This is a genomic window from Streptomyces sp. TOM-9, assembly GCF_056858595.1.
In genome coordinates this window covers 2357550-2712500 of sequence record NZ_JBXEQB010000001.1, presented here as the reverse complement: position 1 = coordinate 2712500, position 354951 = coordinate 2357550, and the positions used below count along the sequence as shown (strand labels likewise).

The following is a 354951-nucleotide window of genomic DNA, read 5'->3' as shown; positions in this document are numbered from 1 at the left end:
TCTCTTCGGAGTGATGGGGAGTGGTGGAGCCGCTGAACCTATCCAGTAGTAGGTGAGCGATGGGGTGACGCAGGAAGGTAGTCCAGCCCGGGCGGTGGTTGTCCCGGGGTAAGGGTGTAGGCCGAGTGGTAGGCAAATCCGCCACTCATGAGGCTGAGACCTGATGCCGAGCCGATTGTGGTGAAGTGGATGATCCTATGCTGTCGAGAAAAGCCTCTAGCGAGTTTCATGGCGGCCCGTACCCTAAACCGACTCAGGTGGTCAGGTAGAGAATACCGAGGCGTTCGGGTGAACTGTGGTTAAGGAACTCGGCAAAATGCCCCCGTAACTTCGGGAGAAGGGGGGCCATTGCTGGTGAGGGGACTTGCTCCCTGAGCTGGTGGTGGCCGCAGAGACCAGCGAGAAGCGACTGTTTACTAAAAACACAGGTCCGTGCGAAGCCGTAAGGCGATGTATACGGACTGACGCCTGCCCGGTGCTGGAACGTTAAGGGGACCGGTTAGCTCCATTTCGGTGGGGCGAAGCTGAGAACTTAAGCGCCAGTAAACGGCGGTGGTAACTATAACCATCCTAAGGTAGCGAAATTCCTTGTCGGGTAAGTTCCGACCTGCACGAATGGCGTAACGACTTCTCGACTGTCTCAACCACAGGCCCGGTGAAATTGCACTACGAGTAAAGATGCTCGTTTCGCGCAGCAGGACGGAAAGACCCCGGGACCTTTACTACAGCTTGATATTGGTGTTCGGTTCGGCTTGTGTAGGATAGGTGGGAGACTGTGAAGCAGTGGCGCCAGCCATTGTGGAGTCGTCGTTGAAATACCACTCTGGTCGTGCTGGATGTCTAACCTCGGTCCGTGATCCGGATCAGGGACAGTGTCTGGTGGGTAGTTTAACTGGGGCGGTTGCCTCCTAAAGAGTAACGGAGGCGCCCAAAGGTTCCCTCAGCCTGGTTGGCAATCAGGTGTTGAGTGTAAGTGCACAAGGGAGCTTGACTGTGAGACTGACGGGTCGAGCAGGTACGAAAGTAGGGACTAGTGATCCGGCGGTGGCTTGTGGAAGCGCCGTCGCTCAACGGATAAAAGGTACCCCGGGGATAACAGGCTGATCTTCCCCAAGAGTCCATATCGACGGGATGGTTTGGCACCTCGATGTCGGCTCGTCGCATCCTGGGGCTGGAGTCGGTCCCAAGGGTTGGGCTGTTCGCCCATTAAAGCGGTACGCGAGCTGGGTTTAGAACGTCGTGAGACAGTTCGGTCCCTATCCGCTGTGCGCGTAGGAGTCTTGAGAAGGGCTGTCCCTAGTACGAGAGGACCGGGACGGACGAACCTCTGGTGTGCCAGTTGTCCTGCCAAGGGCATGGCTGGTTGGCTACGTTCGGGAGGGATAACCGCTGAAAGCATCTAAGCGGGAAGCCTGCTTCGAGATGAGGACTCCCACCCCCTTGAGGGGTTAAGGCTCCCAGTAGACGACTGGGTTGATAGGCCGGATGTGGAAGCCCAGTAATGGGTGGAGCTGACCGGTACTAATAAGCCGAGGGCTTGTCCTCAGATGCTCGCGTCCACTGTTTGGTTCCCGGGTTGCGAACGGTCGCACCGGTTGAACCAGTCACTTAACTGAAAAGTGTGCTTGTTCGCCTAACACCCGATGGTGTTTCGGTGGTCATAGCGTTAGGGAAACGCCCGGTTACATTTCGAACCCGGAAGCTAAGCCTTTCAGCGCCGATGGTACTGCAGGGGGGACCCTGTGGGAGAGTAGGACGCCGCCGAACAATCTTTGTGGACCCTCGGTCCTGGCCAAAGCGCTGGGACCGGGGGTCCTTTTGTTTTTTAGCGTGGTGCACAGTTCGCGAACTGGTACGAGAGACTGGCACTACGGCAGCACAAACGACAGGAGTCACGTCGATGTCCAACTCGCCCGAGGAACGGCCTGATCGGCCTGAGCGGCGCGCTCCGCGCCAGGGCGGCGACCGGGGTGGATACCGCAGCGGCGGCCCCCGGCGCGAAGGCGACCGGGCCGGCGGCGGTTACCGCCGCGACGACCGGCCGCGTGGGCGGTCCGAGGACCGGGGTCGTGATGACCGGCGTGACGACCGCGGTGGGCCCCGTCGCGACGACCGGCCGCGCGATGACCGACGCGATGACCGTGGTGGGCCCCGTCGCGACGATCGCCCGCGGTACGACCGTCCCCGTGAGGATCGTCCCCGTGACGACCGGCCGCGCTATGACCGTCCGCGTGAGGACAGGCCCCGTGTGGACCGGCCGCGTGACGACCGCGGTGGGTTCCGTCGCGATGACCGCGGTGGGTTCCGCCGTGATGACCGTCCGCGCGAGGACAGGCCTCGTGTGGACCGGCCGCGTGACGACCGTGGTGGGTTCCGTCGTGACGACCGGCCGCGCTACGACCGTCCGCGTGAGGATCGTCCCCGTGACGACCGGCGCGATGACCGCGGTGGGTTCCGCCGTGATGACCGTCCCCGTGAGGACAGGCCTCGTGTGGACCGGCCGCGTGACGACCGGCGCGATGACCGTGGTGGGTTCCGTCGTGACGACCGGCCGCGCTACGACCGTCCCCGTGAGGACCGGCCTCGTGTGGACCGGCCGCGTGACGACCGGCGTGACGACCGTGGTGGGTTCCGTCGTGACGACCGGCCGCGCTATGACCGTCCGCGTGAGGATCGTCCCCGTGACGACCGGCGCGATGACCGTGGTGGGTTCCGTCGTGACGACCGGCCGCGCTATGACCGTCCCCGTGAGGACCGGCCGCGTGACGACCGGCGTGACGACCGGCCCCGTGGGCCGCGCCGGGACGACGACCGTGGCGGCTACCGTCGCGACGACCGTCGGGACGAGCGTCCCCGCGGCCCGCGTCGTGATGACGAGCGGGGCCAGGGCGGCGGTCGGCGGCCGTACGTGCAGGGGCGCGGGCGGTTCGAGAACACCCGGGGCCGTGACGAGCGCCGAGAGGAGCGGGAGCCGGTGAAGCGGCTGCCCATCCCGGACGACGTGACGGGTCAGGAGATCGACCCCAGCGTGCGTCAGGAGCTCATGAGCCTGCCGAAGACGCTCGCCGAGGACGTGGCGCGCAACCTCGTCATGGTGGCCCGGCTGCTGGACGAGGACCCGGACCTGGCCTACGGCTACTCCAGGGTCGCGCTGCGACTCGCGTCCCGTGTCGCCGCCGTCCGTGAGGCGGCCGGCTTCGCCTCGTACGCCACGGAGCGGTACGCCGAGGCGCTGGCCGAGTTCCGGGCCTGCCGGCGGATGACGGGCACGGTCGACCTGTGGCCGGTCATGGCGGACTGCGAGCGGGGCATGGGCCGCCCGGAGCGCGCGCTGGAGATGGCGGGCGCGCCGGAGGTGCACAAGCTGGACCGCGCGGGTCAGGTGGAGATGCGCCTGGTGGCCGCCGGTGCGCGGCGCGACATGGGCCAGAACGAGGCCGCCGTCGTCACCCTGCAGAGCCCGGAACTGGCGTCCAACGCCGTGCACCCGTGGACGGCGCGACTGCGCTACGCGTACGCCGACGCGCTGCTCGCGGCGGGCCGTGAGGACGAGGCCCGGGAGTGGTTCGCCAAGGCGCTGGAGGCCGACCAGAGCGGCAGCACGGACGCCTCCGACCGGCTGGCGCAGCTGGACGGCGTGGCCTTCGTGGACGCGCTGGACGAGGGCGCCGGGGCCGGCGCGCCCGTCACGGCGGACCGGGACGACGACCGCGACGACACCGACGACACCGACGCCGCCGCCGAGGACTCCGCGGACGCCGAGGCCTCCGACGACGAGGACCACGAGGACCACGAGGAGCACGAGGCCGGTGACGCCGGGGAGCCGGACGTCGACCTGACCGACGAGGCCGACCCGACGGCGTTCCTCGACGACCCGTTCAAGGAGCCCGCCAAGGGCACCGAGGACTGATCGCCGGAGCAACCGGAGCAAGGCGAAGGGCGGCATCCGCGTCACGCGGATGCCGCCCTTCGTGTTGTGCGGCTTCAGGCGGGCGTGCCGTCGAGTTCCAGGCTGCGCAGCACCAGGCCGGTCGCCGGCTTCGGGCCGAAGGAGGTCGACTTGCGGGGCATCGTCACGCCCTGCTTGGCGAGGTCGTGCACGACGCTCTCGCGCACCGGGTGGATGAGCACGGCCGTGCCGCCGTAATGCTCGGCGCGCTCGACCGCGGCCTGGGTGTCGTGGATGTAGTGGATGTGCTCGGGGGCGTCCGGCACTTCCCAGATCCGGTCCAGGAGCAGGCTGTGCAGCACCGTGGCGTCCAGCTGCCGCCATTCCTCGGGCCGGTCCCCGGGGATGGCCCGGTCGAGGGCCTCGGTGTCCGGCCGGTCCAGGAGGCGGAAGCGGCCGTCGCCGGTGAGCAGGAAGGCGTTGCCCTCGGCCGCCGCGGCCTCCAGGGCGGCCAGGGCCTCCGGGAGGGGGCCGGGCAGCTCCTGTACGCGGAAGGCGTGGCGGGCCGCCTCGACGGCCCGCGCGACGGGCAGTTGCGGCAGGACGCGGTGGATGGCGCGGACCCGCAGCGGGTAGCGGGCGGTGTCCACCAGCAGCACCAGGCCGTAGTCCCAGGGACTGGGGGCCTCGTGCTCGGCCTGCAGCAGCAGGTACGTGGCCCAGCGGTGGTGGCCGTCGGCGATGACGGCCTGGTGCCGGGACAGGTCGGCGTCGACCGCGGCGATCGCCCCCGGGTCGGTAATCGCCCACAGCCGGTGGTGGATGCCGTCCTCGGTCGTCGTGGCCAGCAAGGGCGGCTCCGCGACGGTGCGTTCGACGACCTCGGCCGCCTCCCCGTCATCGCCCCGGTACGCCAGCAGCAGCGGTTCGAGGTTGGCGGCCGTGGCACGCATGAGCGCCGCGCGGTCGGCGACCGGGCCGGGCATCACGTCCTCGTGCGGCAGGACGATCCGTTCCTCGGGCGGGGTCAGGCGCAGGGCACCGATGAGGCCGCGCTGCACCTGATCGCCCTCGCGCTGCTCGTACACGTACAGGGCGGGCTTGGGGTCGAGGGCCAGGACGCCCTCCTCCTGCCATTGGAACAGCGCCCATGCGGCCTTGCGGTGCCGGCCGTCCGGGGGCTCGGCGGTGGGCAGGATGAGCCGCACGACATTGTGCGGGTCGGCTGTCTCCAGGTGCCGCTGTTCCTCGGGCCGGACGACGACGTCGTACGGTGGCGAGGTGACCGCGGCCAGGCTGCCGACCCGCTCGGGGACGTAGCGGAGCGCGCGGAACGGCGCCAGCCGCAAGCCCCGTACAGCGGGTCCGGAATTGCTCATCCGGGCATGCTACGCGGGTCATGTCCGCGAAGTGTGCCGAGTGATCGACGACATACGAGGAGCGACCGCCCGATGACCCACAGGACCGGCCCGGCCGGCAGTGAAAGCCCCCTTGACCAGGCGTACGACACCGCCCTGCTCGACCTGGACGGAGTGGTCTATGCGGGTGGTGACGCGATCGTGCACGCCGTGGAGTCGCTCGGCTCGGCGCGGGCCCACGGCATGCGGCTGGCGTACGTCACCAACAACGCGGCCCGCACGCCGCGGACCGTCGCGGAGCACCTGACGCGGCTCGGCGTGCCGGCCGAGGCCGAAGAGGTCATCACCTCCGCCCAGGCGGTGGCCCGGCTGATCGCGGATCAGGTCCCGGAGGGCGCACGGGTGCTGGCGATCGGCGGCGAGGGGCTGGTGGAGGCGCTGCGTGAACGCGGGCTCCAGCCGGTCGCCTCGGCCGACGACGACCCCGCCGCGGTCGTGCAGGGCTACTCGCCCAAGGTCGGCTGGGAGCAGCTCGCGGAGGCGGCGTACGCGGTCAACCGCGGTGCGCCGTGGTTCGCGTCCAACACCGACCTGACCATCCCGACCGCCCGTGGCACGGCACCGGGGAACGGCGCGCTCGTCGAGGTCGTCCGGATCGCGACCGGTGGCGAACCGCAGGTCGCGGGCAAGCCGCTGCCGCCCATGCACCGGGAGACGGTCATCAGGACCGGCGCGCGACGGCCGCTGGTGGTCGGCGACCGGCTCGACACGGACATCGAGGGCGCCGACGCGGGCGGCGTCGACTCGCTGCTGGTGCTCACCGGGGTCACCACTCCCGCACTGCTGCTCGCCGCTCCGCCGCAGCACCGGCCCACCTACGTGGACGCCGACCTGCGCGGCCTGCTCACCCCGCAGCCCGAGGTCACGGACGCCGGTGCGGGCGCGTACCGCTGCGGGGGCTGGACCGCCTCGGCGGGCGACGGGGCGCTGCTGCTGGACGGCGACGGCGAGCCCATGGACGGGCTGCGGGCGCTGTGCGCGGCGGCCTGGACACGGGCCGGGGACGGCTCCTGCGACCTGGACGCGGAGAAGGCGCTGGACCGGCTGGGGCTCTAGAGGAGCTTGCGCAGCCGCAGCAGGTCGCGGAAGCCCGCCTCCAGCTTGACCCTGCCGCTGCCCCACGCCTTGGCGAAGTGCAGCTTGCCGTCGACGAGCGCGACGAGGTCGTCACCGGCCATGGTCAGCCTTATCTCGGCGCGCTCGGCCGGCGGGCCCTGCACGGTGACCACGTCCTGGATGCGGCCGTCCACCAGACGTCCCACGAAGGTGACGTCGAGATCGGTGATGCGGCAGCTCAGCGAGCGGTCGAGAGCGGCCGCGCTGCGCAGGTCGCCCTCGGTCCCGGCGAGGTTCTCGGACAGCCGCTCGAGCGCGCTGCGGCACTCCTCGATGGTCGCCATGGGCTGTGCTTCTCCCGTTCGGACGTGGCTCGTGCTGGTGTTGATCGACGGTACCGCAGGGGACCGTCGGGGAGACGCGGCGCCATAGGCGGTAGCGTCGTGACCGACGAAGTCTGGGGAACTGGCGAAGGCGAGGAGTGAGGGCGTATGCGGGACGCGTTGCGGACCTGTCTGCAGATCGCGGGCGGCCTGACCGAGGCCACCCGGCGACGGGCGGTCGGGGCGGCCAAGGAACTGCTCGACCAGACCGGGATAGACGTCGACGCGGTCCAGCGGAGCATCGGCGAGCGGATCCCGCCCGAGGTGCAGACGCTCGCGGACGAGCTGATGGCGTCCGGACGGGCCAACCGCGACCTGCTCGTGGGTCTCATCCGCGAGGAGATCGACAAGGCGATGAGCCGGGTCGGACGGCTCGCGGACGAGGTCACCAAGGTCGGCGTCGTCCTGGAGGCCTTGGAACGCCGCATCCGGAACCTGGAGGACGACGACCGGGAGCCGGCCGGGGCCGACATGACGGACGAGGAGCCGGACCCCGGTCTGTACGTGCCGCCGCGGCCGCCGGCGGAGCATGCGCCGGTCGCCAGGCCCGAGCCCGCGCCCGCGCCCGCGAAGAAGCCCACGGGGACGGGCGCTCCCGCCGCCACCCCGGTGGCGCGCAAGAACGCCGCGCCGGCGCAGCCTCCCGCCACGCCTGCGGCTCCTGTGGTTCCGGAGCCCGACATGGCCGCGGGCACGGCTGCCGTGCCGGTCGCGCGGAAGAACGCGGCCCCGGCGAAGGCGCCCGCGGCGAAGAAGGCGGCCCCCGCCAAGAAGACCGCCCCGGCCAAGAAGACCGCGGCGGTACCAGGCGCGGCTGCGGCTGCGCCCGCGAAGAAGGCGACGGCGGCCAAGAAGGCCACCCCCGCCAAGAAGACCGCCGCGGTGTCCGGCACCGCTGCCACCGCCCCCGCCAAGAAGGCGACGGCGGCCAAGAAGGCCACCCCCGCCAAGAAGGCGGCCCCGGCGAAGACCACGGCCGCGGCGAAGAAGGCCACCCCCGCGAAGAAGGCCACCCCCGCGAAGAGGGCGGCGGGCCGCACGCAGGAGGTGAAGGGACGTGACTGAGACCGGGCTCGAGGGCGTGGCACCCGCGCCCGCACCGGAGGCTGCGGTCCCGGCGGAGGCGGTCGCCGACGCGGGGCCGCGTCCGCTGGGGGTCGTGCTGGACGCCACGGGGAATACCGAGGTGGACGCCGTCCTTGTCCGCCTGCGGGATGCCGACCTGCTTCCCACCGAGGACCACGTCGAGGTGTACGAGGATGTACACCGTGGGCTGCGCGACACGCTCACAGGACTCGACGCCGACAACAGGAGCTGAACCTCACGTGGCACGACGCCGACTCGACGCCGAGCTGGTGCGCCGGAACCTGGCCCGCTCGCGGGAGCACGCCGGGCAGCTGATCACCGCCGGCCGGGTGACCGTGGGCGGGACGACCGCGACGAAGGCCGCCACGCAGGTGGAGACCAGCGCCGCGGTCGTCGTCGCCGATGACGCCTCGGACCCGGACTACGTCTCCCGCGGCGGCCACAAGCTGGCCGGGGCGCTGGCGGCGTTCGTGCCCCACGGGCTGCTCGTGGAGGGGCGCCGCGCGCTGGACGCCGGGGCGTCCACGGGCGGCTTCACCGACGTGCTGCTCCGCAACGGCGCGGCGCACGTCGTCGCCGTCGACGTCGGCTACGGGCAGCTCGCGTGGTCGCTGCAGAGTGATGAACGCGTCACCGTGAAGGACCGTACCAACGTCCGCGAGTTGACGCTCGAGCAGATCGACAACCAGCCGGTGGACCTTGTCGTCGGCGACCTGTCCTTCATCCCGCTCGGGCTCGTCCTGCCCGCCCTCGTACGCTGCGCCGCGCCCGACGCGGACCTGGTCCTGATGGTCAAGCCGCAGTTCGAGGTGGGCAAGGAGCGACTGGGCAGCGGCGGTGTCGTCCGCAGCCCTCAGCTGCGCGCCGATGCCGTACGACAGGTCGCCGGACAGGCGGCCGCACTGGGACTGGGGGTGCTGGGCGTGACCGCGAGCCCGTTGCCGGGACCGTCGGGGAATGTGGAGTACTTTCTGTGGCTGCGCGCCGGGGCGCCCGAACTGGACCCGGCGGATGTCGACCGTGCTGTGGCGGAGGGGCCCCGTTGAGCGAGACGCACGAGACGCACGAGGTGCACGGGACGTCCGGCCGCACCGTCTTCCTCCTCGCCCACACCGGGCGGCCGGCGGCCATCCGCAGTGCCGAGCGGGTGGTCCAGGGGCTGAAGCGCTGCAACATCGGCGTACGGGTGCTGGCCGAGGAGGCCGAGGACCTGACGCTGCCCGGGGACGGCGGGGTGCAGCGGGTGCAGGAGATCGGCCCGGAGACGGTCGCGGACTGCGAGCTGATCATCGTCCTGGGCGGTGACGGCACGCTGCTGCGCGGCGCGGAGTTCGCGCGTGCCTCCGGGGTGCCGATGCTCGGCGTCAACCTGGGCCGGGTCGGCTTCCTCGCGGAGGCCGAGCGCGACGACCTGGACAAGGTCGTCGACCGCGTGGTCACCCGCGACTACGAGGTCGAGGAGCGCATGACGATCGACGTCCTGGTGCGCAACGACGGCCAGGTCGTCCACACCGACTGGGCGCTGAACGAGGCGTCGGTGGAGAAGCAGGCGCGCGAGCGGCTGCTGGAGGTCGTCACGGAGGTGGACGGCCGTCCGGTCTCCCGCTTCGGCGGCGACGGGGTGGTGATGGCGACCCCGACCGGGTCGACCGCGTACGCCTTCTCGGCCGGCGGGCCGGTGGTCTGGCCCGAGGTGGAGGCGCTGCTGATGGTGCCGATCAGCGCGCACGCGCTTTTCGCGAAGCCGCTGGTGACCTCCCCGAAGTCGGTGCTGGCGGTGGAGGTGCAGCCGAAGACTCCGCACGGCGTGCTGTGGTGCGACGGGCGGCGCTCGGTGGACCTTCCGGCCGGGGCCCGGGTGGAGGTCCGGCGGGGCGCGGTGCCGGTGCGGCTGGCGCGGCTCCACCACGCCTCCTTCACGGACCGGCTGGTCGCGAAGTTCGCGCTGCCGGTGGCCGGCTGGCGGGGCGCGCCGCACTGAGATTGCCCTCAGGGGTGAGGCCCGTCGCGCGGCGGCCCGCAAACCTCGTATGGTCGTATCCGTGTTGGAGGAAATGCGGATCCGGTCGCTGGGAGTCATCGAGGACGCCGTGGTCGAGCTGTCGCCCGGCTTCACCGCGGTGACCGGCGAGACCGGCGCGGGCAAGACCATGGTCGTCACCAGTCTCGGGCTGCTGCTGGGCGGCCGTGCCGATCCCGGTCTGGTCCGGATCGGTACAAAATCGGCGTCGGTCGAGGGGCGGATCACGCTGGCGGCGGGCGCGCCCGCAGCCGTGCGGGCCGAGGAGGCGGGCGCCGAGCTGGACGACGGTGCGCTGCTCATCAGCCGTACCGTCTCGGCGGAGGGCCGCTCCAGGGCCTTCGTGGGCGGGCGCTCGGTCCCCGTGGGGCTGCTGGGCGAGCTCGCGGACGAGCTGGTCGCCGTGCACGGCCAGACCGACCAGCAGGGCCTGCTGCGGCCGGCCCGCCAGCGCGAGGCGCTTGACCGGTACGCGGGCGACGCCGTCGCCGTGCCGCTGGCCAAGTACGCGGGCGCCTACCGGCGGCTGCGCGAGGTCGCGGGCGAGCTGGACGAGCTGACCACCCGGGCCCGGGAGCGGGCCCAGGAGGCGGACCTCCTGCGCTTCGGCCTGGACGAGGTCGCCGCCGCGGAGCCGCTGCCCGGCGAGGACGCCGACCTGGCCGCCGAGGCCGAGCGGCTGGGCCACGCCGAGGCGCTCGCGTCGGCCGCGACCCAGGCGCACGCCGCGCTCGCGGGCAACCCTGAGGACCCCGAGGGCGTCGACGCGGGCATGCTCGTCGCCGGCGCCCAGCGCGCACTGGACGCCGTCCGCTCCCACGACCCGGCGCTGGCCGCGCTCTCGGACCGGATCGGCGAGATCGGCATCCTCCTCGGCGACGTCGCCGGCGAGCTCGCCGGGTACGCCGACGACCTGGACGCCGATCCCCGGCGCCTTGCGGTCGTGGAGGAGCGGCGGGCCGTCCTCGCCCACCTCACCCGCAAGTACGGGGAGTCCATCGACGCCGTCCTGGCGTGGGCCGAGCAGGGCGCGGCCCGGCTGGGCGAGCTGGAGGGCGACGACGAGCGGATCGGGGAGCTCACCGGGGAGCGCGACGCGCTGCACGCCGAGCTCGGCGACCTCGCCCAGGCCCTCACCGACGCCCGGGAGGAGGCGGCGGACCGTTTCGCCGCGGCCGTCACGGCGGAGCTCGCGCAGCTCGCCATGCCGCACGCCAGGGTCGGCGTCGCCCTCCGGCAGACGGAGGACGAGGAGGGCATCGAGGTCGGCGGCCGCCGGGTCGCCTTCGGCGCGACCGGCGCCGACGAGGTCGAGCTGCAGCTCGCACCCCACCCCGGCGCCCCGGCCCGGCCGATCGCCAAGGGTGCTTCCGGTGGTGAGCTGTCCCGGGTGATGCTCGCCGTCGAGGTCGTCTTCGCCGGTTCGGACCCGGTGCCGACGTACCTGTTCGACGAGGTCGACGCGGGCGTCGGCGGCAAGGCGGCGGTCGAGGTCGGCCGGCGCCTGGCGCGTCTGGCGCGGACCGCGCAGGTCGTGGTCGTCACGCACCTGCCCCAGGTGGCCGCGTTCGCTGACCGGCAGTTGCTGGTCGAGAAGACGAACGACGGGTCCGTGACGCGGAGCGGGGTGCGCGTGCTGGAGGGTGAGGAGCGGGTACGCGAGCTGTCGCGGATGCTCGCCGGCCTGGAGGACTCGGAGCTCGGGCGGGCGCACGCGGAGGAGTTGCTGGCCGCGGCCCGCGAAGCGCGCTGACGCGCGCCGGGCCCGGGGTGCGCGGCGTTCCGTCCTGCCGATGTGTTCGTGTGCCCAGCGGCCTGCCGGTTGCGGTCGTGGGCCCCGGGCCGAGTGCCGCGCTGGGGCGGTTTGCTGCCGGGAGGGCGTCCGGCCTTCGCCGCCGGGCGGATGGCCGACCACCGTCCGCGGTGTGAGGGGGTGCTGCCCGTCCCGCCTGCCGGGCGGCGTGCGGCGGGTCCCGGGAGGGGTTCGCGTCCACCGCGCTCGGAGCGTGTTCCGGGTGTCACCGTCGCCGTGGTCCCGGCGGCTGCGGGGGAGGCGGGCGTCGATGCCGCCGGAGGCACCGCCGTGCGCTGGCGGATGCCACGCCCGGCGGCGGGCCCATCTGCGGGCCCGCACCGCCTGAGACGGGGCTTCTCGGGGGTCGGGGGGCCGGGACCGGGGGGCACGCTCCCGGCGGCGGGTTCGGCCCGTGCCGGCGCGCGCCGAGCACGCGCCGTGTGCCCTCCGTCTCCATCCGCCCGCCGAACACCTCGGTGCCGGCCGCCGCGGCAGCCGGAACACCCGCGATCAGGTCGCAGATGTTCTGCGCGGCCCACACGCCGTCGACATCGGTGAAGTACCCCCGCTTGCGGGTGCGGGGTCGGCGTGATGGGGGAGCGTGGGGCACTCGTAAGGGTGGTCCCGCGTACGTGTGGCCGGGTGGGGGTGGGGCATCGCTCCCTGGATGGCCTATCGGCCTGGCATCCTTGAGGGAGCAGACCCCGCCGCCCTCCGCACGATGCCGAGTCAGGAGCCCTACCCCGCGTGAGCAGTTCACCGAGCCCCTTGCACGGGCAGCTGCACGCCGTCCACGTGCTGGGCGAGACGGCGCGGGCCCATGTCGCCTCCGTGGCGGGCGGGTTGGTGGCGCGCGGCGTGCAGGTGACGGTCTGCGGCCCGGCCGAGGCCGAGGAGCGGTACGGGTTCGGGGCGGCGGGAGCGCGATTCGCGCCGGTCGAGATCACGCGGCGCGCACAACCGAGGGCCGACGCGGCCGTGGTGACGGCGTTGCGGGCGGCCTGTGCCGGGGCGGACGTGGTGCATGCGCACGGGCTGCGGGCCGGGCTGCTCGCCACGATGGCGCTGAGCGGGCGCCGTACGCCGCTGGTGGTGACCTGGCACGGCGCGGTGCTGGCGGAGGGTGCGCGGGGGCGGGTGCTGCGGTTGCTGGAGCGCCGGGTGGCGCGGGCGGCGGCGGTCGTGCTGGGCGCCTCGTCGGACCTGGTGGACCGGGCCCGTACGGCCGGGGCACGGGACGCCCGGCTCGGGCCGATCGGGGTGCCGGCGCCGCCGCGGGTCGCGCCGTCCCCGGAGGCGGTGGCGGAGGCGGAGCGGCGCCGGCACAAGACCCGGGACGAATTCGCCGTGGGGGAGCGTCCGTTGCTGCTCGCGGTGGGCCGTCTGGAGCCGCGCAAGGGGTATCACCTGCTGCTGGACGCGGCCCACGGCTGGGCGGGGCTCGACCCGGCGCCGTTGCTGGTCGTCGCGGGTGAGGGCTCGCTGCGTACGGAGCTCCAGGAGCGGATCGACACCGAGGAGCTGCCGGTGCGGCTGCTCGGCCGCCGTGACGACGTGCCCGAACTCCTCGCCGCCGCCGACGTGGTGGTGCTGCCGTCGCGCTGGGAGGCGCGGTCGCTCCTCGCGCAGGAGGCGCTGCACGCGGGGGTGCCGCTGGTGGCGACCTCCGTCGGCGGTACGCCCGAACTCGTCGGCGAGGCAGCGGTGTTGGTGCCCTACGGCAATCCGAAGACGTTCGCGGACACCGTCACGCGTCTGCTGGGGGACCCGGCGCGGCGTGCGGGGCTCGCCGCGGCCGGTCCCGTACAGGCCGGCACTTGGCCGACCGAGGATGACACGGTCGCCCAAGTGCTCAGCATCTACGACGAGTTGACATCGTCCTGAGGGTTGCTTCGCGGGTGGTGGCGGTGCGGTCAGCCGCCGTACGCGCCGCTCGCGGTGAGCCGCAGCGCCGTGTCGATCAGCGGCACGTGGCTGAAGGCCTGCGGGAAGTTGCCGACCTGCCGCTGCAGCCGCGGGTCCCACTCCTCGGCCAGCAGGCCGAGGTCGTTGCGGAGCGCGAGCAGCTTCTCGAAGAGCCTGCGGGCCTCGTCGACCCGGCCGATCATGGCGAGGTCGTCGGCGAGCCAGAAGGAGCACGCGAGGAAGGCGCCCTCGTCGCCGGGGAGGCCGTCCAGGTTCTCGCCGCCGGGCGGGGCGTCGGTCGGGTAGCGCAGCACGAAACCGTCCTCGGTGGACAGTTCCCGCTGGATCGCCTCGATGGTGCCGATGACGCGCTTGTCGTCCGGCGGCAGGAAGCCGACCTGCGGGATGAGCAGCAGCGAGGCGTCCAGCTCGCGCGAGCCGTAGGACTGCGTGAAGGTGTTGCGTTCCTTGTCGTAGCCCTTCTCGCACACGTCGCGGTGGATCTCGTCGCGCAGGTCGCGCCAGCGCTCCAGCGGGCCGTCGACCTCGCCGGACTCGATGAGCTTGACGGTGCGGTCGACGGCGACCCAGGCCATGACCTTGGAGTGGACGAAGTGCCGGCGCGGGCCGCGGACCTCCCAGATGCCCTCGTCCGGCTCGTCCCAGTGGTCCTCCAGGTACTGGATGAGCCGGATCTGCAGGAGCGAGGCGTAGTCGTTGCGGGCCAGGCCGGTCATGTGCGCCAGGTGCAGGGCCTCGGTGACCTCGCCGTAGACGTCGAGCTGGAGTTGGTGGGCGGCGCCGTTGCCGACCCGGACCGGGATCGAGCCCTCGTAGCCGGGCAGCCAGTCCAGCTCGGTCTCGCCGAGCTCGCGCTCACCGGCGATGCCGTACATGATCTGCAGGTTCTCGGGGTCGCCGGCGACCGCGCGCAGCAGCCACTCGCGCCAGGCGCGGGCCTCGTCGCGGTAGCCGGTGCGCAGCAGGGAGGACAGCGTGATCGCCGCGTCGCGCAGCCAGGTGAAGCGGTAGTCCCAGTTGCGGACGCCGCCGATGTCCTCGGGCAGGGAGGTGGTGGGGGCGGCGACGATGCCGCCGGTCGGCCCGTACGTCAGCGCCTTGAGGGTGATCAGCGAGCGGACCACGGCGTCCCGGTAGGGGCCGTGGTAGGTGCACTGGGCGACCCACTCGCGCCAGAAGTCCTCGGTGGCCTCCAGCGCGGCCTCGGGCTCGGCGAGCGGGGGCGGCTCCTTGTGCGAGGGCTGCCAGCTGATGGTGAAGGCGATGCGGTCGCCGGGCGAGACCGTGAAGTCCGCGTAGGTGGTGAGGTCCTTGCCGTACGTCTCGACGTCGGTGTCGTGCCAGACGGAGTCCGGGCCGGCGACGGCGACGGTGCGCTCGCCCACCTTGTGCACCCACGGCACGACCCAGCCGTAGCTGAAGCGCATGCGCAGCGCGGACCGCATCGGCACCCGGCCGCTGACGCCCTCGACGATCCGGATCAGCTGGGGGGCGCCGTCACGCGGCGGCATGAAGTCGATCACACGGACCGTGCCGCGGGGGGTGTCCCACTCGGACTCCAGCACCAGGGAGTCGCCCCGGTAGCGGCGCCGGGTGGCGGCCGGGGACGGGGTGCCGTTCGCGTGGGCGGGGCCGAGCCGCCAGTAGCCGTGCTCCTCGGTGCCGAGCAGGCCCGCGAAGATCGCGGGGGAGTCGAAGCGGGGCAGGCACAGCCAGTCGACCGTGCCGTCCCGGCACACCAGGGCGGCGGTCTGCATATCGCCGATGAGTGCGTAATCCTCGATACGCCCGGCCACGTAGGTCTCCCAGTCGAACGACGGCGGCGCCCCTTGGGACTGGGGCGGTGATTGCGGTCTGTGGATCTGTCGACGAGCTCTTTCCCGGGAGCGGGCGGGGTAGTGCCGTGCCGGTTCACTCGCATCGAATCGATGTGTCCGAGCAGGATACGACGACAACGCGGGCTGTGCGGAAGCGACGACCGCCCCCGCTGGGCCGGTCGGGTGCATTTTGTCGTACCAAACTCCCGGTGACCGCGTTTTTCGTCAGAGAGCCGCCCGCACCGTCTGGTGCGCGTCACTGATACCCTGGTAGCCCGTGGGCCGGTGGCCTGAACCACTGAACCGCCGCGACGACACCCCTCTTCATCACCATGGTGCCGTCCCGACCACCACCTCGCGACCACGGGAGCCCCCTGTTGGCACTGCCGCCCAAATCCACGACGACCAAGCACCTCTTCGTCACGGGGGGTGTCGCCTCCTCGCTCGGCAAGGGCCTGACCGCCTCCAGCCTCGGCGCACTGCTCAAGGCCCGGGGTCTGCGCGTCACCATGCAGAAGCTCGACCCGTACCTCAACGTGGACCCGGGCACGATGAACCCGTTCCAGCACGGTGAGGTGTTCGTCACGGACGACGGCGCCGAGACCGACCTGGACATCGGCCACTACGAGCGCTTCCTGGACGTGAACCTCGCCGGCTCGGCCAACGTCACCACCGGCCAGGTCTACTCCTCGGTGATCGCCAAGGAGCGGCGCGGCGAGTACCTGGGCGACACCGTGCAGGTCATCCCGCACATCACCAACGAGATCAAGTCCCGCATCCGGCGCATGGCGACCGAGGACGTGGACGTGGTGATCACGGAGGTGGGCGGCACCGTCGGCGACATCGAGTCGCTGCCCTTCCTGGAGTCCGTGCGGCAGGTCCGGCACGAGGTCGGCCGGGACAACGTCTTCGTGATGCACATCTCACTGCTCCCGTACATCGGCCCCTCCGGCGAGCTGAAGACCAAGCCGACCCAGCACTCCGTGGCCGCGCTGCGCAGCATCGGCATCCAGCCCGACGCGATCGTGCTGCGCGCCGACCGCGACGTGCCGACCTCCATCAAGCGCAAGATCTCGCTGATGTGCGACGTCGACGAGGAGGCCGTGGTCGCGGCGATCGACGCCCCGTCGATCTACGACATCCCCAAGGTGCTGCACACCGAGGGCCTGGACGCGTACGTGGTCCGCAAGCTGAACCTGCCGTTCCGCGACGTCGACTGGACGCAGTGGGACGACCTGCTGGGGCGGGTCCACCAGCCCGAGCACGAGGTGAAGGTCGCCCTCGTCGGCAAGTACATCGACCTGCCGGACGCGTACCTGTCGGTGACCGAGGCGCTGCGCGCCGGCGGCTTCGCCAACAACGCCAAGGTCAACATCAAGTGGGTGACCTCGGACGACTGCAAGACCGCGGCCGGCGCGGCCCGTCAGCTCGGCGACGTGGACGCGATCTGCGTGCCCGGCGGCTTCGGCGACCGCGGTGTGGAGGGCAAGGTCTCCGCGATCACCTTCGCCCGCGAGAACCGCATCCCGCTGCTGGGTCTGTGCCTGGGCCTGCAGTGCGTGGTCATCGAGGCGGCCCGCAGCCTGGCCGGCATCCCGGACGCCAACTCCACCGAGTTCGACGCCGCGACCGGCCACCCGGTGATCTCCACCATGGCCGAGCAGCTCGACATCGTCGCCGGCCAGGGCGACCTCGGCGGCACCATGCGGCTGGGCCTGTACCCGGCGAAGCTCGCGGAGGGTTCCATCGTCCGCGAGGTCTACGGCGGCGAGCCCTACGTCGAGGAGCGGCACCGCCACCGCTACGAGGTGAACAACGCCTACCGCGGCGAGCTGGAGAAGAAGGCCGGCCTGGTGTTCTCCGGCACCTCCCCGGACAACACGCTGGTCGAGTACGTCGAGTACCCCCGCGACGTGCACCCGTACCTGGTGGCCACCCAGGCGCACCCCGAACTCAAGTCCCGCCCGACCCGTCCGCACCCCCTGTTCGCGGGTCTGGTCGCGGCCGCCGTCGAGCGCCTCAAGGGTTGATCGGTACGGTTGCGGGGGCGGGCCGGCGTACGGCCCGCCCCGGCACCGCGTACGGAGGGCACCATGCTGAAGGACACTCCCGAGGAGTGGCGGGTCACCGCCACCGCCACCCCCTTCACCGGGAAGAAGACCAGCGTCCGCACCGATGACGTCGTCATGCCCGACGGCGGCGTCGCCCGGCGCGACTACCAGGTCCACCCCGGCTCGGTGGCCGTGCTCGCCCTCGACGACCGGGACCGGGTGCTGGTCCTCAAGCAGTACCGCCACCCCGTGCGGATGAAGCTGTGGGAGATCCCCGCCGGACTGCTCGACGTGCCCGGCGAGAACCCGCTGCACGCCGCCCAGCGCGAGCTGTACGAGGAGGCCCACGTCAAGGCCGAGGACTGGCGGGTGCTCACGGACGTGTACACCACGCCCGGCGGCTGCGACGAGGCCGTGCGGATCTTCCTGGCGCGGGGCCTGTCCGAGGTGGAGGGCGAACGCTTCGAGGTGTCGGAGGAAGAGGCCGACATGGAGTTCGCCCGGGTCCCGGTGGACGAGCTGGTCCGCGGCGTCCTCGCGGGGGAACTGCACAACAACTGCCTCGTGGTGGGCGTGCTCGCGCTGCAGGCCGCCCGGGCCGGGGACGGCCTGGAGGCCCTGCGTCCCGCCGAGGCCGAGTGGCCCGCGCGACCGTTCTCCGTGTGACCCGTTCGGTCTGACCATCCGATCGTCCGAGAGGGTGATCATTGACCGGATCAGCCGCGTCGCGCAGGGGGGTTGGACCCATACCGTGAACTAGGCTCTTGCCGTTCGTAGGAGAACGGGAGTGGGCCCGTGGCGGATCACGTGCTGGACGCCGACGCATCGGCGGCGGCCTCTGACGACGGCCCGTGGGGGCCGGCGTCGCAGACCCCGGCACACGGCACGCTGCCCCCCGGCCTGCCGGGGTTCGTCGGCCGCCGCCGCGAGCTCGAGGAACTGCGCGCCGACATCGACCGGCCGGGCCTGGCGGCCCTGCGCGGCCAGACGCCCGACGGCAGCCGCGTGCTCCTCGTGGCCGGCCGGCCGGGCTCGGGACGGACGGCGCTGGCCGTGCGGCTCGCCCACGAGGTCGCCGACCGCTACCCCGGCGGCCAGTTCTACGTACGGCTCAGCGAGAACGACGGCCGTCCGGTGCCGCCCGAGCAGTCCGCCCGCTCGCTGCTGCGCGCGATGGACGTCGAGGTCGAACCGGCCGCGGAGCGCGAGGAACTGCAGGCCGCACTGCGCACCGCCCTGAACGGGCGCAAGGCCGTCCTCGTCCTGGACGACGTCGTGGACTCCCGCCAGTTGCTGGACCTGATGCCCAAGGGCTCGGGGAACCTGCTGGTCGCCACGGCCGAGGGGCCGCTGCCCGGTGTCCACGACGTACGCCCGTGCACCCTGGGCGGGCTCGACCCGGTGGCGTGCGTCGACCTGCTGGCCGAGGCCGTGGGCCGGGTGCGGATCACCAACGACCCCCGGGCCGCGGAGGGTCTCGCCCAGGAGTGCGGCGGCCATCCCGCGGCGCTGCGCCTGGTCGCCGCGTGGCTCGCCGCCCAGCCCCGCACCTCCGTCGCCGAGGCCACCCGCAGGCTGCACGCCGAGGCCGCCGAGCCGGCCGCCGCGGGACCGGCCGCCCCCGCGGCCTCCGAGGGCGGCACGGCCACCCGGGGCGACGGCACGCTGCGCGCCGACGTCGGGTACCGCACGGGCAGCAACCCGCTGCCGGAGGCGCTGCGCGGCCTGGCCGCGGACGGGCAGGCGCGGGTGCTGCGCCGGGCGGGCACGTCCGGCGACCCGACCTCGCGGAAGACCGGCGGCGCGCGGGACGCCGACGGTTCCGGGGAGGCGGAGGAGAAGGGGAACGCCACCCCGCCGCCCACCCCGCGTGCCACTCCCGCGCCGGAGCTGCTGCGCGCCTTCCGCTTCGTCTACGGAGCGCTGTCGCCAGCCGTGGCCCGCATGCTGCGTCTGCTCGCGCTCGCCCCCTCGGGCCTGACCGACGCGCAGACCGCCTCCGCCCTGGGCGGCTGCTCGGTCGAGGCGGCGCAGGCCACGCTCGCGGACCTGGCCGGCTGCGGGCTGCTGCACCCCGAGCCGGGGGCCGGCGACCTGCCGGCGCAGTACCGTGTGCCGGGCTGGCTGACCCCGCCGCTGCGGGCACTGCTGGCGAGCACGGAGAAGCCGTCCGAGGTGCAGCTCGCCCGCGCCCGGATGCTGGAGCGCACGGTACGGCTGCTGCACGCGTGCCGGATGTGCCTGGAGGGCGAGACGGAACCGGACGGGCTGCCCAAGTCGCTGCGCTTCGCCGGCCGTCCGGTCGCGGCCGGGTGGCTGCGGCTGCGGCTGCCGGTCCTGCTGGCCTCCGCACGGCTGGCGGTCGCGGACGGCGAACTGGACACCCTGGCCCGCCGTCTCATGGCCGCGCTCGTCCGGGCACTCGCCGCGGACCCCGACGGCGGCGCGACCGCGCCGGAGCGCTACCGGCTCCACCACCTGGTGCTGGACGTGGCCGAGCGGCGCGGACTGCACCGCGAGAAGGCGGCGGCCCTGCTGAACATCGGCGACCTGGACGTGGAGGCGGCCCGCCCGCTCGACGCCCTCGACCGCTACCGGGCCGCGCTGGTGGCCTCCCGGGAGGCCTACGACGGTGACGCCGAGGGCCGCGCGCTGGAGGCCATCGCCGGGACCTACCTGGAGCTGGACGACCCGCAGCGCGCCTCCGACTGGTACGGCAGGGCGCTGGCCCTGCGGCAGGCCCGGGGCGAGGTGGTCCACCAGGCGCGGCTGCACTCCAGGCTCGGCGCCCTGTTCACCTACGCCGCCCACTACGGCAACGCGCTGCGCGAGTGGCGTGCCGCGGCGGCCGCCCACCGGCGGTTGAAGGACCTGCCCGCGCAGGCCCGTGCCCTCAGCGAGGTGGCCCGGGTCCAGGAGTACGCGGGCCACCCCGAGGACGCCCTGCGGACCTGCCGTGACGCCCTGTACTGGGCCCGGCAGGCGGGGGAGCGACGGCTGGAGGGCGCCGTGCTGCTGCGCATGGCCGACACCCTGGAACGGCTTGGGGACCCGGCGGGCGCCCGGCTCCAGCGCGCCGCGGCGCGCCGGCTGCTGCCCGCCGAGGAGATTCCGCAGCCCGAGGAGGACTGAGCGCCTCTGTTTCCGGGCCCAAGGGCCCACCGGGGGCCCTCAGATCGCGCCGTTCGCGAGCTGTACCTACGAAACTGCCAATGCCTTCGCTGAAAGTAGTCACTTTGTAAGGCTGGACAGTGACTCTTCCTTCACTACACTTGGTCACACCGCAGAACATCGCGGTCAGGTCCGGCGTACTCCGTTATGGGGTGACATGTCAGGAGACCTGCACAAACCCTCCACTCCCGTGAACAGGACCGTGATCGACGTGAAGGTCGGCATCCCCCGCGAGGTCAAGAACAACGAGTTCCGCGTGGCCATCACCCCCGCCGGCGTGCACGAGCTCGTCCGAGGCGGCCACGAGGTCTTCGTCGAGCAGGACGCCGGCGTCGGCTCGTCCATCCCGAACGAGGAGTACGTCTCCGCCGGTGCGACGATCCTCCCGACCGCCGACGAGGTGTGGGCCGCCGCCGACCTGGTGCTGAAGGTCAAGGAGCCGATCGCGGAGGAGTACCACCGTCTCCGCAAGGACCAGACCCTCTTCACCTACCTGCACCTGGCGGCGTCCCGCGAGTGCACCGACGCGCTGCTGGAGTCCGGCACCACCGCGATCGCTTACGAGACCGTCGAGTTCGCCAACCGGCAGCTGCCGCTGCTCGCCCCGATGTCCGAGGTGGCCGGCCGGCTCGCCCCGCAGGTCGGCGCGTACCACCTGATGCGCTCGGCCGGCGGGCGCGGGGTGCTCCCCGGCGGCGTCCCGGGTGTGGCCCCGGCCAAGGCGGTCGTGATCGGCGGCGGCGTCTCCGGCTGGAACGCCGCGCAGATCGCCGTCGGCATGGGCTTCCACGTCACCCTGCTCGACCGGGACATCAACAAGCTGCGCGAGGCCGACAAGATCTTCGGCACCAAGGTGCAGACCATCGTCTCCAACGCCTTCGAGCTGGAGAAGGCCGTCCTCGACGCCGACCTCGTCATCGGCGCGGTCCTGATCCCGGGCGCCAAGGCCCCCAAGCTCGTCACCAACGAGCTGGTCTCCCGGATGAAGCCGGGCTCGGTGCTCGTCGACATCGCGATCGACCAGGGCGGCTGCTTCGAGGACTCCCGTCCCACCACGCACGCCGAACCGACCTTCGCGGTGCACGACTCGGTCTTCTACTGCGTCGCCAACATGCCGGGCGCGGTGCCGAACACCTCCACCTACGCGCTGACCAACGCGACGCTGCCGTACATCGTCGAGCTGGCCAACCGCGGCTGGCGCGAGGCGCTGCGCCGGGACGCCGCGCTCGCCAAGGGCCTCAACACCCACGAGGGCCAGGTCGTCTACGGCCCGGTCGCCGAGGCCCACGGCCTGGACGCGGTCGACCTGGCCACCGTCCTCGGCTGACGCCGGCTGGTCGACTGATCGATTTTTCTCGCGTTGGCGTCAACTTGTCGCCAATCCGGTACGCACGGCCGGGTCTTGAGTCACAAGGCCCGGCCGTTCGCGTGGAACCATACTGTTTTGCCGATTCGTCCCCCCGTGAAACATCCCCGGCGTCGTCGTTACACCCTTGACAGCGAGACGTTCGGTTGCCGACACATCGTGCCGTGTCCGGTGGATTGTGTTGCTGTGAACCACCGACACGCCATAGAGTCGCCAACCGTCGGCATGCTGCAACGCTGACCTATTGAGAAGTTTCCTGGTCACCAAGGAGGTAAGACGACTTGTGAATGAGTCGACATTTGCTCCCGGGGGTGGTCAGCCAGGAATGACCGTGCAGACCGACGGCTCCGCACGGCTCGAACCGGTGGCCTCCGTGGCCGTCCGGACGTTCGAGGCGCGCAGGACCGGGACAGACAACGAGACGCGTTACGCGAACCCCATGGCGCACTACGAAGAAGAGCTGCAGGACGGTCAGTTCTACGACCCCGACGCGGAGTACGAACCCGACCCCGAGTACGCGGCCACGCTCGCACCCGACGCGGCGCGCCAGCGCCGTGAGCGCGTGGGCCCCACCGGCCGCCCGTTGCCGTACTTCCCGATCCCCGGCCCACTGACGGACCACGGCCCGGCGAAGATCATCGCCATGTGCAACCAGAAGGGCGGCGTCGGCAAGACGACGTCCACCATCAACCTCGGTGCCGCGCTGGCCGAATACGGCCGCCGCGTCCTCCTGGTCGACTTCGACCCGCAGGGCGCGCTCTCCGTCGGCCTCGGGGTCAACCCGATGGAACTGGACGTCACGGTCTACAACTTGCTGATGGAGCGCGGGCTCTCGGCCGACGAGGTGCTGCTGAAGACCGCGGTGCCCGGCATGGACCTGCTGCCCAGCAACATCGACCTGTCGGCCGCGGAAGTCCAGTTGGTCAGCGAGGTGGCCCGCGAGTCCTCGCTGCAGCGCGCGTTGAAGCCGCTGCTGCCCGACTACGACTACGTCATCATCGACTGTCAGCCCTCGCTCGGCCTGCTGACCGTCAACGCCCTGACCGCGGCCCACCAGGTGATCGTCCCGCTGGAGTGCGAGTTCTTCGCGCTGCGCGGTGTCGCGCTGCTCACCGAGACCATCGAGAAGGTCAGGGAACGGCTCAACCCCGAGCTGGAGCTGGACGGCATCCTCGCCACGATGTACGACTCGCGCACCGTGCACAGCCGCGAGGTCCTGGCGCGGGTCGTCGAGGCCTTCGACGACCACGTCTACCACACCGTCATCGGACGGACCGTCCGCTTCCCGGAGACCACGGTCGCCGGTGAGCCGATCACCACCTACGCCTCCAACTCGGTAGGTGCCGCCGCCTATCGCCAGCTCGCCAGGGAGGTGCTCGCCCGGTGTCACGCCGAGTGAGTCTCCCGGGGGCCGACGAACTGTTCCGCACCACCGGGGGGCGGGGGCTCCAGTCCGCGACGCCGCGGCAGCACGCCAACGGCGAGACTCCCGGCGCAGCGGGCACCGGCGGCGGCCCCGGCACGGACTCCGGCGCGCCCGGCGAACGCCCGCTGCGGCCCGTGCCCGCCTCCGCCGAGGAGCCGGCGCCCGAGGAGGCGCCGGTCAGCGAGTCCGCGGCGCCCTCCGAAGCCGCCGAGCACGGCGGACGGGACACCGGCACCGACCCCGGCGCCGCGCCCGCCCCCGCGGCCCGCTCCGTCCCCGAGCAGGCGGGTCCGTCCGGTCCGCCCGTCCGGCGCGGCCTGCAGGCCCCCGGAACGGGTTCCACGGGCCCCCAGGCGGCCCCGCAGCCGCCGCAGCCCCCGCAGCCGCGCCGCAAGTCCGGTCGGGCCCCCAGGCGGCCCAGCGGGCGCGAGCGCCACGACGAGAAGATCACCGTCTACGTCTCCGCCGAGGAGCTCATGGACCTCGAGCACGCCCGCCTCGTCCTGCGCGGGGAGCACGGGCTCGCCGTGGACCGCGGGCGCATCGTCCGCGAAGCGGTCGCGGTGGTCCTGGCCGACCTCGAGTCCCGCGGCGACGCGAGCATCCTCGTACGCCGCCTGCGCGGCCGCTGACGCGCTCCGCGCGATACGGTGCCGTCCTCCGTACGGCCCCGTCAGCACCATCTGGACCCCCATGCCCCCCGACGACACCGCCAGCCCGCAGCGCTCCCGCCGCCTCCTCGGCCGCGGCCCCGGCGCGAACCCCGTGCCGCCCCCGGCCGTGGCCGACGAGGGCGCGGGCGACGCGAGCGCGGGCGAGGCGGGCAGTGAGTTCGGCCACACCGCGCCCGCGGCGCCGCCGTCACCCGACGCCGTCGAAGCCGCGGCGGAGGCCGTCCCGCAGCCCGGGGGGCACCTGCCCGTCGCGGACCCGCCGCCCGCACCGGAGGCGGGGGACGACGGACCCCCGGCCGCGCCGGAGGGGCAGGCGCAGCCTGCCGGCGAGCCGGGCGACGAGCGGAGCGCCGAGGAGGGCTCCGCCGCGAACGGCGGCCGGTTCACCGTCCGGCTGGCGAACTTCGAGGGCCCCTTCGACCTGCTGCTGCAGCTCATCTCCAAGCACAAGCTCGACGTCACCGAGGTCGCCCTGTCCAAGGTGACGGACGAGTTCATGGCGCACATCCGCGCCATGGGACCGGACTGGGACCTGGACCAGACCACGGAGTTCCTGGTGGTCGCGGCGACGCTGCTGGACCTGAAGGCCGCGCGCCTGCTGCCCGCCGCCGAGGTGGAGGACGAGGAGGACCTCGCCCTGCTGGAGGCCCGGGACCTGCTCTTCGCCCGGCTGCTCCAGTACCGCGCCTACAAGCAGATCGCCGCGATCTTCGCCGAGCGGCTGGAGGCCGAGGCGCTGCACCACCCCCGCACCGTGGGACTGGAGCCGCAGCACGCCGAGCTGCTGCCCGAGGTGGTGCTGAGCATCGGTCCGGAACGCTTCGCGCAGCTCGCCGTCAAGGCGATGCAGCCGAAGCCGAAGCCGCAGGTGTACGTGGACCACATCCACGCGCCGCTGGTGAGCGTCCGTGAGCAGGCGGAGCACGTCATCGCGATGCTGCGCGAGCGCGGCGAGGCGAGCTTCACGGAGCTCACCGTCGACGCCCCCGACACCCTCACGGTCGTCGCGCGCTTCCTGGCCCTCCTGGAGCTGTACCGGGAGAAGGCGGTCGCGCTCGACCAGGAGGAGGCCCTGGGTACGCTCCTGGTCCGCTGGACGGGCGGCGAGGCGGCACCGGCCCAGCCGCTCGTCACCGACGAATTCGACCAGGTGCCGGCCGCCGCGAAGGACGGGAAGGATGGCTGACGTGACGGAGGTGACCGGGGTGACCGAGGCGGTCGAGGGGACCGGTGAGGCGGCGGAGGGCGAGCCCGCGGGGCTGCTGTCCGTGGCGGAGCTGGAGCTGAGGCCCGCCCTGGAGGCGGTCCTGATGGTCGTCGACGAGCCCGTCACCGAGGAGACCCTGTCGAAGGTGCTGGAGCGCCCGCGCCGGGAGATCGCCATCGCGCTCCACGACCTCGCGGAGGAGTACGCCGCGCAGGGCCGCGGCTTCGACCTGCGCCTGATCGCGGGCGGCTGGCGCTTCTACACCCGGCCCGCGTACGCCGCGGCCGTCGAGAAGTTCGTCCTGGACGGCCAGCAGGCCCGGCTGACCCAGGCCGCGCTGGAGACGCTGGCGGTCGTCGCGTACCGGCAGCCGGTGAGCCGGTCCCGGGTCTCCGCGGTGCGCGGGGTCAACTGCGACGGCGTGATGCGCACCCTTCTGCAGCGGGGTCTGGTGGAGGAGTGTGGGACGGAAGCCGAGACAGGTGCGATCCTGTACAGGACGACGAACTACTTCCTGGAGCGGATGGGCCTGCGCGGCCTGGACGAGCTGCCCGAGCTCGCCCCGTTCCTCCCGGAGGCGGCCGCCGTCGAGGCGGACTCCCTGGAGGGCGTCCCCTCATTCGACCCGGACTCGACGACGGATACTTGATGCGAAGCAGTAGCGGCAGCGGCAGGAACAGCGGCGGCAACCGGAATCCCCGGGGTGCCGATGGGGGCACGTCCCGGTCCAGGACCGGGGGGCAGCGCGACGACCAGCAGAAGCGCGCGGGCCGGCCCCGTCCGGAGGAGCGGCGCTACGACGTCGGCGGCAGCTCCGGCGGCCCCGGTGGAGCGGGCGGAGCCGCCAAGCGCGGCAGCGGCGGCAGGCCGGGCGCCACCGGCGGCAAGCCGGGCGCCACCGGCGGCAAGCCGGGCGGTGCCTCGGGCAAGCCCCGCAAGTCCACGCCCGCGCGCCCGCGCGAACTCGACGCCCAGATCGAGGAGCGCAACCGCGAGCGGCACAGCAAGCCCAAGCTGAACCTCCCGAAGACCTTCCCCGGCGCCGAGCAGGAGGGCGAGCGCCTGCAGAAGGTGCTGGCCCGGGCGGGCATGGGCTCGCGCCGCGCGTGCGAGGAGCTGATCGAGCAGCGCCGTGTCGAGGTGAACGGCAAGATCGTCACCGAGCAGGGCCTGCGCGTGGACCCGGACAAGGACGAGGTGCGCGTCGACGGGCTGACCGTCGCCACGCAGTCGTACCTGTTCTTCGCCCTGAACAAGCCGGCCGGCGTCGTCTCCACGATGGAGGACCCCGAGGGCCGCCAGTGCCTCGGCGACTACGTCACCAACCGCGAGACCCGGCTGTTCCACGTCGGGCGGCTGGACACCGAGACCGAGGGCATCATCCTGCTCACCAACCACGGCGAGCTGGCCCACCGTCTGACCCACCCCCGCTACGGCGTGCAGAAGACGTACCTCGCCGCGATCAACGGCGTGCTGCCGCGCGACATCGGCAAGCAGCTCAAGAGCGGCATCGAGCTGGAGGACGGCTGGGCCCGCGCCGACAGCTTCCGCGTGGTGCAGCAGACCGGCAAGAACTACCTCGTCGAGGTGACCCTGCACGAGGGCCGCAAGCACATCGTCCGCCGCATGCTGGCCGAGGCGGGCTTCCCGGTCGACAAGCTGGTCCGCACCAGCTTCGGCCCGATCGCGCTCGGCGACCAGAAGTCCGGGTGGCTGCGGCGGCTCACCAACACCGAGGTGGGCATGCTCATGCGCGAGGTCGACCTCTGAGCCGTCCGGTCCCGCCGTCACGGGCCGGTCCGCGCCCCCTGCCGGACCGGTTTCCTGACCGGCTTCCCATCGGATAAGGACTTTCCCGGAGGACGCCGTTCCGGGAAGGATGGCGCAATGACCATCCACGCCGAACGTCTGCGAGGGGCCGGGCTGCCCGAACTCTCCCCGGCCCTCGCCCAGCAGGGACACCCGTTGCTGTTCGCCACCGTCTCCGGTGCGCACCTGTACGGCTTCCCGTCCCGCGACTCCGACGTGGACCTGCGCGGCATCCACCTCCTCCCGCTGTCCGACCTGATCGGGCTGCGGGAGGGCGAGGAGACCCAGACCCGCATGTGGGAGCAGGACGGCCTCGAACTCGACCTGGTCACCCACGACCTGCTGAAGTTCGCCCGGCTCATGCTGCGGCGCAACGGCTACGTCCTGGAGCAGCTGCTGTCCCCGCTCGTGGTGCACACCAGCGGCGTCCACGCCCAACTGGTCGACCTGGCACCCGGGGTCATCACCAGCCACCACGCCCACCACTACCGGGGCTTCGCCCGTACCCAGTGGGAGCTGTACGAGAAGACCGGCGAGCTCAAGCCGCTGCTCTACACCTTCCGGGTGCTGCTGACGGGAATCCACCTGATGCGCACCGGCACCGTCGAGGCGCACCTGCCGACGCTGCTGGACCACGTCACCGCCCCCGGGTACGTCCGCGAACTCATCCACGAGAAGGCCGTCGCCGAGCACGGCCTGGCCATGGACCTCGACCCGCGCCGCGTCCGCGCCGACGTCGAGGCCCTGCACGCCGGTCTGGACGACGCGCAGCGGGACACCCGGCTGCCCGGCGAGCCGGCGGCCTACGACGCCCTCCACGACCTGGTCGTCCGCACCCGGGTGGCCGCGGTATGAGACGGGCCGCCTCGGGGGCGATGGCGGGGCTGGCGATCGGTGACGCGCTCGGTTTCCCCACGGAGTTCAACGACGTCCCGTCGATCCTCGCCAAGTGCGGTCCGTGGCGGGAGATGGAGCTGCCCCGCCCGGCCTTCGTCACCGACGACACGCAGATGACGCTCGCCCTCGCCCGCGGGCTGCGCACGGCGATGGACCGCGGTCCCCTCACGCCGTCCCGGCTCGCCCGCCCGGTGCGCGAGGAGTACGTCGACTGGTACCACTCGCCCGACAACAACCGCGCCCCCGGCCGCACCTGCCTGGTCGCCTGCCAGAAGCTGGACCACCCGGACCGGCCCTGGCAGGAGGCCAGCCAGACCGGCTCCAAGGGCTGCGGCGCGAACATGCGGGTCGCTCCGGTCGGCCTCGTCCCCGGCCTGCGCCCCGAGGAACGGGCGGGGGCGGCCCAGTTGCAGTCCGCGCTCACCCACGGCCACCCCACGGCGCTCGCGGCCTCCGACCTCACCGCGCACGCCGTCCACCTGCTCGCGCAGGGCGCCGCCCCCGCGGAACTGACCGCCCTGCTGCGCGGCTACGCGATGGAGCAGCGCGACACGTACCACGAGTGGTGGCTCGGCGACCTGTGGCTGCGTGCCCACGACCACGGCCCGGTGGCCTTCGTCCGGCGCGGCTGGGACGAGTGCCTCGGGGTGCTCGACCGCCTCGACGAGGCCCTCGCGGCGCCCGACCGGGAGGCCGACCCGTGCCTGGCCGGCGGCGCAGGCTGGATCGCCGAGGAGGCGTTCGCGACCGGCCTGCTGTGCTTCCTGCTCTTCCCGGACGAACCCGTCACCGCGGTGCGCCGGGCGGCGTGCTCCTCGGGGGACTCCGACTCCATCGCCTGCCTGACGGGCGCCTTCGCCGGCGCGCACCACGGCCTGGCGGCCTGGCCGGACGCCTGGGTGGAGCGGCTCGAGCACCGCGACGAACTACTGGCCCTCGGCGCCCTCTGGGACGGCGACGGCGGCTGACGCCCGCCGGACCCGGACGAGGAAGTCCTCGACGCGGGCCCGGTCCGGCTCGTCCGGGAGCGGACTGCGCGGCGCGGCGGCCTCGGCCTCCCCGTACAGCCGGAGCATCCAGGACTCCGTCTCGGACCAGCCGACCTCGCCGCGCTTGACCGCCAGCAGCCGCTCCCGGTGGTCGCCGACCCCTATGCGCAGTTCGCCGGTGCGGAGCAGGTCGCGGGAGCTGATCAGCAGGCGCAGCAGGTGCATGGCGTGCTTCCAGCGGGGCGCGCCGTGCGTGCGGACGTCCGCCTCCAGCTTCCGCAACTGGCCGGTGGCGTAGCGGCCGAAGGACTCGTGGACGTGCCGGGACAGGAAGGCGCCGCGCAGGGCGAGCAGTTCCTTCCCGGTGTCGTCCACGTGCTCGACGAGCGGGGAGTGGAGGCACTCCAGGATGTTGGGGTTGGCGCGCAGCGCGAGCTCGCAGAACCGCTCCAGCTCCCAGGAGAACTGCTCGGGCTCCGGGCCGTCCACGTGGCGGGGCGGCTTGTCGAAGCGCCAGAAGAGCGGCGTCGGCGCCACGTACACCCCGCGGCGGTCGGTGTCGCTGCCGTCCGTGGCCAGGCCGAAGGCGCGTGAGCCCATCACACAGGCGTAGACGGTGTGCCGGCGTACGAGGTCGTGGTCGCGCATGGACGGGGATCGTACGGGCTACACGAGGAAGATCTCGCCGTCTTTTTCGGTGATCTCCTCGGGGGGAAGCGGCTTCTTGGCCGGTCCCGCGGCCACCGAGGCGTCGGCGATGCGGAACTTGCTGCCGTGGCAGGGGCAGTTGATGGTGCCGTCGGCGACGGTGTTCACGATGCAGCCCTGGTGGGTGCAGACGGCGGAGAAGGCCTTGAACTCGCCGGCCTGGGGCTGGGTCACCACGACCTTCTTGTCCGTGATCACCGTGCCGCCGCCGACGGGCACGTCGGCCGCCTTCACCAGCACCTCGCCCTCCCCGGACGGGGAAGCGGAGGCCGGTGCCGAGCTCGGCGCGGAGACGGGCTCCGAGGCCGGTGGTGGCGCGGAGGTCGCCGCCGCGGGCGGCGCGCTCTCTTCGCCGTACTTGCTGCAACCCGCCAGCGCTGCCGTGGACAGCAGCACCATGCGTCGCTTCATGTCGTCACCCCGACCGTTCTGAAGAACCACAACGCGGACGTCAGCCACAGCACCGTCAGCGCCGTGAAGACCAGCCCGCCGACAACCGGCAGCAGCCAGCCCGGCAGTCGCTCGGCCCGCAGCAGCAGCATCTTTGCGGTGAATGCCCCGAAAAAGAAGCACCCGAGCAGCGAGTGCCACATCACGCGGCTGCTGTACGTCTGATAGCCCAACGCGTACAGGCAGTGCACGGCCACCGGGATGGCCAGCAGGAACGCGATCCGGCCCGACCAACGGTGCAGCCCGCCGGTCCAGGAGGGGGCGCGGACGCCCGGCACCTTGCCGTACATCACCAGCGCCGAGACCGCCTGCACCAGGGCGAAGGCGAAGGCGGCCGTGGCGAGCCAGGACTTGACCGCGCCCGTGCTGGAGAAACCGGCCAGGTTGAAGGCGGTGCCGGCCGGGTCGTGCACCTTGCCGTACGCGCCGAGGGCGACCGCGACCGCCGCGGCGGCGACCGCGGGGACGAGGAACACGGCGACCCGCCGCCGGGGGCGCGGTGACGGGGCCGGGAAGGACGTGGTGGCGGCGTTCGGGTCCACGTTCATGGGGCGCTCCTGCTCCTGCCTGCGGGCGGACGGTCAGGGGATCGGCCGTGCGGTGAGCTGCGTGCCGTCGACGGTCACGGCGCCGGTGGCGGGGTCGATGGCGGGCGCCGCCGACGGTTCGCCGTCGCGCGAGACGATCCCCACCTGCTTGCCGTTCGGCAGCACGATCCAGCCGCCGACGACCCGCGCGCCGCGCACCGAGGCGGTCGCCCGGTACAGACCGGACGGCTTCACCGCGCGCTGCGCGGTGAAGGGCTGCTCCACGCCGGTCAGCCGCACCTCGCCGGTGACGCGGCCGCCCTCCAGCGTGCCCTCCAGCGAGGCGCCGCGGTCGCCGGTCAGGCGCATGCCGCCGTCGTCCCGGACGTCGCCGCGCAGCCAGGCCTCCTTGGTGCGCCCGTCGCAGACGTACGCGACGGCCTTGCCGTCGCGCAGCGCGATCGCGACGCTCGCCGCGTCGTCGCCGGTGCGGCCCGCGTAGTCCGCGTCCGGACGGGGGACCGCGGTGCTGCGGGACGGGGAGGCCGCGGGGGCCGACGACGGCGGGGCGGCGGACGGCGTCCGGCTCGCGGCCGGCGGGCCGCCGCCCTTCGGCCCCGCCTGCGGCGGTTCCGTCGTCGCGTTGAGCGACAGCATGATCAGCGCGAGTGCCAGCCCCGCGAGGAGCGTGTAGAGCGGTCCGGAACGCTTCATGTCCGCCTCCCCCGAGGCCGCGCGGTCAGGGCACCATCGAAGCGGACGGCCCGCCCCGCGTCCAGGGGCGTGTCAGGACGAAGCGGCGCTCACGACCACACCGCCAGCGCCACCGCGCGGCCGTCCGTGTCCCGCTGCACCTCCAGCATCCCGACCACCGCGCTGCGGTTGATGCGCCCGTACACGTGCGGGAAGCGCGTCTCCTGCGGGACCCCCGGCGGCGGCACCGGATCGGCGTCCTCCCACAGCACACGGGCCTCCAGGGCCTCCTCGTCGATCAGCAGCACCATCAGCGGGCCCGGGGTGCCCCGGTAGAAGGCGTCGGCGACGGCGAGCGCAACCGCCTCGTCGGGCGCGCAGTGCACGAACCCGTCCTCGGCGAGCGACGAGGGCGCGTACGGACGGTCCGGGTCGCGCAGCCAGTCGTCCAGCGGAACAAGGTGGAAGATCATGCTTCATGGTGTACCGCAGCACCCCTGGCGTCTCGCAGGGCGGGCGTGTCCGCCGCGCCCCGTCCGCCCCGACTACGCTGACCAGGTACGTGCGCGCAGCAACACAGGGAGCGATGACGTGGCGGTACGAGCGGTCCGCGGAGCCGTCCAGCTGGAGCGGGACGAGGCGGAGCACATGCACGAGCAGGTCGCCGAGCTGCTCACCGCCCTCCTGGAGCGCAACGGCATCGCGGTGGACGACCTGATCAGCGTCTGGTTCACCGCCACCCCGGACCTCCACAGCGACTTCCCGGCGGTCGCCGCGCGCAAGCTCGGCATCACCGACGTACCGCTGATCTGCGCGCAGGAACTCGACATCGCCGGCGCCATGCCCCGGGTCGTGCGCATCCTCGCCCACGTCGAGTCCGGCCTGTCCAAGGGCGAGATCTCCCACGTCTACCTCGGCGCCGCGGCCGCCCTCCGCAAGGACATCGCCCAGTGAGAACCGCCCTCGTCATCGGCACCGGCCTCATCGGCACCTCCGCCGCCCTCGCGCTCGCCGCGCGCGGCGTCGAGGTCCACCTGGAGGACCACGACCCCGCCGTGGTGCGCACCGCCGCCGCGCTCGGCGCGGGCACCGACGAACCCCCGTCCGGCCGGGTCGACCTCGCGATCGTCGCCGTGCCGCCGGCCCACGTCGCCGCGACCGTCGCCGACGCCCAGCGCCGCGGGCTCGCCCGCGGCTACCTCGACGTCGCCAGCGTCAAGGCCGGACCGCGCCGCGACCTGGAGGCGCTCGGCTGCGACCTGACCTCGTACATCGGCACGCACCCCATGTCCGGCCGCGAGCGCTCCGGCCCCCTGGCCGCGACCGCCGACCTCTTCGAGGGCCGCCCCTGGGTGCTCACCCCGACCCCGGTCACCGAGACCGAGGTGCTCAACCTCGCCCTGGAGCTGGTCGCGCTCTGCCGCGCCGTCCCGGTCGTGATGGACGCCGACGCCCACGACCGCGCCGTCGCCCTCGTCTCGCACACCCCCCAGCTGGTCTCCAGCATGGTCGCGGCGCGCCTGCAGCACGCCGAGGACAGCGCGGTGCGCCTGTGCGGCCAGGGCATCCGCGACGTCACCCGGGTCGCGGGCTCGCAGCCCGGCATGTGGATCGACATCCTCTCCGCCAACCCCGGCCCGGTCGCCGACGTCCTCGCCGATCTCGCCGCCGACCTGACGGAGACCGTCGAGTCCCTGCGGGCCCTGCAGTCCGCGGACGACGCCAAGCGCCGCGACGGCGCCGCCGGCATCGAGGACCTCCTCCGCCGCGGCAACGCCGGCCGGTCCAAGGTCCCCGGCAAGCACGGCTCCGCCCCCAAGTCCTACGACGTCGTCGCCGCCTTCATCGGCGACCAGCCCGGGGAGCTCGCGCGGCTCTTCGCGGACACGGGGGCCGCGGGGGTCAACATCGAGGACGTGCGGATCGAGCACTCGACCGGGCAGCAGGCGGGTCTGGTCCAGCTGATGGTGGAGCCGGCCGCGGCGGCGCGTTTGTCGGCGGCGTTGCGGGAGCGTGGCTGGTCGCTGCGCGCGTGATGGGGCCGGCGGACGGAGTCCGGCGCAGCCGTGCGAAGCCCGGGAGGCCCGCTCGGGGCCGAGTGGTGCGAGGTCGGCGTCGGGGATCGGGCCCGGCCCGGGGAGCTCGCGCGGCTCTTCGCGGACACGGGGGCCGCGGGGGGCCTGGGAATTCGTGGTACGGAGCCGAATGGGTGGGCCGGTAACCTTGTGGGGATGGCATTGCGCCAGCCGTGTACCTGCTCCATGCACAAGGAAGGTCCCCCGACTGTGTCGAATCCGGTGATCGTCGCGATCGACGGCCCCTCGGGCACTGGCAAGTCCAGCACTTCGAAGGCGGTCGCGGCCAAGCTCGGCCTGAGCTACCTGGACACCGGAGCGCAGTACCGGGCGATGACCTGGTGGATGCTGAGCAACGGCGTCGACGTGAACGACGCAGCCGCCGTGGCGACCGCCGCCGAGAAGCCGGTGATCGTCTCCGGGTCCGACCCGGCGGCGCCCACGATCACGGTGGACGGCGTGGACGCCTCCGGCCCGATCCGCACCCAGGAGGTCACCGCGGCGGTCAGCGCCGTCAGCGCGGTGCCGGAGGTGCGCAGCCGCCTGGTCGGGCTGCAGCGCGACGCAGCCACCGCCGCGCCCGCCGGCATCGTCGTCGAGGGCCGGGACATCGGCACCACCGTGCTGCCGGACGCCACCGTCAAGATCTTCCTCACCGCCTCCCCGGAGGCCCGCGCCGCCCGCCGCGGCGGCGAGCTGAAGGCCACCGGCAGCGCCCAGGTCGACCTCGTGGCGACCCGGGAGGCCCTCGTACGGCGCGACGCGGCGGACTCCGGCCGCAAGACCTCCCCGCTGGCCAAGGCGGACGACGCCATGGAGGTCGACACCAGCGAGCTCACCCTCGACCAGGTCATCGAGTGCGTCGTCACCCTCATCGAGGAGAAGCGGGCGGCTTCGTGAGCGACTCCTCCGCGGTTCCGGGACCGAGGGGCGCGGCCGTCGGCCGCCGCCTCGGCATCGGGATCATCAACAGCCTCTGGCGCCCCCGGGTGCTCGGCGCCTGGCGGTTGCCCGCCACGGGGCCGGTGATCCTGGCCGTGAACCACTCGCACTACGTGGACGGGCCGGTCCTCATGGGCACCTGCCCGCGCCCGGTGCACTTCCTGATCAAGAAGGAGGCGTTCATCGGGCCGCTGGACCCGTTCCTGCGTGGGATCGGCCAGCTCCCGGTGGACCGCCACAGTACCGACCGCACCGCGGTGACCAGCGCGCTCGGCGTGCTGGAGCGCGGCGGGGTCCTGGGGATCTTCCCCGAGGGCACCCGGGGCGAGGGCGACTTCGCCGACCTGCGGGCGGGCCTGGCGTACTTCGCGGTGCGCTCCGGCGCGCCCATAGTGCCGGTCGCGGTCCTCGGCACGTCCCGGCCGGGACGGCTGATCCGCGGCCTGCCGCCGGTGCGCGGCCGGGTCGACATCGTCTTCGGCGACCCCTTCGACGCCGGTGACGGCAGCGGACGCCGCACGCGTACGGCACTGGACGCCGCCACCGTGCGCATCCAGAAGCACCTGAGCGGACACCTCGAGTACGCCCGGCGCACCACGGGCCGCGCCTCCTAGCGTCGGCCTGATCCACACTGGGGCGTGCAAGCCCCCGCACATTTGACGATCGACGGAGAAGCTTTCATGGACATCGAGAACGAGTACGGCGAAGTCGGCGCGCTCGACGACGCCGAGTACGCCGAGTTCATGGAGCTCGCCGCCGAGGAGGGTTTCGACCTCGACGAGGTCGCGGGCGACCTCGCGGCGGCGGGCCACGGCCCGCTGCCGGTCGTCGCGGTCGTCGGCCGCCCGAACGTCGGCAAGTCGACGCTGGTGAACCGGATCATCGGCCGCCGTGAGGCGGTCGTCGAGGACCGTCCCGGCGTCACCCGCGACCGCGTCACGTACGAGGCCGACTGGAACGGCCGCCGCTTCAAGGTCGTCGACACCGGCGGCTGGGAGCAGGACGTCCTCGGCATCGACGCGTCCGTGGCCGCGCAGGCCGAGTTCGCGATCGAGGCCGCCGACGCGGTGGTCTTCGTGGTGGACGCCACGGTCGGCGCGACCGACACCGACGAGGCCGTCGTCAAGCTGCTCCGCAAGGCCGGCAAGCCGGTCGTGCTGTGCGCCAACAAGGTCGACGGCCCCTCGGGCGAGGCGGACGCCGCCATGCTGTGGAACCTCGGCCTCGGCGAGCCCTTCCCGGTCTCGTCGCTGCACGGCCGCGGTACGGGCGACCTGCTGGACGCGATGCTGGAGGCGCTCCCCGAGGCGCCGATGCAGTCCTTCGCCAACACCATCGGCGGCCCGCGCCGCGTCGCGCTGATCGGCCGCCCGAACGTCGGCAAGTCCTCGCTGCTGAACAAGGTGGCGGGCGAGGAGCGCGTCGTCGTCAACGAGCAGGCCGGCACGACCCGCGACCCGGTCGACGAGCTCATCGAGCTCGGCGGCAAGATCTGGAAGTTCGTGGACACCGCGGGCATCCGCCGCCGCGTCCACCTCCAGGAGGGCGCGGACTACTACGCCTCGCTGCGCACCGCGGCCGCCCTGGAGAAGGCGGAGGTCGCCGTCGTCCTGATCGACGCCGGCGAGACCCTCGCCGAGCAGGACACCCGCATCATCTCGCTGGCCGTCGAGGCGGGCCGCGCCATCGTCATCGCCTACAACAAGTGGGACGTGCTGGACGAGGAGCGGCGCTACTACCTCGAGCGCGAGATCGAGAAGGACCTCGTGCAGGTCCAGTGGGCGCCCCGGGTGAACGTCTCCGCCCGTACCGGCCGCCACATGGAGAAGCTGGTCCCGGCCATCGAGTCCGCCCTGGCGGGCTGGGAGACCCGGGTCCCCACCGGCCGTCTCAACGCCTTCCTGGGCGAGCTCGTCGCCGCCCACCCCCACCCGATCCGCGGTGGCAAGCAGCCCCGCATCCTCTTCGGCACCCAGGCCGGCACCAAGCCCCCGCGCTTCGTGCTCTTCGCCTCCGGCTTCCTGGAGGCGGGCTACCGCCGCTTCATCGAGCGGCGGTTGCGTGAGGAGTTCGGGTTCGTGGGGACGCCGATCCAGGTGTCGGTGCGGGTGCGGGAGAAGCGCGGCCGCAAGAAGTAGTCCCTGTGGGGGTGGGCGTGGTGCCGCCCGCCGGGTCGCTTCCCCAGGGGGGCGATCGGGCGGGCGGTTCTTTGTGGGGGTCCGGGGGGTCGCTCCCCGGGGTGTTGCAGTATCGAGCGGCGGTTGCGTGAGGAGTTCGGGTTCGTGGGGACGCCGATCCAGGTGTCGGTGCGGGTGCGGGAGAAGCGCGGCCGTAAGAAGTAGCTCCTGCGGGGGCCGGACATGGTGCCGCCCGCCGGGTCGCTTCCCGAGGGGGGGGTGATCGGGCGGGCGGTTCTTTGTGGGGGTCCGGGGGGTCGCTCCCCGGGGTGTTGCAGTATCGAGCGGCGGTTGCGTGAGGAGTTCGGGTTCGTGGGGACGCCGATCCAGGTGTCGGTGCGGGTGCGGGAGAAGCGCGGCCGCAAGAAGCAGCTCCTGCGGGGGCCGGACATGGTGCCGCCCGCCGGGTCGCTTCCCCAGGGGGGCGATCGGGCGGGCGGTTCTTTGTGGGGGTCCGGGGGGTCGCTCCCCGGGGTGTTGCAGTATCGAGCGGCGGTTGCGTGAGGAGTTCGGGTTCGTGGGGACGCCGATCCAGGTGTCGGTGCGGGTGCGGGAGAAGCGCGGCCGTAAGAAGTAGTCCCTGTGGGGGTGGGCGTGGTGCCGCCCGCCGGGTCGCTTCCCGAGGGGGGGGTGATCGGGCGGGCGGTTCTTTGTGGGGGTCCGGGGGGTCGCTCCCCGGGGTGTTGCAGTATCGAGCGGCGGTTGCGTGAGGAGTTCGGGTTCGTGGGGACGCCGATCCAGGTGTCGGTGGGGGTGCGGGAGAAGCGCGGTCGCAAGAAGTAGTCCCTGTGGGGGTGGGCGTGGTGCCGCCCGCCGGGTCGCTTCCCGAGGGGGGGGGTGATCGGGCGGGCGGTTCTTTGTGGGGGTCCGGGGGGTCGCTCCCCGGGGTGTTGCAGTATCGAGCGGCGGTTGCGTGAGGAGTTCGGGTTCGTGGGGACGCCGATCCAGGTGTCGGTGCGGGTGCGGGAGAAGCGCGGTCGCAAGAAGTAGCTCCTGCGGGGGTGGGCGTGGTGCCGCCCGCCGGGTCGCTTCCCGAGGGGGGGGTGATCGGGCGGGCGGTTCTTTGTGGGGGTCCGGGGGGTCGCTCCCCGGGGTGTTGCAGTATCGAGCGGCGGTTGCGTGAGGAGTTCGGGTTCGTGGGGACGCCGATCCAGGTGTCGGTGCGGGTGCGGGAGAAGCGCGGCCGCAAGAAGCAGCTCCTGCGGGGGCCGGACATGGTGCCGCCCGCCGGGTCGCTTCCCCAGGGGGGCGATCGGGCGGGCGGTTCGCCGTGCGGGGTGGGTCAGAGGCCGCCGTGCATGCGGTTCTCCGCGAGGCCCGGGGGGAGGGCCGGGAGGTCGCCGCGGTGGCGGCCGGAGCGGTAGGCGGAGTTGACCCCACCGCGGTCGGCGAAGCCGTTGAACTGCAGGTCCTCCTCGCCGGTGCGGTCGCCGGGGAGGGTGCGGAAGAGCCTGCGGTACTCGGAGTAGAGCGCGTCGTAGATCGGCGTGCCCTCGCTCACGGACGCCTCCTGCGCGGTGCGCATGGGGGGGATGGGGCTGCGGAACTGGGCTCGTGAGGAAGCGTCAAAGGTGTGCACGTCGTGGCAACGAGCGGCTCATCTGCGGGGATGCGGGTCGTACGGATGAATCACGCATATGCACTGCCATAGGCCAAAGGCGCGTACGGGCAGCCGTACGCGCCTTTGGCCGGAGCCGGGGGGATCAGGTGCCGGAGAGCGGCATTGTCGCCGCGACGAGGAGTCCGCGCCCGCAGGCGCGTTCCAGGGCGTCGCGCAGCAGGTCCTCGCGGGGCTGCTGGCCGATGGTGCCGTGCGGGGCGGCGTACACGTACACCTCGTTCGACCGGTTGACCGCCTGGCGCCAGCCCTCGCTCACCGCGAGCGGCTGGTGCGCCTGCCACCACGCGCCGGCGGAGCCGGGCTGCAGGATGGCGTGCAGCTGCCCCATGGCCAGCAGCACGGACCAGCCGGGCAGCGGGGAGGGCGGTGTGGACAGGTCGTTCACGGGGAGGAAGCCCTGCTCGATGAGGATCGGCAGGAAGTCGTCGCCGGGGCCGCTTTCGCCGGGCCGGGCGATCGGGCCGGTGGGCTCGATGACCAGGGCCGGGCACACCTCCTCCTTGATGAGGACGAGGCCGCAGGTGATGCCGAGCACCGCCTGGCGCGGAGCGGCGGCCGCCGCTCCGCCGGCCGGCTCCTCACCGGCGATGCTCTGCACCGCTCCCTGCAGTTGCTCCTCCGAGACGGGCACGACCTGGGAGGGGATGCAGGTCGCGTGGGCGAAGGCGAGCACGGCGGTCTCCTCGCCGACGAAGAGCACCGTGCTGGTGCGCTCCGTGGCGGTGTCCCCCGGGGTACGGCAGGAGGTGCAGTCGTACGTGCCGGGCGCGCTGTCGCCCGCCAGCAGGCGTGCCGCCTCCTCATCGCCGATCTCGGCTCGTACCTCGTCGCTGACGTCGAGCATGGGCGGCACTGAAGCCTCCTTGAAATGTACGGCTACGGGCTCCTTTGCCGGGCCTCGCCCGGCACATAGTGACAACGGCCGATCTGTGGCGGGAGTCACGGCCTTCTTGGCGCGTGCTCGTGCGTCCGCGTGCGGAGGGTGAGCGGCGGTACGGAGCCGGTCACTCCAAGTCCCACCTTTCACCCCGGGAAGCCTCCGTGCCTATGAGTCGGGTCACATGGCGCATATGCGCTGTGCGGATATGCCGCAAAAAACACCATCAATCCGGTGTCCTAAATAGGTCTTTACTCCCGGTAACCCTCAAGTGGCCTGCGGCGTAAGGGGTTTGTTTGGCGACGGAACGCGACCCTGCCTAGATTTGCCCGCCGTGTGCAGAGAGCACCACCCGGGAGGGCTCGCACGGAGGGTGACCGTGGATCCGAAATCCACCGGTCGGCGAGCGAAGGGGACGGGGGCCGCGCCGGATGCGTGGGGACCCCGTCCGTCGGGTGCCGTACCGGAGGTACGGCGCCATGGGGGAACCCCGGGTCCGTGGAGAGGGATTCCATGGCCGTATCAGCCAAGTACCGTCAGTCCGCAGTCGTAGCCGGCGTCACCGTGCTGACCCCGCTGGCCCTCATGGCCGTCGCGGGGCCCGCGAAGGCCGCCGACGGCGGGGTCTGGGACCGCATCGCGAGCTGCGAGAGCGGCGGGAACTGGCACATCAACACCGGCAACGGGTACTACGGAGGACTCCAGTTCTCGGCCGGGACCTGGCGCGCCTACGGCGGCACCGCGTACGCGGCGACCGCCGACCGGGCGAGCCGTGAGCAGCAGATCGCCGTCGCCGCCAAGGTGCAGCGGGCGCAGGGCTGGGGCGCCTGGCCCACCTGCTCCGCCCGCGCCGGTGCCTACGGGAGCGCACCCGCCCGCGGCACTGCCCCGGCCGCGCCCAAGGCGAAGCGGCACACCGCCCCGGCGCCCGCGCAGCAGTCGCGCGGCAGCGGCGGTCACGCCGACCGCGGCCAGGGCCGGGCGAAGGGGCACGGCAACTACAGCGTCCGCGGCGGCGACACCCTGAGCGGCATCGCGGCCGCTCACGGGACGACCTGGAAGAAGCTGTACGCCGTCAACCGGACCGTGATCGGCGCCGACCCCAACCTGATCTACCCGGGACAGCGGCTGTCGGTCTGACCTCCCGCGCACTCCCGGCCCACCCGGCGGCCGTGCTCCGACCGGGTGGGCCGGGGGGCGCGCACGGCGCGGCGGGCGACGGCGCCCGCCGCACCGTGCCTAGCCTGGCCCGCATGTCCCGTCCCCGCCGTCTCGCGGTGACCGCTTTCGCTCTGCTCGCCTCGTGGGCGGCCCTGGCTCCCGGAGCGCGGGCCGACGGGCACGCCCCCGTCTGGCTGGAACTGGCGACCTGCGAGAGCAGCAACCGCTGGAAGACCAACACCGGCAACGGCTTCTACGGTGGGCTGCAGATCTTCCAGCCCACCTGGGTCGAGCACGGCGGTCTCGACCTGGCCGCCAGGCCCGACCGTGCGACCCCCGACCAGCAGATGACCGTCGCCGAGGAGATCCTCCGCGACCAGGGCTGGGAGGCCTGGCCGACCTGCGCGCAGCGCCTGCGGCTGGCCGGCCGGGCGCACGCGGTCCAGTCCGGCGAGACCCTGGAGGGCGTCGCCCGGCGCTTCAACGTCAGCGGCGGCGCGGCCGAGCTGTACCGGCTCAACCAGGACGTCATCGGCTCCGACCCGACCCGCCAGCTCACGCCCGGGACGCTGCTGCGCCTGCCGCGCTGAGCCCTGTGGACCCCGGCCGGGAACGGCGGGTCCTGGCGGGTCCTGGTCATGATGTGCCTGAATTCGTGTCATCTTATGGTCATCTCAACCGATTAGTGGAAATACGTCGTGTGTGGCCATACCCTGAACGGTCCGTCCGCCCTAGGCCGCGATGTGTGCGGCCCGCCGCTCCCGCCGCGCTCTCAGGTGCTTGCCGAACCGTCCGTCACCTGTCGGGCCCGTCCGTCCGTAGCCCGGTGGAGTGACGCGGTGAGCGGCCGCCGGGGCGGCTGGGTGACGGAGGGGGGCGACATGGAGCGCAATTGCTCCGACGTGCCGCAGCTGGGCCATCGTGCCTGACGGGCGCGATCCGGAAGGATACCGACCGGTCACGGGGACATCACAGTACGTACATGGCGAGGGGCAGGGAAGGTGGACGAACGCAACCTAAGGGCCGGGGCGATCGTCTTGCGTGCACGAAGTGCGGGCGGGAGTCCGCGGGGAGCGGGAGAACGCGGGGACGCATGCGCATTTCCATACTGATTCACAACGCCTACGGGGTCGGTGGCACCATCCGCACGACCTACAACCTGGCCGGCGCCCTGGCCGAGCGCCACGAGGTCGAGATCGTCTCCGTGTACCGCCACCGCGACGAACCCTCCTTCTCCCTCGCCCCGCAGGTCCGGCTGAGGCACCTGGTGGACCTGCGCAGGAGCAGCGACACCTGCGACCTCGACGACCCGCTGTACCACCGGCCGGCGAAGGTCTTCCCCTCCGGTGAGAACCGCTACGAGCAGTACAGCGCCCTCACCGACCAGCGGATCGCCGCCCACCTCGCGGCCCTCGACGCCGACGTCGTCATCGGCACCCGCCCCGGGCTGAACGTCCACATCGCCCTGCAGGCGCCGCGTCACGTCGTCCGGATCGCACAGGAGCACCTGACGCTCGACACCCACTCGCTGGCGCTGGTGCTCAGGCTGCGCCGGCTCTACCCCCGGCTGGACGCGGTCACCACCACGACCGAGGCCGACGCCGTCTCCTACCGCCGCAGACTGTGGCTGCCCGGCGTACGGGTGCTCGCCCTGCCGAACAGCGTCCCCGACCCGGGTGTCGTGCCCAGCGCCCTGGACGCCAAGTACGTGGTCGCGGCGGGCCGGCTGGCCCCGGTGAAGCGTTACGGCGACCTCATCAGGGCCTTCGCCAAGGTCTCGGTCGAACACCCGGACTGGGGCCTGCGGTTATACGGCACCGGTGGGCAGAAGGAGAAGCTGGAACAGCTCATCGAGCGCCTGGAACTCGGCGACCGGGTGACGATGATGGGGATAGTGACGCCGATCGAGCCGGAGATGGCCAAGGGCTCGCTGCTCGCGGTCTCCTCCAGCATGGAGTCGTTCGGCATGACGATCGTCGAGGCGATGCGCGTGGGGCTGCCGGTGGTCAGCACCGACTGCCCGCTCGGTCCCGGGGAGATCATCAGCGACGGGGTCGACGGCCTGCTGGTGCCGCCGCGTGACGTCGACGCCCTCGCCGCGGCGATGCTCCGGCTGATCAACGACGACGAGCTGCGCCGCCGGATGGGCCGGGCGGCCCTGGACAAGGGCGCCAGCTACGACCCCGCAGAGATCGCCAGGAGCTGCGAACGCCTGCTGGAGGAGCTGCTGGCCCGCCGGACGGGCCGCTCGGGGCGGCTGCGCGCGGCCGGGCGCCACGTCGGCGGACTGGGGATGGGCGTGCTGTACGCGGGCAAGGACCTCGCCCGCGCGGCGAAGCGCCGGGCCCGCAGGCTGCGCAAGAGGCTGCGGGCCGCGGTGCGCAGGCGGCTCGGTGGGCGGACGGGGAGGGGCTGAACCCCGGGCGGGTGACGGCGCTGCCGGTGCCGCGACCGCGCTCCGTCAGTCCTGGCCGCCGGCACCGGGCTCGACGGCGTCGCGGCGGCCGGTGGAGCGTGCCCGGTCGAGGGCGGCGACCTCCGGGTGGTGCAGGTCGAAGGCGGGGGACTCGGAGCGGATCTGCGGCAGCGTCGAGAAGTTGTGCCGTGGTGGCGGGCAGGAGGTCGCCCATTCCAGCGAACGGCCGAAGCCCCAGGGGTCGTCGACCTCCACGCGCCGGCCGTACTTGGCGGTCCGCCACACGTTGTAGAGGAACGGCAGGGTGGACAGGCCCAGCAGGAACGCCCCGATCGTCGAGATCGTGTTGAGCACGGTGAAGCCGTCCGCCGCCAGGTAGTCGGCGTACCGCCGGGGCATGCCCTCCACGCCCAGCCAGTGCTGGACGAGGAAGGTGGTGTGGAAGCCGACGAACAGCGTCCAGAACTGGATCCTCCCCAGCCGCTCGTCGAGCATCTTCCCGGTGAACTTCGGCCACCAGAAGAAGAAGCCGGCGAACATCGCGAAGACCACCGTCCCGAAGACCACGTAGTGGAAGTGGGCCACCACGAAGTACGAGTCGCTGACCTGGAAGTCCAGCGGGGGCGAGGCGAGGATGACCCCGGTGAGGCCGCCGAACAGGAAGCTCACCAGGAAGCCGACGGCCCACAGCATCGGTGTCTCGAAGGACAGCGAGCCGTGCAACATGGTGCCGATCCAGTTGAAGAACTTCACCCCGGTCGGCACCGCGATCAGGAACGACAGCAGTGAGAAGAACGGCAGCAGCACGGCGCCGGTGACGAACATGTGGTGCGCCCACACCACCATCGACAGCCCGGTGATGGCCGTCGTCGCACCCACCAGCGTCGCGTAGCCGAACACCGGCTTGCGCGAGAACACCGGGATGACCTCGGTGATGATGCCGAAGAACGGCAGCGCGATGATGTAGACCTCCGGGTGGCCGAAGAACCAGAACAGGTGCTGCCACAGCAGCGCCCCGCCGTTGCCCGGCTCGAAGACCAGCGAACCGAAGCGCCTGTCCGCCTCCAGCACCAGCAGCGTCGCCGCCAGCACGGGGAAGGCCATCAGCACCAGCACCGAGGTGAAGAGCACGTTCCAGGTGAAGATCGGCATCCGGAACATGGTCATGCCCGGTGCGCGCATCCCCACGATCGTCGCGACGAAGTTGACCGCGCCGAGGATGGTGCCGAAGCCCGACAGTGCCAGCCCCATGATCCACATGTCGGCGCCGATCCCGGGCGAGCGGGTGAGGCTGTTCAGCGGCGCGTAGGCGAACCAGCCGAAGGAGGCGCTCCCGGAGGGCGTCAGCAAGCTCCCCAGCACGATCAGCCCGCCGAAGAGGAACAGCCAGTACGACAGCATGTTCAGCCGGGGGAAGGCGACGTCGGGCGAGCCGATCTGCAGCGGCATGATCTCGTTGGCGAAGCCCGCGAAGGTCGGGGTGGCGAAGAGCAGCAGCATGACCGTGCCGTGGATCGTGAACAGCTGGTTGTAGCCGTCGTTCGACATCAGCTGCAGGCCGGGGCGGGCGAGCTCGGCGCGCATCAGCAGCGCCATGAGTCCCGCGGCGAGGAAGAAGCCGAACGACGTGATCAGGTAGAGGTGCCCGATCTTCTTGTGGTCGGTGGTGGTCAGCCAGTCCACCAGCAGGCGTCCCGGCCGCCGGGGCTCCGCCGCCCGGTCGGCCGCGGTCTGCGCTGCGTACGTCCCCATCGGCGCGTTCCCTCGCGGTAGGAGATCCTGCCGGCACTCGGTCTTGCGTACTCGCATCTTCCGTACAGTCTCGGGCAGACGACCCGTCATGTGACGGACCGGGACGGGACGGCCGTGCCGCGCGCCGTCGTTGCGCCATTGAGTGGAGGGTCGAACGAAAGTACGATAAAGGGGCCATGCCGTAGCGCAGCGAGGGGGCACCCCGTGACGCATCCGGACCACGACCGCGCGCTGGAGTGCGCGCTCGCCGCCGCGCGGCGCGGCTTCCCCGTCATCCCGCTGTCGCGGACCAAGCTCCCCGCGGTCCGTTCGCCGCACCGGGGGGAGACCGGGCGCGGGATGTGCCGCGGCCAGTGCGGACGGCTCGGCCACGGCGTGCACGACGCCGCCACCGAGCCCGCCCGGATAACCGAGCTGTTCGCGGCGGCCCCCTGGGCCAGCGGGTACGGGATCGCGTGCGGACGCTCACCGCACTACCTGATCGGCCTCGACCTGGACCGCAAGGACGGCGTCGACGGCGTGACCGACCTGGTGGACCTGGCCGCCCGGTGGGGCTTCGCCGTGCCGTGGACGCGCACGGTCATCACCCCGAGCGGCGGCCGGCACCTGTGGCTGCGCGGCCCGGCCGAGGCGATCGTGCCCAACTCCGTGCGCCGGCTCGGCAACGGGATCGACGTGCGCGGCAGCGGCGGCTACCTCGTGGGACCCGGCTCGGTGACCACCGCCGGGCTCTACCGCTGGGACCCGCCGACGGCCTCGATGCCGCCGGCCGTCGTGCCCAAGCGGCTGCTGCGGCTGCTGCTGACGACCCCCCAGCGCCGTGCCGCGCGCACCGCGACGGGCGCGACGGCGGCCGCCGGGTCGGGCGGGGGCACGGCCGAGCCGCTGATCCGCTTCGTGCTGGGCTCGTCGGTGGGGGAGCGCAACGAGCGGCTGTTCTGGGCCGCCTGCCGGGCGTTCGAGAACGGCCACGGCGACCGGGTCGCCGCGGAGATGGTCGGGGCGGCCGTCAGCACCGGCCTGTCGGAGCGCGAGGCGGAGTCGACGGTGGGTTCCGCCCGCCGGCATGTCCTGCGGGGGTCTGGCGGGCGGCGCTCGGCGGGAGCACTCTGACCCCATGACCTCTATCGCACCGAGGGCCGGCCGGGTCGCCGTCACCGAGGAGGCCGCGGGGCTGCTGCGGCGTCTCGCCGACCAGCACGGCCCGTTGATGTTCCACCAGTCCGGCGGCTGCTGCGACGGCAGCTCGCCCATGTGCTATCCGCGGGGGGAGTTCCTCACCGGGGACTCCGACGTGCACCTCGGCGACCTCGACGTCCTGGGCATCGACCCGGTGGCGGTGTGGATGTCGCGCGACCAGTTCGCCTACTGGAGCCACACGCATCTGACGATCGACGTGGTGCCGGGGCGCGGCAGCGGCTTCTCGCTGGAGGCGCCGACGGGCAACCGGTTCCTCATTCGGTCCCGGTTGCTGACGGATGAAGAGCTGTCGACGCTGGGGATGTGATGTGAGGGAAGTGTGTGGACCGTTTCCCGGAATTCCGTGGCGGCCGGTCCGGCGGCTTTTCGGCGGCCGGGTCCGCGAATTCGGCGGGTGATTGGAAAAGTCGCCCCCAAAGAGTGAACGGTGCACGCCAAACGCTGCCCTGGATTCTGTGACAGAAGTGTGACGATCAAGTCGGCCGCCGCCTTCCGTCACGGCTCGTGTGCGCCTACGGTTGCTCTCATGGCAACCGATCCGAGTGCCGCACGGCAACCGCAGGACGAACCGGACACCTACGTCGGCCTTGGCGCCGACGAGGCCGAGCGCCGGGCCACCGAGCGTGGCTGGAGCATGGTGCGTGCCCTGCCGCCGGGCGCCGTCATCACCATGGAGTACCGGGTGGGCCGGCTCAACTTCACCGTCGAGGGCGGCCGGGTGACCCGCTGCTGGAGCGGCTGAAGGCCCCTCTCCCCGCATCCCCGCATCCCCGCACGACGAAGGCCCCGGCCGCCCCCGAAGAGGGGCGGCCGGGGCCTTCGTCGTACGGGCGCGGGCGGGGCGGGAGGTGTGCGTACCTGCCCCGCGGGCCGTCAGCCGGTGGCGCCGCGGCCGCGGGCCACGCCGGCCTGGCCGATCGGTGCCGGGCGGCCGGGCCGGTCCGCGGGCGGGCGGCGGCTGCCGGCCGGGGTGACCGGGGTGCGTTCGTGGCGGGTGGTGTGCGGACGTGCCGGGTGGTGCGGTACGCCGGACGCGGGCGTCGTCGCGCGGCCGCTGAGAACGACGGGCTCGAGTACGCCGTCCGGGTTGTCGGAGAGCTGCGCGGAGGCCGGCGCCGCGTTCGTGGCGGAAGCCGTGGCGGGCGCCGTGCGGGTGCCGCGGCGGCGCGCCCAGGCGGCCGTGATCCGCTGCTCGGCCGAGGCCATCAACGGCTCGAACCAGGGCAGTGCCAGCAGGATCAGCAGGCCGGCCGCCCAGCCGAGCAGGACGTCGCTGACCCAGTGGGTGCCGAGGTAGATGGTGGTCATGCCGACGCCCAGCGCCAGCAGCGCCGCGATCACGGAGGTGACCCGGCGGACCCATGGGGTGGTGGCCAGATAGGCCAGGACCCCCCAGGTCACCACGGCGTTCGCGGTGTGACCGGAGGGAAATATATCGCCGCCGGCGAAGAGCTCGGCCGATCCGGCGCTGGTCGCGTAGTGCGGGCCGAGCCTGCCGAGGCCGTACTTCACCGAACCCACGGTGACGTTCAGCAGGAGCAGCGACGTCCCCAGCACCAGCAGCGGGTGCAGGGTGCGGTGGCGCCAGGCGCGCCAGCCCAGCCAGGAGGCGACGATCACGGCCGTCGGGCCGCGCTGGCCCAGGACCACGAAGTAGTCCAGGAACGCGTGGATCTGCGGCCACTGCTTGTAGGGCCGCCACATCATGACCTGCCAGTCCAGGGTCACGAGCTTGGACGTGGTCAGGACGGCTACGACGATGGCCACATAGGCCACGAGCGTCGATCCGAACAGCAGCACGCGTGTCCGGCTCATGCCCGGTGGCGCCTGGGCTGTCTCGGGCTCCTCCATGAGGCGAAGCTTGTCATCGGTACGCACTCAATCGACGTTACAGCGTGTGATGGCGGAGTTCGGCCGGAAGGCCGGGTTCGTAATGACGATGTGATGTGGACTGCGTCTCACTCCACCCATTGGCCGTAGTGCGGACGTGCACATTGAGCCGAATGCGGGAACTCCTTGATTTTATGTTTCGAAGTGCATGCGGAGGATCTTGGGAAATCACGCGTTCGATTTCCGCATGCCCTGTTTATCTTTGATTACCCGTCACTTCTCCTGGAGTTCGCCTGCCATTCCGGCAGGGCGGACGGGTTCCCCGCGCGCCGTTCGTCGCGGCACCGGATCGCAGCCGTGACCTGGGAGATTCCCGATCGGCGGGCGCGTGAACGCACGCGGCGGGCGTACGCGTTGAACCGCGCGACCCGCGCTCGGGGTGCATACGACCGGAACGGGCGGGTACACGCCACCGAGTCGGCGGGCGGGGCCGATCCGTTCCCGGCGGGAGGCCCGGTGCCGCCGTACCGGAAATGTCCGGCAGGTCTCCGGCGGATGGCCGTCGCGTGACGACGGCCACGTCGGAACGTGACCCGCGCCACCCACCATCGGCGCGGACTCGCGTAGTCTGACGACTTCACTCGCCCTCGTCGCTGGGTTCCCCCGGGACCGTCCCCTCGTCCTGCCCAGGGACACCGCGAGCGCACCGCTGGGAGGTACGTACATGACAGGGACGTCCTCGGCCGGCATTCCCGGGCCGGCCGCCGTCCCACGGCACACTCGGCCGGTCAACCGCTGGACCGTGCTGATCGTCCTCTGCGTCAGCCTGCTGCTCGTCGCCCTCGACGCGACCGTGCTGCACGTCGCCGTTCCCGCGGTGAGCGAGGACCTGCGCCCCGGCGCGATAGAGCTGCTGTGGATCGTCGACGCCTATCCGCTCGTCGCCGCGTCCCTGCTCATCCTCTTCGGCACCCTCGGCGACCGCGTCGGAAGACGCCGGATCCTGCTGCTCGGCTGCACGATCTTCGCGGCCGCCTCGGCGGCGGCCGCCTTCGCGCCCGACCCGCGCGTCCTCATCGCGGCCCGCGCCCTGCTCGGCGTCGGCGGCGCGATGATCATGCCGGCCACGCTGTCGATCCTCCGGCAGGTCTTCCCCGACCGCCGTGAGCGGGCCGTCGCCATCGGCGTGTGGAGCGCCGTCGCGGCCGTCGGCGCCGCCGTCGGGCCGGTCCTCGGCGGCTTCCTCGTCGAGAACTTCTGGTGGGGCTCGGTCTTCCTGGTCAACATCCCCCTGATGGCCGTCATCCTTCCGGTGGCCCGCTGGCTGCTGCCGGAGTCCCGAGGCGAGCTGGACGGCCCCTGGGACGTGCTGGGCGCGGTCATGGCCGCGCTGGGCATCCTCGGCGCCATCCTCGGCGTCAAGAGGGTCGGCGGCGGCGCGGCCCCGTACGAGCCCTCCGCGCTCGTCCCGCTGCTCGTGGGCCTGACCCTGCTGGCGCTGTTCGTGCGCCGGCAGCGCAGGCGCGAGCACCCGCTCATCGACATACGCATGTTCGTCAGGCCCGCCTTCGGCACCTCCGTCGGCTGCATCGTGCTGGCGCTGCTCGCCCTCGTCGGCCTGGAGCTGATCGCCGTCCAGTACCTGCAGCTGGTCCTCGGCCTGAGCCCCCTGCAGACGGGGCTGCGGCTGCTGCCGCTCACCCTCGCGGCCATGGGCGCCGGCCTCCTGGGCTCCCGGATGCTCGGCCGCTTCGGGCCGCGCGTCATGGTGAGCTCCGGTTTCGTCCTCACCGCCTGCGCGGTGCTCGTGCTGACCCTCATGGGCCAGCACGACCGGCCGGGCGTGCTGACCACGGGCTTCGTCCTGCTCGGCTTCGGGCTGGAGACCACGCTCTTCGGCGCGTACGAGTCCATGCTCAGCGACGCCCCCGCCGAGCAGGCGGGCGGCGCCGCCGCGATCGGCGAGACCTCCTACCAACTGGGCGCCGGCATCGGCATCGCGCTGCTGGGCAGCGTCATGAACGCCGCCTACGCCCCCGGCGTCGCCCGGGTCCCCGGGGTGCCGGCGGACGCCCGCCTCTCGGCCGGGAAGTCGCTCGGCGAGGCCTACGAGGTCTCCGACCACCTCGGCGGTACCGCCGGAGCCTCCCTGCGGCACGCCGCACGGCACGCCTTCGTCCACGGGATGCACATCACCCTGGTGGTCAGCGCCGGTCTGCTGCTGCTCGGCGCGGTCGCCGCGCTGCGGCTGCCCCGCCGCATGGAGTGCGGCACGGAGGCGTCCCAGCGGTCCGCCGCCCCCGGGATCCCGGCACCGCGCGAGCACGCCCTGGCCGGGGCCGACGTGTCGCGCTGAGCACACCGTCGGGGGCTTTACCCGCCCCCGCCACGGAAGTAGCTTCGTCCGCGAAGCGCAGTGATCACCGGAGAGGACGACGATGTCCACTGGAAAGCCGCAGTTCGACCCGTACGACCCGCTCGGCGTCGACGACCTGCTCGACGACGAGGACCGCGCCGTGCGGGACACCGTGCGCGGCTGGGCCGCCGACCGCGTGCTGCCGTACGTGGCGGACTGGTACGAGCGCGGCGAGCTGCCCGGGATCCGCGAGCTGGCCCGCGAGCTCGGCTCGATCGGCGCGCTGGGCATGTCGCTGACCGGCTACGGCTGCGCGGGCGCCACCGCCGTCCAGTACGGCCTCGCCTGCCTGGAGCTGGAGGCCGCCGACTCCGGCATCCGCTCGCTCGTCTCCGTGCAGGGCTCGCTGGCGATGTACGCCATCCACCGGTACGGCTCCGAGGAGCACAAGCAGCGCTGGCTGCCCCGGATGGCCGCCGGCGAGGTCATCGGCTGCTTCGGGCTCACCGAGCCCGACCACGGCTCCGACCCGGCGGGCATGCGCACCCACGCCAAGCGCGACGGTTCCGACTGGGTCCTGAACGGCCGCAAGATGTGGATCACCAACGGCTCGGTCGCCGGCGTCGCCGTGGTGTGGGCCCGCACCGACGAGGGCATCCGCGGATTCGTCGTGCCCACCGGCACCCCCGGGTTCTCCGCCCCCGAGATCAAGCACAAGTGGTCGCTGCGCGCCTCCGTCACCAGCGAGCTGGTCATGGACGACGTACGCCTGCCCGCCGACGCCGTGCTCCCCGAGGTCACCGGCCTGCGCGGCCCGCTCAGCTGCCTGAACCACGCGCGCTACGGGATCGTCTGGGGTGCCATGGGCGCCGCGCGCAGCAGTTTCGAGGCCGCCCTGGAGTACTCCCGCACCCGTGAGCAGTTCGGCCGGCCCATCGGCGGCTTCCAGCTGACCCAGGCCAAGCTCGCCGACATGGCGCTCGAACTGCACAAGGGCATCCTCCTCGCCCACCACCTCGGACGGCGCATGGACGCGGGCACGCTCCGTCCCGAGCAGGTCAGCTTCGGCAAGCTCAACAACGTGCGCGAGGCGATCGAGATCTGCCGCACGGCCCGGACGATCCTGGGCGCGAACGGCATCTCCCTGGAGTACCCCGTCATGCGGCACGCCACCAACCTGGAGTCCGTGCTCACCTACGAGGGCACCGTCGAGATGCACCAGCTCGTGCTCGGCAAGGCGCTCACCGGCCTCGACGCCTTCCGGTAGGCGGGCGGGCAGGCCGTGGCATCGGCGCCGGGTCCCGGCGCCGACGCCACGGGTCAGTTCTGGTTGAAGAAGCCGTCGCCGCCGCGCTTGCTGTCGGCGTTGACGACCAGGTAGTCGGGCGGTGTCAGCAGGAACACCCGGTTGGCCACGCGGTCGATGGAACCGCGCAGGCCGAAGGTGAGGCCGGCCGCGAAGTCGACGACGCGCTTGGCGTCGGCGGGGTCCATCGCCGTCAGGTTGACGATCACCGGGACGCCTTCCCGGAACAGCTCGCCGATGCCGCGGGCGTCCCGGAAGCCGTCCGGGGTGACCGTCGCGATCCGGCGGCCCTGTTCCTCCGCCGAATCGGAGGCCACGCGCACGCGGGGGTCGGTGACCCAGGAGTCGGGGGAGGACGTCTCGGCGCCGTCGCCGTAATCGGCGTAGTCCTCGTCGTAGTACTCCTCGGCGCTGTTGTCGTCGACGAGTCCCAGCCAGGCGCTCGCCCGTCGTACCGATCCCATGGACGCCTCCTCTCGCACGCGGTCAGTTTGCCGTCCGCACCCCTATGGTCGTCCATGATGCGGATGATGCGCCAAGCGGATACCCACCGTGGGGTGGATTCGTGACAGACCTGGTGCATAAATCGCACTAGTGGCCCCCAGGTACCCCGTGGAATATGGCTCCTGACGGATCATCGGAAAGGGTCCCGCTCGGTAGGGTGATGGCTCACCGCCGGACAGCCGAACGGGCGGCGTACAGAACGACCAGCCGATGACGTGTTCCATTGCTGCGAATGACGTACGGGGGATTGTGATGTTCGGAATCGTCAGACCATGCCGGCACCGGCTGCCGGAGAAGCTGGCCATAGCGTGGACGGCCCATCTGTGCGGCCTCTGCCTCGCCCTGAGGGACGACCACGGGCAACTGGCCAGGGTCGCCACGAATTACGACGGGCTCATCGTCTCGGTGCTGGTGGAGGCCCAGGCCGGGTGGACGGAGGACGGACGCCGTACCGCCGGGCCGTGCCCGCTGCGCGCGATGCGGACCGCGCCGGTGGCCAAGGGGGAGGGTGCGCGGCTGGCCGCGGCGGTCTCGCTGGTGCTGGCCTCGGCGAAGATGCGCGACCACATGGCGGACGGCGACGGTCTGCTGGCGCGCCGTCCGGTCGCCGCGGCGGCGCGCACGGTCGCCCGGCGCTGGGACCGGGCGGGGGCGGTGACCGGTTCGGGGCTCGGCTTCGACACCGCGGTGCTGGTGGACGCCGTGGGCCGGCAGGCCGGCGTCGAGGCGGCCGCCGGGCCCGGTACCTCCCTGCTGACCGTCACCGAGCCCACCGAGACCGCCACCGCCGCCGCGTTCGGCCACACGGCGGTGCTGGCCGGACGCCCCGGCAACCGCGCCCCGCTGGAGGAGGCGGGCCGGCTCTTCGGCCGCCTCGCCCACCTGCTGGACGCGGTGGAGGACCTGGACGCCGACGCGGCGGCGGGCGCGTGGAACCCGCTGACCGCCACCGGGACGAGCGTGGACGAGGCGCGACGGCTGTGCGACGACGCGGTGCACGGGGTCCGGCTGGCGCTGCGTGACGTGGAGTTCGCCGACGGCGCGCTCGCCCACGTCCTGCTCGCCCACGAACTGCGCCGTTCCGTGGACCGCGCGTTCGGGGCCTCGTGCGCCCACCACCCGGGCCCCGGCGGCCCCGGCGGGCCGGTGCAGTCGCCCTGGCTGACCCCCGGCCCCCCGCACCAGCCGGGCCCCCGCCGCGGGCTGCTCGCGGGCTGCGCGGTGTTCGCGGGGCTCTGCTGCACGTGCCAGATCTGCTGCCGGGACCACTACGACGACCCCTGGAGCGGCAAGCGGCGCGAAGGCTGGTGCTCCAACTGCGATTGCTCCGGCTGCGACTGCGGCTGCGGTGACGGCTGCTGCTGCGACTGCGACTGCTGCGGCTGCGACTGCTGACGGGCCGTGCGGCCCGTTCCCCGCGACGGTGGCGCCGGAGGCGCGGGCGGTCGCGTCTCCGGCACGGGCCGCTGTCGCTCCCCCGTGGGGGCGCGACAGCGGCGCCGGGGCCATGGCGAGGTGGCGTGAGGGTCGGGCGGCGTCCTGCGGCGCTGCCAGCCGGGGAGGGCGTGACCCAGCGAGAGCGGCGGGCGCGCGTCGGGGGCCGTGCGGCGCTGGGGTGGCGCGTGCGGCGGAGTTGCGCCCGGCGCCCCGCCGAACGGGCGCGGCGCAGCCGCCCGTTCGCGCCAAACCGGGGGCGGGGCTCGGGGGTGGCCTGCGGGTGGCGGGGGCGGTGGGCCCACCAGGTGATACACCGTCACAGCGGTTGACCCGGGGAGCCGCCGGGGCGTTTCGGGTGCGTGACGCGGCCGAAACCCGCCCTTGTGCGCTTGTGCATGACTCTGAATACTCCCGTGTGCGCAGCACTTGTCAGGGGCACGCCACCCCCACAGTACGGCGGCGCCCTCGCTGCGCCTCACCGGCCCGCGCTACGCGGGTCAACTTCCGTTCCCCCACAGGAGGAAAACGCGTGAGGATCAAGCGCACCACCCACACCCCCGTCCCGAGACGTGCACGGCTGATCGCCGTGGCGTCCGGTCTGCTGGCGGCCACCGCGCTCACCCTGCCCGCCGCCCAGGCCGCTCCCGCGCCCAAGGCCTCCCCCGAGGCCGCGGCCGCGCTCACCACGTCCCTCGGCACCGCCTCCACCGCCGGTTCGTACTACGACGCCAAGGCCAAGACCATGGTCGTCAACGTCACGAACGACAAGGCGGCCCAGGCCGTCAGCGCGGCCGGCGCGGTCCCGAAGTTCGTGGCGCACAGCACCGCCCAGCTGGAGAAGGCCGGGAAGGCCACCCTCGCCGCGGACATCGCGGGCACCTCGTGGGTCGTCGACCCGAAGTCCAACCGCCTGGAGGTCACCGCCGACAGCACGGTCACCGGCGCCGAACTCGCCACGCTGCAGAAGGCCACCGCCCCCTACGGCGACGCGGTCACCTTCCGGCGCACGGCCGGCACCTTCAAGCGGCTGATCGCCGGCGGCGACGCCATCTACGGCGGCGGTTACCGCTGCTCGCTCGGCTTCAACGTGCGCAGCGGCAGCACCAACTACTTCCTGACCGCCGGGCACTGCGGTGAGGTCGCGTCCACCTGGTACTCCAACTCCAGCCAGTCCACCGTGCTGGGCTCGAACGTCAGCTACAGCTTCCCGACCAACGACTACGCGCTGGTCCGGTACAGCAACACCTCCGTGACCAAGAGCGGCACGGCCGGCAACACCGACATCACCAGCGCCGGCAACGCCTTCGTGGGCCAGGCCGTGCTGCGTGACGGCTCCACCACCGGCATCCACAGCGGTTCGGTCACCGGCCTCAACGCCACCGTCAACTACGGCGGCGGCGACGTGGTCTACCAGATGATCCGCACCAACGTGTGCGCCGAGGGCGGCGACTCCGGCGGCGCGCTGTACACCTCCGGCGGCATCGCGCTGGGTCTGACCTCCGGTGGCAGCGGCAACTGCAGCACCGGCGGGACGACCTTCTTCCAGCCGGTGACGGAGGCGCTCAGCGTCTACGGCGTCAGCGTCTTCTGACCCTCCGGGAGGTCCACGCCCTCCCTTCCGTCACGGACGTGCCCGGCGGCCCCACGGCCGCCGGGCACGTCCCGTACGGCCCTCTTGTCCGCCGGGGCCGATCGTCGCAATACTCCGCGAGGCACCGCATAACCGCGTAGGGGGAACATATGAGGAACAAGCGCACCACTGCGCGCGGCGGCCCCGCCCGAGGCGCAGCGCTGCGCGGAGCGGCGCTCCTCGGCCTGGCGGCCGGATCGGCGGACGTCGAGGGCAGTGCCTGGGCGGTCGACCCGACGAGCGGCGCGCTGGTCATCGCCACCGACGACACCGTCCCGCGCAGCGGGCTCACCGCGTTGAGACGGGCCGCCGGACGGTACGGCGGCACGGTCCGCTTCGAGCGCGTCGGGGGCTCCTTCGCACGGATGGTCGCTGGTGGCGACGCCGTCCACGGCGGCGGCTTCCGCTGCTCGGTCGGCTTCAACGTCCGCGCCGCGGGCACCTGCTACTTCCTGACCGCCGGTCACTGCGGGCGCGCCGCCACGACCTGGTACGGCGATCCCGCCCGGACCAGGACGCTGGGCACCACCACCGGCTTCAGCTTCCCGTACGACGACTACGCCCTGGTCCGCTACACCGGCTCCGTCGCGCGGCCGGGCAAGGTCGGACGGCAGGACATCGAGAAGGCCGCGCGGGCCCGCGTCGGGGAGGCGGTGAAGCGGGACGGCTCCACCACGGGCGTCCGCAGCGGCACGGTCACCGGGCTCGGCTACACCGTCAACTACGGCGACGGCGACATCGTCCGCGGCCTGATCCGTACCGACATCTGCGCCGAACCCGGCGACTCCGGCGGCCCGTTGTACGACGGGACCAAGGCCCTCGGGCTGCTGTCCGGAGGCAGCGGCGACTGCACCGAGGGGGGCGCCACCTTCTTCCAGCCGCTGCCCGCGGTCCTCACCGCGTACGGGGTCGGCGTGTACTGAGCCATCCCCGGCCGCCCCGGTCACCCCGCGAAGCGCACCTCCCGGGCGGCGGCCTCCGGCACCGCGAACGCCAGCAGCCGGGCGCCCTCGGCCGCGACCGCCTCCCGCGCCCCGGCGTCCAGCGGCGCGTACGGCTGGACGTGGAGCACGGCCGCGTCGCGGGAGGCCTGGATCCGCCACAGCCCGTGGACGAAGCCGTCGTGGAGGAAGAAGCCGCGGTTGCTGCCGCTGCCGGGCAGCGGCAGCCCGGCGTAGGGGTTGCGCAGCATGATCCGCGTCCGGTCGGCGTGCGACAGGGCGATGTTGTCGTACTGCGGCAGGAACCGGGGCGGTGCCTTCGTCCCGGGGTCGGGGAAGGGCGCGTCCGGCACGTCGTACAACGCGGTGCCCCTCTCGTCGCGGTAGACCCGCAGCCCCGGGCGGAGCCGTTCCAGGACCGCGCGGAGCCCGGTCAGCCCCGACCATACGGCGACGTCCCCGGCCGACGCGGGGCCGAAGGCGGCGAGGTAGCGCAGGACGGCCGCGTCCGGCGCGGAGCCGGCCGCGAGGTCGAAGTCCCGGCCGAGCCACCGGTCGGCGGGGGTCTGCAGGGCCGCGCCCGAGGTGCGCCACAGGCCGCGCGGCGGCGGCTGCACGGTCGGCACCCGGGCCGTGACGGCCAGGCTGAGCGGCAGCCGCTCGCGGTCCGGCCAGCGTTCCCGCAGGGCGTCCCCGAGCCTGCTCGGGGACAGCGGGCCGTCCTCGAGGAGCGCCCGGCCGGCCCCGGCCACCTCCGCCAGGTCCAGCCCCGCCAGCTGGCGCCGGAACTGCCCGAGCAGGCGCCGTTCGAGCACGTCCTGCACCACCGGGCGCAGCGCCATGCAGTCCCGCGCCGTCACCAGGTGCACCGTCCACCGCAGCAGTGACATCCGCACAGCCCGCCGGTCCGCGAGCATCCCGGACAGCTCCTCCGGCGCGAAGTCCTCGATCCGGGACCACAGGGCGACGTACGGGTCCTGCGGCTCCTGCGCCTGCAGTCCCACCAGGGCCTCGACCATCTCCTCCGCACCGGTGCGCACCCGCCCCAGCAGCGACTGCCGGGCCAGGAGCGAACGGTTGAGCGTCCGGCGGTCCAGGACGGTGCCTTCGGGGATGGTCTCCATGGGCGGCACGGTAGGGCGGAATGCGGTCAGGAACCGTCCGCGACGGCTGCCAGACTGGTGCCGTGCTGGAAACCTCCGCCCGACTGCTGCGCCTGTTGTCCCTGCTCCAGTCCCGGCGCGACTGGACCGGACCCGAACTCGCCGGACGCCTCGAGGTCACCGCCCGGACGGTGCGCCGTGACGTGGAGCGCCTGCGGGCCCTGGGCTACCCCGTGCACGCCACCCCCGGCACCGCCGGGGGCTACCGGCTCGGCGCGGGCGCCGCGCTGCCCCCGCTGCTGCTCGACGACGAGGAGGCGATCGCGGTCGCGCTCTGCCTGCGCACCGGCGCCGGAGGCAGCGTCGAGGGCATCGAGGAGACCTCGCTGCGCGCCCTGGCCAAACTGGAACAGGTGCTGCCCTCCCGGCTGCGCCGCCGGGCGCAGGCCATGGAGGCCGTCGCGGTCGCCCGGCCCGCGACCGTGCCGGGCGCCGTCGCCCAGGACGTGCTGACCGCGATCGGCGCCGCGTGCCGCGACCACGAACGGCTGCGCTTCGACTACCGGGCGCACGGCGGCACCGCCAGCCGCCGCACGGTGGAGCCGCACGGCCTGGTCCACCACGGCCGCCGCTGGTACCTGCTCGCCTGGGACACCGACCGGCAGGACTGGCGCACCTTCCGCGTGGACCGGATGGACCCCAAGTCCCCGGCCGGCCCCCGCTTCACGCCCCGGCGGCCTCCGGCGGACGCCGCGTCGTACGTCGCCCGCGGCGTCACCTCCCGGGCCTACCGCCACCAGGCCGTCGTGGTCGTGCACGCCCCCGCCGAGGCCGTGGCCGAGTACGCCGGTTACGCGACCGTGGAGTCCACCGGGCCGGACAGCTGCGTGCTGCGCACCGGTTCCGAGTCCCTCGACGCGCTCGCCGTCTACATCGGCATGATCGGCGTCGACTTCGAGGTGCGGGAGCCCCCTGAGCTGGCCGAACGGCTGCGGGTCGTCGCGGACCGCCTCGCCCGGGCGGCGGGTGCGCCGCGGTAGGCCGGCACCGGGTCCGTAACCGGGCATCCCGGCCCGTATCCGGCGGGTTACCCGCGAGGTACCGTGGAAGTACTGCGATTCCGGACCCCAGGGGGCCGTGATGGTCGTCGAGTTGATTGCCGCCGTGCTCTCGGCAGGAGCGTTGTACTTCGTCGCCGGGGCCCGTGTGGTGCAGCAGTTCGAGCGGGGCGTGGTGTTCCGGCTCGGCCGGGTCAGGGGCGGGGTGCGGAACCCGGGATTCACCATGATCGTCCCGATCGTCGACCGGATGCGGAAGGTGAACCTGCAGATCGTGACGATGCCGGTGCCCGCCCAGGAGGGCATCACCCGCGACAACGTCACGGTCAAGGTGGACGCGGTGGTCTACTTCAAGGTCGTCCACGCGGCCGACGCGATCATCAACGTCGAGGACTACCGCTTCGCCGTCTCGCAGATGGCGCAGACCTCGCTGCGCTCGATCATCGGCAAGAGCGACCTGGACGACCTGCTCTCCAACCGCGAGAAGCTCAACCAGGGGCTGGAGCTGATGATCGACAGCCCGGCCATCGGCTGGGGCGTGCAGATCGACCGCGTCGAGATCAAGGACGTCTCGCTGCCGGAGACGATGAAGCGCTCGATGGCCCGCCAGGCCGAGTCCGAGCGGGAGCGCCGGGCGCGGATCATCAACGCGGACGCCGAGTTCCAGGCCTCCAAGAAGCTCGCCGACGCCGCGGCGGTCATGAGCGACACCCCCGCCGCGCTCCAGCTCCGCCTGCTGCAGACGGTCGTCGCCGTCGCCGCGGAGAAGAACTCCACCCTGGTCCTGCCCTTCCCGGTGGAGCTGCTGCGCTTCCTCGAGCGCGCCCAGCCGGCGCCCTACCCGGCCGTCGGACAGCAGCCGGCCCCCGGACCCCCGGTGGCGGCCGCTCCTCCGCCCGGACCCCCGGTGGCGGCCGCGCCTCCCCCCGGGCCCGCACCGCGGGCCGCCGCGGCCGACGCGCCGGCGGCCGACGCGCCGGCTGCCGGTGCGCCGCTGGTGGAGCCCGCCGAGGAGCTCCCCGCCGACCTGCGCGAGGCCCTCTGCGCGGACCCGCTGCTGGACACCGTCCGGCCGCAGCGGCCCTCCGACGTCAGCTGAGCCCGCCCTCCGCCTGCGGCACGTCCGGCCGCCACACGTACGGAACGGTCACCGCCACCGGCAGCAGCCCCAGCCGGGCCAGGATCGGGGCGCTGTCCGGGGAGGCGTCGACCTGCACGAAGCGGTGACCCGCCGCGACCGCCAGCCGGGCCCGGTGCGCCACCGTCGCCCGGTAGGCGCCCCGCCCCCGCCACTGCGGCAGGGTGGAGCCGCCCCACAGCGACACGAAGTCGGTGCCCTCGTGGAAACGGGCCCAGCCGGCGCAGACCACCGTGCCGTCGGCGGTCTCGGCGACGACCACCGCGCAGGGGTCGCCGGGCCCCGACACCTCGCTCTCCAGCATCCCCGGCAGCCAGTCGTGGGGCACGCCCCAGACCGTCTCCTCCATCTCCCGGATGCGCTCGAAGTCCGCCCGTGAGCTGACCTCCCGCAGCGCGAGGCCCTCCGGCAGCACCGGGGCGGCCGTCAGCGCCTGCGCCTCGCCGACCAGCACCGTCTCCGGTTCCTCCGGCACGAAGCCGGCCGCGACCAGCCGGTCCGGCAGTCCCACGGGCAGGTCGTGCGCGTGGTACTTCCACTCCACCGGCATGCCCAGCGCGGCGTAGTGGTCCCGCTGCCGGGCGATCAGGGCGTCCAGCCCGGGCCCGTCCAGCCCGCCGAGGTCGCGGTAGTCGAGGAACCCCGCCTCCCCGTGCCGGTAGGTCTTGCGCAGCAGCGGGCCGTCGCGTTCCACCGACTCGTACCGCGAGAGGTCGGCGGGCACACGGGCGCGCAACTGCCGGTCGTAGGCGGCGCGGTACTCCAGCGCCACGAGGGAGGGGTCGAAAGTGCTCATCGGGCGGATTCCACCACAACCACGACCCCTGGCGCGAGCGGATGGGCCGTGGTGAACGCGACGGGGCGGGGCTGCGTATGTCAGACGGAACGACGCTTCCCCCTTGCGCCCGACGATCCGGCCTGTATCCCCCCACAGGAGGTCACGAGTTGAAGCACAAACAGATAGCCAAGCGGAAGATCGTGTTCGTTGCGGCCGGTGCCGCCGCCATCGCGGCAGCGGCCGTACTGCTGCCCAACGCCAACGCGTCGCAGTCCGCCGCGCAGGGCCCGCAGGCCCCCTCGCCGAAGCGGCTCACCGCCGCGGCCGCCGCGGAACTCGCCGCGCGGCTCGGCTCGCAGTTCGGTCCGTCCATCGCGGGGGCGTACTACGACGCGGCGAGCAGGCGGCTCGTGGTGAACGTGGTCGCCGGGGACGGCGACGACGTGGCCGCGCAGGCCGCGCAGGCCGGCGCCGCGACCCGGACGGTCGACAACAGTGCCGCCGAACTGAGCGCCGCCGCCCAGACCTTGAAGCAGCGCGCCACGATCCCCGGCACCGCCTGGGCCGTCGACCCCCGGACCAACCGGATCCTGGTCACCGCGGACCGCACCGTCACCGGCGGCAAGTGGGACACCCTGGAGTCCACCGTGCGGTCCCTGGGCGGCGGCATGGCCCGGATCCATAAGTCCGCGGGCGAGTTCAAGCCCCTGGTGGCCGGCGGGGACGCCATCTTCGCCGACGGGGCGCGCTGTTCGCTGGGCTTCAACGTCGTCAAGGACGGCGCCCCCGCCTTCCTCACCGCTGGCCACTGCGGGGTCGCGTTCGCGAACTGGTCGGACAGCCAGGGCGGGACGCCCGTCGCGACCGTACGGCAGGCGACCTTCCCGGGTGACGGCGACTTCGCCCTCGTGACGTACGACGACCCGGGCACCCAGGCGCCCAGCCAGGTGAACCTCGGCGACGGCCGTGCCCTGGCGATCAACGGGGCCGCGGAGGCGGCCGTGGGCCAGGAGGTGTTCCGGATGGGCAGCACCACCGGGCTGCACGGGGGCACGGTCCTCGGGCTCGACGCGACGGTCAACTACCCGGAGGGCACCGTCACCGGGCTGATACAGACCGACGTCTGCGCCGAGCCGGGCGACAGCGGGGGCGCGCTGTTCAGCCGCGACGGGAGCGCGATCGGCCTCACCTCCGGCGGCAGCGGGGACTGCCAGGCGGGCGGGGAGACCTTCTTCCAGCCGGTGACCACGGCGCTGGCCGCGGTCGGGGCGGAACTCGGCTGACGTCCACGTGGTGCGGGCGGGCCGCCGGATCCAGCGGATCCGGCGGCCGGGGGGTCAGCTGAACCGGCGGTGCAGCGGGAAGGCCGTCACCGTCGCGCCGACGTGCACGGCCCGATGTGCCGGGCGGGGCGCCCGGGCCTCCTCGTGCAGGCCGACTAGCAGGGCCGCCAGCCGGTGCCGGAAGTCGTCCCAGACCTCGGCGTCCTCGTCCTGCGGGTCCCGCAGGGGCCGTGCGCCGCACGGCGGTTCCACCAGACCGGCGGCCGCGAGGCGGCGCAGGTGGCTCATCATGCGCACCCGGCCGGGGTGCGTCACGGGTCTGGAGGTGGTGTCGGTCGCCGTCATGGCGGTCAGTAAATCGTGCCGTCCCCTTGGCTTCGCAACCCCTGAGTAGCCACCGGGGTGACGCGCGCGTGACACGGGTTGACGCACGGGACGTGGGAGCACCCATGTGACACCGGGACGTGACGAATCTCGCACCGATGCGGTGTTTGGGCCGTCCGGGAGGACGCGTACCCTCACACCCCTCCCGAGCCGCAGCCGCCCGCCCCCGAGCTCGCGCACGAGGTGGGCGTGCCACCGCCGCCGCTGTGCCAGTGGTTGACGCCGTAGAGGCTCTCGGCCTCGTCGTGGTGGGCGAGCAGCCCGGCCTCTCTGGCGAAGTGCGGGACGGCCGGCCGCAGCGCCGGTCCGCCGTGCAGGGCGACCGCCAGGAGGACCGATTCGGGTGAGGCCCTGCGGGTGCGCGGGCGCGGGAAACGCTCCTGGGCCCGCCGCAGGACCCGGCGGCCGGCCCGGGTGCGCCGCGGCACCCTCCACAGGGCGAGGGCGGCGGCCACCGTGAGGGCGGGGACGGCCGCCCGGAACGGGGAGCTCCAGGCCGTCAGGGCGCCGGACACCAGCTCCGCGGCCGCGGTCGGTACGGCCGCGCACAGCAGCACACGGGCCGTACGCCGGCGCCGGTCGTCCCGGATCAGCCCCGCGTCGGCCAGTCGCCCGCGCAGTACGTCCAGTTCGCGCCGTACCGGCCGCGACGTGGCGAGGGTGTTCACCCCCGCCGGCCGGTACAGGGCCTGGTAGACGGCCAGTTGCAGCGGCTGCGAGAGCCCGTGCAGCGGCCCGGAGATGCGCGCGGTGCGGTGCGCGCCGGCGTCCACCGTGCCGCGCAGATGCAGCGCGACCAACGCGACGACCACCGCGCCGCGGCGCCCGTCGCGCAGGTAGGCCGCCTCGTGGGGGTCCGTCAGCTCGTACGCCGCGACGCGCGGTGCGCGCAGCAGCACCCCTGCCGTGACGAGCAGCACCACCTCGGCCACCGGATATGTCCATGCGAGCCATGACATGTCGCACCACCCCCTGTGGTCGGTGTGCCCGCGGGCGCGGCGATGACGCGCAGTTTGAGGAAGGCCGGAGCTTTTCGGCGTAGCGTGGCCGCCGTGACGGACCTGGTGGCACGGACTTGTGACCGCATCGACCGGCTCGACGCCCGGATCAAGGCGTTCGTACGGGAGCCGGACCGGCGGGGCCGGCTGGCGGCGGAGGCGGCCGAGGCGCCGCCGGGCGTGCTGTCCGGGGTGATGGTGGGCGTCAAGGACATCGTCCGGATCGACGGGATGGACACCAGGGCCGGGTCCGCGGTGCCGCCGGAGGTGCTGGCCGGGCCGCAGGCACCGCTGGTGGACCGGCTGCGGGCGGCAGGGGCGCTGGTCGCGGGGAAGACGGTGACGGCCGAGTTCGCGGTGACCGCGCCGGGGCCGACCCGCAATCCGCACAACGCCGCTCACACGCCCGGTGGTTCGAGCAGCGGATCGGCGGCCGCGGTGGCGGCGGGCATGGTGCCGCTGGCGGTCGGGACGCAGACCGTCGGCTCGGTGGTCCGGCCCGCGGCCTACTGCGGGGTGGTGGGCTTCAAGCCGACCTTCGGGCGCGTCCCGGTGGACGGGGTGATCGCCAACGCCCCGAGCTTCGACACGGTCGGGGTGCTCGCCGCGGACGTCGCGACGGCGACGCGCGGCGCGTCCGTCCTGTGCGACGACTGGCGGGAGCCGGCGGCCGGCGATGGCCGGCCGGTGCTCGGCATACCCGTCGGCCCGTACCTGGACCGCGCGGGGACGGAGGCGCGGGAGGCCTTCGCGGCGCGGGCCAAGCGGCTGGAGGCGGCGGGCTGGACCGTGCGCGAGGTGCCGCTGATGCCGGGCCCGGGTGAGTTCGAGGCGGTCGTACGGCAGTTGTACGTCATGAACCGCTACGAGGTGGCCCGTACGCACGCCGACTGGTTCCCCCGGCACGGCCGGCTGTACCGCGAGCAGACGGTCGCCGCCATCCGCGAGGGCCAGGCCGTCGGCCGCGACGACTACGAGCGGGCCGTGGGCGAGCGCCGGGTCTTCCGCGAGCGGCTGCTGGCGGCCATGGGGGAGGTCGACGTCTGGCTGGCGCCGTCCGCCACCGGCCCCGCCCCGTTCGGCCTGGGCAGCACCGGCGACTCGGTGATGTGCCTGCCGTGGAGCAACGCGGGCTTCCCCGCGGTGAGTCTGCCCGCCGGGTACGCCGCGAACGGCCTGCCGCTCGGTCTGCAGGTCGTCGGGCGCCCCGGCGAGGACGAGGAACTGCTGCGGTGGGCCGCGGAGTTCGCCCCGGTCGTCATGCCTCGGTGAAGACCAGGTCCTCGACCGGGACGGTCATCCGTACGGTGTGGTCGCCGGTCACCTCGACGACGTGGTGCAGGCTTCGCACCTGCGCGCGCGGGGTGTCCGAGGACAGGATCCGGTAGGTGTCGGCCGCCCCGGCCAGGTAGGCGCGGAAGGCGGCGAGGGAGGGCTCGCCGAGCGCGAGGTAGTCGAAGAGCCGCCGGAAGAGCTTGGGGACGAGCACCACGTCGTCGGTGAGCGAGGAGAGCCCGGTGACCTTCGCGCCGCTGGTGCTCACGTCGCCGGGCCACAGCCCCCTGCCCGCCTCGCGGGCCTGCCGGGCGACGTCGGTCAGCTCCCGGCGCAGGTCCTCGTAGAGGTTGCTGTAGAAGGTCGGGTAGGCCAGGCCCTCGGCGACCAGGTGGTGGTTGACGGTGGCGCGCAGCAGCGGCACGCCGACCGTGACCTCCTGGCCGCTCTTCGTGCCCTCCGGCGGCGCGCCCCGGCCGGCCAGGGCGACGCAGCGGCCGTGCACGTCGACCCCGCCGGTGAGGATCCAGCCGGGGACGCTCTCGGGGCTGGCGGCGACGACCCGCTCGCCGCCTGGCTCGCGCTCCACGGCGGTGAAGCCGAGCCACCGCAGCAGCTCGTCCCGGGCCGCGTGGGCGAAGGGCAGCGGCTGGTGGGCCGGGGCGGAGGTGGGCCCGTAGTGGGTCTCCAGCGCGTCGACGGCGTCCAGGCGCAGCTTGCCCCGGCAGGAGTTGGTGAGGTCGAGCCCGAGCCCGCCCCTGACGCGGTTCCAGTCGGGGTGACGGGTGGGGGTGAAGCCCACGGTGTCCCCGTCCGGTTCGGTGTTCTTTATCTGGAAAGAGCCCTTGACCAGCAGCATCGGCATGGCGACTCCCCATCGGGGTGTGAGCGTCGGTGACGTCGTGTGCATGAAATCATGCGGAGGGTGGCGGAGGACAGGGATCCGGCGTGTCTTCGTACACATGTTCGACAAGTGGTCTATGGTGGGTGGCGGAGGGTCCGGAAGGGGGGAGACGTGAGCGGTCGGAGGTGCGTATGCCGGGATTCACGCACCTGCACACCGTCTCCGGCTTCTCGCTGCGGTACGGGGCCTCGCACCCCGAGCGGCTCGCCGAGCGCGCCGCCGAACGGGGGATGGACGCGCTGGCGCTGACCGACCGGGACACGGTGGCCGGCGTGGTGCGCTTCGCCAAGGCGTGCGCGCGGGCCGGGGTGCGGCCGCTGTTCGGCGCCTCCCTGGCGGTGCCGGCGGCGTACGCGGGGGAGGGCGCCGCCCCCCAGGCCGGTCCGCCGGCCGCCCGCCGGCGCACCCCGGTGCGCGGCGGGGCCTTCGTGCCGGAGGCGACCGACCGGGCGGTCTTCCTCGCCCGGGACCGCCGCGGCTGGGGCGCGCTGTGCCGGCTGGTCAGCGCCGCCCACACCGACGGCGGCATCGGCTGGGAGGACCTGGGGCGGGAAGGGCTGTACGTGTTGCTCGGCGCGGACTCCGAGGTCGGCCGCGCCCTGGCGGCCGGACGCCCCGACCGGGCCGCCAGGCTGCTGCGCCCCTGGCGCGAGGTGTACGGGGACGCGCTGCGCCTGGAGGCCGTGCACCACGGCCGCACCGGCACCGGGTCCGGCTCGCTGCGGCTCGCCGCCCGCACCGTCGGCTTCGCCGTCGAGCAGGGCGTCGTCCCGGTGCTGACCAACGCCGTCCGCTACGCCGACCCCGGTCAGGGGGAGGTGGCCGACGTCCTGGACTCGGCGCGCCGGCTGGTGCCGATCGACGTGCGCGACGCGGGGAGCCTGGACAGCGGGGAGCGCTGGCTGAAGGACGCCGGGGACATGGCACGCACCGCCGAGCGGGTCATGGAGGCGGCCGGGTTCGCCCGCGGCGACGCCCACCGGCTGCTGCGGGCCACCGAGGAGACCGCCGCGGGCTGCGCCGTCGACCCGGAGGAGGACCTGGGGCTCGGGCAGGTGCACTTCCCCGAGCCGCAGCTCGTCGGCGCGGGCGCCCGCACCGCCGACCGCGTGCTGCGCTCGCGCTGCGCGGCCGGGATGGTCCGCGAGGGCCACGACCGGGAGCCGAGGTACTGGGCGCGGCTCGACCACGAGCTGCGGATCATCGAGGGGCTCGGCTTCGCCTCGTACTTCCTCACCGTCGGCCAGGTGGTCGCCGACGTGCGGGAGATGGGCATCCGGGTCGCCGCGCGCGGCTCGGGCGCCGGATCGCTCGTCAACCACCTGCTGGGCATCGCGGCCGCCGACCCCGTCGAGCACGACCTGCTCATGGAACGCTTCCTGTCCGGCAGGCGCGCCTCGCTGCCCGACATCGACATCGACGTGGAGTCGGCCCGCCGGCTGGAGGTCTACCGGCGCATCCTGGACCGCTTCGGCGGCGAGCGGGTCGCCACCGTCGCCATGCCCGAGACCTACCGCGTCCGGCACGCCGTGCGCGACGTGGGCACCGCCCTCGGGATGGACCCGGAGCGGACCGACCGGCTGGCCAAGGCCTTCCCGCACATCCGGGCCCGCGACGCGCGGGCCGCGCTCGCCGAGCTGCCCGAGCTGCGGCAGGTGGCGGGGGAGGACCACGGCCGGCTGTGGGAGCTGGTCGAGGCGCTGGACGCGCTGCCGCGCGGGGTCGCCATGCACCCCTGCGGGGTGCTGCTGTCGGACGCAGGGCTGCTGGAGCGCACACCGGTCGTGCCGACCAGCGGCGAGGGCTTCCCCATGGCGCAGTTCGACAAGGACGACGTCGAGGACCTCGGGCTGCTCAAGCTCGACGTGCTCGGGGTGCGCATGCAGTCCGCGATGGCGCACGCCCTGGACGAGGTGGAACGCACCGGCGGCGGCCGGATCGACCTGGACCGCATCCCGCAGGGCGACCCCGCGACGTACGAACTGGTGCGGTCCGCCGAGACGCTGGGCTGCTTCCAGATCGAGTCCCCGGGCCAGCGCGACCTGGTGGGACGGCTGCAGCCGGCCACCTTCCACGACCTGGTCGTGGACATCTCCCTGTTCCGCCCCGGGCCGGTCGCCGCCGACATGGTGCGGCCCTTCATCGACGCCCGGCACGGCCGCAAGCCCGTCCACTACCCGCACCCCGACCTGGAGCCCGTGCTGCGCGAGACCCACGGGGTGGTCGTCTTCCACGAGCAGCTCATCGACATCATGAGCGTCATGACCGGCTGCGACCGGGGGTTCGCCGACGAGGCGCGGCGCGCGCTGTCGGACGAGGCCCGGCAGGGACGGCTGCGGGCCTGGTTCGCGGACGCGGCCCGGGGGCGCGGCTACTCCCGCGAGGTCATCCGGCGCACCTGGGAGATCGTCTCGGCCTTCGGCGCGTACGGCTTCTGCAAGGCGCACGCCGTCGCCTTCGCCGTGCCGACCTACCAGTCCGCCTGGCTCAAGGCGCACCATCCGGCGGCCTTCTACGCCGGGGTGCTCACCCACGACCCCGGGATGTACCCCAAGCGGCTGCTGCTCGCGGACGCGCGGCGGCGCGGGGTGCCGGTGCTGCCGCTGGACGTCAACCGGTCGGGCGCGGCCTATCGAATCGAACTGGTGTCCGGTGAGGGGGGTGGCGAGGTGGGTGAGGAGGTGTGGGGGCTGCGGCTCGCGCTCTCCGAGGTGCACGGCATCAGCGAGGCCGAGGTCGCCCGGATCACCGCCGGACAGCCCTACTCCTCCCTCCAGGACCTGTGGGAGCGCGCCCGCCCCGGCCGCGCCGCCGCCGAACGCCTGGTCCAGGTCGGCGCGCTGGACCCCTTCGGGGGCAACCGCCGCGACATGCTGCTCCAGGTCGCCGAGGTGCACCGGCAGGGCCGGGCCTCCGCGTACGACGGCCAGCTCACCCTGACCGGAGGGGAGGGCGAGCCGGCGTTCGCGCCGGCCGGCCTGCCCGACATGGACGACGGCGAGCGGCTCGGCGCCGAACTCGGCGTCCTCGGCATGGACGCCTCCCGCCACCTGATGGACGACCACCTCGCCTTCCTTGAGGAGCTGGGCGCGATCCCGGCGAACCGGCTGCGCGAGGTGCGGCACGGCGAGACCGTGCTGGTCGCCGGGGCCAAGGCGGCCACGCAGACCCCGCCCATCCGCTCCGGGCGCCGGGTCATCTTCACCACCCTCGACGACGGCACCGGCCTGGTCGACCTCGCCTTCTTCGACGACAGCCACGAGGCCTGCGCCCACACCGTCTTCCACTCCTGGCTGCTGCTGGTCCGCGGGGTGGTCCAGCGCCGCGGACCGCAGAGCCTGTCCGTCGTCGGCGCCGCCGCCTGGAACCTGGCCGAACTGGTCGAACTGCGCAGGGAGGGCGGTCTGGAGGCGGTCGCGGCACGCCTGGCCGAGACCCCGGGCGAGCCCCCCGGCCTGCCCGCGCCCCCGCCCGGGGGCCGCCGGGTCCGGATGTCCACCGGGTACGAGATGCACCCCTGGGCTGATCTGCGGCCCGCGGGCGAGGGCGTCCCCACCGGCCGCAAGCTGTGGCACTCCAGTCCGGGGAGCGCGGGGCGATGAACAGCCGACCGGAGACCTCGCACGTGCTGTACGTGCACTTCCACGCCGCCGAGGCGCTGTACGAGCAACTCCTCGGGCTGCTCGGCGGCTTCACCCCCGTCGTCCAGGCGCTCCCGCCCGACGCCGCGCTCGCCGACGTCCGCGGGGCGCTGCGCTACTTCGGGCGCGACGCCGCGGAACTGGCCACGCTGCTGCGGGTGCGGCTGCTCGCGCTCCACGGTGTGGACTGCACGATCGGCGTCGGCCCGAACCCGCTGCTCGCCCGGATGGCGGCGCAGGGCGGACCGGAGGGCGCGGTGCGCGCCGCCCCCACCGACCCCGCGGCCGTGGCGGCCTTCCTCGCCGACCGCCCGGTGGCGGCGCTGCACGGCGTCGGCCCGGCGACGGCACGGCAGTTGGGCACGTACGGCCTGGACACCGTCGGGCGCGTCGCGGCCGCGCCCCTGAGCACCCTGCAGCGGATCCTGGGCGCCGCGGCGGGCCGCAGGACGCACGAGCGGGCCCGCGGCATCGACCCGGCCCCGGTCGTCCCGAACGCCCCCGCCCGGTCGGCCGGCGCCGAGCGCCGCTTCGGCCACGACGAGCTGGACCCGGTGCGGCACCGTCGTGCCCTGCTGTCGCTCACCGAGGAACTGGGCTCCTCGCTGCGCGCGTCGAGCCGGGTCGCGCGCTCGCTGACCCTCACCGTCCGCTACGCCGACCGCTCCACGACCACCCGCACCCGCGGGCTGCCCGAGCCGACCGGCCACGGCACCGCCCTCGCCGAGGCCGCGTACCGGCTCTACGAGGGGCTGGGGCTGCAGCGTGCCCGGGTGCGCGGCCTCGCGTTGCGCGCGGAGGGGCTGACGGACGCCGGTCTCGCGACGCTGCAGCTCAGCCTGGACCCGGGGGACGAGAAGGCGCGCCGGATCGAGGCGGTCGCGGACCGGGCGCGGGCCCGCTTCGGCCCGCGGGCGCTGATGCCCGCGGCACTGTCGGGGGCGGCCTGACGGTCCATTATCACATCGACGTGAAGCCGGCGTGATGAATTCTTTACCCACCGGTAGCTAGCGACGTTTGTTACTCCTCCGTAAATTGACGGAAGCTCAGCACTCTGGTGATCCGGATCACAGGCTGCACGGGAGCCAGTCATTCCCCCACCTGCGAGGAGATCGCTCGATGCTGCCCATCAGACCGCGATCAGCGCTCCGGCTCCTCTCCGCGCTGACTCTCACCGCCGCCCTCTTCGCCACCCCCGTCCTGGTGGACAGCACGACCACCGCACTGGCGAAGACCCCCGCGTCCGACACCCACGCCACCACGACCGTCGCCGCCGCGACCACCACCGCCGGCGCCACCGCGAGCAGCGGCTGGAACAACTGGTCCTGCAAGCCGTCCGCCGCCCACCCGCGGCCCGTCGTCCTCGTCCACGGCACCCTCGGCAACTCCATCGACAACTGGCTCGGCCTCGCGCCCTACCTGGTCAAGCGGGGCTACTGCGTCTACTCCCTGGACTACGGCCAGCTGCCCGGCGTGCCCCTCTTCTACGGGCTCGGCTCCATCACCGCGTCCTCCCAGCAGCTCGCCGACTACGTCGACCGGGTCCTCGCGGCCACCGGCGCGGGCAAGGTCGACATCGTCGGGCACTCCCAGGGCGGCATGATGCCGCGCTACTACATGAAGTTCCTGGGCGGTGCCCCCAAGGTGAACGCGCTCGTCGGCATCGCGCCCAGCAACCACGGGACCGACCTGGGCGGGCTGCTCAGGCTGCTGCCGTACTTCCCCGGGGCGGCCGAGGCCATCGAGCACCTCAGCCCGCAGGGGCTGACGGACCAGATGGCCGGATCGGCCTTCCTCGCCAAGCTGAACGCCGGCGGCGACACCCTCCCCGGCGTCCGCTACACGGTGATCGCGACCAAGTACGACGAGGTCGTCACGCCGTACACCTCGCAGTTCCTGTCCGGCCCCGACGTCCGCAACGTGGTGCTGCAGGACCTGTGCCCGCTCGACCTGTCCGAGCACGTCTTCGTCGGGCTGACCGACCGCATCGTGTTCCACGAGGCGGCCAACGCCCTTGACCCGGCGCACGCCACGGCGACCGACTGCGGGGACGTCTTCAGCTGACGTCCCCCGTCAGCCGACCCGCGTCCGGCGCCTGCGGGCGACGAGCAGCAGCACCGACGCACCGAGCGAGACAGCGGCGGCCCCCGCCGCCATCAGCGAGGTCGTGCCGGTGCTGCTGCTTCCGGTCTCCGCGAGGTCCGTGCCGGAAGGCGACGTGTCCGCCCTCGCGGACGGCTCCGCGAGCGGGCTCGCCGAGCCGTCCGCGGCGGTGTGCGCGTGGTGGTGGCGCACCGTCGACCGGTCCGCCCCGGCGGCGATCCGCGCGTCGTCCGGCACGGAGGCGGTGGGCGCGGGGGCGGTCGTGGCCGCGGCGGAGGTCCCGGTCCCGGTCCCGGTCCCGGCCGGGGCCGAGGTCGCGGGTGCGGCGGGCGCCCCGGGGGCCTTCCCGGTGTCCGCGCCGAAGACCACGTCGGAGCAGGAGTAGAAGGCCTCCGGGCTGTCCGAGCGCTGCCAGATCGCGTAGACCAGCTGACGTCCCGACCTGGCCGGCACCTCCACCGGCAGGACGTAACTGCCGTCCCGTACCTGGGGGTCGGTGACCTTGGCGAACGGCTGCGCCTCAAGGTCCGACCACGCCAGCGGGCGCGACGGGTCGTACCCCGCCTTCGTCATGTACAGCTCGAACGAGCCCTTGTGGCGGGCCGTCACCCGGTACGCCAGGTCCTGCCGTCCCGGCGTCATCCTCGTCGCCGGCCAGTCGGCCCGCGCCAGGTCCAGTGCCTTGAACTCCTCGTTGCCCGCGCTGCACAGCTCGCCGTCCGGTATCACCTGCCGGTGGCGTCCGGCCGCGTCGCCGATGCGCACCCCGTTCCAGTCGTAGAAGGCCTGCGTGCCGCCCGCCGCGACCGCCGCCCTGCACGCGGCCGACGCCGGGTTCTCGGGGTTCTCCGCGTAGCAGGTCAGCACCCGGCTGACCGGGCCGCCCATGGTGCCGTGCGCGCTCGCCGGTCCCGCGGCCAGGCCGGTCAGCGCGAGCGGTCCGATCCCGAGGACGGCGGCCAGGGCGGCCCTGCGGCGTGCGGTCATGGTGGGGTTCTCCTTCGGCGGTGGCCCGGTGCGCGGTGCCGACGGGCGCCGGCGAACCAGCACGCTAGCCGCGCCGCACGGGCGGAACCCCTGTTCGGAGGACCTGCGGGCGATCTTTATGGCGCAGTTAAGGCATCGCTAAGCGGGGGCTGAGGATGCCGGCCGCCGGTGCGGCCCGGGTCCCCCCCCCCCCCCCCCCCCCCCCCGGCACGACGGCGGCGCCGGACAGGAGTCCTGTCCGGCGCCGCCCGCCCGTTCCCGGGTGTGGTCCGCCGGCCCTCAGCCGAGCCAGAGCGTCAGGAGGTAGCCCGGGCTGTCCCAGGTGCACGTGTACTGGTAGGCCTGGCCGGAGTCGACGAACTTCTGGCCGGCCGTCTTGCAGGCCGCGCTCGTCGAGTACACCTTGTACGGCACGCTCGCGTTCGCCGGGGCGGCGAGCGCCAGCATCCCGGTGAGCGTCGCGGCCACGGCCACGGCGACCGAGGCGCCCCTGCGCTTGTTCATGTCCCCTCCAGGAAGAGCTCGTTGCACGACTGGATCACCGGCATCCTCACATCGTCGTAATGGACACGTCAATGATGCGGATCATGGGCGGTGCCGTCGCGCCGTCCCCTCAGGAGGAGTGCCGGCTGCGGGGGGTGCGCCGCGGGGGGTGGGTGAGGGTGATCTGCCGTACGAGCTGGTGGAAGCAGGACAGCGCCGCGATGGCGGGGAGGCTGGCGACGGTCCAGTCGGTGATCGTCCGGGGGGCGGAGGCGACGCAGAACAGGATCGCGAAGGCCGAGAAGAGCAGCACGACCGCCCAGGAGTGCGGGGCCCGGCGCTGGTGCAGCGCGGCCCGCAGGATCGACAACGAGGCCACCATCCAGGGGCCGTAGACCAGCAGCGGCCACCAGCCCGCCAGCCCCGAAGCCCCGTTGGTGGCGGCGATGTGGCGCAACGGGTCGTGGGCGACCATCCCGCCGAGCACGCTCACCATGGCCACGATGGTGGCCGCGACCGCCGCGACGACGAAGCTGAGCGTCTGGGTCCTGGCCGCCTTCTGCCGCAGGGCCGCCCGGCGGATCCTGCGGTGCCGGTGCCGGGTGAGCGGCAGCTCGTGGGTCGCGGACTCCGGGGAGGGCGCGGCGAAGACGTCGTCGTCCTCCTCGTAGTCGTCCACCTCCTCCGTCAGAGGGGGTTCGAGGAGCTGGGCCAATTCCTCCTCGGACGTCCACGCCCCGTTCAGGACGTCGTAGTCAGGGGCGGAGAAGAATCCGTTCCCCGAAGTGTCGTCCGGGGCCTGGCGGGGACTGTAAATGGTGTGGCCGCTGAGGTGGTCCTCGTACGGCATGTCGTTCTCGAAGCGGAAACGGTCCTGCAAAGGCGGCATGAAGGAATTCCTGTCGGGGCCGGGCGTGGGCGGGGGATACGGTGAATGCACGCCCTAATACCGCGCATCCAGATCGATGCCGGAGCAGCGGCGGATGAAATCCCCCTCGATGCCGACCATTTCGTTGGCGAACTGTTCCAGTTCCGAAGAGCAGTACACGAGTGGAATGCGCTCCTCGCCACGCTCGATGTAGGCGTCCGGACTCCGGCCGAAGAATCCCGCCGTCCCCGGGACGAAGACCCAATCCCCGAGGGGGACGCCCTCCCTCGGGCGGTACGGACGGCTGCGGCGGATGGGCGCCGGAACCGTCCGGGGGACCTCGTTCCCGGCCGGCGCACCCGGTGCGTTCTGGGAATCGACTGTGACCACATCCCCACAACGACCCCCGCCCCGTGATGGAGTTGCGCCGTACGAGTGACCTCCGCCCCGTGTTCCGTGAGGTGTTGGCCCTGGCCACAGGCCCCGGCGGGCACCCTAGGGTGACGCCATGACCGAACCGACGCGCCGCCGCGCGGCCGCCCTGGAGCTCATCGACGCCGTCGTCGACCCCGGCACCTGGCACGGCTGGGACGAGCCCGTGACTGCCCTGCCCGGCTACCTCGACGAGGCCGGGTACCGCGCCGACCTCGCCCGGGCACGGGAGCGCACCGGGCTCGACGAGTCGGTCGTCACCGGCGAGGGCAGGATCCGCGGCCGCCGGGTCGCCGTCGTCGCGGGCGAGTTCCGCTTCCTGGGCGGCTCGATCGGCGTCGCCGCGGGCGAACGCCTCGTACGGGCCGTCGAACGGGCCACCCGCGAGCGGCTGCCCCTGCTGGCCTCGCCCGCCTCGGGCGGGACGCGGATGCAGGAGGGCACCATCGCGTTCCTGCAGATGGTCAAGGTCGCGGCGGCCATCACCGACCACAAGGCCGCGGGCCTGCCCTACCTGGTCCACCTGCGGCACCCGACCACGGGCGGGGTCTTCGCGTCCTGGGGCTCCCTCGGGCACGTCACCGCCGCCGAACCCGGCGCGCTCATCGGCTTCCTCGGCCCGCGGGTCCACGAGGCCCTGTACGGCGAGGAGTTCCCGCCCGGCGTCCAGGTCGCGGAGAACCTGCTGGCCAACGGCATCGTGGACGCCGTGCTGCCCTCCGCGGAACTCGCGGACGTCGCGGCACGCGTCCTCGGGGTGCTGTGCGGTGACACGGCGGGCGCCCCGGACACCGGCGGGGCCGGGCCCGAGCCGGCGCCGGGCGTCCCCGCCCCTCCGGCCGCGGAGTCCATCCGGCGCTCACGGCGGCCCGAACGGCCGGGGCTGCGCGCCCTGCTGGCGGTGGCCGCCCGGGACGTGACCCCGCTCAGCGGCACCGGCGCGGGGGAACGGGACCCCGGACTCCTGCTCGCGCTGGCCCGGATCGGCGGCACGCCCTGCGTCGTCCTCGGCCACGACCGCCGGGAGACCGGCGACGGGCGGCCGCCCGCGCTCGGCCCCGCCGGCCTGCGGGTCGCCCGACGCGGCATGGGCATCGCGGCGGAACTGGACCTGCCGCTGCTGTCCGTGGTCGACACCGCGGGTGCCGCGCTGTCCCGGGAGGCCGAGGAGGGCGGCCTGGCGGGCGAGATCGCGCGCTCCCTCGCCGACCTGATGACCGTGCCCGCACCCACGCTGTGCCTGCTGCTCGGACAGGGCGCCGGCGGGGGCGCGCTCGCGCTGCTGCCCGCGGACCGGGTCGTGGCCGCGCGGCACGCGTGGCTCTCGCCGCTGCCGCCCGAGGGGGCCTCGGCGATCCTGTACCGGACGACGGAACGGGCGTACGAGGTGGCCGGGCGCCAGGGGGTGCGGTCGGCGGACCTGGCCGCGCACGGGATCGTCGACCGGGTGGTGGAGGAGACGCCCGACGCGGCGGACGAGCCCGAGGCGTTCCTGGCCCGCCTCGGCGCGGTCCTGGGAACCGAACTCGCGGCCCTGCGCGCCCACCCCCGCGCCGTGCGCCTCGCCGCCCGCCGCACCCGCTACCGGAACCTGGGCCTGAGCTGACGCCCCTTCCGGCGGGAGGCGTTCCGCGGCGGCGGGGATCCGGGCCGGGAAAGCCGGTGGCGCCGCGTGGCCCCGGCCCCTTGCGGCCGGGGCGGGGCGGTGTCCTTGGCCGCGGCACCGGATGCGGGGCCGCAGACACCGGGTCCCGCGCGGGAGGCGTCCGCGTCCGCGGGCGGTTGGGGGCGGTCGTGGTCAGGCCTCGGCGGGATCCGTCTGCCGCCCCTTCCCCGGGGGATCGCCACGTGGGCGTCGTCCGGCCGGGCCCGGCGGCCCCGCGGGGAGGCACGGGGGCATTGTCAGTGGGGGGTGGAAGGATCACGGGGTGGGCGAACTCAGCAGTGACACGTACTGGGACACCGTGGCCGACCGCTTCGACGAGGAGCCCGACCACGGCTTGCGGGAGCCCGCCGTGCGGGAGGCGTGGGCGGCGCGGCTGCGGGCATGGCTGCCCGGCACCCCGGCGGACGTGCTCGACCTCGGGTGCGGCACGGGCAGCCTCGCGCGGCTCGCCGCCGAGCAGGGGCACCGGGTGACCGGCGTCGACCGCTCCCCGCGCATGGCCGCGCTGGCCCGGGCGAAGCTGGCCGGCACCGGGGCCCGCGTCCTGCTCGGGGACGCGGCCGAACCGCCCGTCGCACAGGGCCGGTTCGACGTGGTGCTCGTCCGGCACCTGCTGTGGGCGCTGCCCGACCCCGTGGCCGCGTTGCGCCGCTGGGCCCGGCTGCTGCGCCGCGGTGGACGCCTCGTGCTGGTCGAGGGGCGCTGGGGAGAGGCCGAGCCGGTGGGCATCCGCGCCACCGAACTGGCCGCGATGGTACGGCCGCTCGCCGAGCACACCGAGGTGGAGCAGCTCGCCCACGACACCGCGCTGTGGGGCGGCCCGGTCCACGACGAGCGCTACGCCGCGGTCGTGCGGATCAAGCAGCCCCGCAGGCACACGGAGATCGTCGACGTCCACCTCGTCCTCCGCCGCGGTGACGAGGTCCTGCTCGGCCGGCGCGTCAACACCGGTTACGCCGACGGCCTGCTGCACGCCCCCTCCGGCCACGTCGAGGACGGCGAGGACGTCCTGACCGCCCTGGTCCGCGAGGCCCAGGAGGAGGTGGGCGTCGTGCTGCGCCCCGAGGACGTCTCCGTCGCCCTGGTCATGCAGCACCGCGCGCCCGGCGGGGGCGAGCGCATCGGCTGGTTCTTCGAGGCCGACGGCGGCGTCCACGAGCCGGTCAACCGCGAGCCGGAGAAGTGCTCGGAGCTCGGCTGGTTCCCCCTGGACGCGCTGCCGGACGACATGGTGGCGTACTGCAGGGCGGGCCTGGAGGCGTACCGCGCGGGCGAGCGCTTCGTGCTCCACCTGCACGAGCCGGGGGACGCGATCGCCCACGACCCGGCGGGGCCCGGCCGCGCCGTCGTCCTCGCGGACGGTGCGTGCAGCACAATGGCCGCGACAAACAGCGCTGCCCCGTCCCGCCGGGAGGACGACACACCGTGAGCCTCAAGATCACCGTCAGGCCGGACGCGGCCGCCGCGCCCTACGAGCAACTGCGCGAGCAGATCGCGGACCAGGCCCGTTCCGGGGCCCTCCCGGTCGGCTACCGGCTGCCGACCGTCCGCGGTCTCGCGGACGAACTCGGCCTGGCGGCCAACACCGTGGCCAAGGCCTACCGCGCTCTGGAGTCGGACGGTGTGATCGAGACCCGCGGCCGCAACGGCACCTTCGTCGCGGCCGCGGGCGACGCCGCCACCCGTGAGGCGGCCGCCGCCGCATCGGCCTACGCCCAGCGTGTGCGGCGCCTCGGCCTGGACCGCGCCGCCGCCGAGGCCGCCGTGCGGGACGCGCTGCGCGCCGCGTACGAGGCGTAGCGCGCGCCGCTCACAGGAGTCCGGCGAGTTTGTACAGCGCCAGTGAACCGGCGACCGCGACGTTGAGGCTGGCGCCCATGCCGACCATGGGGATCTCGACGGCGAGGTCGAGCAGGTCGAGCGCCTCCGGCGGGATGCCCTGCTGCTCGTGGCCCAGCACGACGACCGTGGTGCGCCGCGCGGCCGGCAGGTCCGCCAGCCGTACCGCCTCGTCGGCGAGTTCGACCCCGACGACGTGCGCTCCGCGGTCGCGCTGCCGCTGCAGCCAGCCCAGGGGATCGCCGGTCCAGTGCACGCAGGCGGGCCGCCGCAGGGTGTTGCCGCGGGCGAGCGCCTCCGGCACCCAGGGGAAGCGCGGGACGACCAGGCACGCGCCGACGGCGTCGCAGGTGCGCAGCAGCGTCCCCAGGTTGGCGCCGTGCAGCGGCCACAGCGGCGCCGCGTACAGGTGGTCCCAGCAGTGGTGCGACCGCGGGCGGCGACTGCGGCGCAGTTCCGCCGGGGTGCGGGTCCGTATCCTCCCCGTCGCGATCCTCCCCTTCGCACCGCCGGGGGGACCCCCGGCCATCAGAGGTAGAGGCCTCCGGAGGCGGAGGCCGGGGTCGTCTGGTGGGGGAGCGCGGTGCCGCCGGAGGAGGAGGCGCCGCGGCGCAGGGCGTAGAGCTCCGCGAGCGTGGCGCCGTCCCGGCCGATGCCCTCGGACGTGCCGAGCCAGCCGGTCGCCTCGGTGCGGGTCAGCGGGCCCACCTCGATCCGGGCCAGGCAGCGCCCGGGGCGGACCACCGCCGGGTGCAGCCGCTCCAGGTCCTCGTTGGTCGTGATGCCGACCAGGACGTTGCGGCCCTGGCCGAGCAGGCCGTCGGTGAGGTTGAGCAGACGGGACAGCGCCTGGCCGGTCTGGTGCTTGGCCTGGCCGCGGATGAGCTCGTCGCAGTCCTCCAGCAACAGCAGCCGCCAGCGGCCCGGCCCTTCGGTGTCGTCCTCGCCGATGGCGATCTCCATCAGGTAGCCGACGTCGTTGAAGAGCACCTCGGGGTCGAGGACGCAGTCCACCTGGCACCAGTCGCGCCAGGCGCGGGCCAGCGTGCGCAGCGCGGAGGTCTTGCCGGTGCCCGGCGGGCCGTGCAGCAGCAGCAGCCGGCCGCTGACGTCGGCGGCGGTGAGCTTCATCAGCCCGTCCATGGCCTCCGCCACCGGCGCGGTGTAGTTGCCCCGCACGTCGTCCCAGGGGGCGGCGCTGATCTGCCGCGTGATGCGGTGCGGCCCGCGGCGCGGGGCGACGTACCAGAAGCCCATGGTCACGTCGTCGGGCTGCGGTTCCGGCTGGTCCTCGGCGTCCTCGACGGCCTCGGCCAGGACGCGTTGCGCCAGTTCCTCGGTGACCGCGGTCACCGTCACGTCGGCACGGCGGTGCCAGCGCGACACGAGGATCGTCCAGCCGTCGCCCTCGGCGAGGGTCGCGCCGCGGTCCTTGTCCCGCGCGGAGCGCAGCACCGACCCGCCGCCAGGGACGAGCGTCAGCCCCGACTTGACCCGGTCCAGGGACGTGCCGCACGAGTAGGGCTGTTCTCCGGTGACGAAGCGGCTCAGGAACAGGGCGTCGATGGCGTCGGACGGCGAGTCGTCGTCGTTCATGCCGAGACGGATGGACAGGGCGCGATGCGGGGGCGTTGCGTCGGGCATGTCGCTCATGATCCGGCACCGGGTCCGCGTCCGCACCGGGTTTTCGCGCAGTGGCGCAATCACCGGGAATCCCTGAACGCCCGGTGAAACCGGCCCGATCCGGGCGCAGCGGGCGGTTCACGGGGTACCGGTCGCGTGGCCGGGGGTGGCGCTTCCGGGCGGTGCCGCCGTCGGCGCCCCTAAAGGGCGTGCCAACTACGGGAGTAGAGCCCGTCGGCCGAGACGGCGTCACTTCCGGTGCACGCAGCGGCGATCACGGGCAGCTCGCGGGAATGTCCATGTCAAGAAATCTTGGCATGGACACTTCCCGAACGTGTTACTGCGCGGTACGAAAGATGCGGCAGAGATCCTGCTAAGGGAGGTTCCATGAGACTGTCCCGTTTCGTGTCAGCCGCATCCACACTTCTCCTTACCGCCGCACTCGCCCTGGTTGGTGCCGGTTCCGCCCGAGCCGCCGGCCCCGTCTACGTGGCCCTGGGCGACTCGTACTCCGCCGGAGTCGGGTCCGGCAGCTACGACGGATCGAGCGGCAGCTGCTACCGCAGCAGCAAGGCGTTCCCCCGGCTGTGGGCGAACGCGCATAGCCCGTCCGGGTTCTCTTTCACCGCGTGTTCCGGAGCGACCACGACCGACGTGCTCAACAACCAGCTCGGTCCGCTCAACGCCTCGACGACCCTGGTCAGCATCAGCATCGGCGGCAACGACGCCGGCTTCGCCGACGTGATGACCACCTGCGTCCTCAGCTCCGACAGCACCTGCCTCAGCCGTATCAACCAGGCCAGGGACTTCGCCAACAACCAACTGCCCGCACGGCTCGACTCCGTCTACAACGCCATCAGCTCCAGGTCCCCTTCGGCCCGGGTCGTCGTCCTCGGCTACCCGCGCTTCTACAAGCTGGGCACCACCTGCATCGGCCTCAGCGAGACCAAGCGCAGGGCCATAAACGACGCGGCCGACCTCCTCGACACCGTCACCGCCAAGCGCGCCGCCGACCACGGCTTCGCCTTCGCCGACGTCCGCGGCACCTTCACCGGGCACGAGCTCTGCTCGGGCTCGGCCTGGCTGCACAGCCTCACCCTCCCCGTCTACGAGTCCTACCACCCCACCGCCTCCGGCCAGTCCGGCGGCTACCTGCCGGTGTTCACCTCCGCCGCGTGACCCGCGGCACGGCAGCGCGGAGCGCCCGCACGACGTGAGACGAGGGGTGCCGGGCCACCGCCCGGCACCCCTCGCCCGTGCCGGCGCTGCCTCAGGGGGCCGTCGCCGTCCCGTCGGAACCGCTCGGCGACGGGCTCGGCGCCCGGCACGTGACCGTGAACGGGACGTGCGCGGACTCCGTTTCCACAGGACTGCGCACCTCGACCGCCACCCAGCCCTCGATCGTGCCGTCCGGCTCGTAGGACGGTTCGGTGTACTCGACCGTCCGGCTCTTCGGGCCGCCCGAGGGGAAGTCGAGGGTCTGCCAGCCATGGTCGGAACCGGCGCCGCTCGTCCTCCAGCGGTAGGTGACCGTCACCGGGGTGCGGTCGACCGTGACGACCGCCGAGAAGGACGGCGCCTGCTCCGCGGGCGGCGGACAGCCCCCGGTGTAGGTGTCGCGCACGGCCGACACCGTGACGTGGACGTTCACATGGGCCGGGGTGCTGGGCGGCGCCGAGGTGTGCGGGGACGCGGAGTCACCGCCGCCGGTCGTCGCCTCGTAGCCGCTGGCCTCCGTGTCGTCGTCGTCCTGCGAGCCGGTGGCGGACGGGGTCCCGTCGCCGCCCGGGGTGTTCCCGGCGGTCGTGCCGTGGCCGGAACCGCCGGGTGAGCCGTCGTCGAGCAGGGCGTAGGCCACGCCCCCGATGCCCAGGGCGAGGGCGAGCACGCCCGCGGCCATCGCCACCGCCGCGCGACGGGGCCGGGCCGGGGGGCCGCCTGACGGGGGGCCGAATCCGGTGCCGACGGGCGTCGTCGGCCCGAGCGGTGTCGAGGAGACGGGAGTCGAGGAGACCGGCGTGGACCGGACCGGTGTGCCGTCCGGCCCCGGCGGCATCGGCACGGCGGCCTGGGTGGTGGCGTAGGCCGTTCCGGCGCCCGGCGGGGTGCGCCCGGCGGCGAGGGCGTCCAGCCGCCGCTGCACCTCGTCGCCCGGGATCCGGGCCGCCGGGTCCTTGTGCAGCAGCCCGGTGATCACCGGGGCCAGCGGCCCCGCCCTGCGCGGCTCGGGCAGTTCCTCGTCCACCACCGCGCGCATCGTGCTCAGCGCGGTGTCGCGGCGGAACGGCGAACCGCCCTCCACCGCCACGTACAGCAGCACCCCGAGCGACCACAGGTCCGACTCCGGTCCGGGCCGGCGGCCGAGCGCCCGCTCGGGGGCCAGGAACTCCGGTGAGCCCACCAGTTCGCCGGTGCGGGTGATCGCCGAGGAGCCCTCGATCATGGCGATGCCGAAGTCGGTGAGCACGACCCGCCCGTCGTTGCCGATGAGCACGTTGCCCGGCTTCACGTCGCGGTGCAGCACCCCGGCCGCATGGCCGGCGCGCAGCGCCGCCAGCACCCTGCCGCCGATCCCCGCGGCGCGCCGGGGGTCCATGGGGCCCTCCGCGTCGAGGACGTCGGCGAGCGTCACGCCCCGGACGAGCTCCATGACGATCCACGGGCTGCCCTCGGCCATGGCCACGTCTTACACCTTGATGACGTTGGGGTGCTCGACCCGCGCGGCCGCGATGCCCTCCTGCTGCAGCCGCGCGTACAGGCGCTCGACCTCCCCGTCCTCCAGGCCCGGCGGGGCCTTGACCTCCTTGACGGCCACCTCGCGGCCCAGCAGTTCGTCCCGGGCCAGCCACACCACCCCCATGCCGCCCCGGCCCAGCTCGCTGATCAGCCGGTAGCGCCCCGCCACGAGCCGTGTCATCGGCGTGTCCCCCCTTCGTGCCGCCCGCAGCCCAGCATGACCGAACTTCCTCCTGAACGGACCCTTTCGACGGAAAGCTCCCTCAAGCCGGCAGTGCCAGCGCCGCCCTGAGCAGCAGACCGCAGCCCAGCACCAGCACCACGGACGCCGTGGCCAGCGGCGCGAGCCGCCGTGCCGCCGTGAACAGCCGGCCGCGGGCCCGCAGCGCCGACGCCTTCCCGGCCAGCCGCCCGAGGCGCACGACGGCGAAGCCGGCGGCCGTGAGCGTGATCGCCAGGCCCGCGCCGTACGCGAGCACCAGCAGGAAGCCGAACCAGGCCTGGCCCAGTGCCGCGGCGCCCACCAGGACGACCACCGCGGAAGGGCTGGGGACGAGACCGCCGGCGAAGCCGAGCAGGATCGTGCCCCGCAGCGTGGCCCGCGGCTCGTGCGGGTGTGTGTGCGGGTGGGGGTGGGCGTGCGGGTGAGTGTCCGTGTGGATGAGCACGTGGCGCTCGGCGACGGGGCGTTCGGCGGTGAGGACGGCCGCGGGCGCGGTCTGTGCCGCCGTCCCGGGTGAGGGCGCGGGGCGGTGCGGGTGGGCGTGGTGTTCGCCGTGGTGGTGATGGCCGTGCCCGTGGTGGCCGTCCCCATGGTCGTGGCCGTGGTCATGCCCGTGCGGCTGACCCCGCAGCCGCCACGCGCGGCGGAGCAGCGCCGCACCGGCGCAGGCGACCAGCACCCCGCTGGCGACGCCCAGCCAGCCGATGACCGAGGGCGCCGCGGCCGAACCGGTCGTCACCAGCAGGCCCAGCGCGAACACCCCCATGGTGTGGGTGACCGTCACCGACGCGCCCAGCGCGACCATGTCCCGGCGCGACCGGCGGCCGCCCGCCGCGGCCATCAGCGTCTTGCCGTGCCCGGGCGCGAGCGCGTGCATCGCGCCCAGGGCCAGCGCCGTGAGCAGGGCCAGGGCGGCGAACCCCGGGGTGAGCGCGTGCCGTGACACCAGGTCGGTGAGGGCCCGGGTCCAGCGGTCCGCGCCGCGCGGCAGCACACCGGCGGCAGGGGCGTCCTCCTGTGCCGCCAGCGCGGGGCCGCCCGGGGTCACCCGGAAACCGGCCGCGCGTTCGTCGTCGGGCGAGGAGAGCAGGTCCTTCGGGTACGTGGTGAGCCGCCGCGACACCGACGTCCCCGGCACGTCGGCGTCGTGGAGCGTCATCCGGTCGCCGCGCGCGGTGATCTCCCGCCAGCCCGGCCCGGCGGCGATGTCCGCCGGACGGTACGTCAGGGACGTGGACCTGCCGTCCGGCAGGCGTGCCGTCATCCGGCACTCGACGCGCAGTGTCGTCAGCCCCGCCTGCCCCGGCCGTACGGTCGCCGCGGCCCGGCGCACCGTGACCGGTTCGCGGCGACCGCCGACGGACGCCCGTGCGCCCTGTGCGGCCGCGGCGCACCGCGTCCCCGCCCAGTCCGCCAACTCGGCACGGCCCAGCGCCCGGTCGCCGTCCCGGTCGATCGCGGGGACGGCCTGGGCCGCGGGGATCTCGGCGAGGTCCTCGACGTGGTCGATCCGCAGCACACCGGGGGCGGCGACCAGGCCGTCGTAGCGGTTGACGGTGAAGTTGCCCAGCGGATGGGCCTGCGCCTGTCCCGCGGGCAGCAGCGCGAGGGCCGCTCCCGCCGCTGCCGCGGCCGCCGCGGCGGCCGTCCTGCGCCGGATCATGACGGGTCTCCTTCGATGCGTGCCAGCGCGCGGCGGGCGGCGGGGGCGGCGATGGGCGAGAAGCCGGGGTTGAGGCGGAGCGCCGCGGCCAGCGACGTCCTGGCGGCCGCGCGCTTGCCGAGGGCCGCCTCGATGACGCCGCGGTGGTAGAGGAAGGCCGCGTTGCGGTAGCCCGGCGCCAAGGAGCGTTCGGCGTACGTCAGGGCCTCGCGGTCGCGGCCGTTGACGTGCAGGGCCCAGGCGAGCGCGTCGGCGGTGTGGACGGTCTGCCGGCGCGACCATTCGGCCCGGGCCGCGCGCAGCGCCTCCGCGGCGTCCCCGTGGTCGGCGGCGACCAGCGCCGCGTCGAGGTCGGTGGCGACGCCGTTCGCCCTGGCGAGGGCGATCCAGGTGCCGACCACCGCGTACTGCTGCTCCGCCCGTTCGTCCTGGCCGGTGGCCTCGTACAGTTCGCCCAGTTCCGCGAGTTGCGCGGGCAGTGGGTAGCGGTCGACGACCCGGCCCAGGTCGCGCAGGGCCTTCTCCCGGTCGCCGCGCGCCGCGTACGTACGGCCGCGGCCCTCGACCGCCGGCAGGTAGCCGGGGTCGGCGCGCAGCGCGGTGGCGAAGTGCCGCAGTGCGGCCGGGTACCGGCCCTGGCTCCAGGCGAGCTGGCCCAGCGCCGTGGCGACGTAGGCGGTGTCGCCCGGGGTCGCGGCGGAGTCCAGGGCCCGGGTCAGGATGCGGCGGGCACCGGCGGGGTCACCGCGCAGTTCGTGGACGTAGGCGAGGCGGGTGAAGACCGGGATGCCGGGACGCACCGCGTCCGCGTGCTCGGCGGCGCGCAGCGCCTCGTCGTAGCGGCCGAGTTCGACCAGGGCGTCGACCCGTACGGCGAGGGCGCGCTCCCCGTACGGGTTGACCTTCAGCGCCCGGTCCGCCTCGGTGAGGGCGGTGCGGAAGTCGTGGCGGGCGGCGGCGAGCGCGGCCCGCCCGGCGAGTGCGGCGTCGTTGTCGCGGGGGGAGATCCGCAGCGAACGGGTGAAGGCGGCCTGTGCCTGCGGGTAGCGGGTCGGGTCGCCGCTGGTCCTGGCCTGCTCGACGTAGGCGGCGCCGAGCGCGGCCCACCCCGGCGCGTCGTCGGGCTGGGCCCGCAGATGCGTCTGCAGGGCCGCGATGCCGCCCGCGAGGTCGCCCTCGGCGAGGCGGTCCAGCGGGGCGTCGGCGGCGGGTGCCGCGGTCCGTGCGGCGTCCCGCGGGGCGGGGGACCCGCCGAGGACCAGCGCGCCCGCGGTGAGCGCCAGCGCGAGGCCGAGCGCCAGCGCCGCGTACAGGACGGCGGCGCGCAGTCGGCCCGGGGCCGGTACGTCCATGGCTGCTGCCTTTCGGGATGATGGGGTGGAGCCCGGCCGGGGCGCTCGCGGTGCGTCCCGGCCGGGTGCCGTGCGGTGTGCCTGCGCCCGGCCGTGGGGCCCGGCGCAGCGGTGCCTCAGGCCCGGCCGTGCGCCCGGCGGCCGGCGGGGCTGCGGCGCATCCGCCACCACAGCAGCGCGGCGCCGATCAGCAGCACGCCCGCGCCGCCGGAGGCCGCGGAGGCGATCAGCACGGTGTTGTCGTCACCGCCGCCCGTGAGCAGGCCGCCCCCGTTGAGCTGGGTGACCCCGTTGGTCTGCGCCGAATTGGTGGCCGGCTTGGCCAGCGGGCCGTCCGAGCCGGAGGCCGGCAGGGCCACGTACGGGAAGCTGGCGCCGAAGGCCTGGTCGTTGGCGTTGACGGCGTCGCCGAGGTCGTTCTTCGACCCGACCAGTTCGCCCTCCACCACCTGCAGCGCGATGTCCACGACGTCGTCACCGAGCCGGCGGCCGTTGGGGAAGCCGGCGTTGTCGCCGTCCAGGACGCCGAGCCGCTTGGGCTTGGCGGTGGGCGGGACGGCCGTGTTGAGCCGCAGCATCTCCGACGGGCGGACGTGCGGCGGCTGGTTGAGCTTGGGCACACCCGTCAGGAACACCTGGACGAGGTCGTTGCGCGGGGTGGCCGGCGCCTTGATCTTGTAGATGCCCTCGATGAGCCCGGGCAGTTCGGGGTGCGTCACGTTCTTGAGGAACTGGGCGTCGTTCCAGGGCGAGGACGCGTTGAACCGGTCCTTGTCCTTGAGCGGGTTGACCACCTCGTTGACCAGCGGCATGCCGAGGCGCGAGACCTGTGCCCAGTCGCCGTTCGCGGTGCGCCGCTGCGTGGTGGACCAGATGCCGACGACCGGCTGCTTGGCCGACTGGCGGATCGCGGCCGTCGGGACCTGCAGGGCGATGGTGTTGACGTTGTAGCCCTTGAGGGTGTCGTCGCCGACCTCGGAGAGGTTGCCCCCGTAGAGCAGGTCGAAGACCCGCAGGTCGAGGAAGAACGGGTCGTCGGACTGGCCGGCGAAGGCCGTGGTGCCGCGGCCCAGGTCCTTGACGGCCTGCTGGCGCAGCACGTTGTAGTCCGGCATCGAGGCCTTGCCGACGTTCGACGGCGCGACGGGCACGTCGTTCGCGACCTTGTAGCGGCCGGTGACCTGCTGGTCGTGCAGCCGGAACAGGTCGATGTCGTAGGTCTGGAAGAAGTTCAGGTCCGGGTCGTCGAGGCTGGTGACCGGCCCGGTGTTGTAGAGGAACGTCTTCTTGTTGCGGAGGTGGTCCCGGAACGTCCACCGGTAGAGGTAGTCGCCCTGGGCGTCCCCGTCGCTGTCGATGTGGATGTCGTACTGGGCGTCATTGGCGAACTTGTAGAAATTCGGGCCGCCGGCCGGGTCCTCGAACGGTATCCAGTTCGCCACCAGCGTGGTGGTGTCCGGGCGGTCGGGGCTGACGAACGCGTAGACGTCCGTGGTGTCGTACTGCGGCTGCCCCGAGATCAGCGGTGCCTCCCGGTGGCTGGACGCCTGTGCCGTCCCCGGCTCCAGTCCGGTGACGCCCACCGCGGCGAGTCCCCCCGCTGCCAGTGCGCCGGCGGCCAGCAGGGCGATCGTGCGCGATCGCCCGAACCGGGCCGTGAGCCTGTTCCTGCTGTGTGCGGTCATCGCGTCGGTCCTTCGCGAGTGTGGCCCCTCCCCCTTGGAAGAGGTCCTGCGTGGGTTGTTCGGGGCCGGTCGGACGGCGGATTGGCGGACCGGGGCGAATTTGTGTCACAGGGTTGTAACGTGATATGGGCCCGGCCGGACGGTGCGGCACCGCGGAGGGAAGCGGGGCGACCCATGAGAGGTTCCGTGCACGAACTGGCCCCGGCGTACGCGCTGGACACCCTCGCGCCGCGGGAACTGCGCCGATTCGAGCGGCATCTGATGCGCTGCGACGCGTGCGCCGAGCGGGTGCGGGATCTGGCCGGGGACACCGTGCGGCTCGGCAACCGGGGTTCCGCCGTGCCGCCGCCCCCGATGGTGCCGCTGCTGGTGGACGGGGTGCCGGTGGACGGCGTGCCGGAGGATCCGGAAGCGCCGCAAGCCCGGGAACCCCTGGAAGCCCTGGGGCCGGGCCGGTGGTGGGAGGCGTGGCGCCGGCCGTCCCCGGCGCGCCTGGCCGCGACGGGCGCCGGGGCGGCCCTCCTGGCTTGCGCGGTGCTGGGCGCCCTGCTGCTGCGGACCGCCACCCAACTGGACCGGGAACGGGGGAACACGCGTGCGGTGAACGAGGTTCTGACGGCCGCCGATGCCCGCCCCGCCTACGCGAGCGACGACCATGGACGGGGGGTGACCGCCGTGGTGTCACGGGACCTGCGCCGCGCCGTGGTGACGGTGCACGGGCTGCCGCGCCTGGAGGGACGGAACGTCTACCAGCTGTGGCTGGTGAGCGAGCGTCCGACGTCCTTCCGCTCCCTCGGCGTGCTGGGCGCCGATCCGGCGGCGGACGGCACGCCCGCGCCGATCGTGACCGACGGGCTGAACGAGCGGTCGTACGCGTTCACCGTGACGGTTGAGCCGACTGGCGGATCCGTGGTGCCGACCTCGGATCCCATGGTGCAACTTCCCCTGCTCGCGCTGGGGATCGGTTCGTGACCGTCAACCCCCTTGACGCACAGGTGAATCCGGGAACGCGGATGCATAGGTGACGCCGCAGGACGATAGGGTTACCCTGCCCGGTGCCGGGTGCCCTCGAACGGGTGGGGAGTGTCATGGATCAGATAGCAATGCGGAGCAGGCCGCGAGTGCCTGCCGTCACGTGCGGGAGCAGCGCGTCCAGCGCGCGTCTCGACCGCCATCTCTCGGTGCTGGCCGGCCCCGCCGTGCCGCAGCGGGAGGCGGAGGAGGCCACGCTGTTGATGCGCGAGCTGACCTCGCGCGACCACGTGCGCGCGAACGCCAACCGCGGGGCGCGTGTGTCGCTGTTCGCGCCGCTGCGGCGGCTGCGCCGTTCGCTCTTCGGCAGCCGCGGCTGACCGGAGGCGTCCTCGGCGTTCCTTCCAGCGGACAGGCTCGGGCGCAGTACACCGTCCCGGCACCGCGCTGCGTCATGCGGCGCGTCGGTGTGCTCCGTCCGAGCCTGTTGTCGTGTCGACTTGTGGTCACAGCAGGGCGAACTGCCCGTCCGGTCCCTCTTCGTGGTGATCCAGCACGGAGGCCGGGCGGCGAGCGGAATCCGGCACCGGCAGGACGCGGGCCGCACGCAGCTCGGCGGCACTGATCCGCGGGCCGTCCGCGACCCGGGCGGCGAGCGCGCGGCGGGACGGCCGCAGCTCCGCCAGCAGGGCCAGCACACTGACCAGCTCCAGCAGTTCGGTCGTCCTGGCTCGCGGCCAGGCGGCGGGCCGGACCGCGTCGAGTCCCTCCACCACTCCGGCGGGGAGCCGCCGCTCGAACCAGGTCTCCAGCACCCGCGTCCCCCCGGCGTGGAACTCCCAGGCCGCCTGCGGCACCGGCGCCACCCGTCCGCTCCCCAGCACCAGCGCCTGCTCCTCCGGGTCGTACGACGGGGCCTCCCGCGGCACGTCGGGCAGCGCCGCCCGGACGTAGGGGCGCCGGCCGCCGGGCAGCCGGGGATGTCCCGTGGGGCGGTCCTCCGCCGGATCGGCGAAGCGGGCGCCCCGGGTGTGCAGCCACAGCAGACGGCGGCCCAGCGCGACGCCCTCCGCCCACAGCGCCGGATCGGCGGTGAGCGGGACCCCGACGGGCGAGCCCGTGGCGAGCGCGGCGACCCAGGCGAGCACGTCCTGCGCGCCGACCGGGGTGTCCAGCCGACGGGCGAGTTGGTCCAGCAGACCCGGCGCGAGGTTCGGGTCCCGTCCGCCGGGGCGGCGGAACAGCGGCCGGATCCGGCCGGGCCGGCCGGCGGGGGAGTGGCCGTCGGGGAGCAGCGCGGAGAAGGCCAGTGGCGGCCCCGGGACCTGCGGCAGGCGCGCCAGTTCCACCGCGTACAGCTGCCGGTCCTCGTCGGCGACCCGCCACAACTCGGGGCGGGCGGCGTCGATCAGGCGCTGGTCGGGGATGAGCCACTGCTGGTCGTACGGGCCGTGGAGCACCCGCACCGGCTCCGCGCAGGGGCCCTCCTCGCGCTCCAGCCGGGTGGTGGGCGCCGGGTGGCCCGGAAGCTGGGCGACGGCGGTGTGCGGGGTGCGCGCCCGGGTCGGATGGAACAGCCGCTCGCGCTCGGCGCCCCCGGCCTTCACCAGCCGGTCCCAGCGCGAGGTGAGGGTCGCCGCATCGGGGGCCATGACCCAGCTCCGCCCCAGGCGCAGGGGCGGGACGGACCACGGCATCAGGTCCGCCAGCGTCGGCGCTTCCTCGCTCACATCGCTCACCGTGGGCATGCTACTGAGGGCCCTCAGGGTGCCTCCACGGTCACGGTGAAGGAGAAGCGGTCGCCCCGGTAGCGGATGCGCACCACGTCGACCGTGCGGCCCGTGTCGTCGTAGGTCACCCCCGTGTAGTGCAGGATCGGGCTGAGCAGGGGCACCTGCAGCAGCCGGGCGGTGTCCGGGTCGGCCAGCCGGGCCTCGACGGTGTCGGTGATGCGGCTGATCCGTACCCCGAGGGCGTCCCGGAGCACCTTCGTCATCGGCCAGCGCGCCAGGTCCGCGAGGTCGATGCGGGCGGCCAGCTCCGGCAGGACGAAGTTCTCCGCCCAGTTGGTCGGCTCACCCGACTCGTCGCAGCGCAGCCGGCGGTAGGCGACGGTCTCCGGCAGCCCGGGGAAGTACTCGGCGAACTCCTGCGGCACGGGCGCCGGGCCGTGGCCGAGCACGCTGGTGCGGTCCCCGGACTGCTGGGCGACGATCGCGTCGACCGAGCCCAGCAGCCGCACCGGAGCCCCGCGCCGCGCGGCCGGTTCGATGAACGTGCCGCGCCGCCGGTGGCGGCTGATCAGCCCCTCCTCCTCCAGCTCCTTCAGCGCCTGCCGCATCGTGAGCACGCTGACGCCGTAGTGCCCCGCCAGCGCGTCCTCGGTCGGCAGCCGCAGCGGGGCGTCCGGACGACGGCCGAGTATCGAGGCGCGCAGGGACTGCGAGACCTGGTACCACAAGGGGAGTTTGCGGTTCAGGACCAGCGAGTCGGGGGCGAAGGTGCTGCTCGGGCTCGTCGTCATGGCCTGAAGTGTCGCTCAAGCCCCCGCCACACGCCGTCGTAGTCCCGCTGCAGGTGCTCCGCACCCAGCGCTTCCGGGGTCGCCACCACCGGCCAGCGCGTCTCGAACATGAAGGCCAGCCCGTCGTCCACCTTCTGCGGGACCAGCTCGGCGGCGCTCGCCTTGTCGAAGGTGGCCCGGTCCGGGCCGTGCGCCGACATCATGTTGTGCAGCGACGCCCCGCCGGGGACGAAGCCCTCCGCCTTGGCGTCGTACGCGCCCTCGACGAGCCCCATGAACTCGCTCATCACGTTCCGGTGGAAGTACGGCGGGCGGAAGGTGTCCTCGCCGACCAGCCAGCGCGGCGCGAAGACCACGAAGTCGGCGTTGGCCAGGCCCGGGGTGTCGGAGGGCGAGGTCAGCACGGTGTAGATCGACGGATCGGGGTGGTCGTAGCTGACCGAACCGAGCACGTTGAAGCGCCGCAGGTCGTAGACGTAGGGCACCAGGTTGCCGTGCCAGCCGACGACGTCGAGGGGGGAGTGGCCGTACTCGGCGGCCCACAGGTTGCCGCCGAACTTGTTCACCACCTCCACCGGCTCCTCGCGGTCCTCGTACGCCGCCACCGGCGCCATGAAGTCCCGCGCGTTGGCCAGGCCGTTGGCGCCGATCGGGCCGAGGTCGGGCAGCCGGAAGGACTGGCCGTAGTTCTCGCAGACGTAGCCGCGCGCCTCCCCGTCCGGCAGCTCGACGCGGAAGCGCACCCCGCGCGGCACCAGCGCCACGTGGCCCGGCCCGGCGGCCAGGACGCCCAGTTCGGTACGGATCAGCAGCCGGCCGCGCTCCGGCACGATCAGCAGCTCGCCGTCGGAGGAGGAGAACACCCGGTCGGCCATCGAGCGGTTGGCCGCGTACCAGTGGATGCCGATGCCCTCGCGGCGCAGCACGTCACCGTTGCCGCCGACGGTGACCAGGCCGTCCACGAAGTCGGCCGGCTCCTGCGGCAGCGGCAGCGGGCTCCAGCGCAGCCGGTTGGGATCGGGCTCGGCCTGCGTGAAGGGCGCGCTGCGCAGCCGCCCGTTGGCGATGCGGCGGAACGGCGGATGGGCCGCCGAGGGGCGGATGCGGTACAGCCACGAGCGGCGGTTGTGATGCCGCGGCTCGGTGAAGGCCGTGCCGCTCAGCTGCTCCGCGTAGAGGCCGAGCGGTGCGCGCTGCGGTGAGTTGCGGCCGACCGGAACCGCTCCGGGGACCGCCTCGCTCATGTGCTCGTTGCCGAAGCCGGGGAGGTAGGCGAGGTCCTTGCCGGCCTGGATCTCTGTGCTGGCGATCTCTGTGCTGGTCACGATTCCTATGGTTGTCCATAGGAATCAACCCCGCAAGGGATCGGCCGGTCCCTGTGGAAAACCGGCATGATGGACCTCGTGCACAGCAGCGGCAACGGTCTCCGGCGCGTACCCGTCCAGCAGCGCAGCGCCGAACGCTTCGCCCGGATCCTCGACGCGGCCGCGGCGATCCTCGACGAGGGCGGCTACGAGGAGCTGAGCACGCGGGACGTGGCCGCCCGCGCGGGCGTGCCGATCGGCTCGGTCTACCGCTTCTTCTCCAACAAGCGCGCCATGGCCGACGCCCTCGCCCGCCGCAACCTCGACAAGTACCTCGCCGGGGTCACCGACCGCCTCGACGCCCTCGACGCCCTCGGCCCGGCCCCTGGCGACGTGGCCCCCGGCGGCCCCGGGGACTGGCGCCGCCTGATCGACGTCGTCGTCGACCAGTACGTCGCCATGCGGCGCACCGTGCCCGGCTTCGCCCTCGTCAGCTTCGCCGGCCCGGCTCCCGGCCCCGCCGTGAACGACCTGGCCAACCATCTGGTCGCCGACCGGCTGCGTGCGCTGCTCATCGCGCCGCTCGGCGCCGCCGGCGTGGCCGTGACCGACGACCGGCGACTGCGGACGGCCTTCGTGGTGGGTGTGGAGGCCGCCGACGCCCTGCTCAAGATGGCCTTCCGCGCCGAGCCGCAGGGCGACGCCGCGCTCATCGCCGAGACGAAGGTGCTGCTCCGCGCGTACCTCGCCGGCGTTCTGGAGCCGTAGCCCGCGAGCGTCGTGTCCGCGAGTGCTATCCCGACATGCATACCGGTCGGTATGGTGACCGCACACGAGGAAGCGTCCTTGCCCCGGGAGGCCCGATGGCCAGCAGTCGTACCGCCCTGCGTATCTGTCCGCTGTGCGAGGCCACGTGCGGACTGACCCTGACCATCGACGCGGACCGGGTCACCGGCGCCCGCGGCGACCGCGACGACGTCTTCAGCGCGGGCTTCATCTGCCCCAAGGGCGCCTCCTTCGGCGAGGTCGACGGCGACCCCGACCGGCTGACCCGCCCGCTCGTGCGCCGCGACGGCGTGCTCACCGAGGCCACCTGGGCCGAGGCGTACGCGGCCGTCGACGAGGGCTTCGCCCGTGTCCGCGAGACCCACGGCACCGCGGCGACCGGCGTCTACCTGGGCAACCCCAACGTGCACACCATCGCCGGCGGCCTCTACCCGCCGACGGTCATCCGTGCCCTCGGCACCCGCGCGCTGTTCTCCGCCAGCACCCTGGACCAGATGCCCAAGCAGGCCGCGTGCGGCCACCTCTACGGGGACGCGCTCGCCGTCCCCGTGCCCGACCTGGACCGCACCGACCACCTGGTCGTCATCGGCGGCAACCCCCTGGTGTCCAACGGCAGCCTCGCCACCGCCGCCGACTTCCCCGGCAAGCTCAAGGCACTGCGCCGCCGCGGCGGCAGACTCACCGTCATCGACCCCAAGCGCACCCGCACCGCCGAACGCGCCGACCTCCACATCGCCCCGCGCCCCGGCACCGACGCCGCGCTGCTCTTCGCCGTCGTCCACGTGCTGTTCGAGGAGCAACTCACCGGCCTCGGCCACCTCGAAGGCCACGTCACCGGCGTCGACGAGGTCCGCGCACTGGCCCGCGAGTTCACCCCCGAGACGGTCGCCCCGTACTGCGACGTCCCCGCCGAGCTCATCCGCACCCTCGCCCGCGACCTGGCCGCCGCCCCCAGCGCCGCCGTCTACGGACGCCTGGGCAGCACCGCCGTACGCTTCGGCACCCTCGCCAGCTGGCTGATCGACGTCCTCAACATCCTGACCGGCAACCTCGACCGCCCCGGCGGCGCCATGTTCCCGCTGCCGGCCACCGCACGCGCCCCGCGCCCGGCCGGCCCCGGCCGCGGCTTCACCACCGGCCGCTGGCACAGCCGGGTCTCCGGCCACCCGGAGGTCGCCTCCGAACTGCCCGCCGCCGCACTCGCCGAGGAGATCGACACCCCCGGCGACGGGCAACTTCGCGCCCTGGTCACCATCGCGGGCAACCCCGTGCTGTCCGCCCCCGACGGGGCCCGCCTCGACCGGGCCCTGGCGGGGCTGGACTTCATGGTCAGCGTCGACCCGTACCTCAACGAGACCACCCGCCACGCGCACGTCGTCCTGCCGCCGCCCCCGCCCTCGCGCAGCGCCCACTACGACTTCGCGTTCGGCAACTTCTCCGTGCGCAACAACGCCCGCTACAGCCCGCCCGCGATCCCCCTGGAGGACGGCAGGCCCGGGGAGCCGGAGATCCTCGCCCGGCTCTCCCTCCTCCTCGGCGGCTTCGGCCCGGAGGCCGACCCCGCGCTCGTCGACGAGCAGGCCGTCACCCACCGCCTGGCCAAGGAGACCGCCGACCCGCACTCCGCGGTCCACGGCCGCGACCCCGTCGAACTGGCCGCCGCGCTGACCGGAGGCACCGGCTACGAGCGACGTCTCGACATGATGCTGCGGCTCGGCCCGTACGGCGACGGCTTCGGCGCCGACCCCGGCGGCCTCACCCTGCGCAGCCTCCTCGACCGGCCGCACGGCATCGACCTCGGCCCGCTGCGCCCCCGCGTCCCCGAGGTGCTGCGCACCGCCTCCGGCACGATCGAACTGGCGCCCGCGCCGCTCACCGCCGACGTGCCCCGGCTGCTGGCGGCGGTCACCGGCCGGTCCGGGGACGGGCTGGTCCTCATCGGCCGCCGGCACCTGCGCTCCAACAACAGCTGGATGCACAACGTGCCCGCGCTCACCGGCGGGAGCAACCGCTGCACCCTCCAGGTGCACCCCGAGGACGCCACCCGCCTCGGCCTCACGGACGCGGCGCCCGCCCGCATCAAGGGCGACGGCGGCGAGATCGAGGCCCCGGTCGAGGTCACGGACGCGGTGCGGCCCGGAGTGGTGAGCCTGCCGCACGGCTGGGGCCACGACCGCGCGGGCACCCGGCTGACGGTCGCGTCCCGCGAACCGGGGGCCAACCTCAACCAGTTGCTCGACGGCACCCTGCTCGACCCGCTGTCGGGCACGGCCGTCCTCAACGGATTCCCCGTGCAGGTCGCCCCGGCGTGACCCACCGCACGGGGTGCCGCCCTGGAAACGGAAAACTATCGGCGCTAGTTTGGGCGGGCCACGGCAGGTCCGCCCGGGAGGACAAGGGATGAAGCCGCACGACGGGATGTACATCGACGGCGAATGGCGGCCCGCCGCCGGCACGGAGACGATCGACGTCGTCAACCCCGCCGACGAGCAGGTGTTCGCCACCGTGCCCGCGGGCACCGCCGCCGACGTCGACGCGGCGGTCGGCGCCGCCCGGGCCGCGTTCCCCGGCTGGGCCGCCACGCCGCCCGCCGAACGGGCCGCCCGGATCGCCGCGCTGCGCGACATCCTCGCCGCGCGCCGCGACGAGATCGCCGAGACCGTCACCGCCGAACTCGGCGCGCCGCTGCCGTTCAGCCAGGCGGTCCACGCGGGGCTCCCGGTCGCGGTCGCCGGCTCGTACGCCGAACTCGCCGCCACCCACGCCTTCGAGGAGCGGATCGGCAACTCCACCGTCCTCCACGAGCCCGTCGGAGTGGTCGGCGCGATCACCCCCTGGAACTACCCGCTCCACCAGATCGTCGCCAAGGTCGCCCCCGCGCTCGCCGTCGGCTGCACGGTCGTCCTCAAGCCCGCCGAGGACACCCCGCTGGTCGCCCAGCTCTTCGCCGAGGCCGTCCACGAAGCGGGCGTGCCCGCGGGCGTGTTCAACCTCGTCACCGGTCTCGGCCCGGTCGCCGGACAGGCCCTGGCCGCCCACGAAGGCGTCGACCTGGTCTCCTTCACCGGATCCACCGCCGTCGGGCGGCAGATCGCCGCGACCGCGGGCGCCGCCGTCAAGCGGGTCGCCCTGGAACTCGGCGGCAAGTCCGCCAACGTCATCCTCCCGGGCGCGGACCTCGCCAAGGCCGTCAACGTCGGCGTCGCCAACGTCATGTCCAACAGCGGTCAGACGTGCAGCGCCTGGACCCGCATGCTCGTCCACCGGGACCGGTACGAGGAGGCGGTGGCCCTCGCCGTGACGGCCGCCGCCAAGTACGTGCCCGGCGAGCGCATCGGCCCCGTCGTCAACGCCAAGCAGCACGAGCGCGTCCGCGGCTACATCGCCAAGGGCGTCGAGGAGGGCGCCCGCCTCGTCGCCGGCGGCACCGACGTCCCCCGGGAGCGCGGCTACTGGGTCAGCCCCACCGTCTTCGCCGACGTCACCCCGGAGATGACGATCGCCCAGGAGGAGATCTTCGGCCCCGTCCTGTCGATCCTGGCGTACGAGGACGAGGAGGACGCGCTGCGCATCGCCAACGGCACCGTCTACGGCCTCGCCGGGGCGGTCTGGGCGGCCGACGAGGCGGCGGCCGTCGCCTTCGCCCGGCGCATGGACACCGGCCAGGTCGACATCAACGGCGGCCGCTTCAACCCGCTGGCCCCGTTCGGCGGGTACAAGCAGTCCGGCGTCGGGCGCGAGCTCGGCCCGCACGGCCTCACCGAATACCTCCAGACCAAGTCCCTCCAGTTCTGAGCGCAGGAGAAAACACCGTGGTCCGCGCCGCCGTACTGCCCGCCGTCAACGCGCCCCTGACCCTCGCCGAGATCGACCTGCCCGAACCCGGGCCGGGCCAGGTACGGGTCAGGCTCGCCGCGGCCGGGGTGTGCCACTCCGACCTGTCCCTGTCCAACGGGACGCTGCGGCAGCCCGTGCCCGCCGTCCTCGGACACGAGGGCGCCGGCACGGTCGTCTCCGTGGGCGAGGGCGTCACGGGTGTGGCCCCGGGCGACCGCGTCATCCTCAACTGGGCGCCCTCCTGCGGCGCCTGCCACTACTGCGGGCTCGGCGAGCCCTGGCTGTGCGCCGCCGCGGGCGCGGCGGCGGGCGTGCCCCACGCCAAGCTCGTGGGCGGCGGCGACGAGCTCTACCCGGGGCTCGGGACGGCCGCGTTCGCCGAGGAGACCGTGGTCCCGGCGGCCGCGGTGCTGCCCCTCCCGGACGGGGTGCCGCTCACCGAGGCCGCGCTCCTCGGGTGCGCCGTGCTCACCGGGTACGGGGCGGTCCACCACAGCGCCGGGGTGCGCCCCGGGGAGTCCGTCGCCGTCTTCGGTGTCGGGGGCGTCGGCCTCGCCGTCCTCCAGTCGGCCCGCATCGCGGGGGCGGGCGCCGTCGTGGCCGTCGACGTCTCCCCGGAGAAGGAGCCCCTGGCGCGGGCCGCGGGCGCCACGGAGTTCCTCCTTGCGGGGGAGGACGTCGCGAAGCGCATCCGCGCGCTGACCGGCGGGCACGGGGCGGACGTCGCCATCGAGTGCGTGGGGCGCGGCGAGACGATCCGCTCCGCGTGGTCCTCGACGCGGCGCGGCGGGCGCACGACGGTGGTGGGCATCGGCGGGAAGGGGGACCTGGTCTCCTTCTCCGCGCTGGAGCTCTTCCACTTCGGGCGCACGCTGTCGGGGTGCGTGTACGGGAACAGCGACCCGGCGCGGGACCTGCCCGTCCTGGCGGAGCACGTGCGGGCGGGGCGGCTCGACCTGTCGGCGATGGTCACGGAGCGGATCGGGCTGGAGGGGATTCCGGGGGCGTTCTCGGCGATGCTGGCGGGGAGGGGCGGGCGGGCGCTGGTCGTCTTCTGACCGGTTCGTCGCCGTCTGCGGGTTCGTTGCGCCTGCGGCGGGCATCCCCCGCCCTCCCGCCGATTGCCCGGCGCGGTCAGTGCGGGCCTGCGCTGCGTTGGGTTGGGGTCGGGGCCGCGCCGGCGCACTCCCCCAGCCTTCGGCCGGGGGGACCCCCACAGCGCTCGCGGTTTGGCCCTGCGTCGTTCGGCGCCCGGGTTCGCCGCTCGTCTCCCCCAGCCTTCGGCCGGGGGGACCCCCATGGGCGCACCCCGCCACACCCCCTCCCGTGTGTTGGGGCGCATGACGGCCGGTGGGGGGTGAGTGGGGCACTTGCGGCGACCCCGGACCGCCTTTTCACCCTCCACCGGCCGTTGGTCGCGGAACCGACGGAGGGGGCGGGGGAGGTGGGGGTCCCCCCGGCCGAAGGCTGGGGGAGGGTGGGCGTTCTGGACGCTGACGTGTATGTGTTGTGCGGCACAGACGGCACAACAAGTGCCGCCCGTCATGCACATAAATATGCGGTCCAGAATGCCCAGCCCCGGAGGCCCCGACCCCGGCCCACCACACACGCGCGCAGGCCCGCACCAACCGCGCCGGATGGGGGTCCCCCCGGCCGAAGGCTGGGGGAGGGCGGCGGGCGGGAAACCCCCAACCGCAACGACAACGGCGCCGCACCTGCACATGGACGCCCCGACCGTGTCAAGCCACGAAATGAAGGGGCGTGACCGGGAGCGGGCACGCACCGCCTACTGGAGGGAGTCCAGATACGCGGGCCGCACAGGCGGCCTCCGCCCGAGGGGAACTCCCATGCCGCACAAGATCCTGACCCGCCGCTTCTTCGCGCTCGCCGCCGCCTCCGCCTTCGTGACGGGTGGCGCGCTGCTGCCCACGACCGCGTTCGCCGATGACTCCGGGTCGTACTCGACGCTCCTCCACACCGACGACATGAGCCAGGACGGTTCCGGCGGCTGGGACGCGGATCACTGGGACCCGGGCCGCGGTGACCACGACGGGGACGGCTACGGCGGCGGCATGGACACCGACGACGACTGGCGCACGCACCCCGTCTGCTTCGCCGCCCCCTGCGAGCTGTGAGGCCTACTGGGCCTCGGGGGCCGGTGCCCGGCCGAGCGCAGCGAACTGCACCGCGAGGCCGTCGACGAGGGCGCGCAGGCCCGTCTCGAAGGCGCCCTCGTCCACCTGCTGCTGCCGTTCCGCGAGCAGGTGGGCCTGCCCGAGGTGCGGGTAGTCCGCCGGGTCGTACGCCGAGGGGTCGTCGACGAACCCCCGCGCGAAGGACCCCAGCGCAGACCCCGCCACGAAGTACCGCATGAGCGCGCCCACGCGGGTGGCGTGGGCCGGGGGCCAGCCGGCGGCGGTCATGCCGCCGAAGACCGCGTCGGCCATGCGCAGGCCTGCCGGACGGCGGCCCGGGCCCTGCGCGAGGAACGGGACGATCTGGGGGTGGGCCGCGAGCGCGGCGCGGTAGGAGCGGGCCCAGGCGACCAGGGCGTCGCGCCAGTCACGGCCGTCGTCGAACATGGAGAGGTCGACCTCGCCGACGACCGCGTCGGCGACCGCGTCCAGGATCCCGTCCTTGGTCGTGAAGTGGTTGTAGAGGCTCGGCCCGCTGACGCCGAGCTCCGCCGCGAGACGGCGCGTGGAGACGGCCTGCAGTCCCTCCCCGTCCACGAGCGCGAGTGCCGTGGCGACGATGCGTTCGCGGCTGAGCAGGGGCTTGCGGGGGCGGGCCATGCGGCACATAGTAGAGGCTGCCGGCAGGAAACTAGCAGTGATAATTTAAAGCCGAACCGAGGTGCGCCGTGAATCTTGAGCTGTCCGAGGAGCAGGCCGCGGTCCGCGCGCTGGCCGCCGAGTTCGCCGAGCGCGAGATCGTGCCGCACGCGGCCGCGTGGGACCGGGCGGAGGGCGTGGACCGGGGCATCGTCAAGAAGCTGGGTGCCGTGGGCTTCCTCGGGCTGACCATCCCGGAGGAGTACGGCGGCTCGGGTGGCGACCACCTGGCGTACTGCCTGGTCACCGAGGAGCTGGGGCGCGGGGACTCGTCCGTGCGGGGGATCGTCTCCGTCTCGCTCGGGCTGGTGGCGAAGTCCGTCGCCCACTGGGGCACGGAGGAGCAGAAGCGGGCCTGGCTGCCCCGGCTGGCCTCCGGCGAGGCGGTGGGCTGCTTCGGGCTGACCGAGCCCGGCACCGGCTCGGACGCCGGCAGCCTGACCACGCGGGCCCGGCGCGAGGGCGGCGACTACGTGATCAACGGCGCCAAGATGTTCATCACGAACGGCACCTGGGCGGACGTGGTCCTGCTCTTCGCCCGCACCAACGACCTCCCCGGCCACAAGGGCGTCAGCGCCTTCCTCGTGCCCACCGGCACCCCCGGCCTCTCCCGGCACGAGGTACACGGGAAGCTGGGGCTGCGCGGCCAGGCCACGGCGGAGCTGGTGCTGGAGGACGTGCGCGTGCCGGCCTCGGCGATGCTCGGGCCGGAGGGGAAGGGCTTCTCGGTGGCGATGTCCGCCCTGGCCAAGGGCCGCATGTCGGTCGCCGCCGGGTGCGTGGGCATCGCGCAGGCGGCGCTGGACGCGGCCGTGGGCTACGCCAAGGACCGCGTGCAGTTCGGCAAGCCGATCGCCGCGCACCAGCTGGTGCAGGAGCTCCTCGCGGACATCGCCCTGGACGTGGACGCGGCCCGGCTGCTGACCTGGCGGGTCGCCGACCTCATCGACCGGGGCCGGCCCTTCGCGGCGGAGTCGTCCAAGGCGAAGCTCTTCGCGAGCGAGGCCGCGGTGCGCTGCGCCAACAACGCGCTGCAGGTCTTCGGCGGCTACGGCTACATCGACGAGTACCCCGTGGGCAAGCTGCTGCGGGACGCCCGCGTGATGACCCTCTACGAGGGCACGAGCCAGATCCAGAAACTGCTGATCGGCCGGGAGCTGACGGGGATCGCGGCCTTCTGACGGGGCGGGCCGGCGCCGACCGACCGCTCGGTATCTAAGCGCTTGCTCAGCGTCCATGTAGGGTGTCCGCCATGGACGTGGAGGCGGAGCAGTCGGAGCGGACCGAGGCGTGGACCGGCATCACCCCTGATGCCGCCAGGCGGCTGGTGATCGCCGCGGTCGAGGCGTTCGCGGAGCGCGGCTACCACGCGACGACCACGCGCGACATCGCGGGCCGGGCCGGCATGAGCCCCGCGGCGCTCTACATCCACTACAAGACCAAGGAAGAGCTCCTCTACCAGATCAGCGTGGTCGGGCACCGGCTCTCCCTCGGGCTGCTCCAGGACGCCGCGAACGGCGGGGGCGGCCCCGCCGAACGGCTGGCCACGGCCGTGCGCTCCTTCGTCCGCTGGCACGCGGAGCACCACACCACGGGCCGAGTCGTGCAGTACGAGCTCGGCGCCCTCGGCCCCGAGCACTACACCGAGGTGGTGGAGCTGCGCCGGGAGAGCGAGGCCGCGGTCCGCTCGGTCATCCACGACGGCGTGCAGGCCGGGGACTTCGACGTGCCGGACGTCTCCGGGACGACCGTCGCGCTGCTGTCGCTCTGCATCGACGTGGCCCGCTGGTTCAACCCCGGCGGGCGCCGGACGCCGGACGAGATCGGCGCGCTGTACGCCGATCTCGCCCTGCGCATGGTCGGGTACGCGCCCCGTCAGAGGTAGAAGCGGACGACCGTCTCGGCCACGCACACCGGCTTGTCGCCGCCCTCCCGCTCCACGGTGATCGCCACGACGAGCTGGGCACCGCCGGGCACCTCGCTCACCTCGGCGATCCGGCCGCCGGCCCGCAGCCGTGAGCCGACCGGCACGGGGGAGGGGAAACGGACCTTGTTCACGCCGTAGTTGACGCCCATCTTCACGCCCTCGACCCGCAGCAGCTCCGGGGTGAGGGACGGGATCAGCGACAGCGTCAGGTAGCCGTGCGCGATGGTGGTGCCGAAGGGGCCCTCGGCAGCCTTCTGCGGATCCACGTGGATCCACTGGTGGTCCCCGGTGGCGTCCGCGAACAGGTCGATCCGCTTCTGGTCGACCTCCAGCCAGCCGGTCGTCCCGAGGTCCTCCCCGATGGCGTCCTTCAGTTCGCCGACCGAGGTGAAGATCCTGGGCTGTCCCATGTCATGCCTCCCGTACTGTCCAAGCGCTTGCTCAGCATGGTCTCCGCGGAGGATCCGTGTCAACGCCCCGCACCCGGCGCGTATCAAGGGCCGTTCATCCGGTTTGTGACTATCTTTCATCTGCGTATGCCCCTGTTCGCGCCGGTGGAGGAGACGGAAGTGGCCGAGGCCCCCACGGAGACCAGCCCGTCCGACTGGCACCCGGTGGAGGTCCGAAGCGGCGGCCGCACCCCCTCCCCGGCGGCCGTCCGCACCGTCCTGCTGCGCCCCGCGACCTGGCCCCAGAGCTGGCTCGCCCTCGCCGTCTACTGGCTGGCCAGCCGGGTGGTCATGCTGGCCCTGCTGCGCAGCGGGCAGGGCGACATCGCCCGCGAGGTGCACTTCCTCTACCGCCACTGGAGCGAGGGCTTCACGCACTGGACCTTCCCCGTGGGCGACGTGACCTGGCAGTACCCGCCCGGGGCCGCGCTGGTGATGCTCGCCCCGGCGCTGCTGCCCGGGCTCAGCTACCTGCAGGGCTTCGTCCTGCTGTCGCTCGCCGCCGACGCCGTCGTCCTGCTCCTCCTGCTGCGGGCCGGGACCGGCCGGCCCGGACGCAGCACGGCCGGTGCCTGGCTGTGGGCGCTCGCCCTGCCGCTGCTGATGCAGCTGCCCTACGCCCGGTACGACCTGATGGTCACCGTCGTCGCCGTCGGCGCGCTGCTCGCGCTGCCCGCGCGGCCGCGGCTCGGCGGCGCGCTCGCCGGGCTCGCCGCCCTGATCAAGCTCTGGCCCGTGCTGACCGTGCTCGGCACCCCGCGCGGCCGGACCACCCGGCAGACCTGGACCGCGCTCGCCCTGTCCGCCGGCGGGCTGCTGCTGGTGCTGTGCACCGCGTTCCGCGGCGCCCTCGGCTTCCTGTCAGCGCAGCACCACCGCGGGGTCGAGATCGAGTCCCTCGGCGGCACCTTCCTGCACGTCGCCGAGATGTTCGGCTGGCCGGGGCGCGTGGTCGCGCACTACGGGTCGCTGGAGTTCACCGGCCCGTACGTCGCCGAGATCACCACCGCCTCCCTGCTGCTCACCGGGATCGCCCTGGTGTGGCTGCTGATGTGGCGCGTGAGGGCGGCCCGTTGGACCCCGGCCACGCCGTACGACGCGGCGCTGACCGCCGTGCTCCTGTTCACCGTCACCAGCCGGGTCATCAGCCCCCAGTACCTGGTCTGGCTGATCGGCCTCGGCGCGGTCTGCCTCACCATGCGGCAGACCACCCAACGGCCGGTCGCCGCGCTGGTGCTGCTCGCCACCGCCGTCACCACGGTCGACTACCCGCTGTTCTTCACGGACGTCACCGCCGTCACCTGGCAGGGCGCCGCCATCGTCGCCGTCCGCAACGCGCTGCTGGTCGCCGCCGCGCTCGTCTCCTGCGTCCGGCTGTGGCGGACCAGCGTCCCGCACCGCAAGTAGAGTCGGGACGTGGCGAGGATCCCGGGCGAGCACCGCGAACTGACCGTCGGCCAGCTGAGCGGGCGCAGCGGGGCCGCCGTCTCCGCGCTGCACTACTACGAGGCCCAGGGCCTGATCCGCAGCCGCCGCACAGCCGGCAACCAGCGCCGCTACGCCCGCGACACCCTGCGCCGCGTCGCCTTCATCCGGGCCTCCCAGCGGGTCGGCATGCCGCTCGCCGCGATCCGCGAGGCGCTGGACGGCCTGCCCGAGGGCCGCACCCCGGACCGGGCCGACTGGGCCCGGCTCTCCGCGGGCTGGCGGGCCGAACTCGACGCCCGCATCGACCGGCTCACCGCGCTCCGGGACAGCCTCGACGACTGCATCGGCTGCGGCTGCCTCTCCCTGGACCGCTGCGCCCTGTCCAACCCCGGCGACACGCTCGGCGACCAGGGACCGGGCGCGCGGCGGCTGCTCGGTACGGAGCCGCCGCCGCGCCCCGCCCCCGCTACCAGATCGCGGGCCTGCGGCCGGCCCACGGACGGGCCGCCTCCAGCTGCGCCGACAGCGAGATGAGCGTCGCCTCGTCCCCGTAACGGCCGCCGAACATCACACCGATCGGCAGCCCCTCCTCCGTCCAGTGCAACGGCACGTTCACGGCCGGCTGGCCGGTGGCGTTGAAGATCGGGGTGAACGGCGTGTAGACGGCCAGCCCCGCGAACTCCGCCGCCGGGTCGTCGTCGTCCCGCAGGCCCGCGCTCCCGACGAACGCCGGGGGCTGCGCCAGCGTCGGGGTCAGCACCAGGTCGTACGAGGACAGCAGCGCGTCCGCGATCAGCTGCCCCAGCGCCCGGAACGCGTACAGCGACGCCGCGAAGTCCGGGCCGCTCACCTTGCCGCCCTCGGCACGCAGGTGCCGCGTGAGCGGCATCAGCAGCTCCTCCTGTTCCGGCGCCACCGGGTAGACGGTGGCCATCACGCCCCACACCCGGGTGAAGGCGTGCAGGATCGCGTCGTCGACGGGCAGTTCGATCTCGTCCACCTGGTGTCCGAGCCCGCGCAGCAGTTCCGCGGTCCCCTCGTACGCGGCGCGGCAGTCCGGGTGCAGTTCGACCCCGGGCACGGGCGGCCGCGGCAGCCCCACCACGCGCAGCGCTCCCGGCTCACGGGTGACGTACGAGGAGAAGGACTCACCGGGCGGCAACGACGGCGCGCTGTACGGGTCGCCCGGCATCGGGCCCGCCAGGACGTCGAGCAGGGCCGCCGCGTCCGCGACCGTACGGGCTATCGGGCCGCTGCCGCTCAGACCGCTCACGTCGTGCTGCACCGGGCCCGCGCTGACCCTTCCGCGGCTGGGCTTGATGCCGAACAGTCCGCAGACGGAGGAGGGGATGCGGATCGAGCCGCCGCCGTCGCTGCCCTGCGCGACCGGCGCGAGCCCCGCGGCGACCGCGGCCGCCGCCCCGCCGCTGGAGCCGCCGGCGGACCGCTCCAGGTCCCACGGGGTGCGGGCGGGCGGGGCGAGCTTGTTCTCGGTGTAGCAGGGCAGCCCGAACTCCGGGGTGTTGGTCTTGCCCAGCAGGACCGTCCCGGCCGCGCGCAGTTTGGCGGCGACGTGGTCGTCGACGTCCGGCACGTGGTCGGCGTACGCCTGCGAGCCGAGGGTGCAGCGCACGCCGGCCACGAAGTTGAGGTCCTTGACCGGGACCGGGACGCCGTGCAGCGGCGACAGCTGCCCTTGGCGGTCCTCGCGGCGGGCCGCGAGCGCCTCCGACTCGGCGTCGGCGGCCTGCTTGCGGGCGATCTCCGGGGTCACGGTGATGAACGCCCCGAGGGTGTCGTTGTGCCGGTCGACGCGGTCCAGATAGTGCTCGGCGAGCTCTGTCGGGGAGACCTCCCCGGCCTTGATCGCGTTCCCCTGCTCCAGCGCCGTCAGATCGTGCAGCTCCGCCATGTGCCGGTCCCGTCCCGTCGCGCGAGGGTGTGCGTTGCCTGGGGTGGCATCGTCGCACCACGGCGGCGGGGTGTCAGTAGCGCGGTGTGTTCGTGGGGCCCGGGTGCCTCGTGTGCGGCGCCGCGGTTGTTGCTGTTGCGGTTTCTCCCCCGCCCGCCCGTTTGCCCGGCGCGATTAGTGACCGCCTCGCTGCGTTCGTTGTGGGGCGGTGCCGCGCCGGGGTACGCCCCCAGCCTTCGGCCGGGGGGCACCCCGCCACACCCCCTCCTGCCGGTTGGGGCGGCTAACGGCCGGTGGGGGTGAGAAGGCCGTCCGGGGTTGCCGCGAGTGCCTCACTGACCCCCCACCGGCCGTCATGGTGTGGCGGGGTGCGCCCATGGGGGTCCCCCCGGCCGAAGGCTGGGGGAGACGAGCGGCGAACGCGGTGCCGAACGACGCAGGGGTAAACCGCGAGCGCTGTGGGGGTCCCCCCGGCCGAAGGCTGGGGGAGTGCGCCGGCGCGGCCCCGACCCCAACCCAACGCAGCGCAGGCCCGCACTGACCACGCCGGGCAATCGGGTGGGCGGCGGGGAAACCGCCCGCCGCAGGCGCAAACAACCCGCACACAAGAACAGGCAGGCCGCGAGGGGCACCCCGGGTTGCAAGCACGGGCAGCGCGCGCAGGCTCACCCCGTGGGGGCGAGCGCACCGCGCGCCTCCGCGAGCGCGGCCTCGCAGAGGACCGGGAGCGGGACCACGATCCCGCACCGCCCGCACACGGGCCCCGCCCCGGGGTAGTGGTTGAGCCCGTTCCGCCACCGCAGGTGCGACTCGCCGCAGACCGGGCACCCCGTACCGGGCCCCGCGTCGATCGCCGCGATGATGCGCCGCAGTACGTCGGCCAGCCGGTCGTCGGGGTGGACGCGGGGGTCCTCGCACCAGGCGACCCCGTTGCCGCCCCAGGTGCGCCGGTGCCAGTCGTCGAGCGCGCCGGGCTGCCGGATGCCGTAGAACTTCTCCTCCTTGCGGCGGGCCGCGAACTCCCCCTCGTAGGTGAGCCAGACCGCCCGCGCCTCCTCCAGTTCCGCGAGGGCCGTGACGAGCCGGACCGGGTCCGGCTCGCGGTCGTCGGGCGCGATCCCCGCGCCGGCGCACAGGTGGTCCCAGGTCGCGCGGTGCCCGTACGGCGCGAAGCGCTCGAGGCACCTGCGCAGGTAGGTGCGGCGCTGGGTGGGGGAGCGCCGGGGATCGCGCACCTGTCTGGCGAGGCTCCGGAATCCGGCCATGGTGTGTGCCACCTCCGTCGTCGGTGTCGCATCGCTGTCGAATGGACGTAACGGACGGCGTTCCGGATCCATCCCCGGGGCGGCGAGTTCCAGCCGGGATGGCGTAGCTGAAACGTGACGCATGTTCATCTTACTGGGGGGTCATATTTCGAAGTAACCTGCGTCACACCGCGCTTCGTGAGGAGTGGTCATGCGAGCCAGATTTGGCAGGTTCAGGACAAGACTCAGAACGACCGCCGCGGCGGCGGTCCTCGCCCTGGGCGCGAGCCTCGTCGCGCCGCTGCCCATGGCGGCGCACGCCGCCCCCGTCACCGACTACTGTCAGGGGCGGTGCTCGGACATTCTGCCGCCGGGTGAGAACGGCAACGCCACCCTCGCCCAGATCCTGCTCAACCAGATCTTCGGCACCCAGCCGGAGCACGCGGAGGACCAGCTCGGGCCGTACGCGAACCTGGCCGGCGGGTACCAGAACCTCACCGACGCCACGATCAACAACTTCTTCAACGACGCCTCCTTCGGCGTCCCGTCCGGGCAGGTCGCCTCGACGACCTCGCCCCGCAGCGACGTGACGATCACCCGGGACAAGAAGACCGGGGTGCCGCACATCTCCGGCACGACCCGGTACGGGACGGAGTTCGGGGCCGGGTACGCCGCGGCGCAGGACCGGCTCTGGCTGATGGACCTGTTCCGGCACGTGGGACGCGGCCAGCTGACCTCCTTCGCCGGCGGCGCCCCCGCGAACCAGGGGCTGGAGCAGGAGTTCTGGCGCGCCGCGCCGTACACCGAGGAGGACCTGCAGGCCCAGATCGACTGGATCGCCACGCAGAACGGGGAGCGCGGCCGCCAGGCGCTGGCCGACGTCAACGCCTACGTCGACGGGATCAACGCCTACATCGCGGCCTCCGACAGCGGCCGCTACTTCCCCGGTGAGTACGTGCTGACCGGCCACAAGGACGCCATCACCAACGCCGGCACCATCGAGAGGTTCAAGTCCACCGACCTGATCGCCCTGGCGTCCGTGATCGGCGCGCTGTTCGGCACCGGAGGCGGTGGCGAGGTGACCAACGCCCTGTCCCTGCTGGCCGCCCAGCAGAGGTACGGGGTCACCGAGGGCACCAGGGTCTGGGAGTCCTTCCGCGAGCGCAACGACCCCGAGGCGGCCCTGACCGTGCACGACGGTCGGAGCTTCCCGTACGCCGTCCGGCCGGAGAACCCGCAGGGGAGGGCGCTGCCCGACACCGGGAGCGTCACGGTGGAGCCGCTGGTCTACGACCGCACCGGCAGCGCGGGCACCGCGAAGGCGTCCGCGGCCTCGAAGACCGCCACCACCGCGGCCCTGTCCGCGAACACCCGGGGCATGTCCAACGCGCTGCTGGTCAGCGGCGCGCACACCGCGAGCGGCCACCCGATCGCCGTCTTCGGCCCGCAGACCGGCTACTTCGCGCCACAGCTGCTGATGCTCCAGGAGATCCAGGGCCCCGGCATCAGCGCCCGCGGCGCCTCCTTCGCGGGTCTGAGCATGTACGTGGAGCTGGGCCGTGGCCAGGACTACGCGTGGAGCGCGACCACCTCGGCCCAGGACATCACCGACACCTACACGGTGGAGCTCTGCCAGGACGACGTCCACTACCTCTACCGCGGCACCTGCACGGCCATGGAGAAGCTGGAACGCAGCAACTCCTGGAAGCCCACGACCGCCGACGGCACCGCGGCCGGTTCCTACCGGATGCAGATCTACCGCACCGAGTACGGCCCGGTGACGCACCGCGCCACGGTCGGCGGCAAGAAGGTCGCCTACGTGTCGCTGCGCAGCTCCTACATGCACGAGGCCGACTCGGTCGTCGGCTTCCAGATGCTCAACGACCCGGCCGCCGTCACCGACGCGGCCTCCTTCCAGCAGGCCGTCCAGCACATCAACTACACCTTCAACTGGTTCTACGCCGACTCCCGGCAGGCCGCCTACTTCAACAGCGGCGCCAACCCGGTGCGGGCCGCGGACGTCGACCCGACCTTCCCGGTCCGGGCCGAACCCGCCTACGAGTGGCGCGGCTTCGACCCCGCCCACAACACCGCCGACTACACGTCCGCCTCGGAGCACCCGCAGTCCGTCGGCCAGGACTACTACGTCTCCTGGAACAACCGGCAGGCCAAGGACTACGACGCGGCCGGGTTCGGCAACGGCTCGGTGCACCGCGGCAACCTCCTGGACGACCGGGTGAAGAAGCTGGTCGCGGCGGGCGGAGTCACGCGGGCCCAGCTGACCAGGGCGATGGCCGACGCGGCCCTGACCGACCTGCGCGGCGAGGACGTGCTGCCCGACCTGCTCAAGGTGCTGCGCAGCGGCACGGTCTCCGACCCCGCGGTGTCCGCGGCCGTCACCAAGCTCTCCGACTGGGTGGCCGCCGGTGCCAAGCGCCGGGAGACCTCGCCGGGTTCGCACGCCTACGCCAACGCCGACGCGGTGCGGATCATGGACGCGTGGTGGCCGCTGCTGGTCCAGGCCGAGTTCGAACCGGGCCTGGGGAGCGAGCTGTACGCGGCGCTGACCGCCAACCTCACCGTCGACGAGGCGCCCTCGGCCGGGCACGGCCCGACCGGGTCGCACGCCGGCAGCTCCTTCCAGTACGGCTGGTGGTCCTATGTCGACAAGGACATACGGACGGTGCTCGGCGAACCCGTGCAGGGCGGCCTGGCGCGCACGTACTGCGGCGGCGGCGACCTCGCGGCCTGCCGGGACGTGCTGACCGGCACCCTCAAGCAGGCCGCCGCCAGGACCGCCGCCCAGGTGTACCCGGGTGACGAGAACTGCTCGGCCGGCGACCAGTGGTGCGCCGACACGGTCATCCACCGCACCCTCGGCGGCATCAAGCACGGCAAGATCAGCTGGCAGAACCGCCCGACCTACCAGCAGGTCGTGGAGTTCCCCGCCCACCGCTGATCCGTCGTGCACGGCCCGCGCGGGCCGGTGCCCGGCCCACGGCCTCAGGCCAGGAGCCGGCCCGCGCGCAACACGATCCGCGCCAGCTCGGGGTGGCAGATGTCGCTGTGCGCCCCGGAGGGCGGCCCCCCTCGGCGCACCACGGCCGAGGCGTCCACGCTCACGCACCCGGCCCGGGGGAACGCCCCGCGCAGCGCCTCGGCCAGCGGCACGTCCATGGTGTCGTCGACCGCCTTGATGCCGTCGTGGCCCGTGGCGCCCCAGCGGTCGCCGAGGTCGGGCCCGAACCCCCGGTCGTCACCCGCCAGCCGGGAGGCGATCGGGTACATCGTGCCGAGCGCCGTGTCGTGGCGGGAGTAGCAGGACACCACCGGGCCCGCCACCTTGAGCCGGGCGGTGCTCAACGCGCCGCCGTGGGCCCCGTCGTGGGGGAGCCGGGACGCGAACGCGTAGTGCGAGAAGGCGCCCTGGAGCAGGGTCACCGACTTCACGGCGCGTACCCCGTCGGGCAGTCCGCGCAGCGCGTAGGAGACCAGCCGGCCGCCGAAGCTGTGGCCGACCAGGTGGACGGAGAGCGAGGGGTGGGCCCGCGCGAGCCGGCCCAGGAGGGGGCCGAGGCCCCGCTCGCCCACCGTCCCGGCCCGCCGCTTCATCGCGTAGTACGTCGCCTGGCGCAGCATCTCCTTGGCGCCGTTCCACAGCCGCGTCCAGCCGCCGCCCGCCAGCGGCAGCCCGGTGCCGCCCTCCAGGGCCGCGGCGTACTCCTCGCAGGCGGCCACGGGGTCGCCGCACAGGACGGCCGGTTCGGCCCCCGGCGCCGCGTCGGAGGTGTCGTCCGCGCACAGCCCCGCCACGGCCTGCGGCGGCACCCCGGTCAGCCGCCGCACCAGGGCGGCGAACTCCGCGAACGGCTCCTCGCCGTCGGGGCGTTCCTCCAGCAGTTCGGCGATCCGGCGGATCTCGTCCTCGTGGCCGGGGAAGACCGCCACGAGCGCGTCACGGGTGGCCGCGTCGAGCGCCGGCTCGGGCCGCCGCGGTTCCGGGCCGGGCAGGAGGGCGTCGAAGTCGGGGATCGGCTCGTCGGTGAAGCGCATGGAGGGCCACAGCACGCCCACGTAGCCGATGACCGTGCCGGGCCGGGCGCGGCCGGCGAGCAGTCCGGGGACGGGGGCGAGGAAACGGTCGTACAGGCTGGTCGCTCCGGAGCGGTCGCTGTTCCAGCCGTGCGAGAAGACCAGCAGGTCGGTGACGCCCTTCGCGCCGACGCCCGCGGTGAGCCGGTCGCGCTGCGCCCGGTCGGGATCGCCGTCCGCGTCGAAGGTCAGCTCCCAGTACGGCTCGACACTCATTTCCGGCATGACCGTCCCCCTGGCTCGCCCGGACCGATGCGGTCGCATCATCCCAATCCGGCGAGGATGCGGCCATACACCGCGCGAGGGGAATTCCGGCACCGGCGCGGCGTGCCCTTCCCAAGTTCTGACCGACCGCTTAGTATGCCGAACGGAGCCGTTCCGAGTCGAAGGAGACGCGATGGAAGCGCTGCGCGATGCCCGGGTGGTGGTCACCGGTGCCGGAGGCGGGATCGGGGCGGCGCTGGCCCGGAGGTTCGCGGCGCAGGGCGCGCGCGTCGTCGTCAACGACCTGAACGAGGGCGCCGCCAAGACCGTCGCGGACGAGATCGGCGGCATCTGCGTCCCCGGCGACGCCTCGGCGGTCGTCGAGCCGGCCCGCGCGGCGCTCGGCGGGGGCATCGACGTGTTCTGCGCCAACGCCGGCATCGGCGCCATGGCCGGGGCCGAGGCCGACGACGCCGTCTGGGAACGGGTCTGGGACGTCAACGTCATGGCGCACGTGCGCGCCGCCCGCGCGCTGCTCCCGGAATGGCTGGAGCGCGGCGAGGGCCGCTTCATCGCCACCGTCTCCGCCGCCGGGCTGCTGACGATGGTCGGCGACGCCCCCTACTCGGTGACCAAGCACGGTGCCCTCGCCTTCGCCGAGTGGCTCGCCGTCACCTACCGTCACCGGGGCGTGCGCGTCCACGCCGTCTGCCCGCAGGGCGTGCGCACCGACATGCTGCGCGCGGCGGGGCACACCGGCGACCTCGTGCTCGCCCCCACCGCCATCGAGCCGGAGGACGTCGCCGAGGCCGTGCTCCAGGGCATCGCCGACGAGCGCTTCCTGATCCTGCCGCACCCCGAGGCGGGCGCCTACTACACCGCCCGCGCCGGGGACACCGACCGCTGGATCGACGGCATGAACCGGGTGCAGCGGAAGCTGGAGGAGGGGCGCGACGCGTGAGCCCGTACGACGGCAAGCCCTGGCTGCGGCACTTCGCCGAGGAACTGCACACCCTCCCCGACCCGCCGGTCACCCTGCTGCACGCGTTCCGCGAGGTCGTCGCCCGCGTCCCCGGCCGCACCGCGCTCGCGTACTTCGACGGCCGGCTGACCTACCGCGCGCTCGACGAACTGTCCGACGGGCTCGCCCGGCACCTGGCCGCCCGCGGCTTCGCGCGCGGCGACCGGCTGGCGATCGTCCTGCAGAACGTGCCGCAGTTCGCCGTCGCCCTGCTCGGCGCCTGGAAGGCCGGCGGTACGGTCGTGCCCGTCAACCCCATGTACAAGGAGCGCGAACTCGCCCACGTACTGGAGGACGCCGGGGTGACCGCCCTGGTCTGCTCCGACCGTGCCTGGGACACGCACGTCCGCCGGACCGCGGCCGGTTCGCCGGTGCGGATCCCGCTGACGACCAGTGAACTCGACCTGCAGACCCGGAACGACGCGCGCGTCCTGCCGGAGCGGCGCACACCGGCGGACGACGCGGAGGACCTGCTCGCCGCCGCGCACGCGGGCACCGCGGGACCGGCGCTGCCCGACCCCGGCCTGACCGCCGGCGACATCGCGCTGATCAGCTACACCTCGGGCACCAGCGGCTTCCCCAAGGGCGCGATGAACACCCACGGCAACATCAGCTACAACGCCGACCGGCAGCGCGCGCACAGCGTCCTGCCCGACGGCGCCACGCTCTTCGCGCTCGCCCCGCTGTTCCACATCACCGGCACGGTCTGCCAGCTGGCCGCCGGCCTCATCGCGGGCTCCACCGTGGCGCTGGCCCACCGCTTCGAGCCGGGCGTCGTCCTCGACGCGCTGCGCGAGCACCGCCCGGCGTACATGGTCGGCCCCTCCACCGCCTATATGGCGCTCATGGCCCGGCCCGACGCCACCGCCGAGGACTTCTCCTCCTTCCACCTGCTCTACTCCGGCGGCGCCCCTGTGCCGCCCGCGCTGGTCGCCGCCTTCCGCGACCGCTTCGGCCACTACCTGCGCAACGGGTACGGCCTCACCGAGTGCACCGCGCCCTGCGCCAGCGTCCCGGCCGGTCTGGAGGCCCCGGTCGACCCGGTCTCCGGGACGCTCTCGGTCGGCGTCCCCGGCCCCGGCACGCTGGTGCGCATCGTCGACGACAAGGGCGCCGACGTGCCCTTCGGCGAGCACGGCGAGATCGCCGTCCGCGGGCCCATGGTCGTGCCGGGCTACTGGAACCGGCCCGAGGCCTCGCAGGAGGCCCTGCCCGGCGGCGAGCTGCGCACCGGCGACATCGGCTTCATGGACGAGGAGGGCTGGCTCTACGTCGTCGACCGGAAGAAGGACATGATCAACGCGTCCGGCTTCAAGGTGTGGCCGCGCGAGGTCGAGGACGTCCTGTACACGCACCCCGCCGTGCGCGAGGCGGCCGTGGTCGGGGTCCCCGACGCCTACCGGGGCGAGTCGGTGAAGGCCTTCGTCAGCCTCCGCCCGGGGGCCGCGGCGGACCCGGCCGAGCTGATCGGGCACTGCAGGGAGCACCTCGCGGCGTACAAGTACCCCCGCGAGATCGAGGTCCTGCCCGAGCTGCCCAAGACGTCGAGCGGCAAGATCCTCCGCAGGGAGCTGCGCGCACGGCGGGATTGAGTCACATACCGGTCGGTATGCTGTCCGGGCGCACCGGTACGGAGAGAGGGCAGGCCATGGCACGGAGCACCACCCCACCCAAGGCGACCACGACCGCGGTCCCCCAGCGGCTGCTCGCCGAGGCCACCCGCCTCTTCGCCGAGCGCGGATACGACCGGACGTCGGTGCAGGAGATCGTCGAGGCGGCCGGCGTCACCAAGGGCGCGCTCTACCACTACTTCGGCAGCAAGGACGACCTCCTGCACGAGATCTACGGGCGCGTGCTGCGGTTGCAGATGCAGCGCCTGGAGGCGATCGCCGGCAAGGAGACGGCGCCGGTGGCGGAACGCCTGGTCGAGGCCGCCGCCGACGTCGTCGTCACCAGCATCGGCAACCTCGACGACACCAAGATCTTCTTCCGGTCGATGCACCAGCTCAGCCCGGAGAAGCAGAAGGCGGTGCGGGCCGACCGCCGCCGCTACCACGAGAAGTTCCGCGCACTGGTCGAGGAGGGGCAGCGCGAGGGCGTGTTCCGGCAGGAGGTCCGGCCGGATCTCGTCGTCGACTTCTTCTTCGGCGCCGTGCACCACCTCGGCACCTGGTACCGGGAGGACGGGCCGCTCTCCGCCGACCAGGTCGCCGCCGACTTCGCAGACATGCTGCTGCACTCCGTGCGGCAGCCCTGAACCGAACCGGGAGCAGACCGCATGAAGGCATGGCGAGTGCACGAGAACGGGGAGCCGCGCGCGGCGATGCGCCTGGACGAGGTCCCCGACCCGCAGCCGGGCCCCGGTGAACTGCTCCTGAAGGTCCGCGCGGCCAACGTCAACTTCCCCGACGCGCTGCTCTGCCGCGGGCACTACCAGGTGCGGCCGCCGCTGCCGTTCACCCCGGGCGTCGAGTTCTGCGGTGAGGTCGTCGCGGCCGGCGAGGGGGTCACCGGGCACGTCGCCGGCGACCGGGTCATCGCCCCGGCGGCGCTGCCCGGCGGTGCCTTCGCCGAACTCGCCGTCGTCCCCGCCGCGAGCGTGCTGCCCGCGCCCCCCGCGCTGGACGACGCCGAGGCCGCCGCCCTCCACATCGGCTACCAGAGCGGCTGGTTCGGGCTGCACCGGCGGGCGGCGCTCCGGGCCGGCGAGACCCTGCTCGTGCACGCCGCGGCGGGCGGTGTCGGCAGCGCCGCCGTCCAGCTCGGCAAGGCGGCGGGCGCCACGGTGATCGGCGTGGTCGGCGGGCCCGAGAAGGCCAAGGCCGCCCGCGCCCTGGGCGCCGACGTCGTCGTGGACCGGACCTGCGAGGACTTCGTGGCCGTCGTCAAGGAGGCCACCGGCGGACGCGGCGCCGACGTCGTGTACGACCCGGTGGGCGGCGAGGCCTACACCCGGTCCACCAAGTGCATCGCCTTCGAGGGCCGCATCCTGGTCGTGGGCTTCACCAGCGGCACGATCCCCAGCCCCGGCCTCAACCACGCGCTGGTCAAGAACTACTCCATCGTCGGCCTGCACTGGGGCCTGTACAACGCCCACGACCCCGCCGCCGTGCGCGGCTGCCACGAGGAGCTCACCCGTCTCGCCACCGAGGGCGCGATCAAGCCCCTCGTCAGCGAGCGCGTCGCCCTGCAGGGTGCCGCCGACGCCGTCCAGCGGGTCGCCGACGGCACGACGACCGGCCGCGTGGTGGTCCTGCCCGGCTGATCGTGCACCGCACGGAGCCGGAGTGCGCCGGGCAAGCCCCGCGGTGGAGGGCCGGCAACTCCACCGCGGTGGCACCGGCGTCCGGATCCGGGTCCGCAGGCACCTCGCCCGCGGACCCGGCCCCCGCGGAGCGGGTCCTCGCCCCCCCAAGTCACATGACGCGGGTCGGCGCGCGGACGGACCGAGGTGGGGGATCGGCCCCGAGGGCGTGCCGCCCGCGCGTACGGCGGCGGACACGAGCCCGGTTGCGCGGAATCCGCACCGCGCGGGCAACCGATGCCGGGCACCGCGACGGACCACCTTGGCGACGCCCGCTGACCGGAGGCCCCCCGCCCGCGCACCGGCCGCGCATGGGGGCGGCTCACCCGGGGGGAGGAGCCCGGGGGAGCCGCCGTCCTTCGTGCCGGGTCAGGCGTTCTCGGCATACCGCCTCAGTTCACGGCGGGCCAGGGAGCGCTTGTGGACCTCGTCGGGGCCGTCGGCCAGCCGCAGGGTGCGGGCCGCCGCGTACAGCTCGGCCAGCGGGAAGTCCTGGCTGACGCCGCCCGCGCCGTGCAGCTGGATGGCGCGGTCGAGGATCAGCCCGACCTTCTCCGGGGTGGCGATCTTGATGGCCTGGATCTCGGTGTGGGCGCCCCGGTTGCCGACGGTGTCCATCAGCCAGGCGGTCTTGAGCACCAGCAGCCGCAGCTGCTCGATCTCCACCCGGGCCTCGGCGATCCACTCCTGGACGACCCCCTGCGCCGCCAGCGGCCTGCCGAAGGCGACACGCCCCGTGGCACGCCGGCACATCAGCTCCACCGCCCGCTCGGCCATGCCGATCAGCCGCATGCAGTGGTGGATGCGGCCCGGGCCCAGCCGCGCCTGGGCGATGGCGAAGCCGCCGCCCTCCTCGCCGATCAGGTTCTCCGCGGGGACGCGCACGTCGTGGAAGGCGACCTCCGCGTGGCCGCCGTGGTCGCCGTCGTCGTAGCCGAACACCCGCATGCCGCGGCGCACTTCGAGGCCGGGGGTGTCGCGCGGCACCAGGACCATGCTCTGCTGGCGGTGCCGGTCCGCGGCCGGGTCGGTCTTGCCCATGACGATGAAGATCCGGCACCGAGGGTTCATCGCGCCGGAGATGTACCACTTGCGGCCGTTGATGACGTACTCGTCGCCGACCCGCTCGATCCGCGTCTCGATGTTGGTGGCGTCGGAGGAGGCGACGTCGGGCTCGGTCATCGCGAAGGCCGAGCGGATCTCGCCCGCGAGCAGCGGCTCCAGCCAGCTCTTGCGCTGCTCCTCGCTGCCGAACTCGCTCAGCACCTCCATGTTGCCGGTGTCCGGCGCGGCGCAGTTGAGGGCCGGCGGGGCGAGGTGCGGGCTGCGGCCGGTGATCTCGGCCAGCGGCGCGTACTGGAGGTTGGTGAGCCCGGCGCCGCGCTCGCCGGGGAGGAAGAGGTTCCACAGCCCGCGCTCGCGCGCCGTGGCCTTCAGCTCCTCCACGACCGGCGGCGCCGACCACACGGCCTCGCCCTCGGCCTCCTCGCGCTGCCGGTGGAAGACCGGTTCCGCCGGGTACACGTGCTCGTCCATGAACGCGAGCAGCCGCTCGCGCAGTTCCTCGGTCCTGGCGTCGTACGCGAAATCCATGGCTCAGCCTTCCTGAAGCTTGCGCAGGCCGTTGTCGATGAAGGCCGGGACCAGGGCGCCGATCCGGTCGAAGCCGGCGCCGAGGGTCTGGCCGAGGGTGTAGCGGTAGTGGATGCCCTCGAGGATCACCGCGAGCTTGAAGTAGGCGAAGGCGGTGTACCAGGCGACCGAGGACACGTCCCGGCCGGAGCCGGCCGCGTAGCGCTCGACCAGCTCGGCGGGGGAGGGGTGGCCGGGCGCGCCACCGGTGACGGAGACCGGGGTGCCCGGGGTGGGGCGCAGCTCGCTGTACATGAGCAGCAGCCCGAGGTCGGTGAGCGGGTCGCCGAGGGTGGACATCTCCCAGTCGAGGATGGCCCGGACGGTGTCGTCGGCGCCGATCAGGACGTTGTCGAGCCGGTAGTCGCCGTGCACGACCGCCGCCGGCGCGGAGGCGGGCAGGCGCGTGCCGAGCAGCGCCGCGAGTTCGTCGATGCCCGCCAGCTCGCGGCTGCGTGAGGCGTCGAGCTGCTTGCCCCAGCGGCGCAGCTGCCGCTCCAGGAAGCCCTCGGGCCTGCCGAAGTCGTCCAGTCCCACCGCGCGCGGCTCCACGGCGTGCAGCGCCACCAGGGTGTCCACCAGCCGCAGCACGATGTCCCGGGTGCGCTCCGGCCCGAGCGCCGCGAGCTGTCCCTCGGTGCGGTAGGGCGTGCCCTCGACGAAGTCCATGACGTAGAAGGGCGCGCCGATGACCTCGGGGTCCTCGCAGAGGAGCACCGTCCCCGGGACGGGGACGGGGGTGTCGCGCAGGGCGCTGATGACCCGGTGCTCGCGGGTCATGTCGTGCGCCGTCGCCAGGACGTGGCCGAGCGGGGGGCGCCGGACGACCCAGCGGGAGACGCCGTCGGTCACCGCGTAGGTCAGGTTCGACCGGCCGCCCTCGATGAGCTCGCCGTCGAGCGCGCCCGCCACCAGCCCGGGCCGCTCGGCGTCGAGGTGCCGCCGCAGCCGCTCCAGGTCGAGTCCCGGTGGGTTCTCCGTCCCGCTCATCGTTGCTCCTCGCCACTGCCAAAGCTGTCCCAGCTATCATGCCGACCAGTCGGTATGTCGTCCAGTCCGCCGCCCCGTCCGCCTCGAAAACCAGGTGCCCACGGTTCCCGGCGCTGCGAGACTGACGCCATGATCCCGCCCGCCGCCCTCGACTCGCTGTACGGACTGGCCCATGGCGACGCCTTCGGCGACCGCTGGTTCTTCGTCCCGCGCGAGGAGCGGGAGGGCGGCATCGTGCGGCGGATCACCCCCGAGGACGTTCCCTGGTACTGGACCGACGACACCGCCCAGGCCCTGGCGCTGTTCGGGCACCTCGAGGCGCACGGCGGAACCGTCGGGCAGGACGCCCTCGCGGCCGGTCTCGCCGCGGCGTACGCCGCCGACCCGTACCGCAAGTACGGCCCCTCCATGCACGACGTCCTGCGCCGCATCGGCGCCGGGGAGCCCTGGGCGGACGTCGTGGGCGGGCAGTTCGGCGGGCAGGGCTCGTACGGCAACGGAGCCGCGATGCGGGTCGCCCCGCTGGGCGCGTGGCTCGCCGCCGACCTGGAGGGTGCCGCCCGCGCCGCCGCCGCGCAGGCGGCCGTGTCCCACCACCACCCCGAGGCCGCCGCCGGAGCCGTCGCCGTGGCGCTCGCCGCCGCGCTCGCGGCCCGCAGCCGCGGCGGCCCGGCCCCGCAGGACCTGCTGACGGCGGTGGCCGAGCGGCTCCCCGAGAGCGACGTGCGCTCCGGTCTGCGCACCGCGGGCCGCTTCCCGGAGGGCACCTCGGTGCGGCACGCGGCCGAGGTCCTGGGCTCCGGTTACGGGGTCTCGGCGCCGGACACCGTCCCCTTCGCGCTGTGGTGCGCAGCACGGTACCTGGACGACCTGGAGGGCGGCCTGTGGCACACCGTCGCCGGGCTCGGCGACATGGACACCACCTGTGCCATCGCCGGCGGGGTCATCGCCGCCCGCACGGGTGTCGCCTCGCTGCCGCCCGCCTGGCGTGCGGCGTTGGAGCCGCTGCCGGACTGGGTCCCGGCGTCGTCCGGCGGACCGGCGTAGCGCCGCCGACCTGCGCGTTCTTGACGGGCATCCGGACGCCGCCTAGGGTCGCGTTCTGGTGGACGTATGAGATTCACATATGTGAACGTGATGAACGCGAGGGGTGGCGTGCAGTGGCACAGCACAGGGATCTGACGATCACCGGGGTACGTCTCACCCCCGTCCTCATCTCCGACCCGCCGCTGCTCAACACCCAAGGCGTGCACCAGCCCTACACCCCGCGCCTGATCGTCGAGGTGACCACCGCGGGCGGCGTGAGCGGCGTCGGGGAGACCTACGGCGACACCCGCTACCTCGAACCCGCCCGGCAACTGGCGGATGCCCTGCCGGGCTGCCGCGTCGACGACCTCAACAACCTGCCGTCGCTCGCGGCGCTGGTGTGCGCGCCCCCCGAGGGGATCTCCGACGCGGTGGACGCCGGCGGGCTGCGCGGTGTCCAGACCGCCGACAAACTGCTGCTCTCGGTGGTCTCCGCCTTCGAGGTGGCCTGCCTGGACGCCCTCGGCAAGGTGCTGGGGCTGCCGGTGCACGCCCTGCTCGGCGGGAAGGTCCGCGACACCGTCGACTACAGCGCCTACCTCTTCTACCGCTGGGCCGGACACCCCGGCGGCCAGGGCGAGAAGGACGACTGGGACGCCGCGCTGGACCCGGCCGGGGTGGTGGCGCAGGCCCGCAGGCTGGTGCGCGAGCACGGCTTCACCTCGTTCAAGCTGAAGGGCGGGGTGTTCGCGCCGGAGGAGGAGATCGCCGCCGTACGGGCCCTGGCGGAGGCGTTCCCCGAGCAGCCGCTGCGGCTGGACCCCAACGGCGCCTGGTCGGTGGAGACCTCGCTGCACGTGGCGCGGGAGCTCGGCGACGTCCTGGAGTACCTGGAGGACCCGGCCACGGGCACCGCCCTGATGGCCGAGGTGTCCGCAGGCACCGACGTGCCGCTCGCCACCAACATGTGCGTGACGACCTTCCCCGAGATCGCCGAGGCCTTCGCCAAGGACGCGGTCCAGATCGTGCTCTCCGACCACCACTACTGGGGCGGGCTGCGCAACACCCGCGAACTGGCCGCCATCTGCCGCACCTTCGGGGTCGGCCTGTCGATGCACTCCAACACCCACCTGGGCATCAGCCTGGCCGCCATGACCCACGTCGCCGCCACCGTGCCCGGGCTGCACCACGCCTGCGACTCGCACTACCCCTGGCAGACCGAGGACGTCATCACCCGCCGCCACGAGTTCCGCGGCGGCCGGCTGCCCGTCTCCGACGCCCCCGGCCTCGGGGTGGAAGTGGACCGTACGGCCCTGGACGCCCTGCACCGGCGCTGGCTGGACGACGACGGCACCTTCCACGAGCGCGACGACGCCGCCGCCATGCGCAAGGCCGAGCCCGGCTGGGTCGCCCGCCGCTGGTGACCGGGGCGGGCCTCAGGCCAGGCACTCCGGGATCCGGCCGCCGTTCAGCACGGCCATGTCGGTGATCACGGGCATCAGGTCCAGCGGCGAGCCGAGCGGCAGGCCGTCCAGCTCCGCGTACGCGCGGTGCAGGTTGGCGACCAGCCGCTCCGGCTCGCGCAGCGTCGCGAACTCGCCGAGGTCGGCCGCCCGCGCGACCTCCATCGGCGTCCGTCCCGCCTTGTGGCCCTCGGCCGCCAGCTCGCCCACGAAGCGCAGGTAGCCCTCGACGGTGGCGTAGACCGAGGGGTCGCAGATGCCGCCGTGCCCCGGCACCACGACCTCGGCGTCGAGCGAGCGCAGCACCTCCAGGGCACGCAGCGAGCCCTCCAGCGAGCCCATGGGGACGAACGGCGCGCCGCCGTTGAAGACCAGGTCGCCGGTGAAGACGACCTTGCGCCCCGGGAGCCACACGATCGTGTCGCCGAGGGTGTGGGCCACCCCGGGGTGCAGGAGCTGGACCTCCTCCTCGCCGACGTGGAGGGTCAGCCGGTCCTCGTAGGTGACCGTCGCCGGGAGCACCGGCACCTCGCCGTACTCCACGTCCGGCCAGATCGCGTGGAGCTGGTGCCCGGCCGCGACCTGCTCGGTGACGCACGCGGAGTGCCCGACGATCCGGGCCCCCTCCGCGAACACGGCGTTGCCGTAGGTGTGGTCACCGTGGTGGTGGGTGTTGACCACGTGCGCGGGCATCGGCGCGCCGGAGGCGAGGAGGGCCTCGCGCAGCAGCAGGGCCCGGCGCTCGGTGGCGGCGGTGTCGACCAGCAGCGTCGTGTGCCCGTCGGTCACCCAGCCCGCGTTGTTGAGGCACCAGCCCCCGTCCGGCTGGACGTAGGCGTGGACCCCGGGAGCGACCTCCACGGTGAACGGGTGCTCGGTGTGCAGCTGTGACATTTTGACGCCCTTCCCTGGTCAGACGCATGGAACGTATCAGGGAAGGGCGTCCGGACGGCGACGCGGGGGCGTCGCCTACAAGACGAGCGAGAGCAGCAGGACGAAGACGATGCCGACGACGGAGATCACGGTCTCCATGGCGGACCAGGACTTCAGGGTCTGCGGGACGTTCATCCCGAAGTACTCCTTCACCAGCCAGAAGCCCGCGTCGTTGACGTGCGAGAAGAACAGCGAGCCGGCGCCGACGGCGAGCACCAGCAGCGCGGCGTGCGTCGAGGTCATGCCTTCGGCCAGCGGCGCGACCAGACCCGCGGCGGAAATGGTGGCCACGGTGGCGGAGCCGGTGGCGACCCGGATCAGGACGGCGATCAGCCAGGCCAGCAGCAGCGGCGAGATGTTCCAGCCGTCCGACCAGTTCAGGATCATGTTGCCGATGCCGGCGTCGATGAGGGTCTGCTTGAAGCCGCCGCCCGCACCGACGATCAGCAGGATGCCGGCGATCGGGCCGAGCGACTTCTCCACCGTCGTGGAGATCCGCTCCTTGGTGAAGCCGGCCGCCCGGCCCAGGGTGAACATGCCCAGGACCACGGCGGACAGCAGGGCGATCAGCGGCGAGCCGATGACGTCGAAGACCCGGAAGACCAGGCTGCCCTGGTTGTCGACGAGGACGTCCACCAGCGCCTTGCCGAGCATCAGCACCACCGGCAGCAGCATCGTGGCGACGGTGGCGGCGAAGCCCGGACGCTTGTCCAGGTCGTCCGAGGCCCGGGTGGGGGTGAGGTGCTCGGGCGGGGTGACCTTCACCCAGCGGTCGGCGAACCGCCCGAAGAGCGGCCCGGCTATCGCGACGGTGGGCAGCGCGACGAGCACGCCGAGCGCGAGGGTGGTGCCGAGGTCGGCGTGGATGGAGTCGATCGCGGCGAGCGGGCCGGGGTGCGGCGGCACCAGTCCGTGCATCACGGACAGACCCGCCAGTGCCGGGACGCCGATCCGGATCAGGGAGTGGTTGCCGCGCCGGGCCACCAGCAGCACGACCGGGATCAGCAGCACGATGCCGACCTCGAAGAAGAGCGGCAGCCCGATCAGGCCGGCGATCAGCGCCATCGCCCACGGCAGCCGCCGTTCGCCGGTCCTGGCGAGGATCGTGTCGACGATCTGGTCGGCGCCGCCGGAGTCGGCGAGCAGCTTGCCGAGGATCGCGCCGAGCGCGATGAGGACGCCCACGCCGGCGACGGTCGTGCCGAGGCCGGTGGTGAAGCTGGTGATGGTCTTGGCGAGGGGGGCGCCCGCGACGGCACCGAGGACACCGGTGCCGATGGTGAGGGCGAGGAAGGCGTGCATCTTCCAGCGGGTGATCAGCAGGACGATCACCGCGATGCCGGCGAGCGCGGCGAGGGCGAGCTGGGTGTCGCCCGCGCTGGTGATCGGCTCCGTCGCCGCCGGCGCCGCGGCCAGCAACTCGGCGCTGAGTGCAGACACGTTCTACTCCGTGGGGGGAGAGGGGGTGGGGGAAGGGAAGAACGGGTGGTCGGGAGGGGGTTCAGCGGGGGAGGGCCGCCAGGGCGCGCTCGGTGATCTGCTGGGGGCCGCCGTCGACGGGGACGACGGCACCGGCCTCACCGGGCTCCAGCGGTTCGAGCGTCGCGAACTGGGAGTGCAGCAGGCCCGCGGGCATGAAGTGCTCCATCCGCGCCGCCAGGCGCGCCGAGATCAGCTCCTCGGACCCGTCGAGGTGGAGGAAGAACAGCCCGGGGGTGTCCCGACGCAGCCGGTCGCGGTAGCGGCGCCGCAGCGCCGAGCAGCTGACCACGCCGCCGCGGTCGCCGCGCTCGACGATCCACGCCGCGATGGCGTCCAGCCAGGGCGCCCGGTCCTCGTCGTCCAGCGGGTGCCCGGCCGACATCTTGGCGATGTTGGCGGGCGGGTGGAAGTCGTCCGCCTCGGCGTAGGGGACGTCCAGCCGCTCGGCGAGCAGCCCCCCGACGGTGGACTTGCCGGAACCGGACACGCCCATCACCACCACCAGGGGGCGGTGCGGGCCTTCCGGGCCTGCCTCGGTCATCACAGGTACCTCCTCGTCCGCATGACCGCCCCAGGAAACGCCATAGGTACTACTTATTCAAGTGTCTGAGATGAAATCGTCATATGAAGGAATCCCCGCATAGGCTGTCGCCCATGGATCGGCACGGAGAGCACGGCGGCCTGCACGCCCGTGTGCTGGCGGAACTCGGCCCCGCCATCGCCTCGGGCGCGTACCCGCCCGGCACCGTGCTGCGCATCGACGAGCTGGAGCGGCAGTACGGCGTCTCCCGCACCGTCGTCCGCGAGGCCGTACGCGTCCTGGAGGCCATGCACCTCGTCGAGTCGCGGCGCCGGGTCGGCATCACGGTGCGCCGCACCGAGGAGTGGAACGTCTTCGACCCGGCCGTCATCCGCTGGCGCCTCGCCGGTGCGGACCGGCCCCGGCAGTTGCGCTCGCTGACCATGCTGCGCACCGCCGTGGAGCCGGTCGCCGCCGCTCTGGCGGCGGCCGCCGCGAGCCCAGAGCAGTGCCGCGAACTGACCGTTCTCGCCGCAGAGATGGCCGCGGCCGGACGGGCCGCCGACCTCGGCGAGTACCTGGTGCACGACGTGGCCTTCCACCGCGTGATGCTCACCGCGTCCGGCAACGAGATGTTCGCCCGCCTCGGCGACGTCGTCGCGGAGGTGCTCACCGGGCGTACCGAGCACCACGTCATGTTCAGCGCCCCCGACCCCGAGGCGGTCACCCTCCACGTCCGCGTGGCCGAGGCCGTCCGCGCCCGCGACGCGCGGTCCGCGGAGCGCCTGATGCGCGAGATCTGTGTCGGCGCGCTGCGCGAACTGGACGTCCTGGCCCCCTGACCGCGCGGGGTCAGCCGGTGGGGCCGGCGTGGCGGAGGATCGCGTCCACGGTCTCCTCCGGGGTCTGGCGGGAGGTGTCCAGCCACAGGCCGATCCGCGGGGTGCCCGCGCGCAGGGCGCGGTCGAGGTCGGCGGGGGTCCATGCGCCGTAGGCCCGTTTGGCCCGGCCGGCCTCGCGGGCGGCGATCGCCTCCGGGGAGGGGACGAGGACCACGACGTGCAGCGGCCGGGTGCGCAACAGGGCTATCGTGCGCGGCAGTTCGTCGCCGAGGATGACGTCCTGCAGGACGGGGGTGAACCCGGACGCCGCGTACGCGTCCGCGCTCGCCGCCGCCAGGGAGTGCCGCAGCCGCAGTTGCCGCAGCGCCTCCTCGGTCAGGCCCGCGACGTCCCCCGAGCCGTCGCCGGGCAGCGCCTCGGCCCGCCCGCCGACGATCATCCGCCGGAACGCGTCGCCCCGGACGTGCGCCGAGCGGGGCAGCCGCTCGGCCAGCGCCTGCGCCACGGTCGACTTCCCCGCTGCGGGGATCCCGGTGATCAGGAACATCGCTCGCACCTCACCGCTCTGCTCTTTCCGTCACCCCGCCGGGCGCCGCGCGGCGCCCAGGGCGACTCTATGTTCGAGACACGTCAAGCGGAACGTTTCGGCGGACCGAAAACCAGGTGACCGGCGGAGATGGGGGGTGGTGCACTGGGGATCATGACCACCGCGCCGGGCGCCCCGCCGCCCCAGCCGTACCGCTGGGCCCTGACGCGCGCCCGCGGCGGTGCGCCGCCGGACCGGCTCGGCACCCTGACCGAGGGCGCCGAGCGCCCCCGCCTGTGGTACCTCCCCGAACTGGCCGCGTGCACGGGGAAGGTGCTCGCCCGCACGGGCGGCGCCGACCTGTGCTTCGTCGGCCGCTCCCTGGACAGCATGTACGACCTGCTGACCGGCGCCTTCGAAGGCTCGTCCCGGGAAGGGCGCTTGCTGCGCCTGCCACTGTCGTTGCGCTCGCGCCCGGTTCCGGCGCCCGCCCACACGGCCCGCCTGCGCGAGCACCTCGCCTGCGCCGGGCTCGCGCCGCACGCCCTGGCCCGCCGCACCCGCCCGGTGGCACTGGTCGACCTGGTCTCCGAGGGCGGCACCTACGACACGCTCTTCGCCGCACTCGCCGACTGGGTGCGCGAGAGCCGCGAGCCGTGGCCGGTGATCCGCCGCAAGCTGCGCTTCGTCGGGGTGACGGCCCGCCGGCGGACCAGCCCCCACACCTGGCGCTGGCAGCAGCACACGGCGGGCGGCTGGGCCCGGGTCCTGCCGCCCGGGCACGTCGTCGGGGTGTCCCTGGACCCCTGGGTGTGGTCGTACCTCGGGAACGACCAGGCCAAGCTGCAGCCCTCCTTCCCGCCGCCGCGCTGGTTCGACGCGTACGCCGCGGAACCCTGGCACGGACCGGACCTCCCGGTGGCGCTGGCCGAATCGCTGGCCCTGGTCCAGGCGGGGCGCGGGCGCCCGGTGCGCGAGGAACTGGTGCGGGTGATCGCGGGGGAACCCGGTTATGCGGACCGCGAGGTCCGCGCCCTCGTCGCCCCACTGCGCGGCCTGAAGCCGCCCCGCTCCCGTTCTCGTGCCGGTTCCCGCGCCCGGCCCGCCCGGCGCCGCGCCCAGGCCGCGCCTAACGGTCCTTGCCGCGTGCCTCCATGACCGGGCGGAGCCGCTCCAGCAGTGCGTAGAGGGCCGCCTGCTCCGTCGCGTCCAGGGTGTCCAGCGCCCCGTGGGTGGCCTGCATCTCGTCGCGGACGCGGCGGATGGTCTCGCGCCCGAGATCGGTGGCCACGACGTTCTTGACCCGGCGGTCGCTGGCGCTCACCTCGCGGCGGACGAAGCCGTGCGCCTCGAGACGGTCGACGATGCCGGTCACGTTGGACGCGTCGCACACCAGCCGCTCGGCCAGGCCGCGCATGGGCACCGGGCCGCCCAGCTGGGCGAGCACCTTGGCCTGCATGGAGGTCAGCCCGTGCCGGGCGGCCGCGGCGGCGAAGTCCTGCCACTGGGCGGTGCCGATGGCGGCGAGCAGCTCCAGCAGCTCGATTTTGGTGGGCTGCGCGGTCGTCGCGGCGGTCGGGGCGCTCATGTCTGCGAGTGTACTCAAAAGCTTGAAATGGTAAATCATTAGCTTGACGTCTTCAAGCGTCGGCCCACGGGTGGCCCGCCCCCACCGGGACGGGCGCGCCCTCAGCGGGGCGTGAGGACGACCAGCAGCGCGCCCGCGACGGCCAGGACCAGGACGCCCAGCACGGCCCGGGCCGCCGTCCCCGGCGTCATCGCGGCGGGCCGCGCGGAGTCCAGGGCTGCGATCCGCCGCTGGGCGGTGACGGTGAACGCCAGCCACGCCAGCGCGCACAGCGAGAGCCCCAGCAGCCCGGCCGGCGGCACCCCGTGCAGCACCGCCTCGCGTCCGGCCAGCAGCGCCGCCACCGCGAAGGCCAGCGTGGTGCGCCGCCAGGCCAGCCGGGTCCGCTCGGGCTGCAGGCCCGGGTCCCGCGGAGTGTCCCCGCCGGGGGCGGTCATCAGCCCGCCCACCCCAGCGTCACCGTGAGCAGCATCGCCACGGCCACCAGGGCCACCAGCACCGCCAGCAGGGCGGGGAAGCGCGAGACGGGCAGGTCCTCCCCGCGCCGCATCGCCCGCTCGCAGCGCACCCAGTGGTTCACCGCGCGGACCGCGCACATCCCGCCGCCGACCACCAGCACCACCGCGAGCGTCACCCGGACCGGCCGGCGCAGGTCCCGCAGGAACTGGTCGACCGCGAAGCCGCCGCCCACCAGCGCGAGCGCGGTGCGCAGCCAGGCGAGGAAGGTCCGCTCGTTGGCGAGCGAGAAGCGGTAGTCCGGCGTCGTCCCCTCGGTCCGTACCCGTGCCGGGGCGAACCAGAGGGCGACTGCCCCGGCCGCGGCCCGCACATGCTTGATCACGGCCCCACAGTACCGAGCGCCATCGCGGTGGGCGCGCCCTGGGACGGGCCCCAGACCGCCGTAGTGTATCAACTGATCCAGAAATGGTAGGCTCGCGCCATGGCGCGCACCAGGGAGTTCGACATCGACCAGGCCGTCGACCGTGCCATGGACCTGTTCTGGCGCCGCGGCTACGCTGCGACGTCGCTCCAGGACCTGCTGGCCGAGCTCTCCATCGGCAGCGGCAGCCTCTACGCCGCCTTCGGCTCCAAGGACAAGCTCTACGCCCGTGCCCTGGAGCGCTACTGCTCCCGGTACGCCGGCGGGCTCGTCGAACTGCTCGAGAACGCGGACGAGATCCGCCCCGCCGTCCGCACCGCGCTGGAGCAGATGGTCGAGGCCGATCTGGAGGACCCCGAACGGGGCTGTCTGCTGGTCAACGCCGCCACCGAGCGCGGCGACGACCCCGGCACCGTCGACCGCGTCACCGTCACCATGCGCCTGCTGGAGTCCGCCCTCGCGGCGGCGCTGGAGAAGGCGAAGGCCAGGGGGGAGCTGTCCGCCGACAAGGACCCGGTGGAACTGGCCCGCTTCCTCACCACCTTCGTCCAGGGCCTGCGCGTCGTGGGACGGGCCCGCCTCGGCCGGGCCTTCGTCGAGGACGCCGTCGGGACCGCCCTGCGCTCCCTGGACTGAACGCGCCGGACCCGCCCGGAACCGGGGCGGCACCCGGCGGTGTCCCCCTCACCATGGGACCGATCGTCACCGGCGTCCGCAGGCTCGTGCTCTTCGGCTGGACGGAGGCACGCTGCTGCGCCTTCGCCGTCGCGCTCATGGCGGGCGTGGCCGGCTCGCGGCTGCTGCCGCCGCTGCCCGTCGCCCGCTACGACCTGCTGCTCTGCTACGGGGTGGCGCTCAGCGCGCTGTTCTGGGCCTGCGGCTGGGAGCGCGGCCGTGACGTCGCCGTCATCGCGGTGTGCCACGCCGTCGGGCTGCTCTTCGAACTCGTCAAGGTGCACCTGGGCTCCTGGAGCTACCCCGAACCCGCGCTCACCAAGTTCGGCGGCGTCCCGCTGTACGGGGGCTTCCTCTACGCCGCCGTCGGCAGCTACGTGTGCGCGGCCTGGCGGCTGTTCGAGCTGGGCCTGACCGGCTACCGCCGCCGCGCCATGACGATCCTGGCCGCGGCGGTGTACCTCAACTTCTTCACCCACCACTGGCTGCCCGACGCGCGGTGGCTGCTGGCCGTCCTGCTGCTCTGGACGACGGCGGGCACCTGGGTGCACTTCACGGTCGACGGGGTGCGCCTGCGGATGCCGCTCGCGCTCTCCTTCGTCCTCATCGGCTTCTTCCTCTGGGTCGCGGAGAACGCCGCCACCTACGTGGGCGCCTGGCGCTACCCCGACCAGGAGCACGGCTGGGTGCCGGTCTCCCTCGCCAAGTTCGGCGCCTGGGCGCTGCTGATCAGCGTCACCTTCGTCGTCGCCAGTCGCGCAGCCGGTGCCAGGCCTCCAGACCGTCGGGCACCCATTCCCGCTCCGGCAGGAGGCGTTCCAGTTCCTCCTCCGTCACGAAGTCGTGCCAGGCGACCTCCTCGGCCTGCGGCACGACCGGCGGATCGCAGCGCACCTCGTACACCCGGGACCACCAGGTGTGACCCGCCGCCGCCCCCGTCCCCTCGTACAGGAAGCTGAACAGCGGCGTCGGACGCGGCAGACCGCACACCCCCAGCTCCTCCTCCGCCTCGCGAAGCGCCGCGTCGTCGTACTCCTCGCCCGCGCCCACCACACCGCCGACGAACATGTCGTGGAGGGAGGGGAAGACCAGCTTCTGCGCGGTGCGGCGGTGCACGAACACACGTCCCTCGCCGTCCCTGGCCAGGACGAAGACGCAGCGGTGCCGCAGGCCGCGCGCGGTGGCCTCGCCGCGCGTCGCCCGGCCGACCACCCGGTCCTGCTCGTCCACGATGTCCAGCAGCTCGTCCGCCGAGCGCGGAGCGTCCTCCATGGTGCCTCCCGTCCGTCGCGGTGCCCGTGGGCCGGGTACGCGCCCCCATGATCGGCCCCGGGGCGGGTTCCGGCCAAGCTCCCCTGCCCGGGCCCCGGCGCCTTCGTACGCGCGCAGAATCGGGGTCATGACGACCGCTCACACGAAGGTGCCGGGCCCGGCGGGGGTGCCGCTGCTCGGGTCGATGTTCGACCTGCTGCGCGAGCCCCTCGACACCTACGAGCGCGCACGGCGCGACCACGGCGACCTCGTCCGCTTCAGCGCCGGCCCACCGGGGCTGCGCGCCGAGGTGCACGCGGTGTTCTCACCCGAGGGCGCCCAGCAGGTGCTGGCGACCGAAGCGGCCGGCTTCCGCAAGGACAGCCCGTTCTACGAGGAGGTCCGGCAGTCCTTCGGCAACGGGCTCCTCACCAGCCAGGACACCGACTACCAGCGGCAGCGCAGGCTCCTGCAGCCGCTGTTCACCCCGCGCCGCGTCGACGGCTACGCGAGCGCCGTCACCGCCGAGGCCGCCGCCCTCGTCGCCGACTGGCACGACGCGCCCGACGGCACCGTCGACGTCCTGGAGGAGATGCACGGCCTCACCCTCCGCACGATCGCCCGCGTCCTGTTCGGCGGCGCGATCGAGCCGGCCGTCGACACCGTCCGCCGCCGCATGCCGGTCGTCAACGACTACGTCCGGCGGCGCGGCTTCGCCCCGGTGCGGACGCCCCGCCACTGGCCGACCCCCGGCAACCGGAGGGCGGCGGCCGCCACCGCCGAGCTGTACACGGTCTGCGACGCGATCATCGAGCGCCGCCGCACGGAGGGAGGCGACGGCCGGGACCTGCTCTCCCTGCTCGCCTCGGCCCGGGACGAGGACGGACGTCCCCTCGACCCCGCCGAGATCCGCGACCAAGTGCTGATCTTCCTCCTCGCCGGCCACGAGACGACCGCCACCTCGCTCGCCTTCGCCCTGCACCTGCTCGCCCGTCACCCCGAGGATCAGGCCCGGGCCCGGGAGGAGATCGACCGCGTCCTCGGTGGACGCGTCCCGGCGGCCGCGGACCTCGACGCCCTGCCCTACCTCACGGCGGTCCTCAAGGAGGCGATGCGCCTGTACCCGGCCGCGCCCGTCATCGGCCGCCGCTCGGTCGCCGCCACCCGCGTCGGCGGTCACCTCGTGCCGGCCGGCGCGGACGTCATCGTCGTCCCCTGGGTGATCCACCGCCACCCCGGCCACTGGCCGGAGCCCGGGCGCTTCGACCCCGGCCGCTTCACCCCGCAGGCGGAGGCCGCCCGCCACCGCTACGCCTGGCTCCCCTTCGGCGGCGGCCCCCGCGCCTGCATCGGCAGGCACTTCTCCCTGCTGGAGGCCGTGCTCGCCCTCGCCGTGCTGCTGCGCGGCCACGAACTCACCGCCGTCGACCAGGACGTCCCCCTCGGCGCCGGCATCACCCTCCAGGCCCGCGGACCGGCCCGCTGCCGCCTCACGCCCCGCGCGGGCGTGTGACCGGCGGGCCGGACCGCGCCCGGACCCCGGGGCCGGTCCGCCGGAACCCTTCATCCGCGCACGCCGGGGCCGGTAGCGTGCCGCTCGCGGGCGCCGCCGCTCCGTTCGCGCCGCGACGAGGCGTGTGCGAGCGTGGCCGGAGGCGTATCCGCACACGCCGCGGGTAGGGAAACGGGCCCCGAACGGTCCTACGGGAGGCGAGTGATGAAGCGACCCAGGATCCTGGTCGTCGGCGGCGGCTTCGCGGGCATGGAGTGCGTGCACCGGCTGGAGCGGCGGCTGACCCAGGACGAGGCCGAGATCACCCTGGTCACGCCCTGGAGCCACCAGCTCTACCTGCCCCTGCTCCCGCACGTCGCCGCCGGTGTGCTCACCCCCCAGGCGGTCGCCGTCCCGCTGCGCCGCATGGTGCACCGCAGCGAGGTCATACCCGGGCGGGCGATCGGGGTGGACCCGGCCGCCAAGGCCGTCGTGATCAAGAAGATCACCGACGAGGAGCTCGTCAGGGAGTACGACTACCTCGTGCTGGCCCCAGGAAGCGTGACCCGCACCTTCGACATCCCCGGCCTCACCGAGTACGGCCGCGGCATGAAGACCCTGGCCGAGGCGGCGTACATCCGCGATCACGTCATCGCCCAGCTGGACCTGGCGTCCGCCACCACGGACCAGGCCGAGCGCGAGTCGCGGCTGCAGTTCGTCGTCGTCGGCGGCGGCTACGCGGGCACCGAGACGGCCGCGGTCCTGCAGCGGCTGACCACGGCGGCGGCCAAGCGCTACCCGCGCCTCGATCCGGCCCTCATCAAGTGGCACCTGATCGACATCGCGCCCCGCCTGATGCCCGAACTCGGCGAGAAGCTCGGCCTGAAGGCGCTGCAGATCGTCAGCGAGCGCGGGGTCGAGGTCTCGCTCGGCGTGTCCGTCGCCGAGGTCACCCCCGACACCGTGACCTTCACCGACGGGCGCAAGCTGCCCTGCCGCACCCTCATCTGGACCGCCGGCGTCGTCTCCAGCCCCCTGGTGACCACGCTGGGCACCGAGACCGTCAAGGGCCGGCTCGTCACCGACCCCGAGATGTGCATCCCCGGCGCCGACGGGGTCTTCGCCCTCGGTGACTCGGCCGCCGTCCCCGACCTGGACGTGGGCGGTGGCGCGGTCTGCCCGCCCACCGCCCAGCACGCCATGCGGCAGGGCAAGGCCGTCGCCGAGAACGTCGTCGCGGCACTGCGCGGCCGCCCCCTTCAGCCCTACCGGCACAAGGACCTCGGGCTCGTCGTCGACCTCGGCGGGGTCGAGGCGGTCTCCAAGCCGCTCGGCATCCCGCTCAGCGGCCTCCCCGCCCAGGTCGTCGCCCGCGGCTACCACCTCGGTGCGCTGCGCACCTTCCCCGCGCGCTTCCGTGCCGCCGCGGGCTGGTTCCTCAACGCCGTCGCCGGGGACGACTTCGTCCGCACCGGCTTCCAGGCCCGCAGGCCGGCCGCGCTGAAGGACTTCGAGGTCACCGACATCTACCTCTCGCCGGAGGAGATCCGCCGCCACGTCGAGTCGCTGCGCGCGACGGCCGCCTGACCGCCCCACACGTGCACCGCCCACATCTGAACGCCCACATCTGAACACCGACACCGCTGACGGCGAGGGACATGACCCAGCGACGTGAGACCCTGCGCATCGCCAACTGCTCCGGCTTCTACGGCGACCGCCTGTCGGCCGCCCGCGAGATGGTCGAGGGCGGCCCGATCGACGTACTGACCGGCGACTACCTCGCCGAGCTGACGATGCTGCTGCTCTGGAAGGCCCGGCAGCGCGACCCCGAGGCCGGCTACGCCCTGTCCTTCCTCGCCCAGATGGGCGACGTCCTCGCCACCTGCCTGGACCGCGGCATCAAGATCGTCGTCAACGCGGGCGGGCTCAACCCCGCAGGTCTCGCCGCAAAGCTCCGCGAACTGGCCGCCCTGGCGGGGCTGAACCCCTCCGTCGCCCACCTGGAGGGCGACGACCTGCTCGACCGGCTGCCCGGACTCCAGCGCGAGGGCCACCCGTTCGCCCACCTGGCCACCGGACTCCCGCTCGCCGACGCGGACGTGCGTCCGCTCACCGCCAACGCCTACCTCGGTGCCTGGGGCATCACCGAGGCGCTGCGCGCCGGGGCCGACGTCGTCATCTGCGGCCGCGTCACCGACGCCTCCCTGGTGGTCGGTCCCGCCGCCTGGGCCTTCGACTGGGCCACCGACGATTGGGACCGGCTCGCCGGCGCGGTCACCGCCGGGCACATCATCGAGTGCGGGGCCCAGGCCACCGGCGGCAACTACTCCTTCTTCACCGAGGTCGAACGGCCCGTGCGCCCCGGTTTCCCCATCGCCGAACTGCGGCCCGACGGCTCCAGCGTCATCACCAAGCACGCGGGCACCGGGGGAGCGGTCACCGTCGACACGGTCACCGCCCAGCTGCTGTACGAGATCGACCGCCCCGCCTACCTCAACCCCGACGTCGTCACCCGCTTCGACACCGTGACCCTGGAACCGGAGGGTCCCGACCGGGTCCTGGTCTCCGGCGCCCGCGGTGAACCCGCCCCCGACACCCTCAAGGTGTGCCTCAACCACCACGGCGGCTACCGCAACACGGCCACCTTCGTGCTCACCGGCCCCGACATCGAGGACAAGGTCCGGTTCGCCGAGGCGTCCCTGCTCGACGCGACCGGCGGCCCGTCCGGCTTCGAGACGTACGACGTCCGCACCGAGCCCACCGCCACCGGCGCCCGGCTCACCCTCACCGTCAAGGACCCCGACAAGGACAAGGTCGGCCGCTCCCTGTTCGGCGCCGTCGTCGGCACGGGCCTGTCCACCGCGCCCGGGCTGCACATGGAGCACTTCTCGCCCAGGCCCACCGAGTACGGCGTCCACTGGCCGGCCCTCGTCCCCGCCGCCCTCGTCCACCCCGAGGTCGTGCTGCAGGACGGCACCCGCGTCCCCGTGCCGCGCCCGCCCGTCACGTCGGTACGCGTCCCCGCGCAGCCGCCGGCCCCGCCCGCCGGGCCGGCCGAGGGCCCCACCGTGCGCGCCCCGCTGGGCCTGCTCGTCGGCGCCCGCTCAGGCGACAAGGGCGGCGACGCCAACGTCGGCCTGTGGGCCCGCGACGACGCCGCCTACGGCTGGCTGCGCGACTGGCTGGACGTCGAACGGCTGCGCGCCCTGCTCCCGGAGACCGCCAAACTCGCCGTCAGCCGCTACGAGCTGCCCAACCTGCGCGCCCTGAACTTCGTCGTCCACGGCCTGCTCGGCGACGGCGTCGCAGCCTCCACCCGCCCCGACCCGCAGGCCAAGGGGCTCGGCGAGTACCTGCGCGGGCTGGAGGCCGACATCCCCGCGGTCCTCGTACCCGGGCAGCGCCGCGAGGCATGATCGCGCCATGAGCAACCTCGACCTCCATCCCGCGCCCGCCACGTGCGGCGGGCGTGCGGACGTGTCCGCGAAACCCGTCCACGACCTGCTCACCGGACGCCTCGTGCCGCTCGGCGAGAGCAGCGTCGTACGCCGTCTGCTGCCCAACCTCGGCCGCCGCATGGTCGGCGCCTGGTGCTTCGTCGACCACTACGGTCCCGACGACATCGCCGACCAGCCCGGCATGCAGGTGCCCCCGCACCCGCACATCGGGCTGCAGACCGTCAGCTGGCTCCACGAGGGCGAGGTGCTGCACCGCGACACCCTCGGCAGCCTGCAGACCGTGCGGCCGAGGGAACTGGGCCTGATGACCTCGGGCCGCGGCATCGCGCACTCGGAGGAGTCCCCGCGCGAGCACGCCCGCCTCCTGCACGGCGCCCAGTTGTGGGTCGCCCTCCCGGACACGGCCCGGCACCGCGAGCCCGCCTTCGAGCACCACGCCGACCTGCCCGTGCTGCACGGCGGCCGGGGGCTCACCGCCACCGTGATCCTCGGCGAGGTGGACGGCGCGGCCTCGCCCGGCACCGTGCACACGCCCCTCGTCGGCGCCGACCTCGCCCTCGCCGCGGGCACCGACGTGACGCTGCCGCTGGAGCGGGACTTCGAGTACGCGGTGCTGTCGATGTCCGGCCGGGCCGACGTCGACGGCGTGCCCGTCGAGGCCGGTTCGATGCTCTACCTGGGCTGCGGCCGCACCGGACTGCCGCTGCGCGCGGACGTCGACGCGGGCCTGATGCTGCTCGGCGGCGAGCCGTTCGAGGAGAAGCTCGTCATGTGGTGGAACTTCGTCGCCCGCGACGGCGAGGAGATCGCCCACGCCCGCGAGGAGTGGAACACCGGCGGCGCCTTCGGCACCGTGCACGGCTACGACGGCGACCTCCTCCTGGCCCCGGAGCTCCCCGCGACCCCCCTCAAGCCCCGCGGCCGCGAACGCTGAAGCGCCGCGCGGCGAGCCGGTTCCGTGGCCGAGCTCCTGGGCGGCGTCCGGTTCGTGGAGGCTCTGACCGGCCGCGCCGCTCCCGTGCCGCCCTCGCGGCCCGCGCGGCGGTGGCCGCCGCGACCGCCTTGGAGGACCCGGCGACGCGTCAGCGCCGTGCCGACCGCGTGCCCTGCGTCCCCTGGCGTCTCCCTGGCCGGTTGCATGAGCCGCGTCGAGGCGTGCGGTCGCGTGAACTCGCCCGCCGGGGCAGGCCTCTTGGCCGGCGTTCGGATTCCCGAGGTCCGCGCGCGGGGGGCGGCGGACGCCCGCTGGGCGTTGACCGGCCCTCTCGCCCACCGCATCGGCGTCCTGGGGCGTCCGGCACGCCGATGCCCCGCTCGCTGCGGCGGGCGCACTCCGGTTACTGCCCGGCCGCGAGGGGCCCGCGGTCCTCTGCGGCGCCGCCGCGGCCCGCGCGGAGGTGCTGCGCCGCGCGGTCGCCCTGGGCGGTTCCAAGGGTCCCCCCGAGGCGTGCGCGAACTCGGCCATCGGGCCGGCCTCCTGGGCGCGCCCGGTTCGCGGGGGTGTCGCCCGGCTGACAGGGACCCGCGCCGACCTTGCGGACTGCGCGGCTGTGGCGGCCTCGACCCTCTTGGAGGGCCGGCGCTCCCGCGCGGGTTGCGGGCGTGTCGTGTTGCTCTGCCGCGGAGACCTGAGGCCCCTGGTGTCTCCCTTGCGATCGGTGCGGCCGTGGTGCTGCGCCGCACGGCCCGCCCGGCGGGCTCCGTGGGTCCCGCCGAGGCGTGCGTGCCACGCGAACCTCGCCGGCCGCGCGGCCTCCCGGGACGGCTCCCCACCGCGGCGCGGGGCAGGGGTGCTTCCCGGCATTCCCCGGCCACGAGGCCCGAGACGCCGGGCGGCGGTTCGCCGCGTGGCGGGTCCGGCCGACTCGGAGGACCCTGTGGACGCGTACACGCCGCGCGAACTCGCCCACCGCCCGGCCTTCCCAGGTGCCGTCCGGGGGTTTTCGGCCATGAGGTGCCCGAGGACTCGGTTCCCGCGTCGGCTCCCACGCCGACATCGCGAATCGCCCGGCAGTGGTCCACGGGGTGTCCCGCCCGGCCGGGTCCGAGGCTCCCCGACGCGGAGGCGCCGTCCGGGTCGTCACGGCCGCGAGGCGTCGGGGGGTCCCGCGCCGCCGGCAAGCGCCCGCGCCGTCAGACGCGGAAGACCGCCCCGACGAACTCCGTCAGCAGCCGTTCCTTGAGCGGTACGGGCAGTACGTCGAGCAGCGCGAGTACCGGGGCCATCCGGCGTGGCAGCCCGGTGCCGCCGCCCATGCCGGCGAAGGCCAGTACCGCCTCCACCTCCTCCGGCCCCAGGGTGACCGGGTCGAGTTCCGCCGCGAACTGCGCGACCGCCGGGTCCACCGTCACCGGGTCCAGGGCACGGGCCGCCTTCGACGCCGCGTCCAGGTCGGTGAGGAGCACGTCCACCAGACCGGCCGCCGCGGGGGTCAGGGTCAGGTGCAGATTGGGCGGCAGCCCGTCGAAGGACAGCTGCGGCTGCAGGTACCAGCCGCGTTCGCGCATCTCGTCGGCGAGGTGGAGCAGCAGGCTCAGGTCCGGCGTGCCGTCGGCGCCGAGCAGCGTGAACGCGACGAGCCCGGCCTGGGGATCGCCCAGCACCCGCACGCCCTCGACGGCGCGCAGCCCCGGCAGCAGCCGGTCGGCGGCCGCGGCGGTGCGCTCGGCCAGCGCGCGGTAGCCGTCCTCGCCGATGTGCCGCTGCACGGCCCACGCCTGGGCCAGCAGCCCGGCCGACTTGGTGCCCTGCACGGTGGGGTTGACCACGGGGTAGCCCGGCCAGCCCGCGTGCGCGAAGTACTGGTGGCGGCGCAGTTCGGCGTCCCGGTAGAGCACCACGGAGGCGCCCTTGTCGGCGTAGCCGTACTTGTGCAGGTCCACCGAGAGCGAGGTCACCCCGGGCACCGACAGGTCGAAGGGCGGCACGTCCCGCCCGGCGCGCCGAAGGTAGGGCAGCAGCCAGCCGCCGATGCACGCGTCGACGTGGCAGAGCACACCGCGGTCGGCCGCCGCGGCGGCGATCTCCGCGACCGGGTCGACCACCCCGTGGGCGTAGGAGGGCGCCGAGGCCACCACCAGCGCCGTGCGGTCGGTGATCGCGGCCGCCACCGCCGCCGCGTCGGCCCGTAGCGTGGCCCGGTCCACCGGCACCACCACGGTCTCCAGGCCCAGGTAGGCGGCGGCCTTGTGGAAGGCGGCGTGCGCGGTGGAGGGCAGGACCAGCTGCGGCGCGGTCACCGCGCGCACCGTGCGGGCGTGGTCCCGGGCGGTCTTCACGGCCAGCAGGATCGACTCGGTGCCGCCGCTGGTGAAGGTGCCCTGGGCGCCGGGCGTGCCCAGCAGCGCCACGGCGGCCGCGATCAGGTCGTTCTCCAGCCGGGCGACGCTGGGGAAGACCGTCATGTCCAGCCCGTTGACGGTGGCGAACGCCGCGTACGCCGAGGCGGCCAGCTCGTCCACGCCGGACAGCCCGGAGTCGTAGACGTACGCGAAGGTGCGGCCGCCGCGGGTGGGGGCGTCGTCCGCGCGCAGCTCACGCAACTGCGCCAGCACCTCGGCGGCGGGGCTGCCCTGGGGGAGGGCGGGGGAGGGAACGGGCTCAGTGGGCATGGTCGTCGGTGTCCTCGGGCGGGTCGGTGCGGGCGGGGGTGTGCGGGGCCGGGCCGGAGTCCACGGGGTCCTCCCGGTAGCGGTGGAGCAGCCACAGGCTCGCGGCGGCGAGCACCGCGGGCAGCACGCTCATGCCGGCGGTGATGCCGGTCAGGGCCGAGTCCGGCTGGTCGACGTGGTGCGCGGCGTCCGAGGAACGGAACCCGCTCACCGCCAGCACCAGCGCGAAGGCCCCGGCGCCCAGCGCGAACGCCAGCGTCTCGGCGGCCGTCCACAGCCCGGTGAAGGTGGCCGCCCTGCGCCGCCCGGTGCGGGCCGCGTCGGCGGCCAGGGTGTCGGCGAGCATCGTCAGCGGCAGCAACTGCAGCCCCGCGTAGGCGATCCCGACGGCGGCGACCGCCGGGTAGCCGAGCGCCGGCCCCGCGTACGGGGTCAGGCCCAGCAGGGCGGCACCGGCCACGAAGAGCAGCGAGGCGCACCACTGCGCGTACGTCACGCCGCGCGCCCGGGCCAGCCGGTTCCACAGCGGCATCACCAGCACCAGCGGGCCGATCATGCAGACGAACAGCGGCGTGACGGCCCCCGCCGAGCCGAGGGTGTACGTGGCGAAGTACTGGACCCCGGCCAGCATGATCCCCACGGCGAGCGCCTGCAGCGTCCACATGCCCACCAGGAACAGGAACGGCCGGTTGTCGCGGGCCGCCGCCAACTGCGCCCGCATCGAAGCCTCCGACTCGCTGCGGGCGACCGACGGCGCGTGCCGGGTGAAGCGCCAGGCGCCGAGCATCCCCACCAGCAGAAGGACCGCCACGACCGCCCCCATCAGCCGGTAGCTCGCGGGCGTGTCGCCGTATCCGTGGGCGACCGCCGGCGCCAGCGCGCCCGACAGCAGGATCGCCACCCCGAGGAACGCCACGCGCCAGCCCAGCACCCGGGCGCGCTCGCCGGGGTCCTCCGTCATCTCCGCGGGCATGGTCACGTACGGCACCTGGAAGACGGCGTAGGCGGTGGCGGCCAGCAGGAAGAGCACCGCCACGTAGCCCGCGGCGGCGGCACCGCGCAGCGGCGGCGCCGCGAAGACCAGCGCGAACAGCGGCGGCAGCGTGAGCGCCCCGGCCAGCAGGAACGGCCGCCGGGAGCCGTCCTGCAGCCGGCTGCGGTCGGCGGCCGCGCCCACCAGGGGGTTGACCAGCACGTCCCACGCCTTGGGGAGGAAGACGGCCGCGCCCGCCACGGCCGCCGGGACGGCCAGCACATTGGTGAGGTAGTAGAGCAGGATCAGGCCCGGCACCGTGCCGAAGGTGCCGGTGCCCAGCGATCCCAGGCCGTAGCCGATCCGCACCTGCCGGGGCAGCGGCGGGGCGGACGCTCGGCCGGCGTCCTCGGCGGGTGCGGAGGGCAGCGTCTCCGACATGGCTCCCCTGCGGGTCCGGGTCGACTCGGGGCGGCGTACACGACGGCGTGGCGTACGCGACGGCGCGGCGTGCCGTGGCCGGACGCCGCGCCGTCAGGCGTAGGAGATCACGCCGACCCGGGACTCGGACAGACCCCTGAACAGGTCAGTTCACGAAGAGGGCCGGTCCCGCCACCACCCGGCCCGCGACCTCGCCGAAGCCGATCCGGGTGCCGTCCGGCCCCGGGGCGGTCGCCGAGATGACGAGCTCGTCGCCGTCCTCCAGGAACGTCCGCTTCGTGCCGTCCGTCAGCACCAGCGGCTCCTCGCCGTTCCACGTCAGCTCGATCAGCGCGCCCCGCTGCTCGCGCCGCGGGCCGCTGATGGTCCCCGAGGCGAAGAGGTCGCCCGCCCGCAACGAGGCTCCGTTCACGGTCATGTGGGTGAGCATCTGGGCGTACGTCCAGTACATGGTGGAGAACGGCGGACGGGAGACGACCTCGCCCCGCAGCCGGACCTCCACGGCGATGTCGAGCCCGCGCGGCGGCGTCCCCGCGCCCCGGTCGTCCAGGTACGGCAGCGTCCCCACGTCGTGCGGCGGCGGGGCGACGCGCGCCGCCGACAGCGCGTCGAGGGGGACGACCCACGGGGAGACGGAGGTCGCGAACGACTTCCCGAGGAACGGGCCGAGCGGCACGGTCTCCCAGGCCTGGATGTCGCGGGCGGACCAGTCGTTGAGCAGGCAGACCCCGAAGACGTGCTCCTCGGCCGCCGCCAGCGGCACCGGCTCGCCCTGCGCGGTCGGGCCGCCGACGACGAAGCCGAGCTCGGCCTCGAAGTCCAGCCGTTCGCACGGCCCGAAGGACGGGGCGGACAGGGCGGCGCCCCTGCGCTGCCCGTTCGGCCGGACCACCGGCGTCCCCGACACGACGATCGTGCCGCTGCGGCCGTGGTAACCGATCGGCAGGTGCTTCCAGTTGGGGGGCAGCGGCTCCCCGTCCGGGCGGAAGATCCGGCCGACGTTCGTGGCGTGGTGCTCCGAGGCGTAGAAGTCGACGTAGTCCGCGACGTCGAACGCGAGGTGGAGCGTGACGGAGTCGCGCGGCAGCAGGTGCGGCTCGACGGCCGCCCGGTGGGCCTCGTCGGTCAGCCAGGCGGTGACCAGCGACCGCACCGCCGTCCAGGCCGGACGCCCGGCCGCCAGCAACGGGTTGAGCGTCGGCGCCGTCAGCAGCCCGGCCTCCGGCCCGGCCGTTCCCGCTCCGGCGGCACGCGCGGCGGCGCCCGCGTCGAGCACGTGGTCTCCGATGGCGACGCCGATCCGGCGTTCCTGCGGACGGTCCGCGGTGGTGAACACCCCGTACGGCAGATTGTGGACGCCGAAGGGGGAGTCGTCCGGCACGGCGACCCAGGTGGGGGCGGCCATGGCACCTCCAGATACGTCGGGGCCGCGCTTCCTCGCGCGGTCGGCTCACCCTAACGTCCAGCGTGGCCTTCGCCGCTGTGCGGCCCCGCGTCGGTAGTCTCGCCGGACATCACCCGTTCCGCCCCATTCGCGAACGAGGAGGACGAGCATCAGCCCTCCCGGGAACCAGCCCCAGGAAGCCGACCAGCTGCGCGAACTGCTGCGCCGGCCGGAGTACCGCAGGACGCTCGTGTTCTCCGCGGTGATCGGCATCCCGGTGTCCTTCCTCGCCTTCTGGTTCCTCGTCGCCCTCCACGAACTCGAGCGGCTGCTGTGGGAGGTGCTGCCCGGGCACCTCGGCCTTCAGACGCCCCCGTGGTGGTGGCCGCTGCCGCTGCTCACCGTGGCCGGTGTGATCGTGGGCCTGGTCGTCACCCGCATGCCGGGCCGCGGCGGCCACGTCCCGGCCGGCGGCCTGCACACCGGCGGGATGGCCACCTCCGCCCTGCCCGGCGTGGTCCTCGCCGCCCTGGCGGCCCTGCCGCTGGGCGCGGTGCTCGGGCCCGAGGCCCCGCTCATCGCCTTCGGCGGCGCACTGGCGCTGCTCTTCCGCGACCTGGTCCGCGCGCCGGCGACCCCGCAGACCAACGCGCTGCTCGGCGCGGCCGGTTCCGCGGCGGCGATCGCCACCATCTTCGGCAACCCGGTGGTGGCCGCGGTGCTCCTGATGGAGGTGGCCGGGGTCGGCGGGCCCCAGCTGTTCGCCGTGATGCTGCCGGCCCTGCTCGCCAGCGGCGTGGGCGACATCGTGTTCACCGGCTTCGGCCGCTGGACGGGACTGAAGACCACCCACCTCGACATCGGCCTGCCCCGCCCGCCCACGCTCGACGCGGGCGACGTGGCGTGGGGCGTGCTGCTCGCCCTGGCGGTCGGAGTGGCCGTGCACCTGAGCCTCACCGGCGGCAAGGCCGCCGCGGTGTTCGTCTCCCGTCGGCCGCTGCCGCACACCGTGCTCTGCGCACTCGCCGCCGGCGTGTGCGCCGCCGTGTACGCGCTGGCAACGGGCCGCACACCGGAGGAGGTCGCCTCCTCCGGGCAGGAGGCGCTGGCGCAGATGGCCGCCGACCCGCACGCCTGGCCGGCCGGCGCCCTGGTCGCGGTGCTGCTGTGCAAGGGCGTCGGCTACGCGCTGTGCCTGGGCAGCCTGCGCGGCGGCCCGATCTTCCCCTCGCTCTTCCTCGGCGGCGCCGCCGGGCTGCTGGCCGCCCCGCTGCCGGGCTTCGGGGTCGTCCCGGCGATGGCGGCGGGCATGGCGGCCGCGGGTGCCGCCGCGATGCGCCTGCCGGTGAGCAGCGTGGTGCTCGTGGTGCTCCTGCTGGGCAACACCGCATCGGTGCCTGTCGTGGTGCTGGCGGTGTTCGTCGCCTTCGTGGCCGCCGAACTGCTGCCGCAGGGCCCGGACATCCCGCCCCTGCCGCCGCTCGGCGGCGGGCGGCCGCCCGCGTCCGGCACAGCGCCACGGCCCGCGTCGTCGCGCCCCTGAGGAGCGCCGGGTACGCGAACCCCCGGCGGGCGTCGCCATGGTGCCGGCTCAGGTGGCCTCCGCCTGGACGCGTCCGGTGCGGACGGCGTCCACCAGTGCCCGGTGGTCCCGTTCGTTCTGGTCCGCGTACGCCTCGGCGAAGTCGGCGACGGCCCGGTCGAAGACGTCGGAACCCCCCAGGTACGCGGCGATCGCGATCCGGTCCCCGGACCGCGCGTGCGCCCGGGCCAGCGTGGCGCCGCACACCTCCCCGAACAGTGTCATCGTCCTGGGCACCAGGTCCTCGGCCACCACGATGCCCTTCCAGTCGCGCAACTGCCGTACGTAGAAGTCGCGCTGCCGTCCGTCGATGCCGTGGAGGCGTTCCCAGCCGAGGAAGATGTCGCTGGTCGCCTGCATCAGGCGCTGCCCGGCGACCACCCGCTCGCCCTGCGTACGGTGCGGGCCGGCCCCCGCGTACGGGGCCAGGACCGACTCCTCGGCCTCCTTCGCCTGCAGGAACAGCGGATCCTCGTCGTCCTTGCCCAGCAGGAGCAGGATCCAGCAGCGGGTCCCCACACTGCCCACCCCGACGACCTTGCGCGCGCAGTCGGCGAGCCGGTACTGCTCCAGCAGGAAGCGGCGGTCGGGCTGCAGGGAGTGGCCGTACCGTTCGACCAGCCGGGAGATCTCCTTCTCCAGGGCGGCGCGGGCGTCGCCGTCGAGCAGGTCGCGCAGCGGCATCAGCAGCGGGGGATCGGGGGCGATCAGGCGCCTGCCGTCGATCACCCGGGTCAGCTTGTCGAAGACCTGCAGCGTGTCGCGCGCCCGGGCCCGGGCCCGGGCACGCTCCCAGCGCACCACGTCCTCGCCGCCCATCATCGGGGCGAACTGCTGCTGCAACCGGTCCGCCTCGAAACGGGTGTACCAGACCTGCAGGTTGCCCATCCCGGCGAAGCCGCGCATCCGCCGCCGGTAGGCTCCCACCGCCGCCCGCACCACCCCCGTGCGCTCGGCTGCCGAGAAGCCGTTGGCACGGCCCGCGATGACCAGACTGGCGGCCAGGCGCTTGACGTCCCACTCCCAGGGACCCGGCAGGGTCTCGTCGAAGTCGTTGATGTCGAACATCAGCCGCCGCTCCGGCGAGGCCAGCAGCCGGAAGTTGAGCAGGTGCGCGTCGCCGCACAACTGTGCCCGCAGGCCCGAGCGGGGCGTGTGCGCGAGGTCCCCGGCCATGACCGCGGCCGCCCCGCGGTAGAAGCGGAACGGCGACTCGGCCATGCGGCCGTAGCGGATCGGCACGAGCTCCGGCACACGTCGCGCCGACTGCCTCTCCACGACGTCCACCGGATCGGCCCGGTCCGCCGCGGGCGCGTACTGCGCGTGGGCGGAGCGCGGGGTCCTCTTGCGGGCCGCCTTGCCGCGCGCGGCCCGCTCCCCGGGCGGACTCCACCGGGCGTCCACGGTCATCGCGGTCACCGTCCTCCGGGCCGCACGGACCTCGCCGGGAATGCGTGGGTGCGCCGGCCCCCTCAAACGTAAGCCCGGCCCATGGGCCCGGCGAGCCGGACCCGGGGCCGCGCAGTTGTGCCCGTGGGCGGCTCCGGTGACCATGACCCCATGGACGCGGCCGGCCACCTTCCGGGGCCCCCGACCCCCGGCGGGGGCGGCGATGGTCCTTGACCTCGTCCTGATCGGGCTGGCCGTCACCCTGTTCCCGTTCCCGCTGATGGCGTTCGTGCTGGTGCTGAGCACCCGCGGCGGGGCGTGGAAGGGACTGGCCTTCATCATCGCCTGGCTGGCCTGCCTGGTCGCGGTCGTCGCGGCGGTGCTGCTGCTGACCCAGGGCAAGCCCCCGGAGCCGAAGTCCTCGCCCTCGACGGCCGCCCTCGCCGGCAAACTCGCCGTCGGCGTCGGGCTGGTGGGCTACGCCGAGCACCGCAGGCGCCGCGCGGCGCGCCCCCACCGGCCGTCCCGGATGACGAGCCGCCTGGAGCGGGTCTCCGCCTGGTCGTCCGCGGGCCTCGCGGTGCTGCTCCAGCCGTGGGGACTGGTGGCGGCGGGCGCCGCGACCGTCGTCGAGGCCGACCTGTCCCACCTCGAGTCCTACCTGGCGCTCATGGCGTACTGCCTGATCGCCAGTTCCACCCTGCTGACGATGGAGGTCTACACCCTCGTCGCCCCGGACTCCGCCCGCGTCCGGCTGCGCGTCCTGCGCACCTGGCTCGACGGCCACCAGGACCAGGCGATCATCGGGCTGTGCCTGGTCATCGGGCTGGTCCTGGTCGCCAAGAGCCTCTACCAGCTCACCGCCTGACCCCGTCCCCGCTGCGCCGCGCCGAGTTGCCGCCCCCGCCGGTCGCGGGCGTAATGCAGGGGTGGACATGATCCATGTCCGTGCGGTGAGCCCGCCGGACCTCACGGACCGGGCGCTGACCGCGCTCGGTGCCGATCCCTGCGTGCTCAACCTCGTCCTGCTGCGCGGCGGCGCCCGCCACCCGGACGGCGACGCCATCGAGTGCGACGTGCTGACCGGCGCCGCCAACACCGTCCTGCGCGGGCTGCGCGAACTCGGGATCGACCGCCGCGGATCGCTCGTCCTCGAACCCGTCGACGTCGTCCTCTCCGACACCGCCGAGCGGGCCGGAGCCTCCTCCCCCGGCGCAGGGCTGCGCACCCCGGTGTGGGACCAGGTCGAGGCCCGCATCCGCGCCGAGGGCCGCTACCCGCCCAGCTTCCACCTGCTGCTGGTCATCGCCGGGATCATCGGCGCGGTCGGCATCATCAGCAACTCGCAGATCCTCATCGTGGCCGCCATGGTCGTCGGACCCGAGTACGGGGCCATCACCAGCGTCGCCCTCGGCATCGACCGCCACGACCGCGCCCGGGTCCGCGAGGGACTCCGGGCCCTGCTCGTGGGCTTCGCGCTGGCCATCGCCGCCACGCTGCTCTTCGCCCTGCTCGTACGGGCCTTCGACCTGCAGCCGGAGGCCTTCCGGCTGGGGGTGCGGCCGGTCGCCCACCTGATCAACACCCCCAACTTCTTCTCCCTCGTGGTGGCCGTGCTCGCCGGGATCGTCGGCATCGTCTCCCTCACCGAGGCCCGCACCAGCGCCCTGCTCGGCGTCTTCATCTCGGTGACGACCATCCCGGCCGGCGCCGACCTGGGCGTCTCGCTCGCCTTCGCCTCCTGGGACGAGGCGCGGGGCTCCCTGTTCCAGCTGCTGCTCAACGTCGTCGTGCTGATCCTCGTCGGCACCGGGACCCTCAGGTGCCAGCGCGCCGTCTGGCGCCGCGTCAGCGCCGGGGCGGCGGCCCGGGCCGAGGTGCGATGACCCCCTCCCGGTGGTCCAATGGCACGGGGGATGGCGCGGGGGAAGGGAGCAGTGCCGTGAGCGACGCGATCGACGAGATGGGCCCCATCGACTACGTGGTGATCGAATTCCCCGGCAACCGCATGACCGGGGAGGCCTTCCCGCTCCTGCTCGACCTCGTGGACCGCGGGCTCGTCCGCATCCTCGACCTGACCTTCGTCCGCAAGGACGCGGACGGGAGCGTCGCCGGCCTGGAGATCGCCGACCTCACCGCCGCGGGACTCGGCGAGCTCGAGGTCTTCCAGGGCGCCTCCTCCGGCCTGCTCGGCGCGGACGACCTCGCGGACGCCGCCGCCGTCCTCGAACCGGGCAGCTCCGCCGCCGTCCTGGTCTACGAGAACCTGTGGGCCGCGCCCCTCGCCGTCGCGATCCGCCGGGGCGGGGGCAGGCTCGTGGCCGGCGGCCGGATCCCGGTCCAGGCCGTGCTCGCCTCCCTGGACGCCGCGGAGTCCGGCCCCTGATGACCCCTGGTCAGGCGTTCCCGCCGACCACGGTGAAACTCATCCACGGCTCCGCGTCGGGGATGCCCGGGTTGCTGGTCTTCGTCGCCAGGTAGGTGCTCTCCGTGCCTTCGAGGTTCTTGCAGCCGGGACCGGTGTGCAGGACCACGTCGTTGAGCGTGTTGTTCACGATCGACCTGGCACCCGTGGGCGGCAGCTGGTGGCAGCCGTCCACGGACGGGTTGTCCAGCTGCACCACCTTGTTGTCCGGGGTGGTGTACACCACCGTGCCCACCGCTTGGGAGGTGAGGCCGGAGCAGCCCGCGGCGCCGAGCAGAAGGAACAGGGCGCCGGCGCGGATGCCGTGCCGCCGGAGATCTGCCATGGTGAGCGTCCTCGTCTGTGCGGAGAGCGGTGCCAAGGCCACGCTGCCCCGAAGGCGCCCACGCTGTCATGCCGGGCACGCCCAGTCGGCCGAATCACCCTCCCCCTGGTGGTGACGGCGGACCGGGTGCCGGCGTGCGGCCCGCCCGGCGCGATGGTCGAATGGAGGTCCAGGAGCCACCGGAAGGGACGGCACCATGCCCGGTCTACTGCGTGGAGCGGTACGTACGGCCGTCGTCGCGGGCACGGCCACCGCGGTGTCGCAGCGAGTGGCGCGACGGCAGCAGGGCCGGTGGGCGGAGCAGGGCTACGGACAGCCGGCGGTCCAGGAGCCCGCGGCCCCCGCCCCGCCGCCCGCGGCCGCCCCGCCTCCGCCCGCGCCGGGGGGCGACATGGCGGGGAAGCTGGAGCAGCTCAAGCAGCTCGGCGCACTGAAGGAGCAGGGAATCCTCACCGAGGAGGAGTTCCAGACGCAGAAACGCGCCGTCCTCGGCAGCTGACGGCGCGCGCCGCCGGAAGCGCCGCAGACGCCTGTGGGCGGCACCACCGGGAGACCGGTGGTGCCGCCCACAGGCGTCTACGTGGTGTCCGAGGGGGGACTTGAACCCCCACGCCCGATAAAGGGCACTAGCACCTCAAGCTAGCGCGTCTGCCATTCCGCCACCCGGACAAGGTGTTCGCCGCCCGGCACTCGGCCCGGCGACGTGGAAAACAATAGCAAACATCCGGAGGTCCCCGATCACGCGCTTCCCGTGACGGGAGCGTGACGGCCGCCCCGGGGCCCTCGCGGGCCGCGGAGTGCGCGGGGGAGGATGGCCGTGACCGACGAACGAAGGAGACAGCGTGAGTGAGTCGAACTCGGCCGCCCGTACGACCACCGGCGAGGACGAGGTCGTCGACCTCTGCCGGGACCTCATCCGGATCGACACCAGCAACTACGGCGACCACTCCGGGCCGGGTGAGCGGGCCGCCGCCGAGTACGTGGCGGAGAAGCTCGCGGAGGTCGGCCTGGAGCCGCAGATCTTCGAGTCGCACAAGGGGCGGGCCTCCACCGTCGCCCGCATCGCCGGCGCGGACCCCTCCCGCCCGGCCCTGCTGATCCACGGCCACACCGACGTCGTGCCCGCGAACGCGGACGACTGGACCCACCATCCCTTCTCCGGCGAGATCGCCGACGGGTGCGTGTGGGGACGCGGCGCCGTCGACATGAAGGACATGGACGCGATGACCCTGGCCGTCGTGCGCGACATGCTGCGCAGCGGCCGCCGTCCGCCCCGCGACATCGTGCTGGCCTTCCTCGCGGACGAGGAGGCGGGCGGCGTCTACGGGGCGCGGCACCTGGTCGACCGCCACCCCGGGCTCTTCGAGGGCGTGACCGAGGCCATCGGCGAGGTGGGCGGCTTCTCCTTCACCGTCAACGAGGACGTGCGCCTGTACCTGATCGAGACCGCCCAGAAGGGCATGCACTGGATGCGGCTGACCGTGGACGGCACCGCCGGCCACGGGTCCATGACCAACACCGACAACGCCATCACCGAGCTCTGCGAGGCGGTCGGCCGGCTCGGCCGGCACGAGTTCCCGGTGCGGGTGACCAAGTCCGTGCGCGGTTTCCTGGACGAGCTGGGCGACGCCCTCGGTACCGAGCTCGACCCGGAGGACATGGAGACCACGCTCGCCAAGCTCGGCGGCATCGCCAAGATCATCGGGGCCACGCTGCGCAACACCGCGGCCCCCACGATGCTGGGCGCCGGCTACAAGGTGAACGTCATCCCCGGTCAGGCCACCGCGCACGTCGACGGCCGCTTCCTGCCCGGGCACGAGGAGGAGTTCCTGGCCGACGTCGACCGGATCCTCGGCCCCCGGGTGAAGCGCGAGGACGTGCACTCCGACAAGGCGCTGGAGACCAGCTTCGACGGCGCCCTGGTCGACGCCATGCAGGCGGCGCTGAAGGCCGAGGACCCGATCGCGCGCGCGGTGCCGTACTGCCTGTCCGGCGGGACCGACGCCAAGTCCTTCGACGACCTGGGGATCCGCTGCTTCGGATTCGCCCCGCTGCAGCTGCCGCCGGAGCTCGATTTCGCCGGAATGTTCCACGGCGTGGACGAGCGGGTACCGGTCGACGGACTGAAGTTCGGCGTCCGTGTTCTCGACCGGTTCCTTGCGAACTGCTGAAACGACGCTCGCATTATCGACATTTCTTGCCGCTTAGCCGAAAAGAGTGAATGAATCCCGGCGGCAGTAGCGCGCCTTCTTCCGAGTCGTTGGTTCGTGTGCGGTCCGAGGTCGGGGCCGTTTTGCCAACAAGGAGGAAAAATGATCAAGAAGGTCGTCGCTGCTGCCGCTGTCACCGGAGGGCTCGTGGCTGCGGGTGCCGGCGTGGCCGTCGCTGACTCCGGCGCTCAGGCCGCCGCTGTCGGTTCCCCGGGGGTCCTCTCCGGCAATGTGATCCAGGTGCCCGTCAACATCCCGGTCAACCTGTGCGGCAACACGATCAACATCGTGGGGCTGCTGAACCCGGCCCTGGGCAACGCCTGCTTCAACAACTGACGTCGCGGCGGGCCGCATCGTTGCAGGCCTGATCCCGGCGGCCCCGGATGCGCCATCTCCGCGTTCCGGGGCCGCCGCACCGGCTAGGGGTGGGACACCGGTTATCCGGCCCCGGGGGGTCATTCATTCCCCCGGCGGGCGATTGTCCGCCGGTTTCCGTATCGGAAAAGCAAGAGGCAGGGACATTCAAATGCGACAAGTCGCGAAAAAGGGGCTGCTCACCGCAGTCGCGACAGGCGGCGTGCTCGCCGTCACCGGCGGTATGGCCTACGCGGACTCCCACGCGTCCGGGGTCGCCGCCGGCTCTCCGGGCGTTCTGTCCGGCAACACCATCCAGGCGCCGGTGAACATTCCGATCAACGCCTGTGGCAACACCGTCAACGTCGTCGGGCTCCTCAACTCGGCGGCGGGCAACACCTGCGTCAACGGCTCCATCGACCAGGGCAAGGGCCACGGCTACGGCCAGGGCAAGGGCTACGGGAAGAAGGAGAGCGGGGGCTACGGCAAGAAGGACAGCGGCAGCTACCGCGACAAGGACGGCGGCAAGGGCCACGGCGGCGGCAAGGGCTACGGCCAGGGCGGCAGCAAGGGCTACGGCGGCGGCAAGGGCTACGGCAAGGGCCACAGCGGTGACGACGGCTACGGCTACGGTCACGGTGGCGGCGCCTCGGCGCGTGCCGCAGCGGTCGGCTCCCCGGGCGTCCTGTCCGGCAACGTGATCCAGGCGCCGATCAACATCCCGGTCAACGTCTGCGGCAACACGATCGACGCCATCGGGATCCTGAACCCGGCGGCGGGCAACGCCTGCGTCAACAACGGTGGCTACCACCACGGCGGCAAGGGCAAGGGTCACCACCACAAGCCCGGGCACCACGGCAACCGCCACAAGCCGGGCAAGGAGAACAACGGTGGTGGCAACGGCGGTGGTGGCAACGGCGGCGGTGGCAACGGCGGCGGCAACCAGCCGCAGTCCATGGGCCACGGCGGCGGTCCGTCCCTGGCCCGCACCGGTGCCGGCGACATCGCCACGGGCCTGCTGACCAGCGCCGGTCTCCTGCTGGGCGGCGCGGTGCTCTTCCGCCGCGCCCGCGCGGTCAGGAACTGAGCCTTCCGGTCTCACCCCTTCGAGCGGGGCCCCGCGGTTCGCGGGGCCCCGTTCGGCGTGCCGGCGACCTCACCAGGTGGCGCGTATCTGCCGGATGATCCGGCGGCGCAGCCGCACCCTGCGACTGCCGTCCGGGTAGAGGCGGAGCCGGTCGAGCTCCCAGTGACCGTACTCGGCGTGGTCGGTCAGCAGGCGATGAGCCTCCTTGCGGGAGACTCCCCGTGGCACGTACACATCTCTGAATTCGTATTCAGGCATCGCATCTATTGTGCGGGGAGCGCCTCGGTACGGATAGCGTCTTCTGCATGTCTGATGCCGCGCAGCCCACCGTTGCCGAGGTACGAGCCGCCGTCGAGGCGGTGAAAGCCGCGCTGGACCGCCACCTGGACGCGATCGAGAACCGCACCGGGGAGGACGATCCCGCGGTCTACCAGGCCTTCGAGGGCCTCGCCTCGGCCGCCGAGGCCTACGACGAGCTGCTCTACGACACCTACGACGAGGTCACCCCCTTCGAGGTGCCGCTCGGGGACACCCTCCCCGACTACTCCGGCCCCGGTGAACCGGGCGCGATCAGCGTCCTGATCCGCCGGGACTACACCGTGGCCGACCCGCAGCGGCTGCGCAGGCAGGCGGAAGGGGTATCCGAAACCGCCGCGGCCGAGGGCGGGGACATCGGCACGGCGGTGGGTGCCCTCTTCGGGGAGTACGAGCCCGACGAGATCGCCGAGCGCCACAAGGAGTTCGGCCTGGAGGAGGGCGACTCCACGCTCTGGGTCACCGCGGCGGAGCCCGCCGAGCCGGGCGAGTGGCTCGCCGCGCCCTTCGACCAGGCGGACCCGCGGCATCTGCTCTTCCGCCTCGACGTCAGCGCGGTCTACGACGACGCCGACGCGGACGAGCTCGACCGGCTGGCCTGACCGGGCGCGGGCGCGGCTCCCGCGGGCCCGGGGGAGCCGCCCGGGCCCGTGCGGCGGATCACTCCGCCGCGGCGGCCGCCGCCTGCTCGCGCAGGATGTCCCGCAGGCGTGTCGTCCGGTCCCGGGCGGGAACCTCCGCCACCGCGTGCGGGAGTGCCTGGTCGACGCCCTGCACCACGGACAGATGGCGCTCCCCGCGGCTGAAGGCGGTGTAGATCCAGGCCCGGGTCAGGGCCGGGGTGGCGTCCCCCGGCAGGACGACGACGGCGGCCGGCCAGCGGCGGCCCGCCGCCTGGTGCGCCGTGACCGCCCAGCCGTGCCGCACCTGGGCGGTCACCGCGTCGGGCGCGACCACCACGGGCGTCCCCCCGCAGTCGAGCCGCAGTCCCTCCGTGCCGGCGGAGACGACGGTGCCCGGCACGGTCGTCCCGGGGACCGGGGCGTGCACGATCCGGTCACCCGGGTCGAAGCCGCCGAAGCGGCCGGGACCGGGGTTGAGGCGCTCCTTGAGCGCGGCGTTGAGCGCCCGGGTGCCGGCGGCACCGCCGTGGCCCGGGGTGATCACCTGGGTCTGCTCCGGGGGCACGCCGATGGCCCGGGGCACGGAGTCCGCGACGAGCTGGACCGTGCGGTGCACGGCCTCGCCGGCGTCCCGCACCGGGACGATCACGACCTCCTTCCCGGGGGCGTCGACGGTGGCCAGCTCGCCGAAGCCGATCCCGGAGACCAGCTCGCCGATGGGGCCGGGGTCGGGCGTGCGCGAGGCGACCTGCGGGCACACCTTCGCCGCCAGCAGGTCGGAGAAGACCCGGCCGGGGCCCGCGGACCACAGCACCGCCGGGTCCCCGGAGAGCACCAGGCGCGCCCCGTCGGGCACGGATTCCACCAGGGTCGCGGCCGTCTCCACGTCGAGCTGGGGCGCGTCCAGCACCGCCAGCAGGTCCAGCGCCAGCGCGCCGTCCTCGTCCCGGCCGGGGCCCTCGTGGCCCGCCAGCAGCCCGGCGAGGGTGGCGGTCGCCTCCGCGTCCACGGACCCGGCCAGCCGCCGCCTGCCGTCCTCGGTGGCCGCGACGGCCCATGCCCGCAGCCCCAGCGACCGGGCGGCCGCGACCAGCGCCGCCGGTTCCGCCCGGGCCGCCTCCGCGCCGGTGTGGGCGACCAGCCCGCTCCCGGCGACCGCCCGGACCAGCGCCGCGGCGGACGGGGACGGGGCCGCCGCGGCCGCGCCCTCCCAGTCCTGCGACTCGTCCGCGTCGAAGGTGTTGAGGAGCCTGCTCAGGCCGTCCGCGAGGCTCTCCTCGGCGAGCGCGTAGCGGTCCAGGCCGAGGAGCAGCCGCACCGGCGCCTCCTCGTCCTCCTCGTCGGCCGCCGGACGGGCACCGGCGCTCTCGTCCGGGACGTGGAAGACCAGCACCAGGCCGTCCGCGACGGCGGCCTTCAGGGTCTCCTCGGCGTCGGTGACCCCGTTCTGCCCGAGCGCCGCACCGAGCGTGGCCCACTCGAGCGCGGTGTGGCCCCGCTCGGCGGCCCGTTCCAGCAGCCAGACGACCAGCGCGCGCACCCGCCGCCCGTCGTCGGGGCCGCCCTCGCCGCCGAGCAGCGCCTTGGCGAAGCCGTCGGCCTGGTCCACCCGGACCCCGGCGAGCGCCAGCACCTGCCACGGGTCCTCGCGCAATGTCTCCCCGGCCCGCTCGCCCAGCGTCGCCACGGCGGCCTCGGCGAGGCTCTCCGGTGCCCCGCCCGCCGCGAGCACCGTCCGCGCGGCCGCCACGGCGTCCCCGCTGAGCTGCGCGGGCAGCACGGGCCGCGCCACCGGGGCCGGCGCCGGGGCGGGGGAGGGCGCGGCCGCGGGCGGCGACGCCGCGGGACGTGCGGGCCCGCCGCTCTTCACCGGCGCCGCGGGGCGCTCGCCGCGTTCGATCGCCCGCACCGCCGCGGCCAGGTCCGTGAGTTCGGCGGGGAGCTGCGCACCGACGCCCTCGGTCGAGGGCCGGGGCCGCCGGGGAGCCGCGGTCTCCTCGCCGGCGGCGCCCTCGGGCTCGGCGCGGTCCTCGCGGTCGTGGTCGTCGCGGTCCTCGGTCACGATGGCCTCCGTTGTACGGCGGACTACGGTCGGGGCCCGATCACAGCGTGCTCCAGTCGTGGTCCGGATAGCGGTGCACCGGCGCAGAGACGTCGTCCAGCGCCTGGCAGATCTCATCCGGAAGACTAAGGGTCTCCACTGACAACGCCGCAGCGAGCTGCTGGGCGTTGCGCGCCCCGACGATCGGCGCGGTGACGCCGGGACGGTCCCGCACCCAGGCGAGCGCCACCTGCAGCGGGCTGGCGGCCAGCCCGTCGGCCGCTATGGCCAGCGCGTCCACGATGAGCCGGGCCGTCTCGTCCAGGTACGGGGCGACGAAGGGCGCCATGTCCTCGGAGCCGCCGCGGGAGTCCTGCGGGGTCCCGTGCCGGTACTTGCCGGTCAGCACCCCGCGTCCGAGCGGCGAGGACGGCAGCAGCCCCACCCCCAGGTCCAGCGCGGCGGGCAGCACCTCGCGCTCGATGCCGCGCTGCAGCAGCGAGTACTCCATCTGCGTGCTGGCCAGCGGTGTGCGCGTCGGCACGGCCTGCTGCCAGGTGGCCGCCTTGGCCAGCTGCCAGCCGCAGAAGTTGGACACGCCGACGTAGCGGGCACGGCCGGAGCTCACGGCCAGGTCGAGGGCCTGCAGCGTCTCGTCCAGCGGGGTGGTCGTGTCGTACGCGTGCACCTGCCACAGGTCGACGTGGTCCGTGCCGAGCCGCTGCAGGGAGGCGTCCAGGGCGGCGAGCAGGTGGCCGCGCGAGGCGTCGAAGCGGCGGTAGGGGTCGGGCACGCTGCCGGCCTTGGTGGCGATCACCAGGTCCGAGCGCGGCACCAGGTCCTCGACCAGCCGGCCGAGGAGGTACTCGGCGCCGCCGTCCCCGTAGACGTCGGCGGTGTCCACGAGCGTGCCCCCGGCCTCCCAGAAGGCCTTGAGCTGGTCGGCGGCGTCGAGTTCGCCGGTGTCGCGCCCCCAGGTCAGCGTGCCGAGCCCGAGCCGGGACACGCGCAGTCCCGTACGGCCGAGGTGCCTTTGCTCCATGAGGGGTGAGATTACTGTGCGTCCGGGACCTTTGGGCAGGAGTGACGTACCCGACAGGCGCCGGCGCGCGCCCGGAGCGATAAGGTCCGGGGGACAACGACGTTACTCATCGGTAAGGGGATCGCCATGCGGCTCGGGATCAACCTCGGCTACTGGGGCGCCGGGATGGACGCCGACAACCTCGCCGTGGCGCAGGAGGCCGACCGCCTCGGCTACTCCGTGTGCTGGGCGGCCGAGGCCTACGGTTCCGACGCGCCCACCGTGCTGTCCTGGGTCGCCGCGCAGACCGAGCGCATCGACGTCGGCTCGGCCATCTTCCAGATCCCGGCCCGTACGCCCGCGATGACCGCGATGACCGCCGCCACCCTCGACTCCCTGTCCGGCGGCCGCTTCCGGCTGGGCCTGGGCGTCTCCGGCCCGCAGGTCTCCGAGGGCTGGTACGGCGTGAAGTTCGACAAGCCGCTGGCGCGCACGCGCGAGTACGTCGAGATCGTCCGCAAGGCGATGTCGCGGGAGCGGCTGAGCCACGAGGGCGAGCACTGGACGCTGCCGCTGCCCGGCGGCCCCGGCAAGGCGCTGAAGCTGACCGTGCACCCGGTGCGCGAGCGCATCCCGCTGTACATCGCAGCGATCGGCCCGAAGAACCTGGAGCAGACCGGTGAGATCGCCGACGGCGCGCTGCTGATCTTCCCCTCCGCCGCCCACCTGGAGGACACCGCGCTCCGCCACATCCGGGCCGGCCGCGAGAAGGCGGGGAAGAGCATGGACGGCTTCGACGTCTGCCCGACCGTGCCGCTCGCCGTCGGCGAGGACGTGGACGCGCTCGCCGACCTCTTCCGCCCCTACACCGCCCTGTACGTGGGCGGGATGGGCAGCCGCAAGCAGAACTTCTACAACCAGCTCGCGCAGCGCATGGGGTACGAGAAGGAGGCCGCCGAGATCCAGGACAAGTACCTGTCCGGCGACAAGGAGGGCGCCGCCGCCGCGATCCCGCGCGAACTCATCGACTCCACCACCCTGCTGGGCTCTGTGGAGCGGATCGCCGACCGGATGCAGGCCTACGCGGCCGCCGGCGTCACCACGCTGACCCTGGCCCCGGCCGGGTTCACCCTGGACGAGCGGGTCGCGGCGCTGCGCGCGGGCGTGGAGGCGCTGGAGCGCGCCGGGCTCGCCGGCTAGGGGAGCGCGGCGGTCCCTCGGCGCCGGTCCCGGCTCAGCCCGGGACCAGGCGCCCCATCATCCGCCCGAAGGCGATCAGGCGCGCTATCTGGCCGGGCCCGCCGTCGTCGAGGGACTTGCTGAACCGGAAGGCCTCCGGCCGGAAGCGGGCCGAGGTGACGCCGCCGTCGGCGTCACCGTGCACCGCGCTCAGTTCCTGCGGCGTGGCGGTGGCCAGCACCACGAAGACGCCGCGGTCGATCCGCCGGCCCTGCTCGTCGCGGCCGACCAGGGTGCGCATGCCGACGTGGCCGATCGAGTCCAGGGGCAGCACCTGCACGGAGGAGTCCAGCACCCGTCCACCCGGCGCCTCCTCGTCGGCGACCTCCTCGCTGTGCCACAGGATGAGCCGCCGGCCGTCGCAGACCGCGGCCTCCTGCCACACCGAGGTGCCGGCCTCCGTCAGGTCGACGACGCGTTCGAGGGTGAAACCGCGGACCCGCCGCCGGCCCAGGACGCCGTCGATCGCCTCGAGGGCCACGTCCGCGTGGAGGAAGTAGGCGCGGGCCGCGTCGTCCAGGCGCGCGTAAGGGGCCCAGTCCGAGCCCGCCGGGCCTTTGGGGCGTGCCGTCGTCCGGCTGCGCGTCGCCTTGCTGAACATGACTTGGTCGTGACCCCTCCGAGGGGCTATGAAATCACGGGCACTTCGGCCGGCGGCGGGGCCCCTCGGTTTCCGCGGCCGTGGTGGGGGCTCGGGGGTCTTCCCCGCCACGGCCGTCACCAAACACAACGCTCGGAAGGGCCAGGGGTTACGTGCCCCGTGCGGGACGGCTCTCATCCGTTCGGCCGAGTTGACGCCCGGGCCTGTTGCCTCATGCTTTGCGGGCGACTTGACTTTTCTTTTGCGTATGCCCGATTCGCGCAGGAGGTACGGCATGCTCTCCGCCCGGAGTCTGTTCCAGGAGATCCTCGACAACGACGACTCCTTCCGGCTGTTCTGCTCGATCGCCGCCAGCGGTGAGTCGCAGGGCGGCTGGGAGAACGGCAGGATCGCCGCACTGGTCCCCGAGTCCCAGCGTGAACTGGCCCCCAAGATCGCCCGGCACGGCGCCGACGAGGACAAGCACGGCCGGATCTTCCACGCCCTGATGCGCAAGCGCGGTCTCGAACCCGTCCCGGTCCCCCCGGACACCGACTACACCATGCTCCTCGAACGCGGCGGCATCGGCCTCGCCCACGACAGGCTGCGCCGCGACGAGCCCCTGACCGTGCGGGACATCGTCACCTACCTCGCCCACAGCCGGGTCACCGAGCAGCGCGCCTCCGAGCAGATGGCCCTGCTCACCAGGTACTTCGCGGAACACCCCGACATCGGCAGGGCGGTCCGCATGATCTCCGCCGACGAGGACAACCACCTGGCCTACTGCCACGAGGAACTGCTGCGCTTCGCCCACGCCGGCCACGTCGCGACCATCCAGCGGGTGCTGCGCGAATGCGCCCACGCCGAGATCCGCATCTACCGCGACGTCAGCCTCGCCGTCATGGACCACATGGGCCGGATCCTCGGCTGGTCCGGGGCGAAGGCCGCGGTGCTGCGGGCCGGGATCCACGGGGCGTACGCGTACGAACGCCTGGGCGGCTGGCGGCGGATGGTCAGGCTCGCCATGCCCCAGCGCCTCGACGCCCTCGGCGGCCCCGAACCCGCGGCCGAGCCGGCGGTCTGAGCCGCCTCCCGGCCCCTCGCCCGCACCCGCGTGGGGCCGGGAGACCGCTCAGAGCCAGCCGTGCCGTTTGAACGTCCGGTACAGCAGGACCTCGGACACGGCGATGACCGCCAGGACCGCGGGATACCCCCACACCTGGTGGAGTTCGGGCATGTACCGGAAGTTCATGCCGTAGATGCCCGCGATCATGGTGGGTACCGCCGCCATGGCGGCCCACGCCGAGATCTTGCGCATGTCGTCGTTCTGCCGCACCCCGACCTGGGTCAGATGGGAGCTCAGCACGTCGCTGAGCAGCCGGTCGAGGCTGTCCACCAGCTCGTTGGCCCGGGTCAGGTGGTCGGCCACGTCGCGGAAGAAGGGCTGGGTGCTGGGCGCCACGTGCGGCACCGTGCCCGCCGAGAGCCGGATCATCGGCTGCATCAGGGGCGCGGTCGCCCGCCGGAACTCCAGCAGCTGGCGCTTGAACCCGTAGATCCGGCTCGCCGTGCTCTCGGCGCCCTGGCGCGCGACGGACCTGCGGACCTCCGGGGCGAAGACCTCCGTCTCCAGGTCCTCCAGGTCGGCCTGGAGGTCGGCCGCGACCACTATGTAGTCGTCGACCACGGTGTCGCTGATGGCGTACATCACCGCGGTCGGTCCGTGCTTGAGGACCTCGTGCTCCGCCTCCAGGCGGTGCCGGATCTCACCCGGGGCGATCGCCTCGCCGTGGCGCACGGTGACGACGAAGCCCTCCCCGACGAAGATCATCAGCTCGCCCGCGGAGACCGTGTCCCGCTCGTCGTCGTACGAGACCGGCTTGAGCACCAGGAAGAGCGAGCCCTCGTACACCTCCAGCTTGGGCCGCTGGTGGGCGCAGAGCGCGTCCTCCACGGCCAGCGGGTGCAGCCCGAACTCGCGGCTGACGAGGTCGAACTCCTTCTCCGTCGGCTCGTACAGGCCGATCCACACGAACGCCCCGTCCGTCGCCCGCGCCGCGTCCAGCGCGTCGGAGAGGTCGTCGGGGGCCGAGGTGCGCTCCCCGTCGCGGTAAATGGCGCAGTCGACGATCACACCTGTCTTCTTCCGCGTTACGTCGGCGCCACACCGGACAACCCGGGGTCGTATGGTGGCGGTCATGCCCACCGTGATCCTGGTCCGGCACGGCCGGTCCACCGCCAACGCGGAGAAAGTGCTGGCCGGACGGCTCCCCGGAGTCGCCCTCGACGAGACCGGACGTGACCAGGCCGCCGCGCTGGCCGCCCGGTTGGCCGGACTGCCGCCGGCCGCCGTGGTCACCAGCCCGCTGCAGCGGTGCCGGGAGACCCTGCAGCCGCTCCTGGACGCGCTGCCCGACGTCCCGCTCCACGTCGAGGAGCGCATCTCGGAGTGCGCCTACGGCGACTGGAGCGGCCGCAAGATCGCCGAGCTGGCCGACGAGCCGCTGTGGGGCGTGGTGCAGCGCTACCCCTCGGCCGCCGTCTTCCCCGGAGAGGGGGGCGAGTCGGTGCGCGCCATGCAGGCCCGCGCGGTCGACGCGGTGCGCGAGTGGAACGCCCGCATCGAGGAGACCCACGGCCCCGACGCCCTCTACGTGATGTGCTCCCACGGCGACATCATCAAGTCCGTCGTCGCCGACGCCCTCGGCATGCACCTGGACCTCTTCCAGCGCATCGCCGTCGACCCCTGCTCGGTCACCGCGATCCGCTACACCCCGGAGCGGCCCTTCCTGCTCCGGCTCGGCGACACCGGCAGCCTGGAAAGCCTGCGCCCGAGGGAGCGGCCCACCACGGCCCCGGGCGACGCGGAGGTCGGAGGCGGTGCGGGCGCACCGTGATCAGCTTCCGCAGTAGGGTGGACCGGACCCCGAAGACACCGAGAAAACGGAGCAGGACGTGCCTCGTCAGGTGTTCCTCTACGACAAGCCCGAACGCTTCGTCGCCGGCACCGTAGGCCAACCGGGCCAACGCATCTTCTTCCTGCAGGCGAGCGCCGCCGGCCGGACGACCAGCGTTGCGCTGGAGAAGACCCAGGTCGAGGCACTTGCCGAGCGCATCGACGAGCTGCTGGACGAGGTCGTGCGCCGCACCGGCGGTTCCGCCCCCGTACCCGCCGTGGCCCCCACGGAGCTGCTCGACAACAGGCCGCTCGAGGTCCCCGTCGAGGAGGAGTTCCGGGTCGGCACCATGGCCCTGGCCTGGGACGGCGCCGAGGAACGAATGATCCTGGAGGCCCAGGCGCTGGTCGAGATCGAGGCCGAGGACGAGGACGACCTCGAAGCCGCCGAGGAGATGCTCCTGCAGGACGATGAGAACGGCCCGCCGCTGCTGCGGGTGCGCCTGACCGGCGCCCAGGCCCGTTCCTTCGCCAAGCGCGCTCTCGACGTCGTCGCGGCCGGCCGCCCGCCCTGCCCGCTGTGCAGCCTGCCCCTGGACCCGGAAGGACACGTATGCCCGCGTCAGAACGGGTACCGGCGGTCGGCGACGGCCTGAGCGGGGACATAGCCGCCGAGCTGCTCGCGCACGGTGAACTGACCGTGCGCGGGCGGCTGCGCGACGCCTCCAACGCGGTGCTCTACTGCGCGGTCGAGCACGAGGGCGTGCGCGCCCACTGCGTGTACAAGCCGGTGGCGGGCGAGCGGCCGCTGTGGGACTTCCCCGACGGGACGCTCGCCCAGCGCGAGGTCGCCGCCTACCTGGTCTCCGAGGCCACCGGCTGGGGCCTGGTGCCGCCGACCGTGCTGCGGGACGGCCCGTACGGCGAGGGCATGGTGCAGCTGTGGATCGAGACCCCCGAGGAGGCCGGCGAAGGGCTCCTCGCCCTCGTCGAGGGGGACGAACCGGGCGACGGCTGGAAGGCCGTCGGCTTCGCCGAGGTGGGCGAGGGCCGCACCGCGCTGCTGGTGCACGCCGACGACACCCGGCTGCGTCGGCTGGCCGTCCTGGACGCCGTGATCAACAACGCCGACCGCAAGGGCGGCCACCTGCTGCCGGCCGCCGACGGGCAGCTGTACGCCATCGACCACGGCGTGACCTTCAACACGGAGAACAAGCTGCGCACCCTCCTGTGGGGCTGGGCCGGCGAGCCGCTCACCGACGAGACCGCCGAGGTCCTCGGCAAGCTCTCCGCGGAGCTCGCCGACGGGGGCCTCGGGGCCCGGCTGGCCGAGCTCATCACGCCTGCCGAGCTCGACGCCCTGCGGGCCCGCGTCGCCGCGCTGCTGGGCTCGGGACGTCATCCCGAGCCCTCGGGGGAGTGGCCCGCGATCCCCTGGCCGCCCATCTGAACGTCGGGGCCGGCCGTCCCGGGAGGACCCACCGTTCGTTTGTGGATCACGCGGGCGGTTAATCTCATGACATGCATGCCTGGCCCGCTTCCGACGTCCCTGCCCTCCCGGGCACCGGGCGCGACCTCCGCCTCCACGACACCGCGACCGGTGGCCCGGTAACCCTGAGCCCCGGTCCGGTCGCCCGCATCTACGTGTGCGGGATCACCCCCTACGACGCCACCCACATGGGTCACGCGGCCACCTACAACGCGTTCGACCTCGTGCAGCGCGTGTGGCTGGACACGAAGCGCCAGGTCCACTACGTCCAGAACGTCACCGACGTCGACGACCCGCTGCTGGAGCGGGCCGACAAGACCGGCGAGGACTGGACGGCCCTCGCCGAGCGCGAGACCACCCTGTTCCGCGAGGACATGACCGCGCTGCGGATGCTGCCGCCCGCCCACTACATCGGCGCCGTCGAGGCCATCCCGGGGATCGTCCCGCTGGTCGAGCGGCTGCGCGAGGCCGGCGCGGCCTACGAGCTGGACGGCGACATCTACTTCCAGGTCGACTCCGACCCGCACTTCGGCAGCGTCTCCCGCCTCGACGCGGCCGCCATGCGCGTGCTGTCGGCCGAACGCGGCGGCGACCCGGACCGCCCGGGCAAGAAGAACCCCGTCGACCCCGTGCTGTGGCTCGCCGCCCGCGAGGGGGAGCCCAGCTGGGACGGCGGCAGCCTGGGCCGGGGCCGCCCCGGCTGGCACATCGAGTGCGTCGCCATCGCGCTGGACCACCTCGGCATGGGCTTCGACGTGCAGGGCGGCGGCTCCGACCTCGCCTTCCCGCACCACGAGATGGGCGCCTCGCACGCCCAGGTGCTCACCGGCGAGTTCCCCATGGCGAAGGCCTACGTGCACGCCGGCATGGTCGCGCTGCACGGCGAGAAGATGTCCAAGTCCAAGGGCAATCTCGTCTTCGTCTCCCAGCTGCGCCGCGACGGGGTGGACGCGGCGGCCATACGGCTCAGCCTGCTGGCCCACCACTACCGCGAGGACTGGGAGTGGACGGACGCCGTGCTCGCCGACGCGGTGGAGCGGCTGGCCCGCTGGCGCGCCGCCGTCTCGCGGCCCGACGGCCCGCCCGCCGAGGCGCTGCTGGCGGAGATCCGCGAGGCGCTCGCCGACGACCTGGACGCCCCCGCCGCGCTCGCCGCCGTGGACCGCTGGGCCGCCCGGCAGGAAGCCGAGGGCGGCACGGACACCGGTGCCCCCGGCCTGGTCTCCCGCGCGGTGGACGCCCTGCTCGGCGTCGCGCTCTGACGCCGCGGGAGCTGCCCGGCCCACCGCCTCCCCGGCTCCCCTGACGAACGCGGACGGCCCGGCCGGGTCACTCACTCCCCGTCGGCGCCGTCCTCCTTCTCTTCCCGGTCGTCCTTGGGCTTCTGCGACATGTCCCGCAGGTAGGGGCCCGCGTCGGACTCGCCCGACTGCGGGTCGCGGCGCCGCAGGTAGCGCTCGAACTCGCGGGCGATGGCCTCGCCCGAGGCCTCCGGCAGCTCCGCCGTGTCGCGGGCCTCCTCCAGCGTCTGGACGTACTCGGCGACCTCGCTGTCCTCGGCCGCGAGCTGGTCCACGCCGACCTGCCAGGCACGCGCGTCCTCCGGCAGCTCGCCGAGCGGGATGCGCAGGTCCAGCAGGTCCTCCAGGCGGTTGAGCAGCGCCAGCGTCGCCTTCGGGTTCGGCGGCTGCGACACGTAGTGCGGTACGGCGGCCCACAGGCTCACCGCCGGGATGCCGGCGTGGGTGCAGGCCTCCTGGAGGATGCCGACGATGCCGGTGGGGCCCTCGTAGCGGGACTCCTCCAGGCTGAGCGCGGTCGCCAGGTCCGGGTCGGAGGTGACGGCCGTGACCGGCACCGGACGGGTGTGCGGGGTGTCACCCAGGAGGGCGCCCATCACCACCACCATCTCGATGCCGAGCTCATGGGCGAAGCCCAGGATCTCGTTGCAGAACGAGCGCCAGCGCATGCTGGGCTCGATGCCTCGTACCAGGACGAGGTCGCGTGGCTTGGGGGTCTCGATGCGGATGACGGACAGCCGCGTGGTGGGCCAGGTGATCCGTCGCGTGCCGCCGTCCATCCAGACCGTGGGGCGGTTGACCTGGAAGTCGTAGTAGTCCTCGGCGTCCAGCGCGGCGAACACCTCGCCCTTGAACTCCCGGTCCAGATGCCCGACCGCGGCGGAGGCGGCGTCCCCGGCGTCGTTCCAGCCCTCGAACGCGGCCACCATGACCGGGTCGATCAGCTCGGGAACCCCCTCGAGCTCGATCACCCAGCGCCTCCTTCCGGCCGGAAGGGGGATGGTGCCACCCCCGCCGGCTGCCGTTCCTTCGCGTGCTGCACCAGCCTACGGCTTCACGAGACAGGTGCCGCCGCCTTCGTAGGGGGATGATCCCCAGAGTCATCCGACGTACGCGTCCGGTCAGCCACCGCTCCACGCCGAGCGGTACGCGGCCCAGTCCGCCGGCGTGGCGGCGAAGTCGACGTACAGGGCGAGACCGAAGCGCTCACGGGTGGGCGCCTCGCGGGCGAGGCCGAGCCGGGCGCCGCGCACGGCGGCCGTGACCGTCTCGGCCCAGGCGTGCCGGCCCAGGTTGTTCGTGTGGTACCCGGGCAGGCCCACGAGCAGGTCGGTGCCCGGCGGCGTCACCTCCAGGGCGAGGGCGGTCTGCTGGGCCACGTAGCCTCCGTAGAGGCCCTCCAGGGGGAGGGCGGTGTCGTAGGTCATCATCGCAACCTGGTCCACGCGCCGGGCCACCTGCCCGAAGTACCGCTGCGACCACCACTTGGGGTGGTGGAACAGCGCGCCGCTCACCGAGTGCATGGAGGGCAGCGGGTCGATCTGGTGCGTCGCCACCGACAGCGGCACGCCGCGGGCGGCGGTGAGCCGGTGCACCGAGTCCAGCAGCGAGAGGAAGCCCTCGTCGTCGGAGTACATCGGCTCCAGGTCCAGGTGGACCCCGTCGAACCCGGCCGTCAGGACCTGGGCTGCGCTGTCCCGTACCCGGGCGCGGGTCGCGGCGTCGTCCAGGTGCAGGCCCTCGGAACCGTCGTGCGACAGGACCTGGCCGAGCCACGCCTGGACGCGCACCCCGGGCAGTGCGGTGTGGATCCGGCGGATCATGTCCCGCGCTCCCGGGTAGAGGGCCGCGTCGAGGCGGCCGTCGAACTCCAGGGGCCCGGTGTGCACGTACAGGTCCCGGGTGCCGCTGCCGCGCAACTCCCGGGCCAGCGTCTCGAGGTCGGCGTCGTCGCGGCTGCCGTCGACCCAGGCGTGCCCGAGCCACACCGCGTTCCGGTCGCGGTTGGCGCCGGCGCCGGAGGGGTCGCCGGCGTACTCCAGGCGCAGGGCGACCCCGGCGGCGAGCACCGGGAGCAGGACGGCGAGCACGACCAGCAGCGCGCCGCGGCGCAGCGTACGGGCCGAGGGGCGGCGCAGGCGCAGCCGGAGGCGTGGATTCATCCGATCCCTCTTTTCGATCACTCTGACGAATGACCGGACGCACCCGGGCTCGGGGCGGTTCGCCCGCCGGCGGGATCCCGCGGGGACCCGCCGGGCCTCAGAGCGTGGACCGCAGCCACTGCTCCACGCTCGCGACGTGCACCGTCGCCCAGGACCGAGCCGCCTCCGCGTCCCGGTCCCGCAGGGCCGCCAGGATCGCGCGGTGCTCGTGCAGGGTGCGGCTCACCGCGTCCTCCTGCGTCAGCCCGCGCCAGATCCGGGCCCGCGTGGTCGGCCCGGACAGCCCGTCCAGCAGCGAGCACAGCACCGAGTTGCCCGAGGCCTGGACGATGCCGCGGTGGAACTCCAGGTCGCACGCGACCAGTTCCTCCACCGACGGCGCCGTCCCCAGCGCCTCCAACTGCTCGGTCAGCACGTCCAGCTGGGACTCGGCGATGCGCGCCGCCGCCATCGCGGTGGCCGCGGGCTCCAGGATGCGGCGCACCGCGAGGAACTCCAGGACGGTGTCGTCGCGGTGGAAGTCCACCACGAAACTCAGCGCCTCCAGCAGCAACTGCGGGTCCAGGCTGGTGACGTAGGTGCCGTCGCCCTGCCGTACGTCCAGGATCCTGATCAGGGACAGCGCGCGGACCGCCTCGCGCAGGGAATTGCGCGACAGCCCGAGCTCCGCGGCCAGTTCGCTCTCCTTGGGGAGCCGGTCGCCGGGCCGCAGCGCGCCGGAGACGATCATCCCCTTGATCTTCTCGATCGCCTCGTCGGTGACCGCCATGAGCCCCTCGCCTCCCCGGACATCCGATGTATCGGGCCATTATGCCCGCACGGCCCGAGAGCCGGGGCCTTCTGCGGAGGTCTGATCCGCTGCTCCCGCGACGCCCGTCCCGCGGAACGCCGAAAAGCCGTGCCCGCTGCTGCGGACACGGCCTTTGGCCTGCGAAATCACCGTCGGGACGACAGGATTTGAACCTGCGACCCCTTGACCCCCAGTCAAGTGCGCTACCAAGCTGCGCCACGTCCCGGTGACGTTCCCCGGGGCGTCGCCCCGGAAGATCACGTACAGAGGAGGATACCCGAACCTCGCTGATCAGCCGAATCGCTCGATGCGGATCCGGTCCAGCGGCTGTCCGGCGGCCGCCAGCAGACGCGAGGCGTGCTCGGCGAAACCGTTGCCGCCGCAGACGTACGCCTCCCAGCCGCCCGGTGGCGGCTCCGCGAGGTGCGGGGCCAGGTGGGCGGCGGTGAGGCGGCCCTCGGCCCGGGTGAGCAGCACGGTCGTCTCCGGGCCGTACTCGGCGGCGTAGATCAGGTCCTCGCGGGTGCGGGCCGAGACGATCAGCCGCAGCGGCACGTCCAGGCCGCGCAGCCGGCGGTGGCGCACCATCGACATCAGCGGGACCACTCCCGATCCGGCGCCCAGCAGCAGCGCCGGATGGTCCCCCGTCCAGGCGAAGAAGCCGCTGTGCGGGCCGCGGACCTCGACCGTGTCGCCCGGCCGGGCGACGGTGTGCAGGTGCCCGGACACCTCGCCGCCGGCCACGTGGTCGAGGGTCAGCTCGATGTGGCCGGAACCGTCGGGGGCGGAGGCGACCGAGTAGTTGCGCTGCGCCGTGTAGCCGTCGGGGGCCGTGAGGCGCAGCGTCAGGTACTGGCCGGGCAGGTGGCCCGCCCAGCCGGGCACCGCGAGCCGGAAGGTGGACGTGCGCGGGGTCTCGCGGCGGATCCGTGTGATCACCGCGCGCCGCCAGACCGAGGAGGCGGCCTCGGGGACCGCGATGCGGCCGGGCACGGCGAACCGGGCCGGCGGGACGAACGCGGGGGCGGGAGCTGGGTTGGCGAGGTCAGTCATGGGCGTAGCGCTGCTCCTGCCAGGGGTCGCCCCGGTGGTGGTAGCCGTTCTGCTCCCAGAAGCCCGACTCGTCGTGGTCGAGCAGGCGCAGGCCCGCGATCCACTTGGTGCTCTTCCAGAAGTACAGGTGCGGGACGATCAGCCGGGCCGGGCCGCCGTGCTCGGGGGCGAGCGGCGCCCCGTCGTACTCCCAGACGATCCAGGCGCGGCCGCCGGTGACGTCCGCGAGCGGCAGGTTGGCGGCGTAGCCGGTGTGGGACCAGGCGACGACGTGGGTGGCGGCGGGGGAGGGGCGCGCGGCCTCCAGGAAGGCGTCGACCGACACCCCGCCGAAGCGCACGCCGAACTTGGACCAGCCGGTCACGCAGTGGATGTCGCCCCGGTACGCGGAGCCGGGCAGCGCGTGGGCCGCGTCCCAGTCCCAGGTGTGCGGGCGGTCCACCAGCCCGTCCACCCGGAACGTCCAGGCCCCGGCCGCGATCGTGGGCGTGACCTCTGCGGACAGGACCGGCCACGTGTCGCGGGCGTCGTACTGGCCGGGCGGCAGCCGCGGGTCGCGGTCGGCGGCGCGGCTGCGCCCGGTGAAGCCGCGGGTGGGTTCGACGGCCGAGGTCATGCGGGGTGCTCCAGCTCGAGCTCCTCCAGCTCGCGCAGCGCGGCCGGTTCGTCGAGGGTGAGCAGCACACGGTCGCGCATGAGGACCCGGCCGTCGACGACGGTGTCCCGTACGTCCGCGGCCGCGGCCGCGTACGCCAGCATCGACCAGGGGTCGTGGCGCGGCGTGAGGTGCGGCCCGCCGAGGTCGAGGACGGCCAGGTCGGCGCGCTTGCCCGGCTCCAGGGAGCCGAGGTGGTCGGCGAGGCCCAGCGCGCGGGCGGCCTCGATCGTCGCCATCCGCACCGCCTGTTCCGCGCCGACGGCGGTCGGGTCGCCTGCGGCCTTGTGCACCAGGGCGGCGGTCCGCACCGCGCCCAGGACGTCGAGGGTGTTGGAGCTCACCACACCGTCGGTGCCGAGGCCGACGGTGACCCCGGCGGCCAGCAGCTCCGGGACGCGGGCGATGCCGCAGCCCAGCTTCAGGTTGGAGACCGGGCAGTGCGCGACGGACGTGCCGGTCCTGGCCAGGGCGGCGATCTCGTCGTCGGTCAGGTCCACGGCGTGCGCCAGCAGCACGTCGGGCCCGAGGACACCGAGGGAGTCCAGCAGCTCGACCGGCCGCTTGCCGTGCGCCCCGGCCACCATCGCGACCTCGGCCGCGTTCTCCGCCGCGTGGACGTGCAGCAGCGCGCCGTGCTCGCGGGCGAGCGTGGTGATCGCGACGAGCTGCTCGGGGTCGAGGGTGTAGGCGCTGTGCGCGAAGACCACCGGGCGGGTGCCCGGCGCCCGGCCGGTCCGCGCGGCCAGGTCGGCCGCGGCCCAGGCCATGCGGTCGCCGTACGGCCGGCCGTCCGGCGGCCCGGGCACGTCCATGAAGGTCGGGCCGGCCAGCAGCCGCCAGCCCGCGGCCCGCGCGGCCTCCTCGGCGGCCTCGTGGAACCAGTACATGTCCAGGCCTGTGGTGACCCCGGCCCGTACGCTCTCCGCCACGGCCACCCGCACCCCCGCGGCCACCGCCCGCGGCGACAGCAGCTCGGCCTCGCGGGGGATCACCCGGGCCAGGAACTCCTGCAGGTCGACGTCGTCGGCGCAGCCCCGCAGCAGGGTCATCGCCAGGTGGGTGTGCGTGTTGACCAGCCCGGGGAGCACCAGGCACCCCGAGGCGTCGATGTCCTCGGCGGCCCGGTACGCCGCGCGCACCTGCGCCGTCGGACCCACGGCGAGGATCTCGCCGTCCCGGACGGCGACCGCGCCGCCGGGCACGACGGTGCCCGCCGCGTCGACGGTCAGCACATCGCCGCCGTGCACCAGCAGATCGGCGTCCTGAGCGCTCACTTCTCGTCGCTTCCGTACTCGGTGGCCAGCAGATGCAAGGCGTCCAACGTTACCCGGCTGCCGCGGGCGACCCCCTCGGCGACCACCGCCCGGTGCGGGTCGTAGCCGCCGGTGGCCTCCACGTCGACCAGGTCGTCGGCGTTGGCGCCGTCGACGACGAGCGCGCCGCCGGCCACCAGGCCGCGCGTCGAGGCCAGCACAAGCAGGGCCGACAGCTCCATCTCGATCGCGGCGATCCCGGCCGCCGCGTACGCCGCGCCGGGCAGCGGCAGGAAACCCGGCTGGAAGGCCGCACGCGTCCACACCACGCCCCGGTGGTGCGGCGCCCCCTCCGCACGTGCCGCCCGCTGCAGCGCCAGCACCGCCTCCGGCGCCGCGAACGCCGGGTACTCCGGCGGCAGCAACTGCTGGGTGACCCCGTCGTCCCGCACCGCGGCCTCGGCGATCACCAGGTCGCCGTCCCCTATCCCGGCGCGGATGGCGCCCGCCGTGCCGAGGCGCAGGATCGTCACGACGCCGGCGTCCGCCAGCTCCTGGAACAGGCACATCGCCCCCGGCCCGCCGACCCCGTGCGAGGACACCACGACGGGGGTGCCCTTCCATGCACCGGTGAAGGTGCGGTACTCGCGGTGGTGCGACACCTCACGCGGGTCCGTGAGCAGGGAGGCCACCTCCGCCGCCCGCGCCGGGTCGCCCACGACGACCGCGTGGGCGGGCAGCCCGGAGCGCGGGATGCGGGAGATGGGCAGCTGATCCGTGGTCATCGGGCCTCCGGGCCGGGCGGGACGATGCTGTGCGGATCACCTTAGGACCCCGGCTCAGGCCGTCCGACGCCGGAGCAGCGCGAAGCAGGCCCAGCAGGCGAGGGCGGCCAGGGCCAGCACGATGCCGGTCTCGACGAGCTGCAGGGGCCAGTAGTGCGAGGCGGGGTGGACGAGCGCCTGCGCATCCCCGAACCCGACGCCGTCGACGGGCTTGTCCACGCGTTCCGCCGTCCAGTCCGTGGCACCGAGGTGTGACAGGCCGGTCCGGACCTTCGGCCACAGCGCGGAGCGGTACAGCCCCGCCGTGACGAGCACGAGGGAGGTGCCGAAGAAGGCCAGGCCCAGTCCGCTGAGCGTGCGCCGCATCAGCATCCCTGCCAGCGCGCCCAGAACCAGGGCGAGCAGCACGTGTGCGACCAGGACCGGGCCGGTGGAGAGGAAGATGTCGTTCTCGTACCAGCCGGGGCGGTCCTGCGGGTGGCCCGTGCTCCACACCCACCGGAAGAGCAGCGTCAGGCCGGTCGTGCCGCCGGTCAGCAGCAGGGCCGGTACGGCGAGCTTGGCGGCGAGCCAGCGCGTGGGGGTGACCGACTGGACCCAGGCGAGCGCGGCGGTCCCCCGCTCCAGTTCCCGGCCGACGAGGGCGCCACCGGCGAACACCGCGACCGCGAGCGGAAGGAGCGCCATCAGGCGGCCCTGCAGGTGGAGGGGGACGTAGGCGTCGAACGGCTCCGGGTCGACGCAGCGCGGGGCGCAGGCGGGGTCGTACCGCGGGTCCCCCGCGCTCAGCCACAGGGCGCGAAGCAGCCAGCCGGATCCGGCCGCCACGAAGGCGGTCCACAGCCACAGGGCCACGCGGTGCAGGCGCACCACCGACCGGGTCAGGCCGGGCAGGACGGGCGGGCGCGGCGACGGGGCGACGGCGGTCATACGACGGCCTCCTGGCGGGACACGGGTGCGGGCGTGGCGTCGGCGGTGAGCAGGGCGGGCGCCCCGGGGTTGCGCAGATGGGCGAGGACCAGTTCCTCGAGGGTGGGTTCCTCCACCAGCCAGTCGCCGCCGTCCTCCAGCGCTCCGCGGGGGCGGACCAGCGCGGTGCGTCCGCGCCCGTTGGCGTGTTCCTCGACGACGGTGTGCGGGCCGAGGTCCCCGCCGGTGCCGGTGACGCGGCGGTGTGCGGCCAGCAGGTCGTCGGTGTCGCCGGCCAGGCGGACCCGGCCCTCGCCGAGGAGCAGCAGGTGGTCGCAGACGCCGTCGAGTTCGGCGACGACGTGCGAGGAGATCACGATGGTCGTACCGCGCTCGGCCGCCGTGGCCATGAGGGCGCCGGTCAGCTCGTGGCGGGCGAGCGGGTCGAGGTCGGCCATCGGCTCGTCCAGGAGCAGCAGTTCGGCCCGCTTGCCCAGGGCCAGGGCGAGCGCGACGCGGGTGCGCTGGCCTCCCGACAGGGCACGGACGCGGTCGCGGGGCGTCAGGCCGCCGCCGTACGCGACGCGTTCGGCGGCCTCCCGGTCCCAGTGGCCCGGGTTGAGCTCGGCGCCGAGCCGCAGCGTCGCCGCCACGGTGAGCTGCGGGTGGAGCGGCTTGTCCTGGGCGACGTAGGCGAGCCGCGTGCGGGCCGCGCCGGGGGTCGTACCCCACACGCGCAGCTCCCCCTCGGTGGGCCGCAGCAGTCCCGCGGCCAGCGCGAGCAGTGTCGACTTGCCCGCGCCGTTGGGCCCGACGAGCGCGCAGATCCGGCCGGCCGGCAGCCGGAAGGAACAGTCCCGCAGCACGGGGTCCCGTCCCCACGCGTACCGCAGACCGAGCCCGGCCGCCTCGACGGCGGCCGCTTCCTGATTCATCTCTCCCCCTCGGAGAACTCCTGGTCGAGCACGGAGTGGAACAGCGCCGCGGCGTCCTCGCGGTCGAGCCCGGCGGTACGCGCGCGGCGCATCCAGTCGGTCAGTTCGCCCGCGAGCGGCGAGTCGGCCGGGCCGGCGCCCAGCGACTTCTGGACGAAGGTGCCCAGGCCCCGGCGCGCCTCCACCAGGCCCTCGCGCTCCAGTTCGCGGTAGGCCTTGAGCACGGTGTTGGGGTTGACGGCGGTCGCCTCGACGACCTCGCGGGCCGTCGGCAGCCGGTCGCCGGGCTCCAGCAGGCCCAGCCGCAGGGCCTGTTTGGTCTGCTGGACGATCTGGAGGTACGTGGCGACACCGCTGCGGCGGTCGATGCGGAACTCGACCATGCGCGAAACACCCTTTCACTAAGCAAGTGGTGAAAGGGTGGGGTCTGGACTGACGTCCTGTCAAGCCGCGGGCGGCGGCGGCCGGCCGGGACGCTTCGGCGTGCGCCGAAACGTCCGGGGGCCATGCTGGGGACATGGTGCGAAACGACCACGCGGGAAGTGCCCTCGCCGCCCTCGCGGCACTGCTCGCCGACGAGACGCGGGCCGCGATGTGCCTGGCGCTGCTCGACGGCCGGGCCTGGACCGCGGGGGAGCTGGCCCGCCACGCCGGAGTGGCGCCCTCGACCGCCAGCGAGCACCTCGGCCGGCTCGTCGCGGGCGGGCTGCTCACCGAGGAGCGCCAGGGCCGCCACCGCTACGTACGCCTCGCCGACGCCCGTACCGCGCAGCTCGTCGAGGACCTCGCCGCGCACGCCGGGCCGCCGCCCGCCGCGCCCCGCACCCTCGGGCAGGCGGGCGCCGGGAGCGCCATGGCCCGCGCCCGGACCTGCTACGACCACCTCGCGGGACGCCTGGGCATCCTCGTCACGGACGCCATGACCGACCGCGGACTGCTCCGGCAGAGCACCGGCTTCGCCCTCACCGACGAGGGCGTGGAGTGGTTCACCGGGCTCGGCGTCGACCTGGCCGCCGCACGCACCGGCCGCCGTCCGCTCGCCAGGCCCTGCCTGGACTGGACGGAGCGCCGCCCGCACCTGGCGGGTGTCGCCGGGGCCGCACTGTGCGGGCACGCCCTCGCGTCCGGCTGGTGCGTGCGCATCGGCAGCGGCCGCGCCGTCAAGCTCACCGCGCGGGGCCGCACGGCCCTCCACACCCACCTGGGCATCGCGCCCGACGCCCTGGAGGCACCCACCCCATGAACCGCTTCGAGGCCTTCCGCGCCCTCCACCGGGCCGGGCGCCCGCTCTTCCTGCCCAATGCCTGGGACCGCGCCTCCGCGGCCGCCCTCGCCGCCCGCGGCTTCCCCGCGATCGGCACCACCAGCCTGGGCGTCGCCGCCGCGGCGGGACTGCCGGACGCGGCCGGCGCCACCCGCGAGACGACCCTGTGGCTCGCCCGCGACCTCGTCCGGCTGCCCGTCCTGGTCAGCGTCGACATCGAAGGGGGCTTCGGCTCCACGCCCGAGGACGTCGCCGAACTCGCCGCCGGCCTCGAACGGCTGGGCGTCGCGGGCGTCAACATCGAGGACGGCCGCCCCGGCGGAGCGGGCCTGACCGACCCCGCCGCGCAGTGCGAGCTCATCGCCGCGGTCAAACGCACCGCCCCGGGGCTCTTCGTCAACGCCCGCACCGACACCTACTGGCTGGGCACCGCGGGGGAGGACCCGCAGGACGCGACCCGCCGCCGTGCCACCGCCTACCTCGCCGCCGGCGCCGACGGGATCTTCGTGCCCGGCCTGGCGGACGAGAGCGTCATCACCGCGCTCGCGGCCGACCTCGGTGCCCCGCTCAACGTCCTGCTCCCGCCGGGCGGCCCCGGACTGCCGCGCCTTGCCGCACTCGGGGTGAGCCGGGTCAGCACCGGCTCGCTGCTCTTCCGCGCCGCGCTCCACGCCGCCGTGGAGACCGCCGGGCACGCCGAGCGCGGCACACCGCTCCCGGCGGGACTGCCCTCGTATGCCGACGCCCAGGACCTCGCGGCCGCCTACGCGCCGGTGGAGACGCGGCGGCCCGGGCGTCCGGGGTGAGCGGGGAGGTCCTGCCGCTCACCCCGGGGCGCCCGGGCCCACGGGTCGGGGGTGTCAGTCGCGCCGGCCGGCCAGCAGCGACTCGACCCGCTCCCGGACGTCCGCGGTGTCCAGGCCGCGCACCGTCACGGTGGTGCGGCGACGCAGCACGTCGTCCGCCGTCTGCGCCCACTCGTGGTCGCGGGCGTACACGACCTGGGCCCAGATCTCCGGGCCGTCGGGGTGGATCCGCTCCCCGAGCGCCGGGTCCTCGTTGACCAGCCGGGCGATGTCGAAGGACAGCGCGCCGTAGTGGGTGGCGAGGTGGCGTGCCGTCAGCGGGTCCAGGCGCCGCCCCGGCTCCCGGTCGACCAGCAGCCGGTGGGCGACCGCGTTGGGGTTGGCGACACCCGGCAGCGGGACCCGCCTGGGCAGGTGGTCCAGCGGCTCCATGTCCTCGTTCAGCGGACCGCCGGGCAGCTTGGCGAGCTTGGCCATCACGGTGCGGCCGATGTGCCGGTACGTCGTCCACTTGCCGCCCGCCACCGACAGCATGCCGCCGCTGCCCTCGGTGACGACGGTCTCGCGCTTGGCCTTCTCCACGCCGCCGGGGCCGCCGGGCAGCACCCGCAGGCCCGCGAAGGCGTAGGTGATCAGGTCGCGGGACAGGTGCTCGTCGCGCACCGAGTGGCCGGCCTCGTCCAGGATCTGCGTGATGTCGGCCTCGGTGGCCCGCACGTCGGCCGGGTCGCCGGTGTACTCCTCGTCGGTGGTGCCCAGCAGCAGCTGGTCCTCCCACGGCAGGGCGAACGTGATGCGGTACTTGTCGATGGGGGTGGCCATGGCGGCCCGCCACGGGGCCTTGCGCTTCAGGACGATGTGGGCGCCCTTGGACAGCCGGATGCTGGGGGCGGCGCCCTTGTCTTCCATCCGCCGCAGGTGGTCGACCCACGGGCCGGTCGCGTTGAGCACCAGCCGCGCGTCGACGCCGAACTCGCTGCCGTCCAGGCGGTCCTTCAGGTCGGCGCCGGTGACCCGGCCGTGGGTGAAGCGCAGACCGGTGACCTCGGCGTGGTTGAGGACGACGGCGCCCGCCTCGACGGCGGCGCGCACCGTCATGACCGCCATCCGCGAGTCGTTCATCTGGTGGTCGTAGTAGACCGCGACGGCCTTGAGGTTCTCCGTGCGCAGGGCGGGGTTGGCGGCCGCCGCCCTGGCCGGGGAGATGATCCGGCCGACCCCGTCGCCGAAGGCGGACAGCGCCGAGTAGGCGAAGACCCCCGCCCCGAGCTTGGCGGCGCCGACCGGGCCGCCCCGGTAGACCGGCAGGTGGAAGGTGAGCGGGTTGACCAGGTGCGGAGCCACGTCCCTGGCCAGGACCCGCCGTTCCATGTGGTTCTCCGCCACCAGCTTGACCGCGCCGGTCTGCAGGTAGCGCAGACCGCCGTGGACGAGCTTGGAGGAGGCGGAGCTGGTGGCGCCGGCGAAGTCGCCGGCGTCCACCATCGCGACCCGCAGCCCCGACTGCGCGGCGTGCCAGGCCACGGAGGTGCCCAGGATGCCGCCGCCGATGACCAGCAGGTCGTAGGTGGCGCGGCTCAGCAGTTCCCGGGTCTCGGCGCGGCCCGGGTTACGGCCGGCGGTCGGACGCGTCCCGAGGGCCGGGACGCGCTGCAGGGTGGTCATGATCGGTTCACTTCTCCTCTTCGATCCAGCCCATGGTCCGCTCGACGGCCTTGAGCCAGTCCTTGTACTCGCGGTCGCGGACGTCGGCGTCCATGCGGGGGGTCCATTCGGCGGCCCGGCGCCAGTTGGCGCGCAGTTCGTCGGTGTCCGACCAGAAGCCCACGGCCAGACCGGCGGCGTAGGCCGCGCCCAGGCAGGTGGTCTCTGCGACCAGCGGACGCACGACGGGCGCGTCCAGGAAGTCGGCGAGGGTCTGCATCAGCAGGTTGTTGGCGGTCATGCCGCCGTCGACCTTGAGCGCGGTGAGCTCCACGCCCGAGTCCTTGGTCATGGCGTCGACGATCTCCCTGGTCTGCCAGGCGGTCGCCTCCAGCACGGCGCGGGCGATGTGGGCCTTGGTGACGTACCGGGTGAGGCCGGCGATCACACCGCGGGCGTCGGAGCGCCAGTACGGGGCGAACAGACCGGAGAAGGCGGGCACGAAGTAGGCGCCGCCGTTGTCCTCGACCGACAGGGCCAGGGTCTCGATCTCGGCCGCGGTCTTGATCAGGCCCATCTGGTCGCGCATCCACTGCACCAGCGAGCCGGTGACCGCGATCGAGCCCTCCAGGGCGTACACCGGCTTCTGGTCGCCGATGCGGTAGCCGACGGTGGTGATCAGGCCGTTGTAGCTGTTGATCGGCTTCTCGCCGGTGTTCATCAGCAGGAAGGTGCCGGTGCCGTAGGTGGACTTGGCCTCGCCCTCGGAGTAGCAGGTCTGGCCGAACAGGGCCGCCTGCTGGTCGCCGAGCGCGGACGCGACCGGCACGCCGGCCAGGGCGCCGGAGGCGGCCGTGCCGTACACCTCGGCGGAGGAGCGGATCTCCGGCAGCACCGCGGCGGGCACGCCGATCGACTCCAGGATCTTGTGGTCCCAGTCGAGGGTGTGCAGGTTCATCAGCAGCGTGCGGGAGGCGTTGGTCACGTCGGTGACGTGGTGTCCGCCGTTGACCCCGCCGGTGAGGTTCCAGATCACCCAGCTGTCCATGGTGCCGAAGAGGATCTCGCCGGCCTCGGCGCGCTCGCGCAGGCCCTCGACGTTGTCGAGCAGCCAGCGGATCTTCGGGCCGGCGAAGTACGAGGCCAGCGGCAGGCCGGTCTCGCGGCGGAAGCGGTCCTGGCCGACGTTGCGGCCGAGCTCCTTGCACAGGGCGTCGGTACGGGTGTCCTGCCAGACCAGGGCGTTGTGCACCGGCTCGCCGGTGTTCTTGTCCCACAGGACGGTGGTCTCGCGCTGGTTGGTGATGCCGATCGCCTTGACGTCGGCGGAGGTGATGCCGGCCTTGCTGACGGCCTCCTCGACGACCTCCTGGACGTTCCTCCAGATCTCGGCGGCGTCGTGCTCGACCCACCCCGGCTTGGGGAAGATCTGCTCGTGCTCCTTCTGCCCGACCGAGACGATCCGGCCGTCCTTGTCGAAGATGATGCAGCGCGATGACGTGGTGCCCTGGTCGATGGCCGCGATGAACGGGCCTGTGGTGTGGGCGTCGGTCACGGTGTGCTCCTCAGGTCCTTGGGATGTCGGGGGCTGCTTCTCAGAATGCGATCTTGTAGAGGCCGGCCGCGAGGACCGAACCCACGATCGGGCCGACGACGGGTATCCAGGCGTAGCGCCAGTCGGAGCCACCCTTGTTGGGCAGCGGCAGCAGTGCGTGCACGATGCGCGGACCGAGGTCGCGTGCGGGGTTGATGGCGTACCCGGTCGGCCCGCCGAGCGAGAGGCCGATGCCGACGACGACCAGTGCGACCATCAGGGTGCCGGTACCGGAGACCGCGAGGCCCTTGGTGAGGCCGAGGGTCAGGATGAACAGCACCAGGACGAAGGTGCCGATGATCTCCGTGGCGAGGTTCTGCGCGACGTTGCGGATCTCGGGGCCGGTGGAGAATATGCCCAGCACCGGGCCGGGGCCCGTGGTCTGCTTCTCGGCCGCCGCGGTGGCCTGCGCCCCCGGACCGCCGGTGATCTCGGCGTCCGTCAGGTGGGCCTGGAACTGGCCGTAATAGGTGATCCACACCAGGGTCGCGCCGATCATCGCGCCGAGCATCTGGCCGGCCAGGTAGACCGGGACCTTGCTCCACTCGCCACTGTCGACCGCGAGGCCGATCGTGACGGCCGGGTTCAGATGGGCGCCGGAGAGGGAACCGGAGATGTAGGCGCCGGCCAGGACCGCGAAACCCCAACCGAAGGTGATGGCCACCCAGCCGGCGTTGCGGGCCTTGGAGCTCTTGAGGGTGACGGCCGCGCAGACGCCGCCGCCGAGGAGGATCAGAACAGCGGTACCGATGGTCTCGCCGATGAAGATGTGCTCGCTGGACATGCGACTCCTTTGTCCTTCGTCCAGGGGAAGGCGAACTCCGGTCCCGTTCCGGAGTTCGTGGGCCTGTCACCAGGCCCTCGGCGGTCCCACGGTTACGTCCACCTTACCGACTCCGTCGGCTGGTGTTCGACAATGTCGACCGTCGAACGAGAGTGTTCTCCTGCGCAACCACGCGCGTCAAGGGTTCGTCAGGTTGCGGAAAGGTCTCCGAGTCGGGTCCCGGCCGGCGTCAGAAGCGGCCGGCGCCCAGGTCACGGGAGACCGCCCTGGCGCAGTCCCGCACCGCCGCGACCAGCTGCGGCCGGATCTCGCCGTCCGCGCAGACCCGTTCGACCGCCCCGGTGACGGCCACCGCGCCCACGGGCATGCGGTGCCGGTCGTGGATGGGGGCGGCGATGGACGCCACCCCGTCCCAGGTCTCCTCCAGGTCCGAGCCCCAGCCCCGTGCGCGGGTGAGGTCCAGCACACCCTCGAAGTCCGCGTCCCCGGTGATCGTGCGCGCGGTCAGCTGCTCCCGCTTCAGCTCGACCGCCTCGCCGTGCGCCACCGGGTCGTAGGCCGAGAGCACCTTGCCCAGCGCGCTGCTGTGGAGCGGGTGCATCGCCCCGACCTCCAGCACCTGACGGCTGTCGTCCGGGCGGAAGACGTGGTGGACGATGAGCACCCCCTGCTGGTGCAGCACGCCCAGGTAGACCGCCTCGCCGCTGGAGCGGGCCAGGTCGTCGGTCCACACCAGGGCGCGGGCCCGCAGCTCGTGCACGTCCAGGTAGCTGTTGCCCAGCCGCAGCAGCTCGGCCCCCAGCTGATAACGGCCCGAGACCGGGTCCTGCTCGACGAAGCCCTCCTGCTGCAGCGTGCGCAGGATGCCGTGCGCCGTGCCCTTCGCCAGGCCCAGGGAGGAGGCCACGTCCGACAGGCCGAGCCTGCGCTCGCCGCCGGCCAGCAGGCGCAGGATCGCGGCCGCCCTGGCGAGCGACTGGATGGGACCTGGCATGAACAACCCCTCCGTAAGGAACGACCAAACGCCGAGATGGCAGGTTCGACAATGCTGAACGCTGTCAGACGATGCCGACCGTCATCATCCCAGAGAAGAGTGTGGCACCGCCGTCCGCCCCTCGGAATGCCCCGCGGCGGAATCCGGGGTCTTGGCTAGGCTGGCCTGGTGTGTACCAGCAGCACCGGCGCACACCAAGCCGACAGCCGTCGCACTCCAGGGAGCACACCCATGGCCCAGCCGTCCCTTCCGTCCAACAGCGGTGCCCGAGGCGCAGCACTGCGAGAGGCCCTGGCGACCCGGGTGGTCGTCGCAGACGGGGCGATGGGCACGATGCTCCAGGCGCAGAATCCCACCCTCGACGACTTCCAGGGGCACGAGGGCTGCAACGAGGTCCTCAACGTCTCCCGCCCCGACATCGTCGCCTCCGTCCACCGCGAGTACTTCGCCGTCGGCGTGGACTGCGTGGAGACCAACACCTTCGGCGCCAACTTCTCCGCCCTCGGCGAGTACGACATCGCCGACCGGATCTTCGAGCTGTCCGAGGCCGGCGCCCGGATCGCCCGTGAGGTCGCCGACGAGTTCACCGCCGCGGACGGCCGGCAGCGCTGGGTCATCGGCTCCATCGGGCCCGGCACCAAGCTGCCCACGCTCGGGCACATCGACTACGCCGTCCTCAAGGACGGCTTCCGGCACAACGCCGCCGGCCTCGTTTCCGGCGGCGCCGACGCCCTGCTCGTCGAGACCTGCCAGGACCTGCTGCAGATCAAGGCCGCCGTGCTCGGCACCAAGCAGGCGCTCTCCGAGGCCGGACTCGACCTGCCGCTCTTCGTCCAGGTCGCCGTCGAGACCACCGGCACGATGCTGCTGGGCTCCGAGATCGGCGCCGCGCTGACTGCGCTGGAGCCGCTCGGCATCGACACCATCGGCCTGAACTGCTCCACCGGCCCCGCCGAGATGAGCGAGCACCTGCGCTACCTCGCCCGCCACGCCCGCATCGGGCTGTCCTGCATGCCGAACGCGGGACTGCCCATCCTCGGCAAGGACGGCGCCCACTTCCCGCTCGACCCCGAGGGCCTGGCCGACGCCCAGGAGGCCTTCGTCCGCGAGTACGGGCTCTCCCTGGTCGGCGGCTGCTGCGGCACCACCCCCGAGCACCTGCGCCAGGTCGTCGAACGCGTCCGCGGCCACGAGATCACCCCGCGCGCGCCGCGCCCCGAGCCGGGCGCCTCCTCGCTCTACCAGACCGTCCCCTTCCGCCAGGACACCTCGTACCTGGCCATCGGCGAGCGCACCAACGCCAACGGCTCCAAGAAGTTCCGCGAGGCCATGCTGGACGGCCGCTGGGACGACTGCGTGGAGATGGCCCGCGAGCAGATCCGCGAGGGCGCCCACCTGCTCGACCTGTGCGTCGACTACGTCGGCCGCGACGGCGTCGCCGACATGAACGAGATCGCCGGACGCCTGGCCACCGCCTCCACCCTGCCGATCGTGCTGGACTCCACCGAGCCCGAGGTGCTCCGCGCGGGCCTGGAGAAGCTCGGCGGCCGCGCCGTGATCAACTCCGTCAACTACGAGGACGGCGACGGCCCCGACTCCCGCTTCGCCCGCACCACCCGCCTCGCCGCGGAACACGGCGCCGCCCTGATCGCCCTCACCATCGACGAGGAGGGCCAGGCCCGTACCCCCGAGAGCAAGGTTGCCGTCGCCGAGCGGCTCATCGCGGACCTGACCGGCAACTGGGGCATCGACGAGGGCGACATCATCGTCGACTGCCTGACCTTCACCATCGCCACCGGCCAGGAGGAGTCCCGCAAGGACGGCATCGCCACCATCGAGGCGATCCGCGAACTCAAGCGCCGCCACCCCCAGGTGCAGACCACGCTCGGGCTGTCCAACATCTCCTTCGGCCTCAACCCGGCCGCCCGCATGGTGCTCAACTCGGTCTTCCTCCACGAGTGCGTCGAGGCCGGCCTGGACTCGGCGATCGTGCACGCCTCCAAGATCTCGCCGATCGCCCGCATCCCCGAGGAGCAGCGCGAGGTCGCCCTGGACCTGGTGTACGACCGGCGCCGCGAGGGCTACGACCCGCTGCAGCGCTTCCTGGAGCTCTTCGAGGGCGTCGACACCAAGTCCGTCAAGGCCGGCCGGGCCGAGGAACTGGCCGCGCTGCCGCTGGAGGAGCGCCTGCAGCGGCGCATCATCGACGGCGAGAAGAACGGCCTGGAGGCCGACCTGGACGAGGCCCTGACCTCGCGTCCCGCCCTCGAGATCGTCAACGACACCCTCCTGGAGGGCATGAAGGTCGTCGGCGAGCTCTTCGGCTCCGGCCAGATGCAGCTGCCGTTCGTCCTGCAGTCGGCCGAGGTGATGAAGACCGCCGTCGCCCACCTCGAACCGCACATGGAGAAGTCCGACGCCTCCGGCAAGGGCACCATCGTGCTGGCCACCGTCCGCGGCGACGTCCACGACATCGGCAAGAACCTGGTGGACATCATCCTGTCCAACAACGGCTACAACGTCGTCAACCTCGGCATCAAGCAGCCCGTCTCGGCGATCCTCGACGCCGCGCACGAGCACTCCGCCGACGTCATCGGCATGTCCGGCCTGCTGGTGAAGTCCACGGTGATCATGAAGGAGAACCTGGAGGAGCTGAACCAGCGCGGCCTCGCCGCCACCTACCCGGTCATCCTCGGCGGCGCCGCCCTCACCCGGGCCTACGTCGAGCAGGACCTCCACGAGCTCTACCAGGGCGAGGTCCGCTACGCCCGCGACGCCTTCGAGGGACTGCGCCTGATGGACGCCCTCATCGCCGTCAAGCGCGGCGTGCCCGGCGCCACCCTCCCCGAGCTGAAGCAGCGCCGGGTGGCCGCCCGCGCGGGCGTCGTGCCCGAGCCCGAGGAGAACCGGGGCCAGATCCGCTCCGACGTCGCCGTCGACAACCCGGTGCCCACCCCGCCGTTCTGGGGCTCCCGCGTCGTCAAGGGCATCCCGCTCAAGGACTACGCGTCCTGGCTGGACGAGGGCGCCCTGTTCAAGGGCCAGTGGGGGCTCAAGCAGTCCCGCACCGGCGGCCCCAGCTACGAGGAGCTGGTGGAGACCGAGGGCCGTCCGCGGCTGCGCGGGCTGCTGGACCGCCTGCAGAGCGAGGGACTGCTCGAGGCCGCCGTCGTCCAGGGCTACTTCCCTTGCGTGTCCAAGGGCGACGACCTGATCATCCTCCACGAGGACGGCACCGAGCGGACCCGGTTCACCTTCCCGCGCCAGCGCCGCGGCCGCCGGCTGTGCCTGGCCGACTTCTTCCGTCCCGAGGAGTCCGGCGAGACCGACGTGGTCGGCCTGCAGGTCGTCACCGTCGGCAACCGGATCTCCGAGGCGGCCAACGAGCTGTTCGCCGCCGACGCCTACCGCGACTACCTCGAGCTGCACGGCCTGTCCGTCCAGCTCGCCGAGGCCCTGGCCGAGTACTGGCACGCCCGGGTCCGCGCCGAGCTCGGCTTCGCCGCGGAGGACCCGGCCGCGATGGAGGACATGTTCGCCCTGAAGTACCGGGGCGCCCGCTTCTCACTGGGCTACGGCGCCTGCCCCGACCTGGAGGACCGGGCCAAGATCGCGGAGCTGCTGGAGCCCGAGCGGATCGGGGTCCGGCTGTCGGAGGAGTTCCAGCTCCATCCGGAGCAGTCCACCGACGCGATCGTCATCCATCACCCGGAGGCCAAGTACTTCAACGCGCGGTAGTCGGACGTACGTCGTACACTGGACGGTCCGATACGGCACCTGGCCGGTCGCACGCCCCCACCACCCGGGCGCGAGGCGACCGGCCTTTGTGCCCCCTGAACGCAGAGGAGTGGGGCGCATGACGAGCGGTATTCCCGCCACCGAGATCCGGCCGGCCCGGGAGGCAGGCCTGCAGGCCGTGCTCCTGGACATGGACGGCACGTTGGTCGACACCGAGGGTTTCTGGTGGAACGCGGAGGTCGAGGTCTTCGCGGAGCTCGGCCACGTGCTCGACGACACCCACCGTGAGGTCGTCGTCGGCGGTCCCATGACCCGCAGCCTCGGACACCTCATCTCGGTCACCGGGACGGACGCCACGCTCGCCGAGCTGTCCGCGCTGATCAACCTGCGTTTCGTCGAGCTCATCGGCCGCGGAGTGCCGCTGATGCCGGGTGCCCAGCGCCTGCTCACCGAACTGGCCGCGCACGGGGTGCCCGCCGCCCTGGTCTCCGCCTCCCACCGGCGCATCATCGACGCCGTCATGCTCTCCCTCGGCTCCCACCACTTCGCCTTCTCCCTCGCCGGGGACGAGATCGAGCGGACCAAGCCGCACCCCGACCCGTACCTGACGGCCGCGGCACGGCTGGGCGCGGACCCGGCGCGGTGCGTGGTCGTCGAGGACACCCCCACCGGGGTCGAGGCCGCCGAGGCCGCCGGCTGCCAGGTCGTGGCCGTCCCGTCGATCGCCGCCATCGCACCTGCCCCCGGGCGGACCGTGGTGACCTCCCTGGAACGGGTCGACGTGCCTTTTCTGCGCTCTCTGATTACGTCCGTTCACTGAGCGTCGCCGTGAATTGAGTGGAAACTCTGGGCGTTTGCCCGGCTATTTTCCGTGACGATTCGGAGCGCCGAATTGTTTACCGGCCAGTACGCCGAGACGTGATACTTTTCACGTCGACGGCTGTCGACAGCGCGCGCCGGACGTGCTTCGGTCCGTCAAAACGCGGTGCGGTCGGGGTGGTTGTGTCCGGATTGCGGAGCGGCGGGTTGTTCGTTCCGCTGTCCGGATATCGGTACGGCGCTCCTTGTTATCCGCCCGTGACGCGGGCTCAACTTCTCCGTGTTCGGGGGCGGTCCACCGGAATGCCGGTCCCCAGCAATTACGGGTATCGTCGCCCCGCTCAACACTGCACGGCCGAGGGCCGGAAGAGGGAGAACAACGAGGATGAATCGCAAGCTACTGGTGCTGCCGGCCCTGCTGGGCCTCGCCGCGCCCGTACTCGCCGGGTGCGGTGACTCGACCGGCGGTGGCGGTGGCGGTGACGCGGTCGTCATCGGCACGACGGACCACATCGAAGTGTCCGACGAGCTGCCCTCTCCCGTGGACCCGGCCACCTCGTACGACGGTGGCACGTACAGCTTCTTCAACAACACCTTCCAGATGCTGCTCGGTTACTCGCGCAGCTCCACCACCCCCGAGCCGGACGCCGCCAAGTCCTGCGGCTTCACCGACACCAAGTCGGAGGTGTACCGCTGCACGCTGCGGGACGGCCTGAAGTTCGCCAACGGCCACGACCTCACCTCGGAGGACGTCAAGTTCTCCGTCGACCGTGTGCTGAAGATCAAGAGCGACTTCGGCCCCTCCAGCCTCCTCGCGAACATCGACAGCGTCGAGGCCCAGGACCCGAAGACCGTCGTCTTCCACCTCAAGGCCTCCGACGCGACGTTCCCGTACCGGCTGGCGACCCCGGCCGCGGCCATCGTCGACAGCGAGGTCTACAGCGCCACCCAGCCGCTCAACGGCCTGAAGATGGAGGGCTCCGGCCCCTACAAGCTCGACTCGTGGGAGGACGGCAAGGCCGTCCTCAGCGCGAACCCGAACTACAAGGGCCTGGTCAGCAACCGCAGCAACGACAAGATCGAGGTCCGCTTCTTCGCCTCCGCGAAGGAGATGATGAAGGCGCTCACCGACGGCGAAGTCGACGTGGTGAACCGCACCCTCACGCCGGACCAGATCAACGCGGTCGAGCAGGGCACGGTCGAGAACGTCAAGCTGACCGAGACCCCGGGTGGTTCGGTCCGCTACATGTTCTTCAACGTCGACGACCCGTCCGTGAAGCCCGAGGCCGTCCGTGAGGCCATCGCGCGCGTCATCGACCGTGACACCCTCACCCGCGACGTGACGGGCCGCACCGCCTCCCCGCTGTTCGGCGCCGTCCCGACCGGCATCACCGGCCACACCAACTCGTACTTCAACGTGTACGGCGAGCCCAACCGGAACAAGGCCGCCGAGGTGCTGTCCTCCGCGGGCATCAGCACCCCGGTCAAGATCACCTACTCCTACCCGACGGACCGCCCGGCCACCCCGAACAAGGAGGAGGCCGAGAACGTGAAGAAGCAGCTCGACGCCACCGGCCTGTTCGACGTGACCCTCAAGGGCAGCCCCTGGAAGACCTTCCTGCCGGGCGCCGTCAAGGGCAAGTGGGCCGCGTACTCGCTCAGCTGGCTCCCCGACTTCCCGGACGCCGACACCTACATCGCGCCGTTCTTCGCGGAAGGTTTCCTCGACCTCAACTACGGGGCCGGGAACATCAAGAACTCGCTCCTGCCGGCCACCCGCCAGTCCGCGGACCGCAGCAAGACGGACAAGGACTTCTCGCAGATCCAGAACATCCTGGCGCAGGACCTCCCGATGATCCCGCTGTACCAGGACAAGCAGTACGTCGCCAGCCGCGACGGCATCACCGGAACCGAATGGTTCCTCAATTCCTCCTCGACCGCCCAGTTCTGGGAGATTGGTCGCGGTGTGACAGGATGAGCCACCCGCTGGGCGGACCCGGGAATTCCCCCCGGTCCGCCCGGCCGGGGCCGGCCCCGTACGACGAAGCTGTGAGGGAAGTCTCGTGAGGAATCGAGTCCAGCGACTGGCGCTCCCGCTCTCCGCGACCTTGACGGCGGTCGTGGTCGCCGGCTGCGGTACGGGAGGGTCGGACGGCGAGGCCTCCGGAGAGCCCCTCACGATGGGGATCACGGACAAGGTGACCGCGGTCGATCCCGCCGCCGGCTATGACGTCGGTTCCTGGATCGTGTTCAACAACGTCTTCCAGTCGCTGCTCAGCTTCCCCAGGGGCGCCACCAAGCCCGAGCCCGAGGCCGCGGAGAGCTGCAAGTTCACCGACGCGGAAAGCAAGACCTTCGACTGCACGCTGCGGCAGGGTCTGAAGTTCAGCAACGGCGAGGCGCTGACGTCGCAGGACGTGAAGTACTCCTTCGAGCGCACCATCAAGATCAATGACGAGAACGGTCCGGCGGTGCTGCTGGACGCGATCAAGACGATCGACACGCCCTCGCCGGAGCGGGTGGTGTTCCACCTGAAGTACTCCGACGCGACGTTCCCGATGAAGATCGCCTCGGGTGCGGGGTCGATCGTGGACCACACGCAGTACCCGGCGGACAAGCTCCGCACGGACGACAAGGCGACCGGTTCCGGCCCGTACAAGCTGGACTCCTACGAGGCCGGCAAGCAGGCGGTGTTCTCGGTCAACGGGGACTACCGGGGCACGGCGCAGATCCGTAACTCCGGCATGACGATGAAGTTCTTCGGTGACGAGCCGGCGCTGAAGAAGGCGGTGGAGGACGGGTCGGTGGACCTGGCCTACCGTGGTCTTGACTCGGCCGATATCGCCTCGCTGCAGGCCAGTTCGATAGCCGGCGACACCGGGATCCAGGTCGTGGAGGGCACCGGCGCCGAGGTCCAGCACCTGGTGTTCAACCTCAAGGACCCGGTGGTGGGCGACAAGGCCGTGCGGCGCGCGGTGGCCTATCTGATCGACCGCAAGGCGTTCATCCGGGACGTCTACCAGCGCACCGCGACCCCGCTGTACTCGATCGTGCCGGCCGGTATCACCGGTCACAACACCGCGTTCTTCGACCGCTACGGCGAGGGCGGCGACCGGGCCGGGGCGCAGGCCGTGCTGGCGCAGGCGGGGATCACGAGCAAGGTGTCGTTCACGCTGTGGGCGACGCCGGTGCGGTTCGGGCCGGGCACGGTGGCGGAGCTGAAGGCGATCGCCAAGCAGCTCAACGACAGCGGGCTGTTCGACGTGGACGTCAAGAGCGCCGACGCCGACCGGTACGCCAAGGACATCGAGGCCGGCAAGTACGCCGTGTACGTGCGCGGCTGGGTGCCGGACTACCCGGACCCGGACAACTTCACCGCCCCGTTCTTCGGTGACGGCAACGTGCTGTCCAACAACTACGTCAACAAGAAGATCACCGGCGAGCTGATCCCGCGCACCGCCGCCGAGGACGGCCGCGCCGCGACCAGCGCCGACTTCGAGGAACTCCAGGACATCGTCGCCGACGACGTGCCGATCATCCCGCTGTGGCAGGGCAAGCAGTACGTGGTGTCCAAGGACAACATCAACGGCCTGGAGTGGACCCTCGACCCGTCCACCATCTTCCGCTTCTGGGAGATCCAGAAGGGCGCCTCGACCTCCTAGCCGCCGCCCGGCCCGGGCTGCCCGGCATGGACCACCCGGCCCGGACCACGACGCGACGAACGCCCCGGGGACGCTACTGCGCCCCGGGGCGCACCAGTCCGCTCTCGTACGCGTACACCGCCGCCTGCACCCGGTCGCGCAGCGCCAGCTTCGTCAGCACATGCCCCACGTGGGTCTTCACCGTTGTCTCGCTCACGAACAGCTCCGCGGCGATCTCCGCGTTCGACAGGCCCCGCGCCACCAGCTTCAGCACCTCGACCTCCCGTTCGGTGAGGGTGTGCAGCGCCTGCGGCACCGGCTCCTCACCCGACGGCAGCCGCCCCGCGTACTTGTCCAGCAGACGCCGCGTGATGCTCGGCGCGAGCATCGCCTCACCCGCCGCGACCACCCGGATCGCCTGCACCAGCTCGTGCGCCGGAGCGTCCTTCAGCAGGAAGCCGCTCGCCCCCGCACGCAGCGCCTCCACCACGTACTCGTCCAGATCGAACGTGGTCAGCACCAGCACCTTCGCCGGACCGTCCCGGCCCGGCCCGGTGATCTGCCGGGTCGCCTCCACCCCGTCCATCCGCGGCATGCGGATGTCCATCAGCACCACGTCGGGCTGCAGCACCCGCACCTGCTCCAGGGCCTGCTGGCCGTCCCCCGCCTCGCCGACCACCGCCAGGTCGCCCTCGGCCTCCAGGATCATCCGGAAGCCCGTACGCAGCAGCGGCTGGTCGTCCACCAACAGGACGCGAATAGCCACAAGATCTCCTTCGCCCTCAGGACTCCCCATTCTTCCCCACCACGGGCAGCGGATACGGTGGGGGAGTCCCCCCGAAAGAGGGGCACACCGCCCGGTGGTCGCACCAGTCGCACAACCGGCTCGGCCGCGGCCGCCAGTCACCCGACTCCGTGGCCCGCGTGATCGCCTCCCACAGGGCCTCCAGCTTCCGGCCCACCGCCCGCAGCTCACCCTCCGACGGGTCGTACGTCAGCACCTCGCCGCTGCCCAGGTAGACCAACTGCAGCCGGCGCGGCACCACGCCCCGCAGCCGCCACAGCACCAACGCGTAGAACTTCATCTGGAACAGCGCCTCGTCCGCGTACTCGGGGCGCGGCGCCCGGCCGGTCTTGTAGTCCACCACCCGCAGGTCGCCCGAGGCCGCCGCGACGTCCAGCCGGTCCACGTAACCGCGCAGCGTCAGCCCCGACTCCAGCTCCGTCTCCACGTACAGCTCGCGCTCGGCCGGCTCCAGCCGCGTCGGGTCCTCCAGCGAGAACCACCGCTCGACCAGCCGCGCCGCCTCCTCCAGCCACTCCGCCAGCGCCTGGCCGTCCGCCGCGGCGAACAGTTCCGACAGCTCCGGACGCTCCTCCAGCAACCGCTGCCACTGCCCCGGCACCATAGCCCGGGCCCGGTCCGCCGTCCGCTCCGTCGCCGGCACGTCGAAGAGGCGCTCCAGCACCGCGTGCACCACCGTGCCCCGCGTCGCGGCCTGGCTCGGCTTCTCCGGCAGCTTGTCGATCACCCGCAGCCGGTACAGCAGCGGACACCGCATGAAGTCGGCGGCGCGCGACGGCGACAAGGAGGACGGCGGCCTCGGAGGAACGGCTTCGGTGCTGGTGCCCATGGCAGGACCCTACGGGGTGGCGCCGACAGCCGGTGTCGGGTCCCCGCAACCGGGCAATACCATCGACGTCGGAGCGTCAGCGACACGAGGGGAACCAGTGAGCGAGAGCCAGCAGCCGCCGCCGGGCGGCGAGAGGACTCCCGGACCCGACGACGGGCCCGCCAAACGTCCCCCGGGACCCGGCGGCGGCATCCTCATGGGCCGCTTCTTCGGCGTGCCCGTCTACGTCGCACCCAGCTGGTTCCTCGTCGCGGCCCTCATCACCTGGGTGTTCGGCGGACAGCTCGACCGCGTCCTGCCCGAGCTCGGCGGCGCCCGCTACCTCGTCTCGCTCTTCTTCGCGGTCGCCTTCTACGCCTCCGTGCTCGTCCACGAACTCGCCCACACCGTCGCCGCCCTCCGCTTCGACCTGCCCGTGCGCCGCATCCAGCTGCAGTTCTTCGGCGGCGTCTCCGAGATCGAGAAGGAGTCCGAGACCCCCGGGCGCGAATTCGTCCTCGCCTTCGTCGGCCCGCTGCTCTCCCTCGTCCTCGCCGGGGTCTTCTACCTCGGCATGTACGGCGTCGACCCCGACACCGTCCCGGGCGTCCTCCTCGCCGGACTCATGATCAGCAACCTGCTCGTGGCCGTCTTCAACCTGCTGCCCGGCCTGCCCCTGGACGGCGGCCGGATGCTCCGCGCCGTCATCTGGAAGATCAGCGGCAAAGCCATGACCGGCACCGTCGCCGCCGCCTGGACCGGCCGCGCCCTGGCCATCGCCGTCCTCGTCGGCCTGCCCCTGCTCTCGTACGCCGGCGGCATGAGCGACGGCGGCGACGGCGCCACCGGCTTCGACTCCCTCACCGACGCCCTGCTCGCGGCCATCCTCGCCGCCATCATCTGGACCGGCGCGGGCAACAGCCTGCGCATGGCGCGGCTCCGCGAGCACCTGCCCGAACTCCAGGCCCGCTCGCTCACCCGGCGCGCCCTGCCGGTCTCCTCCGACACCCCGCTGTCCGAGGCCCTGCGCCGGGCCAACGAGGCCGGCGCCCGCGCCCTCGTCGTCGTCGACGGCCAGGGCACCCCCACCGCGGTCGTCCGCGAGGCCGCCATCGTCGGCGTCCCCGAACACCGACGCCCCTGGGTCGCCGTCTCCGGCCTCGCCCAGGACCTCAAACCCGGCATGAAGGTCTCCGCGGAACTCGCCGGCGAGGACCTCCTGGACACCCTGCGTGCCACCCCGGCCACGGAGTACCTCGTCATCGAGAACTCCGGCGAGGTCTACGGCGTCCTGTCCACCGCCGACGTCGAAAAAGCCTTCCTCGCCGCCATGGCCCGGCCTTCTTCTTAGGGCTCGTTCGCCTCCGGGGCGCTCAAAACGGTGTCGACAGTCGACCGTGCTCGGTCACTCGTTCCTCGCGACCTCCGCGCGCTCTCCCTTTCGACACCGTCCGCGCCCCTTTGGCTCACTCGCCGAGACAGTCCATCGATGTGCTGCTCCGGAGCAACCCGCAGGGGCGGCTGCCTCGGCCCATCGCGCCCGGTCGGTGCCCACTCGTGCCCTGGCGAGTGAGCCGAAGGGGCGCGCGCCTGTCGAAAGGGTGGGGGCACCGCCCGGCGGTAGCCGGGGGAGCGCGGAGGCTCCGAGGAACGAGGAGCCGAGTACGGTCGACCGTCGACAGGCGCAGAGGGCGCCCCGGAGGCGAACCGAGCCCCAAAAAAACACCGGTAGGCTTGTCCGCATGTCCGAACCGACCGGTGCCGCCCGCCGACGCGGGCCCTTCAAGGTCGGGGACCAGGTCCAGCTCACCGATCCCAAGGGACGCCACTACACGTTCACGCTCGAGGCCGGGAAGAACTTCCACACCCACAAGGGTTCCTTCCCCCACGACGAGCTGATCGGTGCCCCCGAGGGCAGTGTGGTCCGAACCACGGGAAACGTCGCCTACCTCGCGCTGCGCCCCCTGCTCCCCGACTACGTCCTGTCCATGCCCCGCGGCGCCGCCGTGGTCTACCCCAAGGACGCGGGGCAGATCCTGTCGATGGCCGACATCTTCCCCGGCGCACGCGTCGTGGAGGCAGGCGTCGGCTCCGGCTCGCTCAGCATGTTCCTGCTGCGCGCTGTCGGCGACCAGGGGATGCTGCACTCCTACGAGCGCCGCGCCGACTTCGCCGAGATCGCCACCCAGAACGTCGAACGGTACTTCGGCGGCCCGCACCCCGCGTGGCAGCTCACCGTGGGCGACCTCCAGGACAACCTCAGCGACGCCGACGTCGACCGGGTCATCCTCGACATGCTCGCCCCCTGGGAGTGCCTGGAGGCCGTCTCCAAGGCGCTGGTCCCCGGCGGCATCCTCTGCGCCTACGTGGCCACCACCACCCAGCTCGCCCGCACCGTCGAGGCGATCCGCGAGCACGGCACGTTCAACGAGCCGTCCGCCTGGGAGACCATGGTCCGCACCTGGCACATCGAGGGCCTGGCCGTGCGCCCCGACCACCGCATGATCGGGCACACCGGCTTCCTGCTCACCGCCCGCCGTCTCGCCGACGGCGTCGAGCCCCCCATGCGGCGCAGGCGCCCCGCGCCCGGCGCGTACGGCGAGGACTACACCGGCCCGGGCGGCGGCAAGCCGGCCACCGGCGGAGCGTAACCACCCGACCCCGAAGCGCCGTCGCCGGCAAGACCGGCGGCGGCGCTTCGTCACACCCCCGTGGACATCTCCCGAAACACGGGCCCCGGTCGTACCAACTGACTGTGACCTGTGGCACCATGCTGGCCACCCCGCTCGACCAACTCCACAGGAGACAGGCGCGTGCAGCCATCCGCAGGGCCGGCCCTTCCGCACACCCGAGCCCGTTCGGTGCACTGGATCACCACCGCCGCGGTGATCGCCGCCGTCATAGGCAGCGCCGCGCTCGTGCAGCCCGCAGGCGCCTCCACGGGCAGGCCCGCCGCGGACGCCAGGAGCGGCAAGCCCGCGACCGCCGCCGTGGCGCCCCCGGACCCCCGTGCCGCGCACTTCCCCCTGGAATGCGCCGGGGCGCCCGTGGACGTCGTGGACCAGGCGTCGGGAGACCTCGACGGGGACGGCCGCCCCGAGACCGTCGCCGTCGTCCGTTGCCACTCCGAGACCGGCACCCCGCCCAGTGGCCTGTACGTGCTGTCGGCGGACCCCGCCGCCGGCGCCGCCCCGCGCATCGTCGAGACCCTCGTCGATCCCGAGGAGCAGCGCAGCTTCAAGGACCTGAAGATCGACGGCCGCACCGTGCGGGCCACCGTGCTCGGCTACTCCACCGACGACGTGCCCCGTTGCTGCCCCGACCAGATGCGCGACTACAGCTGGGAATGGAGGTCCGGGACCTACTACGAGATCCCCGGGCCGCTCGCCAACAGCGTGTGACAGATCACTCCGCGTCGGGTCCGTACAGTTCTACACTGTCCGAAACCCGACGCACATGAATACAGTCGCCAGGGCAGTCCCTGGCCGAATCCACCACATCGGTCAACAACGGCAGGGGAACCGGGACCGTCGCCCCGGGTGCCTGACGGAGTTCGTCGTCGTCGCCCTTGACGTAGGCGAGCCCGTCGATGTCCAGCTCGAAGACCTCGGGCGCGTACTGCACACAGATGCCGTCCCCGGTGCACAGGTCCTGATCGATCCAGACCTCAAGCGCCTCGACGACTTCCTCGCTCACCGCTACCTCGCCTGCCGTTCATCGTTCGGGAAGGGACAGCCCTTGACGGGCGTTGACCGGACCGACGATACAACCGGCCGCTTTCGGATGGTGATGGCTGGGTATCTCCCTGGCGGGAGGACGTGCGCAAGGGTGAAGATCGGACACACCCAGGACGTCTTTGTGATCTAGGGGTTTCAACCCCTACTGGCCCAGGTAGGGTCTGGAAGCGTCCAGCTCCCCTTGGAGGAGGTGAGGACCGTGGCGGCCCACGACGACGACATCAACCGTGGCGGCCGACCCGCTCGTGGATCGGAAGACCCCATGAGCCAGGTCGCCTTTCTTGAGCAGGAGATCGCCGTCCTGCGACGTAAGCTCGCCGACTCTCCGCGGCACACGAGGATTCTCGAGGAGCGGATCGTCGAGCTGCAGACCAACCTGGCAGGCGTGTCCGCTCAGAACGAGCGGCTGGCCAACACCCTCCGAGAGGCCCGCGACCAGATCGTGGCCCTCAAGGAAGAGGTGGACCGGCTCGCACAGCCCCCTGCCGGATTCGGTGTGTTCCTGCAGGCGAACGACGACGAGACGGCCGACATCTTCACCGGCGGCCGCAAGCTGCGGGTGAACGTCAGCCCGTCCGTCGAACTGGACGACCTCCGGCGCGGCCAGGAAGTCATGCTCAACGAGGCGCTCAACGTGGTCGAGGCCATGGAGTTCGAGCGCATCGGAGACATCGTCACCCTCAAGGAGATCCTCGAGGACGGCGAGCGGGCCCTGGTCATCGGGCACACGGACGAGGAGCGGGTGGTGCGGCTCGCCGAGCCGCTGCTGGACGGCACCCTCCGCGCCGGCGACGCGCTGCTGCTCGAACCGCGCTCCGGGTACGTCTACGAGCGGGTCCCCAAGAGCGAGGTCGAAGAGCTCGTCCTCGAAGAGGTCCCCGACATCGACTACCGCCAGATCGGCGGCCTCAGCAACCAGATCGAGCAGATCCGCGACGCCGTCGAACTGCCCTACCTGCACGCCGAGCTGTTCAAGGAGTACGAGCTCCGCCCGCCCAAGGGCGTGCTCCTCTACGGCCCGCCCGGCTGCGGCAAGACGCTCATCGCCAAGGCCGTCGCCAACTCCCTTGCCAAGAAGGTCGCCGAAGTCACAGGGCAGCCCCAGGGCAAGAGCTACTTCCTGAACATCAAGGGCCCCGAGCTGCTCAACAAGTACGTCGGCGAGACCGAGCGGCAGATCCGGCTGGTCTTCCAGCGCGCACGCGAGAAGGCCAGCGAGGGCACCCCCGTCATCGTCTTCTTCGACGAGATGGAATCCCTCTTCCGGACCCGCGGCTCCGGCGTCAGCTCGGACGTGGAGAACACCATCGTCCCCCAGCTGCTCGCCGAGATCGACGGCGTCGAGGGCCTGGAGAACGTCATCGTCATCGGCGCCTCCAACCGCGAGGACATGATCGACCCCGCGATCCTGCGGCCCGGCCGCCTGGACGTGAAGATCAAGATCGAGCGGCCGGACGCCGAGGCGGCCAAGGACATCTTCTCCAAGTACCTGGTGACGACCCTCCCGCTGCACGGCGAGGACCTCTCCGAGCACGGCGGCTCGCCCGGGGCCACCGTCGAGGCCATGATCCAGTCCGTGGTCGAGCGGATGTACTCCGAGTCCGAGGAGAACCGCTTCCTGGAGGTCACCTACGCCAACGGTGACAAGGAAGTCCTCTACTTCAAGGACTTCAACTCCGGCGCCATGATCCAGAACATCGTGGACCGGGCCAAGAAGATGGCGATCAAGGCCTTCCTCGACCACAACCAGCGGGGCCTGCGCGTCTCCCACCTGCTCGCCGCCTGCGTGGACGAGTTCAAGGAGAACGAGGACCTGCCCAACACCACCAACCCGGACGACTGGGCCCGCATCTCCGGAAAGAAGGGCGAGCGGATCGTCTTCATCCGCACCCTCGTCACCGGCAAGCAGGGCGCCGACACCGGTCGCTCCATCGACACCGTCGCCAACACGGGCCAGTACCTGTAACACGCGACCACCCTCCGGCTGCGGGTGCCCACGCAGGGGCACCCGCAGCCGGAGCATTTCACCCCGGCACCACCCAGGAAAGCGCGTAATGATCTCCCCACCACCGCCATCGCGTTCTAGGCTCAGCGGTACCGCACGAGGGCCAATTGCGAAGCGGTACTTGAGCGACCGGCCCAGCACGGGCCGCAGCCGGGCAAGGAGGGCCGCATGACCGTACGGCGAGTAATGGGCATCGAGACGGAGTACGGGATCTCCGTTCCGGGCCACCCGAACGCCAATGCCATGCTCACCTCGTCCCAGGTCGTCAACGCCTACGCGGCGGCGATGCACCGGGCGCGCCGCGCCCGCTGGGACTTCGAGGAGGAGAACCCACTGCGGGACGCCCGCGGCTTCGACCTCGCCCGAGAAGCCGCGGACACCAGCCAGCTCACCGACGAGGACATCGGCCTGGCCAATGTCATCCTCACCAACGGAGCCCGGCTCTACGTCGACCACGCCCACCCCGAGTACAGCGCCCCGGAGGTCACCAACCCCCGCGACGCCGTCCTGTGGGACAAGGCCGGCGAGCGCATCATGGCCGAAGCCGCCGAGCGCGCCGCCCAGCTCCCGGGCGCCCAGCCCATCCACCTGTACAAGAACAACACCGACAACAAGGGCGCGTCCTACGGCACCCACGAGAACTACCTGATGAAGCGGGAGACCCCCTTCTCGGACATCGTGCGCCACCTCACGCCCTTCTTCGTCTGCCGCCAGGTCGTCACCGGAGCCGGCCGCGTCGGAATCGGCCAGGACGGCCACGAGCACGGCTTCCAGATCAGCCAGCGCGCCGACTACTTCGAGGTCGAGGTGGGCCTGGAGACCACCCTCAAACGGCCCATCATCAACACCCGCGACGAGCCGCACGCCGACGCCGAGAAGTACCGCCGACTGCACGTGATCATCGGCGACGCGAACCTGTCGGAGATCTCCACCTACCTCAAACTCGGCACCACCGCCCTGGTGCTGTCGATGATCGAGGACGGCTTCATCAACGTCGACCTCGCCGTCGACCAGCCCGTCCGCACCCTCCACCAGGTCAGCCACGACCCCACGCTGCGCCGCCTGATCACCCTGCGCAGCGGCCGGACGCTGACCGCCGTCCAGCTCCAGATGGAGTACTGCGAACTCGCCCGCAAGTACGTGGAGGACCGCTTCGGCACCGACGCCGACGACCAGACCAAGGACGTCCTCGGCCGGTGGGAGGACGTGCTCAACCGGCTCGAGGGCGACCCCATGAGCCTCGCCGGCGAACTGGACTGGATCGCCAAGCGTGAGCTCCTCGAGGGCTACCGGCGCCGCGACTCCCTGGGCTGGGACGCCGCGCGGCTCCACCTCGTCGACCTCCAGTACGCCGACGTCCGCCCCGAGAAGGGCCTCTACAACCGTCTGGAGGCCCGCGGCCGCATCCAGCGGCTGGTGACCGAGGACGAGGTCGTCCGGGCCATGAGCAAGCCCCCGGAGGACACCCGCGCCTACTTCCGCGGCCGCTGCCTGGAGCAGTACGCGGACGACGTCGCGGCGGCCTCCTGGGACTCCGTGATCTTCGACCTCCCCGGCCGGGACTCGCTGCAGCGCGTCCCCACCCTGGAGCCGCTGCGGGGCACCCGCAACCACGTCAAGGAGCTGCTGGACCGCTGTCGCACCGCGGAGGAGCTGGTGCGGATCCTGTCGGGCGGCTGAGCAGGGCTGAAATCCGTCCGAACCGGGAATCATCGGGGTGGCCCCCGGACGTTGGGCAATACCGGGGGCCGAAGTCAGACCCTCCTTGTAGGGTCTGATCTTGTAGGACATGGACACCGAGCGGGGTGAGGGACACATGGCTACCAAGGACACCGGCGGCGGGCAGCAGAAGGCCACGCGTTCGACCGAGGAGGTCGAGGAGACCGCGCAGGACGCGCAGGCCGCCTCCGACCTCAAGGAGCGGCAGGAGAAGCTGTCGGACGACGTGGACTCCGTGCTGGACGAGATCGATGACGTCCTCGAGGAGAACGCGGAGGATTTCGTACGTTCGTTCGTGCAGAAGGGCGGAGAGTAGATCAACTTGGACGCGCCGGAAAAGCAGTGCCGCGACTGCGGCCAGGTCAAAGCGGCATCGGAATTCTGGCGGTCCAAGTCTTCGCCCGACGGACTGGCGTACTACTGCAGACCGTGCGCGAGCCGGCGCAACGCGGAGTCGGCGCGGCGGCGCGCAGAACGGGAGGGGCGTACGATGCGCCCCTCCCGTGGTCCGCGTGAATGCCTGCCCGAGGGTTACCGGCGTTGCCCGGACTGTGAGCAGGTTCTGCCGCTCATGGCATTCCCCCGCAACCGGAGCGCGAAGTCCGGCTTCGCCAGCTACTGCAAACCCTGTCAGAACACGAGATCCCGGGAGTCCAGGGACCGGCTGCATGGTGGGAGCCGTCACTACCACCTGAAGCGCCGGTACGGCCTCGGGGCCGAAGAAGTCGAAGCAAAGATCAAGGAGCAGTTCGGCATCTGTCCGATCTGCCTAACTCCCGGCCCTCAGCATGTGGATCACGATCACCTCACGGGTAAGGTGCGATCAGTGCTCTGCTTCAACTGCAACGGCGGTCTGGGGCAGTTTAAGGACAACCCAGAACTGCTGCGCCGCGCAGCGGACTACGTGGAAGGAAACGTGTGGAAGCCAACACTCGTAGCACCGGGCGTCTACCAGCTGCCTTCCTGACGCCTGGCTCGTCCTCGTTCGTGGACTTCCTGGGGGCGCACGCGCCGGGGGTGCTCCCGGGCAACCGCACCCTGCCCGCCGTGAAGGGGGCCGTGGAGCTGCCGCACGGCACGACGATCGTGGCGGCGGCCTTCCCCGGCGGCGTGGTGCTCGCCGGTGACCGGCGGGCCACGATGGGCAACGTCATCGCCCAGCGGGACATCGAGAAGGTGTTCCCGGCCGACGAGTACTCGGCGGTCGGCATCGCGGGCACGGCGGGCCTGGCGGTGGAGATGGTCAAGCTGTTCCAGCTGGAGCTGGAGCACTACGAGAAGATCGAGGGCGCCACGCTCTCCCTGGAGGGCAAGGCGAACCGCCTGTCGACCATGATCCGGGGGAACCTGGGGATGGCGCTGCAGGGGCTGGCGGTGGTGCCGCTGTTCGCCGGCTACGACACGGACCGTGAGAAGGGGCGGATCTTCTCGTACGACGTGACGGGTGGCCGTTCGGAGGAGCACGGTTTCGCGGCGACGGGTTCGGGTTCGGTGTTCGCGCGGGGCTCGATGAAGAAGCTGTACAAGCCGGATCTCACGGAGTCGCAGACGGCGACGCTGGTGATCCAGGCGCTGTACGACGCGGCGGACGACGATTCGGCGACCGGTGGCCCGGATCTGGGGCGGCGGATCTTCCCGATCGTCACGGTCATCACCGACGAGGGCTTCCGCAAGCTGACCGAGGCCGAGACGTCGGAGATCGTCCGGACCGTCCACGAGCGGCGGCTGGAGCTGCCGGACGGCCCGCGGGCCGGGCTGCTCTGACCTGGTCGTCCGAGATGCACTCGCTACTGACAGAAAGGGACGGATAGCCGGTGTCGACGCCGTTCTATGTCTCACCCCAGCAGGCCATGGCCGACCGTGCCGAGTTCGCCCGCAAGGGCATCGCGCGCGGGCGCAGCGTCGTCGTGCTGCAGTACACCGACGGCATCGTCTTCATCGCCGAGAACCCGTCCCGTGCCCTGCACAAGGTCAGTGAGATCTACGACCGGATCGCCTTCGCGGCGGTGGGGAAGTACAACGAGTTCGAGAACCTGCGGATCGGTGGTGTGCGCTACGCCGACCTGCGGGGTTACACCTACGACCGGGACGACGTGACCGCGCGCGGCCTGGCGAACGTGTACGCGCAGACGCTGGGCACGATCTTCTCGAGCGTGGGGGAGAAGCCCTACGAGGTGGAGCTGATCGTCGCGGAGGTGGGCGCGGACCCCTCCGAAGACCAGATCTACCGGTTGCCGCACGACGGTTCGATCGTCGACGAGCACGGTGCGGTGGCGGTCGGTGGCAACTCGGACCAGATCGGCAGTTACCTGGACCAGCGGCACCGTGACGGCATGACGCTGGCGGAGGCGCTGAAGCTGGCGGTGGAGTCGCTGAGCCGGGACAACAACGGCAGTGACCGGCAGCTCACGGCGGAGCAGCTGGAGGTCGCGGTGCTGGACCGTACGCGGCCGCAGCAGCGCAAGTTCAAGCGGATCCTGGGCCGGCAGTTGTCGCGGTTGCTGGAGGGGGAGGGGGCGGCGCCGTCGGTGGAGAAGGCGGAGAAGCCGGAGAAGCCCGCTCCGCCTGCGGCTCCGGTGGAGGGGGACGACGACCTTCCGGAGTTGGACGAGGACGTGTGACGGGTTCCGGCCCTTCGCCGACGCCCCGGCCCGCCTGTGCGGTGGCCGGGGCGTCGGTCGTTTCAGGGGTGGCGTGGTGGGGCGGTGGAGCCGCGGACGACGAGCCGGACCGGGAGTTCGGTGCCGGTGGCGGGGCGGTCGGCGAGGGTGTCGAGGAGTGCGGTCATGCCTCCGGCGCCGACGGCGTCGGCGGGGAGGGTGACGGTGGTGAGTTCGGGTTCGACGGCGGTGGCGAGGGCGGAGTCGTCGTAGCCGGTGACGGAGACGTCGTGGGGGACGCGTAGTCCGTGGCGGCGCAGTGCCTTGCAGGCGCCGACGGCGAGGACGTCGTCGTCGCAGATGAGGGCGGTGGGGGGTGGGCCGGGCCGGGTGAGGAGGCGTTCGGTGGCCTGGCGGGCGTCCTCGTAGGTGAGCGGGGAGCGTTCGGTGGGCGGGGTGGTGCCGAGGGTGTCGGCGAGGGCCTGGGCGCGTTCGTGGAAGGTCCAGGTGTCGATGTCGGCGGCGAGGTGGGCGATGCCCCGGGGGTGGTGGCCGAGGCCGAGGACGTGCCGGGTGATCTGCCGCATGCCGTCGGCGATGGCGAGGTTGACGGTGGCGGCGGGGCCGGGTGCGGCGGGGTCGGCGTCGAGCATGACGAGGGGGAGGCCGCCGTCGCCGATGGCGGCGAGGGCGTCGGCGGCCATGGAGGAGGCGATGATGCCGTCGAGGGCGGCGCGGGCGGAGCCGAAGGGGTCGCGGGCGGGGCCGACGCCTTCGGGGGAGGGGTAGAGGACGACGCCGAAGCCGTGGTCGTCGGCGACGCGGGCGGCGCCGGTGTAGACGCGGGCGAAGTACTCGTTGGTGAGGGTGGGCACGACCAGGAGCGCGGTGCGGGTGCGGCCGAGGCGGAGGTTGCGGGCGGCGAGGTTGGGCCGGTAGCCGAGGTCGCGGGCGGCGGTGCGGACGGTGTCGGCGGTGCGTTCGGAGACCCGGCCGCGCCATTTGTCGCCGAGGACGAGGGAGACGGTGGCCTGGGAGACGCCGGCGGCGCGTGCGACGTCGCGTGAGGTCGGGCGCGCTGTGTCGGTCACCGTGGGGGCCTCTTTCGGCTGGGTGGGCGGGTGGCGGCGGGGTGTGCGGCTGGACCGGTGGACTGGGCTCATGGTACGTATGACCCACGACGTTATACGTACAACTAACGAAGGGGAGGGCATGGGGACCGGTTACGCGGACCTGCTGCGCGCCCGGCACGCGGCGCGGCTGCTGACCGGCACCCTGGTCGGCCGGCTGCCGAACGCGACGGCGGCCCTGGGCATCGTGCTGCTGACCCGCGCGCAGGGCGGCGACTTCGCCCTGGCGGGGGCGCTGTCGGCCGTCTACGGCCTCGCCAACGCCGTGGGGCAACCTTTGCTGGGGCGGGCGGTGGACCGCCTGGGGCAGCCGAGGGTGATGTTCCCGGCGGCGGTGGTCTCCGCCGTGGGCATGGCCGTCTTCGCGCTCTCCGGGCCCCGGCCGCTGCCCCTGGCGTACGCCGCGATGCTGGTCGCGGGCTTCTTCACCCCGCCCCTGGAGGGCGGGCTGCGGGCGCTGTGGCCGGGTGTGCTCAAGCGCCAGGACCGGATCCACGCGGCCTACGCGCTGGACGCGGCCGCGCAGGAGGTCATGTTCGCGGTCGGGCCGCTGATGGTGACGCTGCTGGTGGCGGCGTTCTCGGAGACGGCGGCGCTGCTGTGGATCGCGGCGGTCGGTGTGGCGGGGGCGCTGAGCGTGGTCACCGCGCCGCCGTCGCGGGCGTGGCGGACGCAGCCGCGCACCCCGGACTGGCTGGGGCCGCTGCGCGCGCCGGGCCTGCGCGCGCTGGTCGGCTCGTTCTTCTTCGTGGGGCTGGCGCTGGGCTCGATCGCGGTGGCCGCGGTCGCGTACGCCGACGAGCACGGCGGCGGGATGGTCTCCAGCTACGTGCTGTCGGGGATCGGCGCCGGGGCGCTGGCCGGCGGGGTGTTCTACGGGGCGCGGCAGTGGGCGGGGGTCCCCGAGCGGCGGCTGCGGCTGCTGATGGCGGGTCTGGCCGTGTGCTACCTGCCGCTGGCGCTGGTGCCGGGTGTCCCGGCGATGTCGGGCCTGGCGGTGCTGGCGGGGCTGTTCCTGGCGCCCTCGCTGGCCTGCGCGTTCGTGGTGGTCGACCGGCACGCCCCGGTGGGCACGGTGACCGAGGCGTTCTCATGGATCGTCACCACGTTCGGGGTGGGCGCGGCGGTCGGCACGGCGGTCGCGGGACCGGCCGCGCAGTACGGCGGGACCGCGGCGGCCTTCGGCGTGGCGGGTGCCGGCGGGGTGGTGGCGCTGGTGGTGCTGCTGGCCAGTGGGCGCTACCTCACGGTTCCAAACCCGGCAAGCGGGACAGAAAAAGATCGAATCGCCGCGGTCGAACCCGGTTTGAGGTCCACGCATCAGGCGTAAGGTCTCATCATGGACCGCCGCATTTTCGGGCTGGAGAACGAGTACGGCGTCACGTGCACGTTCCGGGGACAGCGGCGTCTGTCCCCGGACGAGGTGGCGCGGTACCTCTTCCGCCGTGTCGTGTCATGGGGTCGCAGCAGCAACGTCTTCCTCCGCAACGGCGCCCGCCTCTACCTCGACGTGGGTTCGCACCCGGAGTACGCCACTCCCGAGTGCGACAACGTGACGGAACTGGTCACCCACGACAAGGCGGGGGAGCGCATCCTCGAGGGCCTCCTGGTGGACGCAGAACGGCGCCTGCACGAGGAGGGCATCGCGGGCGACGTCTACCTCTTCAAGAACAACACCGACTCCGCGGGGAACTCCTACGGGTGCCACGAGAACTACCTCGTCGCCCGGCACGGGGAGTTCTCCCGCCTCGCGGACATCCTCATCCCCTTCCTGGTCACCCGGCAGCTGCTGTGCGGCGCGGGCAAGGTGCTGCAGACCCCGCGCGGCGCGGTCTACTGCGTCAGTCAGCGCGCGGAGCACATCTGGGAGGGCGTCAGTTCCGCCACGACCCGCTCCCGGCCCATCATCAACACCCGGGACGAGCCGCACGCGGACGCCGAGCGCTACCGGCGGCTGCACGTCATCGTGGGTGACTCCAACATGTCCGAGACGACCATGCTGCTGAAGGTCGGCGCGACCGACCTGGTGCTGCGCATGATCGAGGCGGGCACCGTGATGCGGGACCTGACGCTGGAGAACCCGATCCGGGCGATCCGCGAGGTGTCGCACGACATAACGGGCCAGCGCAAGGTCCGTCTCGCCTCGGGCCGGGAGGCCTCGGCCCTGGAGATCCAGGAGGAGTACTACTCCAAGGCGGTGGACTTCTGCGACCGGCGCGGCATCCGCAGCGGTGTCATCGAGCAGGTCCTCGAACTGTGGGGCCGGACCCTGGAGTCGATCGGCAGCGGTGACCTGGACAAGATCGGTACCGAGATCGACTGGGTGATGAAGTACCGCCTGATCGAACGGTACCGGGCGCGGGACAACATCACGATGTCGCACCCGCGCATCGCGCAGATAGATCTCGCGTACCACGACATCCACCGCCGCCGCGGGTTGTACTACCTGCTGGAGAAGCGGGGTCAGGCCAAGCGGATCTGCAACGACCTGAAGATCTTCGAGGCCAAGTCCGTGCCCCCGCAGACGACGCGGGCGCGGCTGCGCGGCGACTTCATCCGCCGTGCCCAGGAGCAGCGGCGCGACTTCACCGTCGACTGGGTGCACCTGAAGCTCAACGACCAGGCGCAGCGCACGGTGCTGTGCAAGGACCCGTTCCGGTCGGTGGACGACCGGGTGGAGAAGCTCATCGCCGGTATGTAGCGGCGGTGGCACAGGCGACGCGGGGCCCCGTACGTGTTCGTACGGGGCCCCGCCCACGCCGTAGAGTGGCGCGCACGCCAGACAACGCAAGATCGACCTGATGGGGATCCCCGTGCGCCGACGCTCTCTTCTCCTCGCCGTCCCTGCCGGCCTGCTCACCCTTGCCGGCTGCGGTGACGACAAGTCCGGCAAGTCCGCGACCAGCGCCAGCCCGTCGGGTTCCGCGTCCGCGTCCGCGCCGGTGAAGATCGTGGACGGCCCGCTGCCGGACATCACCGCCGGTACGAAGTTCGGCGAGAAGCCGACGGTCGCCAAGGGCCCGGGCCAGCCGAGCAAGGACCTGGCCGTCAAGACGGTGATCCAGGGCAACGGCACCACCGTCGCCTCGGGTGACTACCTCCAGGCGAACTACCTCGGCCAGATCTGGGACACGGCCAAGGTCTTCGACAACTCCTGGGACCGGGGCGCGCCGGCCATCTTCCCGATCGGCGTCGGGCGGGTCATCCAGGGCTGGGACAAGGCCCTGGTGGGCAAGAAGGTCGGCGACCGGGTCGAGCTGGCGATCCCCCCGAACCTGGGCTACGGCGAGCAGGGGCAGCCGGACGCCGGGATCAAGGGCACCGACACGCTGGTCTTCGTCGTCGACGTGGTGGACACCTTCAACGGCAAGAGCTCCGCGAAGGGCAAGGCCGTCCCGCAGAACGACGCCAAGCTGCCCAAGGTCGGCACCAACACCGACGGCCAGGCCCCCTCCGTCGAGGTCCCCAAGACGGCCGCGCCGGCCAAGCTGGTCGCCAACTACGTGCTGGAGGGCGACGGCGCGGCGGTCAAGCCCACCGACACCCTGCTGCTGCAGTACAAGGGCGTGGTGTGGGACGGCGGCAAGGAGTTCGACTCCAGCTACAAGAACGGCCAGTTGGCCCAGTTCCCGCTGCAGCAGCTGATCAAGGGCTGGCAGGAGGGCCTGGTGGGCAAGAAGGTCGGCAGCCGCGTCATGCTCGTGGTGCCGCCGGACCTCGGCTACGGCGACAAGGCGCAGCCGGGCATCCCGGCCAAGTCCACGCTGGTGTTCAGCCTCGACATCCTCGCGGTGATGTAAGACTAAGCAGGTTGTCCGCACCTCTTTAGGAGCACGTACGTGAGCATCGAGAAGCCCGAGATCGACTTCCCCGGCGGTGAGCCGCCGGCCGAACTGGTGATCAGGGACATCTGGGAGGGCGAGGGCGCCGAGGCGAAGGCGGGTCAGAACGTCACCGTCCACTACGTCGGCGTGGCCTTCAGCACCGGCGAGGAGTTCGACGCCAGCTGGAACCGCAACTCCCCCTTCAGCTTCCCGCTGGGCGGCGGCCGGGTCATCAAGGGCTGGGACCAGGGCGTGCAGGGCATGAAGGTCGGCGGCCGTCGTGAGCTGACCATCCCCGCGCACCTGGCTTACGGCAACCAGAGCCCGAGCCCGCTCATCAAGCCGGGTGAGACGCTGATCTTCGTGGTGGACCTGCTGTCCGTCTGAGCGGCGTCCGGCCCGACCACGGCCCGTGGCCCCCGCCGACCGGCACCGCCGGCCCGGCGGGGGCTTCGTCGTACGGGGGCCGGCCGGGGCGGTCACCGGAACCGGCCTTCGCTTCAGCCACGCGGCCCGGTCGCGATAGGGTCTCGACGGAGAGCTGAACACGGAAGAAGGTTGCTTCGAGTGGCGATTGCCAAGGCCGAGCGGCTGATGAACCTGGCGCTGTGCCTGATGAACACGCGGCGCCCGGTCAGCAAGCGGGAGCTGCGCGCGTCCATCGAGGCGTACCACGAGATCGGCTCCGACGAGGCGTTCAACCGCATGTTCGAGCGCGACAAGGACGACCTGCGCGAGCTCGGCATGGTCATCGAGACGGTGGAGAGCCTCGACGGTGAGATCGGCTACCTCGCCCGCCGTGACCGCAACCGCCTTCCCGAGATCGCCCTGGACGCCGAGGAGGCCGCCGCGCTGAGCCTGGCCGCGAAGGTCTGGCAGCAGGCGCGCTTCGCCGAGGCCGCCAGCGGAGCCCTGCAGAAGCTGCGGGCCGCGGGCGTGCCCTTCCACGACGAGGGCGACGACGGCGTGCGGGAGGCGGCCGGGCACAGCGCCCTGGAGCCCCGCATCCCTACCCCCGAGCCGGCGTTCGAGCCGCTGATGGTCGCCACCCGTGAGCGCCGCCCCGTCTCCTTCGACTACCGCAAGGCCAACGCCGTGCGCCCCGAGCCCCGCCAGGTCGAGCCCTGGGCGCTGGAGTGCTGGCGCGGCCACTGGTACCTGGCCGGCTGGGACCGCGACCGGTCCGCCGTGCGCGTCTTCCGGCTCTCCCGGATCACCGGCCGGGTCCGCACCCGCGGCGGCGCCTTCACCACCGAGGTGCCCGACCACGTCGACGTGCGCGCCGCCGTCGCCAGCTGGGCCGGGGAGGGCGCGACCGCGACCGCCAGGATCCGGCTGCGCCGCGACTCCGGGTACCCGCTGCGGGCCCGCGCGGTGGAGATACTGCCGGTCGACGCCGACTGGGACGAGCTGGAGATCCCGTACGGGCACGGACTGGACGCCTGGCTGGTGGAGTTCGGCCCGGACGTGGTCGTACTGGGGCCCGACGAGCTGCGGGCCGACGTCGTGGACCGGCTGCGCGCCGTCGCCAAGGGCTGAGCGGGGGAGTACGGAGAGATGGCCAACGCGATCGACCAGACGCGCCGGATGCTGTCCCTGGTGACGTATCTGCGCGAGCGCCCCGGCGCCCGCGTGAGCGACGTGGCCCGGGCGTTCGGGGTCACCGAGGCCGAGCTGATCGGCGACCTGAACGTGCTGCCGCTGTGCGGCACGAGCTTCAGGGGCGGCGACCTGCTCGACATCGACACCGACGGCGAGCGGATCTGGTGGCACAACGTGGACGACGTCGCGCAGCCGTTGCGGCTGGCCGCCGACGAGGCCGCCGCGCTGCTGGTCGCCGCCCGTGCCGTCGCCAACCTGCCCGGGCTGCGGGAGAGCGACCGGCAGGCCCTGCTGCGCGCCACCGCCAAGATCGAGGGCGCGGCCGGCGAGGCCGCCGGCGCGTCCTCCCGGCTGTCGGTCACCTTCGAGTCCGAGGGCAGCGTCTTCGCCGACGTCGACCGCGCCATCGCCGAACGGCGCCGGCTGTGGATCCGCTACTACTCGCCGTCCCGGGACGAGCTCACCGAGCGCGAGGTCGACCCGATCCGGCTGTTCGCGGTCGGCCACACCTACTTCGAGGGCTGGTGCTACCTGTCGGAGGACCGGCGCACCTTCCGCCTGGACCGGGTCGCCGAGATCCGGCTGCTGGACACGCCCAGCGACCCGCCGCGCGTCGAGCCGCGCGACCTGTCCCAGGGGCTGGTGCAGCCGGCCGGCGACGACCCGGAGGTCGTGATCGAGGTCGGCCCCGGCGGCCGCTGGGTCGCCGAGTACTACCCGCACGACCTCGCCGAGGAACTCCCCGACGGCGGCCTGCGGGTCACCCTGCGCACCCCCGACCCGGGCTCGCTGCGCCGTCTCGCGCTGCGGCTCGGCCGCGACGGGCGGATCGTCTCCCCGGCCGGACTCGCCGGCAGCGCCCGCGACGCGGCCGCCCAGGCCCTCGCGGCCTACGGCGAGTGAGGTGAGCGCCGGCATGGACGACCTCGACACCCTGGACACCCTCGGTACCGTCGGCGACCCCGGTACGACCCCGCCCGGGGTGATCTTCAGGGCTTCCTGCCCGGAGTGCCGGACCAGCTTCGAGCTGTCGGCCGACGCCCTGCGGCTGGCCATCGGCGGCAGCCACCGGACCACCTTCTACTCCTTCACCTGCCCAGACTGCGGCTCCTCCGTCCGCAAGCCGGCGGGCGACCGCATCGTGGAGCTCCTCACCGACGGCGGCGTCCGCACGATGCGGCTGCACATCGGCTGAGCCGCTACGCTCGGCTCCCATGTGGTGGCTCTACCTGTACGTCGGCCTCGCGACCGCCGGCCTGCTCGTGCTCGGTGTCCTGGCGTTGCGTGTGTACGCCGAGGTGCGCGGCCTCGCCCGTCAGGTGGGGCGCAGCAGCGACCGCCTGCGACAGGCCTCCGAGGACCTGCGGCGGGCCGCGGAGCCGCTGGCGCGCGGCGCCGGCGAACTGACGCGCTGACGACGCCGTCCCGCCGGCGGTACCCACGGACGCCGGGTCGGTGCCGTCGGCGGCACCCTCGTCCTCCCCCCTCCGGGCAGGTACGCTGCTGAAGCGGCCCCGGGAGAGCGCGGCGGGGGCGGCAACGGCAAGGACGCCGGGGGATTGCCAGGCGTTTACCCCCGCAGGTTACGATCGCTGGCAGAGCGGACACCGTGTCCACGGACCCGGAGCCCGCTGCCATAGAACCCATGCCGCCTCGGTGAGAAGGTAAAGCTTATGTTCGGCAGGCTCGGCGCCCCTGAGATCATCCTCATCCTTGTCGTCGTTCTGCTGCTGTTCGGGGCCAAGCGCCTCCCGGACATGGCCCGCGGCCTTGGGAAGTCGATGCGCATCCTGAAGAGCGAGGCGAAGGCGATGAAGTCGGACGACGCGGCGGCCCCGCAGGCGCCGGCCGACGCGCCCGCCGACGCCCAGGCCGCACCGAAGACCATCCAGGCCGCGCCCGGTGACGTCGCCAGCGCCCGCCCGGTCTCCGAGACCCAGCAGCCCCGCCAGACGCAGAGCTGACACGACGACACAGGTACGGGCCGCCGGCGGGGACGCCGGCCTCCGCGTGAGATGAGGACCTGGGTTGCTCAAGTCTGCCCGCAGTAAGCCGACGAAGGACCCCGAGGGGCGCATGCCCCTCGTGGAGCACCTGCGTGAGCTGCGCAACCGGCTCGCCAAGAGTGTGCTCGCGATCGTCGTCGTGGCGATCGTGGCCGCCTTCTACAGCCAGCAACTCCTGGAGTTCCTGGCCTCTCCGGTACCCAAGTGCGGCCCCGGGGTCGTCAGCAGCGGCGGCAACTGCGCCATCGTCACGTTCGACTCGCTGACGGCGCCGTTCGCGCTCACGATGCAGGTCTGCTTCATGGCCGGCGTCATCGGCGCCAGCCCGGTCTGGCTGTACCAGCTGTGGGCCTTCATCGCCCCCGGCCTGCACCGGAACGAGCGCAAGTACACGTACATGTTCGTGGGCGCGGCACTTCCGCTCTTCCTGGGCGGCGCCTTCCTCGCGTACAAGATCATGCCGGTCAGCATCAAGGTGCTGATCAGCTTCACGCCCGAGGGCTCGTCCAACCTCCTGAAGCTCGACGGGGTGCTGGACTTCACCATCCGCATGGTGCTGGTCTTCGGCCTCGCCTTCGAACTGCCGCTGCTCCTGGTCATGCTCAACATGGTCGGCATGGTCAGCGGCCGCCGCATGGCGGGCTGGTGGCGGGCCGTGGTCATGGGCGTCTTCGTCTTCGGCGCCGTCGCGACGCCGACCACCGACCCGGTCAGCATGATCGCCCTGTCCGGTCCGATCGTCGTCCTCTACTTCGGCGCGGTCGCCTTCAGCCTGGTCAACGACCGGCGTCGGCGCTGGCGCAACCCCGACGCGGAACTCTCCGACGACGAGGCCTCCGAGCTTGACCTCACCCCGGAGTCGATCGACACCGGCGAGCGCGTCACGGCCTCCGTGCCCGAGCAGGCCGGGCCCGTCGAGGACGGACGCCGCTCCGGCGACTTCGACGACGCGACCTGACGCCGCGTGACCCCCGACGGGGCCCCGCCCGGACCAGCCGGGCGGGGCCCCGTCGTCATGGGGCGCAGGCTGCCGTCAGCAGCGGTCGCCCTTCGACGCGGCGAAGGTTCTCCCCTGTCCGGTCTGCGATGACCCTTCGATCCTCCGGGCCGGAACACGACCCTCCGTAGGCCCCGAGGATGATCACGACCCCTCCGGAAGAAGGGGTGCCGGTGATCTCGACGGGTGGACTACCGCACGGTAGGGTCCGCGCGTGACCAGCGAGATCACCCTCATCGCCAACCCCGCCGCGGGCCGTGGACGGGGCGCCCGCGCCGCCGGACCGGCCGCGGACGCACTGCGCCGCGCGGGCTTCGGCGTGCGCACCGTCGTCGGCACCGACGCGCCCGACGCCCTGGCGCGGGCCCGCGAGGCCGTCGCGGACGGCACGGACGCGCTGGTCGCGGTCGGCGGCGACGGCATGGTGTCGCTGGCCCTGCAGGCCGTGGCCGGGACCGGCACGCCGCTCGGCGTCGTCGCCGTCGGCACGGGCAACGACTTCGCCCGGGCGACCGGACTGCCAGTACGCGAGCCCGCCGCGGCCGGGGAGGCCATCGCGCGGGCGCTGAAGGAGGGCACCGTCCGCGAGATCGACCTGGGCCGCGCCGGCGAACGGTGGTTCGGCACGGTCTTCGCCTCCGGCTTCGACTCCCGGGTCAACGACCGCGGCAACCGGCTGCGCTGGCCCAGCGGGCGGCTCCGCTACGACGTGGCGATGCTGGCGGAACTGGCCGCGCTGCGCCCCATCCCGTACCGGATCACCCTCGACGACGGCGCCGAGACGGAGATCGAGGCGACCCTCGTGGCCGTCGGCAACGGCACCTCGTACGGCGGCGGCATGCGGATCTGCGCCGGAGCCGAACTCGACGACGGGCGCTTCGACGTGTGCGTGGTCGGGCCGTGCAGCCGCAGCACGCTGCTGCGCGTCTTCCCGAGGGTCTACCGCGGCACCCACCTCGGCCACCCCGTGGTGACGGTGCACCGCGCGGCCGCGATCACCCTCGCCGCCGACGGCATCACCGGCTACGCCGACGGTGAGCCGCTGGGCCCCCTGCCCCTGACCGCGCGCACCGTACCGCGGGCGCTGCGACTGCTGGCGCCGCAGTAGCGCGGTGCCGAGCCGCGGGGGCGAGGTCGTCGGGCTGCGCCCGGCGGGCACGTCCAGCTGCAGCCGGCCGCCCGGCGCTGTGTGCACCGCTCCGGCGGGCCGGGAAGCCCCCGGGCGTCCGCCACCTCCCCGGCGGCCGGAGCGGCGGACGTCCGGGGTAGCCGTGGGCGAGGGGGTCGTGGGGGCTCAGGCGGCGGGGGTGGAGCGGAGGGTGTCGACGGCGAGGGTGAGGTCGACGAGTTCGCGGGGGTGGGTGAGGCGGCGGCCGGTGAGCAGTTCCAGGCGGCGCAGGCGGTTGAGGACCGTGTTGCGGTGGCAGTCCATGCGCTCGGCGGCGGCGCGGGGGGAGCCGTCGCACTCCATCCACGTGGCGAAGGTGCCCAGCAGGGACTCGCGTTCCTCGTCGGCGAGCTCCCGCAGCGGGCCGAGGACACGCTCGGCCAGCTCGCCGGCGAGCCGGCGGTCCGAGGCGGCCACGACCGTCGGCATCCGCTCCTCCCACAGCGCCACCTCGCCGTCGGAAGCGCACGTGGGCAACGCCAGTTCGGCGAGCGTCAGGGCCCGGTGCAGTTGGGCCAGGCCGTGGACGACCGGGCTGACCCCCGCCCGCAGCCCGGGGACGGCGCCCAGGAGCGCGGTGAGCGCCCCGGGGGACCGGTCGCCGAGCAGGACGACCAGGACCTCGCCCGTGCCGCGGGGCGCCCGCAGTACCCGGCTGCCGGCGCCCACCGGAAAGGCGTCGTCGCCGGGCGTGCCGGAGGCCGAGGCCCGCACGCTGGTCACCGCGACCACGAAACGGCCGTCGCCCGGTACGCCCAGGGCCTGGGCCGCGGCGCCCACGCCGAGGCTCTCGGTGCGTCCTTCGAGCAGGGCGCCCAGCACACGGGCGGCCCGCCTGCTGCCGCCGGCCCCGCCGTCGCCCAGCGTCTCGCGGTAGGCGTCGGCCAGGATCGCGGTCGTGCGCCGGCGGAACCCCCACATCCGCGGGGCGATGTGCACCATCAGCTGGATGTCGCCGGGATGGTGCGCGGCGACGGTGTCGACGAGGTCCTGCCACACGACCGCGCCGCCCACCCCGAAGACGTGCGCCAGCAGCTCCAGCGGCATGCCCCGCTCGGCCTGGCGGCGGCCGGCCTCCCGCATGTGCCGGGCCGCGTCCGCGTCGCGCTCCGGGTCGACGAGCCGGTCCAGGTGCATGGTGATCATCGCCGCGAAGCCGTCGAGGGAGCAGTCGGGGTCGTCGGCGTGGTCCACGAAGCCGGGGACCTCGGTGTGCAGGCGGGCCATGACCCGCTCCGACAGCTCGCCGGTCCGCTCCTTCATCCGCAGCGCCGCCGTCCGCAGCAGCTCCCGGGCCGCCTCGTCCTGCGGCTGCGGATGCGCCGTCACCGGGGCGCTCCGGGGCCGTGCGCCGCGGAGATCCGCTCGGCGTCCAGGGCGAGCGCCAGGTGCACCACGTCGCGCGGTCGCGCCACGGAGCGTCCGGTGAGCTCCTCCAGCCGCCGCAGCCGCCTGCGCACGGTGTTGGCGTGGCAGAACAGGGCGGTCGCGGCCTTCTCGACGGAACCGTCGGTGTCCAGCCACGCCCCCAGGGTCTCCAGGAGCACGGTGGCCTCCGTGGCCTCCACGTCCCGCAGCCCGCCCAGGACGCCGGCGGCCACCTCGCTCGCGACGTCCGGGCGGCGGGCGAGCAGCCCGGCCGGGTAGCGGCGGTCCAGGACGGCCACCTCGCCGTCCCGGGTGCAGGTGCGCAGCGCGAGTTCGGCGAGTTCCCTGGCGTGTCCGACCGCGCCCAGCCGGTCCACCTCCGGGCTCAGGCCCGCCCGCGTCCCGGTGGGCACCTCCAGCGCGGCCGCGAAGTCGCCGAGCGTCAGGTCGCCCAGGTCGGCCAGGAGCACCTCGCCGCCGACCGGGAACGCCCGGTGCACCCGCACCCCGGCGGGCACCCCGGCCCGCCGCCGTACGGGCGGAGGGGTCGTCGTCGTGCCGCGCACGACGGCGACCGCGAAGCGGCCGTGCTCGGGCAGGCCGAGGGCGTCCGCGGCCTCGGCGAGGCCCGGGGCGTCCACCCGGCCGGCGAGGAGCCCCTCCAGCGCCCTGCGGCCGCGCCGCCGGTGGAACGTCACCTCGCCGCGGGCCCGCAGATAGGCGTCGGCCATCAGCCGGCTGTCCCGCTCGAACAGGTCCCAGACCTCCGCGGCGGCGCGGGCGATCAGCTGCGTCCCCTCGGGCCCCCGGCCCTCCCCGGCCCGGACCAGCGCCAGCCACAGCGCGTCACCGGCCGTACGGCAGGCGCCCATCATCGGCTCCAGAGGGAACCCCTGCCACGCCCGGCGTTCCCCCACCCACGACAGGTACGCGGCGGACACCGCGGAGCGCCCCGGGTCGGCGAGCGAGTCGAGGACGGCGGCGACCGAACCCTCGGTCTCCTCCAGCAGTCCGGACGGTGCCAGCGCGGGCTCCCGGTAGGCGGGGTGCCGGTCCCGGATCCGCTCGACGATGTCCGCCGCCACCGGCCCGACCTGCGCGCGCACCTGCAGCGCGGCGGCTCTCAGCATCTCGCGGTGCTCCCGCCCGGAGGCGCCCGCGATGCCCGCGGTGCACATCGGACGCGTCGTGGCGGGGGTGGCCATCCGATCTTCCTCTCGGCTCTGCGGGCGCGGAGCCCGGGTGGGCGGGCACCCGCACGGCATTCCTACCGGCTGGTAGTCCGGCCCCGGAAGACGGGTGACGCAAACGTGACCGACATCCGGACAGAACCCACACATCACCGAACACGCGGTCGTACGGGACGGCTCGGGCGGTGCCGCTGCACAGCCGGGCCCCGCCGCCGTTGGGAACCGCGACCAGAAACGGCCCCGCCCCTCGCCGAACCGCCCGCCATCTCTTCCCATGGAGCTCCCGCATCACCGGCCCCGGACGTGGCCCCCGGCCGCGCCCGCGGCGGCCCCCCGCGGCCCACCCCTCCAGGAGCAAGCACACCGTGACCCGGAAACAGCGCCTCAGGTCCACCGTCGTCCTCACCGCCGCCCTCACCTGCGTCCTCACGGCCTGCGGCGGGGACGAGGGCACCGCCGCGGACGACGGTCCGGTCGACGCGAACGGCGTGAAGACGGGGCCCGGCATCACCGACTCCACCATCACCCTGGGCGTCCTCACCGACCTGTCCGGCCCGTACGGCCCGCTGGGCCGCTCGGTGCTGCAGGCGGAGAAGCTCTACGTCGACCAGGTCAACGCCGAGGGCGGCGTGTGCGGCCGCAAGCTCAAGCTGCTCGTCCGCGACCACGGCTACGACGTCGACACGGCCATCGTCCACTACGGCGAGATGGAGCCGAAGATCGCCGCGATGCCGGGCCTCCTCGGTTCGACGATCATCAACGCCCTGCTCGACAGCATCGAGGTCGACGACGTCATGACGACGTCCCTCGGCTACTCCTCGGCCCTGCTCGGCCAGCCCACCCTGACGACCATCAACGCCACCTACGACGTCGACATGATCAACGGCTTCGACTACCTCGCGGACACCCAGGGCCTCGGGCCGGGCGACCGGGTCGGCTACATCTACCTCGAGGGCGACTACGGGAGCAACGCGCGGCGCGGGGCGAGGTTCGTCGCCGACAAGCGCGGCATGACCCTCGTCGAGAAGAAGGTCGGGCCGACCCGCAAGGACCTGTCCGAGGAGGTGCGCGAGCTCGGCGAGGCCGGGGTGAAGGCCGTCCTGATCAGCACCAGCCCCGCGCAGACCGCCGCGGCGGTCGGTGCCGCCGCCGCGGGCGGACTCGACGTGCCGTTCCTCGGCAGCGCCGTCGGCTACGACCCGCAGCTGCTGAAGACCCCGGCGGCGCCGGCGCTGCTGAAGATGCTGCAGCTCGTCGCCCCCACCCCGGCGATGACCAGCGACACCCCCGAGGTCAGGAAGCTCGTCGCGGACTACAAGCGCCGCTACCCGGGCGACCCGCTGGACCAGGGGCTGGAGACCGGGCACAACACGATGGCCGTCGCCGTCCAGGACCTGAAGTCGGCCTGCGAGGCGGAGGACCTGAGCAGGGAGGGCATCATCGCGGCGCACCGCCGGCAGAAGGGTTTCGACCCCGGGCTGGGCCCGGCCCTGGACTTCTCCGACCCGTGGCGGCCCAGCGCCACCCAGAGCTACATCGTCAAGCCGGACCGGGGCGTGCCAGGCGGTCTGGCCGGGGTGAAGGACGCCTTCAAGGTCCCGCTGGTGGAGCAGTACCTCGCCACCATCTGAGCTTCCCGGGCGCGGGGCGCGGGGGTGGGGCGGGCGCGACACGCCCGGCCTCCGCGCCCCGGGTTTTGCTTCGGCAAAAAGATCATGTCGGCTGTCAGTGCGGCCCGGTAGTCTCGTTTTCAAGATGAACGAAGAGATGTCTCCCGCCGAGCGGTACGCCGCTTCCCGGCTCCGCGCCGCCGAGCAGGCCACCGCACTCGCGGGCTTCCGCGAGCTGTACGAGTTCGGCCTGGACCCCTTCCAGATCGAGGCCTGTCAGGCCCTCGAGGCCGGCAAGGGCGTGCTGGTGGCGGCACCCACCGGCTCAGGCAAGACCATCGTGGGCGAGTTCGCGGTCCACCTGGCCCTCCGCGAGGGCCGCAAGTGCTTCTACACCACCCCCATCAAGGCGCTGTCGAACCAGAAGTTCACCGACCTCGTCAAGCGCTACGGCGCCGAGCGGGTCGGCCTGCTGACCGGCGACAACAGCGTCAACGGGGACGCGCCGATCGTGGTCATGACCACCGAGGTGCTCCGCAACATGCTGTACGCGGGCTCCCAGGCCCTCGACGGCCTCGGCTACGTGGTCATGGACGAGGTGCACTACCTCTCCGACCGCTTCCGCGGCGCGGTCTGGGAGGAGGTCATCATCCACCTCCCGCAGTCCGTGACCCTGGTGTCGCTCTCCGCGACCGTCTCCAACGCCGAGGAGTTCGGCGACTGGCTGGACACCGTCCGCGGCGACACGCAGGTCATCGTCTCCGAGCACCGCCCGGTGCCGCTGTGGCAGCACGTCCTGGCGGGCCGCCGGATGTACGACCTGTTCGAGGAGGAGCAGGGCGCCGGCACGGGCGGGCAGCGCGCCGCCGTCAACCCCGACCTGGTGCGGCTGGCCCGCACGGAGAACCAGCGCGCCTTCAACGGCCGCGACCGGCGCGGCGGCAGGATGCGCGAGGCCGACCGCGAGCGCGAGCGGCGCCAGCAGCGCAGGATCTGGACGCCCAGCCGGGTCGAGGTCATCGAACGGCTGGACGCGGAGGGGCTGCTGCCCGCGATCACGTTCATCTTCAGCCGCGCCGGCTGCGAGTCGGCGGTGCAGCAGTGCCTCCACGCGGGCCTGCGGCTCAACAACGAGGAGAACCGGGCGAAGGTCCGGGCCATCGTCGAGGAGCGCACCAAGTCCATCCCCGACGAGGACCTGAACGTCCTCGGCTACTTCGAGTGGCTGGAGGGCCTGGAGCGGGGCATCGCCGCGCACCACGCCGGCATGCTGCCGACCTTCAAGGAGGTCGTCGAGGAGCTCTTCGTGAAGGGCCTGGTCAAGGCCGTCTTCGCCACCGAGACGCTGGCGCTGGGCATCAACATGCCCGCCCGCTCCGTGGTCCTGGAGAAGCTCGTCAAGTGGAACGGCGAGACCCACGCCGACGTCACCCCCGGCGAGTACACGCAGCTCACCGGCCGTGCCGGACGCCGTGGCATCGACGTCGAGGGCCACGCGGTCGTGCTGTGGCAGCGCGCCTTCGACCCCGTCCACCTGGCGGGTCTGGCCGGCACGCGCACCTATCCGCTGCGCTCCTCCTTCAAGCCCTCGTACAACATGGCCGTCAACCTCGTCGGCCAGTTCGGGCGGCACCGCTCCCGTGAGCTGCTGGAGACCTCGTTCGCGCAGTTCCAGGCCGACCGCTCGGTGGTCGGCATCTCCCGCCAGGTGCAGCGCAACGAGGAGGGCCTGGAGGGCTACCGGTCCTCCATGACCTGCCACCTCGGTGACTTCAACGAGTACATGTCGCTGCGCCGGCAGTTGAAGGACCGCGAGGCCGAGCTGTCCCGGCAGGGCGCGAACCAGCGCCGGGTGGCCGTGGCGGACGCGCTGGAGAAGCTCCGCCCGGGCGACATCATCCACGTCCCGGCCGGCAAGTTCGCCGGGCTGGCCCTGGTCCTCGACCCGGGCGTGCCCGCCGGCCGCAGCCCAGGCCACCACAACCGGCACGACCCGTTCCAGCACGACGGCCCCCGCCCGCTGGTGCTCACCGCCGAGCGGCAGGTCAAGCGGCTCGCGCAGATCGACTTCCCGGTGCCGGTCGAGGCGCTGGACCGGATGCGCATCCCCAAGTCCTTCAACCCGCGCAGCCCCCAGTCCCGGCGCGACCTGGCCTCCGCCATGCGCTCCAAGGCCGGTACGGCCGGCATCGCGCCGCAGCGGCAGCGCCGCCAGCGCTCGGCCGCCGCGGACGACAACGAGATCGCCCGGCTGCGGACCGAGATCCGTGCGCACCCCTGCCACGGCTGCGACGAGCGCGAGGACCACGCCCGCTGGGCCGAGCGCTACCAGCGGCTCCAGCGCGACACCAAGCAGCTCGAGCGCCGCATCGAAGGCCGCACCAACACCATCGCCCGCACCTTCGACCGGATCTGCGCCCTGCTCACCGACCTCGGCTACCTCGAGGCCGACAAGGTCACCGCCGACGGCCGCCGGCTGGCCCGGCTCTACGGTGAGCTCGACCTCCTGGCCAGCGAGTGCCTCCGTGACGGGGTCTGGGACGGCCTCGGCCCCGCAGACCTCGCCGCCTGCGCCTCCGCGCTGGTCTACGAGTCCCGCTCCGCGGACGACGCCCTGCCGCCGCGCCTGCCCTCCGGCAGCGCCAAGCAGGCACTCGGCGAGATGGTCCGCATCTGGGGCCGCCTCGACGCCCTGGAGGAGGACCACCGCATCAACCAGGCCGAGGGCGTCGGGCAGCGCGAACCCGACCTCGGCTTCGCCTGGGCCGCCCACCGCTGGGCCTCCGGGCACGGCCTGGACGCGGTGCTGCGCGACGCCGACATGCCGGCGGGCGACTTCGTGCGCTGGACGAAGCAGCTCATCGACGTCCTCGGCCAGATCGCCGACGCCGCCCCCGAGGGCAGCCCGGTGCGGCGCAACGCCCGCAAGGCCGTCGACGGACTCCTGCGCGGTGTCGTGGCGTACTCCTCGGTGGGCTGAGCGGCCGCGGGGCTGAGCTACAGCGAGTTCCGGCGGGCGGCCGCGAGGTACGCCCGCCAGCCGCCGTGCTCGGTGATGTCCCGCGCGCCCGCCAGCGCGGCCGGCTCGCACAGGAAGCCCGGGACGGTGGTGCCGTCCGCGAGACGGACCGGGCCGAGGGCCATCGGGTGGGGGAGCGCGGCGAGGAGCCGGCCGAGGCCCTCTGCGGGGAGTTCCCACACCTCGCACTCCACGGTCGCGCCCTGGCCCGGTGGCACGCGCACCAGGCCGGGCTTGGGCGGCGTGGTCGCCAGGGCGTACAGCCGGTACTCGGCGGCGGTCGTGGTCGCACCGAGCAACCGGGCGCCCAGGGCCCGCAGTTCGCCGTTGAGCGGCTGGCCCGACAGGTGGGCGCCGACGACCGAGAAGGGGACGGTGGGGCGCAGCAGGCCCGCGATGGCGCTCTGGCGCTCCTCGGTGCGGGCGCGGCCCAGCAGCATCACCCCGAACGGCAGGCCGCCGACCTCGCCGGCGGGGACCGCGACCCCGCACATGTCCAGGAGGTTGGCGGAGTTGGTGAACCGGCCCAGGCGGGCGTTGGCCCCGACCGGGTCGGCCGCGACCTCCGCGAGCGTGGGGTGCCCGGGGGCCGTCGGCAGCAGCAGCGCGTCGGCGTCGCCGAGTGCGGCCATGGCGCGGTCCGTGAGGGCGGCCAGCCGCTCACGGTCGGCGAGGAGGCGGTGCGCGGGGATGTCGCGGGCGGCGGTGATGATGCGCGCGACGGTCGGGTCCAGGTCCGGGCTGCCGGTGTGTTTGTCGATGAAGCCACCCACGGCGGTGTAGCGCTCCGCCACGAAGGCGCCCTCGTAGAGCAGCGCCGCCGCGGCGGAGAACGGCGTCAGGTCCACCGGGCGCACCTCCACGCCCGCGGCGGCCAAGCGTCCGGCCGTCCACGAAAAGGCCTCCGCCCACCCCGGGTCGAGCTCCCCGAGCTGTTCCAGGGGCGGCACCGCCACGCGCCACGGCCCCGGACGGCGGGCGGGCGGCGGCGCCTGCGGCACGTCGGCGACGACACCCAGCGCCCGCTGTGCCTCCGGGAGCGTGCGGGCGAACACCGTGACGCAGTCCAGGCTCGCGCAGGCGGGCACCACGCCCTCGGTCGGCACCAGCCCCCGGGTCGGCTTGATCCCCACGATCCCGTTGAACGCGGCGGGCACCCGCCCCGAACCCGCCGTGTCCGTGCCGAGGGCGACGTCCACGATCCCGAGCGCCACGGCGACCGCCGAGCCCGCACTCGAACCGCCGCTGACCCGCGCCGGGTTGTACGCGTTGCGCACCGCCCCGTACGGGCTCCTGGTGCCGACCAGGCCCGTCGCGAACTGGTCCAGGTTGGTCGTCCCCAGCACCACCGCGCCGGCGGCGCGCAGCCGGGCCACGGCGGGCGCGTCGGCGTCCGGCAGGTACGCGTACGCCGGGCAGCCGGCGGTCGTGGGCAGCCCCGCGACGTCGATGTTCCCCTTGACGGCGACCACCGTCCCGGCCAGCGGCAGCGGGTCAGCGGCGTCCAGGGCGGCGGCCTCCGCCTCCACGTCGGCCTGCGGCCGCAGCGTGATCCACACCTCGGGGCGGTCCACCTCGCCGATGCGCGCGTACGCGGCCCGGACCCGGTCGAGGGCGGGGGTGCCGGAGGAGGTTGGAGTGGGCATGTCGGGTTCTCCTTTACGGGTGTCTTCCCGCCCGGCCACCCCCTACCCGGGACGGCGCCGCGATCACGGCGCCGGCGCCGATCAGGGCGTGGGTGTGGCGCCCGGGGTGAGATGGGTGCGGCGGGTGTGGCCGGTCGGATGGTCGCGGGGTGGTGTCCGGCCGGCCCGGGCGGGTGTCCCGGTCGCGGGGGACCGGCGGCGACCGGTCGGAAAGGCCGGACGCCCAGGCGTCGAGCACCGGAGGCAGGCGCAGCAGGGGCGGGCTACCCGGGGCGCAGCGTGAGCAGCACCGTGCCGGCGTCGACCTGGTCCCCCGGGGTGACCAGGACCGCGTCCACAACGCCGTCCACGGGGGCCTCGACCGGGGACTCCATCTTCATCGCCTCCAGCGCCAGCAGCCGCTGCCCGGCCCGTACCCGGTCACCCGGACGGACCGCGACCTGCCACACCGACGCCGGGAACTCCGCCTCGACCGCGCTGCCGCCCTCGGGCACCGTGACGTCCGCCGTGCCCGCGCCCGCCGCAGGGGACGCGGCGGCCTCCGCACGGGCGAACTCCCCGGCGGCCTCCCACGCGTCCCGCTCGGCGGCGAACGCGGCCGCCTGCCGGGCCCGGAAGGCGCCGATGGACGCGGCGTTGGCGTCGAGGAAGGCCTGGTGCCCGGCGAGGGCGAACTCGCCCTCCTCGACCCGCAGTTCCAGGCGCCCTGCGGCCATGTCGGCCCGCATCTCCAGCAGTTCGCCGGCCTCGACCGGGAACCACTTGATGCGGTCGAAGAACCGCAGCAGCCACGGCCGCCGCCCGGCCGTCGCGCCCCGCCCCCAGACCTGGACGGTGCGGCCCACGAACTGGTAGCCGCCGGGCCCCTCCATGCCGTACACGCACAGGTAGGCGCCGCCGATGCCGACGGAGTTCTCGGCGGTCCAGGTCCGCGCCGGGTTGTACTTCGTGGTCACCAGCCGGTGCCGTGGGTCGAGCGGGGTCGCGACGGGCGCGCCGAGGTAGACGTCGCCGAGCCCCAGCACCAGGTACTCCGCGTCGAAGACGGTGCGGCGGACGTCCTCCACCGACTCCAGCCCGTTGACACGGCGGATGAACTCGATGTTCCAGGGGCACCAGGGCGCGTCGTCCCGCACCCCCGCCATGTAGCGGGCGGTCGCCTCGCGCGTGGCGGGGTCGTCCCAGGACAGCGGCAGGTGGACGGTGCGGCTGGGCACCACCAGCCGCCCGGCGGGCGGCAGGTGCCCCTCCGCCTCGCGCACGCAGTCCAGCAGCTTGGCCGTGGACAGCACGTCCGGGTCGACGTGCACCTGGAGCGAGCGGATGCCCGGCGTGAGGTCGACGACCCCCGGCAGTCCGGCCGCGGCCAGGTGCTCCGCGAGGGCGTGGACGCGCATCCGCAGGGCGAGGTCGAGCTGCATCGGCCCGTACTCGACGAGCAGGTTGTCGTCGCCGCTGCGCCGGTACGTCACCGACGGGCGGCCCTCGCCCTCCGGAAGGCGCCCGAGGACGCCGCCGTCGCCGAGCACGGGCCGCGAGGCGCGCGGCACGACGGCGGGGGAGCGCCGCAGGGCGGCCGCCGTGTCCTCGGTGACCGGCACGAACCGCACGGTGTCGCCGGGACGGAGCTGCCCCAGCTTCCAGCGCTGCCCGGTGACGACGGTCGCCGGGCACACGAAGCCGCCCAGCGAGGGCCCGTCCGGGCCGAGAAGCACGGGCATGTCGCCGGTGTAGTCGACGGCGCCGACCGCGTACGGGGTGTCGTGGATGTTGGAGGGGTGCAGCCCCGCCTCACCGCCGTCGGCGCGGGCCCAGCGCGGTTTGGGCCCGACCAGGCGGACGCCGGTCCGCGCGGAGTTGAAGTGCACCTTCCACTGCGCCGCGTAGAAGTCGCGGACGTCGTCCTCGGTGAAGAACTCGGGCGCGGCGTGCGGTCCTTCGACGGCGGCGACGTGCCACGCGGTGGTGAAGGCCGGTCGCCGGTCCACGGGCACCGGGGCGCCGCCGCAGGGCCCGCCCCCGTGGAGCACGTCCCCGGAGCGCAGCGCCCGGCCGCCGTGGCCGCCGAACCGCCCCAGGGTGAAGGTGGCCGCGCTGCCCAGGTATGCGGGGACGTCGAGCCCGCCGTCGCCGAACAGCACGTACGTCCGCAGCCCCGGGCCCTGCGGAGCCGGTACGTCCAGCTCGCCGCCGGCCGGTACGGTGACCGGCTCCCACTGCGGCACCGGCCTGCCGTCCACGGTCACGGCGACGGGCGCGCCGGTGACGCAGACGGTCGTCGGGTGCGTGAAGCGCAGCCGCGGGCCGAGCAGGGTGCACTCCAGGCCGGGCGCGCCCTCGTCATTGCCCAGCGCCTCGTTGCCGAGCCGGAAGGACAGGTCGTCCATCGGCCCGCAGGGCGGCACGCCGACGTGCCAGAGCCCGGTGCGGCCGGGCCAGTCCTGGACGGTGGTCAGCGTGCCCGGCCGCAGCACCTCGACGCGTGGCGTCGGGTCGGCGACGCCCTCCAGGGTCGCCGTGGTGTGCGCGGCCGCGCGCAGCGCCGGCTCGGCGACGGCGGCGCGCAGCAGGCCGAGGTTGGTTTCGATGCCGCCCACCCGGGTCGCGGTGAGCGCGTGGGCGAGCCGGTCGAGGGCGTCCTCGCGGTCGGTGCCGTGGGCGATGACCTTGGCCAGCATCGGGTCGTACGCGGTGGTCACCTCGGTCCCGGTCTCGACCCAGGCGTCCACGCGGACGCCCTCGGGGAACGCGACCTCGGTCAGCACGCCCGCGCCGGGCCGGTGCCCGCGGCTGGGGTCCTCGGCGTAGACGCGGGCCTCCACGGCGTGGCCGCGCCGCGGGCCCGGCTCCGTGACCACACCGGTGTCGCCCTGCGCGAGGCGCAGCATCCACGCGACGAGGTCGACGCCGTACACCTCCTCCGTCACCGGGTGCTCCACCTGCAGGCGCGTGTTGACCTCCAGGAAGTACGCCTCGTCGCGGGCGGCGTCGTACACGTACTCCACCGTCCCCGCCGAGCGGTAGCCGACGGAGGCGCACAGGTCGCGGGCGCTGCCGGCGAGGCGGCGGCGCACGGCGTCCGGCAGACCGGGGGCGGGGGCCTCCTCCAGGACCTTCTGGTTGCGGCGCTGCAGTGAGCAGTCGCGGTCGCCGAAGTCGACGACCCGTCCCCGCCCGTCGCCGAAGACCTGCACCTCGACGTGGCGGGCCCGCTCCACCAGGCGTTCCAGGAACACGCCCGCGGAGGAGAAGGAGGCCGCGGCCACGCGCCGCACGCCCTCCCAGGCCTCGGCCAGCTCGGCGGCGGAGCGGCAGGCCCGCATGCCGATGCCGCCGCCTCCGCCGGTGGCCTTGAGCATCACCGGGTAGCCGAGGGCCCGCGCCGCCTCCAGGGCGGCGTCGAGGTCCGCCAGCAGCCCGGTGCCCGGCAGCAGGGGCACCCCGGCGGCCTCGGCGGCGGCGCGCGCGGTGTGCTTGGTGCCGAAGAGCGCCAACTGCTCCGGCGTCGGCCCGACGAAGACCAGGCCGGCGGCCTCGCAGCGGCGCGCGAAGTCGGCGTCCTCGGAGAGGAACCCGTAGCCGGGGTGGACCGCCCCCGCCCCGGTGGCGCGGGCGGCGGCCAGGACGGCGTCGGCGTCCAGGTAGCTGGCCTTGGCCGGGGCCGGGCCGAGCCGTACGGCGTGGTCGGCGAGGCGCACGTGCGGGGCGGAGCGGTCGGGGTCGGAGAAGACGGCGACCGTGCGCAGGCCCATGCGCCGGGCGGTGCGGATGACGCGGACGGCGATCTCGCCGCGGTTGGCGACGAGGAGGGTGTCGAAGGCGGCGTGGCTCACGGTGTGGGTCATGCGCGGCCGCCCGAGACCGTCATCTCGACCGGGGTCGGGTCGAAGCCGTTGCAGGGGTTGTTGACCTGAGGGCAGTTGGAGACCAGGACCAGGACGTCGGTCTCGGCCCGCAGCACGATCCGGAGCCCGGGGGCGGAGATGCCGTCGACGATGCCGAGGGTGCCGTCGGGCTCGACGGGCACGTTCATGTACCAGTTGACGTTGCCCACCAGGTCGCGCTTGCCGAGGCCGTATCTGGCGCCCTCGGCGAGGAAGTTCTCCACGCAGGCGTGCTGCGACCAGGTGTGGTGGCCGTAGCGCAGGGTGTTGGACTCCTTGGAGCAGGCGCCGCCGATGGTGTCGTGGCGGCCGCAGGTGTCCTCCACGACGGTCATCAGCGGGGTGTGCTCGTTGGAGAGCAGCACGCTGCCGGTGGTCAGGAAGATCCCGCCCTGGGCCTGGAGGGTGTCCGGCGCGCTGTAGCGGACGGCCGTGTCGTGGGCGTCGTACACCAGGAAGTCCACGGCCTGGTTGCCGCCGAGGTCGGTGACGGTCAGGTGCTCCCCGGCGCGGACCACCGCGGACCAGGGCGCGCGGGCGGGGACGACGGTGGTCTGACCGGTCACTGCAGCCCCCTGGCGGCGAGGTGGTCGGCGGTGTTGAGGAAGGCGCGGCGGCCCTCGGGAGTGGCGTCCCACAACGGGTCCCCGGGCGCGGTCGGCGCGGCGCGCCAGGCCAGCACCTCCAGGGGCGTGCAGACGTACTCCGGCCGCGGGTCCAGCGGGTGCGGCACGTTCGCGATCAGGACGGTCAGCGGCTGCTCGGCGCGCAGGGTGACGGACGCGCCGGGGCCCGCGGAGCCGGTGAACTCCAGCTTCCCGTCGGCGACGACGCGGACGCCCTGGAAGAAGGAGACCGACGGCGGCAGGTCGCGCGGCTCCAGGCCGTTCTTCAGCGCGGCCAGCTTCAGCAGCTCGCGGCCCGCGGGGGAGGGGCCGTGCGCCGAACCGTCCCCGTACAGCGTGGTGTTGCGGACGTCGGTCGAGGTGCCGCAGAGCGCGTCGTGCCGGCCGCCGGTGTCGGCCACGACCGAGGCGAGCACCCGGCCCTGGTCGGACAGGAGCAGGTGGCCCGCGCCGAGGTAGGCGTTCCACAGCACCTTCACCGTGTCGGCGGTGTTGAGCCGCTCCCAGGGGCGGTCGGCGACGTACAGCAGCAGGTGGGCGCAGGCGTCGCCCGTCAGGTCGGTGAGCCGCAGTCCGGTGCCGCGGGCCAGCACCTTGTGCGTGTAGGTGCCCCCCGCGACGGTCTCCGCCCAGACCAGGTCCCGCGGCTCGACACCGGGCGGCGGCCGCTTTGGCCAGTGCGCGGCGGGCAGCACGGGCATGGCGTCCACCCGTGTCCCCTCCTGCGCGCGGGCGTGGTCCCGGGCTCCGTGAGGCGTCCCTGTCGACACGGCGTTCCACCTCCAATTTCTGTCGTCCGACAGAAATTAAGCGGTGGTGGATTCGGCGCCGTTGCCCGTGCGTTTCCTGACGGTTACCGGGTGCTCACGCCCGCGCGGCGCGTGATCCCGGTGGTGCCGGGGCGTCGCCCGGGCGCCGGGCGGCACCGGTCACTTCGGGGTTCGCCGCGGGGCCGGGCGGCGGACGGGCGCTCGGCGGCACCCGTGCCGTGTGCCGCCCCGCGTGCGGGGGCCGGGGCCGCCGGGTGTCCGGGTGGCTGTGCGAGGATCGAGGCGTGAGCACCACGGGACGGCGTGTCGGGCGGCCGCGCGCGCAGGCGCGGCCGGACAGCGGCCTGACCGCCCGCGAGGAACTGCTGGCCGCCGCGGCCGAACTGTTCAGCACACAGGGCTACGCGGCCACCACGACCCGCGCCGTCGCCGAGCGCGCCGGGATGCGGCAGGCCTCGATGTACCACTACTTCGGCGGCAAGGAGGACCTCCTCGCCGCGCTCCTGGAGGGCACCGTCCGCCCGTCCCTGGACCTCGCGCACTCGCTCGTCGCCCGCACGGACGCCCCTGCCGAGGCCCGGCTGTGGGCGCTGTGCCGGGCGGATGTCGCCCTGTTGTGCGGGGGGCCGCACAACCTCGGCGCGCTCTACCTGCTCCCCGAGGTCCGTGCCGAGCGCTTCGCCGGTTTCCGCGCCGTGCGGGACGAGTTGAAGGCCGCCTACGCCGCCCTGCTGGCCGCCACGGTGCCGGGCGCCGCGCTCGGCACCGCCGACCTCGCGGTCCGTGCCGACCTCGTCTTCGGCCTCATCGAGGGCGTCATCCTCATCCGGCGCGACAACCCGATCCCCGACGGGCCGGCCTTCGCCTCCGCGACCGCCGACGCGGCGCTGCGCGTCGCCGGCTGCCCGGACGGCGGCCTGGCCGCCCTGCACCGCGAGGGCGAGGCCCTGCTGGCGGTGTGACGCGGCCCCGGGAGGTCAGTCCCCGGTCAGCCGGGCCGCCAGGGCGATCAGGTCGGCGACGCGCAGGACGCGGCCGGGCCAGCCCGGTACCGGCACGTGCAGGTGGGCCGTCCAGCGCTCGGGTACGGCAGCGAGGCCGTACACCGCGCCGGCGAGGGTCCCCGTGACGGCGGCGACGGTGTCGGTGTCGCCGCCCAGGTCGACCGCGGCACGCAGCGCGGCCTCGAAGCCGCCGGTGGCCCGCACGGCCCAGACCGCCGAACCGAGGCACGGCCAGACGGCGCCGTTGAACTCCGTGGCCAGGCCGGGGTGCCAGCCGGGCGCGAGGACGGCGGCCCACCGCTCGTGGAAGGGCTCGGGGACCTGCGCCAGCGCGTCGGCCACGACGGCGGGGGCGACCGGGTCGCCGCCGTCGAGGGCCACGCGTACCAGGTCGTGGAGGATCGCGCTGCCCTCCCATGCGGCGCGGTCGCCGTGGGTGAGGGCGGCGATCCTGCGTGCGGCGTCCAGGGAGGCCGCGCGTCCGTGTCCGGCGAAGTGGACGGCGGCGGGGGCGGCCCGCATCAGGGCGCCGTTGCCCGCCGCCCGGTGATGCGTCTGGAAGTGCACCGCCGCGGCCAGGTCCCAGGGGTCGCCGGAGGTCAGGACGGCCTCGGTCTGCAGGCCGATGTCCTTGGGGTCGGCGGCCGCCCACCGCACGAACCGCGCGAAGACGTCGGGGAGGTCGAGCGTGCCCGACTCCAGCAGGGAGTCGGCCACGAGCACCGCCATCTGCGTGTCGTCGGTGGCCTCACCGGGGTCCCAGCCGCCGCCTCCGCACATCTCGGCACCGGCGCCCGGTGCGGGGAAGCGGGCACTGAACGCGCCCGCCGGGCCGAACTCGAAGGGCGCGCCGAGCGCGTCGCCGACGGCCGATCCGACGATCGCGCCCGCAGCGCGTTCCTTACGGTGCGTCATTTGTCACCGGCCGCGCGACTGCCATGCACGGTGGTCCACGCCGACGGACGGCGTGCCGCGCCCGGTCGCCTTACGCCACGCGTGGCGGGCTCCGAGCCCGAGGCCGACGGGCAGGAGCACCGTGATGGGCAGTGAGGGCATGACGACCGGGGCGTGATTGCCCTCGGCGACAGCGACGGCGACACCGACGACGACGCCGAGCGCGGCGAGGGCCAGGACCACGGCGGTCCAGTGCGCGGATTTCACGGCTGTACCGTACGCGTCCGCCACGGCAGGCGAGGCATCGGGTCGGCCGCGGACGTGCTTGGGGCCGCGAGCGCCCGGCGCCCGGGCGAGGCAGGCGCCTTGTCGGTTTGTCGATGAATAGTGAGTCGCCTCACACCCCACGCCCGACGGATGGTGACCATGGGCCGGTGAGCCCCACGCTTCCGTCATCCGGCAGTCGAATCGGGGGCGTTGATGGCGGAATTGCGGTGCACGAACGAGTCGTGCGGGTCGACGCGGGTGCAGAGCCTGCAGTTGTTCGAGGCGACGGTCGAGCCGGGTTCGCCGTTGAAGGCTGATCTCGGACGGCCGCCGAAGGCCGAGGGTGCCTTCGCGTGGCCGCTGGGACTGCTCCTGTCGGGGGTGGCGCTGCTCGTGTCGGGCGCGATCCTCGCCGGGCTGCTGGTGGCCGTCGTCGGCGTCGTGTGGGGTCTGCGGGAACGGGGCAGGGTGGCGGCCGCGAAGCGCGCGAACGCGGAGTGGCAGCGGAAGATGATCTGCCTCGTGTGCAAGAAGCCGTTCGTTCCCGTGGCATAGCCCGGGCACGTGTTCACGTCCCCGGCAGTTGCTCCTGCTCGACGTCGAAGCGCCCGGTCCGCGGCGCCGTGCCGAGTCCGTGTTTGCGCCGGCAGCCGCGGCCCCGGCCCCACAGCCGGGCGTCGTGCGCGGTGAGGGGCCGGTGGCAGTCGGCGCAGAGGACGGTCGGGCGCTCCTGCGCCGGCTGCCCTTCGGGCGACAGGCCGGGCAGGGGTGACGGCTCGGGTGCGGGTACGGCCATGCGGCCAGTGTGGCAGCGCCGGCCCCCGGCCGCTGTCGGTGGCCGGTGCGACACTGGTGCCGTACGCCCCTCCCCGAGGTCGAGACGGGGAGGGGCGTCGTGCCCTCGAACTGCCGTGCCTACCGGGTCGGTTCCGGGAGGGCCTCGGTGAGGCGGGCGTTCTCCGCCGAGCGTGCCGGACGCGCCCTCAGCAGCCGCCACGCGATCCCCGCACCCACGCTGCCCAGCAGGAACAGCACGGTGAACCACTGGAAGTACCAGTGGCCGCCGGCCGGGTCGTAGACCGCGGCCCGCGGCCAGGCGAGGTTGACCGTCATGACCAGCCCGTAGAGCAGGGCCAGCGCGTTGACGGGCAGGCCCCAGCGGCCTAGGGAGAACAGCGGGCGGCCCCGCTCGTCCGTCCCGCCGGCGCCGAAGCGCTCGCCGCGCAGCCGGCGCAGCAGCATCGGGCCGGTGACCATGGCGTAGGCCAGGTACAGCATGGCGATGCAGGTGGTGCCGATGGCCAGGAAGGCGTCCGGGGACAGGAGGTTGAGCAGGCAGAGCGCGGCCGCCGCGACACCGACGACGAGCGCGGGCGCGACGGGCATGCCGGTGCGGGGCGAGACCCGGGACAGGCGGGCGGAGAACGGGAGGACGCCGTCGCGGGCCATGGAGAAGAGCATGCGGGTGCCGGCGGTCTGGATGGCGAGCGTGGCCACGGCGATGGCGACGGCGACGTCGGCCAGCAGGGCCTTCCCGACGCCCGCGCCGAGGCTGCTGGTCAGGACGTAGCTCAGGCCCTCCGTCGCGAGCCGCCCGTCGGTGAGGCTCGGGGCGGCGAGCAGTCCGCCGAGCAGGAGCAGTCCGCCGAGGGCGCCGGCCGCGGCGAGGGCGGTGAGGATGGTGCGCGGGGCGGTGCGGCGCGGCGAGCGCGTCTCCTCGCTCATCTCGCCGGCGCTGTCGAAACCGATGAGGACGTACGCGGCGGTGAAGGAGCCGACGAGGAGCGCGCCGACGGCGCCGCCCTGGCCGCCGGTGTGGAGGGTGACGCCGGGGCCGCGCTCGGCGTGCGTGAACAGCAGGACGACGATGAGGCCCGCGCCGATGATCTCCGCGGTGACGCCGACGCGGTTGACGGCCGACATGACCCGGTTGTCGAGCGTGTTGACCACGGTCGTGAGGGCCAGCAGCACCACGCCGAGCAGCGCCGCGTTGGCCGCCCCGGTCGCGGTGGTGGGCGCCGGATCGCCGCCGAGGACCTGGAAGCCCGGCCAGATCGCGGGCAGGACGACCTGCAGGGCGAGCGCGGCGGCCGCCACGACCACCACCTGGCCGATCACCATGATCCATCCGGCGAACCAGCCCCACGTCGGTGTGCTGAGCCGGGTCGACCACTGGTAGATCGCCCCGGACAGCGGGTAGCGGGCGGCGAGTTCGGCGAAGCAGGCGGCGACCAGCAGCTGCCCGGCGAGCACCGCGGGCCAGGTCCAGAAGAAGGCGGCACCGCCGGAGGAGAAGCCGAAGGCGAAGAACTGGAAGACCGTCGTCAGGACGGAGATGAAGGAGAAGCCCGCGGCGAAGGAGGCGTAGCGCCCCATGCTGCGGTGCAGTTCCTGGCGGTAGCCGAAGCCGGCGAGGGTGCCGTCGTCGGAGGCCGGCGGGGGCGGCGGGGGAGCGGAGGGCGCGGACGGTGCGGTGGTGGTCATGGCGGACCCCTGTCGCTGGATTCCTGTCGGGTGACAGAAATTAGGGGCGGTCCATTTCGCCCGCGTGTCACGTTCATGTCCGCGACGCTCCAAGGTGCTCACCGCCGTCGGGCCGGCGCGACCCTTCCTGCGATTCGCGATGTATCGCGCTTGTCAGGATGGGTGACTCGCGATATGTTCGGTCGCGGATATACGGGAGCGAGTGTGCGGAGGTATACGGGCATGGCCAAGCGCCGCAAGCTCGGCAACCCGCTGGCCCTCGCCGTCATGGCGACGCTCGGCGAACGCCCCATGCATCCGTACGAGATCGCCCAGGTGCTGCGGCAGCGGGGCAAGGAGCAGAGCATCAAGATCAATTACGGCTCGCTCTACACCGTCGTGCAGAACCTCGAGAAGCACGGCTTCGTGGAAGTCACCGGCGTGCAGCGGCAGGGCAACCGCCCCGAGCGCACGCTCTACGGGCTGACCGAGGCCGGCCGGGAGGAGCTGCACGACTGGCTCGCCGACCTGGTCGCCGTCCCGGTGCGTGAGTACCCGGCCTTCGAGGCGGCGCTGTCGCTGCTGCTCGTGCTGCCCGCCGACGAGGTGGTCGACCTGCTCACCGAGCGGGTCGCGAAGCTGGAGGTGCAGGCGGCCGGCGTCCACGGCGTGCTCGCCAGGCTCCGGCACGACCTGCCGCGGATGTTCCTGATCGAGACCGAGTACCAGGTCCACATGCTCGAGGCCGAGGCGCAGTGGATCCGCGGCTTCCTCGGCGAACTCGGGAAGGGGACCATCTCCGGCGCCGCCGAGTGGCGGCGCTGGCATGAGACCGGTGAGATGCCCGAAGCCTGGACGGAGTCCGAGGAGGGGGCCGAGGAATCGGCCACCGCGCGGCACTTCAGGGAGGAGCTGCGGAGGCGGAGCGGCCCCGACGCGACACCGACATGAGGAACGCCCCCGGCGCTCGCTGCGGGAACAGCGCGCGCCGGGGGCGGTGACCCCGGACCGGACGGCTGCGGGAACAGTCGCCAGGCGATCGAGGTGCGGCACACCCAGGATAGCCCGGCAGTCCCCCCGCCGATCGGTCCGGCCGTTCGTGGAAGGCCCGTTCACCAGGGCCACCGTGCGGCCCGTCACGGGCCCGCGAACCGACCGATCACCGGGCCGTGCAGGCACGGCCCCCTTGGCAGGCGGAGGAATCTGTCATGAGCACACGCGCGCCCGCGATCGTGGCGCACGACCTCGTCAAGACCTATCCCGGGGACGTGCGCGCCCTCGACGGGATGGGCGTCACCGTGGAGCCCGGTACCGTCTTCGGGCTGCTCGGCCCCAACGGCGCCGGGAAGTCCACCACGGTGAAGATCCTGACCACCCTGGCCCGTCCCGACTCCGGCACCGCCCTCGTCGCGGGTCACGACGCCCTGCGCCACCCCGACCGGGTGCGCCGGGCCATCGGTGTCGTCGCCCAGAGGTCGGGCGCCGACCCGGTCGCCACGGGCGCGGAGAACCTGCGGCTGCAGGGCCGGCTGTACGGGCTGCGCGGCGCCGCGCTCGACCGCCGCGTCGAGGAGCTCCTCACCCGCTTCGACCTGGCCGACGCCGCGGCGCGGCCGGTGAAGACCTACTCCGGCGGCATGCAGCGGCGCCTGGACGTCGCGCTCGGTCTGGTCCACCGTCCCGAGGTGCTCTTCCTCGACGAGCCGACCACCGGCCTCGACCCCGAGGCGCGCACCGCGATGTGGGAGGAGATCGCGCGCCTGGCGGGCGACGACGGCCTCACCATCCTGCTCACCACGCACTACCTGGAGGAGGCCGACCGGCTCGCCGGGCGCATCGCGATCGTCGACCGCGGCCGGGTCGTCGCCGAGGGCACCCCCGACGGGCTCAAGGGCGAACTGCGCGGCGACGCCGTGCACGTGGAACTACGCGAGCCGGCCGGCCCGGTCGACGCCCACCTCCTGGAGACGGCACTCGGCGAGTTCGCGGGCGTGCGCGAGGCACGGCTGGACGGCCGCCGGCTCAGCGCCCGCGCCGACGACGGCGCCGCGGCCGTGCCGCACGTGCTCGCCGTCCTGGAGCGCGAAGGCGCCGCCGTCGCCTCCGTCACCGTCGCCCGGCCCTCACTGGACGACGTGTACCTCCGCTACGCCGGGCGCCGGTTCGCCGACGCCGACACCGCCACCCCCGCGGCCGGGTCCGCGACCGTCCCCGCGCCCGCCGGAGGTGCCCGATGAGCGTCGCGCTCACCCAGACCTGGTACATGACGCAGCGTCATCTCATGGCGTTCTGGCGCCAGCCCGCGTACCTGCTCATCACCTTGGTGCAGCCGGTGATCTGGCTCTTCCTGTTCGGCGCGCTCTTCCGCCGCGTGGTGGAGCTGCCCGGCTTCGGCGGCGGATCGTACCTGGACTACCTCGTCCCGGGCGTGGTCGTGATGAGCGCGCTGTCCTCCAGCATGTGGGCCGGCATGGGCACGCTGGAGGAGATCGAGCGCGGCACCCTCAACCGCTTCCTCACCACCCCGGTCAGCCGCGCCGCGCTCATCAACGGCAACGTCGTCTCCCAGGGGCTCAGCACCGCCCTGCAGTCCGTCGCCATCGTCGCCCTCGGCAAGCTCGGCGGCGCCGACTACCCCGGCGGCGCCGTCGGGCTGCTGGTGCTCGTCGTGGCGTCGGTGCTGCTGGGCACGCTGGTCGGGGCGTTCTCCAACGCCATGGGCATGCTGGTGCGGCAGCGCGAGAGCATCATCGGCATCAACACCTTCCTGCTGCTGCCGCTGACCTTCCTGTCCTCCGCCTTCATGGCGCCCGCGCTGATGCCGTCCTGGATGCGGCACGTCGCCGACGTCAACCCGATGAACTGGGCGCTCGTCGCGAGCCGTTCCGCGATGGCCGACAGCCCCGACTGGGGTGCGGTGCTCACCCGCGGCGGCGCGCTGCTGGTGGTGGCGGTCGCCGCGGTCGGGCTGTCGACCCGCACCTTCCGCTCGTACCAGAAGTCGGTCTGAGACCCGGCCGGTACGACGACCGGGCGTGACCCCACGGCGGGGTCACGCCTGGTGCGTACGCGACGTCAGGAAGCGAGCGCCCGCGGCGGCTCCTGCTCCTCCTCGATGCGGCGGTTCCACTCGGGCTTGGAGGCCTGCCAGCCGTCCTCGTCGTGGCCGGTGCGCCAGTACCCCGAGATCGACAGCCGTTCACGCGGCACGCCCAGCTCGACGCGCAGCAGACGGCGCAGCTGCTTGACGAAGCCCGCCTCGCCGTGGACGAAGGCCTGCACGTCACCCGGCGGGAACTCCAGCCCGGACACGACGTGGAGCAGGGCCTCGCCCACCGGCCGGGAGCCGCGGTGCACCCAGGTGACCTCGGCGTTGCCGGGCGTGGGGAGCTTCTGCTCCTCCTCCGGGCCGGACACCTCGACGAACACCCGGGCGGGAGCGCCCTCGGGCAGCCGCTCCAGCGAGGCGGCGATCGCCGGCAGCGCGCTCTCGTCGCCCACGAGCAGATGCCAGTCGGCCGCGGAGCCGGGCGCGTAGGCGCCGCCGGGGCCGAGGAAGAGCACCTCCTCGCCGGGCTGGACGCGCGCGGCCCACGGGCCGGCCAGGCCCTCGTCGCCGTGGTACACGAAGTCGACCGTCAGCTCGCGCGCCTCCGCGTTCCACCGGCGCACGGTGTACGTCCGGATGCGCGGCCACTGGTCGCGGGGGAACTCGGCGCGGATCCGCTGGATGTCGAACGGCTCGGGGTAGCGCACGCCCTCGACCGGGAACAGCAGCTTGATGTAGTGGTCGCTGTACTCGCCCACGGGGAATCCCGCCAGGCCCTCACCGCCGAGGACCACGCGGATCATGTGCGGGGTCAGCCGTTCCACGTGCTGCACCCGCGCGCGGTTGAGCTGCGGCTTCCTGCGCACCGGACGGTCTGCCATGAGCACACTCCTCGCACTAAGTTAGGCAAGCCTAACCCATCTGGCCCGCCCTGTGCAGCCCGGTCTCGGAAAGATCACGAGATCTTCGAACACCGGTTCCGATCCGCCGTTCTCCGATTTTGATGGGACGGACGCGATCAGACGCTACCCGGGAGGCCGGCGCACATGGCTTCCGACACCGCCACCGCGATCACCGCAGGACCGCGCGGGGTGCCGCTGCTGGGGAACCTCCCGCAGTTCGCCAAGGACCCGCTCGCCTTCTTCACCGCGCTCCGCGAGTGCGGGTCCGGGCAGGTCACCTGGGCCATGGGCCGCACCCCCGCGCGCTTCCTCAATGATCCCGCGCTCATCGGGGAACTGCTCTCGGCCCGCGAGTCCACCTTCTCGCTGCCCGACCTCGGCTGGTCCTTCCGCTACCTGATGGGCGAGGGGGTCGTGGTGGCCAAGGGCGCCGACTGGCGCCGCAAGCGCTCCCTCGTCCAGCCCTCGGTACGGCCCAAGCAGGTGCGCGCGTACGCGGCGACCATGGCCGACTGCGCACGGGAGGTCGCCGACCGCTGGAACGGGGGCGAACGGATCGACGTGCGCCGCGAGATGACCGGGCTGACCCAGCGCATCGCCGTACGGACCGTGTTCGGCACCGACGCCGCCGTCCGCGAGGAGGTCATCGGCCGCTGCATGGACGCCGCCCAGCAGCAGATGGGCGCCGAGTTCCGCGGACTGGGCGCGATGCTGCCCGACTGGTTCCGCACCCCGGGGCGGATCCGCTTCAAGGCCGCCGTCGACACCCTCGACGCCGAGGTCGCCCGGATCGTCGCCGTCCGCCGTGAGGCCGGCGGCGAACGCGACGACCTGCTCAGCCGGTTGCTGGCCGCCGTCGACGAACACGGCGTCCCGCTCACCGACAGGGAGATCAGGGACGAGACCGTCACCCTCTACAACGCGGGGCACGAGACCACCGCCACCACCCTGACCTGGGCCTGGCACCTGCTGTCCCGCAACCCTCAGGCGCGTGAGGCGCTCACCGAGGAACTGGACCGGGTGCTCGGCGGCCGCACCCCGGGCTTCGACGACTACGCTGAACTGCGCTGGACCGAGGCCGTCGTGAAGGAGACCCTGCGCGTGCGGCCCACGGTCTGGCTCAACCTCGCGGTCGCGGGGGAGGGCGCCACCCTCGGCGGTGAGCCCGTCCCGGCCGGCACCCAGGTCTGGATCAGCCCCTGGGCCACCCACCGCGACCCGCGCTGGTGGCCGGAGCCCGAGGAGTTCCGCCCCGAGCGCTGGCTGGACGGGGCGCCCGACCCGGTCACCGACCACACCTGGTTCCCCTTCGGCGGGGGCACCCGGGCCTGCCTCGGCGCGCGCTTCGCGATGGTCGAGGCGGTGATCGTGCTGGCCACCCTCGGCAGCCGCTTCCACCTGGACACCGGCGACGAGGAGATCCGCCCCACCGTCGGCCTCACCCTCCAGCCCGACCGGGACGTCCTCGCCGTCACCCGGCCCGTTCCGGCCCCAGCACGCTGAGCAGCCGCTGCAGCGAGCCGCCCAGCCCCCAGCGCTCGGCCAGCGCGGCCAGCTCCTGAGGCCGGCGCGGCTCCCGCGGCAGCTGCGGGGTGAACTCCGGCAGCGGCACGTCGGAGGCCACCCGCACCACCTTGGGTGCGACGGCCACGTAGTCCCCGGCCTCCTGCAGCCGCTTGCGCTGCGCCGGGGTGACCTTCGAGGCGGGGTCGTGGGCGGCGGCCATGATCCCGGCCAGGTCGCCGTACGCCTCCAGCAGCTTCGCCGCCGTCTTCTCGCCGATGCCCGGCACGCCCGGCAGGCCGTCGCTCGGGTCGCCGCGCAGCAGCGCCAGGTCCGCGTAACCGGGGCCGTCCACGCCGTACTTGCCGCGCAGCCAGGCCTCGTCCACCACGTCCAGCGAGCCGACGCCCTTGAGCGGGTACAGCACCCGCACCCCGCGGGCGTCGTCCACCAGCTGGAACAGGTCGCGGTCACCCGTCACGATGTCCACCGGGCCGGGCGCCCGGCCCGTCAGGGTGCCGATCACGTCGTCCGCCTCGTAGCCGGCGACACCCACCCGGGCGATGCCCAGCGCGTCCAGCACCGCCTCGATCACCGGGACCTGCGGCGACAGGGTGTCCGGGACCTCCTCGACGTCCGAGCCGCCGGGGACCTCCTCGGCGACGCGGTGCGCCTTGTACGAGGGGATCAGGTCCACCCGCCACTGCGGCCGCCAGTCCGCGTCCATGCAGGCCACCAGGTCGTCGGGGGAGTGGTCGGCGACCAGGCGGGCGATGAAGTCCAGCAGGCCGCGCACGGCGTTGACCGGCGTGCCGTCCGGCGCGCGCACCGAGTCGGGCACGCCGAAGTACGCGCGGAAGTAGAGGCTGGCGGTGTCCAGGAGCATCAGGCGTCGAGTCACACGCCGATGATGCCGCACGCCGCCGACACCGTGACCTCCGTCACGGAACGGTTTGCCCCGCCCGGGTCGGGGCAGCCGCCGTCCCGGAGCGGGACAGGAGCGCTCCGCGACCTGCGTGCGGGGGCAGCCGGTCGTCCTCCCTACGACACGTGAGGTGTATGTGTACAGGCTGCAGGCAGAGCATCTGTACAAGGTGTTCGGTGCCGACCCCGAGGACGGCGTGCGCCGTCTGGAGGCCGGAGCCGGACGCGACGAACTGCGCGGGAGCGGTACGACCGCCGCGGTGATCGACGCGAGCTTCGACGTCCGCGAGGGCGAGATCTTCGTCGTCATGGGCCTGTCCGGGTCGGGCAAGTCCACGCTGCTGCGCACGCTCAACGGGCTGAATCCCCCCACCGCGGGGCGGGTGCTCTTCGACGGCCGGGACCTCACCGCACTCAGCGCCCGCGAACTGCGCCGCGTGCGCTCGCACGGCATCAGCATGGTCTTCCAGCACTTCGCGCTCTTCCCGCACCGCAGCGTGCTCCAGAACGCCGCGTACGGCCTGGAGGTGCAGGGCGTCGGCCGCAAGGAACGCGAGGAGCGCGCCGCGCGGGCCCTGGAACTCACCGGCCTGTCCGGCTGGGGCGACTCCTGGCCCGACGAGCTCTCCGGCGGCATGCAGCAGCGCGTGGGCCTGGCCCGCGCCCTGGCCACCGACGCCGACGTGCTCCTCATGGACGAGTCCTTCAGCGCCCTGGACCCGCTGATCCGCCGTGACATGCAGGACCAGCTGATCGAGCTGCAGCGCAGCCTGAAGAAGACCATCGTCTTCATCACCCACGACCTCAACGAGGCCATGCGCCTCGGCGACCGCGTCGCCGTCATGCGCGACGGGCGCATCGTCCAGATCGGTTCCCCCGAGGACATCCTGCTGCGCCCCGCCGACGAGTACGTCAGCTCCTTCGTGCACGACGTCGACCGTTCCCGCGTGCTGACCGCCGGCACCGTCATGGAGCCCCCGCACCGCCCCGACGCGGGCGACTGCCGCTGCGAGACGGTCACCCCGCGCACCGCGCTCGCCGACGTCCTGCCGGTCAGCGCGCGGGTCCCGCACCCCGTGGCCGTCCGCGACGAGGCCGGCGACGTGGTCGGTGTGATCGCCAAGGACCGGCTGCTGGCCGCACTCGGCGACCACGACGGACCGGTGACGCCGTGCACCGACGACACGGCGCAGGCGGCCGCCGCCCCGCCCGCGAAGGACGCCGCGCCCAGGGTGCCGGGCCGGCCGCGGAAGGAGGCGGCGCGTGCCTAGGCTGCCCCTCGGCGACTGGACCGACAGCGCCGTCACCTACCTGCGCGACCACTTCGGTCCGCTCTTCGACCTCATCAGCGCCGTCGTCTCCGGCATGTACGACGGCCTGGACGCCGTCCTGCAGGCCCCCGCGCCGCTGCTGCTCGCCGGCATCCTCGCGGTCCTCGCGCTGTGGCTGCGCGGTCTGACCGCGGGCGTGCTCTCCTTCGCGGGCCTGGCCGTCGTCGTCTCCGTGCAGCAGTGGGACGAGGCCATGGACACCCTGTCCCTGGTGCTGGTCGCCACCGTGATCACCATCGTGCTCGCCGTGCCGCTCGGCATCTGGTCGGCGCGCAACCGCACCGTCTCCGCCGCACTGCGCCCGGTACTGGACTTCATGCAGACGATGCCCGCCTTCGTCTACCTGATCCCCGGCATCTTCTTCTTCGGCGTCGGCCAGGTGCCCGGCATCATCGCCACCATCGTCTTCTCCCTGCCGCCGGGCGTGCGCATGACCGAGCTCGGCATCCGGCAGGTCGACGGCGAGCTCGTCGAGGCCGCGGAGGCCTTCGGCACCGCCCCGCGCAGCACCCTGCTGCGGGTGCAGCTGCCGCTCGCGCTCCCCACGATCATGGCGGGCGTCAACCAGGTGATCATGCTGGCGCTGTCCATGGTCGTCATCTCCGGCATGGTCGGCGGCGGCGGTCTGGGCGCCTCGGTCTTCACCGCCATCAGCCAGGTCGACATCGGCCTCGGCTTCGAGGCGGGCCTGTCCGTGGTCATCCTCGCCATGTACCTGGACCGCGTCACCGGCGCCCTCGGCACCCGGGTCTCCCCGCTGGGCCGGCGGGCGATGGCCGCGGCCGCCTCCCCGCGCGGTCTGCAGCTGTGGAAGTACCGCCCGCAGACCTCCGTCGCCGTCGTCGGCATCGTCGCCCTCGCCCTGGTCGCCGGCGGGGTGAACGTCTTCGGCGCCGCCGACGAGGGGACCGCCGTCCCCGAGGCCGACGACGTCGGCAAGGGCCGTCAGGTCGACATCGGCTACATCCCCTGGGACGAGGGCGTCGCCTCCACCTACCTGTGGAAGGAGCTGCTGGAACGCCGCGGGTACGAGCCGAAGGTCACCCAGTACGACGTCGGCGCCCTGTACACCGGCATGTCCGCGGGGCGGGTCGACTTCGAGACCGACTCCTGGCTGCCCGTGACGCACCGGTCGTACTGGGAGAAGTACAAGAACGAGCTGGACGACTACGGCTCCTGGTACGGCCCCACCTCGCTCGAACTGACGGTGCCGTCCTACGTCAAGGGCATCGACTCGCTGGCCGACCTCAAGGGCAAGGGCAAGCAGTTCGGCGGCCGGATCATCGGCATCGAGCCGGGCGCCGGGATGATGAAGATGCTCAACGACACCGTCCTGGACCGGTACGGCCTGGAGGGCGAGTACGAGGTCACCACCGGCTCGACCGCCAGCATGCTCGCCCAGCTCGACCGCTCCATCAAGGCGAAGGAGCCCGTCGTGGTCACCCTGTGGTCCCCGCACTGGGCCTACGACGAGCACAGTCTGAAGAAGCTGAAGGACCCGCTCGGCGCCTGGGGCAAGGGCGACGGCATCCACACCCTCGCCCGAGGCGGCTTCGCCGGCGAGGAGCCGAAGGTCGCGAAGTGGCTCCAGGACTTCAAGCTGAGCGAGAAGGAGCTGACCGGGCTGGAGGGCGCCGTCCACAAGGCCGGCCAGGGCCACGAGCAGGACGGCGTCCGCGACTGGCTCGACGCCCACCCCGGTCTCACGGAGCGGCTCGCCCCGGTCGGCTGACCGGACCCCGACCCCGGACGGCGCGGCACCCGGCACTTCCCCTCCCTCGTGCCGGAGCCGCGCCGTCCGGCCCTCCCCGTCCCGCGGGGATGGATACGGTGGGGGACATGACCCGTCGCGACTCCGGCCCCGCACGGCGTGTGGTCTCCCTCGTCCCCTCGCTCACCGAGGCGGTGGCGACCACGGCGCCCGCCCTGCTCGTGGGCGCGACCGACTGGTGCAACCAGCCGGCCGACCTGCGCGTCACGCGGGTACGGGGCACGAAGAATCCCGACATCGCGGAGATCGTGCGGCTCGCTCCCGACCTGGTGATCGCCAACGAGGAGGAGAACCGCGAGCCCGACCTCGCGGCGCTGCGCGCGGCGGGGCTGACGGTGCTGGTCACGGAGGTGCGCAGCCTTCCGCAGGCCTTCCGGGAACTGCACCGCGTCGTCGTCGAGGCCTGCGGCCTGCCACGCCCGGCCTGGCTCGACGCCGCGGAGAAGACCTGGGCGTCGCTGCAGCCCCCGGCCCACCCCCGCAAGGCCGTCGTGCCCGTCTGGCGCCGGCCGTGGATGGTGCTCGGCCGGGACACCTTCGCCGGCGACCTGCTGGCCCGGCTGGGCGTCGAGAACGTTTACGGGACCCACCAGGAGCGGTATCCGCGGGTGCCGGTCGACGAGCTCACCGGCAGCGGGGCGGACCTCGTCGTGCTCCCGGACGAGCCGTACCGGTTCACCGCGGAGGACGGGCCCGAGGCGTTCCCGGACATACCCGCGGCCCTGGTCAGCGGCCGTCACCTCACCTGGTACGGCCCGTCCCTGGCCGAGGCGCCGGCCGTGCTCGCCGCCGCCCTCGCCGGCCCCGCCCCCGCCCGGCGCGGCGGCTGACCCGGGTCGCCCGCGCCGTGGAAGCCCCCCGGCGCACGCGGGCCCGTGGCCGTCGCGTGCGCCGGGGAGGGACCTGGGGTCAGCCGCGCGCCACGGCCGTGAAGACCGTGCGCCCGGACCCGACCCGGTAGACGGCCCGGCCGTCCTGGACACCCAGGTACGTGGCGTGGCTCCCGGCGGCGGTGTAACGGCCGCCCGCCACCACGGGCAGCGCGACCGTCGCCGTCACGTTGACCGGCACCTCGACCGTCGTGTCCACCCCGTGCCGGTTCCGGCGCCAGTCGACGCCGACGGTGCCGCGCTCGGTCCACTGGCTGCCCGAGGCGTGGCTCACGCCCGAATCCGCCGGGGCGATCCGCACCGACGCGCCGCCCGGGCTGGTCACCGTGAGGCCGAGCACGCCCTCCAGCACCCCGACGACACCCGCGCCGCCCCAGCCGTGCGACATGCTCTCGCTGCTGCTCTGCGAGACCTGGCCGGGCGCGCAGTCACTGATCGAGCACCCCGGAGTCCACTGCTCCCACAGGAAGGTGCCGCCCTCGGCCAGGACCTGCGCGGGCCCGTCGGCGGAGGGATCGGTGAGGATCCGCACCAGCGTGTCCGGCCGGTCGACGACCCGCAGCGCCTCCAGCAGGGTCCGCAGCGTCATCGGCCCCTGCCGCATCCCCTGCCGGGACAGCTCCGCGCCCAGCGCGGCGTACTCCGAGGGTTCCGCGACGCCGTAGGCGACCGGGAAGCTCTGCGCGTGCTCGCCCTGATGCGCGATCAGGGCGCCGTCCGAGGACAGACCGTCCGACCACAGGCCGGTGCCGCCGTCGCGCAGCCGCTCCCGCATCGCCGCCGTCAGCTCGTCCGCGCGGCCGGCGTAGACGTCCCGGGTGGCGTGGTCGCCGAGCGCGTCGGCGGCCTCGGCCACCGACCGCATCGCACCCACCCCGAGGGCGTTGACGACCGTGCGGTTCACGTTGCCGTCGGTGACGTAGCCGTACCGCATCGGGGCGGGCCAGTCGATGATGCCGTGCAGGTAGGCGCCGCTGCCGCCGGGCAGGTCGGCGACCAGACCGCGGTCGTCCACCGCCGAGGAGACGTAGTCGGCGACATTGCGCATCACGGGCAGGGCCCGGGCGAGCAGTTCACGGTCGCCCGTGGTGCGGTAGTAGCGCATCACCCACTCGGGGAACATCTCGGTGTAGTCGGGGATGTCCCGCTTGGCGTCCCCGTTGGGGTAGACGGAGTTCAGGGCGCCATTGGGCCAGTAGCGGGCCTGGGAGTTCATGAAGGACTCGATGGCCTGACGGGTCAGGCTGCGCTCGCCCGACGCGGCCATCGTCGCGAACGACTCGTCCACGGTGTCGCCGAGGAACTGGCCCTTCTCACGGGTCGGGGTGTCCAGGAAGACGTTCTGCGCGGACTGCAGCGCCGAACGCTGCATCAGCGAGAAGACCTGGTCCAAGGTGCCGTCGCTGCTGCGGAACGTCGCGGGGTGGGCGGCGTCGGTGTTCTGGACGACGGCGGCGACGTCCCGCGTGGTCAGCTTCTCGCCCGGGTCGCTGATCTGCAGGTAGCGCCAGCCCCAGTAGGTGAAGGCCCGGGCGGTCTGCGGACCGTCCTTCTCGGTGTAGAAGAACCGCATGTTGCTGCCCTGGGTGTCCAGACCCGACGTACCCGCGCGGGAGTTCTCCACCCAGCTCGCCGCGGCGTGGTCCTTGCCCAGGGGACGGTCCAGGGTCACCGTCGTGCCGTCCACCGCGCTCACGGTGCGCGTCTCGGGGTGCCCGGCGCCGTACCCCGTGGCGGGCGCGTCCACCACGATCTCGTCGCCGGCGTGGACGTTCGCCGCGTTCGCCAGCGTCACGGAGGCGTCCCCGGCCCGCACGGCGGCGGTCAGCGTGGAGTTGCTGCGCCGGTAGCTGGTGGTGAACGTCAGCTGCCGGCCGGCGGTGCCGGAACGCAGCCGTACCGAGGGCACCGCGGCGTACACCTTGCCGAAGTCGGCGAGGACGGTGCCGTCGGGCAGGTGCAGCAGCGAGACCGGGTGGACGGTCTCCTGCGTCAGGTGGGCCTGCAGCGCCGACAGGTGGGTGAAGGCGCAGGGGGACGAACCGCCCTCGTAGGGAGCGCAGTTGTCCGGGTTCGGCCGCGGGTGGGCGCCGATGACGGTGGCCGCGGCCCAGCCGGAGTCGTCGTAGTTGGGGGTGTTCCAGCCGGCCGGCTCGACCGTGGCGTCGTAGTACTCCACGCGGTCACCGGCGTCGCCGTTGCGGTAGGTCAGGGTCTCGACCCGCTGCGGCTCGTAGCGGTGGACCTTCCAGGTGCCGTCGGAGACCGCCACGTCGCGGGTGCCGTCCGCGTGCTCGACCACCACCTTGACCAGCAGCCCGGAGGGGCCCTCGGGGGCGTTCGGGCCGTTGGCCCGGCCCTGGCACTTGCAGGACCAGTAGTGCGTCAGCACGCCCACGGCCAGGTCCCGGCCCGCCTTGACGCCCTTGACGGCGGCGACGTCGTAGAAGCCCTCGCCGGCGTACTCGTAGGACGAACTGCGCTGCACGGTCTTGCCGTCGACGTCGACCTGCCAGTCGCCGGCGGCCGCGACGTACACCCGGGTGCCGACCACGGGGCTGCCCGCGGACACCCGGACGACCTTGCGGGCCGCCGTCCACTCGTTGCTCGCGTCGTTCCCGGTGGCGGGACGGCGGATCCACTGGGCGCCCGACCAGTCCTGGTCCGTGAGGCCCGTGCCGAAGGACGCACCGGTCGAGTAGGGCGAGGCCTCCCCCGCGCGGTCCCACGTCCGCACCTTCCACTGGTACGCCGTCCCCGGCGCCAGCGCGGGCCCGCCGTACGGCACCCAGGACTGTTCGGAACCGCGGACCTTGCCGCTGTCCCAGACGGTGCGGCCGCCGGGGACGCGCACGACGACCTGGTAGGCGGTCTGGACCTCGTCGGAGTCGCTGTCGCGGGGCAGCCAGCCGAAGCGCGGCGCGGCGTCGATGGCGAGCGGGTCGGTGCGGTCGTCGACCGTCAGGCCGCCGGGGGCGCCCGGGGCGTGGTTGCGGGGCGCGTGCGCGTGGTCGGCGTAGGCCTGGGGCGTGGCGGCGGCGAGCGTCAGGCCGAGGGAGAGTGCGAGGAGGGTGAGGCGGCGGCGGGGGATGGGCGGACGTCGTTTCATGGACACCTCTCGGCGGGGTTAGAACGTTTCAATCCGCAGGCGTATGTTATTGATACGTTTCAATCCTGTGACCGGGGTGAGCCTAGGCAGGGCGCCGTTGCGCTGTCAACGCCCCTTCGTGTGCGGCGCCGTTGTGGTTGCGGGCGGCTGCGCCGGGCTGCCCGGTTGTTTGTGTGCGGGGTGTTCGCGCCTGTGGCGGGGTGCCCCCGCCCGCCCTCCCTCCCCCAGCCTTCGGCCGGGGGGATCCCCATGGGGGCACCCCGCCACACCCCCTCCTGTCGTAGGGGCGGCTGACCGGCCGGTGGGGGTTCAGAGAGCGGTCCGGGGTTGCCGCAGGTGCCTACTTACCCCCCACCGGCCGTCATGCGCCCCAACCGGCGTGAGGGGGTGTGGCGGGGTGCGCCCGGAAGCGACGAGCGGCGGACCCGGCGTCGAACGATGTGGGCGTATACCGCGAGCGCTGAGGACGTGCGCCGGCGCGGCCCCGACCCAGGCACACGGTGGGCAGGCCCGCACTGACCGCGCCGGGCAATCGGGAGGGCGGCGGGGAAACCGCCCGCCGCAGGCGCAACGCACCCGCACACAACCACCGGGCAGCCCGGCGCAGCCGCCCGCAGGCGCACACAACCCGCACACAACAACCGGCCCCAAGGGGCACCCCCCGCACAACATCTACGCTGCACGCATGAGCGACCCCCACTTCCGCCCCGTCACCCGCGACGACATCCCCGCCGTCGTGGCGATGTTCGCCGACGACGGCCTCGGCCGCGGCCGCGAGACCCCGGACGACCTGGAGCCCTACTACGCGGCGTTCGAACGCGTCGTCGCCGACCCCGGCCAGCACGTGGTCGTCGTCGAGCGGGACGGCACCCTCGTCGGGGTGCTGCAGCTCTCGGTGATACCGGGGCTGTCACGGCGCGGCACGACGCGCTCCGTCATCGAGGCGGTCCGCGTGCACCGCGACGCCCGCGGCGGCGGCCTGGGGACGCTGATGATCGAGTGGGCGGTCGAGGAGTCCCGCCGCCTGGGGTGCACGCTGGTGCAGCTGACCTCGGACCGGGCCCGCGCCGACGCGCACCGCTTCTACGAGCGCCTCGGCTTCACCGCCTCGCACGTCGGCTTCAAGCTGCAGCTCTGACCGCCTCAAGCTGCAGCCCTGACCGCCGCGGCGACCAGCGCCCGCATCACCCGTTCGTCCTCGTCCATCTCGGGGTGCCACTGCACCCCCAGCACGAAGCGGTCGCCCGGCAGCTCCACGGCCTCCGGTGTGCCGTCCTCGGCGTGGGCGCCGACCACCAGCCCGCGGCCCAGGGTGTCCACCGCCTGGTGGTGGTACGTGGGCACCGTCATGGCCTCCGGCACCGCCTCCGCGTAGCGCGTGCCGGGGACGGGCTTGACGGTGTGGCCGCCGAACGCGCCAACCCGGGGGCCGCGGTGACCGTCGATGTGCTGCACGAGCGTGCCGCCGAGGGCGACGTTGAGCAGTTGCATGCCCCGGCAGATGCCCAGCAGGGGCACCCCGGCGGCGAGGGCGGCGTCGAGGAGGGCGAGCTCCCAGGCGTCCCGCTCCCGCGCGGGCGGGTCGGTGCGCGGGTCGGGCTCGGCGCCGTACCGGGCGGGCTCGACGTCCGGGCCGCCCGCGATCACCAGCCCGTCCAGCCGGGCCACGGCGTCCGCGGCGTGGGCGGGGTCGTCCGGCGGGAGCAGCGCGGCGAGGCCGCCGGAACGCCGTACGAGCAGCGGGTACCCGGCGGGGAGCAGGGCGGCGGGCAGGTCCCAGCCGCCCCAGCGGGCCGAGTCGACCCAGTAGGTGCTGACACCGATCAGCGGACGGGCCACGGGAGCCTCCCTGCGACGCGCGGATTTCTTCTTGCACCGTACCCAACTGGGCCCCGGGCCCGTACTTTTGGATCACCTGTCGGCCGGTAGGAGAGGTGATCACCCGTGGTGCACCGAACAGCCCCGCTCAGCACCGACGACCTGCGACGACGTGTCGACTCCGGAGAGATCGACACGGTGGTCGTCGCCTTCACCGACATGCAGGGCCGGCTGCAGGGCAAGCGCTTCGCCGCACGGCACTTCCTCGACGACGTCCTGGAGCACGGCACCGAGGGGTGCAACTACCTGCTCGCCGTCGACGCCGACATGAACACCGTGGACGGCTACGCCCTGTCCTCCTGGGAACGGGGCTACGGCGACTTCGCCATGCACCCCGACCTCGGCACCCTGCGGATCACCCCCTGGGACGCCGCCACCGCGCTCGTCGTCGCCGACCTGCGGCTGCTGGACCACGGCTCCACGCCGGTGGCCCCCTCGCCCCGGCAGATCCTGCGCCGCCAGACCGAGCGGCTCGCCGAGCGCGGCTGGTCGGCGTACGCGGGCACGGAGCTGGAGTTCATCGTCTTCAAGGACACCTACGAGCAGGCCTGGACGAACGGCTACCGCGACCTGACCCCCGCCAACCAGTACAACGTCGACTACTCCCTGCTCGGCACCGGCCGCGTGGAGCCGCTGCTGCGCCGCATCCGCAACGAGATGGGCGCCGCCGGGATGCGCGTGGAGTCCGCCAAGGGCGAGTGCAACCTCGGCCAGCACGAGATCGCCTTCCGCTACGACGAGGCCCTGGTCACCTGCGACCAGCACAGCGTCTACAAGACCGGCGCCAAGTCGATCGCCGCGCAGGAGGGGTACTCCCTCACCTTCATGGCGAAGTACAACGAACGCGAGGGCAACTCCTGCCACATCCACCTCTCGCTGCGCGACGAGGACGGGCGGCCGGTCTTCGCGGGCGACGAGCCGGGCGGCATGTCGGAGACGATGCGGCACTTCCTGGCCGGGCAGCTCGCCGCGCTGCGCGACTTCTCCCTGCTGTACGCGCCCAACATCAACTCCTACAAGCGGTTCCGGCCCGGCTCCTTCGCCCCCACCGCCGTCGCCTGGGGCCCCGACAACCGCACCTGCGCCCTGCGCGTGGTCGGGCACTCCCCGTCCGCGCTGCGCCTGGAGAACCGTGTGCCGGGCGGTGACGTCAACCCCTACCTCGCCGTCGCCGGGATGATCGCCGCAGGCCTGCACGGCGTGGAACAGAAGCTCACCCTCCCCGAGCCCGTCACGGGCAACGCCTACGCCAGCGACGGGGTGGCGCACGTGCCGGCCACGCTGCGCGAGGCCGCCGAGCTGTGGGAGGCCAGCCCGATCGCCCGGGCGGCCTTCGGCGACGAGGTCGTCGAGCACTACCTGAACATGGCCCGCGTCGAGCAGGACGCGTACGACACCGCCGTGACCGACTGGGAGCGCTACCGCTCCTTCGAACGCATGTGAGGCAGCGAGTGCCCGAAGCACCCGAACCGCTCGAAGCGCTGGACGTGCTCAACCCGGCCACCGAGGAGGTGATCGCCACCGTCCCCGCGGCCCGCCGGGAGGACGTCGACGCCGCCGTCACCCGCGCGGCCCGCGCCCAGACCGCCTGGGCGGCCCTGGCCCCGGCCGACCGCGCGCGGCTGCTGCGGCGTTTCGCGGCCGTGGTCGACGCGCACGTGGAGGAACTGGCCGCCCTGGAGGTGCGGGAGGCGGGCCACACGGTGGGCAACGCCCGCTGGGAGGCCGGCAACGTCCGCGACCTGCTCGACTACGCGGCGGGCGGCGTCGAGCGGCTCAGCGGCCGGCAGATCCCGGTGCCCGGTGGCATCGACGTCACCTTCCTGGAACCGCTCGGCGTCGTCGGTGTCATCGCGCCCTGGAACTTCCCCATGCCCATCGCCGCCTGGGGGACCGCACCCGCGCTCGCGGCGGGCAACGCGGTGATCCTCAAGCCCGCCGAGACCACCCCGCTGACCGCGCTGCGCCTGGCGGACCTGGCACTGGAGGCGGGACTGCCCGAGCACCTCTTCCAGGTGCTGCCCGGCCGGGGCCCGGTCGCGGGGGCGGCCCTGGTCGAGCACCCGGGCGTCGCGAAGATCGTCTTCACCGGGTCGACCCGCGTCGGCAAGCAGATCATGGCCACGTGCGCCGGCACGCTCAAGCGGCTCACCCTGGAGCTCGGCGGCAAGTCGCCGAACATCGTCTTCGCCGACGCGGACCTCGAGAAGGCCGCGGCGACCGCCCCGATGGCCTTCCTCGACAACGCCGGGCAGGACTGCTGCGCCCGCACCCGGATCCTGGTCCAGCGCCAGGTGTACGACCGCTTCATGGAACTGCTGGAGCCCGCCGTCCTGGCCGTCGGAGTCGGCGACCCGGCTGATCCGGCCACCGGCATGGGCCCGCTCATCTCCGCCGCGCAGCGCGACCGGGTCCGCGTCCACGTCGCCCCCGACGCGCCCGTCGCGATCCGCGGCACGGCCCCGGAGGGCAAGGGCTTCTGGTACCCGCCGACCGTGCTGACCCCCGCCGACCCGGCCGAGCGCGTCGCGGTGGAGGAGGTCTTCGGCCCGGTGGCCGTCGTGCTGCCCTTCGAGGACGAGGCCGACGCGCTTCGCCTGGCCAACGCCACCCCGTACGGCCTGTCGGGCTCGATCTGGACCCGGGACGTCGGCCGCGCCCTGCGACTGGCCCGGGGCACCGCCGCCGGCAACCTGTCGGTGAACTCCCACAGCTCGGTGCGCTACTGGACACCGTTCGGCGGGTTCAAGCAGTCGGGGCTCGGGCGTGAGCTCGGCCCGGACGCGCTGGCCGCCTTCACCGAGACCAAGAACGTCTTCATCAGCACGGAGGAGTGATCCCGGCAATGACGGAAGCAGAAGCAGTGGTGTGCCGCCGCCTGGTGGGCCGGACGGCGGTGGTCACCGGCGCCGGCAGCGGCATCGGGCTCGCCTCGGCGCGCCGGCTGGCCTCCGAGGGCGCGCACGTGGTGTGCGCCGACATCGACGAGGCCGCGGGCAAGGCGGCCGCCGAGGAGGTCGGCGGGCTGTTCGTCGAGGTCGACGTCACCGACGCCGGGCAGGTGGAGGCGCTGTTCAAGGCGGCGTACGACACCTACGGCTCGGTCGACGTCGCCTTCAACAACGCCGGAATCTCGCCCCCCGACGACGACTCGATCCTCACCACCGGCATCGACGCCTGGCGCCGCGTCCAGGAGGTCAACCTCACGTCGGTGTACCTGTGCTGCAAGGCGGCGCTGCCGTACATGCAGCGCCAGGGCAAGGGCTCGATCATCAACACCGCGAGCTTCGTGGCCGTCATGGGTGCGGCGACCTCGCAGATCTCGTACACCGCCTCCAAGGGCGGCGTGCTGGCGATGTCCCGCGAGCTGGGCGTGCAGTTCGCACGGGAGGGCATCCGGGTCAACGCGCTGTGCCCGGGACCGGTCAACACCCCGCTGCTGCGGGAGCTGTTCGCCAAGGACCCGGAGCGCGCCGCGCGCCGCCTGGTGCACATCCCGGTGGGCCGCTTCGCGGAGGCGGAGGAGATCGCCGCCGCCGTGGCCTTCCTCGCCAGCGACGACGCGTCCTTCATCACCGGAGCGGAGTTCCTGGTGGACGGGGGCATCGCGGGGGCGTACGTGACCCCTCTGTGACCGGGTGACTGACGGGAATCTTAAGGGCCGGGCCTTAAGGTGACGCCGTGACCATGACGACCCCGCCCGGCTGGTACCCAGAGCCCGGGCAGACAGGCAACGGGCCCGCTCTGGAGCGCTGGTGGGACGGGACCGCGTGGACCGAGTACACCCGCACGGCCCCGCCCCCCGTCCCGGCGTTCGGCGCCGGGGCGCCGGGCCATCCGCAGTACCCCGGCTACCCCGGCGCGTTCCCCGCCGCCCCCCGCAAGCGGCGCGGCGGTCTGATAGCGATCGCCGTCGTCGCCGCGGTCGTGGTGGCCGGCGCGGTGATCGGAGGCGTCGTCGCCCTCGGCAGGAGCGGCGGCGACAGCGCGGACTCCGCCCGGCCCGCCCCCTCGTTCACGGCCCCCGGGCAGGGCCCGGAGGGCGACGACGGCGGCCCGGGCGGTGGGGGTCCGGACGGCGGCGGCCCGCAGGACGTGCCCAAGAGCGAGCCCGGCTTCGCCCTGGACGCCGTCGACGGCGTCAGCCTGCCCGTGCCCGACGGCTGGACCGGCTCCACCAGCCGGTACGGGCTCGCGGAGCTCAGCGTGGGCGAGTACGCCTGCCCCGGCGACGCCTCGAGCACCTGCCTGCGCGGCGGTGTCTTCTCCATGCCCGCCTCGTCGGTGAAGCTGAAGTCCACCACCGCCGAGGCCGCGGCCAAGGAGGACATCGCCGGCAACGCCGAGGGGGCCTACGGCGGCAAGGTCTACGGCGACATCACCTCGCACACGCAGTTGCTGTCGAAGAAGGTCACGGTCGCCGGCGAGCAGGGCTACCTGGTGCGCTGGAAGGTCGTCACCGAGAGGGGCGACGACGGCTACGTCCAGTCGCTGGTGTTCCCCTCGCCGTCGGACCCCGACCGGCTCGTCCTGGTCCGCTACGGCTTCGACGTCAACCCCAAGGCGCCCGGCCTCGCCGTGATGGACGAGATCACCAAGGGCATCAAGGCCTCGGGCTCCGGCGGCGGCACCGGCGTGTGACCGCCCCCCCGCGCGCGGGCGCCCCGGTCCGGTCCGTCCGGCCGGGGCGTCCGGGTGTCACAGGAACGTCTTGCCCTCGCCGCGGTACGTCGGCACCGCCCGTACCACCCGGTCGCCCTCGACCAGCTGCAGCGTGTCGAAGCGCTCGCACAGCTCGCCCGCCTTGGCGTGCCGGAACCACACCTTGTCGCCGATCAGCAGGTCGTCGGCGGGCGTCCCGATCAGCGGCGTCTGCACCTCGCCCGGCCCCTCCTGGGGGTCGTAGCGCAGCCCCTGCGGCAGGTGGGGCACCGGCAGCCGGTCCCGGCCCGCCGCGCCCGATGCCGGGTAGCCGCCGCCGAGGACGGTGACGACGCCCACCCCCGGGCGGCGCACCACGGGCTGCGCGAACAGCGCCGCCGGACGGCCCCGGAAGGAGGTGTAGTTGTCGAACAGCCGCGGCACGTACAGGCCCGACCCGGCGGCGATCTCCGTCACCGCGTCCTCGGCGGCCGTGCTCTGCACGCTGCCCGTCCCGCCGCCGTTGACGAACTCCAGCCCGGGCGCCACCTCCCGCACCGCCCGGACGACCTCCGCGCGCCGCGCCGCCAGCTCCCGGCGTGCCGTCGCCTGCATCAGCCGCACCGCGCGCGAACGCAGCGGCCGGCCGCCGACCGAGTCGCCGACGCCGGCCACATGGCCCTCGTACGCCATGATCCCCACCAGCCTGAACCCGGGCCGCCGGGACACCTCGCGGGCCAGCGCGGCCATCTGCTCGGGCTGGTGGAGCGGGGAGCGCAGCGCCCCGATGCGGAGCCGGCCCCCCAGCATCTTCAGCGAGGTGTCCAGCTCCAGGCAGACCCGGACGATCTCGGAGCCGCCCGCGCGCGAGGAGTCGATGAGGTCGAGCTGCGCCGCGTCGTCGACCATGACGGTCACCGCGGCCGCCAGCTTCGGGTCCGCGGCCAGCTCCGCGTAGCCGGAACGATCCGCCGACGGGTACGCCAGCAGGACGTCGTCGAAGCCCGACCGCGCCAGCCACAGCGACTCGGCGAGGGTGAAGGACATGATCCCCTCGAAGCCGTCCCGCTCCAGCACCCGTTCCAGGAGCGCGCGGCAGCGGACCGACTTGGACGCCACCCGGATCGGCTTGCCGCCCGCCCTGCGGACCAGGTCGTCCGCGTTGGCGTCGAACGCCTCCAGGTCCACGATCGCCACCGGCGCGTCGAGGTGGGCGGTGGCCCGGTCGTACCGGGCGCGAGCTGCTCCGCGATCAGACATGCGCGAAGCTTGCCAGAATGCCCCTACCGAGCGGTAGGGGCAAGTGATCCGTACTGACGCGTCGTGACGTCGCCGCGCCCAGTAGAGTGACGCCGCAGTCCATCGTGTGAACGGGCCGACCGCCGTGCGGCCGTGAGGGGGCACCGGGTGAGCGCCGGTTTCGACAGCGGGGGAGCGACCCCCCGGCCGAGCTGGTCCCCTCCGCGCCCCATACCGCCGCCCCCGGGCACCGCCCCGCACACCTCCGCCCCGGCCCACTGGGCCGCCTCCGCCGCCCCCGGCCGGGCGTCCGCGCCGTGGGCCGCCGCGGGCCCCGCCGCGACCGGCGAGCCGGAGAGCGGGCTGCCCCAGGAGCTGTACGGCACGACCCCCGCGCCGACGCCCCCGTACCTGTGGCCCGCAGGCGAGCGGGGCCCCGTCGGCGTCGCCTACCCGGCCGGCCCCGTGCCGCCCCCGCCGCCCCCGGCCGTGCCCGGTGCGCCGCCCGTGCCCGGGCAACCCCCGGCCGCGGCCTGGTCGTCGCCCGTCCCGCCCTCCGCACCTCCGCCGCACCCTCCCCGGCCGCCGCACGCGCCCTCCTCGCACGCCGACCGGGCCCGGCCGCGTACCGCCGCCGCCGCGCTGTGCCTGGTGCTGGGCCTCGGCCTCCTCGGCGGCGCCGGCGCCGGGATGTGGATCAACCACGATCCGGCCGCGCCCACGCCCACGGCGGCGGAGGCGAGCAAGCGCGACTTCGCCCTCGCCCGCGGCCTGTGGCACAGCACGCCCGTCGACACGCTCTTCCCGCCCACCCTGCACGGCAAGGGCCTCGGCCCGGGCGGCGCCGAACGCACCTGGACGCGGATCGGCGTGGCGCCCGCCGGGAACTGCCAGGAGGCCTTCGACCCGCAGCTGGCCAAGGTGCTGCGCCCCGCGGGCTGCGTGAAGCTGCTGCGCGCCACGTACACCGACGCCACGTCGAGCGCCGTGACCACGGTCGGACTGCTCGTCACCAGGGCGGACGCCCCCGCGATGCGCGCTTTGCGCGACCGCTGGTCCGCCGAACGCCTGGGCTCCCGCGGGGATCTGATGCCCCGTCCGGTCGCCTTCCCGGGCACCGTCTCGGCCGGCTTCGGCGACCGCCAGCGCGCCAGCTGGACGGTCACGGTCGCCGCCGACCTCCCCGTCGTCGTGTACGCGGTGAGCGGTTTCGCCGACGACCGAGAGGTCGCGACCCCGCAGCCCGCCGCCTCGGCCGTCACCGCGGGCGCCACGGCCGCGCCCGCCCAGGCCGGACTCGGCCACGAGGCCGATGCCCTGGCCGACGCCGTCGAGAGCCGGGCCCGCCGTGCCGCGGGCTCGCTGACCGCCACCCCGACGGGAGGTTCCGGATGAGGCGACTGGCCACCGGGATGGCCGCCGCGGCCCTCGCCCTGCTGCCCGTCGTCCCGGCCCACGCCGACGCCGTACGCGACGCGGACTGGGCGCTGGACGCGCTGCACGCACAGGAGGCCTGGCAGCGCACGAAGGGCGAGGGCGTCACCGTCGCCGTCCTCGACACGGGCGTGGACGGCACCCACCCGGACCTGACCGGGCAGGTCCTCAAGGGCAAGGACATGGTCGGCTTCGGGGCCCGCCGCGGCGACAGCGCCTGGGCCCGGCACGGCACCGGCATGGCCGGGATCATCGCCGGTCACGGCCACGGCCCCGGCGGTTCGGACGGTGTGCTGGGCATCGCCCCGGAGGCCAGGATCCTGCCGGTGCGGGTGATCCTGGAGGACAAGGACCCGCAGCGGAAGAAGGCCCGCACCACGCGCGGCAGCGCCCTCGCCGACGGCATCCGGTGGGCCGCCGACCACGGCGCCGACGTCATCAACCTCTCCCTCGGCGACGACAGCCGCACCGCCCACCCCGAGGCGCAGGAGGACGACGCGATCCAGTACGCCCTCCGCAAGGGCGTGGTCGTCGTCGCCTCCTCGGGGAACGGCGGCGAGCAGGGCAACCGGGCCTCCTACCCCGCGGCGTACCCGGGCGTCATCGCGGTGGCCGCCGTCGACCGCTACGGCTCCCGTGCCGCCTTCTCCACCCGCCGCTGGTACGCGACGGTCGCCGCGCCCGGTGTCGACGTCGTGATCGCCGACCCCAACCGCCGTTACTACGAGGGCTGGGGCACCAGCACCGCCTCCGCCTACGTGTCGGGCACCGCCGCACTCGTCCGCTCCGCCTACCCCCGGCTCAGCCCCGCCCAGGTGAAGCGGCTGCTGGAGGAGTCGGCGCGGAACACCCCGGCGGAGGGCCGCGACGACGCCGTCGGGTACGGACTGGTCGACCCCGCGGCGGCGCTGAAGGCGGCGGCGAAGCTCAAGCCCGAGGGCGCCGTGCCGAGCGCCGCCCCCTACGCGCGCAAGTACTTCGGCGCCGGCCCCGACGCGGCGAAGGCGGCCGCGGCCGCCGACGGGGACGCCCTGGGCGACGGCGTCGCCGTGGCCTTCGCGATCGCCGGCACCGGACTGGTCGCGGCGGCCGCCCTGTTGTGGCTGCGGCCCCGGCTCACGTCGTCCCGGAACGGCCGGCGGCGCGGCTGAACGCGTCCACCGCCGCGCGCGCGGCCCGTTCCACCAGCGTGATGCCCGCGGCCTGGGTCGTGCTGCCGCGGGAGACCACGGCGACCAGGTAGGTCCGGCCGCCCGCCCGGACCCGCCCGATGCTGTTGATGTCCCACAGCCCGGTCGTACTCCGTTGCAGCCAGCCGTTCTTGACCTCGAACGAGCCGTCCGCCGCGGTCGGCACGCCCCAGGCCTGCGCGGCCGGGACGCGGCCCATCAGCCGCCGCACGTACGCGCGGGACGTCGCGTCGAGGGCGCCGTCGGTGCCGAACACCCGCTGCAGCAGGGTGAGCTGGTCGGCCGCCGTGGTCTGGGTCAGCCCCCACAGCAGCCCGCTGCCCGCCGTGGTCGAGGTGAGCCCGAGCCGGCGGTTGGCGGCGTCCAGCCCGGGGCCCCGGCCTATCGCCCGCCACAGCGCGGTGGCCGCGGCGTTGTCGCTGTTCTCGATCATCACCTCGGCCCGGGCCTCCTCCTGCTCCGTCAGGTCCCTTCCCGCGTCCTGCGCCTGGAGCAGCAACGCCGCCAGGATGTCGACCTTGACGATGCTCGCCGTGTCGTACAGCCCGTCCCCGTGCACCGCCCGGGCGCCCGAAGCGGTGTCCAGGACCGCCACGGAGCAGTGCGCCCGCGGGTCCCCCGACACGTCCCGCAGCGCCGTCTCCAGTACCTCGCTCCACACCACCTCGGGCTCCACTCTCGCCTTCACGATCGCCACGTTCGCCGCCGCCCCGCCGGTCCCTGCCGCGGTGAGCGCCGCCGTGCGCGGCGGCGACGCCGACCCGTACGTCACCGTGCCGAGCACGGCGCACGCCAGGAGGGCGGTCGCGGTCACACCGCGCACGATGCCGTGCGGGGCGCGGGGGACACGGGCAGTTGCGCCCGCACGGCCGGGACGCCGTGCGGCGGGTTCGTCGGAAGCCATGCCCACGGAAGCTAGGGACGGAAACTGCGCGATCCGTGAGAGGCGGATGAAGGGGGCGTAAGAAATCTCCGCCCGGCACCCCGGATACCCTCGGGAGGTGGCTCTCAAGAACATCCCCGACCCCGGTTTCGGCGACGACGACGGCACCGCCGACCCCCGGCTCGCGGCGGCGCTCGCCGCCTACGACGCCGACCCGTCCGCCGAACCCGAGGTGCTCGCCGCCCTCCCGGGCGCGCGCTTCCTGGTGCCGGTGGTGGCGCTGCTCGGGGAGGTCGAGGAGGGCCCCGGGGGGCTGCGCCGCGAGAAGACCAGCGACATGGCGGTGCCCACCATCCAGGCGGCCGACGGGCGCAGGGCGCTGCCGGCCTTCACCTCCACCGAGGCCCTCGCGCGCTGGCGGCCTGACGCGCGGCCGGTGGCCGTACCGCTGGGCCAGGCGCTGCAGGCGCTGGCGCACGAGAAGGCCGACACGCTGCTGATCGACATGGCCGGGCCCGTGCCGTACGTGCTGACCGGTGCCGCGCTGCGCGCGGTCGCCTCGGGCCGCGCGGGCGCGGACCCGCTGGCCGACCCGGCGGTCCGTGCGGCCCTGCGGGCCGCGGTGGGCGCCGCGCCGGAGGTGGTCCGCGCGCACCTGGTCCCCTCCGCCGGTTCCGACGGCACGCTGGGACTGGTCCTGGACCCGGGCGCCGACGTGCGTCAGGTCGCCCAACGCGTCTCGACGACGCTCGCGGCGGACGAGGTGCTCCGCGGCGCGCTCGTGCGCGGCATCGAACTGGCACTGCTCCCCGCCGACACCAGGCTGCCCGGCGAACCGCTCTTCACGCGCTGACGGCGCCGCCCCACCGGGGGCGACGCCGTCGTGAGCGCGGGGTGCGGGGCGCGGGTGCGGGGACTAGCCGTGGACGGGGCCGGTGAACTTCTCGCCCGGGCCCTCGCCCGGCGCGTCGGGGACGACGGACTCCTCGCGGAAGGCGAGCTGCAGCGACTTCAGGCCGTCCCGCAGCGGAGCGGCGTGGTAGGAACCGATCTCGGTCGCGCCGGCGGTGACCAGGCCGGCCAGCGCGGTGATCAGCTTGCGTGCCTCGTCGAGGTCCTTGTGCCGCTCGCCGTCCTCCGCGAGGCCGAGGTTCACCGCCGCCGCGCTCATCAGGTGCACCGCGACCGTGGTGATCACCTCGACCGCCGGGACGTCCGCGATGTCGCGGGTCAGCGTGTCGAAGTCGGGGCGGTCCGCAGAGGGGGACTCGTGCTGGGGGCTGGCGTCACTCATGCCTCACACGATAGGGCCACGTCGGCCGATTACGGTCTGCGGTCGGACGCTGGTATGCTTGACGATCGACCGGCTGGACACCCCGTGGACGTCATGGAAACGGAGCGTTCCAGCCCACAAGTGGAGGCTCCGATCTCCCACCTTGCCGACTCTTCAAGGGCGGCGGGTCACCGGTCAGGTGCCGTGTCCCCGAACGAGGACAGGGCGCCCGATGCGCCCCGCGGGGAATTCCGCGGCGGTGCTCCCGGTTGTTGGAGCATCCGCCTGTGACCCGTATGGGGCGTTTTTTGACGTCTCCTCACGGGCCGGACCAAGTTTCAGACGTTACGCGGCTGTCAATCCAGTCAGACGCGTGGTGCTACCGAGGAGGCCCCATCAGCGCCGAGCCCCGCATCAACGACCGGATTCGCGTCCCCGAGGTGCGACTCGTCGGTCCCAGTGGCGAGCAGGTCGGCATCGTGCCGCTTGCCAAGGCACTGGAGCTTGCGCAGGAGTACGACCTCGACCTGGTCGAGGTGGCGGCGACCGCGCGCCCGCCGGTCTGCAAGCTCATGGACTACGGCAAGTTCAAGTACGAGTCGGCCATGAAGGCCCGTGAAGCGCGCAAGAACCAGGCGCACACGGTCATCAAGGAGATGAAGCTCCGGCCGAAGATCGATCCGCACGACTATGACACCAAGAAGGGTCATGTCGTCCGGTTCCTCAAGCAGGGCGACAAGGTCAAGATCACGATCATGTTCCGCGGTCGTGAGCAGTCGCGCCCGGAACTGGGCTTCCGACTGCTGCAGCGGCTCGCCGACGACGTCCAGGACCTGGGCTTCGTGGAGTCCTCGCCGAAGCAGGACGGCCGCAACATGATCATGGTCCTCGGTCCGCACAAGAAGAAGACCGAGGCGATGGCCGAAGCCCGCGAGGCGCAGGCCGCCCGCAAGGCCGGTCGCCTGCCGAGGGACCCCGATGATCAGGAGCAGGAGTCGGAGGAGGAGCAGGAGCACGTGCAGGACGCTCCCGCCGACGCCAGCTGACGCCGTCTGACGGCGTTCGCCAGGACCCGGAGTTCCGCTCCGGGTAACGCAATGAAGGACTGACGCTCTCCGTCCGCTCCAGGGCGGACGGGAGGGCCAGCGACGAGGAGACTACGGCGCATGCCGAAGAACAAGACCCACAGCGGTGCGAGCAAGCGATTCAAGATCACCGGCTCCGGCAAGGTGATCCGCGAGCGCGCCGGCAAGCGCCACCTGCTTGAGCACAAGCCGTCGACGAAGACCCGTGCCCTCACCGGCACTGTCGTCCTGGCCAAGCCCGACGCCAAGAAGATCAAGAAGCTTCTCGGCAAGTGACGGCACGCCCCCTTCGACCAGGGGGCGCGATGTTGGACCGGGACCCATTCGTTTTCGGGCCGTGTGAGCACCCCCACGGTCCCTTAGAAGGAGTTATCTAGTGGCACGCGTCAAGCGGGCAGTCAACGCCCAGAAGAAGCGCCGGGCGATCCTCGAGCAGGCCAGCGGTTACCGCGGCCAGCGTTCCCGCCTGTACCGCAAGGCGAAGGAGCAGGTCACCCACTCCCTCGTCTACAACTACAACGACCGCAAGAAGCGCAAGGGCGACTTCCGTCAGCTGTGGATCCAGCGCATCAACGCCGCTGCCCGCGCCAACGGCATCACCTACAACCGCTTCATCCAGGGTCTGAAGGCCGCCAACGTCGAGGTCGACCGCAAGATCCTCGCCGAGCTGGCCGTGAACGACGCCAACGCGTTCGCCGCGCTGGTCGAGGTGGCCCAGAAGGCCCTGCCGAGTGACGTCAACGCCCCCAAGGCGGCCTGACCCACGCTCTTCCGGACCCGCAGGCCGTGTGCCTGCGGGTCCGTGCTGCGTCCCGGAGCGCCGCGCCGCGCGTCCGGCCGGACCCGACCGAAGTGAGTGCACCCCCATGCCCGGCCCCGAGCTGACCTCCCTGCGATCCCCCCGCGTCGTCGCCGCGCGGCGGCTGGCCAAGCGCAGCTTCCGCGGCAAGGAGCGGCGCTTCCTCGCCGAGGGTCCGCAGGCCGTGCGCGAGGCCATGGCGCACCTGGTCGAGGTCTACGTCACGCCCGAGGCCGCCGCCCGGCACGAGGGGATCGTCGCCGCGGCCCACGCCGCCCGGGTGCCCGTGTTCACCGCGACCGACGAGGTCGTCGCGGAGATGTCGGACACCGTCACCCCGCAGGGGATCATCGGCCTGTGCCGCTTCCTGGACACCCCGTTCGAGGAGATCCTGCGCGCCCGGCCCAAGCTCGTCGCCGTCCTGGCCCACGTGCGCGACCCCGGCAACGCCGGCACCGTGCTGCGCTGCGCGGACGCCGCCGGGGCGGAGGCGGTCGTCCTCACCGACGCCTCCGTCGACCTGTACAACCCCAAGGCCGTACGGGCCTCCGTCGGCAGCCTCTTCCACCTGCCGGTCGCCGTCGGCGTCCCCATGGAGACGGTGGTCGACGGCCTGCGCGGGGCGGGCGTCCGGCTGCTCGCCGCCGACGGCGCGGGGGAGCGCGACCTGGACGCCGAACTGGACGAGGCCACGATGGGCGGCCCCACGGCCTGGATCTTCGGCAACGAGGCCTGGGGTCTGCCGGAGGAGACCCGCGCACTCGCGGACGAAGTGGTGCGCGTCCCCATCCACGGCCGCGCCGAGAGCCTCAACCTCGCCACGGCCGCCGCCGTGTGCCTCTACGCCTCCGCCCGCGCGCAGCGTGCTCCCGGAGGGTGCCGCACCGTAACAATGAGCTAGTAATGTGACGCCCTCGGGGACCGCCTTGGAGAGGGGGTTACGGGGATGGACGTCAGGACGACCGGCGGCACGCCGCCGAGCGCGCCGGAGGGCTGGCCGACTGTCCTGACCGAACTCGGCATCACGCCCGACGAACTCCCGGACGGCCTCGTCGTCGCCGACGAGCACGGACTCGTCCTCTGCTTCAACGCCGCCGCCGCCCGGATCACCGCGCTCGACCCCGCCGAGGTCCTCGGCCGCCCCATCGAGCAGGCGCTGCCCCTGGAGGACCTGGACGGACGCCGCTGGTGGCAGCTCACCGACCCGTACGCGGGCCTGGCCACCCGCACCGGGCAGCCCGAGCGCAACCTGCTGCTCCCCGGCGGACGCGAGGTGCTGGTCTCCGCCAGGTACGTCCGCGACCACCCCACCGGTCCGGTGCGCCGCCTGGTCGTCGCGCTGCGCGGCACCGAGGCGCGGCGGCGCACCGAGCGCAGCCACGCCGAACTGATCGCCACCGTCGCGCACGAGCTGCGCTCCCCGCTCACCTCCGTCAAGGGCTTCACCGCCACCCTGCTGGCGAAGTGGGAACGCTTCACCGAGGACCAGAAGAAGCTCATGCTGGAGACCGTCCACGCCGACGCCAACCGCGTCACCCGGCTGATCGCCGAGCTGCTCGACATCTCCCGCATCGACTCCGGCCGACTGGAGGTGCGCCGCCAGCCGGTCGACATCGCCGCCGCGGTGCGGCGCCACGTGGACGCCCTCGTCGCCGCCGGACAGCCCGCGGACCGCTTCGCCGTACGGGTGACCAAGTCGCTGCCGTCGCTGTGGGCCGACCCCGACAAGGTCGACCAGATCCTGGGGAACCTGCTGGAAAACGCCGTGCGCCACGGCGAGGGAACTGTCACCATTGACGTAGCACCTTCGTCGTCACCGCGCGAGCGCGGATGGTCCGGAACGGCAGTGACCGTGAGCGACGAGGGCCCCGGCATCCCGGAGGAGTCCATGAACCGCGTCTTCACCCGCTTCTGGCGGGGCAGCAAGCGCGGCGGCACGGGCCTGGGCCTCTACATCGTCAAGGGCATCGTCGAGGCCCACGGCGGCACCATCATCGTGGGCCGCGCGCCCGGCAAGGGCGCCCAGTTCCGATTTATCCTGCCCGTCGGGGCGCCGGCCTTCATGGCCTGAGCAAGCGTGGTATTCCACCGGCCCCGACGGGCGTGACCAGCCTTTCCCCGTGGCCCCGATAGACTCGACCCTTGGCATTCAGCGGTCGGGCAGGCAGGTCGGCCACGCCATCACCCACATCGGAACGGGAAGAAATGTCGGCACCGAACAAGTCGTACGACCCTGTCGAGGTCGAGGCACTGAAACCGGAAGAGATCGAGCGCCGGCGCGACGAGGCGCTCGCCGCGATCGCGGAGGCCGCCGACCTTGACGCGCTGCGCGAGGTCAAGGTCGCCCACACCGGGGACCGCTCGCCGCTCGCCCTGGCCAACCGTGAGATCGGCGCACTGCCGCCGCACGCCAAGGCGGACGCGGGCAAGCGCGTCGGCCAGGCCCGCGGCACGGTCAACCAGGCGCTCAAGGCCCGCCAGGAGGTACTGGAGAGCGAGCGCGACGAGCGTGTGCTGGTCGAGGAGGCGGTGGACGTCACCCTGCCGTACGACCGTGCCCCGCGCGGCGCCCGGCACCCGCTGACCACGCTCTCCGAGCGCATCGAGGACGTCTTCGTGGCCATGGGCTACGAGGTGGCCGAGGGCCCCGAGGTCGAGGCCGAGTGGTTCAACTTCGACGCCCTCAACATCTGGGCGGACCACCCGGCCCGCACCATGCAGGACACGTTCTTCGTCGAGGGCGACAAGCCCGCGGGCTCCGGCCCGGAGGAGAGCGGCGTCGTGCTGCGCACCCACACCTCCCCGGTGCAGATCCGCTCCCTGCTCGACCGCGAGCCGCCGGTCTACGTGATCTGCCCCGGCCGGGTCTACCGCTCCGACGAGCTGGACGCCACCCACACCCCGGTGTTCAACCAGGTCGAGCTGCTCGCCGTCGACGAGGGCCTGACCATGGCCGACCTCAAGGGCACCCTGGACCACATGGTCCAGTCGCTCTTCGGCGAGGACATCACCACCCGGCTCCGCCCGAACTACTTCCCCTTCACCGAGCCGTCCGCCGAGATGGACATGGTCTGCTACGTCTGCCGCGGCGAGTCCGTCGGCAACCCGGACCGTCCCTGCCGCACCTGCGGCAGCGAGGGCTGGATCGAGCTCGGCGGCTGCGGCATGGTCAACCCCCGGGTGCTCACCGCCTGCGGCGTCGACCCGGAGAAGTACAGCGGCTTCGCCTTCGGCTTCGGCATCGAGCGCATGCTGATGTTCCGTCACAACGTCGAGGACATGCGAGACATCGTCGAGGGTGACGTGCGCTTCACCCTTCCGTTCGGGATGGAGATCTGATGCGGGTCCCGCTTTCTTGGCTGCGGGAGTACGTCGACCTGCCCGCCGGCGAGTCCGGCCGCGACGTCCAGGCCAAGCTCATTTCCGCCGGCCTCGAGGTCGAGACCGTCGAGCAGCTCGGCGCCGGGCTCAAGGGCCCGCTGGTCGTCGGCAAGGTGCTCACCATCGAGGAGCTGAGCGGCTTCAAGAAGCCGATCCGCTTCTGCACCGTCGACGTCGGCACCGCGAACGGCACCGGCGAGCCCCAGGAGATCGTCTGCGGCGCGAGCAACTTCGCCGTCGGCGACAAGGTCGTCGTCATCCTCCCCGGTGGCGTGCTGCCCGGTAACTTCGAGATCTCCGCGCGCAAGACCTACGGCCGCAACTCGCACGGCATGATCTGCTCCGCCCGCGAGCTCGGCATGGGCGACGACCACGACGGCATCATCGTGCTGCCGCCGGAGCACGAGGCCGGCACCGACGCCATAGAGCTCCTGGAGCTCGTCGACGAGGTGCTGGACATCGCGGTCACCCCGGACCGCGGCTACTGCCTGTCCCTGCGCGGCGTCGCCCGCGAGGCCGCCATCGCCTACGGTCTGCCGCTGCGCGACCCGGCGCTGCTCGACGTGCCCGGCCCGAACTCCTACGGCTACGAGGTGCGGGTCGCCGACCCGGTCGGCTGCGACCGCTTCACCGCGCGCACCGTCACCGGGCTCGACCCGGAGGCCGGCTCGCCGATCTGGCTGCAGCGCAGGCTGCAGAAGGCCGGCATGCGCCCGATCTCGCTCGCCGTGGACGTCACCAACTACGTGATGCTGGAGCTCGGCCAGCCCCTGCACGCGTACGACCGGCACCGCATCGAGGGCGCCATCGGCGTCCGCCGGGCCCAGCCGGGCGAGAAGCTGACCACGCTCGACGGCCAGGTCCGCGTCCTGGACGCCGAGGACCTGGTGATCACCGACAACCGCGGGCCGATCGGCCTGGCCGGGGTCATGGGCGGCGCCAACACCGAGATCGACGACACCGGCGCCTCGACGACCGACGTCGTCATCGAGGCGGCGCACTTCGACCCGGTCGCCATCGCCCGCACCGCGCGCCGCCACAAGCTGTCCTCCGAGGCGTCCAAGCGCTTCGAGCGCGGCGTGGACCCGCAGGCCGCGGCCGCCGCCGCGCAGCGCACCGTCGACCTGCTGGTGCTGCTCGCGGGCGGCACCGCCGAGGCGGGCGTCACCGAGGTCATCGCGCCCTCGGCGCCGCACACCCTCACCATCCCCGCCGACCACCCGGACAAGGTGGCGGGCATGGCGTACGGCCGCGAGACCGTGGTGCGCCGGCTGCAGCAGGTCGGCTGCGACGTCTACGGCGCCGACGAGCTGATCGTCACCGTGCCGTCGTGGCGGCCCGACCTGCGCGACCCCAACGACCTCGCCGAGGAGGTCATCCGGCTGGAGGGCTACGAGAACCTGCCCTCCACCCTGCCGAACCTGCCCTCCGGCCGCGGACTGACGGAGTCGCAGAAGCTGCGCCGCCGGGTCGGCCGGGCCCTCGCCGGGGCCGGCTACGTCGAGGTGCAGAACTACCCGTTCCTCGGCGAGGCCGTCTTCGACCAGCTCGGTCTCGACGCGGACGACCCGCGCCGCATCACCGTCAAGCTGGCCAACCCGCTGTCGGACGAGGAGCCCGCGCTCCGCACGTCCATGCTCCCCGGCCTGCTCGGCGCGCTGCGCCGCAACGTCGGGCGCGGCGCGCACGACCTCGCGCTCTTCGAGACCGGCCTGGTCTTCCGCCCCAGCGGTGAGGAGCCCGCGCCGCCGCGGCTGCCGGTCGACCGGCGCCCGACCGACGCCGAGATCGCCGCGCTGGACGCCGCCCTGCCGCGGCAGCCGCGGCGCGTCGCCGTCGTCCTGGCCGGAGCCCGTGAGCAGGCCGGCTGGTGGGGCGCGGGCCGTCCCGCGGGGTCGGCCGACGCGATCGAGGCGGGCCGGATCGTCGCCCGCGAGGCCGGGGTCGAGCTGATCGTCCGCCAGGACCGGCAGGCACCCTTCCACCCGGGCCGCTGCGCCGCACTCCTCGCGGTCGTCGACGGCGAGGAGGTGCTGGTCGGCAACGCCGGCGAGCTGCACCCGCGGGTGATCAAGGCGCTGCACCTGCCGGAGCGCACCTCCGCCATGGAACTCGACCTCGACCGTCTGGAGCGGGCCGCCGGCGGCCCGGTCGTCGCGCCCCGTGTGTCCACCTTCCCGGTGGCCACCCAGGACGTCGCCCTGGTCGTGGACGCCTCCGTCCCGGCCGCCGAGGTGGAGGGCGCCCTGCGCTCCGGCGCCGGCGAACTGCTCGAATCGCTGCGGCTGTTCGACATCTTCACCGGTGAGCAGATCGGCGCGGGCAAGAAGTCGCTGGCCTACAGCCTGCGCTTCCGCGCCCCGGACCGTACGCTCACCGCGGAGGAGGCCTCCGCGGCCCGTGACGCCGCCGTCGCCGCCGCGGCGGAGAACACGGGAGCGGCCCTGCGCGGCGCCTGAGGCGCACGCATGCGGGTCCCTGTGGGGCGCCCCCGGTCCGCCGGGTGCGCCCCACCGGCGTTCCCGCCGGTCACGTAGCCCGATCGGGTGAAATGGCTCCACTGGGTATCCGGTTCGTCGCGCCGAGTCGCCACAATCGATCGCGAACCAGGGCCCACTCGACGCGGGGGCTGTGTCGTCGCCGACCGCGTCAACGGCTTCAGGGGGAGCCCCGAGGCATGATCCGACCCAGGGCAGTGGGCCGCCCGAACGGCAACAGGGCGCGGGGGCTCGCGCTCCTGTCGCTGCCGGGGCTGTGGGTGGCCGCGGTGCTGGGCCTGGTCTACGCGGTGCCCGGGGGAGTCCAGTGGGTGCCCGCCGTGGTCGCGGCCCCCGTGATCGCCTGCGCCGGGACGGGACGCCGCCGCTGCGTCCTGGCCAGCGGCGCGCTCGCCGTGGCGGCCGTCGCGGTGCCGGACACCGGGCAACGGCTCGGCACCGAGGTCGCCGTCCTCGCCGTCCTGGCCGTCTGCTTCCTGCTCGTCGACCGCAGGGCCCGGCTCGCCGCCGAGCTCGACCGCACCCGGGAGATCGCCCTCGCGGCCCAGCAGGTGCTGCTGCCCCCGCTGCCGCAGCACGTCGACGGCCTCGCGGTGGCCGGCGACCACCTCTCGGCCAGCCGCGGTGCCCGCGTCGGCGGCGACCTGTACGAGGTGCTCGCCACGCCCCACGGCGTGCGCGCGGTCATCGGCGACGTGCGCGGCCACGGTCTCGAGGCCATCGGCACCGTCGCCGCGCTGCTGGGCAGCTTCCGGGAGGCCGCGCACGACGAGCCGGAGCTCGCCGGCGTGCTCCGGCGCCTGGACCGGGCGCTCCACCGGCACCTGCGGGGGCGTTCGCACGCCGCCGAGGAGTTCGTGACCCTGATGCTGCTCGAACTGGGCGAGGACTGCGACGTCCAGGTCATCAACTGCGGCCATCCGCAGCCGTACCTGCTCCGCCCCGGCCGCCCCGGGCACCTGCGCGCCCACCCGCTGGATTCCGGCGAACCGTTCCCGCCGCTCGGTCTGTTCGACCCCGGTCCCGGCACGAAAGCCGTCCCGTGCGGTGAACTCCTCCCCGGCCAGGCGCTGTTCCTGCACACCGACGGCGTGATGGACGCCCGGGACGCCGCCGGGGAGTTCTTCCCCCTGCTGCCGGCCCTGGAGGGGGCCGCCCAGGCGGCCGCCCGCGGCGGCGCGTTGTGCGCGCGGTCCCTGGTCGACGGGGTGCGGGCATCGTTCCTGCGGCATACGCGGGGGCGGCTCACCGACGACATGGCGCTGCTCGTGCTCCACCGGGACGCCACCGGGGTGCCCGCCCAGACGGCCGCCGCCCCCACCGCAACCGGCGTTCCCGGAGTGCCGCGCCCTTGATCCGGCCCAATCCTTGGTAAACCTGGGTCGATCCCCGAGCGAAACGCCCATTGCTCGTATACCGGCCAGAACGAGGAGAGGGGCAGGCATGGCAACCTCCACCGTCACCGGAGCCGAACTGTCCACGCCCACGGGAGAACTGATCGCCGTGGTCGGCCCCCCCGGGCCGCAGCGCTCGGCGCTGCAGCTCGCCCTCAACAGCGCACCCTGGAGCCGGGGTCCCTCCGTCACGACGACCGTCATCAGCCGCGGCGCGTGGAGCGAGCTGCGGCGCGTGGCGGCCGCGGGAATCACGGTCGTCGCGGCGTGCGACAGCGCGGTGGCCGCGGATGCGGGGGCGCACCGTGTGGTGCTTCTGCCTCATCCCGATGGGGTTGCCTGACCCCGTGTCGCCGTGTGCGGCTCGTCTGCGCCCCGGGGTGCCCCTTGCGGCCTGTCGTTCGGGTGCGGGTCGTTTGCGCCTGCGGCGGGCATCCCCCGCCCGCCCTCCCGCCCTCCCCCAGCCTTCGGCCGGGGGGACCCCCATCCAGCGCGGTCAGTGACCGCCTCGCGCGGTCGTTGTGGGGTCGGTGCCGCGCCGGCGTACGCCCCCAGCCTTCGGCCCGGGGGGACCCCCACCTCGGCGCTCGCGGCGTTGTTCCACATCATCCGGCACCGCGCCCACCGCTCGTCTCCCCCAGCCTTCGGCCGGGGGGACCCCATGGGCGCACCCCGCCACACCCCCTCCAGTCGTGTAGGCGACTAACGGCCGGACGGGGTCAGAGGGCGGTCCGGGGTCGCCACAAGTGCCCTACTCACCCCCACCGGCCGTCAGTCGCCCCAACACACGGGAGGGGGTGTGGCGGAGTGCGCCCGGAAGCGACGAGCGGCGGACCCGGCGCCGAACACTGCAGGGATAAACCGCGAGCGCTGTGGGGGTCCCCCCGGCCGAAGGCTGGGGGAGGGCGGGCGGCGGGAGAACCGCCCGCCGCAGGCGCAACGGAGCCGCACACGACAACCGGCCGCAAGGGGCGACATGGGGCAACCCGGAGGGCGACGTGACTGCGGCCATTGACAAGGCAGTTGGGCAAACGTTGTCATGAGCATATGCCGTCCCTGATCGGGCGTCGGGAGATCCTCGACCATGCCCGGACACAGCTGACCGCCGGTCCGGGTGTACTGCTCCACGGAGCGGCCGGGATCGGCAAGTCCGCCCTGCTCGCGGCGCTGACCGACGAGGTCCCGCCGGGAGGCTCCGTGCTGCGGGCGGTGCCCGTCGAGGAGGACGCCAAGCTGCCCTTCGTGGCGCTGATGGACCTCTTCGCCCGTGTGCCGGAGGAGTACGTCGACGGGCTGACCGCGGGGCCCCGGGCCGCGCTGCGGGCGGCGCTGCTGCGGGGGCACGAGCCGGTCGCGACGCAGAGCCGGCTGGGGGTGCGCGACGCGGCCGTCGAGCTGCTGCGGGCGCTCGCGGCGGCCGGTCCGGTGCTGATCGTCGTCGACGACCTGCAGTGGCTCGACGTGCCCAGCGCGGAGGTCCTGTCGCTCGCGCTGCGGCGGCTCCCGCCGGGCGAGGGCGTGCGCTTCCTGGCAGCCGAGCGGGTCGTGGAGGGCGAGGAGCCGCCCGGGTTGCGGTGCTGCCCGCCGGGCACCACGGCGCTGCTCGTGCCTCCGCTGTCCGACGGCGACGTGGCGGAGCTGCTGCTGGACGACACCGGGGCGGAGCTGCCCGAGCGCGCCGTGCGGGCCGTCCAGGACACGGCCGCGGGCAATCCGCTGTACGCCCTCGAACTCGGCCGCGCGCTGCTGCGCGACGGCACGCCCTTCGAGGCCGGGGACGTGCTGTCCGTGCCGCCGCGGCTGCGCGACCTGCTGCTGGACCGGGTGCGGCTGCTGCCCGCCTCCGCCCGGCAGACGTTGCTGGTCGCCAGCGCCGCGGCCCGCCCCACGCTGCCGCTGCTCGGTGCCGCGGGGATCCCGGACCCGGAGGGCGACCTGGGCACCGCGGAGAGCCTGGGGGTCGCCGCGGCCGACGCCGAAGGAACGATTCGCTTCCAGCACCCGCTGATCCGGGCCGCCGTGTACACCGACGCCCCCGAGCACGGCCGGCGCACCGCGCACAAGCTGCTGTCCCGCGTGGTCCCCGAGCCCGTGGAACAGGCGCGGCACCTGGCTCTGGCCCACCCGCACGCCGACGAGGCCACCGCGGCCACGCTCACCGCCGCCGCCGGGTCCGCGCGCCGCCGCGGCGCCCCCGCCACCGCCGCGGAACTGGCCGCCCTGGCGGTCCGCCGTACCCCCGAGGACCGCCCGGCCGAGCGCGCCGACCGGCTGCTGGCCGCGGCCGAGTACGCCAGCGACGCCGGGCTGCGGGGGGACGCCGACCGGGCCGCGGAGACCGTGCTCGCCGAGGCCGCCTCCACCCGGCAGCGGGTACTGGCCCGGCTGATCATGCTCGGCAACGCCGGTCAGGCGCTCGGCGCCGCGGGCCGCCTCATCTCGGACGGCCTGGTGGAGGCCGAGGGGCATCCCGAGCTGGAGGCCCGGCTGCACCACTGGGCCGCCCTGCGGCACCTCATCGGCGGGCGGCCCGCGCAGGCCTCCGCCCACGCCCGCCGGGCCGCCGACATCGCGGTCCAGGCGGGCGCCGTCGACACCCGCGTGGCCGCCCTGGCGCTGCTCGCCCGGCTGCACGCGCTGCACGGCGAGGCGGCCGCCGCCGAGGCGGCGCTGGGCGAGGCGTTGGGTCTCCCGGTGGCGCCCGACGGGCCCGGCGCCCGCGAACTGGTGCGCACCCGCGCGATCCTGGCCGCCGACGCCGACCGCATCACCGAGGCGGAGGGCGAGGTGGCCGGTCTCCTGGGCAGGACCGGCGAGTACGCCTCGGTCGAGGAGACCGCGGCCACGCTGGTGGCGCTGATCCGCATCCAAGTGCGGTCCGGACGCTGCCGCGAGGCACTGGACAACGTCGCCCGCTGCGCCGTGCTCCCCGTCAGGGCCGGCAGCGACTCACCGCCGGTGCTGTACGCCGCCGCGCTCGCCGAGACCGCCGGGGGGCGCCTGGAGCGCGCGTTGGAGCTCGCCGACCGCACCATCCGGGCCTGCATGACCGACGGGGACCAGCTCTTCCTGCTGCGGGCCCTGGGCGTCCGCGGCCGGGCGCAACTGCTGGCCGGTGGGCGGGAGAACACCGCGGCGGCCGTCGAGACCCTGCGGCAGGTGCGCAGGCTGGGGGAGACGATGGGCATCGCCGACCCGGTGATGCTGCGCTGGTACGGGGATCTGGCCGAGGCGACCGTCATCCTCGGCGACACGGACTGCGCCGCCGAGATCCTGCGCGCCGCGCGCCGCCGCGCCGGGGCCCGGCCCTCCGCCAGCGTGCAGTCCGCCCTGGACCGCGCCGAGGGGCTGCGCGACTGCGTGCTGGGCCGTTCCAAGCGGGGCGTCACCCGCATCCAGGCCGCCGCCGACCGGCTGCGCGGCCGTTCGCTCCCCATCGACCTCGCCCGCACGCTGATCGTGCTGGGCGCCGCCGAGCGCCGTCCGCGGCGGGCGTCGGCGGCCCGGGGCGCCCTGGTCGAGGCCCTGGAGATCAGCTCCGCGGTCGGCGCCGCCCCGGTCGAGTCCCGGGCCAGGGCGGAACTGGCCCGGCTCGACGCGCGGCGGGAGACGACGGCGCGGACGCCGAACTACACGTAGTCGTAGAAGCCGTGGCCGCTCTTGCGGCCCAGCCGGCCCGCGTCGACCATGCGCTGGAGCAGCGGGGGAGCGGCGTACAGCGGCTCCTTGAACTCCTCGTACATCGAGTCGGCGACCGAGGCCACGGTGTCCAGCCCGATCAGGTCGGAGAGCTTGAGCGGGCCCATCGGGTGGGCACAGCCCATCTCCATGCCGTTGTCGATGTCCTCACGGCTGGCGATGCCGGTCTCGAACATCCGGATCGACGACAGCAGGTACGGGATGAGCAGCGCGTTGACCACGAAGCCCGCGCGGTCCTGGGCCCGGATCGGGTGCTTGCCCAGTATGTCGGTGACGAGCTTCTCGGCGCGCACCAGCGTCTGGCCGTCGGTGGTGAGGGCGGGGATCAGCTCGACGAGCTTCTGCACCGGCGCCGGGTTGAAGAAGTGGATGCCGAGGACCTGCTCCGGGCGGGAGGTCGCCACGGCGAGCTTCACCAGCGGGATGGAGGAGGTGTTCGAGGCCAGGATCGCGTCGCGGCGGGTCACCACCTGGTCGAGCACCTGGAAGATCTCGGTCTTGACCTGCTCGTTCTCGACGACGGCCTCGATGACGAGGTCGCGGTCGGCGAAGTCGCCCAGGTCGGTGGTGAAGGAGAGGCGCTCGAGCGCGGCGTCGCGCTCCTCCTCGGTGATCTTGCCGCGTTCCGCAGCCTTCTGCAGCGAGCTCGTCAGCCGCGTCCGGCCCAGCTCCAGGGCCTCGCCGGTGGTCTCCGCCACCCGGACCTCCAGTCCGGCCCGGGCGCACACCTCGGCGATACCCGCGCCCATCTGGCCACAGCCCACCACACCGACATAACGGATGTCGTCGTTCAACGCCCAGCCTCTCCCTGATCGCGAGATGGAGACCCGGACCGTCGTGAGGTCCGGACCAGCCCGCTCGACATTACACCCGGCCGGCGTACCGGTCCGGGTCCCGGTGCGGCCCGCCCCGACGGGCCCGGCCGCCCCGTTGACCGGCCCCGACACCACCGGTGCCGCCCGCGAGCCGGAGGCGGCACGGGCGCCGCACGGGGCGGGCGGGGCCCGGGGGCACCCCGGACACGCCGGGGTCCGGGGAGGTTGCCGGACGGACCGATTCGGCCCAGTATCAGCCAAATATGAATATGACGGGCGATCAGGGGACAGCCATGCGCCGACTCTCACGCAGGAGCTTCGCCGCGGGCGCCGCAGGGGCACTGGGCACCGTCCTCGCCGCGGGCGAGGTCGCGAGGGCGGCGGAGGGGACGGCCGGGGCGGTGGCCGGGGCGGCGACGGGCCCGGCCGGGGCGGCGACGGGCGGACCCGGCGCGCCGGGGCAGTTCCGCGGCATGTGGCTGGCGACGGTCGCCAACCGCGACTGGCCCTCGGCCCGCGGGCTGTCGGCCCGTCAGCAGCACGACGAACTCCTCGGCTACCTGGACCTCGCCGTCGAGCGGCGCCTCAACGCGGTCGTCATGCAGGTCCGGCCGACCGCCGACGCGCTGTGGCCGTCCCCGTACGAGCCCTGGTCGGAGTTCCTGACCGGTGTCCAGGGGCGGGATCCCGGCTGGGACCCGCTCGGCACGGCCGTGGCGGAGGCGCACGCACGCGGGCTGGAACTGCACGCCTGGTTCAACCCGTTCCGCGTCGCCACCCACGACGACCCGGAACGGCTCTCCCCGGACCACCCGGCCCGGGTCAACCCCGACTGGCTCGTCGCCTACGGCGGGAAGCTCTATTACAACCCGGGGATCCCCCAGGTGCGGCGCTTCGTGCAGGACGCCATGCTCGACGCCGTCCGCCGCTACCCCGTCGACGGGGTGCACTGGGACGACTACTTCTACCCCTATCCGGTCGCCGGCCGGCACTTCGCCGACGACGACGCCTTCGCCCGCTACGGGGAGGGCTTCGACGACCTCGCGTCCTGGCGGCGCGGCAACATCGACCTGCTCGTCAGCGAGACCGCCGCCCGCATCCGGGCGCTCCGCCCCGCCGCCCGCTTCGGCGTCAGCCCCTTCGCCGTCTGGCGCAACCGCCGCACGGACCCGCGCGGCTCCGACACCCGCGGCGGGGTCCAGACGTACGACGACCTCTACGCCGACACGCGCGGCTGGGTCCGCAAGGGCTGGATCGACTACATCGTCCCGCAGGTGTACTGGCACATCGGCTTCGACGTCGCCGACTACGCCACGATCGTGCCCTGGTGGGCCCAGGTCGTCGACGGCACCCGCGTCCAGCTCTACATCGGTGAGGCCCTGTACCGCGCGGGCGCCGCGGGCGAGGCCAAGGCCTGGCAGGACCCGGCCGAACTCTCCCGCCACCTCGAACTGGACCGGAAGCATCCCCAGGTGCTCGGCAACGTCTTCTTCTCCGCCAAGGAGGTCGCCGCCGACCCCATCGGGGCGATGTCCCGGGTCGTCGCCGACCACTACACGACGCGGGTCCGCACGCCCCGCCCCTGACCGGGGGCGCCATCGAGCGGGACCGCGGCCGCGTGGTGCGACGGCCGCGGTCCGGCACGATCCGGTGCGGAACGGTTCAGCGGGTCGGGGTCGCGCCCCGCCCGTGCTCCACCGTCGAGTCCGGTCCGGGGGACAGGATGCACTCGTGCCCGTCGTCGTACCGGACCCGGTACGGCGGCTCGCCCTCCTGCCCCATGACCTCGACGATCTCGGCCACCTTGTCGTGCTGGCCGACTACCCGCCCGTGCTGCCTGACCCGGTCACCCTTGTTCGCGTGCATCGGTAGACCTCCTGAGAACTCGGCGGTCCGCAGCCTTGCCCCTCCAGTCTAGGTTCGGGCGTCCGCTCCGCACCCTCTGGAACCCGGCCCGGGGCTCAGTCCGGCCGCAGGCCGAGTTCCGCCAGCATGCGCGGGTCGGGGGTGCGCCGGTAACCCGCCCACAGCGGGCCGCCACAGGCGTGCAGCACCGCGTCGACCGCCGCGGCGAAGGGCTCGCGCGGGCCGCCGCGGACGAGATCCCGGTAACCGCCGAGCAGGAGCCCCGCGAGCTCGGGCTCGGCCTCGCGCAGCCTGCGGGGCAGCCACTTGCCGCCACCGCGCCAGTGGCCGCGCGTGGCGAGCAGCAGCTCGGCGGAGCGGTCCAGCAGGGCGGCGGCCACGGCGAGGAGCTCCTCCTCGTCCCGGGCGCCGAGGAGGTCGTCGCGCAGGTCGGTGACGGCGTAGCGCCGGTGGTCGCGCTCGGCGTCCGGGACGGCGGGCGGGCCGGCGGCCAGGATGCGCTCCGCTGTGTCGCGCAGCCGGGCGGCGGTGCCGTCGCGGTCGAGCAGGACGACGCCCCGCGCGCACATGAACGCCATCGTGCCGCTGCCGCGGTCGCGGTCCCACCCCATGAAGGCACGCGCCGACTCGGAGGTGTGCACGAAGAGCTCGACCGGCCAGGAGCCCCAGGTGAACGATTCCGCGTGGCACCCGGCGGGCGGATCGAGGACGACGACCACGTCCAGGTCGGACGTCGCCGTCCCCTCACCGCGGGCCGTGGACCCGCCCAGGAAGCCGCCGAGGGCGTCGGGGAAGCGTTCTGCGAGCAGGGCGCGGGCCGCGCCGACCGGATCGTCCATGGCCGGACCCTACGCTCCGCTCGGCACGGGGTTCAGAACGGGTAGTGCGCCTGCTGCGTGGCCAGGGTGACCCAGCGGGTGTTGGAGAACGCCTCCAGGCCCCAGCGGCCGCCGAAGCGGCCGTAGCCGGAGGCCATGAAGCCGCCGAACGGCGCCTGCGGTTCGTCCGCCACGGACTGGTCGTTGACGTGCACGATGCCGGTGCGCAGCCGGCGGGCGACGGCGAGCCCGTGCGTGCCGTTCTCGGTGATGACGCCCGCGGTCAGACCGTGGTCGGTGTCGTTGGCCAGGGCCACGGCCTCGTCGTCGTCGGCGAAGGAGACCACGGTGACGACGGGGCCGAAGGCCTCCCCGTAGTAGACCTCCGCGTCCTTGGGCACGTCCCGCAGCACGGTGGCCGGGTGCACCGCGCCGTCCGGCTCACCGCCGCCGGTCAGCACGGTGGCGCCCTTGGCGACCGCGTCCCGCACCAGCTCCGCGACGCGCCGCGCGGAGGCGGAGCTCACCAGCGGGCCGATCACGGTGTGCGGGTGCGAGGGGTCGCCCGAGGGCAGCGTGCCGACCTTGGCGGCGAACTTGGCCGTGAACTCCTCGGCGAGGCTCTCGTGGACGAGGATCCGGTCGCCGGACATGCAGATCTGCCCGGAGTTGAGGAAGACGCCGAAGACGGCGGCGTCGACGGCGTAGTCCACGTCGGCGTCGTCCAGCACGACGATCGCGTTCTTGCCGCCGAGCTCCAGCACGGCGGGCTTGAGGTGGCGCGCGGCATGGGTGCCGATGATCCGCCCGACCTCGGTCGACCCGGTGAAGTTGACGATGCGGACCCTCGGGTCGGCGATGAGGGCCTCGGCGACCTCCGCCGCGTCCTCACGGGCGTTGGTCACCACGTTCAGCACCCCGTCGGGCAGCCCGGCCTCGCGCAGCACGTCCGCGACGAACAGGCCGCAGGCCACCGGGGCGTCCTCGCTCGGCTTCACCACCACCGTGTTGCCCGCCGCCAGCGGCGCGGCGACCGCGCGGACACCCAGGATGAGCGGGGCGTTCCACGGCGCGAAGGCGCCCACGACGCCGACCGGCTCGCGCACCGCCATGCCGAGGACGCCCTCCTCCTGCGCGCTCAGCACCTCACCGCGCGGCGCGGTGACGGCGGCGGCCACCTCGCGCAGGATGTTGGCGGCCAGCCCGACGTTGAAGTACGCCCAGGGGCGCGTGCCGCCGGCCTCGTGCGCCATGATCTCGGCGGCCTGCTCGGTGCGGGCCTCCAGCAGGTCGGCCGCTGTCAGGAAGATCTTGCGCCGTGCGAACGGGCTGAGCGCCGCCCACTCCGGGAACGCGGCCTCGGCCGCGTCCACCGCCCGAGTGATGTCCTCGGCACCCCCGGCGGCCACGGTCGCGTACACCTCCCCGGTGAAGGGGCTTACGTCCTCGGCCGTGCGTCCGGAGACGGCCGGGACGTCCTTGCCGCCGATCAGCAGTTCGCGGGTGATGGTCATGGCAGCCCCTGTCTGGCACGCGAACGCCTTCGTTCGCACAGTGAACTATCGTTCATTGAACGTTTGAGCACTGAGTCTGCGACGCACCCACCGCGCTGTCAACGGACCGGAACGTGCTTTGTGAGGGTGGCCGGAGCCCGCCCGCGCCGGGGTCCGGCCTTCGCTCCGCGAGGCCGCGGTGGCCTGCGCCCGGCCCGCCGGAAGGCCGGGACGGCGCTCGGGCCGCGGCTCCGGAAGGTGGGTCCCCGGCGCTTCGTGAACCCGACGCGGGGGGAGACGGCGCCTGCGAGGGCGCCGGTCGGCCGCCTGGCGGACGGCGCCGGTACCCCCAACGGTGCCCAAGCCGTCGGCGGGTCCGGGTGGCGTGCCGGAACGACGCCGCCCCGCGCGGTGGGCGCGGGGCGGCGTACGGCGGCGAGAGGGGGCGTCAGGCGTCGGCGCCGTCGGCGCGCTCCGCGTCGCGCTCCTTGAGGCGGGCGGCCTCCTTGCGGACCTCGGCCTGGGTGGCGCGCTCCTTCTGCAGCCACTCGGGCTCTTCCTGCTTCAGGGCCTCGATCTGCTCCGTGGTGAGCGCCTCGGTGACCCCGCCGCGGGCGAGGCCGGAGTTGGAGATGCCCAGCTTCGCCGCCACCACCGGGCGCGGGTGCGGGCCGTTGCGGCGCAGCTCCCGGAGCCACTCGGGCGGGTCGGCCTGCAGCGCGTTCAGCTCGTCGCGCGACACGACGCCCTCCCGGAACTCGGCGGGGGTGGCCTCGAGGTACACACCCAGCTTCTTCGCCGCCGTGGCGGGCTTCATGGTCTGGGCGGATTGGTGCGACGTCATGCCCCAAGGATATCGATCGCGGGAGCGGTCCCCGACCGGCGCCGGGGTAGCCTGGCCGGATGACCGGCTCGGAAGCTCCCCCCTCGTTCCGCCTCGCCTACGTCCCGGGCGTGACCCCCGCCAAATGGGTGCGGATCTGGCAGGAGCGGCTGCCGGACGTCCCGCTCGAGCTCGTCATGGTCACGGCCGCCGAGGTCCCCGGGATGCTCCGCGGCCTCGACGCGGACGCGGGCTTCGTACGGCTGCCGATCGACCGGACGGACCTCAGCGCCATCCCCCTCTACACGGAGACGACGGTCGTCGTCGTCCCCAAGGACCACCTCGTGGCGGCCGCCGAGGAGGTGTTGCTGGCGGACCTGGCCGACGACGTGGTGTTCCACCCCCTCGACGACACCCTGGAGTGGGAGCAACTCCCCGGGCGGCCCGCGATCGAGCGCCCGGCCACGACCGCGGACGCGGTCGAGCTCGTCGCGGCGGGCGTGGGGGTGCTCGTCGTGCCGCAGTCGCTGGCGCGTCTGCACCACCGCCGCGACCTCACCTACCGCACGGTCGTCGACGCCCCGCAGTCGCGGGTCGCCCTGTCGTGGCGCGAGGACACCACGACCGACCGGGTCGAGGACTTCATCGGCATCGTGCGCGGCCGCACCGTCAACAGCACCCGCGGTCGTACCCAGGCCCAGGCCCAGCCGCAGCCGAAGAAGCAGCGCCCCGAGGAGGGGGCGGCGCGGCGCAAGCCCGCGGCGGGCAGGTCGTCCGGCCGTACGTCCGCCAAGACCCCCCGCCCCGCGAAGCGCGGCAAGCCCCGCCGCCGGTCGTAGACGCGGTGAGGGCGGGCACGGACGATACGGCCCGGATCCCGCCGGAGCGGGGAGGCGCCGGGCCGGGCTCCGTCGCCCCGGCGGGCTGACCTGCGGAAAGTTCGCCCAGTGTCCGGAACCCTGAATGATCGTCTCGGTCGGCGTGTCAGGCCGGGGCCGCCAGCCTTCGCTCCGCAGATGGTGTTCTCTCCTTCGGGTCGGGGTTCTGTCGCACGCTTCACGGTTCCGGGCTCGTGGACGCCGCGCGCCCTGGTGCCGGGCGCGACGGTGGACCGCGCCGGCGAAGCCCAGCAGGGCGGTCTCACCCTGGTCCGCTGCCGTATGACAACGGCGAAGGGCCGCATCTCGCCCCCGGACCACCGAGTGGGAGTACGGCCCTTCGGGACGTAGGTCTGGCCGGCGTAGTGCCTACTGGCCGAAGACGACGTCGGACGGGCCGTTGTAGGCGTTCATGTGAGTGATCAGCCCGGACTCGTCGAACTCCATGACGTCTACCGACCGGACCTCGACGGGTGCGCCGTCGACGACGGCCCTGACGGTGAAGGCCATTGCCGCCGCGGAGCCGTGCGACGTACGGATCGGGGTGTCCAAGGTGAACGTCGACCCTGCAGGCACCTGGTCGAACATCTTGGGCAGGCGCTCGGCGGCATCGGCGACGCCGGTGCCGACAGGGTCCTCCAGCGTGGCGCCGTCCGCGAACAAGGCGACGGCGCCGGCGACGTCGTGGTTGTTGAGCGCGTCCAGATACCTCTGCAGGGCTGCGCGCATGTGCTCTTCGGTGGGCATGGTGCCTCTCCCTGGGACTCGTGTGGTCAAGTGCGAGTGAGCCTCGCCTTCAGCATCCTAACCGAGATTCAAACCTTGTTTGCAGGTTAGAGCTGCAATGGCTAGGCTGACACTCAGTATCAAGTAGGGTTGCCGGTGTCGCTCAGGGGTTTCCAGGTCAGGCCACGTCGCGGACGCGGCGAGGAATCCGGGCGGCAGCACCTGGCGCGAAGACGCCGGGTCGTCGCCAGTGCGACGGACCGCCCAGGCAGTGGCATCGGCAGCAGAGCCGCGTCGTGCACGTCCTCAACCTCCGGCACGTTGCCGGGATCACAACAGGAGAACCAACCATGCTCGAAGGATTCGAACACGGCTACGCCGAGGTCAACGGAACCCGTCTTCACTACGTCATCGGCGGTGAAGGCGAACCCCTCGTCCTCATGGAGGGATGGCCCCGCACGACACACGCTCTTCGCGGGGTCATGGCCCCGCTGGCCCAGCACTTCCGTGTCATCGCCGTGGACATCCGGGGCATGGGCGAATCGGACAAGCCCGCCGACGGCTACGACAAGAAGAACATGGCCAAGGACGTCCACGAACTGGTCCGCAGCCTGGGATATGAGCAGGTCAACATAGCCGGCGGAGACATGGGCTCCACGGTCGCCTACAGCTTCGCTGCCAACCACCCCGAGGCCACCAAGAAGCTGGCCGTCTGGGAAGGTGCCACCTTCACTCCTGCCCACCTCGGGATCCCCGCCTTCCCCCAGCCGGGCGGATGGAACCCCTGGTGGTACTCGCTGAGCCACATCGACGAACTGCCCGCGAAGCTCCTCGCCGGACGATTCCGGCACGTGATCGACTGGGCCATCGACCACTTCGCGGTCCACCCCGAGAAGATCAGCGAGGAGGACCGGGCCGTCTACGCGGCGGCCTACGACGACCCCGACGCGATCAGGGCGGCTTTCGCCTGGTACGGCGCGATCCACCAGGACCTGGCCGACAACGAGACCTACTCCAAGCTCACCATGCCTGTCCTGGCACTCGGCGGCCCGCTCGTCATCGGCGCCATCGAGGGAGCGGTGAAGGAACTCGCCATCGACACCCGCTTCGTCACCGTCCAGGACACCGGCCATTACATGGCAGAGGAGCAGCCCGAAACCCTTGCCGCCGAACTCCACAAATTCTTCGCCTGACAGCCGTTCCTACCCTGCGCGGCAGGACGGACCGGGCCGGGGTTCGCAGACCGGGGACCGTCGCTCTGGAGGATCCGCGGCACCCCTGACCACAGGCCAATGAGTCGGGGGCCGCGACACGGTCCCCTCTCCCGGACATCCGTGCGCACCCGCCCCTTCCGGCTCCAGCAGTTTCCTTCCGCAACGAAGTCCCGAAGTGGGTACTCCCATGTCACATGCAGTTACCAAGGCTCCCCGAGCCGCCGCGCCGAGCGGCAGTGACGCCGACCGCTGGAAGGCGCTGATCTTCATCGCGCTCGCCCAGCTGATGGTCATCCTCGACGCCACGATCGTGAACATCGCGCTGCCCTCAGCCCAGGGCGACCTGGGGATATCGGACGGCAACCGGCAGTGGGTCATCACGGCCTACGCTCTTGCCTTCGGCGGCCTGCTCCTCTTCGGCGGCCGTATCGCCGACCTGTGGGGCCGCAAGCGCGCCTTCGTGTTCGGCCTGATCGGCTTCGCCCTCGCCTCCGTGCTCGGCGGGGCGGCTACCTCGGGCCCGATGATGTTCGGCGCTCGTGCTCTGCAGGGCGTCTTCGGTGCCCTGCTGGCCCCCGCCGCGCTCTCCCTGCTCTCGGTGATGTTCACCGACGCCAAGGAGCGCGCCAAGGCGTTCGGCATCTTCGGCGCCATCTCCGGTGGTGGCAGCGCGGTCGGCCTGCTCCTCGGCGGTTTCCTCACGGAGTACCTGGACTGGCGCTGGACGTTCTTCGTCAACGTCCCCTTCGCCGTCGTCGCCTGCGCAGGTGCCTACTTCGTCATCCGTGAGCCCGAGGGCGGCAGCAACCGCTCCCCTCTGGACATGCCTGGAGTCGTCCTTTCTGCCCTTGGCCTGGTCTCCCTCGTCTACGGTTTCACCCGCGCCGAGTCCGCCGGCTGGGGCGACGCCGTCACCATCTCGATGTTCGTGGCGGCCCTGGTGTCGCTGAGCGCTTTCACGCTGATCGAGTCCAAGGTCAGGGCGCCACTGCTGCCACTGCGCGTGGTCACTGACCGCAACCGGGGTGCCGTCTACATCTCGCTCGGCCTCGCTGTCATCGGCCTGTTCGGCCTGTCCCTCTTCCTGACCTACTACCTGCAGGTCGTGAAGGGCTACACCCCGATCAAGACTGGTTTCGCGTTCATCCCCATGGTGGCCGGCATGATCACGGGTTCGACCCAAATCGGCGCCCGCCTGATGACCCGCGTCCGGCCCCGTCTGCTCATGGGCCCCGGCTTCCTGGTCGCTGGCATCGGCATGCTGCTGCTCACCCGGTTGGAGATCGGATCGACGTATGCCGCTCTGCTGCTGCCTGCGACAGTCTTGCTCGGCCTCGGCATCGGTACGGCGTTCATGCCCGCCATGTCCCTCGCCACACAGGGCATCCAGCCTCAAGACGCCGGCGTCGCCTCCGCCATGGTCAACACCTCGCAGCAGGTCGGCGGCGCGATCGGCACAGCCCTGCTGAACACGATCGCCGCCTCGGCAACGACATCGTTCGTCAAGGACCACGCTGCCAGCGCAACCTCAAAACCGCAGGCGCAACTGGTCCAGCTCCAGGGCATGGTGCACGGCTACACCTCGGCGATCTGGTTTGCCGTCGGCATCCTGGCGCTCGCCTCACTGATCGCCTTCGCTTTCGTCAATGCCAACCGTCCGGGCTCCGCCTCGGCTTCTTCCGGTGACGGGGAGGACGCGCAGGATCAGCTCGTGGCGCCGGTCGTCGCGCACTGACCACCGGCCACTGGCTCAGCGGACGGCCGCCACGTAGTCGCACTCGGGCAGGCGCTGTGATGGGCGAGCGCCGTGGAGGGCAGCCCGAAAGGGAATCCTGAGTTCGCGCAGGAAACGCTTTTGGCCATGCTGCCGGAACAGCGCATCTGGAGAGACGATCACCGTGATGACGATCGGCGAACTTGCCGAAAAAGCAGGAGTTACGCCACGCATGCTCCGCTATTACGAACAGCAAGGGCTGCTCACTCCGGGGCGTGGAAGCAACAGCTACCGGCTGTACGAGGATACGGCCGTGGAGCTGGTAGTGCAGATACGCGAGCTCATTGAGTCAGGACTTCCGTCGCGTCTTCTGCGCACCGTGCTGCCCTGGCTCGGACACCAGGATTGCAATGCTCAGGTCACCTGCGATGCCCTGAGCCACGAAGAGTTTGCCGCGCTGCGGGAGCACATCCGCAGCATAGACCGCCGCATCGAGGTGCTGTCACGCAACCGCACCGCCATCAGGGATTATCTCCGCCTCATGAGCGCGGACACGCGTGGTGACGGACGTCACAGCGGTCAAACTTGACCTTGACACTAGCGTCAATCTTTAGCCTCCAATGAGTACGCGCAAGCCATTTGAATTGCATAAGGAGATATCGTCATGCCCAAGGCATTGACAGGACGGACCGCGCTCGTGACCGGAGGGTCGCGCGGTATCGGTGCCGAGATCGCCCGTGGCCTGGCGCGCGAGGGGGCAAGTGTTGCCATCACTTACCGAAAGTCGCGCGAGCAGGCCGAAGGCGTCGTCGCCGAACTGGTTGCCCTGGGGGTGAAGGCATTCGCTCTGCAGGCGGACCAGTCCGCTCCCCAGGAAGCAGCGGCCGCCGTCCACCAGGCCGCCGAGCAGTTCGGCGGACGAATTGACGTCCTGGTGAACTCCGCCGGAATCGCCGTCACCGGCGGAGTCGGTCAGTTGGACGACCTCGAAGGAATCCAGCAGATGATGGCCACCAATATCATGGGAACCATCGCCACGACGCATACCGCGGCTCGCTACCTGTCCGACGGCGGGCGGGTCATCTTGCTGGGAAGCATCGTCGCCCACCGGATCGTCGTTCCTGGCGCTGCGGAGTACGCGGCCAGCAAGGCCGCGATCGACATGCTGGGACGCGGGTGGGCGCGTGACTTCGGCCCGCGTGGCATCACCGTCAACGTCATTCAGCCCGGAGCGACCGACACCGACATGAATCCTGCGGACGGCCCGTTCGCCGCAGCCCAGGTGGCAATGACGCCCCTCGGCCGCTTCGGTACGACCGACGACATCGCCAAGGCGGTCGTCTTCCTCGCGAGCGGGAACGCCGCGTTCATCACGGGCGCGCGATTGACCGTCGACGGCGGAGCCAGCATCTAGCCCGGGAGCAGCAAGCCCAGCGTGCGGGGCTCCGGTGCCCCAAGGACGGCCCATGGCACCGGAGTCCCGCCGTAGCCGAGTCTGTCCATACATCCGTCCTCGGCCTGCTCCAGGCCCAGCGCGACGACTTCGGCGCCCACACCTACCGCCACAACATCCCGACGTCCCACAAGGGCCACTCCGCGAGTGGCCTCCCGGACCGGGGCCGCATGAGCGGAGACGGCCCCGATCGCGCTCATCCCGTGGGGACGAGGATGCGGCGCGACCCCGGGTCCGGCGGCCGGAAGACCCCGCGCCGCCGGACCCGAGGACATCGGTGAAGCCAGGCCGGCGACTGCACTCCGCGGCCAACCGGCCACGCCCGGCCTGGTCACCGGCAAGCGCAACACCACCTACTCGCACTGCAGCGAGCTGAGCGCGTCCGACATGCGACGGCCCGCACGCTCTCGTACTCCGTCAACAGCACGCTCACTTGCAGGAAGGCATACGTCGTGGGACACACGGAGCGCACCGCGCATCAGTGCGCGGCTGTCAGCTCGGGCCTGATGCGCAGCTTCGAGCTACTCGGAAAGCGATGGAACGGGCTGATCATGGCGGCACTCATGCAGCACCCTGCACACTTCGCTGCGTTGCGCCGTTCGATCCCCGGCATCAGCGAGCGCATGCTCTCCGACCGGCTCACCGAGCTCGGAGAGGCGGGCTTGCTCGTCCGCGAGGTCGACCCTGGTCCCCCGCTACACGTGAGCTACCGACTTACCCAGGCCGGCGAAGCACTCCGTCCGGCCCTTCGGGAACTGCGCTCCTGGGCGAAGGAGTATCTGTTCGACGATGAGGACGCCGCCCGAGCCGACGGCGAACTGGCCCTTTGCCGCTGACCGGCGCGACGACAGGACGCCGCTCTCGCAGCGATACGCCACGTCGTCCCGGTCCTCCGGCGCCGTGGAAGCGCCCGCACCCGCGCCAAGGGCCAAGGCCGTCGGGCGAGGGCGGCCTCTGCGGCTGGGGGGGGCGATCAACACCGTGGTGGCGCTGGCCGCGACGGTGTTGGCCATCGCGGAGGCGACACCGGCGTTACGCGGCTTGCTGGGAAGGGGTCACTTCACAGTGTCACGCGGAGGTGAGCGCTGCGAAGGCGTCGTCGGTGAGGGTGTCGAGCGCGACTCGTGTGTCGACCTCGACCCATTGCTCCAACGCGACCGTCACGCACTCCATGGCTGCCGCAACACGCACGTGCGCGGCCAGGGGGGACATGCCCTCGGAGGCGGAACGCTCGACGAGTACTTCTGCCAGGGCGGGGCGCCAGCCGAGCTGCTTCTCTCGGAGGCGGGCAACGAGCGCGGGTGTGTTCTGTACCAGGCGCAGCAGCGCGAGTGTGTCGGCGGGATTCTTGTCGAAGTACTTGATGGCGGGATCGACAGCCCGCCGTAGCGACGTCCAGCTGTCCTCGTCGGCGGGCCGGGTCCGCAGGGCGTCGGCCATTTGGTCGCCGAGGGGATCGAAGCCGCTGAGGACGACCTCCTCCTTGGTCCCGAAGTAGCGGAGGAAGGTGCTGCGGGACACCCCGGCCGCCGCGGCCAGGTCGTCGAAGGTCACCTTCTCGAAGGATTCGCGGTGGAACAGGCGGAACGCCACCTGGGCCAGCTCGCTACGAACGGCATTGCGCGCGATGTCCCGTGTCTTTGCCCGCGTCGTATCCATCCCACCATCGTACTTCACAACAGCCACTCGCTTGCCAGACTGGACCTTGATGGCTGGACTGATACTTAGTTGCAGATACGGGCATGGGTTTTTCCTGTGCATTTGCGGTTGCCTGTTTGCGGGTGACGCCCGCGCTTTCCTGGGACCCCTCGGTGAACATGAGGTCCTCCCGCAGGTCGGTTCCGGAGGCGGGGTGTCGCCGGTGACAACCGCCGGCTTCCCGGATCGCCAAAATTGAGTATGACACTGAGTGTCAAAATTGCTATTGGAGGGCACACTTGCAAGTGAGTGGCTGCCGCGGGCTAAAATCATCACGTGAACACGACACGGGACATCGCGCGCAACGCTGTTCGCCTCGAGCTGGCCGAGGTGGCGATCGGGTTGTTCTGCAGCCGCGGCTTCGAGGAGGCCACCTTCGACGATCTGGCCGCGGCGGCCTGCGTGTCCCGCAGCACCTTTCTGCGCTACTTCGGGACCAAGGAGGACGTCGTCCTCAGCGTCCTGGACCCCTTGGGTGATCTGATGTCCGAGGAATTGCGTTCGCGGCCCGCCGACGAAGAGGAGTGGACGTCGCTGCGACGGGCCGTCGATCCCGCCATCGAGTACTTCTCCCGTAACCCCGCCGACAGTCTCGTGCTGCTTCGCCTCACTCAGACCACACCTGCCCTGGCCGGTCGCCTGTGCGAGAAGCAGGCCAACTGGCGCCCGGCCCTGGCGGAGATCCTTGCCGCACGCACATCCCCAGGGAACGCGACGCTCCTGGCCTCACACGTGCGCGCGGCGGCCGCCCTGCACTGCCTGGGCATCGCGGCAGAGCATTGGACCAACGCCGAAGCGCGCCTCCCCCTCGGAACCCTCGTCGATCAAGCCTTCGCCACCTTCACTGCTCCGCGCCCTGTCACGGCGTGACTCTCGGGACGCCGCAACGTTGCCGTGCAGGCGGCGAGGGGTCATGGCGCCGGCCGATCCGCTCCGTGGCCAACAGCGGGCCGACCAACGCCGGACCCTGGAAGCCATCGCGTGGAAGTACCGTGCCTGCTCACCCCGGCGGGAGCTCCCAGACTGTCGAGTCGTCCTCGCGGTGCCCGGGAGCACCGCGAGGACGAATCCGGTTGTCAGCCGAAGAACTTCTGCAGTTCGGCGGCGAGTGCCTCCGGCTGCTCCTCTGCCAGGTAGTGGCCGGTGTCCTCGATGGTGACGAAGCGGGTGTCGGTGGCCCTGGCCCGCACTGCCCCCTCGATGGCGCCGATGACAAGCGGGCCGCCCAGTCCGAGGACGGGCATGGTCAACTTCGGGTAGGTTTCGCCGTCGGCGAGATCCTGATGGATCGCGGCGTACGTGGCGAAGGACGCCCTCACCGCTTCGGGGTCGTCGTACGCCGCCGCGTAAATGGCGCGGTCCTCCTCGCTGATCTTCTCGGGGTGGACCGCGAAGTGGTCGATCGCCCAGTCGATCACGTGCCGGAACCGCCCCGCGAGGAGCTTCGCGGGCAGGTCCTCGACGTGGCTCAGCGAGTACCACCAGGCGTTCCACCCACCCGGCTGAGGGAAGGCGGTGATGGCGAGGTGGTCCGACGTGAACGTCGCCCCCTCCCACACCGCCAGCTTCTTGGTCGCCTCCGGGTAGTTCGCGGCGAAGCTGTAGGCGACGGTTGAGCCCATGTCTCCGCCGGCGATGTTGATCTGCTCGTATCCCAGGCCGCGAACGAGTTCGTAGACGTCCTTCGCCATGTTCTTCTTGTCGTAGCCGCCGGCGGGCTTGTCCGATCCGCCCATACCGCGGTAATCGACGGCGATGACCCGGAAGTGCCGGGCCAAGGGGGCCATGATCCCCTTGAGGGCGTGCGTGGTGCGGGGCCAACCCTCCATCAGGACGAGCGGCTCCCCTTCGCCGCCGATGACGTAGTGAAGGCGGGTTCCGTTCACCTCGGCGTAGCCGTCTTCGAATCCTTCAAGCATGGTCGGTTCTCCTGTCGTGGTACCGGCAATGTGCCGAGAAGGTGATAAATGCGCTGATAAGACGCTGCCGAGCACGGACTTCCGGCAGTGCGGTTGACGTGCAGCCGACCTGGCTGCGCGGCCTTGGGGGCAGGCGGCATCGGTACCGACGTGGCCCCGGTGTCGCTGGCTGCGGCCCTTGATCGTTCGCTGCGCCCGCGGAGTGGCGCGGTATCGCATGGCGACACTGGCGTCGACTGGGAAGCTCGATCGGAACCGACTCCCTCATCTGACGCTGAGTGTCACTATAGCCATCAAGACACAATGTTGTAAATGGGTGCCGGATGCAGGCTAAGATGCCCATCGAGAGTCTTACTCTCACATGATCGCTTGAGTCTCAAGAAGGGGCGACATGCCTACCGAAGAGCCGTAACCGGACGCGCTCAACGGGACTTCGCCGCGGGAACTCGGCGTCGGCTTTCCCTGGCATTCGAGGGCGATGGCAGAGCGATCGTTCCGCTTCATTAGACTTGCCGTCATGAATCGCTGGGAAGAGCTGACGGGTGGGAGCTCCGGAGAGGACTACGCCGCGCGTCTTGCGGTCGTGGCCGACAGCGGCAAGGACATGCATGGTGAGGCGCGATTCTGCGCCGCGCTCGTGCCCGCGGGAGCGCGGGTGCTGGACGCCGGGTGCGGTACCGGACGGGTCATGATCCGGCTCGCGGAGCTCGGGTATGACTGTGTCGGGGTGGACCTCGACGAGTCCATGCTGGCGGTGGCCCGCAGGGAAGCGCCGGAGCTGACGTGGATCCGGGCCGACTTGACCGATTTCGCCCCGGCTGATGTTCATGCCGCTGCGGGCTTCGACCTCGTGGTCGCCGCCGGCAACATCTTCCCGCTTCTCGCCACCGGTACCGAAGCGGCGGCCGTCAGCCGACTGGCCGCGGTGCTGCGCCCGGGGGGTCTGTTCGTCTCCGGATTCGGCTTGGACGAGGGCCACCTGCCGGTGCCGCCGAGCATCACGCTGCCGGAGTACGACACCTACTGCGCTGCGGCGAGCCTCGCCTTCGTCGACCGCTTCGCCACCTGGGACGCCGACCCTTATGAGGGCGGTGGCTACGCAGTCAGCGTCCACCGGCGCTGAAAGCTCCCGGAGATGTCGGTGGTGCACAATCCGGCGTTGCCCCGCGCCGGTGGTGGTGGCCGGTCCGGATGGCGACTTGCCGTGGCCCTGATCCTCACCGGATAGGACACGGTCCGGGGCGAGCGCCTGTGCCCAGTGTTCCCGGCCACACGAGTCGTCTCGGCATGTTCACGTGGTAGTGCCGGGTTCGGAGTGAGGGCCAACTATCGTCCTGACGGGCCAGGCATAGATCCTCGGCACGGGCGGCGGGGCCGGAACGGGCGGAAATGCTTTGCATAAAACTTCCGGGCGCCGTATAGTCATGCCATCGAAGAGGAGGGTCCATGGCATTCCGGGCAGCGGTGGCGGGAGCGAGCGGGTACGCGGGCGGGGAGATCCTGCGCCTGTTGCTGAACCACCCCGAGATCGAGATCGGCGCGCTCACCGGGAACACCAACGCCGGGCAGCGCCTCGGCGGCCTGCAGCCGCATCTGCTGCCGCTGGCCGACCGCGTCCTGGAGGCGACCGACGTGCAGGCGCTGGCCGGACACGACGTCGTCTTCCTCGCGCTGCCGCACGGGCAGTCGGCCGCCGTCGCCGAGCAGCTCGGTGACACGGCCCTCGTCGTCGACTGCGGCGCCGACTTCCGGCTCGAGGACGCCGCGGACTGGGAGCGGTTCTACGGCACCCCGCACGCCGGCACATGGCCGTACGGCCTTCCGGAGCTGCCGGGTGCGCGCGCCGCGCTGACGGGCTCCCGGCGCATCGCGGTGCCCGGTTGCTACCCCACCGCGGTCACGCTCGCGCTCTTCCCCGCGTACGCGGCGGGCCTGGTGGAGCCCGAGGCCGTCGTCGTCGCCGCGTCCGGCACCTCCGGTGCGGGCAAGGCCGCCAAGCCGCACCTGCTGGGCAGCGAGGTCATGGGAAACATGACCCCGTACGGCGTCGGCGGTACGCACCGGCACACCCCCGAGATGATCCAGAACCTCTCCGGCGTGGCCGGGGAGCGGGTCTGCGTCTCCTTCACCCCGACGCTGGCGCCGATGCCCCGCGGCATCCTCGCCACCTGCAGCGCCAAGGCCAGGCCCGGCACCACCGCCGACGCCGTACGGGGCGCCTACGAGAAGGCGCTGGCCGACGAACCGTTCGCGCACCTGCTGCCGGAGGGCCAGTGGCCCGCCACCGCCGCCGTGTACGGCTCGAACGCCGCGCTGATCCAGGTCGCCTACGACGAGGCCGCCGGCCGGGTCGTCGTCGTCAGCGCCATCGACAACCTCACCAAGGGGACCGCCGGCGGCGCCGTGCAGAGCATGAACATCGCGCTCGGCCTGCCCGAGGGACTGGGCCTGAGCACCGCGGGGGTCGCACCATGACCCCCCGTCCCGCTGCCCGTGCCCGCCGTGCCGTCGCCGAGCTGCTCACCCGGGCGGCGCCCTGCGGCGCGGGGGCCGACGCGCCCGGCACGGCCCCGGTGACCGGGCCGTACACCGACATCACGGCGAAGGCCGCGCCCCTGCGGTGCGTCGGCCCAGAAGCGGACAAGGAGACGACACAGTGAGCGTCACGGCAGCACAGGGATTCACGGCGGCGGGCATCGCCGCCGGGATCAAGGAGAACGGCAACCCGGACCTCGCCCTCGTGGTGAACAACGGTCCGCGGCTCGCCGCGGCCGGCGTCTTCACCTCCAACCGCGTCAAGGCCGCCCCCGTCCTGTGGTCGGAGCAGGTCCTGAGAGGAGGTCAGGTATCCGCCGTCGTCCTCAACTCCGGTGGCGCCAACGCCTGTACGGGACCCCTGGGCTTCCAGGACACCCACGCCACCGCCGAGGCGGTCGCCGACGCCCTCGGGCAGAGCGCGGGGGAGGTCGCCGTCTGCTCCACCGGGCTGATCGGCGTCCGGTTGCCGATGGACAAGCTGCTGCCGGGCGTCGCCAAGGCGGCGGCCGAGCTCTCCGCCCACGGCGGCGAGAAGGCCGCCATCGCCATCAAGACCACCGACACCGTGCACAAGACCGCCGTCTACGAGGGCGAGGGCTGGACGGTCGGCGGCATGGCCAAGGGCGCGGGCATGCTCGCACCGGGCCTGGCCACCATGCTGGTCGTCCTCACCACCGACGCCGACCTGGACTCCGCCGCCCTCGACGGGGCGCTGCGCGCCGCCACCCGCACCACCTTCGACCGGGCCGACTCCGACGGCTGCATGTCGACCAACGACACGGTGCTGCTGCTCGGCTCCGGCGCCTCCGGCGTCACCCCCGCACCGGAGCCCTTCGCCGCCGCCGTCGAGCAGGTCTGCGCCGACCTCGCCCGCCAGCTGATCCGCGACGCCGAAGGCGCCTCCAAGGACATCAAAATCGAGGTCGTCAACGCCGCGACCGAGGACGACGCCGTGGAGGTGGGCCGCTCCATCGCCCGCAACAACCTCCTCAAGTGCGCGATCCACGGCGAGGACCCCAACTGGGGCCGGGTGCTCTCGGCGATCGGCACCACCTCCGCCGCCTTCGAGCCGGACCGCCTCAACGTCGCGATCAACGGCGTGTGGGTCTGCAAGTCCGGCTCCGTCGGCGAGGACCGCGAACTGGTCGACATGCGCTACCGCGAGGTCCACATCACCGCCGACCTCGCCGCCGGCACCGAGACCGCGACCATCTGGACCAACGACCTGACCGCCGAGTACGTCCACGAGAACAGCGCCTACAGCTCATGAGCGCCCGCAAGCACACGGCCCTGCCCAAGGCGCAGATCCTGATCGAGGCGCTGCCCTGGCTGACCCGGCACCACGGCAAGACGGTCGTCATCAAGTTCGGCGGCAACGCCATGGTCGACGAGGAACTGAAGGCGGCCTTCGCCCAGGACGTCGTCTTCCTGCGGCACGCCGGCCTCAAGCCGGTCGTGGTGCACGGCGGCGGCCCGCAGATCAGCGCGCAGCTCGACAAGCAGGGCCTGGTCAGCGAGTTCAAGGCGGGGCTGCGGGTCACCACCCCGGAGGCCATGGACGTCGTCCGCATGGTGCTCGCCGGGCAGGTGCAGCGCGAGCTGGTCAACCTGCTCAACCAGCACGGCCCGCTCGCCGTCGGCCTGACCGGCGAGGACGCCCACACCATCAGCGCGACCCGGCACCGCCCGATGATCGACGGCGAGGCCGTCGACATCGGCCGGGTCGGGCAGATCACCGAGATCGACACCGGCGCCATCCGGGCCCTGCTGGACGACGGCCGCATCCCGGTCGTCTCCTCCATCGCCCGCAGCGCCGACGACGGCCACATCTACAACGTCAACGCCGACACCGCCGCGGCGGCGCTCGCGGCCGCGCTCGGCGCGGAGACCCTGATGGTCCTCACGGACGTCGAGGGCCTGTACGAGGACTGGCCGAACAGCGACGAGGTGATCAGCCGGCTCACGGCGAGCGAGCTGGAGAAACTGCTGCCCGAGCTGTCCAGCGGCATGGTGCCCAAGATGGAGGGGTGCCTGCACGCGGTGCGCAACGGCGTCCACACCGCCCGGGTCATCGACGGGCGGGTCCAGCACTCGATCCTGCTGGAGATCTTCACCGACGAGGGAATCGGCACGATGGTGGTACCCGACGGCGTCGACACGGCGGGCGGCACATCGCGGAACGAAGGGGAACGGGCATGACCGGGACCGGCGACCAGGGGAACGAGGCTCTCACACGGCGCTGGCAGGGCTCCCTGATGGACAACTACGGCACCCCGCGGCTGCCCCTGGTCCGCGGCGAGGGCGCCCGGTACTGGGACGCCGACGGCAACGAGTACCTGGACTTCCTCGGCGGCATCGCGGTCAACGCCCTCGGCACCGCCCACCCCGCCGTCGTCCGCGCGGTCTCCGAGCAGATCGCGACCCTCGGCCACGTCTCCAACTTCTTCATCGCCGAGCCCACGGTCGCCCTCGCCGAGCGGTTGCTCCAGCTGTCCGGACGGCCCGGCCGCGTGCTGTTCTGCAACTCCGGCGCCGAGGCCAACGAAGCCGCCTTCAAGATCGGCCGGCTGACGGGCCGTACGCACATGGTGGCCACCGACGGCGGTTTCCACGGCCGCACCATGGGCGCGCTCGCGCTCACCGGGCAGCCGGGGAAGCAGGAGTCCTTCCGCCCGCTGCCCGGTGACGTCACCCATGTGCCGTACGGCGACGCCGACGCGTTGCGCGCCGCCGTCACCGAGCGGACCGCGCTGGTGATGCTCGAGCCCGTCCAGGGCGAGAACGGCGTCATCGTGCCCCCGGCCGGATACCTGGCCGCCGCCCGGGAGATCACCCGCGCCACCGGCACCCTGCTCGTCATGGACGAGGTGCAGACCGGCATCGGCCGCACCGGCCACTGGTTCGAGCACCAGGCGCAGGGCGTCGAGCCGGACGTCGTCACCCTCGCCAAGGCGCTCGGCGGCGGACTGCCCATCGGCGCCACCCTCGCCTTCGGCCCCGCGGCCGAGCTGCTGACCCCCGGTCAGCACGGCACCACCTTCGGCGGCAACCCGGTGGCCTGCGCCGCGGCGCTCGCCGTCCTGGACACCATCGCCCAGGAGGGCGTGCTGGACAACGTCAAGCGCCAGGGCGAGAAACTGCGCCAGGGCGTCGAGGCGCTGGACCACCCTCTGGTCGATCACGTGCGCGGTGCGGGCCTCCTGCTGGGTATCGTGCTCACCGAGCCGCTCTCCGCGCAGGTGCAGAAGGCGGCTCAGCACGCCGGACTCCTGGTGAACGCCGCCGTACCCGACACGGTGCGGCTCGCCCCGCCGCTGATCCTCGGTGACGCCGAGGTGGACGCGTTCCTGGGGGCGCTGCCGGGTGTCCTCGACGCCGTACATGCCGCAGAGGGACACCGATCCGGAGAATGACACGACGATGAGCGAGGCGCAGCAGCAGGCCGGCGGGGGAGCCGCCGCCGTACCGCAGACCCGGATGGCACGCCACCGGCGGATCGTCGACATCCTCAACCGGCTGCCGGTGCGGTCCCAGAGCCAGCTCGCCAAGCTGCTCTCCGACGACGGGCTGAGCGTCACCCAGGCGACGCTCTCCCGTGACCTCGACGAACTGGGCGCGGTGAAGATCCGCACCAACAACGGCGAACTCATCTACGCCGTGCCCAGCGAGGGCGGTTTCCGCACCCCCATGGCGCCGCTGGGGGAGTCGGTGAAGGAGGAGCGGATGAGCCGCCTCGCCGGCGAACTGCTGATCTCCGCGGAGGCCTCGGCCAACCTCGTCGTCGTCCGCACCCCGCCCGGTGCGGCGCAGTTCTTCGCCTCCGCGATCGACCAGGCCGAGGTGTACGACATCCTCGGCACGATCGCGGGCGACGACACGGTCATGCTGATCAGCCGCGACCCGGCCGGCGGGCAGGCGGTCGCCGACCACCTGCTGCGCCTGGCCGCGGGCGGTTAGGACCGGGCCCGGGCCCGGTCAGACGACGGGGCTCAGGCCCCCGTCGAAGTTGATGCCGGTGCCGGTGACGTAGCCGGCCCGGCCGGACAGCAGGAAGGCCACCAGGTCCGCGAACTCCTCGGCGCGGCCCACCCGGCCCAGGGGGATGCCGGACTCGCGGCCCATCGTGGCGTACAGCTCCTCGACGGTGATCCCGCGCTCCTCGGCCTGCCGGGTCCACTGGCCGCTCTCGACCAGGCCGACGAGCACGGCGTTGACCCGGATGTTGTCGGGCCCGAGCTCCTTGGACAGCGCCTTGGTCAGCGCGAGGCCGGCCGCGCGGGAGACCGAGGTCGGGGTGCTGCCCGCGCCGGGGGCCTTGGCGGAGACGGCGAGGGTGTTGACGACGCCGCCGCCCCCCGCGGCGCGCAGGTGGGGGAGGGCCAGCCGGGTCAGCCGCACCGCGGCGTGCAGCTTCAGCTGCAGGTCCTCCTCCCACACCGAGTCGTCCTGGCGCTCGAAGAAGCCGGCCGCGCTGCGCCCGGCGTTGTTGACCACGGCGTCGATCCGTCCCCAGCGCCCGTCGGCGGCGGCGACGAAGCGCTCGAGGTCCTCGGGGCGGGTGACGTCGGCCGGCACGCCCAGCACGTCGGCGCCGGTGGCGCCCAGTTCCTTCACCACGTGCTCGATGCGCTCGGGGTCACGTCCGCACAGCGCCACCTTGGCGCCCTCGGCGGTCAGCCGCCGGACAAGGGCCGCGCCGAGTCCGTCGGACCCTCCGGTGACCAGCACGACCTTGCCGTTCAGTTGCAGATCCATGTGACGCATTCTTGCCACCTGGAACAGCTGATCGTCAAGCGCTCAACTTGGCGACGAAACGCCCGAATCCCGAGGTGTGCCAGGTCGTGCCGTCGGGGGCGACGGCGAAGGCCTCCACATCGGGGAGTCCTTCCAGCCATTCCCGGGCCCGGCCGCCCATGGCGTAGCCGGCCGTCGCCCAGGTGTCCGCCTCGGTGAGGGAGGCGCACACCACGGTGAGCGACGCGAGTCCCCCGGCGGGCGGCGCACCCGTGTGCGGGTCGAGGATGTGGCAGCCGCGTTCGGCGGGACCGGAGGTGGCGACGGCCAGCTCGCCGTCCGCCTCGACGACGGTGGCCAGCCCCCCGGGCCGCAGCGGATCGGCGATGCCGACCCGCCAGGGGCCGCCCGTCAGCTGGACGTCGCCGCCGCCGTTGAGGCAGACCTTCCCGGCGCCCGCCGCCGCGATCGTCCTGGCGGCCCGCTCGACCGCCCAGCCCTTGACCAGGCCGGTGGGGTCGAGCGCGGTGCCGGGGCCCGCGTAGCGCGGGGTGAACCAGCCGTCGGTGCGGCGCTCGGCGTCCTCGCACAGCCCCAGGACCTCGCGCACCTCGGATGAGCACTGCGCGAGGGCGAGTTCACCACGGCCCAGCCGGCTGATCTCGCTGTCGGCGCGGAAGGTGGAGAACACCGCGTCGACCTGGTGCAGGTCCGCCACCGCCTCGTCCAGGGCCGTCCGGACGCGCGGCTCGCGGGCACCGCGCACGTCGAAGGAGAACACCGTCCCCATGCAGTGCTCCACGTGCCGCAGGCGCGGGGGGTTGTCGGACATCGTCAGGCACCGGCCTTGTCCAGGGCGCTCTGCAGCGACTTCCGGTAGCCCTCGCTGGTGAAGGAGGCACCGGAGACGGTGTCGATCTGCGCGCTCTGGGCGGTGACCGCGGCCTGGTCGAGCTGCGGGACGGCGGTGGCGGTGAGCTGGTCGCTGGTGGGGGTGCCCGCGGGCGCCTGGACGGCCGCGGCCGAGACGATCCGCCCCCCGTCGACCGTGATCTTGACCTGGACGGGGCCGTAGCTGGTCTGCGCGACGTCCCCGGTGACGGTCTTCCGCGCGGGCGCGCCGCCCTGCTTCCCCGGGGCCTTCGCCCCGCCGGTGCCGCGTCCGTCCGCGGGGGCCGAGGCCACCGGCACCGACGGGTCCGGGCCGGCGGGGGAGGGGGCCGCGGAGACCGGCGGCACCTGCTGTGCCGGGGCCCCGGCCTGCGAGGTGAAGGGCGCCGTCGTCGGCTTCAGGGCGAGCAGCAGCACGACCCCGGAGACGGTCGTCACGCTGCTCAGGAGGATCCGGCGCAGCGGGTGCTTCTTCTTCACTCGGACCTCACATCTCGAAGGACTCGTGGTGGATACGGCGTTCGGGCACTCCCGCCTCGCGCAGCGCGGAGTACGACTCCTCGGCCAGCCCCGGAGGGCCGCACAGGTACACGTCGTGCCGGTCGATGTCCGGCAGCATCCGCCGCAGTCCCTGCGCGGTGATCTCCGGGCGCGCGCCGCCGGGTCCGTTCACCGCGTACACCAGGCGTGCGCCGCGCTCGGCGGCGATCTCCTCCAGCTCCGCCCACAACGCGAGGTCCTGCCTGCTGCGCGCCCGGTACAGCAGCGTGAGGTCGCCGGGCGCGGCCGGCAGCGTCTCGAACAGGGCCCGCAGCGGGGTGATCCCGGCGCCGCCCGCCAGCAGCAGCACCTTGCCGCCGCGGCGGCGGGCGGCCGTCATGGCGCCGTAGGGGCCCTCGGCCCACACCCGCGTGCCGGGTTCGAGCGAGGCCAGCGCGGAGCTGTGGCCGCCCACCGCCTTGACGGTGATCCGCAGCAGGTCCGGCCGGGGCGGCGCCGACAGCGAGTACGGGTTGGCGCTCCACCGCAGTCCCGGGGCGAGGAAGCGCCAGCGGAAGAACTGGCCGGGCTGGGCGCCCAGGCGGTGCAGCCTGCGTCCCGTGATCAGCACCGAGACCACGCCCGGCGCCTCCTCGACGGTCTCCGCGACCCGCATGCGGTGCCTCATGTTGAGCCGGACCGGCACCAGCACCCGGTACCAGAGGACCAGCCCCGTCACCGAGCCGTACAGCGCGTACCAGATGCCGCGCGCGGTGGCGCTGCCCGCGAACTCGGCGCCGGTGGCCAACTGGTGCCAGAAGGTCAGGTAGACCGCTGCGTAGGTCAGCAGGTGGACGTAGTACCAGGTCTCGTAGCGCAGCCGGCGGCGCAGGGCGCCCGCCGAGACGAAGCCGATGACCAGCAGCAGCACGGTGCCGGCCGTCGCCTCGATCATCCGCGGGTAGTCCAGGACCACGGAGACCGACTGCTGCACGAGCGGCTGCCCGGACTGCTCGGAGTAACCCCACAGGATGAGCGCGACGTGGACGACGACCAGGCAGACGGCGTACCGGCCGCTCATCGCGTGCCAGCGGGCCACCCGGTCGCTGCCCACGCGCCGCTCCAGCGCGGGGACGCGCGCCATCTGCAGGACGACCAGGGCGATGGCGTAGCCGCCGAGCAGGCCGGTGATCCGGCCCGCCGCGGTGAGCCAGCCGGCCGTGGTCGGCTGGATGTAGGGGGTGTTGCCCCACCACAGCCACACGACCCCGGCGGCGCCCGCCCAGGCCAGGAGGAGCAGCGGGATCGCGGGGGAACGGCGGGGCCGGATCCGGCGCATGGCCTGCCGCCTGCCCGCCCTGCTGTTGTGGATCATCGTGGTCGTGGCCGCCATGCGCATGGGTACGCGCGGCTCCGCGCCCCTGCTCAAAGCCCGGTTTCCCACCACGCGCCGTACCACGATGTGGTATTGCCGTGCGCTCCGCGGGGCGGCCGGGTGCGGGCGGTCCGATTGTCCGGGGCGCGGCTGCCGCGGGGAGCGGCCGACACGCCTGTGAGCTGCGACGACACGGCCGATTGACGAATCATGCGGGGGAGTGCATACTTATACCCATCAGCGTATGCATCACCACCGCCGCCATACGCACCGGACCTCGCGCACCAAAGGAGAGACCCGTGACCGAGCGCGTCGTACTCGCCTACTCGGGCGGACTGGACACCTCCGTCGCCATCGGATGGATCGCCGAGGAGACCGGCGCCGAGGTCATCGCCGTGGCCGTGGACGTCGGCCAGGGCGGCGAGGACCTGGACGTCATCCGCAAGCGCGCGCTCGCCTGCGGCGCGGTGGAGGCCGAGGTGGCCGACGCCAAGGACGAGTTCGCCGACGAGTACTGCCTCCCGGCGATCAAGGCCAACGCCCTCTACATGGACCGCTACCCGCTGGTCTCCGCGCTCTCCCGGCCGACCATCGTCAAGCACCTGGTGGCCGCCGCCAAGAAGCACGGCGCCTCGATCGTCGCCCACGGCTGCACCGGCAAGGGCAACGACCAGGTCCGCTTCGAGGCCGGCATCTCCTCCCTCGCCCCCGAGCTGACCTGCATCGCGCCGGTCCGCGACTACGCGATGACCCGGGACAAGGCGATCGCCTTCTGCGAGGAGAAGAACCTCCCCATCGCCACCACCAAGAAGTCCCCCTACTCGATCGACCAGAACGTCTTCGGGCGGGCCGTCGAGACCGGCTTCCTCGAGGACATCTGGAACGCCCCGATCGAGGACGTCTACGAGTACACCCAGAATCCGGCCGGGCCCCGCGAGGCCGACGAGGTGGTCATCACCTTCAAGCAGGGCGTCCCGGTCGCCATCGACGGCAAGCCGGTCACCGTCCTGCAGGCCATCCAGCAGCTCAACGAGCGTGCGGGCGCCCAGGGCGTCGGCCGGATCGACATGGTCGAGGACCGCCTGGTCGGCATCAAGTCCCGCGAGGTGTACGAGGCTCCGGGTGCGATCGCCCTGATCACCGCCCACCAGGAGCTGGAGAACGTCACCGTCGAGCGCGAACTGGCCCGCTACAAGCGTCAGGTCGAGCAGCGCTGGGGCGAGCTGGTCTACGACGGCCTGTGGTTCTCCCCGCTCAAGCGGGCCCTGGACGGCTTCATCGACGAGGCCAACCAGCACGTCACCGGCGACATCCGGATGACCCTGCACGGCGGCCGCGCCGTCGTCACCGGCCGGAAGTCCGACCAGTCCCTGTACGACTTCAACCTGGCGACCTACGACACCGGCGACACGTTTGACCAGTCGCTCTCGAAGGGCTTCATCGAGATCTTCGGCATGTCGTCGAAGATCGCGGCCAAGCGCGACCTGGCCTAGTCAGTAGCCTCGACCACGGCAGCCCGCCTCCCCGCCCCTGCCGGCGGGGAGGCAGCCGCACATCCACCCCCGAGGGAAGCGAGCAGACCAGTGAGCACCAACAGCGGCGACGTCCGGCTCTGGGGCGGCCGTTTCGCCGACGGTCCCGCGGAGGCGCTGGCCAAACTCTCCGCGTCCGTCCACTTCGACTGGCGGCTCGCGCCGTACGACATCGCCGGCTCCCGCGCCCACGCGCGCGTGCTGCACAAGGCGGGCCTGCTGAGCGACGTCGAGCTGACCCGCATGCTCGCCGGCCTCGACCAGCTGGAGTCCGACGTCGCCGACGGCTCCTTCACCGGGACCATCGCCGACGAGGACGTCCACACCGCCCTGGAGCGCGGCCTGCTGGAGCGGCTCGGCCCCGACCTCGGGGGCAAGCTGCGGGCCGGCCGGTCCCGCAACGACCAGGTCGCCACGCTCTTCCGGATGTACCTGCGCGACCACGCCCGGATCATCGGCGGCCTGATCGCCGAGCTGCAGCACGCCCTGGTCCGGCTCGCCGAGACGCACTTCGACGTCGCCATGCCCGGCCGCACCCACCTCCAGCACGCCCAGCCGGTGCTCTTCGCCCACCATGTGCTCGCCCACGTCCAGGCGCTGTCCCGGGACGCCGAGCGGCTGCGCCAGTGGGACGAACGCACGGCGGTGTCCCCGTACGGTTCCGGCGCGCTGGCCGGTTCCTCGCTCGGGCTCGACCCGGAGGCGGTCGCCAGGGACCTCGGCTTCGAGCACGGCTCGGTTGCCAACTCCATCGACGGCACGGCCTCGCGCGACTTCGTCGCCGAGTTCGCCTTCATCACCGCCATGATCGGCGTCGACCTCTCGCGGATCGCGGAGGAGGTCATCATCTGGAACACGAAGGAGTTCTCCTTCGTCACCCTCCACGACGCCTTCTCCACCGGCTCGTCGATCATGCCGCAGAAGAAGAACCCGGACATCGCGGAACTCGCCCGCGGCAAGTCAGGGCGGCTCATCGGCAACCTGACCGGCCTGCTCGCCACGCTGAAGGCGCTGCCCCTGGCGTACAACCGCGACCTGCAGGAGGACAAGGAGCCGGTCTTCGACTCCTGCGACACCCTCGAGGTCCTGCTGCCCGCCTTCACGGGCATGATGGCCACGCTCACCGTCAACCGGGAGCGCATGGAGGAGCTCGCCCCGGCCGGCTTCTCGCTCGCAACGGACATCGCCGAGTGGCTGGTGAAGCGGGGCGTGCCCTTCCGTGTCGCGCACGAGGTCGCGGGGGAGTGCGTCAAGGTCTGCGAGGCCGAGGACATCGAGCTGGACCAGCTGACCGACGAGCAGTTCGCCAAGATCTCCCCGCACCTCGCTCCCGAGGTGCGCACCGTGCTGAACGTGCCCGGCGCGCTGGCCGCCCGCGACGGCCGCGGCGGGACCGCGCCGTCGGCGGTGGTGGTCCAGCTCGCCGAGGTCAAGCGGGACCTCGCCGTCCAGTTGGCGTGGGCGCAGGCCAAGGGCTGATCCCGCGAGCAGGGAGCCCGGCCGGGTCCGTCCACCCGGCCGGGCTTCTTCGTCGTCGCGCATGAGACACTGGTGTCTCATCTGGGCTACCCTTGTCTCATGAGCTTCGATCGTGAGCAGGTCCTGCGGGACGCGGCCGACCTGCTGTCGCGGCGTGCCACCGCCTCCATGGACGAGATCGCCAAGGCCGCCGGCATCAGCCGGGCCACGCTCCACCGGCACTTCCCCGGCCGGGACGCGCTGGTGCGGGCCCTCGGCCTGCTCGGCATCGCGCAGACCGAGGAGCGCCTGGACGCCGCGCGCATCGAGGAGGGCGACCCCGTCGAGGCCGTCCGCCGGCTCATCACCGAGGCCGTGCCCGTCTCCGGTTTCCTGGCCTTCCTCTACGGCGAGAACCAGATCTACGACGTCGCCGAGATCAACGAGGGCTGGGCGCGCATCGACGCCCGGGTCGCCGCCCTCTTCCGGCGCGGCCAGGAAGCCGGCGCGTTCCGCTACGACCTGACCCCCGCCTGGCTCGTCGAGGCGCTGTACGCGCTCATCGCCGCTTCGGCCTGGTCCGTCCAGGACGGCCGCATGGCCCGCCTCGACCCCGCCCGCATGGTCACCGAACTGCTGCTCGGCGGCATGCTGCGCGACCCCCGGAGCGGGTCGTGACCACCGCCGCACCCGTCACCACCCCGCGCCACGACGACCGCGGCCACCCCGGGCGCTGGCTCGCCCTCGGCGTCCTCACCCTCGCGCTGCTGCTCATCGCCGTCGACGCCACCGTGCTCGGCCTGGCCGTGCCCTTCCTCAGCGCGGACCTGAGCCCCACCTCCACCCAACTGCTGTGGATCGGCGACGTCTACTCCTTCGTCATCGCCGGCCTGCTCGTCTCCATGGGCGGCCTCGGCGACCGCGTCGGACGCAAGCGGCTGCTGCTCACCGGCACCGCCGCCTTCGGCGCGCTCTCCGTGCTCGCCGCGTACGCCACCACCCCCGGCATGCTCATCACCGCCCGCGCCCTCATGGGCGTCGCGGGCGCCACCCTCATGCCGTCCACGCTCGCCCTGATCCGCACCCTCTTCCCCGACGCGCGCGAGCGGAGCTTCGCCATCGGCGTCTGGGGCGCCGTCTCGACCGCGGGCGCCGCCCTCGGCCCGGTCGTCGGCGGGATCCTCCTCGAGCACTTCTGGTGGGGCTCGGTCTTCCTCATCAACCTGCCCGTCATGGCCCTGCTGCTCGTCGTGGGCGCCCGGTCGCTGCCCGAGTCCCGTGACCCGGCGCCCGGCCCCTGGGACCCGGCCAGCGTCCTGCTCTCGCTGCTCGGCATGTTCGGCGTCGTCTACTGCATCAAGCAGCTCGCCGTGCACGGACCCGGACCCGGCGCGGCCGGTGCCGGTGTCCTCGGCGCGGTCTGCCTGTACACCTTCGTCCGCAGGCAACTCGCCCTGCCCAAGCCGCTGCTGGACATGCGTCTGTTCCGGCACCGGGGCTTCTCCGGCGCGGTGCTGGCGGACCTGCTCACCGTGCTCGGGCTCGCCGGGAGCGTCTTCTTCCTCTCCCAGTTCCTCCAGCTCGTCCAGGCCCGCTCCCCGCTCCAGGCGGGACTGTGCGAACTCCCGGCGACCCTCGGCGCCGCGGCCACCGGGCTCGTCGCGGGCGCCGCCGCGCGCCGCTGGTCGGTCAGGGTCGCCGTCACGGGCGGCCTCGGCGCCACCGGACTCGCCCTGATCGCCCTCCTGGCCCTGCGCCCCGGCACGGGCTACCTCTTCCTCGGCGCGACCCTCCTGGTCGTCGGCGCCGGAGCCGGGCTGTCGTTCACCGTCACGGCCGACGTCATCCTCTCCAGCGTCCCGCCGCAGCAGGCCGGTGCCGCCTCCGGCGTCTCCGAAACCGCGTACGAACTCGGCGCCGCCCTCGGCATCGCCCTCCTGGGCTCCGTGGTCACCGGCATCTCCGGCGGCCCGGCCTCGGCCGACCCCGCCGCCTTCACCGACGGCCTGCGCGCGGCCTCCGCCGCCGGGGGCGCCGTCCTGCTGCTGGCGGCCACCGCCGCCTGGCGTCTGCTGCGCGGCCAGCGGCTCGCGGACGGCCGGGTCACCCCGGTGGGCCCCTGACGGCCTGACGGCCCGACGGTTCTGGGCAGGGTCAGCCGGCCCCGGGGTCGTCGAGGGTGAAGACCGTCAGCCACTGCGAGCCGGCGGGCTTGTAGCCCAGGTCCATCAGCGCCGTGGTCACCGCGCGCATGTGCCCCGCGCCGTACAGGATCCCGGCGGTGAACGGCTCGGGAGCGCCGGCGCGGGCGTGGTGCACATGCGTCACCGCGTCGATCAGCAGGCGGTCGCGCCGGTGCACCACCAGGTCGTCCGTCCCCGTCCAGAATTCCGCGGCCGCCTCCTCGTCGTCGCCGGGCAGGTCCTCGAGTTGCAGATGCCGGGCGAGGAACCGGCGCGTACCGAGCAGCCGCATGCCCGCGACGTAGACGGGGATGAGCGCGGCCAGCGTCGCGCGCTCCCTGAGCGGCACCCGCCGCCACCTGTCGTCGAACTCCTCACCGGTCATGTCCGGACACACCACGGGCACGCCCAGCGTGTCGAAGTCGATGTCCTGGACGACCAGTCCCAGACGCTCGTGGCCCGCGAGGCTGCGGTACGACCGCGTGAGCGCCAGCGCCGCCGTACCGCCCCGGACGCCCTCGGCGATCACCAGGTCGCACGAGGCGCGCAGACGGGCCGTCACCTCCGCGTAGAACGCCGGCTCCGCCAGGTGGACCATCGGGTACAGCTCGAAGGCCAGCGCCGTCCCACGGCTGCGGAAGCGCATGACCGCCGAGCGTACCCCTGCCAGCTCCGTGACCTCTATGTACTGCACGCGTCCCCCCGCCCCCGGCGGATCCGTCAATCGCGAGGACGCGCCACGAGGGCCGGCGGGTTGCACCGGCGCCCGCGCCGACCACCGACGTCAACTCCCGGCGTACGAGACCGGTTTGCAGTCCGTATGCTGCCGGTACCCGCCGCGGGGGAGGGAGCGCCATGAGCACGGACGCACAGTCCGGCCAGGACACCGATGTCCTGGCCGTCCTGAGGGAGCACACCCTCGACTGCCGCTACGAGGAGGCCGAGGCCCTCATCAGTGCCGAACTCGCCCGGGCGGAAGGCGACCCGGAGCGAACGGCCCGACTGCACGTCGCGCGGGGCCGGTTGCGGCTGCGGCAGTACGAACATTCGGCGGCGCTCGCGGAGTTCGCCACGGCGCTGCGCCATGACCCGGAATGCGGCCCGGCGGCGGGGTGGCGCCTGGCGGCCCTCGACCGCATGGGCCGCCGCGACGAGGCCCTGGCCGAGGGCACGGCGGCCGCGGAGCGGCTCCCGGAAGCCGTGGACGTCCACACCGCGCTGGGCTGGCTGCACCACAACGCCTGCCGCTGGGACGAGGCACTGGCGGCCTTCGAGCGGGCCACCGCCATCGGACCGCGCCACGCGGAGGGCTGGATCGGCTCCGCGTGGACGCGTGTCGAACTGGGCGACACCGCGGCCGCGCTGCGGGGCCTGGAGGACGCCGAGCGCGGCCTCGCCGACCCCGTCGAGGTCCGCTGCGCGGCCGTACGGATCGCGGTGAGCCGGGGCGAGACCGATCTCGCCCGCACCAAGCTGGTCTCCGCCCGCTCCCTGGACCGCGACGACATCGCCGTGCTGTCGGCGGAGGCCAGGTACGAGAGCGGCCGGGGGACGGGCCGGGCCGCACTGGCGGCCGCCGAGCGCCTCGTGGCCCGGTACGGCCGCCGGCCCGACGCGCACGTCGAACACGCCCGTTGCCTCCTGGACCTGCGGCGATGGGACGAGGCGATCGCGGCCTGCGACCGGGCGCTGGCGATCGAACCGCGCTGGGCCGACGCATGGGGGTGCAAGGCGCAGGCACAGCGGCAGCGCGGCGACCTGGCGGAAGCCCTCTCCACGGGACGGCACGCGGCGCGGACGTGCCGGTACTCCCCGGGCATCAGGCTGGAACTGGCCGCCGCCGAACTGGCCGACGGGGCACTCGACCGTGCCCTGGCCCGTACCGAGGAGGCTCTGGCGCTCAACCCCACGGACGAATGGGGACTGTCCGCCCGGGCCGGGCTGCTGCTGTGCACCGGCGACGTGACGGGGGCGATCACGACCGCCGAGCGCGGCGCCGCCCTGCGCCCCGCCGAACCCGCGGCGCTCACCACCCTCGCCCGTGCCCTGCGCACGGCCGCCCGGCACGACGAGGCGCTCGCCGCCCTGACGCGCGCCAGGGAGAGCGCACCCGGCGACACCGACCTCGTGGAGGAGACCCTGGCCCTGCTGCGCTCGACCCACCGCTGGGACGAGGCGGGGCGACTGATCGACTCGCTGCGTGCGGGCGACAGCACGGGGCGACTGGAGGCGTTCCTCCTGGAGCAGGAGGGTTGCGTCTCCTACGGGCGGGAGATGTACGTCCGGGCGCTGGGGGAGCTGGAGGCCTCGCTGCGCGCGGACCCGGGGCGCCGCCTCGCCGCCCGGGTGCGCGTCCAGTCGCTGGAGATGCTCGGACGTCTGGCCGACGCGGAGGCCGCCGCCCGGCAGGACGCCGAGGACGCCGCCGACGACCCGGACGCCCACGTGGTGCTGGCCAAGGTCCTGTTCGTCGCGGGGCGCGACGACGAGGCGCTCGCGGCGATCGACCACGCCCTGCGGCTCGAGGTCACCTCCACGGAGGCTCACTTGGCGCGGCTCGACGGCCTCCGCGGAGCGGAACGGTGGGGCGAGGCCGCCGCCGCTTTGGAGGAGGCCGCCCGCCACGGTGTGCCGGCGGAGGAAGTGGCCGTCCAGCGGGCCTGGGTGCACCTCGGAGCGCAGGACCACGAAGCGGCCCTCGCCGCGGCGGAGGAATGCCTGCGCCTGCGCCCGGACGCCGTGGGGGCGCTGCACGTGCTCACCCTCGCGCACGCGGGCCGCGAGGAGTGGGCGGCGGCCGAGTCGGCCGCGCGCCGGGCCGCCGCCGTGTCGCCCCGTTCGGCGGCGGGCCTCTGCCTGCTCGCCACGTGCTTCGGCGAGCAGGACCGCCGGGCCGAGGAGTGCGAGGCGTACGAGGAAGCGCTGCGGCGCGAGCCGGACCACCGCGACGCAATTCTCGGCAGGCTCTCCGTCCTGCAGACGCTCGGGCGCTGGGAGGAGGCCGAGACGGCCGCCGAGCACGCCGTCGGGCTCCGGCCCGACGACCCTGAGGTGCTGATCGCGGCGGGACGGTTGTACTCGGCGATGGAACGGCCGCACGACGGCCTGCCCCTCGCCCGGCGCGCGGACGCGTTGACCGGGGGCGACGCCGACGCCGCGGGCCTGCTGGCCTGGCTCCTGCGTCGTACGCGGCGCTGGAACGAGGCGGAGGACGTGCTGCGCGGCTACATCGGCCGTCATCCGGAGGAGGCGAACGCCCACGTCGATCTCGCGTACTGCCTCTGGGACCAGGACAAGGACGAGGAGTGTCTCGCGAGCATCGACCGCGCCCTGGCCCTGGACCCGGACCGCGTGCGCACGCTCACCTTCAAGGCGGAGGTGCTCAGCTGGCTGCGGCGGTGGCCGGAGGCCGAGGCGGCGGCCCGGCAGGCGCTGACCCGTCACCCGGAGATCGCCTCCGGCCACGTCGCCATGGCGTACGTCCTCGGTGACACCTACCGCTACGAAGAGGCCCTGCCGCATCTGCGCCGGGCACTGCAACTCGATCCCGAGCACGAGTGGGCCTGCCGTCTCCAGATCGACACCCTCCTCGCGCTCGGCCGTTTCGACGAGGCCGAACGGGCCGCGGAGGCCGTGCTCGGCCGGGTACCCCACGCCGTCTCGGTCCGGTGCCGCCTCGCCCACGTCCTGCGCGAGCAGCGCCGGTTCGGCGAGGCCCTGGCGCAGTGCGACCGCGCCCTGGCCGACGACCCGTACAGCGTGGCCGCCCACGACCAGCGGGTGAACACCCTGCGCCAGTCGGGATGCCTCGACGAGGCGGAAGCCGTCGTCGAGGAGTTCACACGGTCGCGGCCGCACCTGACCTCCATCCGGTACCAGCTCGCCGCGGTGCACACCGAGCGCGGCGACCACGCGGCGGCACAGACGATCATCGACGAGCTGCTGGCGGCGGCCGCGGGCCCGGCCGACCGCGCCGACGCCCGCGCCACCGCCGCGTGGTCCGCCCTGCTGGACCGGCGCCCGGTGGACGCCGCCCGGACCTTCGGCGAGATCCTGCGGCAGTGGCCGCACAACCACGACTTCCGGGTCGGCCGCGCATGGTCGCTGGTGCGCCTGGCGGACCTCGCCCCCGGCGGCCCGCAGGCGGACGAGCGCCTCGCCGAGGCGGCCGCCCACTGCCGTGCCGTCAGCCGTGAGGACCCGCGCAACGCCGTTGCCCACACCTGCCTCGGGCTGATCGCGCACCGGCGTGGGGAGCCCGCCGCCGCCGAGCGGCACTTGGCCCGGGCCGTGGAACTGGACCCGTACGGGCGCTCCCACACCGAACTGGGCGCGCTGCACGTGCAGCTCGGCCGGTACGCGGAGGCCGAGACCGTGCTGCGGCGGGCCGTGGAACTGGACTGGTACGACGTGCAGGCCCACGTCGAACTGGGCAGCCTGGCACTGCACCGGGCCCGGGAGGGCGGAGGCGCCGCCACGCTGGCGGAGGCGGCCGGGGAGTTCCGCCGGGCCGTCGCGGTGGACCCGGACAGCGGCAGCGCGGCCCTCGGGCTCGCGGTGGCGCTGGCGGAGGGCGCGGGGGACCTCGGCGCCGCCGAGGAGGAACTGCGGCGTGTGCTGGGCCGGCGCAGGGTGCGGGACCAGCCGCAGTGGCAGCTGCGGCTCGCGCTCGCGCGCCTGCTGGTGCAGGCCGGCGACGCCGAGCAGAGCGCCGACCGCTACCACGACGCGGGCGTGGAGGCCCGGGCCGCGATCCGGCTGGCCGAGCGCGAGGCCGAACCGCACTTCGTGGCCGGTGTCGTGGAGCAGCGCCTGGGCACGCAGACCGTCGACGTCCGGCTGAAACTGCTCCACCGGAGCCGGGCCCGGCGTTTCCTGACCCGCTGCCGCCGCCTCGACCCGGCGCACCAGGACGCGGAGCGGGCGCTGCGGCTGCTGGAGGAGGACGCCCGGGCCGCCCGGGGGAGCCGGCTGAGCAGCGCGGTGCTGGTGCTCGTGGCGACCGCCGTCCTCGCCGCGGCCTGGGTGGACTTCCTGTGGAAGCACCACGTCACCGCCGTGATGCTCACGACGCTGACGCCGGTGCTGGCCGGGCTCATCGCGGTCGGGTTCCTGCTGCCGGTGCTGATCCGGCTCAAACTCCCCGGGGGGATGGAGGCCGACCTGTCGGCGAGCATCGGCCAGATCTCCCGCGGCCCGCGCGGCGAGGTCGTGCTCGCCTCGGCACGGACGCCCGCCGGCAACGGGCCGGTCGGCCGGATGCCGCGCCTGTGAGCGGGGAGGGGTACGGGGGTGCTGGGCCGTGTCGTCAAAGGAGCGCCGGCCGCCCGGAGGGCGGGCGGGACTTTGACGACACGGCCTACGCCGCCGTCGCGTGGTCCGTGGCCTTGGACGCCTTCGCCTTCGTGGCGTAGATGTCGACGTATTCCTGGCCGGACAGCCGCATCACGTGGCTCATCACCTCGTCGGTGACGGCGCGCAGCACGTACCGGTCGCGGTCCATGCCCTCGTAGCGGGAGAACTCCAGCGGCTTGCCGAAGCGGACGGTGAAGCGGTGCACCCGCGGAACGCCGGCGCCACCCGGCTGGATCCGCTCGGTGCCCACCATCGCGAACGGGACGACCGGCGCCCCGGTCATCAGTGCCAGCCGCGACACGCCCGTGCGGCCGCGGTAGAGACGGCCGTCGGGGGAGCGGGTGCCCTCGGGGTAGATGCCGAAGACCCTGCCCTCGTCCAGGATGCGACGACCGGTCATGAGCGCGGCGACGCCGCCGTGACCGCCGTCGCGGTCCACGGGGATCATGCCGACGGAGGTGAAGAAGGCCGCCATCAGCCGGCCCTTGATCCCGGGGGTGGTGACGTACTCGTCCTTGCCGATGAAGAAGACCTGACGCTTCACGACCAGGGACAGGAACATCGAGTCGATGAACGTGACGTGGTTGCCGGCGAGGATCACGGGACCGTCGCCCGGGATGTGCTCCGCGCCCTCGACCCTGGGGCGGAACAGGACGCGCATCAGTGCTCCGAGCAGTGCCTTGAGGATGATGCGGAACAACGGGTCCTCCGGTCGTGGTCGGCGGGAGTCCGGCCGGACGCCCGCGGGGGCTCGCCCACCAGTGTGCGCCTCCCCCGGTGAGGACGATACTTCCGCCACGTCGCGACACGCACACCGGGTTCACACGACCGGTACGCATTGTTGATCTGCGTTTCCGCCGCGTTCCGTCGCTCGCCGCCCGACGGCAACACCGGCCCGCCTACGATGCGCGCGTCGCTTGGCAGGATCCGGACAGACGTTCGGCCGACACGAGGGAGCGCACATGACGCACGAGCAGCAGGGCGGCCCGGAGCAGCGCAGGGGGCCCGGGCGCCGGGCACTGATCGGGGCCGCGGCGCTCGGCGCCGGCGTCACCGTGCTCGGCGGCGCGGGCACCGCCGTGGCCGGCGAGCGGGACTCCTCGCACGGCTCCTCGCACGGTTCCGTCCCCGTCCTCCCGCTGCCGGTCCCGACCGTCGTCGGCCACCGCGGTGCGAGCGGCTACCGCCCCGAGCACACCCTGGGTTCGTACCAGCTCGCCCTGGACCTCGGCGCCGACGTCATCGAGCAGGACGTCGTCCCCACCAGGGACGGGCACCTCGTCTGCCGCCACGAGCCGGAGATCGGCGGCACCACGGACGTCGCCGACCACCCCGAGTTCGCCTCCCGCAGGACCACCAAGACCATCGACGGGGTCGCCACCACCGGCTGGTTCACCGAGGACTTCACCCTCGCCGAGCTCAAGACCCTGCGCGCGGTCGAGCGCCTGCCCGCACAGCGGCAGCGCAACACCCTCTACGACGGCCACTGGGAGGTGCCCACCTTCGAGGAGGTGCTGCGCTGGGCCGACGAGCAGGGCCGCAAGCGAGGCAAGGCGGTCTGGCTGCACGTCGAGACCAAGCACCCCACCTACTTCCGCGGCATCGGCCTGGGCCTGGAGGAGCGGCTCGCCAAGCTGCTGCGCCGCTACGGCCGCGACAAGCGCAACTCCCCGCTGTTCCTGCAGTCCTTCGAGCCCGGCAGCATCCAGCGGCTCGGCGCGCTCGGCCTGCGCAACCCCAAGGTCGTCCTGCTGGACGCGGCGACCACCCGTCCGTACGACTTCGTCGCCGCCGGGGACCCGCGCACGGTCGCCGACCTCGTCACCCCGGCCGGCCTGAAGTGGATCGCCGGCTTCGCCCAGGGCATCGGCCCCACCCTGAACCTGATCATCCCGCGTGACGCGGCCGGCAAGCTCGGCACGCCCACCACGCTGGTGCGCGACGCCCACAAGGCCGGGCTGATCCTGCACCCCTACACGATGCGCAACGAGAACAGCTTCCTGCCCGCCGACTTCCGGGTCGGCACGGACCCCAACGCCTACGGCGACGCCTTCGGCGCCTTCAAGGTCTACTTCGAGCAGGGCATCGACGGCATCTTCTCGGACAACTGCGACACCGCGCTCCTGGCCCGCGCGGACTTCCTCGACCGGAAGTGACCGTCAACGCCAGGTGATCCCCTCCCGCGCACGGGTGGTTCCCCCGCCAGGGGGCAACCACCCGGCGCGGCACGGGTGTCCCGGCGGGCATGACCCCGCGCGTACGACACGAAGAACTGGCCGCCATCCGGCCGCTGCTCGCCGCCGAGGCCGCGGCCGAGTCGGTCCCCGCCTGCATCGAGGCGGCCGACCTCGAACAGTCCGTGTGGCTGCGGTTGCTGGAGCTCCCCGAGCCGCCCGCCGACCCCGCCCGCTGGCTGCGCCGTGCGGTGCGGGCCGAGGCCCGCCTCGCCGTGCGCCGGGCCCGCAGGGAGACGCCGTACGGCCCCGGCCGCCACCCCGCCGCCGCGGCCCTGCCGAGCACCGAACAGCAGGTGCTCGCCGCCGAGCAGCGACGCACCCTGCTGGCCGCCGCACGCCGGCTGCCCGGGCGCTGTCCCGAGCTGGTATCCGCCCTGATCTCCCGTTCCGACCCCACTTACCGGGAAATCTCCCGGGAGTTGGGAATCTCACAGGGCAGCCTCGGGCCGATGCGTTCCCGGTGCCTGAGTTGCCTGCGTACGATCCTCGCAACCGGGGTTGCATCACCCGTACGACGGGGTAATGCACCGTAAACAGTCGGCGTACGGACGCTTGTGCACGGCCGCGCCGCCTTCCGGAAACGATTCAGGGCAACGTCCCGCGCCGCACCCTCACCCCCCGCGGCCCGGGCGGACTCGAAGGAGAGGCCAGCGCACATGGGCATGAGCGTGACCATCTCTGCGGCGACCGGCGACGACGCCGAGAAGATCCTCAAACTGCAGTACCTCTGCTACCAGGACGAAGCCGCACTGTACGGGGACTACGGCATAGAACCGCTGACCCAGACCCTCGACGCGCTGCGCGCCGAACTCGAGGGCGGGGTCGTGGTGGTGGCCCGGCTCGGCGAGGAGGTGGTGGGTTCGGTCCGCGGTTCCGTGGACGAGGACGGCACCGCGCGGATCGCCAAGCTGATCGTCCACCCCCGCATGCAGCGGCACGGACTCGGCGGCCGTCTGCTGCGGGCCATCGAGGAGCGGCTGGCCGCGGAGAGCGAGGCCAAGCGCTACCGGCTCTTCACCGGTCACCGCAGCGAGTTCAACCTGCGGCTGTACCGCAAGCTGGGCTACGCGCAGGTGGGCAGCGTCGAACCGGTCACCCGGCAACTGAGCCTGGTGCACATGGAGAAGCCGGCCGACCGGCCCGAGACCTACGCCGCGAGCGCCTGAGCCCGCGTCAGGATGAGGAGTCCTGCTGTGGCCGTGCCTGCCGGCGCAGCCACAGCAGGCCGGTCACCGGCACGACGACGGGCAGGAACAGGTAGCCCATGCCGTAGTCGGACCACACGGTCTGGTCCGGGAAGGCCCCGGAGTCGACCAGCGTCAGCGTGCCCACGGTCAGCACGCCGACCAGTTCGAGGGTGCAGCTGACCAGCGCCACCTTCCGCGCGCCCTCGCCGCCCCTCCACAGGGCCACCGTGATCACCGCGTAGAGGACGCCCGCCAGCAGCGAGAGCAGGTAGGCCAGCGGCGCCTCGTCGAACTGCAGGCTGATCTGCACGACCGCGCGGGAGAGCGCGGCGACGGTGAAGACCCCGTACAGGGAGAGCAGCAGCCTGCCCGGCCCGCGGCCGATCCCGCGCTCGGCGGCGGCCGGCGCAGTGGTGCCCTTCGCGGTCTCAGGCACTGACGCCTCCCCAGATGTCGTGGAGCCGCACCTCGAGCACGGCCAGGACCACCCCGCCCGCGGCCACGATCGCCGAGCCCCAGCGGGTCCGCTCGGTCAGCGACATGAAGCCCGCCGCCGGGACGGTGCAGGCCGCGCCGATCAGGTACGCCACGAAGATCGTCGTACCGTCCACCGGCTTCTCGCCACCGGTGAGCTTGACCACACCTATCACCAGCTGGACCAGCGCCAGCACCGCCACCAGGGCCATGCCGATGAAGTGCCAGTCCTTGGTGGGCTGGTCGCGGAAGGCCGCGTAACCGCACCAGGAGGCCAGGAGCAGCGCCGTGGCCGAAACCACGATCGTGAGCGCGTCGAGCATGGCGCGACTCTATTACGGGCGGGAATCGCCGGGTCCCCACCCCCTGGGTGTCCACATTCCGGACTGAAGGATCGGATATTGGTACGCCGTACGGGCGTCTGCTTTACTGGGGCACATGACCACGACGAACCGCCGCTGCCGCGCGACCGAGGCGATGACGCCCGGTGTTCGTCGTACGTGTCGAATGTGTGCACGCTGAGGGCCCACGCCATCTGAGTCTCGCGCCCCGAAGCGAGACCCGCCCCTCCTGCCACGGATCGCACCTCCCCATGGACCTGGAACTGCAGCAGACCATCCGCCGCTGCCGGCTGGCGCACGACCCCCAGCCGCCCGGCACCCACTGCTGACCTTTCTCCCACGCCCTCCGAAGGGCGCAGCCATGCCATGTCCGCGGTCCATACGCCCCGTGTGCGGCTTTCGTCCGCCGCGCACTCGACAGTGACGGAAATCCAGTGATCACCACAACGGGCCTGACCAAGGTCTACCGTTCCCGTGACCGGGAGACGGTGGCCCTCGACGGCGTCGACCTGCACGTCCGCGAGGGTGAGGTGTACGGCGTCGTCGGTCGCAGCGGCGCCGGCAAGAGCACGCTCATCCGCTGCGTCAACCTGCTGGAGCGGCCCACGTCGGGCACCGTCGAGGTGGGCGGCCGGGACCTGACCGCGCTCGCCGGCCGCTCCGACCGCGCGGGCTCCGCCCTGCGGACCGCCCGCACCGGCATCGGCATGGTCTTCCAGCACTTCAACCTGCTGTCCTCGCGCACCGTCCGGGACAACGTCGAGCTGCCGCTGGAGATCCTCGGCGTCTCCGGCCGCGAGCGCCGCCGCAAGGCCCTCGAACTGCTCGACCTGGTCGGCCTCGCCGACAAGGCCCGCGCCTTCCCGGCGCAGCTGTCCGGCGGCCAGAAGCAGCGCGTCGGGATCGCCCGCGCCCTGGCCGGCGACCCCAAGGTGCTCCTCTCCGACGAGGCCACCTCGGCGCTCGACCCCGAGACCACCCGCTCGATCCTGCAACTGCTGCGCGAACTCAACCAGCAGCTCGGCCTGACCATCCTGCTCATCACCCACGAGATGGACGTGGTCAAAGCCATCTGCGACTCCGCCGCGCTGATGAAGGGAGGCCGCATCGTGGAATCCGGCAAGGTCACCGACCTGCTCGCCACGCCCGGCTCCGAACTGGCCCACGAACTCTTCCCGGTCGGCGGTGAGCCGTCCGGCGAGGGCCGCACCGTGGTCGACCTGACCTTCCACGGTGAGGCCGCCACCGAGCCCGTCATCTCCCAGCTCTCCCGCACCTACAACATCGACATCTCCGTGCTCGGCGCCGCCCTGGAGACCATCGGCGGCCGCCAGGTCGGCCGGATGCGGATCGAGCTGCCCGGCGCCTTCGAGGACAACGTGGTGCCGATCGGCTTCCTCCGTGAGAAGGGCCTCCAGGTCGACGTCGCCCCGGTCGGCGGCGACGAGCTGGTCCAGGAGGGCGCGAAGTGAGCTGGTCGGAAATGCAGCCGCTGCTGTCGCAGGCCTGTTGGGAAACCCTGATCATGGTCGGCTGGTCCACCCTGATCGCGGTGGCCGGGGGACTCCCGCTGGGCGTCCTGCTGGTGCTGACCGACCGCGGCGGGCTGCTGCGCAACGCCACGGTCAACAAGGTCGTCGGCGTGGTCGTGAACCTCGGCCGCTCGCTGCCCTTCCTCATCCTGATGATCTCGGTGCTGCCCTTCACCCGTTGGGTGATCGGCACCACCATCGGCGCCGAGGCCATGGTCGTCCCGCTCTCCATCGGCGCCATCCCGTTCCTCGCGCGGCTGGTGGAGACCTCCGTCCGCGAGGTCGACGACGGACTCGTCGAAGCCGTCCAGGCCATGGGCGGCAGCACCTGGACGGTCGTCCGCAAGGCCCTGCTGCCCGAGTCGCTGCCCTCCCTGATCGCCGGGCTCACCACCACGGTGATCGCGCTCGTCGGCTACTCCGCCATGGCCGGCACCATCGGCGGCGGAGGTCTCGGCGACCTGGCCATCCGCTACGGCTACCAGCGTTTCGAGACCTCCCTGATGCTCGTCACGATCGGCGTGCTGATCGTCATCGTGACCGCCGTCCAGCTCGCCGGCGACCTCGCCGCCCGCAGCGCCTCGCACCGCGGCCGCACCTCCACCGCGCCCCGGCTGCGCCTGCTGCGCCCGGCCGCGACCCCCGAAGCCTCCTGACACCGCAAGGCAACACCGTTCCAGAAAGGCACTTTTCGTGCGTACCAGCATCAAGATCACGACCGCCGTCCTCGCCTCCGCCGGCCTCACCCTCGGTTTGACCGCCTGCGGCGCGGACTCCGGCTCCGAGAAGGACAGCGCGAGCGACCCGCTCGTCGTCGCCGCGAGCCCCGTCCCGCACGCGGAGATCCTCAACTTCGTCAGGGACAACCTGGCGGCCAAGGCCGGGCTCAAGCTCGAGGTGAAGGAGTTCAGCGACTACGTGACGCCGAACACCGCCACCGAGGACGGCTCCGTCGACGCCAACTACTTCCAGAACCAGCCCTACCTGGACGACTTCAACAAGAAGAAGGGCACCCACATCGTGCCCGTCGTCACGGTGCACCTGGAGCCGCTGGGCCTGTACTCCGACAAGCTGAAGTCGGCCGACGCGATCAAGAACGGTGCCACGATAGCCGTCGCCAACGACGCGGTGAACGAGGCCCGCGGCCTCAAGCTGCTCGCCGCAGGCGGCCTGATCACCCTCAAGGAGGGCGTCGGCAACGAGGCCACCCCCGCCGACATCACCGCCAACCCCAAGAACCTGAAGTTCAAGGAGCTGGAGGCCGCCCAGCTGCCGCGCTCCCTGCAGGACGTCGACGCCGCCGTCATCAACGGCAACTACGCCATCTCCGCGGGCCTCAAGCCCGCCGAGGACGCCCTGGTTCTGGAGTCCGCCGACAACAACCCCTACGGCAACTTCCTCGCCGTCAAGGAGGGCGAGGAGAAGGACCCGCGCGTGCTGAAGCTCAAGAAGCTGCTCACCTCGCCCGAGGTGAAGAAGTTCATCGAGGACAAGTACGCCGGTTCCGTCATCCCCTCCTTCTGACCCGCCGGGCCCGGGCGGGGGGCGGGCAGCGCGTTCACCGCGCCCCGCCCCCCGCCGCCCCCGGCCAGTCCAGCAGCAGCTGCTGCGCGCGCGGCAGCCGTGCCACGACCAGGTCGTACGAGTCCTCGACCAGCTCGCAGACCATCGCGTCGGGCAGCGAGCCGTCCAGCGTCACCGTGTTCCAGTGGCGCTTGTTCAGGTGCCAACCGGGCGCGACCGCCGCATGCTCCGCCCGCAGCCGCACCGCCAGGTCGGGCTCGCACTTCAGGCTCACCTTCAGCGGCTCGCCCCCCAGCGCGCTGATCGCGAAGATCCTCCCGCCGACCTTGAAGACGGTCACCTCCGGGTCACGCGGGAAGGGGTTCTCCTCCACCGCGCCGCTGAAACCGAGGCAGAAGCCCCTCATCCCGTCCGCGTCCATGCGCCCATTCAACAGGGCGCCACCGACAGACCCGGGGGATCAGCGCCGCCGCACCCAGTACACGTCCGTCGTGTAGGGCATGTCCACGGCGTCCTTGCCGCGCGTGGCGTCGTGCCCTGCCAGCACCGCCTCCACCTCGGCCAGCACCCGTTCCTGCTCCGCCGGGTCCATCACCGCGATGTGGCTGGAGGACGTCATCCGCTCCACCACGTCCGAGACCGTCGTGGAGTGCAGGTTCGGCCAGTGCCGCTCGTGCACCCGCGACCAGCCCCGGCGGCCGGTGAAGGCCTTGCGCCAGCCGTCGTCCAGCGGGCTCGGCAGATCACGCGGCGCGAGCCGGAAGACGATGTCCTGGTAGTCCCGCACCCAGGGGACCGAGGTGTCGTAGGTGTTCCACACCAGGGCCAGCGAACCGCCCGGCCGCAGCAGGCGCTCGACCTCCGCCAGGGCCTCCTCCTCCTGGAACCAGTGCCAGGACTGCGCGGCCACCACCGCGTCCGCGCACCCGTCCGGCAGGCCCGTGGCCTCGGCCGTCCCGGCCGACACCCGCACCCCCGGCAGCAGCTCCGCGAGCCGCTCCCGCATCTCCGTCACCGGCTCGACCGCGATCACCTCGGCGCCGGTCAGCGCCAGCAGACGGGTGAACTTGCCGGTGCCGGCACCCAGGTCGACCACCGTGCGGCCCGCCTCGAGGGGCAGCGCGTCCGCCAACTCGGCCAGGGCCGCCATGGGGTACGAGGGTCGCGACCGCTCGTACACACCCGCGGCCCGCTGATATCCGACTCCTGCTGCGTGGTGCACCGTCACGCGGGCAGACGCTAGCAGGACCGTATGACCACAGGCGTAGCGGACCTGCGGAAAAGCCGGGGAACAGCACACCAACTGCTCCCGTCGTGCCGATGGTTGGACGTACGCTGGGGCGACGGCCGCGCAGGCCCCCGCGGCGACCCGGTCCTGCGGTGACCCGGTGGATGTTGCATGCTGTGCACTTCACACATGCCCTGGCTACGGAGCGTCGAATGACCAGCTTCCCGGAGATCTCCATCAGTACGGAGCGGCTGGTGCTGCGCACGTACGAGGAGTCCGACGTCCCCGCCCTGGCGGAGATGATGAACGACGAGTCCGTCATCGCCTGGACCTCCGTGCCGTATCCCTACACCGAGGCGGACGCCCGCTCCTTCATCGCCGGGTTCGCCCCCGCCGAGCGCGCGGAAGGCCGCGGCATCGTGCTTGCCGTCACGGAGTTCCTCACCCAGCGGCTGGTCGGCACCGTCCACCTGCAGCGCACCGACTGGCGCATCCGCAGCAGCGAGGCGGGCTACATGATCGCCCCCTGGGCGCGCGGCGAGGGCTACGCGGCGGAGGCCGTCCAGGCCACCGCCCAGTGGCTCTTCGACGACCAGAAGTTCGAGCGCCTGGAACTGCGCACCGCCGCGGACAACGCCGCCTCGCAGCAGGTCGCGCAGAAGATCGGCTGCATCAGCGAGGGCGTGCTCCGCAACGCCGGCCTGGTCCGCACGCAGACGGAGGGCGGCCGCTGGGAGGAGATCCGCACCGACCTGATCGTCTGGAGCCTGCTCCCGGAGGACCTCGACGGCCTCGCGGAGGAGTCCGCCGACGGCTCCGACTACGCGGCGTACGCCGACTGGCAGTGAGCACCCGCTAGCGCAAGATCCTGGCCGGGGTACTGTGCACACCCCGGGATCACCTCACCCCCGGGCACCACACCGCGACGCGCCCAGGAGGCAGGACGACGATGGCCGACCGTGTCACCGTGATCGGGTGGGACGGCTCACCACCGGGCGAGGCAGCGCGCTCCGCGCTGTCGGCCGCCACCCTGGTGGCCGGGACCCGGCACCACCTGGCACTGCCGTTCGTGCCGGAGGACGCCGAGCGGATCGTACTGGGCAGCATCGACCTGGCCGCCCGCCGCATCGCGCGGCACCGCGGCACCGCGGTCGTCCTCGCCGACGGCGACCCCGGCTTCTTCGGCGTCGTCCGCGCCCTGCGCACCCCCGAGTACGGGCTGGAGGTCGAGGTCGTCCCCGGCGTCTCCTCGGTCGCCCAGGCCTTCGCCCGGGCCGGGATGCCCTGGGACGACGCCCGGGTGGTCGTGGCGCACACCCGCACCCTGCGGCGGGCCGTCAACGTCTGCCGCGCCCATCCCAAGGTCGCCGTGCTCACGGCCCCCGGCGCCGGGCCGGCCGAACTCGCCCTGCTGCTCGGCGACGAGCACCGCACCTTCGTGATCTGCGAAGCCCTCGGCACCGAGCACGAGCAGGTCACCGTGCTCACCTCCGACAAGGTCGCCGACCACACCTGGCGGGACCCCAACGTCGTCCTCGTCGTCGGTGCCGCCCCGGCCGCCGCCCCCGCCCATGTTCCGGTTCCGGCCGCCGCCGCGCAGGCCGGCTGGCTCGCCGGCGGGGACCCCGACTCGTCCGACCGCGTACGGGGCTGGGCGCTGCCCGCCGAGCGGTACGTGCCCGGGGACGGCCCGGCGCACCTGCGCGCCCTGCAACTGGCCCGGCTCGGACCGCGGGCCGGCGACCTGCTCTGGGACATCGGCGCCGGCGGCGGGGCCGTCGCCGTGGAGGCGGCGCGGTTCGGCGCGGCCGTCATCGCGGTGGAGGCCGACGCCGCGGCGTGCGACCGGATCGAGGACACCGCACGGGACTTCGGGGTCCAGGTCCGGGTCGTCCACGGCCAGGCCCCGCACGTGCTGGAGGACCTTCCGGAACCGGACATCGTGCGCATCGGAGGCGGCGGACCGGAGGTCGTCGCCGCCTGCGCCGCGCGCCGGCCGGAGCGAATCGCCGCGAGCGCGGCGAACCGGGACGAGGCCGAAGCCGTCAGCCGCGCCCTCGACGAGGGCGGATACACCGTGGAACGCGCGTTGTTGCAGGCAGTCGAGCTGGACGACGAGTGGTCCGAGCGGGAGCGCACGGTGGTCTTCGCGCTCCTCGGACACCGCAGGTGAGCCAGTGGGTTGCGCCCGCATTGGCACCGGTTTGAGGTGAACCCCCCTGAGCACGCGCGGGCACACGCACGGTAGGCTGACGGACCGCTGTGCCGTTGTCGCGCATTGACGTCGCGTGAGGGCTGATCAGTAATGGTCAGTACCGGTCAATCGCCGTCGTCGTGCCGGTTGCCGCCCACGCTCGTTCTCTCTGTGGGCAGTGTGCTCGGCGCAGCGATGGAAGGAGCGAAACCGATGGGCGAGGGGCACGCATGACTGACACCGGCCAGGTCCCGGGTGAGGGGCTGCCGGAGAACGCAGGCGAAGAAGCGGTTCTGCAGCCGCACGCCGACCTTCCCGGCAGTGGCGCGCAGCAGCAGTCCGTCCCCTCGTGGGATGTCGATCCGCTCACCGCGCCGGTTCCTCCCGAGTACCACTACCTCGACCAGCCTTCCGGCCCGGTGCCGGTGGAGGAGGACGAGGAGATGCTGCTGATGCCCGGTCTGCAGGGGTCCTGGGGCGACCCGCAGCCCGTGCCGCCGCAGCCGGCGCCGGTCGCCGCCGTACCCGTTCCGGCGCCCGCTCCCGTGATCCCGGCCGCGCCGGTCCCGGCGCAGGCCCCCGCCCCCACCCCCGTGCCGGTCGAGCACACCCCGCACGGGGTTCCGGTGGCGCCGCAGGGCATCGAGCACGACGCCCACGAGAGCGGCGGCCGCGACTCCGTCTCCCTCGACTACTCCGCCGTCCGCACGGAGATGCAGGTCGCACCGGGCGTGCCGGCCCCGGAACCGGTCCCGGCCGAGCAGGCCGTGCCGCCGCAGCCCGCCCCGTTCGTGATCGAGCACGCGGTGCCGGAGCAGGCCGTGCCCGTGGCCGCGGAGCCCGTCGCGCAGCCCGGGCCCGCGGAGGAGGCCGTCCAGGTCCGCGCGGCCGAGCCGGCCCCGCAGCCCCATGTGCCCGCGCAGGCGCAGCTGCAGGAGACCGCTCCCGTACCGCCGCGGCGCCCGCTCCACATGGGCCCCCCGATCCCGGACCCGTCCAACGGCGGCGGCATCGTGCGCTCCCTGGCCGACCGCGGCCCGGCCACGCCGCCGCCCGCGCCGCAGCCGGTCCCGGCGCCCATGCCCCAGTCCGGGCCGCCCACCATCGGACCGGAGTACCTGGACATCCCCCGCGACGAGGCCCCCGCCGAGACCCAGGCGCCGGTGCCGGCCCCCGCGTCCGGCGAGACCTGGACGGCCCCGGTGCCGGAGGCCGTCGTGCCCGCGCCCGCACCCGCACCGGAACCCGAGCCGGTGGCCGCCCCCGCGTCGCCGCTGGAAACCCCGGACGAGCCGCTGCCGTTCGGCATGGAGCCCGCCGCCGAGGTGCCCGTGGCACCGGTCGTACCGGAGGCGCCCGAGCCCGTCGCGGTGCCCGAAGCTGTCGCGGAGCCCGAGCCGGTCGCGGTCGTACCGGAGCCGGTCGTCGTCGTGTCGGAGCCGGAGCCGGAGCCGGTCGTCGAGGCCGTGGTGGAGCCCGAGCCCGAGCCCGTGCCCGTCGTGGAGCCGGAGGCGCCCGTCGCAGTCGAGCCGGTCGCCGAGCCCGCACCCGCCGCGGTCGTGCAGGAGGAGACCCCGGTCACCGTCGCCGAGCCGCAGGCGTCCGAGGAGCCCGAGGCGCCGGTCGCCGACGAAGAGGACCCGGAGCTGCTGCTGCCCGCCGCCGAGGGCTACGACCCCGCCGTACGGGACGCCGTGCACCGCGTCATCCGCGAGCGCCGGGACATCCGCAACGGCTTCCGCAAGGACCCGATCCCGCACGAGGTGCTGATCCGCGTGCTGGAGGCGGCGCACACCGCGCCGAGCGTCGGCCACTCCCAGCCGTGGGACTTCGTCGTCATCCGCTCCGCCAAGACCCGGGAGCGCATGCACGAGCTCGCCATGCAGCAGCGCGAGGCGTACGCCAAGTCCCTCCCCAAGGGCCGCGCCAAGCAGTTCCGCGAGCTGAAGATCGAGGCGATCCTCGACACCCCGGTCAACATCGTCGTCACCGCCGACCCCACCCGCGGCGGCCGCCACACGCTGGGCCGTTATACCCAGCCGCAGATGGCCCCGTACTCGTCGGCGCTCGCCGTGGAGAACCTCTGGCTCGCCGCGCGCGCCGAGGGCCTCGGCGTCGGCTGGGTCAGCTTCTTCGACGAACGCGAGATGGTCCGCGAACTCGGGCTGCCCGAGCACCTCGAGGTCGTCGCGTACCTCTGCGTCGGCTACGTCGACGAGTTCCCCGAGGACCCCGAACTGGTGCAGTCCGGCTGGTCCAAGCGGCGCCCGCTGGCCTGGGTCGTCCACGAGGAGGAGTACGGCAACCGGGCCCTGCCCGGCGAGGAGCCGCACGACCTCCTGGAGGAGACCCTCCGCGGCATCCGCCCGCTCGACGCGAAGGCGCTCGGCGAGGCCTGGGAGCGGCAGAAGCGGATGACCAAGCCGGCCGGCGCGCTCGGCATGCTGGAGATCATCTCCGCGCAGCTCAGCGGCCTGTCCCGGCAGTGCCCGCCGCCCATCCCGGAGCCCGCGGCCGTCGCGATCTTCGCTGGGGACCACGGGGTGCACGCCCAGGGCGTCACCGCCTGGCCCCAGGAGGTCACCGGCCAGATGGTCGCCAACTTCCTCGGCGGCGGGGCCGTGTGCAACGCCTTCGCCCACCAGGTGGGCGCCGAGGTGTGCGTGGTGGACGTCGGCGTCGCCTCCGACCTGCCCAGCACCCCCGGTCTGCTGCCCCGCAAGGTCCGTCCCGGCACCGCCGACATGACCGCCGGGCCCGCCATGTCGCGCGAGGAGGCACTGCGCGCGATCGAGGTCGGCATCGAGACCGCCCGCGACCTCGTCGCCGCGGGCAACAAGGCGCTGCTCACCGGGGAGATGGGGGTCGCCAACACCACCGTCTCCGCGGCCCTGATCTCCGTCTACACCGGGGTCGACCCGGCGGAGGTCACCGGCCGCGGCACCGGCATCAACGACGAGATGCACGCCCGCAAGATCGACGTCGTGCGGCGCGCCCTCGAACTCCACCGGCCCGACCCGTCCGACCCGATCGAGGTCCTCGCGGCGATCGGCGGCCTCGAGCACGCGGCCATGGTGGGCCTGCTGCTCGGCGCCGCGTCCCTGCGGACCCCGGTCATCCTCGACGGCGTCAGCGCGGGCGCGGCCGCCCTGGTGGCCCGCGCCATCGCCCCCGAGGTCCTCGCGGCCTGCATCGCCGGCCACCGCAGCGCGGAGCCCGGCCACCGCGCGGCGCTGACCAAGCTCGGCCTGCGCCCGCTCGTCGAACTCGACCTGCGCCTCGGCGAGGGCACCGGCGCGCTGCTGGCGCTGCCGCTGGTGCAGAGTGCTGCGCGGGCGATGCACGAGGTGGCGACGTTCGACTCTGCGGGGGTCACCGAGAAGTCCTGACGCGGGCGGTCGTGGTGGGCGGGGGATTTTCCCGCCGCCCTCCCTCCCCCAGCCTTCGGCCGGGGGGGACCCCCATGGGCGCACCCCGCCACACCCCCTCCCACGAGTTGGGGCGACTGACGGCCGGTGGGGGGTGAGTGAGGCACTTGCGGCGACCCCGGACCGCGCTCTCAGCCACCCTCCGGCCGTTGGTCGCCGCACGATACTGAGGGGGCGGTGGAGTTGGGGGCACCCCCGGCCGAAGGCTGGGGGAGGGCGGGCGTTCTGGACGCTGATGTGTATGTGTTGTGCGGCACAGACGGCACGACCTGGACCGCCCGCCATGCACATAAATATGCGGTACAGAATGCCCAGCCCCGGAGGCCCCGACCCCGGCCCACCACGCACGCGCGAAGCCCGCACCAACCGCGCCGGATGGGGGTCCCCCCGGCCGAAGGCTGGGGGAGGGCGGGTGGGTGGGGGATGCCCGCCGCAGGCGCAAACAACCCGCACACAATGACAACGGCAAGCGCACCGCAGGTGTGATCTTGGGCGCTGCGGCGCAGCCACCCCGCACCGTAGGGTTGGTGCGGGGCAGGGTCGCCCCGCACCCCCGCAACCCCACCCCCCGCCGCGCCGCAAGGCACACCCGAGGAGCCGCACCGCCATGACTGCCGCCGAGGACCGCAACGACGCACCCGCCTACCCCGTCGGACTGCGCCTCACGGGCCGCCGCGTGGTCGTCCTCGGCGGTGGCCAGGTCGCCCAGCGCAGGCTGCCGCCGCTGGTGGCGGCCGGCGCCGACGTCGTCCTGGTCTCCCCGTCCGCGACGCCGTCCGTGGACGCGATGGCCGCCGCGGGCGAGATCCGCTGGGAGCGCCGTCGTTACCGGCCGGGCGACCTGGCCGACGCCTGGTACGCGCTCATCGCCACCACCGACCCCGAGGCGAACGCCGCAGCCTCCGCGGAGGCGGAGGAGCGCCGCGTGTGGTGCGTCCGCAGCGACGACGCCGAGGCGGCGACCGCGTGGACGCCGGCGACCGGCCGTACGGAGGGCGTGACCGTCGCCGTCCTCACCGGACGGGACCCGCGGCGTTCGGCAGCCGTGCGGGACGCGATCGTTGAGGGTCTGCGCGACGGGTCGCTCGCCGCGCCGCAGCACCGGGGGAGGACCCCGGGCGTGGCGCTGGTCGGCGGTGGTCCGGGTGACCCGGACCTGATCACGGTGCGAGGCCGCCGGCTGCTCGCGGAGGCGGACGTCGTCATCGCCGACCGGCTCGGCCCGCGCGATCTGCTCGACGAACTGCCGCCGCACGTCGAGGTGATCGACGCCGCGAAGATCCCGTACGGCCGGGCGATGGCCCAGGAGGCGATCAACGCGGCGCTGATCGAGCACGCGAAGGCCGGCAAGGCGGTCGTGCGGCTCAAGGGCGGGGACCCGTACGTGTTCGGGCGCGGGATGGAGGAGGCGGAGGCGCTCGCGGAGGCGGGCATCCCGTGCACCGTCGTGCCGGGGATCTCCAGTTCCATCAGCGTCCCGGCCGCCGCCGGCATCCCGGTCACGCACCGGGGGGTGGCGCACGAGTTCACCGTGGTCAGCGGCCATGTGGCCCCGGAGGACCCGCGCTCGCTCGTGGACTGGGCGGCGCTCGCCCGGCTGCGCGGAACGCTGGTGCTGCTGATGGCCGTGGAGCGGATCGGCTCGATCGCGGCGGCGCTCGTGGAGCACGGCCGGGGCGCGGACACCCCCGTCGCGGTGATCCAAGAGGGCACGACGGCGGCCCAGCGCCGGGTCGACGCGACGCTCGCGACGGTGGGGGAGCGGGTGGCGCAGGAGGGCATCCGGCCGCCCGCGGTGATCGTCGTCGGCGAGGTCGTCGCCGTGGGCGATCGCGTAACCGGCGGTAACCAGTGACGTCGGTGCCGTTGGCACCGCACTTCGGACAAGGCAGTATCACCCTGTGGCTGAGCTCATCACCATCGACGACCCCGACGACCCGCGTCTGCACGACTACACGTCGCTGACCGACGTGGAGCTGCGCCGACGCCGCGAGCCCGCCGAGGGGCTGTTCATCGCGGAGGGCGAGAAGGTCATCCGGCGCGCCCGGCAGGCCGGTTACCGCATGCGCTCCATGCTGCTGTCGGCCAAGTGGGTCGACGTCATGCGGGACGTCATCGACGAGGTCCCGGCGCCGGTCTACGCGGTCAGCCCCGAACTCGCCGAGCAGGTGACCGGCTACCACGTGCACCGCGGCGCCCTCGCCTCGATGCAGCGCAGGCAACTGCCCGACGCGGCGGCCCTGCTGGGCGACGCGCGGCGGATCGTCGTCATGGAGTCGGTCAACGACCACACCAACATCGGCGCCATCTTCCGCAGCGCCGCCGCCCTCGGCATGGACGCCGTCCTGCTCTCCCCGGACTGCGCCGACCCGCTGTACCGCAGGTCGGTCAAGGTCTCGATGGGCGCCGTCTTCTCCGTCCCGTACGCCCGGCTGGAGAGCTGGCCCCGGGACCTGGAGGCGGTCCGGGAGGCGGGTTTCAAGCTGCTCGCGCTGACCCCCGACGAGAAGGCCACCGACATCGACGAGGCCGCCCCGCACCGGCTGGAACGCGCGGCGCTGATGCTCGGCGCCGAGGGCGACGGCCTGTCGACCCGCGCCCTGGTCGCCGCCGACGAGTGGGTGCGCATCCCCATGGCGCACGGGGTGGACTCCCTGAACGTGGGGGCGGCCGCCGCGGTCGCGTTCTACGCGGTGGCGACCGGCCGCCCCCGGGACTGACTCAGCCCGCCGCGGCCGGCAGGTCCACCAGGGCGGCGAGGGCCGCCCGGTGGCGGCCGGGCGTGCCGAGGGCGATCTCGTCGGCCTTGGCGCGCTTCAGCCGCAGGTGGGCCGGGTGCTCCCAGGTCATGCCGATGCCGCCGTGCAGTTGGACGCACTCCTCGGCGGCCCGCACGGCGACCGGTGCGCAGAACGCCTGCGCCACGGCGACCGCGACCGGAGCGCCCGCGCTGTCGGCCGCGAGCGCGTCGGCGGCGTTGCGCGCGGCGGCGCGGGACTGGACGACCTCGAGCCACAGGTCCGCGAGCCGGTGCTTGAGGGACTGGAAGGAGCCCACGACCCGGCCGAACTGGTGACGCTCCTTCAGGTACGCCACCGTCTCGTCCAGGCACCACTGGGCCAGGCCCAGTTGCTCCGAGGCCAGCAGCCCCGCCCCCGTCAGCAGGGCCCGTTCCACGGCCGCCGCAGCGGTCCCGGGCCCGGCGAGCCGGCGGGCCGCCGCCCCGTCGAAGGAGACGTCCGCGATCGGCCGGGTCAGGTCGAGCGGCACCGGTACGGACAGGGCGACCCCGGGCGCGTCGGTGCGCACCTCGTAGAGCCCGGGACCGTCCGGACCGAACGCGGGCACGATCAGCACGTCCGCGGCGGTCGCGTCGGCGACGCTGGTCACGCGCCCGGCGAGGACGCCGTCCGCGTCGGCCCGTACCCCCTGGGAGACGTCCGCGCCCGGCGCCGTGGGCAGCGGCACGGCCAGGGCGGCCGTCTGCTCGCCCTCCGCGAGGCGCGTCACGACGGCGTCGGCCTCCGCGGTGCCGGCCGCCAGCAGCGCCGTCGTGGCCAGCACGGCGCTGCCCAGGAAGGGCACCGGCGCCACGAAGGCCCCCAGCTCCTCCAGCACGACCGCGGCCTCCCGCGCGGAGGCGCCCTGGCCGCCGAGCTTCTCCGGCACCAGCAGCCCCGCGACCCCCACTTCCCGGGCCAGGGTCCGCCACAGCGCGGCGTCGTACGGCTCGTCGCCCTCGCAGCGCGCCAGGACGTCCGCCGGTGCGCACCGGTCGGTGAGCAGACCGCGTACCGCGGCGCGCAGGTCGTTCTCGACGTCGGAGTAGAGCAGGTCGGAGCTCATCGCGGCAGGTCCTTCCAGGGGACGTCCTTGTCCGTACGGGGCTCGGAGGGCAGGCCGAGGACGCGCTCGGAGATGATGTTGCGGAGGATCTCGGACGTACCGCCCTCGATCGAATTGCCCTTGGCCCGCAGATAGCGGTAACCGGCGTCGCGGCCGTAGAAGTCGACAATCTCCGGGCGGCTCATCGTCCACTCGCCGTACCGCAGCCCGTCCTCGCCGAGCAGCTCCACCTCCAGACCGCTGATGCGCTGGTTGAGCGAGGCGAACGCCAGCTTCATGCCCGAGCCCTCGGGGCCCGGGGCGCCCACCGCGAGCTGCTGGCGCAGCCGTTCGCCCGTGAGGCGGGTGACCTCGGCGTCCACCCACAGCCGCAGCAGCCGGTCGTGCAGGTCCGGCGTGCGCAGCTCGGGCCGCTCCCGCCACGTCGCGGTGACGGTGCCGATCATCCCGCCCTCGCGGGGGAGCGCGGTGCCGCCGATGGCGACCCGCTCGTTCATCAGCGTCGTCTGCGCCACGCGCCAGCCGTCGCCGACCTCGCCGAGACGGTGGGCGTCGGGGATCCGCACGTCCGTGAGGAAGACCTCGTTGAACTCGGCCTCACCCGTGATCTGCCGCAACGGCCGCACCTCGACGCCCGGGTCCGTCATGTCGCACACGAAGTACGTGATGCCCTGGTGCTTGGGGACGTCCGGGTCGGTGCGGGCGATCAGGATCGCCCAGCGCGCGTTGTGGGCGTTGGACGTCCACACCTTCTGGCCGGTGACGACCCAGTCGTCGCCGTCCCGCACCGCGCGGGTGCGCAGGCCCGCCAGGTCCGAGCCGGCGCCGGGCTCGCTGAACAGCTGGCACCAGACCTCCTCCCCGGTCCACAGCGGGCGCAGGAAGCGTGCCTTCTGCTCCTCGGTGCCGTACCGGAGGACGGTGGGGGCCGCCATCCCGAGGCCGATGCCGATCCGGCGCGGTTCGTTGTCCGGCGCCCCGGCGGCCGTCAGTTCGGCGTCCACGACCCCCTGCAGGGTGCGCGGCGCACCCAGCCCGCCGAGGCCCTGCGGGTAGTGCACCCACGCCAGGCCGGCGTCGAACCTGGCCCGCAGAAAGTCCAGGCGGTCCGTCGCCGCCGGATCGTGCGAGGCCAGCAGCGCGCGCACCCGCTCGCGCAGCTCCTCCGGTGTGACCGTCATGCGAATGCGTCCCTCCGCGTGTGCGTAGCACTAAGCAAGCGCTTAGAAACTAGCTCACGGGGTGCCCTCCCGTCACCCCCTGGTGCGGCGCGTCTCGTGTGCGGCGCCGTTGTGGTTGGCGTTGGGGGTATCCCCGCCGCCCTCCCTCCCCCAGCCTTCGGCCGGGGGGACCCCCACAGCGCTCGCGGTTTGGCCCTGCGTCGTTCGGCGCCCGGGTTCGCCGCTCGTCTCCCCCAGCCTTCGGCCGGGGGACCCCCATGGGCGCACCCCGCCACACCCCCTCCCGTGTGTTGGGGCGACTGACGGCCGGTGGGGGGTGAGTGGGGCACTTGCGGCGACCCCGGACCGCTGTCTGAACCCCCACCGGCCGTTGGTCGCCCGCGATACGGAGGGGGCGGGGGAGGTGGGGGCACCCCCGGCCGAAGGCTGGGGGAGGTCGGGAGGGCGGGGGATGCCCGCCGCAGGCGCAAACAACCCGCACACGACAACAGGCCGCAACGCAAACCAACCCGCCCACATAACACCTAGCGCGGGCCGCCGGAGCCCTCACCCGCGGCCTCCCGAACCGCGCCCAGCGCCACGTCGACGAGGACGCCGACCCGCTCGGTCCCACCGCTGTCCGTCCACACGCCCGCGGCCGCGTTGAGGCAGGACAGCACCGTCGCCGCGAGGGCCCGCGCCCGCAGCTCACGGTGCTCCCCGTCGAGGCGCGCCGCCACGATCGGCAGGAGCAGGTCCTGCCACTCGCGCTGCTTCTTCGCCAGGGCGCCCCGCAGGGCGGGCGTCCCGGTCAGCATCACGGAGGTGGCGAGGAGCGTGCCGTCCGGGTCGCGGTCGAGCGCGTCCACGTGCTCGTCGAGGGCCCGGCGCAGTGCCTCCCACAGGGGTTCGTCCGCGGGGCGCGCCGCGAGGCGGTCGGCGATGCCCTGCCCGATCGCGGTGAGGTTGCCGACGACCATGTCCTCCTTGCTGGCGAAGTAGCGCGAGACGCTCCGCCCGGACATGCCGATCTCCGCCGCGATCTGCTCGATGGTCGTCTTCTCGAAGCCGTGCTCGGTGAACAACTTCATCGCGCGGTCGGCGATCTGGGCCCGCACCGACTGGCGGGTCAGTTCGCGAAGGCCCGGCCGCAGGGGATTTGTGCTGCTCATGGCCTCAGCCTAGCCAAGCCTGAAATATCTGTCGCAGGGCGACGGGATTGGCGATGCCTGCCAGTCACAGCTGGGTCTGGCCGCCGTTGACCTCGTAGACGGAACCGGTGACAAAGGACGCCTCGTCCGACAGCAGGAAGCTCACCACCGCGGCGACGTCCTCCACGGTGCCGGTGCGGTGCATCGCGGTCTTCGCGGCGATCGCGGCGCGGACCTCCGGGGGCAGTGCCCGTGCCGACGGCGCGTCGATCGGGCCGGGCGCGACGGCGTTGACGCGGATGCCGCGCCGCGCGTACTCCACGGCCGCGGAGCGCGTGAGGCCGACGACGCCGTGCTTGGACGCGGCGTACGCGGCCCGCCCGGCGTGCGCCATGACCCCCGCGGTGGAGGCCATGTTGACGATGGCGCCCCCACCGTGCGCCACGAAGTGGGCCAGCTCGGCCTGCATGCACGCGAAGACACCGGTCAGGTTGACGTCGATCACGCGCAGCCATTCCGTCGGCGTGATCTCGTGCGCGTCGGCCGGTCGGGGGGTGACGCCCGCGTTGTTGAACGCCATGTCGAGGCGGCCGTAGGTGGCCACGGTGAACTCCACGAGCCGCCGGGTGCCCTCGAAGGACACGACGTCGACCTCGTACGGTGTGGCGTCGCCTCCCGCGCGGTTGATCCCGTCGGCGACGCGCCGGGCGGCCGCCCCGTCGACGTCGGCCACGACGATCCTGGCCCCCTCGCGGGCGAGCCTTCGGGCCCCCGCCTCGCCGAGCCCCGACCCGGCGCCGGTGACGATGCCGGTCTTTCCCCTGTGGTCCACGGTCATTTCCGCGGCTCGACGAGGGTGAAGACGGCGCCCGCCGGGTCGAGGAGGACCGCGATGCGACCGCTTGCGCCGATGTCGGTGGGGGCCATGAGGAGGGTGCCTCCCGCCGAGGTCGCGCGCGTGGCGGCGGCGGAGACGTCGGTGACGGTGAAGTACGCGTCCCAGTAGGGCGGTATCTCCCGGGGCATCGCCGGCGGGCGGGGCAGCAGCAGCGAGACGGTCGCGCCGCCGATCAGCCACTCACGGCGGCCCAGCGGTCCGGCGGGGTCGCCGGGCGTCCAGCCGAACAGTGCGCCGTAGAAGGCGGCACTGGCGTCGGAGTCGTCGGTGATCAGTTCGGCCAGGGCGAGTCCGCCGGGGCCCGGGCACGCCGAGGGGGCGTGCCCGGCGTCCGGCTCCCGGACGGCGAAGTGCGCTCCGCCCGGATCCGCGAAGAGGCCCTCCGCGCGACCCTCGGGGATGCCGTACGCCCTGCTGAGGACCGTGCCACCGGCGGCGACGACCGCGGCGGCGGCCTTGTCGGCGTCCGCCACGGCGAAGCAGACCGTCCAGCCCGGTCGCGGCAGGTCACCCACCGGCCCGAGACCCGCGACGGGGCGGCCCCGCAGCCGGGCCGTCCGGTACCCCGGGCCGCCGGCGGGGTCATCGGTGAAGTCCCAGCCGAACAGTGCGCCGTAGAACGCGGCCGCGGCCTGCGGGTCGGGCGATCCCAGCTCCGCCCAGCAGAGCGTGCCGGGCTCGTTGGCGGTGGTGGTGTCCATTCGCTGCTCCTCGCTGCGCCAGGTCCTGACCCCCTGTCTGTCGACTATAGACACGTGTGTCAGTCAATGACAAACATGGCCAGTGAGGTCACCTGTTCGGGGAAGGCCGGTGGTGTGCGGGGCATGCCGCGGCGCAGGCGTGTGGGGAGTTCGTGCGGGTGCACGGCGGTCCGGCGGCAGGGACGCGGACCGGACCGGGACAGGCGGCCGACGGTGTTCCGGTGGACGTGCCTACGCGGTGGCAGGCCTACGGCGCGTGCGGCGCCGTCACGTCGGCGCCGGCCCCGGGCAGCAGGCCGATGCCGCGGCTGGGGCCCTGGCAGCCCTGGGCGGCGGCGATGCCGAGCGCGACGAGGAGGGTCACGGTGACGAAGACGATGAGCCGCTGCCGCAGCAGCCTGCGGTCGGCACCCACGGGGCGGCGGCCCGCCGGCGTACGGGGGGCCGGGGTGCGGCCGGAGGGCGTCCGGGCCGGGGTGCGCGGTGTGGCGGGCGTACGGGGGGAGGCCGGGGTACGCGGCGGGACGGGCGTGCCCGCCGCCGTCCGCCGCTCGGTCTGCTGGTCCGCGTACGCCTGCGCCCGCGGGCCCGTGGGCCGCTCGGCGCGCGGACCGGACGCCCTCGGCACGATGTCGCGCCGGCCCGGCGCCGCGCCGAGGCCGCGGGCCTCACGGGCGGCGATCTCGGCCAGCCGCTCGGAGAGTTGGACGGTGCTGGGCCGCTGCTCCGGGTCCTTGGCGAGGCACGCGTACACCAGCGGGGACAGCGAGTCCGGCACACCGGTGAGGTCCGGCTCCTCGTGGACGACCCGGTAGAGCATGACCTCCGAACTGCCCTGCCCGAACGGCGAGTCGCCCATCGCCGCGTACGCCAGCGTCGCGCCGAAGGCGAAGACGTCGGTGGCCGGGGTGACCGCCGCCCCGCGGACCTGCTCCGGCGCGAGGAACCCGGGGGACCCGACGGCGGTGCCCACGTGGGTGAGGGTGCTGGCGCCGGTGGACCAGGCGATGCCGAAGTCGATGATCCGGGGTCCCTTGGGCGACAGCAGGATGTTGGAGGGCTTCAGGTCCCGGTGGACGACCCCGGCCTCGTGGACGGCGACCAGCCCCTCCGCCAGCGCGGCGCCGATGGACGCGGTCTCGGCGGCCGGGAGCATGCCGTCCCGCGCGACCTTGTCGTGCAGGGAGGGCCCGGGCACGTACTGCGTGGCGAACCACGGGCGGTCCGCCTCCAGATCGGCGGCGACCAGCCGGGCCGTGCAGCCGCCGCGGATGCGTCTCGCCGCGGACACCTCGCGCGCGAAGCGGGAGCGGAACTCCTGGTCCTCGGCCAGCTCGGGGCGGATCACCTTCAGCGCGACCCGCTGGCCGCGCTTGTCGGCGCCCAGGTAGACGACGCCCATGCCGCCCGCGCCCAGCCTCCGGTGCAGGCGGAACGAGCCGACGACACGCGGGTCCTCGCGCCGGAGCCGCATCATCGCCATGTCGTCCATCCCCGCTGCCTGCCTGGCCAGTCTGACGCCGACAGCTTACGGACTGACCGCCCGTCGCGCCGCGAGGCCGCGCCCGCGCGGGGCAGCGGATTGTCAGTGCCGGATGGGATCCTTGAAGGGTGGGGAAAATTCCGGCCGCTGACGGCCAGGAATTTCGTCATGCCGTCAACAGTCCGTCGGACAAGGGGGATTGACGCCATGAAGGGTGACCGCGTGGAGATAGTCGTCGACGCGGGCGACACGACAAGGACGTACGAAGTGGTCGCCACCAGGGCGGGCCGCAGGGTCGAGACGGCGGTCCGCCGAGGGGTGGTGGAAGTGAGCGAAGTCACCCGGTCCGGCTCCGTGGTGCGCACCGCGCGCTTCATGGCCACCCGGGTCCTCGCCCTGGTCGAGCAGCCCATGCCGACCGGGGACGCGGAGGACGAGGAACGGGGCTGACGGGCCCCGTCCGCGCCCGCCCGGGAGATCCCCTCGGGGATGTCCCGGGGGTGCGGCCGGGTCCCTCCACCCAGGGGAGTACGCGACCGGACCCGGAGTCATCCTCGGGGAGGCCAGGGAAGCGGTACGAGGGCATGACGACCGGCGCCCGTGCCGCGCCTAATGTTGAGGTCAAGCGGCGGGCGGAGCACTCGTCCCCCGAGGTCAAACGCCCGCCGCCCAGACAACTGTGCATGATCACGGACCACGACCCGGGAGAGGGCCATGGCGAACACGGTGAGCCGTACGGTGCGGCCGGCGCGCGGCAGCAGGATCGCCGCCTTCGGCATACGCCCGTCGGGCACCCGGCATCCGCTGGTGGCGGTGGCTATGGTGCTGCCGCTCGCGGTGCTGCTCGCGGTGGCCTTCGGGGGCTGGGACGCGGTGGTCACACAGGCGTCGTCCGTAGCCGGTCTGATGGGGCGCTGACAGACGCCCCGCGGCCCCGGAAGAGCGGTCCGGGGCCGCGAGGACCGGCGAACCAACCCCGTGGGGACGGGGGTACGGCGGACGGCATGAATGCCCGGGTACCGTGGCGGTACCCGGGCATCACACCCGGCATTGCCAGTGGGCGGCGCGCTGCCGCACAGTGGGCCGGTGACACGGGGCATGGGGGAGGAAGTGACCAGCAGCGGAGCACCGCTGACGCACGCCCTGGGGGCGGTCGCGGCAGCGGCCTCGCGGGTACCCGCCCAGGCGCGGCCCGCCGTGCTCGCCGAACGGCCCGACGCCACCGTCGTCCGTGGCGGCCGCCTCGTCGCCAAGGCGCACGCTCCGGGCACCGATCCGCAAGAGCTCGCCCTGCGGCTGCTCGTGGCCGCCCATCCTCTGCTCGACGGCGTCCTGCTGCCCCCGGCGCCGCTGCCCGACCACGGCGGCGCGTTGAGTGCCGTGCTCCTCGGCCGCACCGTGAGCCTGTGGCCCCTCGGCGAGCCGGTCGACCGCGACGACCCGGACTCCGCACCCTGGGCGGAGGCCGGCGCGCTCCTGGCCCGACTGCACACCGTGCCGACGGCCGCGCTGCCCGGCCCGCCGCCGCCGATGCGCGGCCCCCTCAGGGCGGCCGGCGCGGTCGCGAGGATGCTCGCCGCCGGCGCCGGCGACCCGGCGGTGCTCGCCGCCTGGCGCGGCCTGCCGCCCTGGGCGCGCGGCGAGGCCCCGCAGCCGCGGCAGGTGCTGTGCCACGGCGACCTGCACATGGGCCAACTGGTGCGCCACCCGGCCCCCGACGGGCCGTGGTGCCTCATCGACGTGGACGACCTCGGGCTCGGCGAGCCCGCCTGGGACCTGGCCCGGCCGGCGATGTGGTTCGCCGCCGGGCTGCTCGACCCCGCCGACTGGGGCCGCTTCCTCGGCGCGTACCGCGCCGGCGGCGGCCCCGCCGTTCCCGAGGACGGCGACCCGTGGCCGCATCTCGACGTGGCGGCACGGGCGTTGGCGGTCCAGACCGCGGCGACAGCCGTCGCCAAGGCCGCGCAGGAGGGCCGCGCACTCGACGGGACGGAACGGACCGTCCTCGATACGTGCCGCCGAATCGCGGAAGTAAAGTGCAGTCCTACGCCGGGGGAGGACCCCCGGCCGGCGCGAACGAGGAGATGAGCCGACGATGCTCTGTCCCAAGTGTCATGGCCCGATGCAGACGTTCACCCGCAGCGGCGTCCAGATCGAGCAGTGCGGCAACTGCCGGGGGATCTTCCTGGACTACGGGGAGCTCGAGGCGCTGACCCGCATGGAGTCGCAGTACGCCCAGCCCGCCCCGCCGCCGCCCGGTTACCCGCAGGCGTACCCGCAGCAGCACGCCGCCCCGGCCTGGGGTGCCCCGCACGGCGGGCACCACGGGGGCCACCACGGCCACCACAAGCAGCAGAGCTGGGCGCACATGCTCTTCTCGTCATGACACGACCGAGGGCCGGAGCGAACGCTCCGGCCCTCGGCTGCTGGTGGACGATACTGGGATTGAACCAGTGACCTCTTCCGTGTCAGGGAAGCGCTCTCCCGCTGAGCTAATCGTCCTCGGTACTGCGGGTGGTTCTGGTGCAGCGTGCGCGATACTGGGATTGAACCAGTGACCTCTTCCGTGTCAGGGAAGCGCTCTCCCGCTGAGCTAATCGCGCTCGGGTCCCCCTGCCGAAGCGTCGGGGAAGGCCCTCGCGGGCCCAGTGGACGATACTGGGATTGAACCAGTGACCTCTTCCGTGTCAGGGAAGCGCTCTCCCGCTGAGCTAATCGTCCTCAGAGGTGGAGACGGGATTTGAACCCGTGTAGACGGCTTTGCAGGCCGTTGCCTCGCCTCTCGGCCACTCCACCAGCGCGGGGGCGGTGACCCCCACTTCGAGCGGACGACGAGATTCGAACTCGCGACCCTCACCTTGGCAAGGTGATGCTCTACCAACTGAGCCACGTCCGCAGTGTCTCCCCCGGAGCTCGCACCCGGGCGGGACCTCCGCCGATGCGCTTGCGCGTCCCGGCGACGAGTTGAACTCTAGCGGATTACGGCTCCGCCACCAAAACGCGTTTCCGCAGCGTGCCGGGTCGGTGACCAGCGCATCTCGCTCGTCGCCGCCGACTTAGACTCGCACTCGCCCCACCGGACCGACCTGGGAAGCCCCGTGCCCGACCTCGAGCCCCTCGCCAGATTCGGCGGCCTCGTCGCCTCCGACCTGCGGGATGTCACCACCGACCCGGCCGCGCTGGACTCCTCCGGCTTCTGGGCGGTGGTCGCCGGCTTCGAGGGCGACATGGTCTGCGCGCGCTTCGGGAACGTCCGGCCGGAACCCGCCGCGGCCGCCCCCCGCCGGCCCTGGAAGGGCCCCGCCCGCGGCGACTGGACGTCCTCACTGGACCGCGCCGGGTACACCGCCGGAGTGCGCCGCGTCCGCGAGTACATCGCGGCCGGCGAGGTCTACCAGGCCAACCTCTGCCGGGTGCTCACCGCGCCGCTGCCCGATCCGGACGCCGACGTCGACGCCCTCGCGGCCGTCCTCGCCCGCGGCAACCCCGCCCCGCACGCGGGAACGGTCCGGCTGCCCGCGCACGGCATAGAGGTGGCCAGCGCCTCCCCCGAACTCTTCCTGCGCCGCCGCGGCGAGGTGGTCGAGTCCGGACCCATCAAGGGCACCGGCCGTACCGAGGCCGACCTGCTGCCCAAGGACCACGCCGAGAACGTCATGATCGTCGACCTGGTCCGCAACGACCTCGGGCAGGTCTGCGCCACCGGCACGGTCACCGTCCCCGACCTCTGCGTCGTGGAGAAGCACCCCGGCCTGGTCCACCTCGTCTCCACCGTGCGCGGCGAACTGCGCGAGGGCGCCGGCTGGGCCGCACTGCTGGACGCCGCGTTCCCGCCGGGCTCCGTCACCGGCGCGCCCAAGTCCAGTGCCCTGCGCATCATCGCCGAACTGGAGACCGCCCCCCGCGGCCCCTACTGCGGCGGCATCGGCTGGGTCGACGCCGACCGCGGCACCGGCGAGCTCGCCGTGGGCATCCGCACCTTCTGGATCGACCGCGCCGCCCCCGGCGGCCCCGTGCTGCGCTTCGGCACCGGTGCCGGCATCACCTGGGGCTCCGATCCCGAGCGGGAGTGGGACGAGACGGAACTGAAGGCCTCCCGGCTGCTGGCAGTAGCGTCGGGTACGTACGACTCGAACGAAGGCGAACGGAACCATGGGGCAGAGTGACACCGTGAGCACGACCACCGCCGGCGCGATCTGGGTCAACGGCGCGCTGCGCGAGACCGACGAGGCGTCCGTGTCCGTCATGGACCACGGCCTGACCGTCGGGGACGGCGTCTTCGAGACGCTCAAGGCCACCGGCGGCACCGCCTTCGCGATGGACCGCCACCTGCGCCGGCTGGCCCGCTCCGCGCGCGGCCTCGGCCTGCCCGAGCCCGACCTGGACGAGGTGCGCCACGCCTGCGAGGCCGTCCTCGCCGCCAACCCGGCGCCCCACGGCCGGCTCCGCGTCACCTACACCGGCGGCACCTCGCCGCTCGGCTCCGAGCGCGGAACCACCGGCCCCACCCTGGTCGTCGCCCTCGGCGCCGCGAGCGTCCGCCCCGACACGACGGCCGTCGTCACCGTCCCCTGGACCCGCAACGAGAAGGGCGCCCTCGCCGGGCTCAAGACGACCTCGTACGGGGAGAACGTCGTGGCCCTGGCCCGTGCCCACCAGCACGGCGCCTCCGAGGCGCTCTTCGCCAACACGCAGGGACGCCTCTGCGAGGGCACCGGCTCCAACGTCTTCGTCGTCCTCGGGGGCAAGCTGCTCACGCCGCCGCTCGCCTCCGGATGCCTCGCCGGGATCACCCGCGAGCTCGTCATCGAGTGGGCCGGCGCCGACGAGGCCGACCTGCCCTTCGAGGCCCTCGCCGAGGCGGAGGAGATCTTCGTGACCTCCTCGCTCCGCGACGTCCAGGGCGTCCACCGGGTCGACGACCGCGAGCTGGCCACCGGGGCCCGCCCCGGCCCGGTCACGGCCAAGGCGATGCGGGTCTTCGCGGAGCGGTCCGTGGAGCACCCGAACCCCTGAGCCCGGGCGGTCCCGGGTGGTTGAAGCCGTGACGTAACCGCGGCGACCCGGTAGAACTCCACACCATGACCACCACCCTGCGCCCGGCCGAGCCCGAACAGCGCTGGCGCGGCGGAGTACGCGCCCGCCGCTTCCACGTCTGCGTCAACGGGCGCCCGGTGGGGGAGACCACCCTGTGCACCGACGCCCGGTTCGGGCCCGAGGTCGGGCGCATCGCCGCACTGCGGATCGACCACGACCAGCAGCGCCGCGGCCGCGGCACGGTCGCGGCCCTCGCCGCGGAGGAGGTCCTGCGGGGTTGGGGCTGCCGCCGCATCGAGGTCTCGGTGCGGACGGAGGACGCGGCCGCGCTCCGGCTCGCGGGCGTGCTGGGGTACGTCGTCCGCAACCGGAACATGCTCAAGGCGCTGCCCGACGTGCCGCCCGCGCTGCCCGGCGGCAGCGTCGTGCGGCCCATGACGGAGGCGGAGTACCCGGGGTGGGCGGCCCGCAAGCGGGAGGAGTACGTCCGGTCCTGGACGCGCCGGGGCGTGACCGCGGCGCAGGCCCGCGCCAAGGCCGAGGCGGACGACCTGGCCGCCCTCCCCGAGGGGCTCGCGACGCCCGGCGCGGTGCTGAGGGTGCTGGAGGCCGGTGGGGCTGGGCAGGTGGTGGGGGAACTGTGGATGGGGCGGAGGGACGAGGCCACGGGGTTCGTCTTCGACGTCCACGTCGCCGAGGGGCACCGGGGCCGGGGCCACGGGCGCACGCTCATGCTCGCCGCGGAGCGGGAGTGCCTGGCGGCGGGGCTGCGGTGGATCGGGCTCAACGTCTTCGCCGGGAACGAGGCGGCGGAAGGGCTCTACGGGGCGCTGGGGTACGGGGTGACGGAGGTGCATTTGGCGAAGCCGCTTCTTTGAGTGCCCGGGGGTCGGGGTTGCGGCCGGTTGTTGTGTGCGGCTTTGTTGCGCCTGCGGCGGGCATCCCCCACCCTCCCGGCCTCCCCCAACCTTCGGCCGGGGGTGCCCCCATCCGGTGCGGTCGGTTGCCGCCTCGCGCGGTCGTTGTGGGGTCGGTGCCGCGCCGAGGCCCGCCCCCAGTCTTCGGCCCGGGGGACCCCCACCTCGGCGCTCGCGGTTTACCTCTGCAGTATTCGGCGCCGGGTCCGCCGCTCGTCTCCCCCAGCCTTCGGCCGGGGGGACCCCCATGGGCGCACCCCGCCACACCCCCTCCGGTCGTGTGGGCGACTGACGGCCGGACGAGGTGGGGTAGCGGGCAGTCGTCCTACCCGCCGGCGTGCACACGGCCAGATGTCGGTTACCGGTCCAGGGCGGCGTCCGCGAGGGACTCGATGCGGGTGCGGAGGCCGTCTTGGGACTTGCCGCCGTCGAGGCGTTCGCCGGAGATGACGTAGGTGGGGGTGCCGGTGATGCCGATGGCCTTGCCCTCGGCCTGGTCGGCGTCGACGACGAGGAGGTGGCGCCCGTCGACGAGCGCGGTGTCGACCTCTTCCGCGTCGAGGCCCAGGTCCGCCGCGATCTCGACCAGCAGTGCCTCGCCGCGCTCGCCCAGCTCGTCCGTGCGGGCGAGGACCGCCTCCGCGTACTCCCAGCCGCGGCCCTGGGCGAAGGCCTCCTCCGCGGCCTGGGCGGCGGCGTAGGCGTGCTTGTGCTTCTCCAGGGGGAAGTGCCGCAGCTGGATCTCCAGGGCGTCGCCGTACCGCTCGCGCAGGGCGTGCAGGTCGGTGAGGGCGGTGGCGCAGTCGGGGCACTGGAGTTCGCACCAGTACTCGAGGACGACGGTGCGGGGAGTCGCTTCGTTCATGGGGCCAGTCTCCCACCGGGGGAGGAGCCGTCCCGGAGATCACCCTGAGGTTGCCGCCGGGCCGTGGCCCGCAGGTGGGGGACGGGTGCACGATGGAGCGAGCAGACCATTTCGGAGGAGCTCCGCATGCTGACCTCGACCGTGTGTGTCGCGCTGTCCGCGGCGGGCCTGGCGATCGCCCTGCTCACCGCCTACCGGCGCAGGTTCCGCAGGGCGACGATGATCGCGGCGGTGGCGCTGCTGCCCGTCGGCCTGTACATGACGGGCCTGGTGTCGCTGGCCGGGACCGTCGTCCGGGCCGTCGCCGACTGGGCGGCGGACCTGGTGTTCAAGCCGTCGGTGTGGGTGGGCTTCGCCGTGCTCGCCCTGTCGGTCGTGCTGTACTTCCTCGCCCGGGTATCGGGGCGCCGCAAGGGCGTCGCGGAGGCGAGCCCGGGCCGTGCGGTCGCGTCGGGCGCGGGGGCGTCGGCTCTGGCGCAGGGGAAGAAACCGGTCCCGAAGGCGGCGAAGACCGATCCCGACCTGGCCGAATTCGGTGAGATCGAGGAGATCCTCAAGCGCAGGGGGATCTGAGCGGCGTGTTGGTGGCAGGGGGTGGCGGCGTTACGTCATCATCGCCCTGGCGGACCTCAACTACCGCCCCCTGAGCGGGATTTGGTGTGTCCGGGGGCGTACGGTTGTGCGAGTTCGCGTCCCTCCGAGCACACCGTAAGGCCATGGAAGCCCAAGCAGACGACGACGAGCCCCGAGGCTGCCTGTTCGCGCTTTCCCAGCCGCCGCTCATGCTGTTCCTGACCGTGATCGGCAGTCTGCTCGCCTTCGGCGGGCTCTACGACCTCTGGCCGTTCTGAGCCGGCACGGCGACGGCCTCGCGGCGGCGCGCCCGGTACGCGGCGACGTGGAGCCGGTTGCCGCAGGTGCGGCTGTCGCAGTAGCGGCGCGAGCGGTTGCGTGACAGGTCGACGAAGGCGCGCCGGCAGTCCGGGGCGTCGCAGCGGCGCAGCCGCTCCCGCTCCCCGGCGACGAGGAGGAAGGCCAGTGCCATCCCGCAGTCGGCGGCCAGGTGGTCGGCGAGGGAGGCGCCCGGGGCGAAGTAGTGGACGTGCCAGTCGTAGCCGTCGTGGTCGGTCAGCCGGGGCGTGGTGCCGGCCTCGGCGACGAGCGAGTTGACCAGCGCCGCGGCCTCGGGCGTGGCGGGCGCGGAGAAGACCTGGGCGAAGAGCTGCCGTACGGCGCGCACCGCGACGAGGTCGTCCTCGTCGAGCGATCCCACATCACTGATCTCGTTGCGCTCCACGAAGGCGCGCAGCGCCGCGAGGTCGGCCAGACCCTCGCGGCCGTCACTCTCCGGTGTGGTGTTGATGAGATCCACCACGCAGTCGAGTGCGCACCTGGTGTCATGGTTGATCAGCACGGAATCGCTCTCTCCCTGGCCTGGTGGGTCGGGCGTTCCGGTGACTTTAGCGCGAGAGCCGCCGCCGTGGAGCGTGCTGCTCCCCGACGACGGCTCCGGCAGGTCGGGTCCGCGCCGTACCCCCGAGATGCGTACGGCGACGGACGGTCGGTGGACTCAGCTCTCGGCGAGGATGTGCGAGAGCTCGGTGTCCAGGTCGAAATGACGGTGTTCGGTGCCGGGGGGCACCGCGGCGTCGGTCCGCTTGAGGAACGACTCCAGGGCCCGCGCCGGGGCCTCGAGCAGCGCCTCCCCCTCCGGAGAGCTGAGGGCGATGCACACGACGCCCTGGCCGTGACTGCGGGACGGCCAGACCCGGACGTCGCCGGTGCCGGTGGGCCGGTGCAGACCTTCGGCGAGCAGGTCGCGGGCGAAGACCCATTCGACTGTCTCCTCGGCACCGGTGTGGAAGGTGGCGTGCACGGCGTAGGGATCGGCCGTGTCGTACCGCAAGCCCGCGGGTACGGGCAGTGACGATTCGCTCGACACAACGAGGCGCAGGTGCAGCTCGCAGCTGACCGTGGTGTTCATAAGCGCCAGGGCCTTTCGCTCAGTGTGCGCTCGGGGATTCGCACGTCGGCGAAATCGACATGCCACCTGCGGGGACGTTGTAAACCCCTCTGACGGGTTTGTGAGGGTTCCGGTACCTCGTCCGGCCGAGTTCTTTTCCTCCCCGGCGAGCCATTCCGGTGACGAAGTGGCTTCGGGTAAGTTTGGGAGCATGACTGCGGAGAGTGACGAGCGGGAGGTGGCCGTGGCCATGGATCCTGCGACCGTCGACAACGGGGACGGCGGGGACGCGGAGCCGGAGGGCTCCGAGCGCCCGCTGGGGTCGAGGGCGCCACGTTTCATCCGGCGCTCCCGCGCGCTGCACGTGAGCTGGCAGGTCGGGGTCTTCCTGGTGGGTCTGGCGATCGTCGGGACGGGCGTGGTCCTGCTCCCGCTGCCGGGGCCCGGCTGGGTGGTGATCTTCGCCGGCATGGCCGTCTGGGCGACCGAGTTCGTCTGGGCCCAACTGGTGCTGCGCTGGACGAAGCGGAAGGTGACCGAGGCGGCACAGAAGGCGCTCGACCCGAAGGTGCGGCGGCGGAACCTGACGCTGACCGCCATCGGGCTGGTGATCATCGGCGTCCTCCTGGGCTACTACCTCTGGCGGTTCGGCTTCGTGATGCCGTGGAAGGCCGACCTGCACTGAGGGCGCACCGCCGCGATGGTCGGGGCACCCGCTGACATGCGGTAATGTTGTTCCCGCACCGGGGCGATTAGCTCAGCGGGAGAGCACTTCGTTCACACCGAAGGGGTCACTGGTTCGATCCCAGTATCGCCCACCCGGACCGAGGGCCCGGAAGCCGAGAGCGGCTTCCGGGCCCTCGTCGTCGTATCCGGCGTTCGTGTCGTTCCGGTGAGTGTGGGAAGCGCTTTCCGTCATTCTCCGCCTTAACCATTGACGCCTCGGCGGGGTCTCCCTACGGTTTCTCGGCAAGCGCTTGCCTTAATCGTTTCAGGCCCTCCGCGGGACGCGGGGTGGCGTCTGCCCGAAGGGGGCATGTCGTGGGCGTTCGACGGAGTGTGCGCGGGCCGTGGGGCCTCAGGGCCGCCGGGGCCGCGGTTGCCGCATTGGCGCTGCTGGCGGCCGGCTGCGGGGGCGGCGGCGACCCGGACGGCGGGACCGTGACCATCCGCTACTCGTGGTGGGGTGCCCAGGACCGCGCCGAGCTGATCCGGAAGACGATCGCGCTCTTCGAGGAGGACCACCCGCACATCAAGGTCAAGACCGACTTCGCCGAGTACGCCGACTTCTGGAGCAAGTTCAACACCCAGGCCGCCGGCGGCAACGCCCCCGACGTCTTCCAGAACTCCGTCGCCTTCCTGCGCAAGTACGGCGAGAAGGACCTGCTGCTCGACCTCAACACCCAGGTCAAGGCCGGCAACCTCAGCATGGACGACTTCCGGGCCGGCCTGGAGAAGGCCGGCGAGGTCGACGGCAAGCTGCTCGGCGTCCCCGTCGGCGGCAACACCTTCGCCCTGGTCTACAACCCCGAGGCCTTCGAGCGCGTCGGCGTCACCCCCGCCGCCGGCTGGACGTGGGACGAGTTCGACACCGCCGTCCACAAGATCAGCGCCGCCGAGGGCGACCTCTACGGCGCCAGCGACAACGGCGGGGTCATGTACCTGTACGACCTCTACCTGCGTCAGAACGGCAAGGCGTTCTTCACCGCCGACAACGAGCTCGGCTTCACCGAGGCCGACCTCGGGCAGTGGTGGGGCGACCACTACGCCGACAACAAGGCGGGCGACCTGGTCCCGGCCAAGAAGAGCGAGCAGATCAAGCCCAAGTCCTCGGTCAGCGGCGACCTTTCCGCCGCCGAGTTCACCTGGGACAACTTCATCGTCCGCTACGCCGCCGAGACCGGCACCAAGCTCGCCCTGGCCCCGGTCCCGACCACCGACGGCACCAGGACCGGCCAGTACATCTCCTCGCTCATGCTCAGCGGCTCGGCCCGCACGCAGCACCCCGAGCAGGTCGCGGAGTTCATCGACTTCATGGTCCACGACCCCGAGGTCGGCAAGATCATGGGCTACAACCGCGGCGTCCTGCCCACGAACGCCCAGTTCGACGCGTACCGGCCGACCGGCGTCGACGCGCAGATCGCCGCCTACGAGAAGTCCGTGACCGGCGTCATCGAGCCGATCACCCCGCACCCGGCGGGCGCGGACGTCGCGGAGGCGGCCTTCCTGCGGATCTACGGCGACGTCGCCCTGGGCAAGACCTCGGTCGACGACGCCGTCACACAGTTCTTCGGCGAGGCGAAGACCGCGCTCGGCTCCTGAGGGGACATCCCGTGACGCGCACCCAGACCGCCGTGCCGGACGTCGCCGAGCGGCGCCGCACCCCGCAGGGCGGGCCCCCGGAAGGCCGGCGGCGGGGACGCCGGGAGACCCTGGCCGGCTACCTGTTCCTGACCCCGTGGTGCGTCGGCGTCCTGCTGCTGACCCTGGGCCCGATGCTCGTCTCGCTCTACCTGGCCTTCACCGACTACAACCTCTTCGACCCCCCGAAGTGGATCGGGCTGAGGAACTTCCGCGACATGTTCGCCGACGACCGCTGGTGGCACTCGGTGCGCGTGACGCTGGAGTACGTACTGGTCGGCACCCCGCTCAAGCTCGCCGCCGCCCTCGCCGTGGCACTGCTGCTGGTCAGGCCCCGTCGCGGCCAGGGCTTCTACCGCTCCGCCTTCTACGCCCCGTCGCTGATCGGGGCGAGCGTCAGCATCGGCATCGTGTGGCGCTCGATCTTCCAGGACGACGCCGTCGTGGACCGCGCGCTGCACCTCGTCGGTTGGGACGTCGGCGGCTGGGTCGGCGACCCGGACTGGTCGCTGCCCACCCTCGTCACCCTGACCGTCTGGCAGTTCGGCGCCCCGATGGTGATCTTCCTGGCGGGGCTGAAGCAGGTGCCGCGGGAGCTGTACGAGGCGGCGGAGGTCGACGGGGCCGGGGCTTGGCGGCGGTTCCGCTCCATCACCCTGCCCCTGATCTCGCCGGTGCTCTTCTTCAACCTGCTGCTCGAACTCATCCACTCCTTCCAGGTCTTCACCTCGGCAGTGGTCCTCGGGGGCAGCGGCGGCGGGGCCGGAGGCCCGGCCGACTCCCTGCTCGTCTACACCTGGTACCTGTACGAACAGGGCTTCCGCAACCTGCGCATGGGCTACGCGTCCGCCATGGCCTGGATGCTGATGCTGGGCATCGGCCTGCTGACCGCGCTGCTGTTCCGCACCCAGCGCAACTGGGTCCACTACGAGGACGGGACGGACGCCCGATGACCCCCGTCGCCACGGCCCGGCGCCGCACGGCACGCACCCTCGCCTGGCACGCGGGCGCCCTCGCCCTGCTCGCGGTGATCCTCTACCCGGTGGTGTGGCTGGTCGGCGCCTCGCTCAAGCCCGGCGACGAGATCGTCGGCAGCCTGGAACTGCTGCCCGGCCGCCCCATCGCCGACAACTACCGGCGGCTGACCCGCGGCATCGCCGACATCCCCGTCTCCACCTTCTTCACCAACTCGCTCGTCCTTGCCGTCGGTTCGGTGGTGGGCGTGCTCATCTCCTGCTCGCTGGCGGCCTACGCCTTCGCCAGGATCCGCTTCGCCGGGCGCAACCTGCTCTTCGCGGTCATGATCTCGACGCTGCTGCTGCCCTTCCAGGTGCTCATCATCCCGCAGTACGTGCTCTTCCAGAAACTCGGCCTGATCAACACTTACGTTCCGTTGCTGCTCGGGAAATACCTCGCCGCGGACGCGTTCTTCGTCTTTCTCATGGTGCAATTCATGCGCAATCTCCCGCGGGAATTGGACGAGGCGGCGCGCCTCGACGGCTGCGGACATCTGCGCATCTATTGGAGCATCGTGCTCCCTTTGTGCCGGCCCGCCCTCATCACGAGCGCCATCTTCACGTTCATCTGGTCCTGGAACGACTTCATCGGGCCCCTGCTGTACCTGAACGAGCCCGACAAGTACACGGTCTCGCTCGGGCTGAAGATGTTCATCGACCAGGACAGCGTGGCCGACTACGGCGGCATGGTCGCCATGTCGCTGGTCGCCCTCCTGCCCGTGCTCCTCTTCTTCCTCGCCTTCCAGCGCCACCTGGTCGAGGGAGCGGCGACCTCCGGACTGAAGGGCTGAGGCCCGTGACGTCTGGCGGTGCCCGTACTGCTGTGGGCCGGTTCGCGCTGTTCGCCGAGTGCCTGCTGACCGGGGTGTGGCTGGTGGCCGCCGCGCTGCCGCTGGTCACCGCGCTGCCCGCGTTCGCCGCCGCCTGCGGGCACCTGCGGCGGCACCTGGACGGGGAGCGGTCCACATGGCGCGACTTCGTGGCGGACACCGCGGCCGCGACCCGCGCCGGGTGGCGCTGCACGCTGCTGTGGTGGGGCGGGCTCGCGCTGCTCGGGCTCGACCTGGCGGTGGCCCGTTCCGGGATGCCCGGTGGGGGAGCGTTCACGTGTGCCGGTGTCCTGGCCGCGGTCGCGCTCGTGGTGACGGGGATTCGCGCGGCTGCGCTCTGGCGGCCCGGGGAGAGCGGCCGTGGTGCGGTCGGCCGTGCGGTGCGGCGCGTCGTGGGCGACCCCGGGGGGACGCTGCTGCTCGGGGGTGGGGTGGTGGTGGTCGGGGTGGCCGCGTGGATGCTTTTGCCGCTGGGGGCGGTGGCGTTGGGGTGCGTGGCGGGGGCGGCGGTGGCGGTGGAACGCCGTTCCCCTGCCGGTGCGTCGTGATGGCGCCCGGGGTGCCCCTTGCGGCCCGTTGTTGTGTGCGGGTTGTGTGCGCCTGCGGCGGGCGGTTTTCCCGCCGCCCGCCCGATTGCCCGGCGCGCTCAGTGCGGGCCAGAATGCCCAGCCCCGGAGGCCCCGACCCCGGCCCATCCACGAACCGCGCGAAGCCCGCACTGACCGCGCCGGATGGGGGTCCCCCCGGCCGAAGGCTGGGGGAGGGCGGGAGGGCGGGGGATGCCCGCCGCAGGCGCAACGCACCCGCACACAACCACCGGGCCGCAACCACAACCCACCGGCACATTCTTAGCGGAGGCGCCCCAGTGCGTCCCGCACGCGCCGGACGTCGCGCAGACGGCGCTCGTACGTCGCCCCGACCCCGAGCAGGAGGACGCCCGCCAGGGCGAGCGGCACCCAGCGGGGGACCGCGCCGAGGGCCTGGGCGATGTAGGGGGCGAGTTCGTGCAGCGCGTCGAGCGCGAGCACGCCCGCCCCCAGCAGGAGCGGCGCCGCCAACCGGTGGCGGGCACCGAGGAGCATCACGGCGAGCGAGGCCGCGCCCAGGGTCAGGGGGCGGACCCAGCCGGGGTCGCCCCAGGCGGCGGCGAGGCTGGGCAGGAGGGTCGCGCAGAGCCCGGGGGCGTAGGCGGCCCAGGACGAGGACGCGGGGTCGCGGCGCCGCCGCAGGGCACCGACGGCCAGGGCGGCGACCGTGACGGGGAGGGTGTACGCCTCCGGGACGTGGACGTCGGACGCCGCGAGGCGTACCCAACTCGCCGCGATCATCAGGCAGGTCGCGACGTAGCCGAGCCACCGCCGGTCGGCCCGCAGCGCCGCGACGGCCGCGGCGAGGACGCCCGTGAGGGCGAGGGCCAGGGCGAGGAGTGCGGGGTCGTCGGCGACGAGGCCGACCGCGAGGAGGGCCGCGGCGTGGCCGGGGTGCTCGAAGGGGCGTCCGGGGGCGCGGAGGGCGGCGGCCTGGGCGGCCGTGGCGATCGCGAGGAGGGTGAACGCGGCCGCGTGGGCGGGCAGTCCGGTCCAGGCGAGGCCCGCCGCGCAGGCGACCACGGCGGCGCCGCTCACCACGCGGGTGCGCGGGGCCACGGCGTACAGCGCGCCGAAGCAGGCCAGCAGCACGGCGAGCACGGTGAGCGTCGCCGTGCGCTCCGGGTGGGCCCACGCGACGGCCGTCACGGCGAGCCCGCACGCGCTCACCAGGGCGGTCCACGTGAGCGCCCGGGCCGACAGCGCGAGCAGGGCGGCCACGACGACGAGCCGTACGGGCAGCGGACCGGGCACGCACACGGCGACCGCGGCCGCCACCAGGGCGCCGGAGGCGGCGAGCGGGGCGTACGGGGTGGCGCGGTGCAGCCGCGCCGCCGTGGCCAGTTCCGCCGCGAGCAGCCCGGCCACAGCGACCGCGCCGTACGGGCCCTCCCACGCGTCGCGCGTGACCAGGCCCACGACCAGCGAGGGCAGCGCCCACAGCAGGGCCAGGGCGTGCACCGCGGCGGCGCCGGCCGCGAGACCGCCGGCCACCGGGCGGAGGCGGGCCGGGACGGCGAGGGCCGCCGCGCCGAGCACGACCGCGGCGCACGCCAGGTAGCCCGGCACGATCCAGCCGCCGGGCACGCCCGGCCGGACGATCCCGCCGGCCGCGCCCACGACCGCGAGCGCCGCGACCCCGGACAGGATCCCCGACACGGTGGCGGGCACCGCGGGCCGCAGCGCGACGGTGAGCGCCACCGCGGCGGCGCCCAGCAGCAGCACGCCCGCGCGCAGTGCCGCTCCGCCGTCGTCGGCCGAGACGGAGAGCCCGCCCGCGGTGAGCAGCGCGCCCAGACCGACGGCCGTCCCGGCGACGGCGGCGGTGATCCGCGTCCCGCGCCCGCCGGTGAGGAGGGCGACCGCCGCGTCCAGCGCGGCCGTGACGAGCAGGGCGGCCGCGAGCCAGTACGCCGACTCCGCGGCCGACGCCCACAGCACCAGGGGGAGTTGACCGGTCACCACGGCGAAGGGCACCGGCAGCACGAGCCGCCCGAGGGCCTTCCCGTACCCGGCCCAGAGCGCGGCGACGACGGCCAGGGACACCGCCGCGAAGCGCAGCCCGTCGGCGCCGGGGAACGCCACGCGGTGCAGCGCGTACGCGTCGAGCAGCAGCAGGACGAGGCCGAGGCAGGCGACGACCTCGGCCGTGGCGGCCAGCGTGCGGCGCAGCAGCAGTACGGGGACGCCCGTCGCCGCGAGGGTCAGCGCGCCCAGGACGGCGGCACGCCCGCCGATGCCGAGGTGGCCCCAGCTGATGACGGTGAACGCGATCGCGGCGACCGCCAGCAGCACACCGCCCAGGGCGAGCAGCAGGTTCTGCACCGCGCGGGGCGAGGTCTCGCGGCGCGGCGGGGCACCCCACGGCGTGCCCCACGGCGCCGGCGGGTACGGCGGCCGCAGTTGCGCCAGCAACTGCCCGCGGCGCGCGATGAGGCGGCCGCGTTCGGCGTCCAGCCGCAGGAGGGCGCGGTCGGTCTCGCGCAGTTCCTCTGCTACCGGCCCGACCAGGGGCAGCGCGCAGCGCGGGCACGCGGGCGGCGCCGTCGCGGGCAGGTAGGTGCCGCACGCGGGACAGCGGTCGTGCGGCGGGGGCATCGTCTCCATGGCTCGGAGTGTGGCGCGGCCCACGTGAGCGGGCATGCGCGCTGGTACTCAGATCCGCGCTGAGTACGCACACTGGCTCCATGGACTGGAGCCGTTACCGCTTCCGCAGCCTGTGGCGGATCGCCGCCCCGCCCGAGGCCGTGTACGGCCTCCTGGAGCGCCCGCACGAGTACCCGGTGTGGTGGCCCCAGGTCCGCGAGGTGCGGCAGACCGGCGAGACCGCCGGCACCCTGCGCTTCCGCTCGGTCCTGCCGTACGACCTGTTCGTCACCGCGCACCAGACCCGCCGCGACCCGCGCGCGGGGGTCCTGGAGGTGGCGATGTACGGGGACCTGGAGGGGTGGGTGCGCTGGACGGTCGGCGCGGACGGGGCGGGCGGCGGCACCCGGCTGCTCTTCGAGGAGGACGTGATCGTCAACAAGCCGCTGATGCGGCGGCTGGCCGTCCCGTGCCGGCCGCTGTTCCGGGCGAACCACGCCCTGATGATGCGGCAGGGGCGACGGGGCCTGTCCGCCCGGCTGCGCGCGGAGGGGGCACCGGGCCGGGAAGCCGTTTGAACGCAGCCGCCCGCGCCCTGTATTGTTCAGGTCGTCCCGGGCGATTAGCTCAGCGGGAGAGCACTTCGTTCACACCGAAGGGGTCACTGGTTCGATCCCAGTATCGCCCACCGTCGCGAAGGGCCGGTCCATCACGGACCGGCCCTTCGTCGTGTGCCTAGGCCGCCGGCTCCTCGGGGGTCCGTGCGGGCGTCGGCCGCAGCGGCCAGGCCGGGTCGACCCGGTCGTCCGTGCCGCTGCGGGCGAACCACGCCTGCAGCCCGCGGGCCTGGCCGGCGTGCCAGAGGGCCTGGCGGGCGTGGAGTTCGGCGGGCGGCACCCCGCCGATCCGGGTGGAGAAGCGGTGGCCCAGCACCCGTACGAGCGCGAGCGCGGCGAGGGCGTCCGCCGCGGCGTCGTGGGCGTCGGTCAGCACCACGCCGTAGTGCGCGCACAGGTCGGTGAGGGTGCGGCGGCCCTTGCGGTAGCGGTCGAGGTGCTTGTCCAGGACCCGGGGGTCGAGGACGCGCAGCGGGCCGCGGACCAGGTAGGCGTCGAGCGCCATGCCACGGTGGCGCTTCAACTCCCGGTCGAGCAGCGTCAGGTCGAAGGGTGCGTTCATCACCACGAGCGGCACGCCGGCCGCGGCCTGGTCGGCCAGCGCGCGTGCCAGTTCCTCCATCACCGGGCCGGGACGGCGTCCGTTCGCCCGGAGGTAGTCGTCGTCCAGCCCGTGCACCGCGCGGGCCCCTTCGGGCACCGGGACCCCCGGGTCCACCAGCCAGCGGGTCGTCCTGGCCGGTATGCCGGGGGCGTCCTCGACCACCAACGCGGCCGAGACGACCCGGTCGTGTTCCACGTCGACCCCCGTGGTCTCCGTGTCGAAGGCGGCCAGCGGGCCGTCGTACCAGTGCGGCATGGCGCACCTCCCGTGCGGATCGCAGGATGCGGGCGGCCGGCGGCCGCCCTTACGGTACGTACCCGTGACCGCACGTCACCGAACCGCAACGGTTTGCGACTTGTCGCTGGTGGGGATGAAGAGGGCAACGGGGATCACTAAGATTCCCGCGCCCGGAAAGGCACGGAGAGCGATGGCGCTCGAGCAGCCCGGCCCGGGTGGGCTGCTGTCCGAACCGAACGCACCGCTGCGCGGCGGACTCGCCACCACCAGCTGCATGGAAACCCTCCAAGTGGGTTATCTGCACGCGGTGGCGGCGGCCGCCGGTTGTTCGCTCGCCCAGCCCTTCCCGGACAACGGCATCGACTGGCACATAAGCCACAGTTCGCACGGCCACGGTGTGGACGACGAGGTCACGATCAAGGTGCAGCTCAAGTGCACCTACCAGGTCGCCCCGCGGCCTCCCGGTCCGACCTTCGGCTTCACCCTGGAGAACGAGCACCTGGTGAAGCTGGCCCGGACCCCGGTCTCGGTGCACAAGATCCTCGTGGTGATGCTCGTGCCGCGCACCCAGGAGGAATGGCTGCGCGCCGGCCACGACCGGCTGGAGCTGCGGCACTGCTGCTACTGGACGAACCTCGCCGGTCACGCCGCGACCGGCAAGCGCAAGACGACCGTGCGGATACCCACCGCGCGGATCTTCGACGACCGGGCCCTGTGCGAGATCATGACGCGGGTCGGGGCGGGAGGGAGGCCCTGATGAGCCGGACGGCAGACGACGCACTCGTCCCGCCCGACCCCGAGCGGGTCGACCCCGGCGTCCTCGTCGCGCTGCTCGCCCGCCACGGCTGGCGGCGGCGTGGCGGTGCCCCGGGCCGCTACACGCGCTGGACGCCCCCGGGCGAGCCGGAGTCCGCCGCCCGGACCAGCCTCCTGGTGCCCGAGCGGCGTACCGCGGGCGCCCGCTACGCCGACCACGCCGAGCTGCTGGGCGAGGCCCTCGACGCCCTCGCCCGCTGCGGCGAGCCGTCGGCGCGCGAGGTGCTGACCGCGCTCGCCGTCCCCGGCGACGAGATCCACTGGCACCGCGAGCTGCCGCCGGCCGCCGGCGCGGCCGTGCCGTGGACGGCGGGGGAGCAGTTGCGCGCGGCCGCCCGCGCCATGCTCATGTCCGCCGCCCGCGCCGAGCGGGACCGCTTCGGCTACTTCGGCGCGCGCCACACCGGGCACGCCAACGCCTTCCTGGAGCAGGTGCTCGTCGGTGCCGCGCCGGGGCACCAGCTCACCGCGTACGCGCCGGTCCCCGAGGGCCGCCGCACCGTGACCACGCTGCTGCGCGCGCTGCAGGCGGCCCGGGACGCCGTGGACTACCAGCGGACCACCGGCGGCATGGAGGCCTTCGACGCGGCGGTGGGCCTCGGCGTCTGCCACGAACTGGCCGACTCCCTGATCCGGATGGTGCGCGGCACCGAGGGCGTGGTGGTCACCCTCGCCTGGGCCCCGGCGGCCGGGCCGCCCGTGGGGTTCGCCAGGGTGCCGGAGCCGGTCGAGTTCTCCCCCGGCGACCTCCCCGCGCTGGAGGCCGCCAGTGAGCGTTACGTGCGCGAGGAACCCTCGGTCGACGTGCGCGTCACCGGCACTGTCACCCGGCTGCGCCGGCCGCGCCCCTCCGGGGGCGGCAGCATCCGGCTGCGCGTCCTGGCCGGCGCGGACGTCCGCCACGTACGCATCCGCCTGTCCGAGGAGGGGTACCGCATCGCGGCCCAGGCGCACCTGGTCGGGCTGCCGGTCCGGCTCTCCGGGCGGCTGGAGCGGCGTACCGGCTTCTGCCACCTCACCCACCCGTCGGCGCTGACCCCCGTCCACGTCGACGAGGCCGACCGCGACCGGCTGATGAAGGCCCTGCACGGCGGCGTCGACACCTTCGAGGACTCCTTCGGCGGCTGACCGGGGGGCGCACCGGGCGACGGCCCCCGACGCCGGGGGCCATCGCTTCGCGGGGCACCCGCCCGGCTCGGTAGGATTCACCGGTGCAGCTTTCCGCTGCCGGACCCAGTGGGACATACGTCAGGAGAGACCGGTGTCAGACGTCCGTGTGATCATCAAGCGCGATTCCGATGAGCAGGAAGAGCGGCTGGTCACGACGGGCACGACGGCCGCCGAGCTCTTCGACGGCGACCGCACCGTCGTCGCCGCGCGGGTCGGGGGCCAGCTGAAGGACCTCGCCTACGAGGTCGCCGACGGCGACGAGGTCGAGCCCGTCGGGATCGCCAGCGAGGACGGCCTCAACATCCTGCGCCACTCCACCGCGCACGTGATGGCCCAGGCAGTGCAGGAGCTCTTCCCGGAGGCCAAGCTCGGCATCGGCCCGCCGATCAAGGACGGCTTCTACTACGACTTCGACGTCGAGAAGCCCTTCCACCCCGACGACCTCAAGCGCATCGAGAAGAAGATGCAGGAGATCGTCAAGCGCGGCCAGCGCTTCTCCCGCCGTGCCGTCGGCGACGACGCCGCCCGCGAGGAACTCGCCGACGAGCCCTACAAGCTGGAGCTGATCGGCCTCAAGGGCTCCGCGGCCGAGGCCGCCGAGGGCGCCTCCGCGGAGGTCGGCGCCGGCGAGCTGACCATCTACGACAACCTGGACGCCAAGACCGGCGAGCTGTGCTGGAAGGACCTCTGCCGCGGTCCGCACCTGCCCAGCACCAGGTTCGTCCCGGCGTTCAAGCTGATGCGCTCGGCCGCCGCCTACTGGCGCGGCAGCGAGAAGAACAAGCAGTTGCAGCGCATCTACGGCACCGCCTGGCCGTCCAAGGACGAGCTCAAGGAGTACCTGGACTTCCTCGTCGAGGCCGAGAAGCGCGACCACCGCAAGCTCGGTTCCGAGCTCGACCTGTTCTCCATCCCGGAGCAGATCGGCTCGGGCCTGGCGGTCTTCCACCCCAAGGGCGGCATCGTCCGCCGGGTCATGGAGGACTACTCGCGCCGCCGGCACGAGGAGGAGGGGTACGAGTTCGTCTACACCCCGCACGCCACCAAGGGGAAGCTCTTCGAGACCTCGGGCCACCTGGACTGGTACGCCGACGGCATGTACCCGCCCATGCAGCTCGACGAGGGCGTGGACTACTACCTCAAGCCCATGAACTGCCCGATGCACAACCTGATCTTCGACGCGCGCGGCCGCTCGTACCGTGAACTGCCGCTGCGCCTTTTCGAGTTCGGCACCGTGTACCGGTACGAGAAGTCGGGAGTCGTGCACGGCCTCACCCGTGCCCGCGGCTTCACCCAGGACGACGCGCACATCTACTGCACCAAGGAGCAGATGGCGGACGAGCTGGACAAGACGCTCACCTTCGTCCTCAACCTGCTGCGCGACTACGGCCTGACCGACTTCTACCTGGAGCTGTCGACCAAGGACCCGGAGAAGTTCGTCGGCTCCGACGAGATCTGGGAGGAGGCCACCGAGACGCTGCGGCAGGTGGCCGAGAAGCAGGGCCTCCCGCTCGTCCCGGACCCGGGCGGCGCCGCGTTCTACGGTCCGAAGATCTCCGTCCAGGCCAAGGACGCCATCGGCCGCACCTGGCAGATGTCGACCGTGCAGCTCGACTTCAACCTGCCCGAGCGCTTCGACCTGGAGTACACGGCGGCCGACGGCACCAAGCAGCGCCCGGTCATGATCCACCGCGCGCTCTTCGGTTCCATCGAGCGCTTCTTCGCGGTGCTGCTCGAGCACTACGCGGGCGCCTTCCCGGCGTGGCTGGCCCCCGTCCAGGCGGTCGGCATCCCGATCGGCGACGCGCACGTGTCCTACCTGCAGGAGTTCGCCGCCGAGGCGAAGCGGAAGGGCCTGCGCGTCGAGGTGGACGCCTCCGCCGACCGGATGCAGAAGAAGATCCGCAACGCGCAGCGCAGCAAGGTGCCGTTCATGGTCATCGTCGGCGACGAGGACATGGCGGCGGGCTCGGTCTCCTTCCGCTACCGGGACGGCTCGCAGAAGAACGGCATCCCGCGTGACGAGGCGATCGCCGAGATCGCCAAGGCCGTCGAGGACCGCGTCCAGGTCTGAGCCGCCGGCACGATGCACGGCGACGGGCCCCCGGAGGTCAGCCCTCCGGGGGCCCGCCCGCGTCCGGCCGCTCGTCGGCACGGCGGAAGCTCTGGGTGAGCCAGGCCGAGAACGACCCGACGACCGCGCCGATCAGGACGACGCCCAGGAACATCACCCCCACCGCGATCACCCGTCCGCGCACCGTCACCGGCACGAGGTCGCCGTACCCGGTCGTGGTGATCGTGGAGCACAGCCACCACACCGACTGGCCGTAGGTGCGGATCTGCGCGCCGGGCGCGTCGTGCTCGTCCGCGTACACCTGCAGGCTCGCCGCGAAGCCGAGGAGCAGCGCGCTGAGCCCCGCGTACCCCATCACCCGGGCCTCCAGGGAGAACCGCGGCTGCTTGTGGAGGTCCTGGACCCTCCCGTAGATCTGCAGCAGACGCAGCGGGCGCAGCAGCGGCAGGACGACCACGACCAGGTCGAGCCAGCGGCGGCGGACGTAACTCCAGCGGTGCGGCGCGACGGCCACCCGGACCAGATAGTCCAGCACGAAGAGTCCCCAGGTCACGACGGTGATCGTCAGCAGCAGGTCGGACCATTCGGGCGGCAGGTCCGGGACGAGCACGCGCACCGCGTACGTGACGAGGAACACCAGGGACGCGATGGACAGCGGCACACTGCCCCGACGCTCCCACTCCCGCAGCCGCCGCTCGTCATCCATGGGCATGGGGCCAGCATCGTGCCCCGCACGCGGGAGCGCCCCCGGCGACACGCAGGGCCGGGACGACGCCATATGCTGCAAGGCATGACGAGTGAGCCGGAACTGCAGAACGGAGTCGGGACGCAGGACGCGTTCCAGCGCCTGTGGACGCCGCACCGCATGGCGTACATCCAGGGCGAGAACAAGCCGACCGGCCCAGGTGCCGGCGACGGCTGCCCCTTCTGTGCGATTCCGGAGATGAGCGACGAGGACGGGCTCGTCATCGCGCGCGGCGACGCCGTCTACGCGGTCCTCAACCTCTACCCGTACAACGGCGGCCACCTGATGGTGGTGCCCTACCGTCACGTCGCGGACTACACCGACCTCGACGGGCCGGAGACCATCGAGCTCGCCGAGTTCACCAAGCGCGCCATGGTCGCGCTGCGCTCGGCCTCGGGCGCGCACGGCTTCAACATCGGCATGAACCAGGGCACCGTGGCGGGCGCCGGGATCGCCGCGCACCTGCACCAGCACGTGGTGCCGCGCTGGGGCGGCGACACCAACTTCATGCCGGTGGTCGGTCACACCAAGGTGCTGCCGCAGCTCCTCGCCGACACCCGCAAGATGCTCGCCGACGCCTGGCCGGCCGGCTGACCCGGTCCGTCCCGCCGACCGGGCCGGGGCCGCGCGCGAGCCGTCCGGCCCGGGGCCCGTCACCCGGGGCCCGTCAGTAGACGTCGGCCTCGCTGGGCGAGGCGTCCTGCACCATGTTGCTCAATATGCCCGAGCGGTTGTTGAACTTCGAGACGTCCACCCCGTTCTCCTCCATGACGGTGATGGCCGCGGAGTGCACCGCCCGCAGCACGGGGGTGGCGGCGCGCAGCGCGTCGTCGGCCATGAAACGGTGGTTCCAGGGCTGTGAGGCCCAGCTGTGCCGCAGACCGAAGGGCTCGGGCAGGACGATCTTGCCGCCGAGGTGGTCGAGCACCTGGGGGAAACGGGTCAGGGGGGCGCGGGCGGCCAGCCGCACCACCTCGTCGCTCGTCACGAGCGGCAGCTGCACCTTCTTCGTCTCCCAGAACTTGACCGGGTGGGCTATCTCCTTCTCCTTGGCCTCCGGTGCCGTCGTGAAGAGGGAGTGCACCGGTCCGAGCGCGTGCCCGGTCACCTCGATCCGCAGGGTGCTCGCCAGCACGGTCACGGTGACCATCATGGTGATCACCAGCTGACCGTCCCAGACCACGAACTGCAGACCCAGGTAGTGCCGGTTGCCCTTGTCGAACTGCTGCTCGTTGCAGATCCGCTGGATCTCGAAGTCGCGGACGGTGTAGCCGTCGACGTCGGAGCCGGTGGGCCGGGTGATCTTCTTGGCGCCCTCGCCGACGTGGGAGACGACCCAGTGCTGTATCAGCGGCTTGGGGAAACCACCGGTGTGCAGCGGGCCTCGCTGCAGGCCGCGCAACTTGCCGTGGATCACCTTGATCACGTCCCAGCTGCGGAAGGGGTGGATCTCGCTCAGCCCTTCGCGGGGCGTCAGTTCCTCGGCCATGTGCCAGGCGCCCCACCGGGCGCCCATGCCGAGCACGCCCTTGGAGCCTTGGTAGAAGACCACGTTGCTCTGCTGCTCGGCGGAGAGCTTGGCCAGGCTCTGGCGCAGCTTCTCGGCCCGGGTCTGGTTGGGGTTGCGCGGCACGGCCTCGGGGATCTTCGCGCCGACGCCGCTGCCCGAGACCAGCCCCGCCCAGCGTTCGCGCAGGTCCTTGGCGGTCTGCTCGCAGAGCCGCTTCGCCCAGAACCAGCCGAGGACCGGGGCCACCATCATCACCCTCAGGTACTGCGACCAGAAGCCGGTGAGCGGCGGGTTGACGACGAAGAGGACCGCGAAGAAGCCGACCACGAGCAGCACCACCGAGCCGAGCAGCCCTGCCCGGGAGCCCTCGGACCTCCGTACGAGGGCGCGGAGTTGGAAGGCGCCCAGCCAGACCAGCATCCCGGGCAGGAAGAGCAGGCCGAACACGGCCATCACGGCCGTCAGCTTGTTGTCGCGCTCCTGGCGGATCCGGTTGGCGGCCAGGCAGTGCTCGACGACGGTCTGCGGCTCCGCGCCGAAGGACTGCACCAGCTCGTTGCGGGAGGCGCCCAGCATCCGGTTCTGCACGGCGCGGGCGAAGGCCTCGCCCAGGTTCGCCTGCAGCAGCTTGACCTTCGCCTCCTTGACCGACGACTTGCCCGCGTCGGCCGTGGAGAGGGCATCCATGGGACTGTCACGGTACGCGGCCGACGCGAGGGCCTGGGTGGCACCCGTCTGCCCGTCGACACCGCTCAGCGGTATCTGCGCGCCCGGGCTCAGGAAGTCGAAACCGTCGGTCACTGCCGCCCCCTTCTGGTCCCCGCCCGCGCGGACGTGAACCCGCACGGCCCTTTCCCCGGTCGCGGCACCGGCACACCTGCGACGCCGCCCACCCAGCGTATACGGGGGGTGTGACGTGCGTCATCGGCCCGGCGGAAGAAGATCGTTCCGCCGGGCCGTCAACGTCCCCCGTACGGGGGTTACTTGCCGGACTCCTGGGCGTGCTGCTCCCTCAGCTTCTGCGCCAGCTGGGGCGGCATCGGCTCGTGCCGGGCGTAGCTGCGGCCGTACCGCCCGGTGCCGTGCGACAGCGACCGCAGGTCGACCGCGTAGCGCCCGATCTCGATCTCCGGTACCTCGGCCCGCACCAAGGTGCGTCCCAGGCCGACCGGTTCGGTGCCCAGCACCCGTCCGCGGCGCCCGGACAGGTCGCTCATCACCGGCCCGACGTACTCGTCCGGCACCATGACGCGGATCTCGCTGACCGGTTCCAGCAGGTGGATGCGGCACTGCGTGGCCGCCTCGCGCAGGGCGAGCGCGCCCGCGGTCTGGAAGGCGGCGTCGGAGGAGTCCACCGAGTGCGCCTTGCCGTCGACCAGGGTGATGCGGATGTCCTCGACCGGGAAGCCGAGGGCCACGCCCTTGGCGGCCTGGACGCGGACGCCCTTTTCCACCGAGGGGATGAACTGCCGCGGTACCGCGCCTCCGACGACCTTGTCGACGAACTGGATGCCGGAGCCGACCGGCAGCGGTTCGACCTCGATGTCGCAGATGGCGTACTGGCCGTGCCCGCCGGACTGCTTGACGTGCCGTCCGCGCGCCGTCGACTTCTCGCCGAAGGTCTCGCGGAGCGCCACCTTGTGCGGCACGGCGTCGACCTGCACGCCGTAACGCGTGCGCAGCCGCTCCAGCGCCACGTCCATGTGGGCCTCGCCCAGGCACCACAGCACGACCTGCCGGGTGTCGGGGTTCTGTTCCAGCCGCATCGTGGGGTCCTCGGCGACGAGCCGGGACAGGCCGACGGAGAGCTTGTCCTCGTCGGCCTTGCTGTGCGCCTGGATCGCGACCGGCAGCAAGGGGTCCGGCATCAGCCAGGGCTCCATGAGCAGCGGGTCGTCCTTGGCGGAGAGCGTGTCGCCGGTCTCCGCGCGGGTCAGTTTGGCGACGCAGGCCAGGTCGCCGGCCACGCAGTGCGGCACCGTCCGCTGCTGTTTGCCGAAGGGCGAGGACAGGGCGCCGACGCGCTCGTCGACGTCGTGGTCCTCGTGGCCGCGGTCCTCCAGGCCGTGGCCGGAGACGTGGACGGTCTCGTCGGGGCGCAGGGTGCCGGAGAACACCCGCACGAGGCTGATCCGCCCCACGTACGGGTCGGAGGAGGTCTTCACGACCTCGGCGGCCAGCGGTCCGTCGGGATCGCAGGTGAGCTGCGCGTGCGACGTCCCCTGGGGGGTGCTGACCTGGGGGACCTCACGTTCCAGCGGCGTCGGGAAGCCGCCGGTGACCAGTTCCAGCAGCTCCACGGTGCCGATGCCCTGCTTGCAGCCCTCCGCGGCCGGCGCGGCGGCCAGCACGGGGTGGAAGGAGCCGCGCGCCACGGCCCGTTCCAGGTCCTGGACCAGTGTCTTGAGGTCGAGCTCCTCGCCGCCCAGGTAGCGGTCCATGAGGGTCTCGTCCTCGCTCTCGGCGATGATCCCCTCGATGAGCCGGGCACGTGCGTCGTCCATCGCGGGCAGCTGCGCCTCGTCCGGCGGGCGCTCCTCGCGCTTGCCGGAGGAGTAGTCGTAGACGCGCTGCGACAGCAGGCCGATGAGCCCGGTCACGGGTGTGTGGCCGTCCGCGGTCTCCTCCCCGTGGAGCGGGAGGTACAGCGGCAGCACCGAGTCGGGGGAGTCGCCCCCGAAGGCCTCACGGCACGTCTCGGTCATCTCCTCGAAGTCGGCCCGTGCCGCTTCCAGGTGTGTGACGACGACCGCACGCGGCATGCCGACCGCCGCGCACTCCTCCCAGACCATCCGGGTGGCGCCGTCGACGCCGTCGGCCGCCGAGACGACGAAGAGGGCCGCGTCCGCTGCCCGCAGACCGGCCCTGAGTTCCCCCACGAAGTCGGCGTACCCGGGGGTGTCCAACAGATTGATCTTGATTCCGTCCCACTCCACCGGTACCAGCGAGAGCTGTACCGAGCGTTGCTGACGGTGTTCGATCTCGTCGTGGTCGGAGACGGTCCCGCCGTCGGCCACGTGCCCGGCGCGGTTCACCGCCCCTGTCGCCAGGGCGAGCGCCTCGACCAGCGTCGTCTTCCCGGAGCCACTGTGGCCGACCAGCACCACGTTGCGTACATCCTCGGGCCGGCCGGCCGCCAATGCCCTTCCGGCGGCTCCCGGACCTGCGTCTCTCCTGTCGCCCATGTGCCTCGCCTCCCGGTCCGTCACGGCATGGGGACTGGCGCCACGGGAGACCACCCGCCCAGGGCGGTCTGCAGTGACGCCCGCGGTAATTCGACCTTCCCACGCCCGTCACGGTGCGTCCATACGTCGTACGTGCCGCGGTAGGACGGGAGCCACGGACCTGCCGCGGAACGCGCCTGGCTACGATGGGCCAGCCGGACGGCCGACGGGGTCGTGCCGGTGCACCCCACGAACCTCCGGGAAGGCCATGCTGAACAAGTACGCGCGTGCTTTCTTCACGCGTGTCCTCACACCGTTCGCCGCGTTTCTGCTCCGCCGGGGCGTCAGCCCGGACACGGTCACGCTGATCGGCACGGGAGGCGTGGTCGCGGGAGCGCTGGTCTTCTACCCCAGGGGCGAGTTCTTCTGGGGCACGGTCGTCATCACCCTGTTCGTCTTCTCGGACCTGGTGGACGGCAACATGGCCCGACAGGCGGGCGTCTCCAGCCGCTGGGGCGCCTTCCTGGACTCCACCCTGGACCGGGTGGCCGACGCGGCCATCTTCGGCGGGCTGGCGCTCTGGTACGCCGGGGGCGGGGACGACCTCGTGCTGTGCGCGGTGACGATCTTCTGCCTCGCCAGCGGCCAGGTGGTCTCGTACACCAAGGCGCGCGGTGAGAGCATCGGACTGCCGGTCGCGGTCAACGGCCTGGTCGAACGGGCCGAGCGACTGGTGATCTCACTGGTGGCCTGCGGTTTCGCGGGGCTCCACAAGTTCGGCGTCCCCGGCATCCAGTGGCTGCTGCCGATCGCCCTGTGGATCGTGGCCGTCGGCAGCCTGGTGACGCTGGTGCAGCGGGTGATCACCGTGCGCCGCGAGGCCTTCGAGGCCGACGCCGCGGCGCACGAAGGGAGCGGGCGGGCGTGAAGGACGGGCTGACCGACGCGTTGTACGGGCTGGGCTGGGGCGCGGTCAAACGGCTGCCGGAACCCGCCGCGGCGCGGCTCGGCCGGTCCGTCGCCGACCTGGCCTGGAACCGCCGCGGCAAGGGCGTGCAGCGCCTGGAGTCCAACCTGGCCAGGGTCGTGCCCGACGCCGACGAGGCGCGGCTGCGGGAGCTGTCGAAGGCCGGCATGCGCTCGTACCTGCGCTACTGGATGGAGTCCTTCCGGCTGCCGGCCTGGAGCAAGGAACGCATCGGCTCCGCGTTCGACTGCAAGGACCTGCACCACCTCGAGGACGGCCTGGCCTCCGGCCGCGGCGTCGTCCTCGCCCTGCCGCACATGGCCAACTGGGACCTCGCGGGCGCCTGGGTCACCACCCGGCTCGGGGTGCCCTTCGCCACCGTCGCCGAGCGGCTCAAGCCCGAGAGCCTGTACGACCGCTTCGTCGCCTACCGCGAGGGCCTGGGCATGGAGGTGCTGCCGCACACCGGCGGCGCCGCCTTCGGCGCGCTGGCCCGGCGGCTGCGCGGCGGTGGCCTGGTGTGCCTGGTCGCCGACCGCGACCTGTCCTCCTCCGGCGTCGAGGTGGACTTCTTCGGCGAGGCCACCCGCATGCCCGCGGGCCCCGCGCTCCTCGCCCAGCAGACCGGGGCGCTGCTGCTGCCGGTCACCTTGTGGTACGACGAGTCGCCCAACCTCCAGGGCCAGGTCCACGCACCGATCGAGGTGCCGGAGGAGGGCACGCGGGCGGAGCGGACCGCCGTCATGACGCAGCGCCTGGCGGACGTTTTCGCCGCCGGCATCGCCGAGCACCCCGAGGACTGGCACATGCTGCAGCGGCTGTGGCTCGCCGACCTCGAACCGCGGGCGGACGCGCCGGCCGGGCAACCGGCAGGGCGCGACGCGGCGTCCTCCCCGGTGTCCGGCGACCCCACCGACCGCTCCGGAACGGAGAAGCCTTGAGGATCGGGATCGTCAGCCCGTACTCGTGGGACGTCCCAGGCGGCGTCCAGTTCCACATCCGCGACCTCGCCGAGCACCTCATCGCGCTCGGCCACGAGGTCTCCGTCCTGGCGCCGGCCGACGACGACACCCCGCTGCCGCCGTACGTCACCTCCTCCGGCCGTGCCGTGCCCGTGCCGTACAACGGCTCGGTCGCGCGGCTGAACTTCGGCTTCCTGTCGGCCGCGCGGGTGCGCCGCTGGCTCCACGAGGGCGCCTTCGACGTCATCCACGTCCACGAGCCCTCCTCGCCCTCCCTCGGCCTGCTGACCTGCTGGGCGGCGCAGGGGCCGATCGTGGCCACCTTCCACACCTCCAACCCGCGCTCCCGGGCGATGATCGCCGCCTACCCGATCCTGCAGGCGGCGCTGGAGAAGATCAGCGCCCGCATCGCGGTCAGCGAGTACGCCCGGCGCACCCTGGTCGAGCACCTGGGCGGGGACGCCGTGGTCATCCCCAACGGCGTCGACGTGGGCTTCTTCGCCGACGCCGAGCCCAAGACGGAGTGGCAGGGCGGAGGTCTCCCCGGCGAGGACAGGGGGAGGACCATCGGCTTCATCGGGCGGATCGACGAGCCCCGCAAGGGCCTGCCCGTGCTGATGAAGGCCCTGCCGAAGATCCTCGCCGAGCGGCCGGGCACCCGGCTGCTGGTCGCCGGGCGCGGCGACGAGGCCGAGGCCGTGGAGAGCCTGCCCAAGGAGATGCGCGACCAGGTCGAGTTCCTCGGCATGGTCAGCGACGAGGACAAGGCGCGGCTGCTGCGCAGCGTCGACCTGTACGTGGCGCCCAACACCGGCGGCGAGAGCTTCGGCATCATCCTGGTCGAGGCCATGTCGGCCGGGGCGCCGGTGCTCGCCAGCGACCTGGACGCCTTCCGCCAGGTGCTCGACGGGGGCGCGGCCGGCGAGCTCTTCCCCAACGAGGACCCGGACGCGCTGGCCGCCTCCGCCGTACGGCTCCTGGGCGACGCCGAGCGGCGTGCGCAGCTGCGCGAGCTGGGCTCCCGGCACGTCCGGCGCTTCGACTGGTCAGTCGTGGCCGCCGACATCCTCGCGGTGTACGAGACCGTCACCGCCGGCGCCGTGGCGGTCGCCGCCGACGAGCGGGTGGGCCTGCGGGCCCGCTTGGGCTTCGCCCGCGACTGACCCCGGAACCGCCACCCGCGGCCGAAGCCCGCGGCCGAAGCCCGCCGCCGGCGCCCCGGCGGTCCGCCGCCCGGTGGGCCGCACCGGGCGCACCGGTAGCCTTGCGGCCCGTGACCACCTTCATCTGGGTCGCCGTGGCGCTGGTCGCCGTCGGCCTCTACCTGAGCTGGACCGCGGGCCGGCTGGACCGCCTGCACGCCCGTATCGACGCCGCCCGGGCCGCGCTGGACGCGCAGCTGCTGCGCAGGGCCTCCGTGGCCCAGGAGCTGGCCACCGCGGGGGTGCTGGACCCGGCGGCGAGCATCGTGCTCTACGAGGCCGCGCACTCCGCCCGGCAGGCCCTGGACGAACAGCGCGAGGTGGCCGAGAGCGAACTGAGCCAGGCACTGCGCGCGGTCTTCGCCGAGTCCGACGCGGTCGACGCCGTCCGGGCCGCCCCCGGCGGCGACGAGGCCGCCCGCGAGCTCACCCAGGCGGTGCGCCGGGTGCCGATGGCGCGGCGCTTCCACAACGACGCCGTGCGCGCCGCCAGGGCGCTGCGCGAGCACCGCAAGGTGCGCTGGTTCCGGCTCGCCGGGCACGCGGCGCAGCCGGTGACGTTCGAGATGGACGACGAGCCCCCGGTCGTCCTGACCCCGGAGGGCGTGGCAGGCCACTGAGGAGCGATTGGCCCTTTTGCGGTCCACTTCGTGCGGTCCACCATGAAACACAGAGCAACCATCGGTGTTCCGCCGGCCGTCCGTGAGGAGGCCCGCAGACGCCGCGGGCTGCCGTGACCCTGCAGTTGAGTCTCCGAGTGAGGTCCCCGTGTCCACCACGCTTCCCAGCAACCCCGAGTCCCCCGAGACCGGCACCGCCCGCGTCAAGCGCGGCATGGCCGAGCAGCTCAAGGGCGGCGTGATCATGGACGTCGTCACCCCCGAGCAGGCCAAGATCGCCGAGGACGCGGGTGCCGTCGCCGTCATGGCGCTGGAGCGGGTCCCCGCCGACATCCGCAAGGACGGCGGCGTGGCCCGCATGTCCGACCCGGACATGATCGAGGGCATCATCGACGCCGTCTCGATCCCGGTGATGGCCAAGTCCCGCATCGGCCACTTCGTCGAGGCTCAGGTCCTGCAGTCGCTCGGCGTCGACTACATCGACGAGTCCGAGGTGCTCACCCCGGCCGACGAGGTCAACCACTCCGACAAGTGGGCCTTCACCACGCCCTTCGTCTGCGGCGCCACCAACCTGGGCGAGGCCCTGCGCCGCATCGCCGAGGGAGCGGCCATGATCCGCTCCAAGGGCGAGGCCGGCACCGGCAACGTGGTCGAGGCCGTCCGTCACCTGCGCCAGATCAAGAACGAGATCGCCCGCCTGCGCGGCTACGACAACCACGAGCTGTACGCCGCCGCCAAGGAGCTGCGCGCCCCGTACGAGCTCGTCAAGGAGGTCGCCGAGCTCGGCAAGCTGCCGGTCGTGCTGTTCTCCGCGGGTGGTGTCGCCACCCCTGCCGACGCGGCGCTGATGCGCCAGCTCGGCGCCGAGGGCGTCTTCGTCGGCTCCGGCATCTTCAAGTCCGGCGACCCCGCCAAGCGGGCCGCCGCCATCGTGAAGGCCACCACCTTCTACGACGACCCCAAGATCATCGCGGATGCCTCCCGCAACCTGGGCGAGGCCATGGTCGGCATCAACTGCGACACCCTGCCCGAGGCCGAGCGCTACGCCAACCGCGGCTGGTAGGCGCCCCACGCCCCGCGATGGGCAGGCCGGCGACGGCCTGCCCATCGTCCGTTGCCCCACCCGACGTTCCGGAAGGTCCCACCCCGTGTCCAGCAGCCCCCCGACCATCGGAGTCCTCGCCCTGCAGGGCGACGTCCGCGAGCACCTGGTCGCGCTCGC

319 protein-coding genes, 9 tRNA genes, 2 rRNA genes and 3 pseudogenes (2 of these 333 running past the window's edge) are annotated in these 354951 nt (G+C 73.2%); 204 read left to right on the top strand and 129 right to left on the bottom strand.

What is annotated here, in order from left to right:
• The 4 genes from AC1VWI_RS12720 to AC1VWI_RS12705 form a co-directional block, all read left to right on the top strand.
• Window positions 1-1545, top strand: a 23S ribosomal RNA gene (locus AC1VWI_RS12720); it begins 1576 nt to the left of the window's first position.
• 105 nt (window positions 1546-1650) lie between these two features.
• Window positions 1651-1767: ribosomal RNA gene (rrf, locus tag AC1VWI_RS12715) — 5S ribosomal RNA — on the top strand.
• Window positions 1768-2072: 305 nt separating this feature from the next.
• Complete coding sequence (locus AC1VWI_RS12710) at window positions 2073-2978, top strand: hypothetical protein (RefSeq protein ID WP_499511096.1); 906 nt, start codon at window positions 2073-2075, stop codon at window positions 2976-2978.
• Between the two features lie 50 nt (window positions 2979-3028).
• On the top strand, window positions 3029-3910 hold the full coding sequence (locus AC1VWI_RS12705; RefSeq protein WP_499516786.1) for a hypothetical protein: 882 nt from the start codon (window positions 3029-3031) through the stop codon (window positions 3908-3910).
• 74 nt (window positions 3911-3984) lie between these two features.
• Here AC1VWI_RS12705 and AC1VWI_RS12700 read toward each other — a convergent pair whose 3' ends face one another.
• Window positions 3985-5268 (bottom strand): DUF1015 family protein, encoded by a 1284-nt coding sequence (locus AC1VWI_RS12700; RefSeq protein ID WP_499511095.1) that lies wholly within the window; start codon window positions 5266-5268, stop codon window positions 3985-3987.
• Between the two features lie 72 nt (window positions 5269-5340).
• Here AC1VWI_RS12700 and AC1VWI_RS12695 point away from each other — a divergent pair, with 72 nt between their 5' ends.
• A complete protein-coding gene (locus tag AC1VWI_RS12695) occupies window positions 5341-6363 on the top strand; it encodes an HAD-IIA family hydrolase (protein ID WP_499511094.1) in 1023 nt (340 codons plus the stop codon).
• On the opposite strand, the gene AC1VWI_RS12690 is transcribed toward AC1VWI_RS12695, so the two are convergent.
• The gene (locus AC1VWI_RS12690; RefSeq protein WP_499511093.1) at window positions 6360-6707 is read right to left on the bottom strand and encodes a sterol-binding protein; all 348 of its coding nucleotides are present in this window, start codon (window positions 6705-6707) and stop codon (window positions 6360-6362) included. The two genes, AC1VWI_RS12695 and AC1VWI_RS12690, sit on opposite strands and share 4 nt — an antisense overlap.
• 147 nt (window positions 6708-6854) lie before the next feature.
• Between AC1VWI_RS12690 and AC1VWI_RS12685 the strand changes: the two genes are divergently transcribed.
• The 6 genes from AC1VWI_RS12685 to AC1VWI_RS12660 all read left to right on the top strand — a co-directional run bounded on the left by AC1VWI_RS12685 (window position 6855) and on the right by AC1VWI_RS12660 (window position 13531).
• Window positions 6855-7811, top strand: a complete 957-nt coding sequence (locus AC1VWI_RS12685) for a histone (protein ID WP_499511092.1) — start codon at window positions 6855-6857, stop codon at window positions 7809-7811.
• Window positions 7804-8064, top strand: coding sequence for a hypothetical protein (locus AC1VWI_RS12680; protein ID WP_499511091.1), 261 nt, complete (start codon window positions 7804-7806; stop codon window positions 8062-8064). Before AC1VWI_RS12685 ends, AC1VWI_RS12680 begins: the two co-directional genes overlap by 8 nt.
• Before the next feature lie 7 nt (window positions 8065-8071).
• Window positions 8072-8878 carry a TlyA family RNA methyltransferase gene (locus AC1VWI_RS12675; protein ID WP_499511090.1) on the top strand — a complete coding sequence of 269 codons (807 nt, stop codon included), beginning with the start codon at window positions 8072-8074 and terminating at the stop codon, window positions 8876-8878.
• Window positions 8875-9813 (top strand): NAD kinase, encoded by a 939-nt coding sequence (locus tag AC1VWI_RS12670; protein WP_499511089.1) that lies wholly within the window; start codon window positions 8875-8877, stop codon window positions 9811-9813. The genes AC1VWI_RS12675 and AC1VWI_RS12670 overlap by 4 nt, the downstream gene beginning before the upstream one ends.
• Window positions 9814-9862: 49 nt before the next feature.
• Entirely contained in the window at window positions 9863-11605 is a 1743-nt protein-coding gene (recN, locus tag AC1VWI_RS12665; RefSeq protein ID WP_499511088.1) for a DNA repair protein RecN, read from the top strand.
• 789 nt (window positions 11606-12394) lie between these two features.
• Complete coding sequence (locus AC1VWI_RS12660) at window positions 12395-13531, top strand: glycosyltransferase family 4 protein (RefSeq protein ID WP_499511087.1); 1137 nt, start codon at window positions 12395-12397, stop codon at window positions 13529-13531.
• Between the two features lie 29 nt (window positions 13532-13560).
• Here the strand turns inward: AC1VWI_RS12660 and AC1VWI_RS12655 are convergent, their stop codons facing one another.
• On the bottom strand, window positions 13561-15369 hold the full coding sequence (locus AC1VWI_RS12655; RefSeq protein ID WP_499511086.1) for a glycoside hydrolase family 15 protein: 1809 nt from the start codon (window positions 15367-15369) through the stop codon (window positions 13561-13563).
• A 404-nt stretch (window positions 15370-15773) separates the two neighbouring features.
• On the opposite strand from AC1VWI_RS12655, the gene pyrG reads away from it, so the two are divergent.
• The 11 genes from pyrG to AC1VWI_RS12600 all read left to right on the top strand — a co-directional run bounded on the left by pyrG (window position 15774) and on the right by AC1VWI_RS12600 (window position 28959).
• A complete protein-coding gene (gene pyrG / locus AC1VWI_RS12650; protein ID WP_499516785.1) occupies window positions 15774-17420 on the top strand; it encodes a CTP synthase in 1647 nt (548 codons plus the stop codon).
• Window positions 17421-17483: 63 nt separating this feature from the next.
• Window positions 17484-18107, top strand: a complete 624-nt coding sequence (locus AC1VWI_RS12645; protein WP_499511085.1) for an NUDIX domain-containing protein — start codon at window positions 17484-17486, stop codon at window positions 18105-18107.
• A gap of 129 nt (window positions 18108-18236) precedes the next feature.
• A complete protein-coding gene (locus AC1VWI_RS12640; RefSeq protein WP_499511084.1) occupies window positions 18237-20573 on the top strand; it encodes a tetratricopeptide repeat protein in 2337 nt (778 codons plus the stop codon).
• A gap of 250 nt (window positions 20574-20823) precedes the next feature.
• A complete protein-coding gene (ald, locus tag AC1VWI_RS12635) occupies window positions 20824-21939 on the top strand; it encodes an alanine dehydrogenase (protein WP_499516784.1) in 1116 nt (371 codons plus the stop codon).
• Window positions 21940-22303: 364 nt separating this feature from the next.
• Complete coding sequence (locus AC1VWI_RS12630; RefSeq protein ID WP_499511083.1) at window positions 22304-23377, top strand: ParA family protein; 1074 nt, start codon at window positions 22304-22306, stop codon at window positions 23375-23377.
• A complete protein-coding gene (locus tag AC1VWI_RS12625) occupies window positions 23362-24036 on the top strand; it encodes a hypothetical protein (RefSeq protein ID WP_499511082.1) in 675 nt (224 codons plus the stop codon). The genes AC1VWI_RS12630 and AC1VWI_RS12625 overlap by 16 nt, the downstream gene beginning before the upstream one ends.
• Before the next feature lie 61 nt (window positions 24037-24097).
• Window positions 24098-25264 carry a segregation and condensation protein A gene (locus AC1VWI_RS12620; RefSeq protein WP_499511081.1) on the top strand — a complete coding sequence of 389 codons (1167 nt, stop codon included), beginning with the start codon at window positions 24098-24100 and terminating at the stop codon, window positions 25262-25264.
• Entirely contained in the window at window positions 25257-25934 is a 678-nt protein-coding gene (gene scpB / locus AC1VWI_RS12615; RefSeq protein ID WP_499511080.1) for an SMC-Scp complex subunit ScpB, read from the top strand. Before AC1VWI_RS12620 ends, scpB begins: the two co-directional genes overlap by 8 nt.
• The gene (locus AC1VWI_RS12610) at window positions 25934-27055 is read left to right on the top strand and encodes a pseudouridine synthase (protein WP_499511079.1); all 1122 of its coding nucleotides are present in this window, start codon (window positions 25934-25936) and stop codon (window positions 27053-27055) included. The genes scpB and AC1VWI_RS12610 overlap by 1 nt, the downstream gene beginning before the upstream one ends.
• 117 nt (window positions 27056-27172) lie before the next feature.
• Complete coding sequence (locus AC1VWI_RS12605; protein ID WP_499511078.1) at window positions 27173-27949, top strand: nucleotidyltransferase domain-containing protein; 777 nt, start codon at window positions 27173-27175, stop codon at window positions 27947-27949.
• The gene (locus tag AC1VWI_RS12600; protein WP_499511077.1) at window positions 27946-28959 is read left to right on the top strand and encodes an ADP-ribosylglycohydrolase family protein; all 1014 of its coding nucleotides are present in this window, start codon (window positions 27946-27948) and stop codon (window positions 28957-28959) included. The genes AC1VWI_RS12605 and AC1VWI_RS12600 overlap by 4 nt, the downstream gene beginning before the upstream one ends.
• On the opposite strand, the gene AC1VWI_RS12595 is transcribed toward AC1VWI_RS12600, so the two are convergent.
• From AC1VWI_RS12595 to AC1VWI_RS12575, 5 genes are all read right to left on the bottom strand, one after another.
• The gene (locus AC1VWI_RS12595) at window positions 28918-29628 is read right to left on the bottom strand and encodes a nucleotidyltransferase domain-containing protein (protein ID WP_499511076.1); all 711 of its coding nucleotides are present in this window, start codon (window positions 29626-29628) and stop codon (window positions 28918-28920) included. The two genes, AC1VWI_RS12600 and AC1VWI_RS12595, sit on opposite strands and share 42 nt — an antisense overlap.
• An 18-nt stretch (window positions 29629-29646) precedes the next feature.
• Window positions 29647-30099 carry a Rieske (2Fe-2S) protein gene (locus tag AC1VWI_RS12590; RefSeq protein WP_499511075.1) on the bottom strand — a complete coding sequence of 151 codons (453 nt, stop codon included), beginning with the start codon at window positions 30097-30099 and terminating at the stop codon, window positions 29647-29649.
• Window positions 30096-30686 carry a DUF6529 family protein gene (locus tag AC1VWI_RS12585; RefSeq protein WP_499511074.1) on the bottom strand — a complete coding sequence of 197 codons (591 nt, stop codon included), beginning with the start codon at window positions 30684-30686 and terminating at the stop codon, window positions 30096-30098. The genes AC1VWI_RS12590 and AC1VWI_RS12585 overlap by 4 nt, the downstream gene beginning before the upstream one ends.
• Window positions 30687-30719: 33 nt before the next feature.
• The gene (locus AC1VWI_RS12580) at window positions 30720-31379 is read right to left on the bottom strand and encodes a hypothetical protein (protein ID WP_499511073.1); all 660 of its coding nucleotides are present in this window, start codon (window positions 31377-31379) and stop codon (window positions 30720-30722) included.
• Window positions 31380-31468: 89 nt separating this feature from the next.
• Window positions 31469-31831, bottom strand: coding sequence for a DUF952 domain-containing protein (locus AC1VWI_RS12575; protein WP_499511072.1), 363 nt, complete (start codon window positions 31829-31831; stop codon window positions 31469-31471).
• 118 nt (window positions 31832-31949) lie between these two features.
• On the opposite strand from AC1VWI_RS12575, the gene aroH reads away from it, so the two are divergent.
• From aroH to der, 5 genes are all read left to right on the top strand, one after another.
• A complete protein-coding gene (gene aroH, locus AC1VWI_RS12570; RefSeq protein ID WP_499511071.1) occupies window positions 31950-32312 on the top strand; it encodes a chorismate mutase in 363 nt (120 codons plus the stop codon).
• Complete coding sequence (locus tag AC1VWI_RS12565; protein WP_499511070.1) at window positions 32309-33394, top strand: prephenate dehydrogenase; 1086 nt, start codon at window positions 32309-32311, stop codon at window positions 33392-33394. The genes aroH and AC1VWI_RS12565 overlap by 4 nt, the downstream gene beginning before the upstream one ends.
• Before the next feature lie 225 nt (window positions 33395-33619).
• Window positions 33620-34333, top strand: coding sequence for a (d)CMP kinase (gene cmk / locus AC1VWI_RS12560; protein ID WP_499511069.1), 714 nt, complete (start codon window positions 33620-33622; stop codon window positions 34331-34333).
• A complete protein-coding gene (locus tag AC1VWI_RS12555; RefSeq protein WP_499511068.1) occupies window positions 34291-34989 on the top strand; it encodes a lysophospholipid acyltransferase family protein in 699 nt (232 codons plus the stop codon). Before cmk ends, AC1VWI_RS12555 begins: the two co-directional genes overlap by 43 nt.
• A 66-nt stretch (window positions 34990-35055) precedes the next feature.
• Window positions 35056-36513 carry a ribosome biogenesis GTPase Der gene (der, locus tag AC1VWI_RS12550; protein WP_499511067.1) on the top strand — a complete coding sequence of 486 codons (1458 nt, stop codon included), beginning with the start codon at window positions 35056-35058 and terminating at the stop codon, window positions 36511-36513.
• Between the two features lie 1321 nt (window positions 36514-37834).
• On the opposite strand, the gene AC1VWI_RS12545 is transcribed toward der, so the two are convergent.
• Window positions 37835-38077, bottom strand: coding sequence for a hypothetical protein (locus AC1VWI_RS12545; RefSeq protein WP_499511066.1), 243 nt, complete (start codon window positions 38075-38077; stop codon window positions 37835-37837).
• Window positions 38078-38255: 178 nt separating this feature from the next.
• Window positions 38256-39026, bottom strand: a complete 771-nt coding sequence (locus tag AC1VWI_RS12540) for a DUF8842 C-terminal domain-containing protein (RefSeq protein ID WP_499511065.1) — start codon at window positions 39024-39026, stop codon at window positions 38256-38258.
• A 537-nt stretch (window positions 39027-39563) separates the two neighbouring features.
• Between AC1VWI_RS12540 and AC1VWI_RS12535 the strand changes: the two genes are divergently transcribed.
• The 3 genes from AC1VWI_RS12535 to AC1VWI_RS12525 all read left to right on the top strand — a co-directional run bounded on the left by AC1VWI_RS12535 (window position 39564) and on the right by AC1VWI_RS12525 (window position 42627).
• Window positions 39564-40190, top strand: a complete 627-nt coding sequence (locus AC1VWI_RS12535; RefSeq protein ID WP_499511064.1) for a LysM peptidoglycan-binding domain-containing protein — start codon at window positions 39564-39566, stop codon at window positions 40188-40190.
• A gap of 113 nt (window positions 40191-40303) precedes the next feature.
• Window positions 40304-40801 carry a transglycosylase family protein gene (locus AC1VWI_RS12530; RefSeq protein ID WP_499511063.1) on the top strand — a complete coding sequence of 166 codons (498 nt, stop codon included), beginning with the start codon at window positions 40304-40306 and terminating at the stop codon, window positions 40799-40801.
• A gap of 503 nt (window positions 40802-41304) precedes the next feature.
• Window positions 41305-42627 carry a glycosyltransferase family 4 protein gene (locus tag AC1VWI_RS12525; RefSeq protein WP_499511062.1) on the top strand — a complete coding sequence of 441 codons (1323 nt, stop codon included), beginning with the start codon at window positions 41305-41307 and terminating at the stop codon, window positions 42625-42627.
• 45 nt (window positions 42628-42672) lie between these two features.
• Here the strand turns inward: AC1VWI_RS12525 and ctaD are convergent, their stop codons facing one another.
• The gene (ctaD, locus tag AC1VWI_RS12520; protein WP_499511061.1) at window positions 42673-44379 is read right to left on the bottom strand and encodes an aa3-type cytochrome oxidase subunit I; all 1707 of its coding nucleotides are present in this window, start codon (window positions 44377-44379) and stop codon (window positions 42673-42675) included.
• Window positions 44380-44583: 204 nt separating this feature from the next.
• On the opposite strand from ctaD, the gene AC1VWI_RS12515 reads away from it, so the two are divergent.
• The 3 genes from AC1VWI_RS12515 (at window position 44584) to AC1VWI_RS12505 (ending at window position 46321) form a co-directional block, all read left to right on the top strand.
• Window positions 44584-45492: a bifunctional DNA primase/polymerase gene (locus AC1VWI_RS12515; RefSeq protein ID WP_499511060.1), complete on the top strand. Its 909-nt coding sequence runs from the start codon at window positions 44584-44586 to the stop codon at window positions 45490-45492.
• Between the two features lie 4 nt (window positions 45493-45496).
• Window positions 45497-45886, top strand: coding sequence for a DUF779 domain-containing protein (locus AC1VWI_RS12510; protein WP_499511059.1), 390 nt, complete (start codon window positions 45497-45499; stop codon window positions 45884-45886).
• 219 nt (window positions 45887-46105) lie between these two features.
• Window positions 46106-46321 carry an I78 family peptidase inhibitor gene (locus tag AC1VWI_RS12505; RefSeq protein ID WP_499511058.1) on the top strand — a complete coding sequence of 72 codons (216 nt, stop codon included), beginning with the start codon at window positions 46106-46108 and terminating at the stop codon, window positions 46319-46321.
• A 131-nt stretch (window positions 46322-46452) separates the two neighbouring features.
• Here AC1VWI_RS12505 and AC1VWI_RS12500 read toward each other — a convergent pair whose 3' ends face one another.
• The gene (locus AC1VWI_RS12500) at window positions 46453-47457 is read right to left on the bottom strand and encodes a phosphatase PAP2 family protein (protein WP_499511057.1); all 1005 of its coding nucleotides are present in this window, start codon (window positions 47455-47457) and stop codon (window positions 46453-46455) included.
• A gap of 676 nt (window positions 47458-48133) precedes the next feature.
• Between AC1VWI_RS12500 and AC1VWI_RS12495 the strand changes: the two genes are divergently transcribed.
• On the top strand, window positions 48134-49765 hold the full coding sequence (locus tag AC1VWI_RS12495) for an MFS transporter (protein ID WP_499511056.1): 1632 nt from the start codon (window positions 48134-48136) through the stop codon (window positions 49763-49765).
• An 82-nt stretch (window positions 49766-49847) separates the two neighbouring features.
• Entirely contained in the window at window positions 49848-51032 is a 1185-nt protein-coding gene (locus AC1VWI_RS12490; protein WP_499511055.1) for an acyl-CoA dehydrogenase family protein, read from the top strand.
• Window positions 51033-51085: 53 nt separating this feature from the next.
• Here the strand turns inward: AC1VWI_RS12490 and AC1VWI_RS12485 are convergent, their stop codons facing one another.
• Window positions 51086-51535: a cell division protein SepF gene (locus AC1VWI_RS12485; RefSeq protein WP_499511054.1), complete on the bottom strand. Its 450-nt coding sequence runs from the start codon at window positions 51533-51535 to the stop codon at window positions 51086-51088.
• Window positions 51536-51827: 292 nt separating this feature from the next.
• On the opposite strand from AC1VWI_RS12485, the gene AC1VWI_RS12480 reads away from it, so the two are divergent.
• The 3 genes from AC1VWI_RS12480 to AC1VWI_RS12470 all read left to right on the top strand — a co-directional run bounded on the left by AC1VWI_RS12480 (window position 51828) and on the right by AC1VWI_RS12470 (window position 55565).
• Window positions 51828-52970, top strand: coding sequence for a DUF5685 family protein (locus AC1VWI_RS12480; RefSeq protein ID WP_499511053.1), 1143 nt, complete (start codon window positions 51828-51830; stop codon window positions 52968-52970).
• Between the two features lie 571 nt (window positions 52971-53541).
• Window positions 53542-54603: a S1 family peptidase gene (locus AC1VWI_RS12475; protein ID WP_499511052.1), complete on the top strand. Its 1062-nt coding sequence runs from the start codon at window positions 53542-53544 to the stop codon at window positions 54601-54603.
• A gap of 149 nt (window positions 54604-54752) precedes the next feature.
• Window positions 54753-55565 carry a S1 family peptidase gene (locus tag AC1VWI_RS12470; protein ID WP_499511051.1) on the top strand — a complete coding sequence of 271 codons (813 nt, stop codon included), beginning with the start codon at window positions 54753-54755 and terminating at the stop codon, window positions 55563-55565.
• Window positions 55566-55585: 20 nt separating this feature from the next.
• Here AC1VWI_RS12470 and AC1VWI_RS12465 read toward each other — a convergent pair whose 3' ends face one another.
• Window positions 55586-56707, bottom strand: coding sequence for a winged helix DNA-binding domain-containing protein (locus tag AC1VWI_RS12465; RefSeq protein ID WP_499511050.1), 1122 nt, complete (start codon window positions 56705-56707; stop codon window positions 55586-55588).
• 62 nt (window positions 56708-56769) lie between these two features.
• Between AC1VWI_RS12465 and AC1VWI_RS12460 the strand changes: the two genes are divergently transcribed.
• Together AC1VWI_RS12460 and AC1VWI_RS12455 are read left to right on the top strand one after the other, a co-directional pair.
• A complete protein-coding gene (locus tag AC1VWI_RS12460) occupies window positions 56770-57726 on the top strand; it encodes a helix-turn-helix transcriptional regulator (RefSeq protein WP_499511049.1) in 957 nt (318 codons plus the stop codon).
• Window positions 57727-57826: 100 nt separating this feature from the next.
• Entirely contained in the window at window positions 57827-58843 is a 1017-nt protein-coding gene (locus AC1VWI_RS12455) for a slipin family protein (RefSeq protein ID WP_499511048.1), read from the top strand.
• Here AC1VWI_RS12455 and AC1VWI_RS12450 read toward each other — a convergent pair.
• On the bottom strand, window positions 58836-59678 hold the full coding sequence (locus AC1VWI_RS12450; protein WP_499511047.1) for a GNAT family N-acetyltransferase: 843 nt from the start codon (window positions 59676-59678) through the stop codon (window positions 58836-58838). The genes AC1VWI_RS12455 and AC1VWI_RS12450 overlap by 8 nt on opposite strands.
• Window positions 59679-59827: 149 nt before the next feature.
• Here AC1VWI_RS12450 and AC1VWI_RS12445 point away from each other — a divergent pair, with 149 nt between their 5' ends.
• Complete coding sequence (locus tag AC1VWI_RS12445; protein WP_499511046.1) at window positions 59828-60943, top strand: S1 family peptidase; 1116 nt, start codon at window positions 59828-59830, stop codon at window positions 60941-60943.
• Window positions 60944-60997: 54 nt separating this feature from the next.
• Here the strand turns inward: AC1VWI_RS12445 and AC1VWI_RS12440 are convergent, their stop codons facing one another.
• Together AC1VWI_RS12440 and AC1VWI_RS12435 are read right to left on the bottom strand one after the other, a co-directional pair.
• On the bottom strand, window positions 60998-61288 hold the full coding sequence (locus tag AC1VWI_RS12440; RefSeq protein ID WP_499511045.1) for a hypothetical protein: 291 nt from the start codon (window positions 61286-61288) through the stop codon (window positions 60998-61000).
• A gap of 173 nt (window positions 61289-61461) precedes the next feature.
• Window positions 61462-62286 carry a TIGR04222 domain-containing membrane protein gene (locus AC1VWI_RS12435; protein WP_499511044.1) on the bottom strand — a complete coding sequence of 275 codons (825 nt, stop codon included), beginning with the start codon at window positions 62284-62286 and terminating at the stop codon, window positions 61462-61464.
• Between the two features lie 84 nt (window positions 62287-62370).
• Here AC1VWI_RS12435 and AC1VWI_RS12430 point away from each other — a divergent pair, with 84 nt between their 5' ends.
• Window positions 62371-63597, top strand: a complete 1227-nt coding sequence (locus tag AC1VWI_RS12430) for an amidase (protein ID WP_499511043.1) — start codon at window positions 62371-62373, stop codon at window positions 63595-63597.
• Here the strand turns inward: AC1VWI_RS12430 and AC1VWI_RS12425 are convergent.
• A complete protein-coding gene (locus tag AC1VWI_RS12425; RefSeq protein WP_499511042.1) occupies window positions 63584-64465 on the bottom strand; it encodes a thermonuclease family protein in 882 nt (293 codons plus the stop codon). The genes AC1VWI_RS12430 and AC1VWI_RS12425 overlap by 14 nt on opposite strands.
• 170 nt (window positions 64466-64635) lie before the next feature.
• On the opposite strand from AC1VWI_RS12425, the gene AC1VWI_RS12420 reads away from it, so the two are divergent.
• The 3 genes from AC1VWI_RS12420 to AC1VWI_RS12410 all read left to right on the top strand — a co-directional run bounded on the left by AC1VWI_RS12420 (window position 64636) and on the right by AC1VWI_RS12410 (window position 70209).
• The gene (locus AC1VWI_RS12420) at window positions 64636-68106 is read left to right on the top strand and encodes a DNA polymerase III subunit alpha (protein WP_499511041.1); all 3471 of its coding nucleotides are present in this window, start codon (window positions 64636-64638) and stop codon (window positions 68104-68106) included.
• Entirely contained in the window at window positions 68103-69095 is a 993-nt protein-coding gene (locus AC1VWI_RS12415; RefSeq protein ID WP_499511040.1) for a DNA polymerase Y family protein, read from the top strand. The genes AC1VWI_RS12420 and AC1VWI_RS12415 overlap by 4 nt, the downstream gene beginning before the upstream one ends.
• 169 nt (window positions 69096-69264) lie before the next feature.
• The gene (locus AC1VWI_RS12410; RefSeq protein ID WP_499511039.1) at window positions 69265-70209 is read left to right on the top strand and encodes an esterase/lipase family protein; all 945 of its coding nucleotides are present in this window, start codon (window positions 69265-69267) and stop codon (window positions 70207-70209) included.
• 9 nt (window positions 70210-70218) lie between these two features.
• Here AC1VWI_RS12410 and AC1VWI_RS12405 read toward each other — a convergent pair whose 3' ends face one another.
• From AC1VWI_RS12405 to AC1VWI_RS12395, 3 genes are all read right to left on the bottom strand, one after another.
• Entirely contained in the window at window positions 70219-71235 is a 1017-nt protein-coding gene (locus tag AC1VWI_RS12405) for a lytic polysaccharide monooxygenase auxiliary activity family 9 protein (RefSeq protein WP_499511038.1), read from the bottom strand.
• A gap of 279 nt (window positions 71236-71514) precedes the next feature.
• Complete coding sequence (locus AC1VWI_RS12400) at window positions 71515-71739, bottom strand: hypothetical protein (protein WP_499511037.1); 225 nt, start codon at window positions 71737-71739, stop codon at window positions 71515-71517.
• Between the two features lie 109 nt (window positions 71740-71848).
• Complete coding sequence (locus AC1VWI_RS12395) at window positions 71849-72607, bottom strand: DUF2637 domain-containing protein (protein ID WP_499511036.1); 759 nt, start codon at window positions 72605-72607, stop codon at window positions 71849-71851.
• Window positions 72608-73094: 487 nt separating this feature from the next.
• On the opposite strand from AC1VWI_RS12395, the gene AC1VWI_RS12390 reads away from it, so the two are divergent.
• The 3 genes from AC1VWI_RS12390 to AC1VWI_RS12380 all read left to right on the top strand — a co-directional run bounded on the left by AC1VWI_RS12390 (window position 73095) and on the right by AC1VWI_RS12380 (window position 76484).
• On the top strand, window positions 73095-74624 hold the full coding sequence (locus AC1VWI_RS12390; RefSeq protein WP_499511035.1) for a carboxyl transferase domain-containing protein: 1530 nt from the start codon (window positions 73095-73097) through the stop codon (window positions 74622-74624).
• A gap of 322 nt (window positions 74625-74946) precedes the next feature.
• Window positions 74947-76113: a methyltransferase domain-containing protein gene (locus AC1VWI_RS12385; RefSeq protein WP_499511034.1), complete on the top strand. Its 1167-nt coding sequence runs from the start codon at window positions 74947-74949 to the stop codon at window positions 76111-76113.
• Complete coding sequence (locus AC1VWI_RS12380) at window positions 76110-76484, top strand: GntR family transcriptional regulator (protein ID WP_499511033.1); 375 nt, start codon at window positions 76110-76112, stop codon at window positions 76482-76484. The genes AC1VWI_RS12385 and AC1VWI_RS12380 overlap by 4 nt, the downstream gene beginning before the upstream one ends.
• Window positions 76485-76494: 10 nt before the next feature.
• On the opposite strand, the gene AC1VWI_RS12375 is transcribed toward AC1VWI_RS12380, so the two are convergent.
• Both AC1VWI_RS12375 and AC1VWI_RS12370 read right to left on the bottom strand, forming a co-directional pair.
• Window positions 76495-77052 (bottom strand): TrmH family RNA methyltransferase, encoded by a 558-nt coding sequence (locus AC1VWI_RS12375; protein ID WP_499511032.1) that lies wholly within the window; start codon window positions 77050-77052, stop codon window positions 76495-76497.
• The gene (locus AC1VWI_RS12370) at window positions 77052-78176 is read right to left on the bottom strand and encodes a DUF5925 domain-containing protein (RefSeq protein ID WP_499511031.1); all 1125 of its coding nucleotides are present in this window, start codon (window positions 78174-78176) and stop codon (window positions 77052-77054) included. Before AC1VWI_RS12370 ends, AC1VWI_RS12375 begins: the two co-directional genes overlap by 1 nt.
• 357 nt (window positions 78177-78533) lie before the next feature.
• Here AC1VWI_RS12370 and AC1VWI_RS12365 point away from each other — a divergent pair, with 357 nt between their 5' ends.
• Complete coding sequence (locus tag AC1VWI_RS12365; protein WP_499511030.1) at window positions 78534-79325, top strand: SGNH/GDSL hydrolase family protein; 792 nt, start codon at window positions 78534-78536, stop codon at window positions 79323-79325.
• A gap of 91 nt (window positions 79326-79416) precedes the next feature.
• On the opposite strand, the pseudogene AC1VWI_RS12360 reads toward AC1VWI_RS12365, so the two are convergent.
• From AC1VWI_RS12360 to AC1VWI_RS12345, 4 genes and pseudogenes are all read right to left on the bottom strand, one after another.
• Window positions 79417-81063, bottom strand: a pseudogene (locus AC1VWI_RS12360) (serine/threonine-protein kinase).
• 82 nt (window positions 81064-81145) lie between these two features.
• Window positions 81146-82768 carry a nickel transporter gene (locus tag AC1VWI_RS12355; protein ID WP_499511029.1) on the bottom strand — a complete coding sequence of 541 codons (1623 nt, stop codon included), beginning with the start codon at window positions 82766-82768 and terminating at the stop codon, window positions 81146-81148.
• Window positions 82765-84120 carry a tetratricopeptide repeat protein gene (locus AC1VWI_RS12350; protein WP_499511028.1) on the bottom strand — a complete coding sequence of 452 codons (1356 nt, stop codon included), beginning with the start codon at window positions 84118-84120 and terminating at the stop codon, window positions 82765-82767. Before AC1VWI_RS12350 ends, AC1VWI_RS12355 begins: the two co-directional genes overlap by 4 nt.
• A gap of 116 nt (window positions 84121-84236) precedes the next feature.
• Window positions 84237-85805, bottom strand: a complete 1569-nt coding sequence (locus AC1VWI_RS12345) for a DUF4331 domain-containing protein (protein WP_499511027.1) — start codon at window positions 85803-85805, stop codon at window positions 84237-84239.
• A 174-nt stretch (window positions 85806-85979) separates the two neighbouring features.
• On the opposite strand from AC1VWI_RS12345, the gene AC1VWI_RS12340 reads away from it, so the two are divergent.
• Together AC1VWI_RS12340 and AC1VWI_RS12335 are read left to right on the top strand one after the other, a co-directional pair.
• Window positions 85980-86777: an anti-sigma factor gene (locus tag AC1VWI_RS12340; protein WP_499511026.1), complete on the top strand. Its 798-nt coding sequence runs from the start codon at window positions 85980-85982 to the stop codon at window positions 86775-86777.
• Window positions 86778-86893: 116 nt separating this feature from the next.
• Window positions 86894-87157 (top strand): hypothetical protein, encoded by a 264-nt coding sequence (locus tag AC1VWI_RS12335; protein ID WP_499511025.1) that lies wholly within the window; start codon window positions 86894-86896, stop codon window positions 87155-87157.
• 126 nt (window positions 87158-87283) lie between these two features.
• Here AC1VWI_RS12335 and AC1VWI_RS12330 read toward each other — a convergent pair whose 3' ends face one another.
• From AC1VWI_RS12330 to hmgA, 3 genes are read right to left on the bottom strand one after another with little or no spacing between them, the layout of a single operon-like run.
• Entirely contained in the window at window positions 87284-88525 is a 1242-nt protein-coding gene (locus tag AC1VWI_RS12330; protein ID WP_499511024.1) for a type ISP restriction/modification enzyme, read from the bottom strand.
• Between the two features lie 14 nt (window positions 88526-88539).
• Window positions 88540-89301 (bottom strand): GntR family transcriptional regulator, encoded by a 762-nt coding sequence (locus AC1VWI_RS12325; protein WP_499511023.1) that lies wholly within the window; start codon window positions 89299-89301, stop codon window positions 88540-88542.
• Entirely contained in the window at window positions 89298-90626 is a 1329-nt protein-coding gene (gene hmgA / locus AC1VWI_RS12320; RefSeq protein ID WP_499511022.1) for a homogentisate 1,2-dioxygenase, read from the bottom strand. The genes AC1VWI_RS12325 and hmgA overlap by 4 nt, the downstream gene beginning before the upstream one ends.
• Window positions 90627-90692: 66 nt before the next feature.
• Between hmgA and AC1VWI_RS12315 the strand changes: the two genes are divergently transcribed.
• From AC1VWI_RS12315 to AC1VWI_RS12295, 5 genes are all read left to right on the top strand, one after another.
• Window positions 90693-91373 carry a TetR/AcrR family transcriptional regulator gene (locus tag AC1VWI_RS12315; RefSeq protein WP_499511021.1) on the top strand — a complete coding sequence of 227 codons (681 nt, stop codon included), beginning with the start codon at window positions 90693-90695 and terminating at the stop codon, window positions 91371-91373.
• 95 nt (window positions 91374-91468) lie between these two features.
• A complete protein-coding gene (locus AC1VWI_RS12310) occupies window positions 91469-93703 on the top strand; it encodes a molybdopterin oxidoreductase family protein (protein WP_499511020.1) in 2235 nt (744 codons plus the stop codon).
• An 88-nt stretch (window positions 93704-93791) separates the two neighbouring features.
• Window positions 93792-95186, top strand: a complete 1395-nt coding sequence (locus AC1VWI_RS12305) for an aldehyde dehydrogenase family protein (RefSeq protein ID WP_499511019.1) — start codon at window positions 93792-93794, stop codon at window positions 95184-95186.
• Between the two features lie 17 nt (window positions 95187-95203).
• Window positions 95204-96286, top strand: coding sequence for a zinc-binding dehydrogenase (locus AC1VWI_RS12300; protein ID WP_499511018.1), 1083 nt, complete (start codon window positions 95204-95206; stop codon window positions 96284-96286).
• A gap of 789 nt (window positions 96287-97075) precedes the next feature.
• Window positions 97076-97363 carry a hypothetical protein gene (locus AC1VWI_RS12295; RefSeq protein WP_499511017.1) on the top strand — a complete coding sequence of 96 codons (288 nt, stop codon included), beginning with the start codon at window positions 97076-97078 and terminating at the stop codon, window positions 97361-97363.
• Window positions 97364-97366: 3 nt separating this feature from the next.
• On the opposite strand, the gene AC1VWI_RS12290 is transcribed toward AC1VWI_RS12295, so the two are convergent.
• The gene (locus AC1VWI_RS12290) at window positions 97367-98023 is read right to left on the bottom strand and encodes a TetR/AcrR family transcriptional regulator (protein WP_499511016.1); all 657 of its coding nucleotides are present in this window, start codon (window positions 98021-98023) and stop codon (window positions 97367-97369) included.
• Between the two features lie 68 nt (window positions 98024-98091).
• Between AC1VWI_RS12290 and AC1VWI_RS12285 the strand changes: the two genes are divergently transcribed.
• Window positions 98092-99243: an acyl-CoA dehydrogenase family protein gene (locus AC1VWI_RS12285; RefSeq protein ID WP_499511015.1), complete on the top strand. Its 1152-nt coding sequence runs from the start codon at window positions 98092-98094 to the stop codon at window positions 99241-99243.
• 71 nt (window positions 99244-99314) lie between these two features.
• The gene (locus tag AC1VWI_RS12280; RefSeq protein WP_499511014.1) at window positions 99315-99947 is read left to right on the top strand and encodes a TetR/AcrR family transcriptional regulator; all 633 of its coding nucleotides are present in this window, start codon (window positions 99315-99317) and stop codon (window positions 99945-99947) included.
• On the opposite strand, the gene AC1VWI_RS12275 is transcribed toward AC1VWI_RS12280, so the two are convergent.
• Window positions 99938-100399, bottom strand: a complete 462-nt coding sequence (locus AC1VWI_RS12275; protein ID WP_499511013.1) for a MaoC family dehydratase — start codon at window positions 100397-100399, stop codon at window positions 99938-99940. The genes AC1VWI_RS12280 and AC1VWI_RS12275 overlap by 10 nt on opposite strands.
• Window positions 100400-100525: 126 nt before the next feature.
• Between AC1VWI_RS12275 and AC1VWI_RS12270 the strand changes: the two genes are divergently transcribed.
• The gene (locus AC1VWI_RS12270) at window positions 100526-101845 is read left to right on the top strand and encodes a glycosyltransferase 87 family protein (RefSeq protein WP_499511012.1); all 1320 of its coding nucleotides are present in this window, start codon (window positions 100526-100528) and stop codon (window positions 101843-101845) included.
• A gap of 9 nt (window positions 101846-101854) precedes the next feature.
• On the top strand, window positions 101855-102400 hold the full coding sequence (gene soxR, locus AC1VWI_RS12265; RefSeq protein WP_499511011.1) for a redox-sensitive transcriptional activator SoxR: 546 nt from the start codon (window positions 101855-101857) through the stop codon (window positions 102398-102400).
• On the opposite strand, the gene AC1VWI_RS12260 is transcribed toward soxR, so the two are convergent.
• Window positions 102333-103778, bottom strand: coding sequence for an amidase (locus AC1VWI_RS12260; protein ID WP_499511010.1), 1446 nt, complete (start codon window positions 103776-103778; stop codon window positions 102333-102335). The two genes, soxR and AC1VWI_RS12260, sit on opposite strands and share 68 nt — an antisense overlap.
• A 665-nt stretch (window positions 103779-104443) precedes the next feature.
• Window positions 104444-105043, bottom strand: coding sequence for a hypothetical protein (locus AC1VWI_RS12255; RefSeq protein WP_499511009.1), 600 nt, complete (start codon window positions 105041-105043; stop codon window positions 104444-104446).
• Window positions 105044-105233: 190 nt separating this feature from the next.
• On the opposite strand from AC1VWI_RS12255, the gene AC1VWI_RS12250 reads away from it, so the two are divergent.
• Window positions 105234-107981, top strand: a complete 2748-nt coding sequence (locus tag AC1VWI_RS12250; protein WP_499511008.1) for a penicillin acylase family protein — start codon at window positions 105234-105236, stop codon at window positions 107979-107981.
• A 44-nt stretch (window positions 107982-108025) separates the two neighbouring features.
• Here the strand turns inward: AC1VWI_RS12250 and AC1VWI_RS12245 are convergent, their stop codons facing one another.
• Window positions 108026-109330 (bottom strand): lipase family protein, encoded by a 1305-nt coding sequence (locus AC1VWI_RS12245; protein WP_499516783.1) that lies wholly within the window; start codon window positions 109328-109330, stop codon window positions 108026-108028.
• Window positions 109331-109511: 181 nt separating this feature from the next.
• On the opposite strand from AC1VWI_RS12245, the gene AC1VWI_RS12240 reads away from it, so the two are divergent.
• From AC1VWI_RS12240 to AC1VWI_RS12225, 4 genes are read left to right on the top strand one after another with little or no spacing between them, the layout of a single operon-like run.
• Window positions 109512-110279 carry an SDR family oxidoreductase gene (locus AC1VWI_RS12240; RefSeq protein ID WP_499511007.1) on the top strand — a complete coding sequence of 256 codons (768 nt, stop codon included), beginning with the start codon at window positions 109512-109514 and terminating at the stop codon, window positions 110277-110279.
• On the top strand, window positions 110276-111931 hold the full coding sequence (locus tag AC1VWI_RS12235) for a long-chain-fatty-acid--CoA ligase (protein WP_499511006.1): 1656 nt from the start codon (window positions 110276-110278) through the stop codon (window positions 111929-111931). Before AC1VWI_RS12240 ends, AC1VWI_RS12235 begins: the two co-directional genes overlap by 4 nt.
• 56 nt (window positions 111932-111987) lie before the next feature.
• Window positions 111988-112596, top strand: coding sequence for a TetR/AcrR family transcriptional regulator (locus AC1VWI_RS12230; protein ID WP_499511005.1), 609 nt, complete (start codon window positions 111988-111990; stop codon window positions 112594-112596).
• A 21-nt stretch (window positions 112597-112617) separates the two neighbouring features.
• Window positions 112618-113604 carry an NADPH:quinone oxidoreductase family protein gene (locus AC1VWI_RS12225; RefSeq protein ID WP_499511004.1) on the top strand — a complete coding sequence of 329 codons (987 nt, stop codon included), beginning with the start codon at window positions 112618-112620 and terminating at the stop codon, window positions 113602-113604.
• Window positions 113605-114012: 408 nt separating this feature from the next.
• Here the strand turns inward: AC1VWI_RS12225 and AC1VWI_RS12220 are convergent, their stop codons facing one another.
• Together AC1VWI_RS12220 and AC1VWI_RS12215 are read right to left on the bottom strand one after the other, a co-directional pair.
• Window positions 114013-115236, bottom strand: a complete 1224-nt coding sequence (locus AC1VWI_RS12220; protein ID WP_499511003.1) for an acyl-CoA dehydrogenase family protein — start codon at window positions 115234-115236, stop codon at window positions 114013-114015.
• 3 nt (window positions 115237-115239) lie between these two features.
• Window positions 115240-116265, bottom strand: a complete 1026-nt coding sequence (locus tag AC1VWI_RS12215; RefSeq protein ID WP_499511002.1) for a phosphotransferase family protein — start codon at window positions 116263-116265, stop codon at window positions 115240-115242.
• Window positions 116266-116394: 129 nt separating this feature from the next.
• Between AC1VWI_RS12215 and AC1VWI_RS12210 the strand changes: the two genes are divergently transcribed.
• Together AC1VWI_RS12210 and AC1VWI_RS12205 are read left to right on the top strand one after the other, a co-directional pair.
• Window positions 116395-117312: an ADP-ribosylglycohydrolase family protein gene (locus tag AC1VWI_RS12210; RefSeq protein WP_499511001.1), complete on the top strand. Its 918-nt coding sequence runs from the start codon at window positions 116395-116397 to the stop codon at window positions 117310-117312.
• 113 nt (window positions 117313-117425) lie between these two features.
• Window positions 117426-118715 carry a glucarate dehydratase family protein gene (locus AC1VWI_RS12205; protein ID WP_499511000.1) on the top strand — a complete coding sequence of 430 codons (1290 nt, stop codon included), beginning with the start codon at window positions 117426-117428 and terminating at the stop codon, window positions 118713-118715.
• A gap of 12 nt (window positions 118716-118727) precedes the next feature.
• On the opposite strand, the gene AC1VWI_RS12200 is transcribed toward AC1VWI_RS12205, so the two are convergent.
• From AC1VWI_RS12200 to AC1VWI_RS12190, 3 genes are all read right to left on the bottom strand, one after another.
• The gene (locus AC1VWI_RS12200; RefSeq protein WP_499510999.1) at window positions 118728-119648 is read right to left on the bottom strand and encodes an MBL fold metallo-hydrolase; all 921 of its coding nucleotides are present in this window, start codon (window positions 119646-119648) and stop codon (window positions 118728-118730) included.
• Between the two features lie 75 nt (window positions 119649-119723).
• Complete coding sequence (locus tag AC1VWI_RS12195) at window positions 119724-121127, bottom strand: GntP family permease (RefSeq protein WP_499510998.1); 1404 nt, start codon at window positions 121125-121127, stop codon at window positions 119724-119726.
• 61 nt (window positions 121128-121188) lie between these two features.
• Window positions 121189-121710 carry a gluconokinase gene (locus AC1VWI_RS12190; RefSeq protein WP_499510997.1) on the bottom strand — a complete coding sequence of 174 codons (522 nt, stop codon included), beginning with the start codon at window positions 121708-121710 and terminating at the stop codon, window positions 121189-121191.
• Between the two features lie 113 nt (window positions 121711-121823).
• Between AC1VWI_RS12190 and AC1VWI_RS12185 the strand changes: the two genes are divergently transcribed.
• On the top strand, window positions 121824-122531 hold the full coding sequence (locus AC1VWI_RS12185) for a FadR/GntR family transcriptional regulator (RefSeq protein WP_499510996.1): 708 nt from the start codon (window positions 121824-121826) through the stop codon (window positions 122529-122531).
• Window positions 122532-122541: 10 nt separating this feature from the next.
• Here AC1VWI_RS12185 and AC1VWI_RS12180 read toward each other — a convergent pair whose 3' ends face one another.
• Window positions 122542-123078: an AAA family ATPase gene (locus AC1VWI_RS12180; protein WP_499510995.1), complete on the bottom strand. Its 537-nt coding sequence runs from the start codon at window positions 123076-123078 to the stop codon at window positions 122542-122544.
• 153 nt (window positions 123079-123231) lie between these two features.
• Between AC1VWI_RS12180 and AC1VWI_RS12175 the strand changes: the two genes are divergently transcribed.
• Window positions 123232-124215, top strand: coding sequence for a hypothetical protein (locus tag AC1VWI_RS12175; protein WP_499510994.1), 984 nt, complete (start codon window positions 123232-123234; stop codon window positions 124213-124215).
• Here the strand turns inward: AC1VWI_RS12175 and AC1VWI_RS12170 are convergent.
• The 3 genes from AC1VWI_RS12170 to AC1VWI_RS12160 form a co-directional block, all read right to left on the bottom strand.
• Window positions 124187-124645, bottom strand: a complete 459-nt coding sequence (locus tag AC1VWI_RS12170; RefSeq protein ID WP_499510993.1) for a MarR family winged helix-turn-helix transcriptional regulator — start codon at window positions 124643-124645, stop codon at window positions 124187-124189. The two genes, AC1VWI_RS12175 and AC1VWI_RS12170, sit on opposite strands and share 29 nt — an antisense overlap.
• A gap of 101 nt (window positions 124646-124746) precedes the next feature.
• Window positions 124747-125082, bottom strand: a complete 336-nt coding sequence (locus AC1VWI_RS12165) for a DUF202 domain-containing protein (RefSeq protein WP_499510992.1) — start codon at window positions 125080-125082, stop codon at window positions 124747-124749.
• A complete protein-coding gene (locus AC1VWI_RS12160) occupies window positions 125082-125486 on the bottom strand; it encodes a YidH family protein (RefSeq protein WP_499510991.1) in 405 nt (134 codons plus the stop codon). The genes AC1VWI_RS12165 and AC1VWI_RS12160 overlap by 1 nt, the downstream gene beginning before the upstream one ends.
• 99 nt (window positions 125487-125585) lie before the next feature.
• Between AC1VWI_RS12160 and AC1VWI_RS12155 the strand changes: the two genes are divergently transcribed.
• Both AC1VWI_RS12155 and AC1VWI_RS12150 read left to right on the top strand, forming a co-directional pair.
• The gene (locus tag AC1VWI_RS12155) at window positions 125586-126161 is read left to right on the top strand and encodes a TetR/AcrR family transcriptional regulator (protein ID WP_499510990.1); all 576 of its coding nucleotides are present in this window, start codon (window positions 125586-125588) and stop codon (window positions 126159-126161) included.
• A 53-nt stretch (window positions 126162-126214) separates the two neighbouring features.
• A pseudogene (locus AC1VWI_RS12150) lies at window positions 126215-126982 on the top strand (DUF817 domain-containing protein); the annotation flags it as partial.
• Here AC1VWI_RS12150 and AC1VWI_RS12145 read toward each other — a convergent pair.
• A complete protein-coding gene (locus AC1VWI_RS12145; protein WP_499510989.1) occupies window positions 126936-127472 on the bottom strand; it encodes an NUDIX hydrolase in 537 nt (178 codons plus the stop codon). The pseudogene AC1VWI_RS12150 and the gene AC1VWI_RS12145 sit on opposite strands and share 47 nt — an antisense overlap.
• 127 nt (window positions 127473-127599) lie before the next feature.
• Between AC1VWI_RS12145 and AC1VWI_RS12140 the strand changes: the two genes are divergently transcribed.
• From AC1VWI_RS12140 to AC1VWI_RS12125, 4 genes are all read left to right on the top strand, one after another.
• Window positions 127600-128964 (top strand): cytochrome P450, encoded by a 1365-nt coding sequence (locus AC1VWI_RS12140; protein ID WP_499510988.1) that lies wholly within the window; start codon window positions 127600-127602, stop codon window positions 128962-128964.
• Between the two features lie 204 nt (window positions 128965-129168).
• A complete protein-coding gene (locus tag AC1VWI_RS12135) occupies window positions 129169-130530 on the top strand; it encodes an NAD(P)/FAD-dependent oxidoreductase (RefSeq protein WP_499510987.1) in 1362 nt (453 codons plus the stop codon).
• Between the two features lie 71 nt (window positions 130531-130601).
• Window positions 130602-132359 (top strand): acyclic terpene utilization AtuA family protein, encoded by a 1758-nt coding sequence (locus AC1VWI_RS12130; protein WP_499510986.1) that lies wholly within the window; start codon window positions 130602-130604, stop codon window positions 132357-132359.
• Window positions 132360-132366: 7 nt separating this feature from the next.
• Entirely contained in the window at window positions 132367-133335 is a 969-nt protein-coding gene (locus AC1VWI_RS12125; RefSeq protein WP_499510985.1) for a pirin family protein, read from the top strand.
• Window positions 133336-134534: 1199 nt separating this feature from the next.
• Here AC1VWI_RS12125 and AC1VWI_RS12120 read toward each other — a convergent pair.
• The 3 genes from AC1VWI_RS12120 to fahA all read right to left on the bottom strand — a co-directional run bounded on the left by AC1VWI_RS12120 (window position 134535) and on the right by fahA (window position 138832).
• A complete protein-coding gene (locus AC1VWI_RS12120) occupies window positions 134535-136013 on the bottom strand; it encodes a pyridoxal phosphate-dependent decarboxylase family protein (RefSeq protein WP_499510984.1) in 1479 nt (492 codons plus the stop codon).
• On the bottom strand, window positions 136003-137427 hold the full coding sequence (locus tag AC1VWI_RS12115; RefSeq protein ID WP_499510983.1) for an MFS transporter: 1425 nt from the start codon (window positions 137425-137427) through the stop codon (window positions 136003-136005). Before AC1VWI_RS12115 ends, AC1VWI_RS12120 begins: the two co-directional genes overlap by 11 nt.
• 145 nt (window positions 137428-137572) lie before the next feature.
• Entirely contained in the window at window positions 137573-138832 is a 1260-nt protein-coding gene (gene fahA, locus AC1VWI_RS12110; protein ID WP_499510982.1) for a fumarylacetoacetase, read from the bottom strand.
• Between the two features lie 196 nt (window positions 138833-139028).
• Between fahA and AC1VWI_RS12105 the strand changes: the two genes are divergently transcribed.
• On the top strand, window positions 139029-140354 hold the full coding sequence (locus tag AC1VWI_RS12105; protein WP_499516782.1) for a chloride channel protein: 1326 nt from the start codon (window positions 139029-139031) through the stop codon (window positions 140352-140354).
• Between the two features lie 48 nt (window positions 140355-140402).
• On the opposite strand, the gene AC1VWI_RS12100 is transcribed toward AC1VWI_RS12105, so the two are convergent.
• Window positions 140403-141803 carry a DUF2252 domain-containing protein gene (locus tag AC1VWI_RS12100; RefSeq protein ID WP_499510981.1) on the bottom strand — a complete coding sequence of 467 codons (1401 nt, stop codon included), beginning with the start codon at window positions 141801-141803 and terminating at the stop codon, window positions 140403-140405.
• A gap of 202 nt (window positions 141804-142005) precedes the next feature.
• Between AC1VWI_RS12100 and AC1VWI_RS12095 the strand changes: the two genes are divergently transcribed.
• The 3 genes from AC1VWI_RS12095 (at window position 142006) to AC1VWI_RS12085 (ending at window position 144168) form a co-directional block, all read left to right on the top strand.
• The gene (locus AC1VWI_RS12095) at window positions 142006-142650 is read left to right on the top strand and encodes a GAP family protein (protein WP_499510980.1); all 645 of its coding nucleotides are present in this window, start codon (window positions 142006-142008) and stop codon (window positions 142648-142650) included.
• 61 nt (window positions 142651-142711) lie between these two features.
• Complete coding sequence (locus AC1VWI_RS12090; RefSeq protein WP_499510979.1) at window positions 142712-143668, top strand: DUF389 domain-containing protein; 957 nt, start codon at window positions 142712-142714, stop codon at window positions 143666-143668.
• Window positions 143669-143724: 56 nt separating this feature from the next.
• Window positions 143725-144168: a DUF6325 family protein gene (locus tag AC1VWI_RS12085; protein WP_499510978.1), complete on the top strand. Its 444-nt coding sequence runs from the start codon at window positions 143725-143727 to the stop codon at window positions 144166-144168.
• 10 nt (window positions 144169-144178) lie between these two features.
• Here the strand turns inward: AC1VWI_RS12085 and AC1VWI_RS12080 are convergent, their stop codons facing one another.
• Window positions 144179-144532 carry a hypothetical protein gene (locus AC1VWI_RS12080; protein ID WP_499510977.1) on the bottom strand — a complete coding sequence of 118 codons (354 nt, stop codon included), beginning with the start codon at window positions 144530-144532 and terminating at the stop codon, window positions 144179-144181.
• Window positions 144533-144728: 196 nt separating this feature from the next.
• Here AC1VWI_RS12080 and AC1VWI_RS12075 point away from each other — a divergent pair, with 196 nt between their 5' ends.
• Window positions 144729-145031, top strand: a complete 303-nt coding sequence (locus tag AC1VWI_RS12075) for an SHOCT domain-containing protein (RefSeq protein ID WP_499510976.1) — start codon at window positions 144729-144731, stop codon at window positions 145029-145031.
• Window positions 145032-145113: 82 nt separating this feature from the next.
• On the opposite strand, the gene AC1VWI_RS12070 is transcribed toward AC1VWI_RS12075, so the two are convergent.
• Window positions 145114-145201: transfer RNA gene (locus AC1VWI_RS12070), tRNA-Leu, on the bottom strand.
• 173 nt (window positions 145202-145374) lie between these two features.
• Here AC1VWI_RS12070 and AC1VWI_RS12065 point away from each other — a divergent pair.
• From AC1VWI_RS12065 to AC1VWI_RS12055, 3 genes are all read left to right on the top strand, one after another.
• Complete coding sequence (locus AC1VWI_RS12065; RefSeq protein ID WP_499510975.1) at window positions 145375-146703, top strand: M20/M25/M40 family metallo-hydrolase; 1329 nt, start codon at window positions 145375-145377, stop codon at window positions 146701-146703.
• Window positions 146704-146844: 141 nt separating this feature from the next.
• Window positions 146845-147078 (top strand): chaplin, encoded by a 234-nt coding sequence (locus tag AC1VWI_RS12060; protein ID WP_018559022.1) that lies wholly within the window; start codon window positions 146845-146847, stop codon window positions 147076-147078.
• Window positions 147079-147268: 190 nt separating this feature from the next.
• On the top strand, window positions 147269-148183 hold the full coding sequence (locus AC1VWI_RS12055; protein WP_499510974.1) for a chaplin: 915 nt from the start codon (window positions 147269-147271) through the stop codon (window positions 148181-148183).
• A gap of 69 nt (window positions 148184-148252) precedes the next feature.
• Here AC1VWI_RS12055 and AC1VWI_RS12050 read toward each other — a convergent pair whose 3' ends face one another.
• On the bottom strand, window positions 148253-148441 hold the full coding sequence (locus tag AC1VWI_RS12050; protein WP_319133625.1) for a DUF5703 family protein: 189 nt from the start codon (window positions 148439-148441) through the stop codon (window positions 148253-148255).
• Window positions 148442-148488: 47 nt separating this feature from the next.
• Here AC1VWI_RS12050 and AC1VWI_RS12045 point away from each other — a divergent pair, with 47 nt between their 5' ends.
• The gene (locus tag AC1VWI_RS12045; protein WP_499510973.1) at window positions 148489-149100 is read left to right on the top strand and encodes a hypothetical protein; all 612 of its coding nucleotides are present in this window, start codon (window positions 148489-148491) and stop codon (window positions 149098-149100) included.
• 58 nt (window positions 149101-149158) lie between these two features.
• On the opposite strand, the gene AC1VWI_RS12040 is transcribed toward AC1VWI_RS12045, so the two are convergent.
• Window positions 149159-151183 carry a helix-hairpin-helix domain-containing protein gene (locus tag AC1VWI_RS12040; protein WP_499510972.1) on the bottom strand — a complete coding sequence of 675 codons (2025 nt, stop codon included), beginning with the start codon at window positions 151181-151183 and terminating at the stop codon, window positions 149159-149161.
• Window positions 151184-151223: 40 nt separating this feature from the next.
• On the bottom strand, window positions 151224-152204 hold the full coding sequence (locus tag AC1VWI_RS12035) for an aldo/keto reductase (protein WP_499510971.1): 981 nt from the start codon (window positions 152202-152204) through the stop codon (window positions 151224-151226).
• 126 nt (window positions 152205-152330) lie between these two features.
• Here AC1VWI_RS12035 and AC1VWI_RS12030 point away from each other — a divergent pair, with 126 nt between their 5' ends.
• On the top strand, window positions 152331-153383 hold the full coding sequence (locus AC1VWI_RS12030; protein WP_499510970.1) for an LLM class F420-dependent oxidoreductase: 1053 nt from the start codon (window positions 152331-152333) through the stop codon (window positions 153381-153383).
• A 34-nt stretch (window positions 153384-153417) separates the two neighbouring features.
• Here the strand turns inward: AC1VWI_RS12030 and AC1VWI_RS12025 are convergent, their stop codons facing one another.
• Window positions 153418-154023 (bottom strand): hypothetical protein, encoded by a 606-nt coding sequence (locus AC1VWI_RS12025; RefSeq protein ID WP_499510969.1) that lies wholly within the window; start codon window positions 154021-154023, stop codon window positions 153418-153420.
• A 274-nt stretch (window positions 154024-154297) separates the two neighbouring features.
• On the opposite strand from AC1VWI_RS12025, the gene AC1VWI_RS12020 reads away from it, so the two are divergent.
• Complete coding sequence (locus tag AC1VWI_RS12020) at window positions 154298-155086, top strand: ferritin-like domain-containing protein (RefSeq protein ID WP_499510968.1); 789 nt, start codon at window positions 154298-154300, stop codon at window positions 155084-155086.
• A 48-nt stretch (window positions 155087-155134) separates the two neighbouring features.
• On the opposite strand, the gene corA is transcribed toward AC1VWI_RS12020, so the two are convergent.
• On the bottom strand, window positions 155135-156136 hold the full coding sequence (gene corA, locus AC1VWI_RS12015) for a magnesium/cobalt transporter CorA (protein ID WP_499510967.1): 1002 nt from the start codon (window positions 156134-156136) through the stop codon (window positions 155135-155137).
• 64 nt (window positions 156137-156200) lie between these two features.
• Here corA and AC1VWI_RS12010 point away from each other — a divergent pair, with 64 nt between their 5' ends.
• The 4 genes from AC1VWI_RS12010 (at window position 156201) to mshC (ending at window position 159649) form a co-directional block, all read left to right on the top strand.
• Window positions 156201-156899 (top strand): histidine phosphatase family protein, encoded by a 699-nt coding sequence (locus tag AC1VWI_RS12010; protein WP_499510966.1) that lies wholly within the window; start codon window positions 156201-156203, stop codon window positions 156897-156899.
• Between the two features lie 58 nt (window positions 156900-156957).
• Window positions 156958-157554, top strand: coding sequence for a DUF3090 domain-containing protein (locus AC1VWI_RS12005; RefSeq protein WP_499510965.1), 597 nt, complete (start codon window positions 156958-156960; stop codon window positions 157552-157554).
• Window positions 157512-158348, top strand: coding sequence for an SCO1664 family protein (locus AC1VWI_RS12000; RefSeq protein WP_499510964.1), 837 nt, complete (start codon window positions 157512-157514; stop codon window positions 158346-158348). Before AC1VWI_RS12005 ends, AC1VWI_RS12000 begins: the two co-directional genes overlap by 43 nt.
• A 71-nt stretch (window positions 158349-158419) precedes the next feature.
• Entirely contained in the window at window positions 158420-159649 is a 1230-nt protein-coding gene (gene mshC, locus AC1VWI_RS11995; RefSeq protein ID WP_499510963.1) for a cysteine--1-D-myo-inosityl 2-amino-2-deoxy-alpha-D-glucopyranoside ligase, read from the top strand.
• 71 nt (window positions 159650-159720) lie between these two features.
• Here the strand turns inward: mshC and AC1VWI_RS11990 are convergent, their stop codons facing one another.
• The 11 genes from AC1VWI_RS11990 to AC1VWI_RS11940 form a co-directional block, all read right to left on the bottom strand.
• The gene (locus AC1VWI_RS11990; RefSeq protein ID WP_499510962.1) at window positions 159721-160659 is read right to left on the bottom strand and encodes a PAC2 family protein; all 939 of its coding nucleotides are present in this window, start codon (window positions 160657-160659) and stop codon (window positions 159721-159723) included.
• Window positions 160660-160809: 150 nt separating this feature from the next.
• Window positions 160810-161850 carry a glycoside hydrolase family 18 protein gene (locus tag AC1VWI_RS11985; protein ID WP_499510961.1) on the bottom strand — a complete coding sequence of 347 codons (1041 nt, stop codon included), beginning with the start codon at window positions 161848-161850 and terminating at the stop codon, window positions 160810-160812.
• Between the two features lie 97 nt (window positions 161851-161947).
• A complete protein-coding gene (locus AC1VWI_RS11980; protein WP_499510960.1) occupies window positions 161948-162619 on the bottom strand; it encodes a FadR/GntR family transcriptional regulator in 672 nt (223 codons plus the stop codon).
• 173 nt (window positions 162620-162792) lie between these two features.
• Window positions 162793-162866: transfer RNA gene (locus AC1VWI_RS11975), tRNA-Pro, on the bottom strand.
• Between the two features lie 65 nt (window positions 162867-162931).
• Window positions 162932-163693 carry a ferredoxin reductase gene (locus tag AC1VWI_RS11970; RefSeq protein WP_499510959.1) on the bottom strand — a complete coding sequence of 254 codons (762 nt, stop codon included), beginning with the start codon at window positions 163691-163693 and terminating at the stop codon, window positions 162932-162934.
• Window positions 163686-164309 (bottom strand): sulfite oxidase-like oxidoreductase, encoded by a 624-nt coding sequence (locus tag AC1VWI_RS11965; protein ID WP_499510958.1) that lies wholly within the window; start codon window positions 164307-164309, stop codon window positions 163686-163688. The genes AC1VWI_RS11970 and AC1VWI_RS11965 overlap by 8 nt, the downstream gene beginning before the upstream one ends.
• The gene (locus AC1VWI_RS11960; RefSeq protein WP_499510957.1) at window positions 164306-165625 is read right to left on the bottom strand and encodes an amidohydrolase; all 1320 of its coding nucleotides are present in this window, start codon (window positions 165623-165625) and stop codon (window positions 164306-164308) included. Before AC1VWI_RS11960 ends, AC1VWI_RS11965 begins: the two co-directional genes overlap by 4 nt.
• A complete protein-coding gene (locus AC1VWI_RS11955; RefSeq protein ID WP_499510956.1) occupies window positions 165622-166389 on the bottom strand; it encodes a nucleoside phosphorylase in 768 nt (255 codons plus the stop codon). Before AC1VWI_RS11955 ends, AC1VWI_RS11960 begins: the two co-directional genes overlap by 4 nt.
• 54 nt (window positions 166390-166443) lie before the next feature.
• Window positions 166444-167319, bottom strand: a complete 876-nt coding sequence (locus AC1VWI_RS11950) for an ABC-2 membrane transporter-related protein (protein WP_499510955.1) — start codon at window positions 167317-167319, stop codon at window positions 166444-166446.
• Window positions 167316-168233 carry an ABC transporter ATP-binding protein gene (locus AC1VWI_RS11945; protein ID WP_499510954.1) on the bottom strand — a complete coding sequence of 306 codons (918 nt, stop codon included), beginning with the start codon at window positions 168231-168233 and terminating at the stop codon, window positions 167316-167318. Before AC1VWI_RS11945 ends, AC1VWI_RS11950 begins: the two co-directional genes overlap by 4 nt.
• Window positions 168230-168616, bottom strand: a complete 387-nt coding sequence (locus tag AC1VWI_RS11940) for a GntR family transcriptional regulator (protein ID WP_499510953.1) — start codon at window positions 168614-168616, stop codon at window positions 168230-168232. The genes AC1VWI_RS11945 and AC1VWI_RS11940 overlap by 4 nt, the downstream gene beginning before the upstream one ends.
• 134 nt (window positions 168617-168750) lie before the next feature.
• Here AC1VWI_RS11940 and AC1VWI_RS11935 point away from each other — a divergent pair, with 134 nt between their 5' ends.
• Window positions 168751-169476 carry an ArsR/SmtB family transcription factor gene (locus AC1VWI_RS11935; protein WP_499510952.1) on the top strand — a complete coding sequence of 242 codons (726 nt, stop codon included), beginning with the start codon at window positions 168751-168753 and terminating at the stop codon, window positions 169474-169476.
• Entirely contained in the window at window positions 169473-170303 is an 831-nt protein-coding gene (locus AC1VWI_RS11930) for an isocitrate lyase/PEP mutase family protein (protein ID WP_499510951.1), read from the top strand. Before AC1VWI_RS11935 ends, AC1VWI_RS11930 begins: the two co-directional genes overlap by 4 nt.
• Before the next feature lie 54 nt (window positions 170304-170357).
• Here AC1VWI_RS11930 and AC1VWI_RS11925 read toward each other — a convergent pair whose 3' ends face one another.
• The 4 genes from AC1VWI_RS11925 to AC1VWI_RS11910 form a co-directional block, all read right to left on the bottom strand.
• A complete protein-coding gene (locus AC1VWI_RS11925; RefSeq protein WP_499510950.1) occupies window positions 170358-171968 on the bottom strand; it encodes a glycerol-3-phosphate dehydrogenase/oxidase in 1611 nt (536 codons plus the stop codon).
• Window positions 171969-171975: 7 nt separating this feature from the next.
• Window positions 171976-173502: a glycerol kinase GlpK gene (gene glpK, locus AC1VWI_RS11920; protein ID WP_499510949.1), complete on the bottom strand. Its 1527-nt coding sequence runs from the start codon at window positions 173500-173502 to the stop codon at window positions 171976-171978.
• A gap of 40 nt (window positions 173503-173542) precedes the next feature.
• Window positions 173543-174325: an MIP/aquaporin family protein gene (locus AC1VWI_RS11915; RefSeq protein WP_499510948.1), complete on the bottom strand. Its 783-nt coding sequence runs from the start codon at window positions 174323-174325 to the stop codon at window positions 173543-173545.
• 229 nt (window positions 174326-174554) lie between these two features.
• On the bottom strand, window positions 174555-175319 hold the full coding sequence (locus AC1VWI_RS11910; protein ID WP_499510947.1) for an IclR family transcriptional regulator: 765 nt from the start codon (window positions 175317-175319) through the stop codon (window positions 174555-174557).
• Between the two features lie 231 nt (window positions 175320-175550).
• Here AC1VWI_RS11910 and metH point away from each other — a divergent pair, with 231 nt between their 5' ends.
• From metH to AC1VWI_RS11890, 4 genes are all read left to right on the top strand, one after another.
• Complete coding sequence (gene metH / locus AC1VWI_RS11905; protein WP_499510946.1) at window positions 175551-179057, top strand: methionine synthase; 3507 nt, start codon at window positions 175551-175553, stop codon at window positions 179055-179057.
• A gap of 118 nt (window positions 179058-179175) precedes the next feature.
• Complete coding sequence (locus AC1VWI_RS11900; protein WP_499510945.1) at window positions 179176-179877, top strand: HAD family hydrolase; 702 nt, start codon at window positions 179176-179178, stop codon at window positions 179875-179877.
• Between the two features lie 384 nt (window positions 179878-180261).
• Window positions 180262-181854, top strand: coding sequence for an ABC transporter substrate-binding protein (locus AC1VWI_RS11895; protein WP_499510944.1), 1593 nt, complete (start codon window positions 180262-180264; stop codon window positions 181852-181854).
• Between the two features lie 85 nt (window positions 181855-181939).
• A complete protein-coding gene (locus AC1VWI_RS11890; protein WP_499510943.1) occupies window positions 181940-183538 on the top strand; it encodes an ABC transporter substrate-binding protein in 1599 nt (532 codons plus the stop codon).
• 73 nt (window positions 183539-183611) lie between these two features.
• Here AC1VWI_RS11890 and AC1VWI_RS11885 read toward each other — a convergent pair whose 3' ends face one another.
• Together AC1VWI_RS11885 and AC1VWI_RS11880 are read right to left on the bottom strand one after the other, a co-directional pair.
• Entirely contained in the window at window positions 183612-184283 is a 672-nt protein-coding gene (locus tag AC1VWI_RS11885) for a response regulator (RefSeq protein ID WP_499510942.1), read from the bottom strand.
• 16 nt (window positions 184284-184299) lie between these two features.
• Window positions 184300-185151 carry a RecB family exonuclease gene (locus tag AC1VWI_RS11880; protein ID WP_499510941.1) on the bottom strand — a complete coding sequence of 284 codons (852 nt, stop codon included), beginning with the start codon at window positions 185149-185151 and terminating at the stop codon, window positions 184300-184302.
• Between the two features lie 97 nt (window positions 185152-185248).
• On the opposite strand from AC1VWI_RS11880, the gene AC1VWI_RS11875 reads away from it, so the two are divergent.
• From AC1VWI_RS11875 to AC1VWI_RS11865, 3 genes are all read left to right on the top strand, one after another.
• On the top strand, window positions 185249-186481 hold the full coding sequence (locus AC1VWI_RS11875) for a site-2 protease family protein (protein WP_499510940.1): 1233 nt from the start codon (window positions 185249-185251) through the stop codon (window positions 186479-186481).
• A 391-nt stretch (window positions 186482-186872) separates the two neighbouring features.
• On the top strand, window positions 186873-187781 hold the full coding sequence (locus AC1VWI_RS11870) for a tRNA (adenine-N1)-methyltransferase (protein ID WP_499510939.1): 909 nt from the start codon (window positions 186873-186875) through the stop codon (window positions 187779-187781).
• A 162-nt stretch (window positions 187782-187943) separates the two neighbouring features.
• Entirely contained in the window at window positions 187944-188531 is a 588-nt protein-coding gene (locus AC1VWI_RS11865) for a hypothetical protein (protein ID WP_499510938.1), read from the top strand.
• Window positions 188532-188535: 4 nt separating this feature from the next.
• Here AC1VWI_RS11865 and AC1VWI_RS11860 read toward each other — a convergent pair whose 3' ends face one another.
• A complete protein-coding gene (locus tag AC1VWI_RS11860; protein ID WP_450386264.1) occupies window positions 188536-188826 on the bottom strand; it encodes a ferredoxin in 291 nt (96 codons plus the stop codon).
• A gap of 240 nt (window positions 188827-189066) precedes the next feature.
• Here AC1VWI_RS11860 and arc point away from each other — a divergent pair, with 240 nt between their 5' ends.
• The 6 genes from arc (at window position 189067) to prcA (ending at window position 195212) form a co-directional block, all read left to right on the top strand.
• Complete coding sequence (arc, locus tag AC1VWI_RS11855) at window positions 189067-190833, top strand: proteasome ATPase (protein WP_499510937.1); 1767 nt, start codon at window positions 189067-189069, stop codon at window positions 190831-190833.
• Between the two features lie 207 nt (window positions 190834-191040).
• Entirely contained in the window at window positions 191041-192552 is a 1512-nt protein-coding gene (dop, locus tag AC1VWI_RS11850) for a depupylase/deamidase Dop (RefSeq protein ID WP_499510936.1), read from the top strand.
• Between the two features lie 136 nt (window positions 192553-192688).
• Window positions 192689-192907, top strand: coding sequence for a ubiquitin-like protein Pup (locus tag AC1VWI_RS11845; protein ID WP_089229052.1), 219 nt, complete (start codon window positions 192689-192691; stop codon window positions 192905-192907).
• A 6-nt stretch (window positions 192908-192913) separates the two neighbouring features.
• The gene (locus tag AC1VWI_RS11840) at window positions 192914-193558 is read left to right on the top strand and encodes an endonuclease VII domain-containing protein (protein ID WP_499510935.1); all 645 of its coding nucleotides are present in this window, start codon (window positions 192914-192916) and stop codon (window positions 193556-193558) included.
• On the top strand, window positions 193510-194355 hold the full coding sequence (gene prcB, locus AC1VWI_RS11835) for a proteasome subunit beta (protein WP_499510934.1): 846 nt from the start codon (window positions 193510-193512) through the stop codon (window positions 194353-194355). The genes AC1VWI_RS11840 and prcB overlap by 49 nt, the downstream gene beginning before the upstream one ends.
• 50 nt (window positions 194356-194405) lie before the next feature.
• Entirely contained in the window at window positions 194406-195212 is an 807-nt protein-coding gene (prcA, locus tag AC1VWI_RS11830) for a proteasome subunit alpha (protein ID WP_499510933.1), read from the top strand.
• A 62-nt stretch (window positions 195213-195274) separates the two neighbouring features.
• On the opposite strand, the gene AC1VWI_RS11825 is transcribed toward prcA, so the two are convergent.
• A complete protein-coding gene (locus AC1VWI_RS11825) occupies window positions 195275-196354 on the bottom strand; it encodes a LacI family DNA-binding transcriptional regulator (protein WP_499510932.1) in 1080 nt (359 codons plus the stop codon).
• Between the two features lie 49 nt (window positions 196355-196403).
• Between AC1VWI_RS11825 and AC1VWI_RS11820 the strand changes: the two genes are divergently transcribed.
• The 11 genes from AC1VWI_RS11820 (at window position 196404) to AC1VWI_RS11770 (ending at window position 205858) form a co-directional block, all read left to right on the top strand.
• A complete protein-coding gene (locus AC1VWI_RS11820; protein WP_499510931.1) occupies window positions 196404-197651 on the top strand; it encodes an MFS transporter in 1248 nt (415 codons plus the stop codon).
• 9 nt (window positions 197652-197660) lie between these two features.
• A complete protein-coding gene (gene pafA, locus AC1VWI_RS11815; protein WP_499510930.1) occupies window positions 197661-199022 on the top strand; it encodes a Pup--protein ligase in 1362 nt (453 codons plus the stop codon).
• Window positions 199023-199134: 112 nt separating this feature from the next.
• Window positions 199135-200121 carry an FKBP-type peptidyl-prolyl cis-trans isomerase gene (locus AC1VWI_RS11810; protein WP_499516781.1) on the top strand — a complete coding sequence of 329 codons (987 nt, stop codon included), beginning with the start codon at window positions 199135-199137 and terminating at the stop codon, window positions 200119-200121.
• 39 nt (window positions 200122-200160) lie between these two features.
• Complete coding sequence (locus AC1VWI_RS11805) at window positions 200161-200532, top strand: FKBP-type peptidyl-prolyl cis-trans isomerase (protein WP_499510929.1); 372 nt, start codon at window positions 200161-200163, stop codon at window positions 200530-200532.
• Between the two features lie 180 nt (window positions 200533-200712).
• Complete coding sequence (locus AC1VWI_RS11800) at window positions 200713-201684, top strand: helix-turn-helix transcriptional regulator (protein ID WP_499510928.1); 972 nt, start codon at window positions 200713-200715, stop codon at window positions 201682-201684.
• An 18-nt stretch (window positions 201685-201702) separates the two neighbouring features.
• Complete coding sequence (locus tag AC1VWI_RS11795) at window positions 201703-202650, top strand: helix-turn-helix transcriptional regulator (protein ID WP_499510927.1); 948 nt, start codon at window positions 201703-201705, stop codon at window positions 202648-202650.
• A gap of 13 nt (window positions 202651-202663) precedes the next feature.
• A complete protein-coding gene (locus tag AC1VWI_RS11790) occupies window positions 202664-202942 on the top strand; it encodes a hypothetical protein (protein WP_499510926.1) in 279 nt (92 codons plus the stop codon).
• A 19-nt stretch (window positions 202943-202961) separates the two neighbouring features.
• Window positions 202962-203162 carry a hypothetical protein gene (locus tag AC1VWI_RS11785; RefSeq protein ID WP_499510925.1) on the top strand — a complete coding sequence of 67 codons (201 nt, stop codon included), beginning with the start codon at window positions 202962-202964 and terminating at the stop codon, window positions 203160-203162.
• A 258-nt stretch (window positions 203163-203420) separates the two neighbouring features.
• A complete protein-coding gene (gene tatA / locus AC1VWI_RS11780; protein WP_499510924.1) occupies window positions 203421-203711 on the top strand; it encodes a Sec-independent protein translocase subunit TatA in 291 nt (96 codons plus the stop codon).
• A gap of 112 nt (window positions 203712-203823) precedes the next feature.
• Entirely contained in the window at window positions 203824-204711 is an 888-nt protein-coding gene (tatC, locus tag AC1VWI_RS11775) for a twin-arginine translocase subunit TatC (protein ID WP_499510923.1), read from the top strand.
• A 253-nt stretch (window positions 204712-204964) separates the two neighbouring features.
• On the top strand, window positions 204965-205858 hold the full coding sequence (locus AC1VWI_RS11770) for a diacylglycerol kinase (protein ID WP_499510922.1): 894 nt from the start codon (window positions 204965-204967) through the stop codon (window positions 205856-205858).
• A gap of 186 nt (window positions 205859-206044) precedes the next feature.
• On the opposite strand, the gene AC1VWI_RS11765 is transcribed toward AC1VWI_RS11770, so the two are convergent.
• Window positions 206045-207247 (bottom strand): PucR family transcriptional regulator, encoded by a 1203-nt coding sequence (locus AC1VWI_RS11765; protein WP_499510921.1) that lies wholly within the window; start codon window positions 207245-207247, stop codon window positions 206045-206047.
• Complete coding sequence (locus AC1VWI_RS11760; RefSeq protein WP_499510920.1) at window positions 207244-208491, bottom strand: PucR family transcriptional regulator; 1248 nt, start codon at window positions 208489-208491, stop codon at window positions 207244-207246. The genes AC1VWI_RS11765 and AC1VWI_RS11760 overlap by 4 nt, the downstream gene beginning before the upstream one ends.
• 350 nt (window positions 208492-208841) lie before the next feature.
• On the opposite strand from AC1VWI_RS11760, the gene AC1VWI_RS11755 reads away from it, so the two are divergent.
• Window positions 208842-210107 (top strand): ABC transporter substrate-binding protein, encoded by a 1266-nt coding sequence (locus AC1VWI_RS11755; protein WP_499510919.1) that lies wholly within the window; start codon window positions 208842-208844, stop codon window positions 210105-210107.
• 124 nt (window positions 210108-210231) lie between these two features.
• Window positions 210232-213066, top strand: a complete 2835-nt coding sequence (locus AC1VWI_RS11750; protein ID WP_499510918.1) for a DEAD/DEAH box helicase — start codon at window positions 210232-210234, stop codon at window positions 213064-213066.
• Between the two features lie 17 nt (window positions 213067-213083).
• On the opposite strand, the gene AC1VWI_RS11745 is transcribed toward AC1VWI_RS11750, so the two are convergent.
• The 4 genes from AC1VWI_RS11745 to AC1VWI_RS11730 form a co-directional block, all read right to left on the bottom strand.
• A complete protein-coding gene (locus AC1VWI_RS11745; RefSeq protein ID WP_499510917.1) occupies window positions 213084-214751 on the bottom strand; it encodes an allophanate hydrolase in 1668 nt (555 codons plus the stop codon).
• A 263-nt stretch (window positions 214752-215014) separates the two neighbouring features.
• On the bottom strand, window positions 215015-218596 hold the full coding sequence (uca, locus tag AC1VWI_RS11740) for an urea carboxylase (RefSeq protein WP_499510916.1): 3582 nt from the start codon (window positions 218594-218596) through the stop codon (window positions 215015-215017).
• The gene (locus tag AC1VWI_RS11735; RefSeq protein ID WP_499510915.1) at window positions 218593-219201 is read right to left on the bottom strand and encodes an urea amidolyase associated protein UAAP2; all 609 of its coding nucleotides are present in this window, start codon (window positions 219199-219201) and stop codon (window positions 218593-218595) included. Before AC1VWI_RS11735 ends, uca begins: the two co-directional genes overlap by 4 nt.
• Entirely contained in the window at window positions 219198-219962 is a 765-nt protein-coding gene (locus AC1VWI_RS11730) for an urea amidolyase associated protein UAAP1 (protein WP_499516780.1), read from the bottom strand. Before AC1VWI_RS11730 ends, AC1VWI_RS11735 begins: the two co-directional genes overlap by 4 nt.
• 353 nt (window positions 219963-220315) lie before the next feature.
• On the opposite strand from AC1VWI_RS11730, the gene AC1VWI_RS11725 reads away from it, so the two are divergent.
• Window positions 220316-220993 carry a TetR/AcrR family transcriptional regulator gene (locus AC1VWI_RS11725; RefSeq protein WP_499510914.1) on the top strand — a complete coding sequence of 226 codons (678 nt, stop codon included), beginning with the start codon at window positions 220316-220318 and terminating at the stop codon, window positions 220991-220993.
• A gap of 15 nt (window positions 220994-221008) precedes the next feature.
• On the opposite strand, the gene AC1VWI_RS11720 is transcribed toward AC1VWI_RS11725, so the two are convergent.
• Together AC1VWI_RS11720 and AC1VWI_RS11715 are read right to left on the bottom strand one after the other, a co-directional pair.
• Window positions 221009-221950, bottom strand: a complete 942-nt coding sequence (locus tag AC1VWI_RS11720; RefSeq protein WP_499510913.1) for an ADP-ribosylglycohydrolase family protein — start codon at window positions 221948-221950, stop codon at window positions 221009-221011.
• Window positions 221951-221953: 3 nt separating this feature from the next.
• Complete coding sequence (locus AC1VWI_RS11715; RefSeq protein WP_499510912.1) at window positions 221954-222196, bottom strand: hypothetical protein; 243 nt, start codon at window positions 222194-222196, stop codon at window positions 221954-221956.
• A 258-nt stretch (window positions 222197-222454) separates the two neighbouring features.
• Between AC1VWI_RS11715 and AC1VWI_RS11710 the strand changes: the two genes are divergently transcribed.
• Complete coding sequence (locus tag AC1VWI_RS11710; protein WP_499510911.1) at window positions 222455-222751, top strand: hypothetical protein; 297 nt, start codon at window positions 222455-222457, stop codon at window positions 222749-222751.
• A 13-nt stretch (window positions 222752-222764) separates the two neighbouring features.
• Here AC1VWI_RS11710 and AC1VWI_RS11705 read toward each other — a convergent pair whose 3' ends face one another.
• Together AC1VWI_RS11705 and AC1VWI_RS11700 are read right to left on the bottom strand one after the other, a co-directional pair.
• Window positions 222765-222992 carry a DUF6011 domain-containing protein gene (locus tag AC1VWI_RS11705; RefSeq protein WP_499510910.1) on the bottom strand — a complete coding sequence of 76 codons (228 nt, stop codon included), beginning with the start codon at window positions 222990-222992 and terminating at the stop codon, window positions 222765-222767.
• A 119-nt stretch (window positions 222993-223111) separates the two neighbouring features.
• A complete protein-coding gene (locus tag AC1VWI_RS11700; RefSeq protein ID WP_499510909.1) occupies window positions 223112-224680 on the bottom strand; it encodes an amino acid permease in 1569 nt (522 codons plus the stop codon).
• A 222-nt stretch (window positions 224681-224902) separates the two neighbouring features.
• Between AC1VWI_RS11700 and AC1VWI_RS11695 the strand changes: the two genes are divergently transcribed.
• The 3 genes from AC1VWI_RS11695 to AC1VWI_RS11685 all read left to right on the top strand — a co-directional run bounded on the left by AC1VWI_RS11695 (window position 224903) and on the right by AC1VWI_RS11685 (window position 227669).
• Window positions 224903-225610: a PadR family transcriptional regulator gene (locus tag AC1VWI_RS11695; protein WP_499510908.1), complete on the top strand. Its 708-nt coding sequence runs from the start codon at window positions 224903-224905 to the stop codon at window positions 225608-225610.
• A gap of 257 nt (window positions 225611-225867) precedes the next feature.
• Window positions 225868-226896 carry an ATP-binding cassette domain-containing protein gene (locus tag AC1VWI_RS11690; RefSeq protein WP_499510907.1) on the top strand — a complete coding sequence of 343 codons (1029 nt, stop codon included), beginning with the start codon at window positions 225868-225870 and terminating at the stop codon, window positions 226894-226896.
• Entirely contained in the window at window positions 226893-227669 is a 777-nt protein-coding gene (locus AC1VWI_RS11685; RefSeq protein ID WP_499510906.1) for an ABC transporter permease, read from the top strand. The genes AC1VWI_RS11690 and AC1VWI_RS11685 overlap by 4 nt, the downstream gene beginning before the upstream one ends.
• A gap of 65 nt (window positions 227670-227734) precedes the next feature.
• On the opposite strand, the gene AC1VWI_RS11680 is transcribed toward AC1VWI_RS11685, so the two are convergent.
• Window positions 227735-228589 carry a siderophore-interacting protein gene (locus tag AC1VWI_RS11680; protein WP_499510905.1) on the bottom strand — a complete coding sequence of 285 codons (855 nt, stop codon included), beginning with the start codon at window positions 228587-228589 and terminating at the stop codon, window positions 227735-227737.
• A 165-nt stretch (window positions 228590-228754) separates the two neighbouring features.
• Here AC1VWI_RS11680 and AC1VWI_RS11675 point away from each other — a divergent pair, with 165 nt between their 5' ends.
• A complete protein-coding gene (locus AC1VWI_RS11675; protein ID WP_499510904.1) occupies window positions 228755-230113 on the top strand; it encodes a cytochrome P450 in 1359 nt (452 codons plus the stop codon).
• Here the strand turns inward: AC1VWI_RS11675 and AC1VWI_RS11670 are convergent.
• Entirely contained in the window at window positions 230082-230999 is a 918-nt protein-coding gene (locus AC1VWI_RS11670) for a 5'-3' exonuclease (protein WP_499516779.1), read from the bottom strand. The genes AC1VWI_RS11675 and AC1VWI_RS11670 overlap by 32 nt on opposite strands.
• Window positions 231000-231174: 175 nt before the next feature.
• On the opposite strand from AC1VWI_RS11670, the gene AC1VWI_RS11665 reads away from it, so the two are divergent.
• The 3 genes from AC1VWI_RS11665 to AC1VWI_RS11655 all read left to right on the top strand — a co-directional run bounded on the left by AC1VWI_RS11665 (window position 231175) and on the right by AC1VWI_RS11655 (window position 234969).
• Window positions 231175-232308 carry a quaternary amine ABC transporter ATP-binding protein gene (locus AC1VWI_RS11665; protein WP_499516778.1) on the top strand — a complete coding sequence of 378 codons (1134 nt, stop codon included), beginning with the start codon at window positions 231175-231177 and terminating at the stop codon, window positions 232306-232308.
• Entirely contained in the window at window positions 232301-234100 is a 1800-nt protein-coding gene (locus AC1VWI_RS11660) for an ABC transporter permease/substrate binding protein (protein ID WP_499510903.1), read from the top strand. The genes AC1VWI_RS11665 and AC1VWI_RS11660 overlap by 8 nt, the downstream gene beginning before the upstream one ends.
• Window positions 234101-234207: 107 nt before the next feature.
• Entirely contained in the window at window positions 234208-234969 is a 762-nt protein-coding gene (locus AC1VWI_RS11655; protein ID WP_499510902.1) for a helical backbone metal receptor, read from the top strand.
• Window positions 234970-235048: 79 nt separating this feature from the next.
• On the opposite strand, the gene AC1VWI_RS11650 is transcribed toward AC1VWI_RS11655, so the two are convergent.
• Window positions 235049-238138: a glycoside hydrolase family 78 protein gene (locus tag AC1VWI_RS11650; protein WP_499510901.1), complete on the bottom strand. Its 3090-nt coding sequence runs from the start codon at window positions 238136-238138 to the stop codon at window positions 235049-235051.
• Between the two features lie 685 nt (window positions 238139-238823).
• Here AC1VWI_RS11650 and AC1VWI_RS11645 point away from each other — a divergent pair.
• Window positions 238824-239276 (top strand): GNAT family N-acetyltransferase, encoded by a 453-nt coding sequence (locus AC1VWI_RS11645; RefSeq protein WP_499510900.1) that lies wholly within the window; start codon window positions 238824-238826, stop codon window positions 239274-239276.
• Between the two features lie 5 nt (window positions 239277-239281).
• On the opposite strand, the gene AC1VWI_RS11640 is transcribed toward AC1VWI_RS11645, so the two are convergent.
• A complete protein-coding gene (locus AC1VWI_RS11640; RefSeq protein WP_499510899.1) occupies window positions 239282-239977 on the bottom strand; it encodes a gamma-glutamyl-gamma-aminobutyrate hydrolase family protein in 696 nt (231 codons plus the stop codon).
• Between the two features lie 105 nt (window positions 239978-240082).
• On the opposite strand from AC1VWI_RS11640, the gene AC1VWI_RS11635 reads away from it, so the two are divergent.
• The 4 genes from AC1VWI_RS11635 to AC1VWI_RS11620 are packed head-to-tail and all read left to right on the top strand — an operon-like array spanning window position 240083 to window position 244657.
• Entirely contained in the window at window positions 240083-241459 is a 1377-nt protein-coding gene (locus AC1VWI_RS11635) for a glutamine synthetase family protein (protein WP_499510898.1), read from the top strand.
• 8 nt (window positions 241460-241467) lie between these two features.
• Window positions 241468-242853, top strand: a complete 1386-nt coding sequence (locus AC1VWI_RS11630; RefSeq protein ID WP_499510897.1) for an aldehyde dehydrogenase family protein — start codon at window positions 241468-241470, stop codon at window positions 242851-242853.
• A gap of 8 nt (window positions 242854-242861) precedes the next feature.
• The gene (locus tag AC1VWI_RS11625; protein WP_499510896.1) at window positions 242862-243650 is read left to right on the top strand and encodes a 3-oxoacyl-ACP reductase; all 789 of its coding nucleotides are present in this window, start codon (window positions 242862-242864) and stop codon (window positions 243648-243650) included.
• A 53-nt stretch (window positions 243651-243703) separates the two neighbouring features.
• On the top strand, window positions 243704-244657 hold the full coding sequence (locus AC1VWI_RS11620; RefSeq protein ID WP_499516777.1) for a DUF2510 domain-containing protein: 954 nt from the start codon (window positions 243704-243706) through the stop codon (window positions 244655-244657).
• A 57-nt stretch (window positions 244658-244714) separates the two neighbouring features.
• On the opposite strand, the gene AC1VWI_RS11615 is transcribed toward AC1VWI_RS11620, so the two are convergent.
• Window positions 244715-245917: an amino acid deaminase/aldolase gene (locus tag AC1VWI_RS11615; RefSeq protein WP_499510895.1), complete on the bottom strand. Its 1203-nt coding sequence runs from the start codon at window positions 245915-245917 to the stop codon at window positions 244715-244717.
• A gap of 147 nt (window positions 245918-246064) precedes the next feature.
• On the opposite strand from AC1VWI_RS11615, the gene AC1VWI_RS11610 reads away from it, so the two are divergent.
• Window positions 246065-247291: a hypothetical protein gene (locus AC1VWI_RS11610; protein WP_499510894.1), complete on the top strand. Its 1227-nt coding sequence runs from the start codon at window positions 246065-246067 to the stop codon at window positions 247289-247291.
• Entirely contained in the window at window positions 247288-248481 is a 1194-nt protein-coding gene (gene mycP / locus AC1VWI_RS11605; RefSeq protein WP_499510893.1) for a type VII secretion-associated serine protease mycosin, read from the top strand. The genes AC1VWI_RS11610 and mycP overlap by 4 nt, the downstream gene beginning before the upstream one ends.
• Here the strand turns inward: mycP and AC1VWI_RS11600 are convergent.
• The gene (locus AC1VWI_RS11600; RefSeq protein ID WP_499510892.1) at window positions 248447-249334 is read right to left on the bottom strand and encodes a serine hydrolase; all 888 of its coding nucleotides are present in this window, start codon (window positions 249332-249334) and stop codon (window positions 248447-248449) included. The genes mycP and AC1VWI_RS11600 overlap by 35 nt on opposite strands.
• 187 nt (window positions 249335-249521) lie before the next feature.
• Here AC1VWI_RS11600 and AC1VWI_RS11595 point away from each other — a divergent pair, with 187 nt between their 5' ends.
• Complete coding sequence (locus tag AC1VWI_RS11595) at window positions 249522-250256, top strand: SseB family protein (RefSeq protein ID WP_499510891.1); 735 nt, start codon at window positions 249522-249524, stop codon at window positions 250254-250256.
• Window positions 250257-250319: 63 nt separating this feature from the next.
• Here the strand turns inward: AC1VWI_RS11595 and AC1VWI_RS11590 are convergent, their stop codons facing one another.
• Window positions 250320-250697 carry a DUF1844 domain-containing protein gene (locus AC1VWI_RS11590; RefSeq protein WP_431960495.1) on the bottom strand — a complete coding sequence of 126 codons (378 nt, stop codon included), beginning with the start codon at window positions 250695-250697 and terminating at the stop codon, window positions 250320-250322.
• 338 nt (window positions 250698-251035) lie between these two features.
• On the opposite strand from AC1VWI_RS11590, the gene infC reads away from it, so the two are divergent.
• The 10 genes from infC (at window position 251036) to AC1VWI_RS11540 (ending at window position 263472) form a co-directional block, all read left to right on the top strand.
• Window positions 251036-251722 (top strand): translation initiation factor IF-3, encoded by a 687-nt coding sequence (gene infC / locus AC1VWI_RS11585; protein ID WP_499516776.1) that lies wholly within the window; start codon window positions 251036-251038, stop codon window positions 251720-251722.
• Between the two features lie 120 nt (window positions 251723-251842).
• On the top strand, window positions 251843-252037 hold the full coding sequence (rpmI, locus tag AC1VWI_RS11580; protein ID WP_018564306.1) for a 50S ribosomal protein L35: 195 nt from the start codon (window positions 251843-251845) through the stop codon (window positions 252035-252037).
• A gap of 100 nt (window positions 252038-252137) precedes the next feature.
• On the top strand, window positions 252138-252521 hold the full coding sequence (rplT, locus tag AC1VWI_RS11575; protein ID WP_018564305.1) for a 50S ribosomal protein L20: 384 nt from the start codon (window positions 252138-252140) through the stop codon (window positions 252519-252521).
• Window positions 252522-252627: 106 nt separating this feature from the next.
• On the top strand, window positions 252628-253461 hold the full coding sequence (locus AC1VWI_RS11570) for a TrmH family RNA methyltransferase (RefSeq protein WP_499510890.1): 834 nt from the start codon (window positions 252628-252630) through the stop codon (window positions 253459-253461).
• A 45-nt stretch (window positions 253462-253506) separates the two neighbouring features.
• The gene (locus AC1VWI_RS11565) at window positions 253507-254631 is read left to right on the top strand and encodes a sensor histidine kinase (RefSeq protein ID WP_499510889.1); all 1125 of its coding nucleotides are present in this window, start codon (window positions 253507-253509) and stop codon (window positions 254629-254631) included.
• 134 nt (window positions 254632-254765) lie between these two features.
• Window positions 254766-255899, top strand: a complete 1134-nt coding sequence (gene pheS, locus AC1VWI_RS11560) for a phenylalanine--tRNA ligase subunit alpha (protein ID WP_499510888.1) — start codon at window positions 254766-254768, stop codon at window positions 255897-255899.
• Window positions 255899-258400, top strand: a complete 2502-nt coding sequence (gene pheT, locus AC1VWI_RS11555) for a phenylalanine--tRNA ligase subunit beta (protein ID WP_499510887.1) — start codon at window positions 255899-255901, stop codon at window positions 258398-258400. Before pheS ends, pheT begins: the two co-directional genes overlap by 1 nt.
• Window positions 258401-258618: 218 nt before the next feature.
• Complete coding sequence (locus tag AC1VWI_RS11550) at window positions 258619-259794, top strand: PP2C family protein-serine/threonine phosphatase (RefSeq protein ID WP_499510886.1); 1176 nt, start codon at window positions 258619-258621, stop codon at window positions 259792-259794.
• 88 nt (window positions 259795-259882) lie between these two features.
• Window positions 259883-260176: a hypothetical protein gene (locus AC1VWI_RS11545; RefSeq protein ID WP_499510885.1), complete on the top strand. Its 294-nt coding sequence runs from the start codon at window positions 259883-259885 to the stop codon at window positions 260174-260176.
• 704 nt (window positions 260177-260880) lie between these two features.
• Window positions 260881-263472 carry an AAA family ATPase gene (locus AC1VWI_RS11540; protein ID WP_499510884.1) on the top strand — a complete coding sequence of 864 codons (2592 nt, stop codon included), beginning with the start codon at window positions 260881-260883 and terminating at the stop codon, window positions 263470-263472.
• Here AC1VWI_RS11540 and AC1VWI_RS11535 read toward each other — a convergent pair.
• The gene (locus tag AC1VWI_RS11535) at window positions 263463-264326 is read right to left on the bottom strand and encodes a 3-hydroxybutyryl-CoA dehydrogenase (RefSeq protein WP_499510883.1); all 864 of its coding nucleotides are present in this window, start codon (window positions 264324-264326) and stop codon (window positions 263463-263465) included. The genes AC1VWI_RS11540 and AC1VWI_RS11535 overlap by 10 nt on opposite strands.
• A gap of 314 nt (window positions 264327-264640) precedes the next feature.
• On the opposite strand from AC1VWI_RS11535, the gene AC1VWI_RS11530 reads away from it, so the two are divergent.
• The gene (locus tag AC1VWI_RS11530) at window positions 264641-265933 is read left to right on the top strand and encodes a glycoside hydrolase family 10-like protein (RefSeq protein WP_499510882.1); all 1293 of its coding nucleotides are present in this window, start codon (window positions 264641-264643) and stop codon (window positions 265931-265933) included.
• A gap of 76 nt (window positions 265934-266009) precedes the next feature.
• On the opposite strand, the gene AC1VWI_RS11525 is transcribed toward AC1VWI_RS11530, so the two are convergent.
• The 4 genes from AC1VWI_RS11525 to AC1VWI_RS11510 all read right to left on the bottom strand — a co-directional run bounded on the left by AC1VWI_RS11525 (window position 266010) and on the right by AC1VWI_RS11510 (window position 269368).
• Window positions 266010-266213, bottom strand: coding sequence for a DUF1918 domain-containing protein (locus AC1VWI_RS11525; protein ID WP_499510881.1), 204 nt, complete (start codon window positions 266211-266213; stop codon window positions 266010-266012).
• Window positions 266214-266308: 95 nt separating this feature from the next.
• Window positions 266309-267052: a nucleotidyltransferase domain-containing protein gene (locus AC1VWI_RS11520; RefSeq protein ID WP_499510880.1), complete on the bottom strand. Its 744-nt coding sequence runs from the start codon at window positions 267050-267052 to the stop codon at window positions 266309-266311.
• Window positions 267053-267084: 32 nt separating this feature from the next.
• Window positions 267085-268545, bottom strand: coding sequence for an aldehyde dehydrogenase family protein (locus AC1VWI_RS11515; protein ID WP_499510879.1), 1461 nt, complete (start codon window positions 268543-268545; stop codon window positions 267085-267087).
• 427 nt (window positions 268546-268972) lie between these two features.
• A complete protein-coding gene (locus AC1VWI_RS11510; protein ID WP_499510878.1) occupies window positions 268973-269368 on the bottom strand; it encodes a DUF5997 family protein in 396 nt (131 codons plus the stop codon).
• Between the two features lie 59 nt (window positions 269369-269427).
• On the opposite strand from AC1VWI_RS11510, the gene AC1VWI_RS11505 reads away from it, so the two are divergent.
• Window positions 269428-270186, top strand: coding sequence for a LysR family transcriptional regulator substrate-binding protein (locus AC1VWI_RS11505; protein WP_499510877.1), 759 nt, complete (start codon window positions 269428-269430; stop codon window positions 270184-270186).
• Window positions 270187-270594: 408 nt separating this feature from the next.
• Here AC1VWI_RS11505 and AC1VWI_RS11500 read toward each other — a convergent pair whose 3' ends face one another.
• Complete coding sequence (locus AC1VWI_RS11500; protein WP_499510876.1) at window positions 270595-270972, bottom strand: nuclear transport factor 2 family protein; 378 nt, start codon at window positions 270970-270972, stop codon at window positions 270595-270597.
• 329 nt (window positions 270973-271301) lie between these two features.
• On the opposite strand from AC1VWI_RS11500, the gene AC1VWI_RS11495 reads away from it, so the two are divergent.
• The 5 genes from AC1VWI_RS11495 (at window position 271302) to AC1VWI_RS11475 (ending at window position 276168) form a co-directional block, all read left to right on the top strand.
• Window positions 271302-272144, top strand: a complete 843-nt coding sequence (locus AC1VWI_RS11495) for an alpha/beta fold hydrolase (protein ID WP_499510875.1) — start codon at window positions 271302-271304, stop codon at window positions 272142-272144.
• Between the two features lie 208 nt (window positions 272145-272352).
• Entirely contained in the window at window positions 272353-273900 is a 1548-nt protein-coding gene (locus AC1VWI_RS11490; protein ID WP_499510874.1) for an MFS transporter, read from the top strand.
• A gap of 166 nt (window positions 273901-274066) precedes the next feature.
• Entirely contained in the window at window positions 274067-274468 is a 402-nt protein-coding gene (locus AC1VWI_RS11485) for a MerR family transcriptional regulator (RefSeq protein ID WP_499510873.1), read from the top strand.
• A gap of 75 nt (window positions 274469-274543) precedes the next feature.
• Window positions 274544-275293: an SDR family NAD(P)-dependent oxidoreductase gene (locus AC1VWI_RS11480; RefSeq protein WP_499510872.1), complete on the top strand. Its 750-nt coding sequence runs from the start codon at window positions 274544-274546 to the stop codon at window positions 275291-275293.
• A 545-nt stretch (window positions 275294-275838) separates the two neighbouring features.
• Window positions 275839-276168: a winged helix-turn-helix transcriptional regulator gene (locus tag AC1VWI_RS11475; RefSeq protein ID WP_499516775.1), complete on the top strand. Its 330-nt coding sequence runs from the start codon at window positions 275839-275841 to the stop codon at window positions 276166-276168.
• 232 nt (window positions 276169-276400) lie between these two features.
• Here the strand turns inward: AC1VWI_RS11475 and AC1VWI_RS11470 are convergent, their stop codons facing one another.
• Window positions 276401-276991, bottom strand: coding sequence for a TetR/AcrR family transcriptional regulator (locus AC1VWI_RS11470; RefSeq protein WP_499510871.1), 591 nt, complete (start codon window positions 276989-276991; stop codon window positions 276401-276403).
• Between the two features lie 315 nt (window positions 276992-277306).
• Between AC1VWI_RS11470 and AC1VWI_RS11465 the strand changes: the two genes are divergently transcribed.
• Window positions 277307-277900 (top strand): TetR family transcriptional regulator, encoded by a 594-nt coding sequence (locus AC1VWI_RS11465; RefSeq protein WP_499510870.1) that lies wholly within the window; start codon window positions 277307-277309, stop codon window positions 277898-277900.
• A 43-nt stretch (window positions 277901-277943) separates the two neighbouring features.
• Window positions 277944-278051: pseudogene (locus tag AC1VWI_RS11460) on the top strand (IS5/IS1182 family transposase); the annotation flags it as partial.
• Window positions 278052-278106: 55 nt separating this feature from the next.
• On the opposite strand, the gene AC1VWI_RS11455 reads toward AC1VWI_RS11460, so the two are convergent.
• Window positions 278107-278949: an alpha/beta fold hydrolase gene (locus tag AC1VWI_RS11455; protein WP_499510869.1), complete on the bottom strand. Its 843-nt coding sequence runs from the start codon at window positions 278947-278949 to the stop codon at window positions 278107-278109.
• Between the two features lie 517 nt (window positions 278950-279466).
• Between AC1VWI_RS11455 and AC1VWI_RS11450 the strand changes: the two genes are divergently transcribed.
• The 7 genes from AC1VWI_RS11450 to AC1VWI_RS11420 all read left to right on the top strand — a co-directional run bounded on the left by AC1VWI_RS11450 (window position 279467) and on the right by AC1VWI_RS11420 (window position 285444).
• Window positions 279467-280072 (top strand): class I SAM-dependent methyltransferase, encoded by a 606-nt coding sequence (locus AC1VWI_RS11450; protein WP_499516774.1) that lies wholly within the window; start codon window positions 279467-279469, stop codon window positions 280070-280072.
• Window positions 280073-280395: 323 nt separating this feature from the next.
• Window positions 280396-281424, top strand: coding sequence for an N-acetyl-gamma-glutamyl-phosphate reductase (argC, locus tag AC1VWI_RS11445; RefSeq protein WP_499510868.1), 1029 nt, complete (start codon window positions 280396-280398; stop codon window positions 281422-281424).
• A complete protein-coding gene (locus tag AC1VWI_RS11440) occupies window positions 281421-281609 on the top strand; it encodes a hypothetical protein (protein WP_499510867.1) in 189 nt (62 codons plus the stop codon). The genes argC and AC1VWI_RS11440 overlap by 4 nt, the downstream gene beginning before the upstream one ends.
• On the top strand, window positions 281606-282757 hold the full coding sequence (gene argJ / locus AC1VWI_RS11435; RefSeq protein ID WP_499510866.1) for a bifunctional glutamate N-acetyltransferase/amino-acid acetyltransferase ArgJ: 1152 nt from the start codon (window positions 281606-281608) through the stop codon (window positions 282755-282757). The genes AC1VWI_RS11440 and argJ overlap by 4 nt, the downstream gene beginning before the upstream one ends.
• A complete protein-coding gene (gene argB / locus AC1VWI_RS11430) occupies window positions 282754-283686 on the top strand; it encodes an acetylglutamate kinase (protein ID WP_499510865.1) in 933 nt (310 codons plus the stop codon). The genes argJ and argB overlap by 4 nt, the downstream gene beginning before the upstream one ends.
• Window positions 283683-284900 carry an acetylornithine transaminase gene (locus AC1VWI_RS11425; RefSeq protein WP_499510864.1) on the top strand — a complete coding sequence of 406 codons (1218 nt, stop codon included), beginning with the start codon at window positions 283683-283685 and terminating at the stop codon, window positions 284898-284900. The genes argB and AC1VWI_RS11425 overlap by 4 nt, the downstream gene beginning before the upstream one ends.
• 7 nt (window positions 284901-284907) lie before the next feature.
• Window positions 284908-285444: an arginine repressor gene (locus AC1VWI_RS11420; protein WP_499510863.1), complete on the top strand. Its 537-nt coding sequence runs from the start codon at window positions 284908-284910 to the stop codon at window positions 285442-285444.
• A gap of 18 nt (window positions 285445-285462) precedes the next feature.
• Here AC1VWI_RS11420 and AC1VWI_RS11415 read toward each other — a convergent pair whose 3' ends face one another.
• The 4 genes from AC1VWI_RS11415 to AC1VWI_RS11400 are packed head-to-tail and all read right to left on the bottom strand — an operon-like array spanning window position 285463 to window position 288985.
• Complete coding sequence (locus AC1VWI_RS11415; RefSeq protein WP_499510862.1) at window positions 285463-286242, bottom strand: SDR family oxidoreductase; 780 nt, start codon at window positions 286240-286242, stop codon at window positions 285463-285465.
• A gap of 34 nt (window positions 286243-286276) precedes the next feature.
• Window positions 286277-287053 (bottom strand): FAD:protein FMN transferase, encoded by a 777-nt coding sequence (locus AC1VWI_RS11410; protein ID WP_499510861.1) that lies wholly within the window; start codon window positions 287051-287053, stop codon window positions 286277-286279.
• 2 nt (window positions 287054-287055) lie between these two features.
• Window positions 287056-287592: an FMN-binding protein gene (locus AC1VWI_RS11405; protein ID WP_499510860.1), complete on the bottom strand. Its 537-nt coding sequence runs from the start codon at window positions 287590-287592 to the stop codon at window positions 287056-287058.
• 7 nt (window positions 287593-287599) lie between these two features.
• Window positions 287600-288985 (bottom strand): ferredoxin reductase family protein, encoded by a 1386-nt coding sequence (locus tag AC1VWI_RS11400; protein ID WP_499510859.1) that lies wholly within the window; start codon window positions 288983-288985, stop codon window positions 287600-287602.
• 281 nt (window positions 288986-289266) lie between these two features.
• On the opposite strand from AC1VWI_RS11400, the gene AC1VWI_RS11395 reads away from it, so the two are divergent.
• From AC1VWI_RS11395 to AC1VWI_RS11380, 4 genes are all read left to right on the top strand, one after another.
• On the top strand, window positions 289267-290460 hold the full coding sequence (locus AC1VWI_RS11395; RefSeq protein WP_499510858.1) for an argininosuccinate synthase: 1194 nt from the start codon (window positions 289267-289269) through the stop codon (window positions 290458-290460).
• Window positions 290461-290550: 90 nt separating this feature from the next.
• Window positions 290551-291978: an argininosuccinate lyase gene (argH, locus tag AC1VWI_RS11390; protein WP_499510857.1), complete on the top strand. Its 1428-nt coding sequence runs from the start codon at window positions 290551-290553 to the stop codon at window positions 291976-291978.
• Between the two features lie 99 nt (window positions 291979-292077).
• A complete protein-coding gene (locus AC1VWI_RS11385; protein ID WP_499510856.1) occupies window positions 292078-292635 on the top strand; it encodes a TetR/AcrR family transcriptional regulator in 558 nt (185 codons plus the stop codon).
• The gene (locus tag AC1VWI_RS11380; RefSeq protein WP_499510855.1) at window positions 292632-294080 is read left to right on the top strand and encodes an MFS transporter; all 1449 of its coding nucleotides are present in this window, start codon (window positions 292632-292634) and stop codon (window positions 294078-294080) included. Before AC1VWI_RS11385 ends, AC1VWI_RS11380 begins: the two co-directional genes overlap by 4 nt.
• Before the next feature lie 31 nt (window positions 294081-294111).
• On the opposite strand, the gene AC1VWI_RS11375 is transcribed toward AC1VWI_RS11380, so the two are convergent.
• Window positions 294112-294786 carry a hypothetical protein gene (locus AC1VWI_RS11375; protein WP_499510854.1) on the bottom strand — a complete coding sequence of 225 codons (675 nt, stop codon included), beginning with the start codon at window positions 294784-294786 and terminating at the stop codon, window positions 294112-294114.
• A 209-nt stretch (window positions 294787-294995) separates the two neighbouring features.
• On the opposite strand from AC1VWI_RS11375, the gene AC1VWI_RS11370 reads away from it, so the two are divergent.
• Window positions 294996-299414 carry a tetratricopeptide repeat protein gene (locus AC1VWI_RS11370; RefSeq protein WP_499510853.1) on the top strand — a complete coding sequence of 1473 codons (4419 nt, stop codon included), beginning with the start codon at window positions 294996-294998 and terminating at the stop codon, window positions 299412-299414.
• Between the two features lie 85 nt (window positions 299415-299499).
• On the opposite strand, the gene AC1VWI_RS11365 is transcribed toward AC1VWI_RS11370, so the two are convergent.
• Window positions 299500-300156 carry a lysophospholipid acyltransferase family protein gene (locus tag AC1VWI_RS11365; RefSeq protein ID WP_499516773.1) on the bottom strand — a complete coding sequence of 219 codons (657 nt, stop codon included), beginning with the start codon at window positions 300154-300156 and terminating at the stop codon, window positions 299500-299502.
• Between the two features lie 301 nt (window positions 300157-300457).
• On the opposite strand from AC1VWI_RS11365, the gene AC1VWI_RS11360 reads away from it, so the two are divergent.
• From AC1VWI_RS11360 to AC1VWI_RS11350, 3 genes are all read left to right on the top strand, one after another.
• Complete coding sequence (locus AC1VWI_RS11360) at window positions 300458-301651, top strand: glycerophosphodiester phosphodiesterase (RefSeq protein ID WP_499510852.1); 1194 nt, start codon at window positions 300458-300460, stop codon at window positions 301649-301651.
• Between the two features lie 89 nt (window positions 301652-301740).
• Window positions 301741-302265 (top strand): sigma-70 family RNA polymerase sigma factor, encoded by a 525-nt coding sequence (locus AC1VWI_RS11355; protein WP_499510851.1) that lies wholly within the window; start codon window positions 301741-301743, stop codon window positions 302263-302265.
• A 123-nt stretch (window positions 302266-302388) separates the two neighbouring features.
• Window positions 302389-302898, top strand: coding sequence for a GNAT family N-acetyltransferase (locus tag AC1VWI_RS11350; RefSeq protein WP_499510850.1), 510 nt, complete (start codon window positions 302389-302391; stop codon window positions 302896-302898).
• Window positions 302899-302905: 7 nt separating this feature from the next.
• Here the strand turns inward: AC1VWI_RS11350 and AC1VWI_RS11345 are convergent, their stop codons facing one another.
• Together AC1VWI_RS11345 and AC1VWI_RS11340 are read right to left on the bottom strand one after the other, a co-directional pair.
• A complete protein-coding gene (locus tag AC1VWI_RS11345) occupies window positions 302906-303355 on the bottom strand; it encodes a hypothetical protein (protein ID WP_499510849.1) in 450 nt (149 codons plus the stop codon).
• Complete coding sequence (locus AC1VWI_RS11340; RefSeq protein WP_499510848.1) at window positions 303348-303716, bottom strand: hypothetical protein; 369 nt, start codon at window positions 303714-303716, stop codon at window positions 303348-303350. The genes AC1VWI_RS11345 and AC1VWI_RS11340 overlap by 8 nt, the downstream gene beginning before the upstream one ends.
• Before the next feature lie 452 nt (window positions 303717-304168).
• Between AC1VWI_RS11340 and AC1VWI_RS11335 the strand changes: the two genes are divergently transcribed.
• The 3 genes from AC1VWI_RS11335 to AC1VWI_RS11325 are packed head-to-tail and all read left to right on the top strand — an operon-like array spanning window position 304169 to window position 306790.
• Window positions 304169-305206, top strand: a complete 1038-nt coding sequence (locus AC1VWI_RS11335; RefSeq protein WP_499510847.1) for a methionine ABC transporter ATP-binding protein — start codon at window positions 304169-304171, stop codon at window positions 305204-305206.
• The gene (locus tag AC1VWI_RS11330; RefSeq protein WP_499510846.1) at window positions 305203-305922 is read left to right on the top strand and encodes a methionine ABC transporter permease; all 720 of its coding nucleotides are present in this window, start codon (window positions 305203-305205) and stop codon (window positions 305920-305922) included. Before AC1VWI_RS11335 ends, AC1VWI_RS11330 begins: the two co-directional genes overlap by 4 nt.
• A 37-nt stretch (window positions 305923-305959) precedes the next feature.
• Complete coding sequence (locus AC1VWI_RS11325; protein WP_499510845.1) at window positions 305960-306790, top strand: MetQ/NlpA family ABC transporter substrate-binding protein; 831 nt, start codon at window positions 305960-305962, stop codon at window positions 306788-306790.
• Window positions 306791-306824: 34 nt separating this feature from the next.
• Here AC1VWI_RS11325 and AC1VWI_RS11320 read toward each other — a convergent pair whose 3' ends face one another.
• Window positions 306825-307211, bottom strand: coding sequence for an MmcQ/YjbR family DNA-binding protein (locus AC1VWI_RS11320; RefSeq protein ID WP_499510844.1), 387 nt, complete (start codon window positions 307209-307211; stop codon window positions 306825-306827).
• A 39-nt stretch (window positions 307212-307250) separates the two neighbouring features.
• Complete coding sequence (locus AC1VWI_RS11315) at window positions 307251-307970, bottom strand: class I SAM-dependent methyltransferase (RefSeq protein WP_499516772.1); 720 nt, start codon at window positions 307968-307970, stop codon at window positions 307251-307253.
• Window positions 307971-308230: 260 nt separating this feature from the next.
• Between AC1VWI_RS11315 and AC1VWI_RS11310 the strand changes: the two genes are divergently transcribed.
• From AC1VWI_RS11310 to AC1VWI_RS11290, 5 genes are all read left to right on the top strand, one after another.
• The gene (locus AC1VWI_RS11310; protein WP_499510843.1) at window positions 308231-308866 is read left to right on the top strand and encodes a GNAT family N-acetyltransferase; all 636 of its coding nucleotides are present in this window, start codon (window positions 308231-308233) and stop codon (window positions 308864-308866) included.
• A gap of 101 nt (window positions 308867-308967) precedes the next feature.
• Window positions 308968-310191, top strand: a complete 1224-nt coding sequence (gene cbiE / locus AC1VWI_RS11305) for a precorrin-6y C5,15-methyltransferase (decarboxylating) subunit CbiE (protein ID WP_499510842.1) — start codon at window positions 308968-308970, stop codon at window positions 310189-310191.
• Between the two features lie 251 nt (window positions 310192-310442).
• On the top strand, window positions 310443-313601 hold the full coding sequence (cobT, locus tag AC1VWI_RS11300; protein WP_499510841.1) for a nicotinate-nucleotide--dimethylbenzimidazole phosphoribosyltransferase: 3159 nt from the start codon (window positions 310443-310445) through the stop codon (window positions 313599-313601).
• Window positions 313602-314247: 646 nt separating this feature from the next.
• Window positions 314248-315495 (top strand): uroporphyrinogen-III C-methyltransferase, encoded by a 1248-nt coding sequence (gene cobA, locus AC1VWI_RS11295; RefSeq protein ID WP_499510840.1) that lies wholly within the window; start codon window positions 314248-314250, stop codon window positions 315493-315495.
• A gap of 46 nt (window positions 315496-315541) precedes the next feature.
• Complete coding sequence (locus AC1VWI_RS11290) at window positions 315542-316360, top strand: TrmH family RNA methyltransferase (protein WP_499510839.1); 819 nt, start codon at window positions 315542-315544, stop codon at window positions 316358-316360.
• 1 nt (window position 316361) lies between these two features.
• On the opposite strand, the gene AC1VWI_RS11285 is transcribed toward AC1VWI_RS11290, so the two are convergent.
• The 6 genes from AC1VWI_RS11285 to AC1VWI_RS11260 form a co-directional block, all read right to left on the bottom strand.
• Window positions 316362-317486 carry an acyl-CoA dehydrogenase family protein gene (locus AC1VWI_RS11285; protein WP_499510838.1) on the bottom strand — a complete coding sequence of 375 codons (1125 nt, stop codon included), beginning with the start codon at window positions 317484-317486 and terminating at the stop codon, window positions 316362-316364.
• On the bottom strand, window positions 317483-318667 hold the full coding sequence (locus tag AC1VWI_RS11280; RefSeq protein ID WP_499510837.1) for an acyl-CoA dehydrogenase family protein: 1185 nt from the start codon (window positions 318665-318667) through the stop codon (window positions 317483-317485). Before AC1VWI_RS11280 ends, AC1VWI_RS11285 begins: the two co-directional genes overlap by 4 nt.
• Before the next feature lie 524 nt (window positions 318668-319191).
• Window positions 319192-319818, bottom strand: a complete 627-nt coding sequence (locus tag AC1VWI_RS11275; protein WP_499510836.1) for a TetR/AcrR family transcriptional regulator — start codon at window positions 319816-319818, stop codon at window positions 319192-319194.
• 64 nt (window positions 319819-319882) lie between these two features.
• Window positions 319883-320629, bottom strand: a complete 747-nt coding sequence (locus AC1VWI_RS11270) for an SDR family NAD(P)-dependent oxidoreductase (RefSeq protein WP_499510835.1) — start codon at window positions 320627-320629, stop codon at window positions 319883-319885.
• A gap of 2 nt (window positions 320630-320631) precedes the next feature.
• Window positions 320632-321396, bottom strand: coding sequence for a VOC family protein (locus AC1VWI_RS11265; RefSeq protein WP_499510834.1), 765 nt, complete (start codon window positions 321394-321396; stop codon window positions 320632-320634).
• Between the two features lie 247 nt (window positions 321397-321643).
• On the bottom strand, window positions 321644-322879 hold the full coding sequence (locus tag AC1VWI_RS11260; RefSeq protein ID WP_499516771.1) for a serine/threonine-protein kinase: 1236 nt from the start codon (window positions 322877-322879) through the stop codon (window positions 321644-321646).
• A gap of 207 nt (window positions 322880-323086) precedes the next feature.
• On the opposite strand from AC1VWI_RS11260, the gene AC1VWI_RS11255 reads away from it, so the two are divergent.
• The 4 genes from AC1VWI_RS11255 to AC1VWI_RS11240 all read left to right on the top strand — a co-directional run bounded on the left by AC1VWI_RS11255 (window position 323087) and on the right by AC1VWI_RS11240 (window position 325265).
• Window positions 323087-323329: a DUF8836 family protein gene (locus AC1VWI_RS11255; protein ID WP_499510833.1), complete on the top strand. Its 243-nt coding sequence runs from the start codon at window positions 323087-323089 to the stop codon at window positions 323327-323329.
• A 264-nt stretch (window positions 323330-323593) separates the two neighbouring features.
• Window positions 323594-323797 (top strand): hypothetical protein, encoded by a 204-nt coding sequence (locus AC1VWI_RS11250; protein WP_018564248.1) that lies wholly within the window; start codon window positions 323594-323596, stop codon window positions 323795-323797.
• A 192-nt stretch (window positions 323798-323989) separates the two neighbouring features.
• Window positions 323990-324967 (top strand): phosphotransferase enzyme family protein, encoded by a 978-nt coding sequence (locus tag AC1VWI_RS11245; protein WP_499510832.1) that lies wholly within the window; start codon window positions 323990-323992, stop codon window positions 324965-324967.
• A gap of 7 nt (window positions 324968-324974) precedes the next feature.
• Window positions 324975-325265, top strand: coding sequence for a TFIIB-type zinc ribbon-containing protein (locus AC1VWI_RS11240; protein ID WP_499510831.1), 291 nt, complete (start codon window positions 324975-324977; stop codon window positions 325263-325265).
• A 41-nt stretch (window positions 325266-325306) separates the two neighbouring features.
• Here AC1VWI_RS11240 and AC1VWI_RS11235 read toward each other — a convergent pair.
• From AC1VWI_RS11235 to AC1VWI_RS11215, 5 genes are all read right to left on the bottom strand, one after another.
• Window positions 325307-325381: transfer RNA gene (locus AC1VWI_RS11235), tRNA-Val, on the bottom strand.
• A 29-nt stretch (window positions 325382-325410) separates the two neighbouring features.
• Window positions 325411-325482: transfer RNA gene (locus AC1VWI_RS11230), tRNA-Val, on the bottom strand.
• Window positions 325483-325528: 46 nt separating this feature from the next.
• A tRNA-Val gene (locus AC1VWI_RS11225) sits at window positions 325529-325600 on the bottom strand.
• A gap of 4 nt (window positions 325601-325604) precedes the next feature.
• Window positions 325605-325675, bottom strand: a tRNA-Cys gene (locus tag AC1VWI_RS11220).
• A gap of 27 nt (window positions 325676-325702) precedes the next feature.
• Window positions 325703-325775 (bottom strand) — tRNA-Gly (locus tag AC1VWI_RS11215).
• Between the two features lie 202 nt (window positions 325776-325977).
• Between AC1VWI_RS11215 and AC1VWI_RS11210 the strand changes: the two genes are divergently transcribed.
• The 3 genes from AC1VWI_RS11210 to AC1VWI_RS11200 all read left to right on the top strand — a co-directional run bounded on the left by AC1VWI_RS11210 (window position 325978) and on the right by AC1VWI_RS11200 (window position 328794).
• Entirely contained in the window at window positions 325978-327045 is a 1068-nt protein-coding gene (locus AC1VWI_RS11210) for a chorismate-binding protein (RefSeq protein WP_499510830.1), read from the top strand.
• Window positions 327032-327895, top strand: a complete 864-nt coding sequence (locus AC1VWI_RS11205; protein WP_499510829.1) for an aminotransferase class IV — start codon at window positions 327032-327034, stop codon at window positions 327893-327895. Before AC1VWI_RS11210 ends, AC1VWI_RS11205 begins: the two co-directional genes overlap by 14 nt.
• 65 nt (window positions 327896-327960) lie before the next feature.
• Window positions 327961-328794, top strand: a complete 834-nt coding sequence (locus AC1VWI_RS11200; protein ID WP_499510828.1) for a GNAT family N-acetyltransferase — start codon at window positions 327961-327963, stop codon at window positions 328792-328794.
• 397 nt (window positions 328795-329191) lie between these two features.
• Here AC1VWI_RS11200 and AC1VWI_RS11195 read toward each other — a convergent pair whose 3' ends face one another.
• The gene (locus tag AC1VWI_RS11195) at window positions 329192-329698 is read right to left on the bottom strand and encodes a DsbA family protein (protein WP_499510827.1); all 507 of its coding nucleotides are present in this window, start codon (window positions 329696-329698) and stop codon (window positions 329192-329194) included.
• 126 nt (window positions 329699-329824) lie between these two features.
• Here AC1VWI_RS11195 and AC1VWI_RS11190 point away from each other — a divergent pair, with 126 nt between their 5' ends.
• Window positions 329825-330271 (top strand): hypothetical protein, encoded by a 447-nt coding sequence (locus tag AC1VWI_RS11190; RefSeq protein WP_499510826.1) that lies wholly within the window; start codon window positions 329825-329827, stop codon window positions 330269-330271.
• A gap of 143 nt (window positions 330272-330414) precedes the next feature.
• On the top strand, window positions 330415-330549 hold the full coding sequence (locus tag AC1VWI_RS11185; protein ID WP_499510825.1) for a hypothetical protein: 135 nt from the start codon (window positions 330415-330417) through the stop codon (window positions 330547-330549).
• On the opposite strand, the gene AC1VWI_RS11180 is transcribed toward AC1VWI_RS11185, so the two are convergent.
• Together AC1VWI_RS11180 and AC1VWI_RS11175 are read right to left on the bottom strand one after the other, a co-directional pair.
• Complete coding sequence (locus AC1VWI_RS11180) at window positions 330528-331112, bottom strand: CGNR zinc finger domain-containing protein (protein WP_499510824.1); 585 nt, start codon at window positions 331110-331112, stop codon at window positions 330528-330530. The two genes, AC1VWI_RS11185 and AC1VWI_RS11180, sit on opposite strands and share 22 nt — an antisense overlap.
• 156 nt (window positions 331113-331268) lie before the next feature.
• A complete protein-coding gene (locus AC1VWI_RS11175; protein WP_003959770.1) occupies window positions 331269-331682 on the bottom strand; it encodes an SsgA family sporulation/cell division regulator in 414 nt (137 codons plus the stop codon).
• 190 nt (window positions 331683-331872) lie between these two features.
• On the opposite strand from AC1VWI_RS11175, the gene AC1VWI_RS11170 reads away from it, so the two are divergent.
• The 6 genes from AC1VWI_RS11170 (at window position 331873) to AC1VWI_RS11145 (ending at window position 336416) form a co-directional block, all read left to right on the top strand.
• Window positions 331873-332346: a TIGR02611 family protein gene (locus AC1VWI_RS11170; RefSeq protein WP_499510823.1), complete on the top strand. Its 474-nt coding sequence runs from the start codon at window positions 331873-331875 to the stop codon at window positions 332344-332346.
• 61 nt (window positions 332347-332407) lie between these two features.
• Window positions 332408-332479: transfer RNA gene (locus tag AC1VWI_RS11165), tRNA-Val, on the top strand.
• 223 nt (window positions 332480-332702) lie between these two features.
• The gene (locus tag AC1VWI_RS11160) at window positions 332703-333983 is read left to right on the top strand and encodes an extracellular solute-binding protein (RefSeq protein ID WP_499510822.1); all 1281 of its coding nucleotides are present in this window, start codon (window positions 332703-332705) and stop codon (window positions 333981-333983) included.
• A 32-nt stretch (window positions 333984-334015) separates the two neighbouring features.
• A complete protein-coding gene (locus AC1VWI_RS11155; protein WP_499516770.1) occupies window positions 334016-334975 on the top strand; it encodes a carbohydrate ABC transporter permease in 960 nt (319 codons plus the stop codon).
• Window positions 334972-335829: a carbohydrate ABC transporter permease gene (locus AC1VWI_RS11150; RefSeq protein WP_499510821.1), complete on the top strand. Its 858-nt coding sequence runs from the start codon at window positions 334972-334974 to the stop codon at window positions 335827-335829. The genes AC1VWI_RS11155 and AC1VWI_RS11150 overlap by 4 nt, the downstream gene beginning before the upstream one ends.
• Window positions 335830-335834: 5 nt before the next feature.
• On the top strand, window positions 335835-336416 hold the full coding sequence (locus AC1VWI_RS11145) for a DUF624 domain-containing protein (protein ID WP_499510820.1): 582 nt from the start codon (window positions 335835-335837) through the stop codon (window positions 336414-336416).
• 300 nt (window positions 336417-336716) lie between these two features.
• On the opposite strand, the gene AC1VWI_RS11140 is transcribed toward AC1VWI_RS11145, so the two are convergent.
• Window positions 336717-339062 (bottom strand): SCO7613 C-terminal domain-containing membrane protein, encoded by a 2346-nt coding sequence (locus tag AC1VWI_RS11140; RefSeq protein ID WP_499510819.1) that lies wholly within the window; start codon window positions 339060-339062, stop codon window positions 336717-336719.
• A gap of 80 nt (window positions 339063-339142) precedes the next feature.
• On the opposite strand from AC1VWI_RS11140, the gene AC1VWI_RS11135 reads away from it, so the two are divergent.
• A complete protein-coding gene (locus AC1VWI_RS11135) occupies window positions 339143-339619 on the top strand; it encodes an SRPBCC family protein (protein WP_499510818.1) in 477 nt (158 codons plus the stop codon).
• Window positions 339620-339657: 38 nt separating this feature from the next.
• A tRNA-Val gene (locus tag AC1VWI_RS11130) sits at window positions 339658-339729 on the top strand.
• A 47-nt stretch (window positions 339730-339776) separates the two neighbouring features.
• Here the strand turns inward: AC1VWI_RS11130 and AC1VWI_RS11125 are convergent.
• A complete protein-coding gene (locus AC1VWI_RS11125) occupies window positions 339777-340517 on the bottom strand; it encodes an exonuclease domain-containing protein (protein WP_499510817.1) in 741 nt (246 codons plus the stop codon).
• A 172-nt stretch (window positions 340518-340689) separates the two neighbouring features.
• Between AC1VWI_RS11125 and AC1VWI_RS11120 the strand changes: the two genes are divergently transcribed.
• From AC1VWI_RS11120 to thrS, 3 genes are all read left to right on the top strand, one after another.
• Window positions 340690-341256, top strand: a complete 567-nt coding sequence (locus AC1VWI_RS11120) for a DUF4365 domain-containing protein (RefSeq protein WP_499510816.1) — start codon at window positions 340690-340692, stop codon at window positions 341254-341256.
• Complete coding sequence (locus AC1VWI_RS11115) at window positions 341256-342443, top strand: hypothetical protein (RefSeq protein ID WP_499510815.1); 1188 nt, start codon at window positions 341256-341258, stop codon at window positions 342441-342443. Before AC1VWI_RS11120 ends, AC1VWI_RS11115 begins: the two co-directional genes overlap by 1 nt.
• Before the next feature lie 133 nt (window positions 342444-342576).
• Entirely contained in the window at window positions 342577-344559 is a 1983-nt protein-coding gene (gene thrS, locus AC1VWI_RS11110; protein WP_499510814.1) for a threonine--tRNA ligase, read from the top strand.
• 37 nt (window positions 344560-344596) lie between these two features.
• Here the strand turns inward: thrS and AC1VWI_RS11105 are convergent, their stop codons facing one another.
• Window positions 344597-345271 (bottom strand): potassium channel family protein, encoded by a 675-nt coding sequence (locus tag AC1VWI_RS11105; RefSeq protein ID WP_499510813.1) that lies wholly within the window; start codon window positions 345269-345271, stop codon window positions 344597-344599.
• Window positions 345272-345337: 66 nt separating this feature from the next.
• On the opposite strand from AC1VWI_RS11105, the gene AC1VWI_RS11100 reads away from it, so the two are divergent.
• On the top strand, window positions 345338-345898 hold the full coding sequence (locus AC1VWI_RS11100) for an HIT family protein (RefSeq protein WP_499510812.1): 561 nt from the start codon (window positions 345338-345340) through the stop codon (window positions 345896-345898).
• Between the two features lie 73 nt (window positions 345899-345971).
• On the opposite strand, the gene AC1VWI_RS11095 is transcribed toward AC1VWI_RS11100, so the two are convergent.
• Window positions 345972-347615, bottom strand: a complete 1644-nt coding sequence (locus AC1VWI_RS11095; RefSeq protein WP_499510811.1) for an AbeC-like domain-containing protein — start codon at window positions 347613-347615, stop codon at window positions 345972-345974.
• Between the two features lie 179 nt (window positions 347616-347794).
• Entirely contained in the window at window positions 347795-349999 is a 2205-nt protein-coding gene (locus AC1VWI_RS11090) for an elongation factor G-like protein EF-G2 (RefSeq protein WP_499510810.1), read from the bottom strand.
• Between the two features lie 247 nt (window positions 350000-350246).
• Here AC1VWI_RS11090 and pgsA point away from each other — a divergent pair, with 247 nt between their 5' ends.
• The 6 genes from pgsA to pdxT all read left to right on the top strand — a co-directional run.
• Window positions 350247-350906, top strand: coding sequence for a phosphatidylinositol phosphate synthase (gene pgsA, locus AC1VWI_RS11085; RefSeq protein ID WP_499510809.1), 660 nt, complete (start codon window positions 350247-350249; stop codon window positions 350904-350906).
• The gene (locus AC1VWI_RS11080) at window positions 350903-351886 is read left to right on the top strand and encodes a phosphatidylinositol mannoside acyltransferase (protein ID WP_499510808.1); all 984 of its coding nucleotides are present in this window, start codon (window positions 350903-350905) and stop codon (window positions 351884-351886) included. Before pgsA ends, AC1VWI_RS11080 begins: the two co-directional genes overlap by 4 nt.
• Window positions 351883-353070, top strand: a complete 1188-nt coding sequence (locus AC1VWI_RS11075; RefSeq protein ID WP_499510807.1) for a glycosyltransferase family 4 protein — start codon at window positions 351883-351885, stop codon at window positions 353068-353070. Before AC1VWI_RS11080 ends, AC1VWI_RS11075 begins: the two co-directional genes overlap by 4 nt.
• Before the next feature lie 101 nt (window positions 353071-353171).
• Window positions 353172-353729, top strand: a complete 558-nt coding sequence (locus AC1VWI_RS11070; RefSeq protein ID WP_499510806.1) for a LemA family protein — start codon at window positions 353172-353174, stop codon at window positions 353727-353729.
• A gap of 148 nt (window positions 353730-353877) precedes the next feature.
• On the top strand, window positions 353878-354792 hold the full coding sequence (pdxS, locus tag AC1VWI_RS11065; protein ID WP_499510805.1) for a pyridoxal 5'-phosphate synthase lyase subunit PdxS: 915 nt from the start codon (window positions 353878-353880) through the stop codon (window positions 354790-354792).
• An 85-nt stretch (window positions 354793-354877) separates the two neighbouring features.
• Window positions 354878-354951, top strand: the start of a protein-coding gene (gene pdxT / locus AC1VWI_RS11060) for a pyridoxal 5'-phosphate synthase glutaminase subunit PdxT (protein WP_499510804.1). It continues 526 nt past the right edge of the window; only the first 74 of its 600 coding nucleotides appear in the window; the start codon lies at window positions 354878-354880; its stop codon lies off the right edge, out of view.

Coding starts and splice junctions, on each gene's coding strand:
- AC1VWI_RS11540 (WP_499510884.1), top strand. CDS start 260,881: ATGCCGTCCCTGATCGGGCGTCGGGAGATCCTCGACCATGCCCGGACA.
- AC1VWI_RS11645 (WP_499510900.1), top strand. CDS start 238,824: ATGAGCGACCCCCACTTCCGCCCCGTCACCCGCGACGACATCCCCGCC.
- AC1VWI_RS11965 (WP_499510958.1), bottom strand. CDS start 164,309: ATGACCTCGGCCGTCGAACCCACCCGCGGCTTCACCGGGCGCAGCCGC.
- AC1VWI_RS12630 (WP_499511083.1), top strand. CDS start 22,304: ATGACCGTGCAGACCGACGGCTCCGCACGGCTCGAACCGGTGGCCTCC.
- AC1VWI_RS11880 (WP_499510941.1), bottom strand. CDS start 185,151: ATGGGCACCAGCACCGAAGCCGTTCCTCCGAGGCCGCCGTCCTCCTTG.
- AC1VWI_RS12325 (WP_499511023.1), bottom strand. CDS start 89,301: ATGACGACGAGCCCGAGCAGCACCTTCGCCCCCGACTCGCTGGTCCTG.
- AC1VWI_RS12350 (WP_499511028.1), bottom strand. CDS start 84,120: ATGGACGTACCGGCCCCGGGCCGACTGCGCGCCGCCGTCCTGTACGCG.
- pafA (WP_499510930.1), top strand. CDS start 197,661: ATGGACCGCCGCATTTTCGGGCTGGAGAACGAGTACGGCGTCACGTGC.
- AC1VWI_RS12120 (WP_499510984.1), bottom strand. CDS start 136,013: ATGCCCACTGAGCCCGTTCCCTCCCCCGCCCTCCCCCAGGGCAGCCCC.
- AC1VWI_RS11980 (WP_499510960.1), bottom strand. CDS start 162,619: ATGGCGGTCACCGACGAGGCGATCGAGAAGATCAAGGGGATGATCGTC.
- AC1VWI_RS11790 (WP_499510926.1), top strand. CDS start 202,664: ATGGACGACCTCGACACCCTGGACACCCTCGGTACCGTCGGCGACCCC.
- AC1VWI_RS12535 (WP_499511064.1), top strand. CDS start 39,564: ATGGCCGTATCAGCCAAGTACCGTCAGTCCGCAGTCGTAGCCGGCGTC.
- AC1VWI_RS11420 (WP_499510863.1), top strand. CDS start 284,908: ATGAGCGAGGCGCAGCAGCAGGCCGGCGGGGGAGCCGCCGCCGTACCG.
- AC1VWI_RS12480 (WP_499511053.1), top strand. CDS start 51,828: ATGTTCGGAATCGTCAGACCATGCCGGCACCGGCTGCCGGAGAAGCTG.
- AC1VWI_RS12010 (WP_499510966.1), top strand. CDS start 156,201: ATGCCCACCGTGATCCTGGTCCGGCACGGCCGGTCCACCGCCAACGCG.
- AC1VWI_RS12190 (WP_499510997.1), bottom strand. CDS start 121,710: ATGACCGAGGCAGGCCCGGAAGGCCCGCACCGCCCCCTGGTGGTGGTG.
- AC1VWI_RS11550 (WP_499510886.1), top strand. CDS start 258,619: ATGATCCGACCCAGGGCAGTGGGCCGCCCGAACGGCAACAGGGCGCGG.
- AC1VWI_RS11760 (WP_499510920.1), bottom strand. CDS start 208,491: ATGGCCACCCCCGCCACGACGCGTCCGATGTGCACCGCGGGCATCGCG.
- AC1VWI_RS11495 (WP_499510875.1), top strand. CDS start 271,302: ATGCTCGAAGGATTCGAACACGGCTACGCCGAGGTCAACGGAACCCGT.
- AC1VWI_RS11265 (WP_499510834.1), bottom strand. CDS start 321,396: ATGGACACCACCACCGCCAACGAGCCCGGCACGCTCTGCTGGGCGGAG.
- AC1VWI_RS12370 (WP_499511031.1), bottom strand. CDS start 78,176: ATGAGCGACATGCCCGACGCAACGCCCCCGCATCGCGCCCTGTCCATC.
- AC1VWI_RS12505 (WP_499511058.1), top strand. CDS start 46,106: ATGGCAACCGATCCGAGTGCCGCACGGCAACCGCAGGACGAACCGGAC.
- mshC (WP_499510963.1), top strand. CDS start 158,420: ATGCATGCCTGGCCCGCTTCCGACGTCCCTGCCCTCCCGGGCACCGGG.
- AC1VWI_RS12250 (WP_499511008.1), top strand. CDS start 105,234: ATGCGAGCCAGATTTGGCAGGTTCAGGACAAGACTCAGAACGACCGCC.
- AC1VWI_RS11280 (WP_499510837.1), bottom strand. CDS start 318,667: ATGACGGTCACACCGGAGGAGCTGCGCGAGCGGGTGCGCGCGCTGCTG.
- pgsA (WP_499510809.1), top strand. CDS start 350,247: ATGCTGAACAAGTACGCGCGTGCTTTCTTCACGCGTGTCCTCACACCG.
- AC1VWI_RS11945 (WP_499510954.1), bottom strand. CDS start 168,233: ATGAATCAGGAAGCGGCCGCCGTCGAGGCGGCCGGGCTCGGTCTGCGG.
- AC1VWI_RS12025 (WP_499510969.1), bottom strand. CDS start 154,023: ATGTTCAGCAAGGCGACGCGCAGCCGGACGACGGCACGCCCCAAAGGC.
- cobT (WP_499510841.1), top strand. CDS start 310,443: ATGACTGACACCGGCCAGGTCCCGGGTGAGGGGCTGCCGGAGAACGCA.
- AC1VWI_RS12600 (WP_499511077.1), top strand. CDS start 27,946: ATGAGACGGGCCGCCTCGGGGGCGATGGCGGGGCTGGCGATCGGTGAC.
- AC1VWI_RS11705 (WP_499510910.1), bottom strand. CDS start 222,992: ATGGCCGTACCCGCACCCGAGCCGTCACCCCTGCCCGGCCTGTCGCCC.
- AC1VWI_RS12215 (WP_499511002.1), bottom strand. CDS start 116,265: ATGAGCGGGACGGAGAACCCACCGGGACTCGACCTGGAGCGGCTGCGG.
- recN (WP_499511088.1), top strand. CDS start 9,863: ATGGTCGTATCCGTGTTGGAGGAAATGCGGATCCGGTCGCTGGGAGTC.
- AC1VWI_RS11400 (WP_499510859.1), bottom strand. CDS start 288,985: ATGGCGGCCACGACCACGATGATCCACAACAGCAGGGCGGGCAGGCGG.
- AC1VWI_RS12060 (WP_018559022.1), top strand. CDS start 146,845: ATGATCAAGAAGGTCGTCGCTGCTGCCGCTGTCACCGGAGGGCTCGTG.
- AC1VWI_RS12440 (WP_499511045.1), bottom strand. CDS start 61,288: ATGACGGCGACCGACACCACCTCCAGACCCGTGACGCACCCCGGCCGG.
- der (WP_499511067.1), top strand. CDS start 35,056: ATGGACATCGAGAACGAGTACGGCGAAGTCGGCGCGCTCGACGACGCC.
- AC1VWI_RS12310 (WP_499511020.1), top strand. CDS start 91,469: ATGGCCAGCAGTCGTACCGCCCTGCGTATCTGTCCGCTGTGCGAGGCC.
- AC1VWI_RS11620 (WP_499516777.1), top strand. CDS start 243,704: ATGACGACCCCGCCCGGCTGGTACCCAGAGCCCGGGCAGACAGGCAAC.
- AC1VWI_RS11615 (WP_499510895.1), bottom strand. CDS start 245,917: ATGTCTGATCGCGGAGCAGCTCGCGCCCGGTACGACCGGGCCACCGCC.
- uca (WP_499510916.1), bottom strand. CDS start 218,596: ATGACCCACACCGTGAGCCACGCCGCCTTCGACACCCTCCTCGTCGCC.
- AC1VWI_RS11510 (WP_499510878.1), bottom strand. CDS start 269,368: ATGACGTCGCACCAATCCGCCCAGACCATGAAGCCCGCCACGGCGGCG.
- AC1VWI_RS12420 (WP_499511041.1), top strand. CDS start 64,636: ATGCCGGGATTCACGCACCTGCACACCGTCTCCGGCTTCTCGCTGCGG.
- AC1VWI_RS11365 (WP_499516773.1), bottom strand. CDS start 300,156: ATGCGCGTCCTGTTCCGCCCCAGGGTCGAGGGCGCGGAGCACATCCCG.
- AC1VWI_RS11410 (WP_499510861.1), bottom strand. CDS start 287,053: ATGTCCGACAACCCCCCGCGCCTGCGGCACGTGGAGCACTGCATGGGG.
- ctaD (WP_499511061.1), bottom strand. CDS start 44,379: ATGGGGACGTACGCAGCGCAGACCGCGGCCGACCGGGCGGCGGAGCCC.
- AC1VWI_RS12030 (WP_499510970.1), top strand. CDS start 152,331: ATGCGGCTCGGGATCAACCTCGGCTACTGGGGCGCCGGGATGGACGCC.
- AC1VWI_RS11480 (WP_499510872.1), top strand. CDS start 274,544: ATGCCCAAGGCATTGACAGGACGGACCGCGCTCGTGACCGGAGGGTCG.
- AC1VWI_RS12690 (WP_499511093.1), bottom strand. CDS start 6,707: ATGGCGACCATCGAGGAGTGCCGCAGCGCGCTCGAGCGGCTGTCCGAG.
- AC1VWI_RS11375 (WP_499510854.1), bottom strand. CDS start 294,786: ATGCGCTTCCGCAGCCGTGGGACGGCGCTGGCCTTCGAGCTGTACCCG.
- AC1VWI_RS12020 (WP_499510968.1), top strand. CDS start 154,298: ATGCTCTCCGCCCGGAGTCTGTTCCAGGAGATCCTCGACAACGACGAC.
- AC1VWI_RS12645 (WP_499511085.1), top strand. CDS start 17,484: ATGCTGAAGGACACTCCCGAGGAGTGGCGGGTCACCGCCACCGCCACC.
- AC1VWI_RS12450 (WP_499511047.1), bottom strand. CDS start 59,678: ATGAGCACTTTCGACCCCTCCCTCGTGGCGCTGGAGTACCGCGCCGCC.
- AC1VWI_RS12595 (WP_499511076.1), bottom strand. CDS start 29,628: ATGCGCGACCACGACCTCGTACGCCGGCACACCGTCTACGCCTGTGTG.
- tatA (WP_499510924.1), top strand. CDS start 203,421: ATGTTCGGCAGGCTCGGCGCCCCTGAGATCATCCTCATCCTTGTCGTC.
- AC1VWI_RS12355 (WP_499511029.1), bottom strand. CDS start 82,768: ATGATCCGGCGCAGGACGGCCGCCGCGGCGGCCGCGGCAGCGGCGGGA.
- AC1VWI_RS12305 (WP_499511019.1), top strand. CDS start 93,792: ATGAAGCCGCACGACGGGATGTACATCGACGGCGAATGGCGGCCCGCC.
- AC1VWI_RS12080 (WP_499510977.1), bottom strand. CDS start 144,532: ATGGCAGATCTCCGGCGGCACGGCATCCGCGCCGGCGCCCTGTTCCTT.
- AC1VWI_RS12610 (WP_499511079.1), top strand. CDS start 25,934: ATGCGAAGCAGTAGCGGCAGCGGCAGGAACAGCGGCGGCAACCGGAAT.
- AC1VWI_RS11485 (WP_499510873.1), top strand. CDS start 274,067: ATGACGATCGGCGAACTTGCCGAAAAAGCAGGAGTTACGCCACGCATG.
- AC1VWI_RS11895 (WP_499510944.1), top strand. CDS start 180,262: ATGAATCGCAAGCTACTGGTGCTGCCGGCCCTGCTGGGCCTCGCCGCG.
- AC1VWI_RS12135 (WP_499510987.1), top strand. CDS start 129,169: ATGAAGCGACCCAGGATCCTGGTCGTCGGCGGCGGCTTCGCGGGCATG.
- AC1VWI_RS12185 (WP_499510996.1), top strand. CDS start 121,824: ATGGATCGGCACGGAGAGCACGGCGGCCTGCACGCCCGTGTGCTGGCG.
- AC1VWI_RS12345 (WP_499511027.1), bottom strand. CDS start 85,805: ATGACCGCACACAGCAGGAACAGGCTCACGGCCCGGTTCGGGCGATCG.
- AC1VWI_RS11695 (WP_499510908.1), top strand. CDS start 224,903: ATGGCCAAGCGCCGCAAGCTCGGCAACCCGCTGGCCCTCGCCGTCATG.
- AC1VWI_RS12415 (WP_499511040.1), top strand. CDS start 68,103: ATGAACAGCCGACCGGAGACCTCGCACGTGCTGTACGTGCACTTCCAC.
- AC1VWI_RS11680 (WP_499510905.1), bottom strand. CDS start 228,589: ATGGCAGACCGTCCGGTGCGCAGGAAGCCGCAGCTCAACCGCGCGCGG.
- AC1VWI_RS11385 (WP_499510856.1), top strand. CDS start 292,078: ATGAGCTTCGATCGTGAGCAGGTCCTGCGGGACGCGGCCGACCTGCTG.
- AC1VWI_RS12585 (WP_499511074.1), bottom strand. CDS start 30,686: ATGAACGTGGACCCGAACGCCGCCACCACGTCCTTCCCGGCCCCGTCA.
- AC1VWI_RS11785 (WP_499510925.1), top strand. CDS start 202,962: ATGTGGTGGCTCTACCTGTACGTCGGCCTCGCGACCGCCGGCCTGCTC.
- AC1VWI_RS11685 (WP_499510906.1), top strand. CDS start 226,893: ATGAGCGTCGCGCTCACCCAGACCTGGTACATGACGCAGCGTCATCTC.
- cbiE (WP_499510842.1), top strand. CDS start 308,968: ATGGCCGACCGTGTCACCGTGATCGGGTGGGACGGCTCACCACCGGGC.
- AC1VWI_RS12620 (WP_499511081.1), top strand. CDS start 24,098: ATGCCCCCCGACGACACCGCCAGCCCGCAGCGCTCCCGCCGCCTCCTC.
- AC1VWI_RS11105 (WP_499510813.1), bottom strand. CDS start 345,271: ATGCCCATGGATGACGAGCGGCGGCTGCGGGAGTGGGAGCGTCGGGGC.
- AC1VWI_RS11255 (WP_499510833.1), top strand. CDS start 323,087: ATGAAGGGTGACCGCGTGGAGATAGTCGTCGACGCGGGCGACACGACA.
- AC1VWI_RS11170 (WP_499510823.1), top strand. CDS start 331,873: ATGACTGCGGAGAGTGACGAGCGGGAGGTGGCCGTGGCCATGGATCCT.
- AC1VWI_RS11455 (WP_499510869.1), bottom strand. CDS start 278,949: ATGCTTGAAGGATTCGAAGACGGCTACGCCGAGGTGAACGGAACCCGC.
- AC1VWI_RS12365 (WP_499511030.1), top strand. CDS start 78,534: ATGAGACTGTCCCGTTTCGTGTCAGCCGCATCCACACTTCTCCTTACC.
- AC1VWI_RS11425 (WP_499510864.1), top strand. CDS start 283,683: ATGACCGGGACCGGCGACCAGGGGAACGAGGCTCTCACACGGCGCTGG.
- AC1VWI_RS11985 (WP_499510961.1), bottom strand. CDS start 161,850: ATGAATCCACGCCTCCGGCTGCGCCTGCGCCGCCCCTCGGCCCGTACG.
- AC1VWI_RS11720 (WP_499510913.1), bottom strand. CDS start 221,950: ATGACGCACCGTAAGGAACGCGCTGCGGGCGCGATCGTCGGATCGGCC.
- AC1VWI_RS12400 (WP_499511037.1), bottom strand. CDS start 71,739: ATGAACAAGCGCAGGGGCGCCTCGGTCGCCGTGGCCGTGGCCGCGACG.
- AC1VWI_RS12075 (WP_499510976.1), top strand. CDS start 144,729: ATGCCCGGTCTACTGCGTGGAGCGGTACGTACGGCCGTCGTCGCGGGC.
- AC1VWI_RS11650 (WP_499510901.1), bottom strand. CDS start 238,138: ATGAAACGACGTCCGCCCATCCCCCGCCGCCGCCTCACCCTCCTCGCA.
- metH (WP_499510946.1), top strand. CDS start 175,551: ATGGCCCAGCCGTCCCTTCCGTCCAACAGCGGTGCCCGAGGCGCAGCA.
- AC1VWI_RS12255 (WP_499511009.1), bottom strand. CDS start 105,043: ATGGCCGGATTCCGGAGCCTCGCCAGACAGGTGCGCGATCCCCGGCGC.
- AC1VWI_RS12225 (WP_499511004.1), top strand. CDS start 112,618: ATGAAGGCATGGCGAGTGCACGAGAACGGGGAGCCGCGCGCGGCGATG.
- AC1VWI_RS12470 (WP_499511051.1), top strand. CDS start 54,753: ATGAGGAACAAGCGCACCACTGCGCGCGGCGGCCCCGCCCGAGGCGCA.
- AC1VWI_RS11370 (WP_499510853.1), top strand. CDS start 294,996: ATGAGCACGGACGCACAGTCCGGCCAGGACACCGATGTCCTGGCCGTC.
- AC1VWI_RS11250 (WP_018564248.1), top strand. CDS start 323,594: ATGGCGAACACGGTGAGCCGTACGGTGCGGCCGGCGCGCGGCAGCAGG.
- tatC (WP_499510923.1), top strand. CDS start 203,824: ATGCCCCTCGTGGAGCACCTGCGTGAGCTGCGCAACCGGCTCGCCAAG.
- cmk (WP_499511069.1), top strand. CDS start 33,620: ATGCACAAGGAAGGTCCCCCGACTGTGTCGAATCCGGTGATCGTCGCG.
- AC1VWI_RS12335 (WP_499511025.1), top strand. CDS start 86,894: ATGGATCAGATAGCAATGCGGAGCAGGCCGCGAGTGCCTGCCGTCACG.
- AC1VWI_RS12295 (WP_499511017.1), top strand. CDS start 97,076: ATGCCGCACAAGATCCTGACCCGCCGCTTCTTCGCGCTCGCCGCCGCC.
- AC1VWI_RS12165 (WP_499510992.1), bottom strand. CDS start 125,082: ATGACCGCCCCCGGCGGGGACACTCCGCGGGACCCGGGCCTGCAGCCC.
- AC1VWI_RS11285 (WP_499510838.1), bottom strand. CDS start 317,486: ATGAGCTCCGACCTGCTCTACTCCGACGTCGAGAACGACCTGCGCGCC.
- AC1VWI_RS11240 (WP_499510831.1), top strand. CDS start 324,975: ATGCTCTGTCCCAAGTGTCATGGCCCGATGCAGACGTTCACCCGCAGC.
- AC1VWI_RS11275 (WP_499510836.1), bottom strand. CDS start 319,818: ATGAGCAGCACAAATCCCCTGCGGCCGGGCCTTCGCGAACTGACCCGC.
- AC1VWI_RS12580 (WP_499511073.1), bottom strand. CDS start 31,379: ATGAAGCGTTCCGGACCGCTCTACACGCTCCTCGCGGGGCTGGCACTC.
- AC1VWI_RS11525 (WP_499510881.1), bottom strand. CDS start 266,213: ATGCACGCGAACAAGGGTGACCGGGTCAGGCAGCACGGGCGGGTAGTC.
- AC1VWI_RS11825 (WP_499510932.1), bottom strand. CDS start 196,354: ATGAGCCCAGTCCACCGGTCCAGCCGCACACCCCGCCGCCACCCGCCC.
- AC1VWI_RS11795 (WP_499510927.1), top strand. CDS start 201,703: ATGGCCAACGCGATCGACCAGACGCGCCGGATGCTGTCCCTGGTGACG.
- scpB (WP_499511080.1), top strand. CDS start 25,257: ATGGCTGACGTGACGGAGGTGACCGGGGTGACCGAGGCGGTCGAGGGG.
- AC1VWI_RS12375 (WP_499511032.1), bottom strand. CDS start 77,052: ATGGCCGGGGGTCCCCCCGGCGGTGCGAAGGGGAGGATCGCGACGGGG.
- AC1VWI_RS12455 (WP_499511048.1), top strand. CDS start 57,827: ATGGTCGTCGAGTTGATTGCCGCCGTGCTCTCGGCAGGAGCGTTGTAC.
- AC1VWI_RS12145 (WP_499510989.1), bottom strand. CDS start 127,472: ATGGAGGACGCTCCGCGCTCGGCGGACGAGCTGCTGGACATCGTGGAC.
- rpmI (WP_018564306.1), top strand. CDS start 251,843: ATGCCGAAGAACAAGACCCACAGCGGTGCGAGCAAGCGATTCAAGATC.
- AC1VWI_RS12245 (WP_499516783.1), bottom strand. CDS start 109,330: ATGAGTGTCGAGCCGTACTGGGAGCTGACCTTCGACGCGGACGGCGAT.
- AC1VWI_RS12605 (WP_499511078.1), top strand. CDS start 27,173: ATGACCATCCACGCCGAACGTCTGCGAGGGGCCGGGCTGCCCGAACTC.
- AC1VWI_RS12170 (WP_499510993.1), bottom strand. CDS start 124,645: ATGAGCGCCCCGACCGCCGCGACGACCGCGCAGCCCACCAAAATCGAG.
- AC1VWI_RS12155 (WP_499510990.1), top strand. CDS start 125,586: ATGGCGCGCACCAGGGAGTTCGACATCGACCAGGCCGTCGACCGTGCC.
- AC1VWI_RS11475 (WP_499516775.1), top strand. CDS start 275,839: ATGCGCAGCTTCGAGCTACTCGGAAAGCGATGGAACGGGCTGATCATG.
- AC1VWI_RS11590 (WP_431960495.1), bottom strand. CDS start 250,697: ATGAGTGACGCCAGCCCCCAGCACGAGTCCCCCTCTGCGGACCGCCCC.
- AC1VWI_RS11350 (WP_499510850.1), top strand. CDS start 302,389: ATGGGCATGAGCGTGACCATCTCTGCGGCGACCGGCGACGACGCCGAG.
- AC1VWI_RS11730 (WP_499516780.1), bottom strand. CDS start 219,962: ATGCCCGTGCTGCCCGCCGCGCACTGGCCAAAGCGGCCGCCGCCCGGT.
- AC1VWI_RS11500 (WP_499510876.1), bottom strand. CDS start 270,972: ATGCCCACCGAAGAGCACATGCGCGCAGCCCTGCAGAGGTATCTGGAC.
- AC1VWI_RS11520 (WP_499510880.1), bottom strand. CDS start 267,052: ATGGACGATCCGGTCGGCGCGGCCCGCGCCCTGCTCGCAGAACGCTTC.
- AC1VWI_RS12260 (WP_499511010.1), bottom strand. CDS start 103,778: ATGGCGGAGCTGCACGATCTGACGGCGCTGGAGCAGGGGAACGCGATC.
- AC1VWI_RS11150 (WP_499510821.1), top strand. CDS start 334,972: ATGACCCCCGTCGCCACGGCCCGGCGCCGCACGGCACGCACCCTCGCC.
- AC1VWI_RS12485 (WP_499511054.1), bottom strand. CDS start 51,535: ATGGGATCGGTACGACGGGCGAGCGCCTGGCTGGGACTCGTCGACGAC.
- AC1VWI_RS11360 (WP_499510852.1), top strand. CDS start 300,458: ATGACGCACGAGCAGCAGGGCGGCCCGGAGCAGCGCAGGGGGCCCGGG.
- AC1VWI_RS11125 (WP_499510817.1), bottom strand. CDS start 340,517: ATGCCGCACTGGTACGACGGCCCGCTGGCCGCCTTCGACACGGAGACC.
- pheS (WP_499510888.1), top strand. CDS start 254,766: ATGTCGGCACCGAACAAGTCGTACGACCCTGTCGAGGTCGAGGCACTG.
- AC1VWI_RS11625 (WP_499510896.1), top strand. CDS start 242,862: ATGACGGAAGCAGAAGCAGTGGTGTGCCGCCGCCTGGTGGGCCGGACG.
- AC1VWI_RS12200 (WP_499510999.1), bottom strand. CDS start 119,648: ATGTCACAGCTGCACACCGAGCACCCGTTCACCGTGGAGGTCGCTCCC.
- AC1VWI_RS11870 (WP_499510939.1), top strand. CDS start 186,873: ATGTCCGAACCGACCGGTGCCGCCCGCCGACGCGGGCCCTTCAAGGTC.
- AC1VWI_RS11690 (WP_499510907.1), top strand. CDS start 225,868: ATGAGCACACGCGCGCCCGCGATCGTGGCGCACGACCTCGTCAAGACC.
- AC1VWI_RS12220 (WP_499511003.1), bottom strand. CDS start 115,236: ATGGATTTCGCGTACGACGCCAGGACCGAGGAACTGCGCGAGCGGCTG.
- AC1VWI_RS12395 (WP_499511036.1), bottom strand. CDS start 72,607: ATGCCGCCTTTGCAGGACCGTTTCCGCTTCGAGAACGACATGCCGTAC.
- AC1VWI_RS11310 (WP_499510843.1), top strand. CDS start 308,231: ATGACCAGCTTCCCGGAGATCTCCATCAGTACGGAGCGGCTGGTGCTG.
- AC1VWI_RS12340 (WP_499511026.1), top strand. CDS start 85,980: ATGAGAGGTTCCGTGCACGAACTGGCCCCGGCGTACGCGCTGGACACC.
- AC1VWI_RS11670 (WP_499516779.1), bottom strand. CDS start 230,999: ATGCTCCTGGACACCGCCAGCCTCTACTTCCGCGCGTACTTCGGCGTG.
- AC1VWI_RS12275 (WP_499511013.1), bottom strand. CDS start 100,399: ATGGGACAGCCCAGGATCTTCACCTCGGTCGGCGAACTGAAGGACGCC.
- AC1VWI_RS11545 (WP_499510885.1), top strand. CDS start 259,883: ATGGCAACCTCCACCGTCACCGGAGCCGAACTGTCCACGCCCACGGGA.
- AC1VWI_RS11970 (WP_499510959.1), bottom strand. CDS start 163,693: ATGACTGACCTCGCCAACCCAGCTCCCGCCCCCGCGTTCGTCCCGCCG.
- AC1VWI_RS11950 (WP_499510955.1), bottom strand. CDS start 167,319: ATGACCGCCGTCGCCCCGTCGCCGCGCCCGCCCGTCCTGCCCGGCCTG.
- AC1VWI_RS11090 (WP_499510810.1), bottom strand. CDS start 349,999: ATGGGCGACAGGAGAGACGCAGGTCCGGGAGCCGCCGGAAGGGCATTG.
- AC1VWI_RS12125 (WP_499510985.1), top strand. CDS start 132,367: ATGAGCAACCTCGACCTCCATCCCGCGCCCGCCACGTGCGGCGGGCGT.
- argC (WP_499510868.1), top strand. CDS start 280,396: ATGGCATTCCGGGCAGCGGTGGCGGGAGCGAGCGGGTACGCGGGCGGG.
- AC1VWI_RS11675 (WP_499510904.1), top strand. CDS start 228,755: ATGGCTTCCGACACCGCCACCGCGATCACCGCAGGACCGCGCGGGGTG.
- AC1VWI_RS11120 (WP_499510816.1), top strand. CDS start 340,690: ATGGCGCTCGAGCAGCCCGGCCCGGGTGGGCTGCTGTCCGAACCGAAC.
- AC1VWI_RS11355 (WP_499510851.1), top strand. CDS start 301,741: ATGACCCCGCGCGTACGACACGAAGAACTGGCCGCCATCCGGCCGCTG.
- AC1VWI_RS11260 (WP_499516771.1), bottom strand. CDS start 322,879: ATGGCGATGATGCGGCTCCGGCGCGAGGACCCGCGTGTCGTCGGCTCG.
- AC1VWI_RS12175 (WP_499510994.1), top strand. CDS start 123,232: ATGACCACCGCGCCGGGCGCCCCGCCGCCCCAGCCGTACCGCTGGGCC.
- AC1VWI_RS12490 (WP_499511055.1), top strand. CDS start 49,848: ATGTCCACTGGAAAGCCGCAGTTCGACCCGTACGACCCGCTCGGCGTC.
- AC1VWI_RS11320 (WP_499510844.1), bottom strand. CDS start 307,211: ATGGACGCGGACGGGATGAGGGGCTTCTGCCTCGGTTTCAGCGGCGCG.
- AC1VWI_RS12510 (WP_499511059.1), top strand. CDS start 45,497: ATGACCTCTATCGCACCGAGGGCCGGCCGGGTCGCCGTCACCGAGGAG.
- AC1VWI_RS12035 (WP_499510971.1), bottom strand. CDS start 152,204: ATGGAGCAAAGGCACCTCGGCCGTACGGGACTGCGCGTGTCCCGGCTC.
- AC1VWI_RS12230 (WP_499511005.1), top strand. CDS start 111,988: ATGGCACGGAGCACCACCCCACCCAAGGCGACCACGACCGCGGTCCCC.
- AC1VWI_RS11195 (WP_499510827.1), bottom strand. CDS start 329,698: ATGAACGAAGCGACTCCCCGCACCGTCGTCCTCGAGTACTGGTGCGAA.
- pheT (WP_499510887.1), top strand. CDS start 255,899: ATGCGGGTCCCGCTTTCTTGGCTGCGGGAGTACGTCGACCTGCCCGCC.
- AC1VWI_RS12495 (WP_499511056.1), top strand. CDS start 48,134: ATGACAGGGACGTCCTCGGCCGGCATTCCCGGGCCGGCCGCCGTCCCA.
- AC1VWI_RS12315 (WP_499511021.1), top strand. CDS start 90,693: ATGATGGACCTCGTGCACAGCAGCGGCAACGGTCTCCGGCGCGTACCC.
- AC1VWI_RS11900 (WP_499510945.1), top strand. CDS start 179,176: ATGACGAGCGGTATTCCCGCCACCGAGATCCGGCCGGCCCGGGAGGCA.
- AC1VWI_RS12210 (WP_499511001.1), top strand. CDS start 116,395: ATGATCCCGCCCGCCGCCCTCGACTCGCTGTACGGACTGGCCCATGGC.
- AC1VWI_RS11820 (WP_499510931.1), top strand. CDS start 196,404: ATGGGGACCGGTTACGCGGACCTGCTGCGCGCCCGGCACGCGGCGCGG.
- AC1VWI_RS12590 (WP_499511075.1), bottom strand. CDS start 30,099: ATGAAGCGACGCATGGTGCTGCTGTCCACGGCAGCGCTGGCGGGTTGC.
- AC1VWI_RS11565 (WP_499510889.1), top strand. CDS start 253,507: ATGGACGTCAGGACGACCGGCGGCACGCCGCCGAGCGCGCCGGAGGGC.
- AC1VWI_RS12695 (WP_499511094.1), top strand. CDS start 5,341: ATGACCCACAGGACCGGCCCGGCCGGCAGTGAAAGCCCCCTTGACCAG.
- AC1VWI_RS11655 (WP_499510902.1), top strand. CDS start 234,208: ATGACCCGTCGCGACTCCGGCCCCGCACGGCGTGTGGTCTCCCTCGTC.
- cobA (WP_499510840.1), top strand. CDS start 314,248: ATGACTGCCGCCGAGGACCGCAACGACGCACCCGCCTACCCCGTCGGA.
- AC1VWI_RS11930 (WP_499510951.1), top strand. CDS start 169,473: ATGAACCGCTTCGAGGCCTTCCGCGCCCTCCACCGGGCCGGGCGCCCG.
- AC1VWI_RS11100 (WP_499510812.1), top strand. CDS start 345,338: ATGCTGCAAGGCATGACGAGTGAGCCGGAACTGCAGAACGGAGTCGGG.
- AC1VWI_RS11910 (WP_499510947.1), bottom strand. CDS start 175,319: ATGCCAGGTCCCATCCAGTCGCTCGCCAGGGCGGCCGCGATCCTGCGC.
- AC1VWI_RS11175 (WP_003959770.1), bottom strand. CDS start 331,682: ATGAACACCACGGTCAGCTGCGAGCTGCACCTGCGCCTCGTTGTGTCG.
- AC1VWI_RS12700 (WP_499511095.1), bottom strand. CDS start 5,268: ATGAGCAATTCCGGACCCGCTGTACGGGGCTTGCGGCTGGCGCCGTTC.
- AC1VWI_RS12095 (WP_499510980.1), top strand. CDS start 142,006: ATGGTCCTTGACCTCGTCCTGATCGGGCTGGCCGTCACCCTGTTCCCG.
- AC1VWI_RS11845 (WP_089229052.1), top strand. CDS start 192,689: ATGGCTACCAAGGACACCGGCGGCGGGCAGCAGAAGGCCACGCGTTCG.
- AC1VWI_RS12435 (WP_499511044.1), bottom strand. CDS start 62,286: ATGTCATGGCTCGCATGGACATATCCGGTGGCCGAGGTGGTGCTGCTC.
- AC1VWI_RS12270 (WP_499511012.1), top strand. CDS start 100,526: ATGCCCCTGTTCGCGCCGGTGGAGGAGACGGAAGTGGCCGAGGCCCCC.
- AC1VWI_RS11955 (WP_499510956.1), bottom strand. CDS start 166,389: ATGACCACGGATCAGCTGCCCATCTCCCGCATCCCGCGCTCCGGGCTG.
- AC1VWI_RS12330 (WP_499511024.1), bottom strand. CDS start 88,525: ATGCCCACGGTGAGCGATGTGAGCGAGGAAGCGCCGACGCTGGCGGAC.
- AC1VWI_RS12050 (WP_319133625.1), bottom strand. CDS start 148,441: ATGCCTGAATACGAATTCAGAGATGTGTACGTGCCACGGGGAGTCTCC.
- AC1VWI_RS11415 (WP_499510862.1), bottom strand. CDS start 286,242: ATGGATCTGCAACTGAACGGCAAGGTCGTGCTGGTCACCGGAGGGTCC.
- AC1VWI_RS12465 (WP_499511050.1), bottom strand. CDS start 56,707: ATGGAGACCATCCCCGAAGGCACCGTCCTGGACCGCCGGACGCTCAAC.
- AC1VWI_RS11925 (WP_499510950.1), bottom strand. CDS start 171,968: ATGACCACCCTGCAGCGCGTCCCGGCCCTCGGGACGCGTCCGACCGCC.
- dop (WP_499510936.1), top strand. CDS start 191,041: ATGACCGTACGGCGAGTAATGGGCATCGAGACGGAGTACGGGATCTCC.
- AC1VWI_RS12410 (WP_499511039.1), top strand. CDS start 69,265: ATGCTGCCCATCAGACCGCGATCAGCGCTCCGGCTCCTCTCCGCGCTG.
- AC1VWI_RS11750 (WP_499510918.1), top strand. CDS start 210,232: ATGAACGAAGAGATGTCTCCCGCCGAGCGGTACGCCGCTTCCCGGCTC.
- AC1VWI_RS12240 (WP_499511007.1), top strand. CDS start 109,512: ATGGAAGCGCTGCGCGATGCCCGGGTGGTGGTCACCGGTGCCGGAGGC.
- AC1VWI_RS11140 (WP_499510819.1), bottom strand. CDS start 339,062: ATGGAGACGATGCCCCCGCCGCACGACCGCTGTCCCGCGTGCGGCACC.
- AC1VWI_RS12685 (WP_499511092.1), top strand. CDS start 6,855: ATGCGGGACGCGTTGCGGACCTGTCTGCAGATCGCGGGCGGCCTGACC.
- AC1VWI_RS12405 (WP_499511038.1), bottom strand. CDS start 71,235: ATGACCGCACGCCGCAGGGCCGCCCTGGCCGCCGTCCTCGGGATCGGA.
- AC1VWI_RS12575 (WP_499511072.1), bottom strand. CDS start 31,831: ATGATCTTCCACCTTGTTCCGCTGGACGACTGGCTGCGCGACCCGGAC.
- AC1VWI_RS12530 (WP_499511063.1), top strand. CDS start 40,304: ATGTCCCGTCCCCGCCGTCTCGCGGTGACCGCTTTCGCTCTGCTCGCC.
- AC1VWI_RS11915 (WP_499510948.1), bottom strand. CDS start 174,325: ATGTCCAGCGAGCACATCTTCATCGGCGAGACCATCGGTACCGCTGTT.
- AC1VWI_RS12290 (WP_499511016.1), bottom strand. CDS start 98,023: ATGGCCCGCCCCCGCAAGCCCCTGCTCAGCCGCGAACGCATCGTCGCC.
- AC1VWI_RS12045 (WP_499510973.1), top strand. CDS start 148,489: ATGTCTGATGCCGCGCAGCCCACCGTTGCCGAGGTACGAGCCGCCGTC.
- AC1VWI_RS12280 (WP_499511014.1), top strand. CDS start 99,315: ATGGACGTGGAGGCGGAGCAGTCGGAGCGGACCGAGGCGTGGACCGGC.
- AC1VWI_RS11935 (WP_499510952.1), top strand. CDS start 168,751: ATGGTGCGAAACGACCACGCGGGAAGTGCCCTCGCCGCCCTCGCGGCA.
- AC1VWI_RS11440 (WP_499510867.1), top strand. CDS start 281,421: ATGACCCCCCGTCCCGCTGCCCGTGCCCGCCGTGCCGTCGCCGAGCTG.
- AC1VWI_RS12130 (WP_499510986.1), top strand. CDS start 130,602: ATGACCCAGCGACGTGAGACCCTGCGCATCGCCAACTGCTCCGGCTTC.
- AC1VWI_RS12525 (WP_499511062.1), top strand. CDS start 41,305: ATGCGCATTTCCATACTGATTCACAACGCCTACGGGGTCGGTGGCACC.
- AC1VWI_RS11940 (WP_499510953.1), bottom strand. CDS start 168,616: ATGGTCGAGTTCCGCATCGACCGCCGCAGCGGTGTCGCCACGTACCTC.
- argB (WP_499510865.1), top strand. CDS start 282,754: ATGAGCGCCCGCAAGCACACGGCCCTGCCCAAGGCGCAGATCCTGATC.
- AC1VWI_RS11515 (WP_499510879.1), bottom strand. CDS start 268,545: ATGACCATCACCCGCGAACTGCTGATCGGCGGCAAGGACGTCCCGGCC.
- AC1VWI_RS12055 (WP_499510974.1), top strand. CDS start 147,269: ATGCGACAAGTCGCGAAAAAGGGGCTGCTCACCGCAGTCGCGACAGGC.
- AC1VWI_RS11135 (WP_499510818.1), top strand. CDS start 339,143: ATGGACTGGAGCCGTTACCGCTTCCGCAGCCTGTGGCGGATCGCCGCC.
- AC1VWI_RS11490 (WP_499510874.1), top strand. CDS start 272,353: ATGTCACATGCAGTTACCAAGGCTCCCCGAGCCGCCGCGCCGAGCGGC.
- fahA (WP_499510982.1), bottom strand. CDS start 138,832: ATGGCCGCCCCCACCTGGGTCGCCGTGCCGGACGACTCCCCCTTCGGC.
- AC1VWI_RS12390 (WP_499511035.1), top strand. CDS start 73,095: ATGACCGAACCGACGCGCCGCCGCGCGGCCGCCCTGGAGCTCATCGAC.
- AC1VWI_RS12425 (WP_499511042.1), bottom strand. CDS start 64,465: ATGCCGATGCTGCTGGTCAAGGGCTCTTTCCAGATAAAGAACACCGAA.
- AC1VWI_RS11450 (WP_499516774.1), top strand. CDS start 279,467: ATGAATCGCTGGGAAGAGCTGACGGGTGGGAGCTCCGGAGAGGACTAC.
- AC1VWI_RS11470 (WP_499510871.1), bottom strand. CDS start 276,991: ATGGATACGACGCGGGCAAAGACACGGGACATCGCGCGCAATGCCGTT.
- AC1VWI_RS11700 (WP_499510909.1), bottom strand. CDS start 224,680: ATGACCACCACCGCACCGTCCGCGCCCTCCGCTCCCCCGCCGCCCCCG.
- AC1VWI_RS11745 (WP_499510917.1), bottom strand. CDS start 214,751: ATGCCCACTCCAACCTCCTCCGGCACCCCCGCCCTCGACCGGGTCCGG.
- AC1VWI_RS12000 (WP_499510964.1), top strand. CDS start 157,512: ATGCCCGCGTCAGAACGGGTACCGGCGGTCGGCGACGGCCTGAGCGGG.
- AC1VWI_RS12115 (WP_499510983.1), bottom strand. CDS start 137,427: ATGTCGGAGACGCTGCCCTCCGCACCCGCCGAGGACGCCGGCCGAGCG.
- mycP (WP_499510893.1), top strand. CDS start 247,288: ATGAGGCGACTGGCCACCGGGATGGCCGCCGCGGCCCTCGCCCTGCTG.
- AC1VWI_RS11505 (WP_499510877.1), top strand. CDS start 269,428: ATGACCGGCTCGGAAGCTCCCCCCTCGTTCCGCCTCGCCTACGTCCCG.
- AC1VWI_RS11115 (WP_499510815.1), top strand. CDS start 341,256: ATGAGCCGGACGGCAGACGACGCACTCGTCCCGCCCGACCCCGAGCGG.
- AC1VWI_RS11185 (WP_499510825.1), top strand. CDS start 330,415: ATGGAAGCCCAAGCAGACGACGACGAGCCCCGAGGCTGCCTGTTCGCG.
- AC1VWI_RS11190 (WP_499510826.1), top strand. CDS start 329,825: ATGCTGACCTCGACCGTGTGTGTCGCGCTGTCCGCGGCGGGCCTGGCG.
- AC1VWI_RS12180 (WP_499510995.1), bottom strand. CDS start 123,078: ATGTTCCTGATCACCGGGATCCCCGCAGCGGGGAAGTCGACCGTGGCG.
- AC1VWI_RS12140 (WP_499510988.1), top strand. CDS start 127,600: ATGACGACCGCTCACACGAAGGTGCCGGGCCCGGCGGGGGTGCCGCTG.
- AC1VWI_RS12100 (WP_499510981.1), bottom strand. CDS start 141,803: ATGACCGTGGACGCCCGGTGGAGTCCGCCCGGGGAGCGGGCCGCGCGC.
- AC1VWI_RS11570 (WP_499510890.1), top strand. CDS start 252,628: ATGCCCGGCCCCGAGCTGACCTCCCTGCGATCCCCCCGCGTCGTCGCC.
- AC1VWI_RS12710 (WP_499511096.1), top strand. CDS start 2,073: ATGACCGGCGTGACGACCGCGGTGGGCCCCGTCGCGACGACCGGCCGC.
- AC1VWI_RS11200 (WP_499510828.1), top strand. CDS start 327,961: ATGACCACCACCCTGCGCCCGGCCGAGCCCGAACAGCGCTGGCGCGGC.
- AC1VWI_RS11205 (WP_499510829.1), top strand. CDS start 327,032: ATGGGGCAGAGTGACACCGTGAGCACGACCACCGCCGGCGCGATCTGG.
- AC1VWI_RS11340 (WP_499510848.1), bottom strand. CDS start 303,716: ATGCTCGACGCGCTCACGATCGTGGTTTCGGCCACGGCGCTGCTCCTG.
- AC1VWI_RS12545 (WP_499511066.1), bottom strand. CDS start 38,077: ATGCGCACCGCGCAGGAGGCGTCCGTGAGCGAGGGCACGCCGATCTAC.
- AC1VWI_RS11530 (WP_499510882.1), top strand. CDS start 264,641: ATGCGCCGACTCTCACGCAGGAGCTTCGCCGCGGGCGCCGCAGGGGCA.